At 57.8% G+C, this 459,117-nt stretch carries 410 protein-coding genes, 2 tRNA genes, 4 pseudogenes and 2 riboswitches (2 of these 418 running past the window's edge); of the genes and pseudogenes, 201 read left to right on the forward strand and 215 right to left on the reverse strand.

What is annotated here, in order from left to right; genetic code table 11:
- Together ACZ5Q2_RS01630 and ACZ5Q2_RS01635 are read left to right on the forward strand one after the other, a co-directional pair.
- Nucleotides 1-321, forward strand: partial view of an efflux RND transporter periplasmic adaptor subunit gene (locus tag ACZ5Q2_RS01630; protein ID WP_227510245.1) — the 3' portion only. The gene continues 723 nt to the left of window position 1, outside the view; only the last 321 of its 1,044 coding nucleotides appear in the window; its start codon lies beyond the left edge, outside the window; its stop codon occupies nucleotides 319-321.
- The gene (locus ACZ5Q2_RS01635; protein WP_058091239.1) at nucleotides 318-3,356 is read left to right on the forward strand and encodes an efflux RND transporter permease subunit; all 3,039 of its coding nucleotides are present in this window, start codon (nucleotides 318-320) and stop codon (nucleotides 3,354-3,356) included. Before ACZ5Q2_RS01630 ends, ACZ5Q2_RS01635 begins: the two co-directional genes overlap by 4 nt.
- 281 nt (nucleotides 3,357-3,637) lie before the next feature.
- Here the strand turns inward: ACZ5Q2_RS01635 and ACZ5Q2_RS01640 are convergent, their stop codons facing one another.
- The 5 genes from ACZ5Q2_RS01640 to ACZ5Q2_RS01660 form a co-directional block, all read right to left on the reverse strand.
- Nucleotides 3,638-4,723 (reverse strand): aldo/keto reductase, encoded by a 1,086-nt coding sequence (locus ACZ5Q2_RS01640; RefSeq protein WP_058091238.1) that lies wholly within the window; start codon nucleotides 4,721-4,723, stop codon nucleotides 3,638-3,640.
- Between the two features lie 84 nt (nucleotides 4,724-4,807).
- The gene (locus tag ACZ5Q2_RS01645) at nucleotides 4,808-5,614 is read right to left on the reverse strand and encodes a dienelactone hydrolase family protein (protein ID WP_008170335.1); all 807 of its coding nucleotides are present in this window, start codon (nucleotides 5,612-5,614) and stop codon (nucleotides 4,808-4,810) included.
- A gap of 78 nt (nucleotides 5,615-5,692) precedes the next feature.
- A complete protein-coding gene (locus ACZ5Q2_RS01650; RefSeq protein ID WP_008170337.1) occupies nucleotides 5,693-6,259 on the reverse strand; it encodes a TetR/AcrR family transcriptional regulator in 567 nt (188 codons plus the stop codon).
- A 43-nt stretch (nucleotides 6,260-6,302) separates the two neighbouring features.
- Entirely contained in the window at nucleotides 6,303-6,971 is a 669-nt protein-coding gene (locus ACZ5Q2_RS01655) for a cupin domain-containing protein (RefSeq protein ID WP_008170339.1), read from the reverse strand.
- 63 nt (nucleotides 6,972-7,034) lie between these two features.
- The gene (locus tag ACZ5Q2_RS01660) at nucleotides 7,035-7,655 is read right to left on the reverse strand and encodes a glutathione S-transferase family protein (protein ID WP_041654905.1); all 621 of its coding nucleotides are present in this window, start codon (nucleotides 7,653-7,655) and stop codon (nucleotides 7,035-7,037) included.
- Nucleotides 7,656-8,164: 509 nt separating this feature from the next.
- Between ACZ5Q2_RS01660 and ACZ5Q2_RS01665 the strand changes: the two genes are divergently transcribed.
- The 3 genes from ACZ5Q2_RS01665 to ACZ5Q2_RS01675 all read left to right on the forward strand — a co-directional run bounded on the left by ACZ5Q2_RS01665 (nucleotide 8,165) and on the right by ACZ5Q2_RS01675 (nucleotide 10,776).
- Entirely contained in the window at nucleotides 8,165-8,722 is a 558-nt protein-coding gene (locus ACZ5Q2_RS01665) for a DUF6036 family nucleotidyltransferase (protein ID WP_156510018.1), read from the forward strand.
- Nucleotides 8,723-8,780: 58 nt separating this feature from the next.
- On the forward strand, nucleotides 8,781-9,116 hold the full coding sequence (locus tag ACZ5Q2_RS01670; protein WP_058090677.1) for a hypothetical protein: 336 nt from the start codon (nucleotides 8,781-8,783) through the stop codon (nucleotides 9,114-9,116).
- A gap of 187 nt (nucleotides 9,117-9,303) precedes the next feature.
- Nucleotides 9,304-10,776 (forward strand): hypothetical protein, encoded by a 1,473-nt coding sequence (locus ACZ5Q2_RS01675; RefSeq protein ID WP_432210524.1) that lies wholly within the window; start codon nucleotides 9,304-9,306, stop codon nucleotides 10,774-10,776.
- A gap of 17 nt (nucleotides 10,777-10,793) precedes the next feature.
- Here the strand turns inward: ACZ5Q2_RS01675 and ACZ5Q2_RS01680 are convergent, their stop codons facing one another.
- From ACZ5Q2_RS01680 to ACZ5Q2_RS01690, 3 genes are all read right to left on the reverse strand, one after another.
- Entirely contained in the window at nucleotides 10,794-12,455 is a 1,662-nt protein-coding gene (locus tag ACZ5Q2_RS01680) for a hypothetical protein (protein WP_432210523.1), read from the reverse strand.
- Nucleotides 12,456-13,223, reverse strand: a complete 768-nt coding sequence (locus ACZ5Q2_RS01685) for a class I SAM-dependent methyltransferase (protein ID WP_432210522.1) — start codon at nucleotides 13,221-13,223, stop codon at nucleotides 12,456-12,458.
- A gap of 238 nt (nucleotides 13,224-13,461) precedes the next feature.
- Complete coding sequence (locus tag ACZ5Q2_RS01690; RefSeq protein ID WP_230716015.1) at nucleotides 13,462-14,787, reverse strand: IS1182 family transposase; 1,326 nt, start codon at nucleotides 14,785-14,787, stop codon at nucleotides 13,462-13,464.
- Nucleotides 14,788-14,945: 158 nt separating this feature from the next.
- On the opposite strand from ACZ5Q2_RS01690, the gene ACZ5Q2_RS01695 reads away from it, so the two are divergent.
- The 7 genes from ACZ5Q2_RS01695 (at nucleotide 14,946) to ACZ5Q2_RS01725 (ending at nucleotide 29,182) form a co-directional block, all read left to right on the forward strand.
- Nucleotides 14,946-16,616: a bifunctional helix-turn-helix transcriptional regulator/alpha/beta hydrolase gene (locus ACZ5Q2_RS01695; RefSeq protein WP_432210521.1), complete on the forward strand. Its 1,671-nt coding sequence runs from the start codon at nucleotides 14,946-14,948 to the stop codon at nucleotides 16,614-16,616.
- Between the two features lie 276 nt (nucleotides 16,617-16,892).
- The gene (aupA, locus tag ACZ5Q2_RS01700; RefSeq protein WP_374813006.1) at nucleotides 16,893-18,230 is read left to right on the forward strand and encodes an alkane uptake protein AupA; all 1,338 of its coding nucleotides are present in this window, start codon (nucleotides 16,893-16,895) and stop codon (nucleotides 18,228-18,230) included.
- 10 nt (nucleotides 18,231-18,240) lie between these two features.
- The gene (locus tag ACZ5Q2_RS01705; protein WP_374813008.1) at nucleotides 18,241-21,303 is read left to right on the forward strand and encodes an Ig-like domain-containing domain; all 3,063 of its coding nucleotides are present in this window, start codon (nucleotides 18,241-18,243) and stop codon (nucleotides 21,301-21,303) included.
- Nucleotides 21,304-21,662: 359 nt separating this feature from the next.
- Nucleotides 21,663-23,000: an alkane uptake protein AupA gene (gene aupA, locus ACZ5Q2_RS01710; protein WP_374813010.1), complete on the forward strand. Its 1,338-nt coding sequence runs from the start codon at nucleotides 21,663-21,665 to the stop codon at nucleotides 22,998-23,000.
- A 13-nt stretch (nucleotides 23,001-23,013) separates the two neighbouring features.
- Nucleotides 23,014-26,250, forward strand: a complete 3,237-nt coding sequence (locus ACZ5Q2_RS01715) for an Ig-like domain-containing domain (RefSeq protein ID WP_432210520.1) — start codon at nucleotides 23,014-23,016, stop codon at nucleotides 26,248-26,250.
- 153 nt (nucleotides 26,251-26,403) lie between these two features.
- Nucleotides 26,404-28,698, forward strand: a complete 2,295-nt coding sequence (locus tag ACZ5Q2_RS01720) for a molybdopterin oxidoreductase family protein (protein ID WP_432210519.1) — start codon at nucleotides 26,404-26,406, stop codon at nucleotides 28,696-28,698.
- Between the two features lie 25 nt (nucleotides 28,699-28,723).
- The gene (locus ACZ5Q2_RS01725; protein WP_061332575.1) at nucleotides 28,724-29,182 is read left to right on the forward strand and encodes a DUF2489 domain-containing protein; all 459 of its coding nucleotides are present in this window, start codon (nucleotides 28,724-28,726) and stop codon (nucleotides 29,180-29,182) included.
- Nucleotides 29,183-29,458: 276 nt separating this feature from the next.
- Here the strand turns inward: ACZ5Q2_RS01725 and ACZ5Q2_RS01730 are convergent, their stop codons facing one another.
- The 3 genes from ACZ5Q2_RS01730 to ACZ5Q2_RS01740 form a co-directional block, all read right to left on the reverse strand.
- Nucleotides 29,459-30,829, reverse strand: a complete 1,371-nt coding sequence (locus ACZ5Q2_RS01730; RefSeq protein WP_432210518.1) for an aminoacyl-tRNA deacylase and HDOD domain-containing protein — start codon at nucleotides 30,827-30,829, stop codon at nucleotides 29,459-29,461.
- Between the two features lie 118 nt (nucleotides 30,830-30,947).
- Complete coding sequence (gene recG / locus ACZ5Q2_RS01735; RefSeq protein WP_374813018.1) at nucleotides 30,948-33,023, reverse strand: ATP-dependent DNA helicase RecG; 2,076 nt, start codon at nucleotides 33,021-33,023, stop codon at nucleotides 30,948-30,950.
- 8 nt (nucleotides 33,024-33,031) lie between these two features.
- Nucleotides 33,032-33,991 (reverse strand): hydrogen peroxide-inducible genes activator, encoded by a 960-nt coding sequence (locus ACZ5Q2_RS01740; RefSeq protein WP_058091990.1) that lies wholly within the window; start codon nucleotides 33,989-33,991, stop codon nucleotides 33,032-33,034.
- Nucleotides 33,992-34,067: 76 nt separating this feature from the next.
- Here ACZ5Q2_RS01740 and ACZ5Q2_RS01745 point away from each other — a divergent pair, with 76 nt between their 5' ends.
- Nucleotides 34,068-34,937, forward strand: coding sequence for a sugar nucleotide-binding protein (locus ACZ5Q2_RS01745; protein ID WP_432210517.1), 870 nt, complete (start codon nucleotides 34,068-34,070; stop codon nucleotides 34,935-34,937).
- Here ACZ5Q2_RS01745 and ACZ5Q2_RS01750 read toward each other — a convergent pair.
- The 4 genes from ACZ5Q2_RS01750 to gmk form a co-directional block, all read right to left on the reverse strand.
- Nucleotides 34,930-35,316 carry a RidA family protein gene (locus ACZ5Q2_RS01750; RefSeq protein WP_011784170.1) on the reverse strand — a complete coding sequence of 129 codons (387 nt, stop codon included), beginning with the start codon at nucleotides 35,314-35,316 and terminating at the stop codon, nucleotides 34,930-34,932. The two genes, ACZ5Q2_RS01745 and ACZ5Q2_RS01750, sit on opposite strands and share 8 nt — an antisense overlap.
- Before the next feature lie 77 nt (nucleotides 35,317-35,393).
- Complete coding sequence (locus tag ACZ5Q2_RS01755; RefSeq protein ID WP_106694460.1) at nucleotides 35,394-37,535, reverse strand: RelA/SpoT family protein; 2,142 nt, start codon at nucleotides 37,533-37,535, stop codon at nucleotides 35,394-35,396.
- 171 nt (nucleotides 37,536-37,706) lie between these two features.
- On the reverse strand, nucleotides 37,707-37,919 hold the full coding sequence (gene rpoZ, locus ACZ5Q2_RS01760; protein ID WP_058091993.1) for a DNA-directed RNA polymerase subunit omega: 213 nt from the start codon (nucleotides 37,917-37,919) through the stop codon (nucleotides 37,707-37,709).
- An 88-nt stretch (nucleotides 37,920-38,007) separates the two neighbouring features.
- Complete coding sequence (gene gmk, locus ACZ5Q2_RS01765) at nucleotides 38,008-38,640, reverse strand: guanylate kinase (protein WP_106694459.1); 633 nt, start codon at nucleotides 38,638-38,640, stop codon at nucleotides 38,008-38,010.
- Between the two features lie 183 nt (nucleotides 38,641-38,823).
- Between gmk and ACZ5Q2_RS01770 the strand changes: the two genes are divergently transcribed.
- Nucleotides 38,824-39,708: a universal stress protein gene (locus ACZ5Q2_RS01770; protein ID WP_432210516.1), complete on the forward strand. Its 885-nt coding sequence runs from the start codon at nucleotides 38,824-38,826 to the stop codon at nucleotides 39,706-39,708.
- Between the two features lie 36 nt (nucleotides 39,709-39,744).
- On the opposite strand, the gene ACZ5Q2_RS01775 is transcribed toward ACZ5Q2_RS01770, so the two are convergent.
- Nucleotides 39,745-40,614, reverse strand: a complete 870-nt coding sequence (locus ACZ5Q2_RS01775) for a YicC/YloC family endoribonuclease (protein ID WP_432210515.1) — start codon at nucleotides 40,612-40,614, stop codon at nucleotides 39,745-39,747.
- A gap of 183 nt (nucleotides 40,615-40,797) precedes the next feature.
- Between ACZ5Q2_RS01775 and rph the strand changes: the two genes are divergently transcribed.
- A complete protein-coding gene (gene rph / locus ACZ5Q2_RS01780) occupies nucleotides 40,798-41,520 on the forward strand; it encodes a ribonuclease PH (protein WP_319636553.1) in 723 nt (240 codons plus the stop codon).
- A gap of 231 nt (nucleotides 41,521-41,751) precedes the next feature.
- Here the strand turns inward: rph and ACZ5Q2_RS01785 are convergent, their stop codons facing one another.
- On the reverse strand, nucleotides 41,752-42,558 hold the full coding sequence (locus tag ACZ5Q2_RS01785; protein WP_374786349.1) for an exodeoxyribonuclease III: 807 nt from the start codon (nucleotides 42,556-42,558) through the stop codon (nucleotides 41,752-41,754).
- 81 nt (nucleotides 42,559-42,639) lie between these two features.
- Here ACZ5Q2_RS01785 and pyrE point away from each other — a divergent pair, with 81 nt between their 5' ends.
- Together pyrE and ACZ5Q2_RS01795 are read left to right on the forward strand one after the other, a co-directional pair.
- On the forward strand, nucleotides 42,640-43,278 hold the full coding sequence (gene pyrE, locus ACZ5Q2_RS01790; RefSeq protein ID WP_061332566.1) for an orotate phosphoribosyltransferase: 639 nt from the start codon (nucleotides 42,640-42,642) through the stop codon (nucleotides 43,276-43,278).
- Nucleotides 43,279-43,280: 2 nt separating this feature from the next.
- Nucleotides 43,281-43,922, forward strand: coding sequence for a DUF4124 domain-containing protein (locus ACZ5Q2_RS01795; protein ID WP_432210514.1), 642 nt, complete (start codon nucleotides 43,281-43,283; stop codon nucleotides 43,920-43,922).
- A 72-nt stretch (nucleotides 43,923-43,994) separates the two neighbouring features.
- Here the strand turns inward: ACZ5Q2_RS01795 and ACZ5Q2_RS01800 are convergent, their stop codons facing one another.
- Nucleotides 43,995-44,411: a hypothetical protein gene (locus ACZ5Q2_RS01800; protein ID WP_230713433.1), complete on the reverse strand. Its 417-nt coding sequence runs from the start codon at nucleotides 44,409-44,411 to the stop codon at nucleotides 43,995-43,997.
- 270 nt (nucleotides 44,412-44,681) lie between these two features.
- On the opposite strand from ACZ5Q2_RS01800, the gene ACZ5Q2_RS01805 reads away from it, so the two are divergent.
- Nucleotides 44,682-45,197 carry a fibronectin type III domain-containing protein gene (locus ACZ5Q2_RS01805; RefSeq protein ID WP_413774333.1) on the forward strand — a complete coding sequence of 172 codons (516 nt, stop codon included), beginning with the start codon at nucleotides 44,682-44,684 and terminating at the stop codon, nucleotides 45,195-45,197.
- Between the two features lie 21 nt (nucleotides 45,198-45,218).
- Here the strand turns inward: ACZ5Q2_RS01805 and ACZ5Q2_RS01810 are convergent, their stop codons facing one another.
- Nucleotides 45,219-45,557: a DUF2782 domain-containing protein gene (locus ACZ5Q2_RS01810; protein WP_319635305.1), complete on the reverse strand. Its 339-nt coding sequence runs from the start codon at nucleotides 45,555-45,557 to the stop codon at nucleotides 45,219-45,221.
- Between the two features lie 85 nt (nucleotides 45,558-45,642).
- Here ACZ5Q2_RS01810 and polA point away from each other — a divergent pair, with 85 nt between their 5' ends.
- Nucleotides 45,643-48,375, forward strand: a complete 2,733-nt coding sequence (gene polA / locus ACZ5Q2_RS01815) for a DNA polymerase I (protein ID WP_432210513.1) — start codon at nucleotides 45,643-45,645, stop codon at nucleotides 48,373-48,375.
- A gap of 196 nt (nucleotides 48,376-48,571) precedes the next feature.
- Nucleotides 48,572-48,925, forward strand: coding sequence for a hypothetical protein (locus ACZ5Q2_RS01820; protein WP_432210512.1), 354 nt, complete (start codon nucleotides 48,572-48,574; stop codon nucleotides 48,923-48,925).
- Between the two features lie 39 nt (nucleotides 48,926-48,964).
- Here ACZ5Q2_RS01820 and ACZ5Q2_RS01825 read toward each other — a convergent pair whose 3' ends face one another.
- From ACZ5Q2_RS01825 to ACZ5Q2_RS01835, 3 genes are all read right to left on the reverse strand, one after another.
- Nucleotides 48,965-50,398 carry an OmpP1/FadL family transporter gene (locus tag ACZ5Q2_RS01825; protein ID WP_432210511.1) on the reverse strand — a complete coding sequence of 478 codons (1,434 nt, stop codon included), beginning with the start codon at nucleotides 50,396-50,398 and terminating at the stop codon, nucleotides 48,965-48,967.
- 157 nt (nucleotides 50,399-50,555) lie between these two features.
- Nucleotides 50,556-51,677, reverse strand: a complete 1,122-nt coding sequence (locus ACZ5Q2_RS01830) for a PilT/PilU family type 4a pilus ATPase (protein WP_061332594.1) — start codon at nucleotides 51,675-51,677, stop codon at nucleotides 50,556-50,558.
- Between the two features lie 215 nt (nucleotides 51,678-51,892).
- Nucleotides 51,893-52,927: a type IV pilus twitching motility protein PilT gene (locus ACZ5Q2_RS01835; protein ID WP_058091364.1), complete on the reverse strand. Its 1,035-nt coding sequence runs from the start codon at nucleotides 52,925-52,927 to the stop codon at nucleotides 51,893-51,895.
- A 52-nt stretch (nucleotides 52,928-52,979) separates the two neighbouring features.
- On the opposite strand from ACZ5Q2_RS01835, the gene ACZ5Q2_RS01840 reads away from it, so the two are divergent.
- From ACZ5Q2_RS01840 to ACZ5Q2_RS01885, 10 genes are all read left to right on the forward strand, one after another.
- Nucleotides 52,980-53,693, forward strand: a complete 714-nt coding sequence (locus ACZ5Q2_RS01840; RefSeq protein WP_432210510.1) for a YggS family pyridoxal phosphate-dependent enzyme — start codon at nucleotides 52,980-52,982, stop codon at nucleotides 53,691-53,693.
- A gap of 63 nt (nucleotides 53,694-53,756) precedes the next feature.
- Nucleotides 53,757-54,587, forward strand: a complete 831-nt coding sequence (gene proC, locus ACZ5Q2_RS01845) for a pyrroline-5-carboxylate reductase (protein WP_432210509.1) — start codon at nucleotides 53,757-53,759, stop codon at nucleotides 54,585-54,587.
- A gap of 25 nt (nucleotides 54,588-54,612) precedes the next feature.
- Nucleotides 54,613-55,197 carry a YggT family protein gene (locus ACZ5Q2_RS01850; RefSeq protein ID WP_420195056.1) on the forward strand — a complete coding sequence of 195 codons (585 nt, stop codon included), beginning with the start codon at nucleotides 54,613-54,615 and terminating at the stop codon, nucleotides 55,195-55,197.
- A gap of 205 nt (nucleotides 55,198-55,402) precedes the next feature.
- Nucleotides 55,403-57,367 carry a dynamin family protein gene (locus tag ACZ5Q2_RS01855; RefSeq protein ID WP_432210508.1) on the forward strand — a complete coding sequence of 655 codons (1,965 nt, stop codon included), beginning with the start codon at nucleotides 55,403-55,405 and terminating at the stop codon, nucleotides 57,365-57,367.
- A gap of 171 nt (nucleotides 57,368-57,538) precedes the next feature.
- A complete protein-coding gene (metX, locus tag ACZ5Q2_RS01860; protein ID WP_432210507.1) occupies nucleotides 57,539-58,687 on the forward strand; it encodes a homoserine O-succinyltransferase MetX in 1,149 nt (382 codons plus the stop codon).
- A complete protein-coding gene (metW, locus tag ACZ5Q2_RS01865; protein ID WP_061332555.1) occupies nucleotides 58,684-59,286 on the forward strand; it encodes a methionine biosynthesis protein MetW in 603 nt (200 codons plus the stop codon). The genes metX and metW overlap by 4 nt, the downstream gene beginning before the upstream one ends.
- Before the next feature lie 2 nt (nucleotides 59,287-59,288).
- Complete coding sequence (locus tag ACZ5Q2_RS01870) at nucleotides 59,289-59,732, forward strand: DUF4426 domain-containing protein (RefSeq protein WP_432210694.1); 444 nt, start codon at nucleotides 59,289-59,291, stop codon at nucleotides 59,730-59,732.
- A gap of 4 nt (nucleotides 59,733-59,736) precedes the next feature.
- Entirely contained in the window at nucleotides 59,737-60,336 is a 600-nt protein-coding gene (rdgB, locus tag ACZ5Q2_RS01875; protein ID WP_432210506.1) for an RdgB/HAM1 family non-canonical purine NTP pyrophosphatase, read from the forward strand.
- A gap of 4 nt (nucleotides 60,337-60,340) precedes the next feature.
- Nucleotides 60,341-61,486, forward strand: coding sequence for a radical SAM family heme chaperone HemW (gene hemW, locus ACZ5Q2_RS01880; RefSeq protein WP_431474622.1), 1,146 nt, complete (start codon nucleotides 60,341-60,343; stop codon nucleotides 61,484-61,486).
- Nucleotides 61,486-62,034: a hypothetical protein gene (locus ACZ5Q2_RS01885; protein ID WP_061332552.1), complete on the forward strand. Its 549-nt coding sequence runs from the start codon at nucleotides 61,486-61,488 to the stop codon at nucleotides 62,032-62,034. Before hemW ends, ACZ5Q2_RS01885 begins: the two co-directional genes overlap by 1 nt.
- A 12-nt stretch (nucleotides 62,035-62,046) precedes the next feature.
- Here the strand turns inward: ACZ5Q2_RS01885 and trmB are convergent, their stop codons facing one another.
- From trmB to ACZ5Q2_RS01900, 3 genes are all read right to left on the reverse strand, one after another.
- The gene (gene trmB / locus ACZ5Q2_RS01890) at nucleotides 62,047-62,772 is read right to left on the reverse strand and encodes a tRNA (guanosine(46)-N7)-methyltransferase TrmB (RefSeq protein ID WP_431474621.1); all 726 of its coding nucleotides are present in this window, start codon (nucleotides 62,770-62,772) and stop codon (nucleotides 62,047-62,049) included.
- A 72-nt stretch (nucleotides 62,773-62,844) separates the two neighbouring features.
- Nucleotides 62,845-64,371 (reverse strand): YifB family Mg chelatase-like AAA ATPase, encoded by a 1,527-nt coding sequence (locus ACZ5Q2_RS01895; protein WP_230713404.1) that lies wholly within the window; start codon nucleotides 64,369-64,371, stop codon nucleotides 62,845-62,847.
- A 73-nt stretch (nucleotides 64,372-64,444) separates the two neighbouring features.
- Nucleotides 64,445-64,696: an accessory factor UbiK family protein gene (locus ACZ5Q2_RS01900; protein ID WP_061332549.1), complete on the reverse strand. Its 252-nt coding sequence runs from the start codon at nucleotides 64,694-64,696 to the stop codon at nucleotides 64,445-64,447.
- Nucleotides 64,697-65,080: 384 nt separating this feature from the next.
- Here ACZ5Q2_RS01900 and glnK point away from each other — a divergent pair, with 384 nt between their 5' ends.
- Both glnK and ACZ5Q2_RS01910 read left to right on the forward strand, forming a co-directional pair.
- Nucleotides 65,081-65,419 (forward strand): P-II family nitrogen regulator, encoded by a 339-nt coding sequence (glnK, locus tag ACZ5Q2_RS01905; protein ID WP_058091350.1) that lies wholly within the window; start codon nucleotides 65,081-65,083, stop codon nucleotides 65,417-65,419.
- 71 nt (nucleotides 65,420-65,490) lie between these two features.
- Nucleotides 65,491-66,738, forward strand: coding sequence for an ammonium transporter (locus ACZ5Q2_RS01910; RefSeq protein WP_061332548.1), 1,248 nt, complete (start codon nucleotides 65,491-65,493; stop codon nucleotides 66,736-66,738).
- A gap of 76 nt (nucleotides 66,739-66,814) precedes the next feature.
- Here the strand turns inward: ACZ5Q2_RS01910 and ACZ5Q2_RS01915 are convergent, their stop codons facing one another.
- Together ACZ5Q2_RS01915 and speE are read right to left on the reverse strand one after the other, a co-directional pair.
- Nucleotides 66,815-67,009: a DUF6316 family protein gene (locus tag ACZ5Q2_RS01915; RefSeq protein ID WP_061332547.1), complete on the reverse strand. Its 195-nt coding sequence runs from the start codon at nucleotides 67,007-67,009 to the stop codon at nucleotides 66,815-66,817.
- A 92-nt stretch (nucleotides 67,010-67,101) separates the two neighbouring features.
- Nucleotides 67,102-67,983 (reverse strand): polyamine aminopropyltransferase, encoded by an 882-nt coding sequence (gene speE, locus ACZ5Q2_RS01920; RefSeq protein WP_061332546.1) that lies wholly within the window; start codon nucleotides 67,981-67,983, stop codon nucleotides 67,102-67,104.
- 229 nt (nucleotides 67,984-68,212) lie between these two features.
- Here speE and speA point away from each other — a divergent pair, with 229 nt between their 5' ends.
- On the forward strand, nucleotides 68,213-70,123 hold the full coding sequence (gene speA / locus ACZ5Q2_RS01925; RefSeq protein WP_432210505.1) for a biosynthetic arginine decarboxylase: 1,911 nt from the start codon (nucleotides 68,213-68,215) through the stop codon (nucleotides 70,121-70,123).
- A gap of 3 nt (nucleotides 70,124-70,126) precedes the next feature.
- On the opposite strand, the gene ACZ5Q2_RS01930 is transcribed toward speA, so the two are convergent.
- Nucleotides 70,127-71,173: an AraC family transcriptional regulator gene (locus ACZ5Q2_RS01930; protein ID WP_432210504.1), complete on the reverse strand. Its 1,047-nt coding sequence runs from the start codon at nucleotides 71,171-71,173 to the stop codon at nucleotides 70,127-70,129.
- Between the two features lie 227 nt (nucleotides 71,174-71,400).
- On the opposite strand from ACZ5Q2_RS01930, the gene ACZ5Q2_RS01935 reads away from it, so the two are divergent.
- From ACZ5Q2_RS01935 to ACZ5Q2_RS01945, 3 genes are all read left to right on the forward strand, one after another.
- A complete protein-coding gene (locus ACZ5Q2_RS01935) occupies nucleotides 71,401-72,000 on the forward strand; it encodes a sigma-70 family RNA polymerase sigma factor (protein ID WP_061332542.1) in 600 nt (199 codons plus the stop codon).
- Entirely contained in the window at nucleotides 71,997-72,635 is a 639-nt protein-coding gene (locus ACZ5Q2_RS01940) for a ChrR family anti-sigma-E factor (protein ID WP_432210503.1), read from the forward strand. Before ACZ5Q2_RS01935 ends, ACZ5Q2_RS01940 begins: the two co-directional genes overlap by 4 nt.
- A 174-nt stretch (nucleotides 72,636-72,809) precedes the next feature.
- Nucleotides 72,810-73,754 carry a sodium-dependent bicarbonate transport family permease gene (locus tag ACZ5Q2_RS01945; RefSeq protein ID WP_106694441.1) on the forward strand — a complete coding sequence of 315 codons (945 nt, stop codon included), beginning with the start codon at nucleotides 72,810-72,812 and terminating at the stop codon, nucleotides 73,752-73,754.
- Between the two features lie 18 nt (nucleotides 73,755-73,772).
- On the opposite strand, the gene ACZ5Q2_RS01950 is transcribed toward ACZ5Q2_RS01945, so the two are convergent.
- Nucleotides 73,773-74,507, reverse strand: a complete 735-nt coding sequence (locus ACZ5Q2_RS01950; protein WP_432210502.1) for an SDR family NAD(P)-dependent oxidoreductase — start codon at nucleotides 74,505-74,507, stop codon at nucleotides 73,773-73,775.
- A 176-nt stretch (nucleotides 74,508-74,683) separates the two neighbouring features.
- Between ACZ5Q2_RS01950 and ACZ5Q2_RS01955 the strand changes: the two genes are divergently transcribed.
- Both ACZ5Q2_RS01955 and tcdA read left to right on the forward strand, forming a co-directional pair.
- Nucleotides 74,684-76,459 (forward strand): acyl-CoA dehydrogenase C-terminal domain-containing protein, encoded by a 1,776-nt coding sequence (locus ACZ5Q2_RS01955; protein ID WP_432210501.1) that lies wholly within the window; start codon nucleotides 74,684-74,686, stop codon nucleotides 76,457-76,459.
- Between the two features lie 257 nt (nucleotides 76,460-76,716).
- The gene (gene tcdA / locus ACZ5Q2_RS01960; protein WP_106694438.1) at nucleotides 76,717-77,514 is read left to right on the forward strand and encodes a tRNA cyclic N6-threonylcarbamoyladenosine(37) synthase TcdA; all 798 of its coding nucleotides are present in this window, start codon (nucleotides 76,717-76,719) and stop codon (nucleotides 77,512-77,514) included.
- Here tcdA and ACZ5Q2_RS01965 read toward each other — a convergent pair.
- The 4 genes from ACZ5Q2_RS01965 to ACZ5Q2_RS01980 all read right to left on the reverse strand — a co-directional run bounded on the left by ACZ5Q2_RS01965 (nucleotide 77,511) and on the right by ACZ5Q2_RS01980 (nucleotide 81,009).
- On the reverse strand, nucleotides 77,511-78,491 hold the full coding sequence (locus ACZ5Q2_RS01965; protein ID WP_106694437.1) for an NADP-dependent oxidoreductase: 981 nt from the start codon (nucleotides 78,489-78,491) through the stop codon (nucleotides 77,511-77,513). The two genes, tcdA and ACZ5Q2_RS01965, sit on opposite strands and share 4 nt — an antisense overlap.
- A 77-nt stretch (nucleotides 78,492-78,568) precedes the next feature.
- Nucleotides 78,569-79,033: an acyl-CoA thioesterase gene (locus tag ACZ5Q2_RS01970; RefSeq protein WP_072678627.1), complete on the reverse strand. Its 465-nt coding sequence runs from the start codon at nucleotides 79,031-79,033 to the stop codon at nucleotides 78,569-78,571.
- Complete coding sequence (locus ACZ5Q2_RS01975; protein ID WP_432210500.1) at nucleotides 79,030-80,118, reverse strand: SMP-30/gluconolactonase/LRE family protein; 1,089 nt, start codon at nucleotides 80,116-80,118, stop codon at nucleotides 79,030-79,032. The genes ACZ5Q2_RS01970 and ACZ5Q2_RS01975 overlap by 4 nt, the downstream gene beginning before the upstream one ends.
- Before the next feature lie 99 nt (nucleotides 80,119-80,217).
- Nucleotides 80,218-81,009, reverse strand: a complete 792-nt coding sequence (locus ACZ5Q2_RS01980; protein ID WP_432210499.1) for an alpha/beta fold hydrolase — start codon at nucleotides 81,007-81,009, stop codon at nucleotides 80,218-80,220.
- A 387-nt stretch (nucleotides 81,010-81,396) separates the two neighbouring features.
- Here ACZ5Q2_RS01980 and ACZ5Q2_RS01985 point away from each other — a divergent pair, with 387 nt between their 5' ends.
- The 3 genes from ACZ5Q2_RS01985 (at nucleotide 81,397) to ACZ5Q2_RS01995 (ending at nucleotide 84,610) form a co-directional block, all read left to right on the forward strand.
- On the forward strand, nucleotides 81,397-82,437 hold the full coding sequence (locus ACZ5Q2_RS01985; protein ID WP_106694435.1) for an AraC family transcriptional regulator: 1,041 nt from the start codon (nucleotides 81,397-81,399) through the stop codon (nucleotides 82,435-82,437).
- The gene (gene cls, locus ACZ5Q2_RS01990; protein ID WP_286253500.1) at nucleotides 82,434-83,870 is read left to right on the forward strand and encodes a cardiolipin synthase; all 1,437 of its coding nucleotides are present in this window, start codon (nucleotides 82,434-82,436) and stop codon (nucleotides 83,868-83,870) included. The genes ACZ5Q2_RS01985 and cls overlap by 4 nt, the downstream gene beginning before the upstream one ends.
- A 77-nt stretch (nucleotides 83,871-83,947) precedes the next feature.
- Entirely contained in the window at nucleotides 83,948-84,610 is a 663-nt protein-coding gene (locus ACZ5Q2_RS01995; RefSeq protein WP_432210498.1) for a GntR family transcriptional regulator, read from the forward strand.
- Nucleotides 84,611-84,630: 20 nt separating this feature from the next.
- Here the strand turns inward: ACZ5Q2_RS01995 and ACZ5Q2_RS02000 are convergent, their stop codons facing one another.
- Together ACZ5Q2_RS02000 and ACZ5Q2_RS02005 are read right to left on the reverse strand one after the other, a co-directional pair.
- Nucleotides 84,631-86,709, reverse strand: a complete 2,079-nt coding sequence (locus ACZ5Q2_RS02000) for a patatin-like phospholipase family protein (RefSeq protein ID WP_432210693.1) — start codon at nucleotides 86,707-86,709, stop codon at nucleotides 84,631-84,633.
- Between the two features lie 139 nt (nucleotides 86,710-86,848).
- Nucleotides 86,849-87,457, reverse strand: coding sequence for a hypothetical protein (locus ACZ5Q2_RS02005; RefSeq protein WP_432210497.1), 609 nt, complete (start codon nucleotides 87,455-87,457; stop codon nucleotides 86,849-86,851).
- Between the two features lie 231 nt (nucleotides 87,458-87,688).
- Between ACZ5Q2_RS02005 and ACZ5Q2_RS02010 the strand changes: the two genes are divergently transcribed.
- Nucleotides 87,689-88,054 (forward strand): hypothetical protein, encoded by a 366-nt coding sequence (locus tag ACZ5Q2_RS02010; protein WP_432210496.1) that lies wholly within the window; start codon nucleotides 87,689-87,691, stop codon nucleotides 88,052-88,054.
- 13 nt (nucleotides 88,055-88,067) lie between these two features.
- On the opposite strand, the gene ACZ5Q2_RS02015 is transcribed toward ACZ5Q2_RS02010, so the two are convergent.
- Entirely contained in the window at nucleotides 88,068-90,824 is a 2,757-nt protein-coding gene (locus ACZ5Q2_RS02015; RefSeq protein ID WP_432210495.1) for an ATP-binding protein, read from the reverse strand.
- Between the two features lie 97 nt (nucleotides 90,825-90,921).
- Between ACZ5Q2_RS02015 and ACZ5Q2_RS02020 the strand changes: the two genes are divergently transcribed.
- On the forward strand, nucleotides 90,922-91,155 hold the full coding sequence (locus tag ACZ5Q2_RS02020) for a DUF2789 domain-containing protein (protein WP_061332527.1): 234 nt from the start codon (nucleotides 90,922-90,924) through the stop codon (nucleotides 91,153-91,155).
- Nucleotides 91,156-91,164: 9 nt separating this feature from the next.
- On the opposite strand, the gene ACZ5Q2_RS02025 is transcribed toward ACZ5Q2_RS02020, so the two are convergent.
- The 7 genes from ACZ5Q2_RS02025 to ACZ5Q2_RS02055 form a co-directional block, all read right to left on the reverse strand.
- Entirely contained in the window at nucleotides 91,165-92,559 is a 1,395-nt protein-coding gene (locus ACZ5Q2_RS02025; RefSeq protein WP_072678636.1) for a GGDEF domain-containing protein, read from the reverse strand.
- A gap of 11 nt (nucleotides 92,560-92,570) precedes the next feature.
- Complete coding sequence (xerC, locus tag ACZ5Q2_RS02030; protein WP_061332591.1) at nucleotides 92,571-93,503, reverse strand: tyrosine recombinase XerC; 933 nt, start codon at nucleotides 93,501-93,503, stop codon at nucleotides 92,571-92,573.
- Between the two features lie 35 nt (nucleotides 93,504-93,538).
- Nucleotides 93,539-94,291, reverse strand: coding sequence for a DUF484 family protein (locus ACZ5Q2_RS02035; protein ID WP_061332525.1), 753 nt, complete (start codon nucleotides 94,289-94,291; stop codon nucleotides 93,539-93,541).
- A 17-nt stretch (nucleotides 94,292-94,308) separates the two neighbouring features.
- On the reverse strand, nucleotides 94,309-95,223 hold the full coding sequence (gene dapF, locus ACZ5Q2_RS02040; RefSeq protein WP_061332590.1) for a diaminopimelate epimerase: 915 nt from the start codon (nucleotides 95,221-95,223) through the stop codon (nucleotides 94,309-94,311).
- A 14-nt stretch (nucleotides 95,224-95,237) separates the two neighbouring features.
- Nucleotides 95,238-96,488 (reverse strand): diaminopimelate decarboxylase, encoded by a 1,251-nt coding sequence (gene lysA, locus ACZ5Q2_RS02045; RefSeq protein ID WP_061332524.1) that lies wholly within the window; start codon nucleotides 96,486-96,488, stop codon nucleotides 95,238-95,240.
- A gap of 44 nt (nucleotides 96,489-96,532) precedes the next feature.
- Nucleotides 96,533-96,703 (reverse strand): LPS translocon maturation chaperone LptM, encoded by a 171-nt coding sequence (gene lptM / locus ACZ5Q2_RS02050; RefSeq protein ID WP_138436827.1) that lies wholly within the window; start codon nucleotides 96,701-96,703, stop codon nucleotides 96,533-96,535.
- Nucleotides 96,704-96,775: 72 nt separating this feature from the next.
- A complete protein-coding gene (locus ACZ5Q2_RS02055; protein ID WP_432210494.1) occupies nucleotides 96,776-99,625 on the reverse strand; it encodes a class I adenylate cyclase in 2,850 nt (949 codons plus the stop codon).
- Nucleotides 99,626-99,764: 139 nt separating this feature from the next.
- On the opposite strand from ACZ5Q2_RS02055, the gene ACZ5Q2_RS02060 reads away from it, so the two are divergent.
- Nucleotides 99,765-102,206 (forward strand): EAL domain-containing protein, encoded by a 2,442-nt coding sequence (locus ACZ5Q2_RS02060; RefSeq protein WP_061332521.1) that lies wholly within the window; start codon nucleotides 99,765-99,767, stop codon nucleotides 102,204-102,206.
- Nucleotides 102,207-102,224: 18 nt separating this feature from the next.
- On the opposite strand, the gene ACZ5Q2_RS02065 is transcribed toward ACZ5Q2_RS02060, so the two are convergent.
- The 3 genes from ACZ5Q2_RS02065 to argH all read right to left on the reverse strand — a co-directional run bounded on the left by ACZ5Q2_RS02065 (nucleotide 102,225) and on the right by argH (nucleotide 106,463).
- Nucleotides 102,225-102,830 (reverse strand): DUF2931 family protein, encoded by a 606-nt coding sequence (locus ACZ5Q2_RS02065; protein ID WP_227510188.1) that lies wholly within the window; start codon nucleotides 102,828-102,830, stop codon nucleotides 102,225-102,227.
- Nucleotides 102,827-104,905 carry a T6SS phospholipase effector Tle1-like catalytic domain-containing protein gene (locus ACZ5Q2_RS02070; protein ID WP_227510187.1) on the reverse strand — a complete coding sequence of 693 codons (2,079 nt, stop codon included), beginning with the start codon at nucleotides 104,903-104,905 and terminating at the stop codon, nucleotides 102,827-102,829. Before ACZ5Q2_RS02070 ends, ACZ5Q2_RS02065 begins: the two co-directional genes overlap by 4 nt.
- 142 nt (nucleotides 104,906-105,047) lie before the next feature.
- On the reverse strand, nucleotides 105,048-106,463 hold the full coding sequence (argH, locus tag ACZ5Q2_RS02075) for an argininosuccinate lyase (RefSeq protein ID WP_061332520.1): 1,416 nt from the start codon (nucleotides 106,461-106,463) through the stop codon (nucleotides 105,048-105,050).
- A gap of 59 nt (nucleotides 106,464-106,522) precedes the next feature.
- Between argH and ACZ5Q2_RS02080 the strand changes: the two genes are divergently transcribed.
- The 6 genes from ACZ5Q2_RS02080 (at nucleotide 106,523) to ACZ5Q2_RS02105 (ending at nucleotide 112,582) form a co-directional block, all read left to right on the forward strand.
- The gene (locus tag ACZ5Q2_RS02080) at nucleotides 106,523-107,611 is read left to right on the forward strand and encodes a sensor histidine kinase (protein ID WP_432210493.1); all 1,089 of its coding nucleotides are present in this window, start codon (nucleotides 106,523-106,525) and stop codon (nucleotides 107,609-107,611) included.
- A 30-nt stretch (nucleotides 107,612-107,641) separates the two neighbouring features.
- Nucleotides 107,642-108,397, forward strand: coding sequence for a LytR/AlgR family response regulator transcription factor (locus tag ACZ5Q2_RS02085; RefSeq protein WP_061332519.1), 756 nt, complete (start codon nucleotides 107,642-107,644; stop codon nucleotides 108,395-108,397).
- Nucleotides 108,398-108,483: 86 nt separating this feature from the next.
- Nucleotides 108,484-109,425, forward strand: a complete 942-nt coding sequence (hemC, locus tag ACZ5Q2_RS02090; RefSeq protein ID WP_061332518.1) for a hydroxymethylbilane synthase — start codon at nucleotides 108,484-108,486, stop codon at nucleotides 109,423-109,425.
- Entirely contained in the window at nucleotides 109,406-110,245 is an 840-nt protein-coding gene (locus tag ACZ5Q2_RS02095; RefSeq protein ID WP_061332517.1) for a uroporphyrinogen-III synthase, read from the forward strand. Before hemC ends, ACZ5Q2_RS02095 begins: the two co-directional genes overlap by 20 nt.
- Nucleotides 110,232-111,344 carry a uroporphyrinogen-III C-methyltransferase gene (locus ACZ5Q2_RS02100; RefSeq protein ID WP_082780581.1) on the forward strand — a complete coding sequence of 371 codons (1,113 nt, stop codon included), beginning with the start codon at nucleotides 110,232-110,234 and terminating at the stop codon, nucleotides 111,342-111,344. The genes ACZ5Q2_RS02095 and ACZ5Q2_RS02100 overlap by 14 nt, the downstream gene beginning before the upstream one ends.
- On the forward strand, nucleotides 111,341-112,582 hold the full coding sequence (locus ACZ5Q2_RS02105; RefSeq protein ID WP_061332516.1) for a heme biosynthesis HemY N-terminal domain-containing protein: 1,242 nt from the start codon (nucleotides 111,341-111,343) through the stop codon (nucleotides 112,580-112,582). Before ACZ5Q2_RS02100 ends, ACZ5Q2_RS02105 begins: the two co-directional genes overlap by 4 nt.
- A 61-nt stretch (nucleotides 112,583-112,643) precedes the next feature.
- Here ACZ5Q2_RS02105 and ACZ5Q2_RS02110 read toward each other — a convergent pair whose 3' ends face one another.
- The 3 genes from ACZ5Q2_RS02110 to rho form a co-directional block, all read right to left on the reverse strand.
- Nucleotides 112,644-113,636: a 2Fe-2S iron-sulfur cluster-binding protein gene (locus tag ACZ5Q2_RS02110; RefSeq protein WP_431474566.1), complete on the reverse strand. Its 993-nt coding sequence runs from the start codon at nucleotides 113,634-113,636 to the stop codon at nucleotides 112,644-112,646.
- 13 nt (nucleotides 113,637-113,649) lie between these two features.
- Complete coding sequence (ubiD, locus tag ACZ5Q2_RS02115) at nucleotides 113,650-115,137, reverse strand: 4-hydroxy-3-polyprenylbenzoate decarboxylase (protein WP_061332514.1); 1,488 nt, start codon at nucleotides 115,135-115,137, stop codon at nucleotides 113,650-113,652.
- 222 nt (nucleotides 115,138-115,359) lie between these two features.
- Nucleotides 115,360-116,622, reverse strand: coding sequence for a transcription termination factor Rho (gene rho, locus ACZ5Q2_RS02120; protein WP_058091947.1), 1,263 nt, complete (start codon nucleotides 116,620-116,622; stop codon nucleotides 115,360-115,362).
- 367 nt (nucleotides 116,623-116,989) lie between these two features.
- On the opposite strand from rho, the gene moaB reads away from it, so the two are divergent.
- From moaB to ACZ5Q2_RS02140, 4 genes are read left to right on the forward strand one after another with little or no spacing between them, the layout of a single operon-like run.
- Nucleotides 116,990-117,562: a molybdenum cofactor biosynthesis protein B gene (gene moaB / locus ACZ5Q2_RS02125; RefSeq protein WP_061332513.1), complete on the forward strand. Its 573-nt coding sequence runs from the start codon at nucleotides 116,990-116,992 to the stop codon at nucleotides 117,560-117,562.
- Between the two features lie 12 nt (nucleotides 117,563-117,574).
- A complete protein-coding gene (locus ACZ5Q2_RS02130) occupies nucleotides 117,575-118,789 on the forward strand; it encodes a molybdopterin molybdotransferase MoeA (protein ID WP_061332512.1) in 1,215 nt (404 codons plus the stop codon).
- Nucleotides 118,790-118,791: 2 nt separating this feature from the next.
- Nucleotides 118,792-119,052 carry a molybdopterin converting factor subunit 1 gene (gene moaD, locus ACZ5Q2_RS02135; RefSeq protein ID WP_061332511.1) on the forward strand — a complete coding sequence of 87 codons (261 nt, stop codon included), beginning with the start codon at nucleotides 118,792-118,794 and terminating at the stop codon, nucleotides 119,050-119,052.
- A gap of 1 nt (nucleotide 119,053) precedes the next feature.
- The gene (locus ACZ5Q2_RS02140) at nucleotides 119,054-119,500 is read left to right on the forward strand and encodes a molybdenum cofactor biosynthesis protein MoaE (protein ID WP_061332510.1); all 447 of its coding nucleotides are present in this window, start codon (nucleotides 119,054-119,056) and stop codon (nucleotides 119,498-119,500) included.
- A gap of 94 nt (nucleotides 119,501-119,594) precedes the next feature.
- Here ACZ5Q2_RS02140 and trxA read toward each other — a convergent pair whose 3' ends face one another.
- Nucleotides 119,595-119,921: a thioredoxin TrxA gene (trxA, locus tag ACZ5Q2_RS02145; RefSeq protein WP_011784020.1), complete on the reverse strand. Its 327-nt coding sequence runs from the start codon at nucleotides 119,919-119,921 to the stop codon at nucleotides 119,595-119,597.
- Between the two features lie 285 nt (nucleotides 119,922-120,206).
- Between trxA and ppx the strand changes: the two genes are divergently transcribed.
- Nucleotides 120,207-121,733: an exopolyphosphatase gene (gene ppx, locus ACZ5Q2_RS02150; protein ID WP_138436837.1), complete on the forward strand. Its 1,527-nt coding sequence runs from the start codon at nucleotides 120,207-120,209 to the stop codon at nucleotides 121,731-121,733.
- Between the two features lie 13 nt (nucleotides 121,734-121,746).
- On the opposite strand, the gene ACZ5Q2_RS02155 is transcribed toward ppx, so the two are convergent.
- Complete coding sequence (locus tag ACZ5Q2_RS02155) at nucleotides 121,747-123,693, reverse strand: ATP-binding cassette domain-containing protein (RefSeq protein ID WP_061333456.1); 1,947 nt, start codon at nucleotides 123,691-123,693, stop codon at nucleotides 121,747-121,749.
- Nucleotides 123,694-123,737: 44 nt separating this feature from the next.
- Here ACZ5Q2_RS02155 and ACZ5Q2_RS02160 point away from each other — a divergent pair, with 44 nt between their 5' ends.
- The 3 genes from ACZ5Q2_RS02160 (at nucleotide 123,738) to ACZ5Q2_RS02170 (ending at nucleotide 125,488) form a co-directional block, all read left to right on the forward strand.
- Entirely contained in the window at nucleotides 123,738-124,271 is a 534-nt protein-coding gene (locus tag ACZ5Q2_RS02160; RefSeq protein WP_061333457.1) for a DUF2390 domain-containing protein, read from the forward strand.
- Entirely contained in the window at nucleotides 124,268-124,651 is a 384-nt protein-coding gene (locus ACZ5Q2_RS02165) for a hypothetical protein (protein ID WP_106694409.1), read from the forward strand. Before ACZ5Q2_RS02160 ends, ACZ5Q2_RS02165 begins: the two co-directional genes overlap by 4 nt.
- Before the next feature lie 123 nt (nucleotides 124,652-124,774).
- Nucleotides 124,775-125,488, forward strand: a complete 714-nt coding sequence (locus tag ACZ5Q2_RS02170; protein WP_061333459.1) for an FKBP-type peptidyl-prolyl cis-trans isomerase — start codon at nucleotides 124,775-124,777, stop codon at nucleotides 125,486-125,488.
- Between the two features lie 70 nt (nucleotides 125,489-125,558).
- On the opposite strand, the gene ACZ5Q2_RS02175 is transcribed toward ACZ5Q2_RS02170, so the two are convergent.
- The gene (locus ACZ5Q2_RS02175) at nucleotides 125,559-126,038 is read right to left on the reverse strand and encodes an Rsd/AlgQ family anti-sigma factor (protein ID WP_061333460.1); all 480 of its coding nucleotides are present in this window, start codon (nucleotides 126,036-126,038) and stop codon (nucleotides 125,559-125,561) included.
- A 105-nt stretch (nucleotides 126,039-126,143) separates the two neighbouring features.
- Nucleotides 126,144-126,650: a disulfide bond formation protein B gene (locus ACZ5Q2_RS02180; protein WP_061333461.1), complete on the reverse strand. Its 507-nt coding sequence runs from the start codon at nucleotides 126,648-126,650 to the stop codon at nucleotides 126,144-126,146.
- Nucleotides 126,651-126,717: 67 nt separating this feature from the next.
- Between ACZ5Q2_RS02180 and ACZ5Q2_RS02185 the strand changes: the two genes are divergently transcribed.
- The gene (locus ACZ5Q2_RS02185; protein WP_061333486.1) at nucleotides 126,718-127,143 is read left to right on the forward strand and encodes a flagellar basal body-associated FliL family protein; all 426 of its coding nucleotides are present in this window, start codon (nucleotides 126,718-126,720) and stop codon (nucleotides 127,141-127,143) included.
- Between the two features lies 1 nt (nucleotide 127,144).
- On the opposite strand, the gene rmf is transcribed toward ACZ5Q2_RS02185, so the two are convergent.
- The 4 genes from rmf to ACZ5Q2_RS02205 all read right to left on the reverse strand — a co-directional run bounded on the left by rmf (nucleotide 127,145) and on the right by ACZ5Q2_RS02205 (nucleotide 133,209).
- Nucleotides 127,145-127,357, reverse strand: coding sequence for a ribosome modulation factor (gene rmf, locus ACZ5Q2_RS02190; protein WP_058091935.1), 213 nt, complete (start codon nucleotides 127,355-127,357; stop codon nucleotides 127,145-127,147).
- A 113-nt stretch (nucleotides 127,358-127,470) separates the two neighbouring features.
- Nucleotides 127,471-129,027, reverse strand: coding sequence for a glutamate--cysteine ligase (gene gshA / locus ACZ5Q2_RS02195; protein ID WP_432210492.1), 1,557 nt, complete (start codon nucleotides 129,025-129,027; stop codon nucleotides 127,471-127,473).
- 65 nt (nucleotides 129,028-129,092) lie between these two features.
- Nucleotides 129,093-131,423, reverse strand: a complete 2,331-nt coding sequence (locus ACZ5Q2_RS02200; protein WP_061333463.1) for a Tex family protein — start codon at nucleotides 131,421-131,423, stop codon at nucleotides 129,093-129,095.
- Nucleotides 131,424-131,475: 52 nt separating this feature from the next.
- Nucleotides 131,476-133,209: a GGDEF/EAL domain-containing response regulator gene (locus ACZ5Q2_RS02205; RefSeq protein ID WP_061333464.1), complete on the reverse strand. Its 1,734-nt coding sequence runs from the start codon at nucleotides 133,207-133,209 to the stop codon at nucleotides 131,476-131,478.
- A 144-nt stretch (nucleotides 133,210-133,353) separates the two neighbouring features.
- On the opposite strand from ACZ5Q2_RS02205, the gene rep reads away from it, so the two are divergent.
- The 3 genes from rep to ACZ5Q2_RS02220 all read left to right on the forward strand — a co-directional run bounded on the left by rep (nucleotide 133,354) and on the right by ACZ5Q2_RS02220 (nucleotide 138,340).
- A complete protein-coding gene (gene rep, locus ACZ5Q2_RS02210; protein WP_432210491.1) occupies nucleotides 133,354-135,372 on the forward strand; it encodes a DNA helicase Rep in 2,019 nt (672 codons plus the stop codon).
- 114 nt (nucleotides 135,373-135,486) lie between these two features.
- A complete protein-coding gene (locus tag ACZ5Q2_RS02215; protein WP_432210490.1) occupies nucleotides 135,487-137,790 on the forward strand; it encodes a galactose oxidase-like domain-containing protein in 2,304 nt (767 codons plus the stop codon).
- A gap of 10 nt (nucleotides 137,791-137,800) precedes the next feature.
- Nucleotides 137,801-138,340 carry a hypothetical protein gene (locus ACZ5Q2_RS02220; RefSeq protein WP_061333466.1) on the forward strand — a complete coding sequence of 180 codons (540 nt, stop codon included), beginning with the start codon at nucleotides 137,801-137,803 and terminating at the stop codon, nucleotides 138,338-138,340.
- Between the two features lie 65 nt (nucleotides 138,341-138,405).
- Here the strand turns inward: ACZ5Q2_RS02220 and ACZ5Q2_RS02225 are convergent, their stop codons facing one another.
- Nucleotides 138,406-138,822 (reverse strand): c-type cytochrome, encoded by a 417-nt coding sequence (locus tag ACZ5Q2_RS02225; RefSeq protein ID WP_061333467.1) that lies wholly within the window; start codon nucleotides 138,820-138,822, stop codon nucleotides 138,406-138,408.
- A gap of 215 nt (nucleotides 138,823-139,037) precedes the next feature.
- Here ACZ5Q2_RS02225 and ACZ5Q2_RS02230 point away from each other — a divergent pair, with 215 nt between their 5' ends.
- Together ACZ5Q2_RS02230 and ACZ5Q2_RS02235 are read left to right on the forward strand one after the other, a co-directional pair.
- Nucleotides 139,038-139,370, forward strand: a complete 333-nt coding sequence (locus ACZ5Q2_RS02230; RefSeq protein ID WP_061333468.1) for a hypothetical protein — start codon at nucleotides 139,038-139,040, stop codon at nucleotides 139,368-139,370.
- Nucleotides 139,371-139,379: 9 nt separating this feature from the next.
- The gene (locus ACZ5Q2_RS02235; RefSeq protein WP_061333469.1) at nucleotides 139,380-140,498 is read left to right on the forward strand and encodes a phospholipase A; all 1,119 of its coding nucleotides are present in this window, start codon (nucleotides 139,380-139,382) and stop codon (nucleotides 140,496-140,498) included.
- Nucleotides 140,499-140,626: 128 nt separating this feature from the next.
- Here ACZ5Q2_RS02235 and ACZ5Q2_RS02240 read toward each other — a convergent pair whose 3' ends face one another.
- From ACZ5Q2_RS02240 to ACZ5Q2_RS02260, 5 genes are all read right to left on the reverse strand, one after another.
- Nucleotides 140,627-141,982, reverse strand: a complete 1,356-nt coding sequence (locus tag ACZ5Q2_RS02240; protein ID WP_061333470.1) for a phosphohexomutase domain-containing protein — start codon at nucleotides 141,980-141,982, stop codon at nucleotides 140,627-140,629.
- 9 nt (nucleotides 141,983-141,991) lie between these two features.
- Nucleotides 141,992-142,468, reverse strand: a complete 477-nt coding sequence (gene bfr / locus ACZ5Q2_RS02245) for a bacterioferritin (protein ID WP_061333471.1) — start codon at nucleotides 142,466-142,468, stop codon at nucleotides 141,992-141,994.
- A 129-nt stretch (nucleotides 142,469-142,597) separates the two neighbouring features.
- A complete protein-coding gene (locus ACZ5Q2_RS02250) occupies nucleotides 142,598-142,804 on the reverse strand; it encodes a bacterioferritin-associated ferredoxin (protein WP_061333472.1) in 207 nt (68 codons plus the stop codon).
- A gap of 97 nt (nucleotides 142,805-142,901) precedes the next feature.
- Nucleotides 142,902-143,627, reverse strand: coding sequence for an LrgB family protein (locus ACZ5Q2_RS02255; protein WP_061333473.1), 726 nt, complete (start codon nucleotides 143,625-143,627; stop codon nucleotides 142,902-142,904).
- Nucleotides 143,620-143,985, reverse strand: a complete 366-nt coding sequence (locus tag ACZ5Q2_RS02260; RefSeq protein WP_061333474.1) for a CidA/LrgA family protein — start codon at nucleotides 143,983-143,985, stop codon at nucleotides 143,620-143,622. The genes ACZ5Q2_RS02255 and ACZ5Q2_RS02260 overlap by 8 nt, the downstream gene beginning before the upstream one ends.
- A gap of 69 nt (nucleotides 143,986-144,054) precedes the next feature.
- Here ACZ5Q2_RS02260 and ACZ5Q2_RS02265 point away from each other — a divergent pair, with 69 nt between their 5' ends.
- The 7 genes from ACZ5Q2_RS02265 to ACZ5Q2_RS02295 all read left to right on the forward strand — a co-directional run bounded on the left by ACZ5Q2_RS02265 (nucleotide 144,055) and on the right by ACZ5Q2_RS02295 (nucleotide 152,695).
- Nucleotides 144,055-144,600, forward strand: coding sequence for a YaeQ family protein (locus ACZ5Q2_RS02265; protein WP_061333475.1), 546 nt, complete (start codon nucleotides 144,055-144,057; stop codon nucleotides 144,598-144,600).
- 90 nt (nucleotides 144,601-144,690) lie between these two features.
- Nucleotides 144,691-144,767, forward strand: a tRNA-Arg gene (locus ACZ5Q2_RS02270).
- Nucleotides 144,768-145,062: 295 nt separating this feature from the next.
- Nucleotides 145,063-147,645, forward strand: a complete 2,583-nt coding sequence (locus ACZ5Q2_RS02275; protein WP_058091228.1) for a DNA phosphorothioation-associated putative methyltransferase — start codon at nucleotides 145,063-145,065, stop codon at nucleotides 147,643-147,645.
- 89 nt (nucleotides 147,646-147,734) lie between these two features.
- A complete protein-coding gene (dndB, locus tag ACZ5Q2_RS02280; RefSeq protein WP_058091229.1) occupies nucleotides 147,735-148,814 on the forward strand; it encodes a DNA sulfur modification protein DndB in 1,080 nt (359 codons plus the stop codon).
- On the forward strand, nucleotides 148,811-150,331 hold the full coding sequence (dndC, locus tag ACZ5Q2_RS02285; protein ID WP_058091230.1) for a DNA phosphorothioation system sulfurtransferase DndC: 1,521 nt from the start codon (nucleotides 148,811-148,813) through the stop codon (nucleotides 150,329-150,331). The genes dndB and dndC overlap by 4 nt, the downstream gene beginning before the upstream one ends.
- A complete protein-coding gene (gene dndD / locus ACZ5Q2_RS02290; RefSeq protein WP_058091231.1) occupies nucleotides 150,331-152,325 on the forward strand; it encodes a DNA sulfur modification protein DndD in 1,995 nt (664 codons plus the stop codon). The genes dndC and dndD overlap by 1 nt, the downstream gene beginning before the upstream one ends.
- 1 nt (nucleotide 152,326) lies before the next feature.
- A complete protein-coding gene (locus ACZ5Q2_RS02295) occupies nucleotides 152,327-152,695 on the forward strand; it encodes a DndE family protein (RefSeq protein WP_058091232.1) in 369 nt (122 codons plus the stop codon).
- A gap of 63 nt (nucleotides 152,696-152,758) precedes the next feature.
- Here ACZ5Q2_RS02295 and ACZ5Q2_RS02300 read toward each other — a convergent pair whose 3' ends face one another.
- Nucleotides 152,759-153,349 (reverse strand): hypothetical protein, encoded by a 591-nt coding sequence (locus tag ACZ5Q2_RS02300; RefSeq protein WP_432210489.1) that lies wholly within the window; start codon nucleotides 153,347-153,349, stop codon nucleotides 152,759-152,761.
- Nucleotides 153,350-153,413: 64 nt separating this feature from the next.
- Here ACZ5Q2_RS02300 and ACZ5Q2_RS02305 point away from each other — a divergent pair.
- From ACZ5Q2_RS02305 to ACZ5Q2_RS02345, 9 genes and pseudogenes are all read left to right on the forward strand, one after another.
- Nucleotides 153,414-153,605, forward strand: a pseudogene (locus ACZ5Q2_RS02305) (helix-turn-helix domain-containing protein); the annotation flags it as partial.
- A 66-nt stretch (nucleotides 153,606-153,671) separates the two neighbouring features.
- A pseudogene (locus tag ACZ5Q2_RS02310) lies at nucleotides 153,672-153,773 on the forward strand (hypothetical protein); the annotation flags it as partial.
- A gap of 51 nt (nucleotides 153,774-153,824) precedes the next feature.
- A complete protein-coding gene (locus ACZ5Q2_RS02315) occupies nucleotides 153,825-154,181 on the forward strand; it encodes a transposase (protein WP_432210692.1) in 357 nt (118 codons plus the stop codon).
- Between the two features lie 86 nt (nucleotides 154,182-154,267).
- Complete coding sequence (locus tag ACZ5Q2_RS02320; RefSeq protein ID WP_432210488.1) at nucleotides 154,268-154,693, forward strand: hypothetical protein; 426 nt, start codon at nucleotides 154,268-154,270, stop codon at nucleotides 154,691-154,693.
- Between the two features lie 594 nt (nucleotides 154,694-155,287).
- Complete coding sequence (gene ltrA / locus ACZ5Q2_RS02325; RefSeq protein WP_099616115.1) at nucleotides 155,288-156,811, forward strand: group II intron reverse transcriptase/maturase; 1,524 nt, start codon at nucleotides 155,288-155,290, stop codon at nucleotides 156,809-156,811.
- Between the two features lie 80 nt (nucleotides 156,812-156,891).
- Nucleotides 156,892-157,515 (forward strand): annotated as a pseudogene (locus tag ACZ5Q2_RS02330) (transposase); the annotation flags it as partial.
- A complete protein-coding gene (gene istA, locus ACZ5Q2_RS02335) occupies nucleotides 157,430-158,914 on the forward strand; it encodes an IS21 family transposase (protein ID WP_464597175.1) in 1,485 nt (494 codons plus the stop codon). The pseudogene ACZ5Q2_RS02330 and the gene istA, both read left to right, overlap by 86 nt.
- A gap of 12 nt (nucleotides 158,915-158,926) precedes the next feature.
- A complete protein-coding gene (gene istB / locus ACZ5Q2_RS02340) occupies nucleotides 158,927-159,682 on the forward strand; it encodes an IS21-like element ISSpu5 family helper ATPase IstB (RefSeq protein ID WP_061332066.1) in 756 nt (251 codons plus the stop codon).
- Nucleotides 159,683-160,381: 699 nt separating this feature from the next.
- A pseudogene (locus ACZ5Q2_RS02345) lies at nucleotides 160,382-161,952 on the forward strand (IS3 family transposase).
- Between the two features lie 80 nt (nucleotides 161,953-162,032).
- Here the strand turns inward: ACZ5Q2_RS02345 and ACZ5Q2_RS02350 are convergent.
- From ACZ5Q2_RS02350 to ACZ5Q2_RS02375, 6 genes are all read right to left on the reverse strand, one after another.
- Entirely contained in the window at nucleotides 162,033-163,262 is a 1,230-nt protein-coding gene (locus tag ACZ5Q2_RS02350) for a DGQHR domain-containing protein (RefSeq protein WP_058091265.1), read from the reverse strand.
- Nucleotides 163,262-163,762, reverse strand: coding sequence for a nucleotide excision repair endonuclease (locus tag ACZ5Q2_RS02355; RefSeq protein ID WP_058091264.1), 501 nt, complete (start codon nucleotides 163,760-163,762; stop codon nucleotides 163,262-163,264). The genes ACZ5Q2_RS02350 and ACZ5Q2_RS02355 overlap by 1 nt, the downstream gene beginning before the upstream one ends.
- Nucleotides 163,763-163,843: 81 nt before the next feature.
- Complete coding sequence (gene dptH / locus ACZ5Q2_RS02360; RefSeq protein WP_058091263.1) at nucleotides 163,844-168,952, reverse strand: DNA phosphorothioation-dependent restriction protein DptH; 5,109 nt, start codon at nucleotides 168,950-168,952, stop codon at nucleotides 163,844-163,846.
- Complete coding sequence (gene dptG / locus ACZ5Q2_RS02365) at nucleotides 168,933-170,267, reverse strand: DNA phosphorothioation-dependent restriction protein DptG (protein ID WP_058091262.1); 1,335 nt, start codon at nucleotides 170,265-170,267, stop codon at nucleotides 168,933-168,935. Before dptG ends, dptH begins: the two co-directional genes overlap by 20 nt.
- Entirely contained in the window at nucleotides 170,264-171,859 is a 1,596-nt protein-coding gene (gene dptF, locus ACZ5Q2_RS02370) for a DNA phosphorothioation-dependent restriction protein DptF (RefSeq protein WP_058091261.1), read from the reverse strand. Before dptF ends, dptG begins: the two co-directional genes overlap by 4 nt.
- Nucleotides 171,860-172,130: 271 nt before the next feature.
- Nucleotides 172,131-172,367, reverse strand: a complete 237-nt coding sequence (locus ACZ5Q2_RS02375) for a helix-turn-helix domain-containing protein (RefSeq protein ID WP_022993304.1) — start codon at nucleotides 172,365-172,367, stop codon at nucleotides 172,131-172,133.
- Between the two features lie 152 nt (nucleotides 172,368-172,519).
- Between ACZ5Q2_RS02375 and ACZ5Q2_RS02380 the strand changes: the two genes are divergently transcribed.
- Genes ACZ5Q2_RS02380 through ACZ5Q2_RS02390 form a run of 3 tightly spaced genes read left to right on the forward strand, consistent with a single transcriptional unit; the run spans nucleotide 172,520 to nucleotide 174,243 of the window.
- Nucleotides 172,520-172,759, forward strand: a complete 240-nt coding sequence (locus tag ACZ5Q2_RS02380) for a hypothetical protein (RefSeq protein ID WP_058091260.1) — start codon at nucleotides 172,520-172,522, stop codon at nucleotides 172,757-172,759.
- Entirely contained in the window at nucleotides 172,752-173,960 is a 1,209-nt protein-coding gene (locus tag ACZ5Q2_RS02385; protein WP_058091259.1) for an Arm DNA-binding domain-containing protein, read from the forward strand. The genes ACZ5Q2_RS02380 and ACZ5Q2_RS02385 overlap by 8 nt, the downstream gene beginning before the upstream one ends.
- Entirely contained in the window at nucleotides 173,950-174,243 is a 294-nt protein-coding gene (locus tag ACZ5Q2_RS02390) for a hypothetical protein (RefSeq protein WP_035232409.1), read from the forward strand. The genes ACZ5Q2_RS02385 and ACZ5Q2_RS02390 overlap by 11 nt, the downstream gene beginning before the upstream one ends.
- A gap of 303 nt (nucleotides 174,244-174,546) precedes the next feature.
- Here ACZ5Q2_RS02390 and ACZ5Q2_RS02395 read toward each other — a convergent pair whose 3' ends face one another.
- The 3 genes from ACZ5Q2_RS02395 to ACZ5Q2_RS02405 form a co-directional block, all read right to left on the reverse strand.
- On the reverse strand, nucleotides 174,547-177,819 hold the full coding sequence (locus ACZ5Q2_RS02395; protein WP_432210487.1) for a hypothetical protein: 3,273 nt from the start codon (nucleotides 177,817-177,819) through the stop codon (nucleotides 174,547-174,549).
- 82 nt (nucleotides 177,820-177,901) lie between these two features.
- The gene (locus ACZ5Q2_RS02400; RefSeq protein WP_058091257.1) at nucleotides 177,902-180,265 is read right to left on the reverse strand and encodes a hypothetical protein; all 2,364 of its coding nucleotides are present in this window, start codon (nucleotides 180,263-180,265) and stop codon (nucleotides 177,902-177,904) included.
- Entirely contained in the window at nucleotides 180,265-181,512 is a 1,248-nt protein-coding gene (locus ACZ5Q2_RS02405; RefSeq protein WP_035232415.1) for a hypothetical protein, read from the reverse strand. Before ACZ5Q2_RS02405 ends, ACZ5Q2_RS02400 begins: the two co-directional genes overlap by 1 nt.
- 544 nt (nucleotides 181,513-182,056) lie before the next feature.
- Here ACZ5Q2_RS02405 and ACZ5Q2_RS02410 point away from each other — a divergent pair.
- Genes ACZ5Q2_RS02410 through ACZ5Q2_RS02425 form a run of 4 tightly spaced genes read left to right on the forward strand, consistent with a single transcriptional unit; the run spans nucleotide 182,057 to nucleotide 184,034 of the window.
- The gene (locus ACZ5Q2_RS02410; RefSeq protein WP_058091256.1) at nucleotides 182,057-182,662 is read left to right on the forward strand and encodes a 3'-5' exonuclease; all 606 of its coding nucleotides are present in this window, start codon (nucleotides 182,057-182,059) and stop codon (nucleotides 182,660-182,662) included.
- Nucleotides 182,659-183,291: a metallophosphatase domain-containing protein gene (locus tag ACZ5Q2_RS02415; protein WP_058091255.1), complete on the forward strand. Its 633-nt coding sequence runs from the start codon at nucleotides 182,659-182,661 to the stop codon at nucleotides 183,289-183,291. Before ACZ5Q2_RS02410 ends, ACZ5Q2_RS02415 begins: the two co-directional genes overlap by 4 nt.
- A gap of 28 nt (nucleotides 183,292-183,319) precedes the next feature.
- Nucleotides 183,320-183,559: a hypothetical protein gene (locus tag ACZ5Q2_RS02420; protein ID WP_058091254.1), complete on the forward strand. Its 240-nt coding sequence runs from the start codon at nucleotides 183,320-183,322 to the stop codon at nucleotides 183,557-183,559.
- A 4-nt stretch (nucleotides 183,560-183,563) separates the two neighbouring features.
- Nucleotides 183,564-184,034, forward strand: coding sequence for a nucleotidyltransferase domain-containing protein (locus tag ACZ5Q2_RS02425; RefSeq protein WP_082780611.1), 471 nt, complete (start codon nucleotides 183,564-183,566; stop codon nucleotides 184,032-184,034).
- A gap of 39 nt (nucleotides 184,035-184,073) precedes the next feature.
- Here the strand turns inward: ACZ5Q2_RS02425 and ACZ5Q2_RS02430 are convergent, their stop codons facing one another.
- The 6 genes from ACZ5Q2_RS02430 to ACZ5Q2_RS02455 form a co-directional block, all read right to left on the reverse strand.
- Nucleotides 184,074-184,775, reverse strand: a complete 702-nt coding sequence (locus ACZ5Q2_RS02430; RefSeq protein ID WP_058091253.1) for a metallophosphoesterase — start codon at nucleotides 184,773-184,775, stop codon at nucleotides 184,074-184,076.
- A 27-nt stretch (nucleotides 184,776-184,802) separates the two neighbouring features.
- Nucleotides 184,803-185,600, reverse strand: a complete 798-nt coding sequence (locus ACZ5Q2_RS02435) for a metallophosphoesterase family protein (protein WP_058091252.1) — start codon at nucleotides 185,598-185,600, stop codon at nucleotides 184,803-184,805.
- A 93-nt stretch (nucleotides 185,601-185,693) separates the two neighbouring features.
- Nucleotides 185,694-186,071, reverse strand: a complete 378-nt coding sequence (locus ACZ5Q2_RS02440; protein ID WP_058091251.1) for an antitoxin Xre-like helix-turn-helix domain-containing protein — start codon at nucleotides 186,069-186,071, stop codon at nucleotides 185,694-185,696.
- Nucleotides 186,071-186,310 carry an AbrB/MazE/SpoVT family DNA-binding domain-containing protein gene (locus ACZ5Q2_RS02445; protein WP_022990735.1) on the reverse strand — a complete coding sequence of 80 codons (240 nt, stop codon included), beginning with the start codon at nucleotides 186,308-186,310 and terminating at the stop codon, nucleotides 186,071-186,073. Before ACZ5Q2_RS02445 ends, ACZ5Q2_RS02440 begins: the two co-directional genes overlap by 1 nt.
- A gap of 16 nt (nucleotides 186,311-186,326) precedes the next feature.
- Nucleotides 186,327-186,563, reverse strand: coding sequence for an HNH endonuclease family protein (locus tag ACZ5Q2_RS02450; RefSeq protein WP_273084905.1), 237 nt, complete (start codon nucleotides 186,561-186,563; stop codon nucleotides 186,327-186,329).
- Nucleotides 186,564-186,683: 120 nt separating this feature from the next.
- A complete protein-coding gene (locus tag ACZ5Q2_RS02455; protein ID WP_432210486.1) occupies nucleotides 186,684-187,016 on the reverse strand; it encodes a hypothetical protein in 333 nt (110 codons plus the stop codon).
- Nucleotides 187,017-187,207: 191 nt separating this feature from the next.
- Here ACZ5Q2_RS02455 and ACZ5Q2_RS02460 point away from each other — a divergent pair, with 191 nt between their 5' ends.
- On the forward strand, nucleotides 187,208-189,631 hold the full coding sequence (locus tag ACZ5Q2_RS02460; RefSeq protein WP_230715338.1) for an EAL domain-containing protein: 2,424 nt from the start codon (nucleotides 187,208-187,210) through the stop codon (nucleotides 189,629-189,631).
- Here the strand turns inward: ACZ5Q2_RS02460 and ACZ5Q2_RS02465 are convergent.
- The 8 genes from ACZ5Q2_RS02465 to ACZ5Q2_RS02500 all read right to left on the reverse strand — a co-directional run bounded on the left by ACZ5Q2_RS02465 (nucleotide 189,565) and on the right by ACZ5Q2_RS02500 (nucleotide 202,319).
- Entirely contained in the window at nucleotides 189,565-192,780 is a 3,216-nt protein-coding gene (locus tag ACZ5Q2_RS02465) for a response regulator (RefSeq protein WP_432210485.1), read from the reverse strand. The genes ACZ5Q2_RS02460 and ACZ5Q2_RS02465 overlap by 67 nt on opposite strands.
- Nucleotides 192,777-195,641, reverse strand: a complete 2,865-nt coding sequence (locus tag ACZ5Q2_RS02470) for a PAS domain-containing protein (RefSeq protein ID WP_432210484.1) — start codon at nucleotides 195,639-195,641, stop codon at nucleotides 192,777-192,779. Before ACZ5Q2_RS02470 ends, ACZ5Q2_RS02465 begins: the two co-directional genes overlap by 4 nt.
- Nucleotides 195,642-195,653: 12 nt before the next feature.
- A complete protein-coding gene (locus tag ACZ5Q2_RS02475) occupies nucleotides 195,654-197,315 on the reverse strand; it encodes a diguanylate cyclase (RefSeq protein ID WP_230715354.1) in 1,662 nt (553 codons plus the stop codon).
- Nucleotides 197,308-197,697 carry a response regulator gene (locus ACZ5Q2_RS02480; RefSeq protein WP_230715356.1) on the reverse strand — a complete coding sequence of 130 codons (390 nt, stop codon included), beginning with the start codon at nucleotides 197,695-197,697 and terminating at the stop codon, nucleotides 197,308-197,310. The genes ACZ5Q2_RS02475 and ACZ5Q2_RS02480 overlap by 8 nt, the downstream gene beginning before the upstream one ends.
- A 406-nt stretch (nucleotides 197,698-198,103) precedes the next feature.
- Nucleotides 198,104-199,024 (reverse strand): lipid A deacylase LpxR family protein, encoded by a 921-nt coding sequence (locus ACZ5Q2_RS02485; RefSeq protein ID WP_227510242.1) that lies wholly within the window; start codon nucleotides 199,022-199,024, stop codon nucleotides 198,104-198,106.
- Between the two features lie 1,116 nt (nucleotides 199,025-200,140).
- A complete protein-coding gene (locus tag ACZ5Q2_RS02490; RefSeq protein ID WP_061333152.1) occupies nucleotides 200,141-200,707 on the reverse strand; it encodes a PIN domain-containing protein in 567 nt (188 codons plus the stop codon).
- Between the two features lie 6 nt (nucleotides 200,708-200,713).
- Nucleotides 200,714-201,166, reverse strand: coding sequence for an excisionase family DNA-binding protein (locus ACZ5Q2_RS02495; RefSeq protein WP_061333153.1), 453 nt, complete (start codon nucleotides 201,164-201,166; stop codon nucleotides 200,714-200,716).
- Nucleotides 201,167-201,434: 268 nt separating this feature from the next.
- Nucleotides 201,435-202,319 (reverse strand): helix-turn-helix transcriptional regulator, encoded by an 885-nt coding sequence (locus ACZ5Q2_RS02500; protein ID WP_061333173.1) that lies wholly within the window; start codon nucleotides 202,317-202,319, stop codon nucleotides 201,435-201,437.
- 117 nt (nucleotides 202,320-202,436) lie between these two features.
- Here ACZ5Q2_RS02500 and ACZ5Q2_RS02505 point away from each other — a divergent pair, with 117 nt between their 5' ends.
- The 7 genes from ACZ5Q2_RS02505 (at nucleotide 202,437) to ACZ5Q2_RS02535 (ending at nucleotide 208,026) form a co-directional block, all read left to right on the forward strand.
- Nucleotides 202,437-203,135, forward strand: coding sequence for an ABC transporter permease (locus ACZ5Q2_RS02505; protein ID WP_061333154.1), 699 nt, complete (start codon nucleotides 202,437-202,439; stop codon nucleotides 203,133-203,135).
- Nucleotides 203,132-203,875: an ATP-binding cassette domain-containing protein gene (locus tag ACZ5Q2_RS02510; RefSeq protein WP_061333155.1), complete on the forward strand. Its 744-nt coding sequence runs from the start codon at nucleotides 203,132-203,134 to the stop codon at nucleotides 203,873-203,875. Before ACZ5Q2_RS02505 ends, ACZ5Q2_RS02510 begins: the two co-directional genes overlap by 4 nt.
- 67 nt (nucleotides 203,876-203,942) lie before the next feature.
- Entirely contained in the window at nucleotides 203,943-204,749 is an 807-nt protein-coding gene (locus ACZ5Q2_RS02515; protein ID WP_061333156.1) for an ABC transporter substrate-binding protein, read from the forward strand.
- A gap of 65 nt (nucleotides 204,750-204,814) precedes the next feature.
- Entirely contained in the window at nucleotides 204,815-205,684 is an 870-nt protein-coding gene (locus tag ACZ5Q2_RS02520) for a formate dehydrogenase accessory sulfurtransferase FdhD (protein WP_061333157.1), read from the forward strand.
- On the forward strand, nucleotides 205,677-206,264 hold the full coding sequence (gene mobA / locus ACZ5Q2_RS02525; RefSeq protein WP_061333158.1) for a molybdenum cofactor guanylyltransferase MobA: 588 nt from the start codon (nucleotides 205,677-205,679) through the stop codon (nucleotides 206,262-206,264). Before ACZ5Q2_RS02520 ends, mobA begins: the two co-directional genes overlap by 8 nt.
- Nucleotides 206,261-206,752, forward strand: a complete 492-nt coding sequence (mobB, locus tag ACZ5Q2_RS02530) for a molybdopterin-guanine dinucleotide biosynthesis protein B (protein ID WP_061333159.1) — start codon at nucleotides 206,261-206,263, stop codon at nucleotides 206,750-206,752. Before mobA ends, mobB begins: the two co-directional genes overlap by 4 nt.
- Nucleotides 206,749-208,026 carry a molybdopterin-binding protein gene (locus ACZ5Q2_RS02535; protein WP_061333160.1) on the forward strand — a complete coding sequence of 426 codons (1,278 nt, stop codon included), beginning with the start codon at nucleotides 206,749-206,751 and terminating at the stop codon, nucleotides 208,024-208,026. The genes mobB and ACZ5Q2_RS02535 overlap by 4 nt, the downstream gene beginning before the upstream one ends.
- On the opposite strand, the gene ACZ5Q2_RS02540 is transcribed toward ACZ5Q2_RS02535, so the two are convergent.
- The 4 genes from ACZ5Q2_RS02540 to ACZ5Q2_RS02555 are packed head-to-tail and all read right to left on the reverse strand — an operon-like array spanning nucleotide 208,027 to nucleotide 212,044.
- Nucleotides 208,027-208,503: a DUF6505 family protein gene (locus ACZ5Q2_RS02540; RefSeq protein WP_061333161.1), complete on the reverse strand. Its 477-nt coding sequence runs from the start codon at nucleotides 208,501-208,503 to the stop codon at nucleotides 208,027-208,029.
- Nucleotides 208,500-209,204, reverse strand: a complete 705-nt coding sequence (locus ACZ5Q2_RS02545; protein WP_061333162.1) for a biotin/lipoate--protein ligase family protein — start codon at nucleotides 209,202-209,204, stop codon at nucleotides 208,500-208,502. Before ACZ5Q2_RS02545 ends, ACZ5Q2_RS02540 begins: the two co-directional genes overlap by 4 nt.
- Complete coding sequence (locus ACZ5Q2_RS02550) at nucleotides 209,201-210,046, reverse strand: Mrp/NBP35 family ATP-binding protein (RefSeq protein WP_082780612.1); 846 nt, start codon at nucleotides 210,044-210,046, stop codon at nucleotides 209,201-209,203. The genes ACZ5Q2_RS02545 and ACZ5Q2_RS02550 overlap by 4 nt, the downstream gene beginning before the upstream one ends.
- An 18-nt stretch (nucleotides 210,047-210,064) precedes the next feature.
- Nucleotides 210,065-212,044, reverse strand: coding sequence for a 4Fe-4S binding protein (locus ACZ5Q2_RS02555; RefSeq protein WP_061333163.1), 1,980 nt, complete (start codon nucleotides 212,042-212,044; stop codon nucleotides 210,065-210,067).
- A 152-nt stretch (nucleotides 212,045-212,196) separates the two neighbouring features.
- On the opposite strand from ACZ5Q2_RS02555, the gene ACZ5Q2_RS02560 reads away from it, so the two are divergent.
- The 9 genes from ACZ5Q2_RS02560 to ACZ5Q2_RS02600 all read left to right on the forward strand — a co-directional run bounded on the left by ACZ5Q2_RS02560 (nucleotide 212,197) and on the right by ACZ5Q2_RS02600 (nucleotide 219,564).
- The gene (locus ACZ5Q2_RS02560) at nucleotides 212,197-212,775 is read left to right on the forward strand and encodes a DUF3305 domain-containing protein (RefSeq protein WP_061333164.1); all 579 of its coding nucleotides are present in this window, start codon (nucleotides 212,197-212,199) and stop codon (nucleotides 212,773-212,775) included.
- Complete coding sequence (locus ACZ5Q2_RS02565) at nucleotides 212,775-213,401, forward strand: DUF3306 domain-containing protein (RefSeq protein ID WP_061333165.1); 627 nt, start codon at nucleotides 212,775-212,777, stop codon at nucleotides 213,399-213,401. Before ACZ5Q2_RS02560 ends, ACZ5Q2_RS02565 begins: the two co-directional genes overlap by 1 nt.
- Before the next feature lie 107 nt (nucleotides 213,402-213,508).
- Complete coding sequence (locus ACZ5Q2_RS02570; protein ID WP_061333166.1) at nucleotides 213,509-214,120, forward strand: TorD/DmsD family molecular chaperone; 612 nt, start codon at nucleotides 213,509-213,511, stop codon at nucleotides 214,118-214,120.
- A 41-nt stretch (nucleotides 214,121-214,161) separates the two neighbouring features.
- The gene (locus tag ACZ5Q2_RS02575) at nucleotides 214,162-214,350 is read left to right on the forward strand and encodes a hypothetical protein (protein WP_061333167.1); all 189 of its coding nucleotides are present in this window, start codon (nucleotides 214,162-214,164) and stop codon (nucleotides 214,348-214,350) included.
- 89 nt (nucleotides 214,351-214,439) lie between these two features.
- A complete protein-coding gene (locus tag ACZ5Q2_RS02580; RefSeq protein ID WP_061333168.1) occupies nucleotides 214,440-217,325 on the forward strand; it encodes a formate dehydrogenase subunit alpha in 2,886 nt (961 codons plus the stop codon).
- Between the two features lie 15 nt (nucleotides 217,326-217,340).
- On the forward strand, nucleotides 217,341-217,949 hold the full coding sequence (gene fdh3B, locus ACZ5Q2_RS02585; protein WP_058092956.1) for a formate dehydrogenase FDH3 subunit beta: 609 nt from the start codon (nucleotides 217,341-217,343) through the stop codon (nucleotides 217,947-217,949).
- Between the two features lie 85 nt (nucleotides 217,950-218,034).
- Nucleotides 218,035-219,207, forward strand: coding sequence for a formate dehydrogenase subunit gamma (locus tag ACZ5Q2_RS02590; RefSeq protein WP_061333169.1), 1,173 nt, complete (start codon nucleotides 218,035-218,037; stop codon nucleotides 219,205-219,207).
- Nucleotides 219,204-219,332: a hypothetical protein gene (locus tag ACZ5Q2_RS02595; RefSeq protein WP_264753582.1), complete on the forward strand. Its 129-nt coding sequence runs from the start codon at nucleotides 219,204-219,206 to the stop codon at nucleotides 219,330-219,332. The genes ACZ5Q2_RS02590 and ACZ5Q2_RS02595 overlap by 4 nt, the downstream gene beginning before the upstream one ends.
- Nucleotides 219,316-219,564, forward strand: a complete 249-nt coding sequence (locus ACZ5Q2_RS02600; RefSeq protein ID WP_264753583.1) for a sulfurtransferase TusA family protein — start codon at nucleotides 219,316-219,318, stop codon at nucleotides 219,562-219,564. Before ACZ5Q2_RS02595 ends, ACZ5Q2_RS02600 begins: the two co-directional genes overlap by 17 nt.
- Nucleotides 219,565-219,594: 30 nt before the next feature.
- On the opposite strand, the gene ACZ5Q2_RS02605 is transcribed toward ACZ5Q2_RS02600, so the two are convergent.
- Nucleotides 219,595-219,972 carry a helix-turn-helix domain-containing protein gene (locus ACZ5Q2_RS02605; protein ID WP_227510243.1) on the reverse strand — a complete coding sequence of 126 codons (378 nt, stop codon included), beginning with the start codon at nucleotides 219,970-219,972 and terminating at the stop codon, nucleotides 219,595-219,597.
- Nucleotides 219,973-219,979: 7 nt separating this feature from the next.
- Nucleotides 219,980-220,630: an AraC family transcriptional regulator ligand-binding domain-containing protein gene (locus tag ACZ5Q2_RS02610; protein ID WP_432210483.1), complete on the reverse strand. Its 651-nt coding sequence runs from the start codon at nucleotides 220,628-220,630 to the stop codon at nucleotides 219,980-219,982.
- Nucleotides 220,631-220,789: 159 nt separating this feature from the next.
- Between ACZ5Q2_RS02610 and ACZ5Q2_RS02615 the strand changes: the two genes are divergently transcribed.
- From ACZ5Q2_RS02615 to ACZ5Q2_RS02630, 4 genes are all read left to right on the forward strand, one after another.
- Entirely contained in the window at nucleotides 220,790-221,110 is a 321-nt protein-coding gene (locus tag ACZ5Q2_RS02615; RefSeq protein WP_431474529.1) for a 2Fe-2S iron-sulfur cluster-binding protein, read from the forward strand.
- 79 nt (nucleotides 221,111-221,189) lie between these two features.
- Nucleotides 221,190-222,599 (forward strand): cytochrome P450, encoded by a 1,410-nt coding sequence (locus ACZ5Q2_RS02620; RefSeq protein WP_431474528.1) that lies wholly within the window; start codon nucleotides 221,190-221,192, stop codon nucleotides 222,597-222,599.
- Between the two features lie 129 nt (nucleotides 222,600-222,728).
- A complete protein-coding gene (locus tag ACZ5Q2_RS02625; protein ID WP_431474527.1) occupies nucleotides 222,729-224,042 on the forward strand; it encodes a peptidoglycan DD-metalloendopeptidase family protein in 1,314 nt (437 codons plus the stop codon).
- Between the two features lie 56 nt (nucleotides 224,043-224,098).
- On the forward strand, nucleotides 224,099-224,983 hold the full coding sequence (locus ACZ5Q2_RS02630; RefSeq protein WP_106694369.1) for a mechanosensitive ion channel family protein: 885 nt from the start codon (nucleotides 224,099-224,101) through the stop codon (nucleotides 224,981-224,983).
- A gap of 72 nt (nucleotides 224,984-225,055) precedes the next feature.
- Here the strand turns inward: ACZ5Q2_RS02630 and ACZ5Q2_RS02635 are convergent, their stop codons facing one another.
- From ACZ5Q2_RS02635 to ACZ5Q2_RS02725, 19 genes are all read right to left on the reverse strand, one after another.
- Nucleotides 225,056-225,805, reverse strand: coding sequence for a fructosamine kinase family protein (locus ACZ5Q2_RS02635; protein WP_431474526.1), 750 nt, complete (start codon nucleotides 225,803-225,805; stop codon nucleotides 225,056-225,058).
- Nucleotides 225,806-225,814: 9 nt separating this feature from the next.
- Nucleotides 225,815-226,759: a ketopantoate reductase family protein gene (locus ACZ5Q2_RS02640; protein ID WP_228263858.1), complete on the reverse strand. Its 945-nt coding sequence runs from the start codon at nucleotides 226,757-226,759 to the stop codon at nucleotides 225,815-225,817.
- 79 nt (nucleotides 226,760-226,838) lie between these two features.
- Complete coding sequence (locus tag ACZ5Q2_RS02645) at nucleotides 226,839-227,282, reverse strand: GlcG/HbpS family heme-binding protein (RefSeq protein WP_286253343.1); 444 nt, start codon at nucleotides 227,280-227,282, stop codon at nucleotides 226,839-226,841.
- A 5-nt stretch (nucleotides 227,283-227,287) separates the two neighbouring features.
- Nucleotides 227,288-227,974, reverse strand: a complete 687-nt coding sequence (locus tag ACZ5Q2_RS02650) for a hypothetical protein (RefSeq protein ID WP_432210482.1) — start codon at nucleotides 227,972-227,974, stop codon at nucleotides 227,288-227,290.
- A gap of 37 nt (nucleotides 227,975-228,011) precedes the next feature.
- On the reverse strand, nucleotides 228,012-228,203 hold the full coding sequence (locus tag ACZ5Q2_RS02655) for a 2-hydroxymuconate tautomerase (protein WP_027951160.1): 192 nt from the start codon (nucleotides 228,201-228,203) through the stop codon (nucleotides 228,012-228,014).
- Nucleotides 228,204-228,212: 9 nt separating this feature from the next.
- Nucleotides 228,213-229,007, reverse strand: a complete 795-nt coding sequence (dmpH, locus tag ACZ5Q2_RS02660) for a 2-oxo-3-hexenedioate decarboxylase (RefSeq protein WP_431474523.1) — start codon at nucleotides 229,005-229,007, stop codon at nucleotides 228,213-228,215.
- The gene (gene dmpG, locus ACZ5Q2_RS02665; RefSeq protein ID WP_431474522.1) at nucleotides 229,004-230,041 is read right to left on the reverse strand and encodes a 4-hydroxy-2-oxovalerate aldolase; all 1,038 of its coding nucleotides are present in this window, start codon (nucleotides 230,039-230,041) and stop codon (nucleotides 229,004-229,006) included. Before dmpG ends, dmpH begins: the two co-directional genes overlap by 4 nt.
- A 12-nt stretch (nucleotides 230,042-230,053) precedes the next feature.
- Entirely contained in the window at nucleotides 230,054-230,989 is a 936-nt protein-coding gene (locus ACZ5Q2_RS02670; protein ID WP_431474521.1) for an acetaldehyde dehydrogenase (acetylating), read from the reverse strand.
- Nucleotides 230,990-231,013: 24 nt separating this feature from the next.
- On the reverse strand, nucleotides 231,014-231,799 hold the full coding sequence (dmpE, locus tag ACZ5Q2_RS02675) for a 2-oxopent-4-enoate hydratase (RefSeq protein ID WP_431474520.1): 786 nt from the start codon (nucleotides 231,797-231,799) through the stop codon (nucleotides 231,014-231,016).
- Nucleotides 231,799-232,659 carry an alpha/beta fold hydrolase gene (locus ACZ5Q2_RS02680; RefSeq protein ID WP_061332463.1) on the reverse strand — a complete coding sequence of 287 codons (861 nt, stop codon included), beginning with the start codon at nucleotides 232,657-232,659 and terminating at the stop codon, nucleotides 231,799-231,801. Before ACZ5Q2_RS02680 ends, dmpE begins: the two co-directional genes overlap by 1 nt.
- A 7-nt stretch (nucleotides 232,660-232,666) precedes the next feature.
- Complete coding sequence (locus ACZ5Q2_RS02685; protein WP_432210481.1) at nucleotides 232,667-234,127, reverse strand: 2-hydroxymuconic semialdehyde dehydrogenase; 1,461 nt, start codon at nucleotides 234,125-234,127, stop codon at nucleotides 232,667-232,669.
- A 46-nt stretch (nucleotides 234,128-234,173) separates the two neighbouring features.
- Nucleotides 234,174-235,097, reverse strand: a complete 924-nt coding sequence (locus ACZ5Q2_RS02690) for a catechol 2,3-dioxygenase (protein WP_432210480.1) — start codon at nucleotides 235,095-235,097, stop codon at nucleotides 234,174-234,176.
- Between the two features lie 5 nt (nucleotides 235,098-235,102).
- The gene (locus tag ACZ5Q2_RS02695) at nucleotides 235,103-235,432 is read right to left on the reverse strand and encodes a 2Fe-2S iron-sulfur cluster binding domain-containing protein (protein ID WP_061332466.1); all 330 of its coding nucleotides are present in this window, start codon (nucleotides 235,430-235,432) and stop codon (nucleotides 235,103-235,105) included.
- Between the two features lie 12 nt (nucleotides 235,433-235,444).
- Nucleotides 235,445-236,506 carry an NADH:ubiquinone reductase (Na(+)-transporting) subunit F gene (locus tag ACZ5Q2_RS02700; RefSeq protein WP_432210479.1) on the reverse strand — a complete coding sequence of 354 codons (1,062 nt, stop codon included), beginning with the start codon at nucleotides 236,504-236,506 and terminating at the stop codon, nucleotides 235,445-235,447.
- Between the two features lie 10 nt (nucleotides 236,507-236,516).
- Nucleotides 236,517-236,876 (reverse strand): phenol hydroxylase subunit P4, encoded by a 360-nt coding sequence (locus ACZ5Q2_RS02705; protein WP_113880255.1) that lies wholly within the window; start codon nucleotides 236,874-236,876, stop codon nucleotides 236,517-236,519.
- Nucleotides 236,877-236,948: 72 nt separating this feature from the next.
- Nucleotides 236,949-238,484, reverse strand: a complete 1,536-nt coding sequence (locus ACZ5Q2_RS02710; RefSeq protein ID WP_432210478.1) for an aromatic/alkene/methane monooxygenase hydroxylase/oxygenase subunit alpha — start codon at nucleotides 238,482-238,484, stop codon at nucleotides 236,949-236,951.
- Nucleotides 238,485-238,498: 14 nt separating this feature from the next.
- Entirely contained in the window at nucleotides 238,499-238,768 is a 270-nt protein-coding gene (locus ACZ5Q2_RS02715; RefSeq protein ID WP_061332470.1) for an MmoB/DmpM family protein, read from the reverse strand.
- Entirely contained in the window at nucleotides 238,765-239,766 is a 1,002-nt protein-coding gene (locus tag ACZ5Q2_RS02720; RefSeq protein ID WP_061332471.1) for an aromatic/alkene monooxygenase hydroxylase subunit beta, read from the reverse strand. Before ACZ5Q2_RS02720 ends, ACZ5Q2_RS02715 begins: the two co-directional genes overlap by 4 nt.
- A gap of 55 nt (nucleotides 239,767-239,821) precedes the next feature.
- A complete protein-coding gene (locus ACZ5Q2_RS02725; protein ID WP_061332472.1) occupies nucleotides 239,822-240,082 on the reverse strand; it encodes a phenol hydroxylase subunit in 261 nt (86 codons plus the stop codon).
- Between the two features lie 370 nt (nucleotides 240,083-240,452).
- On the opposite strand from ACZ5Q2_RS02725, the gene ACZ5Q2_RS02730 reads away from it, so the two are divergent.
- From ACZ5Q2_RS02730 to ACZ5Q2_RS02760, 7 genes are all read left to right on the forward strand, one after another.
- The gene (locus tag ACZ5Q2_RS02730) at nucleotides 240,453-242,156 is read left to right on the forward strand and encodes a sigma-54-dependent Fis family transcriptional regulator (RefSeq protein WP_058092977.1); all 1,704 of its coding nucleotides are present in this window, start codon (nucleotides 240,453-240,455) and stop codon (nucleotides 242,154-242,156) included.
- A gap of 261 nt (nucleotides 242,157-242,417) precedes the next feature.
- The gene (locus ACZ5Q2_RS02735; protein WP_061332506.1) at nucleotides 242,418-243,410 is read left to right on the forward strand and encodes a WD40/YVTN/BNR-like repeat-containing protein; all 993 of its coding nucleotides are present in this window, start codon (nucleotides 242,418-242,420) and stop codon (nucleotides 243,408-243,410) included.
- Nucleotides 243,411-243,421: 11 nt separating this feature from the next.
- Nucleotides 243,422-245,887, forward strand: a complete 2,466-nt coding sequence (locus ACZ5Q2_RS02740; protein ID WP_061332473.1) for an efflux RND transporter permease subunit — start codon at nucleotides 243,422-243,424, stop codon at nucleotides 245,885-245,887.
- A 41-nt stretch (nucleotides 245,888-245,928) separates the two neighbouring features.
- Nucleotides 245,929-247,872 (forward strand): DUF1302 family protein, encoded by a 1,944-nt coding sequence (locus tag ACZ5Q2_RS02745; protein WP_061332474.1) that lies wholly within the window; start codon nucleotides 245,929-245,931, stop codon nucleotides 247,870-247,872.
- Between the two features lie 18 nt (nucleotides 247,873-247,890).
- Entirely contained in the window at nucleotides 247,891-249,222 is a 1,332-nt protein-coding gene (locus ACZ5Q2_RS02750; RefSeq protein WP_061332475.1) for a DUF1329 domain-containing protein, read from the forward strand.
- 69 nt (nucleotides 249,223-249,291) lie between these two features.
- Nucleotides 249,292-249,864, forward strand: coding sequence for an antibiotic biosynthesis monooxygenase (locus ACZ5Q2_RS02755; protein WP_061332476.1), 573 nt, complete (start codon nucleotides 249,292-249,294; stop codon nucleotides 249,862-249,864).
- 24 nt (nucleotides 249,865-249,888) lie between these two features.
- Nucleotides 249,889-251,277 (forward strand): SLC13 family permease, encoded by a 1,389-nt coding sequence (locus tag ACZ5Q2_RS02760; RefSeq protein ID WP_061332477.1) that lies wholly within the window; start codon nucleotides 249,889-249,891, stop codon nucleotides 251,275-251,277.
- Between the two features lie 36 nt (nucleotides 251,278-251,313).
- Here the strand turns inward: ACZ5Q2_RS02760 and ACZ5Q2_RS02765 are convergent, their stop codons facing one another.
- Nucleotides 251,314-253,404, reverse strand: coding sequence for a tetratricopeptide repeat protein (locus ACZ5Q2_RS02765; protein ID WP_082780576.1), 2,091 nt, complete (start codon nucleotides 253,402-253,404; stop codon nucleotides 251,314-251,316).
- A gap of 186 nt (nucleotides 253,405-253,590) precedes the next feature.
- Between ACZ5Q2_RS02765 and ACZ5Q2_RS02770 the strand changes: the two genes are divergently transcribed.
- The gene (locus tag ACZ5Q2_RS02770; RefSeq protein ID WP_061332479.1) at nucleotides 253,591-254,580 is read left to right on the forward strand and encodes a helix-turn-helix domain-containing protein; all 990 of its coding nucleotides are present in this window, start codon (nucleotides 253,591-253,593) and stop codon (nucleotides 254,578-254,580) included.
- A 33-nt stretch (nucleotides 254,581-254,613) separates the two neighbouring features.
- Here ACZ5Q2_RS02770 and ACZ5Q2_RS02775 read toward each other — a convergent pair whose 3' ends face one another.
- Entirely contained in the window at nucleotides 254,614-255,642 is a 1,029-nt protein-coding gene (locus ACZ5Q2_RS02775) for a porin (RefSeq protein WP_061332480.1), read from the reverse strand.
- Nucleotides 255,643-255,675: 33 nt separating this feature from the next.
- Nucleotides 255,676-257,364, reverse strand: coding sequence for an arylsulfatase (locus ACZ5Q2_RS02780; protein WP_061332481.1), 1,689 nt, complete (start codon nucleotides 257,362-257,364; stop codon nucleotides 255,676-255,678).
- Nucleotides 257,365-257,675: 311 nt separating this feature from the next.
- Between ACZ5Q2_RS02780 and ACZ5Q2_RS02785 the strand changes: the two genes are divergently transcribed.
- Entirely contained in the window at nucleotides 257,676-258,128 is a 453-nt protein-coding gene (locus tag ACZ5Q2_RS02785; protein ID WP_143151245.1) for a DsrE family protein, read from the forward strand.
- A gap of 45 nt (nucleotides 258,129-258,173) precedes the next feature.
- On the opposite strand, the gene ACZ5Q2_RS02790 is transcribed toward ACZ5Q2_RS02785, so the two are convergent.
- Nucleotides 258,174-258,719, reverse strand: coding sequence for a rhodanese-like domain-containing protein (locus tag ACZ5Q2_RS02790; RefSeq protein WP_061332482.1), 546 nt, complete (start codon nucleotides 258,717-258,719; stop codon nucleotides 258,174-258,176).
- 248 nt (nucleotides 258,720-258,967) lie between these two features.
- Here ACZ5Q2_RS02790 and ACZ5Q2_RS02795 point away from each other — a divergent pair, with 248 nt between their 5' ends.
- From ACZ5Q2_RS02795 to ACZ5Q2_RS02820, 6 genes are all read left to right on the forward strand, one after another.
- Complete coding sequence (locus tag ACZ5Q2_RS02795) at nucleotides 258,968-260,017, forward strand: cytochrome-c peroxidase (RefSeq protein WP_061332483.1); 1,050 nt, start codon at nucleotides 258,968-258,970, stop codon at nucleotides 260,015-260,017.
- A gap of 154 nt (nucleotides 260,018-260,171) precedes the next feature.
- A complete protein-coding gene (nfsA, locus tag ACZ5Q2_RS02800; protein ID WP_061332484.1) occupies nucleotides 260,172-260,909 on the forward strand; it encodes an oxygen-insensitive NADPH nitroreductase in 738 nt (245 codons plus the stop codon).
- Nucleotides 260,910-261,015: 106 nt separating this feature from the next.
- Nucleotides 261,016-262,533, forward strand: a complete 1,518-nt coding sequence (gene mqo / locus ACZ5Q2_RS02805) for a malate dehydrogenase (quinone) (protein ID WP_061332485.1) — start codon at nucleotides 261,016-261,018, stop codon at nucleotides 262,531-262,533.
- Nucleotides 262,530-263,690, forward strand: coding sequence for a Re/Si-specific NAD(P)(+) transhydrogenase subunit alpha (locus ACZ5Q2_RS02810; RefSeq protein ID WP_061332486.1), 1,161 nt, complete (start codon nucleotides 262,530-262,532; stop codon nucleotides 263,688-263,690). The genes mqo and ACZ5Q2_RS02810 overlap by 4 nt, the downstream gene beginning before the upstream one ends.
- Nucleotides 263,690-263,977 carry an NAD(P) transhydrogenase subunit alpha part 2 gene (locus ACZ5Q2_RS02815; RefSeq protein ID WP_058092994.1) on the forward strand — a complete coding sequence of 96 codons (288 nt, stop codon included), beginning with the start codon at nucleotides 263,690-263,692 and terminating at the stop codon, nucleotides 263,975-263,977. The genes ACZ5Q2_RS02810 and ACZ5Q2_RS02815 overlap by 1 nt, the downstream gene beginning before the upstream one ends.
- Before the next feature lie 2 nt (nucleotides 263,978-263,979).
- A complete protein-coding gene (locus tag ACZ5Q2_RS02820; protein WP_432210477.1) occupies nucleotides 263,980-265,377 on the forward strand; it encodes an NAD(P)(+) transhydrogenase (Re/Si-specific) subunit beta in 1,398 nt (465 codons plus the stop codon).
- On the opposite strand, the gene ACZ5Q2_RS02825 is transcribed toward ACZ5Q2_RS02820, so the two are convergent.
- From ACZ5Q2_RS02825 to ACZ5Q2_RS02840, 4 genes are read right to left on the reverse strand one after another with little or no spacing between them, the layout of a single operon-like run.
- A complete protein-coding gene (locus tag ACZ5Q2_RS02825; RefSeq protein ID WP_061332488.1) occupies nucleotides 265,378-266,049 on the reverse strand; it encodes a LutC/YkgG family protein in 672 nt (223 codons plus the stop codon).
- A complete protein-coding gene (locus tag ACZ5Q2_RS02830; RefSeq protein WP_432210476.1) occupies nucleotides 266,049-267,491 on the reverse strand; it encodes a LutB/LldF family L-lactate oxidation iron-sulfur protein in 1,443 nt (480 codons plus the stop codon). Before ACZ5Q2_RS02830 ends, ACZ5Q2_RS02825 begins: the two co-directional genes overlap by 1 nt.
- A complete protein-coding gene (locus ACZ5Q2_RS02835; protein WP_061332490.1) occupies nucleotides 267,488-268,315 on the reverse strand; it encodes a (Fe-S)-binding protein in 828 nt (275 codons plus the stop codon). The genes ACZ5Q2_RS02830 and ACZ5Q2_RS02835 overlap by 4 nt, the downstream gene beginning before the upstream one ends.
- Nucleotides 268,316-268,375: 60 nt before the next feature.
- The gene (locus ACZ5Q2_RS02840) at nucleotides 268,376-270,070 is read right to left on the reverse strand and encodes an L-lactate permease (protein ID WP_061332491.1); all 1,695 of its coding nucleotides are present in this window, start codon (nucleotides 270,068-270,070) and stop codon (nucleotides 268,376-268,378) included.
- A gap of 218 nt (nucleotides 270,071-270,288) precedes the next feature.
- Here ACZ5Q2_RS02840 and ACZ5Q2_RS02845 point away from each other — a divergent pair, with 218 nt between their 5' ends.
- Nucleotides 270,289-271,074, forward strand: a complete 786-nt coding sequence (locus tag ACZ5Q2_RS02845; protein ID WP_061332492.1) for a GntR family transcriptional regulator — start codon at nucleotides 270,289-270,291, stop codon at nucleotides 271,072-271,074.
- Between the two features lie 116 nt (nucleotides 271,075-271,190).
- Here the strand turns inward: ACZ5Q2_RS02845 and ACZ5Q2_RS02850 are convergent, their stop codons facing one another.
- Nucleotides 271,191-271,949 carry a putative 4-mercaptohistidine N1-methyltransferase gene (locus ACZ5Q2_RS02850; protein WP_061332493.1) on the reverse strand — a complete coding sequence of 253 codons (759 nt, stop codon included), beginning with the start codon at nucleotides 271,947-271,949 and terminating at the stop codon, nucleotides 271,191-271,193.
- A 138-nt stretch (nucleotides 271,950-272,087) separates the two neighbouring features.
- On the opposite strand from ACZ5Q2_RS02850, the gene ACZ5Q2_RS02855 reads away from it, so the two are divergent.
- On the forward strand, nucleotides 272,088-273,107 hold the full coding sequence (locus tag ACZ5Q2_RS02855; protein WP_061332494.1) for an LLM class flavin-dependent oxidoreductase: 1,020 nt from the start codon (nucleotides 272,088-272,090) through the stop codon (nucleotides 273,105-273,107).
- On the opposite strand, the gene ACZ5Q2_RS02860 is transcribed toward ACZ5Q2_RS02855, so the two are convergent.
- Nucleotides 273,074-273,577 carry a glutathione peroxidase gene (locus ACZ5Q2_RS02860; RefSeq protein ID WP_061332508.1) on the reverse strand — a complete coding sequence of 168 codons (504 nt, stop codon included), beginning with the start codon at nucleotides 273,575-273,577 and terminating at the stop codon, nucleotides 273,074-273,076. The two genes, ACZ5Q2_RS02855 and ACZ5Q2_RS02860, sit on opposite strands and share 34 nt — an antisense overlap.
- A gap of 149 nt (nucleotides 273,578-273,726) precedes the next feature.
- Between ACZ5Q2_RS02860 and ACZ5Q2_RS02865 the strand changes: the two genes are divergently transcribed.
- The 7 genes from ACZ5Q2_RS02865 to ACZ5Q2_RS02895 all read left to right on the forward strand — a co-directional run bounded on the left by ACZ5Q2_RS02865 (nucleotide 273,727) and on the right by ACZ5Q2_RS02895 (nucleotide 280,073).
- On the forward strand, nucleotides 273,727-274,266 hold the full coding sequence (locus ACZ5Q2_RS02865) for a YqiA/YcfP family alpha/beta fold hydrolase (protein ID WP_061332495.1): 540 nt from the start codon (nucleotides 273,727-273,729) through the stop codon (nucleotides 274,264-274,266).
- Between the two features lie 127 nt (nucleotides 274,267-274,393).
- On the forward strand, nucleotides 274,394-274,717 hold the full coding sequence (locus tag ACZ5Q2_RS02870) for a high-potential iron-sulfur protein (protein WP_061332496.1): 324 nt from the start codon (nucleotides 274,394-274,396) through the stop codon (nucleotides 274,715-274,717).
- A gap of 247 nt (nucleotides 274,718-274,964) precedes the next feature.
- Entirely contained in the window at nucleotides 274,965-275,993 is a 1,029-nt protein-coding gene (locus ACZ5Q2_RS02875; protein WP_058093006.1) for a TRAP transporter substrate-binding protein, read from the forward strand.
- A 115-nt stretch (nucleotides 275,994-276,108) separates the two neighbouring features.
- Entirely contained in the window at nucleotides 276,109-276,705 is a 597-nt protein-coding gene (locus ACZ5Q2_RS02880; RefSeq protein WP_058093007.1) for a TRAP transporter small permease, read from the forward strand.
- A 37-nt stretch (nucleotides 276,706-276,742) separates the two neighbouring features.
- Nucleotides 276,743-278,029, forward strand: coding sequence for a TRAP transporter large permease (locus tag ACZ5Q2_RS02885; RefSeq protein WP_432210475.1), 1,287 nt, complete (start codon nucleotides 276,743-276,745; stop codon nucleotides 278,027-278,029).
- 32 nt (nucleotides 278,030-278,061) lie between these two features.
- Complete coding sequence (locus ACZ5Q2_RS02890) at nucleotides 278,062-278,505, forward strand: universal stress protein (protein WP_432210474.1); 444 nt, start codon at nucleotides 278,062-278,064, stop codon at nucleotides 278,503-278,505.
- A gap of 155 nt (nucleotides 278,506-278,660) precedes the next feature.
- Nucleotides 278,661-280,073: an alanine/glycine:cation symporter family protein gene (locus ACZ5Q2_RS02895; protein WP_432210473.1), complete on the forward strand. Its 1,413-nt coding sequence runs from the start codon at nucleotides 278,661-278,663 to the stop codon at nucleotides 280,071-280,073.
- 2 nt (nucleotides 280,074-280,075) lie between these two features.
- Here ACZ5Q2_RS02895 and ACZ5Q2_RS02900 read toward each other — a convergent pair whose 3' ends face one another.
- From ACZ5Q2_RS02900 to ACZ5Q2_RS02930, 7 genes are all read right to left on the reverse strand, one after another.
- Nucleotides 280,076-282,232 carry a diguanylate cyclase gene (locus ACZ5Q2_RS02900; protein ID WP_432210472.1) on the reverse strand — a complete coding sequence of 719 codons (2,157 nt, stop codon included), beginning with the start codon at nucleotides 282,230-282,232 and terminating at the stop codon, nucleotides 280,076-280,078.
- A gap of 198 nt (nucleotides 282,233-282,430) precedes the next feature.
- Nucleotides 282,431-283,468, reverse strand: a complete 1,038-nt coding sequence (locus ACZ5Q2_RS02905) for an extracellular solute-binding protein (protein WP_432210471.1) — start codon at nucleotides 283,466-283,468, stop codon at nucleotides 282,431-282,433.
- Nucleotides 283,465-284,235 carry a spermidine/putrescine ABC transporter permease PotC gene (gene potC / locus ACZ5Q2_RS02910; RefSeq protein WP_432210470.1) on the reverse strand — a complete coding sequence of 257 codons (771 nt, stop codon included), beginning with the start codon at nucleotides 284,233-284,235 and terminating at the stop codon, nucleotides 283,465-283,467. Before potC ends, ACZ5Q2_RS02905 begins: the two co-directional genes overlap by 4 nt.
- A complete protein-coding gene (gene potB / locus ACZ5Q2_RS02915) occupies nucleotides 284,232-285,089 on the reverse strand; it encodes a spermidine/putrescine ABC transporter permease PotB (RefSeq protein WP_432210469.1) in 858 nt (285 codons plus the stop codon). Before potB ends, potC begins: the two co-directional genes overlap by 4 nt.
- Nucleotides 285,082-286,203, reverse strand: coding sequence for a spermidine/putrescine ABC transporter ATP-binding protein PotA (potA, locus tag ACZ5Q2_RS02920; RefSeq protein WP_432210468.1), 1,122 nt, complete (start codon nucleotides 286,201-286,203; stop codon nucleotides 285,082-285,084). The genes potB and potA overlap by 8 nt, the downstream gene beginning before the upstream one ends.
- Before the next feature lie 130 nt (nucleotides 286,204-286,333).
- Nucleotides 286,334-287,404, reverse strand: coding sequence for a TRAP transporter substrate-binding protein (locus ACZ5Q2_RS02925; protein ID WP_416376903.1), 1,071 nt, complete (start codon nucleotides 287,402-287,404; stop codon nucleotides 286,334-286,336).
- Nucleotides 287,405-287,514: 110 nt separating this feature from the next.
- Nucleotides 287,515-289,191, reverse strand: coding sequence for a methyl-accepting chemotaxis protein (locus ACZ5Q2_RS02930; RefSeq protein WP_420194952.1), 1,677 nt, complete (start codon nucleotides 289,189-289,191; stop codon nucleotides 287,515-287,517).
- Nucleotides 289,192-289,423: 232 nt separating this feature from the next.
- Between ACZ5Q2_RS02930 and ACZ5Q2_RS02935 the strand changes: the two genes are divergently transcribed.
- On the forward strand, nucleotides 289,424-290,773 hold the full coding sequence (locus tag ACZ5Q2_RS02935) for a CHAD domain-containing protein (protein WP_432210467.1): 1,350 nt from the start codon (nucleotides 289,424-289,426) through the stop codon (nucleotides 290,771-290,773).
- A gap of 16 nt (nucleotides 290,774-290,789) precedes the next feature.
- Here the strand turns inward: ACZ5Q2_RS02935 and ACZ5Q2_RS02940 are convergent, their stop codons facing one another.
- Nucleotides 290,790-291,563: a cation diffusion facilitator family transporter gene (locus ACZ5Q2_RS02940; protein ID WP_072678717.1), complete on the reverse strand. Its 774-nt coding sequence runs from the start codon at nucleotides 291,561-291,563 to the stop codon at nucleotides 290,790-290,792.
- Nucleotides 291,564-291,656: 93 nt separating this feature from the next.
- On the opposite strand from ACZ5Q2_RS02940, the gene ACZ5Q2_RS02945 reads away from it, so the two are divergent.
- Nucleotides 291,657-292,538 (forward strand): LysR family transcriptional regulator, encoded by an 882-nt coding sequence (locus ACZ5Q2_RS02945; RefSeq protein WP_152437102.1) that lies wholly within the window; start codon nucleotides 291,657-291,659, stop codon nucleotides 292,536-292,538.
- Here ACZ5Q2_RS02945 and ACZ5Q2_RS02950 read toward each other — a convergent pair.
- The 4 genes from ACZ5Q2_RS02950 to ACZ5Q2_RS02965 all read right to left on the reverse strand — a co-directional run bounded on the left by ACZ5Q2_RS02950 (nucleotide 292,517) and on the right by ACZ5Q2_RS02965 (nucleotide 294,968).
- Complete coding sequence (locus ACZ5Q2_RS02950; RefSeq protein WP_432210466.1) at nucleotides 292,517-292,750, reverse strand: DUF3565 domain-containing protein; 234 nt, start codon at nucleotides 292,748-292,750, stop codon at nucleotides 292,517-292,519. The genes ACZ5Q2_RS02945 and ACZ5Q2_RS02950 overlap by 22 nt on opposite strands.
- On the reverse strand, nucleotides 292,747-293,643 hold the full coding sequence (gene rarD, locus ACZ5Q2_RS02955; protein ID WP_432210465.1) for an EamA family transporter RarD: 897 nt from the start codon (nucleotides 293,641-293,643) through the stop codon (nucleotides 292,747-292,749). The genes ACZ5Q2_RS02950 and rarD overlap by 4 nt, the downstream gene beginning before the upstream one ends.
- Nucleotides 293,644-293,759: 116 nt before the next feature.
- A complete protein-coding gene (locus tag ACZ5Q2_RS02960; protein ID WP_228263862.1) occupies nucleotides 293,760-294,224 on the reverse strand; it encodes a YchJ family protein in 465 nt (154 codons plus the stop codon).
- A 69-nt stretch (nucleotides 294,225-294,293) separates the two neighbouring features.
- Entirely contained in the window at nucleotides 294,294-294,968 is a 675-nt protein-coding gene (locus tag ACZ5Q2_RS02965; protein ID WP_058093024.1) for a Frag1/DRAM/Sfk1 family protein, read from the reverse strand.
- A gap of 165 nt (nucleotides 294,969-295,133) precedes the next feature.
- Here ACZ5Q2_RS02965 and ACZ5Q2_RS02970 point away from each other — a divergent pair, with 165 nt between their 5' ends.
- Complete coding sequence (locus ACZ5Q2_RS02970; protein WP_058093025.1) at nucleotides 295,134-296,093, forward strand: GGDEF domain-containing protein; 960 nt, start codon at nucleotides 295,134-295,136, stop codon at nucleotides 296,091-296,093.
- On the opposite strand, the gene ACZ5Q2_RS02975 is transcribed toward ACZ5Q2_RS02970, so the two are convergent.
- Nucleotides 296,088-296,924, reverse strand: a complete 837-nt coding sequence (locus ACZ5Q2_RS02975) for a substrate-binding periplasmic protein (RefSeq protein WP_227513292.1) — start codon at nucleotides 296,922-296,924, stop codon at nucleotides 296,088-296,090. The two genes, ACZ5Q2_RS02970 and ACZ5Q2_RS02975, sit on opposite strands and share 6 nt — an antisense overlap.
- Before the next feature lie 235 nt (nucleotides 296,925-297,159).
- On the opposite strand from ACZ5Q2_RS02975, the gene ACZ5Q2_RS02980 reads away from it, so the two are divergent.
- The 4 genes from ACZ5Q2_RS02980 to ACZ5Q2_RS02995 are packed head-to-tail and all read left to right on the forward strand — an operon-like array spanning nucleotide 297,160 to nucleotide 300,630.
- Nucleotides 297,160-297,798: a DUF1826 domain-containing protein gene (locus ACZ5Q2_RS02980; protein WP_432210464.1), complete on the forward strand. Its 639-nt coding sequence runs from the start codon at nucleotides 297,160-297,162 to the stop codon at nucleotides 297,796-297,798.
- A 43-nt stretch (nucleotides 297,799-297,841) separates the two neighbouring features.
- Nucleotides 297,842-298,963 (forward strand): porin family protein, encoded by a 1,122-nt coding sequence (locus ACZ5Q2_RS02985; RefSeq protein ID WP_432210463.1) that lies wholly within the window; start codon nucleotides 297,842-297,844, stop codon nucleotides 298,961-298,963.
- Nucleotides 298,953-299,879 (forward strand): metal ABC transporter solute-binding protein, Zn/Mn family, encoded by a 927-nt coding sequence (locus ACZ5Q2_RS02990; protein WP_286920686.1) that lies wholly within the window; start codon nucleotides 298,953-298,955, stop codon nucleotides 299,877-299,879. Before ACZ5Q2_RS02985 ends, ACZ5Q2_RS02990 begins: the two co-directional genes overlap by 11 nt.
- On the forward strand, nucleotides 299,869-300,630 hold the full coding sequence (locus tag ACZ5Q2_RS02995) for an ABC transporter permease family protein (protein ID WP_432210462.1): 762 nt from the start codon (nucleotides 299,869-299,871) through the stop codon (nucleotides 300,628-300,630). Before ACZ5Q2_RS02990 ends, ACZ5Q2_RS02995 begins: the two co-directional genes overlap by 11 nt.
- Here the strand turns inward: ACZ5Q2_RS02995 and ACZ5Q2_RS03000 are convergent.
- Nucleotides 300,611-301,039 (reverse strand): hotdog fold thioesterase, encoded by a 429-nt coding sequence (locus ACZ5Q2_RS03000; RefSeq protein WP_106694311.1) that lies wholly within the window; start codon nucleotides 301,037-301,039, stop codon nucleotides 300,611-300,613. The two genes, ACZ5Q2_RS02995 and ACZ5Q2_RS03000, sit on opposite strands and share 20 nt — an antisense overlap.
- Before the next feature lie 137 nt (nucleotides 301,040-301,176).
- On the opposite strand from ACZ5Q2_RS03000, the gene ACZ5Q2_RS03005 reads away from it, so the two are divergent.
- Nucleotides 301,177-301,641 (forward strand): c-type cytochrome, encoded by a 465-nt coding sequence (locus ACZ5Q2_RS03005; protein ID WP_432210461.1) that lies wholly within the window; start codon nucleotides 301,177-301,179, stop codon nucleotides 301,639-301,641.
- 14 nt (nucleotides 301,642-301,655) lie between these two features.
- Here the strand turns inward: ACZ5Q2_RS03005 and ACZ5Q2_RS03010 are convergent, their stop codons facing one another.
- From ACZ5Q2_RS03010 to ACZ5Q2_RS03020, 3 genes are all read right to left on the reverse strand, one after another.
- Complete coding sequence (locus tag ACZ5Q2_RS03010; RefSeq protein ID WP_432210460.1) at nucleotides 301,656-302,348, reverse strand: cytochrome b/b6 domain-containing protein; 693 nt, start codon at nucleotides 302,346-302,348, stop codon at nucleotides 301,656-301,658.
- Between the two features lie 71 nt (nucleotides 302,349-302,419).
- Nucleotides 302,420-303,802 (reverse strand): ribonuclease J, encoded by a 1,383-nt coding sequence (locus tag ACZ5Q2_RS03015; protein WP_106694308.1) that lies wholly within the window; start codon nucleotides 303,800-303,802, stop codon nucleotides 302,420-302,422.
- Nucleotides 303,799-304,566, reverse strand: coding sequence for a substrate-binding periplasmic protein (locus ACZ5Q2_RS03020; protein ID WP_106694307.1), 768 nt, complete (start codon nucleotides 304,564-304,566; stop codon nucleotides 303,799-303,801). The genes ACZ5Q2_RS03015 and ACZ5Q2_RS03020 overlap by 4 nt, the downstream gene beginning before the upstream one ends.
- Before the next feature lie 174 nt (nucleotides 304,567-304,740).
- Between ACZ5Q2_RS03020 and ACZ5Q2_RS03025 the strand changes: the two genes are divergently transcribed.
- Nucleotides 304,741-305,424, forward strand: a complete 684-nt coding sequence (locus ACZ5Q2_RS03025; protein ID WP_106694306.1) for a type 1 glutamine amidotransferase domain-containing protein — start codon at nucleotides 304,741-304,743, stop codon at nucleotides 305,422-305,424.
- 80 nt (nucleotides 305,425-305,504) lie between these two features.
- Here the strand turns inward: ACZ5Q2_RS03025 and ACZ5Q2_RS03030 are convergent, their stop codons facing one another.
- The gene (locus ACZ5Q2_RS03030; protein WP_138436979.1) at nucleotides 305,505-306,617 is read right to left on the reverse strand and encodes an S-(hydroxymethyl)glutathione dehydrogenase/class III alcohol dehydrogenase; all 1,113 of its coding nucleotides are present in this window, start codon (nucleotides 306,615-306,617) and stop codon (nucleotides 305,505-305,507) included.
- 153 nt (nucleotides 306,618-306,770) lie between these two features.
- Here ACZ5Q2_RS03030 and ACZ5Q2_RS03035 point away from each other — a divergent pair, with 153 nt between their 5' ends.
- The 6 genes from ACZ5Q2_RS03035 to ACZ5Q2_RS03060 all read left to right on the forward strand — a co-directional run bounded on the left by ACZ5Q2_RS03035 (nucleotide 306,771) and on the right by ACZ5Q2_RS03060 (nucleotide 312,489).
- Nucleotides 306,771-308,096, forward strand: coding sequence for a DASH family cryptochrome (locus tag ACZ5Q2_RS03035; protein ID WP_432210459.1), 1,326 nt, complete (start codon nucleotides 306,771-306,773; stop codon nucleotides 308,094-308,096).
- A complete protein-coding gene (locus ACZ5Q2_RS03040; protein WP_061331195.1) occupies nucleotides 308,093-308,581 on the forward strand; it encodes a DUF6231 family protein in 489 nt (162 codons plus the stop codon). Before ACZ5Q2_RS03035 ends, ACZ5Q2_RS03040 begins: the two co-directional genes overlap by 4 nt.
- Nucleotides 308,575-310,218 carry a phytoene desaturase family protein gene (locus ACZ5Q2_RS03045; protein ID WP_432210458.1) on the forward strand — a complete coding sequence of 548 codons (1,644 nt, stop codon included), beginning with the start codon at nucleotides 308,575-308,577 and terminating at the stop codon, nucleotides 310,216-310,218. Before ACZ5Q2_RS03040 ends, ACZ5Q2_RS03045 begins: the two co-directional genes overlap by 7 nt.
- 85 nt (nucleotides 310,219-310,303) lie before the next feature.
- Nucleotides 310,304-310,726 (forward strand): YkvA family protein, encoded by a 423-nt coding sequence (locus tag ACZ5Q2_RS03050; RefSeq protein WP_286920676.1) that lies wholly within the window; start codon nucleotides 310,304-310,306, stop codon nucleotides 310,724-310,726.
- Nucleotides 310,727-310,789: 63 nt separating this feature from the next.
- The gene (gene pomA, locus ACZ5Q2_RS03055; RefSeq protein ID WP_061331199.1) at nucleotides 310,790-311,566 is read left to right on the forward strand and encodes a flagellar motor protein PomA; all 777 of its coding nucleotides are present in this window, start codon (nucleotides 310,790-310,792) and stop codon (nucleotides 311,564-311,566) included.
- Between the two features lie 2 nt (nucleotides 311,567-311,568).
- Nucleotides 311,569-312,489, forward strand: a complete 921-nt coding sequence (locus ACZ5Q2_RS03060) for a flagellar motor protein MotB (protein ID WP_061331200.1) — start codon at nucleotides 311,569-311,571, stop codon at nucleotides 312,487-312,489.
- A gap of 4 nt (nucleotides 312,490-312,493) precedes the next feature.
- Here the strand turns inward: ACZ5Q2_RS03060 and ACZ5Q2_RS03065 are convergent, their stop codons facing one another.
- The 7 genes from ACZ5Q2_RS03065 to ACZ5Q2_RS03095 form a co-directional block, all read right to left on the reverse strand.
- Nucleotides 312,494-313,594, reverse strand: coding sequence for a lipocalin-like domain-containing protein (locus ACZ5Q2_RS03065; protein ID WP_061331201.1), 1,101 nt, complete (start codon nucleotides 313,592-313,594; stop codon nucleotides 312,494-312,496).
- Nucleotides 313,591-315,849: an FtsX-like permease family protein gene (locus ACZ5Q2_RS03070; RefSeq protein WP_061331202.1), complete on the reverse strand. Its 2,259-nt coding sequence runs from the start codon at nucleotides 315,847-315,849 to the stop codon at nucleotides 313,591-313,593. The genes ACZ5Q2_RS03065 and ACZ5Q2_RS03070 overlap by 4 nt, the downstream gene beginning before the upstream one ends.
- A 6-nt stretch (nucleotides 315,850-315,855) precedes the next feature.
- Entirely contained in the window at nucleotides 315,856-316,506 is a 651-nt protein-coding gene (locus ACZ5Q2_RS03075) for an ABC transporter ATP-binding protein (RefSeq protein WP_061331424.1), read from the reverse strand.
- Between the two features lie 39 nt (nucleotides 316,507-316,545).
- On the reverse strand, nucleotides 316,546-319,704 hold the full coding sequence (locus ACZ5Q2_RS03080; RefSeq protein WP_061331203.1) for an efflux RND transporter permease subunit: 3,159 nt from the start codon (nucleotides 319,702-319,704) through the stop codon (nucleotides 316,546-316,548).
- The gene (locus ACZ5Q2_RS03085; RefSeq protein ID WP_061331204.1) at nucleotides 319,701-320,942 is read right to left on the reverse strand and encodes an efflux RND transporter periplasmic adaptor subunit; all 1,242 of its coding nucleotides are present in this window, start codon (nucleotides 320,940-320,942) and stop codon (nucleotides 319,701-319,703) included. Before ACZ5Q2_RS03085 ends, ACZ5Q2_RS03080 begins: the two co-directional genes overlap by 4 nt.
- 163 nt (nucleotides 320,943-321,105) lie before the next feature.
- A complete protein-coding gene (locus tag ACZ5Q2_RS03090; RefSeq protein ID WP_082780507.1) occupies nucleotides 321,106-322,719 on the reverse strand; it encodes a BCCT family transporter in 1,614 nt (537 codons plus the stop codon).
- A 181-nt stretch (nucleotides 322,720-322,900) separates the two neighbouring features.
- Nucleotides 322,901-324,925: a TonB-dependent receptor domain-containing protein gene (locus ACZ5Q2_RS03095; RefSeq protein WP_432210457.1), complete on the reverse strand. Its 2,025-nt coding sequence runs from the start codon at nucleotides 324,923-324,925 to the stop codon at nucleotides 322,901-322,903.
- 252 nt (nucleotides 324,926-325,177) lie between these two features.
- On the opposite strand from ACZ5Q2_RS03095, the gene gdhA reads away from it, so the two are divergent.
- The 5 genes from gdhA to ACZ5Q2_RS03120 all read left to right on the forward strand — a co-directional run bounded on the left by gdhA (nucleotide 325,178) and on the right by ACZ5Q2_RS03120 (nucleotide 333,301).
- The gene (gene gdhA, locus ACZ5Q2_RS03100; RefSeq protein WP_061331205.1) at nucleotides 325,178-326,527 is read left to right on the forward strand and encodes an NADP-specific glutamate dehydrogenase; all 1,350 of its coding nucleotides are present in this window, start codon (nucleotides 325,178-325,180) and stop codon (nucleotides 326,525-326,527) included.
- Nucleotides 326,528-326,534: 7 nt separating this feature from the next.
- Entirely contained in the window at nucleotides 326,535-329,111 is a 2,577-nt protein-coding gene (locus ACZ5Q2_RS03105) for a PEP/pyruvate-binding domain-containing protein (RefSeq protein WP_230714120.1), read from the forward strand.
- 63 nt (nucleotides 329,112-329,174) lie between these two features.
- Nucleotides 329,175-330,446, forward strand: coding sequence for a sensor histidine kinase (locus tag ACZ5Q2_RS03110; protein WP_061331206.1), 1,272 nt, complete (start codon nucleotides 329,175-329,177; stop codon nucleotides 330,444-330,446).
- The gene (locus ACZ5Q2_RS03115; RefSeq protein ID WP_061331207.1) at nucleotides 330,443-330,973 is read left to right on the forward strand and encodes a response regulator transcription factor; all 531 of its coding nucleotides are present in this window, start codon (nucleotides 330,443-330,445) and stop codon (nucleotides 330,971-330,973) included. The genes ACZ5Q2_RS03110 and ACZ5Q2_RS03115 overlap by 4 nt, the downstream gene beginning before the upstream one ends.
- Nucleotides 330,974-331,171: 198 nt before the next feature.
- Entirely contained in the window at nucleotides 331,172-333,301 is a 2,130-nt protein-coding gene (locus ACZ5Q2_RS03120; protein WP_432210456.1) for a putative bifunctional diguanylate cyclase/phosphodiesterase, read from the forward strand.
- A gap of 7 nt (nucleotides 333,302-333,308) precedes the next feature.
- On the opposite strand, the gene ACZ5Q2_RS03125 is transcribed toward ACZ5Q2_RS03120, so the two are convergent.
- From ACZ5Q2_RS03125 to ACZ5Q2_RS03140, 4 genes are all read right to left on the reverse strand, one after another.
- Entirely contained in the window at nucleotides 333,309-333,968 is a 660-nt protein-coding gene (locus tag ACZ5Q2_RS03125; RefSeq protein ID WP_061331209.1) for an energy-coupling factor ABC transporter permease, read from the reverse strand.
- An 87-nt stretch (nucleotides 333,969-334,055) separates the two neighbouring features.
- Nucleotides 334,056-335,777, reverse strand: coding sequence for a SulP family inorganic anion transporter (locus ACZ5Q2_RS03130; protein ID WP_230714116.1), 1,722 nt, complete (start codon nucleotides 335,775-335,777; stop codon nucleotides 334,056-334,058).
- 7 nt (nucleotides 335,778-335,784) lie between these two features.
- Complete coding sequence (locus tag ACZ5Q2_RS03135) at nucleotides 335,785-336,651, reverse strand: MBL fold metallo-hydrolase (RefSeq protein WP_061331211.1); 867 nt, start codon at nucleotides 336,649-336,651, stop codon at nucleotides 335,785-335,787.
- An 85-nt stretch (nucleotides 336,652-336,736) separates the two neighbouring features.
- Nucleotides 336,737-338,251, reverse strand: a complete 1,515-nt coding sequence (locus ACZ5Q2_RS03140; RefSeq protein ID WP_230714114.1) for a sensor domain-containing diguanylate cyclase — start codon at nucleotides 338,249-338,251, stop codon at nucleotides 336,737-336,739.
- A 148-nt stretch (nucleotides 338,252-338,399) separates the two neighbouring features.
- Here ACZ5Q2_RS03140 and cobS point away from each other — a divergent pair, with 148 nt between their 5' ends.
- Complete coding sequence (gene cobS, locus ACZ5Q2_RS03145; protein ID WP_230714112.1) at nucleotides 338,400-339,161, forward strand: adenosylcobinamide-GDP ribazoletransferase; 762 nt, start codon at nucleotides 338,400-338,402, stop codon at nucleotides 339,159-339,161.
- Between the two features lie 8 nt (nucleotides 339,162-339,169).
- On the opposite strand, the gene ACZ5Q2_RS03150 is transcribed toward cobS, so the two are convergent.
- From ACZ5Q2_RS03150 to cbiB, 11 genes are all read right to left on the reverse strand, one after another.
- Complete coding sequence (locus ACZ5Q2_RS03150) at nucleotides 339,170-339,838, reverse strand: DNA-3-methyladenine glycosylase I (RefSeq protein WP_230714110.1); 669 nt, start codon at nucleotides 339,836-339,838, stop codon at nucleotides 339,170-339,172.
- 91 nt (nucleotides 339,839-339,929) lie between these two features.
- The gene (bluB, locus tag ACZ5Q2_RS03155; RefSeq protein ID WP_230714108.1) at nucleotides 339,930-340,631 is read right to left on the reverse strand and encodes a 5,6-dimethylbenzimidazole synthase; all 702 of its coding nucleotides are present in this window, start codon (nucleotides 340,629-340,631) and stop codon (nucleotides 339,930-339,932) included.
- Entirely contained in the window at nucleotides 340,628-342,097 is a 1,470-nt protein-coding gene (locus ACZ5Q2_RS03160; protein ID WP_061331221.1) for a cobyric acid synthase, read from the reverse strand. The genes bluB and ACZ5Q2_RS03160 overlap by 4 nt, the downstream gene beginning before the upstream one ends.
- Nucleotides 342,098-342,709 (reverse strand): cob(I)yrinic acid a,c-diamide adenosyltransferase, encoded by a 612-nt coding sequence (gene cobO, locus ACZ5Q2_RS03165; RefSeq protein WP_061331222.1) that lies wholly within the window; start codon nucleotides 342,707-342,709, stop codon nucleotides 342,098-342,100.
- Nucleotides 342,710-342,743: 34 nt separating this feature from the next.
- Nucleotides 342,744-344,051, reverse strand: coding sequence for a cobyrinate a,c-diamide synthase (locus tag ACZ5Q2_RS03170; protein ID WP_061331223.1), 1,308 nt, complete (start codon nucleotides 344,049-344,051; stop codon nucleotides 342,744-342,746).
- Between the two features lie 159 nt (nucleotides 344,052-344,210).
- Nucleotides 344,211-344,981, reverse strand: coding sequence for an ABC transporter ATP-binding protein (locus tag ACZ5Q2_RS03175; protein WP_061331428.1), 771 nt, complete (start codon nucleotides 344,979-344,981; stop codon nucleotides 344,211-344,213).
- Nucleotides 344,982-345,004: 23 nt separating this feature from the next.
- A complete protein-coding gene (locus tag ACZ5Q2_RS03180; protein ID WP_061331429.1) occupies nucleotides 345,005-345,919 on the reverse strand; it encodes a FecCD family ABC transporter permease in 915 nt (304 codons plus the stop codon).
- A gap of 69 nt (nucleotides 345,920-345,988) precedes the next feature.
- Complete coding sequence (locus tag ACZ5Q2_RS03185) at nucleotides 345,989-346,840, reverse strand: cobalamin-binding protein (protein ID WP_061331430.1); 852 nt, start codon at nucleotides 346,838-346,840, stop codon at nucleotides 345,989-345,991.
- A gap of 68 nt (nucleotides 346,841-346,908) precedes the next feature.
- The gene (locus ACZ5Q2_RS03190) at nucleotides 346,909-348,738 is read right to left on the reverse strand and encodes a TonB-dependent receptor domain-containing protein (protein ID WP_230714100.1); all 1,830 of its coding nucleotides are present in this window, start codon (nucleotides 348,736-348,738) and stop codon (nucleotides 346,909-346,911) included.
- A gap of 158 nt (nucleotides 348,739-348,896) precedes the next feature.
- Nucleotides 348,897-349,089, reverse strand: a riboswitch (cobalamin riboswitch).
- A 39-nt stretch (nucleotides 349,090-349,128) separates the two neighbouring features.
- Nucleotides 349,129-350,193, reverse strand: coding sequence for a threonine-phosphate decarboxylase CobD (gene cobD / locus ACZ5Q2_RS03195; protein WP_432210455.1), 1,065 nt, complete (start codon nucleotides 350,191-350,193; stop codon nucleotides 349,129-349,131).
- Nucleotides 350,190-351,137, reverse strand: a complete 948-nt coding sequence (gene cbiB, locus ACZ5Q2_RS03200; protein WP_432210690.1) for an adenosylcobinamide-phosphate synthase CbiB — start codon at nucleotides 351,135-351,137, stop codon at nucleotides 350,190-350,192. Before cbiB ends, cobD begins: the two co-directional genes overlap by 4 nt.
- Before the next feature lie 126 nt (nucleotides 351,138-351,263).
- Here cbiB and cobT point away from each other — a divergent pair, with 126 nt between their 5' ends.
- Entirely contained in the window at nucleotides 351,264-352,322 is a 1,059-nt protein-coding gene (gene cobT, locus ACZ5Q2_RS03205) for a nicotinate-nucleotide--dimethylbenzimidazole phosphoribosyltransferase (RefSeq protein WP_432210454.1), read from the forward strand.
- Between the two features lie 4 nt (nucleotides 352,323-352,326).
- Nucleotides 352,327-352,926 carry a histidine phosphatase family protein gene (locus ACZ5Q2_RS03210; protein ID WP_432210453.1) on the forward strand — a complete coding sequence of 200 codons (600 nt, stop codon included), beginning with the start codon at nucleotides 352,327-352,329 and terminating at the stop codon, nucleotides 352,924-352,926.
- Here ACZ5Q2_RS03210 and cobU read toward each other — a convergent pair.
- On the reverse strand, nucleotides 352,910-353,440 hold the full coding sequence (gene cobU, locus ACZ5Q2_RS03215) for a bifunctional adenosylcobinamide kinase/adenosylcobinamide-phosphate guanylyltransferase (protein ID WP_106694278.1): 531 nt from the start codon (nucleotides 353,438-353,440) through the stop codon (nucleotides 352,910-352,912). The genes ACZ5Q2_RS03210 and cobU overlap by 17 nt on opposite strands.
- A gap of 139 nt (nucleotides 353,441-353,579) precedes the next feature.
- On the opposite strand from cobU, the gene ACZ5Q2_RS03220 reads away from it, so the two are divergent.
- The 4 genes from ACZ5Q2_RS03220 to ACZ5Q2_RS03235 all read left to right on the forward strand — a co-directional run bounded on the left by ACZ5Q2_RS03220 (nucleotide 353,580) and on the right by ACZ5Q2_RS03235 (nucleotide 357,765).
- Nucleotides 353,580-355,457, forward strand: a complete 1,878-nt coding sequence (locus tag ACZ5Q2_RS03220; protein WP_432210452.1) for a putative nucleotidyltransferase substrate binding domain-containing protein — start codon at nucleotides 353,580-353,582, stop codon at nucleotides 355,455-355,457.
- On the forward strand, nucleotides 355,450-356,172 hold the full coding sequence (locus tag ACZ5Q2_RS03225) for a 3'-5' exonuclease (protein WP_432210451.1): 723 nt from the start codon (nucleotides 355,450-355,452) through the stop codon (nucleotides 356,170-356,172). The genes ACZ5Q2_RS03220 and ACZ5Q2_RS03225 overlap by 8 nt, the downstream gene beginning before the upstream one ends.
- 291 nt (nucleotides 356,173-356,463) lie before the next feature.
- Nucleotides 356,464-357,042, forward strand: coding sequence for a QsdR family transcriptional regulator (locus tag ACZ5Q2_RS03230; RefSeq protein ID WP_228263890.1), 579 nt, complete (start codon nucleotides 356,464-356,466; stop codon nucleotides 357,040-357,042).
- A 120-nt stretch (nucleotides 357,043-357,162) separates the two neighbouring features.
- Nucleotides 357,163-357,765, forward strand: a complete 603-nt coding sequence (locus tag ACZ5Q2_RS03235) for a hypothetical protein (protein WP_072678760.1) — start codon at nucleotides 357,163-357,165, stop codon at nucleotides 357,763-357,765.
- 81 nt (nucleotides 357,766-357,846) lie between these two features.
- On the opposite strand, the gene ACZ5Q2_RS03240 is transcribed toward ACZ5Q2_RS03235, so the two are convergent.
- The 3 genes from ACZ5Q2_RS03240 to ACZ5Q2_RS03250 all read right to left on the reverse strand — a co-directional run bounded on the left by ACZ5Q2_RS03240 (nucleotide 357,847) and on the right by ACZ5Q2_RS03250 (nucleotide 362,004).
- Entirely contained in the window at nucleotides 357,847-359,241 is a 1,395-nt protein-coding gene (locus ACZ5Q2_RS03240; RefSeq protein WP_286920648.1) for a sodium-dependent transporter, read from the reverse strand.
- A 171-nt stretch (nucleotides 359,242-359,412) separates the two neighbouring features.
- Entirely contained in the window at nucleotides 359,413-360,987 is a 1,575-nt protein-coding gene (locus tag ACZ5Q2_RS03245; RefSeq protein ID WP_431474474.1) for a methyl-accepting chemotaxis protein, read from the reverse strand.
- 144 nt (nucleotides 360,988-361,131) lie between these two features.
- Nucleotides 361,132-362,004, reverse strand: a complete 873-nt coding sequence (locus tag ACZ5Q2_RS03250) for a carboxylate/amino acid/amine transporter (protein ID WP_058092806.1) — start codon at nucleotides 362,002-362,004, stop codon at nucleotides 361,132-361,134.
- Nucleotides 362,005-362,168: 164 nt separating this feature from the next.
- Between ACZ5Q2_RS03250 and ACZ5Q2_RS03255 the strand changes: the two genes are divergently transcribed.
- Nucleotides 362,169-363,611, forward strand: a complete 1,443-nt coding sequence (locus tag ACZ5Q2_RS03255; protein ID WP_082780510.1) for an MATE family efflux transporter — start codon at nucleotides 362,169-362,171, stop codon at nucleotides 363,609-363,611.
- Here the strand turns inward: ACZ5Q2_RS03255 and ACZ5Q2_RS03260 are convergent.
- Complete coding sequence (locus ACZ5Q2_RS03260; protein WP_061331237.1) at nucleotides 363,587-364,591, reverse strand: GGDEF domain-containing protein; 1,005 nt, start codon at nucleotides 364,589-364,591, stop codon at nucleotides 363,587-363,589. The genes ACZ5Q2_RS03255 and ACZ5Q2_RS03260 overlap by 25 nt on opposite strands.
- 244 nt (nucleotides 364,592-364,835) lie before the next feature.
- Between ACZ5Q2_RS03260 and ACZ5Q2_RS03265 the strand changes: the two genes are divergently transcribed.
- Nucleotides 364,836-365,960, forward strand: coding sequence for an HD-GYP domain-containing protein (locus ACZ5Q2_RS03265; RefSeq protein WP_061331238.1), 1,125 nt, complete (start codon nucleotides 364,836-364,838; stop codon nucleotides 365,958-365,960).
- 21 nt (nucleotides 365,961-365,981) lie between these two features.
- Here ACZ5Q2_RS03265 and fghA read toward each other — a convergent pair whose 3' ends face one another.
- Together fghA and ACZ5Q2_RS03275 are read right to left on the reverse strand one after the other, a co-directional pair.
- Nucleotides 365,982-366,827, reverse strand: coding sequence for an S-formylglutathione hydrolase (fghA, locus tag ACZ5Q2_RS03270; RefSeq protein ID WP_432210450.1), 846 nt, complete (start codon nucleotides 366,825-366,827; stop codon nucleotides 365,982-365,984).
- 29 nt (nucleotides 366,828-366,856) lie between these two features.
- Nucleotides 366,857-367,288, reverse strand: a complete 432-nt coding sequence (locus tag ACZ5Q2_RS03275) for a CBS domain-containing protein (protein ID WP_061331240.1) — start codon at nucleotides 367,286-367,288, stop codon at nucleotides 366,857-366,859.
- Between the two features lie 198 nt (nucleotides 367,289-367,486).
- Here ACZ5Q2_RS03275 and ACZ5Q2_RS03280 point away from each other — a divergent pair, with 198 nt between their 5' ends.
- Nucleotides 367,487-368,848, forward strand: a complete 1,362-nt coding sequence (locus ACZ5Q2_RS03280; RefSeq protein WP_058092812.1) for an alanine/glycine:cation symporter family protein — start codon at nucleotides 367,487-367,489, stop codon at nucleotides 368,846-368,848.
- Nucleotides 368,849-369,001: 153 nt separating this feature from the next.
- Entirely contained in the window at nucleotides 369,002-369,655 is a 654-nt protein-coding gene (locus ACZ5Q2_RS03285; protein WP_058092813.1) for a peroxiredoxin, read from the forward strand.
- A gap of 84 nt (nucleotides 369,656-369,739) precedes the next feature.
- Here ACZ5Q2_RS03285 and ACZ5Q2_RS03290 read toward each other — a convergent pair whose 3' ends face one another.
- The 3 genes from ACZ5Q2_RS03290 to ACZ5Q2_RS03300 all read right to left on the reverse strand — a co-directional run bounded on the left by ACZ5Q2_RS03290 (nucleotide 369,740) and on the right by ACZ5Q2_RS03300 (nucleotide 372,407).
- On the reverse strand, nucleotides 369,740-370,522 hold the full coding sequence (locus ACZ5Q2_RS03290; protein ID WP_058092814.1) for a MetQ/NlpA family ABC transporter substrate-binding protein: 783 nt from the start codon (nucleotides 370,520-370,522) through the stop codon (nucleotides 369,740-369,742).
- Between the two features lie 200 nt (nucleotides 370,523-370,722).
- A complete protein-coding gene (locus ACZ5Q2_RS03295) occupies nucleotides 370,723-371,400 on the reverse strand; it encodes a methionine ABC transporter permease (protein WP_058092815.1) in 678 nt (225 codons plus the stop codon).
- Complete coding sequence (locus ACZ5Q2_RS03300) at nucleotides 371,400-372,407, reverse strand: methionine ABC transporter ATP-binding protein (protein ID WP_058092816.1); 1,008 nt, start codon at nucleotides 372,405-372,407, stop codon at nucleotides 371,400-371,402. The genes ACZ5Q2_RS03295 and ACZ5Q2_RS03300 overlap by 1 nt, the downstream gene beginning before the upstream one ends.
- Nucleotides 372,408-372,650: 243 nt before the next feature.
- Here ACZ5Q2_RS03300 and ACZ5Q2_RS03305 point away from each other — a divergent pair, with 243 nt between their 5' ends.
- On the forward strand, nucleotides 372,651-374,042 hold the full coding sequence (locus ACZ5Q2_RS03305) for an HDOD domain-containing protein (RefSeq protein WP_156471723.1): 1,392 nt from the start codon (nucleotides 372,651-372,653) through the stop codon (nucleotides 374,040-374,042).
- 27 nt (nucleotides 374,043-374,069) lie between these two features.
- Here ACZ5Q2_RS03305 and ACZ5Q2_RS03310 read toward each other — a convergent pair whose 3' ends face one another.
- Both ACZ5Q2_RS03310 and ACZ5Q2_RS03315 read right to left on the reverse strand, forming a co-directional pair.
- Nucleotides 374,070-374,768 carry an anti-sigma factor gene (locus tag ACZ5Q2_RS03310; RefSeq protein WP_061331242.1) on the reverse strand — a complete coding sequence of 233 codons (699 nt, stop codon included), beginning with the start codon at nucleotides 374,766-374,768 and terminating at the stop codon, nucleotides 374,070-374,072.
- Nucleotides 374,765-375,322, reverse strand: a complete 558-nt coding sequence (locus tag ACZ5Q2_RS03315; protein ID WP_061331243.1) for a sigma-70 family RNA polymerase sigma factor — start codon at nucleotides 375,320-375,322, stop codon at nucleotides 374,765-374,767. Before ACZ5Q2_RS03315 ends, ACZ5Q2_RS03310 begins: the two co-directional genes overlap by 4 nt.
- Before the next feature lie 169 nt (nucleotides 375,323-375,491).
- Between ACZ5Q2_RS03315 and ACZ5Q2_RS03320 the strand changes: the two genes are divergently transcribed.
- The 4 genes from ACZ5Q2_RS03320 to ACZ5Q2_RS03335 are packed head-to-tail and all read left to right on the forward strand — an operon-like array spanning nucleotide 375,492 to nucleotide 379,579.
- Nucleotides 375,492-376,997 carry a DUF4331 domain-containing protein gene (locus ACZ5Q2_RS03320; RefSeq protein ID WP_061331244.1) on the forward strand — a complete coding sequence of 502 codons (1,506 nt, stop codon included), beginning with the start codon at nucleotides 375,492-375,494 and terminating at the stop codon, nucleotides 376,995-376,997.
- A 20-nt stretch (nucleotides 376,998-377,017) separates the two neighbouring features.
- Nucleotides 377,018-377,251: a hypothetical protein gene (locus tag ACZ5Q2_RS03325; protein ID WP_061331245.1), complete on the forward strand. Its 234-nt coding sequence runs from the start codon at nucleotides 377,018-377,020 to the stop codon at nucleotides 377,249-377,251.
- The gene (locus ACZ5Q2_RS03330) at nucleotides 377,211-378,452 is read left to right on the forward strand and encodes a tetratricopeptide repeat protein (RefSeq protein ID WP_227510087.1); all 1,242 of its coding nucleotides are present in this window, start codon (nucleotides 377,211-377,213) and stop codon (nucleotides 378,450-378,452) included. The genes ACZ5Q2_RS03325 and ACZ5Q2_RS03330 overlap by 41 nt, the downstream gene beginning before the upstream one ends.
- On the forward strand, nucleotides 378,449-379,579 hold the full coding sequence (locus ACZ5Q2_RS03335) for a HupE/UreJ family protein (RefSeq protein WP_082780512.1): 1,131 nt from the start codon (nucleotides 378,449-378,451) through the stop codon (nucleotides 379,577-379,579). Before ACZ5Q2_RS03330 ends, ACZ5Q2_RS03335 begins: the two co-directional genes overlap by 4 nt.
- A 48-nt stretch (nucleotides 379,580-379,627) precedes the next feature.
- Here ACZ5Q2_RS03335 and ACZ5Q2_RS03340 read toward each other — a convergent pair whose 3' ends face one another.
- Nucleotides 379,628-380,236, reverse strand: coding sequence for a hypothetical protein (locus ACZ5Q2_RS03340; protein WP_058092818.1), 609 nt, complete (start codon nucleotides 380,234-380,236; stop codon nucleotides 379,628-379,630).
- A gap of 142 nt (nucleotides 380,237-380,378) precedes the next feature.
- A complete protein-coding gene (locus tag ACZ5Q2_RS03345) occupies nucleotides 380,379-381,866 on the reverse strand; it encodes an amidase (RefSeq protein ID WP_061331246.1) in 1,488 nt (495 codons plus the stop codon).
- Between the two features lie 96 nt (nucleotides 381,867-381,962).
- On the opposite strand from ACZ5Q2_RS03345, the gene ACZ5Q2_RS03350 reads away from it, so the two are divergent.
- Nucleotides 381,963-382,730, forward strand: a complete 768-nt coding sequence (locus tag ACZ5Q2_RS03350) for a sulfite exporter TauE/SafE family protein (RefSeq protein WP_061331247.1) — start codon at nucleotides 381,963-381,965, stop codon at nucleotides 382,728-382,730.
- Here the strand turns inward: ACZ5Q2_RS03350 and ACZ5Q2_RS03355 are convergent.
- Entirely contained in the window at nucleotides 382,727-385,081 is a 2,355-nt protein-coding gene (locus ACZ5Q2_RS03355; RefSeq protein ID WP_227510088.1) for a diguanylate cyclase domain-containing protein, read from the reverse strand. The two genes, ACZ5Q2_RS03350 and ACZ5Q2_RS03355, sit on opposite strands and share 4 nt — an antisense overlap.
- A gap of 155 nt (nucleotides 385,082-385,236) precedes the next feature.
- Between ACZ5Q2_RS03355 and ACZ5Q2_RS03360 the strand changes: the two genes are divergently transcribed.
- From ACZ5Q2_RS03360 to ACZ5Q2_RS03400, 9 genes are all read left to right on the forward strand, one after another.
- On the forward strand, nucleotides 385,237-386,022 hold the full coding sequence (locus ACZ5Q2_RS03360; RefSeq protein WP_061331249.1) for a MotA/TolQ/ExbB proton channel family protein: 786 nt from the start codon (nucleotides 385,237-385,239) through the stop codon (nucleotides 386,020-386,022).
- A gap of 31 nt (nucleotides 386,023-386,053) precedes the next feature.
- Nucleotides 386,054-386,404 carry an ExbD/TolR family protein gene (locus ACZ5Q2_RS03365; RefSeq protein ID WP_227510089.1) on the forward strand — a complete coding sequence of 117 codons (351 nt, stop codon included), beginning with the start codon at nucleotides 386,054-386,056 and terminating at the stop codon, nucleotides 386,402-386,404.
- Complete coding sequence (locus ACZ5Q2_RS03370) at nucleotides 386,401-386,811, forward strand: ExbD/TolR family protein (RefSeq protein ID WP_061331251.1); 411 nt, start codon at nucleotides 386,401-386,403, stop codon at nucleotides 386,809-386,811. The genes ACZ5Q2_RS03365 and ACZ5Q2_RS03370 overlap by 4 nt, the downstream gene beginning before the upstream one ends.
- Nucleotides 386,808-387,518, forward strand: coding sequence for an energy transducer TonB (locus ACZ5Q2_RS03375; RefSeq protein ID WP_061331252.1), 711 nt, complete (start codon nucleotides 386,808-386,810; stop codon nucleotides 387,516-387,518). Before ACZ5Q2_RS03370 ends, ACZ5Q2_RS03375 begins: the two co-directional genes overlap by 4 nt.
- A gap of 296 nt (nucleotides 387,519-387,814) precedes the next feature.
- Nucleotides 387,815-388,651, forward strand: coding sequence for a formate/nitrite transporter family protein (locus tag ACZ5Q2_RS03380; RefSeq protein ID WP_061331253.1), 837 nt, complete (start codon nucleotides 387,815-387,817; stop codon nucleotides 388,649-388,651).
- Entirely contained in the window at nucleotides 388,648-390,378 is a 1,731-nt protein-coding gene (locus tag ACZ5Q2_RS03385) for a bifunctional protein-serine/threonine kinase/phosphatase (protein WP_061331254.1), read from the forward strand. The genes ACZ5Q2_RS03380 and ACZ5Q2_RS03385 overlap by 4 nt, the downstream gene beginning before the upstream one ends.
- Nucleotides 390,379-390,582: 204 nt before the next feature.
- Complete coding sequence (locus ACZ5Q2_RS03390) at nucleotides 390,583-391,101, forward strand: Hcp family type VI secretion system effector (protein WP_058092827.1); 519 nt, start codon at nucleotides 390,583-390,585, stop codon at nucleotides 391,099-391,101.
- Nucleotides 391,102-391,184: 83 nt separating this feature from the next.
- Nucleotides 391,185-391,532, forward strand: a complete 348-nt coding sequence (locus tag ACZ5Q2_RS03395) for a hypothetical protein (protein ID WP_061331255.1) — start codon at nucleotides 391,185-391,187, stop codon at nucleotides 391,530-391,532.
- A gap of 15 nt (nucleotides 391,533-391,547) precedes the next feature.
- A complete protein-coding gene (locus tag ACZ5Q2_RS03400) occupies nucleotides 391,548-392,006 on the forward strand; it encodes a hypothetical protein (RefSeq protein WP_061331256.1) in 459 nt (152 codons plus the stop codon).
- Nucleotides 392,007-392,824: 818 nt separating this feature from the next.
- Here ACZ5Q2_RS03400 and brnA read toward each other — a convergent pair.
- Nucleotides 392,825-393,094, reverse strand: a complete 270-nt coding sequence (gene brnA / locus ACZ5Q2_RS03405) for a type II toxin-antitoxin system BrnA family antitoxin (RefSeq protein WP_061331257.1) — start codon at nucleotides 393,092-393,094, stop codon at nucleotides 392,825-392,827.
- Nucleotides 393,084-393,347 carry a BrnT family toxin gene (locus ACZ5Q2_RS03410; protein ID WP_061331258.1) on the reverse strand — a complete coding sequence of 88 codons (264 nt, stop codon included), beginning with the start codon at nucleotides 393,345-393,347 and terminating at the stop codon, nucleotides 393,084-393,086. Before ACZ5Q2_RS03410 ends, brnA begins: the two co-directional genes overlap by 11 nt.
- 175 nt (nucleotides 393,348-393,522) lie before the next feature.
- On the opposite strand from ACZ5Q2_RS03410, the gene ACZ5Q2_RS03415 reads away from it, so the two are divergent.
- Nucleotides 393,523-394,221, forward strand: coding sequence for a hypothetical protein (locus tag ACZ5Q2_RS03415; RefSeq protein ID WP_431474467.1), 699 nt, complete (start codon nucleotides 393,523-393,525; stop codon nucleotides 394,219-394,221).
- A gap of 7 nt (nucleotides 394,222-394,228) precedes the next feature.
- Here the strand turns inward: ACZ5Q2_RS03415 and ACZ5Q2_RS03420 are convergent, their stop codons facing one another.
- Nucleotides 394,229-396,904: a nitrate reductase gene (locus ACZ5Q2_RS03420; protein WP_061331260.1), complete on the reverse strand. Its 2,676-nt coding sequence runs from the start codon at nucleotides 396,902-396,904 to the stop codon at nucleotides 394,229-394,231.
- Nucleotides 396,905-397,390: 486 nt separating this feature from the next.
- On the opposite strand from ACZ5Q2_RS03420, the gene ACZ5Q2_RS03425 reads away from it, so the two are divergent.
- From ACZ5Q2_RS03425 to ACZ5Q2_RS03435, 3 genes are all read left to right on the forward strand, one after another.
- Nucleotides 397,391-398,755 (forward strand): CmpA/NrtA family ABC transporter substrate-binding protein, encoded by a 1,365-nt coding sequence (locus ACZ5Q2_RS03425; protein WP_374786484.1) that lies wholly within the window; start codon nucleotides 397,391-397,393, stop codon nucleotides 398,753-398,755.
- 11 nt (nucleotides 398,756-398,766) lie between these two features.
- A complete protein-coding gene (locus tag ACZ5Q2_RS03430; protein ID WP_432210448.1) occupies nucleotides 398,767-399,759 on the forward strand; it encodes an ABC transporter permease in 993 nt (330 codons plus the stop codon).
- A 152-nt stretch (nucleotides 399,760-399,911) separates the two neighbouring features.
- Nucleotides 399,912-400,790, forward strand: coding sequence for an ABC transporter ATP-binding protein (locus ACZ5Q2_RS03435; protein WP_106694242.1), 879 nt, complete (start codon nucleotides 399,912-399,914; stop codon nucleotides 400,788-400,790).
- 50 nt (nucleotides 400,791-400,840) lie between these two features.
- Here the strand turns inward: ACZ5Q2_RS03435 and ACZ5Q2_RS03440 are convergent, their stop codons facing one another.
- Nucleotides 400,841-402,139 carry a nitrate regulatory protein gene (locus tag ACZ5Q2_RS03440; protein WP_286253038.1) on the reverse strand — a complete coding sequence of 433 codons (1,299 nt, stop codon included), beginning with the start codon at nucleotides 402,137-402,139 and terminating at the stop codon, nucleotides 400,841-400,843.
- Between the two features lie 364 nt (nucleotides 402,140-402,503).
- On the opposite strand from ACZ5Q2_RS03440, the gene ACZ5Q2_RS03445 reads away from it, so the two are divergent.
- The 3 genes from ACZ5Q2_RS03445 to nirD all read left to right on the forward strand — a co-directional run bounded on the left by ACZ5Q2_RS03445 (nucleotide 402,504) and on the right by nirD (nucleotide 406,813).
- Complete coding sequence (locus ACZ5Q2_RS03445) at nucleotides 402,504-403,733, forward strand: NAD(P)/FAD-dependent oxidoreductase (protein WP_432210447.1); 1,230 nt, start codon at nucleotides 402,504-402,506, stop codon at nucleotides 403,731-403,733.
- Between the two features lie 27 nt (nucleotides 403,734-403,760).
- Nucleotides 403,761-406,274 carry a nitrite reductase large subunit NirB gene (nirB, locus tag ACZ5Q2_RS03450; protein ID WP_432210446.1) on the forward strand — a complete coding sequence of 838 codons (2,514 nt, stop codon included), beginning with the start codon at nucleotides 403,761-403,763 and terminating at the stop codon, nucleotides 406,272-406,274.
- Between the two features lie 170 nt (nucleotides 406,275-406,444).
- Nucleotides 406,445-406,813, forward strand: coding sequence for a nitrite reductase small subunit NirD (nirD, locus tag ACZ5Q2_RS03455; RefSeq protein WP_319636541.1), 369 nt, complete (start codon nucleotides 406,445-406,447; stop codon nucleotides 406,811-406,813).
- A 12-nt stretch (nucleotides 406,814-406,825) separates the two neighbouring features.
- On the opposite strand, the gene ACZ5Q2_RS03460 is transcribed toward nirD, so the two are convergent.
- Nucleotides 406,826-407,491, reverse strand: a complete 666-nt coding sequence (locus tag ACZ5Q2_RS03460) for a nitroreductase (RefSeq protein ID WP_432210445.1) — start codon at nucleotides 407,489-407,491, stop codon at nucleotides 406,826-406,828.
- Nucleotides 407,492-407,985: 494 nt separating this feature from the next.
- Between ACZ5Q2_RS03460 and ACZ5Q2_RS03465 the strand changes: the two genes are divergently transcribed.
- Entirely contained in the window at nucleotides 407,986-409,353 is a 1,368-nt protein-coding gene (locus ACZ5Q2_RS03465; protein ID WP_432210444.1) for a WS/DGAT/MGAT family O-acyltransferase, read from the forward strand.
- Here the strand turns inward: ACZ5Q2_RS03465 and ACZ5Q2_RS03470 are convergent, their stop codons facing one another.
- Nucleotides 409,354-409,761, reverse strand: a complete 408-nt coding sequence (locus ACZ5Q2_RS03470) for an NINE protein (protein WP_061331279.1) — start codon at nucleotides 409,759-409,761, stop codon at nucleotides 409,354-409,356.
- A gap of 392 nt (nucleotides 409,762-410,153) precedes the next feature.
- Complete coding sequence (locus ACZ5Q2_RS03475; RefSeq protein WP_432210443.1) at nucleotides 410,154-411,260, reverse strand: helix-turn-helix domain-containing protein; 1,107 nt, start codon at nucleotides 411,258-411,260, stop codon at nucleotides 410,154-410,156.
- A gap of 229 nt (nucleotides 411,261-411,489) precedes the next feature.
- On the opposite strand from ACZ5Q2_RS03475, the gene ACZ5Q2_RS03480 reads away from it, so the two are divergent.
- A complete protein-coding gene (locus ACZ5Q2_RS03480; RefSeq protein ID WP_061331283.1) occupies nucleotides 411,490-412,383 on the forward strand; it encodes a metal-dependent hydrolase in 894 nt (297 codons plus the stop codon).
- Nucleotides 412,384-412,585: 202 nt separating this feature from the next.
- Here the strand turns inward: ACZ5Q2_RS03480 and ACZ5Q2_RS03485 are convergent, their stop codons facing one another.
- The 5 genes from ACZ5Q2_RS03485 to ACZ5Q2_RS03505 form a co-directional block, all read right to left on the reverse strand.
- Nucleotides 412,586-413,359 carry a class II glutamine amidotransferase gene (locus ACZ5Q2_RS03485; RefSeq protein WP_061331285.1) on the reverse strand — a complete coding sequence of 258 codons (774 nt, stop codon included), beginning with the start codon at nucleotides 413,357-413,359 and terminating at the stop codon, nucleotides 412,586-412,588.
- A 50-nt stretch (nucleotides 413,360-413,409) separates the two neighbouring features.
- Nucleotides 413,410-414,516 carry a GGDEF domain-containing protein gene (locus tag ACZ5Q2_RS03490; RefSeq protein WP_061331287.1) on the reverse strand — a complete coding sequence of 369 codons (1,107 nt, stop codon included), beginning with the start codon at nucleotides 414,514-414,516 and terminating at the stop codon, nucleotides 413,410-413,412.
- 94 nt (nucleotides 414,517-414,610) lie between these two features.
- On the reverse strand, nucleotides 414,611-415,426 hold the full coding sequence (locus ACZ5Q2_RS03495; RefSeq protein WP_058092851.1) for an SDR family NAD(P)-dependent oxidoreductase: 816 nt from the start codon (nucleotides 415,424-415,426) through the stop codon (nucleotides 414,611-414,613).
- A 131-nt stretch (nucleotides 415,427-415,557) separates the two neighbouring features.
- The gene (gene yfbR, locus ACZ5Q2_RS03500; protein WP_230713199.1) at nucleotides 415,558-416,163 is read right to left on the reverse strand and encodes a 5'-deoxynucleotidase; all 606 of its coding nucleotides are present in this window, start codon (nucleotides 416,161-416,163) and stop codon (nucleotides 415,558-415,560) included.
- A gap of 23 nt (nucleotides 416,164-416,186) precedes the next feature.
- Complete coding sequence (locus tag ACZ5Q2_RS03505; protein ID WP_230713201.1) at nucleotides 416,187-419,009, reverse strand: DUF748 domain-containing protein; 2,823 nt, start codon at nucleotides 419,007-419,009, stop codon at nucleotides 416,187-416,189.
- Nucleotides 419,010-419,186: 177 nt separating this feature from the next.
- Here ACZ5Q2_RS03505 and pdxH point away from each other — a divergent pair, with 177 nt between their 5' ends.
- Genes pdxH through ACZ5Q2_RS03530 form a run of 5 tightly spaced genes read left to right on the forward strand, consistent with a single transcriptional unit; the run spans nucleotide 419,187 to nucleotide 421,967 of the window.
- Nucleotides 419,187-419,822, forward strand: a complete 636-nt coding sequence (gene pdxH, locus ACZ5Q2_RS03510; RefSeq protein WP_106694228.1) for a pyridoxamine 5'-phosphate oxidase — start codon at nucleotides 419,187-419,189, stop codon at nucleotides 419,820-419,822.
- Nucleotides 419,791-420,552, forward strand: a complete 762-nt coding sequence (locus ACZ5Q2_RS03515; protein WP_432210442.1) for a 4'-phosphopantetheinyl transferase family protein — start codon at nucleotides 419,791-419,793, stop codon at nucleotides 420,550-420,552. Before pdxH ends, ACZ5Q2_RS03515 begins: the two co-directional genes overlap by 32 nt.
- A gap of 15 nt (nucleotides 420,553-420,567) precedes the next feature.
- On the forward strand, nucleotides 420,568-421,152 hold the full coding sequence (locus ACZ5Q2_RS03520; protein ID WP_106694226.1) for a DNA-3-methyladenine glycosylase I: 585 nt from the start codon (nucleotides 420,568-420,570) through the stop codon (nucleotides 421,150-421,152).
- Between the two features lie 57 nt (nucleotides 421,153-421,209).
- The gene (locus ACZ5Q2_RS03525) at nucleotides 421,210-421,515 is read left to right on the forward strand and encodes a DUF6482 family protein (RefSeq protein ID WP_374786496.1); all 306 of its coding nucleotides are present in this window, start codon (nucleotides 421,210-421,212) and stop codon (nucleotides 421,513-421,515) included.
- A complete protein-coding gene (locus ACZ5Q2_RS03530) occupies nucleotides 421,512-421,967 on the forward strand; it encodes a DUF3429 domain-containing protein (protein WP_061331302.1) in 456 nt (151 codons plus the stop codon). Before ACZ5Q2_RS03525 ends, ACZ5Q2_RS03530 begins: the two co-directional genes overlap by 4 nt.
- Nucleotides 421,968-421,969: 2 nt before the next feature.
- Here ACZ5Q2_RS03530 and ACZ5Q2_RS03535 read toward each other — a convergent pair whose 3' ends face one another.
- The 8 genes from ACZ5Q2_RS03535 to ACZ5Q2_RS03570 all read right to left on the reverse strand — a co-directional run bounded on the left by ACZ5Q2_RS03535 (nucleotide 421,970) and on the right by ACZ5Q2_RS03570 (nucleotide 432,630).
- The gene (locus ACZ5Q2_RS03535) at nucleotides 421,970-422,962 is read right to left on the reverse strand and encodes a sigma-70 family RNA polymerase sigma factor (protein WP_061331304.1); all 993 of its coding nucleotides are present in this window, start codon (nucleotides 422,960-422,962) and stop codon (nucleotides 421,970-421,972) included.
- A gap of 242 nt (nucleotides 422,963-423,204) precedes the next feature.
- A complete protein-coding gene (locus ACZ5Q2_RS03540) occupies nucleotides 423,205-424,656 on the reverse strand; it encodes an aspartate kinase (RefSeq protein ID WP_061331306.1) in 1,452 nt (483 codons plus the stop codon).
- A gap of 50 nt (nucleotides 424,657-424,706) precedes the next feature.
- Entirely contained in the window at nucleotides 424,707-425,975 is a 1,269-nt protein-coding gene (gene ectB / locus ACZ5Q2_RS03545) for a diaminobutyrate--2-oxoglutarate transaminase (RefSeq protein ID WP_061331308.1), read from the reverse strand.
- Between the two features lie 178 nt (nucleotides 425,976-426,153).
- Complete coding sequence (gene ectA / locus ACZ5Q2_RS03550; protein ID WP_072675768.1) at nucleotides 426,154-426,669, reverse strand: diaminobutyrate acetyltransferase; 516 nt, start codon at nucleotides 426,667-426,669, stop codon at nucleotides 426,154-426,156.
- 147 nt (nucleotides 426,670-426,816) lie between these two features.
- Nucleotides 426,817-427,773, reverse strand: coding sequence for a hypothetical protein (locus tag ACZ5Q2_RS03555; RefSeq protein ID WP_230713204.1), 957 nt, complete (start codon nucleotides 427,771-427,773; stop codon nucleotides 426,817-426,819).
- A 21-nt stretch (nucleotides 427,774-427,794) separates the two neighbouring features.
- Nucleotides 427,795-429,198, reverse strand: a complete 1,404-nt coding sequence (locus ACZ5Q2_RS03560; protein WP_106694221.1) for a sodium:solute symporter family transporter — start codon at nucleotides 429,196-429,198, stop codon at nucleotides 427,795-427,797.
- A 281-nt stretch (nucleotides 429,199-429,479) separates the two neighbouring features.
- Entirely contained in the window at nucleotides 429,480-430,451 is a 972-nt protein-coding gene (locus tag ACZ5Q2_RS03565) for a radical SAM protein (RefSeq protein ID WP_230713205.1), read from the reverse strand.
- Nucleotides 430,438-432,630, reverse strand: a complete 2,193-nt coding sequence (locus ACZ5Q2_RS03570) for an FAD-dependent oxidoreductase (protein WP_230713206.1) — start codon at nucleotides 432,628-432,630, stop codon at nucleotides 430,438-430,440. The genes ACZ5Q2_RS03565 and ACZ5Q2_RS03570 overlap by 14 nt, the downstream gene beginning before the upstream one ends.
- A 189-nt stretch (nucleotides 432,631-432,819) precedes the next feature.
- Here ACZ5Q2_RS03570 and ACZ5Q2_RS03575 point away from each other — a divergent pair, with 189 nt between their 5' ends.
- Together ACZ5Q2_RS03575 and ACZ5Q2_RS03580 are read left to right on the forward strand one after the other, a co-directional pair.
- Nucleotides 432,820-433,440 carry an RNA polymerase sigma factor gene (locus tag ACZ5Q2_RS03575; protein ID WP_230713207.1) on the forward strand — a complete coding sequence of 207 codons (621 nt, stop codon included), beginning with the start codon at nucleotides 432,820-432,822 and terminating at the stop codon, nucleotides 433,438-433,440.
- Entirely contained in the window at nucleotides 433,434-433,694 is a 261-nt protein-coding gene (locus ACZ5Q2_RS03580) for a zf-HC2 domain-containing protein (protein ID WP_230713208.1), read from the forward strand. Before ACZ5Q2_RS03575 ends, ACZ5Q2_RS03580 begins: the two co-directional genes overlap by 7 nt.
- Before the next feature lie 11 nt (nucleotides 433,695-433,705).
- On the opposite strand, the gene ACZ5Q2_RS03585 is transcribed toward ACZ5Q2_RS03580, so the two are convergent.
- On the reverse strand, nucleotides 433,706-434,644 hold the full coding sequence (locus tag ACZ5Q2_RS03585) for a DUF3179 domain-containing protein (RefSeq protein ID WP_230713210.1): 939 nt from the start codon (nucleotides 434,642-434,644) through the stop codon (nucleotides 433,706-433,708).
- 372 nt (nucleotides 434,645-435,016) lie between these two features.
- On the opposite strand from ACZ5Q2_RS03585, the gene ACZ5Q2_RS03590 reads away from it, so the two are divergent.
- Together ACZ5Q2_RS03590 and ACZ5Q2_RS03595 are read left to right on the forward strand one after the other, a co-directional pair.
- Nucleotides 435,017-435,688 (forward strand): TVP38/TMEM64 family protein, encoded by a 672-nt coding sequence (locus ACZ5Q2_RS03590; protein ID WP_230713212.1) that lies wholly within the window; start codon nucleotides 435,017-435,019, stop codon nucleotides 435,686-435,688.
- Nucleotides 435,689-435,870: 182 nt separating this feature from the next.
- Complete coding sequence (locus tag ACZ5Q2_RS03595; protein WP_230713214.1) at nucleotides 435,871-437,094, forward strand: ADP-ribosylglycohydrolase family protein; 1,224 nt, start codon at nucleotides 435,871-435,873, stop codon at nucleotides 437,092-437,094.
- Between the two features lie 372 nt (nucleotides 437,095-437,466).
- Here the strand turns inward: ACZ5Q2_RS03595 and ACZ5Q2_RS03600 are convergent, their stop codons facing one another.
- The 4 genes from ACZ5Q2_RS03600 to ACZ5Q2_RS03615 all read right to left on the reverse strand — a co-directional run bounded on the left by ACZ5Q2_RS03600 (nucleotide 437,467) and on the right by ACZ5Q2_RS03615 (nucleotide 441,258).
- Complete coding sequence (locus ACZ5Q2_RS03600; RefSeq protein WP_432210441.1) at nucleotides 437,467-438,681, reverse strand: YeeE/YedE family protein; 1,215 nt, start codon at nucleotides 438,679-438,681, stop codon at nucleotides 437,467-437,469.
- Nucleotides 438,682-438,700: 19 nt separating this feature from the next.
- On the reverse strand, nucleotides 438,701-439,657 hold the full coding sequence (locus tag ACZ5Q2_RS03605; protein ID WP_230713218.1) for a sulfurtransferase: 957 nt from the start codon (nucleotides 439,655-439,657) through the stop codon (nucleotides 438,701-438,703).
- 96 nt (nucleotides 439,658-439,753) lie between these two features.
- Nucleotides 439,754-440,599, reverse strand: a complete 846-nt coding sequence (locus ACZ5Q2_RS03610; RefSeq protein WP_230713220.1) for a DUF547 domain-containing protein — start codon at nucleotides 440,597-440,599, stop codon at nucleotides 439,754-439,756.
- A gap of 107 nt (nucleotides 440,600-440,706) precedes the next feature.
- Entirely contained in the window at nucleotides 440,707-441,258 is a 552-nt protein-coding gene (locus ACZ5Q2_RS03615) for a carboxymuconolactone decarboxylase family protein (RefSeq protein WP_230713222.1), read from the reverse strand.
- Between the two features lie 120 nt (nucleotides 441,259-441,378).
- Between ACZ5Q2_RS03615 and ACZ5Q2_RS03620 the strand changes: the two genes are divergently transcribed.
- Nucleotides 441,379-441,984: a TetR/AcrR family transcriptional regulator gene (locus ACZ5Q2_RS03620; protein ID WP_374786499.1), complete on the forward strand. Its 606-nt coding sequence runs from the start codon at nucleotides 441,379-441,381 to the stop codon at nucleotides 441,982-441,984.
- A 43-nt stretch (nucleotides 441,985-442,027) separates the two neighbouring features.
- Here the strand turns inward: ACZ5Q2_RS03620 and ACZ5Q2_RS03625 are convergent, their stop codons facing one another.
- Both ACZ5Q2_RS03625 and ACZ5Q2_RS03630 read right to left on the reverse strand, forming a co-directional pair.
- Nucleotides 442,028-442,879, reverse strand: a complete 852-nt coding sequence (locus ACZ5Q2_RS03625; protein WP_374786500.1) for a UDP-2,3-diacylglucosamine diphosphatase — start codon at nucleotides 442,877-442,879, stop codon at nucleotides 442,028-442,030.
- Between the two features lie 135 nt (nucleotides 442,880-443,014).
- Nucleotides 443,015-443,638 carry a YbhB/YbcL family Raf kinase inhibitor-like protein gene (locus ACZ5Q2_RS03630; protein WP_106694193.1) on the reverse strand — a complete coding sequence of 208 codons (624 nt, stop codon included), beginning with the start codon at nucleotides 443,636-443,638 and terminating at the stop codon, nucleotides 443,015-443,017.
- A 327-nt stretch (nucleotides 443,639-443,965) separates the two neighbouring features.
- On the opposite strand from ACZ5Q2_RS03630, the gene ACZ5Q2_RS03635 reads away from it, so the two are divergent.
- Complete coding sequence (locus tag ACZ5Q2_RS03635; RefSeq protein WP_230713226.1) at nucleotides 443,966-445,276, forward strand: NAD(P)/FAD-dependent oxidoreductase; 1,311 nt, start codon at nucleotides 443,966-443,968, stop codon at nucleotides 445,274-445,276.
- A gap of 34 nt (nucleotides 445,277-445,310) precedes the next feature.
- Here ACZ5Q2_RS03635 and ACZ5Q2_RS03640 read toward each other — a convergent pair whose 3' ends face one another.
- The 3 genes from ACZ5Q2_RS03640 to ACZ5Q2_RS03650 all read right to left on the reverse strand — a co-directional run bounded on the left by ACZ5Q2_RS03640 (nucleotide 445,311) and on the right by ACZ5Q2_RS03650 (nucleotide 448,837).
- Entirely contained in the window at nucleotides 445,311-446,195 is an 885-nt protein-coding gene (locus tag ACZ5Q2_RS03640; RefSeq protein ID WP_230713228.1) for a phosphate/phosphite/phosphonate ABC transporter substrate-binding protein, read from the reverse strand.
- Complete coding sequence (locus ACZ5Q2_RS03645; protein ID WP_413774330.1) at nucleotides 446,192-448,516, reverse strand: putative bifunctional diguanylate cyclase/phosphodiesterase; 2,325 nt, start codon at nucleotides 448,514-448,516, stop codon at nucleotides 446,192-446,194. Before ACZ5Q2_RS03645 ends, ACZ5Q2_RS03640 begins: the two co-directional genes overlap by 4 nt.
- A 247-nt stretch (nucleotides 448,517-448,763) precedes the next feature.
- Nucleotides 448,764-448,837, reverse strand: a tRNA-Gly gene (locus ACZ5Q2_RS03650).
- Between the two features lie 71 nt (nucleotides 448,838-448,908).
- Here ACZ5Q2_RS03650 and ACZ5Q2_RS03655 point away from each other — a divergent pair.
- The 3 genes from ACZ5Q2_RS03655 (at nucleotide 448,909) to ACZ5Q2_RS03665 (ending at nucleotide 451,790) form a co-directional block, all read left to right on the forward strand.
- Entirely contained in the window at nucleotides 448,909-450,621 is a 1,713-nt protein-coding gene (locus tag ACZ5Q2_RS03655; protein ID WP_061331330.1) for a potassium/proton antiporter, read from the forward strand.
- A gap of 123 nt (nucleotides 450,622-450,744) precedes the next feature.
- The gene (locus ACZ5Q2_RS03660; protein ID WP_342631569.1) at nucleotides 450,745-451,299 is read left to right on the forward strand and encodes a L,D-transpeptidase family protein; all 555 of its coding nucleotides are present in this window, start codon (nucleotides 450,745-450,747) and stop codon (nucleotides 451,297-451,299) included.
- 209 nt (nucleotides 451,300-451,508) lie between these two features.
- Entirely contained in the window at nucleotides 451,509-451,790 is a 282-nt protein-coding gene (locus tag ACZ5Q2_RS03665) for an Lpp/OprI family alanine-zipper lipoprotein (protein ID WP_061331332.1), read from the forward strand.
- 66 nt (nucleotides 451,791-451,856) lie between these two features.
- On the opposite strand, the gene ACZ5Q2_RS03670 is transcribed toward ACZ5Q2_RS03665, so the two are convergent.
- The 8 genes from ACZ5Q2_RS03670 to ACZ5Q2_RS03705 form a co-directional block, all read right to left on the reverse strand.
- Nucleotides 451,857-452,645: a slipin family protein gene (locus tag ACZ5Q2_RS03670; protein WP_152436995.1), complete on the reverse strand. Its 789-nt coding sequence runs from the start codon at nucleotides 452,643-452,645 to the stop codon at nucleotides 451,857-451,859.
- 42 nt (nucleotides 452,646-452,687) lie between these two features.
- Nucleotides 452,688-454,148: an NfeD family protein gene (locus ACZ5Q2_RS03675; protein WP_152436994.1), complete on the reverse strand. Its 1,461-nt coding sequence runs from the start codon at nucleotides 454,146-454,148 to the stop codon at nucleotides 452,688-452,690.
- A gap of 22 nt (nucleotides 454,149-454,170) precedes the next feature.
- Nucleotides 454,171-454,923: an SDR family oxidoreductase gene (locus tag ACZ5Q2_RS03680; protein WP_152436993.1), complete on the reverse strand. Its 753-nt coding sequence runs from the start codon at nucleotides 454,921-454,923 to the stop codon at nucleotides 454,171-454,173.
- Between the two features lie 43 nt (nucleotides 454,924-454,966).
- Nucleotides 454,967-456,007, reverse strand: coding sequence for a L,D-transpeptidase family protein (locus ACZ5Q2_RS03685; protein ID WP_432210440.1), 1,041 nt, complete (start codon nucleotides 456,005-456,007; stop codon nucleotides 454,967-454,969).
- Between the two features lie 60 nt (nucleotides 456,008-456,067).
- Complete coding sequence (locus tag ACZ5Q2_RS03690) at nucleotides 456,068-456,637, reverse strand: TMEM165/GDT1 family protein (RefSeq protein WP_432210439.1); 570 nt, start codon at nucleotides 456,635-456,637, stop codon at nucleotides 456,068-456,070.
- Nucleotides 456,638-456,721: 84 nt separating this feature from the next.
- A riboswitch (yybP-ykoY riboswitch) is annotated at nucleotides 456,722-456,827 on the reverse strand.
- Nucleotides 456,828-456,873: 46 nt separating this feature from the next.
- Complete coding sequence (locus tag ACZ5Q2_RS03695; RefSeq protein ID WP_432210438.1) at nucleotides 456,874-458,265, reverse strand: DHA2 family efflux MFS transporter permease subunit; 1,392 nt, start codon at nucleotides 458,263-458,265, stop codon at nucleotides 456,874-456,876.
- A 3-nt stretch (nucleotides 458,266-458,268) separates the two neighbouring features.
- Nucleotides 458,269-458,694 carry a MarR family transcriptional regulator gene (locus tag ACZ5Q2_RS03700; protein WP_058092884.1) on the reverse strand — a complete coding sequence of 142 codons (426 nt, stop codon included), beginning with the start codon at nucleotides 458,692-458,694 and terminating at the stop codon, nucleotides 458,269-458,271.
- 162 nt (nucleotides 458,695-458,856) lie between these two features.
- On the reverse strand, nucleotides 458,857-459,117 hold the 3' portion of the coding sequence (locus ACZ5Q2_RS03705) for an MFS transporter (RefSeq protein WP_061331339.1). Its footprint extends 1,023 nt past the window's final position; the window shows 261 of its 1,284 coding nt (coding positions 1,024-1,284); the start codon falls outside the window, past its right edge; it ends in the stop codon at nucleotides 458,857-458,859.

A 459,117-nucleotide genomic window follows, 5' to 3' on the forward strand; every position in this document is an offset into this window, starting at 1 on the left:
CGGAGCTGGCGTGCCCGATACAGCCTGGAGGGGCCCTACCCCTCATCTTTAACCCTGGGTTCGGTGGTGAGTGTCCAGTTAGCACAGAAGCAAACCGCGCCCAGCCATCGCGTACCGCTGGGTGCCCTCGATGAGAGAGGGCAAACGCCGCAGGTCTGGTTGGTCTCCGATGGCACGGTGAAGCCCCTTGCGGTCGAGGTGATCGATCTGGGTGAAGAGTATGCGCAGATCAAGGCCGATATCAACGCGGGAACGCCCATCGTCGCGTTGGGGACACACCTGCTCACGCCTGGCATGGCGGTGCGGGAGCTGGCTCAATGAGCTTACCGAATCTTTCCGCGCTGGCAGTGCGCGAGCGTTCGGTCACCCTCTTTTTTCTTTTGCTGTCCGTTGTTGCCGGTTTCTACGCGTTCTCCTCCCTTGGTAGGGCGGAAGACCCTGCGTTCACCGTCCGGGCGATGGTGGTTTCTGTCGTCTGGCCAGGAGCAACCCCTGAGGTGCTGCAGAATCAGGTCGTGGATCGTCTGGAAAAGCGAGTTCAGGAGGTGGCGTATACCGATACCATTGAAACAACCATCCGGCCCGGGCAGGCCGCCATGGTTATCCGATTCCAGGATTCTACGCCCAGCGAAAAAGTGCCGGACCTCTTCTATCAAGTCCGCAAACGCATGCTCGATGAGAGGCCCAATCTGCCCCGGGGTGTGATCGGCCCCATCGTCAACGATGATTTCGCGGATGTGTATTTCTCCCTGCTGGCGCTGACGGCACCCGGGATGCCAATGCGTGAACTGACCCGAGAGGCAGAATCGATACGGGATCGCTTGCAACGGCTGCCCGGCTTGCAAAAAGCACAGCTCCTGGCGGAGCGTCCTGAGCGGGTGTATCTCGAATTTGATCAGGACCGGCTCAACAACCTCGGTTTGTCGGCAGAAGAGGTGTTGCAGGCGATAGAGGCCAACAACCGTCTTCAGCCTCTTGGCTTTGTTGATCTTGCCGGCCCGCGGGTTTATGTCCGCAGCAACATCGACCTGTCTGACCTTGAGCGCCTCACCTCAGTACCTCTGCGTATCGGAGACCAGCTTATCACCGTGTCTGATCTGGCCGAGGTGCGTTTAGGTTATGAAGATCCTTTGAGCTACATCGTCCGCTCCAACGGTGAGGATGCGATCCTGTTAGGTGTCGTCATGCGCGCGGGTGAAAATGGCCTGGAGTTTGGTGAGCGGCTGCGCGAGTTTGTCAGTGCCGAACAGGGCAGGCTGCCGCTGGGAATGTCAATACAGACCCTGACCGATCAGGCGGAAGCCATCACTCAGGCGGTTGATCTTTTTCAGGTCAAGTTTCTGGTTGCGTTGGTCGTGGTGATGGGGGTTAGCATACTGGCGATCGGTCTGCGCGCGGGTTTGGTGGTGGGCATTGCGATTCCTGTGACCCTCGGCCTGACTTTCTTGTTGATGAAAATGGCGGGCATAAACCTGGACCGCATCACCCTGGGTGCGTTGATTATCGCACTGGGTCTGTTAGTGGACGATGCGATCATCGCCATTGAAATGATGATTGTGAAGATGGAGAGCGGCTGGGACCGGGTACGGGCAGCCAGTCATGCCTGGAGCGTAACAGCCGCGCCCATGCTGTTTGGAACGCTGGTGACGGTGGCCGGATTTGTTCCCATCGGATTTGCCCAGTCCGGAGTGGGAGAATACACCGGCAACATCTTCTGGGTGCTCGCTTTTTCGTTGTTGATTTCCTGGGTGGTGGCGGTAACTTTTACGCCTTATCTGGGCGTCAAGCTCTTGCCCGATTACACCGGGCATACGGGCCAGGACCTCTACCAAAGCGCGTTTTATCAGCGGTTGCGTAGAGTGATCACAGCGTGTGTACAGTACCGGAAAACCGTCGTTTTTATCACAGTGGGTTTGCTGGCGATCAGTGCTTTCGGGATGGCAACCCAGGTGCAGAAGCAATTTTTCCCCAGTTCTGATCGCCCCGAAGTTCTGATCAGTGTCTACGCTCCGCAGGGGAGCGCTATTGCCACCACGGATCAAAGTGTCAGACGCCTGGAAGCGATTCTGATGGACATGCCGGAGGTGAAAAGCCTTTCCGCTTACATCGGTGCCGGTGCACCCCGATTCTTCGTATCGGCCAACCCCGAGCAGCCGGACCCGGCATTTGCCAAGTTGATTGCCATTGGGCAGGACGTTGAAGGGCGCGATCGCATCATCTCGGCGCTGGAAACCAGAATCGCGGCGGGTGAATTTCCGGAGGCACGAGTGCGGGTGACGCGTTTGCTGTACGGTCCCCCGGTGGTCTGGCCGGTCAGTTTTCGTGTGCTGGGTCCGGAATCCGATCAACTCAGAGAGATCGCGCACCAGATCCGCACTCTCATGACCGGGCATCCGAATATCGTCATGCCGCATCTCGAATGGGATGAGCGTGTGCCCACTCTCTATCTTGATATGGACCCGGAAAACCTGGGTTGGATGGGCCTGACCCCGGCGGAAGTTGCCCGGCAACTGCAGTTCCAACTCCGCGGAGTGGCCGTCACCGAACTGCGCCAGGGCATAAGGAGCGTTCAACTGGTGGCGCGTAATGCCCGTGGCGAAGTGATCATGCCGGAAGATCTTGAGATCAAAACCCGCGACGGCCGCAAACTTTCCGTACAGCAACTGGGCAAGTGGCAGGTTCGTTACGAGGACCCCGTCATAAAGCGTTACAACCGTGACCCCTTCCTGGCCGTTCAGGCCGATGTAGAAGGTGCCCAGCCACCGGATGTTACCAAGGAGATATGGAGTGCGATGACGGGCCTGCGCGAACAGTTGCCGGAGGGTTACCGTATTGAAATCGGCGGTACGGTGGAACAATCAGCCAAAGCCAATGCTTCAATCCAGACATTACAACCGGTGATGTTGGCGTTGATGCTGATCTTTATCATGCTTCAGATGCGTTCCTTTATCGGCACATTGACTGTTCTTGCCACCGCGCCACTGGGTCTGATCGGGGCTGTGCTGGCTTTGCTGCTGTTTAATCAACCCTTTGGCTTTACCGCGCTGCTGGGGCTGATTGGCCTGGGCGGCATCCTGATGCGAAATACCATGATTCTGACGCAGCAGGTGCAGGACAACTTCAAAGCAAGGATGGCTGCCCGGGAAGCCGTTGTCGAGGCGGCAGTCCAGCGTGCCCGACCCGTGGTACTCACCGCCCTGGCGGCCGTTCTGGCGTTTGTTCCTCTGACCTTTGACCTGTTCTGGGGGCCGCTGGCTTATGTCCTTATCGGTGGCGTGGCGGTCGGCACTCTGATCACGCTATTGTTTGTGCCGGCGCTTTATGCTCTTTGGTTTCGCTTACAGATGGAAGATTGAGGTAGGTTTGAATGAGCGCCAATTTTGTTAGCAATTACATTTCACTTAAGTCTTCCAGGAAGGTGATTGAGTTCTGAAATAACCCTTAGACACGACCTGTTTTGCCGCCAACACCAGAACCGGTAAAGTCAGGTGTTGAAGCAGCCAGGAGAGTCGTCGAAGTGGCCAGTAGGCACGGACGTCTAAGTTTTGACAGCATTAACGGTTTTTCCAGCATAGCGGCTGCGCCGTCGGGGCGCAGCACGATGTGAAGGTTGGGTTGGGTTGGGTCGGTTTTGGAATCAGGACTCGGTAGAGTTTCGGTACCCGGCCATCATTGCCATCATCCAGCCCGGGTACTCCTCGGGCAGGCGGCTGACTTCATCCAGGGCTATCAGTTCATCGTCGGACAAGCGGATTTGGGCCGCGCGGATATTGTCCCTGAGCTGCTCGGGCCGCTTGGCGCCAACGATGATGCTGGTCACAGGCTTCTGGTGTAGCAGCCATGACAGGGCAATCTGTGCCACATTGACCGGTTCGCCGTCGATCTGTTTGCCATCGGCAATCTCCCGCATAACCTTGATGACTTCGCTGCCCCGCTCGCGGTTGACGGGTGGAAAGTCAAACTTGGCGCGCCGGTTTTCTTCGGAAACGTCCGGCCCCTCGTATTTACCGGACAGGTAACCCCCGGCCAGTGGGCTCCACACCATCAGACCAACGTTCTCAGATTTCAGCATCGGAATAATATCCCGCTCCAGATCGCGACCTACGAGGGTGTAGTAGGCTTGCATGGATATGATCGGGCACAGGTTGCGGGCCCGGGTGATGCCGATGGCTTTCATCACTTGCCAGGCGGCCCAGTTGGACAGGCCCACGTAACGCACATGGCCTTGCTGCACCAGGGTGTTCAGTGCCTCCAGAGTTTCCTCGATCGGCGTGGCCGGGTCAAAACCGTGGATCTGGTACAGGTCAATATAATCCGTTTGCAGGCGCGCCAGGCTCGCCTTGCATTCGCTCATTATATGGCCGCGGGAAGCACCACGGGCATTGGGGCTTGCGCCCATGGGGCCGAGCACCTTGGTCGCCAGCACCACATCTTCGCGGCGAACGCCGAGATTCTTCAGGGACTGGCCGACGATGCGCTCACTGGCGCCGAAACCATAGATGTTGGCGGTATCGATAAAGTTGACCCCCGCCTCCAGGGCGATCTTCACGAGTTCGTCGGCCTGTTCCTGCTGCAACTGGCCGATCAGGCCCCAGATGTCCTCATCGCCGCCGAAGGTCATGGTGCCCAGGCACAGTTCGGATACGAACAGCCCCGAGTTGCCCAGCGACTTGTAGCCTGGACGATTGTCTCCATCGAACAGTGGTAAACTCTCAGTTGCCATGTTGCACCTCATCATGCTTTTCGGTTGGTGTTCCAGAATTCACTGTAAATACTGCCGGTTTCGGTTTGTTTGCACTCGCTTGTGTTACTGGGTGAAGATGGCCTTGTAGAAACGCATGGTGCCATCCCAGGAACGGCTGGCAGCCTCTTCATCATAACCAACCGGCATGCCGAACTCCTCGGCGATCTTGTCGGCGCCTGGGTTGGTGAATGAGTGCAGTACTCCGGGAAAGCTCACCAGTGTCAGGTCGACTTCGGCATCCTGCATCTCCTTGACCAGGCCCGCGACCTGATCCGAGGGGACCAGCTTGTCGGCACCGCCGGTGTACACCTGGATCCTGGCTTTCACGGACTCGGGTTCAGCCGTGAGGGGGCTGCCGAGCGCGCCGTGGAAGCTGACAACGCCGTCCAGATCGACGCCCATGCGCGCCATGTTGAGAACCACGGCGCCGCCAAAACAATAACCCTGTGCCGCAATTCGGGACGCATCAACACTTTCGTGGTTCTTCAGGATGTCCATCGCCTTCATGAAGCGCGCCTTGACCTGACTCATGTCCCGAGTGGCTTCCTGCATGAACTTCTGGGCGGTATCGGGATGGTCGGCTTGTTTGCCAGAGCCATACATATCCAGCGCAAACGCCGTATAGCCGGCCGAGGCAAGTCGTTCTGCCTGATTCCGGGCAAATTCATTGTGCCCCCACCATTCATGGACCACCAGAACCCCCGGACGCTTTTGCCCGAATTCATCATCCCAGGCCATGTAGCCGGTGAAGGTCTCGTCGCCGACTTGATACTCGATGGTTCTGGTTTGCGTTTCTGCCAGTACCTGCGTACTTGCAACAGTGAGTGACAGCGTGGCTGCTGCCAGTGCTGTTTTCAGGGTGCTCATCATCTGTTTGCTCCTTTTCGCTCGTTATGAGTCAATTTGCGTAGCGATTCTGTACATCAAAGCGCGATTCCTGTCCCGTCGTTACTGGCAGCGGGCGCGCAGCAGTCGCGTTGCGGCATCAAACACGGCGAGGTCTTCTTCGGTGCGCGCGGCAAGGTGGGCCCCTTCCAGCATCGCCAGGGTCGCCTGCGCTTCATCGGCGGGACCCAGGATGGCCGAGACGGATCCATCCCTTTGTCCCAGTTCAAACGTTGCCGTAATCCACTGCAGAACCATTGCGCGAACGGCGCCGACTCTGGCAATAACGGTGTCGGACAGGCTTTCGCGGCAGGTCGAAAAGGCAACGCACAGACACACGGTCTGGCCATCATGCAACGCCCCGCGGTACAGGGCAATGAGTGCCTTGAGGCGCGCGCCAGCGCTGGCATGGGCTGCGTCTATCTCGGTCAGACCCTGCTGCAGACTGGTCTGATAGCGCTCGATCAAGGCTTCGGAGAGCTTCGCCTTGGTGGGGAAATGATAATGGATCGAGGCCTTTCGAATGCCGATGGCCTCGGCCAGATCCGCGTAGCTGAACCCGTCAAAGCCCCGTGACCGGACGGTGTGCTCGGCAAGATCCATCAGGGCTGTTCTGGTATCACGGTTCATGGTTGTTCACCTGTCTGCCTTTTCAATCCCGCTATTGCCGGGCTTATACCCTCGGTGCCCCGGCAAATCGCAGGTGCCCCGTTTTCATCCAGATCTTGGCGCCGTCGTCCCCGGCCGTCACGGACAACCTGTGTCCTTCAGGGAGGCGCAGCCAGTCATGCCTGGCCAGCACCTCGCCATCCCTGATAGCCGAACCTTCGACCACCAGCAGTTCGATTCCGCCGGGCGCCTCAGAGGTCAGTGTCGCCCCCGCATCGAGCTGGCTGTAGGTCACGATCTCACGATCGTCCTCATGCAGCTTTGCGGTGGCAACGCCGCCCACTGGGGCGCCCAGCTCGGCCTCCATATTCTTGCTGAACTGGGTGCGGTCGGCCAGGTCGAACTGCCACAGTTTCACAAATATCGTACAGCCCGTTTCAGAGCCCGGAATATGTGACGTGGTTGGGGGGTTGCGCACGTAGGTGCCAGCAGGGAAGTCACCGTGCTCGTCCTGGAACACGCCATCGAGTACGATGAATTCTTCTCCACCGGTATGGGTATGCGCCGAGAAATGACTGCCCGGCGCATAACGCACGATGGTCGTGGCGCGGGCAACTTCGTCCCCGATCCGGTCCAGCATGCGCCGCTCCACCCCTTTCATGGGCGAGGGCTGCCATTCAATCTGGTCGGAATGCATAACCACCGGTTTGGAGAAATCTGCATTAATCTCCATGATATTCCTCCCTTTTGTGCCCTTCATGTTTTCAGCGCTTGCATTAAATCCGAAGGTTTCGGATTACCCGGCAATTGAAGGACGGGCTGCGACTTTTGCGCGCCAGGCCTGGAGATTGGTCAGAGACTCGGGAATGTCAACCTTCGCGAAATCCGCAAACCCCAGGCCGGCAAAGGCGGTGATGTCTGCGACCGAGAAGCTGTCGCCTGCGAGAAACTCGTTGTCCGCCAGAACGCTGTCAAGGTAGGCCATGGTTGCGCTGGCAATTTCTTTCTGTTTATTACCCCACTCAGCGCATTGCCAGGTTTCCAGATCCGGACCAAGCCCCGGGGTCGCGTGGTGGAAATAGGCACCCACGGCGTTCATCAGACCGTTTTCTGCCCGCAGATTCATCATTGCGATACGGGCACGCTCCGCTGGGGTTGTACCCATAAGGGACGGACCATCAAAGACGCCGTCGATATATTCGGTGATGGCATTGCACTGGGCGATGCAGGTGCCGTCGTCAAGTTCCAGCATGGGCACGGTGGCATCCGGGTTTTTCGTCTTGAACGCCTCGGAACGGTGCTCGCCGCCCATGACATCGACCGGGACGAATTCCACCTGGTTTGTTGCGCCTTTTTCTGCCAGAGCGATGCGAACGCGGAGCGGGTTCGGGAAGCCTTCGATATCGTAGATTTTCATTGATTGCCTCTGTTGGTCATTAAACATGCGCCAATTAATCTACCTATTAGTAGGTAGATGTGCAAGAGGCAATTTGATTGTTCTGCTTTTCTTTGCGCTGTTGACAAGACATTCCAAACGCCAAGAACAGCCCGGGCCTTCTTGCAGTACATAGCCAAACCAAAAAGCCAGCTTCTCAGTTAGACGATTTGATAAATATCGAAGTGTTTTTGTTGAAAGAAGCGTGTGCGAAAGAGCAGCCGTGAATGTTCGCTTATGTTTAAAAGCGCCACGTTGGAACTGGCGTCGTTAGCAAACAACCTCGGTTCAACGCGGCCAATTTATGGTGACAAACTGCGGCCACATTATGGTGTCATTACCACTTCCGATAACCCTCTCCCCGTTAGGTGTCAACCAAACGTCAGCGGCGCTTTTTACGGCTAACCTAGACGATACGACTCTGAGGTTCTGTTATGCTTCCAGGCTGATATACGGGGGTATCCATGACCGAAATATACAGGGACACACCAATGGCGAAGGCCATTTTCGAAATGTTCGATAACCTGGCTGACTTCCTGGAAGACCGAGGGGCCAAGCCTGGTAGCTGTAAGGCGTATATTTTCGGCGGCTGTGCTCTCCATCTCCATACTAACGCTCGTGGTAGCAGTGACCTGGATATAGAGCTCGAAGCGATGGACAGGATTTCTCCCAATGAGCTGGTTCTTGCCCTGGATGAAGTCTTTTTTGATGATCCGGAAACCGGCCCTTCCTCTATCGTATTCGATCCGAATTTCACTCCGACCCTCGCGCCGCTACATGAGGATTACCAGGAAGACGCCATTTGGCTTAACCGGAACGAGGAAGACTCACCGGTCTGGGTCTACCTGGTTCAAAAAGTGGACCTGGCTATTTCGAAACTCGGGCGCTATGGAGACCAGGACATCGACGATATACACACGCTGTTTGACCATGGACTCTCCATCGAGGAGTTCAAATACCGCGCCGAGGAGGCCCGTAAGTACTTTCCAGGTAACCTCGACAGATTGACAGGGAATATCACCCACGTTATAAAAACGTATACAAAGTGATCAACGCGGACATTTCATGACTTCCTTACTTAACGTCGCACACAAAGGACTCGACCGTGTGACAGACCAAGAGGTTGTAAAAGCAGCCCTTGAAGTCTGGCATCAGGGCTATGTCCCGACGCTTTCAGGGTTGCCCCTGGAAGAGCGACGCCTGGCCGGCTATCTGGTTGACCGTTTATCCAGGTTCAACTGCCTGAGTGCCGAACAGAAGAAGGAACTGCAAACCGTCGCCTCTGATGCGAAGGCGAGCCTTCCTGAACGTTTGTCCCGGGCCCGTGTCGACGGGCTGGCCCAATCCTGGGGGCTCGATCACGATCTCAGGCCGTTTATGAAAGCCCTACTCCCCTTCCAAACCCGGCACTATAAGCGCGGTCTCGATAAAACCGCTGCCTGAAGATACCATTTAGGCCGAGGGATTCTGGACTGAGGGGGCGTCTTTAAGCAAACTCCTTCGCTTTACATAGTTTTACAACTTTTTCCCTGCAGAACTCAACTTTTATACCAGATGGTAGATGCTCCGATTGTGTCGCTCTCCTACTCTGTTCGGGTACTTAATCCCGTGATCAGAATGGATGTCGACCATGAATACAAAGAAGAATCTCCTGGGTTTAGCGGTTTTAACCACGTCACTGGCGCTGGTGGGTTGTGGTGGTTCCAGCTCGTCTGGAAATCAGCAGGTGGAAGAGGATACGACGCCGGATGAGCCAACTTTCCCGGCCGCGTTTGCGTTTAGCCAGGATCCGGCGACGGCGCTGGATGAGATGAAGGAATTGCCTGAGAAGACATTTGCAGAAGAACTCTATGACTTTATCAAAACCCAACTGATAGACGGAGATCAGGACGTTAACAGCAACGCCAGCAACCGTTTTGATTTTTGGGTAAGCACTGGCGAGGGAGACACCACCGGGCGACTGCAGTGTGGCACGTCTAACTTCGGAACTTTGGCGCCTTCCGGCGGATTTGCTGGGTCTAATTCCGAGAACACCATCTTGCTTTTCGATGTTGGCAATGTTGCCGCGGTAGAGGTAGCAAGTCTCGGCCTCAATGCAGACAATAATGCAACTTCGCTATGGCGCAGCACCGTTACCATCGCTTTTGACGACTGCCAACTTCCGGATGCCGATGCCCCCGGTACAATCATCGCTACGTTAAACGGGCAAGTCGCCCTTGAGCGCACCTGGGTGGGTGAATCGAATAGCCGGGAAGCCGGTGTAATGCTGGAAAACTTCTCGTTTAACTTCACTACATTTGAGGGCTCGAGCCTAACGGTTAAAAACCTCTCAGGTGTAGATTTCTCGCTGTCTGGCAGCATGATTGAAACCCAACTTTACGGTGAACTGACTTCCGGTCAAGAACAAGCAATCTCAAATTTGACGGACACTCAACTCGCGCCCACCAAATTTATGCGGGATCGAATTGTGACTAATGGGTTTAACTACCTATATTCTTTTGACAGCCCCGACCTAAAAATCACCGCCACACCAAACGGCAGCACTCCTTCTCAAGTCAAGATCAATAACTTTGCATCGGTTCTCTCTCTGAAACCCGATCCGATCAACGCTGGCCTATTTGACTACGAGCTGGCCGTGGAAGCTAATTACCGTGGCGACGAAAACTCTGAACAGACGTCGATCGTTTTCGGAACTGGCGAGAGTGAACAGAGCCTGTTCCTTGAAACCCGGAAGCAAGGCTCCACTGACGGCTTTATCGCGGGTACAGCTGACATCAATTCACTGAGGGGCCTTCTGAGGGACCGATCCACTAGTGTAGAAGACTTTTCCTGCCCGGACGGATACTCACTCGGTTATTCTGCAACCTCAGAGGCCCCCTTGGTGGCCGGGCTGGTGTTCCTGGATAACGCTAACGATGAAAATACTCTTCGTGTTTTCGTAAATGGTGACAACGAGCAAACGTCCCGCGATCCCTCTGTTGCGATTTCAACCATGAGTTTCGATGCCGATTGCTCTCCTGGCAACGGGCCAACACATTTTATCCCCCTGCCCGGTCTGGGCGGTGTTGAATACACCACCATTAGCCAGCCTCCCCAGGTTTAAAAGCACTGACCAAGCCGTCACCGGATCGCAAGATCCGTGGCGGCTTGCCTGAACCATTCCCAGCTTTCTTTATCCAGCCATATACCCCGGCACTCATCATCCAAAAGGCACTGCCGTGCCCAGGCCACCCGCTCTGCCTGTTTCTCCGGCAATGGCTGCCAGGCCAGCCCATTCCACAAACGCCCCTGGCAACTCACCCTGTCCTCCAGGCCCCAGGCATCATTGTCCCGACCTTCTACATAGCGAATCTCAACCGACGTTTCCGGCAGCATCCTTTCGAGCAATTCGCCGTACAGGTGGCCAGCTGTGGTCTGGCCAATATCCGGCTGCGCATTCACTTCGATCACCCAGGCGCCGGCATCACGCCAGGAACGGCGAATGTCTGGCATAATCAGGTCGATGCCTGCCAGGTCCAGCCGGCACAGGCGCGCCACTCTGGCGGCCAGCTCGGCGTTGTCCGGGTGCACTTCAGAGAATATGGGTACTGGCTGACCACCGGCAGCGACATTCGGTAAATGCGACAGGACAACGATCTGCCCCTTTTCAGGCACGCTGGTGGGCTTAAGGCTTTGAGCCTTCAACAGGTCTTTGGCGGAGTGCACACCTGGCAGTGGTTTGAGCGGGCTGTGACCGGTGCCTGAGCGCTCTGGCCGGGCGTTTTCATGGTCGATCAGGGCCGCCACGGTGTCCTTGCCATTGCCAATCACTCGAGCCGGAACCCGTTCGATGGCCCAGACACACTCCCCCGCATGCACCGTTAACCGGTAATCCCGGCCCTGCACCTGGGGCTGAGTCAGCACCTGTTTACTCAGCTCCCGGCACTGCCGGTAAGCCTTCGCCAGCGAAGGCAGGTCTTCCAAATGCAGATGAACGCCCTGGCCACCGTCCAGATCCGCCGGCTTGCAGACCAATGGAAACCCAAGAGCCTCGGCAACGGTCTTCAGCTGGGCCTCCTCCGTGATCAGTGCCTGCCAGGGAACCGGAATACCTGCTTTGGCCAGAAAGTCGCTGGTGGCCGCCTTATTGCGCACCAGATTGGCCGACATAACCGACGTTCCAGAGGTAAACGAACCGTCCAGCCAAACGCCGGATGCCCCGATGCCGATCTGGAACATGTGGTGGCCAAGGCTGACGACGGGCAACCGTGCTTCAAACGCCGCGAAGAGGAAGCGCAGGGTATTGGCCGAGGTTGGTGCACCGGCCGACAGCGATTTCATCAGGGAATCAAGGCCGTTCATTGCCTCACGCATCAGGGTGTCGGTTTGCGGCGCCATGGAAACCGTCAACAGCCACTTCAAAAGTGACAAGCTTGCGTTCTCGGTACCCTCGTAGGCCGGGCAATACATCCGGTAATACTGGGGCTTGTCCGGCGATGACAGTGCTTTTGGCATTTCGAATACCGGTAAACCAGCGTATCGAATCATCCGGTGATACCAATACCCGAGCCATTCCAGCCAGGGCTCGGGCCCAACCGGGTGAGCCGGCGGTTTCGGTAAGTTACCAAAGGCTGGTTCCGGAAATGCGCGTTCAAGCAAGGTAGCGAAGGTCGGCGACAGCGGTTCAGCCTCCCTAGAAGGTGGCCGGATATTCACGCAGAAGCCCGGCTGGCGGGTAGTATCGGCGCCACCAGGGTAGCGAGTAACCGGCGGCTGCATGTTCCAATCGGGTCTGGACGGCATTCAGTGCTCCCTCTGGCTCGGAAACCGTTTGCGAGCTACCACACGGTAGAGGCGCCATGGCATCAGCACAGTTTCGTGTGAATCCGTGCTTGCCCTGAAGTTCAGGTACCGGGCAACGGCGTCCAGAATCATGGTGTTGGAGACACGCTGCAGACGAAATAAGCCGCGACAGAAATCACAAAGCTCGGTTTTGCTGACGAATTGCCAGTGACAATCCACCATCCCCGCCGAGAGGATCTCCCAGTGTTGTGTATCACACTGCAACACGAACTCAGGCCCCAGATAGTCGCCCTCATGCCCCATACCATTGTATTCACCCACAAACTCATCCAGGAATTGGGCTTCGGACGAACCGGCTCGCACATCAAGAATGGACAGCATGCCCCGGGGCACCAGCGCACGGTGACTGGCATTCAGAAACGGGCGTTTATCCGAGCAATGGTGCAGCCCTGCAAGGCTGACAAGTGCATCGATGGATTGATCAGCAAAGGGTAAATCGGCCAGCCCGCAGCTTTCGTACAGGTCGCTATTAAAGCCCGAGCTGGGGTCAAAGCCCTGATAGATGATGGAATTGGGAAGGAAATACTGAAGATACTCACCACCGGCGGGCACATCCGCTACCCGCAGCATGGGATTAGCAGCGAGATCCGCAGCCAGCGGCTCAACGGCCCGCTGAAACTCACGCACCCGGGCATGGGGCACATTTAACATGGCTCGGTGGTAGCTGCCGCCCCGGTGCTGGAAAATTTCTGCATAGTCTGCAATCACCTGCCCGTGACTCCCCTGATTTTTTGGTTAACATTAATACGCCTAGGAGTCTGCGCGGCAGAAGTGTTTTGAGCAAGTGCCTCCGCCGCGCCGAATCACGGTTGTGCCCGAGAGTATAGGCGCAGTATCCAACCGGATAGAGTCACGATTTTCTGTCTAGGCAATCAAGACGGTTATAGGCAAGTTCACAACCGTAGCCCGACCACTCAGCACGGCCCAGCACGCCGCCTCAGATCGCCTATGTCAGCCTCATCAGCGAACTCATCCGCCTGAGGTTAAGCGACAGGCAGACCAGATCCCATTCGCCTTGCACGGCATTAAGCCCCCTCAGGCTGAACTGCCGGAAGCCCAGAATATGCTTGATCCAGCCATTAACCGCCTCAACCAGATACTTGCGCCGGGCGTAAACCGATCGCCCCGTCGCGGTGGCCAGCTTCTCGGCCATCCGTGACGTGGCGGGATAACCGCTCGCGTCTATCTCTGCGCTCTTTTTCCCTTCCCGACGCAGCGAGACATAACCGTCGATCCTTTTGTCCTCCAGGGACTGTAAGTCGTCTTCTTTACGGTAACCGGCATCGGCCAGGCATTGTTGCGGATAGGTTTTCAGGATGTCTTTCACGTCATCCAGTAGCGGTATCAGGCGACCCTGATCACTGGCATTGCTGCCCAGATGATTAGCGACAATCAGTTGGAATTCACCATCCACGGCCAACTGGCCGTTGTAGCATTGCTGGAACCCATCCGCCGTTTTCATAATCCGGCTTTGCGGGTCGGTAAAGTTGCTTTGATCTTTGTCGTCCGGCACCCCGTAATCTCGCTTGAAGTTCCGGCCACCGCGGGGTGGGCGGCGATCATCGTCCGGGTGCCGGCCTTTGGCTGTATCCCGCGCTTTCTGATCCGCTTCCAATTTCTCCTTGGCAGCGCGGATCTTGTCCAGTCGCGCCTGTCGGTACTGCAACTCCTCAGGTAGCTCATCACCCCGCTGATCCGGGCCGAACTGCCGATCTTCCGACTCATCCGTTCGACGGGCCTGACGACATAGCCCATCGATCTCTTTCGATAAACGATCTTCTTCCTCGCCCATGCGGCCATAGCTCATGGCCTTGTGCTTACTGGCATTAGCCCGAATCTTTGTGCCATCAATCGCCAGTGTTCCCAGCGTGATCAGCTCCGCCTCCCGGGCAATCCGTACGACTTGAATGAAGATGGCCTTGAAGGCGACCAGATGGTGTTTGCGGAAATCACAGATCGTGCGGTGCTTGGGAAAATTACCCGCAGCCAGAACCCGAAAGGCGACGTCTTCCTCCAACTTCCGGGCAATCTTGCGTGAGGAGAATACGCCGGTGGCGTAGGCGTAAATAAGAACCTTCAGCATCATCCGCGGATCGAACGGCGAGTTACGCCGACCGTTGCCTTCGTAGCGGGCGTAAAACGCACTCAAATCCAGCTCCTCGACAACATCACTGACAAAATAGGCCAGGTGGCCATCAGGCAGCCACTCGTTCAGGCTTGGGGGAAGGAGCAATTCCTGGTCGGGCGAGTACGGGCGGAAAGTGGTTCCCATCAGACGTCCTGTTGCCGAAAAATTTTCGGTTTATTATGCCAGAAACGAGCTTCTGCCGCGCAGACTCCTAGCTCAGGGCAGCATCTACCATCTGGTATAAAGTGATCTGGTAAGGCCCCGGTTTCGTTTAACTGGTACCACATATCTGGCGGAGACAGATGCCCGACAATCACAATCTCAAGGAACTGGTTTCTGCGGTGGCGGCCAGGAAGGCAGAATTTGCGGACCTGATCGTGGCCCTGGCGCCGGATCTCAGCTCGCAAGCCATTCTGCCCACGGAGCTGGCGTTGGAGCTGTCGACCGCCCTGCACGACCTCGAGGAACGAGCAACCGGGCATGACCCGCTTTACAAACTGGTTAATGACCACACAGCGCCCGCCCTGGCTCTCAATGAGTCTGGCCAGGTGGTCGCGCTCAACGTGGGCGCAGCCCAACTGTTTGATATGCAGTCCGGTGATGGTTTGGTCGCTCTTGGCATCAGCCCGGAGGCTTTCCATCAGTTCAAAGAACGCCTTGCCACCGCTCAGGGTCCCACGTTGCTTAAGGCCTATCGAAAAGGCAGCGATGAGCATGCCCTGCCCTTGATTCTCGTGGGCATGTACCACCAGAAGCTGAAAACCTTTGTGCTAAATGCCTTGCAACAACACTGGCCGGAATCCATCGATTTGGCGTTTGCCGACGTGTTCGGCCTGTCCGCCAGCGAGCGGCATATCCTCGCGCTTCTGTCTCGCGGCTGCTCGTCAGAAGAGATCGCCGGGGAGCGAGGCAGTTCCGTGGCCACCGTGCGGCAACAGATCAAAAGTCTGTTGCAAAAGCTCGGTGCCAAAAGCCAGGTGCAGGCCGCCACTATGGCGGCCTCTGCAGCGACTGCAATGGATACCGTGACGACAAAGGGGGATCTGCTTTCCGTTCACTACGACAATTACCCCATGAGCATCCATGAGCTGTTTCGCGAGCAACGACGGATTGGCTGGCGAAGATTTGGCAAACCCGGCGGACGGCCAGTGCTTTTCCTGCACGGTCCGTCTTTCGGTGCCGGGGATTTTCCGGATGAGCGGCGACTGGCCGCGCAGTTTGGTCTGGATGTCATAGCCGTTGAACGTGCCGGCTATGGCCGGACCGAACCATCGGACAAAACCGAAGACCCACTGGAAAGCCAGTGCCACGATATCCTCGCCGTACTTGGCTCCCTGTCGATCTCCAAGGTAACCATTCTGTCCCACGAAGTCGCCCTGATACCGGCACTTGCGCTCATGCAACACTCCGGCATCCAGATAAACGGCGTTGTTTCTGTCTCTGCCGCGCCACCGTTCAAGGAGCTGGAACAGATCAACGCCATGCCAGCTCATCAGGCCATCTTCATTCAAGCTGCCCGCCACGCGCCCTGGCTGGCCAGGTTATTGATTCGCCTGCTGATCCTGAGGATGAGAAAGCTCGGCCCTGAACAGTGGCCGAAAGTGATTTTCGAGGGCGTGGAGCCGGATGAACATGTGATTCGCAAAAACTCCCTGAAACAAGGGGTAGTTGCAGCCTATGGGTTTTATGTCAATCAACTCGGGGCGGGGTACCTGGAGGACCTCAGGATCATGATTCAGGATTGGGGGCACTTGCTGGAAACTCCAAACCTGCCCCTGACACTCATTCATGGAAGCCACAACGCCAGCACGCCGCTTTCTCACCTGAATATTTTCCGAGGCATTAACCCCGACATCCCCATCGAGCTGGTTGAGGGCGAGGGGCTGACACTGGCGGTCTCGCAAACCGAGCGGATATACGAGACTCTGGCAACCATCGCAGGCGCCAACAATCTGCTCGCTGGAGCACAATAATGCCCCAAAAAAGACGTGACTCTGGGCAATGGGTAGTGGCACCCCAATACGTGAACGCCATCACATAATTGCAATTTTGCCCCCCGCTTCCTTTGAGTCTGCCAATCCGCAAACCCAATGCCAGACAGTGACTTATATCAATCTTGACCCTCAAACGCCTCTTTACCTGTCACCAAAGCCACACCACGCAGTGCGCCGTCCAGCTTATGATCACAGAATAATGATAAATCGGTCACAAGACCGACAAGCGACTAAAAAAAACAACGGAGTATTACAATGCACGGCTTTGATTTCGCAGGTAAGCGGATTCTCTGCGCCTCTGTTTCGGCGATCAGTCTATCCCTGTCGTTACCCGTGTGTGCCAGCATGGGAAACCTAGGTACCACCTATGGCGTGATGCCCACTGATGTTGCCTCAGCGCAGGCATTGTCGATGTTTAATACACAAGTGTCTGCCACCTATTACAACCCCGCCTATCTGACCAAGGACCCCCGGGGTGAGCTCACTGCCGGCCTGCTGCATGCCGAGCAGGAACTGCGCGCCAGCGGCCCAAACCGGGATGGTGACGTGGTTTCCAGCTCCCCAAGCCAGCACGTCTTGATTGGCATGAAAACCAATCTGGGCTCACTGACCCGTTTCGGGCACCCGCTTTACCTCGGTTTCATAGCGGGTGTGGAAAAATATGGAAAGGAGATGCTCGCCTTCTCTTCTGAAACATCCGAGACGGGGCAGTTTCTGCAGTACGGGAAAGAACCTCTGTTTCTTAATCTGGGCGGTGCCACGCGAATTTGGCGCGGTATCGACGCCGGGGTTTCGGCCAGAATCACGCTGGAAGCTGAGGCTGAGCTGATTGCCACCTCCAACCTGGCAGGCGATACGGAGAAAGAGAAGCTCAGCGTGAATGCCAAGCCGTCGTTGAAGAGCATTCTTAGCGTTAATATCGATTACGCAGATACCTTCTGCCCAGACCAGGCATGTTTCCTGGACGGATGGGAAACGGCGATTGCCTACCGCACCAAATCGACATCGTCTACCTCTATTTCGTCCAACGTGATCGTCAGCCAGACCATCCCTGACCCTGGCCTTAGCATCGCGGTGTCTACTATCGACTCCTTCCAACCAGAAACTCTCAGCATCGGCACCCAATATAGGGGCGACGGCTGGCGAATTGGCGGCAGTATTGAGCAGCAAAAGTGGTCGGAGCTTGAAAGCGTATTCGCCAACGACAGTGTAAAAGATCAACAGGGTGTTGCAGCCGTCAGCCGGATGAAATTCGACGACATCCTCGTTCCGAGACTGGGTGGTGAGTACAACCTTAATAAAAACTTTGCGTTTCAAGCGGGCATTGCTTTCGAAGAGTCCCCGCTCAAATCGGATCGCAATCCGGAAGTGAACTATCTGGACACAGACAAGATAGTAGTGGGCCTGGGGCTTAGTGCCACGTACGATCGCACCCGGCTGCTCGCCTACCCAGTTCGTTTCGACATTGGCTATCAGTACCAACAATTACAGAAGCGCGATTTTACGATCGTTGATTTCAACGGCAACGAAGAAGCGGTCACGGCCGACGGCGACATCCACGTCGTCAGTGGCTCAGTTACCCTGAAGTTCTGAGAGGCGCACCATGAAAAAAACAATTCTTGCACTGTCAGTGGCAGGTCTCGCTTTGGTGGGTTGCGGTGGCGACAGCCAAACCGTGAACAAGCCAGCCGCAGCCCCGGAACTGTATTTCGCCTATCCGGCGGACACACCGGTTATGGCTAACGGGCAACAGCTTTTTACCAGTACGGTACCCGTGTCAGCACCCATTTTTCTGCGATTTACTGATCGAATCACCACTCCCGAGGACGAACTCGCCAATACCCTGTCCCTGAAGGATAGCCAGGGCAACACCATTCCATTAGGAGCTGCGACGTTAACCGCCGGCGACAAAGGCCTGTCTGTGAGGCCGCTTGAACCGTTATCCCCTCGACAGGTGTACACACTCACCGCACACGGCCTGGAAGTGGCGGGCCAGACTGTCACACTCACAAACGATGGCATCGTCTTCAAGACCGAACCGGCAGCCAAGGGGCCACTGCTAAGCCAGGCTGAGGATATCGACTTCCGAATTGCCCGATTTATCCCCCTTGATGACGACCGATACCCTGCAACCGACCTGTCGGTGCTTCGGGTTCAGTTTACCGAACCGGTGAAAGCCTCAACGTTGGTCTATGGCCACACTTTCAGCCTGCGCGATAGCAACGGTGAACTGGTGCCAGCTGAAGTGTACCTCCGGGGGCATCGGTTGACGATTGATCCGGACGACTACCTGGACCCTTCGCAAACCTATTCCATCGAAGTGACCGACGGCATTGAAAGTGAAATACTTGGCGCCAAACTGACCGTGCCGGCGGAAGCCCCCTGGACATTCCAGCCGCTGGACACTCGTTCGCCGAACGGCGAACGTCAGTTTGCCGCCCAGAAAGCGGCCACCAATCCCGGAGAAGTTGCCCTTTCCGGTGCAGAATTCAATACCGTAAACCTGCAATCGCAACTCCTGGGCGAGGAGAATCCTACCACTGCCGGCGGCGTGGTATTTGCCGAACTGGGCTACATTCCAAAGTTCGAAAGGGAAGGCAAGAGTGTGCCCCTGGCGATAAGCCGGGGCTCTCTGATGACGGGCTCAAGCGTGGAAGTCAACGTTGCCGGCGCTGTTCCTGCCGGCTTTGAGTCCGATGCCGTGAGCGTTCGTTTTATTTCGGACGCAAACGGGTTCCTGATGCCAAATCCCTACACCAACGCAGAGGATGCTCCCCGGCTTGTCGAACTGTTCATCGATATGGCCCTGAACACGGACAACCCGACTGCCAACGCCGCATTCGCCCAACAGATGCTGCACGTTCAACTGGTGGGCACAGCCATCGTGGAAAACGGCACCTTGACCATTGAAGCGGTCGGCGTTATCGAACCCGATGTCATGGGCGTGGACAAGGCTTCAGGGTTGATCTCATTCCGGCTGGAGGGCTTCCGCTTTGAGGCAGATGCTCCAACACAGGAACAGTTCGCTGACCAGGAGGCTCCGTTTGTTAAGAGTTGGTCTCCTGCGGCTGCCGAAGTGGACAAACTGCTTCCGGGCGACCCTCTTACGGTGTTCTTCTCCGAGCCTTTGCTCCCGAGCACGGTAACAAGCAGCTCCGTTACTCTGTATCCGGTGGACAATCCGAACGAGCCAACGCCGGTTTCGCTAACACTCAACGGATCCGCACTGTCAGTGGCACCACATTCTCCTCTTGAGGGAGGCAGGGAGTACCGGTTGTCACTTTCGGGCAGCATTACCGATATTGCGGGCAACGCCCTGGCGCCCACAGAAAAGATGTTTACTCGTCCGCGCACCAATCAGGACAACCCGAGCAACCAATCACCCGTGGTTTTAACCTCGTTGCCCGGTTATCCATGCGCCAAGGTTAACGTTCCGGCGAATCCGGAGGCCGGCAACCAGGGCCGGTGTGCCGGCGGCAAAGGCACAGATGATTTGCTGCCAATTCACACGCATCCTGGCCAGCAGCCGATCATCGTGCGTTTCTCGCAGATCATGAAGAGCAACTCGATCATCGCTGATGAGACGGTGCGAATGGACGAGTTCAAAGACGGCGCGTGGCAAGCCTTCACTGACTTTGTCGTTGAGACAAGCCCACAGGAACTCAAAATAATTCCAAATGACGGCTGGCAATCCGGCACACACTACCGGTATCGCCTCGAATCTGGCGAAGATGGCATCCGCTCGGTCGCCAATCTTCCACTCCAGACCCAGGTACTGAGCCAATCCATTCGCACCCCCGTTCGAACCTTCGGCGGCCCGGCCATGGAGAACTACTTCACTGGTGGCCCAGAGAATCCGGGCGTTCTGACCCCTCTGCGAAACCTCCCAACGGCCGATATCAACAGTGATTTTCAGATCACCAATCCGGAACAGAAGGTTCAGCCAGACGAATCAGGCACCTACGCCGCTGTCGAGAACTCGGGGCAGGTTCGATACAAAACCGGAAGTGTGGACAGCACGCTGGTCGACAATGCCAATATCGGATGCCGCGTCGGTCAGACTTGTGAACAAGAGAAGTTCATTTACATGACCGCGATGTTGGACGTTGCCGTCATCGGCCAACCGGATGACCAGGGAAGAGTACCGGTGAAGCTTTACCCCTCAGTGCTCTACACCTCAGAACTTGATGTGAATGTGAGCATTTCCGATCTGGTGGCCTGGCTCGTCGGCAAACATCACAGCATAAAGACCGGCCCGATGCTGATGCGCATGCGTTATGAAGGGGAACAACGGAACGAGCTGATCAGCGGCTATCTGTTTACCAATGGAGAGGGGGTGCTTACGTTCGAAACCGAGCTGGACCTCTATATGGACGCGCCTTACCTGAAGCCGGAAATCCCCCTTACCGAACTTGACCACAATATGCGAAGCTTTCCGATTAACAACCTCAAGCTCTCGGGACCCGTCACCTTTCTGGACGATGGGCGCATGCAGATTGTGCAAAGGAATACCGAGGCCGTTGAGCTCCCCAATATCGTGATTGACGGGAACACCCTGGGCGGTTTGGGCAACATCCTCGGCTTAGGCCCACGCACTTCGCTGGCGCTGACAATACCCGAACAGCAGCTTTACCTGAACTACATATCGCCATCTACCCAACAGTAAAACGCAAGGCCGGCACTCGCCGGCCTTTTCTTTCTCAGTACTCGCCCCCCTTCCCAGGCCATATCGTCAGTACCCGAGCGTTCTTGCGTGCTGATGTCGAGCGCATGCCACATAGAAACATTTACTCACAAATCCCCAACAAACCTGACCCGAATTGATCTACACAGCTCCCTGCTTTTGTCTAACCATGTAGGTGGGAAATTCTGTGTTCAATTCGACGCAAATTTGCGTCATCCGGGCCAACGTCCCAAAAAGACAAGCGGGCTAACATCCAGCATAGAGGTGTAGATACGAAAAACGGCCTGCATGATCGCCGGCGCATGAACACCTGAATGACAAAAATAACAGGAGCTTTACACATGATAGGTTCTCACCGCTTTGCCCTGCGGGCACTGTCCGTGGCCATTGTCACAACAACTGCCGGCCTTTCTTTAAATGCTCACGCCAGTATGGGAAACCTGGGTACCAGCTACGGCGTAATGCCCGTTGACGTAGGCACTGCTCAATCGCTCTCCATGTTTAATGATCAGGTGTCCGCGACCTACTACAATCCTGCGTCATTGACCAGTGACCAGCGCGGCGAGCTGACAGGCGGCATACTCCACGCAGAGCAGGAGTTGCGTTCGAAGAACCCCAATGCCGATGGCGACGTGCTATCAAGCTCTCCCAGCCAGCATGTGTTGATCGGCATGAAAACCAATCTGGGCTCGCTGACCCGCTTCAAGCACCCAATCTACCTGGGCTTCGTGGCCGGCGTGGAGAAATACGGCAAGGAAATGCTGGCCTTCGGCTCCGAGACCAGCGAAACCGGCCAGTACCTTCAGTATGGCCGTGAACCTCTGTTCCTGAATATCGGCGGTGCCACTCCGATTTGGCGCGGCATTTCCGTCGGCGCCTCGGTCAGAATCACTCTGGAAGCCACCGCCAACCTGGATGCGGTTTCTACCCTGGGCGGAGAGACCAGCCGTGAGCGCCTGGCGGTCAGCGCCGAGCCTTCCATGAAAACCATTCTGGGTACCCGAGTCGATCTTGGCAGCACCTTCTGCCCAGACAGCAACTGTTTCCTGGATGGCTGGGAGACCGCGTTCACCTATCGTACCAAGTCATCGGCCTCCACCACCGTGGACTCCAACATCATCGTTACCCAGACCATTCCAGACCCGGGCCTGAGCCTGGCGGTGACCACCATCGACTCCTTCCAGCCGGAAACCTTCGCTATTGGCACACAGTATGTCGGCGACGGCTGGCGAGTGGGCGGTAGTATCGAGCAGCAGAACTGGTCGGAGCTTGAAGATATTTTCGCCAGCGACACGATCAAGGACCAGGGCTCTGTTGCTCCGGGCAACCGTATCCGGTTTGACGACATCCTCATTCCCCGCCTCGGCGGCGAATATCAGTTGAACAAGAACTTCGCGGTACGAGGTGGTGTTGCCTATGAAGAATCACCGCTGAAAACGACGCGTAATCCCGAACTCAACTACCTGGACACCGACAAAATCATTGTTGGCCTTGGCATCAGTGCCACCTATGACCGAACCCGCCTGTTGGCTTACCCGGTGCGGCTGGACCTGGGCTATCAGTACCAGCAACTGCAGAAGCGCGATTTCACGCTGGTCGACTTTGACGGCAATGAAACCGATGTGACAGCAGACGGTGACGTCCACGTCGTCAGCGGCTCCATCACCCTGAAGTTCTGAGGAGAGGAAGGCCATGAAATACAATAAGATACTGGCACTCGTTCCCGCAATTCTGCTCGCCGCCTGCGGCGGCAGTGATGAACAGACCATGAGTGAGCGCTCTGCGCCCGGTTCTGTGGTGTATTCCTTCCCGATGGACGGACAAGCCGATGTGAGTCCGAAAACCGAGCTGGTACTGCGATTCTCACATGCGATAACTGATGATGAAGCCACACTCCGTGAGAAAATCAGTATCCGTTCTGGCGATAGCTCTCAGGACTTTTCCGTCGAGAAAATCGACGGTGGCAAAAGCCTGAAGCTCCAGCCCACTGGCAGGTTAGATATCCTGACCCGCTATTCCGTCACCTTCGAGCAGCCGCTGGCAGCCGAGGGCGGTCGAACCGTCGCCACGCCTAATGCGGTCGGCGAACCGGGTATCCAGTTCGACACCCGGGGTGATTTTACCGCCATCGCCAACCTGACCAATACCGATGAAACATTCCAGGTGGCTTGGCAGGTGCCAGATCAGGGAAGCGCCTTCCAGGCCATGAACTTCTCCACCTTCCGATTGGCCATGACCCACCCTGTCCACCCGGACTGGAAAAAGCTCGGCGGCACCATCGAACTGCTGGACTCAGACAACCAGGCGGTACCGGCCACCGTTCTGGTCAAAGGCAATCGCATTACGGTTGATCCCTGCGTCACGGCAGATCCGAAAGACTGCGGCAGCAAGGCGGATGTTCTCGAAGCCGGCCAGACTTACACACTCAAGCTCAACAACCTGACCAGCCTGACCAATGGCCCGGATGGCGACCGATTCAGCCAGGAATTCAGCTTCCAGCCCCGCGATACCGGCCCGACCGTGGTGCTTCAACAGGCGGCGGTGGATTCCGGTCTTGGTGAAGGAGCATCGGAAGATGCCGCCCAACGCTCTATCCTGAATGGGCAGATTATCAACGGCGTAACCCTGAACTCGGTGCTCCAGGGCGTGGCTGGTCCTTCCCAGCAAACCGGGGACCTGTTCGCGGAGCTGGCCTATGCCCCCGCCTTCAGGGCGGATGAGGCCCTGCCCTTGCGTGTGCCCAAAGGCAGTGTTCTGAACAGCACCAGCCTGGATGTCCTGATCGGCGGTGCGGTGCCGATCCTGAATGCAGACTCCGGACAACTGCAGACCACCGGGAACATCAAGGTCACCATGTTGTCGGATGCCTCCGGTTACCTCAGCCCGAACCCCTACACTGACAACCAGAATGCCCCGCGTCACATTACCCTGTTTATGGATGTTTCCATGAACACCGAGGAAGCGCAGCCCAATGCCTCGCTGTCTCAGGATCTGATGGGGGTGGAGCTGCGGGGGATTGCATTGGTACAGAATGGCGTGCTGACCATCGACGCCATCGGCATGGTCGAGCCCAACCTGCTGGGCCAGGAGTTTACCGATTCGACTATTGCCTTCCACTTGCAGGCCGCCACAGACGTGGATTCAGTCCTGGATGCAGATACGCTGCGGGAGCTGGACAACACACCACCGCAACTGGTGAGCTGGATGCCAGGCCCTGAGAATGCCACCCCATCTACCCGTCAGTCGATGCAGCGACCGGGTGATCCAGTGATTCTGTTCTTTGATGAGCCGCTGGATGCCGAATCTATCAGCAGCGGGGTAACGCTCAAGGCAAATGGAACACCCGTCGCCTTCGATCATAACCTTGATGGCACCGCTCTGGTGCTTAATCCCGAGGGTGGCTTGGAACACGGAGTTCCCTACTCTGTGGAAGTGAACGGCCTCACTGACCTTGCGGGCAACCCTGTGGCACTCGCGCCACTGAATTTTTCTCTTGAGGCTTTGGATGATCCCGAGACCACCGTTGAGTTTGTCTCACCGATTGCACTGACCACCTATCCCGGCTATCCCTGCGCTACCACACCGGTCAATCTTGATTCAGATAACCCGAATCACGGCCGCTGTCTGGATGCAGCACCTGACGGCCCCGCTGGTCAGGTGTTGCCGATCACTACCCTGCCAGAGGATCGGCCGATTACGGTCGTATTCTCTCAGTCCATGAACTTGGACAGCATCCGTTTAGGTGACACTTTTAAAGTGGAAAAACGCGGCGAAGCCGGCGACTTTGCTGAAGTCACCGGTCGACTGGAAAAGAACAATCAGCGCATTCGTTTCTATCCCAATGAAGGTTGGGAGCCCGGCAGCTATTACCGTTACACCATGGCGTCTGTCACTGGCATGAACTGCGAGTCTGCCATCTGCTCAGAGCAAGGTTACCCGCTGCAAACCGATCTCCTGGTTGATCCGGAAGATGTTGGTGGGCCCGATATGGAGATCTACTTCCGTGGGACGGAGGCGGTTAATAGTGTGTTTACGCCGCTTCGCAACCTGCCCGTGCGAGACACCAACTCCAACTATGTGATCGACTGCACCTCGCCCGGTGCGGCTGATTGTCTGGAGCCTTTTGCTCATGAGGAAGATGGCGCAGGAGGTTTCCTGCCCTCGGCAAACGCAGCCAAGCTGGGAGTTATTGGCAATCAGGCCAGCGCACTCGGTATCCCAGTTGGTGCCAGCGTCGGTTGCTCAGCATCGGAGGAATGTCCGGAGAACAAATTCATCTATCAGACCTACGGTCTTAATACCGAAATCATGGGAACGGTAGTGTTGGACGAGGAGACCGGCGAGGAAGCCATTCGGGTTCTGCTTTATCCGACCATGCTGGCCACAACCTCCGCAAGCGTATTCCTCGATGGCTTCGGAGAACAGGCAACCGGCCCGCAGATTCTGCGCATGACCTACGGCGAGCCAACCGAAGACAACCCGATGGGGCTGGTTGAGGGTTTGATTGTTGAGGGCGAAGACGGACACCCCACGTTCATGACTACGGCTGATCTGACCCTGGACGCGCCGAACCTCTCATTACCCATTGCTTCAGCGCTCTCACACGATCTCTATAGCAAGCCGGTAACACTTGAGCTCGATGGCCCCATCGTGTTCTTTGATGATGGACGCATGCAGGTTGAGCAAAGAAATAATAACAGCCCAGGCATTGATGTCCGGGTTAACGTCACGGTGCCCATTATTGGTGAGTTCCTGAGCTATGCAGCATGTGTTGAAGAGAGGGGATTGACTGGCATAGTCACTTGCCTTGCGGACTCGTCAACGGAAACGGAAAGAGGAGACATCACCATTCCTCTGGTTATACCGGAACAAGGCGTTTACCTGAACTTCATCTCCAACCCGGTAAAGGAAATACCGGCTCAGCGTTAACCCAGGCCCTGCCTGCAAGGCCAGTCTCCGGACTGGCCTTTTTTATGAACAAAGGTCAGCTGCCCTTTACCATCCGTTCTTTCATCTGGCGGCCATTTCCTGATAATCTGGTTGCAACTTGAAACCTAAAAAAACAATCCCCGGAGAGCCCCCATGCAAAACGGCACACACTACCGTACCTGTCACCTTTGTGAGGCCATGTGTGGCGTCGCCATTGAGGTTCAGGATGGCAAGATTGCCTCCATCAAGGGCGACGAGCAGGACCCGCTCAGCCAGGGCCATATATGCCCGAAAGCGGTTGCCTTGCAGGATCTGCATGAGGATACCGAGCGCCTGCGCAAGCCGATTCGTAAAACCGCCGACGGCTGGCAGGAGATCTCCTGGGATGAAGCCTTTAACCTGGTAGCCGAGCGGCTAACAGACGTTCGCAAACGCCACGGCCGTAACAGCATCGGCGTGTACCTGGGCAACCCCAATGTACATAACCACGGCACCCTGATGACCACCATGCCGTTCTTGCATGCCATTGGCACGCAGAACCGGTTTTCTGCCACCTCCAACGACCAGCTTCCGCATATGCTGGCCAGCCTGGAAATGTTCGGGCACCAGATCCTTTTCCCGATTCCGGACATCGACAATACCGACCTGTTCATCTGCATTGGCGGCAACCCGATGGCCTCTAATGGCAGCCTGATGACGGTGCCGGACGTACGCGGGCGGATAAAAGCCCTGAAACAGCGTGGCGGCAAGCTGGTCGTGATCGACCCCCGCCGTACCGAAACCGCCAAGCTTGCGGACCAGTTCCACTTTGTTCGCCCCGGCACCGATGCCCTGCTGCTGATGGCCATGGTACATACCCTGTTTGCGGAAAACCTGGTTAACGCCGGCGCGGCCGAGCGGCTGGTGAAAGACGTGGACCTGCTGCGGTTGGCTGCGCTTGGCTTCAGCCCGGAATCGGTCGCGGAGCCCACCGGCATTGCAGCGGACGACATTCGCCAGCTGGCCCGGGATCTGGCGAACACCCGCAAGGCTGCCCTGTATACCCGAATGGGTACCAGCACCCAGGCGTTCGGTGCCACCACCACCTGGCTGGCTTACTGCCTCAACATCCTGACCGGCAAACTGGATATTCCCGGCGGTGTTCTATTTACCCAACCCGCTGTTGACCTGGTGGCACTGGGAGCCTTGTCTGGCCAGAATGGCCACTTCGCCAAGCGGCACAGCCGGGTTCGCGGGCTGCCGGAGTTCGCCGGCGAGTACCCGGCCAGCACCATGGCTGATGAAATGCTCACCCCCGGTGACGGGCAGATTCGTGCATTCGTGACCGTGGCCGGGAACCCGGTTCTGTCGAATCCTAATGGACAACGGCTGGATGAGGCCCTCGAAGGTCTCGAGTTTATGGTGTCGGTGGATTACTACCTGAACGAAACCACCCGCCACGCCGACGTGATACTGCCGCCCACCGCCGCGCTTGAGCGCAGCCATTACGATCTGATTTTCAGTATGTTTGCGGTTCGCAACGTGGCCAAATACAGCGAAGCCCTGTTTGAACCTGTACCAGACGCTCGCCACGACTGGCAGATTCTTCTGGAACTGGCCCATCGTCTGGAGAAAGCTCGCAAAGGCGGTCGTTTGCCACTGCGCTCTGAGCTGGGCTGGAAGGCATTCAAAGCCTTGGGGCCAGACCCGATTCTGGACGCCCTGCTGCGCACCGGCCCCTACGGCGCCAACCTGGGCAAGGCAGGCAAGCTGGTCCGGCCGGCACTGGACCTGGCCATGGACAGCTTGCCCAAGCGCCACCCCCTGAAAGGCCTGGCCAAACTCAGCCCCCTGAATCGGCGCTGGCAAGAGTTACCCAAAGGTTTGTCATTGTCCTTGCTAAAAGACTATCCCAGCGGCGTTGATCTTGGCCCCCTGCAACCTTCACTGCCGGAGCGCCTGTATACCCGGGATGGCAAGATAAATCTGGCACCACGCCGATATCTTGCCGATGTAGAACGGCTGAAAGCCTTGCTGGAGCCCGGCAAAGCCGATGACTTGCAGCTGATCGGCCGGCGCCATGTGCGCAGCAATAACTCCTGGATGCACAACAGCCAGCGTCTGGTTAAGGGCAAGAGCCGTTGCACACTGATGATGCACCCAGTGGATGCCAAAACCCGTGGGCTGACTGATGGCCAGCAGGCGGAAATCGGCTCTGGTGGCCGATCAGTGGTCCTTCCTGTGGAAGTGACCGAAGATATTATGCCCGGCGTGGTGTCCATCCCCCATGGCTGGGGACATCACCGTCCGGGTACCGGCCAGTCCACGGCAGCAGCCCATGCTGGCGCCAGCATCAATGACGTGCTCAACGACGCAGATGTGGACCCGGTTTCCGGCACATCCGTGTTAAATGGGCAGGTAGTGAGTGTCAAAGTCTGGCAAACTGAGGCGCAACGCAAGCAGGCCTGACACACTCACCACAGGGAGACACATCATGCCCAGAGGGCTCCAGCTGGTCATCATCGTTATTGGCCTGGTGGCCATAGGCATTCTGCTGTTCTACATCTGGCGCCAGGCCAGAGCGATCTCGGAACACCGGTTGCGCCAGAAAAAATCAGAGGAGTTCCAGGCCAAGCGCCGGGACGAAATGATTGAGAGCATCCGGATTATTGCCATGGCGGTGGAGGAAGACCAGGTGGAGTACTCCGAGGCTTGCCTGCGACTCAAGGGCCTGTTGGATCACGTTGCCCCGGACCTGCTGGAAAAATCACCGTTCCGGGTGTTTCAGGAGGTTCACGACAAGATTCAGCACATGCCGACTCATCGGGCCCGGCAGGCCACCGACACCCGCTTTGTCGAGAAGATGGATAAAGAGCGCCATGCTGTCGAACAGGCCCATTCAGACGAGGTGCGCCGGGCAGCGACCGCCATACGGCACCACAGGTTCGATTGACCGGCGCCTATTTTGTAATTTTTTGTAACTGATAGCCGGGCGTCCAGAGAAATATAGCAAAGCAAATCAATAGTTTTGCTTTCCGTGCAAACCTGACGTTGCGCTCATGGATTCCGAAGCAGCGTTTGGTGCTTTCCTTTTCCCGTAGCTTGTCTAACTTTAAACAAGGACGCTGCCCCCACGCATCCGGGGCAGAAACCTGTGTTGTTGTCTCCTGATAAGTTTGGACGACTCTGCAAAGCGGTTGAATTTGCCGGCCTTCCAAGGCCGGCTTTTTTACGAGCCCTGCCCCATCATGCCTGCCATGGCCATGATGCTGTCTTTGCTGTTGACCAGCTCATCGAACTGTTCCTCCACAGCCTCTGGATCCAGGCCCAACTCCTCATATACGGAAGCGTCAGCCAGCTTTCCCGCTCCCAGGGCCACCCCTCGTTCTGTCAGCAACTGACGCCCCAGCCAAAGCAATCGCGCGTAATCGCTGTGGGGGCCATCGTAGGTGGGATTCTTTTGATACCGGATGGCCAGGGTTACTTCGTCGGGCATGCCCCAGTTTTCCATCAACTGGGCGGAGATCTGCTCACGGGTGATGCCCAACAGGTAGTGTTCGATCACGCTGGAATCGATATGCGGGTTCACTTCCAGAGAGCGGCAAACCAGTTTGAAATGGGGAGGAAACACCTGGGCCAGCACCAGGTGGCCAAAGTTGTGCAGCAGGCCAGCCAGATACGCCAGGCCAAACATCGGGCGCCGGCCCCTGGGCATCATACTCGCCAGAATGCCAGCCGATTGCGCCTGCCAGATGGCTTGCTGCCAGTAATCCACGTAGCCATCCGGGTGGTCTTTCGGGTGTTTGAGTGCCCGCCCCAGGGCCAGGCCCATGGCAAGGTTCATCACCAGATCAAAGCCCAGCACCCGCGACACCGCATCGTGCACCGAGCGCACCTGCCCCGCTGCGGCATAAAACGAGGACGACGCCCAGCTTACCACCTGGGCTGCCAGGCTGGGATCGCTCTCAACCACATCCACAAGGTCACCCATCACCGCGTTCGGGTTTACCCGAAGGTGAATAATGCGCTGGGCGGTCTCAGGCAGTGGCGGCAATTCCAGGGTATCTTCCAGTCGTTGCTGGATGCGCAGGCCAGTAAATTTTTTCAGCGCAGAGTGCAACTGGTCCCGATCAGCACCGTGATTGTCGAGATTCACAGAGATGGTGCCGGTATCCACCGCAAAGTCATGGCGTTCGGCCTTGGCGGTCAATTGGCGGAAATCCTCCGCTGGCATCATGATCGCCAGTTTCTGATCCGCCAATTCCAGGGCGACGGATTCCAGTTCATCAACCCTCTGGTCGATCACGGTCGGCCAACCGGTCAACGATGGCAAGGCGGGCAACTCCTGTAATCCGGAGCGCTGGCGCACCCGGACCTGCTCGCGCCGCTGCATCATCCTCAGGTCACGGCCAAGCTGTTTGTTCAGCGCTTCCAGATCCAGCAAGTCATCCCGCCGGCAAATAGCCTGCAGATTACCTTCGCTGTCATTCAGCAGCACCATACGCAACAGGTGCTGCGGCTGAACCTGGTTCGCGTTTCTCAGCGACACCCCCGCGGCGCTGTCACCAAGCGCTTGCTGAACCGAAACAGGGAGCTCCATAGCTTTCTCCAAAAGAAGGTTTGATACCTATTTGGCTGCATTGTGCAGCTAATTTCAAGCAAACTCTGGGCAGAAAGTGGGCCAGGCCACAATGTACCAACAGAGCTTGGTTTTGGCCTCACACCTCGCCGTACCGAATATTTTCTCCGAGCCACCGCCTGATCAGAGCGGACACCACCGCTGGCTGTTGCATGAGCGCCGGCGCCATCTCTTTGACGGGTTCAATCCAGCCCTTGTCCCGTTCAAAGTCCGCGAGCCTGAACTGCATCAGGCCCGTCTGGCGGGTACCCAGAACTTCACCCGGGCCACGAATCTCAAGGTCTTTTTCGGCAATAAAGAAACCATCCTGGCTGTCTCTGAGCGCCTGCAACCTTGCTTTTCCGTTATTCGACAACGGCGGGTGATACATCAACACACAGAAACTGGCCTGTTCCCCCCGGCCCACGCGCCCCCGCAACTGATGCAGTTGCGCCAGCCCAAGGCGCTCCGGGTTCTCAATGATGATCAGCGACGCATTGGGTACATCAACCCCCACCTCAATCACGGTGGTGGCCACCAGCAAGTCCAGCTCGCCACTCTTGAACCGTTCCATCACGCTGGCCTTATCTACGGCTTTGAGCCGGCCATGGACCAATCCGATTTTCAGATCCGGCAATCGTTCCGCCAGTTCCTGCGCTGTCACCTCCGCAGCCTGACACTGTAGCGCTTCGGATTCCTCAATCAGCGTGCACACCCAATACGCCTGGCGGCCTTGACGGCAGGCGGTGCGCACCCGTTCAACAATATCATCACGGCGGGAATCCGGCAGCACAACGGTTTCTATCGGCTTCCGGCCGGGCGGCAGTTCGTCAATCACCGAGGTGTCCAGGTCGGCGTAGGCACTCATGGCCAGGGTTCGAGGGATCGGCGTTGCGGTCATGATCAACTGATGGGGGGCCAACTGACCGCCGACGCCTTTCTCGCGAAGCGCCAGGCGCTGGTGTACACCAAAACGGTGTTGTTCATCGACAATCACCAGGGCCAGACGATGGAACTGAACCTCGTCCTGGAACAACGCATGGGTACCGATGGCCACCTGCGCCTGGCCGGAAGCAACCGCTGCCAAAGCCTCCTGACGTGCCTTGCCCTTGACCTTGCCAGACAACCAGGCGAGTTCAATCCCTAAAGGGGCAAGCCAACCCTGGAAGTTCCGGAGATGTTGTTCGGCCAGAATCTCCGTCGGTGCCATCAGGGCTACCTGGGCACCCGAGCCAATGGCTTGTAGCGCTGCCAGAGCTGCCACCACGGTTTTTCCGGAACCAACATCGCCCTGAACCAGGCGCAGCATTGGCACCGGCTGACTGAGGTCTTGCCGGATCTCCTTCATCACCTGCTTCTGGGCGCCAGTCAGGCTGAACGGGAGTTGCTCAAGGAACTGCTCCGGCAAATCACCGGTCGGCAACAGTGGGAGCGCCGCCCGGGCCTGAATCTGCTCACGCACCTGCAACAGGCTGAGTTGATGGGCCAGCAACTCCTCCATCACCAGGCGCTGCTGGGCCGGATGCCGGCCCTCCATCAGCAAATGCACCGCTGCATCGGCAGGCGGAGAATGCACCAGTTTGACCGCGTCAGTAATCCCAGGCAGTTGATAGTCCGATAACAGTGACGGCGGCAACCAGTCCTTGATCGGGAAACGGGCCAGGTAACCCAGGGCCTGTTGGCATAGGCCTCGCACCCGGGGCTGCTGAATGCCCTCGGTCAGTGGGTAGACCGGAGTCAGTGTCGCCTCACCGGCTGCTGCCATGGGCGGTGGGCTAACCTGGTATTCGGGGTGATAGAACTCATAACCGGCCCGGCCGGGGCGAACCTCGCCGAAGCAACGAACCCGAGCGCCTTCAGTCAGCTGATTTTTCTGGGCTGCGTTAAAGTGGAAGAACCGCATCACCAGAAAACCACTGTCATCCCGCAGGGTAACCTGAAGCGATCGACGGCGCCCCATTACCAGGTCAGCCTTCATGACTTCGCCTTCAACCACCGCAATGTCGCCGATACGCAAACTGCCCATGGGGACAACGCGGGTTCGATCTTCGTAGCGATAGGGCAAATGAAACAGGAGGTCCTGAATGGAATGGATACCCAGCTTGGCGAGTTTCTCCGCGAGGGCGCTTCCTACGCCCTTGAGCTGGGTAACGGAAATGTCGTCCAGTGACGTCATAACAGCCCTCAGGCGCGCTCAGCGACCACCGGCGTTGCCGTTTTCGCCTTTTCCATCACTCGGCACTGGCTGGCCGCCAGCGACAACACATCAATGGCTTTCGGGCGGGGGAAGGTTACGCGCCAGGCCAGGGCGACCGTGCGGAAGGGTACCGGCGGCGCAAACGGGCGCACCGCCAGGATATCTTCCTGGTATTTGATGGCGGTGGCGGCAGACAGGGGTAATACAGTGATCCCTAACCCGGAAGCCACCATGTGCCTGATGGTTTCCAGAGAACTGCCTTCAGTAACCAGTTCAGGTTGGCCGTTATCAGTGCGCTTGGTGATGGCATCAACCAATGGCGGGCAGGATTCCAGCACCTGGTCCCGGAAACAGTGGCCTGGCCCTAACAGCAGAAGCTGCTCTTTGGACATCTCTTCCGCCGTGATCTGGTCTTTCGCCGTCAGCGGGTGGTCAGCCGGCAGCAACACCACGAAGGGCTCATCATATAGCGGCAGCGTGACCACCTCCGGCTCTTCAAATGGCAAGGCGATGATGATGGCATCAAGATCGGAATGCCGGAGTTTCTGGCGCAGGTTGGCGGTGTAGTTCTCTTCTATGTAGAGCGGCATTTCCGGCGCGGCGCGGCGCAACTCCGGCAACAAGTGCGGGAACAGATAGGGACCAATGGTGTAGATGGCCCCCACCTTGAGCGGTGAGTTGAGCTGATTCTTGCCGTCCTGGGCCATGTCCTTGATGACACCCACCTGGTCCAGAACCCGCTGGGCCTGCTCGATAATCCGCTGGCCCACTTCCGTCACCCGGATACTGCTTTTGCTCCGCTCAAATAACGGAATGCCGAGCTCATCTTCAAGCTTTTTAACCGCCACACTCAACGTGGGCTGACTGACGTGACAACGCTCTGCCGCGCGGCCAAAATGCCTTTCCCGGGCAAGCGTAACGACGTATCGTAACTCGGTGAGTGTCATGGTGAGCTCCGGTCACAGGGTGCAGGTCGAAGTTTCACATACTTTATCAGCGAAAGCATAAGGATTGAAATTGTCTATGGCAATGACGGATCGCAAACATTCAACGCGAATCCTGGTGGCGGGCTGCGGCAAGCTGGGTGGCGACATCGCCTCCTTGCTGGCCGAGACGGCTGACGTGTACGGCTTGCGCCGGAACCCACACAAGGTACCGCCGGGAGTTACAGGTATAGGTGCCGACCTGACCCGGCCAGACACCCTGACGGGCCAGTTGCCAGAAAATCTTGATGTGGTGATTTATTGCCTGACACCATCAAGCTACGACGAACAGGGTTACCGGGGTGCCTACGTCACCGGACTACAGAATTTGATCCATGCCCTGGGTCCGAATTTATTAACCAGACTCCTGTTCATCAGCAGCACCAGCGTGTATGCCCAGAACGACGACAGCTGGGTGGATGAACACAGTGAGGCCAGGCCAGACCGCTTCACCGGGAAACTCATTCTCGAAGGCGAACAGACCGCCCTGAACAGCATTCACCCGGCCACCGTGGTCCGGTTCAGCGGCATTTACGGCCACAGCCGTCAACGCTTTCTGGAGGAGGTGCTTGAAGGGCGAATGAACCCAGAGCCCCCTGCCCCATTCAGCAACCGGATTCACGAGCAGGATGCGGCCCGGGCGGTCGCCTGGCTGACAGAAAAAGCCATGAAGGGAGAACCATTGGACGATCTCTACATTGGTAGTGATTGCGAGCCGGTGCGGCTGGATGACGTGGTAGCGTGGGTTCGGCAGCAGGTGCCGTGTAAAGATCCGGTGGAGGGTGCCCGTAAGGGAGGCAGAGCCGGCAGCAAGCGATGCAGCAATCAGCGCCTGCTGGCCACCGGCTTTGAGTTCCGGTACCCCGATTACAAGGCAGGATACCGGGAACTCATCGACGGCCTTAGCTGAGCACCATCACGGCTTCCATTTCCACAGGCACACCTTTCGGCAACGCCGCCACGCCCACGGCAGCGCGTGCCGGGTAGGGTTCCTGGAAATAGGTCGCCATGATTTCATTCACGGTGGCAAAGTTGGCCAGGTCGGTCATGTAAATGTTCAGTTTGACGATGTCTTTCAGCTCACCGCCAGCGGCCTCGCACACGGCCTTCAGGTTTTCAAACACCTGGCGGGTCTTGGCGGCAAAGTCACCTGCGACCACTTCCATGGTTTCCGGGTCCAGCGGAATCTGGCCAGACAAATACACGGTGTCCCCGGCTTTCACCGCCTGGGAGTATGTACCAATCGCCTGGGGGGCGTTTTCAGTCTGGATGACAGATTTGTTGGTCATGACCTGTAATTTCCTCTCGTTCAAAACGCCAATCGTCACCCTTCGCCGTGGCCACTGTCAACCATACCTCGGTCTGGTCAGTGGCGAACCCGGCTGATATGGGTCACCGCCCGAATGTTGCGCACCCGGCGCATCACCCGCGCCAGGTGTTTACGGCCATTCACGTGAACCACCAGGCTGACAATACCGAACTTGGCATTCTGCTCTTCCACGTTAATCCGCTCGATGTTGCCATCGGCCATGGCAACAGCGTTGGCCATTTCTGCAATCACACCGCGCTGACGCTCCAGCTCTACCCGCAACTCCACTGAGAACTCATCGGTGATGTCTTTCGCCCATTTCAGGTGGGTCAGGCGGGCACGGCCTTCGTCGTCTTCCGGCAGACGGGAGCATGTGTCGGAATGAATGACCATGCCGTTGCCGGAATCCATCATGCCGACCACCGGGTCGCCCGGAATCGGTTTGCAGCAGTTGGCAAAGCGCACCAGCATGCCTTCGGTACCGCGAATGGTCACCGCACCCTGTTTGTCGACCTCCACATTCTCCAGACTGGCCGGACCATCCAGCGCTTCATTGCCAGATACCAGCTGCCGCGCCACCAGGTAAGCCATGCGATTGCCCAGCCCGATATCGCCGATCAGGTCATCAAAACTGTTGACCTGATTGTGGTTCACCACGGCCTGTTTCTGGGCATCGCTAATGTCCGCCAGCTTGGCACCGAATCCTTTCAGGGACTTTTTCAGCAGGGTTCTGCCCAGCTCGATGGACTCTGCCCGCTTGCGGGTTTTCAACACATGTCGAATGCTGCTGCGGGCCTTACCGGTGACCACAAAGCTCAACCAGGCGGGGTTCGGCTTGGCGCCGGGCGCGGTGATGATCTCGACGGTCTGACCACTTTGCAGCGGCTGGCTCAGGGAGGCGAGGTTGCGGTTGATCCGGCAGGCAACCGCAGCGTTGCCGATATCGGTGTGAATGGCGTAGGCGAAATCAACCGATGTGGCGCCGCTGGGCAATTCCATGATGCGCCCTTTAGGCGTGAACACGTAGATTTCGTCAGGGAACAGGTCAACCTTTACGTGCTCGATGAACTCCATCGAGTCATCCGCCCGCTCCCGCATTTCCATCAACCCTTTCACCCATCGATCAACCCTGGACTGATTGATGTTGGTGACTCCGGAATCGTCGGTTTTGTACATCCAGTGCGCGGCAATCCCGTTATTGGCGATATGCTCCATTTCCTCGGTGCGGATCTGGATCTCGATGTTGACGTGCATCCCGAAAAGGGTTGTATGCAACGACTGGTAGCCGTTGGCCTTGGGCATGGCAATATAGTCTTTGAAGCGGCCCGGCAGCGGTTTGTAGAGGCTGTGCACGGCACCCAGAATACGGTAACAATCGTCTTCCGTGTCTGTGATGATCCGAAACGCATAGACATCCATGATTTCATGAAAGGATTTCTGTTTGAACTTCATCTTGTTGTAGATGGAGTTCAGGTGTTTCTCCCGGCCCTGAATGCGCCCGGGCAAACCACGTTCTTCCAGTTTCTCCTGCAGCTTGCCCCGAATCTCATCAATGATCTCCCGGTGGCTGCCCCGCAGCTTGTCGACCGCCTTGGAAATGTACTTGGACCGCATTGGGTACAGCGAGGAGAAACCAAGATCTTCCAGCTCTGTGGAGATGGCATGCATCCCGAGCCGGTTCGCAATCGGGGCATAGATATCCAGGGTTTCGGTGGCAATGCGCTGGCGCTTTTCATAGGGCATCGGCCCCAACGTGCGCATGTTGTGCAGGCGGTCTGCCAGTTTGACCAGGATTACCCGGATATCCTTGGCCATGGCCAGGGTCATTTTCTGGAAATTCTCGGCCTGGGCTTCGGCTCGGGAGCGGAATTCAATCTGGGTCAGTTTTGAGACACCGTCCACCAGCTCAGCGACGTCTTCACCGAACTGTTCTGTCAGCGCGTCTTTGGGAATTCCGGTGTCTTCAATAACATCGTGGAGCATGGCGGCCATCAGGCTTTGATGGTCCAGTCTCAGCTCGGCAAGGATATGGGCTACGGCCAGAGGGTGGGTGATGTAACGGTCGCCACTTTTACGCATCTGCCCTTCATGGGCCTGCTCCGCGTAATAGTAAGCCCTTCGCACCTGATTGATGCGACTGGTATCCAGATACGAACTGAGCTCTTTGGCCAGTTCTTCAACCGTTGCCTCTTCCGACACCGCGCCTCCAGTGTTCTCTGTTCGCCAGGGACAAAAAAGCCCGAATGCATGCATCCGGGCCTTTCCTTGTCCTTCCAGCAGGTTTCTATAGCTACACTATAAAACTGCGGTGACAGATTTCAATGGGTCTCAATCGCTGGCAGGTAAATGTACGCACTCCTGCCGTCGATTTTACTCGTCGTCGTCTTCGGTCAGCAGATCGCGAGTAACCTTACCTTCGGCGATTTCACGCAGGGCGATAACCGTCGGCTTGTCATTCTCTTCAGCTACCATAGGCTCTGAACCTTTGGTGGCAATCTGGCGGGCGCGCTTGGTGGCCAGCATGACCAACTGGAAGCGGTTATCAACGTTTTCCAGACAATCTTCAACGGTAACTCGTGCCATTATCTTCCCCGACAAAAAAGAATCACTGATTTAGCAGACCGCGTAGTTTACTGCCCCCGGTTCAATTTGTATACAGGGAAAACCAGATTCAATCCCGACTGACCAGACCCGCCAGCAGTTTGCCGTGGCGCAACTGTTGCACCGACATTTTCAGTCGCTGGGCGCGGGTGATGGCCAGCAGGTCAGCCAATGCCACGCCGAAATCGTCGTTCACCACCAGGTAGTCAAACTCGGCAGCGTGCCGACACTCTTCTTCCGCCTCTGCCAACCGGCGCTCGATCACCTCCGGCGCATCGGTGCCGCGGCCAATCAGGCGCTCACGCAGCACCTCCGCGGAGGGCGGCACAATAAAGATACCGACGCACTCGGGAACCAGGCGGCGAACTTGCTCGGCGCCCTGCCAGTCAATTTCCAGGATGACATCCCGACCTGTCGCCAGGGTCTCGCGGACCCACGCATGTGAGGTGCCGTAGTAATTGCCGAAAACATCGGCATGCTCCAGGAAATCGCCCTCGGCAATCATCGCCTCGAACTCATCACGGCTGACGAAGTGGTAATTCACGCCGTCTTGCTCGCCGGTGCGCATGGGCCGGGTGGTGTGAGACACCGACACACCCAGCTGCGAATCCTGACGGAGCATTTCCGCGACAAGGCTGGTTTTGCCCGCGCCCGAGGGAGCGGAAATTACAAACAGGGTACCCTGCTCACCGGCCTGGCTCATGGCTTACTGACTCCAAATACAGTTTGCGCAGCCCCGGGGGCCTGCGAGAAAGCGGTGAATTATACGGGGTTTGACTTATATGCGCATCCCGAGCCGTGTTCTACTGATAATATAGCGTGTTAAACCCGTACACCGGGGCCATCAGCCCCTCACCCTGAATCTGCCGATTAGTGGAAGCCCGGAATGGACAAACTCCTGATCATCATGGACCCGAAACACAAGCACCAGACCGCACTGAGCCGGGGTATTGAACTGGCCCGGGCAACCGGTGCCAGCCTCGAGATTGTGGCCTTCGTGCATGAATATCTCGACGCCCTCCCCTCCGACCCGGTGATTCAGAACAATGCTCGGACGGCGCTGATCGAGTTACGCCAGGAATGGCTGGAGAAAATGCTGGCACTGGCAGGCTGCGACGACCTGAACGTGGTCGCCCACACTGTCTGGGCTAAGCAGATTCACCAATGGATTAACGAGCATTGCGAACGCGAGAATATCAGCACCGTGGTGAAAACCGGGCACCGATCCGAGACGTTCCTGTACACACCCACCGACTGGCACCTGATTCGGGAATGCCCGGCGCCGGTGATGCTGGTGGCAGACAACAAATGGAAGAAAGCACACCCGATTCTGGCCGCCATTGACCTGAGCTCGGAGAAGCCGGTCAAACGGGCCCTGAACAACCGGATTATTGATCATGCCTGGCAGCTGGCCAAGGCCATGGATACCGAACTGCACCTGGTGCATGCGCTACACACGTCGGTGGTGCTGGCTGATCTGGACATCATTGATACCGCCGCCCATACACGCAAGCGCGAGGAAGAACTGAAGCCCAGAATCGAACACCTGCGCAACACCTGGCACCTGAACCCGGAGCAGGTTCACATTGTCGCTGGCCCGGCACAAAAAGTGATCCCGAGTGTCGCCAACAAAATCAAGGCTGATATGGTGGTCATGGGCACCACCGGCAAAACCGGTCTGGCGGCCAAAGTTATCGGCAATACGGCTGAGAAAGTGCTGACTCACCTGAGGACCGATCTCGTGGCCATTAAACCGGCCGAGAAGGTATAAGGCAGAAACGGGCCGGTCTACTCCGGCCCGCGACAATCATTCAAGGTTTTGCACCTGCTCCCGAATTTGCTCGATCAAAACCTTGAGGTCCACCGCCGCGCGGGTAACCGCCGCGTCAATACTTTTACTGCTGAGGGTATTGGCTTCCCGGTTCAGCTCCTGCATCAGGAAATCCAGCCGCCGGCCGATGGCATCATCGTTTTTCAGGGTATCGGTCACTTCACTGATATGAGCCTCCAGCCGGTCCAGTTCCTCAGCCACATCACTCTTCTGCGCCAGCATCACCATTTCCTGGGCCACACGCTCCGGCTCCAGCTCCACTTTTGCTTTATCGAAGCGATCCCGCAGATTCTGCTCCTGGGCGGCCAGCAGCTGCGGCATTTTCTCCCGCACTTCTGCCACCAGCTTGCCCATGGTGGCCAGACGATCCTCAAATAACGGCCTCAAGCGCTCGCCCTCCCGTTCGCGAACGGACATCAGCTCTTGGACCGTGTCTTTGAAAAGACCGGCAGCCGCCTCTTTCGCCGCGCTGTAGTCTTTCTCCGGCAACGACATCACGCCTGGCCAACGCAGAATATCCAGTGCATTAATATGGGCCGGGTTATCGAGGATGCGGTTGATGTGGTTGGCCGCCTCGTTCACCGCCTTGGCCATTTCATCGCTGATTTCGAAGCTCTGCACCTCGTTCTCGGCAGACTGCAGGCGCATGGAGACATCCACCTTGCCCCGCTTTAACCCCTGACTGCGCAGCTCTTCTCGAAACCGGTTCTCCAGTTCCCTGAACGCCTCCGGCAAACGGAAAGACGGCTCCAGGTAGCGGTGATTTACGGTACGGATCTCACAGGTGAGCGTACCCCATTCGCCCTGGGTATCCTTGCGGGCAAAAGCAGTCATGCTGCGGATCATATTGGCTCCATAACCGATAAACAGAAGCATTGAGTTTAACAGGGTATTTGCCCAGGCGGCGAACCCGACCAAAGATCACCCTGCAGGCCACCGCCCCGTGCTTGCTACGTGTTATACTCGCGGACCTTTCAGCGATTTCGACCGGCACCGCCCGGAGATGTATTTTCATAAACAGGACACACTATGCGACCAAGTGGCAGAACGCCCGAGCAACCCAGAGACGTCCGCATCACTCGCAACTACACCCGCCATGCCGAAGGCTCGGTTCTGGTAGAGTTTGGTGATACAAAAGTCATCTGTACCGCCTCTGTTGAGAACAAGGTACCGCCGTTCCTGCGCGGCGAAGGCAAAGGCTGGATCACCGCCGAGTACGGCATGCTGCCCCGTTCTACCGGCAGCCGCATGGGCCGCGAAGCCGCCCGCGGCAAACAGGGTGGCCGCACCGTGGAAATCCAGCGCCTGATCGGCCGCAGCCTCCGCGCCGCGGTTGACCTGGAAGCCCTGGGCGAGCACACCATCACCATCGACTGCGACGTTATCCAGGCCGACGGCGGCACCCGCACAGCGGCCATCACCGGTGGCTGCGTGGCATTGGTTGACGCTTTGAACCACCTGGTAGCCACCAAACGCCTGAAGAAATCTCCCCTTGTTCAAATGGTGGCAGCGGTCTCCGTTGGCGTTTACAAAGGCACGCCGGTAGCGGACCTGGACTATCCGGAGGATTCCGAAGCGGAAACCGATATGAACGTCATCATGACGGATAAGGGTGGCTTCATCGAAATTCAGGGAACTGCGGAAGGTGCGCCGTTCGAGCAAACCGAACTGGATTCCATGCTGGTTCTTGCGCGTAAGGCGATTAACGAGCTATTTGAAATCCAGAAAGAGGCTCTGGGCGCTAAAGCCTGACAGCCTATTGAGAACTAGCGGGTTCGGAGGGGGAAGCCTTTCCGGGACCCTCTCCGGCCATGGATGGCCGGAGCGGAGCGCACATGGGTGAGGCAAGCGTTTATGAAGCGCAGCTTCATGCGCAGACGAACGACAGCAATCTATGATTGCTGGCCGGACCCGCTTGCGGGGGCTCGTAGCGTGTCCCGGAAAGGCTTCCCCCTCCGGACACGCGGTCGACTATCTCAACGCTTAAAATCCAATCTCGATATCGTAATCCATGATCACCGGCGCGTGATCAGAGAAACGGGTGTCTTCATCAATCCAGCCATCACGGATGGTCTTACGAATACCCGGCGTCAGCAGCTGGTAGTCCACCCGAATACCCGCCTTCTTACGGGAGCCCTCGGTTTGCTCCGGCCACCAGGTAAACTGATTGCTCTGTTTGTTGATTTCCCGGAAACCATCAATACAGCCCATCTCATCAAACAGGCGATCAAGCCATGCACGCTCATGGGGCAGGAAACCGGAGAAATCCGTCTTGTGGTACAGCGGGCTGGCGTCCGTCACGTGGTGGGCGGTCTGCAGATTGGCGCAGAAAATAAACTGCCGGCGCTTGCGCAGGGTCTTCTGCATATGCAGGCCGAACGCTTCCATAAACTCGTCTTTGTGGTCGAGCACGGTCAGGTCATCTTCGCCAATCAGCTCGTCTTCCCGGCCAAGGGCGCAGGGCGCCAGCACGCAAGCCACCGAGACCTTGTCGAAATCCGCCTGGATAAAGCGACCTTCGCGGTCTGCCTGCTCATTAGCAAACCCGTACATGATGGCCTTCGGAAAATGGCGAGTGTAGATACCCACACCACCGTGTTCATTCAACTCACCATCAATAAAGTAGGCCTCATAGCCTTCCGGAATCAGGTGTTTGTCTTCTACTTCATAGGCACGCATGCGGTGGTCCTGCACACAGACGACATCAGCGTCCTGCTCTGCAAGCCAGTCAAAAAAACCCTTCTCAACGGCCTGTTCAAGACCATTGACGCTGATTGTAACTACCCGCATACATGTTCCCTGATTCGGTTTGTGTGTATGATACCGGTTTTACGCTTTAATTAAAGATCAAACCCCGCCAGAAGCCTTGCCATGCACGACTATCAGCAAAATTTTATCGAGTTTGCCATTGAGCGGAATGTTCTGCGCTTTGGAGAGTTCACGCTCAAATCCGGCCGAACCAGCCCCTACTTTTTCAATGCCGGGCTATTCAATACCGGAAACGACCTGTTACAGCTAAGCAAAGCCTATGCCGCAGCCATCGAACGCAGCGGCCTGAATTATGACATTATTTTCGGCCCCGCCTATAAGGGCATTCCGTTGGCCACAGTGACCGCTATGGCCCTTGCAACAGACGGTAACAGCAAACCGTTTGCCTTCAATCGCAAAGAAAAGAAAGATCATGGTGAGGGTGGCAATATTGTCGGCGCCCCACTACAAGGTAAGGTACTGATTGTAGATGACGTAATCACTGCCGGCACCGCCATTCGGGAATCCATCGACCTCATTCGTGCCGCTGGCGCGGAGCCCGCCGGCGTGCTGATTGCGTTGGACAGGCAGGAGAAAGGCAATGGCGAGTTATCCGCCATCCAGGAAGTGGAGCAGGAGTTCGGCATCCCCGTTGTCAGCATCATTCGTCTTGAGCAGGTACTGGACTACCTGAAGTCCAATCCGGAGTTTGCCGGCCACGCGGAAACAGTGGCCAGCTACCGGGACCGTTACGGAGTCTGACCATGCACCACCGTGTGTCCAAATCAACGGTTATTGCCAGCCTGGCCGCAGCAGGACTGCTGCTGTCCGCCAGTGTGCAGGCCAATATGTATCGTTACACGGATGACAACGGTCAACTGGTGATCAGCAGCACCATCCCGCAGGAGGCTACCAAACGCGGCTACGACATCCTCAGCACCAATGGCCGGGTGATTGAAACCATTCCTCCCGCCCCCACAGCCGAGGAAATCGCCGCCCGGGAAGCGGAAAAAGAGCGCCAACGTCAGGCCGAGATTCAACAGGAACAGGATCGCCAGCTGTTGAAGCGTTTCAGCCATCCAGACCAGGCTGTTCGCGCCATGCATCGGAAGATTCGCGAGCTGGAAGGGATTATCCAGTTAAAGCGAGGCAATATTTCCGTGATTTCCAGCCAGCTTGACAACGAGCAAAGCCGGGCGGCCGATATGGAGCGGGCCGGCAGGGATATTCCGGAAGCAACCCTGGAAAGGATTCGTCGGCTGGAGTCACAGATCCGCGACGTGGAACGGGAAATCGCCGCCCAGCAGCAAGATATCAATGCGATGAAAAAGGAATTTGAGGCGGATATCAAAAGATTGGAAGTCGTTACTGGCCAGGAGCGGACGCTCCCCCTGGAGCCGGAATAAATCTTTGTGTTAGCGGAAATGACAAAGGGCGCTCACAAGAGCGCCCTTTGTGGTTCCAGCTCGCCGTTGTGATCAGGCGGAAGCTGTTTCCTTCTTGGCTGCCGTCTTGCGAGCCGCAGGCTTGCGAGCGGCCGGCTTCTTGGCAGTAACGGCTTTCTTAGCGTCCTGAGCGGCTTCGGCTACGTCTTCTGCAGCGCCGGAAACGGCATCAGCGCCTTCAGCAGCTTCTTTCTCCAGCTTGGCAACCAGTTCGGCGGCAAAGTTGCCGAAACGGCTGTTCAGGCTGCGCAGCTGCTCGAACAGGTTCTCGGAGTAACCGGTGTAACGCTTGCGCAGGGTCTTGACGCTGTATTCGCGGGCTTCCGCTTCCAGCTTCTCTGCATAATCGAACGGCTTGGAAGCCAGCTTCTTCTGCTGCTCTTCCGCGGCATTGATGCCTTTCTCAACGATGTCCTGCAGTTGTTCCTGGTAGGATTTCAGCTTACCCATGGTAGTTCTCCTTGACATTAGGATCGGTTCGGCACCACAAGCCCTTGCTTCTGCGTGCCTTTGGTAACTTTCACCTGCCAAGGTACGGCTAAAAATTAGAATGTTCATACTAAAACCCGCATTTTCGGTTTTTACGGATAGTTCACTTGATCGAAAGGCATCGACTGGCATAATCGCACCTTGTTTGAGGTAGCCCGTCTCCCGGTTTTATTCAGGCTCCATACGATCAGTAACCAGAGAGCCAGCCACGGCTCCGTATGCGAGTTGACCATGAAGAATCCATTGCCACCCGTGCCCGGCCGGTTAGCCTGCGCGCTTTCAAAGTCAGCCCTTTGCTTGCTGATTATTACCGCTTCCCTTTTGACCACTGGCTGTCAGGAAGACACGCGCGCCAGCAAACTCGACTCCCAACGCGCTTCAGAAGTTTCCGATGCAAGGCTGAAACAGGCGCAATCAAACCTTCTGGCCACGTTGGGGCAAACTCCGGCAACCCAGGAAAGTCGCCAAGCCGGCGATAGCGTTACCCCCCGCACACTGGCCTGGAATCCACCCATGACCCGCGAAGATGGTTCGTCATTGGCACCGGGCCAGATCTCTGGATATCGCATCTATTACCGGATGAAGCACAAAAATGATTTCAATATCATTCCGCTGAACGATGCCAGCACAACCCGTTACCGCCTCGAGGGCATGCCCCCCGGCGCCTACGAATTCTCGATTACGACGGTCGATGTGGATGGGCTTGAAAGCCGGCGCTCAGACCCGGTGGAAGTCAATCTGATCTGAGCGCAAAGGAAAGGTGCCAGGTTACCAGCGGAAGATGACCCAGCTGGGCACCAGCAGGTCTGACTCGGTGTCCTGAATCCAGCCACCGCCCTCAGCCGGCACCAGGTAGTATTCAGGGCCCACCTCCGGCACCACCTTGATCTCCATCAGCTGGCCGTTAACCCGGTATTCGTAGAACACTTCGTTCTCCCCCGGACGAATCACAATCTCCGGCCCACCGTCCGCCGGCTGGTAATCGGAAATCACCACGGGCTCCTGCGGAGTAACCACCGGAGTGGCATCCAGAGCCCCCTCTTCCTGGGCCAGGCCCGGTACGGAGAAACAGCCCAGCAGCAGGGCGGAACAGGCGATTCGTTTCATTTTCGTGGTACCCTTTGGTTCATCCTTTTCGTTAGCGTTACACAAGCCAATCCACGCTTCAATCAGAATCCGGACCTGTTTTGACATGACTGAAAAAAAGACCCCACCTGTGGTTCTGGTAGACGGATCTTCCTACCTGTTCCGCGCCTACCATGCCCTCCCTCCGCTGACCACCAGCAAGAATCACCCCACCGGGGCCATTAAAGGTGTGATCAGCATGCTGCGGCGGCTGGAGCAGGACTTTCCGGAATCGAAAGTCGTGGTAGTGTTCGATGCCAAGGGTAAAACCTTCCGTCATGACATGTACGAAGAGTACAAGGCTAATCGGCCGCCCATGCCGGAAGACCTGGCCGTGCAGATCGAGCCGATTCACAACATCGTACGGGCCATGGGCCTGCCGCTGCTGATTGTGCCGGGAGTGGAAGCCGACGATGTAATCGGCACCCTGGCCCACGAAGCCACCAGCAAAGGTATTGATGTGGTGGTGTCTACCGGCGATAAAGACATGGCGCAACTGGTAAGCGACCACGTAACACTGATCAACACCATGACCGAAACGGCCATGGACCGGGACGGTGTGGTGGAGAAATTCGGCGTAAAGCCGGAACAGATCATCGACTACCTGGCCCTGGTGGGGGACAAGGTGGACAACATCCCCGGCGTGAACAAGTGCGGCCCGAAAACCGCAGTAAAGTGGCTGCAAGAATATAACGACCTGGATAACCTGATCGAGCACGCCGGCGAAATCAAAGGCAAGATCGGTGAATACCTGCGCGAAGCCATCGACACCCTGCCCCTGAGCCGGGAACTGGCCACCATCCGCCTGGATGTCGACCTGGACTTCGGCCTGGAAGATCTGCAGGAGCGGGAACAGGACGACAATTCCCTGCTGGAACTGTTCAAGGAATACGAATTCCGAAGCTGGATTGCTGAGTTGGAGAACACCGAAGGTTCCGCCAGCGACCAACGTGAGCGCTCCACCGAGCAGGAATCCGCAAAACCGGTAGAGAAACAGTATTCCGTGGTTACCGAGCAGGAAGAGCTGGATACCTGGCTGCAACGACTGAAAGCCGCCGACCAATTCGCTTTCGACACCGAAACCACCAGCCTGCGCTATATGGACGCCGAAATCGTGGGTGTGTCTTTTGCTATCGAGCCGGGGGAAGCGGCCTATGTACCTCTGGGCCACGATTACATGGGGGCACCGGATCAACTGGACCGCGACCATGTGCTTAACCAGCTCAAACCCCTGCTGGAAAGCCCGGATGTGAAAAAGATCGGCCAGAACCTGAAGTACGACAAAAACGTGCTGGCCAATCACGGCATCCATCTGGAAGGCATCGGCGACGACACCATGGTGGAGTCCTATGTACTCAACTCAGTGGCAACCCGCCACGACATGGATAGCCTGGCCCGGGAATACCTCGGTGAGCAGACCATCACCTACGAATCCATCGCCGGCAAGGGCGCCAAGCAGCTCACCTTCAACCAGATTGACCTTGAAAAGGCCGGGCCCTACGCCGCCGAAGACGCCGACATTACCCTGCGCCTGCACCAGGCTTTGAGCCCGAAACTGAAAGAAACCGGTAAGCTGGAATCGGTTTACCGGGATATCGACCTGCCGCTGGTACCGGTGCTGTCGCGCATGGAACAGCGGGGCACCCTGATCAGCGCCAGCACCCTGCGCCAGCACAGCCAGGAACTGGCCGAGCGCATGGCGGAACTGGAGAAAGAGGCCCACGAGGTGGCCGGCGAAAGCTTCAATCTGGGGTCCACCAAACAGCTGCAGGCCATTCTGTACGACAAGTTCGGCCTGCGCGTGATCAAGAAAACTCCGAAGGGTGCACCCTCCACCGCCGAGCCAGTATTGCAGGAACTGGCCCACGAGCACGAACTGCCGAGACTGATCGTGGAACACCGTAGCCTGAGTAAGCTAAAGTCCACCTACACGGACACCCTGCCAGAGCTGATCCATCACCGTACAGGCCGTGTACACACCTCCTACCATCAGGCGGTGACTGCCACGGGGCGCCTGTCGTCCTCCGAGCCGAACCTGCAGAACATTCCTATCCGCACTCCGGAAGGCCGTCGCATTCGCCAGGCCTTCATCGCGCCGGAAGGCTACAAACTGCTGGCGGCGGACTATTCCCAGATTGAGCTGCGGATCATGGCGCACCTGTCCGGCGACAAGGGCCTGCTGAGGGCCTTCGAGCATGGCGAAGACATCCACAAGGCCACGGCCGCCGAAGTATTCGGCGTCAGCCTGATTGAAGTCAGCTCCGACCAACGCCGCAGCGCCAAAGCCATCAACTTTGGCCTGATCTACGGCATGTCCGCCTTCGGCCTGGCCCGCCAGCTGGAGGTCGACCGCAAGACCGCCCAGGAATACATCGACCGCTATTTCGAACGTTACCCGGGCGTACTCAAATACATGGATAACATCCGCAAGCAGGCCCACGACGATGGCTACGTGGAAACCCTGTATGGCCGGCGCCTGTACCTGCCGGAGATCAACGCCCGGAACAAACAGCTGCAACAGGCTGCCGAGCGCACCGCCATCAACGCGCCCATGCAGGGGACCGCTGCCGACATCATCAAGCGGGCGATGATCGATGTGGACCAGTGGCTGCACACAGAGCATGCCGACGATGCCTGGATGACCATGCAGGTGCACGACGAACTGATCATCGAAGTGCGGGAAGAGGCTCTGGAGACCGTGCGCAAGGGCCTGGTGCAGCGAATGCAGGCTGCCGCCAAACTGGACGTACCGTTACTGGTAGAAGCCGGCACCGGAGACAACTGGGACCAAGCTCACTAGGCCTGAAACCTAACCCGATAACGCCCTGTTTTTGTTCATTTTCACTGGAAAAGCACAATAACAGGGCGCCCTTCCCCCTTCACTCCGCCTTCCCGCTACGTTTAAGCGCCTCCCGATCACGGCACGAAAACTGCACAGATCTGAGGGTCTGGGCTCTTTGATGCCCTATGCCGTGACAGCGATGCGAGGCCTTTCCATGAATTCCGTAGCGAATGAACGCAACTGGTTATTCGACCCATCCCACCTGAAACTGGTGCAACAGTGCCGCCGGCTTATTCAGTCTGAATTCGGGGTAAAGCTCCACCTGAACGAAGACCACCTGGCGGAGCACCTGGCTGAATACGCAGGTAAAACCCGATCGAAACATTTGGTGCATACCTGGGAGGCACTCAAACAGCGGGTGCCGGAGCTGGGAAAGTTAGATGCGCAGCCAGCAGCGGCCAAAACCTATCGCGGGCAGGAGATTGCCGGTTCAGAGGAGGAGACCGGCGGGGAAGAAGCCCGACCACGGAAGAAACAGGTTATCTATCGTGGTCAGGTAGTTGGCTGACCCGGACAGGCCGGATCAGCTATCGAGAAGGACAGCCGCTTAGAAGGCCTTGCTGAACTCGATGGCGGCGCCCCAGGCGCTCACATCGTACTCTGCCTCATAGCTTGAAAAAGGGTCTGTCGGGTTATCGATTGTTCCATTCGGTGTTAGGACATAGGAACGATCACTGACTTTCGGATCATCTTTGAACAAGAGCGTTCCAACAGCCGCATCAACTGTCCAACCAGACTGAGCGTGCTTCCATTGGGTACCGAGAGTCAGCCAGTGACGGTCTGTAGATGGAATACGCGCAGTTACAAATTCATCGACCGGTGACTGATCAAACGCATAGCCCGCTTTGAAGGCCCATTCCGGAGTTGCTTGCCAAATACCGCCGACATTTAGTTGCCAAGTGTTCTTCCACTCTTCCGGAATATGCGTCAGTTGATTAGGCATACCTCCGGGACTCTGAGAGGTCAGGGGCTGGCTGGCGTCACGGCCGTATATATCCAGAGCAGAAAAGCGACTCCACTTCGAATAGGTTGCACCTGCCAGCAGGGTGATTTCGTCATTTAGCTTATGACGAATGCCCACCGCAATGCTTTCCGGGATCGCCAAGGGCACAAGTGCTGGCTCAGTCGAATCCAAAGGAACTGCAACACCTTCAAAGGGTGTACCTGTAGGCCCTTGGACCGAAACATCTGTGAAAGTAGCGTCACCTTTGAGCTCAACTGTCGTGCCTGTCTGCGCAGTCAAACCAAGCTGAGTGCTCTCGTTCAGTTCGTAGAGAAAACCTACCCGGAAAGTAACCGCTATGTCATCACCCTCAATGTCAGCATAGCCTTCATCTGTGACGTTAGGCGCTGCACCGTTAGGCGATGTCTGATTGGTGCCAGAATTATCCATAAAACGGGTCACCCTACCATCGATGTACATGATGTTCAGGCCCACACCCATGGACAACCCTTTGCCGTTATTCAATGCTATGGAAGGAGTGAACGCTATTGCCGTCAACTCTGTTTTATCGGCAAAGTAACGCCCCGAAAAGTTACGCTCATAATCTCCGGCCAGCCCGTAGGGGGCGTGGAGACCAAACCCGACATCAATTCGATCATTTACTTCGTGAGTAAGATAAAAACTTGGCAGAATCGCAGCATCGGCAATATCTCCACCATTACCGGATGGATCTACCGGAACACCAGGAACTTGCCGGGTCACCTGAATAGTTTCAGGCTTTGCTTCTGCATCTATATCCAAGACAGCTGCACCGAATGAAATATTCGTTCCAGACAGCTGACTCATACCCGCTGGGTTAAAAATTACAATGCTGGCATTCTCAGGATTAGCCGCCGCACCGGCATTAGCAGTACCCATGGCACTGGCGCTCTGCTCGTTCAAGGCGAAACCGCCAGCCAGAACAGTGGACGGGGCGGCAAAAGCTGTCAGGGTGGCAAAGCGGATGGCCTTTACGAGTGCATTGGTATTCTTGTGCATGGTGTCTCCTTTGTTTGTCTCGCGCGGAGTATACGCAGGGCACCACAATGGCCTCAAATGCCAAAACTACTGGTTGCAGGCGCTAACAAATTACGACTTTGGTATAAAGGCGGCCCTGGAAGGGCCGCCTGGAAAGAGGGTAAAACGCGGGTTCTGATCAATCGTCCTGGATGGTCAGCTTGTCAACCGACGATGACAGCTTGTCGGCACCCTGGGCATCGGCACCGAGCTTGATCATCAGGCGCAGATCGTTCGCGGAATCCGCGTGGGCCAAAGCGTCTTCATAGGTGATGGAGCCTTCGGCGTACAGCCGGTACAACGCCTGGTCAAACGTCTGCATGCCGGATTCGTTGGACTTGGCCATCAACTCCTTGAGCTTGTGCACTTCGGCTTTCCGAATCAGGTCCGCCACCAGCGGCGTGTTGATCAATACTTCGATAACCGCCTTACGGCCTTTGCCATCCGGCGTGGGTACAAGCTGCTGCGCCACGATGGCCCGGAGGTTCAGGGAAAGGTCCATCCAGATCTGGTTGTGCTGTTCCGGCGGGAAGAACTGGATAATCCGGTCCAGGGCCTGGTTGGCGTTGTTGGCGTGCAGGGTGGCCAGACACAGGTGGCCGGTTTCTGCGAACTGTACCGAATACTCCATGGTCTGGCGGGTACGCACCTCACCAATCAGGATAACGTCCGGCGCCTGACGCAGGGTGTTCTTCAGGGCAACTTCAAAGCTTTCGGTATCGATGCCCACTTCCCGCTGGGTGACGATGCAGCCCTGGTGCTGGTGTACGAATTCGATCGGGTCTTCGATGGAAATAATATGGCCACGGCTGTTGCGATTCCTGTGCCCAAGCATGGCGGCCAGGGAGGTGGACTTACCGGTACCGGTGGCGCCCACGAACATGATCAGGCCACGCTTGGTCATTGCCAGGTCTTTGACAATCTCGGGCAGCGCCAGGTCGTCAATCTGGGGGATTTTCACTTCAATCCGTCGCAATACCATGCCGCACAGGTTGCGCTGGAAGAACGCTGACACCCGGAAGCGGCCAATGCCCCGGGCACTGATGGCGAAGTTACATTCGTGGGTTTCTTCGAATTCGGCGCGCTGTTTGTCGTTCATGGCGCCGTAGACAAACTCCCTCGTCTGCTCCGGCGTCAGCGCGTTCTTGGTGACCGGGAGCACTTTCCCGTTTACCTTCATGCTCGGCGGCACACCCGCTGTAATAAACAGGTCCGAACCGCCTTTTTCCACCATCAGCCGTAACAGTTTTTCGAATTCCATTTTTTTACCCAGTCTTCATTGTTTGGTGCCTGGGTGGAGCGGGTGCAGCTTCCCGGGACACGCTGTAAATACGTCCATGTAAGCTTGACTGCAGCATCCATGCTGCAGACAGTCCCGGGAAGCTGCACCCGCCCCACCCGTCAAACTGTATTCGGGGAGTCTGATGAACTCCCCTTCCGCTCCTGGCACCAACAACATGGCCCGGAGCAATCCAGTTAAAAGTTATCAGGCATCTTGGCCTTGGCCCGCGCTGCTTCACGGGAAATAAGACCCTTCTGCAGCAGACGCTCCAGGCACTGATCCAGGGTCTGCATGCCCAGGGAACCGCCGGTCTGGATAGACGAGTACATCTGGGCAATCTTGTCTTCACGAATCAGGTTACGGATTGCAGACGTACCGATCATGATCTCGTGGGCGGCAATACGGCCGCCACCCATTTTCTTCATCAGGGTCTGGGAGATAACCGCCTGCAGGGATTCCGACAACATGGACCGCACCATGGACTTTTCCTCAGCCGGGAACACGTCCACCACCCGGTCGATGGTCTTCGCAGCGGAGGTGGTGTGCAGGGTGCCGAACACCAGGTGGCCGGTTTCGGCGGCGGTCAGGGCCAAACGGATGGTTTCCAGGTCCCGGAGCTCACCTACCAGGATGATGTCCGGGTCTTCACGCAGGGCAGAACGCAGGGCTTCGTTAAAGCCCAGGGTATCCCGGTGCACTTCCCGCTGGTTGACCAGGCACTTTTTCGAGTCGTGAACGAATTCGATCGGGTCTTCGATGGTCAGGATATGCTCATAGCGGGTGTCGTTGATGTAGTCCATCATCGCCGCCAGGGTGGTGGACTTACCGGAGCCGGTGGGCCCGGTGACCAGCACCAGGCCACGGGGCACGGACGAAATATCCTTGAACACCTGCCCCATGCCCAGATCTTCCATGGTCAGAACCTTCGAGGGGATGGTCCGGAATACAGCGCCGGCGCCACGGTTCTGGTTGAAGGCGTTTACCCGGAAACGGGCCACACCCGGCACCTCGAACGAGAAGTCGGTTTCCAGGAACTCTTCGTAATCCTTACGCTGCTTGTCGTTCATGATGTCGTAGATCAACCCGTGCACTTCTTTGTGCTCCATCGGGGGCAGGTTGATGCGGCGCACGTCGCCGTCGACACGGATCATGGGGGGCAGACCGGCAGACAGGTGCAAATCCGATGCGCCCTGTTTCGCCGAAAAGGCAAGCAGTTCAGTAATATCCATAGGATTCCTCGGAGGGCTTTTTCTTTTAGTCCAGAAGCGGCAAACTCACACTATGAGCAGCATAGCAGACAACATCGGGAGCGTAACCCGACGCATACAAAAAGCAACATTGAAGGCAGGCCGGGACCCCGGCAGTGTGCGCCTGTTGGCAGTCAGCAAGACACGCCAGCCAGACGAACTCAGGGTCGCTGCCAGTGCCGGCCAGGTTGCCTTTGGTGAAAACTACCTTCAGGAGGCGATGGACAAGATTGAAGCCCTGAAGGATCTCAATCAGATTGAGTGGCACTTTATTGGCCCCATCCAGTCCAACAAAACCCGGCAAATTGCGGAAATGTTCGCCTGGGTGCACAGCGTTGACCGGCTGAAGATTGCCCGCCGCCTGAGCGAGCAGAGGCCTCCCGGTTTACCGCCATTGAATCTGTGCCTGCAGGTCAACATCAATGACGAGGACAGCAAATCCGGCTGCACGCTGTCCGAACTGCCCGAACTGGTGGATGAGATCGGCGATTTGCCTAACGTGAAATTGCGCGGGTTAATGGCGATTCCCGATCCAGACCAGTCCGAGGCAGGGCTACGAATGAGTTTCCGCAAGCTAGCCAATACCCTGCGGGAACTTAAACAGGCGTTTCCTGAGGCCGGCCCAATGGACACCTTGTCCATGGGCATGTCGGATGATCTCGAGATCGCCATCGCAGAGGGCGCCACTTGGGTTCGTGTCGGTACGGCTCTTTTTGGGGCACGACCACCCAAACACAGCCAGAGCTGAAACCGCTGGTTCCTGCTATCATCGCATTCAACGAATTCACTGACCAAAGCCCTGGAGTGACCCTTGAGCACATCACCCACGATTTCTTTTATAGGTGCCGGCAACATGGCCAGCGCCATCATCGGCGGCATGCTGGAGAACGGCTACCAGGCCGGTAATATCTGGGTAAGCGCCCCTGACGATGGCCACCTGCAATCCGTCCGGAAGCGCTTTGGTGTCAGCGTTACCACAGACAACCGGTACTGCGCCCAACAGGCGGATATTGTGGTACTGGCTGTTAAGCCCCAGGTGATGGCGGATGTCTGCCACGACATCGCCCCGGTGGTGCAGAACACCCGCCCGCTGATGGTTTCCATCGCCGCAGGCCTGACCGCTGAAACTCTGGACACCTGGCTTGGCGGCGGCATGCCGCTGGTTCGCGTGATGCCCAACACACCATCGCTGGTTGGCAAGGGTGCCGCCGGGCTGTTTGCCAACGCACAGGCCAAAGACGCACAGAAGACATCGGTACAGTCGATGTTCGAAAGCATCGGCTCAGCGCTGTGGGTGGACGACGAAGACCAGCTGCACGGCGTTACCGCGCTTTCCGGAAGCGGCCCGGCGTATTTCTTCTTGATGCTTGAAGCTCTGGAAGGCGCCGCCACCGAAGCCGGCATTGCACCTGAAACCGCCCGGGCACTCGCTATTCAGACCATGGCTGGCGCGGCCGAAATGGCGGCCCGAAGCGACGATGACCCGGCGCAGCTCAAACGCAACGTCATGTCCCCCGGCGGCACCACCGAGCGTGCAGTGAATACCTTTGAGGACGGCGGCCTGCGGCAACTTGTGAAAAAGGCCTATGGCGCGGCGTTTGATCGCTCCCGGGAAATGTCCAAAGAACTGGCAAATAAATAGTAACCGTTAACGGAGACACAGCTACATGCTGGCAGATATTGTGATTACGATCCTGCTGATCGCGTCTACCTTCTACATGACCATCGTACTGCTGCGCTTCCTGCTACAGCTGGCCCGGGCCGACTTTTATAACCCGATTTCCCAGTTTGTGGTGAAGGCCACCAATCCGCCGCTACGCCCGCTACGCCGCTTCATTCCCGGCTGGGGCGGCATTGATGGGGCAGCGCTGGTACTTGCTGTCATTATCCAGGCCATTACCTTCTTCCTGATCCTGGTGGCCCTGAACGGCGGGATTCCCGGCATCAATCCTATTACCCTGCTCGTCTGGGCCGTTTTGAATGTGCTCAGCCTGATTGTCAAAATCTACTTCTGGTCGGTGATTGCCGTGGTGGTCGTCAGCTGGATTGCCCCGCAAAGCAGCCACCCAGCTATCCAGCTGGTAGCGCAGATTACCGAACCGGTCATGCGACCGGTGCGTAGCATCATGCCTTCCATGGGCGGGTTGGATCTGTCACCTATTATTGTTTTCCTGATTCTGAACGTCATTTCCGTGGTGATTGACCATATGAAGATCGCTGCGGGCCTCGGCTCCATCGGCCTGGGAATGTAACCTGCCTCACAGATATACATTCAGTTACAGTTTTCTCTAATTCAAAACACCAAGGGCTTCAGCGTCAACAGCATGATTCTGAAGCCTTTTTTTGCCAGATCCCGATAAACCGCAAAAAATGCCGACTGGCGCATCCCACCCAACTGACTAAAAAGGCTACCATTAACGTCATTTAATCTCGGAAGTCGCGCAGAAGGATTATCCAATGAATCAGCAGGGAACTCTGTCGCAGCAGGTTGAGGCGTACCACAACTGGAAGAAAGAGCTGATACGGCAGATTGGCCGGTACCGGCTCTGGCTGCAAGATAACAATCTATTCTCAGAAGACGTCAGCATCCGAATTCGCCATGGCCTGGAACTGCTCATTGAAGATGAGCTGACCATTGCCTTTGTAGGTGAGTACTCCCGCGGCAAGACCGAGCTGATCAATGCCCTGTTTTTCTCGGAGTACGGTCAGCGCATGCTGCCGTCCCAGGCAGGCCGCACCACCATGTGCCCCACGGAGCTGTTCTTTGATCGCAGCGCCAACCAGAACTACCTGCTGCTTCTTCCCATCGAGACCCGTACCGGCGAACTTTCTCTGCAGCAACTGCGCAAGCAGCCAGAGCGCTGGGTAAAGCACGAGCTGGACGAGCGCAACCCGGAAGTCATGCGCGAAGTGCTGGCCGAGGTTGCCCGCATCAAAAGCGTGACCCCTGATGAAGCACGCCAGTTAGGCTTTGACGAAGCCATGCTGGAGCATGATCGCAACAATCCCGGCAATGTACTGGTGCCAGCCTGGCGCAACGCACAGATCAGCATTCGCCATCCGCTGTTCGAACGCGGCCTGCGCATCCTCGACACGCCGGGGCTGAACGCTCTGGGGTCCGAGCCGGAGCTGACCATCAGCATGCTGCCAAGGGCCCATGCGGTCATTTTTGTATTGAGTGCAGACACCGGCGTAACCGCTAGCGATATGGCCATCTGGAAAGACCATATCGATACCGAACACGCCGACCACAGGGCCGGCCGGTTTGCCGTGCTGAACAAGATTGATGTGCTGTGGGACGACCTTCAGGGTGAGCAACACACCGCCGATGCCATTGAGCGGGTGCGCACCTATACGGCGGAACATCTGAGCATCCGCCAGCAAGACGTTATCCCGCTGTCGGCAAAACAGGGGCTGCTGGCCCGGGTACGCAAAGACAATGAGCTGTTCAGGCGTTCCAATATCGGCCAACTCGAGCAACTGATCATCCAGCGCATCCTGATGCAGAAGGAGCAGTTGATTACCCAGAACCTGATCAACGATCTTCTGGGCATGCTTCAAAACAGTCAGGCGGCCATGCAATACCGGCTTGAATCACTGGAAGAAGAACGCCAGGCCTGTGCCGGCGCCACCATGGACAAGGCCGCCCTCAGCCGGCTGGCAGAACGCGCCCAGAAAGACTATGACTTCTACTACAAAAAGTTGATCACCCTGCGCTCCTCCCGCCGGCTCATGGATTCCCAGGGAGAGATGCTAAAGAACCTGGTGGCCGAGGATCGTTTTGAAAATCACGCCGCCAAGGTTCGCAACACAATGTCCAAGAGCTGGACGACGGCCGGCATGAACCGGGCCATGGACCATTTCTTTGAGCTGCTGGAAAGCGACCTGACCAACCTGCTGGCCGAAGGCCGGCTGGCAGAAAAGATGGTCGGCGCTATCTACCGCCGCTACAACGAAGACACCCGGGCCAGGCACCTGGAGCCCATCCCGCTGCGGGCGGGCCGCCACGTGATCGCCATTCGGGAACTGCGCAAGAAAGCCAAGCGTTTCCGCATCAGCCCGAAAAACCTGCTGACCGAACAGTCCCTGCTGGTGCGCCGCTTCTTCAATGTTATGGTGGGCGAAGCCCGCACCCTGCACGGAAGGGTGCGCAAGGATGTCGAACGCTGGCCCCAGGAAGCCCTGCTGCCAATCATGCAGTATTCCATGGAGCAAAAGCAGTTGCTGGAGCACCAGATCCGTCGCCTGCGCGACATGGTCCGCAGCGACCGGGACAGCCGTGCCGAGCGCCAGCGCCTGGATAATGCCATTACCGACCTCCGTAAGCAGCTGGAACTGGCCGATGCCATGATGCGGCAAATCCGCAAACCGGCCCCCACCATGATTCAGCAGAAAGTGGTCAATATTTCAGGCGCGATCTGAATGGCCGGGGCCCGCTCGAACATCGCGCGGGCCCCGATAACGACACCGCAGTCACGCGCCGGTTGCAGCAACCCCCACCCGCCTTTAAACTGCACTGCTGTCGCGCATTTCTGAACACTCCAAGGCCAATGGCCAGACACTTGTGGACCGGACCAGGAACTCATCACCGCCATGCCTGATTCCCTGCCCTCGGACTCCGTGGGCCTTGTAAGCCCCCAAACCATTCACTTTGACACACCGATCGAACTGGCGTGCGGCCAGATTCTGGACAGCTACGACCTGGTGGTGGAGACTTACGGCACCCTGAATCCCGACGCCAGCAACGCGGTGCTGATTTGCCATGCCCTCAGCGGCCATCACCATGCCGCGGGCTATCACAGCATGGAAGACAAAAAGCCCGGTTGGTGGGACAGTTGCATCGGCCCGGGCAAGCCCATCGATACCAATCGTTTTTTTGTGGTCAGCCTGAACAACCTGGGAGGCTGCCACGGCAGTACCGGCCCCAATTCCACCAACCCGGCAACCGGCAAACCCTTTGGCCCGGATTTCCCGGTGATTACCGTTGCCGACTGGGTAAAAAGCCAGGCCTGCCTGGCTGACCACCTGGGTATTGAACAATGGGCCGCAGTGGTCGGCGGCTCGCTGGGTGGTATGCAGGCGTTGCAGTGGAGCCTGGACTACCCGGAACGGTTACGTCACTCGGTGGTGATTGCCTCCACGCCCCGGCTCAGCGCCCAGAATATCGCTTTCAATGAAGTGGCTCGCCAGGCCATTACCTCCGACCGGGAGTTCCATGACGGCCGATACTACGATTTTGGCGCGGTACCCCGTCGGGGCCTGATGCTGGCCCGTATGGTCGGCCACATCACCTACCTGTCCGACGCCTCCATGGGTGAGAAATTCGGCCGGGAGCTGCGGGAAGAGGCCTACAAGTTCGGGTTCGACGCCGAGTTCCAGGTGGAAAGCTACCTGCGCTATCAGGGCGAACGTTTCTCCGAAAGCTTTGATGCCAACACCTACCTGTTGATGACCCGGGCCCTGGACTACTTCGACCCGGCCTACACCGCCGGCGGGGATCTGGCCAAGGCTCTGGCACCGGCAAGCTGCGAATACCTGGTGCTGTCGTTCAGCACCGACTGGCGCTTCTCGCCGGAACGTTCTGAAGAGATGGTGAACGCCATGATCTCTGCCCGAAAGAAGGTCAGCTACGCCGAAATTGACGCCCCCTGGGGTCATGACGCGTTCCTGATTCCAACCCCCAGGTACACCGACATTTTCACCGCCTATATGGACCGTGTGGCACGGGAGGTGGGCGCATGAGACCAGACCTGGAAATCATCCAGCAGTGGGTCCAGCCGGGGCATCACGTACTGGACCTCGGTTGCGGCAACGGTACCCTTCTGGACTTTCTTCAGCGGGAACGGGGCGCAACGGGTTTCGGCCTGGAGATCAATCCGGACCACATCACCACCTGTATGGCGAAAGGGGTGAGCGTGATTGAACAGAACCTGGACACCCAGGGGCTGGACAACTTTGACGACGGCATGTTCGACGTGGTTCTGATGACCCAGGCCCTGCAAGCGGTGAGGCGACCGGACAAAGTGATCGAAGAGATGCTCCGGGTTGGCCGAGAGGGCATCGTCACCTTTCCCAACTTTGCCCATTGGCGCCTGCGCTGGGGACTGGCTCTGAGTGGCCGTATGCCCGAATCCGACGCACTACCGTATAAATGGTATAACACCCCCAACATACGGCTATGCACCTTCAAGGATTTTGAAGCCTTGTGCCGTCAGAAAGGCATCCGCATCAAGAGCCGCCGGGTGGTAGACGGTCAGCACCAGAACAGCTGGCTGGCCAGGCTCTGGCCGAACCTGTTGGGGGAAATTGCCATCTATCGAATCACGCGGGAGAACCCATGATGATGACTCGTTCAATAACTCGCCTAATGACCCTGACCCTGGGACTGCTGTTATTCGCTCAGGCGCAGGCCGGCCAGGAAGACTTCGGTGACTACCAGGTGCGCTGGAGCGTTTTCCCAAGCACCTTCCTTGACCCGGAAGTAGCCAGGGCCAACAACCTGCAACGCAGCCGGGGCATTGGCATCATCAACATTTCCATTATGACCGAAGGTGAACATGGCCAGATCCGGCCGGTTGGCGGGCAGGTACAGGGCCAGGTTACCAATGACATCCAGCAGGTGAATTTCCTGGCCTTCCGTCGTATTCAGGAGGGTGACGCGGTCTACTTCATTACCCAGTACCAGCACCGCCCCGGCGACCTGATGACGTTCAACATCACGGCCCGGCCCACTGGCCACAACCGGGATCTGCCAGTTCGTTTCTCCCATACCCTGTTCAATGACTGACACAATGAGCCAGAAATTTGTCATCGCCAGCAATAACAAGGGCAAGATTGCCGAACTGACAGAACTGCTCAGCCCCCTGGGGTTGCGGCCGGTTGCCCAGGGCGAACTGGGCGTGAGCGAGGCCGAAGAACCGGCGGTCACCTTCGTTGAAAACGCCATCCTCAAAGCCCGCCATGCCGCCCGGGAAACCGGGCTGCCGGCCCTGGCAGACGACAGCGGCCTGGCTGTGGATGCCCTCAATGGCGAGCCCGGCGTGCGCTCGGCGCGGTACGCCGGCGACGCCGCTTCCGACGCTGACAACGTGGCGGCACTTCTGGATGCCTTGAAGGACGTTCCCGCCGCACAACGCAGTGCCCAGTTCCATTGTGTTCTGGTGTATCTTCGACATGCCGACGACCCCACGCCGATCATTTGCCATGGCCGCTGGCCCGGGCAGATCCTGACCGAGCCCCGGGGTGACGGCGGCTTCGGTTATGACCCTGTATTCCTGGCGCCGGAGTTCAACTGCAGCGCCGCAGAACTGACCCGGGCACAGAAAGGCAAGATCAGCCATCGGGGCCGGGCCCTGGCCAGCCTGCTGGAACAACTCCAGGCGGAGCGGTAAACCCATGACCGCCACCCCGGTTGCGGTCTGCCCGCCACTGAGCCTGTACATCCACGTGCCCTGGTGCGTGCGCAAATGCCCCTACTGTGACTTCAATTCACATGCCGTCAAGGGGGAAATTCCGGAAACGGCCTATCTGAACGCCATTCTGGAGGATCTGGATCAGGACCTGTTCTATATCCAGGGGCGCCCTATCGAAACCGTCTTTATCGGCGGCGGTACTCCTTCCCTGATGAGCGGCGCCTTCTACGAACAGCTGTTCGACGGGCTCCGCCAACGCCTGCCTTTTTCGAGCGATGCGGAAATCACCCTGGAAGCCAACCCCGGCACGCTGGAAGCAGGTCGCTTCGAGAGTTTCCGCGAGGCCGGCATTAACCGGCTGTCCATCGGCGTGCAAAGTTTTCACCCGGAACACCTGCAAGCCCTCGGCCGTATCCACGATCAAGCCATGGCCCACCGGGCCATCGAATCCGCCCAGACTGCCGGGTTCGACAATTTCAACATCGATCTGATGCACGGCCTGCCGGGGCAAACTCCGGAACAGGCAGTGAACGACCTGCAGGCCGCCCTGGCCCACGGGCCAACCCACTTGTCCTGGTATCAGCTTACCATTGAGCCGAACACCGAATTTTTCTCGCGGCCACCGGCGTTGCCAGACGACGACCGGCTCTGGGAGATTTATCGGCAAGGAACCGCTCATCTTCGGTCAGCGGGCTTCGACGACTATGAGATATCGGCCTGGAGTTTGCCCGGCCGGGCAAGTAGGCATAACCTGAATTATTGGACGTTTGGTGATTACCTGGCGCTGGGTGCTGGCGGGCATGGCAAAGTCAGCCTGGCTGACGGCAGAGTTCTGCGATACTGGAAAACCCGGCAACCAGACGCCTACCTGCAAAGGATCGGCTCCCGCACCTCCGGCAGCGAAGACCTGGAACCGGAGGATCGGCCACTGGAGTTCATGATGAACGCGTTACGCCTGAAACGGGGCACCTCCGAGCAACTGTACTTAGAACGTACAGGTTTACCCTTGTCGTCAGTTGCGGTACAACTTGAGCAATTACGCAAACAACATCTGCTGACCCCTGATCGCCTGCAGGCGACCGAGCAAGGACAGCGTTACCTGAATAGCCTGCTGGAGCACTTCCTCTGATGAATTCAGCTCAGCACACCGTGCCATCCGGGCCTCGCCCGATGAAACCGCCCATGAAGGTATCCATCGTGGTGGCGGTGGCGCTGTTTCTGGTTCTGATGGCCATCAACCAACCCCTGAAGACCGGTTCTGCCCCTCAGGGCATTGTCAGCTTCCAACTGGCAGGCACGGCAGACCAGGCCTACGCCATCATCCGCAGCTGGCGCGAGAACGGCTTGATCTGGGCAAAAGCGTCATTGTGGGTAGACTTTCTGTTTATCGTGGCTTACCTGGCCGCGCTGTTGCAGTTGACCAGACACTTCACCCGGGACAGGCCCGGCATCCGGGAGCGCAAGGTCGCACGCTGGGTGCGCGCGCTGTTTATCACGGCAGGGCTGAGTGACGTGGCGGAAAACATTGTACTGCTGAACAACCTGAGCCCGCCCACAGACTCCATGAGCATGACCGCCACTATCCTCGCGTTGATCAAATTCACCGGGCTGCTGCTCGGAGTGGCCGGACTTGTCATCATCCGGGCTGCCCGCCGGCATCCGCTGAGCCACTCCTGACACTGTCCCGCCTCAATTGGTGCGATAGAACAACAAATCCCAGACTCCGTGGCCAAGATTTTCACCACGCTTTTCGAATTTGGTGATCGGACGGTCATCCGGGCGCGGTGAGTAGCCACCCTGCTCCTGAGTATTGGCGAACCCTTCCGAATCGTTCATCACTTCCAGCATGTGCCCGGCGTAGTTTTCCCAGTCCGTCGCCAGGTGCAGAATGCCACCAACGCGGAGTTTGTGACGAATCCTCTGAACAAAGTCGTGCTGGATCAGGCGACGTTTGTGGTGCTTTTTCTTGTGCCAGGGGTCCGGAAAGAACACCATCACACGGTCCAGGCTGGCATCTGGTAAGCACAAGTCGATGACGTCATTGGCGTCGATATTGTAAACGCGCACGTTCTCAAGTCCGCGATCCTCCACCTCTTTGAGCAAGGCTCCAACACCGGGCAAGTGCACTTCCACACCGATAAAGTCCTGCTCGGGGGCCGCTTCCGCCATATCCGCCAGGGATTTCCCCATGCCAAACCCAATCTCCAGATTCAGCATGTTGTCCCGGCCAAACACTTCCCTCGGGTCGATCATGCCGTTGTCGCGGCTCAGGCCGTACTTGGGCCAGCTGCGTTCATAGGCTTTTTTCTGACCCTCGGTCATCCGGCCCTGGCGCAAGACAAAACTGCGAACACCGCGGCGGGTGGTGATCGGGTTGTCGCCGGAGGCATCGTGCGTCTCATGCTGGTCAGTCATCTGTGGTCCTCAACCGTCAATGCGGATCTGATTTAGGGAACGTTACCCGCCAGTTTACCAGAGTAGGCCGCCTCAAGCGGAGACAACCGAGCTTTGCCCCTGTTGACGGTCCAGTTGCCGGTAGCCGAGCGCTTCCATCAGATAGTTTCGGGTTACCGCTGGCTGGTCATCCAGGTCCGCCAGGGTGCGGGCCACTCGCAGAATTCGGTGCAACGCCCGCGCAGACAACCCCAGTTTCTCCATGGCTCCGGACAGCAGTTTCTCGCTCTCCGCATTCAGATGGCTGGCCTCGTGCAACGCCTTGCCAGCAAGGGCCGCATTGAGCACGCCCCGTTCTGACTGCCTGGCCCGGGCCCGTAACACCCGTTCCCGGACGCTGGCGCTGGACTCTCCGGTTTCACCCGCCCCCAACAACACGCCCCCGGCCTGCACCGGCACTTCAACGTGCAGGTCAAACCGATCCAGCAACGGCCCGGATATCCGGGAGCGATAGCGCATGACCTGCTGCGGCGTACACTGACACTCCATGGTCGGATGCCCACTGTAGCCGCACGGGCAAGGGTTCATAGCAGCAACCACCTGGAATCGGGCAGGAAAAGTGACCTGCCGTGCAGCCCGACTGATGGAAATTTCACCGGTTTCCATAGGTTCCCGCAATACCTCCAACACGCGGCGCTGGAACTCTGGCAACTCGTCAAGAAACAGTACGCCTCGATGGGCCAGGGAGATTTCTCCGGGCCTTGGGCTGCTACCACCTCCCACCAGCGCCACCGCCGAAGCGGTATGGTGCGGGGAGCGGAATGGAGCCTGCCGCCAACCACCGGGCTTGAGGGGAAGGCCGGCGACCGAATGCACACTGGCCACCTCCATGGCCGCGGCGTCGTCCAGGGCTGGCAGTATGCCGGGCAGCCGGCTGGCCAGCATGCTTTTGCCGGTGCCTGGCGGGCCAAACAGCAGAAGATTGTGCCCGCCGGCAGCCGCCACTTCCAGGGCCCGTCGGGGAACCTGCTGGCCCCGGACGTCCGCGAGGTCCAGCCCCTCGTCCCGGGGCCCGGCTTCTGGCTGGGCTCGAGCTACCGGGGATATCCGGGCGCGACCAGACAAATGCTCACAGACGGTCAGTATGTGGCTGGCGGCAAACACGTCATCATCGCTGGCCAGCGCGGCCTCTTCAGCATTGTCTTGGGGAAGCAACAGCGCGCGACCGGCGCCTCTTGCCGCCAGTACCGCCGGCAATACGCCTTTCAGGGGCCGTAATGCGCCATCCAGGGACAACTCGCCAATGAACTCGAGGTCTTTGAGACTTTCGGCGGGAATCTGCCCGGAAGCGGCGAGGATGCCAAGGGCGATGGGCAGGTCGAAGCGTCCACCCTCTTTGGGCAGGTCTGCGGGGGCCAGGTTAATGGTGATTCGACGGGCGGGGAATTCGAACCCGGCGTTGATCAAGGCACTGCGAACCCGGTCTTTGCTCTCACGCACACCGGTTTCCGGCAAACCAACAATCGACAGGGCCGGCAGTCCGCCAGACAGATGCACTTCAACAGTCACTGCCGGTGCAGACACACCGATACTGGCACGGGAATGGACAATAGCAAGCATGGCAACCTTCCTTGGCAATCAGTTTCTTACAAGTCCCGGCCGCTGCATCCTGCGGGCCGGGCCAGACCGGTCATTATGAGGACAGCTTCTGCTCGAGTTCGGCAACCCGCTTCTCAAGCGCTTCCACTTTTTCACGGGTTCTCATCAATACCGCCTGCTGGGCATCGAACTCTTCGCGGGTGACCAGTTCCAGCTTCGACATGACCGTCATCACCGTTGCTCTGGCCTGGGCCTCAAAATCGTCTTTCGCAGCCCGAGCCATATCCGGAACGAACTGGCCAAACTGGCCCTGTAACTGAGCAAAAAAGTCCTGTGGCCCTTTCATAAATCACCTCTGAGAGTCTCTGTTTCCCGACGCGGCAAACGCCGTGGCTGAGTCGCTATCCGCTTTGGTGGGAGTGTATCACACCGCCGCCCCTGCCATACTGTGCCCTGTCCGCATTATAATGGCGGCGGATGGCTAACCCGGCCATGCTCTTTTTTGAGCCAAGGGCGGGCTCATCGCACCAAGTTGGTGCGCGTTATTGCGCCATTCTGGAACAGGATATAACCAACAAGCTGATTTAAAACATTTTTTTTGCGTTGGCACACCCGATGCTAAAGCTCTCGTACGCAATCCGCACAATTGATGTGCGAGGTGGCAGCATCCCGAACTCAACAACCGGCCGCTGGCCCTCACTGTTGGGACGGCTTTACCAAGGAGAAAGCAATGAAACTTGTGACAGCGATCATCAAGCCTTTCAAATTGGATGATGTCCGTGAGGCACTATCCGAGATTGGCGTACAAGGCGTAACCGTCACTGAAGTCAAAGGCTTCGGTCGGCAAAAAGGCCACACAGAGCTCTACCGTGGCGCGGAATACGTGGTGGACTTCCTGCCCAAGGTCAAAGTGGAAATCGCCATTGGCGACAACCTGCTTGACCAGGTCATCGAAGCCATCACCAAGGCGGCCAATACCGGCAAAATCGGCGACGGCAAGATCTTCGTGACCGAACTGGCGCAAGCCATCCGGATTCGAACCGGCGAGACTGGCGAAGAAGCGGTCTGACAGCAGACTGACTCTGAAAAAAGCCAACGCAAAAAATTTATAACCTAAGAGCCTTGTGCGGAGGGCCTCCTATGGAAAGCACTGTTTTTGAAATACAGTACGCATTAGATACGTTTTACTTCCTCGTGTGTGGCGCATTGGTCATGTGGATGGCAGCAGGCTTTGCCATGCTCGAGTCCGGCCTGGTGCGCTCAAAGAACACCACTGAAATTCTGACCAAGAACGTCGCCCTGTACGCCGTTGCCTGCACCATGTACATGGTTTGCGGCTACGCGATCATGTACGGTGGCGGCACCTTCCTGAGCGGCATCACTGGCATGGGCGTTGAAGAAGGCTTCGAGTATGAGGCTGCAGCAACCTACGCGCCATCCGCTGACTTCTTCTTCCAGGTGGTCTTCGTTGCTACAGCCATGTCCATCGTATCCGGTGCCGTGGCCGAGCGCATGAAGCTCTGGGCATTCCTGATCTTCGCTGTGGTCATGACCGGTTTCATCTACCCGATGGAAGGCGCCTGGACCTGGGGCGAAGCTGACGTCTTCGGCATGTACAACCTGGGCGATCTTGGCTTCAGTGACTTTGCCGGCTCTGGCATCGTACACATGGCTGGCGCAGCTGCGGCCCTGGCTGGCGTCCTGCTGCTGGGCGCCCGTAAAGGCAAATACGGCCCGAACGGTGAGATCCGCGCCATTCCCGGCGCCAACCTGCCCCTGGCCACTCTGGGTACCTTCATCCTGTGGATGGGCTGGTTCGGCTTCAATGGTGGCTCGGTTCTGGCGACTGCTTCCGCAGAATCCGCTAACGACGTCGCCATTGTATTCATGAACACCAACGCCGCAGCGGCTGGTGGCGGTCTCGCAGCTCTGATCCTTGCCCGACTGATGTTTGGCAAAGCTGACCTGACCATGCTCCTGAACGGTGCACTGGCTGGTCTGGTGACCATCACTGCCGGCCCGGACACCCCCACTCCGCTGCTGGCAACCATCTTCGGTGCCTTCGGTGGCCTGCTGGTGGTGGTAAGCATTGTGACCCTGGACAAGCTGCGTATTGATGACCCCGTCGGTGCCATCTCTGTTCACGGCGTCTGCGGTCTGCTCGGCCTGCTGCTGGTGCCGGTTACCAACGGCGACGCCAGCTTCAGCGGCCAGATCATCGGCGCCATCACCATCTTTGTCTGGGTCTTCGTGACCAGCCTGATCGTGTGGAGCATTCTCAAGGCGGTCATGGGCATCCGGGTATCCGAAGAAGACGAATACGAGGGTGTGGATTACTCCGAGTGTGGCATGGAAGCCTATCCAGAGTTTGTCAGCGGCAAGCAGTAAGCCAGCCTGACAACCACGAAAAACAAGAAGGGCGCCAAACGGCGCCCTTCTTGTTGCTGTTCCTGGCGCTCCGTCACTAACAGACGCCCTGGAACAATTGGTCATCCGCGTGCCGCAGATACAACATCAATTCCATTTCCGCTTCGTGGACACTGTCAAACGGCCCCTGGATCGAGCCCTCGCGAGTCTGGAAAAACCACTGTCCGTTGACCAACGAGAACCGCTCACTACGAAACCAGTGACGATCCTGTTCACCTTTGCGCGTTTCCATAACAACTCCTTTCACTCCGAACACAGCACGATGATCAATAAATGACCACACTGTTTCAGCATAGCTCAGAGTGCGGAGCTGTCTAATTTTTGTCAGGCCTCTTCGGGGCGCACCGCGTCTTCCAGCGCATCCACCATAAACTGAGGCATCGCCAGGGCTCCGTGGTGAATGCCGGCGTTGTAATAGCGGGTCACGAACGGGCGGTTGTTGGCGTCTTCCTCACGGAAATACTTCAGCGGGTTATCCTTGCTACCCATGGTGCAGCTCCACCACCCGGTCGGGTAGACAGGCTGAGGGAACGGCAAAGTCTGTACGTGGCCGAAGCCGGCCTTCTGCATATCGCTGTGGATGTCTTTGATGATGCTGTCCGTGTGCAACAGCGGCGATTCACTTTGCTGCACAATAATGCCGCCCTCCCGAAGCGCCGCCATGGCGTCCCGGTAGAAATCCAGGGCAAACAAGCCTTCGGCGGGGCCCACCGGGTCGGTACTGTCGATAATCAGCAGGTCGATGCTGTTGGGCTCAATATCCCGCATCCACTTGATACCGTCGCCAAAAAAGAAATTTGCCCGGGGGTCATTATTGGCCTCACACAACTCCGGAAAGTATTTTTCCGACATGCGGGTAACCCGCTCGTCGATTTCCACCTGCCAGGCCTCCTCGACACCGGGGTGCTTGAGCACTTCCTTCAGGGTTCCGCAGTCTCCACCGCCCACGATCACCACTTTCTTCGGGTTCTTGTGAGTGAACAACGCCGGGTGGGTCATCATCTCGTGGTACAGAAAGTTGTCACGGGTGGTCAGCATCACGCAACCGTCCAGCACCATCAGGTTGCCAAAGGTTTCCGTTTCATAGATTTCCAGCTTCTGGAACGGCGTCTGCTCTTCGTGCAGCTTGCGCTTGACCTGCAGGGAAAATGCCGTGCCCTGATCCTGGAACACCTCGGTAAACCAGCCTTCGTTCAATACCGTCATCTGTACCTCCCATTCATTGCGCCACCACGGGGTCGGGGCCTGTTCAAAGGGGCGTATTGTAGGGGGCCCAAGGCCATAGCCAAAGTACTATTCCCCCTCGCCGCCCCGTATTTTTCACATTTCAGGCCACTCGTGGCCTGGCAATGCTTTCGATCCGGCCTGTCAGGTCCTACAATGCAGCCTGACAACGGCCTGCGGGCCATTCCGGTTTCCTGACAGGATAGCAACAATGCCTGAAACCACAGCCTTACCTGCCCACAAGGTTTATAACATCGCTCACTGGAGTGATGGCTACATCGCGGTGACTCCCCGGGGTGAAGTCGAGATCTGCCCGGACCGGGGGCGGACCGCAGCCCGCATCAACCTTCCTGACCTGACCCGGTCTCTGGCCGAGTCCGGGGTTGCCCTGCCGGTACTGATCCGTTTTACCGACATACTGCACGACCGGGTGAACAAGCTTTGCGGCGCCTTCAACAAGGTGACCGCCGAACAGGGCTACAAGGGCCGCTATACCGCGGTCTACCCGATCAAAGTGAACCAGCAGCGACGGGTTGTGGAAGAGCTGTTGGCGGCACAACCCGCCGCCTCGGCCGGACAGGTCGGGCTCGAAGCCGGCAGCAAGCCGGAATTGATGGCGGTATTGGCCCTTGCCCCAAAAGCGGGGTCAGTGATTGTCTGCAACGGCTATAAAGACCGTGAGTATATCCGCCTGGCCCTGATCGGCCAGAAGCTGGGCCACCGGGTGTTTATCGTGGTGGAGAAGCAATCGGAACTGCCTCTGATACTGGAAGAGGCCGAGCGTCTTGAGGTATCACCCCTGATTGGCGTGCGGGCGCGATTGGCCACCATTGGCAAAGGTAACTGGCAGAACACCGGCGGCGAAAAATCCAAGTTCGGGTTGTCCGCCAGCCAGGTTCTGGATGTGGTGAATACCCTTAAACAGGCTGGCGCTCTGGGTACCCTGCAGCTGCTGCACTTCCACCTGGGTTCACAAATTGCCAACATCCGCGATATCCAGACCGGCCTGAAGGAATGCGCCCGCTTCTACACGGAACTGCACCAGTTGGGCGCACCCGTCGGCACCGTGGATATCGGCGGCGGCCTGGGCGTGGACTATGAGGGCACCCGCTCCCGCAGCAGCTGCTCAATGAATTACAGCGTGTTTGAATACGCCTATAACGTGGTGCATGTGCTGCAAGCCGAATGCGATCGCCAGGGCATTCCCCACCCGGACCTGATCAGTGAATCCGGCCGGGCCCTGACAGCCCACCACTCGGTTCTGGTCACCAACGTGATTGATCGGGAATCGCCAGACCATCGGGAAGTCACTGAACCTGAAGCAAACGCTCCAGCACCATTGCACGACCTTTGGCGCGACCTTCTCAGCCTGCAGGATGATCACTCACCCCGGTCGCTGGCCGAGATTTACCACGATGTGCTGCATGCGATGACCGATGTCCACGCCCAGTTCGCCCATGGTCTGTTATCACTCAGCGAGCGAGCCCAGGCGGAAACACTTTACACCACCTGCTGCCGGCTCCTTAGGCATCAGCTGGACAGCGGCAGCCGGGCACACCGGGAAATCATCGACGAGCTCAACGAAAAACTCGCGGAAAAGCTGTTCGTTAACTTTTCCCTGTTCCAGTCCCTGCCGGATGTCTGGGGCATTGACCAGATTTTCCCGGTGATGCCGATCAACGGCCTGAACCGCCCGCTGAGCCGGCGCGCGGTGATTCAGGACATTACCTGTGATTCGGACGGCCGGATTGACCAGTACGTGGACGGCCAGGGCATCGAAACCACCCTGGCATTGCCAGAGGAGAAAAAGGGCGAGCCACTGCTGATGGGTTTTTTCATGACCGGCGCCTATCAGGAAATCCTGGGGGACATGCACAACCTGTTCGGGGATACCCACTCGGTGGATGTGCGCCTCAATGACCAGGGCGAGTACGACATCGGCACCCCCATCACCGGCGACACCGTCGCCAAGGTGCTGCGCTACGTCAACTTTGAGCCCGACAACCTTCTCAGGGCCTACCAGGACAAGTTTGCCGCCAGCAATCTGGACCAGCCAACACAGTCACGGTTGCTGGGCGAACTGAAAGCGGGGCTCGAAGGTTACACCTACCTGGAGGAGTAGCCTTCAATCGCCTTCCGTCTGGTGCAACCGGCGCCAGGCCGAAGGCGAAATACCCTCCCATTTGCGAAAGGCCCGGCCAAAATTGGACGGGTCGCTGTACCCCAGGTGGTCTGCAATATCGTCGATACTCAGGGGTGAGTATCGTCGCAACAAATCCAGGGCTCTCTGGTGGCGCACGGTTTCCTGAAGGAGCTGGAAGCGGGCGCCCTCTGCCGCCAACTGCCTCCGCAGGGTCCGGGCCGATACATGCAACTGCCCGGCGACATCCTCCAGGCTAAGCAGGCGGCCATCGCGAACCGATTCCAGCATCCGGACCACTCGCTCGGTCACCGATGTGGACGCCTCCATCTGCCGCATTTCTTCCTCGCATTGAGCCTCAGCCACGCGACGAGCCACAGGATTGGACAACGATAACGGCAGGTTCAGAAACTGCTTTTGGAAGCGGATCTGGTTAACACCGGTGCAGAAACTCACGGCATTGCCAAACAGCGGCTGGTAAGGCCCCACATTGGCTGGCTGCTCATAGTCCACCAGGCACCGCCCGCCCTCCAACAACCGCTGACCAAACAACAGGTTGTTCACTTCCATCAGGGAAGCCAGGACCACCTCGATGTTGAAACGATGTAAATCCCGGGTGTCGTGCTTGATATCGAGCTGAATGACCGCTTCATCGCCTTCGATAAAAAACGACAGGGCCATGTAGGCAAAACGAATCCGGAAATATTTGATCAACACCAGCAGCGCCTGCTCGAGCGTGTCGCAGCTGATGGCGGCCTGAGACAGCGCACCATGGGCAGTAAATTTCAGGCGCCGGCCAAACTCCAGCCCCAGGCTGTCGTCCTGGCAGCGAACAAAGGCTTGACGACACAGCTCAGTGAACTGGTCCAGGGTAATAAAATTATCCGGGTGGCTCAGCTGTGGCTGGCGGATACCGGCAGCGCTGACCAGCTCTTGCCGGGCAACGCCGCGCTCCTCTGCCAGCTGGCAAAGAATCTCTGCGTAATGGGCCCGGATAACCGGCAGGGTGCCGCCGGAAAGCAGTGCGTTCATGGTTTGAACTTTGAGTCGTTATTATGGTTGTCAGACTAGCGCCTGCTCTGGGATCCGGCAATCACTCCACTGACACAACTCCGCCGACAATGCGGCCAGATTTTTTTCACTCAAGGCAATCCACTTCTTGCAGCCTCCCGTAAATAACCAGACTGACAAACCAGCGGCGAGTGCCTAGAATGATGACTGTAATCAGCTCAACTCATGCGACTGTCAAGGAGCGTCCGGTGACCACACTGGATCAGCAACCAGCGAAAGCCGAGGGCCGAAAGGACCCTTGGGGTGTCTTGCTGGAAAAAGTAGGCAAACACCAGGATAGAGCTGCATACCACGCTTTGTTCGAACACTTTGCGCCGCAGATAAAGTACTACGCCATTTCTAACGGCATGGCCAGCCACGCCGAGGAACTGGTGCAGGAAGTGTTCATTTCCATTTGGCGCCGCTCCTGCCTGTATGACTGGCGTAAGGCTGCGGCGTCTACCTGGATCTTTACCATTGCCCGTAACCAGCGGATTGATATGCTGCGAAAAATGCAGCGGACCAGCGCTGAAATGGCAGTGGAAACCGAGGATCTGTGGCAGATTCCTGGCGATAATGAGGATGAGCCGGTGACGTCCCTGCACCGTTTGATGTCAGAGCGCCGGATTCGTGAGTCTCTCAGCCAGTTACCGGAAGAGCAGATTACCGTCATCGCCAAGGTGTACATGGAGCATAAGTCTCACCAGATGGTGGCGGATGAACTTCAGATCCCCCTGGGAACCGTGAAGAGCCGGGTACGCCTGGCACTGAACAAGTTAAAAGTGATTTTGCAGGATCAGAACGTATGACACGGCACCACCCCGACAGTCTCAGCCTGATGGAATACAGCGCTGGCAATCTGACTGAGCCCCATGCTCTCTGTATCCGGCTGCACCTTGAGCAGTGCCCACACTGTCGGAGCCGGGTGGACACCCTGAACAGCCTGGGCGCGGTGATGATGGAACAGCAGCCCAAGGTCACTGTGTCGGATAGCAGTTTCGAGCAGTTGATGGCACGTATTGACTCAGCACCCCAGGATACTTCACCGGTTGTGCAGGCACCGCGATTGAGCCCGCTGCAGAAGTTGCTTGGTCAGGACATCAACGAGCTGCCCTGGAAACGTCAGCTGGGCGATGTCAGCGTACTGGATATTTCGGAAAAGTTTCCCGGTCAGGGTGAGCAGGTGGTACTGCAGAAACTGGTGGCAGGCGGCAAGGCCGCGGCCCACACACACCGCGGTGATGAGACAACGATCGTGCTGCAGGGTGCGTTCGCCGACCAGAAGGGCGTGTTCAACCAATGGGATTTCGTGGTGTTGAATGAGCAGGACGAGCACAGGCCCGTTGCCGTAGGGTGTGAAGACTGCATTACCTTGTCTGTGCTGAGCGCCCCGGTCAAGCTGACGGGCACCTTCACCAGGATGTTGAATCCGTTCATTCGGTAAGTTTAGTTGATCAGTCCAGTGAGAAACGGAGGCAGGTTGCCTCCGTTTTTTGTGGCGACCGAAGATCCGTTATCGCAATCCGGTAATGGTTTAATTGACTTGGGCGCCCATCCCCCTAAACTGATCCATAGTAGGTAACAACTCCAGCACCATTCAAAACGCAACAGCTGACACATGCCCGACATCATCGTCATGTTTTTCCTGCTCGGCCTGGTAGCAGGAACCGTCAAATCTGACCTGTCCATTCCACGAGAAGCCTACGACATTCTCAGCCTGCTGCTGATGCTCACCATTGGTCTGAAGGGCGGAATGGCCCTGTACGGGAACCTGGCACCAGGCCTGCTTCTGGAAATGCTTGCGGTAGCAGGCCTGGGCTTTGCGCTACCCCTGCTGATGATCCCGATCCTGCGTTACGGCGTCGGACTTTCAATCGCCGACACCGCCAGTTTCGCCGCCCACTATGGCTCGGTCAGTGCCGGCACTTTTGCCGTCGCCCTGGCGTGGGTTGAAACTCGCGGCCTCAGCTCCGGCGGCCAGGTCACGCTCTATCTGGTCCTTCTGGAGTTACCTGCCATCATGGTCGGGCTCTGGTTCTACCGGCGTTTTGGCAAACGCACGGGCGATTCCAAGGGCACGCCGCTCTGGCAGGAAACCCTGACCAACCGAAGCGTTATCCTGCTGGTGGGTGGTGTGGTCATTGGAGCGCTTTACGGGCCCGGACAGGGCACCGGCGTCACCGCCCCCCTGACCAGTGCGTTTTCCGTCATTCTGTCGCTGTTCCTGCTGGAGATGGGGCTGGTGGCCGCCGAAACCCTGCGCAACCTGAAGCTGATCCACTGGCGGGTTGTACTGTTTGGGCTTGCGATGCCCCCCGTGCTGTCGGTGGCTGGGCTAACGGTAGGCACCCTGCTCGGGCTCGACACCGGCTCTATCGTCATCCTCGCAACGCTCACCGCCAGTGCGTCCTACATCGCCGCACCGGTGGCGATTCGCCACGCCGTTCCCGATGCCAATATCGGCCTGGCTATGCTGGCTTCCCTGGGCGTCACCTTTCCATTCAATGTGCTCGTCGGCATCGGGCTTTATTACTCCATGCTCAGCTGGGCGGTGCCGCTATAGTGCCCCGCCTGGCGCCGCCTACCAGGGTAACTCCGAACCATCCCAACTGAAGAACCGACCGTTACAGCTGTCGTCCAGGGCGCCCAATACCCGGATCAGGTTATCAGCCGTCTGCAAGGGCGTATGTACCGTCAGTTTGGACAGTGACTGGCTGAACGGCGAACTCAGGGCCGACTCGGTGGTCCCCGGATGCAGCGCCACGCAGGCAATGGGCTTGCACCGGCGAGGCAGTTCGATGGAAAGATTCCGCACCAGCATATTCAGGGCGGCTTTTGAACTCCGATAAGCATACCAGCCGCCAAACCCGTTATCGGATATCGACCCCACCTTGGCCGAGATGGCTGCCACGCGCTTGAACTCACGATGCCGCAGCCAGGGCAGCAGGGCCTGGATCAGCAAGGCAAATCCGGTGGCGTTGACCGCGAAAGCACGGGCCATGTTAGCAGCCGCCACGTCTTCCAATCGCTTCTCGGGAAAAAGCCGGTCGTCATGCAGCAGGCCAGCGGCGTAAATCACCGTGACGATCGGGCCGGAACCGTCCAATGCCGTTTTCAACTCGGCTTTATCAAGCCGCTGCTCATCTTCCGCATCCCAGGCCAGCAATCTCACACCGGGATGATTTCTGAGATCGTCCGGTGCCCGCTGAGGATCTCGGCACAGACCAATGACGGCCTGTTCCGGGCAAGTCTCCAGATAGCGTTTTGCCAACGCCGCACCAATTGCACCGGATATACCGGCAATCACGATCGTCATTCCCACGCCCTTCCACTATCAATGGATACCATGCCGGTGATACGAAAATTCAATGCCTTCGGGCCACCAGCCAGCAAACCAAAAAATTCAAACGCTCGTATGAAGAGACACTTCCGGATTGAAACAACGACATCCGGCAGTCATTCAGACTGCTATATCCAAACAGGAGAGTATCCATGCAATACCAGGCACCAGCGAACGATCTTCGCTTTCTGTTGTTTGATGTGTTGGGCGCAGACAAACTGCACGAACTGGAAAAGTACGCCGATGCGACTCCGGATCTGATTTCGGCGGTGATCGATGAAGCCGGCAAACTGGCGTCAGAGGTCATCCAGCCTACTAACCAGATTGGCGACCGCCAGGGTTGCAGCTACGATCCGGAAACCAAATCGGTCAAGACGCCTGACGGCTTCAAAGAGGCCTACCAGAAGTTTGTGGAAGGTGGCTGGACCGCTCTGGATGCACCACTGGAATTCGGCGGGCAGGGCCTGCCCCACACCCTGAAGTTTGTCGTGGACGAAATGGTGTGCTCCACCAACCTGTCCCTGGGCATGTACCCCGGCCTGACCCACGGTGCCATCAGCGCCCTGTATGCGCACGGCTCCGAGGAGTTGAAGCAGACTTATCTGGAAAAACTGATTTCCGGCGAGTGGACCGGCACCATGTGTCTGACCGAGCCCCAGTGCGGCACCGATCTGGGCCTGATCCGCACCAAGGCCACACCGAATGACGACGGCAGCTACGCCATCGAGGGCACCAAAATCTGGATCACCGGCGGTGAGCACGACCTGGTCGACAATATCGTACACCTGGTACTGGCCAAGCTGCCTGGCGCACCGGACACCACCAAGGGCATCTCCCTGTTTGTGGTGCCCAAGTTCCTGCCGGATTCCGGCGAGCGCAACCCCGCCTTCTGTGGTGGCCTTGAGCACAAGATGGGCATCAAGGGCTCTGCCACCTGCGTGATGAATTTTGAAGGCGCCAAAGGCTGGCTGGTAGGCGAGCCCAATAAGGGCATGAGCGCCATGTTCACCATGATGAATGAAGCCCGGCTGATGGTGGGCATGCAGGGCCTTGGCCTGGCCGAGATGGCTTACCAGGAAAGCCTGGCGTTTGCCAGGGAGCGCCTGCAAAGCCGCTCCCTGAGCGGCCCCAAGAACCCGAACGGCCCTGCTGATGCGATTATTGTGCACCCGGACGTACGCCGCATGCTGATGCGCCAGAAGGTGCTGAATGAAGGTATGCGGGCGCTGGCGCTGTTCACTGGCCACCAGCTGGATCTTTCCGTGGCTCACCCGGATGAAAGCGTGCGTGAAAACGCCGATGACCTGGTGCAGCTGCTGACGCCTGTGGTTAAAGCCTTCCTGACCGACGAAGGCTACAACAACGCCAACTGGGGCCAGCAGGTTCTGGGCGGTTCTGGCTTCACCCAGGATTGGCCGCTGGAGCAGCTGGTTCGGGACGGCCGCATTACCCGCATCTATGAGGGCACCAACGGCATCCAGGCGATGGACCTGGTGGGCCGGAAGCTGTCCCTCAAGGGAGGCCAACTGGTTCGCGCCCTGTTCGCAGAACTGACCGGATACCTGAAGGACAACCCGGAGGCGCCGTACCGCGAAGAACTCAAGGGTGCGCTGAAGAGTCTGGAGCAGGCCACCATGTGGCTGGCCCAGAATGCCCCCAAAGATCCGGAACAGGCCGGCGCTGCCGCCACCCCGTACCTGCGGATTATGGCCCTGACCGTGATCGGTTATCTGTGGTCTCGCATGGCCGGCGTCGCAGGCCAGCAGCTGCAACTCGGAGAGGGTAATAAGCCGTTGCTTGAGGGCAAGCAGGTATCCGCCCGCTACTATTTCGAGAAGCTGATGCCTGAAGTGGACTGGCTGCTAAAAGACATCCAGACCGGCAAAGACAGCCTGATGGCGTTTGAAGACGAGCACTGGGTGGCTTAAACGGCAATACCGGTCTGGCCAAAATGGCTGGCCGAAAATGACCGGTAATTGGCAACTTCTGACCTTCTTAAAGACAGATCAGAACTTGATAATAGTCACGTTGATTAGTGTCTCTGAACTAGTCCAACCCGCCTCTTGCCGAGCCGGGTACCTTCTTGAAGCCGCGCTCTTGCGCGGCTTTTTTTATCGCGTTTTCCCGCCTGCGGCAGTCTCGGTTACAATGCGCTTCTCTTTTTTCCCTGCATTCCGGAGGCTGAATGACCGCCGATGATTATCCGTTCCGCTTTGGCGGCATAGAGCGCCTCTATGGCCGCAAGGCCCTGAACGCCTTCCGTAATGCCCACATAGCCATCGTCGGCCTCGGTGGTGTTGGCTCCTGGGCCGCTGAATCGCTGGCTCGCAGCGGCATCGGCACGCTCACCCTGATCGACATGGACGACATCTGTGTGTCCAACACCAACCGCCAGCTGCATGCCCTGGAGGGCCAGTATGGCCACACCAAGACCGATGCCATGGCCGAGCGGCTGAAGGCCATCAACCCCCAGGCGGATATCCGGGTGCATTTCGGGTTTTTAACCACCAAGAACGTGGCAGAGTTGATTACCGAGGATATGACCGGGGTGGTGGACGCCATCGACAGCGTGAAGGCGAAAGCAGCGCTGATTGCCCATTGCCAGCGGCGGAAGGTTCCGATTGTCTGTGCCGGCGGGGCCGGCGGCCAGATGGACCCAACCCAGATTCAGGTGGCCGACCTGAGCAAGACCACCCAGGACCCGTTGTTGGCAAAGGTGCGCAATATGCTGCGCCGGGAGTACGGGTTCTCCCGGAATCCAAAGCGGCGTTTTGGAATTGAGGCGGTGTATTCCCTGGAACAGCTCACCTACCCCGCCGCCGATGGCGAGGTGTGCCTTCAGAAGCCGGCCACCGAGGGTCCGGTGCGGCTTGACTGCGCCTCCGGCTTCGGCGCAGCCAGCCCGGTAACCGCCAGTTTTGGTTTCTTTGCCGCCTCCCGGTTATTGAACCGGATTGCCCGCAAAGCCAATCAGGCCGATTAACGGCAATCCAGCACCAGCTTGCCCCGCACATGACCGCCTTCCAGCAGTTCGTGGGCTGCCTGTACCTGGTCCAGGGAAAATACCTGCTCAACATGGACCTTCACATCACCGTCTTCAATCAACTCGGCGATTTCATCCAGATGGAAGGCATCCGGCCGTGAGCGCATGCCGTGGGCTCGAACGCCCATGGCCTCTGCAGCGCTGACCACGTCATCGGCAGTCACCGTGGGGATGGTTACCAGCACGCCGGAATCACTGAGGGTTTGCAGGGAACGCTTGCCGGTCTCTCCCCCTACCAGGTCCAGAACCACGTCCAGGCCATAGCATTCTTCGGTGAAGTCGGTGGTGTGGTAGTCAATCACCTCATGTACCCCGAGTTCCGCCAGGAAATCCCGGTTACGGGAGGACGCCGTCACGATGACGTGGGCGCCCCGCTCCAGGGCAAACTGAACCGCAAAGTGCCCGACACCGCCGGCCCCGGCATGAATCAGGATTTTCTGGCCAGACTCCAGCTCCGCCACCTCAAAGAGGGCCTGCCAGGCAGTGAGTGCAGCAAGGGGCACGCCGGCAGCCGCGATCAGGTCAAGCTCTTCCGGTACAATGGCGAGATCTTCAGCGTCGGCAATGGCGTACTCGGCGTAGGCTCCGCCAGTGACCGGGAAACCGATCATGCCCATCACCCGGTCCCCTGGCACCAGCGTGGTCACGCCTTCACCCACGTCCACCACTTCACCGGCCGCGTCGTAACCGGGCGTCCAGGGCAGACTGTTTTCTATCTGGGTTGCGACGAATCCCATGCCCTTACGGGTTTTCCAGTCGATGGGATTGAGGCCGGCTCCGTGTACGCGAACAAGCACCTCGCCCTCACCCGGTTGCGGAATGGGCGATTCTGTCACGCGCAGCACATCACGCTCACCAAAGCGATCATAGACCACGTGGCGCATGGTGCCGGTTTCGGTCAGATCAGATGATTCCATGGGTGTCTCCAGACAGCAGTGAACGGTGCCGTTACCGGCCTGAACTCTCAGACTAGCAGAATTTTACCGGCCCGGCCTCAACCGGGCAGGCCCCGCCCGCCGGCTACCAGCGCGCCGCCAAGTATCTCGGCGAAGGCCTTGGGCGCCCGGGCTGGCCGCTGGGATTTCATATCGACACAGGCATGGGTGGAGAGCGCGCGCAGCAAGGTTTTGCCATCGGCCGGGCGAATCAGCTGAAACTGCCGGGCAGAGCGGAAACGGCCATCCCAGTCGGTGAGCCAGGTACCCAGCACCAGTTCATCCCCGGCATTGGCAGAGGCCAGGTAATCCAGCTCAGTGCGAGTAATCGCCATGGCCTTGCCGGTCTCTTCATGCAGGGCCCAGGTCATGCCCAGGCTGTCGATGTGCTGCCAGCTCACCTCTTCCAGCCAGCGCACATACACCACATTATTGGCGTGCCCCAGCCGGTCGGTGTCCTCCGGGCGAACGGTGATGGTCATGGTAAACGGGTCAGGCAAGTCCCAGTTCAGCGCCTGTGTCATGGTTGCTCTCCAAGGCCGGGAATAGCGTGCAACGGTAGCCGGCCAATACGGTCATTGTGAAGTGAACCAAAGTATAGAACGCCATCATGGGGATTCACCGAGGTGATTTCCTGAAGGTGGCTGCCGCGCGTATCGTGCAGGCTGGTGATCATCTTACCGCTGGCATCAAAGGCAACCACCAGCCCATACTCCTGTGGCTGGGGCTTCAGACTGTCAGGCAACTTGGCCACCAGATTCTTCAGCCAGGGCTTGCGATGCATGCTGTCCACCTGAGCATTGCGTAAGGTTGGAAACGCGACCCAGTAGCGGCCCTGATCATCTACGGCCAGGTTATCGGGAAACCCGGGCAGGTTGTCTGCAAAGACTTCAGCCTGGCCCGCCCTGGGCCCGGTGATCCAGTATTTCAGGATACGGTACTTCCAGGTTTCGTTAACCAGCACGTAGTCACCCGCCGGCGACACCGCCACGCCGTTGGCAAAGTGCAGGTTGGCCAGCAGGACTTCGGTACGGCGGGTACGAGGATTATAACGAAGCAGGCGGCCGTGGGGGCGCATTTCCAGCAAATCCAGAAGGTAGTCCGGCTGGCGGAAGCGGGAACTGGCGTCGGTGAAGTAGATACGGCCATCGGGCGCAATGTCCACATCATCAGTAAAGCGGAACGGTGTTCCTTCCGCCTCGCGGGTCAGTACTGACAGGGTGCCGTCCGGTGTGATGGACAACAGGCCTTTCCAGGCATCAGCGACAATCAGGTTGCCCTGGGCATCGAATACCATACCCAGTGGCCGTCCGCCGGTCTCCAGCCAATTCTCTACAGTACCATCAGGAAACACGCGCACGATCTTGCCGTCCTGGGTACCGGTGTAAAGCACGCCGTTTGCATCAATGGTGGTATCTTCCGGACCATAGACTTGGCCCCGGGCCAGCAAGTCTGCCAGGCGCAGGCGTTCGTTGGGCGCCAGCACACCGGTCATGGCCGGCGGCGATGGTGCCTCCCAGACCTTGCTGTCAACCGGCGACGGCGTGAGCAGGAAGCTGCCCAGCAGTAGAAAGATGACCAGCAGGCCTATCAACAACCATTTCATCATGTGCGCCCGATCCATTGGTGATTGTTAGACGGTAGGCAATATCAAAGCACCCTAACCTTAGCAGACATTACCGGGTTTCTGGCAACGCAGGACAGGCCGTCAGGATCCGAGAAAACGACGACACAAAGCCGCAAAGGTATCGGGCTTTTCAGCATGCAGCCAGTGCCCGGTACCCTCGATTATCTTCAGTTCGGCGGCCGGGAACAGTTGCCGGATGGTGTCTTGATGTTTGCTTTGGATATAGGCGGAATCAGCGCCTTTGATAAACAGCACCGGACCATTGTACGGACCCTCACCCTCCGGCGCGTCGGCCAGTTTCTGATAACAGGCGTCAATCACAGGCAAATTCAGGCGCCAGCGGAACAGCTGATCACCATCACCGGCCTGCTCTGCCGGTATCCGCTCCAGGTTTTTCAGCAGGAACTGCCGCACGCCCGGGATTTCAACAAATTCGGCCAGGCGTTTGTCCGCTTCCTGGCGAGTTGTTACGCCAATCAGGTCCAGGTTCTTCATGCCATCCAGAACCGCATCATGCCGGGCTTTGTAGGTGACCGGTGCTATGTCCGCGACGATGATACCCTTGACCCGTTCCGGATAACCCAAGGCGACCTGCATCGCCACCTTGCCACCCATGGAATGACCCAGAACCCAGGCCTTGTCCAGATTGAGAGCGTCCATGTAGGCCACCACATCGGCCGCCATGGCCGGGTAATCCATGTCGTCGGTGTGGGGTGAGCTGCCATGATTGCGCTGATCGAGGGCGTGAATCTGCCAGCCATCTTCCAGGCGGCGGGCGATACCTCCAAGGTTCTCAAGGGAGCCGAACAGCCCATGCAGAAGGATCAGGGGCTCGCCCTGGCCGGTAATACGATGATTCAGTTCAACGGTCATGCGCTGACAGCCTCCGGTGATGGGGATGAACCGGATACACTACCATCGCCAGACTCGGGGGCAAGGAGAAATTAGGCAGACAAACCGCAGGTACAAAAAAGCCGGGATAAACCCGGCCAGAAGGTCACAGACATTACGACGGACAGATCAACAGTAGAAGATGCTGTCCAGATATTCCGCCAGTGCCAAAACGTTTTTACGCTCGGCCTCGTTATGGGGTACAAAGATTTCCCGTTCCATACAACACCTCCATTTTGCCTGTTGGCTACTTCAACCTGATGCGTACCATGCTATCGTTGAAGCTATGGCAAGCCGTTGACTGGCTGTGCCAATCGTTTGACATTTTGTATCACTCTGACACACAACCACCCGGAGCCAACCATCGGCATGCACGCGCAAATGGACCAAGCCGATCCCCCGCAGGTTGCGGCGTCCAGCACCCTGGCACTGGTTCACTACCTTGATACGCTCGGGCTGTTAGACCGCTCCCGCGTAGAGGCGCTCACCGGCCTGAGCCTGGAAGCCCTGGAAGATCCGGATTTGCGCATTCCCGCCAGCACTCACTACCAACTTTGGGAACTGGCGGAACAACTGACTGGAGACCCCGGTGTTGGACTGCATGCCGGGCAGGTTGTTGACCCTGAACGAATGGGCCTGGTCGGGCATGTATTCTTCAATTGCGACACACTGGGCGAGGCCGTCGTGCAGTACGTGCGGCTGCACCGGCTGATCAACGAATCGGTAACCCTGAGCTTTGAGCAAACGCCGGATCAGGCCATCCTGACCTGGCAGCCAGACCACCCCGATCACTACTGTCGTCAGGATATGGATCGCACCCTGGCGGCGGCCCTGTGTCGAACCCGTCATTTTATTCACCGGGGCATTGAAGCCGACTGGCTGGAAGTGGCCCATCCGGAACCCGGCTATGCCAGCGAGTACCGGAAACTGTTTGGCGGGCCGGTTATTTTTGGTGCCGGCATCACCAGAATGGCGTTCTCCAGCCAGCACCTCGGGCACCCGATTCCCCATCGCAACCCGTATGTCTATTCCGCCATGCTGAAGCAGGTCAATGCGGTACTGGCCCGTCTGCAAACGCGGAAGTCGTTCAGCCGCAAGGTTCGCCGCCTGATTTCGCGCCAGATGGCCACCGATCGCATTGATGCCGACACCCTGGCCCGGCAATGCCATATGAGCCGCCAGACCCTGTACCGCAAGCTGAAAAAAGAAGGCCTGAGCTTCCATGACCTGGTGGAACAGGTGCGCCAGGACAAAGCCCTTCGGTATGTGGCTGACGATCAGTACGCACTGGGAGAAATTGCCTTCCTGCTCGGCTTTTCCGAACTCAGCGCCTTCAGCCGTGCCTTCAAACGCTGGACCGGCGTGGCACCGGCCCAGTTCAGGGCAAGCCACCAGGAAGGCAAGAGATGACCCCGGATAACCTGTCACTGCTGGCCATCCCCCTTGCTGCACTGTACCTGGCGGCCCTGGCCTGCATTTATCGGATCCTGCTCAGCTATCGCACCGCCCAGGGGGCCATTGCCTGGATCATCGCGCTGGTAGGCCTGCCCTATATCGCGGTGCCACTGTTTGTTCTGTTCGGCAGAAGCCGCTTTGGCGGTTATGTCAAAGCCCGCCGGATGGGCGATCAGTCCCTGACCACCCTGCTGGACCAGTTCGAGAAGCAGACCACGTCGATCTCCAACCCCGGCCACGAACATTTCAGCGATGAGCTGCAGGTGCTGTGCAAGTTGAGCCGGCAGCCGTTTACCAGCGGCAACCAGTGCACCCTGCTGAAAGACGGAACCGCAACCTTTGAGGCCCTGTTCGAAGCCATGGAGGATGCCAGGCAATACATTCTGCTGGAGTTCTACATCGTGCGCTCAGACAAGGTGGGGCAGCGCATCAAGGCGATTCTGGAACGCAAGCTGGCGCAGGGTGTCGAGGTGTGGTTTCTGTACGACGACATCGGCAGTGTGTTGCTGTCACGGCGCTGGCTTAACGAGCTGTCAGCCGCCGGCGCGCGCATCGCTTCGTTCGGCAACGGTAACGTGCGCCGCCGGCGTTTCCAGATCAATTTCCGGAACCACCGGAAGTTACTGGTCTGTGATGGCAAGGTGGGCTTTGTTGGCGGCATTAACCTGGGCGACGAATACCTGGGCACCGCGATGGACCAGGAACCCTGGCGCGATACCCACTGTCGCATTGAGGGCCCGGCCGTGACCGGGTTGCAGCTGGCGTGGCTGGAAGACTGGCACTGGGCCAGTAATATCCGCCCGGAACTGGACTGGCACCCGAGCTTTGACACCGGCGGTGATCAACAGGTTCTGGTACTGCCTACCGGGCCTGCAGATACCTGGGAAACCTGCACGCTATTTTTCCTGAACAGCATCAACAATGCCCGCACCCGAATATGGATTGCATCACCCTATTTTGTTCCGGATTTCCAGATCATGAACGCCCTGCAGCTGGCGGCGCTGCGGGGGGTGGACGTTCGCATCCTGATCCCGGAAAAAACCGATAACCGACTTATTCGCCTGGCAGCCTATTCCTACCTGGTGCAAGCCAGCCAGGCTGGCATCGGGATCTATCGTTACCAGCCCGGCTTCATGCACCAGAAAGTCGTCCTGGTGGATGACCGATATGCGGCCGTGGGCACTGCCAACCTGGACAATCGCTCCATGCGCCTGAACTTCGAGATCACGGCGGTGAACACCAACGGGGACTTTGTCCGCTCGGTCGACACCATGCTCCGGGAAGATCTTGAGTACTGCCAGAGAATGACTGAACGGGACTACCAGGACCGATCCATCCTCTTCCGACTCAGCTGTCGCGCGGTGCGACTGCTGGCGCCGTTGCTGTAGCGGTTATTCTGGCTCCGGCAAAAACATTGTGCGACCATGGACTTTCCGACGGTTCACCTGCTGTAAACAAATAACCCATGAACGCATTCAAGCCCAGAGAAACCCTGACCGAACAAGTCGCCCGCCATATTGAAAACCTGATTGCCTTTGAACAGCTGAGATCCGGTGAGCGCATCTACGAAAGCGCCATGGCCAAAGAGATGGACGTCAGTCATGGTTCCATCCGCGAGGCGCTGTTACTGCTGGAAAAACGGCACCTGGTGCGCAACGTGCCACGCAAGGGGGCGTTCGTTACCCCGCTGGACGAGCACTTTGTACGCAGTCTCTATGAAATTCTCGAGCTGTACCTGACCCACACCGGCCAGAAACTGGTGCGACAGTGGCAACCCGAGGACATGGCCCGGCTTGAGAAGCTGTACCGGCAAATGAAGGATTGCTACCAGAAAAACGACCTGATGGCGTTTCTGGAACTGGGCATTGAATACACCAAGGCCTCGCTGGTGTACGCGGACAACTACTTCATCGTCTCCGCCATCGACGATCTCTGGCCTTCGGCCAAACGCTGTGCGTTTGTCGCCTTTCGCCAGGGCGGCGCCCAGGTACTGGAAGACAACCTGATGCACATGGAAGAATCCATCCGCGCCATTGGCAACCGGGACGAAGCGGCCCTGGCCGACATCCTGCACCGATACGCCATCCAGCAATGCGAACAGGTTCTGGCCGCCATCAACGTGGGTTGAGGCTGGCGCTGGCTGACGGGTCAGTAGAAGAGCTGGGTAAACGAGAAGCCGATATTCAGGTAGGCGGTCCAGTTATCCTCGTTGTTGTAGGCAGCGGCCAGTTGCACCGGCCCGAGCAGGGTATCCACGCCAGCAAAGGCACTCCAGGAACGCACGGTGTCGCCCCACCGGGCATCGCGCATACTGTCCCAGGCATTGCCGGTTTCAAAACCGGCGCCGGCAAACCAGGGCATGACCGGACCACCAAACTCCCGCCGACCGTACACAGAGGCCAACACCGCGTCGTTGCCGGTAATTTCCCCCGGGGCATAGGCTGAAAGCTGGCGAAAACCACCCAGGCGGGCGGCGTTTTCAATACCGGCATCGCCGCTGAAAATCTGGCGGGTATACAGCAGCCCGGTCAGGTTAAAACGCTCCCAGGTGCCAGTACCCAGAAGCATGGCCGTGACGCCGTCAAAGTGACGATCTGAACCCAGGTCCTCCCTCTCCACCCGCCCGCGAATCCCGGCAAAAGCGCCGGATTTCGGGAAGAAGGCATCGCTCAGGGAATCGTGCACCAGCTGCAGGCTGACATGCCCCTGATGCACATTGTCGGCGGGGGCGACCGGAACACCCACTTCGTCGTCAACCGAGGCATACCCACGCACATAGGCCAGACGAACCTCTCCGTTGCCTCCCAGCTCCATGCCCAGGGCCAGATCCACTTGCCGAAAGGTGACATCCACTTCCGAAATGCGCCGGCCCTGATCGTAGATGCTGTAGTCGTCGCGTCGATACTCCACACCGACAACGGCAAACCGGTCATAACCATAGGTCAGCGGCTGGTACCACTGGCTTCGGACCCAGGGCTGGGTGCCCAACTGAACACCGGTCAGCCATTCGGCGCCCAACCGGTTCAGCTCGGTCATGCGAAGGCCAGCTGCCAGGTTGAAGCGGGTATTTCCCTCAAAGTTATCTTCATAGTTGAGCCCGAACGACAGGTAATTCGGTCCCCAGCTTTTCTCCCGCGCCCGTATCACAAGGACGGGGCCCGCTTTCGTGGGCGCCAGTGACCAGCCCACGGATTCGTAATAGCCAAGGCCATAGATACGCTTCAGGTCTGCTTCAAGCTCCGGTACGTTTAGCACTTCTCCCGGTTGCTGGCGAATCCGCTCCCTCAGGAAGTCAGTCGCCAGACGCTCGCCCTCGGCGATCTCCACCCGAACCACAGGCCCGGGCACCCAACTGCCGGCGGCCCGGCGCGACTGATACGCCACCCACTGTTCCTCAGGCACCGACAGCCGATTCAGGGCAACCGCATGCTCTCGGGCGGCGGTGGCACCCAGTTCGAACAGGATCGGTGCATTGTAAAAGTCGGCGGAGCCAAAACCTTCGAGGTCTGGGTGAACCAGCACGTCCCGGTCGGTCAGCATATCCAGTTGGGTATCGGTATTCCTGCGGGTGATCAGTGTGGTCAATTGACCCACCACCGAGAAAGCCTCCCGTAACTGATCAGCGCTCATCATCGGATCAGTGATGTCCACGGCAATGACCACATCTGCGCCCATCTCCCGGGCCACGCTGACCGGAAGATTGTTGGCAACGCCTCCGTCCACCAACAGCCGACCGTTGCGCTCAACTGGCGCATAAACGCCCGGAATGCTCATGCTGGCCCGAATGGCCTCAGCAAGATTACCGTCTCCGATGACCACCTCTTCACCGGTTTCAAGGTCGGTGGCCACGGCTCGGAAGGGAATGGGTAACTGATCGAAATTTTCAACCAGGGCAGCATTGCGGGTGAGTTCATTGAGGATAAAGCCAAGATTCTGCCCGGTCACCAGGCCTCCGCCCAGGTGCACACCTTGCCTGCTGACCCCCAGGCCGGGCACCAGTGGCAGACGCCAATCGTCCTGTTTGCGCCGGACCGGCTTGAACGCCCGGCCGGGGTCGTCGCGGAAGCTGGACAACCAGTCCAGCTCCAGAAACCGCTGCTCAATCTCGGATACCGACATACCCGAGGCGTAGAGTGCCGCCACGGCGGAGCCGGCACTGGTGCCTACCACCACATCCACCGGCACCCGCATTTCCTCAAGAACCCTCAGCACACCCACATGGGCCATGCCTTTGGCACCACCGCCACTGAGCACCAGCCCAACTTTGGGGCGTTCTGAAGGTTCCGAGGCCAATACTGGCACCCACAGCAGGGGCGCCAGAATCAACACCAGAAACTGACAATACCGAAGGCCTGGCAAACCCCGGTCAGCTCTTGTCGTGGTGTTTGTCATCGTCGGCCAGGGAAAGGTGGGAAACGTCCGGAACCATCGGAGGTGGCAGATCCCGCTTTACCCCCAGATCGGAGCCCGGGGGCGCCAGGCTCCAGTCGTCCAGATGCTCGAACATGGGCGCTTCCGGGTCTTCATGCTCCACCAGGGTGACACCCACAGGGTCCAGGGTCAGGCCTGAGCCAGCAAGGATATCGTCCACTTTCTCGCCAGCCACTGGCAGGCGATCTCCAGGTTCTGTCGCCGGCACATTGCCCTTAGAGGCCGCTTTCGGCGGGGCCGTTGGTGCGTCTGTCTCGGTTTGCTGATCGGCCTGGGGAACCGGCGCAGGTTTCGGTGCCGGGGCGGCAGCCTGGGCTGACCCAGCCATCGGCTGTACATGGGCAACCATGCCATGCTTGCGCAGTACCGCCTGGTATTTCTCAGCCTGAACCTGCTCCAGCTTGTTGCGGATAACAACAGGCTGGCCACTGAACATGCGGTCCAGTTGCTCCACGCTGGCTTTGAACAGGGCCCGGGCGTTATTGCGCGCGGTTTCCACATCGGTACCCGGTGCGCACTCACCCTTGAATACAAGCTGGAACATGGCAATCCCTCTCACTTTCCCAATGGTTCTGGCTCCATGATAGCGGAAAACCGGCCCTCCGGCAGGCTGGCAAACACCGGGCGACACTGAATTATGTCCAAAATGCAAACAATTGAAAAATACCGTGTATCAATGACGAAATTTCCGAGACTCTCTGCAATAATCAACCGTAACCAAACTTTACACTTGGTTACATATAGGTTATTCCATCCGTTTTCGGGAGTGCTCGTTATGCGCACCAGACCCTACGCCTTCGCATCCGCGGTTGCGTTATTGATGTCAGCCGTTCAGGCACATGCCGAAAATCTTGACGTTTTGATGAGCCAGGTTTTTTCCAACCAGGAAGCCACCTACATCGGTTTTGAAAGCGTGGAACGGGAAGACATCCCGGAACAAGCCGCCGTAGACCGGAAATATCTGATCGTCGACTTCCGACTCGCTGAGCAGAATCCGGAAAATGAGCAGCTTCAGGCCAGTGTTCACAGGGTCTGCATGACTCTGCTCAAAGACCGGGCGCTGGTTCGCTCCCTGTCAGACTCCGGGTACGACATGGTGTCGGTGGCGTTCGACCGCAAATCCCAGTTCGACTGCCTCTAAGCTGCCGCTCAGCTCAACGCTGGCCCAGCAATTTGGGGAAAGCTTCAAGGGCCGTATTAACCGCATCCAGATTGAACGCCTCCACATCCGCCAGCAGTTTTTCGCCGTAGCTAGTGACCGACGGCGAACGATGGCGCTGACCCCACTCAACAATTCGTAGCGCAAAGTCTTTCATCTGTTCCGGGTCGCCGCTTTCACGAACATCCTGCCACTGGTCACCAAAGTCCTCCGCCAGCTTCTCCCGCAGCCAGCCTCGCTCCTGCATACTCATGGTCTGGGCCAGCAGCCGCTCGGCTTCCTCCGGCGTCCCGTCATCTTCCGCCTGCTCTACGGTGGCCTCAACCCGGGGCAACACGAGAGTAAAGGTGGACCCAACATCCGGTTCACTCTTTACCGTCAGTTCACCGCCCATCATTTCCACCAGCTTCCGACTGATGGCCAGGCCCAGGCCGGTGCCGCCGTATCGCCGGGAGCTCTGACCTTCCTGCTGCTCAAAGGCGTCAAAAATACGATCCTGCTGATCCGGCGCAATCCCAATGCCGGTGTCAGCCACGGTCACTTTCAACCGGTAGTAGCGGATATCCGCGTCCTTACCGGTGGACTCGTCCAGTTCTTTGGCCACGGCCCGCACTGTCACTCCGCCTTCGTGAGTGAACTTGATGGCATTGCCCACCAGATTGAACAAAACCTGGCGCAACCGGGTTTCATCCAGCATCATTGCCGAGGGCATACCAGAGCCCACACTCACCTCCAGGGTAATGCCCTGCTCGGTCGCTCGCAGATCAAAGATATGTCGGACATCGCTGAGCAGCCGGCGAACCGAAACCGGGCCAAAGTCCAGGCGCATCTTGCCCGCCTCGATCCGTGACAGGTCAAGAATGTCGTTGATCAGCATTAACAGGCTACGGCTGCCGGCGCGGATGGCGTTCAGGTAGTTCCGCTGCTGGGGATCGGTCACCGAGTTGTAGAGCAGATCGCTGTACCCAATGACCGCATTCATTGGGGTTCGGATCTCGTGGGACATATTGGCCAGGAACTCACTCTTGGCCCTGCTGGCGGTTTCCGCCTCCCGGGCCAGGCGTTCGGCCTCAAGCTTGGCTGCCCGCAATTCATCCTCACTGCGGCGCAGGGCGTTCTCGGAACGGATTCTCTCATCCACCTCCAGCGACAGCTTGCGGTTCCAGTACAGGAAGATCAGCACCACAACGATGGCAATCAGGATAATGCGCCGGACCACGGTGTAGTCAGCTTCCTGTTCGATATCCAGGTGTATCCAGCGGTTATACACCGCCTCGGTCTCCGATGCCGGCAGGCTGCTCAGGGCCTTGTTGAGGATACGGTGAAGCACCGGATTGTCCTTGCTGACCGCCAGCCGCAGGTCATACTGATAGGGCGTAATGCTGGTAATTCGCAGGTTCGACAGGCCCAGCCGGGCAACCGTGTAACTCACCGCCGGAATATGCGTAACCATCACATCCAGGTCGCCGTTGGACAGCGCCAGAAGCCCCTCCTCAACGGTTTTTTGCGGATACAGATCCAGGTTCGGGTGATTGATCAACAGATAGTCGTGGCTGGCCTGGCGGTTAACCACACCGACCCGCTCATCCCGCAGTTCCCTCAGATCACCAATGAACCGGCCGGTATCCCGGATGGCCAGGGCAATCGGTACCGACACATAGGCCCGGGTGAACAGGAATTCCTGTTCGGTTCGGGGGGTGCGGGACATACCCGGCAGAATATCCACTTCACCCGCCTTCAACATGTCCTCGGCCGACTGTCGGGAACCTGCAATCACCCGATTGAAGCGAACATCCAGGTTCTCCTCCAGCCGTTTGACCAGGTCAGAGGCAAGGCCCGCCGGGCGGCCGTCCTGCTCGAACTCAAACGGTGGCCAATCGCCACGCATACCCACTTTCAACCCTGGATGACGTTTCAGCCACTCCAGCTCCGAAGCGGTCAGGGCCACGCCACGTCCTTCCAGGGCCGGCATGTTCGCCTGCAGCCAGGCCTGGCGAATATCCCGGTGCTCGTTGTGGCTCAATGCCTGAATGGCCCGGTCGAACACCCGGAAAAGGCGGTCACGGCTGGTCGGCACCTGCAACACAACATCCACCGGGCGATTGTCCAGCAGAACGGCCAGACCGATACCATTGATCATCGCGGATTCAAGGTAATCCGAGACCACCGGAACCGGCCCGAGGAAGGCGTCGGCCTTGCCGGACAACACCAGGCTGATGGCCTCACCAAGACTGGCGACGGGCACCGGCGAAAAGTTATCAATCGGGTCCAGCAAAGGGAACTGGTTGGGATCACCACCAATAATCGCGACGTTGGCAAATTCCAGATCGGAAAGCGTTCGGTAGGCGGCGTCGCCGGCATTTACAAATATCCCATAGGTCAGCGACATCATCGGTGAGGTGTGCCGAAGGCCCGGGATCACCGGTGATCCCGGAATGCGGGTCGTCAGAACCAGGTCAGCATCGTCGCCCTGGTCGACTGCCATGAAAGGCTCAACCGGCACGCCAAGCTTGTCTGACAGGCGGGCGAGATAATCAATCCAGATACCCGCCAGCGCACCCTCACCGGTATCGAACACCAGCGGCACCTGGCTCTGCCTGACAGCCACCCGGAAGCCATCCTGCTGGCCCAACCACTCCAGGTCTGCAGCGCCCAGAACCGGCGCCGGCGAAGCCTGGGGCGGTTCCGCCCACACGACCCCTTGAATCAGGACAAACAAGAGGCCATACAATAACTGTGGAAGAGACTTCACTGGATATCCTCGGTGGTTCCACTACATTTCAGGGAACAATACCTGCAAATGTGGAAGATTTCATACTGCCTCACCGCACACAGGAGAAGCCTGTCTCATGGACACCAGCAAACACACTCTAAGCGTCCTTTTTCAGCAGCTTGGTTTACCATCAGATCAGAAAAGCATGGAGAGTTTTATCGCCCGGTATTCTCCACTGCCTTCGGAAATTGCCATCCAGGACGCCCCTTTCTGGTCCGAAAGCCAGTCGCAATTTCTTGAGGAGGGGCTTGAGGAAGACAGCGACTGGGCCGAGATTATTGATGAACTGGACGCCCTGCTGCGGCACTGATCGGCGCCGTCAGTCCACCATGACCTGATTGCGGCCGGCATCTTTGGCCTGATACAGGGCCCGGTCGGCACGATCAAACACGGTATCTTCGGCATCACCATCCCGGAACTCTGACACGCCGGCAGAAAAGGTGATTGATACCGGCTTGCCGCCAAAATGGAACGGCAGTTTGCCGACATGCTCACGAAACTGCTCTACCACGTCCCGGGCAGCCTCCAGCCCGGTCTCCGGTAACAGCAACACGAACTCCTCACCACCAAACCGGGCGATGAAATCCGTGCTGCGCAGGCGGCTTTTCATCTCCCGTGCCACCAATTGCAGTACCCGGTCACCGGCTTTATGGCCAAAGGAATCGTTGATTTTCTTGAACAGGTCAATATCAATCACCGACACACTGAGCGGGTGTCGGTAACGCTGCCAGCGGTTGTATTCGAATGAAAGCCGCTCCTGCCAGGCTTCCCGGTTGGGCAGCTGGGTAAGCAGGTCGGTCATCGCGCGCTCCCGCTCCCGGCGAACCTGCGCCTGCATCTGCTCGGAATGAGCCTCCATGGCGGCGACCTTCTCCTGCATGGCATTGAGTTGCTGCGCCAGCATTTCCTCCCGCTCGGCATCCCGCGTGCAGAATCGTTCCAGAGCACCGCCGATGAACTCCAGTCGCTGGCTCACAGACTGCTTGAGGCTCTGCAAGTCCTGACTATGTTGAATATCCTCGGATACTTTGCTCAGCTCCGACCGGATTTCCCGGTCCAGCGTTGCGGTATCATCGTGTCTGGAAGCGTAGGCATCGGACTGTTCCGAAAAGTGCTGACGCAGGGTTTCCAGGCGCTCGTCCAGCCGTTTGAGGAAAGTCTCGAACTCTCGCTGGCTGCGGGTAACCGCCTCAATCACCAGTTCAGCCACCTGATTCAGGCCTTCCCTAAGGACCTCCCAGTCGTTGCTCGATAACAGGGTTTGCTGAAGCGTCCTGGCCTGCGACTCCACCTCTGGTTCCAGGCTGACCTGATTCAACAACAGCCCCAACAACTGGCCCACACGGCGGGCGATTCTGAGCCGATGCCCCTCTTCGGCGATATCATGCTCACTTCCCGTCGGCTCCTCCGGCGCGACGGCCTGTGTGTCGGCCTCTGGGCCCTTTGGCTCGGCTTCATCAAGACGGGTAATGGCTTTGTCAATCTGATCCTGCAGGGTTTTCCAGGCATCGATATCGAACTTTTGTTTGCGCAGGTCGGATCTCAGGCGATTGAGCAGGTTATCAAGTTCCGGAGTCTGGCCTTCCGAGGCCAGGCTGGTTCGCACCAGCATGCGCTCAAGCACATTGCGCTCGGCTAACCACTGTTTTTCGCGCTGCTCTGCCTCGTCCAGTTCCCGAAGATACTTATCCTTCCAGGACTCCTCAGATGCCATGAAACACTCCCTCAAGAACCGGCATGATCATTGTCGTTTCGGTTGATATAGTTGGTCGAACGTCGACGCGCCCGGGGATGACTCTGATCGTACACCCGGGCAAGATGCTGAAAGTCCAGATGAGTATAGACCTGAGTGGTGGCGATGTCCGCATGGCCAAGCAGTTCCTGGACCGCACGCAGGTCGCCGCTGGACTCCAGCATATGGCTGGCAAAGGAGTGGCGCAGCAGGTGTGGATGCAAGCGCTGGTCGGCACCCTGCACCACGCCCCAGCGGGCCAGGCGGGCCTGGATACTGCGCTGGCTCAGGCGACCACCCCGCTGGCTGACGAATACCGCGGTTTCACCCTCGTTAGCCATGGCTGTTCGGTGCGCCAGCCATCTATTCAGGGCCGCGACGGCCTTGCTGCCGACCGGCAGAATCCGCTCCTTGTTACCTTTACCCAGAACACGCACCTCCCGGCCTTTCAGGTCCAGGGCGAGCAGGCTCAGGCTGGCCAGCTCTGCCAACCGGAGGCCCGAAGAGTACATCAGCTCGAACATGGCGAGGTCGCGGATTTCCAGGGGGTCGTCCGGATTGACGTCCAGCAGCTGGCTGATCTGGTCAACGTCTGCCACTTTCGGCAGCCGGCGCCCGCTTTTGGGAGCCCGAACATCCAGAGCGGGGTTGTCCCGGGCGAGACCTTCCCGAAGCAGGAACTGATAGAAACGGCGGATGGCCGACAGGTGCCTGGCAATGCTCCGACCGCTTAAACCGTCTCGGCTCAGCCGGGCCACGTAGCGGCGGATGTCGTGAATCGTCAGCTCTGACCAGGCCGGGATGTCAACTTCGATCAGCCAGTCGACCAGGCGATCGAGGTCTCGTTGATAGTGATCACAGGTACGGGGGGAATGGCGCTTTTCGGTGGCGAGATGCCGGACAAACGCAACCACCGGGGCGGCCATCGCCTCGGGTGGTCGGGTGTCCGTCGCCAGCCCGGTCACCCCTGGCCGCTCTCCACAGCCAGGCCAGACACCGGGGCATCTGTGCGATAACGATCAAGCATGGGGGGCAGCAGCCGGCTCAGGGTATCGCTGATATAGCTGAGAAACAGCGACCCCATGCTCTGATCAAAATAACCCTGCTCGCAGCTGCCGACAGCAAATACGCCAACCAGACCCTCGTGACGCAGCGGTACCAGGGCCACCGAGGCAATCGGTTCATCCCGGTCCGGGAACAGGAACTCCCGCTCGCTTTCCCGGAACTGGCCGCACACCGCACGATCACCCTCCAGCAACGAGCCCAGACGCTCCCGGGCCTGGACGGAGTTGACGATGTGCAGGGCTCCCTCGCCTTTCTCCGGCTGCGCCGAATCGCTGAACAGCAGTACCGAGGCAGCATCCAGGCCAAAATCGCCGCGGATGCTGTCATCGACGGCGGCGGCTATATCGTTGAGTGACCTGGCTTCAATCACCTGCATCAGCAACCGTTTGCTTTTCTCGAACAGCCGGTCGTTATGACGGGCGATCGATACCAGCTCCACCAGTTCACGGCGAAGGGTATCCCGCTGCTCACGGAACAGATGAACCTGGCGTTCCACCAGCGAGATGGCCCGGCCACTGTCGTGGGGCAGAGTCAGGCTGCGCAGCAGTTCATCCTGATCAAGAAAAAAATCAGGATTGGCGCGAAGATAATCGGCCACCTGCTCCCGAGTGAGTTCGCCGGCCTTCTGGCGGGCCGTTTGTTCTGTCATCGTGTTCTCCTGAGCCGTCAGGACCTTGTTTTATTGGTTCGGGAACTTCTGCGACGCCGGGGCTGGGGATCGCCCGGCAGACGAAGCTGCCCTTCAAATACCGTTTTAGCGGGGCCTTCCATCATAACAGGGGACCCATTCCCCTGCCATTCGATCACCAGAGGGCCACCCCGCAGCTCCACCTCCACCCGGGTATCCAGCAGGCCTCGCAGCTGGCCGGCCACCACCGCAGCACAGGCGCCACTGCCACAGGCCAGGGTTTCTCCCGAACCACGCTCAAATACACGCAAGCGGGCATGGCTCCGGTCGACGATCTGCAGGAATCCGATATTGGCCCGCGCGGGGAACCGGGGATGCTTCTCCAGCATGGGGCCAAGGGTGGCAACCGGCGCCGTGTCGACGTCATCCACCACCAGTACACCGTGGGGATTGCCCATGGAAACCGTCGACAATTCCACGCTCTGGCCATCAACATCGACGGTGTACACGGTCTTCTGACAGTCCGCGGCGAAGGGAATGGCGGGCGGATTGAGTTCCGGCACGCCCATATTGACCATCACCAGGCCATCCTTGCCGATTTTCAGCTCGATCACGCCCTTGGCAGTCTGTACCCGGATCACCCGCTTGTTGGTCAGGCGCTGATCACGCACAAACCGGGCAAAGCAGCGGGCGCCGTTGCCGCACTGCTCCACTTCCGAACCATCGGCATTAAAAATACGATAGCGAAAATCCACATCAGGCAGACCCGGCGGTTCGACCACCAGCAACTGGTCGAAGCCGATACCAAAGTTCCGATCCGCCAGCTCCCGGATCAACTCCGGACGCAGGCGGAAAGGCTGGCTTATGGCATCCACCACCATAAAGTCGTTCCCCAGCCCGTGCATCTTGGTAAACCGGAGCAACGGCCCCTGGCCCCGTCTTTGCGGATTCATTTCTTGCTCCCCGTTCATTCCGGCAGGCAACTTTCAGGGCCAAGCTGATCGTCCAGGGTCTCCCGGCGGCGCACCACATGCACCTGATCGCCGTCAACCATCAGCTCGGGCGGGCGATTACGGGTGTTGTAATTGGACGCCATAACAAAACCGTAGGCACCCGCTGACCGAACCGCAAGCAAATCGCCCGCTTTCAGCCGCAGTTTGCGATCCTTGCCCAGAAAATCGCCGGTTTCGCACACCGGCCCGACCAGATCCCAGGCTTTTTCCTCACCGTCCTGATGGGGCTGTACCGGGATGATGGCCTGCCAGGCGCTGTACAGTGCCGGGCGGATCAGGTCGTTCATGGCGGCATCGATAATGGCGAAGTTACGATGCTCGGTGCACTTCAGAAACTCCACGCGGGTCAGCAATATACCGGCGTTGGCGGCAATGGAGCGGCCCGGCTCCATGATCAGTTCCAGCTCCCGATCACCCAGTCGCTCGGCCAGTGCCTTGACGTAATCCGCTGGCTGCGGGGGCTGTTCCTGATTGTAGGTCACGCCCAGGCCGCCCCCCATATCCAGGTGGCGGATATGAATGCCCTGGTCCGCCAGGGTATCGATCAGCACCAACACCCGGTCCAGGGCATCCAGAAACGGGGAGACTGACGTCAGCTGGGAACCAATGTGACAGTCCACCCCATGGACATCCAGGTTCGGTAACGCTGCGGCACGGGCGTATACCTGGGGGGCCTCGGCGATATCGATACCAAATTTGTTTTCCTTCAGTCCGGTGGAAATGTAGGGATGGGTGCCGGCATCGACATCCGGGTTCACTCGCAGCGAGACCGGTGCCCTCACGCCCAACTCTCCGGCCACTTTGTTCAGGCGGTCCAGTTCGGTGTCAGATTCAACGTTGAAACAGCGCACGCCCACTTCGAGCGCCCGCTTCATTTCCCATTCCTGTTTGCCAACGCCGGAGAACACCACCCTGGCGGCATCGCCACCGGCGCGCAGCACCCGCTCCAGCTCACCGGCAGAGACAATATCAAAACCGGCGCCAAGTCGCGCCAGCACATTGAGCACCGCCAGGTTGCTGTTGGCCTTCACGGCATAGCACACCAGGTGCGGGCGGCCATTCAGGGCGCTGTCGTAGGCCCGATAGTGACGCTCGAGGGTGGCCCGGGAATATACGTAAGCCGGGGTGCCAAATCGCTCAGCGATTGACGCCACCGGAACATCTTCGGCGTACAGTTCGCCATTGCGGTAATTGAAATGATCCATGTTGATCCTGACTATCTGGATGGATTACTGCCAGGGTTGGCTGTTCAGCGTTCCGGCGACTCATCGGTGTCGGCGCGCTCATCGACCTGACCGGACCGGGCCGGATCTGCCTGCGGCACGTCCCGGTACAGTGGCCCCTTCTGGCCACAACCGGCAAGCAGCAACAACAACAGCATCGAGAGCGCCCACGGCCGGCGAGATGGTCCAACCTGCATACCCATACCCCTGAGTGAATAATGGCCGAAGTATACCCGACACCCGCCCCTGATCGCGAGGGACCCGATGGCTTACGGCAGATAACGGTTGAGGGCGTCTTCCAGCCTGGTACGGTAATACAGTGACTGACCGGTCTGGATATCCCGTTGATACAACTGCGGGTCCAGATCATGGGGCAGGTGCAGGTCGGTGAGATACACCGGATAAGATTCACCACTTTGGCGCAGCGAACGGATGTAGTGTGCGACGGCGGGAATCAGACGGTCCCCGTATTCCTGCACACTGAATTCCTGATCGTTGCAGTAAATATCGAACCGCAGTGTGCTGTCGCCCTGCTGAACACCGACGGCCTGAACCTCCAGGCCCGAAAGTGGCACCGCGGTGCCCTGATAGGGCCGGAGTTCAGCAATCCAGCGGGCGTCGCGACGTACCATTTCATAGCAACGGATACCGCCCGCCGGGTCCAGGTTCTCTGCCTGACGCAACAGGCGCCGTTCCACCAGGTTTTCCAGGAAGCGCATTAACGGACCAAGCAGGTGGTTGCGATGCCCTGCCCGGACCGAACGGGCCCACAAACTGCCATGCTCATCGACAACCCAGAGCTGGCCACGGTCACCCTGAAGCAACCAGAACACCTGTATATTGCCCGCTTCGGACGCGGCGCAGACCGCCTTTAGCACCGGCTCGTCCCGCAGGGCATGGCGGTCCGGCACTATTGGCAGATACTCATCCTGCGGCTGCAACAGCGCTGCCAGCAGAGCTTCACGACTGTCCAGGGCGACAAACCCCGGTTCCCGGCCGCTGAACTGCAGCAGGAAATAGCGATGATCCATCTCGATGATGTAACGCAAGGGGTGCGGCCCGGTGCCGCCGGCAAAGAACTGGCGTAATACATCTCCGAACAACTCCCGCACCCGGCGTGCAATGGCGCTGCCATGCCCCCGACTGGGGGCCGCCACGCGGATTTCCGGCAGCTCGGCCGGGTTCATGGCCACCTGAGCCAACACGTTTTTCAGGCACTGGATCAGGGTATCTCCGGCGGCATAGTGCTGCAGACTGATCTCATGCCAGCTGTTCAGGGTAATCTGATCAATGGTCAGCACCAGGTTATCGCGCCCACCGCTGAACCCCAGTGAATCGGAACGGGCACTGAGCTTGTGTAGCCCACGTTCGGTCAGGTGGGCTTGCGGGTCCACCGCCACATTAATCAGCAACAGGTTTTTCAGCGGGCGCACACCTCGGGACAGCGCCTCTCTGGGCGCCGGAGACATGGGCATAGGCAGAAAGCCCGACAAGACCTCCACAATGTCTTTCAGTTCGGCCACCGAGGCAACACTCTTGCCCGCCCGGACATTGAGCCGGGTGGAGCGATGCAACAAGCCGTTGCAGTAACACCACACCAACAGCTCCGCCAGATTGCCTGCGCGGCGGATCACCGGTTGCCAGAAGGCGTCGGAGGGATCTTCAAGATCCCGGTACAGCAACCACCCGTCACCTTCCCCGCCCTGTTCGGACTGGTGGTGAAAAGACAGGTTTTCCTCCGCCAGCGACGGCACCAGACCAGGGTTAACCAGTTCGATCTTGCCCGCCTTGCGCTGAAAGGCGGCGTAGAGTTTGCGGCCCAGCAGGTTAATGTCATTGGCGCTGATAGCCGCCTGGGTCTGCTGCTCCCGGGCCATGCGCGACAACAGGCGGTAGCTGTGGGTGAGTTCCGCTACGATGTTCCGCCTGAGGCCTGTCACCTCTTCTGCCCGCCAGCGCTGGCGATCGTCCAGGGCGCTGAGGCGGTCTTCGCCCCATTCCCACTGCTGCACTAGCTGTCGTAGCAGATCGATTCGCCATTGGTCCCCGGCCATTCCGGCCCGGGTGAGCGGCAAACCCGCCTTCAGGTACAGGCTCCGGCGCACCAGGTCGAGGCGCTCTGGAGCACCACTGGTCAACAGCCATTGCTCCAGTCGCTGATACAGCATGACGTAGGGGTCGAGAACGTCGGCACTGGTTTGCCCCTGATACACCGACTGTTTGAAGCTGGCGGACAATAACGGCTGGGCGGTATCGGTGGCGTAACACTCAATCAGAAACAACTTGAGAATGGCCTTCCAGGGAGCATCGATGCCTTTGTAAAGCTGCCAGATACCGGCGCCGGGGAACTCCTCATCGGGAATCGACGGCACGGCGCCAAAATCAATGTACTCGCTGGCCTTGATGAAGCGGCACTCCACCAGCCGCCGGCGGCATTCCTGGTAATGCTCCTCGGCGTCCGACGGGATCAGCCACCAGAGAGGATACCGCCCCGCCAGGTGGATGCTGGTCCGGTAGAACTCGTCCAGCAAAAGGAAATGCTGGGCACTGCCGCAGTTCTCTCCGGTGACCTCGGCCCGCTGCCGGCCGGCCCGCCAATCGCTGGCCGAGAACACGAACACGTGGAGCTCAACGCCCAGCGTTGCCGCCCATTGCGACAGTTTTTCGGCCTTGCGCTCCAGGCTGCGGATACCCTGTTCAGGCAGATCATCCCGATGACAAAGCCAGGCATCCAGATCACTGGCGACCGAGTGTCCCAGGGTGCCGGGGCTGCCCATCAGGAACAGGCTGTCGAGATCGGCCTTGCGAAGCCCCTGGTCGCGAACACTGAAACTTCGGGCAAAACGGCGCGCCGAGTTCAGCACATCGTTACCCGGCGTGTAGCCGGCCAGGCCCTGGGGGCAATTGCCATCAAGATAGCCCGGCAAAGCGGGATGATTCAGATGAAACGCCAGCGGTAAGAGTTCAAGCACCACCTGCTGCCGGTAAGTCAGGGCCGAACACGCCCGTTCCCAGCGCTGACGATTGACCAACAGAAACCGGTCCCGCAGCCGCCGCAGGGTTTTTCGGTCGATGCCGTCCTCAAAGTCGAGAACGATGGGCGGTGCGAGAACGGTCAAGAGGACTCCGGCAAGTGGTTATTTTCAGTCAGATAGTCAGTATGATGAATGAATCGTGGCAAAACCGGTAAAAAAATAAAAGGATGATCCGTTTTCGGCACACACCGGAACCGGCAACTCCTGAAGAGGCACCTGCGCTGTGAAAGAATTTATCATCCAACGTTATCGGCCGGATCTGTCCGGACCTGTCATTCAGCCAACCCTGCTGCGGGTGGACGACGATGGCCGAATCGCCCACGTCGACCGCCATGCCGAGGCCATGTTCGGCTACGACGCCGGGGCGTTGATCAGACAACCGGTGCAACGCATTCTCGCGTCCCGGCAGGACGATCCCTTTGCCCCGGCCCACCGACACCACCTGGACAACGGCCAGACGGTGCTGGTGACCTTCCGCCACAAGGATGGCTTCTTTTTTACCGCCATTCTGGGCTTGCGCATGGAAATGCGCGATTCAGACCAGGCCGCCAACGCCACCATTTCCCTGAAAGACAGCGGCGACATGGACAGCCGCCTGTTACGACTGGCAGAACAAGGCGCGGGTTTCGGGCTCTGGGAGCTGGATATGACCTCCAATGAGATCAGCTGGTCTGAGGGCATGTACCGTTTGCTGGAGTTGCGCCCCGGGACGGAATTGTCACCCGAGCAGGCCTTGTTTTACTGCCAGGTCGGCCAGAACCGCGTGCGCGCCCTGTTCCGCCGCTGCATGCGCACGGGCCGGCCGTTCAGTATGGAGCTGTCGGTACTGACCAGCCGGCAACGTTTGCAACGAGTCATCCTGTCGGGCCGCGCCCTGAAAAGCGGCGGCCGGATCCAGAAGCTCGGTGGCGTGATGGTCAACCACAGTGAAGCCATGCTACATGACCACGCCCGGCAGCAGGCCCAGAGGATTCTGGAAGCAACCGCCAGCGCCACGCCAGACCTCGTGGTCGCTGTCGACACCAGCCTGAACCTGTTGCATTTCAACGCTCCCTGGGCAGAACAGTTCCGAAACGCCTTTGGCGCCGAACCAAGGCCCGGCGACAACCTTAAAACCCTGCTTGCCGACTTCACCAACGAACGGCGCATGATAGAGCGCCTGTGGCAACGTGCCTTTGACCGGGAGCACTTCGTGGCCGAGATGCCCCTGAACCGCCAGGGCGAAGGCCTGCCAGTCTACGAATTTCATTTCCAGAATATTCAGGGCCTGCAAGGCGAGGTGGTCGGTGCCGTCCATGTTGCCAAAGACATCAGCAATCGTGTCCAGCACAGCGGCAGCGGCGACTACCGGATGCGCCATGACCCGGTGACCGGATTGATGAACCGGCGCTCCTTTGTCGAGCATCTGGAACGGGCCATGAAGCATAAGCGCAAACGCCAGTCGATGGACGGCTTGCTGCTGCTCGACCTGGACAGTTTTGAACAGTTCAACGAACAGGCCGGCAGTGGCACCTGCGATCGGTACCTGCGTGAATTGGCCGGTATGCTCGGGCTGCGGGTGCGCCAGCGGGACGCCCTGGCCCGGCTGTCCGGTGACACCTTTGCTCTGTTCATAGAGAACTGCCCCGAACCCAGGGCCCGCAAGATTGCCGAGGAAATCCGGGAGCAGATTGCCCAGTTCCAGTTTGAATGGCAGGGCAGACAGTTACAGACCACCGCCAGTGGCGGCCTGCTGATTCTCGGAACCGACGCTCCGCTCCAGCCTGAACAACTACTGACCCAGGCCGCCGACCTGTGCCATACCGCCAAGACCTCCGGGCGCAACCGTATCCACACCACCCAGGCCTTGCCCGGCGAGTTGGCCAATCGGGGCACCGACCGCCAGCTTGAACAGCTGCATCAGGCCCTGGATAACGGCCAGCTGATTCTGGAGTTTCAATCCCTCAAGCCGGTGGCCAGCGTCACCTGGGGTGACCACATTGAAATCCTGTGCCGGATTCCGGGTACAGGCGACGACTCGCCCCTGCTGCCGGAGCAGTTCCTGCCAGTAGCAGAACGGTTTGACCTGGCCAAGCGCCTGGACCGCCAGGTTATCCGACAGACTCTCCAGTGGCTGAGCCAGCATCGACTGTTGGAGCCAAGGCTGAAGTACTGCGGCTTCAACCTGTCCCTGGCCACCATTCTGGATGACACCTTTGCTGATTTCATGGAACAACAGGTGCGCCAGACCCCGTTCCAGCCCCATTGTTTCTGCCTGGAGATCCGGGAATCCCACGCCACCCAGTATCCCGATGAGGTAGCCGTATTATGTGACGCCCTGCACCGGGCGGGGTGCCGGGTTGCCCTGGAAGGGGCGGGGGCATCCGTGGAAAGCTACAGCCTGGCCGCCAACCTGCCGGTGGATATCATCAAACTGGACCGGCGCATCATGAACGATCTGGAACGTGATCCGGTGCAGCAGATCATGGTGGATGCCCTGCATCGGATTGCCGAAACCGCCGGCAAGGAAACCGTCGCCACCTTTATAGAGAACGATGAAACCCTCAGGAAAGTCCGAACCCTGGGCATTCACTTTGGCCAGGGTTACCGTTTGTCACGGCCGCGGCCGCTGGAAGAGCTCAAGCCAGCGGAGGTAGAACTCAGCACCGGCCGGATAGGCGGGTAAGCGGTTGCTGGGAGCCGCCTACCAGCCCTCCATCGGGACGCCATGTTCCCTGAGGTAGTCACCGTGCTTTTCAAGATAATTTTTGGTGCCCACCTCAAAATCATCCGGGTCACCCGGTACTTCCGTGGCCTGCATGCGCATCACCTCGATTTCGTTGCCAATCTGGTTCGAAATCCAGACCACCACGGTGCCGCCGGGTGCCAGGCCAATGGTCAAGAAGTGCCGGGGGCCGGAATACACACCCATCGGCGTCTTGTAGGTTGCCGGCTCCCGCATTCGGTCCAACAGGTCTTCCGGCACTTGAATGATCTTGGTGTAATATTTCTGCTCCGCGTAGGAAAACCAGTTGACCAGAATCAGTTCCGGAAAGGGGTCAACTCCGGCCCCAGCTCCAGTTGGGCCACGGGGCCCCTTCCAGCAACACCCCACCGCGCCGATGGGCTGGCGCCAGCTCCGCTCACCCGACTTCTCCAGAAACATGTCGGTCACCCACACTTCGTAGTGCTGTGGTGCCGCTATCCTGATCATCCAAAGAGTGTCGTCTGCCTTCGACCACGCTGAACACCCGCTGCCCAACAGGGCCATGGCCACTATGCCTATGGCCAGAATTTTCTGAATCATCATTCGCCCTCTGTTTGTGGATAAACCAGGCGCTCCCCGGAGAGCACCGGTGCATGGGGATGCAATCCCTCTAACTTCGCAGGTGTTCCCGCCACCAGGGTTTCGATGCCGTTGTAGTGTGCGGAGTAATGGATATAGCGCTGGAGCAACAGGTGTTCATGTTCCGTGGTCAATGAAGGGGCGTCGCTCCCTTGTTCAACCTGTTCCAGGAGTTGTTGCAGGATGGGGGTCAGTTCATCTGGCAAGGTATTGTCGGTTCTCCTGGTATCGATATCTTGCAGCGGCGCACCGCTATCGGTGGCCAGCCGATGCATCAACCTCAAGGCCACCTGCGAATACTCCCCCCGCACCTGGCGCAGCATCCGCAACACCAGTTCCACCCGGCCATCCGGCGCCGGGTGCTCCTGGCGCCGGGTAACAATTTCCAGTCGGGCTGGTCCTTCAGGGCCCAGGTCTTTCGGCCAGGCCTGCAATTGTTCGGATTGCCGTACCGGCAGGTTGTCGGGGCCAATCCAGCCAGCGGCCTCTACCTGTTGCCGTTTGGCCTCCAGGTTGTCCCACTGCAGGGTTTTGTCCGGCCAGCGCAGCCGGTCGCGAGGTATCGGCAACCTGGGGCTTAACAGCACGTCCTCGCGCTGGCTGTCGCCGTAACCACCTCCAATATCGGAATGAACCCCAGGCAGGGAGATTTCCCGGAAGTTGGCCGGCAAGCTACCGTCGCGGCTTCGCAGACTGTTCAGAGCAAAGTTCCTGCGGTGCTCATGGGCGGCGGTCAGGTGCACTGCATGGCGCACCTTGTCCGAATTCAGGTACAGCTTTACCGGGTAGTTGCGGTTGTTATGAGCCGATAAATCACCAGCGGCCGGGTTAACGATGGCGGCCACGGAATCGAATAGTCCCACGAAGCGAATTTCTACCGTCTCCGGCCAAGGAATATGGTTCTGAGCCAGTATCTCGGCGAGCAGGCCGCTTTCCCCCTGATTAATCTCATGCGCAGCGTGGCGGGCCGCAGCAGCCCCCCGACTGAAGCCGAACAGATCCAGGGTCAACCGATTAATAGGCTTATCTTGAAATGTGTCTTTGGCCTGCTGGGCCAGTTGAGAGAAGGCGTAGGTTACCTGTGGGACAATGCCAGCCTCCCCCATGCCGGTGGCTGCGCTATACAGCACATCATCATCGCCGGTCTTGGTGCCCGCCCCAGGAGCATAGATTTTACGCCGGTAGGTGCTGGTACCCTCCTCCTCTTTTTCTTCTTCGATGTACAAATCCCACAACTTAGCCACATTGCTGGCGGCATTGGCGTAACTGTCACCCAACATCAGGCCCATCCGCCGCTCACACTCTTCCCGGCTGATGGTGTTGTTCTCGTAGGGAATCAGGCACTCCTGCTCCAGCTGCTCTTTAAAAGCCTGGGTATTCGCGGCATTGTTCATGGTGCCGTCGGTAAACAAGCCAACTTCCAGATGAATCTTGGGAGAAGGTTCCCGGGAGGAGTCCTCCTTGGCGCCTTCGGCGGCGGATGCGGACATCAGAACGGGAGCCACTAGCGCGGAAGCCCCTAAGGGCAGGCTCAGCCGGTGGTCATCTTCGCTGCCCTGAGCCGCCTGCTCCTGACGCTGACACTGCCGGTAGTGCATCGAGAACATATTCACTTCCAGCGCCCCAACCCCCCAGGGGTCAGATTGGCGCAACTGATCGGGGGTCACGCCGCATTCGTTCAGTTGCGCCACGGCGCTCTCAATCGCAGAAGGCGTGTATATCCAGCTATCATTTACCCGCCACCGCCCCCCGGCAGGCAAGCTGTCATCTGGCTGCCAGGTCACCATGGGGGAGAAGGGGCCATCCCAGCCTTCACAGACCAACATCAGCTCACCGTCTTTCACCGCCCGGTGGACAGTCTCGGCTATGTTGCCTCGGCCACGGTAGTGGTGCCTGAATAACGAGTGCATGTTTGAACGAACATGGTCGTTCTCTTTAACCAGGCGCCTGGCCTTATCGGCGGCGAAAAAGGGGGTTTCAACGTGGGGAAGATCACAGGCTCTCAGCTCCGAGGGCCTGACCAGTTTCATGAAGCTCATCGTCAGCATTCCTTGTTGACGGTAGAAAATGGGTAAGAATCAGTCGGCAATCCTAGCCGATATTTCGTATTTATGACAAAACCGCACTTCACGGTTTTGTCATAAATCTTCTACGCTGATCAGCCTATGACACACCCATGGACTACACCAGCCTTAGCCCCTTCCGGGCGCGGGCCACCGCCGCACGCACCTGGTTCGGTGCGGTGCCGCCCAGGTGATCACGGGCCTGCACGGAGCCTTCCAGGGTCAGCACGTCAAACACATCCTCACCAATTACGTCGGAGAACTGCTGCAGTTCTTCCAGGGTCATCTCGGACAGATCACGGCTTTCGGCCACACCAAAAGCAACAGACTTGCCGACGATTTCGTGGGCATCCCGGAAAGGCACGCCTTTCTTGACCAGGTAGTCGGCCAGATCGGTGGCGGTAGAGAAGCCCCGCTTGGCTGCTACCCGCATGTTATCGGCCTTGGCTTCGATCGCCGGAATCATGTCGGCGTAGGCCTTCAGGCAGCCCTTGATGGTATCGACAGTGTCGAACAGCGGCTCTTTGTCTTCCTGATTGTCCTTGTTGTAGGCCAGCGGCTGGCTCTTCATCAGGGTCAGCAGACTGATCAGGTGACCATTGACCCGGCCGGTCTTGCCGCGCACCAGCTCCGGCACATCCGGGTTCTTCTTCTGGGGCATGATGGAGGACCCGGTGCAGAAGCGGTCCGGCAGGTCGATGAAATCAAACTGGGCCGAGGTCCACAGCACCAGCTCTTCACTGAACCGGGACAGGTGGGTCATCAGCAGCGCGGCAAAGCTGCAGAATTCGATGGCGAAGTCCCGGTCAGACACCGAATCCAGGCTGTTTTCAGTCGGCCGGTCAAAGCCCAGCAGCTCGGCAGTCAGGTTGCGGTCGATCGGGTAAGTGGTGCCGGCCAGGGCGGCAGCGCCCAGGGGCATCACATTCACCCGCTTGCGACAATCCTGCAGACGATCGGCATCACGCACCAACATTTCGTACCAGGCCAGCAAATGGTGGCCAAAGGTAACCGGCTGGGCGGTCTGCAGGTGGGTGAAGCCGGGCATAATGGTGTCCGCTTCACGCTCGGCCAGATCCAACAGGCCAGCCTGCAGGCGGGCCAGTTCCTCGGCAATCACGTCGATTTCGTCCCGCAGGTACAGGCGGATGTCGGTGGCTACCTGGTCGTTACGGCTGCGGCCGGTGTGCAGCTTTTTACCGGTAATGCCGATGCGGTCGGTCAGCCGGGCTTCGATGTTCATGTGCACGTCTTCAAGGCTGACAGACCATTCGAAGCGGCCGGCCTCGATGTCTTCCTTCACGCCTTTCAGACCATCAATAATCTGGTCTCGCTCAGCGTCAGTGAGCACACCCACTTGAGCCAGCATGGTGGCATGGGCGATGGAGCCGGTAATATCATGGTGATACAGGCGCTGGTCAAAACCGACCGACGCAGTGAAGCGCTCAACAAAGGCGTCTGTGGGCTCGCTGAAGCGGCCACCCCAGGGTTTTTCGGAGGATGTGGTCTGGTCAGACTTTTTCTGATCCGTCATGGTCTATCTTTCCTGCTGACAGCCCGGCATCATCACGCCGGCAATGGATAAGTGAAAATTTGCCGCAGTATAGCATTCTGACCCCGGTTAAGGAGACACCCCTGGCAACCGACAAAGGCATCAAAGAAAAGGATACCGCAGACTTCTACGTGCCCGATCTTTGCCGGGTACGGGCGGTGTTCCTGCTGCTGGTCACCAGTGAGCTTTTTGTCCTGGTGTTGTCTATCGTGCAGGCCGAGCGCGGCTGGATAGACTGGAACTACTTCGGCTTGCTGTCCCTGTTCGTACAGTGGACCACCCTCACCAGTGCCGCACTGATCTGCCTGCTGCGGCCATGGCTGGCGCAAATGAGCGTCGCCCGCGCCACCCTCGCCATTGTGGTCATTGTGCTGCTGGATGTGCTGGCTTTCAGCCTGTTTGCCGACAACGTATTGCACCCGCAGCCGGGGGTTGCGCTGTGGCAGGGCATTGCCAAGAAACTGTTGGTGGCGCTGCTGATCGTGCTGATGGTGTTACGCTACTTTTACCTGCAGGACCAGTGGCAACAACAGCGAGAGGCCGAAATGCAGGCCCGGCTGACGTCGCTGCAGGCCAGGATCCAGCCCCATTTCCTGTTTAACAGCATGAACACCATTGCCAGCCTGATTGCCAGCAATCCGGAACAGGCAGAAGAGGCGGTGCTGGATCTGTCCGAGCTGTTCCGGGCCAGCCTGCGCACCGATGATCAACTGGTACCACTCAGCCGTGAACTGGAGCTGTGCCAACGCTATCTGGCCATTGAAGCCCTGCGCCTGGGAGACCGGTTAAAGCTGGACTGGGACATACAGCCGGGCCTCGAGCAACAGGCCATTCCTCCGCTGACCTTGCAACCGCTGGTAGAGAACGCCATCTACCACGGCATTCAGCCCAGACCCGAAGGCGGCACAGTGCGGATCGAGGTGTACGGCAAAGGCCATTTTGTATACTTGATGGTCCAGAACCCGAAACCGGAGTCCAGCAACCGCCAGCACCAGGGCAACCAGGTGGCCCTTGTTAACATCCAGGCCAGGCTCCAGGCTTTGTTCGGCGAGCCAGCGGTTCTCAAACACAGCCATCAACACAACATCTACACAGTTACCCTCAGGCTGCCCGCAAGGACAGCAAGCTGACAAAACAGACCAGGCGACCGCAGGAGCACCATGAACCAACAACCGCAGCGCATTCTGATCGCAGACGACGAACCCCTGGCCCGGCAGCGCATTCAGCGCCTGGTGGAAGAACTGCCGGAATACCGGGTGTGCGGTGAAGCGAGCGATGGCAATGACGCGCTGCGCAAGGTGGCCGAGCTGGAACCGGATATCCTGCTGATGGACATTCGCATGCCGGGCATGGACGGCATGGAAGCGGCGCACCAGCTGAGCCAGCTCAGCAACCCGCCGGCGGTTATTTTCTGTACAGCCTACGACCACTATGCCATCCAGGCGTTCGAGGTTCGCGCCATCGCCTACCTGCTCAAACCGGTGCGACGGGAGGCTCTGGCAGACGCCTTGGCTCGGGCAGGAAAGGTCAACCGGGTTCAGCTCCAGGCTCTAACCCACAACAGCGACCTGACCACCGAACAGGTTGCCGTGCGCACCCACCGGGGAACAGAACTGATTGATCTTACAGACATCCGCTACTGCGAAGCGGACCAGAAATACGTCACCCTGCACCACAGCCGGGGTGAAACGGTCTGTGATTACACCCTGAAAGAACTGGAGCAGGCGTATCCGGAAAAACTGTTACGCATTCATCGGCATACCCTGGTAGGCGTGCGTTTCATCCAGGCCCTGCGGCGCAACAGCGATGGTCAGAGTATGCTGGCACTGAACGACTCAGACACCCTGCTACCGGTCAGCCGCCGCCATGCCAGCCATGTCAGGCAGTGGTTGCAGGAGCACCAACCCTCCCCCTGACGGGGTACAGGGCCGTCTACGGCGGGACTTTTTCACTGCCACAAGGTAACCTTGGGGCACATTTTTTTCCTACGACTGTGAGTGCCATGTCAACACGAACCCTTCGCATTGCAACCCGCAGCAGCGCCCTGGCGTTGTGGCAGGCGGAATTCATCAAATCCGAACTGGAAAGGCTGCACGATCACATCACCGTGGAGCTGGTGAAGATCAAAACCCAGGGCGACAAGATTCTGGACGTGCCCCTGGCCAAGATTGGTGGCAAGGGGCTGTTTGTGAAGGAGCTGGAAGAAGCCATGCTGGACGGCCGGGCCGACCTTGCGGTGCATTCCATGAAAGACGTGCCCATGGAATTCCCGGAGGGCCTTGGCCTGGTGGCTATCTGTGAGCGGGAAGACCCGACCGATGCGTTTATCAGCAATCAGTACGATCATCTGGACCAACTGCCCCAGGGTGCCGTGGTTGGCACCTCAAGTCTGCGCCGCGAAACCCAGCTCAGGGCCAACCGCCCGGACCTGGAAATCAAGATGCTGCGAGGCAACGTCAACACCCGATTGGCCAAGCTGGATGCCGGCGAATACGACGCCATTGTTCTGGCCAGCTCCGGCCTCAAGCGCCTGGGCTTCCACGACCGGATACGCTACTGCATGCCGGATACTGTCTCGCTTCCGGCCGTTGGCCAGGGCGCGCTGGGTATTGAATGCCGCCTTGATGACAGCGAGCTGCGGGCATTGCTGGCACCACTGAATCACGACGATACTTCTGACCGGGTGAAAGCAGAAAGGGCCCTGAACCGGCGCCTCGAAGGGGGTTGCCAGGTTCCCATTGCCGCCTATGCCCTGCTGGAAGACGACAACACATTGTGGCTGCGCGGGCTGGTGGGCGCTGTCGACGGCACCGAGATTTTTCGGGTAGAAGGCCGCGCGCCCCGCGCCGAAGGCGAACGCCTGGGCCGTGAACTGGCGGAGCAGCTGCTGGCTATGGGTGCTGACAAGGTACTGGCTGAGATCTATGGCCACACCCCAAGCTGATCGGAATAGCCAGGCCCTGCCCTTGCAGGGCCGGCGCGTACTGATTTGCCGGCCAGAACCCGAGGCAAGCCGCCTGGCACAGGCTTTTCAGGCCGCCGGCGCCGAAGTTCGCCGGATGCCCCTGATGGCCAGGGAGCCGCTGCCTGCAACACCAGAGCGCCGGTCGACCCTTCAGGATCTGGACCACTTCGCTCACATCATTGCCGTCAGCCCCTACGCAGCCAGCTTGCTGCTTGATGAGATCGATCACTGGTGGCCCCAGGTGCCCATGGGCATCCAGTGGTATGGCGTGGGTGCCGGCACCGCCGCGGTTTTCGCCCACCACGGTCTGAGCCCGAACAAGCCAGACAATGGCTGGACCAGTGAAGCCCTGCTGGCCCTGCCGGGATTGCAGAATCTAAACCACGAAAAAGTGCTACTGGCACGGGGAGAAGACGGCCGCGAGCTGATCCGACAGACCCTGGAGCAACGAGGTGCCCGTGTAACGGTTCTGCCGCTGTACCGACGCTTCCGGCCGTACTATGCTGCCAACGACTTAGAAGACAATTTCGCTGGGTTCCGGCCGGAGGTGATTATTGCGCTTTCCGGTGAAACCCTGAACAATCTGGTAGAGGCCAGCAGCGCGTTCCTGGCGACCCTGAACAATGCGCTGCTGGTGGTTCCAGCGGAACGAGTCTCGGAGCAGGCCCGCAAGGCCGGCTTCAGGAATGTGCTGGTTCCGGACGGCCTGGCTGACCAGGATCTGGTGACCAGTGTGGCTTCCTGGCTGATGCAGGAGGCCGGTGACAACGGTAAACCAAGTAAGGATGCCCGTGACTGAAACAACAAAGCAACTGCCCGCTCCGGTAAACCCTGCCAATTCCGCCCGCGTGCGCCTGTGGCCGGTATGGCTGATTGCCATGCTGGCGCTGATTATTGCCCTGGCCCTCGCGTTCTGGAACTGGCAACAATGGCAAACCCACAAAACCACTATGCTGGTGATCCAGGAGTTGCGCCAGGATACGGCACAACTGGAAGACCGTTATGGCAGCCGTGGCAGCGAGCAGAGCCAGCGCCTTCAGTCACTGGAGAATAACCTTTCAGCCCAGCGCGAGCTGATCGCCACCCAGCAGCGACAGATTGACCACAATGCCCGGGAACTGCTTGAGGCCGGGAATCGTACCCGTACCGACTGGCTGCTGGCCGAGGCGGAATACCTGCTGCGCATCGCCAACCAGCGCCTGTTGATTGAGAAAGATATCCGGGGCGCCCTGTCTGCCCTGGAATCAGCGGATGAGGTTCTGCGGGAATCCGATGACATCGGGGTTTACCCGGTTCGCCAGCAACTGGCCCGGGAAATTCTGTCACTGCGTGGCATCCAGGGCGTCGACCGCACCGGACTGTACCTGAAACTGGAAGCGGCCATTGCCAGCATCCACGACCTGACTGACCAGGCCCTGATTCATGATCAGGCCCCCGGTTTCCAGATGACCGAAGACCCGAATGCCCCGACCGATGGCCGCAACATGTTTGTGCGGGGCTGGAATCGTTTCCTCGACACCCTCAAACAGGTGGTCGTGGTCCGTCGTCTGGACGAACCGGTCAAACCCCTGTTGTCGCCGGACCAGAGCGCCTGGGCTCGCCTTAACCTTCAGTTGATGCTGGAAGAGGCCGAAATGGCCGTGCTTCGGGGCAACCAGCCATTGTATGAACGGGCCCTGAACAAGGCCATCACCACCATAAACGACTGGTATGACGCCACCAATCCGGCGATCCGGGGACTGGCCGATACGCTGACGGAACTGGCGGACCGAAATGTGGACCCAACCCTGCCGGATATCAGCCAGTCCCTCGGCTTGCTGAAAGAGCGGCTGGCCGGTCGGCTGGCGACCGGCAATGATGACGCCTCCGGAACCGAACGCGGGGGCAATGACTCATGATCAGGCTTCTGCTGCTCCTGCTGGTCGCGCTGCTGGTTGGCACCGCATTATCCCTGGGGCTGACCTATGATCTTGGCTATATTCGCATCAGCCTGGGCCATTACCTGATTGAAACCAATTTCTGGGTGGGCCTCGGGCTGATAATCCTGCTGGTGGTATTGGCGGTTTCTCTGATCAATACCTTCAGGCACCTGCGCCACGGCACCGGGATGGTGGCCGGCTGGGTATCCCGGGGCAACGAACGCCGGGCCCGGCGCCGCACCACCCAGGGCCTGCTGGCACTAGCCGAGGGCAACTGGCCACGGGCCCGCAAGCTGCTGGCCACCTCGGCAGACAAAGCCGACACACCGCTGATCAACTACCTTGCTGCCGCCCAGGCGGCCTTTGAAACCGGTGACCACGAAGCGGTGGATGAGCTGTTGCGCAAAGCCTATGACAGCACCCCTGGCTCCAGCATGGCGGTAGGGCTGACCCAGGCCCAGCTGCAACTGGCAGGCAATCGGCTGGAGCAAGCCCTGGCCACCCTGCTGCGCCTTCGCAAGGAGTCGCCCCATCATCCGTTTGTGCTGAAGCTCCTGAAGAACACCTACCTGCGCCTGGAAGACTGGCGTGAGCTGTCCCGGTTGATACCAGAGCTTCGCAAGCGGGATGTATTGCCGGGCAAAGAGCTGGACGAGCTTGAACGGCAGGTATGGCATAACCTGCTGGAAAGGGCCGCAGAAGACACCCAGAAGCTGCGCAAAGACAACCCGGAGGCGTCTCTGGAACCGCTGACCCGGCTATGGGACGAGCTGCCCGGCTTTGTGCGCCGGGACGAATACACCATCCGGGATTACGCCAGCCTGCTGGCCAGGCTGGGTGACGAAGCCCAGGCCGAAACCCTGTTGCGCAAGGTACTGAGAAACCACTGGAGCGATGAGCTCATCAACCTGTATGGGCGGGTAAAGGGCAACCAGCCCGAAGAGCAACTGCTGATTGCCGAACAGTGGCTGAAAGACCGTCCCAATAATGCGGAGCTGTTGCTGGCCCTGGGCCGCCTCAGCCTGCGTAACGAGCTCTGGGGCAAGGCAAAAGAGTATTTCCAGACCAGCCTGCACCTGCGCCGTAGCCGGGAAACCCTGGCCGAGTTAAGCCGGCTGAATGCTCACATGGGCGAAGAGGAAGCCAGTATCAAGCTGCTCATGCAGGGTCTGGAAAGCGATAACAGTTTGCCAGACCTGCCCATGCCAAGGGCCTGACACTGGAACCAAAAAGGCCGGATGGTTACCATCCGGCCTTTTTGGTTCACCATGGCGGCGTTCAATCCCGCGGAGCGTATTCCAACACATCCGAAAAGAACGCCTGCTTTGGTAACCCTTCAGCCATCAACGCATCCATCAGGGTGTAGACCATGGCTGGCGAGCCACTGGCATGCACTTCCACATTTTGCCAGTCTGCCCCGGATGCCAGCACGGCACCCACCAACTGATCGTGATGGCCACCCCAATCGTTGTCCTCGTCGTCACCGACCACCGGGAAGAAGCTGAACGGTGGCCAGTCGTCATGCCATTGCTGGGCCAGCGACCGCAGGTACATATCCTCGTGCTTGCGCACCCCCCAGTACAATTTGACCGGGTGCTGGAAACGGGTTTCCTGCAGGAATTCGCACAGGCTTTTCATCTGTGCAAAACCGGTACCTGCCGCCACCATCAGCACCGGTTTGTCCGGCGCGGCAGCCAGGCACGCCTTGCCGTGAGGCAACTCCACGGTAACATCCTGCCCTGAGGTCAGGGCATCAATCACCTTCTGGGCAGACACCCAGTCTGGCGAGGCCTGGATGTGCAACTCGATATTGGCGGCCGACGGACTGCTGGCAATTGAAAAATAGCAGGGCTCGGCACCTGGAAGGTTCACCGACAGGTACTGGCCGGCGTGAAAAGCCACCTCGCGGCGCTTCGGCAACTGCAATTCAACCCGATACACATCGTGACTGATGGAGCGCACGTCCACCACTTTTGCCAGGTATTGCCGGGGTTGATGATTTCCTGATGCCATAACGGCGGGTATCTCCAGTTTCAGGTCAGTCAGCGCCAAAGTTCGACACATCATTAAACGCTCACCAACCGTGATTAGTTTCTGATTACGGGTATTCAGGGCCAGACCGGACACCAGCCGGGCCTCACAGATTTCACAAACGCCATTTCTGCAGGCGGCCGGCACCTGAATCCCGGATTCAGCAGCGGCCAGCAGCAAGTCCGTATCGTCTGCCACCTGAAAACTCAGGCCGGATGGCTTAAGCCGAATCCGATGCATCCGGCCGCTCCTGTCAATCGGGGCGGGCGGCGGGAATTTCAATGCCGAGGCTGTCCCACAGGTCGTCCACCCGCTGCTTGACCTCATCGGTCATGGTGATCGCGGTGCCCCACTCCCGATCGGTCTCACCGGGCCATTTGTTGGTGGCATCCAGGCCCATTTTTGAACCCAGGCCAGACACCGGCGAGGCGAAGTCGAGATAGTCGATCGGTGTATTCTCCACCATCGTGGTGTCCCGAACCGGGTCCATCCGAGTGGTCATGGCCCAGATCACATCTTCCCAGCTGCGGGCATTCACATCGTCATCGGTGACAATCACGAACTTGGTGTACATAAACTGCCGCAGGAACGACCATACGCCCATCATCACCCGTTTGGCATGGCCCGGGTACTGTTTTTTCATGGTAACGATGGCCAGCCGATAGGAGCAGCCTTCCGGAGGCAGGTAGAAATCCACAATCTCCGGAAACTGCTTCTGCAGGATCGGAATAAACACTTCGTTCAACGCCACCCCGAGCACCGCCGGCTCATCGGGCGGGCGACCGGTGTAGGTGCTGTGGTAAATCGGGTCACGGCGGTGCGTGATTCGCTCCACGGTGAACACCGGGAAATGATCCACCTCGTTGTAATAACCGGTATGGTCGCCGAAGGGGCCCTCCGGAGCCATGTCGTCCGGGTAGATAAACCCTTCCAGCACGATCTCGGCGCTGGCCGGTACCTGCAAATCACTCAGGCCAGCCTTGACCAGCTCGGTACGGGCACCCCGTAACAACCCGGCGAAGGCGTACTCGGACAACGAATCCGGCACCGGGGTAACAGCGCCGAGAATGGTTGCCGGGTCCGCGCCCAGGGCCACCGCCACCGGATAGGGTTTGTCCGGGTTGGCCCGGCGGAATTCCTGATAGTCCAACGCCCCGCCCCGATGGCTGAGCCAGCGCATGATTAACCGGTTGCGACCAATCACCTGCTGCCGATAGATTCCCAGGTTCTGGCGCTCTTTATTGGGCCCACGGGTGATTACCAGCGGCCAGGTTACCAACGGGCCGGCGTCACCGGGCCAGCAGTGCTGTACCGGAATCTGGTACAGGTCAACCTGGTCCTTGTCGATCACCACGTCCTGGCAGGGTGCCGAGCGGAGCACTTTCGGGCTCATGCGCATCACCTGTTTGAAGATCGGCAGTTTTTCGATGGCATCCCTGAAGCCCTTGGGGGGATCCGGCTCTTTCAGGAACGCCAACAGCTTGCCAACCTCCCGCAATGCCGCCACGTCTTCCTGCCCCATCCCCAGCGCCACCCGTTTGGGAGTGCCAAACAGGTTGGCCAACACGGGCATGTCGTAGCCTTTCGGGTTTTCAAACAACAACGCCGGCCCACCGGCCCGCAGTGTGCGGTCGCAGATTTCGGTCATTTCCAGGTGGGGGTCGACTTCTACGCTGATGCGTTTCAGCTCACCCAGCTTTTCCAGCTGGCTGATGAAGTCTCTCAGGTCGCTGTATTTCATGGTGTGCTCCGTTTCTGGTCTACGGTACTACGGAGTTTGGGCTTATCCGGACTGCCCTGCATTTAGCCTTTTGATTTTTTAGTTCGGAGTTTGAACAAGGCCGGGAGAGGGTGTCAAAACGGAAAACGGTGGTTTTCCTGATGGTTTTGACACCCTCTCCCGGCCTTGTTCTTTGAACTTTGGGGGGTACGCCCCGAAATCAGACACGCATAGAGACCAGTATCAACGACGCTTCATGGACTGGAAGAACTCGTCGTTGGTTTTGGTGTCACGTAGCTTGTCTAGCAGGAACTCCAGTGCACCGGTGTCGTCGTCCATGGAGTGCAGCAGCTTGCGCAGAATCCACACGCGCTGGATGTCTGCCTCGCTCATCAGCAGGTCTTCACGGCGGGTGCCGGAACGACGGATGTTGATGGCCGGGTAGACACGCTTCTCGGCAATCTTGCGGTCCAGGTGCACTTCCATGTTACCGGTGCCCTTGAACTCCTCGTAGATAACCTCGTCCATCTTGGAACCGGTATCCACCAGCGCGGTCGCCAGGATGGTCAGGCTGCCGCCCTCTTCCACATTCCGGGCCGCACCGAAGAAGCGTTTGGGCTTTTCCAGGGCATGGGCGTCAACACCACCGGTGAGCACCTTGCCGGAAGACGGAATCACCGTATTGTAGGCGCGGGCCAGGCGGGTGATGGAGTCCAGCAGGATGATGACATCTTTCTTGTGCTCGACCAGGCGCTTGGCCTTTTCGATCACCATTTCCGCTACCTGCACGTGACGAGCCGGCGGCTCATCGAAGGTGGAGGCTACAACCTCGCCGCGCACGGTGCGCTGCATTTCAGTCACTTCTTCCGGGCGCTCGTCAATCAGCAGCACCATCAGGTGACATTCCGGGTTGTTGCGGGCGATGGACTGGGCAATGCCCTGCATCAGCAGCGTTTTACCGGCCTTGGGCGGGGACACGATCAGGCCACGCTGGCCTTTACCGATCGGGGCTACCAGGTCGAGTACCCGAGACGAAAGGTCTTCGGTACTGCCGTTGCCCACTTCCAGGGTCAATCGCTCCTGGGGGAACAACGGGGTCAGGTTTTCAAACAGAATCTTGTTGCGGGCGTTGTCCGGCTTATCGAAGTTAATCTCGTTAACTTTCAGCAGGGCGAAGTAACGCTCACCATCCTTGGGAGGACGGATTTTACCGGAGACGGTATCGCCGGTACGCAGGTTGAAACGGCGAATCTGGCTGGGGGAAACATAGATATCGTCCGGGCCGGCCAGGTAGGAGGCGTCGCCGGAGCGAAGGAAGCCGAAACCGTCCTGCAGAATTTCCAGTACGCCGTCGCCGTAGATGTCTTCGCCGCTCTTGGCGTGTTTCTTCAGGATGGTGAAGATAACATCCTGTTTGCGCGAGCGAGCCAGGTTGTCCAGGCCCATTTCTTGCGCGATATCGAGCAATTCGGGCACAGATTTCTGCTTGAGTTCAGTAAGATTCATAATTTGTAGGATTGTCAGGAATGGAAGTAAACGACTGTTGGAATGACAGGGGTGCCCCTGAACGCATTGATCAAAAAAGCTGAAACATGGTGCTGGCTAGATGGAGCAACCGGTGCAGATGGAAGCCGGATTTGTTTGCTGAAGCCAGAGAGTGGGAACAACCGTTCGCCGGGCAAGCCGCATAATCGACCACCTTGAAGGCGTCTGTCAAGACCTCTGTCCAAAATTAAGTCAGTTTCATGATCTTCCGCCACCAGCACACCTCCCTCTGATGGGTTACTCCCTTCCCATCTGCGGCCCGTATACGGATACTGACACTAGTATTACTGATGAACGCATCTCGAATGCAGTAGAGCGGAGCCAAGCCATGAGCACTGAGCTTACGAATGAACTCAAACCTCTGAACATTGCTATTTTGACCGTATCTGACACACGGGGTTTCGAGCAGGACACCTCCGGGCAGTTCCTCGAAGACAGCGTGATTGAGGCCGGCCACCGACTGGTGTCTCGCCGGATACTTCCGGACGACGTTTACCTGATACGCGCTATTATTTCACAATGGATTGCGGACCAGGACGTTCAGGCGGTCATCATAACCGGCGGCACCGGCTTTCATGAACGAGACAGCACACCGGAAGCGGTCAAGCCCCTGCTGGACAAGGTCATTGAGGGTTTCGGCGAGGAATTTCGCCGGTTATCGGCGCTGGAGATCCGTTCTTCCACGATTCAGTCCCGGTCATTCGGTGGCATGGCCAACAACACCGTTATTTTCTGCCTGCCGGGTTCAACCGGTGCCTGCAGGACTGGCTGGGAAGGCATTCTGAAAGACCAGCTGGACAGCCGGCACGGCCCCTGCAACTATTCCGGACTGGTCATGCGCAAGCCAGAGCGTGCTTTCAGCCGGCTTCAGGAAGTCATTGGCAACCGCGCAGAAAAATAACCGGGAGGTACCATGGCAGGCTCTGACCTGATCTCTGTTGACGACGCTCTCAACTACATATTGAGTCGCGCCACCGCTGTCACACAATCCCAGGCGGTGCCGCTCAGCGAGTGTTTGGGGCGGGTCCTGGCCGAGAACCAGTATGTGCCGGCGGACGTTCCCCCGGCTGACAACAGCGCCGTGGATGGCTATGCGGTGTACCACTCAGACGTCGCACCCGGGCGGGCGCTGGTGGTCTCTGACCGGGTGCCGGCGGGCACGGCCCCCAAACCACTGGCGCCCGGTACCGCTGTGCGAATCTTCACCGGTTCAGAGATTCCGGAGGGCGCGAATGCGGTGGTGATGCAGGAGCGGGTGGAACGTACCGGTGACAACATCCTCATCATGGCCGAAGTCAGCGCCGGGCAGAACATTCGTCGTCGCGGACAGGACCTGACCCAGGGGGACCTGGCATTGCCCCGGGGCACCCTTATTCGCCCCCAGGAAATGGGCTTACTGGCCTCGATGGGCATCGCACAGGTGCCGGTACTGGACCGGTTGCGGGTGGCCATCCTGAGCACCGGCGATGAACTGGTACAACCCGGCGAGCCGCTTGCCCCCGGCCAGATTTACAACAGCAATCGCTACACCCTGCTCGGGATGCTGGCACAGGCGGGATGTGAGGCTATCCTCTGCGAGACCGTTCGGGATACTCGCGACGGCACCCGCCAAGCGCTGCAAGAGGCGGCAAGGAAAGCCGACCTGATTATCACCAGTGGCGGCGTGTCGGTGGGCGAAGAAGACCACGTGCGCGCAGTGCTCGAGGAGTCCGGCCGGCTGTCTTTATGGCGGATGGCCATCAAGCCTGGCAAACCATTGGCGTTCGGCAGCATTGACGACACGCCGGTGCTTGGGCTGCCCGGCAACCCGGCCTCTGTGTTGATTTCCTTTATGGTCATCGTGATGCCCTACATTCGCAAACGCCAGGGGCGACCCGACGCGCTGCCGATCGGGGAATGCCTGCCCGCAGACTTCACTACCCATTCACCATCCATCCGACGGGAGTTTGTGCGCGCCCGCAAGACAGGCAACGGGGCCACCGCTTCCGTGTCCGCTGCCCCGAACCAGAGCTCCGGCGTGCTGAGTGCCGCTTGCTGGAGCTCCGGCCTGGCGGTGGTGCCGGAAAACAGCACCATCAATATCGGTGACCCGGTGATGTATTACTCGTACCCTGAACTGATGAGCTGATCATGACTGACCAGAACCTGACTGTTCGCTTTTTCGCACGGCTTCGCGAGGAGCTTGATACCGAGAGCCTTGAGTTGCCGGCAACTCCGGGCCAAACCGTTGAGGGCGTGTTGTCAGAACTGGCCGCCCGTGGCGGCCCCTGGGCTCAACTGCAGGGCGACCAGCCGGTCATGGCGGCCGTCAATCAGGCCATGGCCAAACCATCAACGCCAGTCACGCCGGGCGATGAAGTGGCCTTTTTTCCACCGGTGACCGGAGGTTGAAATGATTTCTATCCAGACGGAAGATTTCGATGTCGGCGCGGAATACGAGGCGCTGCGCGCCTCCGGCTCCGGCACGGGTGCGGTGGCGACCTTTTCCGGGCTGGTGCGGGACTCAGGGGACCTGTCCGGGGTGACCGGGTTATTCCTGGAGCATTATCCCGGCATGACGGAACAGGTGATTCAGGGATTGATTGATTCCGCCTCCCAGCGCTGGGATGTCCGCAAGGCGAGGGTGATTCATCGGGTCGGGCGGCTGGCGCTGTCGGATCAGATCGTGTTTGTCGGCGTTTGCAGTGCTCACCGGGGGGACGCATTTGCAGCCTGCGAATTCATCATGGATGCCCTGAAAACGTCAGCCCCGTTCTGGAAAAAAGAAATCACCGGAGACACCGAACACTGGGTTGAGCAAAAAGACTCGGACCTGGACCGCTCCAGGGCCTGGAAATAAAGCTCACCTTGCGACTGACGGCCAATGAGGGTGATTGAGGCACAAAAAAACCGCCCGTGAACCATGTTCAGGGGCGGTTTTCTTCAACAGCGGATCAGAGGTTGCTGTCGAGGAAGGCGGCGAGTTGTGACTTGGACAAAGCGCCAACTTTGGTGGCGTCCACGTTGCCGTTCTTGAACAGCATGAGGGTCGGGATACCACGGATGTTGAACTTGGGCGGGGTCTGTTCGTTTTCGTCGATGTTGAGCTTGCAGACCTTGAGCTTGCCGTCGTATTCGTCGGCGATTTCTTCCAGAACCGGGGCAATCATCTTGCACGGGCCGCACCACTCAGCCCAGTAGTCGACCAGTACCGGGACGTCGGACTTCAGTACGTCCTGTTCGAAAGAAGCGTCGGTGACATTAACGATATTTCCGCTCATTACCTTTTCCTGATTCAGGCGCTCCGGGGCCTGTAACGCAGCCGCGTCGGAGTCGCTGTTGACTGTAGCAGGCTCTACAAACCGTCATCGGAATGTCGCCTGCCCGGATTTCGTTAGACGAATACTTTACGCGATTGCCGGCCTCAATGTGAAGCGAGATCTGTTTCCGTCGGCGACGATCCGCATCCGTATTCACCGCAGACCGTTACTGACAGCGCACCGCGCTTTCTTTTATAGTACGGCCATTGTATCGACAAGTTCACACCATACAGGACGCCAACCCACGTGACGGCCGCATCCCCTGCCGAGAACACCGCCCCCTCCCCGGACATGCTGGCAGCCATTGATATGGGCTCCAACAGCTTCCATATGGTCGTGGCCAGGCTGGTCCATGGTGAAATTCGCACGGTCGAAAAGATGGGCGAGAAAGTCCAGCTTGGCGCTGGGCTGGACCCCTATAACCGGCTGACAGAAGAAGCCCAGCAAAGGGCTCTGGAATGTCTCAGCCGGTTTGCCCAGCGCCTGCAGGGCATGCCTGCCGAGGGCGTTCAGATTGTCGGTACCAACGCTTTGAGAGTGGCCCGCAACGCCCCCGAGTTCATTGCCCGGGCAGAAGAGGTCCTCGGTTACCCGGTTGAGATCATCGCGGGACGGGAAGAAGCCCGCCTGATCTACCTTGGCGTTTCCCACACCCTGGCCGATGACGAAGGTAAGCGACTGGTCATCGATATTGGCGGCGGCAGCACCGAATTCATTATCGGCCAGCGATTTGAGCCCCAGGAGCTGGAAAGCCTGCATATGGGCTGTGTGTCGTTTCGCAATCGCTATTTCCCGGACGGCAAAATTACCCGGCGGCAGATGGACAAGGCGATCACTCACGCCGAACAGGAGCTCCTGAACATCCGCCAGCACTACCGCTCGGTTGGCTGGCAGAGTGCCGTCGGTTCCTCAGGATCCATCAAGGCGATCTGCAGTGTGCTGGCCAACCTGAAGATCACCGATGGCACCCTCACCCGTGACGCAATGGAAGAGCTGCGTAAACGGCTTGTCGACATGGGCAGGGTCGAAAAACTGGCAGACCTGGGCGTGCGCCAGGACCGGCAAAGCATTTTCCCGGCCGGGTTTGCCATCCTGCTGGCGGCGTTCCGATCACTGGATATTCAAGCGATGACCTTCGCTGATGGCGCGCTGCGGGAGGGGCTGCTGTACGACATCGTAGGCCGTATCCAGCACGAGGATGTACGGGAGCGCACCATTGCCGCGCTGCAGGAGCGCTACCATGTGGACCAGGCTCACGGCGCTGCCGTTGAGCAAACGGCTATTGCTGCATGGCAGCAAGTGGCCGATCAATGGGGCCTGCATACGTCAGCGGACGAGGATGTACTGCGCTGGGCCTGCCGGCTGCACGAGATTGGTCTGACCATCTCCCACAGCCAGTACCACAAACATGGCGCTTATCTGCTGCGTTATTCCGACTTGCCCGGGTTTACCCAGCAGTTTCAAAAAGATCTGGCCACCCTGGTGCGTGGCCATCGACGGAAATTCTCCTCCACCGTGTTCGAGGGCATAGAGCCGGAAGACAAGCCGCGCCTGCGCTACCTGTGCGTTTTGCTAAGGCTGGCCGTGCTAATCCAACACCCCAGGAATCTGGAGCAGCCACCCGAATTCGTCCTCCATGGCCATGAAAACAAGCTGGTGGTGGAGTTTCCGGAAGGCTGGCTGGATAACCGGCCACTGACCCTGGCAGACCTGGAGAACGAGCGGGATTACCTGTCCAAACAGGATTTCACCCTGGAAATCGGCACCCGGTAAACCCGATGGGGCACTAGCCAGCCAGTTCGGCCTCGAGGTTTTCCACCATTTCGCTGACCTCCAGCCATTCGGCCTCGGCCTCCTCCAGGGCCCGCTTGAGTTCAGTCTGCTCCGCCAGCAGCGCCTTCAGGCGCAATTTCCCGCTGTCTTCGTACACCGCAGGGTCGCCCAGAGAAGCTTCCACGCCTGCCAATTGCTGCTGCAGCTGATCCATCCGGGCTTCCAGAGATACCTGTTTTTTCCGCCACGGGCTCAGCTTCTGACGAAGTTCCGCCTCCTGGCGTTTTCTGGCCTTGCGCTCTTCGGCCGTCAATGCCTGGCCACTGCCCGCCTTCTTTTCAGCATCTGAATCCTCAGCTACCTGGCGTTTGGGGGGCTCGTCCTCATCCTTCCTGCGGTCTGCCAGCCAGCGTTCATAGTCTTCCAGGTCGCCGTCGTATTCCTGGACTGTGCCATCCGACACCAGCCAGAACTCGTCTACGGTATTGCGTAACAGGTGCCGATCATGGGACACCACCACAATGGCACCATCAAAATTCTGCAATGCCATGGTCAGGGCCTGGCGCATCTCCAGGTCCAGGTGGTTGGTGGGCTCATCCAGCAACAGCAGGTTGGGTTTCTGCCAGGCGATCACCGCCAGGGCGACCCGGGCTTTCTCCCCCCCGGAGAACGAGCGAATCGGACTCAGGGCTTCGTCGCCATGAAAATCAAAACCGCCCAGAAAGTTCCGTACCGATTGCTCGGACGCACGGGGCGACAATCGCTGCAAATGCAAGAACGGGCTGGCGTCCAGGTCCAGGGCTTCCAGCTGGTGCTGGGCAAAATACCCGATGGCCAGGTGCTCGCCACAGGTACGCTCACCGGCCAGCAGGGTACCAGTGCCCCGCAGGGCATCCATAAAGGTTGATTTGCCCGCACCGTTGGGGCCGAGCAAACCAATGCGCGAGCCGGGCAGCAAGGTGACGTTGATATTGTTCAGGATAGCCGTCTGGCCATGGCCGGCCACACCGTTGCGAATGGACAACAACGGGTTGGACACCTTGTCCGCCATTGGAAATTCAAAGCTGAAGGGCGAATCCACATGGGCTGGCGCGATTCGTTCCATGCGCTCCAGGGCCTTGACCCGGCTCTGGGCCTGGCGGGCCTTGGTAGCCTTGGCCTTGAAGCGGTCAATGAAACGCTGGATCTCGGCAATACGGGCCTGCTGGCGCTCGTAATTGGATTGTTGCTGGGCCAGGCGCTCACTGCGCTGCACTTCAAACGCCGAGTAGTTGCCGGTGTAGAGTTCCAGCTTTTTGTTATCAAAGTGCACCAGGTGTGTGGCCACCCGATCCATGAAATCCCGATCATGGGAAATAAATAGCAGGGTGCCAGGGTATCGACGAAGCCAGTTCTCAAGCCACAGACAGGCGTCCAGGTCCAGGTGGTTGGTGGGCTCATCCAGCAACAGGAGGTCCGATGGCCGCATCAGGGCCTGGGCCAGATTCAGGCGAATACGCCAGCCCCCTGAAAACGCCGATACTGGCCGGCCGGTATCGCTATCAGCGAACCCCAACCCACGCAGCAACGAGTCGGCTCTTCTCGGCGCAGACCAGGCTTCGTGCACATCCAGCTCGCCGTGCAGGCGGGCAATGGCGTGATGGTCATCCCGGGTCTCGGCATCGGCCAGCTCACGCTCCATACGGCGCAATTCAAAGTCGCCATCCAGGACAAAGTCCCGGGCAGATCGCTGGCTGGCCTCAACCTCCTGCGCCATGTGGGCAATACGGCAGCCCCCTGGCAACGACACACTGCCCTGCTCCGGCGCCAGATGGCCCAGTAAGAGCTGGAACAGGCTGGATTTTCCGGCACCATTAGCGCCAACAATCGCTACCCTCTGGCCGGGCTGCACCGTCAGGCTGACGTTTTCTAGCAACCAGACGCCGCCTCGTTGTAAACTGAGATCGGTTATCGTTAACATAGACTGTCTTTATCCATGGATTTCAGCCAGGGAAGCGCCCTGCCATGACCGTTCCGCAGACAGAATCATTGAATCTGCCCGCAACAATGGAACCGGATAATCCCCTGTGGCGTTATGCACTGGCCTGCTGGCAAAACCCGGAGCTGGCCGAGGCCTGCCTGACGTTGCAGGCCTGTGACTGGAGCGTTACCCGAATTCTCTGTGCCGGCTGGCTGGGGGTGAACGGGCACCTGTTCACTGGCGTTGAGGACGCTAAGGTAACAGAGTGGCGATCCCGTGTAACCGGCAGCATTCGTTCCGCCAGAAAATCCATTCCCCGGCATCATATTGGTTGTCGTGATCTCCGGGAAGCACTGGCCCAGGCCGAACTACAGGCCGAGCAAACCGAACTTGCCCTGGCCTGGCACACACTGACACCCAGGTACCCGGAGACTGGCAACATGCACAATCGCAAAGCCGCCATCTTGCAAAACCTATTGGCCGCAGCACCGCGTCGGGACACAGACACCCAGGCATCCGTATCAATGGACACGCTGGCAGGCCTCCTGGCGGCTGCGGCAGGAGAACCCCAGCCATGATGATGAAATGGCTTATTAGGCTATCGTTTCCAGCCCTTGGCCTGCTTTTGTTGCTGATTTTCTTTGGACTGGGGGACCCAGGCAAGGTATCGGAGTCTGCGGCCGAGGAGAAACCCGAGGCCATCCCTTCGTTTGAAGGCCTGCTGCCGGCCCCCATCCCCACCGAGGGCCCGGAGATTGTCTTTAAATGGCAAGACACCGAGGGGAACTGGCACTACGCCGACCAGCCACCCGCCCAGGGCCCCTGGAACGCTCTGGCCATTGAGCGGCCGAGCAAGAACCTGCATAACGAACGCCGGGCCGACAATGACAGCGACTGGCGTTCTCCCTACCGGGCCCCTTTTTCCCTGGCGCCATCGCCCGGGGATAACGGTACCTGACGCCAACAGCATCACACTGTTACCACAGTTTCAGTGGCATCCTGTGGCTGAACCCGTTACCTTTCCTGTTTGCCAAATCCAAGTGGGCCGTCAGGCCCTGTTACACGCGCGAAGGATACCAGTATGAAGAAAACCCTGTTAGCTATCGCCATGACCGGCCTGGTTGCCGGCTGCTCTACCGCCCAGGACTCCGAAAAGGACCCAGCCCTGGACACGACGCCGGAGAGAGTCAGCTACGGCATGGGCCTGGTGCTTGGTGAGCGCATGAGCAATGACCTGCCTGACCTGCAAATGGACCAGTTCCTGCAGGGTATCCAGCACGGCCACGCTGGCGACGAAGAGACCAAACGCCTGACCAGGGAGCAAATCCAGGAAGCACTGATGGCCTACCAGGAGGAGCTTCAGGGGCAACAGGAACAACAATTCGAAGAACTGGCCAGCCAGAACCTGGAAGCCGGCGAAGCCTTCCTGGCCCAGAACGCTGAGCGCGAAGGCGTGGAAACCACCGAGTCCGGCCTGCAATATGAGGTCATCGAGGAAGGCGATGGCAACAACCCGACAGCCTCAGACCGAGTACAGGTGCACTACACCGGCGAGCTGATCAATGGCGATGTGTTCGACAGCTCCCGTGATCGTGGCCAACCGGTTACCTTTGGCCTTAGCCAGGTAATTCCGGGCTGGACCGAAGGCCTGCAGCTGATGAGCGAAGGCGCCCGCTACAAGCTCTACATCCCCGCCGACCTGGCCTACGGCCCGGGTGGCAATCAGGCGATCGGGCCCAACGAAACCCTGATTTTTGATGTAGAACTGCTGGCAGTGAACCCGGAAAGCGAATAACTCCGGGCAATAAAAAACGGCCTGAACATTCAGGCCGTTTTTTTTGAAACACTCTACTGGCTGCCCGAAATCAGGCTGAGGCCATTTTTCCAGCGTGGGCGTTATGCAAATGCTCGATCAGGAAATCTTCCATCTCGAACCGGCTTTCCAGCACCTCACCCAGCTTTGACAACTCTGAGAACAGCTCTCTGACGTCGTCTTCGGTCAGTAGTCGACCATCAACGCGATCGTTGAAATTGAGAGCCACGCCGGTCGTCTGCTCAATCCGGGGATAGACCTTTGCCGCCAACTCCAGGCCGCCATCGTTGAACTCACGGGCTTCCTGGATCAACTGTTCGTAGACTTCGAAGTGCCCGGCAGACACATAATCGACCAGCACCTCACAGAGGCGGACAAACTTGTCTCGCAGCATCTCGGTCTGGGAAAAATCGGTCTCGGTCGACAGATCGCAGTAGCGCACCAACAGCTCCTGGCGCTCTTTCAGCCAACGGTCGATCAGCTCGCTGACTCCGCCCCAACGCTCCCTGGCGTTTCTGCAGTTCTCCAACATGACGTCTGTCTCCCCTCAGTCAGTCTGCCTGATAAATGGCCGTTCACTTGATTGTTGTCATGACTGAATCAAGTTACCCCAAGGCCATGGTGGCCCGCAACCGTTTCAGCCCTGCAACCAGTTTTTCGGCCGGTATCGGCGGAACATCATCACCAGGCCAACCAGCACCAACAAGCTGAAGAACACGGCTGTCCAGCCAGGAATGCTCAACCCGAGAAAGCGCCAGACCACCTCGGCGCAATCACCGGTGCCTTTCAGGGCCGTCTGCAGCACCTCAAACCAGGGCAACACCTCAAGCATGTAGTCCACGGACGGGCCGCAGGCGGGCACCTGATCTTCCGGCAGGCTTTGCAACCAAAGTTGCCGGCCAGCAATGCCCAGCCCGGTACCGGCGGTCAGCACCAGAAAAAAGCCATACACCCGGTTACCAAAACCGGCGGGACCATGGAGAAACGCAATCAGGGCTACCAGCCCTGCGCCCATGAAACCAAAACGCTGCAACCAGCACAACGGGCAAGGCTCCAGGCCCATGACGTGCTCCATGTAAAAGGCCACGGCCAACAGAGCTGCGCACAGAAGAAAAACGACGCCGAACACCCATTTGCTTGTCAAATCAACACCCCGGAATCATCATGTAAGCTGATGCTGCCAATCCTAACCCATGAAGAACATTGCGCCTATGACCTTTCACCGAAAATACGCCCTAACGCTGTTACTCGCTGTCGCTTCCCTGATCGCCTGGCCGGCCATGGCCGAGGAGGAGCCGGAGGAACGGGGGGTAACCGACTACATCGCCATGGAGCCGGCTTTTGTGACCCATGTGGGCGAACCCGGCAACAAGGTCATTTACCTGAAAGCGTCTGTAACCCTGCGGGCCTCGCAGGAGACGACAAGAGCTGCTGTAGAGGCCCATATGCCAAGATTACGGCACGAATTGGTAATGTTGTTCGGTGAACAGACCGACGTTGACCAGCTCACTACGCAACAGGGCCAGCAAGCGTTGAGAGGGGAGGCAGCACAGCGCATCAATGCTGCCCTGGAAGAACAGAAAACCGGTGAGCGCATCACCGGCGTCCTGTTTACGGAATTTGTGGTACAAAGGTAGGTCAGGCGATTCGGGAGAACAGGTCGTCGCTGGAGGGCTGCTCGGCAGCCACCTGGCCGGCATCATCCCAACCCGCTTCCCAGGCAGCGATGATCACCTCACCCCGATACGGGCATCGGTTTTTATCCATGCCCATGGAGCCCGCCATGTACCCCTGGCGATATGCCTTGTTGAGGGCTTCCACATCCCATCCGAGCTTGATATCTCTTGCCATGGCGCCGTCTCCTTACCTGTTGTAAACAAAAGTAACAGCAGGTAACGAAGCCGGCAAACCGTTCTGTGGTTTCTGTGCGTCACGTCCCTTTCGGGTTGTGACTCAACCACGGCTCACGAGCGAAGATACTCTTCCAGGAAGGTGGCAAACGGAAGTTTATCCGACTGTTCCTGGGCCTTCTGTTCGGCCAGGGATTCCCGCGACATGCGTTGGTAATCCGCCAGTACGTCCGGAGCCAGTGGTTCGCTTCTGAGGGTTTCCTGATGCTGCTGGGACAACGCCAGCACCCAGTCCCGGTGACCAAGCCCGGAGGCTTCCATCGAAGCCAGTACGCGGGCTGATGGCACAGACCACTCCTGCCCCTGCAGCTTTTCACGCTGAGCAGCCAGGGCTGAACGGTAGGTCTCGTCCTTACCCCAGCTGTCCAGCAAATCCGCCAGCGGCTGCAAGCGATCCAGCAACTCACGGGCCGCGTTACCCACCGGCACCCGCTGGCCACCCTGGCACACCCCCAGCTCCTGCCAGCGGCCTGATGCCACCACATCTTTGTAGTTGTCATCCAGCCGCTGACATTCATCATCTCCGATGCGGGGAGAGTCGGTCAGCAGGCAGTCAAGCAGGAACAGATCCAGAAAATCGATCTGCGCCCGGTTGACCCCTACCGGCGAGAATGGGTCCAGATCCAGACAACGTACCTCTATGTATTCAACTCCACGGGCATCCAGCGCCTGGATAGGCTTCTCAGCGCGCTCGGTGGTGCGTTTGGGACGAACGGCGCTGTAGTACTCGTTCTCAATCTGCAACACACTGGTGTTGATCTGGATAAACTCGTCGTTACGACGGGTGCCAATGGCTTCATAGGCAGGCCAATTGGTATGGATAGCCTGGTCCAGGGTACGGGTGTAAGTGTCCAGCTCGTTGAAACAGATGTTGAGGGAGGCCTGGGCATTGTTGTGGTAACCCAGATCACCCATCCTCAGCGACGTAGCGTGTTTGCCATACCAGGTTCGCTCGTCAAACCGGCTTAGGTCATGCTTCACGCCGGCAACGAAACTGGCGTCCAGGGCTGGTGATGCACCGAACAACAGCATTAACAGCCAGCTTCGGCGACGGAAATTGCGGATCAACCAGAAATACTGGTCGGATTTGAAATCCTTCAGGGCATCCTGATTGCCGGTCAGTTGCTGCCACTTACGCCAGAAACTGTCGGGTAACGACAGGTTGTAGTGGGCCCCGGCAATACTCTGCATGATGCGACCGTAACGCACAGCCAACCCCTGCCGATAGACATGCTTGAGCTGGCCAATGTTGGAGCGGCCATACTCAGCGATGGGAATGCTCTGATCGCCATCAATCTCACAGGGCATACTGGCCGACCAGAACACTTCGTCACCGAGATTCTGCTGGACAAACCGGTGGGTGTCTCGCAGCGATGCCAGCATGGCCTCAGTGGAGCTGAAAACCGGGGTGATCAGCTCCAGCAGGGCTTCGGAATAATCGGTGGTAATCCGTGGATGGGTCAGGGCCGAGCCCAGCGCCTCCGGGTGCGGTGTCTGGGCAATGAAACCATTGGCATCCACGCGAAGGCCTTCTTTTTCGACCCCTTTGAGGAAACCGTCCCAATCGCTGGCCGCAAACTGGTGAAACAGGGAGTGGCGGGATTCAGCCATGGTGAGCTCCTGTTGGCGCGATTGCCCCCTCGTGAGGAGCAATCGCGTTGAATCGATAAGGTGATTTAACGACCGTTCTTGCGGGCAGAGGCCAGCGCCTGCGCCAACGCACCCGCCATGGCGCCCTGCGCCTGGCCCTGGCCACCCTGGGGTTTGCGACCACCGGAGCGACCTGCGTTGCGGTCGGCGCCCCGGGCTGGCTTGGCCTGGGTCTCGGCACCGGGCTGGTCATCCATACGCATAGACAGCCCGATGCGTTTACGGGGAATGTCCACTTCCATCACTTTGACCTTAACAATATCACCGGCCTTGACCACTTCGCGCGGATCTTTAACGAAAGTATGAGACAGGGCGGAGATGTGCACCAGGCCGTCCTGATGCACGCCGATGTCAACAAAGGCGCCGAAATTGGTGACGTTGGTTACCGAACCTTCCAGCACCATGCCTGGTTTCAGGTCATTCAGGGTTTCCACCCCTTCCTCGAAGTTGGCAAAGCGGAACTCGGGGCGCGGGTCGCGGCCCGGCTTTTCCAGTTCGGAGATGATGTCTTTGATGGTTGGCAGGCCAAACTGTTCGGTAACGTAGTCCTGAGGGTTCAGGCTGCGCAGAAACGCCGAGTCGCCAATGATGTCTTCCACCTTGCGACCATTACCCTTCGCGATGGCCTCAACCACACCGTAGGCTTCCGGGTGCACCGAGGAACGGTCCAGCGGGTTGTCGCCGCCAGCAATACGCAGGAAGCCAGCCGCCTGTTCAAAGGTGCGCTCACCCAGCCGGGAGACCTTCAGTAGCTGCTTGCGACTGACAAACTTGCCGTTCTGGTTGCGAAAATCGACGATGTTCTGAGCAATGCTCGGGTTCAGGCCGGATACCCGGGTAAGCAGAGGCACGGAGGCCGTATTCAGGTCGACCCCAACGCCGTTTACACAGTCTTCCACCACCGCATCCAGGCTACGGGACAGCTGCACCTGGGAAACGTCGTGCTGGTACTGGCCAACCCCGATGGACTTGGGTTCGATCTTTACCAGTTCCGCCAGTGGGTCCTGCAGGCGGCGGGCGATGGACACCGCACCACGGATGGTAACATCCAGATCCGGCAGCTCTTTTGAGGCAAATTCCGAGGCGGAGTAGATGGACGCACCGGATTCGTTCACCACAATACGGGCCAGCTTCAGTTCCGGATAGCGCTTGCACAGGTCGCCCACCAGCTTCTCGGTTTCCCGGGACGCGGTGCCGTTGCCGATGGCGACCAGCTCAATCTGGTATTTCTGGCACCAGGCCGCCAGTTGGGCAATGGATGGCTCCCATTTGTTCTGGGGCGCATGGGGGAAGATGGCCCCGTGGTCCACCACCTGGCCAGTGCCGTCGATCACCGCGACTTTAACGCCAGTACGCAGACCGGGGTCCAGGCCCAGGGTTGGCCGAGGGCCGGCCGGGGCCAGCAACAACAGGTCTTTTAGGTTGGCGGCAAACACGTTGATGGCTTCGGCCTCGGCGGCTTCCCTTACCTGAGACATCAGGTCGGTTTCAATCTGGGTAGAGAGCTTCACCCGCCAGGTCCAGCGCACCACTTCCGACAGCCATTTGTCGGCGGCCCGCCCGTTATCCCGAATACCCCAGCGCGCGGCAATCCGCTGCTCGGCGGGATGGGGCTGACGGCGATCGTCTTCGACATCCCCCACCACCAGTGAGTAGGTCAGCATGCCTTCGTTACGTCCGCGCAGAATCGCCAGGGCCCGGTGTGAAGGTACTTTCTTCAGGGGCTCCACGTGATCGAAATAATCCCGGAACTTGGCGCCTTCGTTCTCCTTGCCGTCCACTACGGTGACTTTCAACTGACCTTCCTGCCAGATAAAGTCCCGCAATGAACCCAGCAACTCGGCGTCTTCGGCAAAGCGCTCCATCAGAATGTGGCGGGCGCCTTCCAGCGCGGCTTTGGTGTCTTCCACGCCAGCTTCCGGGTTCAGGTAACCGGCGGCGGTGGCTTCCGGGTCCAGCGTAGGGTCGCCGAACAGGGCGTCAGCCAAGGGCTCCAGCCCGGCTTCTCGGGCAATCTGGGCCTTGGTGCGGCGCTTGGGCTTGTAGGGCAGATACAGATCTTCCAGGCGGTTCTTGGTGTCTGCCTCCTGGATGGCGGCGCGCAGCTCATCGGTAAGCTTGCCCTGCTCATCAATGCTGTTGAGGATGGTGCCGCGGCGGTCTTCCAGCTCGCGCAGGTAACGAAGACGCTCTTCCAGGGTTCGCAGCTGGTTGTCGTCCAGCGAGCCGGTCACCTCTTTACGGTAACGGGCAATAAACGGAACGGTGGCCCCTTCATCCAGCAAGGCAACGGTGGCATTAACCTGTTGCTCGCGTACGCCGAGTTCGTCGGCAATGCGCCGGGAGATACTGTTCATGCAACCTCTGTGTATTATCGCGTTCGGAATTAATGCGCAAAGGTACAGCGGCTTACTGCTGCAGGCAAGCGGACTGGTTACGGTGGTTCAGGAATTGTACAAGGTCATTCCAGGGCATGGGGCGGGCAAAGTAATAGCCCTGGATCTCATCGCAGTGCTGCTGGCGCAGGAATTCCAGCTGGCTTTCGGTTTCAACACCCTCCGCCACCACGCTGATCTGCAGGCTGTGGGCCAGGCTGATGATGGCCCGGATGATGTGCTCGGCATCCGCCGACTGCCCCAGTTCCTGGACGAAGGATTTGTCGATTTTCACCAGGGAAATGGGCAGGTGTTGCAGATTGCTCAGGGATGAAAAACCGGTACCGAAGTCATCCAGGGCAAAGCTGATGCCTAGCTGATTGAGTTCCCGCAGGCATCGCTGGGCGTAATCCGGATCGTGCATCATGGCGCTTTCGGTCAGTTCCAGCTCCAGCAGGCTGGTGTCGACGTTAGCGTTGAAAATAATCCGGAAGATGGTTTCGGTCATCTTGCGGTCGTGGAACTGGCGGAACGACAGATTGACCGCAAATACCAGGCCGGGAAAGCCCATTTCGGCGCTTTCCTGCAGGCGCTTGCAGGCCTGCTCTATAACCCAGTAACCAATGGGTACAATCAGGCCACTGCGCTCCGCCACCGGTATGAACTCGTCGGGCCCCACCAGGCCTCGCTTGGGATGATTCCAGCGCAGAAGGCACTCGACGCCACGAACCTCTTCGGTCGCCAGATCGATTCTTGGTTGATAGTAGAGCTCCAGCTCTTTACCGCGTAAAGCGTTACGCAAATCCGCTTCCAACCGGAGCTGGTAGCCAGCAGAAATATGTAACTGCCGGTCATAGAACCGATAACTGGTACCCGGGTCCCGTTTGGCCTCGAACATCGCCCGGTTGGCCCGCCTCAGCAGTTCTTCCGGGCTGTCGCCCGCCTCGGGATAGGTCGCCACGCCCAGGCTGGCGCTGACCACAATCATCTGGCCGTCAACGGTCAGCGGCTCATCCAGTGCAACCACCACCTTACGGATAATCTGGGTAATATCGAGCGAGTCTTCCACCTTCTCGATAATAATCGCCAACTCGTCGCCGCCGATGCGCATCAGCGAATCCACCCGACGCATCTTCTGCCGCAGCCGCTCCGCCAGCCGGAACATCAACTGGTCGCTTTTCTGATAACCGAAGGATTCGTTGATACTGCGAAAATCATCGACATTGAGATGCAGGAGTGCCAGCCGGTGGCCAGCTCTCTCCGCCCGCAACAGCGCCTGCTGCAGGCGATCGAAGAACAGGTCCCTATTGATAAACCCGGTTGCCACCTCACGGCCTAACTGGCCGTGGGCCGACTCGGACAGCTGCACGCGATACCAGAGATACTTCACCGCCCGGCGAAAACTCCAACGATCCAGGGTCTGCCGGCACAGGTAGTCAGACGCACCGTCCTGCAGCAATTTACCCCCGCGTTCATTGCAGGGCTCCGCACTGAGGGCAAGCACCGGTTTGTCTTCACTTGAAACCGATAGGTACTGAAGGAAAGACTGTTCGTCACCACCGTGAAAAATGCAGTCCCAAACAATGACATCGAAACTGGCGTTGCGGATAAGATCATCACAATCCACGAGGTCCGGGCACCATATGGCGTCCGGACTGATTTCCGGATCGTCTTGCAGCAGTGCGGATAACCACAGAAAATCCGCGTATTCCGGGGTCAGTACCAGCAGGCGTAGACAATCAGGTCTGGTGTCCAAAGACAGTGTCATCGAGCAAAATCCATGTGTCGGCCAACAGCAACGTCCATTCTAGGAAGCATAGCTGATAGATCGCCAAGGTACAGAAAGTCTGGCTGGTGTAGAATAGCCCCACGCTAAATACCTCCCCATGGTTCCCTATTTGGTCGCTACATTGTGAACAAGCTCAACCCGAGACAACGCGAAGCGGTTCGCTACGCTGAAGGCCCTCTGCTGGTGCTGGCCGGGGCGGGTAGTGGCAAAACCAGTGTAATCACCCGCAAGATTGCCTATCTGATTGAGGAACTGGGCATTCCGGGGCGACACATTGCCGCCGTGACCTTCACCAACAAGGCCGCCCGGGAAATGAAGGAACGGGTCAGCCGGATTGTTGACCGGGGTAAGGCCCGGGGGCTGATTGTGTCCACCTTCCATAACCTGGGGCTGAATATCATCCGGGAGGAACATACGCACCTGGGCTACCACCCCGGTTTCTCCATCTTCGATGCCGAAGATGCCAAAGCCCTGCTGCAGGACCTGATGATGCGAGAGGCCAGCGCCGAGGCCGGTGACGAGCTGAACGATGTACAGATGACCATCTCGTCCTGGAAGAACGCCATGCGCAGTCCGCCGGAAGCCTACAGCAAGGCTGCTGACGAGCGAGAGCAGCGCATCGCCATTGTCTACAAGCACTACAACGAGTATCTGAAAGCCTATAACGCGGTGGATTTTGACGACCTGATCCTGCTGCCGGTGCAGTTGTTCCGGGACACCCCCGACGTGCTGGCCAAATGGCGCCGGAAAATCCGTTACATGCTGGTGGATGAATATCAGGACACCAACGTGTGCCAGTATGAACTGGTCAAACAACTGGTCGCAGAGCGGGCAGCGTTTACCGTGGTGGGCGACGACGACCAGTCCATCTACGCCTGGCGTGGTGCCCGGCCGGAAAACCTGGCACAACTCAAAGAAGACTTTCCCAGCCTGAAGATCGTCAAGCTGGAGCAGAACTACCGCTCCACCGGCCGCATCCTTCGCAGTGCCAACACGGTGATTGCCAACAACCCCCACGTGTTCGAGAAGGCCCTGTGGAGTGACCACACCATCGGCGAGGAAATTCGCATCATCCGATGCCGCAACGAAGACGCGGAAACCGAGCGGGTGGCCACAGAGATCCTGGACCAGAAGCTGAAGAACGGGCTCGATTTCAAAGACTTTGCCGTGCTGTACCGGGGCAACCACCAGGCCCGGTTGCTGGAAATGAAGCTTCAGGCGTATCAGATCCCCTACCGGATCTCCGGTGGGCAGTCGTTCTTCTCCAAGAACGAGATCAAGGATGCCATGTCGTACCTGCGCCTGATGATCAACCCGGATGATGACGCCGCCTTCCTGCGGGTGGTGAACGTGCCTCGCCGGGAGATTGGCCCGCGCACCCTGGAACAGCTGAGCCACTACGCTCGCGCTCGCAACGTCAGCCTGTTCAAGGCACTGGGCGATATGGGCGCGGAAACCCACGTCACCGAGAAAGGCCTGGACCGGCTGCGCCGCTTTGCCCACTGGGTGGACAAAACCTGTGAACGGCTGTTTTCGGAAGATCCGATACCGGTGATCAAGCAGCTGTTCACCGACATTGAATACGAAGAATGGCTGCACCAGCACTCCGGCAGCCCGAAGCAGGCCGAACGGCGGATGGAGAACATCTGGTACCTGGTGGAATCGATCCAGCGCATGCTGGACGACGGCAAGGGTACCGCCGATGAACTGGGCATAGAAGATGCCATCGCCAAACTGATTCTGCGAGACATGATGGAGCAGCGGGAGGAGGAAGACGACAGCGACAAGGTGCAGTTGCTGACTCTGCACGCCTCCAAGGGCCTGGAGTTCCCCCATGTTTTCATCATGGGCCTGGAAGAGGAAATCCTCCCACACCGCACCAGCATTGAGGAGGGCAACATCGAAGAGGAGCGTCGCCTGATGTATGTGGGTATCACCCGGGCCAGGGAAACCCTGGCGCTGACCTATGCCGCCTCACGCAAACAGTACGGCGAGAAACTGGAGACCATTCCCAGCCGGTTTCTGGACGAGCTGCCGGAAGACGATGTTCGCTGGGAAGGTCTCGGGGACCAGGACAAAGAGGTCAACCAGAAGAAAGGCAAGGCAACCCTGAGCGCCCTGCTGGGCGACCTACGCGAGTAACACTGTCAGACAATATTACATTTTTTGAAACTTTTCCCGCTCCCCTTCGTATGAACAGGCAGTGGTCGCATAGACCACCGCATGCCAAACAAATACAAAACAAGGGAGCATACGATGAATAGAACAAGAATCGGTTTTTACAGGGGTGTCCCCATTTTGTTGGGCGCCGCCTATCTTTCAGGCTGCGGCGGTGACGGCGCTGAATCGGGCAATACCGCCGACACACGCACCGAAGCGCCAGCAGTCGCGGACGCGGCTCAACCGTCGCCCAGGCCTCTGCCCGCCATCCCGGAGAATTACTCACCCATCGGCGTGTTCAGCGCACCGTTCGCCGAACCCACCATCGTGGTGGATGGTGAAGTGGTCGAAACCGACGAAAAGTGCATCACCACCGAAGACGGTCTGCAGGAATGTAAGCCGGCCGCCGGCACCATGGCGCTGCTTCCGGACGACCGCCTTCTTTACCTGAATGCGCTGGAGGGAACCGAAAACGTTGAGTTGTCCATTGTTGCAGAGTTCGGCGAGGTATCGGTAAACGACCAGACACGGGTGCTGTCACTGGGCAACGACGATCGCCCCGACTGGCTGAAACCCTCCCCGCTACGCGGTGGTGCCAACCCGGACGGCAACGACAGTGAGACGTTGCTTGGCGGAACGCCACTGGACGGTTTGCTGGACACCGCCGACAACACCAACCGGAACGATGGTGCCCTGTTCTGCTCTGACGTGATCGGGCTCGCGGATGGCAGTGTCATGGCCGTCGGCGGCACCGACTATTATTCCGAGCCGGGCATTGATGGCTTACCCCTGGGGGTAGCTGAGCTGGAAGGCATCAAGAATTCCCGGATCTTTGATCCGACCACCAATACCTGGCGACAAACGGGAGACATGAACTTCGGCCGCTGGTATCCCTCCATGGTCACGCTGCCAGACAGCAAAATCTTTGTTGCCAGCGGCGTCACCAAACTGCTTAAGCCGGTTTATCCCGAGGAGCCCATCAACTCCGGCCGCAACGTGGTGCAAACGGAAACCTTCAACCCCTGCACCGGCGTGTGGAGCCAAAATCCCAGCACCGCTGATCGTTCTCTGCCTCTGTACCCGCGCTTGCACCTGCTACCTAACGGCCACGTGCTCTACAACGCCGGTGGCCAGGCCTTCAATCCCTTTGGCCAGGGTTATGACCAGGCACTCTGGAACATTGTCGCCACCTTTGACCCTGCCAGCCAGCGTTGGAATGACATTGGCTATGCCGGCCTGCCGTTGCGGCTGGACGAAGTCGGTTTGGGGCAACTTGCCAGCACGCTCAATCTGACCAACCTGACCGAAGAGCAGCTCCGGTTGTTTACCGAAGACCTGTTATCCAGCACGGATGGACTGATCAGCTCCGTCACGGATCTACTGACCAGCCCGGACGATTCGCTCCTGACAACCGACACGCTGGTCAAAGCCATAGGCGGTGGTATGCGGGGCTCCACCTCCTCAACCATGCTACCGTTAAGGCCGAACGAGAACGGCGAGTACAACGACGTTGAACTGCTCACAGCCGGTGGCGTGCCCAGCTATGCACTGCTGACCAGCCCCGGCGGCTACCTGCCTACCGATCAGAGCCGAATCGATCGGATTGAAACCAATGGCGATCAGATTGGCTATGAATCACGGCTGACTGGCGCCCTGAACCAGCCGCGCTGGTATGGAACCAATGTGGTGATGCCCGACGGCAGCGTGATGGTATTCAGTGGTGGCACCCGAGACGGCGTCGTCTTGCCGGGGCTTGAAGGCGCCATCATGACCGCTGAGCGATTTGATCCGGACACCGAAACCTGGACCGAAATGGCCAGCGGCCATCGCCCACGCACCTATCACAACACCGCCGTGTTGATGGCCGATGGCCGGGTCATGATTGGCGGGCACGCTCCGATCAACACAGCGTATTTGTCTCACATCAGCCTGGAAGACTTCGGGCTTGCCCCGAACGATGGCCGGGACCCAAGCTTCGAGATCTACACACCGCCCTACGCCATGCGTAATGATCGGCCGACCATTCTGTCTGCACCGGAGCAGCTCAGTGTTGGCGATAGCTTTACCATTCAGGTGGACCAGGCCCAGGACATCGACAAGGTGTTGCTGATCCGGAGAACGGTGATGACTCACCTGATTGATGGCGATCAGCGGGCGATTGAGCTGCCAGTCAAGGCTCGCAACGGCCGCAACCTGCAACTGGAAATGCCCGGGAAACAGAGCGTTGTGCCTGCGGGGCAGTATATGTTGTTCGTCAGCAAATCCACGCCGGAAGGGCGGGTACCCTCGGTTTCTGCACCGATTGCGGTGGTAAACGAAGCGCTCCAGTGCCAGGGCGATGCCACCATGGCGCAGCTGGGCCAGGACATGTTTGAGCTGTTGCCTGGCATATCCGGCTGAGGAGACGACCATGCAGATGACAAAAAAAACACGGACATCGCCCATAAGTACGGCGGTTGCGCTGCTCGCCACGTGTTTGCCCGCTGCCGTGCTGGCGCACGGCGCCGTTGAAGTGGACAACGCGCCGGAGCACATCATTCAGGCCAGTATCAGCCAGCCTGCGGCGATCCCCGGGCTGTCTGCGGTCATTCTGGATGCTCCACAACCGGGCATCCTGGTGTCCTACCGTGGGAGCCATGTTCTTACCGTAGAGGACACACAAGGCCAGGGGTTGCTGAGATTCAGCCCGGAAGGTGTGATGGCAAACCGTTCGAGCGCAGACTGGCCGGACCTGAGCCAGGCAAGGCCAGGCATGGTCAACAGCAGCACCAACGGCCGCTCTTGGGTCAAGGTATCTGCGACGCCGAGTTTTGGCTGGATGGATCCACGCCTGGGCGTTGAACACGGAGAGGGGCTCTGGCGAATTCCTGTTCGTACAGTTTCGGGCGCACAGTCTGAGATCCGGGGACTGCTAACCAGGAAACCGCTACCCAAGGAAGATCATCACTAACCCTTAGAAAATAAAACAGCCCCTTAAAGGGGCTGTTTTATTCATACCGAGGTTCTCAAGCCAAATTACTGGCTCTGCTCGATGATGAACTCGATGGACGCAACAATTTCTTCGTCAGAGCAGCTGGCACAACCACCTTTTGCCGGCATGGCGTTAAAGCCATTGATGGCGTGGTCAATCAGGGTGTCCATGCCTTTCTCGATGCGAGGGCCCCACTGATCGGCGTTACCAATTACCGGAGCACCGGCAGCACCTGTGGTGTGGCATGCCATACAAGCGGCATCGTAGACTTCGCTACCGGAGCGAGGACCGGAGCTGGCCGATTCAGCCGGAGCTGCCGCCGCATCACCGCAGTCTTCACCCTGCAGACACACCTGGCCTACCGGCTTGATACGGTCACGGATCTCATCTTCAACACTTGCCAGTGCGGCACCAGCGGCCAGGCCAAAACCCAGAGCAACAACAGCCAGGACTCTCTTCATCTTCACAATGCACCTCGCATTTGAGCGTTATAATCTTTCGGTGGCAGCATTATAGCGATTGAGCCCCCGCAAAAAAACCAAAGGCCAGAAACAGAATTTGATTTCAACCATTTTAGTGACAGTTTCGTAGGCTATAACGGAACTGAAGCTAATTCCGGTTACCATACCTGCTAACCGTGTGGTTTAACATTATTCTGGCCAGAACAGGGAGTCGCATGTCTGACAACACCCCCCACCGCCTGCGCAAACCGCTGTTGATCGTCGAGTTTTCGAGCCTGGCGATTTTGTTGGCTTCGATGGCCTGGTTCGGCAACCAGTCCACCGTTGAGAATCCGGTGAGCGCCGCCTGGCTACTTGTTCCGGCGGTGGCCAGCCTGGGTGTTTTCCTGAGCTTCATCGGCCTGATGTATCTGCGCTGGGTGGCGTCTGCCAACAACGAGGACAACACCCGGCACAAACTGATTTTTCTCCTGCTGGCACTGAGCCTGCTCGGCGTCTGGGTTTACAGCATTGCCAATACCTGGCTCAGCCTGACCGCCACCAATTGAGAGGACGCGATGAAAGGATATCATTACGGTTTTTCAGCCGGGGCACTTGCCTTGATACTCTCGGCCGCCAGCGCCACTTTGGCGGCTCAGGCTGTGCCCGAAGAACAGAACGAAACCGTTAACTGTGCGTTGATCCGCGATGGCATTCAGCGACTTGCCTGCTACGACGCCCAGAATGATCCGAATACCGCCAGAGAATCAGCAGACGAAGACGCGCTGGAGCAAGCCGATGAGGAAGCGGCTGCGTTGGTCGCGGATGACACCAGCCGCGAGGAAATGGTTGGCGATGCCCTGGGGGATGATCCGGATGCCGGCGTGATGGCAGCTTTGGTTGATAATTATCTGACTGCAGAGAAAGCCATTTTCGCATTCACTGGAAGCTTTGTAACTCACCGCCCCAACTACATACTCCCGATCACCTATGTCGACGACCCCAACCCGAGGCCGGTCAGCCCGCGGCTGGGTACCGGGGGGTATGACTACGGTCTGGAGGAGGAGGAAGCGAAATACCAGATCAGTTTCAAGATTCCCCTGCTGACCGGCATCTTTGATGATCGCACAACCCTCTGGTTCGGCTACACCCAGCAGTCCTATTGGCAGGTGTACAACACCAAAGAGTCCGCTCCCTTCCGGGAGACCAACTACGAGCCCGAGATATTTTTCCGGCACCGGCTGAACTGGGATCTGGGGCCGGGCAACCTGAGTGCAGTGTCACTGGGCTTCAATCATCAGTCCAACGGTCAATCAGAACCCCGGTCACGCAGCTGGAACCGGATTACCGGCACAGCGGCATACAGCTACGACCGCTGGCTGTTCATGGTGAACCCCTGGTTTCGACTGCCGGAGAGCAGCCGCGATGACGACAACTCGGATATTGAGAAGTATCTTGGGCACGGCAGTTACCATGCCGTCTATAAGCTGACAGAGGACCGTACGTTCTCACTGAAACTTTTGAATAATATGCGTTCTACCAATCGGACGTCGGTGGAGTTCGGGTACAGTTTCCCGATGGGGGATACGTTGAAGGGCTTTTTCCAGTACTACAACGGGTATGGGGAGAGTTTGATTGATTATAATGAGCGTATTGAGCGCTTTGGGGTGGGTATTATGCTGAATAACTGGCTGTAGTAAATATAGTTCAAGACCGGGGTAAGGGGGAGGGCTTCCAAAACGGAAACCGTGGCTTTCCTGATAGTTTTGGAAACCCTCCCCCTTACCCCGGTCCCGAAGCCCATCCGTGGTTTCAACTCACAGTCTTAATTCTTGTTCAGTCTGTCCATTTCCTGCAGTAACTCTTCCGTTTTCGCCTCCATCAACGCTTTGTCTGCCCTGGATTCCACGTTCAGGCGAACCACCGGTTCGGTGTTGGACATCCGGAGGTTGAAGCGCCAGTTGTCGAATTCGACGCTCAGGCCGTCTACGAAGCTGACGCTCTTGGCTCCCACGGAGTATTTGGCTTCGATGGCGGCGATGACCTTGGGGGGATCGTTGATGGTGCGGTTGATTTCGCCGCTGGCCGGGTAGGCTTCGATTCTGGCGTCGATCAGGGACGACAGAGTTTGGCCGGACTGGCACAGGCGTTCGGCGATCAGTAGCCAGGGGATCATGCCGCTGTCGCAGTAGGCGAAGTCACGGAAGTAGTGGTGGGCGCTCATTTCGCCGCCGTAGACGGCGTCTTCGTCGCGCATTCTCTGCTTGATGAAGGCGTGGCCGGTTTTGCTTTCAATCGCTTTGCCGCCGGCGGCTTTGACCAGGTCCAGGGTGTTCCAGGTGAGGCGGGGGTCGTGGATAACTTTGCCACCGCCGGTCTTGCGCAGGAACTGGTCGGCCAGCAAGCCCACTACATAGTAGCCTTCAATGAACCGGCCGTTTTCGTCGAAGAAGAAGCAGCGGTCGTAGTCGCCGTCCCAGGCGATGCCCATGGCTGCACCGTGTTCGATCACGGCATCTGCGGTGGCGGTGCGGTTCTCCGGCAGGATCGGGTTGGGTACGCCGTTGGGGAAGTGGCCATCCGGCTGGTGGTGCACTTTCACGAACTCGAATGGCAGGTGCTGTTCCAGTTCGTCAATCACCAGCCCTGCACCACCGTTACCCGCGTTGCAGACGATGGTCATGGGCTTGAGGCTGCCCGCATCGATGTAGCCCAGCAGGTGGTCTACATAGGCACTCATCACTTCCAGTGTCTCGTAACGGCCCTGTTCCGGGGCGTTGGCGAAGGGCTCCAGAACCCGGTCCCGAATGTCGTTCAGGCCGTTGTCGGAGCTGATCGGCCGTGATTCGGGGCCAACCATTTTCATGCCGTTGTGGTCTTTCGGGTTATGGCTGGCAGTCACCATGATGCCGCCGTCCATGCCGTAGTGGCTGGTAGCAAAATACACCTGCTCGGTGCCACAAAGGCCAATGTCATATACATCCGCGCCGGCGGCCATCAGGCCGGAGCTCAAGGCTTCTGTGATTTCCGGGCTCGAGAGCCGGATGTCGTAACCCACGATGACTTTTTTTGCGCCGGTAATGGCCACGTAGGCCCGGCCAATCTTTTCAGCCAGCGTGGGGTTAAGCTGGTCCGGCACCCGACCGCGAAGGTCGTAGGCCTTGAAACAGGACAGGTCCATTGTCAGTGCTTACTCCGCTGCAGAAGATTGAAGCTGAATGTAATTCTGGATACCCATCTGCGAAATCATTTCCAGTTGGGTTTCCAGCCAGTCGATGTGCTCTTCTTCGCTATCGAGGATGCTGCGGAACAGTTCACGGCTGGTAAAGTCCTGCACCTGCTCGCAATAGAGGATGGCTTCTTTCAGATCGGTGTGGGCAATGTGCTCGAGTTTCAGATCGCACTCGATCATTTCCTGGACGTTTTCGCCGATCAGCAGCTTATTCAGGTCTTGCAGGTTGGGCAGGCCTTCGAGGAACAGAATGCGCTCGATCAGCTGATCGGCGTGTTTCATTTCATCGATGGATTCTTCATATTCCTTGGCCGCCAGCTTGGTAATACCCCAGTCCTTGTACATGCGCGAGTGCAGAAAGTACTGGTTGATCGCCGTCAGCTCGTTGGCGAGCACTTTATTCAGGAACTGAATGACCTTTTTATCGCCTTTCATAGCCGGAGTCCTTTGATTTGCTGAGTTGTCAGCTAGTCAGGATAGCCGGTTTGTAGCCGATAAAAAATGTCTGTGGCATTTTTAAGAGGGTTTCGCGCCCCGAGATGAGGAGTCTGGCGCCCGCCAGTGTCAGGCGGGCTGGGCCAGCATGTTGGCAAGGGTCAGGTAGTCAGGAGAACGTGCTTCTTTCAGGATTTCCCGGGCCGTACAGGCGCAACGACCACACTGGCGACCAACACCCAACTCTTTGCCCAACTGACGCATGGAGCTGATACCGTTATCTGCCGCTTCGCGGATTTCTCTGTCTGTTACCCCGACACACAAGCATACATACATAGGAGACACTCACCAACTGAAAAACGTTAGTGATAATTATTGTCATTACAAACGAGAATTGCAACCATTTGTACTTAACTTTTTGCTAATAAATGTATCAGATCATCCAGAAGGCCAGCGGCAGGAACAACGCCGTGAATACGCCCGTCAGCCCCATCCCCAGAGAAGCAAAGGCGCCGGCAGTATGACTGATCTCAAACGCACGGGCCGTGCCAATGGCGTGACCATTGAGGCCAAGGGCAAAACCGATGATGCGGTCGTCGGTAATCCGAAGCCAGCGGGCGCACCAGTCCACGAACAGTGATGCCAGCACACCGGTGATCAGCAGCCCGCCCAGTGTGAGCGACACCGACCCGCCCAACTCCTCAGTGATACCCATGGCAATGGGTGCGGTAACCGACTTGGGCGCCAGCGATGCCAGAACCATGGGCGCCGCTCCCATCAACCAGGCAATAGCCAGGGCATAGAACGCCGCCAGGCTTGCGGCCAGGGGCAGCGTCACCATAATCGGCCGCCACAGCGCCCGGATGTGATGCATCTGTTGATACAGGGGAACACCAAGCGCAACCGTTGCCGGCCCCAGCAGCACCGTTAGCCAACGCGCACCCGCCTCGTAACGTTCAAAGCCCAGGCCACTGGCGGCCACCACCGCCGCCAGCAACAGCGCTGCAATCATCACCGGCGGCAACCACAACGGGCGCCGCAGCCTGGCAAACAGCCACTGGGCCACGATAAAGGCGCCCAGGGTCAGACCGATGGACAACATGGGGCCAGCCGTCCATGCCGCCAGCAAAGCGTTGAATCCGCCCGGTTGATCAGTCATGTTGATCACCTCGGGCTTGCTCGGTCGTCAGTTTCTTCATCAACAGCAACGTGGTGAATACACTCAGCAAGGTGCCTAAAACCAACGCCACCACCACGGCTGTCCAGTGTCCGGCAAACTGATCCGCAATAAAAAACACACCAACAACACCGGGTGTGATCAGTAACACCAGAACCGATATCAGCCCCTGGCTGGCTGCCGCCAGCTCGTCGGTTACCCGCCCGCGAAGCATCAGGGTAAAGGTTGCCATCACCATACCCAGAACACCACCGCTGATGGGCAGCCCCACCAGTACACGCACCGCTTCACCCAGCAGAAAAAACACCACCAGAACCAGAAAACCCCGCAACACCACCATGCCGCTATGCCCTGCCAAGTCAAAATTGCTCTACACTATTGCCCTGCCACCCAAAACACAGGACGCTCAATGGCACTGAAAGCCACTATCTTCAAAGCCACACTCCATATCGCGGATATGGACCGGCATTACTACGCCGACCACCACCTGACCATCGCCCGCCACCCGTCAGAAACCGACGAGCGAATGATGATCCGGCTGCTGGCCTTTGCCCTGAACTCCACAGATACGCTGGAGTTTACCAAAGGCCTGAGCACCGATGACGAACCGGAGCTGTGGCAGAAATCCCTGACCGACGACATCGAACTCTGGGTAGAGCTGGGCCTGCCAGACGAAGACCGGGTTCGCAAAGCCTGCAACCGGTCCCAGCAGGTCATTCTGTATACCTATGGCGGCCGCGCCGTGCCGGTGTGGTGGGAGAAACACCATAACAAGCTGGAACGATTTGGCAACCTGACCATCGTCGACCTTCCCGCCGAAAACACCGCAGCGCTGGCCCGCCTGGTGGAACGCTCCATGACCTTCCAGGTGTCGATGCAGGACGGCGAAGTCACCTTCAGCAATGACACCGATCTGGTCAGCATCACCCCGGAACAGAAACTGCCAAAGGTATGAAAACAGAGTTGCCGCAAGGGGCTGGACAGACGCCCCCGGCGCACGTAAGATTGCGCACTCGAAATTGACGAGCAATCCGCAGTTTCGAATGCGCCCGTAGCTCAGCTGGATAGAGCGCTGCCCTCCGGAGGCAGAGGTCAGAGGTTCGAATCCTCTCGGGCGCGCCATGAATATCAAGGACTTGCGTGAAAGCGCAGGTCCTTTTTTTTGGCTTGTGCCCAAATGGTGCCCTGACAGTGCCCGGCATTTTTTCACAGATTAGCTTCCGACCTTTTTCGCGACCTTTGCCATACTTGCCCTTCTAGAGGGTTTGGGCACAGTTTCCCGCCGCCCCTGGAACCTATCTCGTTACCATGGCCTCTTGAACAGACGAGCAAAATCCGCAAACATCGTACAAACAATCTCTCAGTGCACGCTAGGCGACTCATAGAGAAGGAGTCGACACATTCCGGTTCAGTCCCCGTGGAAAAATCTAACAAGTTTATTGGCAAGAAGATCGCTGGTTACAGGTATCTACATACCTCCGCGCTTTCTGAACTTGACGACGAAAGCCGTAGCGCTGTGCGCAAAGCCGAGGCCAGGATTACTCCAGAAGCCCAGTACAATGTCATTAAAATCCGAGAAAGTGCTGCCGAAATATCTTTCCTGAATTATCCAACTTTTTTTGAGGAAGCTTTCCCGACTCTCGAACAATCATGGAAAGTTAACCTCGATACAGGGCAGTGCCGATACAGAGTTTATTCAGAATCGAATAATCCCCCCATCCTTCACCGCAAAGAACTTCTGCTGCCATCCTCTCACCCAGATTTTCAACGGTTTTTGGAGCTGACCAAAGAGGCTGAGAGTATCGGTTTATTCGACGATACGACCAGAATAGGCTTTCTACAGGACTGGAACCGTCTCTTGAAGCTAAAAGGCTATGAGGTTTCCGAGCACGCCCTGGTGCCTATAGCCAATGAAACTACAGAGAACCTGTCAGCCATCGAAAGCGGGTCAGAAATTCACCGACATTTAACTGCCCTCACTCGAACGCAACTATCGGCACCTATGCAAAGCCTTGCGCGATATGGCTATCTTGATCAGACGAGGTCAGTCTTTGACTACGGGTGCGGCAAGGGCAACGATGTTCAGCTCCTAAAAGATAGCAATATAAACGTAGCTGGATGGGATCCTTATTATTCTCCCAGTGCAGAAAAGAAAACAGCAGACATCGTCAACCTAGGGTTTGTCATCAATGTTATTGAAGTGCCGGAGGAACGTCACCTCGTCCTGACCAACGCTTATGAACTTGCGTCAGAAATCTTGGTCGTATCTGCGATGCTGGAGAACGCAAATGCTCGGGGTGGTCTGCCTTTCAGGGATGGTGTGCGCACCTCACGAAACACTTTCCAAAAGTATTTTTCACAAGGCGAACTGGCAATTTACATTGAATCAGTACTCAGAACAGAGCCTGTTCCGATAGCCCCGGGGATTTTTTACGCTTTCAAGACGGATGCAGCTAAGGCTGACTTCCTGGCTAGAAAAAGCGTTAAACGAAGCCGCCCTCGACCACTTCGAGCGAAGAGACCGCTCAGCAGCCAGGAACCTGAGCGCCGGGCACCGGCTAGTCTACGGAAGTATGAAAACAACAAGGATATTTTAGAAAAGTTGTGGAGCACTTGGCTAGATTTTGGCAGAAAACCCAGGCCAAGCGAGATCGAAAACCTCCATGACATTCGGAGATTTCTGGGCTCCTACCCTGCCGCATTGAGAATTCTTGAGACCATCAAGAATGAGGAGGGAGCGGTAGCATTAGCGAGGGCTGAGCAGGCTCGCAAGGACGATCTGATTGTTCAGTTTGCCGAACTACGATTCTTCCGGAGCTCACCCCCACGCCCTATGCCTAACAAGCTCAAGGAAGATGTCAGACATTTTTTTGGGACCCTAGCGAATGCCCAAACAATCGGAGAAGATCATCTCGTTCGAGTATTGGATAAGAGCGCAATACTGTCTGCTTGTATCGAAGCCTCTGAGCAGGGCTTGGGGTGGCTGCATGACGAACACTCACTTCAACTACACACTGAGTTAATACCAAGATTGCCCCCAGTCCTCCGAATTTACATCACATGTGCATCTAGCCTATTCGGAGACCCAAGTTCTGCCGATCTAGTCAAAATCCACATCCGTTCCGGGAAGCTTTCCCTCATGAGTTACGACGACTTCTTCGGAAAGGCCATTCCGAAAATGCTCGTTCGCACCAAGATCAATTTGAGAAATCAGCGGATCGATGTTTACCAATACGGTGATGAGTTTGCCCCTCCCAACCTCTTTCTGAAGAGCAGGTATATGCATGAGGATCAAGAAAACTATGCCGAACAATTGCGTTTTGATGAAGCGCTTGAACAACTGGGAGTTGGCGATTTTAGCAACTTCGGCCCTCCTGACAGAGATTTTCAGAACACGCTGCGCGACAAGAGATGGGCAATAGAAGGACATAGCCTGACAAGAAGTACCGACATCCCGAACCTCGATCATCCCTGCGGTCAATACTTCAAATATCGCGACCTGATTGAATGCGGCGAAACGCAGAAGTCGCTCAAGATCGAGAATCACCCGCTCCAACCAGAGACTTACACCGCCCTCCTCGACCTAGCCAACAATCTTATCGATCCGATAGTGGACTATTTCGGCATGATCAAGCTCACTTATGGCTTTTGCTCGTCAGAACTGAGCAAAAATATACGGCGTAGGATCGCTCCGAAACTAGATCAGCACGCATCCCATGAACTGAACAGGTTAGGCAACCCCATCTGCATGCGAGGGGGCGCGGCAGTAGACTTTATCGTCGAAGATGAGGACATGTTCGAGGTCAGTCAATGGATCGCAGAAAATCTCAAATTCGATAGGATGTATTTCTATGGTCAAGACCGGCCAATTCACGTAAGTTTCAGCGAGACACCGGCCAAGCAGGTAACGGTGCTGAAGCGAAGCTCTGCCAACAAACGACTAATCCCAAGATCCTACTCTCTCAACGATTTCATTAACTTAGATAACTCTCTAATCTGAAGCCTCGCCCTGGCCACGTTGACCCGGAAGTTTATTTTGGGTAAATTAACTTCCATTCCAACTTTTAACTTCCACCCCCGGAGACCCTCATGGCCGAGTTCTCCCACACCTTCCCGGCAGCGAGAGGCGTTCAGTCTGGACGGCCTTGTTACGTGGCTATGTGCCCGTTACGACTAATACCAAAAATTTTTATCTTCGATGGGCAAGAGGTTCCACCAGAACTTAGAGCTCAACGAGTATTAAATCGAACCCGAATACCAGACATCGTTAGCTATTTGCTCGACAACCCAACAGACTATACGCTCTCGGGAATCACAGCGTCTGTAGATGGTCAGGTCTCGTTTGAACCTAGTACCGACACAGGTATGGCCCAAAATCTGGGACTACTGTCGATCCCTATGGATGCCAAGATCCTCATCAACGACGGTCAGCACCGCCGTGAAGCAATCGTTCAGGCAATCGAACAGAATCCAGAACTCGGCTACGACAACATCCCTGTGCTGTTTTTCATTGATGAGGGTCTGAAGCGCAGCCAGCAAATGTTCGCGGATCTTAACAAGCATGCTGTCCGGCCAAGCGACTCTATCAGCACGCTCTATGACCACCGGGATCATTTATCCGAACTAGCCCGAGTTGTTGCTCGCGAGGTGAAGGTATTCTCCCGGCTGACGGAAATGGAGAGGTCCAGCATATCCAACCGAAGCAGCAAACTTTTTACATTGTCGGCTATAAAGAACGCCTCAAAAGCTCTGCTAATGAAAGGAAAGACTGACCTAATTAGCGAGGACGAGCAGCAGTTGGCAATTGAATATTGGAATGAAATTGCCGCCAACATGAGAGATTGGCAACTCGCTCTGGAAAAGAAAGTGGCGACCTGCGAGCTCCGTGAGCAATACGTTCATGCTCACGGCGTCATGCTCCAGGCCATGGGCCAAATAGGCGCCGACCTTTTATTCAAGCCAAAGTCTCAGTGGAGCCGGATACTGCAAGGTCTTCAAAACATTGATTGGGCACGAGCTAACAATGAGTGGGAAGGTCGAGCAATGCATCACGGTCGCATTAGCAAGGCTCGCAGTAGCGTCGCCCTCACGGGCAATTACATCAAACAGCAATTAGGTGTTCCACTCACCCCTTCTGAGCAGGAATACGAGGAGTCGCTTAAGCCATGACTGCGCAGGAACAATTCGTTTTCCCGGATCATCTATCCATGATTCAGGAGTTTTCTCTTGGCAATCGCCCTCTAGTAGACCTCGTTCGCGAAATTCAGAACATATATTGCTCTGACGACCGACCCTGGATTATTGGCTTCAGTGGGGGGAAAGACTCTACTTGCGTTCTTTCCCTGATCTACATGGCATTGCTACAGCTCCCGGCCGAAAAGCGAGCCAAACATGTTTATGTGGTCTCATCTGACACCTTGGTTGAGACACCTGTCGTCGTCGACATGATCAAACGAGTAATCAAGCTCATTAATGAGGCAGCGCCGAAAGAGGGCCTTCCAATAAGTGCACACAGTGTTGTGCCAAAAACAGATCAAACCTTTTGGGTGAATTTGCTCGGTCGTGGTTATCCTGCGCCAAATCAGACGTTCCGCTGGTGCACGGAACGGATGAAGATAGACCCTGTGAGCGAGTTTATACTCGATAAGGTCGCCAAATTTGGTGAGGCCGTTGTAGTGTTAGGCTCTCGTAGCCAGGAGAGCGCGTCTCGCGCCCAGGTGATTGCAAAACACAAAATAGACGGTTCAGCACTAAGCCGCCATAGCTCTCTTCCAAACGCTTACACCTACATGCCAATTGAAAGCTGGTCAGCGGATGAAGTTTGGATGTATCTGATGAGCGCCCCATGCCCCTGGGGTGGATCTAACCAGGAGTTGCTCGAACTATACAAAGGGTCAAACCAGGGTGAATGCCCGCTGGTGATCGATAAAAGTACGCCCTCGTGCGGGAACAGCCGCTTTGGGTGCTGGACATGCACAGTTGTGACAGCCGACAAAGCGCTGCATGGCCTTATCGAGTCCGGGGCCGATTGGATGAAGCCTTTGTTGGCGTTCAGGAACAAACTGTACATGTCCCGCCAACCAGAGAACTCTGAGGAGTATCGCAACTTCCGCCGCAGAACAGGAAGGGTCTCTTACAACTCGGGCGACATCAGTGATGATAGTGTGCGAGAAGTTCGTCATATCCCGGGCCCCTATTGGCTGTCCAAGCGCCAAAAATTCCTGCGTGAATTGCTCACTATTGAGAAGGGGATTAACGAGAGTGGTGAGTCTATCGAACTGATTACTCGCCCCGAGTTACACATGATAAGAAGAGAATGGCTACGCGACCCAAATGAGCCGGACTGGGAAGACTCTCTGCCGCGGATTTACAGAGAGGTCTACGGAGAGGACCTTGATTGGGTAGAGGATGATGCCGGCGCATTCACACGAGCAGATTCCGAAACACTTGAGAGGCTCGCAGAAAAATACGGTGTTCCATCAGCGCTTGTTCGCAAGATGCTGGAAGCAGAACTTCAAGTATCGGGTCTAGGCAAGCGGAGGGGCATACTGAACAGCCTGGAAAGTATCCTCCAAAGAGATTGGGAAGATCTCGACGCGATCAATGAGCGCAACCATTCCTTTCGTAAGCGTGGCAAATCGTACGTTGAGGAAGTGAAAGACGAATTTTCAGAGTTTTTGAACTAATGCTTATTAAAGAGCTTACGCTTACCGACTTTCGAGTCTACGAAGGGAAAAACTCCTTCAACCTCACGCCCGAAAAGCGTGCGGGTAAAACACGGCCCATCATTCTTTTTGGCGGTTTAAATGGCGCGGGTAAAACAAGCCTCCTTTTGGGCGTAAGGTTGGCACTCTACGGACGTTTGTGTCTGGGCAGTGCAGTTTCCCAAAAACGCTATGATGAGTTTCTGCTCGACGCAATCCATCACTCAAGAGAGACTGGTCGTTCTGCCAACTCTTCGTCTGTTGAGCTCAAATTCACTTACGCAAAGCTCGGAACGGAAAGCCAGTACCACGTTAAGCGTGAATGGGAACGAAAGGGCAAAGGCGTTAAAGAAACACTCACTATCTTGGAAAATGATACGCCTGTTAAAGGTCTCAGCTACGAGCAAGCTCAGAACTTTCTCAACGAACTGATACCTGCAGGTGTATCCGACTTATTCTTTTTTGACGGTGAGAAAATCGCCCAACTAGCCGATGATTCTGGAGGAATAGCCCTCGAACAGTCTATTAAGAAATTACTCGGGCTCGACGTCGTTGAGCGGCTCTCCGGCGATCTCACCGTTCTTAACCGGAATCTGGCCAAGCGATCGTCAGCTCAGGAAATGCAGGCACAAATCGACGCTGAGCAGTCCAAACTGATGCACTGCCGGAAACAAGCTGAGATCATCCGCCAAGACATCTCAACCATCCTCGCTCAGCGCGCTGAGTTACAAGAGCGCGCGAAAAGGCTCCAGAAAGATATCGATGATCGAGGGGGACATTTCTCCACATCCCGGGCTCAGCTCGAAGCCAAGCTGAATCAGCTCCATAGCGAGCGAGATAGCTTAACATCCGAAATTAATGGCCTTATATCCGACGCGGCACCCATCGCCTTGGCAGAAGACTTTTGCCGAAGAACTAAAGAGCAGATTGAGCAAGACCTCCAGCTTCAGGGGCTTTTGCAGGAATACAGAATCCACAACGAATACCGAACACACCTGGAAGACGCTCTCGATTCAAAGCTGGCACCCGATTCTTTGGCTATCGTGCTCGCTGAGATAGATAAACTGGGCAACCCCTATCAAGACCTCGAATCCCAGACTTTGATTCACGACTTAACGCCCTCTCAAGCAGGGAAAATATACTCAGCATTCGAGGACGCCAGTAGACAACGGCAGGATGTGATTAAGTTGTTTGATGCTCTAGAGTGCATCGAAGCGGAACTCGATGAAATTGGAGCCTCTCTGGCGCGCGCTCCGGACGATTCTTTGATTGCCTCTGATTTCGAGAACTTGCAGCAGCTACAGCAAAAACTTGGCAGGTTAGATGCTGAAATCGAGTCAGCGCGGGCGAAAGGAAAAGACGCAGCTAATGAAGCCGTCGAAATAGCCCGCCGGCTTGACCGACTGTACGAAACTGCTGCGAAGCTGAGCGACCAAAAGAGAGTTATCGACTACGTCAACAACGCCAATGGCTTGCTCGCGGACTATGTCGACCAGACAGCGACTGCCAAGGTTCGAGACCTTGAAGTCCAGTTCACCGAGTGCTTTGCCAAACTTACTCGTAAAGAGGACATGGACCTACAAATTCGGATCAACCCCAAGACCTTCCGCGTAGAACTATTGACCGGTAACGGGCGGACAATAGCGAAAGACGAGCTTTCAGCTGGTGAAAAACAGATATTTGCAATTGCTGTTCTTGAGGCACTTGCAAAAACCTCCGGACGCCAGTTGCCTATGATCGTCGATACTCCATTAGGGAGGCTAGACTCCGAGCACAGAACCAAGCTGATAGAAGGCTATTTCCCTATCGCAAGCCACCAGATGATTGTGCTCTCTACAGACACTGAGGTGGATGAATCATTCTATTCTGATCTCGCACCCGACATATCCCGGGCCTATAAGCTCGAATATGATTCAAAAGCCGGCGCGACTCGCGTCCGTGAAGGTTATTTTTGGCACCAAAAGGAGGCGAGCTAAGATGTTTCCCACCCGCATTCAGTTGAGTAAAAAAACCTGGGATAGGCTGCAATTCCTGCAAACAAAAACACGCCTTACGCCTAATGTGCTTGCACGCACAGCTATTGCATTAGCGCTACGCGATACACGTACGGCAACGATAAATGACACCAGACCAGAGCAGGTCCACGTTATCAATCGTGACGTTCTGTTTGGTGATCAAGAAAAGGTATATGAAGTATTAATCCAGCAGTTCTGCTCGGAACAAAAGGTCGAGGCCGACTATCAAAGCATAATTCGATCTTTAATCGATAGCGGATTGCATAAAATGGGGCACGTAAAGAAACTTTTAGACCTGAAAACTTTTTTTATGGCAGATACTAAAGGATAAACTTGGCTTGGACGCTTCCTAACGTTCAAGCCTCTGAGTTCCCACTTGCAAAGGTGAGTCGTATCAACGACCTTTTTTGCAGATAATGCAAAACTGGTCTGCGAGTCCCAGGGGGTAGTACTGCTCTTCCGCCGCAAACAACTTCATTGAAAGCGATTGTTGCGCATGGAAGTTATGAAAAACGTAGATCTTGGGCTCCTGGCCTGCTGAAATATCGGAAATGTTTCCATCAAACATCACGACAGCAGCTATATGCCTAAAGTCTCTCCTTCCAAGAAAATAGTCCGTAGGAATGCTTCCTCGCCCTGGACGTATGATTGAATTATGAATAACAAAAGCCTGATTTCCCGTCTCCTTATTAAAATCCCATAGAATGAGCTCTCGCCCTACGCCGTAAAAAGCTTTGCGCCCAATCTCCCCAATATCAAAATTCTCTACCTTACGAACTTGATTTACATCGATCACGATGACACAGTGTTCGCCCGGTAGAACAAGTCCTTCAACCATACGGCTGGCGAAGCGACTAGCTTTATGTGCGTATTCCAGACCAAGGTTGCCACTGATTCCAGACGAAGTCTGCCACCCATTCCACGCGAAAGCTGCCACTAATTCCACGGCAAAGCTGCCACCCCAGCAGACTGCCTGAAGCTCCATCAAAATCGTCCGGCGCGGGATAACTTAACGGTACTCTGACCCTTTTCATCCGGAGATGGGCCAGATGCCAGCGAAGAGGTTATCCATGCGTAAAATCAAAGAAGTCCTTCGCCTCAAGTGGGAGCGAGGGCTGAGCAACCGCCAGATTGCGGCGTCCTGTGGCGTTAGCCGCCCCACCGTAAGCGACTACCTGCGCCGCACGGTTGAGGCCGGTCTGAGCTGGCCGTTGCCAGCGGATCTGGATGAGCCCCCTCTGTCAGCCTAGTTGTCCAGTTGGCGATTTCGCCTGAATTCCACTAGCTGGGGCGGCATGGGAGCATTCATGCCACGTTATTCCGAAGAACGTAAAGCGGCCGTTTTGAATAAGTTGTTACCTCCGCAGAACCGAAGTGTTGTGTCGGTGGCGGCAGAGGAAGGCATATCCGATGTGACTCTGTATAGTTGGTTGAAACAGTGTCGACAACAAGGAATGCCCGTGCCAGGTAATCGTACCACCGGAGAAGATTGGTCCCCCGAAGCCAAGCTGGCCGTTGTAGTAGAAACGGCCGCTATGTCTGAAGCCGAACTCAGTGCCTATTGCCGCAAGAAAGGCTTGTATCCGGAGCAAGTACAGCGCTGGAAGGAAGCCTGCCTTCAGGGTGCCGGCATGCAGGATGAGCGTCAGAAAGCAGCTCAGAAGCAACAGCGAGAAGCCCGCAAGACCATTAAAAAGCTGAAGTCAGAAGTTCGCCGTAAAGACAGGGCGTTGGCCGAGACGACGTCACTTCTGGTGCTGTCAAAAAAGCTCGAAGCCTTGTACGGCGAGGATCCGGACAGCAGCGAGGACGACTGACGCCGCTGGACGAACGTGCAAGGCTCCTGGCGCTGTTTGATGAAGCCGTTGCCGGCGGTGCCGCCCGATACAAGGCCGCAGAGTTAATGGACATCAGCGAGCGCACATTGAAGCGCTGGCGAGACCCTAGTGGCCAGGTTGCTGAAGATCAGCGCCCTGAGGCAGAGCGAGCCGAACAGCCCCACAAACTGACACAGGCCGAGGAGCTGGCCATTCTGAGCGCATGCAATCAACCTGAATACCGGAGTTCGCCACCGTCGCAGATTGTGCCGTCACTCGCTGATAAAGGCCTTTATCTGGCCTCGGAATCGTCGTTCTACCGGGTGCTAAAGAAGCACCAGCAACAGAATCACAGAGGGCGCATGAAGCCGCCACGCAAGGTACCAGAGCCTACCAGCTTTACTGCGACAGGCCCGAACCAGGTGTGGAGTTGGGACATCAGCTATTGTGTGCCCGGAGTCCAGGGCGAGCATGGAAGCTCAAATGGACCACGAGTCTATCTGGAATATTGAACCGGTAATTCAGGAGGAAGTAACCAATCAATCCCACCCACTGTGAGGGTGGTGAGCCTGAGCGGCAGTGACCTGCGGTATGCCCGCAGGGTGATGTAACCCGCTGACAACGGGGATTGAGGCGAGGTCACTAAGCCAAGATGATCCTCAAGGCTGAGTGCTGAAAGGCTGAAGAACATGAACCCATTCATCCGCCTCTGTGGGTTGAAATGTCACCACGGCTTACGTGACCTGATAAGCCGTACGGGAAGGTTGGGCAGCATGACGCATAGGCGCTGCCAAACGAAGAAGTCCAAATTGGTAGCTCGGGCTTCGGTTCAGCAGTATCCATCACAGATTGGACTGCTGCTTCCTGTCAACTTGCGGCAAGCAAGGGTAAAGAGTGCGATGGGCAGCCTCCTCAGCATGCTGGAGTCCAGATAGGTAAACCGGGGAAGGTCAATATTGGATGCCAAGGGGGCATGACCCCGATGCCAAGTTGACTGGCGGAGCTCCCGTAGTAGTCCGCGATGGGGAAAGCCCATTACATGGCGAAGGGGAGCAGTTTAAACGTGTTTGCCAAGCAAACTACCTGACCAAACAAGGTGAAGACCTTTGATAATCAGCGAAATGCAACGCAAGCTAGCGACCTGGACAACAACCGACCCCACCCGCCGGGTGGACAGGTTGTTGCGCCTGATAGCACAGCCTGACTGGCTCGCAGAAGCGGCTCGGGTCACTCTGTCTTCCAAAGGGGCAAACACGCCCGGGATAGACGGAGAGATCAAGCTGACTGTGCAGGACAGGCTGCCGGCTATTCTTCAACAGATCAGGAGTGATTTACTCTCCGATGTTTACCAGCCGTTACAGGCCCGAAGGGTGTATATCCCAAAGGCCAACGGCAAGCAACGACCACTGGGTATCCCGACCCTACGCGACCGCATCGTTCAACGGGCCATGTTAATGGCGATGGAGCCCATGTGGGAGAGCGACTTCCATACGCTCTCCTACGGGTTCCGACCGGAGCGGAGCGTTCATCACGCGATCCGTACAGTGAAACTGCAACTGACGGACAATAAGGAAACGCGCGGACGCTGGGTCATTGAAGGGGATCTGTCCAGCTACTTTGATACCGTGCATCACCGGCTTCTGATGAAAGCTGTACGTCGCAGAATCAGGGACCGACGGTTCCTGAACCTTCTCTGGCGATTCATAAAAGCCGGTCATATTGATGCAGGTCTTTTCCGGGCAGCAAGTGAGGGCGTACCTCAGGGCGGTGTTATATCGCCACTGCTATCGAATATCATGTTGCATGAGTTCGATCAGTACCTGAATAGGCGCTACCTCGGCAAAAAGGCCCGAAAGGATCGATGGTACTGGAACCACAGTATCCGAATCGGTCGAAGCTCAGCCATCCGAGAGAACCGACAATGGAAGCCAGCCGTCGCCTACTGCCGCTATGCCGATGACTTTGTGGTTATCGTCAAGGGCACCAAAGCCCAGGCAGAGGCGATTAGAGAAGAATGCCGGGAGATGCTGGAAGGAACTCTCAAGCTGACACTGAACATGGATAAGACCAAGATTACCCATGTGAATGACGGCTTCGTGTTCCTGGGGCATCGCATCATCCGCAAGCGGAGCCGCTATGGCGACATGCGGGTGGTGACGACAATCCCCCGGGATAAGGCACGTAACTTTGCAGCATCTTTAACCGCCAAGCTGTCAGGCAATTATAGTGAAAGCAAAATCGACATGGTCGAATCCATCAACCGAAAGCTGAAAGGCTGGGCGGCGTTCTACCAGTTCGTCGATTACAAAGCGAAAGTCTTCAGCTACATCGATGGTGTCGTGTTCTGGAAACTGGCCCATTGGCTGGGCCGCAAATATCGCTCCCGGCTCAAACCGCTGATGCGTCATTGGTTCAAAGCCCCGGCTTCAGGTCAAAGTAAGACTTGGGTGCTGTATGGCAAAACCAATCAGGGGCTATTTAGTGGCGCCATCCTGTACCGACTCGTCGGTCACGGGAAAAAGCGATTCCGTTGGCGTCTTCCAGAGGGTAATCCCTACCTGAGGACAGAGTCCAGAAACACGTGGACCTCTCGCTTTCCCGAAGTTGCTATGGCCTTCGCCAGCGTTTAAGCGGAGAGCCGGATGCGCTGAAAGGTGCACGTCCGGTTCGGAAAGGAGAGGCAGGGAGATAGTTCGACTACGCCCTGCCTCTTACTCTACGCCCCTCAGCGGTACGTGGCCAGCATTGGTATCTGTACCTGATCATGGACATCTACAGTCGCAAGATCGTTGCCTGGGAAATCCATGAGGCGGAGTCGGGCGAGCTGGCCCGGAAACTGGTTGAACGTGCCCTGTTACGAGAAGGCTGCTGGCATAATCCGCCGGTCCTGCACTCTGACAACGGAGCGCCGATGACCTCTTATATGCTCAAAGCCCGGCTGGCTGAGCTGGGCATGTTGATGTCTCACAGCCGACCGAGAGTCAGCAACGATAATCCTTACTCGGAATCGTTGTTCCGGACCGTCAAATACTGCCCGGAATGGCCGTCAAAAGGCTTTAAATCGCTCACGTCGGTGCGTGAATGGATGTTGGCGTTCGAGTACGCCTACAACGAACAGCACCTACACAGCGGCATCCGGTTCGTGACACCGGCGGACCGACATCGTGGCGTTGACCACGAGCGCCTGACGCACCGGAAACTGGTTTATGAAAGAGCAAAACGCCAGAATCCACGGCGCTGGTCTGGCAATACCCGGAACTGGGAAGTCACCGGACCGGTCTCGCTCAACCCTGGCAAATTGCAGGAAATTGAGCGTAATAAATTGGCCGCTTAAACGCGGTCATTTGGACAACTGGGTTGAAAATCGCCGTGAGGCCCACCTGGAGCGGTTGCTGTTCCCGCCGCCACCGGACCTGCCAGCACAGGCCAGAGGTATACCCGACTGGCAACACATCCGTGACGAACTCACGGGCAAGAACGTCACCCTGTTCCTGCTCTGGCAGGAGTACCGGCAAGCCAACCCGGACGGTTATCAGTACAGCTGGTTCTGCGAGCACTACCGGGCCTGGCGGGGCAAGCTGGACCTGGTGATGCGCCAGGACCATCGGGCCGGTGAGAAGCTATTCGTGGACTATGCCGGCCAGACCGTGCCCGTCATTGACCGCACCACCGGAGAGATCCACGAGGCACAAGTCTTTGTCGCGGTGATGGGTGCATCCAATTACACCTACGCCGAAGCCACCTGGAGCCAGACATTGCCGGACTGGGTCGGCTCCCACATCCGGACCTTCGAGTTCCTGGGCGGAGTGCCGGAACTGGTGGTTCCGGACAACCTCCGCTCCGGCGTCAGCAAGGCCCATCGCTACGAGCCGGATCTCAACCCAACCTATCAGGACATGGCCACCCATTATGGCGTGGCCGTTGTCCCGACAAGAGTTCGCAAGCCCCGTGATAAGGCTAAGGTAGAAGGCGGTGTATTGATCGTCGAGCGCTGGATCCTGGCGGCGTTGCGCCATCGCCAGCACTTCTCCCTGGGGCAACTCAACGCCACCATCCGTGAACTGCTGGAGCGGCTCAACAGCCGCCCCTTCCGCAAGTTGCCCGGCTGCCGGCGCGACCACTTCGAACAGCTGGATAAACCGGTTCTACAGCCGTTGCCGGCAGAACCGTATGTCTACGCAGAGTGGAAGAAGGCTCGGGTGCATATCGACTACCACGTAGCCATCGACGGTCACTATTACTCAGTGCCCTACACCCTGATCAAGAAAGAGGTGGAGGTTCGCATCACCAACAACACCATCGAATGCTTTTACCGGGGCAACCGGATCGCCAGCCACCGGCGCTCAGACCAGAAGGGACGGCACACCACCATCGCCGCGCACATGCCCGAATCCCATCGCCAGGCTGGCGAGTGGTCGCCGGAACGGCTCATCGCCTGGGCGGCCAAGACCGGACCGGCGACGGAGAAGCTTATCCGCACCGCTCTGGGTGCCCGCAAACACCCTCAGCAGGCGTACCGCTCCTGTCTGGGCATTCTCCGGTTGGGGCAGAGCTACGGCGAGTCGCGGCTGGAGGCCGCCTGCCAGCGAGCCCTGATGCTGGGAAGCTGCCGCTACAAGAGCATTGAATCCATCCTCAAACACCGTCTGGATCAGCAGCCTCTGGAAGAGCAACAGGAACTGGCCTTGCCCGATACCCACGACAACATCCGTGGCCCCGCCTACTACCACTGAAGGATCTCTGACATGCTGAAACATCCCACACTGGACAAGCTCCACGCCCTCAAACTGACCGGCATGGCCGCCGCCCTGGCGGATCAGTCGGCCACCCCCGACATCACCGATCTGAGCTTCGAGGAACGCCTCGGGCTGCTGGTCGACCGGGAAATGACCGAGCGAGATAACCGGCGCATGACCAGCCGGTTGCGCCGGGCTAAGCTGCGGCACAATGCCATCCTCGAAGACCTGGATTACCGCTATTCACGCGGCCTAGATAAAGGACTGGTCCAGTCGCTGGCCGGTTGCCAATGGGTGAAGGAACACCTGAATGTGCTCATCACCGGTCCCACCGGGGTCGGGAAAACCTGGCTGGCCTGTGCTCTGGCACATAAGGCCTGCCGGGAGGGTTACACCGCCCAGTACGTCCGCCTGACCCGACTGCTACGGGAGCTGACCATTGCCAAAGGCGATGGCCAATACTCAAAACTCCTGACGAATCTGGCCAAGGTCGACGTGCTGATCCTGGATGACTGGGGGCTGATGAAACTGAGCGCCGAGAATCGGCGAGACTTGCTGGAGGTGCTGGAAGACCGGCATGGCAGGCGCTCCACCATTGCCACTAGCCAATTACCCATCGAGGAATGGCATGGCGTAATCGGTGACGCCACTCTGGCAGACGCCATTCTGGATCGGCTCGTACACAACGCCTACAAGATCAACCTGCGGGGCGAATCCATGCGAAAACAACAGGCAAAGTTGACGGCCACCGAGACTTCGGAGTAAGAAGAGAAACCCCGCGTCGCTACGCTCCGATGGGTGGCAGCCTTGCTCCGGTCCGGGTGGCAGGCTTCACATGGAATGGGTGGCAACCTTCAGCGGTTTACGCATTTATGTACAAAACTCTGCGTCACCCTCGCCTTGATTAAATCTAGCTCCCACTCCAGTTCGGCTCGATTTACTCGTGGCACTTTCCCTAACTCCGAAACCTTACCGGCAGCCAAGTCCTCTCCATTCAGCGTCCGGCGCTGCACCACCTCCATCTCGGAGCCTCTTTCCCCGGCCTTTGGAGACACAACCTCAAATTGTATTCTCCGGCCTCTCCAGTAAATCTCTGAATCTGAACATCCCGCCCCACGGTGAATAGGTGAAAGACTCCTTTTCTCAAGGTAATGCCAGAAAAGTATCTCTGACCAGCTTTCCTCGAAATGTCCTTTCATCTGCATCTGGTTAACATAGGCTTGATCAACTTCAGCACTATTGCGGAAGGAGTTCCAGGCCTTATCGAATGTCTGTCGAAGACGTAAATCCCTTGGCTCCCCTTTCTGATACGCCTCCGATATTCGAACGAATACCGGGGACAGTGCAGTTCGCTCGACCCCAGACCTAAGAGAGTAAGGATCTACCTGTTCTTGTTTTCTAACCAAACAATTACCCCCCCTCTGTCAAGGTAGTTGGAACCCCACCCGATGTTAGACTCTCTAAATGAAGTGGGGCGAGACAGAGGTTTTTATGAAGTATTCACCGGAACGCCGAGAAGCCATTCTTCGCAAGTTACTGCCACCGAATAACCGGCCTGTGGCTGAAGTAGCGGAAGAAGAAGGCATTTCAGACGCTACTTTGTACAACTGGCGCAGCGAAGCCCGAAAGAATGGTCAACTGTTGCCAGATCACGGCTCAGACCCGGAAGGCTGGAGTTCGCGCGATAAATTCAACGCCGTGCTTGAGACCGCCGCGCTTAGTGAGTCCGAACTGGGCGAGTACTGCCGTAAACGTGGACTCTATCCCGAGCATATCCGTCGTTGGCGTCAGAGCTGTGAAGCCGCCAATGATCGCGATGAAAAGATTGAAAAACGCTCCCGTGAGGCGGTCAAGCACGAGAAAAAGCGCACCCGTCAACTGGAACGTGAGCTGAAACGCAAGGAAGCCGCACTGGCGGAAACAGCCGCCCTGCTGACTCTGCGAAAAAAGGCCCAGGCGATCTGGGGGGACGAGGACGACTGACCAGTGCCCTGGATCGCCAGTATGCTGTGCAGCTGGTCGATGAAACGCGTACCGATGGGGCGCGCCTAAAAAGCGCCTGTGCCGAACTGGGTATTGGCACCAACACTTACCGCCGCTGGAAAGCCGGTGGTGAAGATGGTCGGCCCAACGCCCCGAAGCACACCCCCTCTCACACACTGACCGCCATGGAGAAAGCGATGATTCTGGCCGTTTGTCACCAGTCCGATTATGCCAGCCTGCCGCCGTCTCAGGTCGTGCCGCTGCTGATGGACGACTATGGGTGGTACATCGCCTCGGAATCCTCGTTCTACCGCGTTCTGAGCGAACATAACGAGAACCACCGCCGGGGTGCCCGCCACTCCGGGCGAGTCGGCCCACCACGCCGTCATGAGGCCAGCCGACCGAACCAGGTCTGGTGCTGGGATGTGACCTACTTGAAGTCGACGGTTCGGGGTCGGTTCTTTTATCTGTACTTCATGCTCGATGTCTACAGCCGCAAGATCGTTGGCGCTGAAGTATTCGATGCGGAAAACGCCGTCAACAGCGAAACCGTGTTGCGCAAAGCACTGTTACGCGAGGGCTGCGTGAACAATCCACCGGTGGTGCATTCTGACAACGGCAGCCCCATGAAAGGCGGCACGCTACCGGCCACGTTCGAGAAGCTGGGTGTCACGCCCTCCTACAGTCGACCGCGTGTGTCCAATGACAATGCCTATATCGAGTCACTGTTCGGCACCACCAAGCAGCGCCCGGAATACCCGCATGAGGGCTTTGAGAACCTTGAACTGAGCCGTGACTGGGTGAGCACGTTCATCCGCTGGTACAACAACGAGCATCGCCATAGCGCGATCCGTTATGTGACACCGGCTGACCGTCACGCCGGAAAGGATGCAGACATCCTGGCAAGTCGAAAAATGACCTTGCTCAGGGCCAAGGAAAAGAACCCTGGTCGCTGGTCCACCGGTATCCGCAACTGCGAACCGGTGGGAGCCGTGTGGCTAAACCCGCTACCCGAGGAACAAACTGTTAAAGAGCAATGCGTGGCTTATTAGAGCCAAAATGAATCAGGTTCCAACTACCTTGACAGACGACGTACCTTACCAACTGGAAGTTGTTATACATGGACACCAAATTAAACCTGTTGACCCTCTGAAAATTCGGCTCTTAGCTCTTTAATTTTACGAAACTGTTTGGGATCCCGAACGTCCTCTTGAATCATGTCGAGTAAAAGATTCTCAGCTAACTTCACATTCTTCGGAATCATTTGTTTTGCAATAGGATCCCATAAAATGTGATGCCAATCTTCATGCAATAAGTCTAAATTCGACTCCAAAAGCGCTCCTATCGAATATATGATTGAATGACCTTTTTGGGTTAGAAACTGTGTGGCGCGGGCAAATGCTCGCTGACCAACGGGCCTGAAAAGCAGATTATTAACCGCTTCGTTACGATAGGTATAAGGGAGAGCACCACGATCTATAAAAACTTCTTTAAGCTCATCGCTCATCTCGAAAAGATTAGAAAAATAATCACAACAGAACTGATAGTGTTCGTTCAACTCTCGCTCGGTCGGCCTAGCATTTTCGAAAATTCTTTTTCCCTCTGCTTCATGTAGGTCTTTGACCAACTCATAAAGGCCAACGATACTGGTAAACGCCCTAGACTCTCTCTTATTTAACGCCGAATTCGAAGAGAAAGACACAAGATCATCACTATCTGAAAAAAGGCTAAACTCGTCCACAAGTTTTCTAGTTACTATCGCGAAGCCATTGTCTTCATCAAGAGCAATTGTTGCCGCTGTGGACACTGCCTTTGCTTTCTTATTAACTGTGGTGAACAGCCTACGAGTTCTCAGTTTTCCCTGCTCGGAGGACTCGTCATGCCCAACGAAAATTGCACAGATGTTCTCGATTTCTAGGTCTTCGCGATTCTCGGCCTCCTCAAGCGCTTTTTTGATGCCGGCGACACGATGCTGACCATCTATTGCAAATAACTTCTCTTCACCGCTAAAAGATAGAACTCCTATCTTCCCACTCAAATCTTCTTTCTGTTCTTCGGTAGCCTGTATATCCGGTGTATTGTAGTTAACTTCTATAGGAGCCCAGTTCGGGTCTCCATCATAAACACCAACAATAACAGCACCTAGAAACCTCTGATCATTACTTGATATGTAATCAGCTATCTCTCCTGCGTGCTTTTCGATCGCCTCCCGCTGAATCCATTCTGATAGTTTTTTGCTCTTATGGATCTCATCAGGGGCCTTGATAAGGCTTGCAACATTATTAAAAGATAATGAGCAAACGTAATAAATCCAGTCACCCACTCTAGACTTTAAGGCTGGCAATAAAATTCTGTCACTCATCAAAATGCCCTCTGAGCAGCGTTTATCTCACCACCAAATGTTGAATTGAAGGGAGGAATTAATGCTTGAATCATTGTATCTTCAACATTCTCAGCTTCTGCAACTGATTCTGTAACAGTGAAATAGTATTTCAAATGGCCATCCCAAAGATTGATCATTTTGTTAACTTTTTGCCGCCGCGTACGGCGCGGTGAAAGATTTAGCTCATTGATATATGCCCGGATACGTTCACGTAACCTTTTGGCTTTTCCAACATAAAAAACTGTACTAGCAGGTGACAGACCAAATAAGTTTGGTTCCACCACAAACACATATACTCCGGGCTCGTCGGGAAGCGCCCTAAGATCGTCAGGAGGAAAATCTATAACTGACCACTCACAGTTAATCTCGCGACCAAAATCCCAAGCACGAGGAAAGCAAGTTACCCTAACCTCATGCTTTTTAAGCAGAGTTGAGAACTCACCATTATCCCATTCTTCGTCAGTAAAAATATTTGCCATTGAGATTGTTCTTAAAAATACAGGTCTTTTTAGAAATCTGCCCTTAAAAGCGCCCAACTTCTACTAAATTTACAACCGCAGCTACTCCAATTGCCAAAATGCCAGATCTCTGATTTTATTTACATTCTTCTTCCCGTCTACGCAGAGACTATAGTGCTTATCAAGCTTTCTAATCTGCGCCATAAAATACTCCTCGTCTTGCTTACTCTGCGTATTAAATATGGCCTTGATCTCCTGAGATTTGATAGTAGTCACCTGATGAATAACCCAGGATAAAATCAAGGTGGAGTAGTCGTTATCGCCGGTTTTGAAATGTGTAAGTTCCTGGGTCGACAAAATAGTGCCAACGCCAAATTCACGACCTTCTTTCATTATTTTTCTTAAACTCGGGAAGTCTTGAGACATAAAATTGTCCGCTTCATCGACCAGGATCATTTTAGAGATCTGTCGAAAATCCCCTTCGAGTTTTGAGCTACCTTGCTGGTGCATCTGTGTATAAAAAAGATCTAACGTCAGTGCGACGACGAGGTTCTGAATAGTGCGATCGTACCCAGAAAGGTTGATGACCGTGACACCATCTACCAAGTCATAGAGTGACTGAGTCTTGCTCGTGTCCGGCTCAAAGATTTCGTAGGCGGATAGTACTTCGAGAGCTGCGTATAAGGAGTCGTGCTCTATCTTCTCCTGCTCCTGAAATGCTGCCCAGACATCTTCCAGAGTTGGAGCGGGCCGACTCCAAGTGCTTTCATCATTCGAATAAATACCAGCAGCTTCATAGGCGTCCCGGATCACCGTTCGCAATTTGCTTTGCTGCTTTACGCCAAGGTTATAAGACTTTGTCATCGACGAAATGAACTGACCAGCAACATGCACCGGTAGCTTCTTCTTGTCTCCAAACAAGGCAAACGGGTTGAAAGGCAAGCAGTCAAGTTCGAAAACCTTGGCATTAGTCGCCTGTACAAAATCGTCTTTAACGTAGTCAGCCTTGTAGTCGAAGATCAGTATCCCTATTGGGGCTCCGTCAACGTTATGATTCTGATTCCGAACAAGCTGAGTAATCAGTGACTTAGTGAATTGGGTCTTCCCTGTGCCCATCGTGCCAATAATTCCGGTATTCGTATTGAAGAGCTTTTCGGTATTCGTAGGCTCCCAATAGACTACCTCACCGCTTTGAACATCCTTGCCAAACTCTACCCTGAGCGGCTCGGCAGGTGCCACAGGTTCGGAATCGCCCACTTTCTCTTCAGAAGTATCATCAGCCGCAGCGGGGAAGACACCGCTATCATGTTTTGAAAATGGGTACACGACCGTTTCCGCCTTAGTGGGGGTAGGCTTCTTAGCTTCATCCTTTTTCGTGCCTGCAAGTTGTTGCTCAGTGAAAGGCTGCAGAAAATACTCTTTGGGCACATGAAGGAGTGATGAGTTGTCGATTTTCGCTCTAAGGTCTTGGTAAGGGGTCCTTACTAGCTCATCCAGTAACCCCATCGGTATTTCAGCCTGAAGAACTTCTTCAGCTATCTCATACTTCTCTTCAAAACAGGACTCATTGTTGATGTGAGCTACTACCATTGCACCGGGATAATTCGGGAGCTGACCGATCCCATACAGGCCTTCTAACCACTCTTCGCGATGGTTTAAGAAATCCTCGAAATGGTTATCCTCGAAAACTCGATACAACTGATACTTCTCGATTTGCAGAAGCACTTGGCGAATGAATAGCCCGCGATAGAGACGCGACGCAAGCGTGTCCGGTCCCAAGAGGTCTTCTTCCATGTATCGTTTCAACTCAACCGCCTGCTCTCTCGCCTTGGAGAAATCAGGGCGGCCCCCAGCTTTTACCTCCACAGGTAGGAGGTAGAGTTGTCCTTCCTTAAAACCTGCGAACAAGATATCGTCAGAGATTGCACCTTTTTTGATCTTGCGATTGTGGCGCGAGAAATCACTATCGGTCATCGCAAGTCCAATATTGCCGGCCACTCTGATCATTTCAGCGACAGAGATAGGAATCCAGGTGATATCTGACTGGGCCAAAAGGGTACTAACGATTTTATAGGCGCCGATAATGCCTTCTTTCGCAATCTTTTCTTTCGAGTGGTCGGTAATCAGTCTGAGCAGCCATTCACCATTGAACGCATTGAACTCTCGAATCAATTCATTGCCAGCATTGCCCAAGACGTTCTTATAAAGGTCAACTTGCTTGGTGACGGTGATCGCGTCATAACCCGACGAACTGGTGTATTGGTCGGAGTAGTGAATCAGAATCACGCCTTCGGTGGCTTCAAAGAACTTCAGCGTGACCTTTGGATCTATGATGGTCGTCCACACTGAACTATCGTATGAGCGCTCCAGCAAGGACATAAACTCCTGACTCACTGCGAGGCTCGTGGCCGAATGATCATGATAGACATCGTTCTTGGACTGAGAGGGGCGCCAAAGCGTTCCTATTAACTTAGCCAGCTTCAAGTGCGGTAAAGAGCCGTAATCGACACCTTTCAGGCCAAAAGCCGTGAAGTATCGGTCACCCTCGCTCCTCGAAGACTCACCTGACAACAGTCCAGCGCAGGCAACACCCGAAACGTGCTCATCAATATTGTTGTCCACAGCTTCCACTTTCTGATCATTTTTGAAGAATGTCAGATGAGCATAAGCTTGCTTTTCCACTTGGTTGTGCTGAAACTTGCTGAACGTTAGCCTGGTTCGTAGTAAATCGATTACCGCATCGGCATTGCGACGTGCGGCCCCCTTATCGAGCCCGTACCGTTCCTTAATTTCGTCATACATCCCCATCTCAGCGAAAACATCAAACTCAGTCTCGACCAACTTCTCGTCATAGAGATTGACGTGTATGTGACGACCGCCGAGCAAGTTCGCCTGATAGTAGGACACCAGCCCTCTGAATAACTCTGAGTTTTCTGCGTTGTTGACAGAGTTTATTAACAGAGGGGCGTCATCGACCTGGCGGAATAGCTGCTCAAATGTAGACGTGAACTCCTCGATTTTGTGCTTTACAAGATTTATCACAAAATCAAAGCTTGTATCCTGATGTGGCACTATCTCCAACCAGAGGGGGTTCTCTAGCACAGCCTGTGTATAGCTGTAACGATTGTCTCTGTCGAAAAGGTGAGGGAGTAATCCCCGTGCGTTTAATCGTCCTTTCGTAACGTCTGGTAATTCGCGAAAGCTACGCGCTTCACCATCTTCGACGATTTCTTCAACCAAACTCAGATAGTAGGCCATAACCAGCGGATGGAACGGAGTAAAAAATCGACGCTCCTCCACTGTTGCCAGCCCAATGCGAATCACCAGCCGTTCAGAGCTATCGAGCGGCTTCCCCTTCTTAATTTTGTCCAAATACTCAACGCAAGCAAGAACATACTCTTTACCTAGGGCAACAAGTTCAGGCCCCCAGCTAGCCAGCGAGGGCAACGTCTTACGCTCTTGAAAGTAAGAAACAAGGGCGGCATAGGCTTGATATATTCTGTCGTCGGCGAGCGAAAGGTTTGAAAGTGGAATTCCTTTGCGTCGATCATTGTCCCATTCGATGCACTCTTCATTAACGAAGGCTGACTCTGCCTGGAGCAAGGCTTTTCGGAAGAATACTGGCTCCGATTCTTGGCTATCGAAGACGACGGTCTCTTTCCCTGGCCGATACACACCATTGAAGTCATCGTCTTTAAAAAGCCTAGCAAACCGACTTGGATCAAAAATTACTGGTAGCCGGAGTGCTTCTTTGCTCGGTTCCCCTTCAACGAGTACAAAGAGAGACCTGCCCCCATTCGTCAGGGTGAAATTAACTTCGTCAGACTCATCGTAGAGCTGCTCGAAATCGATCTTTCCCACTGAATTTACGTCAATTGTTTCACCGCTGTCGGATAACACGGTCTCGGCGATGACGTCAGGATTAACGTCAAGGCAATGTTGGTCTGCCTGGAGTACGAGTGCTCTTCTCTTTCTATCGATGAGAAAGCGATTCTCAAAGGCAGAAAGATAAAAGCTCCCCTGTTGCACTACCAGGCAATGAAAGCTGTATTTTTCGTTCGAAGAATCTCGATTGAGTCTCAGACTAAAAAACTCTGGTTCACCACTACATGGTCCGGAGATAGTGAAGGTCGACTTGTCGCCTCTAAAAGAGAAATCAATGTCAATGACGTCAGACATAGCTCTTGGCGTAACCAAAAGCTCCTTTTTTTCTAATCGCTGACCAACGAACTTGATCTTGAAGCTGAACAGGTCCTGACCACTCGGAACCTCAATAATCAGATGCTTATCTCGCCTACCCGCCGAGGTGTCTTTCTTATCTCTTACGTCGATTTCGCAGCCATTAACCTCGATTCCCTCATAATCGAGAGTCAGCTTTTTCTGAAGCTCCTCTTCGTCTCGAAACTCTTGGTAGTTGAGCTCGGTCCAGGGAACTTCGGCTCCTTCTCCAAAATGTTCTTGTATAAATTTTGATCCAAACTTTGTCAGCTTGTCTTCCAAGTCATTCGGGAAATGCTCAACGGCAAACTCAATCTCTTCCCTTAGCTGGCGATTCGACTCCAGTCGGCGCGCTACCTGCTTCTCGTTCGAATTGCTTAACACCTGAGGATCGTTGAACAGCCCTAGCTCTTGGAATCGCAGGTCTCCGTCTAGCAATGCATCATGGAGGTGTCGAAATCCGAATACACTGGAGCCTTCTTCCGTGATTATCCGGGCTTGGTGCTCTAAGAGACACCGGGAAGCAACTTGATTCTGAAGCCCACCAGATATCATGAGATCCAGCTCATTTTTTGTTTGATTAGGCGACCAAACACCGTCGCCTTGGGCCAGGTCGAACGCACTATTAATCAAAGTATCAAGAAGGCTGTTATGTACGATTAGCAAAGCGCACCCCTCGAAAGGGGGCATCTCAGCTGCCACAGTATCCCGAAGGTTTGATATGTAGTTTTCCGTGTAGCAACCATTCTGAATATCAGGCTGCTCCAAATGCCCGGTAACCAACAAACGCACATCATTAATCTGGAGATATGATAGTTCGTGCTCACCATAACGTAGTCGACCATCACACTGTTCTAACAACTCCGAAACAAGACGTATTGTGTTGTCTGGGTCTGGTGATTTGAACTGATACCGGGCGCCCGCTTCTATCCGGGACTGAAGCCAACCACGTAGATTACTTACCAAGAAGGCTTCAAAGTGTTTTTCGGACATAAACCGCATCTCCGCTATCGCTCATTCGCTCGACGTTACCAATTCGCTCCAAAAACCTGATGATCGCTTGCTCTGACTGTCTGTCGAACCAGACCCCACGTTTTCTAAACTCCTGAAGCAGCTCTTGGAACTGAATCTGCTTTCTGCTGCCGATAGCCAGGTTTGTGAGAAGGAGTAGATAATCTTGAGAAATTGTCAGCACTCTTCCTGAGCGCCCCCTCACCTGGACAAAGTGTGGTGCAATTTCATTCTCAAATGCGTTCACAAATTTATTGTTTACAGCGTGTTGGTTCGTACCTTTTGTCCCAAAAATTTCCTTGGCAGTTCTACTGAGTATCTCAATCAGTTCTTTCGTTGATTGAGGATATTCTTCAAGAGGTGGAAATTTTCTTTTTTCTCGATATTTTTCGCAGAACCTTATCAGCGATCTATTAACGCTATTACGCTGCAACGCATCCATCTCGTTTATATCTAAAAAAATCTTCCAAAGAGGAAATTTTATCGCTTTCTTATTCTTCGGTTGATTCAGATATTCAAGCATAGAAAGAACCGGGAATAGGTCGAAAGCTTTCGTCCTCAGGTGACGAAAAGCTTCTCTAACCTGATTCCGCTCTAAGCTAGCCTTCTCGGTATCAAGAATGAAGAAAAGTGGTTTACTAGCAGGCCGCTCCGTCCAACCATTGATGTTCAATGCCAACTGGGAGCTATATAAAAAGGTATAAAGGCTAAAAAATGCTCTAAGGTTGTCTAAGAAATATCCGGGATGTTCCAAAAGAAAGCCAAGATCCTGGGAAAAGAGTTCTGACATAAATGGTAAATAAGGCCTCTCAACGGGATCCTCATTACAATCAGTCAATTGCTGTTGGAACGCTTCAACAAGTTCTTGCTCTAAGAAATTCACTTCACTGCTGAGTTTCGGAAATCTTCGATTCGAGTCACGAATGAAGCCGATAAAAACTTGCGCAACGTGTTTATTAGTAGATGCCTCAGCCTGAGCTGCTTTGGCGATTAGAAATTCCGGCGAAACTTTAAACAAACCTGCCGCGTCATTATCGAAATACATCTTTTCAATAAGAGGGAAAATTTCTTGGTCCGTTAGCTTATACTGTAAGCGACCATAAACTGAGGACTTAAAACTCTCTAACGTTGAGCCTTTCTCAAGCCGCTTTTGAAACGCCACCGTCAAAATGTTTCCAGCTATTGCTTCAAAATCAAGGCCAGACGACTGAGACCGAAATGGCAGAAAATGATTAACGAAGTTTTTGTTCTGAATTTCTTGTTCATCCAGCGCAAACAAGTTATCGGAAATACTCACTCGACACCTCCGACAACGATCTCACTGTCTTCAATTTCATTCGTAAGATAAACGTGTTGTCTACCATCCGAAAGCATCAGCTTGTTTGAACGAATGACGACTTTTATTACGTCGTCGACGATCTCCTCCAAAATCACAATCGTATTCTTATCGTGCTTATTCGGCCTGTACCCATCATTTATTTTAGAAACCAGCTCAAGAAAACTAAGGTTTACATTAAACGTTTGAAGTGGTTCATCACCAACCTTAAGGCAAACCGGAAACTCGTGGATATTTGCCATCTCTTCATTTTCAATTCTTTTGAGGTCAGGCTTAATATCGGCAACTGCCGAAATAAAGATGCCGTTTCTGGAGCACAAAAATAAATGCTGTTTTGCAGTTAATGACGGATCCAACCTGTTTCCAAATCGAACCAGTGCATATACAAGCTCATCCTTATAGAAACTTCTCAGCTTTTGACGCTCCTCAGCACTTCCATCATAGCTTTTATGTAAACGCCAAATCTCAATGTATCTGTCGTAAAGCGGCTGTTCAAAATCCTTTTTGAAACGTTGATGAAAGTTATTTCCAATGGCGATATCTTGAAACAGGTAAAAAAATCGTAACCAACCAGCCGACTCAATGTCGACTATGCCTAGGGCTTCCTGCACTGAATTCTGGAACTCATCGAAAGCCTCTTCTCTGATACCTAGAGGATGCTGAATGAGGAACTGATCAATACTTCGAGACCTAATCGTACATGGGTCAAAATGACTGATAACGTCACTCAAGTCATTGTGACCAACCACAAATAGATTGTTGAAAAGCAAGCTGGGGCCGCAAATCAAATGGTGAACGAAATCGAGCAAAGCCCGCGCAGAAAGAAATTGATCAAACTTTAATCTAGCAGAAAGAAGCAAGTGGACTATTCGATCACGCACCTGCTCGTGTTTGAGTAACTCATAGTTCAGAGTCAGAGTGCTGGGCTTCGTTCGCACCGCATCCAGATATGCAAGATGTAGCGGATTTTTTTCATTGGAGGCAACTACGCGCGAAAACAATTCACTGATAAAGCTCGATCCGGTCTTTCCGTCCTCAATACTGAATTTCGGATACTGTTCAAAGTTAAGGAACTTGTATGAGACTGAAATTTCGTCCCCACTTTGGAGGTAGGATTCAATGGCACTCCTGATGTTTTCGTGGCGGGGATGTCCTTGAGATGCAAAGTTAAATAGCATCCCGACATTTATTCCAATGACCAGCGGCTTGTCCGACTCACGGTGCTCGTCAAAGAGCTGGTCTAACGCTTCAATTGCATCTTGATCGGGTTTAAACGCATGAGTAGCATCTAGGTGAAACCTGATTCTGTCTGAGTAGGTCTCGTAATAGCGTTTTAGAATTTCAGACTTTCCGTCACCGGAAGAGCCACACAAGAAGATGACACTTTCTGACGAAAGGTTCGAATTCAGAAGATCTCTGAAGTCTTTCTCAATCCTCGTTTCGACGTAGAGGTACTCTTTTAGTTCGTCTTGCTCTTTTTGTCCCGCCCCCAGCGTTGTAACCGCTTGAGCTGACGACCGAGCCAGGGTGTCAAGCAACCGTTTGAACTGCACGCTATGTCCTTAACCGTCCGGTGGTACCGCGAGTGATTATAATTTTTAGAAAAACGACCAAAGGTCATTGAGACTACCATAGCGAGATTTCACGAGGGAAGCTAGAACCTCACCCCCTGGAGGGGAGGTATAGAAAGGTGGGAAAAGTTAATAAACTCAACAATTAAACGTTCGTTCTGATGTACCCGCAGCGTTGGCTGGCGTCGAACATCCAGCTCTTGGTGACTCTTGCACCAATGGTGAAATTTACAAGATTTCCTTCCGATGGTTCTCAATCACCATCTTCTGGCTCTTCAACGTGCTGTGCCACTTCTTGCAGCTCCACTCCAAAGTAGATGCAAAGCTTGTCCAGGATTTCTGTCGTCGTGTTATAGCCACGCTGGTTCGCAATTTTGGATAGCGTCGTCCTGTGGATTCCAGTCTCCTTCGAAACCTCATCCAGCGTAACCCTTCGATTTTCTTGAAATCCTTTCTCTGCGATTAGTTCTTTTAGACGAAATCTGATCATGGTCGGCAGGCCTTTGAGTGTGTAGCGATGATACCTCATAAGACGCAAACCCGCATCCAATGATGATTAAAACCTACAAAAGACTGTTGACAGCGTCGAAAATAGGCTTAATATGTAGCTTGTACGCTACAAAGAAAGCCTAGGAGAAACATATGAACACTACCGAATACCTGACCACCGAAGAGCTTGCAGAACGGATTCGCTATGAAGCCCGGACGATTCGCGAGCGCCTGAAAGACTCCGTGCTCCTCGAAGGCGTTCATTACATTCGGCCGTTTGGCGGCCGGAAAATTCTTTACATGTGGGAGCCCATCCAGCGAGATATGGCGCTGCACTCCGGCCACCACTCACTTTCTATTCCTATGGCCAACGGAGGACGTATGCATGGCTAGCATTCGAGTACGCGAAGCAACACAGAAGCTGTTTTTCGATTTCCATTTTCGAGGTAAGCGCTGCCGAGAGCAGACCGCTCTTGATAACACGCCCGCAAACCGGAAAAAACTCCAGGCGATTCTCAAACGAATCGAAGCGGAAATCACACTGGGCACTTTCGAGTACCACAAATATTTCCCAAACAGCCCCAAAGCCCAGGAGTTCACGAGGCAAGCAGAGCTCCGGCGTTCTCGCGAAGCTCACGACACGCCGTTGTTCAGTGAGTTTTGTGAAACCTGGATGGATGAGATGCGGGTGCAGTGGCGAAAGTCGCACATCACCACCATCGAAGGCACTCTGAAGAATTACCTGATCCCGGAGTTTGGGGAGAAGGAGGTTGGCCACATCACCAGGCAGGAAATTCTTTCGTTCCGGGCGTCCCTCGCCAAAGTTCAGACCCGGAGCAAAAAGCCACTTTCCGCCAGCCGTATCAACCGCATCATGACGCCTTTGCGCATGATTCTGGGAGAGGCAGCCAACCGATTTGAGTTTACCTCACCCTTTCAGGGGATCAAATCACTGAAGGTGCCGCGGTCCGATGTGGAGCCGTTTTCGCTGGAGGAAGTTCGGCTGATTCTCGCCACGGTTCGGGCGGACTTCAGGAACTACTACACCGTTCGCTTCTTTACCGGTCTTCGGACCGGTGAGATCGACGGGCTGCAGTGGGATTGCGTCGACTTTCAACGCCGGCAGATTCTGGTTCGCCAGGCACTGGTGAATGGCGAGATCGAGCAGACCAAAACCGACGGCAGCTACCGGCACATTGAAATGCCTCAACTGGTCTACGACGCCCTGAAGGATCAGCGCAAGGCCACCGGCAACAACACTTTTGTGTTCTGTAATGGCGCAGGCAATCCGCTTGAGCACAACAACGTCACCAAGCGGGTGTGGTACCCCCTGCTCAGCCATCTGGGCCTACGAAAGCGCCGGCCGTACCAGACCCGCCACACTGCCGCCACGTTGTGGCTGGCCGCTGGCGAGAACCCGGAATGGATTGCCCGGCAGATGGGGCACACTACGACCGAAATGCTGTTCCGGGTTTATAGCCGGTATGTGCCGAACCTGACCCGTCGGGATGGTTCTGCGTTTGAGCGGCTGTTGATCAATGAGTTCGAGGCCAAGGTAACACCGGAAGAGGAGGCAGCAAGCGATGAGGTCTGAGCTGATGTTATTGGCGGCCATGCCGTTGAACCGTCTGATACCTGCCGAACGGCGCACCGTTCGTAATCTGGCTAGCAGCCTGTGTGTGGCCATGGGCATCCTGCAAGAGGGCTGTCATCTGGTGGCCATCCTTGGTCTGGGAGGAGAACGCACCAACCAGGAGGCGATGGAAACCTGGGTGTACTGCGAACTCGTTAAGCAGAATCTGGAAGCGGGCCGTGACTCTCTTCCAATGCTGATCAACCGGCTTCAGGAACTGGAGCATGAATGGAGGACATACTAATGGCCAATCCGGCGATTGACACTGCGGGCCTTCATCTAGCCTTTTGGAGGGATCAGTTTACGGTTCTCGGAGTGCATCCGTTCCAGTCAGCTCGCACTCAGAAAACCATTTATCAACTAACCCTGCACTGTCGCGGACGACAGGTGATGGCTTATCTCGCGCAGGCTCAGGCAGTTCAGACTGGCGTACCGGTATTAGGCAACCGAGTGACCGCCAGCCTGAAGCTGCTGAGATTTCCTTCGGGAGGCCGCCTGATCGTGGAGTCGTTAGATCTTTCCTCCAACACTCAATAGCGTGAACATCTTAGCCAGGGACGGCGCCCTTCTCACTTTCATCATCCAGCGTGTCAGCATCAAAGCTCCCGTCTCGGAAACTCTCAGGCACTGCGTCGTACAGCACACACCCGGTGAACACCACAAACCGAATGGTGGGCCAAAGGTATTTGCCAAGCTTGTGCGGGGCTTTCCAATCAAAGCTGACATTGCCATGCTTAGGGATTCTTATGTCCTCGGCCGGCCGGATAATGATGGCGTTTTGCGCAACACCCAAGCTCTGTCCCCAGAACTTTAAAGCTGCTTTTCTGTTCTCTTCTTTGACCGTCAGCGTAATAGTAGCCCTTGCTCCGAGGCGAAACTTCTTCATCAGAGCCATAAAGGCAATCTGCCTTGACCTTCCCAGGGGCCGGAGCGGAGCCTTACTCCGCTGCACGCTCTCGGCTGCGGCAATAAGCGCTCGTCGCCCAGACTCCGGGTCTTCGGCCATCCAGTCAGACAGCCATTTGAAGAACTGCATACACTCCTGAAACGCGGATTTCGATTGGGGAGGGCTGATATAGGTCGGTAATTCCGGTGCCCGAAAAATCAGCGTAAAGGCCTTATACAATTCGGTGTTAGCTAGCTCTGATTTCGGTCTCAACGAAAAACTCAACCGAATGCCAAGCTTTCGAGTCGGTGAGGGTGTTCCGGTCATGCCAGTAGAGCTGTTCATCAGCAACGCCGAGCGCTCATACCACTGCTGCACGATCGGCAAATCCAGATCCAACTGGGCCGCCGTTTTCTCCAATGCCACAGGCAGGGGCTCATGAAGCTGCGCCTGCGTCCGAATGAAAACCTGGCACGAAACCCGATACGGCAGCAGCGGATTGATGTCTTCGGCCACCCGGTTAACAACGGGTGGCAATTCCTTCTTTTTATCGCTGATTTTCGGAAGCGCCATCAGGCCTTTCGCAGGTATTCGAGCCACAGCTGCCAATATTATTCCGGGTGTCACTCGGTCCTTTAGCTGTGAACGGTGCCGGAATCGTTCAAGTGCACCTGACGTTTTGTCTAGAAGCGCTTGCTGCTGTGCAATCGTGTAAGACCGATCATCGCTAAGCAAGTACTGGCGAAGTGCGAGATCCAGCAGGTGGGTGTAGCTTTTTAGGGTCACCCTTTCACTCGAATGGCCCATCCACTGAGCCAGCTGAGAAAGCGGCCGCCAGGCGTTAGCGACTCCAGCATTCACCGTGTTGCCTGAGCCGTGCACGGCTGGCATGAGTTCTACGTCATTCGACCGAACCCAAGTTTCCGGCAAGAGGTCAAAAGGTTTGCGCTCCAGCAATCGCAGCAAGGTCAGCGTTGCAAAACTGTGTCTCAGATGGTGAAAACGTATATTTTCATCACCCGACACGGATCTGAGTAGGGCCGTCAGCCCATCAAACGCCCATTTTTCCTGGATTCGAAAGGTTCCGCTGACTGGATCTTCGAACAAGGCGTCACGCGCCTCATCGTTGGCGCGCCGCAACTTGCGCCCATTCACAAACCCGGTCAACCACTCCAGTTCATCTCCGGTTAAAAGCAAGCGTAAAGGAAGTCGGCGGATTGCCGCGTCCGACTTTACGCCGGCAATTTTGGTGGGGCGTACGAGCAGCTCGGGATCGTTAACGGTAGGATCCCCGAGGCCATGGAAATCTCCGTATTGCCGGGCCCAACACTCGGTTCGCCGAAGCCCACAACGGAACCCCATAATCAACAGGGCCAGCTGTATTCCCGCCAGCTCATCGTCGGCACGAGCCAACAAAAAGCTCTTTGCCCGGTGATACTCCAGAGGCGTCAGTATTGCCGCGTCGACGCCATAGCCTGAGCCCTCCTCCATTGGGATACGAGGCATTCCGTAATATCGGTGAAGAAATTCGTGCCACTCGGATAATGTCTGTCTGAGTGCTCCACCGTTACCGGGAAAGCCGCTCACCACCGTCTCATAGATCGATTGCCACTCATCCGAGTCCAGGCTTTCAGGGTTCGGAATGTCAGTTGCATAGGGCAGCAAAAGTTCCAGGTGTTGAAGATTGCGAATCTTTTGCTGCAAGGCCGGTGACACACTCTCGTCGGTTCTCAGAAGCGCTCGAACGTAGTGACACATCAACTGCACCAGAATGGAGCACCCCTTCTCTTCTGCAATTTTGTCGAGCGTTTTGAACACCTCCGCTTTCGTTGCCAATACATCCCTCCGTTGCCTTTCCGTCCTGGCCCCCTGGGCGGTCAACGCTTCAGATGCCAGGAACCGCACCCGCTTCATCAGACGTTTGAAAAATGGTTTTTGGTCGGTCAACGGGAATTCAGGAATGATGAGAGCCGGAGAGCCGACCATCTCGTTCTCACGTTCGGCCTGAGATGCTTGCAGTGCAGGTTGGACCACCGTCCCACCGGTCAACAATCGCATCCAGTTAGACAATGGCAAAGAAGCGCCCAGGTCAGGTGTTCGGGCGTAGTGAACCAGGAAACCTGGCGCGACCATGACCAGGTTTGCCTCGGCAACCGCAAAAACATGCAACGGCCGGTTCAAGGTAATCCGGTTTGCCTCAATGAGCCCACCGACAAAGCGCGTCAGCAGTTCCTCATCCGGAGACGCCTTACCTTTTACCTCATTTACCTCTGGCCAATTGCTGCCCCAGCGCAGGTACCAGCGTCGAAGCAGCAGTTCGGTGATAGGCGCCAGAATGACCCTACGGCAGGTGTCGGTTGAGGGACGGGTACGCCCGCCAAGCGAGGTCGATTCCAATTCCAGCCATGTGTAATCACCGGCGCTACCGGCACCCTGCCGGATCGCCTCACTCAGCCGGTTGAACCATCGACGCGCGGTAACGCCACTATGAAAAACCAGGCTGTACAGTAACTCACCAGCATCCCTCGCCATGGCCTCTTCGGCTGGCAGCTCAGGAGCGGCACTCTCCAGGCTGGCCAGGAACGCATCATTTATACGGTCGTAGTCGGCCAATCGGGCTCCCATGTCAGGGGTGGTGAACGAGGAAAACATCTGGACGCTCTGCACAGGCATCGGGACAGGCAGCTGCCAATTCCGGGTTTTCACCCCTTCATCCAGCAGCTTCACGAGATAATGCTGCCTGTCTTTGACCGCACGACCTTCAACGGTTTGACAGGTCTTGTCGACCAGCTGGGCAACCTCTTCGGCTGTCATCGTCAATCCTCGCTGGCCGCTTGCCAGCTCCGGGTGGTGCTCTCGCAAATAATCCCGGACCGCCTCCAGGTGGCCGAGTTTCTCGGCGTTTCGATTATTGGCCCGGTACTCGGAGCCCACTGAGGGTCCTTGGTTTGCCGCTGAAAGCCTCTTCTTCAACGCATCAATTGGTTTATTTAATGGCTCAAACACTGCTTTATCATCACGCATCGAGACCTGCCTCCACCCCGAACCCCAACTCATCCAACAACGCCGCTGTTGCCGGCACAATCCGATTCTTCATCTCGAAAAGATCGAGCGATGAGAACTTGGCGAGAGGCTCAGTCCCCACGCCCCAGTGCCCCATGAAGACGTCGACCAGATAACCTGGAACCCCCTGGTCACGCAGGAAGCCTCTCAGGGTGTGCCGGTTGACGTTCAGGGGCCACGGAAACGTCCATTGAATTTCATCCGCCAATCGTTTTGGGGTCGCGAACTCTGACTGGAGTTTCGCATCAAGAAAAACGAAGAAGGTTTCAATGGGAGCTTCGACGCCTACCTCATTCAGGCGCAGCTTCATGTGCTGCCGGTGCGTCTCATAGCGGCGAAGCTGATCGATAACGACCTCCGGCAGGTAAACCAGGCGAGAGTGGCCGAGATTGTCATCCACTTTGTCAGCAATAATTACGAATCCCCGGCGCTCGTTGAACTCGTATGGATGGGCGATCGGATCGCGAACGGCCCGAAAACCGGTCGACCACATAACCTGCAGGATGGCGTACGCTGTAAACAGATTATGAAATCTTCGGATGTTGGCCCTGGAGTAGGCCGTTTTACGGTATTCGGCAATCTGCGCTCGCAGTCGGCTAACCACGTCTCGCATGACCTCCAGACGCACGCAAAATGGAGAACCCACTCTCGGCAAACCGAAATCGAGGTTGGCGGGAGCCATCGACGGCGACGAGAGCCCCAGGTTCACCAGCCAGGTATTCACGACATCGACATAATCCGCCGCCAACGTCTCAACCGCCCGGGTGTGGTAGTAGAGGTTTGCCGATTGCCCGGTGGGTAGCGTGCGCCCGGTCACCAGGCTCGCATCCACCGTATCCGTGGTTTGATGAATCAACCCCTCAAACACGCAGGTCTGAATTCGTTTCAGGGTAATCCTCGAACCAGTGCTCTTATTGAGTTTTTTGATCTCAATCGCAATCTCCTCAGCCACAGACTCAGTTGAAAGATTTTTCGCGAAAAGAATCCCGTCCTTCTTTCGAGCCCGCCTTGCAACCGGTTCTACCCGCGGCCTGAGTATTTGCCAAAAAACATCCGGAATCGGACCGATAAACAGCTTATTTGTGACCTCCATATGAGGCGCCCATTTTTTCGCTAATTTTCGACGCTCCGGAGGCTCCGCAACAAAGCCTGCCCAAGCTTGATCGTCTCTGACGAGGTAGATACATCCCGGTTTATTTGTTGTCACATTATCCGGTACTTGAGAGCGGTTCTGGACGACCACAGTTTCCGATATAGATTCCAGAGAGCGCCCGGTGAGGAGGATCAACAGGACATGTAGGCGCGTATTTTCAGAGCCCATCTTGTTCTCAAACAGGGCTTTCAAAACCAGCCCTCGCTCATAGTCGTTGAGGCTTTCCCAACGACCTGGTAGAAAACTGTTTGCACGCCGGTATGCTGCGCGCTTCGGTTGCTGTTTTCTGAGTCCGATGGAGGGGGTTTCACCACGCTCGGTATTCAGGGCGGCTCCGCGCTGTGAGATCAGAACGCTCTCATTCATCAATTCCTCTGGCGCATTGCCAGCGCGCCGGTACTGCGTATGCACACGCTCCGACTGCTTCGGCAGCGTAATGTGGACCGTACGCCCCTGAACACCTTCCACCTCAGAATCAACATCGTTGTCCAAAGGGGTCCATTTACCGGTTTTCTGTATTTCCCGGCGTTGTGACTTTTGTTTGTCGGATTGGTAAGTAACGAATTTCCCTTCACCAAGATAAGATTTGAAAAATCCATGAAGTTCTTTGAGGTAACGTGTGTCCTGCCCTTCAAATTGCCGTTGATCCAGGTGCTCATTGACTCGGGCAAAGTGTCGCTCAAATTTTTCTATATCGTTTAGAGGCTTTGGCACTTTCACCAAAGCTGAGTCCGATAGGAACCTTAACGCCCGCCAAGCATCAGCAAGCCGCCGGTCAAACCCCTCCTTTTCGGAAGGAACTAATTCTTTTCGCCAAACGGCGGCAGTGTTAATGACATACGCTGAAACCTGCAGTCTAATTTCAGAGCACTCCGGTTTCCTCGCGAGTTTGTACAGCCCCGCATGCTGCGGAGATTCACCGACAATTCCCCGGGGTCCCCGGCGGTTGGGGGCAAGTTCCTCATACTTCGTTTCTACTGAACCGCAACCCAACCATTCCAGAAATGCGTCCGCACCGTCGATCGGCTGCGAAATTTCTTCAAATGCCTTCACCAAGCGTGGTAGCAGACTTACGATGCTATCCATCCCGAGCCAGTCTGATCGAGGCTGCACAAGTTCGATCAGGAGAGCCTCGGGGTTATTGGGGTCAAATTTCAATGCCATCACGCGACCTCCGCGTCGTTGAGGGGAAGACGCATCTGAGCCTTCGCCGTTAGATAACCCGTGAGATATTTCTCCAGGTTCTTGAGGTGCCGCCGCTCGGCTTTGCTGTCAGGGTTACCGTCGTCACACTGTTGAGATGTGTCCTGAACTTTGTGGAGCAGACTTTCAGCGTTGGGTGAGAACGGCGCTAACTGTCCGATGGTGTCGAGTGACAACGCCGAAATAGCGGCCCAGGCATTCTTCGGATTGGAAAACTGTTTGAGGAGACTGTCGCTATGGAGATCATTCAGCCACTCGATACAAGAAGCGGTGAGCGTCGCGCAGAGCTGTAGACGTAACCCCGACTCTCTTTCTTCAGCAGCCTGTTGCCACATAACCGTGAAATGAGCTTTGACCGCGTCGAGGATTTTCGATGCTGGGGCATCGTCAGCTACATCATCGGGTTGCACAGTTCCATCGTTATCCTGTCCCAACAGTTCTACCTGGCGTAGGGCATCGCTCAGGTAGTCAGGGACAGCTGGCGACGAGCTCTGGAGGCCTGGCTGTTCAGAGCCGGAGGCTAGTAGGTGTTCAAAAATTGAGCGGGTGCGGGGGTCCAGAAATACAGGCTTGATATCGGCACTTGAGGTTCTAGCCCCCGCCTCAGCAACACCCGCTTCCAAGTCGGGGTGATCAACCTCACTCAGCGCGTCATGATGGTCAACTTCAGGCTCCTCGCTCTCGTCCGGCCGAAGTAAGTGCCGTGCCAGTCCGGGAACGAGAACCGGTTCCTCATCCTGGATTTTGAGCTTGCGGCTGATGCCGGCGAACTCCTCCAGCCCCACTCGAGTGTTGAGAGAAGGTGAGATCCAACGGCGCTCCTCATCCGAAAGACTGGCCCAGAGTCGAAGGAAAGCATTTTGCGAGCCCAGCCCGAAAAGCAACGCTGCCAGTAATCGCGAAACCTGCTGACTTTCAGCTTCTCGGTGCTTCCACACGAGAACCTGAACCTTGTTATCCGGAGCGAATACTTTCAGGAGTGCAGCTACGTGCGCGTTTCCGACGACACGGTAATCGCCATTCCTGGTCTTGCAAACCGAAACAGGATAGTGACTGGCCACAGCTAGAAGCGCGTCTTCAGTGAGGAGTTCTGGCCTACGTAGTCCAGAGTAGGAGCCGAGGATCACGTCCTCAACCTCGGTATCTAACCGTTCAAGTCTTAGTTGCGCAACGCGTAAAAATTTTAGGGTTCGCTTAGTTCCGGTCACGTTCTGCTCCTAACTGAATTCAATCGACATCAGGGGCGTTCGACCTTTGCCCCTCAAAAATCCTTTTTTAGGAGTATCACTGCCCCAGAAAGTGCGCAAGCACGCAGGCCGTCAAAAAACCGAGCCTTTTCAGCAAGTTAGGTAGGCTTAACGCCTACCATGTAACCATAAATGACCACCGAATCATAAAATATTATATGTAAGTAACTGATTTTTATGATTATGTTTTACCCAAGAAAAAACCGTTTATTTCACCAAGCTGGGAAGGAACTGGAACAGGCATTGGCGTCGTACTGGAAAATGCGTACGAAAAAGCCCGCTTTTAATCTCGACTTTGGAGCAAAACAAAGGCGAAGTGACCGCAAAGGCAGCTCTCCCGTCCAGCAAAATCGAGCAAGAAATCAGAAAAATCATCGTTTGTGAGGAGTCGCCCTCAAGCGCCAATAACTCCGGTAAACTAGATCTACGAATCAAGAAAAGTGAAACTCTAGGTGAGCTGAATATCCGCTTTTAAGATGCCAAGCCGAGTGCCCGGGCGAGAAAAATGCGTGACGACACAATCCTGGTTGTCGACCTTGAGGCGACCTGTTGGGAAGACCAGACGACACCCGCAGGTGATGCTCAGAGTGTCCACAACATGGAGATCATTGAAGTCGGTGGTGCCCTCGCCACTCGGAAAGGAAACCTGGTGGATGTCCGCTCGTTTCTGGTCAGACCAACCCGGAATCCTGTGCTGAGCGACTTCTGCATGGAGCTTACCGGGATCACCCAGTCGATGGTTGATGCCGCGCCCACGCTCCCCGAGACGATTGAGGCCATGAATGCCTGGCTGGGTGATCTGCCGGACGATTTCATCTGGTGCAGCTGGGGCAACTACGACAGATTGCATCTGGAAGCCCAAAGCCTGCTGGACGGGGCGCAGCCAGCTATCCTGGCCCGCCCTCATCTGAACCTGAAACGTATCTGGCGCCGCACCACCGGCCAGAAGAGGAAGAATGGTTTTGCCAACGCGCTAGCCTTTCACGGATTGGACTTTGAGGGCCATCACCATCGTGGTGTGGACGATGCGCGAAATATGGCCCGAGTCCTCCCGTATATGGATTGGTCTTTGGAACCCGAGTTGCTGACGCCACCGGAGGTGCCAGTATGAAACTGGTCTGTATTTCCGACACTCACAGTCTGCACCATCGCATACCGGATATTCCAGATGGCGATGTCTTGATCCATGCCGGTGACTGCCTGGGCCAGGGCACGCTGGAAAACATAGAAGAGCTCAATGAATGGCTCGGAACGCTGCCGCATCGGTATAAGATTGTGATTGCCGGTAATCACGACTGGGCCTTCCAGGAAACGCCGGAATTGGCACGGCAGGCACTAACGAATGCCATTTACCTGGAAGACAGCGGCGTGGAGATTGAGGGTATTCGGTTCTGGGGTTCACCCTGGACGCCCACCTTTATGGATTGGGCATTTATGCTGGAGCGTGGCCAGCAGTTGCACAAAAAATGGCAGCTTATACCGGGCGATACCGATGTGCTCATTACCCACGGCCCACCCAAAGGTATCGGCGATGAGGCAATCCTTGGATTCAAATGCCAGAATGTTGGCTGCATTGACTTGCTTGACCGAATCCAGCAACTCTCACTCAAAGCGCACATTTTTGGCCATATCCACGAAGGCTATGGGGAGTACCAGAAGGGGCAAACGACGTTGATCAATGCCAGCACCTGCACCGCTCGGTATGAGCCACGGAACGCGCCGATTGTGATAGAAGTTTGAAGCGGTCAAATTTGACCGGGGAGTCGAAATGACCGCAGAAGAGCTGATAACGCAACTACAAAAGTCCCCGCCGGAGACGCCAGTGCTGGTCGAGGGCTACGAAACCGGATTTGATGAAATTGTCGAGCTCACCCCCGAAGAAGTTGTTCGCTACCGGCATGCTCAGGAGTGGGATGGCGAATACCAGGCGCTAGACAGATTCTCCAATCCAGAATCCGGAGTGCTGCAAGCCGCGGTGATCCGGGGACGTAGAGGCCATCGAAGGTAAGGCCATGAAGGATAAGAAATCGTACAGCTTGAGTGACCTGGTGGCACAGTGTGACCCCGACGCGCCCATGCCAGAGACGCTCCGAGAGTGGGATCAGGCTGCGCCGGTTGGCTTGGAACAGGTCGTTATGGGTGACCAAGTGGATATTCGGGAGGCGGTGCTGGTTTTTGGCGAAAAACTGGCTGGCCGGTTCGATGCAGTTCAGCTGATCCTGTTTGGTAGCCGGGCCCGTGGTGATTATCACGACGAAAGCGATGCCGATGTAGCCGTTGTTTTGGCCGGACAGCCTGGGGATTTTGTGGACACCAAGCTGGAGATGGCGGGCCTGGCGTTTGAAGTGCTTTTGGATACCGGCGTGTTGATTCAGGCCTTGCCGGTCTGGGAGCGTGAATGGGCCAACCCGCAGGGCTACTCCAACCCAGAACTACTCGAAAACATTGTCAGGGACGGCATTGTGCTTTGGCGTGCCGGATAACTGCGCCGCAAACCTCGCATACTGATACTGTCGTAAAAATTAACCACCTCGCTGTACTTGCGCCACTCTTTCCAGCACACGATGAGCCGGCATCAACGGCACCTGACCGGTTCTCGCCAGAACATCAATCCAGATCTGGTTCCCGCGCTGAATGATCTCAGCAGTCCCGATGTGGCCTGACACCACGGCCGTGATACCCGAAATGGTTTGATTTTTTCCTTGGGCCCGGTTCCAGGGCCAGGTGCATTCAATGGCAAAACGCTCGGAGAAGGGTGTGTCCTGAACGGTTCGCCAATCATCGAAGGGGCTTTGAGCATGTACCAGCCCGAGCTGTCCGCTCTCGCACTCCAGCGTCATGGTGAGCGGCAACTGGTAGCGACACTGGGTTGCCAAATTTTTGTAAGAGGTTTCATCCAGAGTCGCAGCCCAGCCACCGCCCATCCCCCGGTGCTTGTATCGGTTGCGGTTATCCTCAGCGCCGGCGATAAACATCAGCTCATGGTTACCTATCACGCTGTATACCCAGTCGGTGTCCAGAACCCACTCCAGGAGAGCCCGGGATTCTGGGCCACGATCAATGGTGTCTCCCGGCAGAAACAGACGATCAGCCGCTTTGTTGAATCCAGCACCCGACAACGCGGTTTGCAGAGCCTCGAACTCGCCATGCAGGTCACCACAAACCCAGTCCACCCCGACAGGATTGGTCGCAAAAAAGCGGTGTGGAGTCAGTCGCATGCTCATCGAATCGTCACTCCTACGCCTAATCGTTCACCCACCGTCAACCTCCGGCAGAACCACCACGACCCGCCCATCGACATTCAAAGCCTGACCCTCACCCAGAGAAATCAGCCAGGGCCAGCCCCACCGAGTATGGCCGAACACGGTGAGCCCTTGAAATCCGGTTTCGAGCGACAGCGCTACCCCAGGATCACCCCGACGATCCGCCCGTTCCGGGTCGGTTGGGCCTTGATGGAGTAGCAGGATATCCGGGACTTGATCGGTCACCGACTCTAGTGCGGTCAGGAAATCGTCCTCGGTTCGCCGTTGGTTGCGATTCGGATTGCCCGCGATACCGCTGACGCCACCGATGTTCAGGTTGCCCAACACCCCAACCACCTCGCCATCCAGGAGGGTGGTGTTGTCTGGAAGCGCCTCGGGGTACTCCATCTGGTCGTGGTTCCCCAGGACGCCGACAACTTCGGGCGTGACCTCAGAAAACGCCTGGAACACCTCATCTACCGTTCCAGTACCGCCCCTTTTGTGGCAGTCGGGATAGTCGTACAGGTCGCCGCAAAGAAACACCGCGTCGGGAGCCGGAATGACACCTTCCCGAGACAATGCCGAAAGTGCCTCAGCCACAGGTACGCCGAGCAGCCGATTCTGACTGCCGGCTTCTCGCCCCTGGAGATCAGAGGTCAGCACAAGACTCTTCACATGACTCGGAAGGCCGGTGGCATAGGCTCGATAAAACGGCAGGCGATTATGCAGAGGCACACCGGCAGAGCCGCTGGTGCGGTGCGGCAAGGTGAAAAAGGGGTTCAGGTCGATCCGGGTGATCCTTAGCATGGAAAGCCTCTCGAACTGGCTCCGTATTTCCTACCACTCAAACAAAAAAGGTGACCAAACTGACCGCCCAAAATCTTGGTCGACGGGGGCTGGTTACCCCGCCCGCTTTGCATCAAAGTAGCGTCGAGTTTCCATGAGGTGCTTCATGGAGCCTTGCGCCATAAAGTCTAGGGCTGACGCTCCAAGGAAGGGAGGCTCACTGGTTTCCAGTCGAACCCGACGATTGGCGCGTTCGGCCGTTGGATACATGATCCTCAGGGATTCGTAGATGCCCAGGATGTAGCTGATGCGCTCCAGGGTATCCTGCGAGAGCGTTACGTGTGGCAACGTCTCATACTTGGCCAGCGTGCTCCGGGACACACCGCCGAGCAACTGCATCATCTCTATCTGGGTGCAGTCCCATTCGCGACAGATACCAAAAAAGCCTTTGAGAGCCACATGCCCTCTAGTTTTTTCGTCATCGAGGGCCATTATGTTCGTCCATCCTTGGGCTGCTCTCGATCTTCCACAAAGTCGTCACTGACGCCTTCAGAGTCGAACCACTCGTCCCAAACCGGATCGGTTGGTCGCTCGTAGCCTTTGACTGTCCCCTTTAGGCGTTCCAGAGGTGTAAGCTCCTGAGGGAGCGGCTCGGCCAGCTCGTCAGCATGGGCGGTGTGGGCATCTAGGCCGTCCAGGAGTTCTTTTTCGGTTGGGCGTTTGGTCTTCATGGCACACTCTCCGCAATCACAAGCAGGCCAACTCCGGGGCAGTGGGCTGCAGATAGTATGACTTTACCACCCGAACGAAGCGAGCTACATAGCCGCACTCGCCCAGTGGGGGCAGCCATTCGTCGGGGCCTTTGGCTCCCTTGCTCAGGCTCGCCTTGACCGGCAAAAGATTAACCGGATCATTGGCTATGGACCGGCGCTTCTGGCCAAGCCATTCTCTGGCTCCGCGATCCCAAACCCAGGCCAGCGGCACAACATGTTTTGTGCCCTCAAGGAACAAGCTTTTGGTACACGGTATGGTCGCAAAGCGAACGTTCAGGCGGATAGACCAACACTTTCCTTGGCGGAAAGTCAGTACACAGGACAGGAGTGTCTAGAGGTCCGGGAGAGAACCCATGAGATTCGACACCGTGAAGCTGCCATCGGACTTGATCGAGACCGCGTCGTCCATCGTGCCCTTTACATCGATCACAGCACCAGACAGGCTGATGCCCGAGGACACGTCGACCAACTGACTAGCATGCACCGCTTTCTCTGGATCAAGCAGCACATTAATTGAAGAAAAGAGATTCAGAGCGCCAACCGAAAGCGAGGTGGCGAAATATTTCTCGCCCCAAAGCCCATCCGCATTCTGATTTGTGTATAGATAAGCGACCGTGTGCCTTAGCTGATAGCAGATATTGTACGTGTATAGGTAGACCTTCATGACGGTAAATGCTTTATATTGCGCAGCAGTGGCCTTGACGCCAGGGTCCACATTAACCTATACACAAAGGGGAATCGGGGTATGTGCGCCTGATTTGCAGCAGCCTGCCAGACTGGCATTCAGGTTAATTCGTAACAACTCGGCTTACCTCCATAATAAGGAACATTATGTGCCCAACCAGTTCTCGTAAAATGGCCAATCTGCGAGCTCAGTACATCGATCGCCTGGGTCGGTACGCACAAAAACTGGAGGCACTTTGGACGGCCGCGGCTGATGACCAAAGCAATCTGTCGAACATCCAGTCAATGGCGCATCGTCTGGCCGGTTCGGGCAAGGCCTATGGATTCAGGGAATTGTCGCAGGTGGCGAGAGAGCTTGAGCAGGCATTGGAGCAAACGGAACAGTTTTCACGGCAGGAACGAGCATCGGCAGCATCCGAACCGTTCAGTGCATTGTTGCGGGCATTAAGACAGATCTTAAAAGATGAATCGAATGAGGTGGGCCATAATTACGCCCAAAATGCTGCAGTAACGAAAAGCCAGTCTGTAGGTGACGTCCGTGTCCTGATTGTGGACGACGATAAAGATTTCGCGCTCAAACTCTCGGAGACCCTCGACTCTTACGGTTATATTGCACACGTCGAGAAGGATATCGCCCAACTGGAACAGGCGATTGCCGACTATGATCCGCTTGCCGTGATCGTCGACATGGATTTTTTCGGCGATCGTTATGCAGGCGCCAGGCAGGTGGCTTACTGGCGACATAATGATGGCGCCCCCCTTCCAGTCACTTTCATTTCTGAACATGATTCTTTCGACCTTCGCCTTGCATCGGTCAGGGCAGGAGGCAATCATTTTCTTCACAAACCATTGGATATTCCTAGGCTGATAGCCCTACTGCACGCTGAACTGAGTCTGGCACCTGCCGAGCCATACCGGGTCATGATTGTCGACGATGATCAGGACCTGTTGGACTTGTATGATTCCATTCTCGGTGGTGCTGGTTATTCAGTCAGAACGGCGGATAACGCGCAAAATACCCTCTCTCTTCTGGATCAGTTTCAACCTGAACTGGTGTTGATTGATGTCAGCATGCCTGTCTGCAATGGCATTGAACTGGGTCGTATTATTCGCCAGCACGAAGAGTTCTCTACCATACCTCTTTTGTTTATGTCGGCGGTTGCTGATACGGAAACGCAGTTGGCCTGTGCCCGCCTGGCAAATGACGAGTTCATCACCAAACCGATAGAGCCCTGGCGGCTGTTGATGATGGTAAAGTCACGGGTCGTAAAAGGTCGCCAGTTGCGGAGCCTGAATCGTACCTTGACTGGGCCCGAGGCGGACATGATCCAAGACCCACTAACTGCACTGCCTAAACTGGCGGAAGTCCGGCGTGCCCTCAACGGAATATTGCCGCAACAGGTTCGAGATGTTCTGGCATTGATAAAAATGGATCTTCAGGGTTTTCACACCATCAATAATCTCCATGGCCAGTACTTTGGTGATGAGATCCTGCAACGTGTTGCATGGAGGCTGAGTCAACACCTGGGAGAAACCGGCATGTTGAGCCGTGAGGCCGGTGATGAATTTCTGATTCTAAGCAAGGGTCATTCTTCCCAAGAGGCGCTTGATGAGTACGTGAGGAAACTGATTGAGGCTGTCAATCAAACGAATATGGTTTCCGAACAGGGGGCTGCCCTATTATCGGTAGATGTCGGTGTTGCGATCTGCACGGAAGACATTACGAGTGCAGATGAGCTTATAGATCGCGCGGACATGGCTTTGTTTAAAGCGAAAGCGGCCCAGGGTGCTGAACTGGTCTACTTTGATGAAGAGCTCCAGGCTGAGCAGAGATACCGCTTTACCCTGGAACAATCGATCAGGCAGGGCCTGGATAATCAAGAGTTTGTTGCGGTTTACCAGCCAATATTCTCAGTGGAAGGGGAGTGCATTGTCGGGTTCGAGGCTCTGGCCCGTTGGCAGCATCCGGAGCATGGCCTGCTGGGGCCGGGGGAGTTTATTCCATTGATGGAAGAGCGGGGGCTGATTTCCCGGTTAACGGAGCAGATAATCAGCTGTGTGGTGCCTCAACTCGCCCATTGGCACAATATCAACCCGGATTGGTTTATGTCGCTGAACCTCTCCGCGAGAGATATTCAGAAACCCTCATTTATAGACAATCTGACTTCGTTGATTTACGCCCATAAGCTGGCGCCAGAAAAAGTCGTTCTGGAAATTACCGAGAGCCTGCTGTTGGCTGACTGGCAGAACGCCAGTCAGGTACTTGAGTCACTCAAGTCGCTTGGTGTCCGCTTGGCACTGGATGATTTTGGCACTGGTTACAGTTCTTTGAGTTATCTCCATCGCATCAACGCTGATAAGTTGAAAATTGATCGCAGCTTTATCGAACATTGGTCGCAAACCGCGGATGCACGTTTGTTGCGCACAATGGTGCATTTGGGTCACAGCATGAACATGACGGTCATTGCCGAGGGTGTGGAAAACAGGGAAGAGTTGGTCTTCCTGGGGGAAATCGGTTGCCATCAGTATCAGGGATTTTTGAGTGCCCGCCCCATGCTGCCCGAAGACCTGGAGGCGGGTGGCTGGTTGCTTTGAATACGTTCCCGGATCACGTTGATGAGTTGTTCGGATGTAAGCCGGTTTTTCAGCAGCACACCTTCCACAGCGGAGTGTTCTTCTTTGCTGATGTCCTCACCGGACAAGATGACAATGGCCGCATTGGGTTGCTTGTTCTCAATGTCCGGAATCAGGTCCCACCCTGAGCCGTCGGGCAGACCGATATCAAGCAAAACGGCATCATAGGCCTGTTGTTTCAGTAGTCTTTTGGCATCGGCCATCGTTCCTGCCCATTCCAGATTCAAATGATCACGGACCATAGCCGAAATGACCTCATGCAAATCCGCATCATCCTCGATGTGCAAGATTCTCGGGCGATAGCCCTCTGATAACTCATGCTGCACCAAATCAATCAGTCTCTGATGCTGAATCGGTTTTGCCAGCCACGCAATATTGTCAGCCTCGCCATTAAGTTCTAGCTGACCCTGGCGCGCTATGGCGGACACTACCACAATGGGAATGTTGGCGGTGTCCGCCTGTTTTTTCAGCCGTCGTATAATGTCCAGCCCGCTTACATCCGGTAGCATCAGGTCGAGGCTTATCAGGTCGTAGCCCCCCGTCTTCACGGATTCCAGAGCCCCTGTGCCAGTGAGGCAAACATCGACCTGATACCCTGCCCCTTTCAGCAAAAGTCTTAGAAGTTCGGCGACATCTGGATCATCCTCCACGACCAGTATTCTGGGTGACTCATTGGATGAGCCATCCGTGTTTTTTGGAGAACGGGCAGAGGGTGCTTTTTCAGCCGGTGTTATCAACGGCAGAGAGAAGAAAAAGCGCGTTCCTTCGCCGGCGGTTGTCTCGAAGTCAATCGTGCCCCCCATGCGGGTAAGCAGCTCCTGGGTAATGGCCAGACCGAGCCCCGTGCCCCCTTTTTGACGCGTGTCTGAGCTGTCGGCCTGAGCAAATCGCTGAAATATCTTGTGGTGAAAATCCTCTGGAATACCAGAGCCATGGTCGGTCACGCGAACGGTGATATCGGTATTCGTACTGGATGCCTCGACAGTGACTGTACCGCCGTCGGGAGAAAACTTGATGGCATTGGACAGCAGGTTGGCCAGCACCTGCTTCAGCCGCTGCTTATCAACCTTGACGTTTTGCCGGGATATCTCGCTGTCCAGCGCCAGTTTGATATGGCGCTCGGCACCGTAGGTCCTGTTTTCCTCCACGGCCTGCTCAAGTATGGGTTGAAGCGGTTGAACCTGCATGTCCAGATTCACTTTTCCCGCCGCGATCCTTTCGATATCCAGCAAATCGTTGATCAGGTATGCCAATCGCTCACTGTTTCGGTGGGCGGTCTCTAACAGCTTTGTGGCCTTTTCGGGTATATCCCCCAGCTTACCGCTCAGAGCAAGCCCCAGGGCACCGCTAACGGAGGTCAGCGGCGTGCGCAGTTCGTGGCTGACGGTGGAAATGAATTCGCTTTTCATTTGCTCAATGCGCTTGCGCTCGGTGATGTCCTCGGCAACGCCTAGAAAGCCGGTCAGCTTATCGGCATCATCCAGGATGGGGGTGACGGTCAGCGTCACAGGAATTGAGTCACCCTGTTTACTCAGGTAGGTCCACTCCCGCGTCTCGGCGCCCTGACGCATAGCGTTTTTCACGAAGACATCAAAGCCTGAGACGGCTTCGCTGAATGTCTCAGAAAGCTCCCGGGACCGTTCCTCAATCTCAGATGAAAGATGAAACAGTGCAGGGCTTTGCACGCCAATTACTTCACTTGAGTCGTATCCGAGCAGATTTTCAGCACCGGTATTGAACAGGGTGATGGTCCCCTCGGTATCGGTGGCGATAATGGCAAACTCGGTTGACGCTTCCAGAACATTGCTCAGCATGGCGGAGGTGCTGGCCAGCTCCCGGGTGCGGGCCTGAACTTGCTGTTCCAAAGTGGTCCGTGCGTCGTCCAGTTCGGAAAAAGTCCTGGCCAGCGCAGTGCCCATGGTACGGAGTGAAGCCGACAACATGCCATACTCACGAATTCGGCTATCGGGCAACTCTGGTGGATTGTTGCCGCGAATTTTCTCAGGCAGGTGCTTGCTGGCTTTGTCGAGTTTCACCAACGGACGTGTCAGAAGACGACTGAGTAAAAAGCTGACCACAATGCTCAGCAGGGCCATCACCGCCAAAAAAGCGAAGCTCTCATTGTGTTTACGTTCCAGGGTCTGAATCAGCGGCCCGGCCGACTTATCCGCTATCAATTTGGCGCCGACCGCCAGGTCGTCGATCGGCCGGTGGTATTGGTAGTGTCCCTGCTGCCAGCGATTCACCAGGCTTTCATCGGAATCCGGCAGCCAGATGTCCAGATTCTCCAGGCCGGTGAACTGTCGGCTCATTCCTGATGACGGCAAGGTGAATTCTCCGGCGTCGGCAATAACCTTTCCCTCAGCGTTGAGCAGCGCTATGCCGTCAATGGCATCGGTGTATTCAAAGCGACGCAGCTCGGATTCAAGAACCTCGGAGACATCGGGGTTCTGCCGCAGGCGATCCGCTGTGGTGGTTAAGGCGCGAGCCATGACAGTGGCCAAGCCCTTTTCCAGTTCCGTTTCGTCCTCATGGCTGCCGATGATCACAGGGGTGGTTCCGATGATTAGCGCCAGAGTCAGAAGGACATGGAAAAGCAATTCGTTTAGCCGGATATAGGATGGCAGCCAGCGAACGGTCCCGTTCTGAAACCGCCACACTAGTACCTTGACCAACAGCCCTGCAGTAAGGGCGTTGAACAGACCATTCAGCGACTGCTTGAGGGCAATCATGGTGGCGGGCGTAGTATCTATGCCCACCAAGCCCATATATAACGCTGGAACCAGGGTGGTGCCGGCCACGAGCCAGAAAGCCAGATCGGCCAGTACCAGATTGTTCAGGCCGCGCCGGTACAAAAGGCCGACAACAACCGCCTCCAGCGTAAAGACAGGGATGGCGTAGGGATGGCCCCAAAGTACCCAGGTGTAGGCACTACCGGCCAGCGCCACCCAGACGGCAGGCCAAAAACCCACCAACCTTATGGCCAACATCACGGCGACAGAGCCGAAAATGAAATGCACACCAAAGAACAGGGGTAGGTTGATTATATTGCCCAAAACCGCGAGCAGAGCCAGACCGAATGTGGCGATGGCTTTAGTTGCAAAGGTCATGATTCAATCACCGGTAACTGAATGTAGAATTCGGCACCGCCGCCGTCGGCATCGCGATAGCCAACCTGGCCCCCGAGCTGCTGGCAGAGTTTACGGGTAATGGCCAGACCCAGCCCGGTGCCGGGGAGCTTGCGGCTGTCGGTGGCGTCGGCCTGGCTGAACCGCTGAAACAGTCGTTCCTGAAACTCCGGCGACACCCCGGGACCATGATCCCGGATGCGGATTTCAGTGGTCTCGTCGTGCTCGATGACCGAGACTTCCACAGGGTGATTTTCCGGGGAAAACTTTATAGCATTCGACAGCAGGTTCGTCAGCGCTTGAACAAGCCGCGGGCTGTCGACATTGACCGTGATCGCCGGCCACGCCTGGGGGGTGTCAATGCTGACACTGTGGGCGCCCCCCCGGTATTCCCGAACAGACTCAATCGCCTCATCCAGAATGGGCGCCAATGCTTGCTGCTTCGGCTCCATGGCCATCTTGCCCGCCACCAGTTTTTCCATATCCAGCAGGTCGTTGATCAGAAGCATCAGGCGGCTGGTATTGCGCTCGGCAGTTTTCAGCAGTTTTTGTGCCTTATCCGGCAGTTCACCGGCCGCGCCGCCGGCCAACAGGCCGAGACTGCCCTTGATGGATGTCAGCGGTGTGCGCAGTTCATGACTGACGATCGAGATAAGCTGGTCTTTCATTCTTTCGAGCTTCTTGCGCTCACTGATGTCCTCAACAAGCGACCAAATGACTTTCCGGCCATCCATTTCCTCACTTAACATGCCCTGCAAGCGCACGGGGTAACGGCTGCCGTCTTTTCGTATGTACTCTTTCTCAAAAGGACCATAACGCCCGGTTTTGCTGAGGTCCGCGAGAGCTTTCTCTTCTTCGGGCAGGTACTCTTTGGGCGTGACATCCCAGTAACTGAGCTCGACAAACTCTTCTGCCGTATAGCCGCTAGGGGCAACCAGTGCGTGGTTGAGGTCCATAAAGCGGCCAGTCTCAAAGTCATTCAGCGCGATGCCAATGGGAGAAAACTCAAACAGGCCGCGCAGGCGCGCTTCACTCTGTTCCAGCGCAAGGCGTGCCTGTTGCTGTTCGTGGATATCCTGAATATACCCATGCCACTGGATGCTGCCATCCAGTAAGCGTTCCGGTTTGGCGTGACCCGAGACCCAGCGATATCCATTGCGTGGGTGCGCCACGCGATAATTCATCGCCCAGTTCTCCAGGGTCCAGGCTGAGTGTTCGATCGATGCGCTCACGGCGGCCAGATCATCCGGATGGATGCGCTCAAAAGCCGGCGCCGCATCCTCCGCGGCCTGCTCCGGGGTTATTCCATATAGATTCTCGACCTGGGGTGAGCTGAAGGGGAAGACCATTGTTCCATCGGGGAAACGGCGAAACTGGTACACGGTGCCCGGCAACTGTGCCATCAGCTTGGTCAGACGGTCATGACCGAGGCTGTTGGTCAACATCTCGGACAACCAGTTGGCCAGCAACCGGAGAAACAGCTTTTCGCTTTCGTCATAGTCCTCCTGCCTGGCACGGACAGAAGAAAAGTTCAGGGTTCCCCAGGGGTGGCCGTCCACCTCCACAACAATGCCTGCATAGCTACCCAGCGGGTTGGCTTTGTAACAAGGGTGAGCGTGATACTCAGGCCGATCCGTGTCCGGTATAAAGTACTCGCGGGTCGGCCCCTCATTGGCACTGGACACCAACACGTCGCACCAGGTGTCGCCCAGTGGGAACTGCTGACCGGCGGCCACCGGAATACCGTCACTGGCGTCTACCCAGGCAACGGTGTAAGTGTCTCTCTCGATCTGGCTGAGAATCGCCAGATCTGAGCCAAGGTAGCGTCTGCCCTCCTGCAGGGCGTGGCCAATCTTGTCATCCAGTGAGCGGTGAGTGGAGAAGGCAATATCATTCAGCAGCATCAATGCCCTTTGATTGTGCTCCAGTTGCTGCAGCGCATCGTGCTCGCGGGTGATATCCACAATAAACCCTTCAAGCACAGCCGGATACTGTGGATCGTCCCGTATGCATCGGCCGCGCTCTTCCACCCAGCGCCATCCCTTGGTGCGGTGGCAAATCCGGTATTCGATGTGCCACTCCGTATTATTCGTCATCGCCTTTGCGACGGCCTCGTCACACTTTGCCGCATCGTCGCTGTGAATCAGTTCGGCGTAACTGATGCGTTTATTCCCGATCAGATCGTCTGCTGTGTAGCCACTGACGTTATCCACTTGCCTGCTCATATAGAGCATGGTCCATTGGTCATCCGGCAGGCAGCGGTAGGTCACACCGGGCATATTGTTCAGTAGTGCAGCCATTTCATCATGGCTTGCCTGTAGCTTCTCCTCCATTTCCGTGCTCTGTCTGCGCTGTCGGGCATCCGCCCGGATCAGATCCTCCACCATGCCCGCCAGTTCCCGGAGTAGACCAATCTGAGTGTCGTCAAACGATCGCGGTTGGCGGTCGATCAGGCAAAGGGTACCCAGGCGATGCCCGGTTTCGGTATGCAGGGGGGCACCGGCATAGAAACGGATGTCAGGGGCGCTGGTCACCAGCGGATTATCGAAGAAGCGCTCGTCCTCAAGCGTGTCCTCAACAACCAGAGGCTCGCTGTGATGAATCGCATGACCGCAGAAAGAGATATCTCGGGGTGTTTCTGTTGCGTCGAGCCCCTGCCGGGATTTGAACCATTGCCGATCCCGGTCGATCAAAGACACCAGGGCGATGGGCACAGAGAAGGTATGGCAAGCCAGACGGGTGATGCGATCAAAGCGTTCCTCCGATCCTTCGGCCAGCAGGCCACTGTCATCCAGCGCCTGCTGACGCTCGGTTTCATTATCCGGAGTCTTAGGGGCTTTCATGGGTTACCTCGATCAAGACGACCCCTGCGCTTGCTGGTCTGACGCGCGAACCACCCGGTTTCGCCCGTCGCGCTTGGCGCGGTAAAGTGCCTGATCAGCCTTTTCCAGCAATGCTTCGGCCGTATCGTTCGGAAACTGATGGTTATCTGCCACGCCTGCTGAGAGTGTGCAGGTAAAGGGGGCGCCATCGCTTGTAAATTTGATATCCGCGAAATCTTCCCGCAAACAGTTCACCAGTTTGCGGGCCTGGTCGGCATCACAATCCGGCAACACCAGTGTGAACTCCTCACCACCATAGCGGCCCAGTTTGTCAGTTATTCGAAAATGCTGGCGAAGCAGCGTGCCCACGGCGGCGATCACCGTGTCACCCACCGAGTGACCGTAGGTATCGTTGATTGCCTTGAAATGATCGATATCCAGCATCGCGACACTGAATGTTTGCGGGCGCCGTTGAGCCAACTGCCATTGCATCTGCAATGCTTCTTTGATGCTGGCATGCTTCAGCAAACCGGTCAGGCCATCCCGATTGCGGGTTCGTTCCAGTTCGCGCAGGCGCTGGATTCTGGCCGCGCATAATCGGACCAAAAGGTCCCTGTCGACGGGTTTTTCCAGAAACGCGTCCCCGCCTCTGAGGAGGGCCTGGTTGCGCAGATCCGAGTTGGACTCCGCCGAGAGGTAGATGATGGGTAAATGTGCCCAACGATCGGTTTGCGAGAGCAGTGCTGCAAGTTCCGCACCGGTCACATGGGGCAGCCACAGATCCATCAGGACTAGCTCGGGGTCAAACTCGCTGACGGTTTCAAACAACTGGTCGGCTTGCTGGAGTATCGTCACCTGCATGCCCGCGTTTTCAAGAATGGACTGACAGTGACTCGCAAGTTCCCGATCATCCTCTATGATGAGGACCCGCCCGGGTTCGGAGTGCTCAGTCCGAATAACCTGGGAGATATGTGCAGCAAGCCTGACCATATCCAGCGGTTTGACAAAGTAACCCTGCGCGCCTGCGCGCAAGGCTTCCAGCCTCGCACTGAAACTCTCCTCAGCACCGGTGAAAAATATCGGGCATTGAAAATCGTCTAACAGGGCTTGCCAAACATCTTGCGGCTCGTGGCCTTCGTACTGAACGGCATGGTGATCGATCAGCAATAGGTCGGGTTCCGGGTTGTCGGTTGTTTTAAGAACACCGGCATCGTCCAGATGATAAACACGAAAGCCAAAACTTGTCAGCTGCGACTGGGTATAACTGGCAAGCAGATGATCGCGTTCTATCAGCCATAGGCAGGGAGAGCCTGAAGCAATGGCCTGAGGGCTGGCTTCAATCGCTTTTTCGCTCTGCCCATGGCTGTCGGCCGCACGCGCATCTCTCAGTTCAGACAACCACCTGGCGGGAAGGTCTGCTTCTTTGGAAGGTTCCGGCAGGTTTTTTGCGACTATTGTTTCAAGCTCGCGGGCTTTCTCGCCGAGCGAGTGAAAACCGAAGGTGCCTGCAGCGCCCGCCAGCTTATGCAATGCCGAATGCAATTCACTCAGTGCGTTTTCACAAGAGGGATGCGTTTCCAAACGGGAAGACAGACTTTCAAGCCGCCTGAATTCGGACTCCAGACGTTTGGCGTAGGCCGCTTTCAGCTTTTCAATTTGGTTGAGAGAACGGCCGGCAGGGGACGACTCAACCATCGAACTGCTCCCAAATCGCTCGTATATCATCCGCCAGAGTCATCGGGTCGAAGGGTTTTGAAATCACCTCTGCAACGCCCATTTTTTTATAACGTTCCAATTCCTCCGGGTGAACTTTGGCTGTCATGAACACGACCAGGGTGGCTTCCGTTATGGCCCCCTGTTTTCTGAGCGCGGTCAGAGTCTCCGTGCCATCCATGCCGGGCATCATGACATCCAGCAGAATCAATTGCGGCTCAAATGCCGGGATCTCCCGCAGTGCAACTTCACCGGACTCACAGGTTTTCAACGTAATCCCACCCACGTCTTCCAAGGCGAGGGCAGCAATCTCGCGGATGTCTGGGTCGTCCTCTACGTAAGCGACCTTTTGCAATGTGCTCATTTTTCGGGATCCAAAGTGGCTGTTTTCTTGTCTACATTCATGTAAGGCAGTTTCAAGCAATGAACTCCAGAGCCTTTTTTACCTACAGTGTAGATCCTTCGGCCTCTTCTGTTTTGCCGATTATTCGTTTTTGATGACTGACTACGGATCTTCAAAGCCAAGCATAGACTCAATTTCTGATCGTGGAGGACCGTTCGCCAGAGGGCATGGTGCCATGAACGTTAGGAACGGTAGTATTGATGCTGTGGATATTTCTCGCCGCATCAGGTCGTTTTTCTACAGCTACTTGTTCACTTCTCTGAACAGCATCATAGACCTAAATGCTAAGAATCCGGATGTTCGCTTTTGTTTAACAGCAGGAACAAGCGCCACCACATCCCGTAAGCAACGGTCAAAACCGACCTTTCTATATTGCCCAAGAAACTGACAGTGTTCCAAAGCTGAAGTTGTCTTTATGGCGCTCGTCTTCGCTGGTCGAGGCACGCAATGTGACCGCGGCCAGCAGGTGATCCCACTGCCAGGTAGCACCCAGACCAAGCTGACCAATCAGCGGCCCTTTGTCGAAACGGTAAGCCCCGGCATTGTCATCGATGTAGGAATAGCCTACATACTCCAGCCCCAGCCCCACATATACTGACCAGCTACTGCCTGAATCCTTGAACGAGCCCGGCAAAGCGATGGTTGAGGATGTACCAGCGTAGTCCGGCACAAAATTTATAGGAAGGTGTCTGCCAAGCTGCCAGACCAACCCGGTTTTAGCGGAAGTCCGAAAACTCGACAGTAGTCCGGATCCAACCACCGACACACGCTGTTCAATGTTGCCGCCCTGCCCGAGTTGCAGGAGTTTTCGGCCATGCGCAGCCTGTATGCCACCCACCACATCGGTTCCAAGCTGATTCCCCCACCCTTGCGGCTTGTCGCTTCCAGTGGCTTCGTGCACCCATTTCTGAACCGACTCGGCACCGCTTTCGGGCCCAATAACGCCAATGTGAGCACCAAAGCCGGTAATCGTATCGGCGTTCCAGCTCCAGAGAGTGCCGCTGAGCGACAGGTGGCCGGCATAGGGAATGTCGTCGAACTGCGGACCTTCAACCGTAATATCTTCAGGCGTAACCATGAATTGCCGCAAACTCAGGCTTACCGCCTGCTTTGAATCAGCAGTTCCAATACCTGGCAGAAAGCGCAGCTCATCACGCAGAATCCGGGCAAATCTTGCCGACTTTCCATCGTTCTCGTCAGCGGTGTCCGTCAGATACGAAAAGCGTACCCCGTTTGTATAGCCGCGATCGGTTCCGGTAAGCAGGTCGTTATCCCAGGACAGGTTCACGACTTCAGCCTTCAGGCTGGTTGGGAAAACACTAATGACGAAAAACAGCAGGAGGGCACATCCGCAGCGACAACTCAAATCCAGTCTCTCCGGTTGATACAAGAGTTAACAAGCATGGCCTATGTCGAGTCATACCGTTACAACGGCCACTCAATCAGATGTGCAGACTAAGTCGCTTTCCCTCGCTTTTCTAGCTCCCTCCCATCGACGCAGTCAGCTTTCCGGATTAACGTGCCGCCGGACGAGATAAGAACACCCGATTACTTGGAAAAGTTCAGCTGTAGTCAATCGACCTGACAGGTACTGGCTCTTTAGCTATTGGTAGTCTGAACGCTACACTAATCGCCCCGAGTGTCAGCTATGTGGTTGCCGAATCCCCCCGTTACTCTTGATAACCTCTGATGCGGCCAACCTTGACTGTTAACGAGTGCCGATGGGTGATACTCTCTCGCAAAATATAGCTTTCTACAGGCGGACTCTCGGACTACCCCGCTCGACAACTGTCCAATTTCGGACAGTTAAAACCAGACATTTTTTCTGAGCTTGAAGTTCGCATAGTAAACTGTGAAACTGGAAAATAAGCAGTTGGAGCAGCGGTCATTCTGTCCTGTTAGAGCCATCTCTAACCTGACAAGTGTGTGCCCAAACCTGGGATAAATCGTGTAACTAGCGGTGTTAAAAGAATTTTTTTGAGCTTCCGCCCGACCTGCAAGTTACTGACGAACAACGATTTAGACCCACCGACCTCACTCCAAACCGCCCCCAATCGGCGCCCTCCGGAGGCAGAGGTCAGAGGTTCGAATCCTCTCGGGCGCGCCATATTCCATGAAAAAGCCCACCTCGCGTGGGCTTTTTCATGGAACTCTGGTTCACCCGAGGGCAGATGCAGAACCTCCGTTCGACAAACTGCGCCAGCAGTTTGGGCGCCGCAGTGCAGCGAAGGCGGGGCAAAGCCCCGGAAGATCGCCCTCAGGCGATCTGGAGTCTATCCTTCCCTGACACACCCCTCTCTCGCTTTACCATTCCGCTCTACGTCAAAACGACGCAAGCCGGTGACTGGATTATGAGCTCAAAGCCAAGCAGCCAAAAGCATGTATTCCACTCAGGAACCGGTGGTTAGAGAAAATCTGCAAACTCCCGAAGCTTCGAAACTGTTTGGGGTAACTGCTGCTTTTGCAGCGTTGCCAGAAAAGTATCGACACTGAGTGACGGCTTCTTCAGCGCTGCCCGCTGCGCCTGAAAAGCACGGCAACATAGGGTCGGCGCCATGTCAATCTGATAGAGAATAAAATCGTCAGGGTGAATCACTTCGATATCGTACTGGCGAAGCGACGGATCAGGAAAATCCTTGAGGTTGAAAGTAACGATGGCGTTGGCGTTGCAACGGATGGCGGCGGCCAGCACATGGCGATCATCCGGGTCCGGCAGATCCAGCCCCTCAATCAGCGGTTCGTAGCCGTACACTTTTGCATCGCGCACATGCCGATCCATAAGTTCCCTCACCCGCAACAAGCTCTCGGGGGAATGCTTCTTTGCCCTCAGCAGCGCGTTGATCCACTCATCGTGTATGTGGTCCGTCCAATGTGCTTTGAACAAGTCTGTCAATGCCAGCCGCATCAGCGCATCTCTCAAGGGTGCGGGATACAGCACGCAGGCATCATAAACAACGGTGAATTTACTCATTCCCTGTCAGTATCCCATTCCCTCGTCCTGGGAGAGTTCAGCCAATTCATCCAGTGTGGCCTGACGTTGACGATCGACCTGTTCCTTGTAGCTCAAGACATCTTGCAGCTTGACCCGCCGATGCGCACCTACCTTCCGGAAGGGTATATCACCCGCCTCCAGCACCTTCACGAGAAAGGGGCGGCTGACGTTCAAGAGGTTAGCCGCATCCTGTGTACTGATTTCCTGGTGATATGGGATCAGGCTGATGGCATTGCCTTGTGAAACCTCTGCCAGAACGTCCAGCAGAATTTGCAGCACATGCCCGGGCAGCACCAGTTCGTCAGTCTCGCCGTTGCTGCCACGGAGTGAAAGCTGTACTCGATCCACGTCCGCATACTTAGACAAGGTGCGACTGGAGAGCTTGGCCTGTTCCACCTCTGCCGCCGTCGGCAAATGTACAATTTTCTGAGCAGACATCGCAGCCCCCTGATATTAAAACGATAACCATCTGAAGGCATATTATGCCGCTCAAACGAAACAAACGAAATAAACGAAATAGACGATTCCGCTATAACCAGATGCAAACTCTGACCAAGTTCATTGGAATTGCGCATGTTTTCATGGCTGCAAGTCTTGAAAAGATCCGTTTGAGTTAAGGAAGTACGGAGTGACTGAAGATCAGATGGAACTACAATGCCTGCAATGGTTCGCCGAAGATGGCTGAGAGATCGTCCGACAATCTGCTTCAAGCATTATAAACCACCCACCCTAACTCACTGATGTCATACCCCCCCAACGCCTCCGCCCGCTGGCCAAAGCGCTCGCATCGGGCGAACGCCAGCAAGCGCTGCATGGCGGGCTCAAAGTAGTGGCGCCGGCGCATGGCGAGATCAAAATGCTCCTGCTGCAGAGGAATAAACGCCAAGCCCTGGCGGCGTGCTGCCGCTTCGATGCCCAGCCCGATGTCCGCCTCGCCCTGGCGAATGGCCAGCGCCAGGTCGTCCTCGCTGAGTGACGGGTGAACAGCCCATCTGAGTTGTTTCGCGTCAATACGGTGGCGAGCGAGTAAGCTCTGGAGCAAATGGCTGACGCCGGCATCGGGCTGGCGATGGGCAACCCGGATGCCGGGGCGGGCGATGTCCTCTAGCCGCACCAATTGGTGAGGGTTATCGGCGGCCAGTAGAAGCCCCTGCTGACGTTTTGCCCAGCGGATCAGCACCAGGTCGCGCATGCCGCTCAGGCCCAGGGTGGCCGGGTCGTTGTAACACTGGCTGTCTTCGTGCCAGATATGCATACCGGCGAGCATGGCACGCCCGTCAACCAACCTCTGCACACCATCGCCGCTCCCCTGGCACAGCAACGCCAGTTCCGCGCCACTTTCCTTAACCGCCCATTCCAGCAGCGGGTCCTGACTGCCCGCCAGAACGGGCGGGATCGGCGTGCTGACGGCGTCGTCACCCTCCAGGTGGTTCATCAACCACAGATCCAACCGCTGGCGCGGGAAGAGAAGCTTGCCTGTCACCCGGACACAGGGAATCACGCCCTGGCTGACCAGGTCGTAAACCTTGCGCTCTTTGAGCCGCAAATACTCGGCGGCCTCAGCGGTGGTGAGATAAGCAGGAAGAGGCATCATTTTCTCCAGCTGCGCGGGAAAGCACAGGACTGTTTCAGGCTGCATGAATTCCGGGAGGCTGTGCAAAGCGTAGTTAAAAACGCCACGATGCTCAAATAATAAGGAGACGCAGCAGTGGAAAATAATGCGTTCTATGTGGCGTTGTCGTTGCTGTTAAGCCTCGACGCCTCGCTCATCCAGATCGTCGCGCTCTCGCTACAGGTGTCGCTTCTGGCCGTGCTGATTGCAGCGGTGCTGGGGTTTCCGCTTGGCGCTGCAGTGGCGCTGTGGCGCTTCCCGGGACGCGGCGCCATGGTCGTGGTGCTAAACGCACTCATGGGGCTGCCGCCGGTGGTGGCCGGGCTGATGGTGTATTTGCTGCTTTCCCGCGCCGGGCCGCTCGGTGAGTGGGGACTTCTGTTTACACCCGGCGCCATGGTGATCGCCCAGGTGGTGCTGGTGTTGCCCATCCTGGCGGCGCTCTCACGCCAGAAAGTGGAAGAGATGCTGGGCGAGTACCGGGAACAGTTCGTGTCTCTCGGGATGTCTCGGGCACGCATGATGCCCACCCTGCTTTGGGATGCCCGTTTTGCGCTTTTGACGGTCCTGCTCGCCGGGTTTGGCCGGGCCAGTGCCGAAGTAGGTGCGGTGATGATGGTTGGCGGCAATATTGATGGAGTCACCCGGGTCATGACCACCGCCATTGTGCTGGAAACTGGCAAAGGCAATCTGCCCCTGGCGCTCGGGCTCGGCATTGTGCTTTTGACGCTGGTCATGCTGATCAACGCCGGCGCCTATCTTGTGGGTGAACTGAGCAGGAGGCGGACAGGATGACCTCACTGAACACCCCCCTCTTTTCCAGATCCGTTCTGCTTCCACCACCGGCCCTGTGCTTTCAGGGTGTGGCCTTCCATCACGAGGAAAAGACGTTACTGGGCCCCTGTTCCTTCACCCTGGACGGCCCCGGCCCTACCCTGGTGATGGGCCCCAACGGCGCCGGCAAAAGCCTGCTGTTGAGACTGGCCCACGGGCTGCTATCGCCAACCCAAGGCCGGATTATGTGGTCGGATGAAGGCACCCCCCGCCAGGCCATGGTGTTCCAGCAACCGGTGCTTCTGCGCCGCTCGGCGGTGGCCAATCTGAGGCACGCGCTGGCGGTCAACAAGGTTCCCCGTCGGGCACGGGCGAAACTGGCACTGGATGCCCTCGAGCGCTTCGGCCTGTCGGCCTGCGCTCACACACCCGCACGGGTGCTTTCGGGTGGCCAGCAACAGCGCCTTGCGTTGGCGCGGGCCTGGGTGCTCTCGCCGCAGGTGCTGTTTCTTGACGAACCCACCTCGGCGCTTGACCCGGCCGCGATTAAGGCTGTCGAGGCCGCCGTGCTGGATTTTCACCAGCGAGGCACACGCATTGTGATGACCACCCACGATCTACATCAGGCCCGCCGGCTAGCCGGTGACGTTCTGTTCCTGTCTGGTGGAAAAGTGCGCGAACACACGGCGGCTGACGCCTTCTTCAGCAAACCCGTATCCCCCGAGGCGAAGGCGTTTGTTACCGGAGAGCTTGTGGAATAGCTCCGCCTCAAAACTTTGACATGAAGTGACCCGAAAAACACTCCCAACGCATGGAAGGAAAAACAAAATGAAAAAGACCCTGAATCTGCTGTTTGCAAGTGTGATGGCGATGGGCATGTCGCTCAGTGCGCACGCCGAGGAATACATCATTCTCGCTTCCACCACCTCGACGGAAAACTCGGGGCTGTTCGACTCTATTCTGCCCAAATTCAAAAACGCCAGCGGCATCGACGTGCGGGTTGTGGCCGTGGGCACCGGACAGGCCTTTGAGCTTGCCCGCCGCGGCGACGCCGACAGTCTGCTGGTGCACGACACCACCGGCGAACAGCGATTTATTGACAACGGACATGCCACCGGGCGGGCGGATGTGATGTACAACGACTTTGTTCTGATTGGTCCAGCAAGCGACCCCGCCAATGTCCGCAACGCCAGAACCGCCGCCGAGGCCTTCGCGGCCATCGCCAATGCCCGGGCCCCGTTCACATCACGGGGTGATGACAGTGGCACCAACCGCGCCGAGTTGCGCCTTTGGGAAAACGCCGGTGTTGAGCCCGATGGCGACTGGTACCGGGAGCTTGGCAGCGGCATGGGGCCAACGCTCAACACCGCCGCGGCTATGGACGCCTACGTGATGTCGGATCGCGCCACCTGGGTAGCGTTCGGCAACCGCCAGAACCTGACCCTGCTGTTTGAAGGCGACAACGTGCTGTTCAACCAGTACGGCAGCTTGTTGCTCTCGGAACAGAAACACCCCCACCTCAAACACGATCTGGCCCGTCAGTGGCACAACTGGCTGATTTCCAAAGAGGGACAGCAAGCGATTGCTGACTTTAAAGTGAATGGACAACAGCTGTTTTTCCCGAATGCCAAATAGGCTAATCTCTGGCTATGTCCGCAGATAATGCGGTATGCGGAATCCCTGAGCGAGCCAGAATAACAATGACGATCGATTCCATACTTCCAGACCCGAAAGACCCTCGACTGTCCCGGGCAGTCGAGGGTGTTGATGAAACTGGTCAACCCAAGTCCATCAGTGTTATCGAAGAGCGCCCCCTGACCATCTACCTGAATAGTCAGGAGATCGTCACCGCCATGACCATTGGCGATCACCCGGAATACCTGGCCCTGGGTTTCCTGTTGAATCAGGGCATGCTGAAAGAGACCGATCAGGTTACCGGGATTGATTTCGACGAGGAGCTGGAAGTGGCCGTGGTACGCACGGCCGGCATCACGGATGTTGAGGAGAAACTGGAAAAGAAAACCCGAACCTCCGGCTGCGCCGTGGGCACGGTGTTTGGTGACATGATGGCAGGGCTGGACGGGCTTTCGCTGCCAGACACCCCGGTACACACCAGTACCTTTTACGACCTGTCCTACCAGATCAACCACACCCCCAGCCTTTACATGGAAACCGGCGCCATCCATGGCACCGCGCTGTGCCAGGGCCGCAGGATTCTGGCGTACATGGAAGATGTCGGGCGCCATAACGCGGTCGACAAGATCGCTGGCTGGATGCATCAGAACAAAGTGCCCGCGGCCGATAAGGTGCTCTACACCACCGGCCGTTTAACCTCCGAAATGGTGATCAAAACGTCCCTGATGGGCATCCCGACCCTGATCAGCCGGTCCGGTTTCACCGCCTGGGGCGTGGATATTGCCCGGCAAGTGGGGCTAACCCTGATCGGTCGGATGCGGGGCAAGAAATTCACCTGCCTCAGTGGCCAGCACCGCCTGGTGTTTGATCAGGACCTGTCTCAGGTTCCGGATGAGGACAAGAAAATGCGTCGTAAAGGGGCTGAGCATGACTGAGTGCGCCGTGATTCTGGCCGGGGGCCAGGCCAACCGTATGGGTGGTGGCGATAAAGGCCGGTTGATGCTGGGGAGTCATTCCCTGATTCATCGGGTTATCGAGCGGATAACACCGCAGGTAGACGCCGTGGTACTGAATGCCAATGGCGACCTTTCCCGGTTCGATGATCTGGGGTTACCGGTGGTTGCCGACTCCATACCGGACTATGCCGGCCCCCTGGCCGGCATTCTGGCGGGCATGGACTGGGCGGCGGAACAGGGCCATGAGTGGCTGATCAGCGTGGCGGCGGATACCCCATCGTTCCCCCTGAACATGGTAGAGCGCCTGTCCGCATCTGGCGCCCCGGTGGTGCTGGCAGCCACCCCGGACCCGGAACGGGGGCGGATTCCCCAGCCCACCTTTGGCCGCTGGCAAGTCGCGCTGCGGCATGACCTGAGAGCCGCCCTGAACGACGGCGTGCGCAAGATTCGCCAATGGACGCTGGCCAAGGGTGAAACCCTGGTGATGTTCGAGGAGGCCGACTTCTTCAACATCAATACACCGGAAGACCTGGCTTGGGCGGAGCAGCATCTGACGTGAACGTGATAGGTATCGTAGGCTGGAAGAATTCGGGCAAGACCACCCTGGCCAGCGCCGTGATTCACGAGTTGTCCAGCAGAGGTTTGACCGTTAACGCCATCAAACACGCCCATCACCTGGTGGACATAGACCAACCCGGAACCGACAGCTACAAGCACCGGGAGGCTGGCGCTCAGGAAGTCATCCTCGCGGGCGGCCAACGCTTTGCGATCATGCACGAACTCCGGGGCGCCCGCGAGCCAACCCTGGATGAGTTGCTGGCCAGGCTGGGCCCCTGCGACTGGGTCGTGGTTGAGGGATTCAAAACCAACGCCCATCCCAAAATTGAAGTTCACCGGCAGGACAGCTCCCACGCCCCCCTGTACCCGCAGGACCCAAGCATTGTGGCGGTGGCGGCAGACTATGCCGCGGATTTCCCGGGCCCGGTCTTCGACATCAACGATGTCACCGGCATCACTGACTTTATTCTGAAGCGTGAACAACCATGAGCAACGCCGCCAATAACGGGAGCCCCACGAAACCGCTCCGTAACGACTGCTTTGCCCTGCCTCCCGGGGTGAACTGGACACCGGTGGACGAAGCGCTGGCGCGGCTGCGTTCCCGCCTGCACCCGGTGGTGGGAGTGGATCAAGACATTCCGCTGGCTCAGCTCAACGGCCGGATACTGGCCAAGGATGTCTACGCCCCCAGAGCCCACCCCCCAAGCTGCAATTCCGCCGTCGATGGCTATGCCCTTGCCGGCCCTCTAACCGAGGTCCCTTGTGTGCTGCCACTGGTCGATGGCCGCAGTGCGGCCGGTGAACCTTACACCGGGCAGGTTCCCGAGGGGCACGCCATCCGCATACTGACCGGCGCGGTGATGCCGGCAGGCACAGACACCGTAGTGCTGGAAGAAGACTGCGAGGTCATTGATGGCCAGCTGCACCTGAACGGCACGTTAAAGGCGGGTGCCAACCGGCGCAAAGCCGGCGAGGATATTCAGGCACAGGATTGCATTCTGACCGCCGGTACCCGGCTGACACCTACCCAAATTTCGGTACTCGCCAGTGTCGGTATCGAATCGGTGGATGTTTACCAGCGGCTGCGTGTTGGCGTGCTGTCGACAGGAGACGAAGTAAAGCCCGTCGGTGCCCCGGTGACCGACTGGCAGATTTACGACGCCAACCGCCCGATGCTCAGCGCCATGGTGACGCAACTGGGCTATGAACTGGTCGACCTGGGCCATGCGCTGGACCGGGCTGAGGACGTTAAAGCCGCACTGGAGCGCGGTGCGGACCAATGCGACTTGATCCTCACCAGCGGCGGCGTTTCCGCCGGGGATGAAGACCATGTCTCGAAAACCCTGAAAGCCCACGGTGACATCAGCAACTGGCGCATTGCCATCAAACCGGGCCGCCCCCTGGCGCTGGCCATGTTCAAGGGCACACCGGTGGTGGGTCTGCCGGGCAACCCGGTGGCGGCCTGGGTCTGCGCATTGCGCTTTGGGGTTCCGGCCATGGCACTGCTGGCCGGGGGTGAGTGGTTTGAACCAACGAGTTACCTGATTCCCGCCAACTTTTCCAAGAACAAAAAACCGGGGCGCAGTGAGATGTTGCGGGCACGGGTGCGGGACGGGCAGGTTGAAGTGTTTGGTTCCGAAGGCTCCGGGCGGGTGACCGGCCTGGCCTGGTCTGAAGGTCTGGTGGAGCTGGACGAGAGCGCCCAGGAGATCGAGCCGGGAACGCCCGTTCGCTTTATACCTTATGGCAGCTTCGGGCTGTAATCACTCGACGCTGCCGTGCACGGCGAAGGCTTCCAGTGAGGCATCCTGCGGGGCCCGGGAACGGTAGGTTTCCTCAACCCCCAGTTCGGTCAGGGTTCGGCTGACCATCAGCAGGGTGTTGTCCTCGAAGTCCTCACACATGCTGCGCATCTGGTCGATTTCTTCGCAAGCCACGGGGTAGGCCGCCTCTATGTCTGGCGCCCCGTATTGCTCGACAAAGGTTTGCGCCAGGGTCCGGCGCAACTGTTCCAGCTCGGTTTCGGTAATGTCACAGACACCCACGAAACTGGCGCGGCCACCGGACTCAATGCTGTACCAACCATTACTGAAGGCCTGCCGGGCTTTGCCCTTCAGCTCCACCTCGGTCCAGTTGGAGAACTCGAATCCGCCCGAAATAGCCCATTCGCCGCTCGGCGCCGGATTCTCGAACACATTGTCATCAGACACATCCAGTCGCAGGGTTCGGGCCAGTTTCATAGGTGCTCCGCGAATTCAATCAGGCTTACGGCTTCCGTCATCACATCTTCCCGTAACAGCATCCGGCCTTTGTCATCCAGGCCGACGAAGAGCCCCGGTCGCGGGTAGTCGATCTGCATGCCAAGGGTGTCGCAACGTGGCCGCCAGTCGGCATGTATGCGCTCGAACCCGCTGTCCAGAAAGTAGGTTAGCCATAGCAAAGTGTGCTTTGACCAGCTTTCAAGAAGCGCCATGGGGGTGATATCAACACAGCCTTCCTCATACAGGCAGGTTTTGTCTGGATTGTCACCGGGCTCGTTACCAGCCATGGTGAACGGCACATGAATCCCGATCACCAGCCAGTTCGGATATGCCTTCGGATCAGACACGTCCGCGGCAAAGCGAACACCGCCGCACACGGCACCATTCACCTTGATACGATCCGGCCACTGGAAATGAACCGGCACCTCTGGCGGCGCCAGCGCACCCAGGCTCTCAGCCAAGCCGATCTGGGCCACGTAGACAGCCTGAATGGCCTCTTCCAGTGGCGTTTCCGGTGCCAACACAAGCGCGGCACGCAAGGTATCCTCCCCTTGCGAGTAGAAGATGGTGCCAGAATCGACCCCGGCGATGGCACGGCTGACCGCCTTGTCAAAAGGGTCGGTATGCTTGGGCACCACCTCGCCCGTCAGCAGTGGCGGAAACTGGGGAGATTGGTTCATAACACAGCCCGGGCATACACATCAGAGGCCATAATTTCATCGGCGATTCGCTGGAACGCCCTGGCCTGGGGACTTTCCGGCTTCGACACCACAATCGGCACACCGCCGTCGGATCCGACCCGGATATCCAGGTCCAGCGGGATTTCGCCCAGGAAAGGCGCCCCAAGCTTTTCCGCTTCCGCCCTGGCGCCGCCAGAGCCGAAGGGATGATGTTCTTTGCCACAACCGTCACAGACGAACGAGGCCATGTTCTCGATCAGGCCAAACAGTGGCACATCCATGCGGTTGAACATGTCGATGCCCTTGCGCGCGTCCATCAGGGCAATGTCCTGGGGCGTCGACACCACAACCGCGCCGGCCACAAAGAACTTCTGGCTAAGCGTCATCTGGACATCGCCGGTGCCGGGGGGCAGATCCACCAGCAACACGTCCAGCCTGCCCCAGTCCACCTGATTCATCATCTGTTCCAGGGCCCCCATCAGCATCGGCCCACGCCACACGATCGCTTCGTCTTCCGTGGTCATCAGGCCCAGCGACATCAGCGTTACGCCATGATTGCGCAAGGGCAGAATGGTGTGCCCGTCCGGGCTGGAAGGGCGGCCGGAAACCCCCAGCATACGGGGCTGGCTGGGCCCGTAGACGTCTGCATCAAGCAGCCCCACTTTGAGTCCCTTCGATGCCAGTGCCACCGCCAGGTTGGAGGCCACGGTGGATTTGCCAACACCGCCCTTGCCCGAGGCAATGGCGATAATCCGGCTGATGCCTCTCGGATTCTTGTCCTGCGGCCGGGGCGCATCGGTTCCGATCAGATTGCTTTTGTCGGCGTTAACGTATTGAACCATACAATGTCCCGATCAGATTTAGTGGTCGCGATAGTCATCACTGGTGCGAACCCGGGGGCGCTCACCGCTGGCCATGGGCGCACTGTCGCCATGGAACTGGGCCTTTACCCGGCAATCGTCACACATCTTGATGAGCTGGACGTTGTCAGACTTGGTGTACATCCAGTGTTGGTTTTCCAGCTTCTCAACAATCCGGTTAATGGTGCTGGCAACACCAAAGGGTTTACCACACTGGATACATTCGAAGGGATCTTCACCGTGCAGGGCACGGGCGCTCAGTGCCGCCTTGGACAGATCCAGCTGTGGCTTCAGAGTGATGGCGGTTTCCGGACAGGTGCTTTCGCAGACACCGCACTGCACACAGGCGTTCTCGGTGAACTGAACTTCCGGTCTGTCCGGGTGATCGCCAAGCGCACCGGTCGGGCACAGGGATACACAGGCAAGGCACAACGTGCACTTGTCTGAATCAATTTCGATGGCGCCGTAGGGCGCGCCCGCCGGCAGGGGGATGGGCGCCTCAATTTTATCTGCCATCGCGGTGGCGGCAACTCTGGTGATATCCCGGCGGCCGCCCACCAGCAACACAGGTTCACTCAGGCGGCCGGCATTGTCACCAGCTTCGCCGAGGTGCTCAGCCGCAATAACCCGAATCCGGCTGGGGGAATTGTGGGTACCCACCAGCATGGCTTGGGCCAGTTCCACTTCGGCAGCGACAGCCCGCCGATCCAGTTCGCTGTCGGCCAGCATCAGCACTTCTGCATAGCCCGCACCAAAGGCCGCCAGTATCTCTGCATGGCCTATGCGGTCAATCTGTTCCAGGCCAAACGGAATCAGGTCATCCGCCAGCCCGTCGTGATACCTGGCCAGGTAGGCAATGGCCTCGGCGCCCGCACCCAGGGAATGAAACACCAGCCGTGGTGCCTCGCCCGCGTGCTCCCGGTAGGTCCTGGCCATCACGTCGAGCGCTTTGGTAATCGACTCAAAGGGGGTTTCGTTCATGGTGATGGCGGAGGTCGGGCAAACCGCCGCACAAGTCCCGCAACCGGCGCAGATGTCGGAATCGATCTGAATGTGATCGCCCGCGGAAAATATCGCCTCCGTGGAGCAGACGTCCAGGCAACGGGTACAACCGGGCTGGTTCGCCCGCGAGTGGGCGCACAGGGATTCTTCCAGCCGGAAATACACGGTTTTCTCAAACTCACCCACCCGCTCTCTGGCGGTCAGGGCAATGCGCTCCAGCTCACCGCTTTTGGCAGGATCCGCCCAGAAGTAGCCGTTGCGCTTCTGGTAGTGGGGAAATGCCGGGGCACCGCCCCGCAAATCAATGAAAATGTCGCACTCACTGCGGGCCGTGGTCTTGGCGTCGCCATAAGCCGGTGCACCCCGGCCCGCAGGATTCAGCATCTGCAGCTGGGAAAATTCCAGCTTGAAGTTACCGAGTGCGCCCTTGGCCGCGGTCAGTTTACCCCTGGCCAGGTCGTACCTGGCAGAGGGTAACTGGACAGGGCCCGAATCACTCACAACGCAGGTAACGCCAAGCTCATCCTGCACCAGTTCAGCCATCCGGATGGCCTGGTCGGTTGGGCCAACGATACAGCATACGCCACTGGACTGAATGAGCTTTGCCGGTGCCATGGCTGCCGGCAGCTGCGCCCCGGCCATCAACGCGGCCTGCTTGGCATGCAGGCGTTTGGGATCGGCATCCGGCGCGCTCCAGCCGGCACGGTCCCGGATATCGATGGTGCTCAACGGTGCGGACTGGCCCACTTCCGCTTGCACATCCTCTCCCAGGCGCTCGAATAATGCCGCTTGCTGGCCGCAGGCAATGAGCACTTCACCAGCACCGCTCAGGTGTTCGGCAGCCGTAGCCATGTCCTTGCCACACAATTCATCCACAACAATCACCTGCCCGGCCGCCGAAGCCGCTTTCAGCGCCTCGGGACTGACGGCCTGCGTTTTTTCGCAGGTGCATAACAGAAGGGTTTTAGTTGGCGTCATCAGGAAAATTACTCTTTTCGTTATTTTTGTACGTATTGATTTCAACCGTGGCTCTTCGAGCATGCCACAGCTGTTTGGCCTTGGACAATCGGATAATTGGATAATTGCCTGAGCTCTGCTAGCTTCAAGAGACAATAAGAAAGAGAAACATCATGAGCAGTCGTACGGATAGTTGGAAACGAGAATTGCCGGTCGGCGCGGTGGTTCGGCGTACCCCCGGAATCACCCGGTGGGCCCGGCATATCTGGACACCGGTTGCGGTTATACCTGGTGCACCGGAGGCATTCTGGAAAGAAATGGTCCGGGAGGGCGAGGTGGTGGATTACCACGCCGGCACGGTGACCATGCAGCTCTATCGTGCCGACGCAGAGGCCTACCTTGTCTCCCTGAACATGATCACCCCGTCTGTCTGGGTCATCCTTGATCGGGACCAATCCGGACAATCTCCGTCAGGGTGGTTTGTCAGTGATATCACCGCCAGCGCCTATGAGGCGCAGGATGCTTTGGACAGCGGCGAGAGCATTGTTGAACCCGTGCCCATTCCCGAGTCACTGGCCGCCTGGATCAAGGAATTTATCGATCTGCACTACATTGAGGAACCGTTCAAGAAGCGCCGTCGCGACAAGAAAAGCGTCGATGGCAAAGAAGACGGCAAAGGCGACCCACGAATCCGCCAGCAGAGCGATGTTTACCGCGCACCCACCAACCTCAAAAATCGGAGGGTGCCGTAATGACAGAATCACGCCTGCAACGATGGTCGCGCAAAAAAGCTGAGCACAGTCACAAGACTGAAGCCTCTCCCGCTTTACCGGTGGAAAACGAACCGTCCGCTGAAGAGCAGGAGCTTGCGATCAATCAGACCCTGCCCGAGCATGAGGTTCTGGCGAAATATGGATTACCCGATCCGGATGCAATCCAATTGGGCACCGACGTTACCGGCTTCATGCGCAAAGAGATCCCGGAACTATTGCGCCGCAAAGCCCTGCGTGCACTCTGGAGATCGAACCCCGTCCTGGCCGTGCTTGATGGTCTGAACGACTACGACGAGGATTACACGAACGCGGCCACCGCCGGCCAAACCGTCAAGACCCTGTATAAGGTCGGCCAGGGCATGTTCGACAAAACCGCAAAGAAGGCTGAGCAAGCAAAGCCGCCTGCCAAGAGTCACTCTGGAATTGCGGAGCTCGTGGAACCCGTTGACCCCGTTGAACCTCCGGAACCGGCAGCACTAACCGAACAGCCGCACATTCAGAATACGGCTGAGCCACCGAGCGCGCCACGACAGCCGCTGCCTGAAGCGGAGGTGGAAGAGGCAGAACCCGCTCCGCTCTACCGACCGAGGATGCGATTCGAGTAGAAGCGACCATAAATCCGACATGTCTCGAGACTGGTTGCGCCTTTGCCTTTTCGGGACTATAAATCTGAATAGCACAAAAATTAAACAACAACGTAAAGGAACGAGACTTGGTCAACACCGCTGAAAGCCTATGTCCTCGCTCGATCACTGAAGAGGATCGCGCCAGGGCCCAGATTTACCAGTTGCTCGGCAGCCTGCTGAGCAACCCGCCTTCGGCTGAGCTACTCAAGGGTTTGGCAACGCTTCAGGGCGACGATACGCCCATCGGGTCGGCCTCACGGAACCTCGCTGCTCTGGCACAACGCACCAGGGCCGAGGACGCCGAGCGTGAGTTCAACAATCTGTTCGTGGGGCTCACCCGCGGGGAGCTGCTGCCCTACGCCAGCTATTACCTCACCGGATTCCTGAACGAAAAGCCCCTGGCAAATTTACGCAGCGATCTTTTATCCAGGGGCATCAGCACCCGTAACGACGTAAAGGAGCCCGAAGACCACATGGGCATCCTGTGCGAGATCATGGCAGGCATTATCAGTGGCGAGTTTGGTGGTGCGAGCGACGTAACCTCGCAAAAAGCCTTTTTTGAAGCCCATCTGGCAAAGTGGGCGCGATTATTTTTTACCGATCTGGAGGAAGCGCAAAACGCCATCTTCTACGCACCGGTGGGCTCGCTGGGTCGAGCCTTTATGACCGTAGAAGAAGAAGCCTTTGCAATCCAGTAACCGGGATCGCTCTGATCCCTCAAAACAGGTGGAGATGTCCTATGGACAACCAAAATGAGCAAAACAGCCGCCGCCAGTTTCTGCGAATGGCGGTCGTTGCAGCCCCGGCTGCAGTCGCGATGGCCGTTGCACCGAACGCTGCGGCCGATGTGGTCAAGGACGCCCCGAAGAGCAACGGACTGCGCGATACAGAGCACACACGCAAGTACTTCGAAACAGCTCGCTTTTAACGAATCTGCACGCCATTCAAGGTTGCGAAAGGCTCTTGAATGACCGCACCTTCTGAAAACGAGAACAATAAAAGAGAGAGGTATTCGACATGTTAAGGAAGAGAACCAACGGGGTAGCGAAAGGCCCCCGTGCTGGATCTTTACTTTCATCCCTCGCTACCAAAACCATGGACCGTCGTAGCTTCCTGGCGGCCTCGGGCATCACGGTAGGTGGACTGGCAGCACTATCACTGCCAACAACCCGGGTAGAAGCGTCAACGCCCTCAACGGGAGGCGGCGAAGTCGTTCGTAAAAAATCCGTCTGTACCCACTGCTCGGTCGGCTGCACGGTTGAAGCCGAAGTCCAGAATGGCGTCTGGACCGGGCAGGAGCCCGGCTGGGACAGCCCGTTTAACCTGGGCGCCCACTGCGCCAAAGGTGCGGCGGTTCGTGAGCACGCCCACGGCGAGCGTCGCCTGAAGTCGCCCATGAAAATGGTCAACGGTGAGTGGCGCAAGATCTCCTGGGAAGACGCCATCAACGAAATCGGCGACAAGATGCTGCAAATCCGCGAGGAAAGCGGCCCCGATTCCGTGTACTGGCTCGGCAGCGCCAAGCACAACAACGAACAAGCCTACCTGTTCCGCAAGTTCGCCGCTTACTGGGGCACCAATAACGTTGATCACCAGGCCCGAATCTGTCATTCCACCACGGTTGCTGGCGTAGCCAACACCTGGGGTTACGGTGCCATGACCAATTCCTACAACGACATCCACAAGTCCAAGGCGATCTTCCTGATCGGTGGCAACCCGGCGGAAGCGCACCCGGTGTCTTTGCTGCATATTCTGAAGGCCAAGGAAGAGAACAACGCACCGCTGATTGTGTGTGATCCGCGCTTTACCCGCACCGCTGCCCACGCAGACGAGTACGTGCGCTTCCGTCCGGGTTCGGACGTTGCCCTGATCTGGGGCATCCTGTGGCACATCTTCGAAAACGGCTGGGAAGACCGGGAATTCATCCGCACCCGCGTTTACGGCATGGAGGACATCCGCGCCGAAGTGGCGAAGTGGAATCCGGAGGAGGTTGAACGCGTCACCGGTACTCCGGGCGCGCAACTTGAGCGCGTTGCCCGCACCCTGGCCAACAACCGCCCGGGTACCGTAATCTGGTGTATGGGTGGCACCCAGCACACCAATGGCAACAACAACACCCGCGCTTACTGCATCCTGCAACTGGCTCTGGGCAACATGGGTGTGGCTGGTGGCGGCACCAATATCTTCCGTGGCCACGACAACGTGCAGGGCGCTACCGACTTCGGCGTAGTCGCCGACAGTCTGCCGGGCTATTACGGCGTTGCCGCAGGTTCCTGGGCCCACTGGGCGCGGGTCTGGGAAGAGGACCTGGACTGGCTGAAAGGTCGTTTTGCCACCTGGGACAAAGACGGCAAATCCCGCGCCATGATGTACGAAAAAGGCATCCCGGTATCCCGCTGGATCGACGGCGTTCTGGAAGCGAAAGAAAACCTGGAACAACCGGACAACACCCGAGCCATGGTGTTGTGGGGCCACGCACCCAACTCGCAGACCCGTATGCTGGAAATGAAGGAAGCCATGGAGAAACTCGACCTGCTGGTTGTGGTGGATCCTTTCCCGACCGTGTCTGCCGTATTGCATGACCGGACAGATGGCGCCTACCTGCTGCCGACAACCACGCAGTTCGAAACGACGGGTTCGGTCACCGCCTCCAACCGTTCATTGCAATGGCGTGAGAAAGTGATGGAGCCGCTGTTCGACTCCAAGGTGGATCATGAAATCATCAAACTGTTTGCGGACAAGTTTGGCTTCACTGATCGTATGTTCCGCAACATCGCCATTGAAGGCGACGAGCCGGTAATTGAAGACATCACCCGCGAGTTCAACCGTGGCATGTGGACCATCGGGTATACCGGCCAGTCTCCTGAGCGGCTCAAGCTGCATATGGCCAATCAACATCACTTTGACAAAACCACCCTGCGCGCAGTGGGTGGGCCCTGCGATGGTGATTACTACGGTTTGCCATGGCCGTGCTGGGGTACCCCGGAGATGAACCATCCGGGCACCGCCAACCTGTACGATATGTCGTTGCCGGTGTCCAAGGGCGGCCTGACCTTCCGGGCCCGATTTGGTGTTGAGCGTAACGGTGAGAACCTGCTGGCTGAAGGGGTTTACTCCAAGGATTCGGAAATCAAGGACGGCTACCCGGAATTCACCATGCAGATGCTGATGGACCTTGGCTGGGACGGCGATCTAACTGCCGAAGAGCGTGCGGCCATCGACGCGGTTGGCGGACCGGAAGCCAACTGGAAAACCGATCTGTCTGGCGGTATCCAGCGTGTGGCGATCAAGCACGAGTGCGCACCCTTCGGTAACGCCAAGGCCCGCGCCATCGTCTGGAACTTCCCGGACCCGGTGCCACTGCACCGCGAACCGCTGTACACCAACCGTCGCGACCTGGTGGAAGACTACCCGACTTACGCCGACAAGACCTTCTGGCGTGTGCCGACCATGTACGAGTCGATTCAGAAGAACGACTTCAGCAAGGACTTCCCCATCATTCTGACTTCTGGCCGACTGGTGGAATACGAAGGTGGCGGCGACGAAACCCGGTCAAACCCCTGGCTGGCAGAACTCCAGCAAGACATGTTCATAGAGGTGAATCCACGCGACGCCAATAACTTGAACATTCGCGATGGCAGGGATGTCTGGGTGTCTGGCCCGGAGGGCGCGCGCATCAAGGTAAAAGCAATGGTTACCGAAAGGGTTGGCGAAGGCGTGGCCTTCATGCCGTTCCACTTCGGCGGTCACCTGCAAGGCGAGGATCGTCGGCATAAATACCCTGAGGGTGCCGATCCGATCGTGTTGGGTGAATCCACAAACACCGTTCAGACATACGGGTACGACTCGGTCACGCAGATGCAAGAGACCAAGTGCACCCTGTGTGCCATCGAACCAGCATAACAAGAGGTGTAGACCATGGCACTTGAAGGACAAGCAAGAGCAAAATTCCTTTGTGACGCCGAGCGCTGCATCGAATGTAATGCTTGCGTGACAGCCTGTAAGAACGAGCACGAAGTCCCCTGGGGCATCAACCGCCGCCGCGTGGTCACCATCGAGGATGGCAAGCCAGGCGAGCGTTCCATCTCGGTAGCTTGCATGCACTGTTCAGACGCGCCGTGTATGGCCGTTTGCCCAACCGACTGCTTCTACCAGACGGCGGACGGCATCGTGCTGCACTCCAAAGACCTGTGCATCGGGTGTGGCTACTGCTTTTACGCCTGCCCCTTCGGCGCGCCCCAGTTCCCCCAGGCGGGTAACTTTGGCAGCCGGGGCAAGATGGACAAGTGTACGTTCTGTGCAGGTGGTCCTGAGGAAGACCATTCAACAACGGAGTTCAACAAATACGGTCGCAACCGTATTGCAGAGGGCAAGTTGCCGCTCTGTGCGGAAATGTGCTCAACCAAAGCCCTGTTGGCCGGTGATGGCAACACGGTTTCGGACATCTATCGCCAGCGAGTGGTGAACCGTGGTTTCGGTTCCGGCGCCTGGGGATGGGGAACAGCTTACGAGAAGAAGGGCGCTTAAGCTCACCCGTGGATTCCGGAGCCTCAGGGCTCCGGAATCGATCGGGATAACTTATTCTTTTTGTTCATTCCGCTGGAGCGCTCTCATGAACCGAAAACTATTGGGTGCCGCCCTGCTTGCAATGGCGACACTGCTTTTTAATCCTGCCTGGGCAAGCGATGCCCCGGCGGTTGATCGAACCGCGACCGGGGGCGCGCAAACCCTCGAAGACATCATGGCTCGCCAGCAACAGCTGAAAATGGACGAGGCGTTCCGTTCTGAAAACCTCGGCAACCCGGCCAACGCCAAGCCGATCACGGAGCAACTGGGCACCCGGGGCGGCGTGTCAGACTCCGATGTCTGGCGGGGCATCCGCTACAACCAGAGCGATATCAAAACCCAGGCCAGGGGCCCGGGGGCCGATGTGCTGATTCAGGACGGCGGCATGCCCTGGTACAAGCTCCGGGAAGGCCCCATGGTCACTTACGGCGGTGGCGCCCTTCTGGGCATCATTCTGCTGCTGGTAGTGTTCTACTTTGTTCGCGGCAAAATCATGATCGATGGCGGCCCTTCCGGCACCAAGATCGAACGATTCAAAGCCATCGAGCGCTTTGGCCACTGGTTATTGGCGGGGTCGTTTATCGCCCTGGCGCTGACCGGCCTGATCACGCTGATGGGGCGAAGTTTCCTGATTCCCGTGATTGGGCACGAGGCCTATTCAACCCTCGCAGTGGGTTCCAAGTGGTTGCACAATAATGTCGCCTGGGCCTTTATGCTGGGCCTGGTCATGACCTTCGTCATGTGGGTCGCGCACAACATACCCAACAAGCTCGACTGGCAGTGGATCAAGGCGGGCGGTGGCATCTTCACCAAGTCCCACCCCTCCTCGAAGAAGTTCAATGCCGGCCAGAAGATCATTTTCTGGACGGTGATGCTGCTGGGCGTCTCGGTGTCCCTGTCGGGCCTGTCGCTGCTGTTCCCGTTTGAAATGCCCATGTTCGCTGGCACCTTCAGCGTTATTAACAGTGTTATCGGTACCGACTTCCCGACTGCGCTGACGCCCCATGAAGAGATGCAGTACGCCAACATCTGGCACTCTATCGTTGCGTTCGCCATGATGGTGGCCATCATCGCCCACATCTACATCGGCTCTGTCGGTATGGAAGGTGCGTTTGATGCCATGGGCAACGGTCAGGTTGACCGTGAATGGGCCCGCCAGCATCACGACCTGTGGGTGGAAGAGGTTGAGGCAAAACAGGGCAAAGGGGGTTCATCATGAAAGTTATGGTAGCCGCGTTTGTCGTGGCTCTGGTCATTGCCGTTTGCGCGCCCGTGGTACTGAACCAGTTTGGCTGGTCCTCCGCAGAACAAGGCAGCAGCTCCACGAGTGTGCGCCTTGACTGACCAGACAGAGGTATACCGGATCGACGCTGTCGGTCTGGTATGCCCGCTTCCGGTTTTGCGCTTCAAGAAACGCACCCAGGGGCTGCCCAGTGGCACCCGGGTGGAATTCCTGGCGGATGACGTCAGTGGCCGCCGCGATTTGCAGGCCCTGTGCGAGATCACCGGCCACCAGATTGAATCGGTCCACGAAGAAGATAACGGCGTCATTCGTTATCGTATTTGCCTGGCCTGAAGCAAAGCGCCCAATACCTCTGGCCACAGATCATGGTTGCGATGCACTACGACGTCGATATTGGTCCGGTGTAACGCCAAACCACCGCTTGAATGCCCGGCGGAAATTCGCGCTGTCGTGATAATTCAGCAACTCCGCAATGGCCTCGACCGACACCGAGCTATCCCGCAGATAGCCAATCGCCTGCTGCGACAGAATACCGTCCCTCAGTTGTCGGAAACTGGTGCCTTCCGCTTTCAATCTTCTCGCCAACGTGCGCTTGCAGATAAACAGCGCAGCGGCGGCCTCTTCTTCCGTCAGCACGCCTGGTGGATGAGACAGCATCATTTTCTGTACCCGGTATTTGCAGCTCTCACGGTCGGACTGCAATTGCGCCAGCATGCCTTCACATTGCTTCAGTGCCATCATGTAGTTCTCATGGTTGGCGGACGCATTGGGCAGCTTGCACACGTCGAGCGGAATGTTCAGCGCGAGTGAGGTTGCGCCAAATGTTATCGAACCCGGAATGTACCGCGTAGCAATGGCTGTACCCAGGCTCCTTGTGCAGAAACCCGCATACCACCTCCCCCACCGGTCGGCCCACAATAAATTCCGCACAATCAAAGAAGATCACCGCAAAGCTCTCACTCAGAACCTTTAAAAGTGATTCCGACAATTCCACATGAAAGCGGCAAGTCACCTCCAACCAGTTGTCCCTGGCGGCCATCTCAAGGCGGGCCAGGTTCATGCGGGTTGGCAGGAAGACCTGAAAAGCCCGAATGGCAGTCAGCAGGTCCGGGCTGCTGTTGACCAGAAACCCCATGGCACCGTGGGTAGGCGACGTCAGCCGCCGGCCCAGGCGCAATCCGAAGGTATCGTCATTGGCCAGCTGCAAACTGTTATCCAGTATCTGCAATTGCTGTTGCGGGGTCAGCAGAGTGTCCTCCTGCAGAAACTGATCCACTGTCAGCTGGGTCATCGCCAGCAAATCCGGGACATCGCGGGTTTGTAAAGCCAACTCCCGGGCAATCAGTCGGCTGTAATTGGAGGGAATACACGGCTGGCTCAGGTCAATGTCGCGCATCATTATTCTTGTGTCCTTGAGTGAGCGCCTGAAGACCGGCGCACACCTTGAGTGTCTTTAAATGACCCCTCGCTGTCAATTAATGACCTGCCACCCGAACACCGCTGATCGTAATCTGGCTTCCACTGAAGCCACTCTAAAAACAACAGAGGTGAAACGCGTATGGGTCAGATCACATTTATTGAACACAACGGTGCCGCACATGTGGTCGAGATTGCCGCAGGCCAATCGCTGATGCAGACCGCCGTTGATAACGGCATCCCGGGAATAGACGCGGATTGTGGCGGCGCCTGCGCCTGTGGCACCTGCCATGTAATTGTTGATCACAACTGGATTCAGGCCACCGGCAACATCAACGCCGATGAGCAGGGCATGCTGGGTCTCACGCCCGAAAGAGCCGATACCTCACGCCTGTCTTGCCAGATCACCGTCTCGGAGGCCCTGGATGGTCTGATTGTGCGCCTGCCGGAATTCCAGATGTAGGCAACACCCGAGTTCGATCTCGAAACCTTCGGACGACCACCACCTGTACCAACAACCACTACGAACCCCGAGGTGCTGTATGCGCGTACTGAGTCCCTTACTTGAACCTGTTATTCAGCCAGCCTTGAACCTAGCCACGTCGATCATTCCCATCCATTGGCAGATCAAAGGCGCCCATGCCTTTCAGAATGTGAAACATCGCATTGGCAGGGACCGACCGGTGCCGGTTTTCGAAGAAACCCCGCTACCGGATGTCTCAACACTCGCGCTCGAAGACATCGACCTCAGTAACCCCTTCCTGTATCGGCAAGGCCTGTGGCGATCCTATTTCAAGCGGTTACGAGATGAGTGCCCGGTGCATTTCCAAAAGCAGAGCCCGTTCGGCCCCTTCTGGTCCGTCACCCGCTATGAGGACATCCTGTTTGTAGACACCCGTCATGACCTGTTCTCCGCCGAGCCCATCATTTCCATCGGCCCCCAGCCCGAGGGCCTGGAAATTGAAACCTTCATTGCCATGGACCCACCCAAACACGACGCTCAACGACAAGCCGTTCAGGGCGTGGTGGCGCCAAAGAACCTGATGCAGATGGAGGCGCTGATTCGCAGCCGCACAGCCGATGTGCTGGACCAGCTGCCGGTGGACGAACCCTTTGACTGGGTACAACGGGTATCGGTTGAACTCACTTCCCGTATGCTGGCCACCCTGTTCGATTTCCCCTTCGAGCTGCGTCACAAACTCGCTTACTGGTCGGATGTGGCCTCCGGCGCCCCGGAATCCACCGGAGGGCACGCCAACCGTGACGAGTTTTTCCGGGCGGCCGCCGATATGGCGCAGCAGATGTCGTTGTTGTGGCGAGAAAAGGAGGCACGGAAAGCTGCTGGTGAAGAAACCGGGTTTGACCTGATCAGTCTGCTGTTGGCCAATGACGACACCCGGGACATGATCAACCGCCCCATGGAGTTCATGGGTAATATGGTGCTGCTGATCATTGGCGGCAACGACACCACCCGTAATTCCATGACCGGCGGCGTGCTGGCGCTTAACCAGTTTCCAGAGCAGTTCACAAAACTCAAACAGAATCCCGAGCTGATTCCCAATATGGTGTCAGAAATCATCCGCTGGCAAACACCCCTGGCCTACATGCGCAGGGTTGCGAAACAGGATGTGACGCTGAACGGGCAGACCATTAAACAGGGTGACAAGGTGGTTATGTGGTACGCCTCGGGCAATCGGGATGAGCGGGCCTTCGAGCAAGACCCGGACCAGTTCATTATTGATCGGAAAAACGTGCGTAAGCATCTTTCCTTCGGTTTCGGCGTGCACCGCTGCATGGGTAACCGCCTGGCAGAATTGCAGCTCAGGATCTTATGGGAGGAGATACTGAAACGCTTTGACCGTATTGAAGTTTTGGCAGAGCCCGAGTACGTTCAGTCCAATTTCGTACGCGGCTACAGTGCGATGACGGTAAAACTCTCCGCCAAGCCCTGACGAGGGGGTTAACACCGGATGGGCATCACCTGTTAAACTGCTTTCGGAGCAGGCCCGCAGGGCGTGCAGTACGCAATCAGGTTTAAAGCTTGTCGGAACGGTTTCAGGGCGAGCGGGGTTTATTGAACGATGGCAAAGCAACAGGCATTCACTCCAACTCACAAGGTGCTGCTTGGCATCACCGTGCTCATGGTGTTGATCGCCAGCTTCTGGTCCACACAAAGCTCATCCGCGAAGATACCCGCCCTACCGGTTGAGCCCCTGGTTACCCCTACTGATCCCTCTGCCGGTGTTGGGGCGCTGCCTGATACGCTTGCCGAATCCCGTTCAGACACCCGCACCCAGCACCACGAAGTTCAGCCCGGCGACACCCTGAGCAGTATTTTCAGCCGCTACGGGGCACCCACGTCTGATCTGTACAAAATCATGGAAACGGATGTGGAATACCTGGCCCTGGAAACCCTGCAACCCGGCACCCAGCTGCGGCTGACCTTTGACGATCAGGACAGGTTCACCGAGCTTGCCCTTGTGCTTGATTCCGCCCGCACCGTTTTCTATACCCGCACCGACGATGACCAGTTCGAATACCGCCGGATGGAAGCAGACACTCACTGGGTGTCTGAAGTGCTTAGAGGTTCCATTGAAGGCAGCTTCTACGTTTCTGCGGTAAAAGCAGGGCTCACCGCGCACCAGATTGCCTCGGTCAACCAGTTACTGGAACACCGCCTGAATTTCCGGCGGGATCTACGTGCCGGCGACCAGTTTGCCGTGATCATCAGCCATGAAATGACTGATGACCAAAGCACCGGTAAAACCCGGGTTGAAGCGGTTTCGCTGAAGCGCGGGAGCCGCACACACACCGCATTCCGGTTTGAGGACGGCAATTACTACGACCAAAGCGGTAAAAGTGTGCTGCCCGCGTTTCGCCGCTGGCCCACCCAGACGCCTTACCGGGTCAGTTCCCACTTCAATCCGAACCGCAAGCACCCGGTCACCAAGCGAATCGCCCCGCACAACGGCGTTGATCTGGCCACCCCCGTTGGCACCCCCATTTTCAGTACCGGCGATGGCATTGTGCAGCGCGTAGGTAACCATCCTTTCGCAGGCAAGTACATCGACATCGACCACGGCAACGCTTACAAAACCCGTTACCTGCATCTGCACAGGATTCTGGTCAAGAAAGGACAGTCCATTCAGCGGGGTGAGAGAATTGCGCTGTCTGGCAACACCGGGCGCAGCACCGGCCCTCACCTGCATTTTGAGCTGCATGTGAATGGACGGCCGGTGAATCCTCTGAAGGCAGATATACCTACCGCAGCGGACATCCCCAGTGAACACGCCAAAGCGTTCAAAGAGGACGCTTCCTACAAGCTGGCGGTTATGGAACGGGCGGGTAGCCGTTCGAATCTGATGTTGGCGGGTGCTCGGGTTTCGTTTGACTGAACCCGACCATTCAGCACGGGTAACCATCAACCGCTTATAGCCCAGGGATACTAGCTATGCCCGAGAGCCTGGCCTGGTTTCCAGACAACCTCAGCCTGCCGGAGTCGGCCTTACCACTGCTGATCAGCACCACGCTCCTGATCCTTGGTGTGATTGCCCTGAGGGTTGTCATCGCAGGGGTTATCCGGCGCAACGTGGCGTCATCTGAACTGCGTGGCCGGCTCTTGGTCAATTCCCGAAATGCACTGGTGTTGCTGGCGGTGTTCGGCCTGGTCTTTATCTGGGGCGAGCAGCTTCGTTCCCTGGCGCTGTCGATCGTCGCCATCGCGGTAGCGTTTGTGGTGGCTACCAAGGAACTGATTCTTTGTGTGTCCGGCTCCATTCTCAAAGGCGGTGCCGGCTCATTCAGCATTGGCGATCGTATTCAGGTAAAGGATTTTCGGGGTGATGTGATCGACCAGACCCTGCTGACCACCACGCTGCTGGAAGTTGGGCCCGGCAAGGCCAGCCATCAGCGCACCGGGCGCATGATCGTGTTGCCCAATGCGTTGTTTGTATCGGAGCCAGTTACTAATGAGAGCTTCACCGACCACTGGGATTTCCACGTTTTTACTGTGCCGTTCAAACGCGAAGACAACTGGCCAGCGGCCCGGGAAGCCCTGTTAAATGCCGCAAACCGCCACTGCGAGTCGTACCTGGATACCGCTCGCAAATACATGAGCAAAGTGGGTACAGCCCGAGGACTGGAAGTGCCCTCTGTCGATCCCAGGGTCACTATCCAGGCTCCCGCCGCCGGAGAGATTCATCTAACCGTCCGATTACCCACCCGCACCGGGCAACGCAGTTATATCGAGCAGGCCATTCTGTCAGAGGTTTTTCTGAACAATGATTTTTCTGCCAAGAAAGCTGAGCCCGAACCAAGCGAACCCACGAAGGAATAATTGAACCTTCCAGTTGTCAAAAGTAGTCAAACCTTATCGTTTTGATCTGCTCGCAGTTGTTGCGTCTGCTGGTCAGACCCTCGCAACTACCTTCATACCCCGTTCGCATCCCCCCAGATAACCAGCACCAAACAGGTTGTAGTGATTCAGGTAATGGTAGAGGTTGTAGATCTCGCGCTTGGTGGTATAGACCTCCGAGCGAGGATAAACACTGTCATAAGCGCGATAGAAGGCCGCACCGAAGCCTCCAAACATTTCTGTCATTGCGATATCCGCTTCCCGATCGCCCTGATAGACCGCAGGGTCAATCAGCCAGGGGCCGTCGTGATCGAACAACACATTGCCACGCCACAAATCACCGTGCAGAAGGCTGGGGTGCTTGCAGTGGCTGTCCAGCCAGCGGGTAAGCGCAGCGCTACTTTGGTCAACAACGCGTTGAAATCTTTCTCGAATAACCGGATCAGCAATCCGGCTGACCTGGTACCGGAGTCGATAGTCGACAAAGAACTGCCCCCAGGATTCCGTTAACCCGTTGGGCTGTGGTGACAGACCGATATAATTATCCCGGCCCCAGCCGTAGTGTTCCCGCTCTTGCTGGTGCAGTCGGGCCAAGCCCTCACCGAGCAGAGCCTGGCATCGTTCGTCCGGAGTAACAGACACGATCTGGGTCATCACCAGCTTGTACTGATCGACCTCAGCCACTTGCGGAATTCTCAGATGCTCCACACCAACCTGCACCAACACTTCGCGAAGGCTTTCCAGCCCCTCCGCCTCACAGGTTAATGCATCGGCAAAGCCGGTGGTGTTGGTTTTGACAAACATAACGTCGCCCTATTGCTGCTGGCGCAGCAAGGCATTCACCGTAAAGGTATACGGCGCATCCACACCCAGTTGCGCACACCGGCGCAGCACGGCCCCGGCGATGCTGTCCAGCTCCAGCGGTCGGCCTTTTTCCTTGTCCACCAGCATGGAGGTTTTGATGGCGTTGAAGTTGCTGATCAGCTCGAACATGTCATCCAGGTCTTGCCGTGTCAGGTTCACCCCGTCTGCTTCCGATGCCTTAACCGTTTCCGCCATCATGCCGTAGACCACTTTGCCGAACTCCGGGTGATGAGTCAGGCTGCGGGTATCCAGATGAGTGAGCGCTGACAACGGATTAACTCCATTGTTGATGACCAGCTTGCGCCAGAGTTCGTACCGGATGTTTTCCGATACGGTGGTGGGAATGCCCGCCTCGTTAAAAGCCAACGCCAAAGTCTTGAGCAGTTCCACTCGTAGGTCGTCAGTTTTTGGTATGGGCCAGGCGCCCATCACGATCTGGGCCACGCCTTCGGCGAACACCTTGCCCGGCTCGGTTATGTGGCCGCCAATGCGCACCGCAAGGCCGCCGAGCACACGTTCTTCGCCCACCACCTCGGCAATCAGGGGTTCATTATCAATACCATTCTGGAGAGACAGCACCGGAACGGAGCCTGCACACAGCCAGTCAGAAAGCTCCGTCATCACGGCACCGGTCGCCGTCGATTTGAGGGCAATGGCAACCAGATCAAAATCATTCGGGTGGTAATCCCGAATGAGCTCCTGATGATCGCAGGCCGGGAGGCGATGCTGGAGAACCTGCCCTTGATAATCTACGGTCAGGCCTTTTGCTCTCAATGCCTCAAGGTGATCGCCACGGGCCGTCAGCACAACCTGGTGACCGGCGTCAGCCAACCTTGCGGCGTAGTAACCTCCGATGCCACCAGCACCGATCATCAGAATCTTCAAAGCAACCACGGCAACCTCGATCAGTCAGGGCGTTGGTCAGAGAGCGTTCAGGGACAGCAGCCCAGAGTATATCAGGCCCGCAGCGCCGTCAGCTTGCCAGGACCTCCGCTGCAGAAAGGGCGCATTCAATGTCCTCATCTTCACTGCCACCAGATACCCCAATGCCGCCCACCAGAACGCCTTCCCAGTACAGCGGCACGCCGCCGCCAATCACGGTGAATTCACCGGCCTTGGTGAGGCCGTCAAGCACTCTGGCAGGAGCCGACGCGAGCATATTTTCCAGATCAACCGTGTTAACGCCCATACCTGCGGCCGTGGTGGCTTTTTTCTGAGCCAGTTCGGAGGACACCAGGAACGACCCGGCCATTTTAATGAACGCCAACTGGCGCCCGGACGTATCCACAATTGATACCGTCGCCTTGATGCCCAGCCCACTCGCCTTGTTGACGGCAGCCTGGAGCAGGCTTAACGACGCTTGTTCAGTCAAAGAAAACGAGGGTTGTACGAGTGCGAATCGCTGATTGTCATTCATGGTTGCTATCTCATCCAGCCAAATCCGGACAGCATCTGTGCCGCATTGTTCATTCCACTGCTGAACATCCGTTGGGGAAACTGCGAGCCCCCCAGGGTAAACGCGGCATTGAGCAGGCACACCGTCGGGTCATCCAGGCGATTATTCTGGGCGGAGCCCGCAGCATCTCCCTTGAATGACATCACGGCCCCCCACTGCTGATCCTGTGCCCAGGCGTTGAGTAGCTCCCTTAAATGCCGGTCATGCAGGGAAATACCGTCCGCTTCTCTATGGCAGGCCTTGTCATCAAGGCAGATTAAAAGGACATCCTGTTCCCGAAGCACCTCCAGACAACGTCCGACTCGCCGGTATTCAAGCTCACTCATACCGGTATTAAGGATCAGCTCCGTTAACTCCCCGGGCTCCTCTGCCAGAAGCACCCGGAACAACTGGTGCCGGCTTACGACATCCCGTGAATGCACTTCCGGCTCAAAGCCCTGGTCTGAGAGCAGCGTCTTTATCCTGTCAGCGGTGGAGCCGTTGCCTTTAAGCTGCAGGATTTCCGGGGCTTTTTGATCGGCACGGGAGCTGATCACCACCACGCTCTTGTACTGCTTGCCCCAGATCATCCGGGCAGGCCCGGAACAGGTCTGTTCCCGGGACTGGATGCTGTCAGCGTCACAGGAGACAAATAACACCGGAAGTTTTGTCATGTATCTTCTCCTAATAAGACGGCGAAATTGCCGGGGCTTATCGCCCCAGTTTTTTTGCTGACTGCCCGCCGATGCCGAAATGTTGCTTCGGCATTTCGTTGAGAATGACACGAACACTTTCAACCGGCGCGCCGAGAGAACGGACAATGGCGTCTGTCACCTCGTGGATCAGCATCTCCTTTTGCTCGTCCGTACGGCCTTCCAGAATGTTGATTTGAGCAACGGGCATAAAACCTCCTTATGCGAACCGGGCCGTGACCGTTCCCAGGCCCTGGTAGCGAACGCTGATGTTGTCACCGGCTTCCACCGTAATCGCCGCGGTGATGCCACCGGTCATGATGAAGGTGCCGGCCGGGATGTGCTCACCGCGCTCAGCCAGCAGGTTGGCCAGCATGGCCACACTGGATGCCGGATGGCCCAGCACCGCAGCACCGGCGCCGACGTCCACAATCTCACCGTTCTTCTCGACCACAACACCCAGGGTTTTCAGGTCCAGGTCGGCAGTATTCGTCATGGTGCCACCGGTGATAAACCGGCTGGAGGAAGCGTTGTCAGCCACCACGCTCACCAGGTCGAACTTGAAGTTCTCGTAGCGGGAATCGATCACTTCCACCGCCGGAATCACGAAGTCGGTGGCAGCCAGGACGTCACCGATGTGACAACCCGGGCCGTGCAACGGTGCTTTGGTCACAAACGCGATCTCGGCTTCGATTTTCGGGTGGATCAGCTCTTTGGTGTTGACCACACCGCCGTCCGGCACACTGAAATAGTCCGCCAGGAAGCCGTAGATGGGGGTTTCCACGCCCATCTGGGCCATCTTGGCCCAGGAGGTCAGGCCCATTTTCATACCAACCACCTTGTTGCCGCGAGCTTCCTTACGGCGGCGGATTTCCCACTGCACGTCGTAGGCGTCTTCAAAGGTCATGTCCGGATAATCATTGGTGACCTTGGTGATGTCGCGGGCGTTCAGTTCGGCGTTTTCTACGTGCTCGGCCAGGGCCAGCATCTGGTCATTGCTCAGGGTCTTGCTCATGCTTTTTGCTCCTCTTGCGCCTTCAGCAGATCCAGCGCCACGTCCACGATCATGTCTTCCTGGCCACCCACCATCCGGCGCTTGCCCAGTTCAACGAGAATATCCACAGTCTTCAGGCCATACTTCTGCGCTGCCACTTCGGAATGGCGCAGGAAGCTGGAGTACACACCGGCGTAGCCCAGGGCCAATGTTTCACGGTCGACTCTTACCGGGCGGTCTTGCAACGGGCGCACGATGTCGTCGGCGGCGTCCATCAGCGCGTACACGTCCGTGCCGTGGTTCCAGCCCAGCTTGTCGAAGGCGGCAATGCACACTTCCAGCGGGGCGTTGCCAGCGCCGGCACCCATGCCGGAGAGGCTGGCGTCGATGCGGTCACAGCCTTCTTCCACCGCCACCATGGAGTTGGCCACACCCAGCGCCAGGTTGTGGTGGGCGTGGATGCCGGTCTGGGTTTCCGGCTTGAGTACGTCTTTCAGGGCGCGGAAGCGGTCACGAATATCGTTCATGTTCATGGCGCCGCCGGAGTCGACCACATAGAGGCAGGTGGCGCCGTAGTCTTCCATCAGCTTGGCTTGTTCGGCCAGGCCCTGCGGGGTCTGCATGTGGCTCATCATCAGGAAGCCGACGGTGTCCATGCCGAGCTTGCGGGCGTGTTCGATGTGCTGTTTGGAAACATCCGCTTCGGTGCAGTGAGTCGCCACGCGTACGATTCGGGCGCCCGCCTGGTAGGCGTTGTCCAGGTCGTGCACGGTGCCGATGCCAGGCAGCAGCAGGGTGGCGATCTGGGAATGGGTGACCACTTCGGCCACCGCCTCGATCCACTCCAGGTCGGTGTGGGCACCGAAGCCGTAGTTGAAGCTGGAGCCTTGCAGGCCGTCGCCGTGGGCGACTTCGATGGAATCGACTTTCGCCTTGTCCAGGGCACGGGCGATGTCCTGCACGTTCTTGATGCTGTACTGATGGCGAATGGCGTGGCTGCCGTCGCGCAGGGTCACGTCGGAGATGTAGAGTTTCTTGCCAGGGTTAAAGGTCATGATTCAGTCTCCTCACTTGACCAGCGATTCGGCGATGCGCTCGGCGGTACCGAGGGCGGCGGAGGTCATGATGTCCAGGTTGCCGGCGTAGGCGGGCAGGTAATGGGCGGCGCCTTCGACTTCCAGGAAGATGGAGGTCTTCAGGCCACTGAAGCGGCCCAGGCCCGGCACGTTCATGGGCTGGTCTTCGGGAATTACGTCGAACTGCACTTTCTGCTTGAGGCGGTAGCCGGGGACGTAGGACGACACGGCTTTCACCATTTCTTCGACCGAGGCTTCCACCTCGGCCTGGTCAGCGGCCTCAGACAGCACATACACGGTGTCGCGCATCAGCAGCGGCGGTTCAGCCGGGTTCAGGATGATGATGGCCTTGCCCTTCTGGGCACCACCGACCACTTCGATGGCCTTGGAGGTGGTTTCGGTGAACTCGTCGATGTTGGCGCGGGTGCCGGGGCCGGCAGACTTACTGGAAATCGAGGCCACGATTTCGGCGTAGTGCACCTTGGCGACGCGAGATACCGCCGCCACCATCGGGATGGTGGCCTGGCCACCGCAGGTGACCATGTTCACGTTACCTTCATGCAGGTTCTGCTCCAGGTTCACCACCGGCACGCAGTAGGGGCCGATGGCCGCCGGCGTCAGGTCGATGATCTTCAGGCTTTCCTTATGGCCACGCAGGAACACTTCGTTGTGCATGTGGGCGCCAGCTGAGGTGGCATCGAATACGATGTCGATGTCGGCAAATTCCGGCATCTTCACAAGGCCGTCCACGCCTTCGTGGGTGGTGGCTACGCCCATGCGGTTGGCGCGGGCCAGGCCATCGGATTCCGGGTCGATGCCGACCATGGCGCCCATTTCGATGTGCTGGCCGTTACGCAGGATCTTGATCATCAGGTCGGTGCCGATGTTGCCCGAGCCGATGATGGCGGCTTTCAGTTTTTTGCTCATAATCTTGTCCTCAATGGGTACGGATCAGACAAAGCGCACAGACGCGCTGCCAATCCCGCCAATGTCCACACGCATGGTGTCACCGGCTTTCACCGGCTCCAGCGGTACCAGGGAGCCCGACAGGATGACTTCACCTGCCTTCAGGGAAATACCGAACTCGCCCAGGGTGTTGGCCAGCCAGGCCACGCAGTTCACCGGGGAACTCAACGCCGCTGCGCCGGCGCCGGTGCTGATAATGGAACCGTTCTTCTCCACCACCATGCCGCAGGTCACCAGATCGATATCCCGGGGAGAGACTGCGTTGTCGCCCAACACAAACAGGCCACAGGAGGCGTTGTCGGCGATGGTATCCTGAATGGCGATCTTCCAGTCCTGGATGCGGGAATCGACAATCTCGAAACAGGGCATCACACACTCGGTGGCCGCCAGCACGTCGGCGTTGGTCACGCCCGGGCCGGTCAGGTCTTTCTTCAGGATGAAGGCAATTTCCCCTTCGGCCCGAGGGGCAATCAGTCGGTCGCTGATGGGCACCACTTCACCGCTGTTGAACACCATGTCGTCGGTCAGGTAACCGAAATCCGGCTGGTGTACGTTCAGCATGTTCATCACCGCTTTGCTGGTGACACCGATCTTCTTGCCGATGATCCGGGCACCGGCCTGTTGCCGGCGCTCGAGCATGCGCAGTGAGATGTGGTAGGCGTCGTCAATGCTGATGTCTTCGCCACGGCTGGTCAGGGGCGAAACGGCTTCCCGCTTGACCATCGCTTCGTACAGTTCGTCGCCAAACTGCTGGATCTTCTGCTTATCCATTACTTGTCTCCGGCAGCGGCCTGATCCGCTTCGTTCAGGAAATCGTTAACCAACCGGGCGAACCGGTCAGCGTGTTCAATCTGGGTCCAGTGGCCGCAGCGGCCGAACACGTGCAGCTGGGCACGATCAATCAGTTCAGCCAGCTTGTAGGAGGCGTCCAGTGGAATGACTTCGTCTTCGCGGCCGTGGATGATCAGGGTTTCGTGTTGCAGGGCGCGGATGTCGTCCTCGTTGCTGGCCAGTCCATCCACCCAGCGCTGGCGAGGTGCCGGGAACATGGCCGCAAAGGATTCCTGGAAGCCGGGGCGAACGCTGGCCTGATACCGCATTTCCGCCAGCTCGTCGGTCAGCAGCCCCTTATTGAAGGCAAACACATCCATCAACCGACGCATGGCGTCCAGTGACGGCTGGTAACCCCAGACTTCGTCCAAACCCTTGGTGATCGGGAAGCTGACACCTACAGACCCCATCAACACCAACCGGCGAACCCGTTGCGGGTGTTCGATAGCCAGAGCCAGAGCGAGACCACCACCAAAGGAGTTACCCACCAGGTCCACCTGTTCCAGGCCCAGTTCATCCAGCACGCCGATGGCATGTTTAACCCAGCGTTCACGGTTGTAGACCTGGTCTTCGGGGCGTTCGCTGTAGCCGAAGCCCAGCATGTCCGGGGCGATCACCCGGCGATGCTTTGCCAGCTCGGGAATCACCAGGTGCCAGTTGGCCCAGGCGGTCACGCCGGGGCCGGAGCCGTGGATCATCATCAGCGGAAATCCGCCTTTGCCGTGATCATGCAGGTTGGTCCGGTAGCCGGCGGCGGTGATCTCGCGCCCGATTTCCGGGCTGTCTACAGGTGCGTTCATGGCTACCTCACAGTTTGATGCAGACGTTCTTCATTTCGGTGTAGAACTCCAGGGAGTGCACACCGCCCTCGCGGCCAATACCAGACTGCTTGCTGCCACCAAACGGTGTGCGCAAGTCCCGCAGGAACCAGCTGTTCACCCAGATGATGCCCGCCTCAATCTGACCCGCCACACGGTGGGCACGGCTCACGTTCTCGGTCCAGATCGCAGACGCCAGGCCGTAAGGCAGGCTGTTGGCCAGCTCGATGGCTTCTTCTTCACTGTCGAACGGGCGAATGTGGCAGCAGGGGCCGAAGATTTCGTCGGTAATCACCGCCGAATCGTCCGGCAAGCCGGTCCAGATCGTGGGCTGCACCCAGGCGCCACCAGCGTACTCTTCCGGCATGTCGGGCACACCGCCACCGGTCACCACCGTGGCGCCGTCGTCCACCGCTTTCTGGTAGTAGGACAGCACCTTTTCACGGTGCTTCAGGCTGACCAGCGGGCCGAAATTGGCCTTGTCGTCATCGGGCGGTCCGATACGCAGCTTTTCTGCTTCCGCTTTCAGGCGGGAGACAAACTCGTCAAAGATGGAACGTTCCACATAGACTCGTTCGGTGCCCAGGCACACCTGGCCACAGTTGACGAATGCAGAGCGCATGGTGCCTTCGATGGCCTTGTCCATATCGCAGTCTGCGAACACCAGGCCGGCGTTCTTGCCACCCAGTTCCAGGGAGATATCCCGGATGCCCTTGGCGGCCGCTTTCATGATCACTTCGCCGGTGCCGGTTTCACCGGTGAAAGTGAAGCCGTCTACGTCCGGGTGGGCCGTGAGATAGGCGCCGGCGGAATCGCCACCGAAGCCGTGCACCACGTTGTACACTCCGTCCGGCACGCCGGCTTCCTTCATCACTTCGCCCAGCAGAGCGGTGGTGGTCGGGGTTTCTTCCGACGGCTTAACCACCACGGTATTACCACAGGCCAATGCAGGGCCCACTTTCCAGGTCATCAGCAGCAAAGGCAGGTTCCAGGGGCTGATCACACCGATCACGCCCTTGGGACGGCGCACGGCGTAGTTCAGCGCGCCGCTGCCATCGGGCGTGGCCATTTCAAAGGATTCTGCCGCCACGTTTTTGACCATGTCGGCGAATACCTTGAAGTTGGCGGCACCCCGGGGGATGTCGATGTGGCTGGCCATGGACTTGGGCTTGCCGGTGTCCAGGCACTCCGCCTCCAGAAACTCGTCAAAGCGGTCGTTAATGCCGTCGGCCACCTTGTGCAGAATCCGGGTGCGCTCGTCCAGGGTCATCTTGCCCCAAGGGCCTTTCAAAGCGGCTCTGGCCGCTTTGACGGCCGCATCCACTTCATCGCGGCCAGCCTCGTGAACCTTGGCAATCACCTTGCCGTTCACCGGGTTGACGTTGTCAAACAGCTTTCCGTTGGCAGAGCCGACGTATTGGCCGTTGATGTAGTGTTTGATCTCTTTCATTGCTGCCTAGTCCTGTAAAGTTGAATCCTGTTTGGGCGTTCTCAGATCAGGTCAACACCGTCAAGAAACGCTCATTCAGTACCCGGTCGTGGTAGAAAATGGCCTTACCAAGTTGTTCGGCCTGCCAGGTCACTGGTTTGTGGTCCGGGTAGAAGTAATCGCCGCCACAGAACACTTCGTTGCGATTGCCGGACGGGTCAAAGAAGTAAATGGTCTTGCCGTGGGTCAGGCCGTGACGGGTCGGGCCGATATCGATGGAGGTATCGGTCATGGAGATCAGGTCTGCCGCCCGCAGCACGTCTTCCCAGGTTTCCAGGAAGAAAGACGCGTGGTGGAACTTGCCCTTCTCTTCATGGTGAATGAAGGCAATGTCGTGCTCTTTCATGGACACAGTCAGGAACTGGGCGATCCGGGTGCCTTCCGGGTCGAGCACCTGCTCGGCCAGATCGAATCCCAGAACATTCACGAAGATGTCGTAAACGGCGGCAAGCTCCGGCCCATAAAACAGGCAATGGTCGAAGCGCACGGCCTTCATCCCTTGCAGGCCGCGAGGCCAGGCTTCCGGGTTGACGCTGGAAACGCCCCACTTGCCGGTGTACTTCTTGTCGGCATAGAGTTCAAAGGCATGGCCGGAAGGCACGGCGAAACGAACGCGGCGGCCGCAATCCTTCAGTTCTTCCGCCGGCACCTGCTCCACCTCAACACCGTAGGCCACCAGGTCTTTTTCCAGGTTGACCAGGGTGTCTTCGTCCACCACCTTGAAGCCCATGAAGTCGCAGCCCGGCTCATCTGCCTCACGCAGTACCAGGGAGAACTTGTCTACCTCGGTCCAGGCTTTCAGGTACACCCGGCCCTGGTCGTCACGATCGGTTTCGATCATGCCCAGCAGCTCGGTGTAGTGTTTGACGGCTTCGCCCATATCGAGAACCCGGATCTGAACGTGGCCGGGACGCATTACACCTTTTTTCATGACAATCACCTCAACGGTTTTGTTGTTGTTTGCTTCGCAAGCGCCGCCTCAGGCAGAGGCACACACTCGATGGTCAAGTCGGTCCGCGGGTAGATCCGGCAAGCCAGGACCTCCCCTTTTTCAACGGCTTCAGGAGGGGCATGCACCTTGCTCATCTTGCCGCACTCGAAATCCCCCTCCAGAACCCGGATCTTGCAAAAGCCGCAGCCACCGCCCCGGCAGCCCACGGGCACACACTTCATACCCAGCTGTTCCATAGCCTTGAGCACGCTCTGGCCTTCCTGGCAGGTGAAGTGGTCACCCGTTGTGCGGTTGAACACCTGGAACCCGGCCATACCGCCTCCCGGTCAGATCTTCTTGAACAGGGCCGAACGCTGGGTGTCTTCCGCACCGTCGGCCGCTGTCAGGAATTTCTCCATGAAGATGTCCCGCTCGAACAGCCGGCCTTGCATCAGGGCGGTGATCGCTGCATCAATCATGGGAGGTGGGCCACACAGGTAAGCCTTGTTACCGGAAAACCGGCCATCAAAGTGCTCCTTGGCGGCGTCGTGCACGTAACCCCGGAAGCCCTGCCAGTCGGCATCGTCTTCGGCCTGGCTCAGGGCCGGCACGTAGGTAAAGTTGTCGTGGTCGCGATCCAGTGCCTCGAACAATTCACGGTTGTACAGTTCGGCCAGGTTGCGGGCGCCCTGGAACAACACGATCTTGCGTTCGTCGTTCTGCTCCAGCAGGTCGAGAATCATCGATTGCGGACTGGAAAGCCCTGAACCACCCGCGATGAAGATCAGATCACCAGGCTGGGAACTGCGCACAAAGAACTGCCCATAGGGGCCGGACAGGTTCAGTTCATCGCCTGCTTTCAGCTGCTCGTGGATGTAGGTGGTTGCAGCGCCCCCTTCAACCAGGCGAATGTGCAGCTCCACTTCATCGGGCTTGCCTGGCGGGTTAGCGAGTGAGAACGCGCGGGCACCCTCAACTCCGGGCACTTCGATGTTGATGTACTGGCCGGCCTGGAAGGTCATCGGGCGGTCCAGTTTCAGGTGCAGACCCTTGATGGTGGGCGACAGGTCAACAATATCCGTTACTGTCGCTACGTAATCCTCCACCGGGTAGCCTTCGAAGTCCGGGTCGACATCGATATCGGCTTCGATGGTCACGTCGCTTTCCACTGTGGCGCAGCAGGCCAGCACCTTGCCTTCGCCTCGCTCCACGTCCATCAGGGCAAACGGTGAAGCGTCGCCAATCTCGACGTCGCCCTCAAGCACCTGCACCTTGCAGGTAGCACAGGTGCCGTGACCGCATGCAAACGGCAACCAGACGCCCTGGCGGAGCGCCGCCGCGAGGATGGTCTGGCCTTCCTCCACTTCAATCTGCTCGCCAATCGGCTCGATAGTAACGGTATGACTCATAGCTGTGCCCTCAGTATCCGGCGTTCGCCATGCCTTTCAGGCCCGGCGTGGTAACCGTCAGCATGCTCTTGTGATCAATGCCCTGGTCTTTCAGGGTGGCATCCGCATTCGGGGTGAACGGCTCATCGTTCAGCAGCCATTCAGCATTCAGGAAGTCCGCTTTTGCAGATTCCGGGTGTGCTGCGGTGGCCGGCTTGAGGATCTCCTCCACCAGGGCACGGAAGGTCATATCCGGCTGCACCAGCAACGCAAACGGCGCGCAGAACAGCAGGTGGTCGGGCCAGTAGATATACAGCAGCTGCATGCCGTGAAAGTTTTCGACCTTGTCTTTCGGTTCAAACTTGTAGTCGTAAAGTGCGCTTACACTCATGATGGTCACCTTGTTGTTTTTGTGGGTGGTTCGCCCGGCGCCAGTGGCTACCGGGCGACTCCCGGGTCAGTATCAGGCGGCGTCCTGGTTCTCATCAGCAGGCTTTTCGCCCTTGATGGACATCCAGCGTTTGTGGTCCGGCGAACCGAGGTACTCGAAATTGTCCTCGCCGATGTTGATGTGGTAGTACTTCTGCACCACGGTCTCGACATCTTCGCCTTCGCAGTTACCCTGATAGATCTGATGCACCGGCAGCCAGGCCTGCACGTATTTTTCCGGCTCGTGCTTGAAAATGTCGCAGCAGGCTTCGGAGCAGAAATGGTAACGCTCGTCTTCATGAACCAACTGACGATGGCTCAACTTGGTGGGCGCGCCCATTTCGGTGAACAGGTTCGGCACCTGGCACACCTGGCACAGTTGCGGCAGGGTGTTGTTGTAGAAGCGACGGCCAGCGGCGGCCTCTTTCGCCAGGAACTCGTAGCGCGGACGGTAATACTTGTCGAAAGTGTCCGGGTACTTTTCAGACATCCAGTCCATTTCTTCCTTCTCTGGAACCCAGGTATGGAAGTTGGTGGCATGGCTATACTGGTAGAAAGTGGTCCACAGCTGGTGGCTCAGGTGATGCTTGGCATCGTTGGCCACGTCCTGGTACTTGGGCGGACGGATGCCGTAACGCTCCAGATCCTTGAACAGGGCTCCACCGTTCTGCTCGTAATACACTTCCCAGGCCTCGGCCCAGCTCATCACCTTGTTCGGCAGCATGTAGTCCATCATCATGCTGACCAGGCTGAGCAGGCGGAATCCGCGCCAGAACCACTTATCGATCCAGCGCTGAACAATGGGCACGTTGTCTTCGTGCTGCTCCAGGATGAACTTGATCACCTCCAGGCCCAGAGTCATGTGGCGTGCTTCGTCTGACTGGGCAGAGAAGCCGAAGGTCACGGTGGCCATGTCGCCGTTGTATGCGGCGCCCGACATAAACGGAACGAACAAGAGGTTAGTCAGCACATACTCGAACGAGAACGAAATGGCGGTCAGGAATTCGAAAGGACCAGCGGTGCGGGCATCGTCAAAGAACGACTTGGGCACCGACAGGAACCACACCCGGTCGTGCATGTGCGCTGCATCATGCAGGCCGTTAAAGTGCTTGTTGTAATGGCTCATGGCGTGTTGCTGGGTCTGCGAATGACGCAACTCGTCAATCGACTGCATCTGACAAGCCACCCGCGCACCAGTACCACTGAACTGACGACCTGCCTTGGCATATCCCTGGAAGGCCCCATGTTCCAACGGAGATACGCCACCGAGGAACAGCTTCAGGGCGTTGACGTAGCGAGCGTCTGAAATGTTCTGGTGGCCATTATTCTGGGCAAACGCATCAAAAATGGCGTACAGCTTCTTCTCTTTTTCCGCCTGATACTTCCAGTACGAATCCATGGTCAGACGGAATGGGTCTTCCCACTGAGACCAATCGGTAATCTTGATACCTTCAAAGTCCTCGTGCGGGAAAATGTCTTCTTTTTTCTGGTAGGTAGGCTCCCAACCCATGTCGCGGGTCAGATACTGGTATTTGTCTTTGAGATTCAATTTCTTGTTTTGAACAGCCATGATGATTCTCCCAATTATTTCCACTCAAGAATAAAATGGTCATCGTCCTCATCGACATTGCCGCCGATGCTGATGACATTTACGAGCATTTCCTGAACATCCCAATCGCGCCCCAGCTTTTCTTCCATCGTTTCCCGATTTATCACCAGGCGCTTCTCAGCCTGGATCCGGATCAACGCAGGCTGGTGCTGTATTTCCGCATGAGGGTTATCCTCCATAACCGCTTCGGCGAGATAGCGAGAGTCATCGTTGTCCTGAAATACAATGAATACCAACTGGCTCATGCTGAGACTCCCCTACTCTGCAGTCCGAATTTCTTCAGGCGGGTAGAAAGCTCCGCCCGGGCTTCATCCAGAGCGTCAATACCCACCGAGGCTTCTGCCAGTGGTTGGAGAGCGCTATAGATCTGCGGCTCCCACTGATCGATCCACGTCTGGAGCAGTTCGCAATTGGCTTCGCTCTCACCGGCGACGGCTTTGATCATGGCGTTGGTCCAGCGAAGGGATTCTTTGTACCAGTCGCGCATGAACTCGGTGAGCATGGAAACGTCTTCCGCACCCTGAGTCGCAAGCCAGGCATCCATTTTGTCGTACACCAGGGTGTACATCAGTCCATCCAACAGAATGTTCTGAACCAGGGTCAGTTCGAACCAGTCATCAACGACCAGGGTGTCCTCCACGAGTTTGCGCATGGGCTGCCACAGCTCGTCATCCATCCAGTAGCCTTTGGACTCGTCCAGTGCCTTACCGGTGCTACCGTCAATCATCAGAGCAATGCGAGACAGGTACTGACCAATGCCCAGACGATCCATCGCGGCGTAGATGTGCATCTGGGAAACAGTGGTGGCTACAGCGTCACCAGCGATCTTGCTGTTGTTCATGTTGGCGCCCAGTTCCACATGGCGCAGGGGCACCATCAGGCGCAGCAACAGCTTCTGGGTTTCTTCGGGCAGGCGGGTCAACAAGTTGCGCTTGTCGCAAAAGCCAAAGCTGGTCTCGGCGGACTCCTGCATTTTGGCCCGGTTGCCTACGTAGGCGCCGTAGTAGTACTGGCGGGGATCAGACACCGCGTACCAGTCGTCCATGCGGATGGCGGTACGGCGATCATCATTGAGCTCGTATCGGGAATCCCATTGGGGGCGATAGTGGAAGTTGGTTTTCGCCTCCAGGTCGTAGCTCGCTTCCTGATAGCGAGTCGCCGGCTTGTCACCAAATCGGCGCGCAATGTGGCTGTAGGTGTGACGAATGGGTTCCATCGAGGTGGTTTTGATTTCGATACTCATATCAACCTTTCCGTTTTGTTTTTGTGGATCAGATTGTGGGTGTTGCTTGTTTGGCTCAATAACGCTGGCCGCGCTCTCCGAAGCGCCACTTGACCATGTCTTCGTCGATCTCGCGGATCATGTCCGAATCCATATGGACCACGTTGTTGTGCTTGCAGAAGATCTCGAAGGCTTCCCGTGGCAGCACAAGCTCGACGAACAGCTCCGGATAACCAATCGCAAAATCGAATTCCACGAATTTGTCACCTGGCTCGCTGCGGACCCGGATATAGCGGGTCATTTCGTTAAAGGTCTTGGCTTCTGGCTGGTTCGTCATAGTGAGCCCCGTTTATGTTTATGTTTGTGGTCGGCTTGCAGTGTACTGAGCAACGGCTGTGCCACTTCGGAGACGACCACCACGAGAAAGTATGTAGACCAATGTTTTTGATAGGTTTTTCAGGATCAAACGAACGCTTCAAGCGGTTAAAACGAGCTCCGAACTTCGGCTCGAGAGGGGTTCTTTTTTCACCAAATGATCAAAACCAAGGGTGATCTGACCAAATGCTCAGACCAAGGCCCAATTCAACGATCACCTCCATTTTTTTACTATTTGGTTGATTTTTGACCTTGATCAGGTGTTAGATGATCAATTAACGAGCTCCGAATGAGCTGTTCCCCGCCTACAACTATAAAAGGGGTCTCCGACCATGGCTGTCAGTTACAAGCCACAACTGAACTACACCGATTTCAAGGATCTGACGGAGCAGATTCATTTCCAAAGCTCGGAAGGCAAGATCTGGTTTGGCGAGCAGCGGATGCTGCTGATGAACCTCACCTCTCTGGGTGCGTTTCGCCGTGAGATCGTCAACAGCATGGGCGCAGAGAGAGCCAAGGGGTTCTTTCTGCGGCTGGGTTATCTGTCTGGTCTGAAAGATGCCGAGCTGGCCCGCAAACTTCGCCCGCATTGCAGTGAGCTGGACATTTTCCTGGCAGGCCCCCAGTTACACTCGCTCAAAGGCATGGTCAAGGTGATCCCGCTGGAAATCGATCTGGACCAGGAAACCGGCGATTTCTATGGCCGCCTTGAATGGATTGACTCCTGGGAAGTGGAAATCTGCAAAACCGAACTGGGGCAAATGAGCGAGCCGGCCTGCTGGGTTTTGCTGGGGTACGCCTGCGCCTATACATCGTCATTCATGGGGCGGGAAATTATCTTCCGGGAGGTGAGTTGTCGGGGTTGTGGCGACGAGAAATGCATTATTGAAGGCAAACCGGCAGAGGAATGGCCGGATGCAAAAGAATTTTCCCGCCACTTCAAAGCAGACCCGATCATTGAAGAGCTCTACGACCTGCAGGAGCAACTGAACTCCCTGCGCAGTACCCTGCAGCGACAGCAGGGCCAGTACTACGGCATCGGCCAGTCGGCTTCCTATAACAAAGTGTGCAAGATGATCGACAAGGCAGCCCAGGGCAAGGTGTCTGTGCTGCTGCTCGGTGAAACCGGCGTTGGTAAGGAGGTCATCGCCAAGAGTGTTCACCTCCGCAGCGAGCGGGCTGACGGCCCGTTCATCGCCGTCAACTGCGCTGCCATTCCGCCAGACCTGATTGAAGCCGAGCTGTTCGGGGTGGAAAAAGGCGCCTATACCGGCGCCAACCAGGCCCGTGAGGGTCGCTTCGAACGCGCCCACGGCGGCACGATTTTTCTGGACGAAGTGATTGAACTGACCCCTCGGGCCCAGGCAACCCTGTTACGGGTTCTGCAGGAGGGCGAGTTGGAGCGGGTGGGCGACAACCGTACCCGCAAGGTGAATGTCCGGGTGATTGCCGCGACTAATGAAAGCCTTGAGCAAGCGGTCGAGCAAGGCCGGTTCCGGGCCGATCTGTTCTATCGCCTCAACGTGTTCCCGGTACAGATTCCGGCCTTGCGGGATCGCCTGGAAGACCTGCCTCTGCTGGTGGGGCACTTTCTTGAAAAGTTTCACGCCCAGTACGAGAAGCGCACGCTTGGCCTCTCCGACAAGGCATTGTCGCTGTGCATGAGCTACCACTGGCCGGGCAATATCCGGGAACTGGAGAATGTGATTGAGCGGGGGGTGATCCTGACCGACAACAACGAAACCATCAGTCAGGATGCCCTGTTTGTGACTCCGCCCGCGACGGACAAACAGCCAGGTGAGCGTATTGATGAAGAAGGCAATATGCGGTCCGGCCCACCGGAAGGCGGCACGAGCAGCTGGTCAGATACGATTCTGGGGGCTGGAATAAGCCTGGATGAGGTAGAGGAAACCCTGATGCGCCAAGCCATGGAGCAAGCCAATCAGAACGTCTCCAAAGCCGCCCGACTGCTGGGCCTCACTCGCCCCGCCCTAGCTTACCGCCTGAAGAAATCCGGCATTCTTGTTGAAAGCTGACCAGCAACCTGACTCTTGCAGCAACAGGGATGTTGCAACACTTGACCGCCGCCTTACGAAATGGACAACCCGCCAGATCACTTGATCATTTGATTAAAATAAAACCCTGACAGCCCCCCTCTGCTTTTGCCTCCAACCCTTCTAGAAACAAAATATTTACATATTATTCAATACGTTAATCAATCACCATTCCAAATGGCACAGCCGTTGCTGATGGCATTGTCAGTCGCTTTTCACAACAACAAAGACGGTGACAAAACAATGCAAAACGCTTTCCTGCGCTCGAAGCGCAAAACGACGGTGGCTGTCGCGATGGTCGGCGCATCGTCGCTTATCCTGACCGGGTGCGAAGCACCGCTTAATCTGGAATCCGTCAGGGCGGTTTCAGAGCAACCCTCAAAACGCACAGATTTCTACCAGGCCATGGCCAGCAACCACCAGGTGATTGTGGTGTCTGGCAATGATGGGGTTCTCCTGGCCAGTGATGACCAAGGCGATACCTGGAAGCGGCTACCGGTCGACGCCGCCAGCAGTTTCCTGGCCATGGATGTGTGCCCCGACAACTCCTTTATCGCGCTGGCCTTCGACAACCACATCTGGCACGGCACAGCCGATGCATCCGAGTGGACAGCCCACGCCATGCCCAGCCAGGAGCAGATGATGACCGCGGCCTGCGGGCCCGATGGTAGCTGGGTCGCCGCAGGCAGCTTTACCACCGTTCAGTTCAGCACCGATCAAGGCGAAAACTGGGACGAAACCTCTCTCTACGAAGACGCCATCATCAACAATCTCCAGTTTGTCAGTGACGAGCAGGTGATCGCCACCGGCGAATACGGGCTGGTTCTACGCAGCGACGACAGTGGCATGAACTGGGAAATCGCCGGCCGTGCTCCGGACGAGTTCTACATTCACGCCAGTTACTTCGCATCTGAGTCTGAAGGCTGGGTAGGTGGCCTGAACGGCTTCATCTATCACACCACGGACGGCGGTGAGAGCTGGGATCAGGTGCCGACCGAAACCTCCGCACCGGTGTTTGGCTTCATTCCGGGTGCAGGTGCCGTCTACGCCCTGGCCGATAACGCCACGGTACTGAAACTGGGCGATGCCGGCTGGAGAAAGATCTCGGAATCCAGCCAACCACTCTACCTGAGAGCCGGGCTGGCTCTGCCAGACCATCGCCTGTTGGTGGCCGGTGGCCGGGGCCTGCTCTTCGACCTTGAACTCCCCACGGCCCTTGCCGCCAGTAAAGACTGAGGATTCCCACCATGTCCCAACTGCATCGTTTCACGCATTTGCTGCACCTGTTGGAAGTGTGGATCTTCAACAATCCACGCAAGGTGTTGTCGTTAATTGCCATTCTCACCCTGATGTTTGCCCTGCGCATTCCGGGGCTCAAGATTTTCACCGATTTCGCGGACCTGTTGCCGCAACAGCACCCCTACATTGAGCTGCACAACAGCATCAAAGACAGCTTTGGCGGCGCCAACGTGCTGGTGGTTGGTGTTGAATTCGAAGAAGGGGACATTTTCACCAACGAGAACCTGGCGCGGATTGATCGCATTACCCAAGCGGTGGACAGCCTGCCGGGGGTCAACCACAACCTGGTGTCCAGCGTTACCCACCGCAATTCCCGGAAGGTGTGGCTGACGGAAGTCGGCAGCATCAACTCCGAGCCTTACTACGATTCCACCCGGGGCCTGTACTCACCGGAGGCTCTTGAAGCCATGCGTGCGGATGTGGCTGCCAACCCGCGGGTTTACGGCCCCCTGGTGTCACCGGACCTAAAGATGGCCCTGGTGAAAGCCCAGCTGATTGAAGGCCAACTGGACTACGAAACAACCTTCGCCCAACTCCAGCAGCTTCGGGCCAATGAAGCCGCCGAAGGCGTCAATATCTACGCCACCGGCCAACCAGTCTTGGTGGGCTGGGCCTATACCTACATGGATCAGATCCTGCAGATCTTCATTTTCACCGTGCTGACCATGCTGGCCCTTCTGATCTTCCATTTCCGTAAAGCGTACGGTGTGCTCATCCCCCTTGGAGGCGTTCTGGTCTCAACGATTTGGGGGCTTGGGATTATCAGCCTGCTGGGCTACAACCTTGACCCCCTTGGGCTGGTAATCCCCTTTTTGATCGCCGCACGGGCCATGAGCCACGGGGTGCAGCTGGTCGAGCGCTACTACGCCGAAACCCTGGTATTGGGCAGCGGCCCCAAGGCAGCCAAAGCTACCTTCGACAGCCTGTTCCGCCCCGGCTCACTGGGCGTGGTGTCAGATGCCATCGGCCTGTCCCTGATTGCCATTGGCTCGATTCCCCTGAACACCCACCTGGGCATTTACGCGTCCCTGTGGGCGATCACCGTGGTGTTCACGGTGTTGATTGGTGTGCCGCTGCTGCTCTCCATTCTGCCCACCCCGAAAAATCCGGAAATCCGGGAAACCGCATTGCGTCACATTGGTTCCACCTGCTCCCGTACGGTCACCAAACCGGGGGCGGCACGGTTGATACTGGCGTTCGCCGCGGTCGCCATGCTCGGAGGCTTGCTGGCGTCTTCCAATGTGCAGATTGGTGATTCCGAACCAGGCTCTCCAATTCTGTATCCGGACCACGATTACAACCTCTCTTCCAGAATCGTTAACGACCGCTTTCCGGGTTCCGAGGAACTCTACATCGTTGCCGAAACCAGCGAGAACGGCGGTCTGAAGCGGCCGGAAGTGCTGGCGGCACTGTCCGATCTGCAAGCTCATATGCTGCTCGACCCGGAAGTAGGCGGCACCAAGGGCCTGCCAGACCTGATCAAGCAGGTTAACCGCCTGATGCACAACGACGACCCCCGCTGGTACCAGATTCCCCACGATGCCGGCTACGTGGGCGGATTGATGTTCACCTACATGGCTTCCAGCCCGGTTCCCGGCGCTTTGGACGAGTTCAACGATACCGACGACCGCGTCGCCAACCTGGTGTTCTATTACAAGGACCGCCAGGGCGAGACCATCCGCCGCGCCATTCACATGGCCAAGGAGTGGATTGACGCGAACGGCGACAGCGTGGAGGGTCTGAACATCCGCCTTGCCGGTGGCACCCTGGGTGTGGCCGCCGCCATGAACGAGTCCGCGTTCGAAACCAACGTGATTGTTCTGCCCCTGGTGTTCCTGCTGATTTTCATCTTCGTGATGCTGTTCTACACCTCCTGGCACGCCGGGCTGATGATGCTGTTGTCGATGCTGTTCGCCACCACGCTGACCTACGCCTACATGGGCATCAAGGGGCTGAGCATTGATATCAACACGGTACCGGTGATTGCCGTTGGCATTGGTGTGGGTATCGATTACTCCATCTACATGATGGATCGCATCCGGGAAGAAATGGCCAAGTGCCAGGATCTTCGCGAGGCGGTGCGTCGCGCAATATCCACCACCGGTATGGCCATCAGCTTTACCGCCCTCACCCTGATGGCCGGCATCGTGATGTGGGTGATCTTCTCTGACCTGCGTTTCCAGTCCGATGCCGCGTTGCTGCTGTGCGTGATGATCGTGATCAACGGCCTGGCCGCCATGCTGCTGGTGCCTTCCTGGGTGCTCAGTTTCCGCCCCCGTTTTATCACCGATGTGTACGCCGATGAAGACGGCATCCTGCATTCCGACCACAGAACCCCGAAATCAACTCCCTCTTCCGCTCCAGCCATGAAGCAGGAAGACGGATTTGTGCCAGGAGAACCGTACCGGGCCTGAGCCCGGTACCAACTCCCCAAAACCTGTAACGAGGACAAGCCATGCAAATAAAAACAAGAGGCCTGAGATTCTGGTGCTACACCCTGGCGGGTGGGGCCAGTCTGGCGCTGCTACCAATGACCACCACCGTGGCCGCGGAAGACACCCGCTTTAACGGCTACGTGGAAAACGCAACCTACGGGCGGGAGGGCGTTGGCCTTTCCAAGTTCCGTAACACCCTTCAGTTAGAGGCTCAGAAACGCGCTGGCGACATGGGCATCTTCAGTAACGTTCGCTTCAACGCCATCCTGCGGGGTAGTTACGATGGTGTTTATGATCTGAATGATGACGAGTATGGCCGTAACGCCGGCGGGCCGATTCAATTACAGGATCTTGCCCAGGGCTCCGTACCCCATGGCAGCGGTGTTGGCAGTCCTGCCAGCGCGATCCCCTTGCCGCCGGGAAACACCTTCGGCTTTGACACTACCCAAAACCCGAACGACGGCATGGTGGTACTGGGCGAACACCTGCACGGGCAGGACAACGGCGTAGCCTTTGGTGTTCCCGTCCGGCCCTGCGACAAAGACGACCGGGGCTGTATCCAGGGCTACCTGGATAAAGATTCAAATGAGATGAGGTTCCAGGAATTCAACGACCGGGCCGACTTCATCCGTGAACTCTACGCCGATTTCGACATTAACTTCTCCAACGGTAATATCCTGAGTACTCGTGTGGGTAAACAGCAGGTGATCTGGGGCCGAACCGACCTGTTCCGGGTGCTCGATGTGATCAACCCGGTCGACTTCTCCCGCAACAACATCTACGACGAACTGGAAGATATCCGGATTCCGATGTGGATGGTTCGTACCGACTACCGCATGGGGCCCACCGAAGTCTTCGACGGCCTGGCGTTTGATGATCTGAACTTCCAGGTGGTCTGGAACTTCGACAAGTTCCGGCCCCATGACATTGGCCAGTGTGGCCAGCCAAATGTGATTCTGGATGCCGGCTGCTTTTTCCGGGGCATGAATAACCTCTGGGAGAATGGTGGCACCGTGGCCAACTTCGCGGGCGCCACTCCTGACGGGGGGCTGGCAACAGACTTCGGCCCTGGCCAGATCGGTATCCGCAAGGCGCACATGCCCAGCTGGAGCCTGTCCAACACCCAGCTTGGTCTGAAGATGGAAGGGGTTTACGGCGATCTTGGCTTCTCGCTGAATGCGCTGACCTACCGTTCACAGCTGCCCTCGCTCCGTGGAGGCATACCCGCCCAGAACGGGTTCACAGGTGAAACCGGCGTTTGGCCGAGCCTGATTGCGTTCGACATTCACTTCCCGCGGGTCAACCTGGTGGGCGGTTCCCTCGATTACTACTCACAAGGCATCGATACCGTATTCCGGGTCGAAACCGCCTATACCTCCGGTGAGGAGTTCGCCAACACCCTCCGTGAACGGCTCTACTCCGAATCCGATGTTCTGCGTTACGTGATCGGTGCAGACAAGAACATCTTCATCCCGGCGCTGAACGAAAGCCAGGCGTTCCTGTTCTCAGGCCAGATCTTTGGTCAGCACATTCTGGATCACGAACGTGAGCAGCGCACCTACGGCGAGGCCGGTATCCCCGACTGGGAACACAACTGGACCGCGACACTGCTGATCAAGGGCTTCTACATGAATGGCCGGCTCAGCCCCCAGCTCATCACCGCTCACGATTTCCGTGCCCAGGCCACCGCCCTTGCACCGTCTGTTGAATGGCTGGTGACCGATCGGTTCAAACTGACCGCCGGCGGCAACTTCAAAGTGGGCACTGGCGCCCGCAAGTTTGACGACTGCCGCTCCTGTAACCCCTGGGATCCGTTCACACAAACCCCGGGCGTTGTCGGACACCAGCCGGGTGAATCCGCAGGTCTCTCCGGCTATGAACCGCTCGGTCGCTTCCAATCCGGCCCCATCGGCATGGCCCAGAAGGAAGATGAAATTCAGCTGACCGCCCGTTACAGCTTCTGATTACAAGAGGACAGAACCATGAGAACCCTAACCAAACCAACGCTGCTTTCCCGGTGCTTGGCCGCCGGCCTGGCCACCGGCATGCTGGCCTCACTGGCCCATGCCAGTGACGACGTTATCGAGAACTCTTTTTTCCCATATAACGATTCGGTGCCTACGAAAGAGGGCCTGAACACCGGCCTGGTGATCGACCAGTCTAACGTGGCTGAATTCAAAGATGTGATTGACCCGGCCTTCTACACGTTTATCGAGAATGGCTGGACTTCCATCACTGTGGGTGACACCACCTCCTTCGGATTAAATGAAGGATACATTGACGCCACCCGCGCCGCCCTTGGCCAGGTATCGCTGGGTGACCAAGTGGGTGAGATCAACGGCTGGCAAGCCGGCCGCCCGTTCCCGGAAGAGCCGGATGCCAACGACCCGCGCGCTGGCGAGAAGCTGGCGTGGAACTACAAGTACGGTTACAACTGGGGCGACAGCGCCGCCATTTACCCGTTCTACTGGAAGTACCGGGACATGAACTCCGGCAAGCTGGAGCGCACCATCAAGTTCAACTTCCACTTCCTGAACTTCAAGGGTCGGGTAAACCAGGAACCGACGCCGGAAATCACCCCCAACCCGTCTGACCTGTTCCGTGCCATCTACGTGCAGGTACTGGACCCGGCCGATGTGCGCAACACCCAGTTGCTGATTCACCGCGCCGCAGATGACCTCAAGCGCGACAACTCCTGGCTGTACCTGGGCTTCCAGCGCCGGGTTCGTCGCCTGGCCACCGGCCAGGTAACCGATGCCTTCCTCGGCTCAGACCTGATGATCGAGGACTTTGAGGGCTACAACGGCCGAATTTCAGACATGAACTGGACCTACAAAGGCACCCGGAACATGCTGATGCCGTTCTACAACCACAACGACCTGGAACTGGATACCGAGACCCACCAGGACAGCGATGGCTACCAGGTTGTGGCCTTCGGCGGCCAGGGTGGCTGCTTCCCAAACATCACCTGGCAGCTGCGCAAGGTCTACGAAGTGGAATCGGTGCCGGTGGATGACAGCCACCCGCTGTCGCGCCGGGTTCACTACATGGACGCCCAGACCTTCACTATCCCGCGCACGGTGTCTTATGACCGCAAGGGCAGCATGTGGAAAACCTTCACCATCGGTCAGGCCCATCCGGACCATCACCTGCCCAAGAACAAGGGCAGCGGCGTGTCTATCGATGACAGCTTTAGCATGATCGATGTTCAGGCCAGCCACTGCACCACCGGCCAGTTCAAGGGCCAGGTTGACCCGGAGATGTCACCGCCACAAATGTTCAACGTGCAACACATGCGCGCAACAGGCAGCTGATCGGCAAGTCGTAGTTGCTCTCCTTTGGGCCCGCTGTACGGGCCCCTTTTTCATTTCGGAGCGTAGAATATGTCAGACGCACTCCACACTCCCCTCACAGTGGTGGTTTCCCGCCGGGTAAAAAAAGGTGAGGAATCGGCCTTTGAGCAACTCAGCAGCCAGATGACCGAAAGGGCCGCCAGCTTCCCGGGTTATCTGGGTGCCACCATGTTCCGGCCCTCCTCGCCGGATGACCCGGAATACCGGATTGTCTTCAAGTTCAGGGACCGGGACACCCTGACCGCCTGGGAAGACTCCCCCGAAAGAGCCGAACTGCTTGAGCAGATTGAAGCGCTGCTGGCAAAACCCAGTGAGCGGGAAGTCACCTCTGGCATTGTCACCTGGTTTACCCTGCCCGGTCAGAACCCGGTCAAACCGCCACCCAAGTGGAAAATGACCTTCGTCAGCTGGCTGGCCCTGTATCCCGCCGTCACCCTGGTGTTCCTGCTCTTTGGCGACCTGCTGGCACAGATCCCGCTGCTGCTGCGCACCATGGCGGTCACCATCGTGGTCATGCTGCTGATGAGCTACGTGCTGATGCCACGGATGACCCGCTGGTTTGCCTTCTGGCTGTTTCCGAAAAAGAACCACGATGTTCGTTAACGGCAAGAAGGATCTTACCCGGCAATGACCAACCTGCCTGTTAGCCGGTCTCAGTGGCTCGCGCTGGCCCTGATTCCATTATTGTCTGCAGCGTTGCTGTTCAGCCCGGTGGTGGACTGGTTTGAAGGCCCGCAGCTGCTATCGGCCTTGCTGGTGATGGCCGGGCTTGTGCTGTTCGCCACCGGCGCCATGCCGGAGTTTGTCACTGCCCTGCTGGTGCTGACCCTGGCCATGCTGTTGTCGCTGGCCCCGGCCGAGGTGGTGTTTTCCGGGCTCACCTCAACCGCCTGCTGGCTGATTGTGTCGGGGCTGGTGATCGGCATTGCCATCTCGGAAACCGGCCTGGCCCAGCGGGTGTCAGACCTGTTTACCCGCCACCTGGATGCCAGCTATACCCGGTTGATCGCCGGCATCGTGGTGATTGGCATTGTGCTGGGCTTTGTCATGCCGTCCTCGGTGGGGCGTATTGTTCTGTTTATCCCCATCGCGCTGACCATCGCCCACAGCTGTGGCTTTGAGCCTGGCAGCAACGGCCAGAAAGCCGTCGGGCTGGCGGCGGCCTTCGGCAGCCATCTGCCCACCTTTGCCATTCTGCCCGCCAATGTCCCGAACATGATCATGATCGGCTCTGCCGAGAAGATTCATGGCTGGAGCCCGATGTTCGGGGAATACCTGTTGCTGCACTTTCCGGTGCTGGGCATCCTCAAGGCCATCCTGCTGGTGGTTGTGCTGGTGCGGTTGTACCCGGACAGCCCGAAACCGGCTCCGCAAGCGGGCCCCGGCCGGCCTTTCAACTTCACGGAATCGCGGCTGATGGTGATTCTTCTGGTGACCCTCGGGTTCTGGCTGACCGACACCTGGCACCAGATATCGGCGGCGTGGATTGGCCTGGCGGCAGCCACCCTGCTGCTGATGCCCGGTATTGGCATGATCTGCACCCAGAGCTTCAACCAGAAAGTGAATATCAGCTCGATTCTGGTGGTGGCCGGCCTGCTGGGCATTGCCGGGCTGATCAACCATCAGAACATCAGCGGCATTCTGGGCGGCCATGTACTGGCCTGGCTGCCGCTGGAGCCGGGGCGGGATTTGGCCAACTTCCTTACCCTGTCACTGGCGGCAACCGCGACCGGCATGGTCACCACCCTGGCCGGCATTCCGGCAACGCTCACCCCTCTGGCTGGCGCCATGAGCGAGATGACCGGCTTCAGCCTGGAAGCGGTGCTGATGACCCAGGTTCTGGGCTTCTCCACCATCATCTTCACCTACCAGTCCGTGCCCCTGATGATGGCCATGCCCCTGGCCGGAATTCCCATGCGCCATGCCGCCCGGTTGTGCCTGATACTGGCCGCCCTCACCATCGTGATTCTGTTTCCGCTGGATTACCTGTGGTGGAAGTGGCTGGGGTGGATCTGAGGCGACAGCGCGCCCCAGCCCCGGTTCTGATTGTCCCTACAGGTGGTTCATCAGTGCCCGCAATTGTGCGTTATCGGGGTATTGTTGCAACAGGGCCTGGGTCACTTGCCGGGCTTTGTCCTTCTGGTCCAGCTGGAACAGCGCAACCGCGTACCGGTAGCCAAACAGCCACTGGCCGGGCACCAGTTGATGGGCCCGTTCCAGATCCGCCAGCGCCGCCGGGTAGTCTTGCAGGCGAATGCGGATCAGCCCCCGCAGGTGAATCAGTTGGGGTTCGTCAGGGCTGTGTTCCAGGGTTTGATCAATGGCCCGGACCGCTTCCAGGTTACGGTCGCCGGAACGGAGAATATCGGTCAGCAGGATGGTGGCGGGCACATAGCCCCGGTCTTTGGCCAGTGCACGTTTGAGTTGTTGCTCAGCCTTGTAGACATAATCCCCGGCCATCAGGTATCGGGCTTTCAGCACACTGCCCGCGGGCAGGTCTGACTGCATATCAACATAGTGCTCGTATTCCCGCTTGACCCCGGCCCAGCGTTCGGAGTCCGGCAGGCTGCCGCTCCACACCATGGATTCAAAGGCCGCCAGCCTGACCGCCAGTGATTCATCAGCCAACCCCTGCTCGGCAAGGCTCCGGACCCAGCCCGTCTCGCCATGCCTGAGCACACGATAGGCGCTCTCGCGGATCACCGCATGATCGCTCTGGGCCAGACGCGCCACCACCGACATGTGCCGGGCCACGAGGGCGTCCCCGTGCTGTTCCAGCAGCGTTGCCCGGCGAATGGCAGGCTCGCCCTCATCGGCCAGATAGGCCAGAACCTCTGCCAGGTTACGTTGCTGAACGTGATGCCACGTGTCCGGCTGGTAAAGATCCGGATACCAGCTCCCGACGGTGTCCATCGACCAGGCACGATCCCGGTCTGTGTGGCACGCCAGGCAAACATCAGGGCTGCCGGATGCCTTCGACACATCTGGCCGGGGCACCATGAAACTGTGCTCCCGCCGGTCATCGATTCCCATAAACGTGGCTTCGGGCATGTGGCAGCTTACGCACTGCTCACCTTCGCTGTTGCGGGGGTGATGGTGGTGATCCGGGGTATCGTAGTCACCGGCGTTGTGGCACTGGGCACAGACACCGTTGCCTTCAATCTTGAGCTTGCCGGTATGGGGGTTATGGCAGTCGCTACAGACAACACCGGCCTGGAACATCTTGCTTTGTTCAAAGGAGCCCAGCACAAATACCTCTTCCCGGACTCGCCCATCAGAGTAATACAGCGGCTGGTCCAGCCGGCTCAGGCTGAACTGGTCGTGTACCTGGCCACCGGCGGAATCCGTCAGGCTGGTGCGCAGGGAATGGCACTGGCCGCAGGTGGCCACCTGTTTGGAACCAGGCTTGGCCCCTTTCAGGCGAGGTGGCTGTTTTCCTTCGCTCACCAGCCAGGCCCCCACCGCCGCCAGTTGCACACCGGCGGCCAGGGAGTCTCCGCTTTGCTGCGCAGAGGCATGGTCCAGAGCCGCATCATGGCAAGCGGTGCAACTCACGGCCACGTGCTGCCACTCGGTGTGGTATCGGTCTTCCACCGGGGCGTAGTTACGCTCCAGCCCGGTGGAATGGCAATCGGCGCATTGGTTGTTCCAGTTCTGGTAAATGCCGGTCCAGTGCATGGCATCACCGGGCCGGTTCTGCCCCGGTTCGTCTAACCGGAACCAGCGTTGGCCACCCTCGGACTTGCTGCGGGTATCCCAGGCAATGTTGAAAGCCTGAAGGCGGCCATCGCCAATATCAATCAGGTACTGTTGCAGCGGGTAAACCCCGAAGGTGTAGCGGACGGTCCACTGGCGTTTTTCGTCACCCTCCCGGGTGTGAATAACGAATTGCCCGTCTTTCTCCAGGAATTGAACGGCGAGCTCTGAGTCTTGATAGTGGGCGCCGGAGAAATCACCGGCCACCGCCTCCGGGCTGGCTTCCGCCATGGCGACGGCGTGCTGGGAGCGGGACCATTCGGCCACTTCCCCTTCATGGCAATCCACACAAACAGAAGGGTCGGCCACAGCGGTACCGCCGGTCAGCACCAGCAGACCGATGGCTAATAGCCTCCAGCCTCGCTTCATCATATCGTTCAATTCCATGTTACTTCAGCACCCATTTCACCAGATCATAAACCCGAATTCCCGGAATATCCTGCGACCACCCCTGTAAGCCCACGACTTGCAAAGGCTGGCCCAACTTTCGGGATGTGGCCTGCCGCTTGCTTGATTTATGATAAAGATCGCTAAGATCCCATTGGCTGAACACACAAAAACAACGACTCCGCCATGAACGAAAAACAGGTTCCATTCCGATACAACGTGGGTGTGCGCTCTCCCGATTTTGAGGAGGCAAAGGCCTTCATCAATGCCCACATTGAAGACCGCGAGGTTGCCCCTCTGTCTCACAACGGCCGGGCCGAGAACCTGCTAACCTTGCAGCCCGTGGGCAGCAGCTCGCTGTTCGGCGCCATGTGGTCCGAGAAGGTTCACATTCAGTCCGAAACCCAGCAGACCTTTCACGCGGTTCTGGTGCTGTCGGGCAACATCTATTGCAAATCCCTGGATACCAACGTGCCAGCCGACAGCCTGGTGTTGACAGCGCCGGGCAAGCAGGCAGACCTGGTCTGGGAAAAAGGCACCCGGGCCGTGGTGATGAGCCTGGCGCGCCAGAAACTGATCGACACCCTGGGTGTCCCGGACCTCAGCTTTCTCAGGGAAACCAACGCCTTTATCCCCGGCAATCATCAAGACGCCCTGGTGTTGAGAAACGCCATTACCTGCCTGGCGCAACAACACGAAATCTGTCAGGGGCGGATAGACCCGGCGGTTCAGTCCCAGTGGGAAGGCTTGCTGCTGGCACAATTTGCCAACCAGTTGCACCGTGAGGGCCTGGAAAACCCGTCGATACTCCCGAGCCGGATTCGCCTGGCAACGGAATGGATACTGGCGCATATTCGCGAACCTATCTCGGTGTGCGACCTGCTGCGGATCACCGGCGCCAGCCGGCGGTCGCTGGAATCCGGGTTTCGTACCTACCTCAACACCACGCCGGCAAAGTTTATTCTGTGCCACAAACTCAAAGGCGTTCGGGAGTTACTCCGAACCAGCCCCGACATCAACATCGGCGATGCGGCGTTTTCCTTCGGCTTCAACCACCTGAGCCACTTTACCCGCCAGTACCACGAAGCCTTTGGCGAGCTGCCTTCGGAAACCCTGCGGCAGTGCCGTGCATCCCGGGTTGTGGTCAGTAAAAAGGCCCGGCTCGATTCGGTTTAATGCCGAATCTCCCCGGGCAAGACGCTTTCAGAGTCAGAAGGTTAGGTTAAAGCCAATGGCGTAATTGGTATCGGTCACGAGCGCCCCTTGCGGGCTGACAACCGGCTTATCGTATTGGCCGGTTTCTGCCCATACCTTCACCTGAGGGGTGATTCGCTGCTCGAGCTTCACGGTGTAGACGGAGTTGTCCGCCGCCGAGTAATCGTGATCCTTTTCCTTGTAGCCCACCGCTATGCCAGCACCGCCTTCGGTGATGTATTGGGCAGAGACACCGTAGGAATCAAAATCGGCCTTGCCTTGCGGGTCCAGTGGGTATGGCGCATTCCGGTTGTTTTCCCAAACCGCACCCAGGGCCAGACCACCCAGCTGGTAACTCACGCCAGCGGCAGAGATCAGGTAATCATCCGTGGCAAACGGCGGCAGTTGCTCCTGCACCAATTGAGTGGTTCCGATGGCGAATCCGAGGTTGTCGCCCTTATGAACCAGTCGCACCGAGCGACCATCGGCATCTTTACCGTTACTGTCGTTCAGGGTGATCGCCGCGAATACCAGCTTGGTCTTCATAAACCAGGGGGTATGGTAGGCAAAGGTACCTGAGGTCCGATCCGGCTGGGCGAAGATGCCATCGGGCCGTGGGTCTGCCCGGGACACGTTGTATTCATAGTGGTTGATTGGCCCGTAGATATCCGTCCACTGGCCACTGGTGCCCCGGGGCGCCGCCACAAACAACCCGTAGCGGGTTGGCAGCCAGAACTTGGCCTCTTTCACATGCACATCGGCTTCACCATCACGGCCGGTGGTGGGGTCATCGGCGCTGTTGGCGGCCCAGGCAAGGTCCACCTCAACGGCGTAGTTCAGGTTCAGGCCTTGATCGATGGCCGCTTTGCCTTGCAACCCGAGTTCAAGTTCAAAAGCTTCTGCTTCCGCGTCTTTTCCTTCGATCTTCAGGGCACCGGCATTCAGGTTCCCGTAGAAGTTCGGTTTATCCAGCTCGACCGCGAGGGCCGGGGTGGCGGCGGCTGCGCATACCGCAGCCGCCAGCAGTGTCTGTTTCAGTTTCATGGCGTATCTCCTGTTTTCTGACATGGGGTCGGGTTACTCAACACACTTGCCGTACAGGCAGGTGGTGAAGCTGTATCCAACTCTCCGCATGTCGGCAGGGTCAGCTGCGATCACGCCATTGCGCTTGACGTACTTGTCCCACTCAGCCAGCAGTTGTTTCAGCTTTTCAGGTTCCTTGCTGGCCAGGTCCGTGGTTTCAGTAGGATCAACAGCCAGATTGAAAAGCTGCCACTCGCCCGGGCCATAAGGTGGCTCCATCAGTCGAATTTTCCAGTCACCCATGCGCACCGCCGAACGGCCATAGAGCTCCCATCCAACAACCCGGTTTTCCGGCGCGTTACCGTTCAGGCCGGGCACCATCGAAATGCCTTGAACCTCGAACACTTCCCGGCCCTTGTAGGGGCTGGTAGGAACATCGATACCCGCCAGTTCCAGGAACGTCGGCATGATGTCCATCACATGGAAAAACTCGTGGTTGATTTCACCGTTGGCGTCTTTGCCCGGCAGGCTGAGGATAGCCGGCACCAGAAAACCACCCTGGGTTGGGTAGCCTTTCCACATCGGCCAAGGCGTGGCACTTACCTGTCCCCACTGGGCGCCATACCAGATGTAGGAGTCACGACGGCCCATGTTCTCGAAGCTGTTGTCGTACTCAGAGGCAATCCATTCCTTGTTGCGGGGCAACACTTCCGGGCTGTTGCCATCTGCGCCGTTATCGGACATGAACATGACCACGGTATTATCGAGCTTGCCAGCTTTTTCCAGGTGACCAATAACACGGCCGATGTTCTCGTCCATGTTGTCCACCATGGCGGCGTAGATCTCCATCTTTCGGGCTTCGATCCTGCGCTGCTCATCGGTCAGCTCATCCCAGCTCGGCAGCTGGTCAAAAGGTACGTTGGCGGCGAGTTCATGCCCAACCAGCCCCATGTCTTTCATCTTGCCCAGGCGCTGCTGGCGAATGGCTTCATAGCCCTCGTCGTAACGACCCTCGTATTTCTTGATGTAGGAATCCGGCGCCTGCAGGGGCCAATGGGGTGCGGTGAACGACAACACGTGGAAGAACGGCTTGTCGCCGGCCGCGTTAACGTACTCGATGGCCTTGTCGGCGTAGAAGTCGGAAGAGAAGAAGCCCTTGGGCACTTCTACCTGCTTGCCGTTCTCCAGGTATATGGCTTTCGGATCGACCCCGATAATCGCGCGGCCATCATCAAAGTGGCTGGCGCCACCCTGCACCAGCACCCAGGATTCGTCGAACCCACGCGCATTGGGGCTCAGCGCCTCAGTCCGGCCAAGATGCCATTTACCGGTGGTGGATGTGTGGTACCCGTTATCCCGCAGTACCTCAGGCAGAGTCACCACCAGATCATTCAGGTGGCCCTCGTAGCCTGGCTGCCCTTTCTGTTCCGGCGTCAGCAGCTCGGCCATGTTGCCGATACCGGCGCGGTGATTATCGGTGCCGGAAAACAGCATGGACCGGGTCGGGGAACAGGTGGGTGCGGTGTGGAAGTTGGTCATCCGGATGCCTTCATTGGCCAGGGCATCCAGGCTCGGGGTTTCAATCTCGCCCCCAAACGCGCCGATGTCTGAATAGCCCAGGTCATCGGCGATAATCAGCAGGAAGTTGGGTTTTTCAGCCTGGTTGGCTGATGCCAGCGTAGACGCTGCCACCAACCCCAGGGCAAGCCCCAACCGACGAAGCAGCGTGTTGTTTTTGTACATGCTATGCCCTCAATCAGTTCGTTGTTGTGCCACCAGTGTGTGGTCAACTTCATTCTGCTGAGGGTTTAGGGGTAGGGGTTATCCCGTATGCGCAGCCATTGTCATAAATGCGCAACATTCTCTGAGACGCAACACACCCGATTACGCTAGGTAGTGGTGGTAATTCGCGTTGCACGAGGAGTATTCATGGAACTGGATCGTGAAGAAAGCTGCCCCCTGTTTGAGTCGGCAGGACAGTGACAATGTCACTGACCCCATTCCCACGGAGCTCTATATTGAGCGGTGAAAACCTCACTCAAGGAGCTCAACCAATGACCAATATTCTCAAACTTTTCACCCTGGCCGTTCTGGTGACACTGGCACCGATGCACGCGATGGCCGCCAGCCACGGAAACAAAGGCAGCGCCGTAGAAGAAGTTCTGGTGATTCTGTCCAGCGACTCCCTCCAGACCCAGGGCATGGCCATGGTGCTGGCCAATACCATGGCGGAAAAAGGCGCCAAGGTTAACGTGCTGCTGTGTGATGAGGCCGGAGACCTGGCCCTGAAATCCTATGAGGGTGAAGCTCTGGCGCCGCGCAACGTAACGCCCGGCCAAATGCTGCGTGGATTGCTGAAAGCGGGTGGCACTGCCAGTGTTTGTGCTCTGTACTTGCCGAACAGCGACAACAGTAAGGACGACCTGATTGACGGTGTTGGTGTCGCCATGCCGCCGCAGATGGCCGACCAGATGCTGAATCGCAATATGCGTGTCTTCACGTTCTGAAATGACAAGGACTTCGGGTGCCTTCCGCGGCAGGCACCCGAATAATCAAGGACGATAGATTTTTTCGGGGTTTGCCTTGGTGGTCCAGGGCATTCCGGAGTTCTGCCAGCCATTCTTCAGGCGCATACCCTTCTGCGGACCTTCTTTCAGGGAATCACCCTGGAAGCCGTGGTCCACATACTTCACGTTGGTAAAGCCACGCTCCAGCAAATAGTCCGCACTGGGCTTGCCACGGGCAGAACCTGAACGACACATGGTAATGATCAGCGAATCCCGGTCCAGCCCCTTTTCAGCCAACGCGGCATCCACCTCGGCAACAAAATTTTCGTTGATATCCATGGCGAAGACGGCTTTGTCTTCGTTGAACCGGGTGCGGTCCACCATCTGGAACGGAATGTTCAGGTCCACCGCATCGGTGAAGCCGATGAACATGATTTCCACCGGGTCCCGTACGTCAATAAACAACACCTGATCGCCCTGCTGCTGGACCATATCGAGGGTTTCCTGTGGCGTGACTGAAAGCGCTTCCTCAGCCTGGGCCGTGGTCACCAGGCCAAAACTGAACAGCAACATCACGAGTAACGATTTCATGGCAATCTCCTGTTTTGAGTCTAGGATTTCTCTTCGAGCATAACGATATAACCTCCCATTTGACACCCGCCAAACCGCTTCGTTCAGCGGCGAAATGTCGCAGCTAACCCTGAATATCCACGACAAAAAGTGAAAATTGACAGACATCAATTATGACGCCAACTCTGACCGGTTTTCCGTGCAGTTGCCGGGGCATTTGTTAACGTTGATTCAGAGAGACCAGACCTGTCTCATAAGGAGAGTGAACCATGATGAAACGTCCATTAACCAAAGCCCTGATTCTGAGTCTTGGATTTATGGCAGGGTCCGCTGCCGCGGATCAGCTGCTCGACCGGGCCAGAAACACCTTCGAACCGATTCCCAAATACCCGCCAGTGATAGACGGCAATGAGCTGACCCAATCCAAGGTGGAACTGGGCAAGATGCTGTTCTTCGAACCGCGCCTGTCTTCCAGCCATCTGATCAGCTGTAACACCTGCCATAACGTAGGTATGGGCGGTGATGATTACCTGCCGGTATCCATCGGTCATGGCTGGCAGAAAGGCCCCCGGAACTCCCCGACGGTATTCAACGCGGTGTTCAACGCAGCGCAGTTCTGGGATGGCCGGGCAGCAGACCTTGCTGAACAGGCCAAGGGCCCGGTTCAGGCTGGCGTGGAAATGAGCAGCACGCCGGAGCGGGTGGTTTCTACCCTGAAGAGTATGCCGGAGTATGTTGAGCGCTTTGGCGATGCCTTTCCGGGGCAGGATGACCCGGTAACCTTCGATAACATGGCCATTGCCATCGAAGCTTTCGAGGCAACCTTGATCACTCCGGACTCAGATTTCGACAAGTACCTGCGTGGCAACACTGAGGCGATGAACGAAAAAGAGAAAGAGGGACTGGCCCTGTTCATGGATCGCGGTTGCGCGGCCTGCCACAGCGGTGTGAACCTGGGTGGCCAGGAATACTACCCGTTTGGTCTGGTCGAACGCCCGGGCGGTGCCATTCTGCCTGAGGGTGACCGCGGGCGCTTCGAAGTGACCCAGACAGCAACCGACGAGTATGTCTTCCGTGCGTCCCCGCTTCGGAACATTGAGCTGACCGCACCCTATTTCCACTCTGGCGCAGTCTGGAGCCTGGATGAGGCCGTCGCGGTCATGGGGACCGCACAGCTGGGTACCGAGCTTAATGACAACGAGGTTCAAGCCATCGTTGCCTTCCTCAAGACCCTGACCGGTAATGTCCCTGAAATCCGGTACCCGATCCTGCCGCCGAGCACCGCCACCACACCTCGGCCCACCGACATGGTGCCGTGATCACCTGATCAGCCGGTACCTTTAACAGCGTGCCTCCGGGCGCGCTGTTTCGTTCAGGGCCAGGGCCATACGAACAATTCCCCACCTTTGTCCTGTTGTGCCAATCCTGATAAGCAAGCTATCGTCTGCCTTTACCCGCAGCAGATGAGGTCCTATGAATCCGACCATTGAACTCCTGAAATCCCATCGCTCCATCCGCAAATTCAAGGATCAGCAGATTCCCCGGGAACTGTTTGAAGACCTGATCCGTGCCGGACAATGCGCAGCTACCTCCAACCATGTCCAGGCCTACACCATTATTCATGTGGTCAACCCGGAAAGCCGGCGGAAACTGGCAGAACTGGCCGGGGGCCAGACTTATGTGGAAAGCTGCTCGGATTTCCTGGTGTTCTGCGCAGATATGAAGCGGGCGACCGAATCGGCAGAGAAAGCCGGTGCGGATGTGATTCGCGGTATGACCGAGCAACTGCTGGTGGCCAGCATTGATGCCGCTCTGATTGCCCAGAATGTGGTGGTAGCGGCGGAATCGGAAGGACTGGGTATCTGCTACATTGGCGGTATTCGCAACAACCCGCAGGAAGTGAGCGATCTGCTCAAGCTGCCGGAGCATGTGTACCCGGTATTTGGCCTGTGCCTCGGCTATCCCGACCAGCAACCGGAAGTTAAGCCGCGCCTGCCCCTGGCCGCCATCTTGAAACAGGATGCTTACGACGATTCACAGGATGAACACCTGGTGGCCCGCTTCGACGACACCATGGCCCGCTATTACCGCGAGCGCACCGGAGGCAACAAGGACACCAACTGGTCCGAGCAGCTTAAGCCGCTGTTTACCAGCAAGCTTCGGCCGCACATGAAGGAGTTCCTGAATAAAAGAGGCTTCGGCCTGAAATAGATCGGTTTTTTCGATCCTTTAATACCAAGAAACACGATTTTTACGAACCAGACGTTCGACTAAAGTATGCACCCTTTTATTCGTTTGCTACCGAAAGGGTCATACTATGGCGAGCTTCGATACAGATGTACTTCTGATTGGCGGCGGCGTAATGAGCATTACGCTGGCGTCTCTTATTTCACAGCTGGACAGCTCGCGCTCGATGACACTGGTCGAGCAGGGTCGGCAATTGGCCGGCGAGAGCTCCGACGCCTGGAACAATGCCGGAACCGGTCACGCCGGCTACTGCGAGCTCAACTATACCCCGGCGCAGGGTGATGGTAGCGTCGCCATTGACAGGGCTCTGGCCATCAATGAGCGGTTTGAAATATCCCTTCAATTCTGGAGTTCACTCGTCGAAAAAGGCCTGCTGCCGGGGCCTGACGACTTTATCCGCAGCGTTCCGCACCTCAGTTGGGTGCAAGGCCAGGACGAATGCCGGTTCCTGCGCGCCAGGCACCGCGCCCTGCAGGCTCACCCACTTTTCCGGGGTATGGAATTCACCGATCAGGATTCGACACTCTCAGACTGGCTGCCTCTGATCCACGGAGCGCGGCAAACATTCACACCCTCGGCAGCCACCCGCGTAACGCATGGCAGTGATGTCAATTTCGGCTCGCTGACCCGCCTGCTGGGGCGTTCACTCACCCAGTCCGGGGCCTGCGACATCCGCCTTCAGTGCCGGGTGACGGGGCTTGAACGTCACAACCGCGGATGGCGGGTGACGCTTACCAATTATGAAAGTGGCGAACAACAGGTTCTCACGGCCCGCTTTGTCTTTATCGGCGCCGGTGGCGCCGCGCTGCCCCTGTTGCAAAAAGCGGGGGTTCAGGAAGCCCGCGGGTATGGCGGCTTCCCCGTTTCCGGGCTATGGCTGGCTTGCAATGACCAGAGCCTGGCACTCCAGCACAACGCCAAAGTCTACAGTCAGGCCCCGGTGGGTGCTCCGCCCATGTCTGTTCCGCACCTCGATACCCGTTTTATCAACGGTAAGGCTGCTCTGCTGTTCGGTCCCTTCGCCGGTTTCACGACACGCTTTCTCAAAGAAGGTGGCGTGATGGATCTGGTTCGGTCGGTAAGACACCACAACCTGAAGCCGCTGCTTGATGTGGCTATCCACAACTGGCCACTGACCCGCTATCTGATCAAGGAGTCGCTCAGCCCGAAATCATCTCGCCTTGAGCAACTGCAGCGTTTTATCCCGGACATTGATCCCGACGCCTGGGCGCTGGTGAGAGCCGGGCAACGGGTGCAAATCATCAAACCCGATAGCCAAGGCCGCGGTTCACTGGAGTTCGGCACGGAAGTCCTGAGCACCAGCGATGGCAGTCTGGCAGCCCTGCTGGGCGCCTCGCCCGGCGCGTCCACCTGCGTCGCCGCCATGCTCGATGTGATAGAGCGCTGCCTGCCCGAACTGGTTCAGGGCGCCTCCCTACAAACCCTTCAGGCACTGATCCCCAGCTACGGCCAGTCGCTGCAGCAGGATCACCAGCTTCTGGCAGACATCCGAAAGCACACCCTCAGCACCCTGGCATTGGGTAATGGTATGGAAAACACTCAAACTGAACGGAGCCTTTACGCATGATGATTGGCATACCCCGAGAGCGAGTCCCGAATGAGAACCGGGTCGCTATCATACCAACCGGTGTTTCGACGCTGCTCGAAGCTGGCTACGAAGTCATCGTCGAAAGCGGCGCTGGATTGGCCGCACACTTTACCGATGACGATTATCGCCATGCCGGCGCAATCATCGCTGACGATGCCAGTGCCCTGTATCGGCAAGCATCCGTCATTCTGAAAGTGCTTGCCCCCTCCCTTGAGGAAGCCGAGCTTATTCAGGAAGGGAGTACGATCATCAGCTTGCTGAACCCATGGTTCAACAAGCCACTTCTGGAGCGGTTTGCGTCCAGAAAAGTACAGGCATTTGCGCTAGACCTCGTGCCCAGAACAACCCGGGCGCAGCCGATGGATGTGCTGAGTGCCATGGCCGGCATCAGTGGCTATCGAGCCGTGCTCAGCGGCGCCATGGCACTGCCACGATACTTCCCGATGCTGATGACCGCCGCCGGCACCATTCACCCGGCCCGGGTGCTTGTCATCGGTGCCGGCGTCGCCGGATTGATGGCCATCGCTACCGCGCGGCGCCTGGGCGCCGTAGTCGAGGCTTACGATCTGCGACCAGAAGTAAAAGAGCAGGTTCAGAGCCTGGGAGCCGATTTTATCGAAATTCAGGTGCCATCATCGGAGACCTCCGGCGACAGCGGCTATGCAAAAGCCCAGAGCGAAGCCTTCTATACAGCACAGCGCCAGCAACTGGCAGATTGTGTTGCACGGGCGGATATGGTGGTCACGACCGCGGCGGTTCCAGGCAAACAGGCACCGAAACTGATTAACAGCGACATGATTCATCGCATGAAGAGTGGCTCGGTGATTGTCGACCTGGTGGCCGATAAAGGTGGCAACGTAGAGGGCACCGTACTGAATAAAAAAATCGTGGTGGATGGGGTAACACTTGTCGGGCACGCCAACCACCCTTCCCGGGTGCCGGTTCATGCCTCCCAACTGCTGACCAGGAACATAACCGCCTTCCTTCTCAACATGACCAAAGCCGGGCAGCTTGTCCCCAACTTTGACGACGACATTGTGTCCGCAACCCTGGTCACCCAGGGCGGACAGGTGCTTCACGGCGCTGAGCCTTCCGCCCCAAAAAACGAACCCACCGAAAGCAAGGAAACCGCCTGATGGAACTGTTTGTCCTCAGCTTCACCATTTTCATTCTGGCACTGTTTGTTGGCATTGAACTGATCAACAAGGTGCCACCAACACTCCACACGCCATTGATGAGTGGCACCAACGCCATTTCCGGGATCGTCATCGTGGGCGCCATCATCAGCGCTGGCAGTTCGGACCTCTCTCCCAATGTTGCCGGCGTGCTCGGTTTTATTGCTGTGACTCTGGCAAGCATCAACATTGTAGCCGGCTTCATGGTTACAGATCGCATGCTGAATATGTTTAAGCGAAAGGGATAATCATGTTTGCATTAATCAACCTGTCTTACCTGGCTGCGGCGGTTTGCTTCATTCTTGGCATTAAAGGCATGACCCGCCCGAAAACCGCGGTTCGCGGCAACCAGATCGCCGCAATCGGTATGCTGATCGCCGTTGTCTCCGCCCTGTTGCACCAGGGAATCATTAACTACGCCGCTATCCTCGCCGGTATGATTCTGGGCGGCAGCATCGGTATCTGGCTGGCCAGGCGCACCGCCACCACCGAAATGCCTGAACTGGTGGCCAGCCTGAACGGTATTGGCGGGGGCGCGTCGGTCGCGGTGGCCGCCAGCACCTGGATGCAAACCGTGACGGTGTCCGGCGCCGGCAACAGTGGCTGGACGGCAGCGATTCTTGTCTCAATCATTATTGGTTCGGTGACATTGACCGGCTCAGTGGTGGCCGTGTTGAAACTGAAAGGCAACATTGGGGACAGCCGCAATAACCGCCTGTGGCACAGCGTCACACTGATCACACTGGTCGCAGCTCTGATTGGTGCCGTTCTGTTCACGACCGACGCCAGCACCAGCCCGCTGGCACTGGCTGCACTTATCGGCCTTTGCCTCCTGCTCGGGGTTGGGCTGGTCCAGCCGATTGGCGGTGCCGATATGCCGGTGGTGGTGGCACTGTTGAACGCCTACTCGGGGCTCGCCGGCGCCGCAACCGGTTTTGTGCTGGGCAACCAGGGGCTGATCATCACCGGTTCCCTGGTGGGTGCATCGGGGCTGATCCTGACGGCCATCATGTGCAAAGCCATGAACCGTTCCCTGCCCAACGTGCTATTCGGTGGCGTCTTCGGCGCCACTGGCAACAGCGCCAGCAAGCAGGACGAAGGCGAGTTCTACGATGGCAAGGTGAAATACGCCACGCCTGACGATCTGGCCCTGCTGCTGGACGGCGCCCGCAATGTGGTCATGGTGCCGGGTTATGGCCTGGCGGTGGCGCAGGCCCAGCACGCGGTCAAGGAACTGGCCAACCAGCTTGAGGGCCGTGGTGCCAAAGTCAGCTACGCCATTCACCCGGTTGCCGGGCGCATGCCGGGGCACATGAATGTGCTGCTGGCGGAAGCTGAGATTCCCTATGATCAGCTGAAAGATATGGAGGCGATCAATCCGGAACTGCCTCAGGCCGATGTGGCCATCGTTCTGGGGGCCAATGACGTGGTGAACCCGGCCGCCGCCGAAGATCCGAACTCTCCCATCTTCGGCATGCCGATCCTGGATGTTCACAAGGCAAAAACCGTGGTCGTGGTCAAGCGAAGCCTGTCCGCCGGCTTCGCGGGCATTCCCAACGGCCTGTTCATTCGGGACAACAGCCTGATGGTGAAAGGTGATGCCAAGGAAGTACTTCAGGCAACCACCACCGCAATCAAAGATCTCTGATCAGGCGTCCTCAAGGATGAGGACCACCAGCTCTTTCGGGCCATGGGCACCGTAAGCCAGCACCTGCTCGATATCCGCAGTCTTGGACGGGCCGGAGACCAGCAACAGGTTCGTGGGCAAACCCGCGGACCAGTTGTGTTTTTGCATCATCCCGTACAGGTTATCTTCCACCTCACTGGCCTTGAGCAGGGCTATGTGCAACGGCGGCAGCAGGCTCATCAGGCGCGGTTCATGACGGTCCGGCCAGAGCACCAGGGACCCGGTGGCTGCAATGCCGCCCACAGTACCGGTTATGCTGGCATCCACCTTCCAGAACAACTCATCTTTCCATTCCTCGATGGGCCGGTCGTAGACCATCAACTGAACTTTCGCACTGCTCCTCTGCCAGTGCACCGCCAGCTGTCTGCCATGGGCGGTGCCTGGGGCATATAGCAGGTTGCCCAGACCTCGGCTCTCCAGCAATTCCTGCACTTTGGCAGGCCACTGGGCGCTGGTGACCTGATGAACCTCGGTGTGTACCGCTTCCATCAAAGTGCGCAGGCGGGTAATCCGGTCTTCCGGGGCGTACTGCCAGGGAGTTGTAACCAGACCCTCGTCAAAATCATCAGGCCGGGGCGTGGTGCCGGCCAGGCCGGCACGAAGTTTGTTCAGAATATTGCTGCGAGCGCTCATCACCGATCCCCCTGATTCAGATGGGCTTTGGCCAGATCGTGCAACGACCGGCGGGCCGGCACCGGTGCTGAGTGGTTCTCGGTCCATGGGCCGACGTTTTTCGGTGCCAGCTTGCGCAAGCGGGTCGCGCCCCACAGGAACAACCAGTAGAACACCGGCGACGTGTTCAGTCTTGCCCAGAAGCGCCAGATCGCCCGCTCCTTGCGGGAGTATTTGGCACCGCCATCTTTCACTTTCGGCTGCTCCGCCGGGCTTTTCACGTTTTCCTGCCGCAATCGCTGCAGCATTTCCGGAATCGGAATCTTCACCGGGCACACTTCGCCACAGGCACCACACAATGACGACGCGCTGGGATGGTCGGGCACCTTATGCAAGCCCACCATGTGCGGCGTAATGATCTTGCCGATCGGCCCCGGATACACCTCACCGTAGGTATGGCCGCCCACCCGGGTATACACCGGGCAATGGTTCATGCACGCGCCGCAGCGGATACAGTTTAATGTCTGGCGCAGTTGGGCATCGGCGAAAGCGCCGCTGCGACCATTGTCCAGCAACACCAGATGCACTTCTTCCGGACCATCCAGCTCATCCGCCTTGCGGGGGCCGGAAATCATGTTCACGTAGGTGGTGATGGGCTGGCCCAATGCGGAACGGGTCAGCAAGGACAACAGGGGCACCACGTCCCGCAGGTTCTCCACCACTTTTTCGATGCCGGTGACGGCAATGTGCACTGGCGGCGCCGTGGTGCTCATGCGGCCATTGCCTTCGTTCTCCACCAGCAGCAAGGTGCCGGTTTCGGCAATGGCGAAGTTGACGCCGGAGACCCCGACATCCGCTTCAAGGAATTTCTGGCGCAGGGTGCGGCGGCCAATCTGGATCAGTTCGTTCACATCCTCGGTCTCATCCACGCCCAGTTTGTCGTGGAACAGTTTGGAGACCTGAAAGCGGTTCTTGTGAATCGCCGGCATGATGATGTGGGAGGGCTTTTCGCCATCCAGCTGGACGATGTACTCGCCCATGTCGGACTCCAGGCACTCGATGTTGCGTTCGGCCAGGTAGTCGTTCATCTCCATTTCTTCGCTGACCATGGACTTGCCCTTCACCACCTGAGAGCCCTGCTTCGCCTCAATGATGGAGTGGACAATCCGGTTGGCCTCTTCGGTGGTCTCGGCCCAGTGGACCTTGACACCGTTGGCGGTCAGTTTGGCTTCCAGCTGCTCCAGTAAATCCGGCAACCGGGACAGGGCCCGGGCCTTGATGTGGTTACCCAGTTCCCGCAAGCCTTCGCGCTCGTCTTCATCCGGGAAAGCATCGGCGCGCTTTTTCATCAGCGAATCCATAGCCACCCGGAAGTTGGTGCGCAGCTGGTCGTCCGCCAGGGCACCCGCGGCGCGGCCACGGAAGCTGTCGGTCAGCTCCTTAATGGGTATGCGCTGGCTCATGGCGTCACCTCACCACTGACCCGCTCCCACAGGAAGCTGGCCAGATGCCGGCCCCGGAAGGCCTGTTGCTGTTTTTCCAGGGAGCCATTGATGTTGAGCAGGCAGCCACCATCGGCGGTGACCATTTCCACCGCGCCGGACTCCCGTAGCGAACGGGTTTTGTCCAGCACCATGGCGCCGGAGACTTCCGGCATGCGCACCGAGAACGTACCACCGAAACCACAGCACTCGCTTTCATGGTCGTGGTCCAACCGCTGCACGTTGGCCAGTTTTCCCAGCAGCTCTCGGGCGTGCACGTGAGTGTTCATTTCCCGACGGGCAGAGCAGGAGGTGTGCAGGGCAATCTGCGTGGGCTGGCCCAGGTCCTGCCAGTCCACTTTACATACATGCAACAGGAATTCGGTCAGCTCGAACGTGCGCTCGGCCAGGCTTTCAACACGCTCGAGGGTATCCGGCTCTTCGGCAAACACTTCATGATAATGCTGCCGGAACATGCCGGCACAGGAACCGGAAGGCACCACCACCGGCAAGCCATTATCCAGCAGATTGAGCTGTGCCCGCGCCACCTCCCGGGCCTCATTCACGTAACCAGAGGTCCAGGCCGGCTGGCCGCAGCAAGACTGCGCCTGCGGAAAATGTACGCGAATACCCTCCCGTTCCAGCAGGCGGATGGCGTCCAGCCCGGCCTCGGGGAAGAACAAATCCACCACGCAGGTACCAAACAGCGTGACCTCGGCCGGCTTTGCCGAGTAGGTCCGGGGCTTGGGGCGCTCCGGAGCCACACGGGTGGCGTTGGGGGCGGCATCGTAGAACAGCTCACTCATCAGTCATTGCCTCCGGGCGATACGGCCACCGGCCGCCCGCCCGTCATTGTTATGTCAGCGTTACCGGCTCATTAACGGGTCCATTACACCCAGGCCATAGGCCGCCAGCAGTGCAATCAAACCGGTCGCCAAGAGGTAGTATAGGGTCGGCCACACAGTCTTGCGCAGGGTCTGTCCTTCACGGCCCAACAGCCCCACCGTGGCTGAGGCGGCCACCACGTTATGAATGGCCACCATGTTACCGGCAGCGGCACCCACGGCCTGCACCGCCACCATCAGGGCGGTGGACAGGCCGAGGCTTTCAGCGACACCAAACTGGAACTGACTGAACATCATGTTGGATACGGTGTTGGAACCCGCCAGAAAGGCACCCAGCGCACCCACGGTCGGTGCCAGCAGCGGATAGATACCACCCACGGCATCGGCGGCCCAGGTGGCCATGGCCAGCGGCATACTGGGCAAATCGGACATGTTAACGCCCGAGTTGATCAGGATCCGCACCATCGGCACCGTAAACAGAAGAACAAAGCCTGCGCTCAACAGCACACCACTGGATTCCTTGACGGCATTCCCAAGGGCACGAGCGCTCATGCGGTGAATGAAGAAGGTTGCCAGAACAACCATCACCAGGATACCGCCCGGCAGGTAAAGAGGCTGAACACCGGCATTGATGCCTGCCTCACCCAGAATATTCGAGAACGATACACCAACGCTGGTGAAGGCCTGTTTGATCGGGTCGACGGTCCGGCTCAGTACCAGCACGACGCCCACCAGTACGTAGGGCACCCAGGCGCGGAAACCGCTCATGGGCTTGGCCGCGATGTCTTCGAGTTTCATCTCGATACTGCCCAGCCACTCGGAGGGCCAGTCCTTGCGGTCGGCAAAATCCCAGGCGTTTTTGGGCATAAGGAAGCCTTTTTTCGCCGCCATGGTCACGATCGCCAGGCCAATCAGGCCACCCAGCAGAGACGGGAACTCCGGCCCCAGAATCACACCGGTCAGCGCATAGGGCACAACAAAGGCAACGCCGGCAAACAGGGCAAACGGGAGCACCTCCAATCCTTCTTTCCAGCTTTTGTTCTTGCCGAAGAAGCGGGTCATCATGGTCACCATCAGCAACGGCATAACCACACCGACAACGGCGTGGGTGATGGCCACTTCCGAGGTGATCAGCTGCAGGTACGCATCCCAGTTGGAGCCCAGAGCCTCCAGTCGCTCGGTAATCGTGGCACGGTCGAGACCCGTGGTTACACCAACCACCACCGGGGTGCCCACGGCACCAAAGGACACCGGCGTGCTCTGCACCATCATGCCCAGCATCACAGCCGCCATGGCCGGGAAGCCCACAGCCACCAGCAGAGGCGCGGCAATGGCCGCCGGCGTGCCGAAGCCGGAGGCGCCTTCGATGAAGCTGCCGAACAGCCAGACAATGATAATCGCCTGAATACGGCGGTCCGGGGTGATGTTGGTAAAGCCCGCCCGAATGGTGGTGATGGCCCCCGAATGTTTCAGCGTGTTCAGCAGTAAAATAGCGCCGAAGATAATCCACAGCAGTCCAATGGTAATCACCAGACCCTGCAGGGTGGAGGCCAGAATACGGTTCAGGGTCATATCCCAGGCGCTGTAACCGATCAGCGCAGTGACCAGGAACACCACGGGCATGGCGCGGCGGGCAGGCCAACGCAGGCCAATCAGAAGGATTCCGGCCAGCAGAATCGGGGCAAATGCCAACAGGGCGAGCAATCCGGACGACATGATTTTCTCCAGAGTATTGTTGTTGGATACTATTTTTGGATAATTGGTAATACCAATTTACAAGTCTGTCCAAGTACGTTATTTGAACACCCTTTGGGCTGTCAAAAGCAGAGCGTTCGACATTCGTCTAATTGCCTATGGGTTTTACTGGGAAAACAAGAACAAAGCAGGCTAATATTTATTGGTAAGACCAATTTATTTATCAACCGGAGCCGTACATGGCCATCAATCAGGTGGCGCCCAGGCGCCTCGCCGACACCATCGTTGAGCAACTGGAAACCATGATTCTGGAAGGCACATTGCAACCGGGCCAGCAGTTACCTCCGGAGCGGGTGCTGGCAGAGCAATTCGGTGTGTCCCGGCCATCGTTGAGAGAAGCAATCCAGAAACTGGCCGCCAAAGGCCTGCTCCACAGCCGCCAGGGAGGGGGCAACTTTGTCACCGAAACGCTGGGTGCCAGTTTCAGTGACCCACTGATCAAGTTGCTGGAGACGCACCCGGAAGCCCATCGCGACCTGCTGGAATTTCGCCGCACGCTGGAAGCAGACTGCGCCTTTTACGCAGCGCAAAGAGCCACCGAAGTTGACCGCCAGTACCTCACTCAAGCCTGGACCGCCCTGGATGCCTGTTACCGTGACAGCTCCGGCAACAACCTGGAAGCCGAAGGCGCAGCGGACGCCCGCTTCCACATGGCCATCGCCGAGGCCAGCCATAATGTGGTGCTGATGCACACCATGCGTAACCTGTTCAACATGCTCAAGAACAACATTGTGACCAACATCGGCGGCATGTATGCCAGGGCCGCCAAAACCCGGCAGGGCCTGGTAGACCAGCATTCCCGGCTGTTTCAGGCAATCATGGAAGGAAGGGCCGAGGATGCCCGGGCCATTGCCGGCCACCACATCGAGTTTGTCCAGCAGACCATCTCGGAACACTCGGAAAACGAACGGCGCAAACAGCGGGCCTTGCGCCGGGAACGGCACAACGCTGACGAGCAGGCATAAAAAAGCCGGGGGAGTTCCCCGGCCAAAGTATTCACACGATGCACCAACACAATGCGTGTCGTCCTGATGAGTCTTTAAATTAACACCCGAACATGACCGTTCAGTGACAGCGCTCGTCAGGCCGGCAACTTTTCCCAGATGGTCAGTTCTGAAAAGCTGTGCTGGAATTTGTTACGGGTTTCCCGGATCACGAACGGTAGGCTTCGTGGCTCGCCCAACAACTTGAAATGAGACGCCAGCATATCCTTCAGGCCGTCGAGCGTGGTGAAAGGCTCACCGTTTTTCAGGTAACCGCCCACCCACTCGGATTTCGGCGTGTAGTCTTCCAGCCAGGTGTAAGGTGATGCGATCACCAGCAAACCCAGATCATTGATCCGCTCGTGGATGGTTTCAAGAAACAGGGACGGCTTGTATAACCGGTCGATCAGGTTACCCGCCAGCACCAGATCATAATCCCGGTAGTCCTGCCCCAGATCGCAGGCATCGCCCTGGTGGAAAGCGACGCGTTGAGCCGCTTCTGCCAGACCCAGTGCCGCCAGTGAGCGCTCCTGATAACTGACCAGCTCACCCTCTTCCGGCCTGGCGTAGCGGGCCCTACCGCTGGCCACAACATCCCGGCAGGTGTTCACAAAGGTCTGGGAAAAATCGACGCCATCGACATGATCAAAATGGCGGGCCAGTTCCAGCGTGGTTCGCCCCACCGCACAGCCGATATCCAGCGCCCGACAGGTTTCACGGCCATTCAGTGCCTCCAGGGCAGCCTCCGCCAGCTCTTTCGGGAAATTCGCCTCGCCATGCCAGGATTCACCAAAGTGAAACTCCAGATACTGGGCCAGGGTGGTATCGTTTTCATAATAATCGCTGGGATTGTTCACCTATTTCTCCTAGTAGAGAGCCACTTAATTCGGGACGTGGATGTTCCAGACGAAAGGAAGTCAATCTCGACTATCCTTGAAAATACACATAAGAAACACCACTGTCAGTGGTCTCGAAGCTCATCATATCGGAGAACTATGCCTACCCTGCCCGATTATTCCCTGCTCGAACTGGCCTCCGTCCGCGAAGGTGATTCGGTGAGCACCACGCTGGCAAACAGTGTTGCCTACGCCCAACATGCCGAAACACTGGGCTTCAAGCGGTTCTGGCTGGCCGAACACCACAACATGGAGGGCATATCCAGTTCCGCCACGTCTGTGCTGGTGGGTCATATCGCTGGCCGAACCAACACCATTCGGGTTGGCTCTGGCGGCGTCATGCTGCCCAATCACCCGCCGTTGGTGGTCGCTGAACAGTTTGGCACCCTGGAATGCCTTTATCCGGGGCGCATTGACCTTGGCCTTGGCCGGGCACCGGGTACCGACCCGATCACGGCCAGGGCGCTGCGCCGTGAAGGCCTGGGAGCAGAACAGTTCCCGGAAGATGTGGCCCGCCTGCAAAGCCTGCTCGGCCCCCTGCAACCGGGCCAACCGGTCAAGGCGATTCCCGGGGCGGGCACCGAGGTGCCCATCTGGCTTCTGGGCTCAAGCCTGTTCAGCGCCCAGCTGGCAGCAGCGCGGGGCCTGCCCTATGCCTTCGCTGGGCACTTCGCCCCAAGGCTGTACCGGGAAGCCCTGAGGGTTTACCGGGACAACTTCCAACCCTCCGAGCAACTGGAACAGCCCTACGCCATGCTGGCCATACCGGCGATCCCCGCCGACTCCCTGGATCAGGCAAAGTTTCTGGCCACCACCAGTTACCAGCGCATTCTGTCTCTGTTCCGTGGCCAGCCCCTGTGGATGAAACCGCCGGTTGCATCCATGGACGGCCTGTGGAATGCCGGTGAGAAGGCCAGCGTACTGGATTTCCTGGGGTTACAGGTGATGGGCAACGCCGGTGACATACGCCAACAGCTCGATAACCTGCTGGCGGATATCCACGTAGACGAACTGATGTTCACCGTCGATATCTATGACCCGGCACAGCGCCGTCATGCTCTCGACATCCTGGCGCAAACCCGGGATCAGAGCACCTCTTCAATGGCTTCCATTAACTGAGGATCGTCCGGGCGAACCCGGCTGGGGAAGCTGGCGGTGACCTTGCCGTCCCGGTCCAGTACGTATTTGGTGAAGTTCCAGCGCGGCGGCTGGCTCTGACGGTTGATCTCGCGGAACACAGGGTTCGCCTGGGTACCGGTCACCGGCCCGGGCGCGATCATCGTGAAGGTGACACCAAAGTTGACGAAACAAACCTCGGCGGCTTCTTCTTCGGTGCTCGCCTCCTGCCGGAAATCATCGCTGGCGAAGCCCACCACAACCAGGCCCTTGTCGCGGAATGTCTGATGCAGCGCTTCGAGCCCCTCAAACTGGCCGGTATAACCGCAACGGCTTGCGGTGTTCACAACCAGCATCGGCTGGCCGGCGGCCAGGTCACACAGGTTGACGGAATCCCTGGAGTGCAGCTTGCGCTGGTCATGGTCGAGAAACGCGGGGCACTCGGCGGTCCATGCTGGCAAAGCAGCAACCATAAGGGCGATCAGCGACCACCGCTGCCATCGTGTCGTGTGCATTGTTAGACTCCTTTTCTGCTGACAAGAAGGAATACGATTGCGAGTGGCAATCCGCTCATAACCCGACTTAACGACAAAGTTCCTGACCAACCACCGGAGTAAATCCCGTGTCTGCACCCGAAACTTTCGTTTTTCTTTCCCATGGGCTCGAAAGCGGCCCCGGGAGTACCAAGATCCAGGCCCTTAAAACGGTGGCGGAGTCGTTCGCCGGCGTCCACGCTGAAGCCATTGATCATCGTAGCACCAAAGACCCGGCCCAGCGCCTTGGGCAAATGCGAGATGCCATGGCGGCAGCGGGTGCTGACCCGGCCCGGACCATTCTTGCCGGTTCCAGCATGGGCGGCTGGGTGTGTGCGCAAACCAGTGCAGACACACCGGTACTGGGCTGTTTCCTGCTGGCGCCAGCCCTGGCCCTCCCCGATTACCCCCAAAGCCGGCCTCGCATTCAGGCTCGGCATACCCAGATCATCCACGGTTGGCAGGACGACGTGGTGCCACCTATGCCGGTCATTGAACTGGCGCAAGCGCAGAACCTGCCAATCCTGCTGTTACCCGACAACCACCGGCTGGAGCACAGCGTTTCCCGGGTTGCTGATGAGTTCCGTGCCTTTCTCATGAACACCGGATTAAACCCGCGTCATCATTAACCGATGTCATCCAAACGCCGTGCATGACCGAATCATTTTGGTAGGGTGGTTCTGCTGCCCTCGCCGTTGCCTGAACCCCGGTTCCGGCAGGGCAATCCACAAATGATGAGAGAGAAAGGAGTTACCAATGAGCGATTTCAATAAAAGTCGACGGGTATTCCTGCGCACTGCCGCGTTAGGTGTCGCTGCCGTTCCACTGGCACGGGTAGCTACACACGTTCCGGCAGCCCGAGCCGAGAAGCCGAGAGCGGAGGACGGCCATGCACTGGACTACGTGAACGACGGTAGTACCAGCGATCATGAGAAATATCAGGATGGAAACAAGTGTTCCAACTGTGCGTTTTGGGCCGGGGAAGTTTCCGGGGGATGGGGCGGTTGCCGCCACCCGCAGTTCAGCGATGTACTGGTCAATGCCGATGGCTGGTGTAACACCTGGGTACCGGGCGGTTAACGTAACATGACAGGCGGCCACAAGGCCGCCTGTCATCCACCTGCCCGCCATCAAAAATTCAATTTTTTCCTCCCCTGAGTAAGACAGAAAACCGAATAAATCGAAAATTCATAGACTTGCGATACCAATAAAACCTGTCGCCTGAATTATCTGATTTTGGCCATTTCCTTGCGAAAACCCTCATGTTTTGCCAGTCTTTAATAATGTAACAAAGGATTTCAGCAAAAAAACAAACGGAGACAGCGCGATGAGCAACACAAGTAAATTCAGGAAACTGGCCGGTTTTTCGGCGTTCGCCTTTGCAGCGATCACTGCGGCAAACTCGGTAAACGCCGCCAACTGGCGCTATGCCCATGAAGAATACGAGGGTGATGTTCAGGACGTTTACGCCTACAAATTCAAGGAATACGTAGAGGAGAATTCCGACCATACGGTGCAGGTGTTCCGATTTGGTGAGCTGGGCGAATCTGACGACATCATGGAGCAAACCCAGGCCGGTATTCTTAATTTTGTAAACCAGTCCCCGGGCTTCACCGGCTCCCTCATTCCCGAAGCACAGATCTTCTTCATTCCCTACCTGATGCCTACCGATATGGACACGGTCATCAAGTTTTTCCGGGAATCCAAAGCCATCAACGAAGACTTCCCGGAGCTTTATGCCGAGCAGGGCCTGGAACTGCTGAAGATGTACCCCGAGGGTGAAATGGTGGTCACGGTGGACGAACCGGTAACGTCCCCGGCAGGCTTCAACAATAAAAAGATTCGGGTAATGACCAACCCGCTGTTGTCTGAAACCTATTCCGCTTTCGGTGCCACACCTACGCCGCTGCCCTGGGGCGAAGTGTACGGTGCCCTGCAGACCAACATGATCCAGGGTCAGGAAAACCCGATTTTCTGGATCGAATCCGGTGGTCTGTACGAGGTCTCCCCGAATCTGGTATTCACCGGCCACGGTTGGTTCACCACCGCCATGATGGCAAACCAGAACTTCTTCAATGGTCTTTCTGATGCAGACAAAAAGCTGGTTCGCGACGCCGCGGACTACGCCTTTGAAGAGATCATCGTTCACATCGATGGCCTGGCCGACGAGGCTCTGGAGAAAATCCAGGCCGCCAGTGATCGGGTCACCGTCACCCGCCTGAACGAAGAACAGATCGAAGCCTTCCGTGCCCGCGCCCCGCAGGTGGAAGAGCGCTTCATCAACATGACCGGCGAGCGTGGCAAGCAGCTGCTTGAACAGTTCAAGGCCGATCTAGAAGCCGTTCAGGGACAGTAAAGCGGCAGGATTCAAAGGGTGGCGCTTCGCCACCCTTTGATGTCCGGCCCTGGTTTAACCCCCGCCCCGCCGGGGTCCTTACCGGCCGGGAGCGAATGATTCTGGAGTGGAATCCATGTCTGAACATCCCGAGGAGGTTGTTGAAGACGATACCGGCAGCTATGAGTCCGGTTTACCGGGCTTTCTGGGCACCATCGATGAATGGATCGCCAAGGTTGAAGCCGTTATGCTTGCCGCCGGTGTCATTCTTATGGCTATCAACACCTGCGCCAATGTGATAGGACGCTTTGCTTTCGGACAGGGGCTGTTCTTCTCTGGTGAGATCAACCGCATCCTGATCATACTGATCACTTTCGCCGGTATTGGCTACGCTGCCCGCCATGGCCGCCACATCCGCATGTCTGCAGTCTACGACGCCCTGCCCGCCAAAGCGCGTAAAGTGCTGATGATCTTCATTGCCCTGTTCACCTCGGTGGTGATGTTTTTCCTGTGTTATCACGCCTACGGCTACATCGAGACTCTGTATAGCCGCGGCCGCATTTTGCCTGCCTTAGGTATACCTATCTGGATCATCTACATCTGGGCGCCCATCGGTTTCGCCATTACTGGTATCCAGTATTTCCTGACCGCCATCAAAAACCTCACCAGCAAGGACGTCTACCTCTCAACCGGTGTGGTGGATGGCTATGCTGACACCGAGTCCGAGGTCTGAGACAGCCGTAACCCGATAAGGAACAGGAAGATTACTTATGGCAACTATTCTCATGTTGATCATGATCGGGCTACTGCTGCTGGGCTTCCCGATGATGATCCCACTGACCACCGCGGCGGTGGTTGGCTTTGTAATGATGTTCGACGGCTTCGGCCAGATGCAAACCTTCATCCAGCAAATGATGGGTGGTATCCGGCCGGCGTCGTTGATTGCAGTACCCATGTTTATTCTGGCCGCCGATATCATGACCCGGGGCCAGTCGGCCGACCGGCTGATCAACATGGTCATGGCGTTCATTGGCCACATCAAGGGCGGCCTGGCCATCAGTACCGCCACCTCCTGCACGCTGTTTGGGGCGGTTTCCGGTTCAACCCAGGCCACGGTTGTGGCGGTCGGCTCGCCACTGCGCCCGAAGATGCTGAAAGCAGGCTACTCTGACCCTTTCACGCTCGCACTGATCATCAACGCCAGTGACATCGCGTTCCTGATTCCCCCAAGTATCGGGATGATTATCTACGGGGTTATCTCCGAGACCTCCATTGCCGAACTGTTCATTGCCGGTATCGGCCCGGGCGTTCTGATCCTGTTCATGTTTTCCCTGTACTGCCTGTTCTACGCGTACAAGCACAACGTACCAACCGAAGAGAAAGCCAGCTGGAAACAACGGGCGCTTTCGGTGCGGGATGCCTCCTGGCCGCTAATGTTCCCGGTCATCATTGTGGGTGGTATCTACGGCGGCATTTTCAGCCCCACCGAGGCAGCCGCCGTGTGCGTGCTCTACGCCTTCCTGCTGGAATTCGTGATTTTCCGCTCCCTGAAACTCAAAGACGTTTACAAGATTGCGAAATCCACCGGCCTGATTACCGCCGTGGTCTTCATTCTGGTTGCCGTCGGCAATGGCTTCTCCTGGATTATCTCTTTTGCCCAGATTCCCCAGGCCATTCTGGAGACTGTCGGTGTCAACGAAGCCGGCCCGGTGGGTGTGTTGATTGCCATCTGTATTGCCTTCTTTATCGCCTGTATGTTTGTTGACCCGATTGTGGTCATCCTGGTGCTCACCCCCATCTTTGCTCCGGCCATCCAGGCCACCGGGCTGGACCCGGTTCTGGTGGGCGTGCTGATCACCCTGCAGGTGGCCATAGGCTCGGCCACGCCGCCGTTTGGCTGTGACATATTCACCGCCATCGCCATTTTCAAGCGCCCCTACATGGAAGTGATCCGGGGCACGCCACCGTTCATCTTCATGCTGGTGGCCGCCGCCGGGCTGATCATTGCCTTCCCGGATATCGCTCTGTTCCTGAGGGACCTGGCTTACCGAGACTGAGCCGGGTAACCGGCCAGTAACAGGAGAGACCTATGTTCAAACGGATTATGGTAGCCGTGGATGGCTCCAAAACCTCGCTGAAGGCGCTGGATAAGGCAATTGACCTGCAGAAGCTGATTCCAGATGCCGAAATTTTTATCCTGTGCGTCTACAAGCACCACAGCCTGTTCGAGGCCTCCTTATCGATTGGTCGGCCCGACAACATGGACATTCCGGACAAAGTGCTGTCGGACTACGCCAAGGGCGTTGTTAATCACGCCAAGGAACGAGCCAAAGAACACGGAGCCAGCAAAGTGCGTGGCTTTGTGAAATCCGGCCGGCCATCCAAGGTGATTGTAAAATTTGCCCAGGACAAGGAGGCGGACCTGATCGTCGTTGGCACCAAGGGCACCAACAGCGATAAAGACGGCATGTTCCTGGGCAGCGTCTCGCACAGGGTGGCGTCGCACGCAAAATGCCCGGTGTTGGTAGTCTGACAGACATTTCACTCTATTCCGGGGGCCGGTGATGCAAATGCCCGGCGCCCTGGCAATCACGGATTTCCGCAGTCTGATCAGATTTTCACCGTGCTAGACTCCCCCGCCTTGCGTTACTTTTCATTCACAACATTCAAATCACAAGGCGTCTACCCATGACTGCAATTGTCGATTTTCTCAACTCGATTCTCTGGGGTTATGTCCTCGTTTACGGCCTGCTGGCCGTCGGTATCTTCTTCACCATCCGCCTGGGTTTTCTGCAGTTCGTCAATTTTGGCGAAATGGTCCGGGCCATCCGCGGTTCCCGTGAAAGCGACGTTCACGGCATCTCACCCTTCCAGGCGCTATGTACCAGCCTGGCCTCCCGCGTCGGCACCGGCAACCTGGCAGGCGTGGCCGTGGCCCTGTACCTCGGCGGTGCCGGTGCCATCTTCTGGATGTGGATGGTGGCGTTGGTAGGCATGGCCACCGGCTACGCGGAAAGCACCCTGGCACAGCTGTACAAAGTGCGTGACGGCAAGGGCCAATATCGGGGCGGCCCGGCGGTGTACATCGCCAAGGGCCTGAAAGCGCCCTGGGCGGCGGTCATTTTCGCGGTGTGCCTGATCATCTCCTTCGGCCTGGTGTTCAACGCCGTGCAGGCTAACTCCATCGCCGATGCCATGGAGGGGGCCTTTGGTGCGCCCAAACTGGGTGTTGGCGTGGTCATCGCGGCGCTTGCCGGCATTGTGATATTTGGCGGACTGCGCAAGATTGTGCGTTTTGCCGAGTTCGTGGTTCCGTTTATGGCAGGCGCCTACGTCTTACTGGCACTCGTTGTAATGGCCCTGAACATTACCGAAGTACCCGGTATTCTCGCAATGATCGTGAAAAGCGCCTTCGGCCTTGAGGAAGCCGCCGGTGGCGCCGCCGGTTCAATCACCGCCGCCATGCTCAACGGCATCAAGCGCGGTCTATTCTCCAACGAGGCGGGCATGGGCTCTGCTCCGAACATCGCCGCCACCGCCACCCCGGCGCCACACCACCCCTCCTCTCAGGGCCTGGTTCAGGCATTCGGCGTGTTCATCGACACCATTATTATCTGTACCGCCACCGCAGTGATGATTCTGCTCGCGGGTGTTCTGGAGCCGGGCTCCGGCATCACCGGCACCCAGTTGACCCAGCAGGCTATGGAAGTCCACCTGGGTGATTTCGGTGGCTACTTCATTGCCGTTGCCATCCTGTTCTTCGCGTTCACATCCATTGTCGCCAACTACACCTATGCCGAGAACGCGTTGATCTACCTGAAAGGCGGCAACACCCTGGGCCTGACACTGCTTCGCGTGGCAGCGCTGGCGATGGTTATCTGGGGTGGGTACGAGGCAGTGGTTACGGTATTTAACGCCGCAGACGCCTCCATGGGCCTGATGGCTGCCATCAACCTGGTGGCGATTGTGCTGCTGTCCGGCACGGTGGCCAAGTTGACCAAGGACTACCTGGCCCAACGTAAGGAGGGGCTGGTGCCTCACTTCAAGTCAAAGGATTACCCGGAGCTGCACGAGAAAATCGACAGCAACATCTGGCACTGAGCTCAAACACTGGCCGTAACCACCCGGTTACGGCCAGCAGCCTTGGCCTGATACAGCGCTCGGTCGGCTGCCCGGAACAGCTCGTCGAACTCCGGGCTACTTTCCGGCCAGCCTGCAATACCTGCCGATATTGTCAAGCTGCCCAGCTGCTTTCCAAGGTATTCAACCTGAGATTCGGCGATGGTTACCCGAAGATTTTCAGCCCTCTGGCGGGTTTCCTCCAGCGACGCCCCGGGCATCAGAACCGTAAACTCCTCTCCCCCGTAACGGCATACCGTATCGCTCCCGCGAAAACAGTTCTCAAGAACTCTCCCAACCATTCGCAGAACCTCATCACCGGCATCGTGGCCATGACTGTCGTTGAAGCGCTTGAAGTGGTCGATATCGAAAATCAGAAGGCTCAGTGGGCGCTCTGAGCGGATAGCGACTTCCCGCTCATGTCGGAATAACTCATCAAAGTAGCGCCGGTTTTTAAGACCCGTCAGGCTGTCCTCATAGGAAAACCGTTGCAATTCGGATCGCAGAGCCAGCCCTGACAGGGTAATTCCGATCTTCTCTACAGACTGGTACACCCAGGCAATCACCCGAGCAGTGCCATAATCTTTCACCAGGTCCGGCAGGTTCGGACGCTCCAACAGCAACACGCCCTCAGGAACGTTCCCGAACTGGGCAGGCTCAACCCGGAGCAGGAAACAGAGCTGTGCAGGAACGTCCTGGCTCTGCACGGGCAAAACGGTCTCCGTCAGGCCGGAGAGATCCGGCGCCAGGCTGGGTGGAAAGGTGTTGGCAGCAGATTTACCCCAGAGGCTGGCCCGATCATAGCCGCCCCCCGGGTTGCGCCGGTAGAAACAGCCGGCGATCGGCAAGTACAGTTGCGGCAGCGCCTGCAGCAACGGCTGGAAAGCTTCCTCCACGCCCGCACAGTCCTGAAGCGCGGCAATGGTATCCGCCAATTTCTGGCTTTTCTTGCTCTCCAGTGCCAACAACCTTGACCGCTCTACCTCTCGCTCGGCCAGCGCTTCAGCACGGGCTGTGCGCTCAGCCACTTTCTGCTCCAGCTCAACGGTCAACTGATGCAAGGCCTGTTGGGTTTTGCCGTAGTGCCACACCGAAATGCTGATAAGCGCCAGCGAGAAGGCCAGCGCCCCCCAGCTGACCGGCACCCGCCCCCAGGGGAGAAAACCATGGGCAACCGCCATATCCAGAATCAGCAAAACGATAAACACGCCGCAGGTAATCAGAAACACCTGTTGCTCCCGATACAAGCTACTGAAATTCCTGATAACGACCGCTACCATCAATCCCAGGGAGATCAGTAACACACTGTCAAACACCGGGAATGTTGAGGACAGATTGACTAACCCGAGCAGCGCCAGCAGAAGAGCCAGGGCCGCAAACACAATATGCAACCACATCAGCCAGCGAACCAGACGGGGGCGCCGGGCGTCCAGCCACTGGCTCAGTAACAGCGCCAGTGCAACCGGAATCAAATAATAGGAACCCGCCGCCAGATAGTCCCACAACAACGGCTGATACAGGATCAGCAAACTGGCCTGGCTTTCCGCCAGCAGCATCACGCCGGTCAGGAATGCAAACAGGGCAATGCTGGCGAAACTCCTCTGGCCTCGCTGAATCAGGGCGAATACCAGGGCAAGAAGTGCAATCAGTCCGGATAACGCGGCAATGACCAGGCTCTCGGCCGAATTGCTGACGATGTGTAGCACCAGGTCCGGGTGGTCGAGAATGGCCACCTCACCCCATAACCCGATATCCGTGTAATTGGAGAACACACGGAAGTACATGGTTTCGCCTTCGTAGCCATCGGGCAACGGAATCTCGTGCCAGGGCCAGCCTTCAAACTTGCCACGGCCGTGCTCGTCGAAACTGCCGTACTGGTACAGCAACTCGCCCCGGAACCACACCTGCAGGATGATATCGACGCTGTAGATATACAGTGCCGGCGCGTACCACTCCCCCTCCGGTAATGTCACCCGGAACCAGGCATGTTCTCGCCCATCGCGGCCAGGAGGGTTGGAAGGGAAAGCAATGTCTTGCCAGTGTTCGGCGCTGTCCGGTTCGTCTAGCCAAAGCGGTGTGCCGTCAGCTAAGAACGGGGAGTCGCCCCAGCGATATTGCCAACCTTCGTCCACTGGCTGCATCGCAGACAACGCCGGCTGGGACAGGCATAGCGCCAAAACGAGTGAGGCAAGCCAGAATAAAGTGCGACTGAAAGAGGGGCGCAAAGCGAAACCTTCTGATGGACGCTATGCCTTCAGTATAAACCGTAGACAGCAGTTACAGAACTATTCTGACGGGAAGAATTCAGGGCGGCACTGACGCCGCCCTGGCAGGAGGCCTCAACGGCCGGATTTCAGCATTTCCCAGAACTTTGCGTAGATCTGCAAAGCATCATCACCGATATCCGCCTGGAATTCAGCATTCTCCATATCCGCATCGGTCGGGTAGCTAGCGCGGTCGTTGGCAACAGACTCGTCCAGCAACTCAAGCGCCGCCTGGTTGGGCGTGGCATAACCAATATCCTCGCTGATCAACGCCGCGATTTCAGGCTGTAACACAAAGCTGATGAACTGGTGGGCCGCTTCCGGATTACGGGCATTTTTGGGAATCACGAAGCTGTCCAGCCAGGCGATAATGCCCTCTTGTGGATAGACATACTCCAGGCTCGGCATGGTCTCCTTACCCATAACCGCCTCACCGTTCCAGATCATGCCCACGTCCGCCTCGCCTTCCAGATAGGGCATACGGGGCGCATCGGAGTTAAAGGTGCGTACCGACGGCATTAACTCTGCCAGTTTTTCGTAGGCTTGCTCGATTTCCTCCGGGTCGGTGCTGTTACCGGAGTAACCAAGTACCCGCAAGCCCACGTGGAACACTTCGCGCATGTCGTTGGTCAGCATGACACGGCCCTGAAAGCGCTCGTCCCAAAGGTCGGCCCAGGCCGTTACCTCGCCTTCCACGTCATCGGTGTCCACGGCAATTCCGGTGGTGCCCCAGAGGTAGGGAATGCTGTACTGGTTGTCCGGATCAATATCCAGATTAACCAGATCATCGTCCAGGTTGCCAAAGCCTTCGATCTTGCTGCGATCAATGGGCATCAGCAGGTCTTCCTGGCGCATTTTGCTGACGTAATAGGTCGATGGTACAGCCAGATCGTAGGCAGCGCTCTCATCCAGCAGCTTGAGGCGGGCATACATGGCTTCGTTGCTGTCGTAGGTGGTGTAAACCACCTGAATACCGGTTTCCTCGGTAAACCTGTCCAGGACTTCCTGAGGCATGTATTCAGACCAGTTGTACAGGTTGAGCACCTGAGGATCTTCAGAACTGCAGCCCGTGAGGCCCACGGCCAGCAGGCCGGCCAGTGCCAGTTTCTTCATCGTCTACTCCTTAACAGTATCCATTGAGACAAGATCAGCATGAACAGTGAGAACACCAGCAACAGCGTACCCAATGCATTCACTTCCGGTTTCAGACCCACCCGCACCATGGAGTAGATGCGCAGGGGCAGAATTTCATAACTCGGGCCGCTGACAAAGGTACTGACGACCACATCATCCAGTGACAGTGTAAACCCCAGCAGCCAGCCTGCCACCAAAGCGGGCATAATCACCGGAATCAGTACCGTGCGAGTCATGGTGAAATCGCTGGCGCCCAGATCCCGGGCGGCTTCCGGCAGGCGTTCATCAAATCCGCTCAGGCGCGCCATCACGGTAATCACCACGAACGGCAAGCAGAAGGTGACGTGGGCCAGCAGCAACGACACATAACCGAGTTTCAGGCCGACCATCAAGAACAGCGCCAGCAGGGAAATGGCCAGCACGATTTCCGGTGACATCATTACGATGAACAGCATGCCGTTCAGCAGCTTCTTGCCGCGGAACCGGTAGCGGTGCAGAGCCAGGGCTGTAAGCGCCCCGATCATGGTCGACACGGTGGCGGCAGACAAAGCCAACCACAAGGAGTTCCACATGGCCTGCACCATGGCCCGGTTGTTAAACAGCGCCTCGTACCAACGCAGGCTCAGCCCGCCCCATTCATAGCCGCTACGGGAATCGTTGAAGGAAAACACCACCAGCACCACGATCGGGACATACAGCAACAGGTAAACCAGCGTCAGATAGGTGCGTGGCAACCAGCGGTTCATACGCCCTCCTCCCCGATGCGCCGCTTACTCAAGCGGTGGGCAAACATCAAAAACGCCATGGCCAGGGTCAATACGATGCTGGCGGCGGCGCCGAAGGGCCAGTTACGGGCGTCCAGGAACTGGTTCTTGATAACGTTACCCACCAGCAGATTGCGGGAGCCACCAAGGATATCCGGCACAAAGAACAGGCCCATGGCTGGCAACAACACCAACATCACACCCGCCAGCACTCCCGGCAGGGTCAGAGGCACGATAACGTGGATAAAGGTGGAAAGACGGCCAGCGCCGAGGTCGTGAGAGGCCCGAAGCAGATCTTCCTTCAGATCATCAAATACCGCGTACAGCGGCAGGATCATAAAGGGCAGCAACAGATACACCAGCCCGACAATGACAGCGCCTTCGGTGTATAGCATTCGCAAGGGCTCATCGATGACCCCTATGGACATCAACGCGTTATTGATCAGGCCATTGGTCGCCAACAGCAGTTTCAGCGCGTAGGTACGTACCAGGGAGTTGGTCCAGAAGGGCACAATCAACAGGAAAATCAGCAACATTTGCCGCTGTTTGCCGACCTTGGTGAGCGCCCAGGCGAAGGGATAGCCGATCAGCAGACAAATCAGGGTGGTCATGGCCGCCATGTACAGCGAATGCAGGAACACATCCAGGTACAGGGGATTCATCAACTGCCGGTAGGCATCCAGGTTCAGTGGTAGAGACAGAAAACTGCCCGGGTCCCGGGTCATCACACTGGCACCGACCACCAGCAGGTTCGGGGTCAGTACCAGGAACAGTAGCCAGCCCCAGACCAGCACCAGTACCGCCGTTCGGAACGGCTGCTGTGTGACGCTACTCATCCAGACTGGTTTCCGCTTCGGCTTCCGGGCTCTCCATGGGCAACAGCCACTCCCAGCCATCCACCCAGCTCACCTTCACCGGTTCCCCCAGTCGATAATCGAAGGTTGGGTCATCCTCATCAAAAAATTCCGACGCCAGTACCTCGGTACCGTCTTCAAGGTGAATAACCGAATCCAGGGTACTGCCCTTGTAGTTCCGTTCCACCACCTTACCGGCCACACCGTCGTCGTCATCCGGCGCCAGCACTCGGATGTCCTCCGGGCGCAACAGAACGTGCAGAGGCTGGCCGGCGGCCACTGAAAAGTCAGGCTTGCGAAACGTGCGTTTCAGGCCAAAAACGTCCACGGTAATGGTGTCATCGCCGTTGGCTTTGTCGATCCGGCCCGGGAAAAAATTGGTTTCGCCCACGAACCGGGCGGTGAACAGGTTCGCCGGCCGCTCGTATACCTCTCTGGGCGTGCCCAGTTGCTGGATCAGGCCATCCTTGAGCACCACGACCCGGTCTGACATGGACAAGGCTTCTTCCTGGTCGTGGGTCACGAACACGAAGGTAATCCCAAGTTCCCGCTGCAGGCGCTTGAGCTCCACCTGCATGGTGCGCCGCAATTTGTAGTCCAGGGCTGACAGGGGCTCGTCCAGCAGCAGCATCTTCGGCCGTTTGACGACCGCACGGGCAATCGCTACCCGCTGCTGCTGACCACCGGAGAGTTGATGCGGCTTGCGCCTGGCAAACTCCTCCAACTGAACCATGGCCAGGGCTTCGTCGACCCGCTGGCGGATTTCTTCCTTCGGGCGCTTTTCCATTTTCAGGCCATAGGCCACGTTGTCGAACACCGACATATGGGGAAACAGCGCGTAGTTCTGGAACACGGTGTTGAGCGGGCGTTTCTCCGGCGGTGTGTGGGTCAGGTCCTGGCCACCCAGCAGAATGGTACCGTCATCCGGATGCTCGAAACCGGCCATCAGCCGCAACAGGGTGGTTTTGCCACAACCGGACGGCCCCAACAGGGTAATGAACTCGCCATCAAGGATCTCCAGGTCCAGCGAATCCAGTACCGTCTTGCCGTCAAATTGCTTGGCGAGGTTGCTCAGAGATAGCAGTGTCTGTTTCATCGGCCCTGCCCACAGAATGAGCGGCTTATTTTTCCAGAAACAGGGGCAAACAGAAAGGGGCGTCGGGATAATCCGCAATCCCGACGCCCCTTGATCTCAGCTCACTTCGGCACGCTTGCCGAAATGCGGCTCACTGATCTGCAACGCTATCCAGATACGCCTTGTCCGAAATATTGGTCCAGGGCCGTACCTGGCTGAGATAGTCGCGTTGCGACGTAATGATCTCTCGGGCCAGTTCATCCTTCTCTGCGAACTCGTCCAGCAGGCGATTGGTGGTGTCACGCAGGGCATTGATTACCTCTGGCGGGAACACTTTGTGGGTCACCTCCGGATAATCCTCAGTCATGCGGCTCCAGGCGACACCACTCTCGTGGGTGCTCTGGATGTACATGTCGTAGGCCGCCGTGCGCATGGACACCCGCAGGATTTCCTGGAGGTCAGCCGGCAGCGAATCCCACGTTTTCTTATTGATCAGGAACTGAACTTCAGCGTTGGGCTCCTGCCAACCAGAGTAGTAGTATTTGGCGATTTGATGGAATCCCATCTGGAAATCCAGAGCTGGTCCAACCCATTCCACGGCATCAATGGTGCCCCGCTCCAGGGCGGTGTATAGCTCGCCTGGCGGCAGGTTGGTAACCGCCACACCCAGCTCGGCCATCACTTCTCCGGCAAAGCCTGGGGTGCGCATTTTCAGGCCTTTGAGGTCGTCCAGGGAATTGATTTCCTTGCGAAACCAACCACCCATCTGGTTGCTGGTATTACCGCCCGGAAACGACAGCAGGCCATAGGGCTCGTAGACCTTCTGCATCAGCGCCATGCCATCATCGTGGTAGAACCAGGCATACATTTCCGGCGTGATCATGCCAAACGGTATGGTGGTGAAGTACATGGCGTTGGGGATGGTGCCCTTGTAGTAGTACGAGGCGGTGTGGCCCATGTCATACTGGCCGTTGCGCACCAGGTCAAAAATACCGAAGGGCGCCTTGTGCTTGTTCGAAGAATCAATCCGGAACTTCAGGCGGCCGCTGGACATCCGCTCCGCCATCGCGGCCATATTGCGAGGAGTCTCACCCAGGATTTTGGAGTTCGGGCCCCAGGTTTCAGCCAGGCGGATGGTGTAGGTTTTCTCGGCCGCCGCAAACGGGCTGGTCAGCAGGGCAACCAACGTAAGGGCCGCCACGAAGATTCTGTGCATAGACATGGTGTTGGCTTCCATTGTTATTGCTTTGAGGGTAAAACGAACAAATAACGGAAAGCCATGATAACCGTGGAGGCCAGCCACGCCAATGCGGCAGGCCGGCCTCGCCGGAATCAGACCTTGAACTGGCTCACCAGCTCACGCAGGTTTTCACCCAGCCGCGCCAGCTCGTGACTGGCTTCATTGGTCTGGTTAACCCCGGTGTCGCTACGCTGGGCAGCGTCGACAATACGCACCACATTCTGGTTAATTTCCTCGGCCACCTGGCTCTGCTGCTCCGCCGCCGTGGCAATCTGGGTAACCTGATCATGGATCTGGGTCACCGATGTCACAATGGTGTTCAGCGCACCAGTGGCGTGATTGATGCGTTCGACGGTAGCCTCGGAACTCTTGCGGGAATGGTTCATCCGTTCAACAGAAGCCTTGGATTCGGCCACAAAGCCGTCAATCATTTCCCGAATCTGATCGGCGGATTCCGCAGAGCGTTTGGCCAACTGCCGAACCTCGTCCGCCACCACCGAGAAGCCACGACCGTGCTCACCCGCCCGTGCAGCCTCGATGGCCGCGTTAAGCGCCAGCAGGTTGGTCTGCTCGGTGACGGCATGGATCACATCCAGAACCTGCTGGATATCATTGGACTTCTCCGCCAGGGCGTTAATGCTGGCCGCCGTGCTCTCCATTTCTTCGGACAACTGGTTGACGGCACCTTGCGCGCTGGTGATCGTTTCACCACCCTCACGGGCCATGCGGTCGGCGTCTGAAGCGGCGCTTTCCACTTCGTTGGCATTGCCGGAAATCTGCTGGATGGTGGCTGCCATTTCATTGATCGCCGACGCAATCTGGTCTGTTTCCGAGCCCTGTTCCTGAACCGACTGGCGGGTTTCGTTGGCCACACGGCTCAGCTCTTCGGCGGCCGAGGCGACCTGATCGGTGGTTGAGCCCACTTCACGAATAGTATCCTGAATCTTGATCACGAAATGATTGAACCGGCGGCCTAGCTCAGCCAACTCATCCTTGCCGTCTTCCGGCAGACGCTGGCGTAGGTCGCCATCACCGTCGGCGATTTCCTGCATCATATCGCTGACTTTATTCAGGGGCGCCGTCACCGTTCGGCCAATCACCAGCCCTATGATCAGGGACACGGCAACTACGATAACCGTCACCAACAGAATAAAGCCCATGGCCGCCGCCATAGCCGAATCGATTTCCTTTCGTGCCTCAACCAATACCCGTTCAATATCGGTGACGTAAATACCGGCACCCATCATCCAATCCCAGCCCGGGATGATGCTTGAATAAGACACTTTCGGCTCTACCTCGCCCGAGGCGGGGTTTGTCCAGTCGTACTCATAAAAGCCGTCGGTTCCCGCCGCTGAGAACAGGTCCCGAACCAGTTTCTGTGTATTGGGGTTGGTCGTCGGCCCCTCGCGGGAAGGGTCCGGAGCGTAGGCGAGATTATCCAGATTACGGGCGTAGGCAAAAACGTAGTTATCCTGCCCGAATGTGATGGAGCGTAGCCGTTTGCGAGCCTCCTCGCGGGCGTCTCTATCAGACAACCCAGAGTTGTTCTTGGCATCCATGACCACTGCCCGGGCCGTTTCCACGAGATTCTTCAGGCCTTCCTTACGGGCATCCAGAAGCTCTTCCTCCAGGCGTTCCAACTCGGCTTCTCCGTTTGCCTGAATCTGGCTGGCGGTGATCCAGGCAATGGTACCCGCCGTAATCAGTACCGGCACCAATACGCCAATCAACAGGCGGGCTCGGATGGTCAGGTTGCTCAACAATGTCATGGTTCTGCTCCGGATTGTCTGCTCTGGCCTCGGGATTATCCACAGTGCCACGTACAAGGCTGTTCCAGTTTGTTAACGCCTGTATACCAATACTCAAGTAAAACATGTCGACTTGGTAGCCAGGCCATTTGTATCAAGCCTTTCAGGTAGTTCGGGTATCGGCCGTCATGTAAACGACTTGAGCTTGTGTCAGACTAAAGTTTCATGTCAGTCGTGCCGGGGAGAGCTCACCGTGAAACACCTTTTTCTCATCCGCCATGCCAAGTCCAGCTGGGATAACGACAACCTCAGCGACAAGGACCGCCCGCTAAACCCACGAGGCGAGCAACAGCTGGCACCGCTCGGGAAGGCGCTGCTGCGTTACGGGGCCATGGCAGGAGAGATTCACGTAAGCCCTGCCCTGCGCGCCCAACAAACGCTTAAAGGCATTTTGCATCCCTCGATGGGTGAAGCGCAGATTTACACTAACCCGGAACTCTATACCTTTGATTACCGGCGTCTATTACAGTGGCTGCAGAACTGTGACAATGAGGCGCAAACCCTGGCCATTGTCGGGCACAACCCGGCGCTTTTGGAACTGGCAGCCACCCTGGTGCCGCACGCTCCCTTTGAACTCCCCACCGCCAGTTTTATTCACATACGTTTACCAATCAAACACTGGCGCAAACTCGGCAAACGGGAAGGTCGGCTTGAAACCTTTCTAACCCCGGTGGACTTCAGTTATGAGGCGTTCAAACGCAAGAACCAGAAACGGCACAAGAACGCCGGCAAAGCGACGGTCAAAGACACTCCGTCAGTGCTTTTGGGGCAGGCCGAGAGTCTTAACCAGTTACATCGGGGGGTGATGCTCGGCCTGGACGATGAGTTTCTCCACCAGTATCGCATTGCCCTTCGTCGCAGCCGCGCCGTGGCCGAATCCCTGGCCGAGGTAACCGGAAACAAATCACTGAAGAGCCACATTTCCCACCTGAAACGACACGCCCAGGCCACGAGTAACCTGCGGGATCTGCACGTCTTCCGCCAGGATCTGCCGCAGCTATGCAGTGACCAGCCAGAGCTCCTGCGGGCACTGGAGCAATGGGTCTGCGCGCGGGTGGGCAAGGAACAGAAAAAACTGGCGAAACGGCTTGGAAGCAAACGTTACCGGCAGAGCCTGCACAGTTGGGAGGACGAGCTGCAGTCAAGGGAGTTCCGCAAACTGATCGACAAACTCAGTACCAGGGACGCTCAAAAAAGCGTTGAACACCGGCTGCGCATGTTCAACCGGAAAACCGCCGAACTGCTGCACGACGCGCCAGATGAGGACATCCACAATCTCCGCAAACTCCTGAAGCGCATCCGCTACCTCATGGAACTGGACATCGACAGCTGGAAATCCGCCCTTAAGACCCTACGACAGCGCCAGGATCTCTATGGCCGTTTCCAGGATCTGCATGTCCAGATTGAGCTGGTCAAACGGTTTGCTTCAAACCACCCGGAGGATCCAAACGGCGCGCTTCAGGCCCTGCTGGACTACCTGGCCGTCGAAAAGGACGACACCCGCAGACTGATTCTGTCCATCGGCGGGCTGAAGGCTGGCTGATGCCAGAACACCAGGTTCAGATTCTGACCATACGAGCTTCCAGGAGCAGGTTAGGGCCCAACTTCGCCACTCTCACCTGGCCCGGATTCAAGCCAAGGTCTTCCAGGGTTTCCTGGATATCGTCCATGGCCTCTTCCGAGGGTGCCGCCAGCAGCAACTCCCGCACTGACTCCAGAATCATCCTCACCGGCACGGTCATGAAATACACCGAGATCACCAGCATCATCACCGGGTCTGCATAGACTGCCAGTGCAGACCATTGGCTTTTCTCCAGCATCCAGGCGGCGGCAAAACCGATCATCACGGCAGCACTCAGGGCGCTGTCCATCAGCCACTGCCTCTGCTCGGCCCTGACCAGGCCGGAGTCGTTCTGAAAGCTGGACCAGCGTAGATACACCCACACGGCCAGGCAACCCACCACGTTCACCGCACCAAACACCATGGCCATATCGGCGGCCACCGCACGGCCACCCTGCAGCAACGAAACCACCGCCGAGGCCAGCGAAAGCACACACACCAGGGCAATAACCAGGCCTTTCACCGCAATCACCAGCGGCTCCACCGCACCCAAACCAAACGGATAGTCTTCTGTTGCTGGCCGACGCACCAGGCGAGCGGCATAGAGTGAAAGCAGGGACAGCGCCAGGCTGATCAGTGAGTAGGCGCCATCGAAAAGAATGACCAGGGAATCAACCCAAAGCCCCCAGCCGATACCGACGACAGCAAACAAGCCCGCACCGGCCGCAGATAATGTCAGCGCCATATTTTCCCGCGCCAGAGAAGTAAACATTTTGACCTCCTGAGAATTGCCGGCCATATTATCGGCATCACCACGAAGGCGTGAGTCGCTGAGCGACGGAAAATCCGGCGCAACGAGATAACCATGAAGACTTCCCAGATAAAAATCTTTCTGTCCGTGGTCCGGAACGGCAGCGTTGCCGCAGCCGCCAGGGAGCTGAACCGCAGCCGAACCACAGTGAGCACCGTGCTGGCCTCGCTGGAGGATGAACTGGGAGTTGAGTTGTTTGAACGCAGCGGTAACCAGCTGCATCTGACCTCCATCGGCCAGTCCATTCTCACCGATTGCCGGCGCTTCGATCAGGTCGCCGGCCAGATACAGGCCCGCTGCCAGCACCACCTGAGCGGGGCCGAATCGGTGTTGCGCATCGCCCGGGACGATGCCATTCCCGAGGACATTTGGCGGGACATTCTGCGCCGCCTGAAACAGCGATTTCCGCAAACCAGCCTGTCGATCTACCTGGCGCCCCCACGAGAACTGCCCTCGCTGGTCCGAAACCAGTCGGTGGATGTCGCCTACGGGCTGATGCCGGAACTGATGAATGAAGGCTACCAATGGTTCCGCGAGCTGGCTGACGTGCGCATGCTGACCGTCGCTGCGCCCGAGCATCCGCTTAGCCAACTGAAACGGGTAACCCAGGATGATCTGATCAGCCATACCGAAATCACCATTGCCTACATGCAGGATTCCGTGCTGGTGGCAGACTCACCGGAAACCGCCAACTACCTGGCATTTACCCAGTACGAGTTGATCCGCGATGCGGTGATGGACGGCGCCGGCTGGGCGGACCTGCCGTTACCATTGATTGCTGAGGCACTGCGGAAAGAACAGCTGAAAACCATCCATCACCGCAGCGCGCGTTGGTGGAAGGTGTTCAGCGCCCTGGAGTCAGAACAAGCCCAGGGCGGCGCCGTGGTAGGCTGGCTGGCCAACGAACTGGAAGCCTATCTGGAGACGATGGCCTGAGGGCCTGGCTGCTCGTCTGCCGGCGCCCCCTCATCACACTTCTTGCAGTCCAGCTCAAACCCCAGCATGGACTGCCGCCCTTCCGGGGTAACAACCCATGGCCGGTTCACCCAGGGCGGATCATGACGCACATGCTGGTTATGCCCGCAGGCCAGTTGCGCCACCCAATGATTTTCATCGTCTTGGTGATAGCCGGTGATGCACTGTTTCACGATCTCCCCCTTTGCCCCCAAGCCGACCAGGAATAGATCCCCAGCGCCAACCAGATCATGCCAAAGCTCACCAGTTTTGCGGTGCTCAAGGGCTCGTGGAACACAAAAAGCGCAATCAGGAACTGGATGGTGGGGTTGATGTACATCAGGAATCCCACCGTCGAGAGCTTCAGCCGCCGGGCGGCACCGGCGAAGGCCAGCAGGGGAATGGCGGTAACCGCACCGCTGGAAAGCAGCAGCAAGGTACTGTAACTGGTGCCGCCAAAGTGAGACAAACCCTCCGAGGACAGCCAGGCCAGCGTCAACAGCCCCAGCGGAAGCAACAGCAGAGTTTCCACAAACAGGCCCGACAGTCCATCCAGCTCGACTTTCTTTCGAAGCAGCCCATAAGTGCCAAAGCTGAACGCCAGCACCAGAGTAATCCACGGCAGCTCACCCAGCAGGACAAACTGGTACAGAATTGCCACCGCCGCAAGAGCCACGGCAATCACCTGCAAGCGTGAAATGCGCTCCCCCAGAATCAGCAGCCCCATGGCCACATTTACCAGCGGGGTAAGGAAGTACCCCAGGCTGGCCTGCAGCACGTGCCGGGTTTCCACCGCATAAATGTAGACCCCCCAGTTGAGGGCAATGAACACCGCACAACCGAGCACGAAACCCAGCCTCTTTGGCTGCTTCAACGCTGCGATTACCGCCGGCCAGCGTGTGAGAAGGGAAATCACGATGGCGAGAAACAGGCAGGACCAGATTACCCTGTGAATCAGGACTTCCCAGGCGGGAATTCCCTCAAACAACGCGAAGTACAGGGGAAAACTGCCCCATAGGGTGTAGGCAGCCAGCCCATAGAGAACGCCTTTGGTGGTTTCCGGGTTAACCGGGGTCTTTGAGTGCATAGGTTCCTCATCACTGGACGAGATAATCTAGCACACCAAGGGTGACGGGAACCCCATGAATTATCCTAACCCGGCACTAACGTCTGACCTCCTCAATATGACAGGATTTCCTGTTATCAGCCTTTCAGGCAACAGGCTTTATACTTTCTCCCGCTGCCGCACGGGCAAGGTTCGTTGCGGCCGGGTTTGAGGGCACCCTCGCTCGTTTCGCCGGCCACGTAAAACCAACGATCGCCTTCCCGCACAAACTCCGAGATTTCCTCCAGATAACCCCAACCAACTCCGGCCCGGTAGAGCGCACGGAAGTGGACACGGCCACGGGCGCCCTGCTCACTGGCATCCAGAACCTGCAGTGATGCCCACTCCGGAGAGTTTTCCAGCCCCAGCTCCGTGGGCCGGGTATCCGGATGCCAGGTGGCCATCAGGTAGTCGGGATTGCGCAGCACAAACGCCGCATAGCGAGAGCGCATCAGCGCCTCGGGGGTAGGTGCCGGCTGCCCGGAATGCCAGCGCTGGCAGCAATCCTGGTAGGCCTTGCCGCTGCTACAGGGGCACGGGCTTGATGATGTCATCGTGGTCATGGTGGCAGGCTCATGAGGTCCGTTTTGCCGGCAGTCTAGCAAGCTGGCCCCAGCCTGTCCCGCCGGCCGTCAATCCGCCCACAGCCTGGCGCGAAACCCGCTGCGCCGCCAAAGCAACGCCAGCCAGAGCGCGTGCAGGTTGATCAGCAGCGCCAGCACCCACTCAAAGGCATCGTCTTTCTGGCTGTACCAGTCCGGCACCACTGCGGTCAGAATCACCGAGAGAATGCCCACCGCCAGCGTCAGCTGGCAAAGGCGCAACAAGCGCAGGCCAGAGGTATACCACCTGGGATGATTCATCAGGCAGGCACTGATCAGCAACTGGCACAGATAGGTGAATGAGAAGTACAGAACAACGCCAATACGGCGAGTCAGGTTAAAGCCGTCCCCCGCATGGCCCAGCGCCAGGGTATAAAAGGCAAGGGCAGCACAGGCAACCAACCCGAGCCATGGAATCCAGGCAACACGCCGAGCCTGAACACCAAGCTGGCGCAACCAGAGACCGTTCAGCCACCAGAACAGAATCCCCAGCAGCGCTGCCGGCAGCATGGTCCCCTTAAAAATGAAATAAGCGGTACCGTGGCGCCCTGTGCGGCTGATACTGGTGCAGCTGTCCCAATACGGCACACACCACGACACATACCCTTCTATTACCGACACGGCAAAGGTCAGGTGGATCGTCAGCAAGGGAATCAGTGCCGCTGCAAACGCCAACCACCATAGTGGCAAAGATCGATGCCCCATACCGTTGCTCCTGAAACGTTTTTTCTCTGACGGACACCATCCGAAGTCGGATGGCAAACGTAGGCACAAACCCAAGAATAAGACAGATTCCAGGTGCAGGCGACGGCCAAAAACGCCATACTCGGCAACACATTGGCGAAAAATCAAGCGAAGACAAAAGTACCAATGAGATCCGGGATACCAACCATCAACCTACCCGCCCAGCCGGAAAAACCGGTTCCGGACACCAGTACCTCCGCCGAGGGCCTGCAGGCCGTGCTCGACAATCTCGATGCCCTGGTTTATGTGTCTGACTTCGAGACCCACGAATTACTTTACATGAACGCCTACGGCCGCCGCATCTGGGGCAGCATAGACGGCCGCAAATGCTGGCAGGCGCTGCAAGACAGCGACGGCCCTTGCTCTTTCTGCACGAATGACCTACTTGTCGCCGATGACGGCACCGCCAACGCACCTCATGTCTGGGAGTTCCAGAATCAGCTCGACCAACGCTGGTACCAATGCCGGGACCAGGCTATTCAGTGGACAGATGGTCGGCTGGCGAGGCTGGAGATTGCAACTGACATAACTGAACGAAAGAACATGGAGCTGGCGTTACACGAAGCCCACGAGCGGGCTCGGGCCGCCGCGTTCGAGGATGAACTGACCAGGCTCAGGAATCGCCGGGCGTTCTTTGAGTTTGGCAATCAACTACTCAGCCGCGCCCTGCGACAACAGTCCCCGATGGCACTGATCATGATGGACCTCGACCATTTCAAGCAAGTCAACGACACCCACGGTCACGAGGCGGGCGATGAGGTGCTTCGCAAGGTATCTTCAACGCTTGGTGAGAACATCCGCGACTATGACATCCTTGCCAGGATGGGCGGCGAAGAATTCGCACTCCTGCTCCCGGAAACCACGGAGCAGGAAGCTCTGGATACCGCTCACCGACTTCTGAGTGCGCTGACCAGCCTCACAGTGGATTATCGGAACCATGCAATCCAGATCAGCGCGAGTTTTGGGATTACCCGTCTGGGGCGGCAAGACCAGCGCCTGGAAGACCTGCTACACAGAGCAGACCGGGCACTCTATCGCTCGAAAGAGCTTGGACGTTGTCAGGTCAACCTCGATGCACCGTTATAAATCCTGATTGCCAACGTACCGGGCCGTATATTCCTCGATAAGCGCGGGCAATCTTCTGTTCACCGTCAGGTGCGAAAGCCGTTCCATAAAGGCTTCCCTGAAGGATTCTGAATTGCACGGTGAGCCTTTCGGAAACGCAAAGAACAGCCCCTCCCTCGAAATCGGTGGGTCCAGTGCAATAAAATCGCCGGCAAGCCCGAGCCTCTGGAGTTTCACCTGCCCCTGAAGTTGTTCGTACAACACATAGTCAACTCGGCCCGCCCTGGCCATCAGGAATGACTGTTCAATCGTGCGCACCCCTTCGATCATCAGGTTTGCTTTTGCGTACTGATCGAAACGCTGACCAAAACTGTTGTTGATCAGGGTGCTGCCCCGCTTCATCAGCAAGTCCGGCCAATGGCGATACTCAAAAGGCCGGTCCTTTGGCACCCAGACGTTGGTGGGCAAGTGAGTCATCGGCGGCAACACATAATCCATATAACCAATGCGCTCCGATGTCATGAAAGCGCCGGCCACGAGATCAAGATCACCCAGCTTTGCAAGATGCTGCACCCTGGCCCAGGAACCCTTGTCCCGAACCTCAACTTTAACTCCGAGCGGCTCTGTCAGCTCCCGCAAAAATGCTGGTATAGCGCCAACCAGCTCCCCGGGCGACCGGTCTGAACGCCAAAGCAGAGGTGGGTACTGAGGGTTACCACTGGCCAAGAGTGTGGTGCATACGAACCTTTCAGACTCTCCGGCCGCGACCCCGTGATGGCTTACCAACACCATCATCAAGCAGGCAAGCACGAGCCTTGTCATGGCCCCACCAATCGTCACTTTGATTGACACACAGTCTCCTGATGCGAGAAAGCAGCCGCTGCAAACTGGTTGATAAAATGAACTAAATTGAGTGTATCACCGATCCTGCCGACCGGCAGGCTGAAAACTTGATATCTCTCAAACCCCGGTCAACTTCCTCAAACCCGTTTCGCCAATTCATGTCAGCCCTTCACAATTCATATGTTATAACATAACATTGTCAGCCCGGATTCGGCTTCTCTCGCCAGACCAAGAGGTTCCAGCGATGACACAACACCCTCATAACCTCGAACACTCCTTAAGTGTCCACGGGAAAAATGTACAGTGCCTTGCGGAAATACTCCGTGACAACGTTAACCTGGCCGTCTGGCAGAGACCCCGGAACAACCACTGGGCCGCATTCGTAAATGAATTCTGTAGCCGCGCGGGGAACCTTGAACGTTTCGTCAGCCTCGAACGTGGGCAAAGTGCGGCCACTGCATTGCCCGGGTGGGCTCTTGATATCGAAGGTTCCAACCACTGGATTGCCGATGTCGACGAGCTGGCAGAGATGTATCAGTGCCTGTTTGAGCCTGAAGCGATAGGTCTTCGCATACATGTTCTGGCTGACACTATGTGCCCCAGATTTCATGTGGATCGGGTACCGGTGCGGCTGCTTTGCACTTACCGCGGGCCAGGAACCGAGTGGCTACCCGAACCCCTTGTTACCCGTCCTGCTGGTGAAGGCCCTCTGCCAGAGCAAAGTGTTCCCTCAGATCAAATTCAAACCATACCCACTGCCGCTGTCGCCCTTCTGAAGGGCGAGGCATGGGAGGGCAATGAGGGCCGGGGACTGGTGCATCGTTCACCGCAGCCGAATGGAACGCCCCGCCTGGTCGTTGGGCTGGACTGGCTTTCTTCTTGACCATAAACGTAATGTTATAACATTTATATAGTGAGGATCATCTATGCAGTTTAACCGTCTTCAAGCCAGCATACTCTCCACATTGCTGGTGCCATTTGCGTCGGCCCAGGCCAATGAAATGAACCCAGACATCAGCGTGGTTCTGGATGGTTATTACAAACAGAACGCCACCGCGCTGTCCCACCGGGACGAAGGCTTTGGGCTCGGGCACACCGAGCTGTCTTTGTCTGCCCCAATTGATGATCTGTTCGCAGGCCGCCTGACCGCCGTCCTGGAAGAACATCACGGCGAAACCGAAGTGGCACTGGAAGAAGCCTACCTGCAGACCACCGGCATGCCCTGGAACCTGAGTGTTCGGGGCGGCCGATTCCTGTCCCAGGTCGGTTACCTGAACAGTCGCCACATGCATGAGGACAACTTTGTCGAGCGCCCCGCAGCCTATCGGGCTCTGCTGGGCAGCCACTACTTCGACGACGGTCTGCGGGTCAACCTGCTGATGCCCACACCGTTTTTCTGGCAGATCGGGGCGGAAGCTTTCAACGGCAATCGCCTGACGGAAGGTGACGAAGACATTGGTGTGTACACCGTCAACACTCGTTTCGGTGGCGACATTGGGGTGTCACAAAGCTGGCAGGCCGGGCTGTCCTATCTGAACAACCGCCAGGTTCATGGTGACCATGACGGCGATCACGATCATGACCATGATCATGACCACGGTGATCACGACCACAGCCATGCCGCCGCCTACACCGGCGAGAACCTCTATATCGCCGACCTGGTCTGGAAATGGTCGCCTGATGGCAACACCCGCCAGCAACAGCTGACGCTCAGCGGCGAATACCTGTACGCGGACGAACTGAACGAACATGCCCGCTCCTCAGATTACCACCAGGGCTGGTATACCTCCGCTGTCTACCGCTTTACCCCCCAGTGGTCTGTCGGTGCCCGCTATGGCCGGGTGGATCTCAAGGAAGCCCACGGTGACCACTTCCACGATCAGCAACTGAAAGAAACCGACGTGATGTTGGCCTGGTCCCGGTCCCACTTCTCGACTCTGCGTCTGCAGTACACGCACCAGAGTGCTCACGGTTTCGATGACGCCGACAACACCGTCACCCTGCAGTACGTGATGACCTTCGGAGCTCATGGTGCCCATGATTTCTAAGCCCAACCGCCTGGCATGGGTGTTTGGCTGGCTGCTGGCGTTTGCCAGCGTGCCGGCCAGCGCCAGTCTGAATGTGTTCGCCTGCGAACCAGAGTGGGCCAGCCTGGTCTCGGCGTTGCTGCCGGATGCAACCATCACCACCGCGACCACCGCCTGGCAAGACCCGCACTACATTGAGGCCAGACCCAGCCTGATTGCCGCCATGCGTAAAGCCGACCTGGCCGTGTGCACGGGTGCGTCGCTGGAAGCCGGCTGGCTGCCTTCGCTGATCTCAAGGGCGGCCAATCGCAAGATCCAGCCCGGCAGCGATGGGCTGTTCTTTGCCGCCGACCATGCTCCTCTGCATCAGAGTCATGAGCACGTTGACCGCAGCATGGGGGACGTCCATCCAGAGGGCGACCCGCACCTGCATCTGTCTCCGGACGCCATCCCCCTGGTTGCCGATGCCCTCGCCGAACGACTGGCTGCCCTGGTCCCCGATCAGCAAGCGCAGATTCAAATGAGGTACATTCGGTGGCGGGGAGAGTGGAACCAGCAACGCCAGTCCTGGCGTTCTACCGCCCGGCAACTGGCCGGGACCGGTGTGGTTACCCAGCACTCCACCTTCGATTATCTGCTGCGTTGGCTGGGCATCGAGGTCATTGCCGACCTGGAGCCAAAACCCGGCTTACCACCCGGCAGCGCGCACCTGCGGAACGTACTGGCCACCCCGGACCTGGCTCGTGCCAGCGTGATTATCGTCGCCTCCTATCAGGATGATCGTCCGGCCCGGTGGTTATCCTCACAATCCGGCGTACCGGCGATAGTGCTACCTGGCACCGTCACCGGCCAACCGGGTGAAGAGACTCTGGAGCAGGTTATCAACCTGATCGTCGACACACTGTTGAATCATCAGGAGCCAACGAATGTGGAATGAGTGGGGCTGGATGTGGCCGGCACTCACCGCCAGCGCGCTGACTGCAATCGCCCTAGTGCCTCTGGGCAACCGGGTACTTGAGCGGGGTATGGTATTTGCGGATCTGGCGATCGCCCAGTGGGCGGCGCTCGGCATTTTGCTGGTCGGCACTTTGTTCCCCGCCGGTGGCCCTGCCCTGAGCCTTTCCGGGAGCCTGACCCTGGCCCTGCTGGCCGTTGCCATGGTCAGCCTGGTGTTGCGGTATCTGACCCGGCATCGTGAAGCCATGATTGGCCTGCTCTACGCACTGGGCGCGTGCCTGGCCACCTTGCTGGTAAGCCAGGACCCCCACGGCGCACAGCGGCTTGCCCATACCCTGAACGGAGATCTGCTCTGGACCACACCCACGGTGCTGGCCCCGATGGTGCTGCTGGCACTGGCCGTGCTTGTCTGGCAATACGTCCTGCCGCAGAGTTACAGGGGCTGGCTGTTCCTGCCAATGTTCGCTATCGCCATCACACTGACGGTCGACCTGGCCGGCATCTATGTGGTGTTCACCTCATTGATTGCCGCCCCACTGCTACTGATACACCTGCGTGGCACCAGCATTGTCTTCGCCATACTGACGTGCCTGGCGGGCCACAGTCTGGGGCTTCTGATCTCGGCCTGGCAGGATCTGCCAGCCGGGCCAACCGTGGTTATCGCTGCCATGGCCACCTGTGCCAGTGCGGCGGTGCTGGCGCGCGAACCCATCAACCGGGACGCTTGGTAACCGCCATCGTCAGCCTGGAAATGCAGGTCAGCTTGCCTTGCTCGTTCTCCAGGCGGATTTCCCAAACCTGGGTGGTGCTGCCGATGTGCTGGGCGCGGGCCGTGCCGTATACCCAGCCGCCGGTCACCGGGCGAATGTGGTTGGCGTTGATATCCAGCCCCACCGCCACGGTGTTCTTGTCTTTCAGGCAGCAATTGGCCGCCATGCTGCCCAGGGTTTCCGCCAGCAACACCGAGGAACCGCCGTGCAGGATGCCAAACGGCTGAACCGTACGCTGGTCCACCGGCATGCGGCCCTTCACGTAATCGTCACCAATCTCGAGGTATTCAATACCCATGTGGCTGACGGCGGTGTTTTTACTTGCCTCAGCCATGTGTTCCAGGTTCGGGGTTACTGTCCAGATCGCCATATGCGGAATTCTCCAGATTGAACTTTGGTCTGTTATAACTGTCTGCAATGAGTCTATACAGGTAGCATGCTCATAACCATGCCTTTATAGAGCATTTTGGTAACCTAACCAATCAGACTAAAAGAGAGGGACCTGAGATGAAAAAAACCGGTGTTATTACCGCCGCTGTACTCGCTGCTTCGTTTGCCATACCAGCCGTTGCCCAGCTAAGCGTGGAAGACCAGATCAAAGCACGCAAAGCCGGTTACCAGTTCATGTCCTGGAACATGGGCAAGATCAAGGCCCAGGCGGTTGATGGCGACGTTGAATTCAATGCTGACCAGATGAAAGCCGCAGCCAATGCCATTGCCGCCGTTGCCAACTCCGGCATGGGCGCTCTGTACAGCCCGGATTCAGCCATGGACAAGGCGGAAAACACTCGCCTGAAGCCTGAGTTTTTCCAGCAAACGGATAAAGTCCGGGAAGTCGGTACCAACTTTGTTCGTGAAGCCAACAAACTGCAGGAAGTGGCCGCCACCGGTGACCGTGGTGCATTGGCGCGCCAGTTCAGCGCTGTCGGGCAAACCTGCAAGGCCTGCCACGACAACTTCCGCGCCGACTGATCAGCGCGGTTAACCTACCAACCCAGATCCTGGGGTGCAGGTGCGGGTGCCGGCGGTGGTGATACAAGCTCACCGCTGGCCACCCACACCACCGCCAGTGCCAGCACCAGAGACACCACGAATGCGATCGCACCCCCGCCTTTAGCATCCTCAGCCTGCCCTTGTGGGACCACTTTCCTGCCTGTGATCATCGGTTTCACCAGATTGTCTTTCTTGACGTGGGTGTAGAACATCACCGCTGCCACATGCAGGGCCACCAGGCCATACAGATACCATTCGGTTTGCCGGTGCCAGCCACTCAGGGTGCCGCTCAGATCTGACGACACCAGCGGGTACAGAGGGCCGTAGAAGGCAATTTCGTCATTGGCGAACAACCCAGTCACAGCCTGAAAACCGAACAGGCCGATCAGGGCCAGAACCGATAAAGCACCCAGCGGGTTGTGGCCCACGCCCTGCCACCGGCCTTTGAGATAGGCCATGATAGCGCCGGGGCCGCGTACAAAACGGGTAAACCTGGCGTAACTGGAACCCAGAAAGCCCCAGGCGATACGAAACGCCAGCAAGCCCACAACCAGCAAGCCAAATCGCTCATGCCACGCCATCCAGCTGCCACCGAGCTTGGTGGTCAAGATGGCGCCAATCACCGCCAACACCAACAACCAGTGAAACAGCCGGACCGGTAGATCCCATAATCGAATAGTGGTCATCTTCATTCCCTTGCGTCACTCACGGATTGGCGACATAGACCATCATAAGCTTACTAAGTTCCTTGCAGCCATCAATAGACTCTGACCAATTCCTGCTTTTGCCACCCCAACCGCCCTGTCTCGACGACCTGACGCCGAATACCCGGCACTGGCCGCACCATGAACAGGTCGCCATTTCGGCCAACCATGGCCCTGGGCACGCCTGCACCTTTCGCAAGATCGGCATGCACGTCCATGTGTTCAGCCTCACCGTGAACAGGAATGGCAATGCGGGGCTGAACCCAGCGATACATCGCCTTGAGTTCATCCTGGGCCGGATGGCCTGAGGCATGAATGGGCACGCCCGCGTCTTCGGCGGTAATCACAATCACCCCCAGTTTGCGCAGCTGGCTGATCAGCGCCTCGATGGCTTCTTCATTGCCGGGTATTGCCCGGGCACTGAAAATCACCGTGTCACCGGCTTCCAGCTCAAAATCCGGGTGGCTGCCCTGGGCAAGGCGCCGCAACGCGGTTCGAGGTTCACCCTGGCTGCCGGTGGCCACACCCAGCACCTCATGGCGCGGCAGGTAGCCCAGATGGGCGGGGCTGATCAGTTTGTCTGAGCCCGGCCAAAGCCCCGTAGCCTTGGCCGCACCACTCATGTTTACCAACGAGCGGCCCAGCAATCCCATGTAGCGGCCTGTTTCCCGGGCAATACTGGCCAGCGTGTGCAGGCGCGCAATATTGCTGCCAAAGCAGGTGACAATCACCCGCCCCTCGGCCACCGCAATCAGGTCCCGCAGGCCTTCGTGCAGCGCCGCCTCGGAGACCGAGTGGCCCTGCACGGTGGCGTTGGTGGAATCACAGACCATGGCGGCCACACCTTCTTCCGCCAGATCGGTAAACGTGGATGTGGTGTAACCGTGACCAACCAACGGATTATCATCCAGCTTCCAGTCACCGCTGTGGAAAATGTTGCCAATCCGGGTGCGGATCATCAGGGCATTGGGGTCGGGAATCGAGTGGGTGAGTGCCAGCCACTGCACATTGAACGTGCCGATCTGCCGGCGCTCTCCGGTGTCCACCTCGATGATCGGTACCCGATGCAACAGATCAAACTCCGCCAGCTTTCGGCGCAGGATTTCAGCGGTAAATCGGCTGGTGTAGACGGGGCACTGCAGCAGTGGCCAGAGATAGGGCACGGCGCCGATGTGATCTTCGTGGGCATGGGTAATGATCAACCCCGCCAGTTTGTCCCGCCGGTCGGCGATAAACGCCGGGTCTGCCATCTGCACCGGTGGCTCACCACGATGGTGCACGGTGCCATCGGCCGCGATACGGCCCGGCTTGGGGAAGGTCACCCCGCAGTCCACCATCAACCACTGGCCATCGTGGCCGTAGAGGTTCAGGTTCATACCGATTTCACCCGTGCCGCCAAGGGGCAAAAACCATAAATCGTTGTGGTCAGGGGTCATTGAGCGGGTTGTTCCAGGTACTTCAACACAAGATTTTCCTTGATACCTTCACGTTCGATCAGCTTCAGGGCCGCGCGAATGTCGTCAGCATATTTTAGCGCAGGCGATTTATCCGACACCGCAATCCAGGAACGTTCGCCCGGCACAAAAAACGGAGATACCTGCGCCGGGAGTTGCAATCGACTGATGGTGTAAAGGCCTACAAGTTCCGGAGCGATCACCACATCCACCCGGCCTTTTTCCATCATCAGCATCAGGTTCTCGTAGTGCGGTGCCGATTCTTTGATCAGATCCCTGTCGCGATCAAACCGGCTGAAGTAGGTGGCGCCATCCAGGACGCCAACCGTTCTTCCGTAAAGATCGTTGTAGCGGGTGATCCGGTGGTCGTCATCCAGATAGAAGAAAAGACGGCGCTCCGGCGGGAAAGCGGGGGCAACGAAGGTCATGTAGTCCTCGCGACCGTCGGTTCTCAGCGGCCCCAGCATTACATCCACTTCCCCTCTTTGCAGCATCAGCAGAACACGCCGAAACGGCGCCTCCCGGTACTTAACCTGCCAACCAAGGCGATCGGCAATTTCCTCGAAAATCTCCAGATAGAGGCCACCTTTATGGCCGGCGTCCAGTATCCGGTAGGGCGGAGAATGGTTCACCCCGACGGTGACCGTGAGTGGTTCGACGGTTTCCGTGCCCTGCTGCGCCTGTGCTGACAAGGAGAACGCTAGCAGTATAGATGCCAGCCACAGCGGTGTGTTTCTCACGTCCATTTCGGCCTCAATCCATGGTCAAATGAGTGTAAAACGATGACAGTATAGTAGGCCGCAGCATCCATAACCTACCTGTAACCGTAATCCCTGTTGAAATATCGCCATCCCGTCACAAGGTCTCGGGGTAAGGCACATCAAACTCGTTTCTGAACTCCGACACAAGGATCGACCACTATGAAGATACTGATGGTACTGACTTCCCATGACCAAATGGGCGATACCGGCCACAAGACAGGCTTCTGGCTGGAAGAGTTCACGTCACCGTTTTACGTCTTCAAGGACGCAGGCGCCGACATTACCCTCGCGTCCCCTAAAGGCGGTCAGCCGCCGGTAGACCCCAACAGTGAAGCCGAAGACGCCCTCACTGAATCCACCCGCCGCTTCATGGACGACACTCACGCCCGTGAAATGCTCGCCAGCACGAAAAAACTGGCGGATGTGGACATGAACCAGTTCGATGCCATTTTCTACCCCGGTGGCCACGGCCCGCTGTGGGATCTGGCAGAGGATCAAAAGTCCATCGCCCTGATCAAGACGGCCTACGAGCAGGACAAGGTGATTGGCGCTGTTTGCCACGCCCCGGCGGTTTTCAAGAACGTGTTCGTCAAGCCGGATCAGAACATCGTAGGCGGCCGGGAAGTCACCGGTTTCAGTAATACCGAAGAAGACGCCGTTCAGCTCACCAACATCGTGCCGTTTCTGCTGGAAGACATGCTCAAGCAGAACAACGCCCGCTATACCCGTGGCGATGACTGGGCACCGCACATTGTGGTGGACGGCAAGTTGATCACCGGGCAAAACCCGGCCTCTTCCGAGGGCACCGCCAAGGCCGTGGTGCAGGCGTTACAGGCCAGCTAACAGGCTGAGTCCATGACCGAAAAAACAAAGGGGAGGCCGGCGGCCTCCCCTTTAACGTTCTGACCTGGGTGCAACCCTGATCAGAAGTGAATCACCGTACGGATGCTCTTGCCTTCGTGCATCAGGTCGAACGCCTTGTTGATGTCTTCCAGCGGCATTTCATGGGTGATGAATACATCCAGCGGAATCTCACCCTTCTCGGCCTTCTCCACGTAGGACGGCAGTTCGGTACGGCCCTTCACGCCACCAAACGCGGAGCCACGCCACACCCGGCCTGTCACCAGCTGGAACGGGCGGGTGCTGATTTCTTCACCGGCACCGGCCACGCCGATAATCACCGACTCACCCCAGCCCTTGTGGCAGCATTCCAGGGCTGCACGCATCACCTTGACGTTACCGATGCATTCGAAGGAATAGTCCACACCGCCGTCGGTCATCTCGACAATGACTTCCTGAATCGGCTTGTCGTAGTCGTTGGGGTTGACCACGTCGGTGGCACCCAGCTGCCTGGCGATATCAAACTTGCCAGGGTTGATGTCGATGGCGATGATTCGGCTGGCCTTGGCCATGGTGGCGCCGATGATCGCTGCCAGGCCAATCCCCCCCAGGCCGAAGATGGCCACAGTGGCACCCTCTTCCACCTTTGCGGTGTTCATCACCGCACCGATACCGGTGGTGACACCACAACCCAGCAGGCACACCTTTTCCAGAGGTGCTTCTTTGGGAATCTTGGCCAGGGAAATTTCCGGCAGCACGGTGTATTCGGAGAAGGTAGAGCAGCCCATGTAGTGGTACAGAGGCTGGCCGTTGTACGAGAAACGGGAAGTACCATCCGGCATCACGCCTTTGCCCTGGGTCGCCCGCACCGCACCGCACAGGTTGGTCTTGCCAGAGGTACAGAACTTACACTCGCCACACTCAGCGGTGTACAGAGGGATGACATGGTCACCTACCTTCAGGTCTTTCACGCCCGGGCCAACCGCTTCCACAATGCCCCCACCTTCATGGCCCAGAATCGTCGGGAACAGGCCCTCCGGGTCGGCACCAGACAGAGTGTAGGCATCGGTATGGCACACACCGGTGGCGACAATCTTCACCAGCACTTCGCCCTCTTGAGGCGGCGCCACATCCACTTCCACAATTTCCAGTGGCTTGTTAGCCTCAAAGGCTACAGCCGCGCGGGATTTAATCACTTTCAATCTCCTGGTATCCGGTTGAGTCGAATTGCCTGCCAGCATTAACCTTGGACTTTAGCACGTCAGTGCCCTCAAGGCCTGAAACAGACGCCAATCCTCCGGGCAATTACTGACGTATGTTCCGGTAACTTTTTCAGAAGGTTTAATACTTTGAAAACGCTTTACTGGTTTACCCGCGACCTGCGAATGCACGATAACGCAGCGCTACTGGCAGCGGCCCGCTCTGACATGTTGCTGTGCGTGTACGTGGTGGATCCCCGGTGGTTTGCCAACGGGCCATTCCAGTGCCGGGCGATGGGTGAGCATCGATGGCGGTTTCTGTGGCAAAGCCTGACCGACCTGGAGCGCAGCCTGCGGGCCCTGGGCCAGCGGCTGCACATTGCCTTCGGAGAACCGGAGCAGGCACTCCCTGGGCTGGTTCACCAGCATTCCGTTGATCGCGTTATTCGCTCACGCCAGCCCGGCACCATCGAAGCGCAACAGTGGCAGACGCTTCAACAGAAGCTGCCAAACACCCTGTTTCAGGAGTTCGAAACACTGAGCCTGTATACGGAAGGCTCGCTGCCTATGCCTCTCAGCGAGCTGCCCGGAACCTTTTCCCAGTTCCGCAAGCGGATCGAGAAGCAGGGCGACCGGGGCCCCGATCTTCTGCGTATTCGCACGCTGACCGCCCTGCCACCGCCGCCCGGGTTCCCGGAAGACAACCGGGGTGAATGCCCGCCTATCCCGGAGCCCTCATCGGCGCTGACGTTTACAGGCGGAGAGACTGCCGGGCTGGCGCGCCTGCAAGAGTATTGCTTTGGCAACCACGGCATTGCCACCTACAAGGAAACCCGCAACGCCCTGGATGACTGGGACTCGTCCTCCAAGTTTTCCCCCTGGCTGGCCAATGGCAGCCTGTCGGCGCGGGAGGTGGCTGCCACCATCGAAGATTACGAACGCCAGCACACCCGTAACGATTCCACCTACTGGCTCTGGTTCGAACTGCTCTGGCGCGAATACTTCTACTGGTACGCGCTCAAACACGGCAGCCACCTGTTCCGCCGGGATGGTGTGCAACGCAAGCATCGGCAGGTGACCTTCTATGGCCATCGATTCAAGGCCTGGTGTGAAGGAAACACACAGTATCCCATCGTCAACGCCGCCATGAACCAACTGCGTACAACCGGCTACATGAGTAACCGGGCCAGGCAACTGGTCGCCAGTTGCTTTGTGCACGAACTGGAGCTTGACTGGCGCTACGGCGCAGCCTGGTTCGAGCAGCAGCTGGTGGATTACGATGTCGCCAGCAACTACGGCAACTGGCAGTACCTCGCCGGCGTGGGCGCAGACCCGCGAGGCTTGCGGCAATTCAATCTGGACAAGCAGGCGCAACAGTACGATCCTGATGGAGCCTTCGTTGAACGATGGCAGGGCAGGTCTTCACAACCGGTGGGCCTGCATACCGTGGACGCAGCAGACTGGCCCATTCTATGAGCACATCAGCGGACAGCCCGGCCAAGGTTCTGGCACGAATCATCGACACCAGCCAACCCCAAACCCTGCTTTCTTGCGGAAGCACAGCCAACGACGTTGCAGCAGTCTGGAAGCAGCAGGCAGGGTGCCAGTTACTGACTCTGGACACCAAAGACCCAAACGCCCACCTGCCACCGGCCCAGACACCGGATCTGGCCCTGATCACCGACACCCTTGAGCACCTTCCCTATGAAGAAGGCGCCCTGTTACTGGGCCAGCTGAGGAACTACGGCGCCCACCAGATTGCCGTCGTTATGCCCCAGTCCTCCGATTGGGGCTTTACCGATTTCATCGCTTTGGGTTTCCAGCGCCACGCAGAGCTGGAAACCGAGAACGGCGCACTCACGCTTTACACCTACAACCTGGATACTTACAACCATAAACGGGCCTGGAACAATCCCGATAACTGGGCCAATCCGCACATGTGGGGAAAATCGTGGTGGTAAAGAAAACAACCTCAAAAACACTGACACCCAGCTCCATCCGTATCGGCACCCGCTATCGGGCCAGCCGTTTGAAAGGCCCTTATGACGCCCTGGTGATCGGCTCTGGTATTGGCGGCCTGACCACCGCCGCCTGCCTGTCCAAGGCCGGCTACAAGGTGCTGGTTCTGGAACAGCATTACACCGCTGGCGGCTACACCCACAGCTATGCCCGCAACGGCTATGAATGGGACGTGGGTGTGCACTACATTGGTGACATGGGCGCCCGCCATACTCTTGGCCGCCGGCTGTTCGATTACATCACCGATGGCAAGCTCGAATGGGCGCCCATGGACGAGAACTATGACCGTTTCTTCCTGGGCGACAAGGTCGTCGATCTCAGGGCCGGCAAGGAAGGCTTGCGACATTCCCTGTTGGCCTCGTTCCCGAACGAAAGCGAAGCCATCGATCGCTACCTGGCCCTGCTCGGAAAAGTTGCCGACGGCATGCAGTGGTACACCCTGTCCAAACTGTCCCCGGCCCTGGCCGGCCCGCTGGTTTCACGGGGTCTGAAAACCGTCCTCCCGGACTGCTTTCACCGGACCACCTACGAGGTGTTAAGCGACCTGACCGACAACCAGGAACTGATTGGCGCCATCACCGGCCAGTGGGGCGATTGCGGCGTGACGCCCAAACATTCCAGCTTTATGGTGCACGCGCTGATCGCCAAGCATTACCTGTATGGTGGCTTCTACCCGGTGGGCGGCGCCTCGGAAATTGCCAAAACCATCATCCCGGTGATTCAGGCCAGCGGTGGCGATGTGCTCACCTACGCCGACGTGAAGGAAATCCTGATCGAGAAGGGCAAGGCCGTTGGCGTGCGCATGGCCGACGGCCATGACATCCGCGCCCCACTGGTGATCAGCAATGCGGGGGTGATCAATACCTTCGAACGACTGCTGCCCGAGTCCGTCGCTGACAGCATTGGCTATCCCGGCAACCGGGAACACATCAAGCCTTCCATGCCGCACATTGGCCTTTATATTGGCCTGAAGGGTACCCCCGACGAGTTGGGCCTGCCCCGCACCAATTTCTGGATCTACCCCAGCGCTGATCACGATGGCAATGTGGAGGCGTTTATGGAAGCCCCGGAAAGCACACCATTCCCGGTGGTCTACATCTCCTTCCCCGCGGCCAAAGACCCCGATTACCAGAATCGCTGGCCAGGCACGTCCACCATCGAGATTGTGGCGCCCACCACCTGGGAAATGTTCGAGCCCTGGCAGGGCTCCACCTGGGGCAAGCGCGGCGAAGATTACGAAGCCCTGAAAGCAAAGATAACCGATCAGTTGCTGGAGGTGATGTATGAGAAGCTTCCCCAGCTCCGGGGCAAGGTGGACTATGTAGAGACCTCCACACCGCTGTCCACTGCCTGGTTCTGCCGTTACGAGCAAGGTGAACTCTATGGCCTCGACCACACCCCGGAACGCTTCGAACAACGCTGGCTGAGGCCGAAAACCGACATCCCCGGCCTGTATCTGACCGGGCAGGACATACTCACCTGCGGTGTGGTGGGCGCGATGATTGGCGGGCTGGTGACCACCCTGGCGATCCGAGGTCTGAAAGGCGCAGGCCTGGCCAAACGAATCTTTGTGGGCTGAGGTGCCCGACCCAGTACAAACACAGATGACGGCTCAGACGAGTTTCGTTACCGTTACAGATATTGAACAACCACCGGACAGAGTTATGGCATTCTTCTCCGAAAAAGCAGCAGCGTCGCAACTGAAACAGGAGGCAGACAAGGTCGGCAAGGACGACCTGGAACCTCTGTTAGAGCGGCAGAAAGCCATTGAGGAAAAGGTTCGGGGCAGTGGCCGGCTGCAACGGTTCGCCACCGACGTGCGGCTGATGTTTTCCCTGATACGGGATTACTGGCGGGGCGATTACCGGGCCATTCCCTGGAAAAGCATTGCCGCCATCGCCGGCGCGCTGTTGTATGTGCTGAACCCCATCGATCTGATTCCGGACATCATTTTCGGCATCGGCTTTCTGGACGACGCCGGCGTAGTGGCACTGTGCCTGAAACTGGTGGAATCAGACCTGCATCGCTACGCCGCCTGGAAAGAACACCGGGAATCCGACGATGTCACCACGGTGACAATTGATTAAGGAATAATCAAAGGGTATTCTCTCGCCCCCTGACTTCAACCCCCAGCAGTTAACGGAGTAACCGTGGATTTTGCCACCCTGATCGGCCTGGTCGGCGCCATCATGCTTATCGCATCGGCGGTGATACTGGGCGTGTCTCCCGAGGTATTTTTAAACCCGGCGTCACTACTGATTGTAGTGGGCGGCAGCCTGCTGGTGGTTCTAGCCAAATTCAGCTTTTTCCAGTTTCTTGATGCCTTCAAGGTGGCTGCCCGGGCGTTCAAGTTCAAGCTACCGGAAACCCAGGCCAGCATAGACGAGCTGGTTGAAGTCGCCCAGATTGCCCGCAAACAGGGTGTTCTGGGGCTTGAGGGCCGGGACGTCAGCTCGCCGTTTCTGGCCCAGGGCATTCAGATGCTGGTGGATGGCCAGGACGCCAACACCATCAAGCAACTGCTTAACAAAGAGCGGTTGATGACCCTGGACCACAACCGTTCCGGGGCCAAGGTGTTCAACGCCCTGGCTGATGTGGCGCCGGCCATGGGTATGATCGGTACCTTGATCGGCCTGGTGCAGATGCTGTCGAACATGGAAGACCCGAAATCCATCGGCCCGGCCATGGCGGTGGCGCTCCTCACCACGCTTTACGGCGCCATGATCGCCACCATGATTGCCACGCCCATCGCCGACAAACTGTCGCTGCGAATGACCGAAGAAGCCCGTATGCAGTCCCTCTACATTGATGCGCTGGTGGCCATACAGGAAGGCACCAACCCCCGAATCATTGAACAGATGCTGTCTTCTTACCTGCCCCCGAAAGAACGCGCAAAGAACGGTGAAGCGGAGACGGCAAGCGACTGACCATGGACGAGTTACCGGAAGAGGAAAAGCGCGCGATACCGGCCTGGGTGGTCACCTTTGCCGACCTGATGTCGTTGCTGATGTGCTTCTTCGTGTTACTGCTGTCGTTCTCCGAAATCGACGCCCAGAAGTTCAAGCAGATTGCCGGTGAACTGTCCAAAGCCTTCGGTGTTCAGCGCGAAATTCCGGCCCTCGAAATCCCCATGGGCACCAGCCCGATCTTCGACAAGTTCTCACCGGCACCGCCGGAGCCGACCGTGGTCAATGAAATACGCCAGACCACCACCGATCAGCAGCCGCAACTGCAGACACTTAACGACCCCACCGAGCAGGCGGTGCAGGACGCCATTCAGGAACAGATGGATGCCAACCTGGCAGAGATCCTGGAAGTGCTGGAGCCGGCGATTATGGACGGGCGCATTAATGTCTCGGAAGACCAGCGCCGAATTGTAATCCGGGTCGAAGAGAAGGGCTCGTTCCCGTCCGGGTCTGCTCAGCTGACCTGGGAATTCGAGGGCTTGCTGCTTGACATGGCAGAGGTACTGGCCGACATGCCCGGCGATCTGGCGGTGGAAGGCCACACCGACAACATCCCGATCCGCACGGAAAGATTCTTCAGCAACTGGGACCTGTCAGCGGCCCGGGCAGCCGCCGTGGCGAATGTGCTGCTGGCGCGGGATCAGGTGTCGCCCGAGCGCCTGCGAGTAACCGGCCTGGCCGATACCCGCCCCCGGGTCGCAAACACCACCGCAGACAACCGGGCCAAGAACCGGCGCGTGGAAATCATCATTGATCTGTCCGGCCCCCTGGAAGAACAGGAAATCCGGCTGCGGGAGCTGATTGAAGCCGAGCAGCAAAGCCAGGAAGCAATTATTGATCTGCGGTCTGAGCAGGCTTCACCATCCGGCGACCTGGTCTGGTAAAGCGCTACGGCTCGGAGTAGCCCGTAAGCTCCATATACCCTGCCCCTGTGTGACTGCCAGTCACCGTTACCGGGCTTTCCCAGTAGGGATACAAACCATCGTTGGTGTAGTTACCTGGTGGAGCCGACAGCGTCAGATCAATATCATGGTCCGGCACCGCCAAGCGCCACCGGGTGGGCACAGGCTCCGCGCCGGTGCCCGGTTCCAACTGCAACTGGCCCGGAGCCAGGGCAATCGGCTCACCACCCGCCGGTATCCAGGTGCCAGAGCGGAAATGATCTTGCTGCTCCCGAAGCTGGAATGCCATCAGTTTGTCGCCGGAGTCCAGGTGCAGGGCAAACCAGTCCCAGCCCTGCTGGCCCGCTTTCAGAAACTGGCTACTCCACTCCCGGTCGAACCAGGCCTTGCCCCTTACCGGCAGCGTTTCACGCCCTAACCTCACCTGTCCGGTCACCTCGATGTCCACCAGGCTGAAATACATGGACCCTTCACCGCTGGCCGACTTGGCACTAAACCCGTCAACCCCGTGGGCCACCGGCGCCCCCCGCACGGTCAGTTCAAGGTCAAACGCCCAGTAGTTCTCCGTATCGGGCTGCCCATGACTGACCTGTACCTGCCACTGGTTCGGGGACTCGCCCGTGCTCAGTTGCCAGTGGTCGAGCCAGACCTGGAAGGGCTCCGCGGTGGCACCCGCCTGGCCCAGATCACCCCGGGCCAGGCGTTCACCGAACCAATGCTGCTCCCGGTAGCTGACGGCGGCATGGGCCATCCAGGCCGCCTGCAATGGCCAGGCCGAGGGCTCCGGTGACGGGGATTCATAATCCCGGGGCTCGATGGCCTGGCGGAACTGGGTCCATTGCAAGCCCAGCGGTTCGCCAGCGTCCGTTTCCAAATTCGCGGTGAGGTACCACCATTCGATGCGATGGGCCGTATGAGGGCCGAAGTCCCGGGGGAATACCAGTTCCGTGCCCGGTCCCGGCTGCTCGAATCCGCCGTCGGTGCCGGCCGTTCCGCCCAGGCCGGCAAAACCCGCGTCTGTGCCCGGCTCGCTGCAGCCTGCAAGCAGCCCGTAGACAAGCATCATGGTCAGCCAACGAAGCCTCATCGCTCTTCTCCCGTCACGCTACCGGCCACCGATGGGCGAACCGCAGGGCGCCCCAACTGCCGGCGCATCAGCAAGGCAATACAGCCGCCGATGAGCAACGCCAGGGCCAGCAATTCCAACCAGAAAACCGGATAGACAGCCATCGGCAGTGACCAGCCGAAGGCCAGGGGGTTGATGCGCTGCACCAGCACCCAGGTCAGGCCAACACCCAGCGGTAAAGCCAGCGCCGCTGCACTCAGGGTCACTGCCAGCGCCAACAGCAGGAGTTTCCGGAAGATTTCTGCTTTAGTCATACCCCAGACTTCCAGCAGCCGGAAGTACCACAGGCGGGTGGACAGAAATACCCAGCCCATCAGTAACAGGGCAACCGCCGCCAGGGCCAGGGTCAGCACCGTCATGGCACGGGTCAGCATAAAGGTCTGCTCGAACACCCGGTTGGCCAGGTCCTGAATGGCACGATTGTCCCGGATGGTCAATGCCGGCTCGGCCCAGAGTGCCCGCAACGCGTCAGTGATGGTTTCAATAGGGACACTGGCCGGGGAGATCGAGAAGCTCTCGAAGGTCACCTCAAAGTCCGCCGGTAGAATTTGCCCTGCAATCAGCACTTCCCCCGCAGGCCGGCCGTAATCCGGGTAGATACCCAGCACCGGCAAGTTAAGGGCCTGCTCCGCCAGCACCAGCTCCAGCTCTTCGCCCACGGACAAGTCCAGGCGGTAGGCGAGCTGCTCGTTAACCATCACACCGGCACCAGACGCCAGTGTCTGCCAGGGCTGTGATGTCTGCTCAAGCAGGCCCCAGCCGGTCATCAATGGGCCAACCGGTGCCACGGCAAAGATATCCACATCCTGCCAGGCTTGCCCATGCCGGAAGCGGCCCAAGCCACGCTGGACATGGTGCCAAAGCCCTTCGTATGCGCTTGGGAGATGCTCCGTCAGCCAGTTGGCAGCCAGTGCGCTGTCCGCGCCCTCGGGCACCTGCACGTAGACATCCGCCGACAATCGCTGGCTCAGCCAGCGATCAAAGGTATCTTCAAAGGTAATCACCAAAGCCTGCACGGCCAACACCATGGCCAGGGAGAACTGTAACGCCACCAGGGGCAACGCCAGGCGCCGGCACAACACGCCAAACTCGGCCCACCACCAGCGCCAACCCGGTTGCGCGCTGGCACGCACACCTGCACCAGAGATCAAGGACAGACCCCGGGGCATTAACCACCCGATACCGGCTAACACCAGTGCCAGTGCCACAAACAGCAGCCACAAGGCATTAGCCAGCCACACACCAGCCAGGCCAACCGACACCAACAATGTGGCCGCTGCGGGCCGCAGGCGGCTGCCCGGCGTGACGCGGGCAACCATCGGCATCAGCCAATCCACCATGGCCACGGCGAGCAGCAGCACGGTCATCACCAATGCGGGCACCCGCCAGTGATTGCCGCCGGTCGCTAACTGACGGCTATCAAACAGTCCTTCCATGACATTGGTGAAGCCACCTTCCAGTACCGATGCCAGCGCCTGGCCCAGCCAGATACCGGGAATCAGGGTGAGAGCGGCAAGACACAGAAGCTCCAATAGCAGATGCCCGCGCACCCGCCGGCCAGACACCCCAAAGCGGGCCAGGAGCGCGAAACTGTCCCGGCGCTGGGACAACGACAACAGATAGACACTGCGCAGGAGCAACCCGGTAATCAGCAACACCAGCACACTCAAGGCATCCAGGTTCAGCAGGAAACTGTCGCCCAGCTGACCGGTATCCGGTGACAAAGCGAAAGGGGCCACGCGATAGGCCGAGGGCAAAGGACCCTCGCCCGCGGCCAGGATCAGGAACAGCTGCTGTTCGGCGGCCGTTAGAGAAGCTGCGTCGGCGATATCCAGAAACGGCTGGCCGACCAGTGGCTGGCCATCGAAGCTGGCGACATCAGCCTGGCCCTGAAAACACAGGGCTGCCAAAGGGTCGACGCCAATCACCCGGCGGGACTGCCCCTCCGGCAAGACTTCCAGCCAAGGCATCACGCACAGGCCCTGGCGGCGAAGCAAGACAAAATCCTCCACCGTGAGCGCTGCGCCATCAACTCGCTGCACTTGTTCACGCACCTCCACCAGCCGTTCACTCTGGCCGAGGCTGTCGCGGGCCTGGCTGGTGAGGTGGTGAATACCGGTCCACAAGGCGGTGGCCAGCAGCATCAGAAGGGCCAGCGCGGCGCCCTGCCAGGGGTGCCGGCGATAGTGGCTGAATAGGGCGGTAAACACCGTCATGGGCGCTCAGCCCCCGGACCGATGGCCAAGGTCCAGCGTCTGCTGGCAGCGGGCAGCCAGCTCCGGGTCGTGGGTAGCGAGAATCAGGCTGCAACCGGTATCGCCCTGGAGCCTGAACAGCTCATCAGCCACCTCGTTGGCCGTGTTGCGATCCAGGCTGCCGGTGGGTTCGTCTGCCAGAATCAGATCCGGCGCCATGGCGAAGACCATGGCCAGCGCGGCCCGCTGGCGCTGGCCGCCAGACACCTGGTCCGGAAACCGGTGGCCGAGCTCCCCGATATCAAGCACCTCCAGCCAATGTTGGCAACGGGTTTCCGGCTGGCCGGCCAGCGAAGCGCGAAAGCGCACGTTATCCAGCAGCGACAGGGTGGGCATCAGGTTGGCTTCCTGAAACACGACACCGATTCGCTCGCGGCGCAGGCGTGGCCAGTCTGCGGTCCGGCCGCACTCGCCAAACAATGTCACGGTGCCGGCATCCACTTGCTCTAGCCCACACAGAATATTCAGCAAGGTGGACTTGCCAGAGCCGGAACGCCCCATCAGGGCCAACGAACTGCCGGCAGGCAGATCAAAGCCCAGGTCAGACAACACGGCAACGGCCGAATCGCCCTGGCCGAAGGTTTTACGTAAACCGCTGACGTTTACTGCACTGTGCACCTTAACGTTCTCCCCGTTGGCCAATTCGCCCCCCAACGTTCAACCCTGCAGGGGTTCCGGCGTTTCGCCATGGCGCTGCGCACGCCATTCCCGGAACTGCTCCAGCCACGACAACAGTGCCGGTATCACCAGCAACACCAGGAAAGTGGACAGGCCCAGGCCAAAGGCGATGGACGTCGCCATGGGAATCAGGAACTGCGCCTGCAGGGAGGTTTCAAACAACAGCGGCAGCAAGCCACCAATGGTGGTGAGGGAGGTCAACAGTACCGCTCGAACCCGCTGCACGGCCGCCTCATTGAGGGCATCGGTAATACCCAGTCCTTTCTGGCGCTGCTGGTTATAGAACGACACCAGAATAATCGCGTTGTTGACCACAATACCGGACAAGCCAAACAGCCCGAACAACGACAGAATGGTGAGCTGCAACCCCATCAGCCAATGCCCCAACAAGGCACCCACCAGGGCAAAGGGAATGATCGCCATTACGATCAGCGGCAGACTCCAGGAGGCAAACACCCAGGCCAGCACCACGTACATCAGCGCCAACCCGATCATTAACCCGGTTTTCATGTCATCCATGGTCTCCCGCTGATCGGCAGACCGCCCCTCAAAGCTGTAACGCACACCGTACCGACTGGCGATATCCGGCAGGGCGCCGGCCTGCAGGCTTTCCAGTACCTGATCGGTGGTGGCCACCCGGGTATTCAGGGCCGAGGTCACCTCCACCGCCAGTTTGCCGTCGGCATGGCGCAGGGCCTGGAAACCCTGGCGGTGGTCCAGGTTCATTACCTGGGTCAACGGCACGAATCGGCCATCCGGAATACGCACCGTCATTTGCTCGAGGGTGGAATACCGCTCCCGTTGATCGCGGGGTAGCTGCACCCGCACTTCGATCTCGTCACGGCCGTCCTGATAGATCTGGGCAATCCGGCCATCAAAGGCTGCCCGCAGCTGACGCCCGAGATCCACGGTGGTCAGGCCCAGGGCTTCACCATAGGGGCTAACCTGATAGATCAACTGCTCCCGGCCCCAGGGCATGTCGTCTTCCACATCCAGCACGCCCGGCAGGGTACTGAGAGCCTGGGCCACTTCGTCGGCCGCGCGTTTGAGGTTATCGGCGCTGTCGCCGGTCAGGCGAATGTTCACATCCCGCCCCGGCGGTCCGGACTGGCGCTCACTGATGTTGAGCGAATCCAGCCCTGCGGGTAACGGAAGGCGCTTGCGCCATTGCTCAATGAACTCCGGGTTGCGGACGTCGCGCCGATCCGACGGCACCAGTTCCACCAGCATCGAGCCCAACTCATCGTCGTTGCGGGAACTGCCCTCGGCTCCCTGGGTGGCACCGTAGGTGGTGACCGCATGAAGAATCAGGTTGCCACCCAGCGCCTGCTCTGTTTCATTCAGCGTGCGCTGCATCTCGCGCATGAAATCCGCCACCTCGCGTTTATCGGTACCGGCGACAAAACTGGCGTTGGCATAGAACACCGAGGGCTCCGGTGTCGGGAAAAAATTGAAGCCCAGACGGCCACCGGCCAAAAGGCCGACGGTGAGGATTGCCAGGGCCAGAGCGCTGGCCACCGTCACGCCGCGATGCTTCAGGCTGTAGCGAGAAAATCGCCGGAACGGGCCATCGCGAAAAGCATCAAACCGCCGCTCAAAGCCATTGCGAAGCCGAGTGACCGGGTTTGGCTGACGCTTTGCAGGCGCCGGCTGGCCCGCCTTTTCAGTTTTACGCTTGAAGGCGTGGCGCAAGTGCGCCGGCAGCACAATGAAGCACTCCACCAGCGAGGCAATCAGGACACAGATCATCACCAAGGGGATGTCGCCCAGGATGTTGCCAATCACGCCCCCCACCACCAGCAACGGCATAAACGCCGCTACCGTGGTCAGAGACGATGCCAGCACCGGCCAAACCATGCGCTTGGCGGCACCCTCGGAGGCATAAATGGATTCCTCGCCCATCCGCGCATGGGCATCGGCATCCTCACCCACCACGATGGCGTCATCCACAATCACCCCCAGCGCCATGATCAGGGCAAACAGGGAAATCATGTTGATGGAGCCACCAATCAGCCAGAGCACCGCCAGCGCGGCCAGAAAGGCGGTGGGAATTCCGATCGCCACCCACATGGCCACGCGCCCCGGCAGGAACAGGTACAGCAACCCCACCACCAGCACCAGACCACCCAGGCCGTTGTTGACCAACAGGGAGATACGATCCTGCAACAGCTGCCAGGTTTCGTCATACACTTCCATTTTGATGGAATCCGGCAGCACCGGCCGGGTGTCTTCCAGCCAAATTTCCAGCACCTTGGCGGCGGCCAGAGAGTTGCCGTTTTCCGAGCGCTGCAGCTGTAGTTCCACCGCAGGCACGCCATGGTTCTCCATCACCGTCTGGTTGTCACGGGCTTCCTGGCGGATGATAGCGATATCGCCCAGCTGCATCCGCACCCGGTCACCACTGAGCACCGGAACGGTTTCAAAGGCCTGCGGGCTGCGCCGTTGCTCGATGGAGCGAAGTTCCCGGGTAGCGTCCTGCTGCGCCATCATACCCGCTGGCAAATCCCGTGACAGGGAGGCTACCCGGTCGGCAATCTGTTCAAGCGAGAGACCGAGGGTTTCCAGCCGTTCCGCCGGCACATCGATACTGATCTGCTGCTCCGGTAAACCACGGATAGCGATGCGGTCAATGCCCCGGTCCAACAGCTCGTCTTCAAACCGGTACACCAGATTGCGCAGTTCACTGCGGTCCACGTCGCCATAGATCAACAGGCGGGCTACCGGCTCATAACGTTCGATGCGGGCTACCTGCGGTTCTTCAGCGTCAGCCGGCAGGTTATTGAACTCGTCCACCTGCTGGCGCACGTCGTCCACCGCCTGAATCGGATCGGTGCCCTCATGGAATTCCAGGGTGATGGAAGAGATGCCCTGAGCGGAGGTAGACGTCATTTTCTTCAGGCCATCGACACTTCGGAGCCGTTGCTCCAGAGGGTCCGTGATCCCCCGTTCGACGTCCTCGGCAGACGCACCGCTCCAGACCACCCGCACACTGACCACATCCAACGCAAAGGTAGGAAAGAACTGGATGTTCATCCGGCTCAGGGCCAGCACACCACCAAGAATCATCACCAGCATAACCAGATTGCCGGCTACCCGGTGGTGGACGAAGAAACCGATAATGCCTTTCCTGCGCCTCACTCTGACGACTCCCCGTTGTCACCGGCCACTTCAACTTTCAGGCCGGTCATGGCATTGGGGAGGTGGGTAATGATCAGGCGGGCGCCTGGCGTAAGCTGCTCGCCGGCGATCAGCAAACGACGCTCGCCGTTACTGGCTATCGCCTCGCCGATGCGCTCCACCTGCACCCGCTGCATGCGCTGATCGTCGGTCATCAGATAGATGCTATCGGCGCCGTACAGGGCACTGAATGGCACTTCCACCGCCTGTTCCCGGGCGGGTCGCTCAAGGGTCAGCGGCAGCAGCGCACCCGGCCTCAAGCCCGCCGGCGCCCCGTCGAGCGTCAACACCGCTTCGGTGCCTGCGGGGTCAGCAATCCCGGCAAAGCGGGTTAACGTGAACCGATGCTCCCGGTTGCGGCTGTAGGCGTTGAGGGTGTCACCCCGCTCCAGCGCCCCGATCAATTCCCGCTGGAAGACTTCCGGCACCCTGGCGCGCACTTCGAGCCCGGCCAGCGGATAAATCGACAACAGCGACTGATTGCGGGATACCTGATCACCCACAGCCACCTGCACGTTGGTAACCACACCATCAAAGGGCGCGACGACGCGGGCCCTGTCACCGTCCCGTTCTGTGGCCGTCAGGTTAGCGGTGGCTTGCAGTAATCTGGCCTGCAAGCTTTGCAACCGGGCCGGGTGTTCATCGATGGCCCGCTCCCGGGTACTGACGGTCAGTTCCGCCCGGGCCAGGGCGTCGGTTGCCGCTTCCAGGTTCTCCCGGGAAGCCAGGTTCCGACCCACCAGGGCTTCAATCCGTTCAAACTGACGGCGGGCGTTGTCGGCGATGGCCTGTTCACTTTCTAAAGCCCGCTGGTCGTTCCGATGGCGAACCTGCTCCGAGCGGATCTGGGCCTGCAAATCCTGAACCTGAGCCCGCGCCTGGGCAAGAGCCGGCTCAATGTCTGCTTCGTCCAGGGCCAACAAAAGGTCACCACGGTTCACCCGGGCACCCTCCGCTGCCGGGCGCTCGGCAATGCGGCCAGCCATGGTGGCAGCCACCGTTTGCTGGTCAGGCGCCACCACTTCACCGTACAACGGCAACACAGGCACTCCGGTGGCAGGAGCCACGACCTGAACCTCTACCCGCCAGCTACGTTCGGTGGCGGCCACTTGGGCAGGCTCGGGGCGCGTTGCCTTGAGCACAATGAAGCCCGCAATACCCGCGGCCAGAATCAGGAGAGGAACAAAACGTTTGTACATGGGTAGTGTCTACGCTCAGGATGGTTGAGTCGCGCTTTCGCGCAAAGTTACTATACAACCCGTTACCGTATTCGGATTGTTAACAGGGTGCGACAAATATTCACAGCCACAACCGACAGTCAGCCAACATCAGAAAATCCATCCGGTACCATTCAACGGATGATCATTCGTTTTTCCCGGGCTCCTCGGGCTTCAACCCGGGTTCAGAGCCAGCCCGCTCATCACCAAGGTGATCGTTTTCTGCCAGCAGGCGCAGCAAGCGCTCTCTGGTCATGGCCTCGTGCAACTCGATCTGCCGCTGCTCGTTTCGCAGTGATTTCAACAGGGCAACAGCCATAAAAATCATCAACACCATGAACGGGAAGGCAGCCAGTATTGAAATGGTCTGGAGCGCTTCCAGTCCGCCACTGAGCAACAGTACCCCGGCCACCGACACCTGCACTATGCCCCAGGTCAAGCGGGACCAGCGTTTCGGGTTCAGAACCCCTTTACTGGTAAACATACCCAGCACAAAGGTAGCCGAGTTGGCGGAAGTAATAACGAACAGCACGATCAGCACCAGCATCAGGCCGCCAATAATGGTAGTGCCCGGCAGGTAGTTCAGGGTGGCGAACAGGGCCGAGCTCATCTCCGCCAGCACGGCGTCACCCAGGGCGGCCCCCTCAAACAGTTCGAAATACAACGCGGAGCCGCCAAAGGTGGAGAACCAGACAATACTGAGCAACACCGGCATGCCAATCACCCCGAACACGAACTCCCGGATGGTTCGGCCCCGGGAGATCCGGGCAATAAAACTACCGACAAAGGGTGCCCAGGACAGCCCCCAGGCCCAGTAGAAGATGGTCCATCGCTCCACCCAGTCATCGCCGGTGTAGGGCGTCATCACCAGGCTCATGCCGACCATGTTGGCGAAATAGTCACCAATGGCATTGGTCATGGCGGCGGTAATGAAGTCTGTTGGGCCCATAAAGAACACGAACACCAGCAACCCTGCCGCCAGCAGCATGTTGGCATCACTCACATAGCGAATCCCGCTCTCCAGTGGCGCCAGGGAACACAGCAGGAACACAACCGCAACGCCGGCCAGAATGAACAGTTGTTGGGTGACGCCGAACGCGGTACCGGCCACCGCCCCCAAACCACTGTTGATCTGGATGACGCCCAGGCCTAGGGTGGTCGCCACCCCGAACACGGTGGAGACAACGGCGAGGATATTGATGGAATGTCCGATACCCGAGTCCACCCGGTTACCCAGAGTGGAGCGGAAGGCTTCACTGATCAAACCGGGGCGTTGCAGGCGGAAGCGCACATAGGCAATGGCCAGACCCACCAGGGCAAAGTTGGCCCACTGGTGAAAGCCCCAGTGAAACAAGGAATACCGCATCGCCATGCTCGCGGCCTGTGGGCCACGGGGCTCAGCCGAGTCAAACGGGGGCGCCACAAAATGGCTCATGGGCTCGGCCACGGCCCAGAACACCAGGCCAACACCCATACCGGCGGAAAAGATCATGCCCAGCCAGGTCAGATAGGAAAACTCCGGTGCCTCACCATCGGCACCCAGGCGAATCTTGCCGTAATTACCGGCAGCAACGGCAATGCAGAACACCAGAAATCCAGAAGTGGCAAACAGATACAGCCAGCCAAAATGCAGGGTGGTGAAATCCAGTGCCTCATTGGCATAGCGTAACAACTCGGCGGGCATCAGGCCCCCGGCCACCACGAACAGAACCAGCAGTACGAAAGAACAGTAGAACACCCAGCCGGGCCGATGACTCATAACAAACCTGATATTCCGGTGACTTTAGGAACGAAAACGCTTTCATTCTAGCCGCATCCGCACGGCCATTCCGAATCCCCGGCCGGGGCATCAAAAAAAAGGCCCCGGGCAGATTCGTCATCTACCCGGGGCACAATGTCACCCGCCGGCTATGAGAAGCGGGCAACCGCCATAATCGTTTCTACCAGCGCGCGGTCAGCGCGGCACGCAGGGTGCGACCGGGTTCGTTGACCCTGAAAACACCGCTGTCTGCCAGGTTGTCCTTGCTGACATGATACGCCCAGGTGTTATCAAACAGATTATCCACCGCCCAGGTAAAGCTCAGGTTCGCCACCAGCGGATGGGTTCCCGACAGATTGAACACGCCATAACCCGGTGAAGTGCTTGGGTCCAGGCCGGACTCCAGATCCACCCGGTCCTGCCGGCGAGCCAGTTGCCACTCGGCCTCCAGGGTGTGCCCCTGATAATGCCAGCCCAAGGTCTGGATAAACTGGATAGGCGGAATTCTCGGCAGGGCCTTGTCCGCATCGCGATTTTCTCCGCGAACGGAGGCCAGCTTGCTACTGGTACTCCAGGTGCCGTTGCTCCAGCCAACCAGACCTTCCACACCCAGTAACCGGGCATCTATGTTGGCGTACCGGGTATCCACCGTGCCATCGGGATTGCGGGTATCAAATCGATAAACATAATCTTCCACCTGGTCTACCCAGACCGCCGGGCGCCAGCTCCAGTTGCCATCACGGCCAGACAGGCTCACTTCCAGCTTGTTGTGCTTTTCGGTTTCCAGATCCGGATTACCAATCCAGGAGCCTCGCATCGTTCTCTGGGCAACGTAGCGCTCGTTCACGCTGGGGGAACGAACACTGTGGGAAGCGGTGGCTTCCAGAGTGTTGGCCGGAGACAAACGCCACTCGCCGGTGATAAAGCCGCTGACATTGTTATCGTCGGCCTTGGTGTCCGTGACTCCATAGGCGCTCATATACAGCATCGCCGGGGTCATGGTCATGGGCGCCCCGGGCATCATCCGGAAGCTGTCTCCGGCGCGGGTGGCATCCATCTCAACCCGGTCATAGCGGATACCGGCACCCAGGCGGGTATTGACCCGAATCCGGTGAAATGCCTCCACGAAGACGCCAACACGGTCCCGCTCCACACCCGGCCACATCAACGACGCCGGGTTGTCCAGATTCATGCCGTTGTACATGGTGGCATCCCACTCATTACGTTCCACGTCCAAACCAATGGCGATGTCTTTGGTAAAGTTGATGGTCTGATCCAGCACCAGGCGGGCACCCTGGGTGCGGGTTTGCGAGTCGGTCTGCATTCTCATGGCCGCTTCGCGCAGGCTGAAGTTATCCATCACGTGGTCCACATCCGCTTGCCAGGCCATCAGGCTCCAGCTGCCCTCAGCCACCGGCGCACCGATTTCCAGCCGATACAGGTCAGTATCGGTTTTCGGTGCATCCATGCCACGGCCCGGAAACTTCACATCCCGCTCTTCCTGCCGGCTCACCAGGCCTTTGATATAGAGACCGTTGTCTGCTGTCCAGGCAGCATCCACCCGGCCTTCGGTATTCTCATAGGAACTGCGAACCTTGTTGCCATCGCCGTCCTCATAATCGTTGGCTTCGTCATAGCCTGCGGCCATCCGCAGGTAGGAGGCTTTACTGCCAACAGCTACACTGCCATTCATTAACTTGCCATCACCATTGTCTGCACCACCCAGAGTCAGGTGCCCAGTGGTCAGGTTGTCATCCGCGAATTCCGGAGCCGCCGTGGTCGCCACTACCTGCCCCCCGGCAATCGGCCCCCAACGCAGGGTGCGATTGCTGGTTCGCACTTCCAGCACCGGCGCCAGTGCCGTGCTCAATCGACTGGTGGGCGGGTCCATACGGCTTGGGCAGGCACCTTCAACCCGCATGCCATCCAGCAGCACGTCTACCCGTTCCTCATTCTGGCCTCGAATCACCGGGTCAAGGCCCCGCCCTCCCATTCGAGACAGCGACACCGACGCGCTGCCCGACAACCGCTGCACCGGCTCCGACTGCACGGCGGCAGCCAAAAGCCTTGCCGCCTCTGCGGATTGCCCCTCCGTCACCCGTATCAGCAACGAATCCTCTCCTTCCATCTGGGCGTGAACGGCGGGGGTGAGGGTAAAGCCAGCCAACACCAGGCTGATACTGCGAGCCAGACGTTTCTTGAGCATGCAGGGCGTTCCTTATAACAGCGCATTTCAAACGGGAGGAATGACAATTTTTAGCAATATTAAAGGGCGAGGGCTTTGCTGGCTTGAGACACAATGCCGCACCCCGAAGGAGGTATTCCTGAGGGTGAGGTCTGAATAATTTTTACCCGACTGGCTTGCAAATTGGCGCGCCAATGTGGTGCAATCACTGCCCTTTTTTTGGGCGACCGCTGTTTTTGCGGTTTTCAATACGCGTATTCCGAGGGCCTTGCCATGACAGTTAAACTCGACGAAAAACTCGAACCGATTTTCCAGGACGTTCTGCACCGCAACCCGGGCGAGAGCGAATTCCACCAGGCGGTTCACGAAGTTCTGGAAACCCTCGGGCCGGTTCTGGTGAAGTATCCGGAGTTCGCCGACAAGAAAATCATCCAGCGCATCTGTGAGCCTGAGCGCCAGATCATCTTCCGTGTACCCTGGCAGGACGACAGCGGCGAGATTCACATCAACCGTGCTTTCCGCGTCGAATTCAACAGTGCCCTGGGGCCCTATAAAGGTGGCATGCGTTTCCACCCGTCCGTTTACCTGGGCATCATCAAGTTCCTGGGCTTTGAACAGATTTTCAAGAACGCTTTGACCGGCCTGCCCATCGGCGGCGGTAAAGGCGGCAGCGACTTTGATCCCAAAGGCAAGTCCGACGACGAAATCATGCGTTTTTGTCAGAGTATGATGACCGAGCTGTACCGCCACCTGGGCGAGTACACCGACGTTCCAGCCGGCGACATCGGCGTTGGCGGCCGTGAGATCGGCTACCTATTTGGCCAGTACAAGCGCATCACCAACCGGTACGAGTCCGGCGTATTCACCGGCAAGGGCCTGGACTGGGGCGGCAGCCGCGCCCGTACTGAAGCCACCGGCTACGGCACGGTGTTCTTCACCCACGAAATGCTGAAAGCCCGTGGTGACTCGCTGGAAGGCAAAACCGTGGTGGTTTCCGGTTCCGGCAACGTGGCCATTTACGCCATCGAGAAAGCCCACGAGCTGGGCGCCAAGGTCATTGCCTGCTCCGATTCCCAGGGCATGATTGTCCATGAGAAGGGCATCGACCTGCAGACCCTGAAGCGCATCAAGGAAGTGGAGCGTCGCCGGATCAGCGCCTACACTGAATACCACAAAGACGCCAAGTACGTGGAAGACGGCAACATCTGGAGCGTGCCTTGCGATGTGGCGCTGCCCTGCGCAACCCAGAACGAGCTGAACGGTAAAGACGCCAAGATGCTGGTCGAAAACGGCTGTGTTGCCGTGGCCGAAGGCGCCAACATGCCGACCACGCCTGAAGGCATTATCGTGTTCCAGGATGCCAAGATTGCCTATGGCCCTGGCAAGGCCGCCAACGCCGGCGGTGTTGCCACGTCCGCCCTGGAAATGCAGCAGAACGCCAGCCGCGACTCCTGGACCTTCGATTACACCCAGAAGCGCCTTGAGGAAATCATGATCGATATCCACAAGAACTGCTACGAGACCGCCGCCGAGTTCGGTGCCGAGGGCAACTACGTGCTGGGCGCCAATATCAATGGCTTCCTGCGCGTTGCCAAGGCGATGAACGCCATGGGTGTTATCTGATCCGGCCATGATCAGCAACGAACCTCTCCAGCCTGATGACCGGGTTTCCACCGGCCTGAGTGGGCTGGATGAGGTTCTGGATGGCCTTCGAATCGGCGATAACGTGGTCTGGCGGGTTTCCGACCTGGACGACTATCGCCGATTTGTTCTTCCCTTCGTAGACGCCGCTTCTGACGCCGGCCGGCAGATTATCTACCTTCGCTTTGGTGACCATGCCCCGATTATCCGGGACCACCCGTCGGTTCGAACCATCACCATCGACGCCCTCGGTGGCTTTGAAAGCTTTACCAGTCGAGTCTGGCACCTGATCGAACAACATGGCCGTGGCGCCTTTTATGTCTGCGACAGCCTGAGCGAGCTGCTCAACGCCTGGGCAACCGATGCCATGGTCGGTAATTTCTTCCGGGTGGTGTGCCCGTTTCTGTTTGAACTGGACACCGTGGCCTGGTTTGCCCTGCACCCCGAACGCCACTCCCGCCGGACCCTGGACCGGATTCGCCAGACCACCCAGGTGATGATTGATGTGCATCGCCACGGTGACGATGTGCAGATTCATCCGATCAAGGCCTGGCGGCGGCAATCTCCCACCATGTTCCTGCCGCACCGGGAGCATGATGGACAGTTTCAACCCATAACGGACAGCAGCGATGCCACCCGACTGCAAGCCAGCCTCGAGCTTGAACACCTGCATCGCCAACCCTTGCTGGACTATTGGGACCGATTGTTCCAGGAAGCCAGCCGGGCTTTGTCCGACCAGGACACCGACTGTATCGACGACTTGCAGGAGCAAGTGCTGCAAGTAATGATCAGCCGCGATTCCCGGATACTGGAGCTGGCACGGCGTTACCTGTCGCTGGAGGACCTGCTGGGCATTCGCAGCCGCCTGGTCGGCAGCGGCTACATTGGTGGCAAGGCCACCGGCATGCTGATTGCCCGCAACATTCTGTTGAAAGACGCCACCGAACCATGGCAAAGCCAGCTGGAGCCCCACGATTCCAGTTATCTGGGCACCGACGCCTATTACGCTTTCCTGGTCCACAACGGGCTCTGGCCGGCGATCATGCGGCAGCGCTCCGGGGAGGGTTACCTGAGTGAGGCGCCCGCGCTCAGAGCCGCGATCCTGGCCGGCAAGTTTCCCGACGAGATACAGGCCGAGCTGGAGCGACTGCTGGACCACTACGGCCAGTATCCTATCCTGGTGCGCTCATCGAGCCTGCAGGAAGACGGCTTTGGCAATGCTTTTGCCGGCAAATACGACAGCGTGTTCCTGGTCAACCAGGGGGCACCGGAACAGCGGCTGTCGGCACTGGAAGACGCAATCCGCCAGGTGTACGCGTCATCCATGAGTGAAGATGCCCTGGTGTACCGCAAACAGCGGGGCCTGGACCAGCGGGAAGAGCCCATGGCGCTGCTGATCCAGCGGGTCAACGGGCGGTTTCATGGTCGCTATTACCTGCCCGATGCCGCCGGGGTAGGGGTGTCGCGCAACACCTTCGCCTGGGACAGCAGCATGGACCCGGAAGCGGGGATGGTCCGGCTGGTGATGGGCCTGGGCACCCGGGCGGTTGACCGCATTGAAGGCGATCACGCCTGCGTGATGGCGCTGGACCATCCCATGCGCCAGCCGTTCCGCAACCAGGACGAAAGCTACCGGTATTCCCAGCACCTGGTGGATTTGCTGGACCTACAGGATGGAAAGCTCGACACCCGGCCCCTGAGCCAGTTGCTGGAAACCACCAACGATCTGCCCATGGATCACCTGGCCGAGGTGGATCGGGCGGCCAGTACCCGGGCCGAGCAGATTGGCTTGCAAGGCCCGGTGTGGCGGCTGACCTTCCGCCCTTTGGTGCAGCGCACTCCGTTTATCAGCCGGCTGTCGCATCTGCTGCAAACCCTGGAAGCGGGCTACCGGCACCCGGTGGATGTGGAATTCACCCTGCACCTGGACCAACAGGGCAACCCCGCCTTCAACCTGGTGCAATGCCGCCCGCTGGCGACCATCGGCGAGACCGGGCCGGTGGCTCTGCCCGGCGACTTGCCTGAGCGTAAGCTACTGTTCAGAACCCAGGGCCACTTCATGGGCGGCAACATCAACCTGGCCATCGAACGGGTGATCCGGGTCGACGCGTCGGTCTACGCCGGGCTGTCCACCAGCCAGCGCTATGACGTTGCCCGCCGTGTCGGCGAAGCTGTCCGCGCATCCGGTGTGCCCACCCTGCTGATCGGCCCGGGCCGCTGGGGCACCAGCAGCCCGGATCTTGGCGTTCCGGTTCGCTTTGCGGACATTGCCGGGGTCGCCGCCCTGGTCGAGGTCTCAGAAAAGGCCGGCGAGATGGTGCCAGACCTGTCCTACGGTTCTCACTTTTTCCAGGACCTGGTAGAAACCGGCATCGCCTACGCGGCGCTGTTTCCCGACATCCAGCATTGCCGATATCACCCTGAACGCCTGCCCGGGGCCCCGACGCCCACCAGCACCGAATCTGCGGTCAACCGTGCGGTTCAGGTGCATGATCTGCAGGCGCAACACCTGCAACTGACCGGTGATGTGGTGCGCCAGCAACTGGTCTGTTATTTCACCGATTGACCCGTCGCAAACAAACGCCGTTTTCACCACCATGGCCGATGGCATGCTGCTAGAATGCCGTCTATGGAATGGCTCACACACTCTCAAACCGGTTTTCGCCAGGCTGCCCGTTATCTTCTGGGTATGCGGCTGGCCATTATTGCCACGCAACTGGTCGCGATCGCTGTTGCCGAAACCACCGTAACACTGGCCCACCGGGCCGAGGCCCTGATCCTCAGCCTGCTTTATGCCGTTCTGGCCACGCTGGCCTGGCTGTGGTTCAGCCGTAGGCCCCCCGAAACGTTCGCACCGGTCAGCCTGACCCTGGCCACAGATCTGTTCCTGATCGGCTGGTGGCTGTATTTCACCGGCGGCTACACCAACCCCCTGGTGTCCTTGCTGCTGCTGCCCATTGCCGTCGCCATCATTCTGGTCCCCAGCCGCCAGAGCATTGTCCTTACCGTCACCGGCGTTGCGGTGTATACAGCGCTGGTGCTCTGGCACACCCCGGTTATGCATGATCACCACTCGGCAGACCTGGCCAGGCTGCATCTGGTGGGCATGTGGGTGACCTTTGCCCTGACCGCCGCCATTCTGCTACTGGTGGTTGGCACCCTATCCCGCAGGCTAAGACTGCAACAGTCCCAGCTTTCGCAATTCCGGGAAAACCGTTTGCGGGATGAACAGATCATCGCCCTCGGTCTGTCTTCGGCCGCCGTTGCCCACCGGCTAGGTACCCCGCTGAATACCATGACCCTGTTACTGGACGAAATCCGTTCCCACACCGAAGGCCAGGCCTCCGTGGCTCTGACGGAAGATCTCGACCTGATGGGTCAGCAGTTGAACCTGTGCAGCCAGCATTTGCAGCAACTAACCAAGGCGGCGATTGAAGCCCGCACAGCGCAACTGGAAATACTGACGGTCAAAGACTGGCTCGCCAGGCTGAGGGAGTCGGCCACGCTGTTATGGCCGTCAGGGCCGATTCAATGGCCAGGCGCCCACCCCGACGTCTCGGTGGCCGTGGATGCCACTCTGGACCAGGCGGTGCTCAACCTGCTGGCAAATGCCCTGACAGCGAGCCCGTCCTGGGTCGCCGTCAGAAGTCAGTTGTCGGAATCCGGTCGGGTGGAGGTGGTTGTCGAGGACCAGGGTGACGGCCTGGAAACGGCTCTGCAGGGCACGCCGGGTGAGGACATTGTCGACTCCCACCATGGTCTTGGGGTTGGGTTGTTCCTTTCCAATGCCACGATCCAGAGGCTTGGCGGCAATCTCCGGGCCAAGGCCAGTGAAACAGGCACCACCATGGTGATCGATTTACCGGTTTCCCAGCCCCTAGGCGGGGAGATACAACCATGACGACTCAGGAACTCTGGCTGCTGGTCGACGATGACCAGGCGTTTCTCCAGGTGCTGGCCCGATCCCTGTCTCGCCAGGGCATCGAAACACTCTGCGCCAGCGATGCTGACAGCGCTCTGGAGGCCATCCGTGCCAGGCCGGTGAACCGGTGTGTTCTGGATCTCAACCTGGCCGGGGAAAGTGGCCTGCAACTGTTGCCGGAACTTCTCGAGCAGAAGCCAGATCTGGACGTACTGGTGCTGACTGGTTACGGCAGTATTGCCACGGCGGTGGAAGCCATGCGCCGCGGCGCCGCCAACTACCTGTGCAAGCCGGTTACCGTGAACCAGTTGATGAATGGCTTTGAACCGCTGGACGCACCACCGGACCTGAGGCCCGAACCGCCGTCTGTGGAAGAAATGGAATGGGAACACATCCAGCGCGTGCTGAACGAACACGATGGCAACATTTCCGCCACCGCCCGGGCCCTGAACATGCACCGGCGGACCCTGCAACGCAAATTGCAAAAACACTCCCGCTGGCGCTGATACGTCCTTGCCGCCTGACACCGCCAAGGAATGTTTCCGAAAATTGACTTCCGTCAACCATACACCGCTTTGGTCCAATGTCTTAACGGGCCAGATAGGCTAGCATCGTGCCCCGTTGTGAGATTGCAATAAACGGACACACCCTCTCACAGGGAGGAGAGAAACACCCAAGCCACCGTTACCCGGAACACCCGACACATGTCGAATGCCCCTGATTCCAACAATACATCACCGGATATTGACCCCAAGCGCCTGGCACTGGTGGCCTCTGCCACCCGCAATCTGGTGCTCATTCTGGATGCTGGTGGTCGCATCGAATGGGTGAATGCCGCTTTCGAACGTCATACCGGCTTTCACCTCGACACCATAGTTGGAAAGAACCCCGGCGAACTCCTCTACGGGCCGGACACCGACACCGAGACCGTCCGCCGTATTCGCCAACACCTGTTCCGTGGCGAAGTGTTCGAGGAAGACATTCTCAATTATTCGGCGGATGGCACGCCCTACTGGGTACACACCTACTGTATGCCTGTTGGCGAAAGCGAGGGTGTCGAGCCCGGCTTCGTAGTCATTCAGACCAATATATCCGACCGGAAGAATAGTGAACGCGGCCTGCGCATCGCCGCCAGCGTGTTTGATCGGAGCCACGAAGCCATTGTCATTACTGATCACTTCAATCGGATTATCGACGTCAACCCGGCTTTCTCCCGTATCACCGGATACAGTCGCCCGGAAGTACTTGGATTGAACCCTTCCATCCTCAGCTCCGGTCGCCACTCCCGCGAATACTACCAGTCCATGTGGACGTCGATTGAGAAGACCGATCACTGGCGGGGCGAAATCTGGAACCGCCGGAAAAGCGGGGAAGAATATGCAGAGCTGCTGTCGATCAGCCGCGTTCACCTTGAGGAGCCGGGGTGTTTCTACCACGTGGCCGCGTTCTCAGATATCACTGCTCTGAAAAATCATGCCAAGGAACTGGACCGTGCCGCCAACTACGACGACCTGACCGGACTGCCGAACCGGCAACTGTTGGAAGAGCGTCTTCGCTCGGCCCGTACCCACGCGGATCGTCAGAAGCGAGTGCTCTCCATCTGCTACCTGGACCTGGACGGCTTTAAAGCCATCAACGACCAGCTGGGCCATGACATCGGCGACCAGGCGCTGCGGGCAACCGCCGAGCGTCTGACCCGCAACCTCCGCAGTGGTGATACCATCGCCCGCATTGGAGGTGATGAATTCGTGCTTCTACTGCAGAGCGACAGCCCGGAGCCAGTGTATTCGCGAATACTCGCCAGTGTCAGCGAGCCCCTTCAGATTGGTGGCCACACCGTCAACCTTACCGCCAGCCTGGGTGTCACCCTGTATCCGGAGGACGACACCGATGCAGAAGGCCTGATTCGCCACGCTGACCAGGCCATGTATGCCGCCAAAGAGAAGGGCCGGAATCAGTTCCACATTTTCGACCCCGGCCTGGACGCTCATCGTCGGCAGCGCCGGGACCAACTGATGCAGATTTCCCAGGCGCTGGAGAACGAAGAGTTTGAACTCTATTTCCAGCCCCAGGTTCGGATGGTCGACTGCCAGGTGATCGCGTTTGAGGCGCTGATTCGCTGGAATCACCCGGACAAAGGCCTGATTGCCCCCGGTGAGTTCCTGCCGGCCGTCGCCAACAGCCATCTGGAAATCCCGGTTGGCCAGTGGGTACTCAAGGAAGCCATCCATCAGATGAATCTGTGGCATGAGGCGGACGAACCGCTCGCCGTCAGCATCAACATCAGCGCACCCCACCTGATGGACCGAAGTTTCGCCGATTACCTGGAAAGCTACTTGCACAGCCATCCGGATGTGCGCCCCGGGCAAATCACCCTGGAGGTTCTGGAATCCACTGCGCTGGAAGACACCAAGCGCGCTAGCAATGTGTTGGCTCGCTGCCAGTCCCTGGGCTTACAGGTGGCACTGGACGACTTCGGCACCGGTTTCTCGTCGCTGACGTACCTGCGTACCCTGCCGGTGGATGTGATCAAGATCGACCAGAGCTTCGTCCGCAACATGCTCACCGATGCCAGTGACCGCGCGATTGTGGAGAGCGTGATTTTCCTTGCGCAACGTTTCGACCACCCGGTTCTTGCTGAAGGCGTGGAAACCATGGAGCATGCTCGCGCCTTGAGGGACATGGGGTGCAATCTGATTCAGGGTTATGGCATCGCCCGCCCAATGCAAGCGAAGGCCTTGCTGCCCTGGCTGGCACAGTGGCGCGATCAGGTGAGCCGACATCACAGCCTGGGCAAACATGAACAAACCTCCGTCCAGGGCGGAGGCATCTGACCGGGCGTTACCGGTATCGTCGCTGATCCAGGGTGCTGAGCCGGTCTGGGTGAAACACCATCAGGCCGGTCACAAAAACGCCGTTCACAAAGCCTTCCGGAATCATGAACAGTGGCAGGTAGCGCAGGTATTCGTGCACCAGGGTCTCGAAGGTATAAACGCCGCTGGACCACAGCATCAGACACATCAGAACACCGGCTGCGGCCACCGACAGCCCGGCACCAAAAAAACCGCAAAAGAAAATGTAGGCAAAGAAGTTGCGGAAATCCCGGCGCCGCTCCCACAGCATGATGGCGTGGGTAACCAGAGCCGGCACCATCACCGTCACCAGGCCGTTGGCGGCAAACATCACCAGAGGCTCGCGGCCGGTAATAACGGTGATCACCAGCGCTAACAGACCGCTGATAACGGCCAACGCCCAGCCAAGCATCAGGGTGATCACGGTGATGCCAAAAATGTGGATAGCCAGCCCGGGCGAGATGCCCGCCCGTAACTGCCAGACAAAGCCCAACACCACCGCCGCACCAAACAGCGAGTGCTGGGTGGCGTTATCTTTCCTCAGCGCCTGCCAATCCACTGAGCGCAAAGCTGCCAGCAACACCAGCACAAAAATCGACGCGGTCAGCAACCACTGGCTGGTTGAAAGCAGATTTTCTGTCATTCCCATCAAAGTCACCGGTTACCAAAGCATCGGATGCGCGGGGCAGTGTTTACTGATACCCCCTGGCCGGTCAATGGGATCACTTGACCCCGGTCACTCCGGGGCGGTACGCCCGGTCAGGGACTGCCAGGCCTCATAGGTGCTCAGATAGACGTTACCACCGAGGTGCCGGATAAGCTCGGTACCCTTCAGCCGGTCCATCACCGGGCCTTTCACCTCCGACAGGTGCAACCGCACCCCGGCATCGGTCAGCCGCTCATTGATGGCTTCCAGGCTCTCCAGGGCCGACGCATCCACCAGGTTCACCGCCGGGCAGACCAGCACCAGGTCGGTCAGCTCCGGTTCCCGGGTGACCAGATCCATCACTCGCTCTTCAAGAAAGCGGGCATTGGCAAAGTAGAGGCTTTCATCCACCCGCAGGAAGGTCACTTTCGGGCACAGTTCCACGTCGTGGCGCAGAATGTTCCGGAAGTGTTCGGTGCCCGGCACCCGGCCCACCACGGCACTGTGGGGTCGGCTGGTGCGGTACAGAAACAGACCGATCGACAGGGCAACACCGGCAATGATTCCCGCCTCAACGCTGTGAACCAGAGTCAGCACAATGGTTGCCAGCATGGCGCCGAAATCCGTCCGTGAATACCGGAAGGTGCGGCCCAGCGCTGGCAGGTCGATCAGCGTGGCAACCGCCACGATGATCGTGGCCGCCAACGTGGCCTGGGGCAGCCAGGCGATGGCCGGGGTCAGGAACAACGTGGCCAGGGCAATGCCGACCGCCGTATAAGCACCGGCCGCCGGAGTTTCCGCGCCGGCATCAAAGTTCACCACCGAACGGGAAAAGCCTCCGGTCACCGGCATCCCACCGGAGAGCCCGGAGCCCAGGTTCGCAGTGCCCAGGCCGATCAACTCCTGATCCGGATCGATTCTCTGGCGCCGTTTCGCCGCCAGGGTCTGGCCCACCGACACCGATTCCACAAACCCAACCACACTGATCAGCAGGGCACTGACCGCCAACTGCGACCAGATCGCCATATCCAGTGTGGGCATGGTAAATGAGGGCAATCCTGCCGGAACCTCGCCCACCAGGCGAACGCCTTTTTCGTCCAGATTCAGCCACCAGGCAATCAGCGTGGTCACCACCACCGCCAGAATCGGAGCGGTTTTGGTGATGATATCTGCGCTTCTGTTGGCCAGGCCCAGCCGGACCAGCAATGGCTTCAGAAATTCTCGGGACCACAGCAGGAATGCCAGCGCGCCAACCCCCACCAGCAAGGTAGGTATGTTGGTTTCCGGCAGGGATGCCAGCAAGGAGCCCGCAATTTCCCACAGGTTATGGCCCGAGGCCTGGATTCCAAACACGTGTTTGAGCTGACTCGCCGCAATCACGATACCCGAGGCCGTAATAAAACCGGAGATGACCGGATGGCTGAGGAAATTCGCCAGGAAGCCAAGCCGCAGGATGCCCATCACCGTCAGCATCAGGCCGGACATCACCGCAATCAATACGGCACCGGCAATGTACTCCGGTGTTCCCATGTCCGCCAGCGGCGCCAGGGCCGCCGCCGTCATCAACGAGACCACCGCCACCGGGCCCACCGACAAGGTCCTGCTGGTGCCGAACACCGCATACACCACCAGCGGCAGAATACTGGCGTACAGCCCGACCTGCGCCGGCAACCCCGCCAGCAAAGCGTAAGCCAGCGACTGGGGAATCAGCATGACGGTCACAATCACCGCCGCGACCAGATCACTGGTCGCCTGATCACGGCTGTACTTTGGCGCCCATTGCAGAACAGGCAGGTAATGTTTGAGGTTCATGCCGGGCTCAGAACCGGTTAACCGGAACTTTCAGGTACACCTGGCCGTTATCCTCAGCCGGCGGCATGTGACCGGCGCGCATGTTCACCTGCACCGAAGGCAGGATGAGCCGGGGCATGTCCAGAGTGGCATCACGCTCGGTGCGCATTCTGACAAATTCGTCCTCTGAAATTCCCTCATGCACATGCACGTTGGCCTCGCGCTGTTCCGCGACCGTGGTCATGTGATGGTACTCATCGCGACCAGGCGCCTTGTAATCGTGGCACAGGAAAATCCGGGTCTCGGCCGGCAACGACAGTACCTTCTGGATTGACCGGTACAGGGTACGGGCATCACCACCCGGGAAGTCGCAGCGAGCGGTGCCGTAATCCGGCATAAACAGGGTGTCGCCAACGAAAGCGGCGTCGCCAATCACATAGGTCAGGCAAGCGGGAGTGTGGCCCGGGGTATGCAAAACCCGACCTTCAAGGTTGCCGATGGCGAAGGTATCTCCCTCTTCGAACAGCTGGTCAAACTGGCTGCCGTCACGAGCGAACTCCGTGCCGGCATTGAACGCTTTGCCAAAGATTTCCTGAACATCGACGATTTTCGCGCCAATACCTGTCTTGCCACCCAGTTTCTCGTGCAAGTACGGGGCAGCCGAAAGATGATCGGCGTGCACGTGGGTTTCCAGAATCCACTCTACGGTCAGGTTGTTGGCGCGAACGTACTGAATAATGTCGTCAGCCGAACGCACGTCGGTACGGCCTGCGGCGTAGTCGAAATCCAGCACGGAATCGAGGATGGCGCAAGCCTGGCTGTCAGGGTCACGCACCACGTAACTGAACGTGTTGGTGGGCTCGTCGAAAAAATGCTGAACGATGGGCTGTGTCATGGTATTCACCTCTGAGATCTGCCGATCACTAATCTTATGATCTAAGAATATACCAAATGGATATATGAGGTGAAATGCTGTTTCCTTATATGCGTGATAATCCCGATGCATCGACCAGGCAGTCCCGACCACCCTGCTTGGCCTGGTACAACCGCTGGTCCGCAAGCCCAATCAATGCGTGGGGGCTGACCGGTTCCTCGGTAAGCTCCGCCACACAGACAGAACCAGCACTTACCGTGATCCCGAAAGTCTCACCACCAATCACAAACTTTTCCGCCCTGACGGCGTGCATGATTCGCTCCACCAATGGCTGAACATTCGCATCCGCCAATTCGGTGAAAACTACGAGAAATTCCTCGCCACCGTATCGGGAAACCACATCGGTATTCCGCGTGTTCGCGAGAAGCAGTTCGGCAAATCGCACCAACACCTGGTCCCCGGCCAGGTGGCCCAGGTTATCGTTAATCCGTTTAAAATGATCGATGTCAAACATCGCCAGGCAAAAACGTTCACCATGACGACTGCAGGTAGCCAGCACCTCATCCAGCCTGGGCATTAAGTAGCGACGGTTGTGAAGGCCGGTGAGAGGGTCACGAATCGACTGGTTCAGCAAATCTTCCTCCAGACGATTGCGCTCAAGGGCACCGGACAAAAGCCCGGAGACAATGATCAGAAGGTCTGCCATATCCTGCCGCCAAGATCGATGCGATAACGAATCAACGCCAAAAAAGCCCATGACCTGGCCACGTATCCAGATTGGGACGCAGAACATGGAACTCACGCCCTGCGACTCCAACAGGGCACGCTCGTTGTTGGCCTCGGGCGGCAACCGCTTGACGTCTTCGATAAAAACCACCTGATTCAGATTTTTCATCGCGTTGATTTGCGCTTGCCACCACTGGAATTCCTGAATGGCCACGCTTTGCTGATCCGCCATCAGGGAAGCCACCCCCGGCGCACACCATTCGTGGGTATTGGTCATCGTCAGGTGATCTTGCGAAAACCCATAGACATAGGCTCGATCAATGCCAAAAAAACCACCAATGGAGCGGAGTAACTCGTCGATGCACTCGTCGATCGAACCAAATCCGAGCTGGATAAATTCTCCGGACAACCGGGCAATCAGCTTCTGAAAACCCGCCTGAAACTGGAACTCCGCTTCGCTGTCCCGCAGGATCTGCTCCAGTTCTTTGTAGTGCTGGATGTTGTGGAACTGACCATACCAGATGGTACTGCCATCGGGTTGGCGCTCCGGCACCGAATGGGCCTCAAACCACTGATACTGGCCATCCAGCAACTTCAGACGCGCCCGGTAACACCAGGGCTCCAGAGTCTGCGCCGAGTGCACAATACTGTTGGCCACCCCGGTCGCGTCCTCCGGGTGAATTACCGAGAATACTGCTCTGGCGTCTTCGTTAAGCAGGGCGGGTTCAATGCCAAACAGGTCCTGTACCTGATCACTGACATAGGGGTAACGGTGGGACTGACCATCCGGGCTGAGCCAATAGGTAAACAGGATTCCCGGAACTCCTGATGCGAGTTTCTGAAAGAAGGATACCGGTGTAGCGTTTTTCTGCTCGCCATCAGATCTGCTGGGCATAAACGGCGGGTCTCCCGGGCGCGTGTTAAATTAGTGTAGCGTATTGGGACAGGGACCTCACATATCCGATCATCATGGGCCAGCGATGGCCTGCACCTCTGGACCACACCCGTTACAATACCGCACCCAATGCTGATGGAGTATCTCCGTGCGTTCAAACCAAAAAGCCATACTGGAGTGGCAGGCATTCTGGCTGGCTGTCGGCTTTTTGACCCGTTTTCCCATGCTGGTCCAAATCCAGTATTCACAGCGCCTGATGAACCAGAGCAGCCTGTATTTCCCGCTGGTGGGGCTGTTGCTGGGGGCTATCTATGCGTCCTCCTACGCCCTGCTCACGTTGGCCTTCAGCCCCCTGGTTGCCATCATTCTGGTCGTTATCCTGCACCTGTTCCTGACAGGAGCCTTCCATGAAGATGGTCTGGCCGACAGTATTGATGCTCTCGGGGGGGGCTATACGGTTGAAAGGCGGTTGGCCATTATGAAAGACAGCCGAATAGGCACCTATGGTGCGGCAGCTTTGACAATGGCCTTACTGCTTAAAGTAGCCTTACTGTCAGAGGCCAGCAGCATCTGGCTGGCTCTTCTGGTAGCGCCAGCGATCGCCCGACTGACGCCATTGATCCTGATGGCAACGCTGGACTATGTGACGGACCCCGACACCAGCAAATCCAAACCTGTTGCCGAAGGTTTTTCACTGCAACGCCTGCTGGTTGCGGCTGGGTTCACCCTGGTTGTCGCCGTCGTGATGTCCTACTGGAACCCGATATTGTTTGCCGGGGCGCTATCTGCCGTCATCCTGACGGCATTCTGCTGGGGCACCTATCTGAAACAGCAGTTGGGGGGCTATACCGGAGACGCCTTGGGTGCCAGCGTGGTATTGAGCGAATTGGCCCTTCTGCTTTTTTTGTGAACTGCAGGTCAATTATCCACCGTGAATGACACTATCCGGGAAAGCTGACTGATGGGCATCCCGGTTTCTTCATGCCAGCGATTAAATGCCTCCTGGGCCTGGGTGAGCCCTTTCTTGCTGGCAGGAGACGCATCCAGAATGCCTGCACGGGTCAGTGCAGTCACCACATCGTGAGACAGGATAAAGCCATCCCACCCCACCCGGCGCAGGAAATACTGGGCGGAATTACCCCCCAGACGCTCGCCATTGCGTTTCAGGTACAGCAGCAGCCCCACCTGATCGGTTGACGGCCACTGCGCCAGAAACCGGCCAAAGCTACCATGATCTTTCGCCACATCCATGATCATCCGGGCATTCTCCGGAACCGTGCGGATCTTCTGCATGTTACGAACAATCCGGTCGTCTGTTGCCAGCCGCTCCAGGACTTCCGGCGGGACCTGCTGCCAGTAGGCGGGCACAAACCCTTCGAACGCCGCCTCAAAATCCGGCCATTTATTCTCGATCACCCGCCAGACAAACCCGGCCTTGAAAATGCACCGGGTGATCTCGGAAAGGTAACGGTCGTCGCTGATCTTGGCCAGGCGCTGTTTCTCGGTGACCGGTGGCAGCATGGATTTCAGGGCCTGTTCGCCGCCTTTGCGGGCCAGTGCCTGCTGGTAGAGCTCGGAAAACTTCATCTCACCTCCTGAACAGAAGCCCCAAATCGAGTCTGATCGTACCCAATTCAGGACCTGTGAGGAAAACGATCATGCTCTTTTTCGGTGCCCTTCACTTGCCGGCTAGGTAACTCGCCAGACGCTGATGCTCAAGAGGCTGACCCCAGCCATTGCCATGCACCAGCTCTTCCAGCGGCAGCCGTGAACGCCAGCCTTTGGCCTGCAGCTCCGGCTGTTCCAGAAACTCGCTGACATACCCCAGGCACAGATACGCAAGAGGGTATACGTGATCTGGCAGCTGCAGGATGTCAGACAGTATTCCCTGATCCAGAATACTGACCCAGCCCACACCAATACCCTCTGCTCGCGCCGCCAGCCACAGGTTTTGTACCGACAGGCAGGTGCTGAACAGATCCATTTCCATGATGGAGTTACGGCCGAGCACATGGGGCCCGCCGCGGGACCGGTCACAGGTAATGCATAGATTAATGGGACTCTCCAGAATGCCCTGGAGTTTGAGTGTCCGGTAGGTTTGCCGTCGCTCGCCGGTGTAATTTTCCGAGGCTTGTGCGTTTTCCTCGTTGAAGCTGGCCAGCACTTGCCCGCGCACCGCCAGGCTGTCGATAACGATGAAATCCCAGGGCTGCATGAAGCCCACTGACGGCGCATGGTGGGCTGCCCTCAGAATACGGGCCAGCACCTCATCCGGAATGGCATCCGGCAAAAACTGCGAGCGCACATCCCGACGCTCGAAGATGGCCCGGTAAAGCCCCTCACGTTGGGCATCCGTGAATGGGTCGTTCTGGTTGCTCATAACTGCAACAGGCTCCTTAACCGGTCCGTGTCCAGGCACTGTTCCACCTGATCTGCCAGGCGGTCGAGCTGCTGCAGACGGTGACTCTGATAGTCCACTGACCGCGCATTCTGTGTATTTAGACCGGCCCAGCACAGAATGGCATCGCAGGCGGCAGGCTCATCAAAGAGACCGTGCACATAGGTGCCCGCCATCTGACCGTCGGCGCTGACCGCACCATCCGGTCGACCATCAAGCTCCGCAAAAGGCCTGGCCAGCGCTGAGCCCTCGGTGACTCCGTTGTGCATTTCATAGCCGGTCATTGTCGCCGTAACACCACTTTCAGTAACCTCGGGGGATAGTCGACCGGTCACTTGTCTGAGCTGCTTACCCGACACCATGCGGGTGACCATCTCGAACAGTGCCAGGCCCTCGGTATTGCCAACTTCGCCTTCCAGCCCGTCCGGGTCTTCCACCCGAAGTCCCAGCATCTGGAATCCGCCACAGATACCCAGCAGCTTGCCACCATAGCGCAGGTGTTTCTGGATGGCCTCGGGCCAGCCCTGCTGTTTCAGCCACTGCAGGTCGTGGCGGGTACTTTTGCTGCCGGGCAGGATAATCAGATCTGCCGGCGGAATGGTCTCATCCGGGCCAACGAAAACAAGGTCTACACCCGGGTGCAATCGCAACGGATCAAAATCGTTGTGGTTGCTGATCCTGGGCAGTACCGGCACCACCACTTTCAAGGCGCAGGCCTCGCTGGTACCGGCGGCACTGACACTGTCTTCGGAATCTATCACCAACCCGTGCAGGTAGGGCAAGACCCCGAACACCGGCTTGCCAGTGTGTTCTGCCAGCCAGTCCAGCCCGGGCTCCAACAGCGCAATGTCACCCCGGAACCGATTGATGATAAATCCGGCCGTTCTGGCTTGTTCACTGTCGGAGATCAACGCCAGGGTGCCCACCAACTGGGCGAAAACCCCGCCTTTGTCGATATCCCCTACCAGCAACACCGGGCAATCGGCGGCCTCGGCGAAGCCCATGTTGGCAATGTCGTTGGCCCGCAGGTTGATTTCCGCCGGGCTACCAGCGCCTTCGGCGATGACCACATCGAAGCGGGTGCTCAGAGCCCGCCAGCTTGCCATCACCGAATTCATCGCCTCAGCTTTGTAGGCGTGGTAATCCAGGGCATCCATATTGCCATGAACCTTGCCCCTTAATATCACCTGGGCCCCGCAATCGCTCTGGGGCTTCAGCAACACCGGGTTCATGTCACTGTGGGGCTCCAGACCACAGGCCAGTGCCTGCAACGCCGTGGAGCGGCCAATTTCGCCACCATCCACGGTAACCGCACTGTTCAGGGCCATGTTCTGGGGTTTGAACGGTGCCACCGACACCCCCTGACGCGCCAGCCAGCGGCACAGGGCCGCCACCACCGTGGTCTTGCCAGCATCCGAGGTGGTGCCCTGCACCATCAGGGTGGGCATTTACAGCTCCACGCCCTTCTGGGCCTTGATGCCCTGATCCTTGAAGGCGTGCTTGACCACACCCATTTCGGTCACGGTGTCGGCCAGGTCGATCAGTTCCTGGGGAGCACCACGGCCGGTGACCACCACATGCTGCATCTCCGGCCGGGCCTGCAGGTCATCCAGCACCCGGTCCAGATCGATGTAGTCGTACTTCAGCGCGATATTCAGTTCGTCCAGCAGAATCAGGTCATAGCTGTCGTCTTTGAGCATGTCAGCTGCGATATTCCACGCTTCAGTCGCACTCTGCACATCCTGTTCCCGGTTCTGGGTGTCCCAGGTGTAGCCCTGTCCCATCACGTGGTAGGTCACGTTCGGCAGGCTCCGGAAGAACGCTTCCTCGCCGGTGCTGAAAGCGCCCTTGATAAACTGGACGATGCCCACTTTCATACCATGGCCCAGGGCCCGGGCGACCATGCCGAAGCCGGAACTGCTCTTGCCTTTACCTGGGCCGGTCAGCACCAGCAATACGCCCTGTTCTTTCTGGGCGCGGGCGATACGTTCCTGCATGATTTTCTGTTTGGCGGCCATGCGCTTGGCATGGCGTTCGGGGTCTTTGGCGCGTTCACGCATGATGACTCTCCTTGGGTTCACGCATTTGTATTCATCAGGAAAACCGGATTTCCTCGCCGCGAAAGATCGCGGCAACCAACGCCGGCGACGACGGGAAGTAGCCGTGAAAATAGCTGGCCACCAGATTCTGGTGGCGATACACCGCCTCTCCGTCAGAGCCGGCCTGCTTCTTCGCCCTGGCCGCAGGTTGCCAAGGGGTCTCAAGACTGGAATGGTGATAGGTATGGCCCCGCAACCCGCCCAGCTGGGTCTCCAGACTTTGCAGACCCAGCGCGGTCAAACGGTTAGCCATGGTAGCGCGCCCGGGTACCAGGCCCAGCAGGCCATGCACCGTGCCGTCTTTGTCTGCCAGTTCTTCGGCACAGGCCATTAGCCCGCCACACTCTGCCAGAATGGGCTTACCGGCCTGATGGAAGGCGCGGATCGACAATTGCATAGGCTGGTTTTCCGCCAAGCTCCGGGCATGCAGTTCCGGATAGCCGCCCGGCAGCCAGAGCGCGTCGGCCATCGGTACTTCCGAATCGTGCAGGGGCGAAAAATACACCAGCTCAGCGCCCATGGCTGTGAGAAGATCCAGGTTGGCCCGGTAGATAAAGCTGAAGGCCGCATCCCTGGCCACGGCAATCCGGCGCCCGGTCAGCAGCGTTTCTGGCCTCGGTGGTGCTTGAAAATGAAAAGGTACGGGCTTGGGAAGTACATCCAGACCCGCTGATGTCAGGACTTCGGCCGCTCTATCCAGCCGATCACTGAGGTCGTCCATTTCTGCCGCCTGGACCAGCCCAAGGTGCCGGTCCGGGATATTCATGGCATCGTTTCGGGGTATCGCGCCCAAAAGGCTGATGCCATCCGGCAGGCTCTCCCGTAACAGCTCGCCGTGGTAGGAACTGCCAATCTTGTTGGCAATTACCTGATGAACAGGGAGTTCGGAATCAAAGCTCGCCAAGCCCAGGGCAACCGCGCCGAAGGTCTGAGCCATGCCCTTGGCATCAATCACGGGCAGGGCCGGAATGCCTGCCAGTTTGGCCAGGTCGCCGCTACTGGGGCTGCCATCAAACAAGCCCATGGAGCCCTCCACCAGGATCAGGTCGGCGCTCTGGGCGGCCTCGGCCAGCCGCCACCGACACTCGTCCTCGCCGGTCATCCAGGGGTGCAATTGGTAAACCGGGTTACCGGAGGCGACTTCCAGCACCATGGGGTCCAGGTAATCCGGCCCATGCTTGAACACCCGGACGTTACGGCCCGCATTCCGATGCAGGCGCGCCAGCGCAGCCGTAACCATGGATTTGCCCTGGCCGGAACCCGGGGCGGTGATCATGGCGGCGGGGATTTTGTTGTCTGGCATGTGTTGCTGTTCCCTGTCGTCTGAATTTGGTGCAGACGGGCAGCGGAGCAGGGCTTTCCGGGACACGCTGTAAATACATCCCTGTACGCTTGACTGCAGCATCCCTGCTGCAGACAGTCCCGGAAAGCCCTGCTCCGCTGCCCTCGCGATACTTCTGAGCTAGTCTCGTTTTGGCACGAAAAAAGGCGCGCCATCAACTTCCACCGTTGCCAGCTGCTGGTTATACAAACGTTCCAGAGCGTTCGGCACCAGCATCCTTTCTGCCGGGCCCCAGCAGGTTTCGCCATTGGGGTACATCAGCAAAATATGATCACACCAGCGGGCAGCCAGGTTCAGGTCGTGCAGGCACATGAAAATGGCGTTACCCGCTGCCGCCCGGTCAGTGAGCAATTTCATGACGGCCACCTGGTGGTGCAGGTCCAGGTGATTTGTCGGTTCATCCAGCAGCCAGGTGTGGGGCGACTGTGTCATCAGCGTGGCAATCGCCACTCGCTGGCGTTCACCGCCAGACAGGGTGCTGACCAGGCGGTTTTTCAGATGCAGGACATCCAGCGCTTCAAGTGATCTCTCGGCCATGGCCAGATCGTCTGCCCCTTCCATCTGCCAGGGTGCCAGCCACGGATGACGCCCGATCAGCGCGGTTTCCAGTACCGTTGCAGGGAAGCCATCCTGTCGGTCCTGGAACACCAGCCCCAACTGTTGGGAGAGGGTTCTCCGCTTTAGCTTCGTTGTAGGCACATCATTCAGGAACAAAGCACCGGCACGGGGCGCACGAAGACCTGCGAGGGTGTGCAACAGCGTGGTCTTGCCGGCCCCGTTGGGCCCAAGTACGCCCCAAACCTGACCTGATTTTATTGTCAGATCCAAAGGGTAACCGTCGGCCCGGCCAGGAATATCGATGACCAGTTCCCGGGTACTCAAGGCTTGCATTGGGGAGCGTTTATTACCGGACATCAGCGACTCCGGTACAACAGATACAGGAAAGTGGGAACGCCCAACAGCGCGGTGATCACACCCACCGGCAGTTGCTCCGGAGCGATCACAACCCTTGCCAGGGTATCCGCCAGCACCAACAGTGTGCCACCGGCTAACGCACAGGCCGGTAAAATCAGGCGCTGGTCGTTACCAAGCACCAACCGAAGCATATGCGGGACCACCAGCCCTACAAAGCCTATGCTTCCGGCCATGGTCACCGCCGTGGCCGTGAGCAGGCTGGCAAGTATGTAAATCAGCCATTCCAGTGGGCGCACTGAAATCCCCAGGGCAGCAGCCTGCATGGGGCCACGGGCCAATACATTCAGACTGCGGCCAAGAGGCACCACCAGCGCACAGACGAGCACCAGCACGCCAAGCCCCGGCCAGGGTGCCCTGGCGTAGGACACATCGCCCATGAGCCAGTACAACATGCCCGGCAACTCTCTGGCCGGGCTGATGGCCAGCATCAAGGTAATGACCGCCCCCCAGCCAGCCGCCACCACAACCCCCGTGAGCAAAAGGCGGGAGGGCGTCCAGCTGCCGGTGCCGTGGGCGAGCCCGAACACCATCAAGGTGGCCAGCATGGCACCGGCAAAGGCAGAACCGGAGATAACCGCGCCGCCGAGCCCCGCCAACATCGCCAGCAATGCCCCCACGGCGGCACCCCCGGACAGCCCCAACACATAGGGATCGGCAAGCGGGTTACGCAGCAGCACCTGCATCAATGCCCCGGCCACCGCCAGCAGACCTCCGGTGGCAAAGGCCGACAGCGTTCTGGGTAGCCGGAGCTCAAGAATCAGAGTACGGTGCAGGTTGGAGCCCTCACCCAGAAACACCAACAGCACATCCGCAGGTGCAATTGCGACACTGCCAATACCGACCGACATCACCATGGCGATCAGCCCGGCTACGGCTAGAACGGTGAGGGGCAGGGTGATCGGGCGTATCACACGGCTACTCCACTAGGGCCGTCGGCCACGGGCCACCTCCAGTTTCTCGCAAAACAATTGCGTTCCCTCAAGCATTCTCGGAGTCGGTCGCTGAACCAGTGACGGCGGAATAAAAAAGAGGTTGTTTCGCTCTGTCGCAGTGATACTGGGGAATGCCTGCCAGCGCGCCAGCCAGTGGCGATTCTCCTCACCCATTCCACCCGCCAGAATGGCCTCGGGATTCGCCGCAATCACCGCTTCCGCACTGATCCTCGGCACTAGCCGGTCCAGCTGACCAAACACGTTATCACCACCGCAAAGTTCAATCATTTCACCGATCAGGTGCTGGCTGTTGACCGTCATCAGGGGCTCATCCCAAACCTGGTAGAACACCGGCACCGGATCAGCCTTGGCGTACGCCTCCTGCAAGTCGGCAATGCCCTGACGGAATCGCTCCGCCTCTGCAAAGCCTTCTGCTTCAGTACCTGCCAGTATGGAGATGCGCTCAATGGTGTTGGAGACAGCTTCAAAACTCCGGGGTTCAATGGAGAACACCGGGACGCCCATATTCTTGAGTGTGACCAGCTGCTCCGTCGGATTCCCGGTTACCCAGCCAATCACAAGATCCGGCTGCAGCTCCAGCAGCCGTTCCATATCCATGCGGGTATGGCTACCCACTGAAGCGACCTCTCGGGCTGCCGGGGGATAATCGCTGTAAGCCACCACGGCAACTACCTGATCACCGGCGCCCGCCGCCCATGCCAGTTCTGTCGCCCCAGGCGAAAGTGCGGCAATGCGTTTTGCCGGGTGTTCCAGGCATATCTCCTCGCCCAGATCATCCGTGGCGCAGACATAGGATGCCAGGGCCGGAGATGCCAGCAGCATCCAGCCGAGCAGTATGCTCACACCCTTAAGCTTTCCCACTGGCGCCTCCCCGGCAAGATTATGCAGTTTTATCGGAAGTCATAGCGAATCGAAAGAAACCCTGCGGTTCCCGCCGCCAGGTAGCCTGAACCATCAAATCGGGTTGCCGTCGCGTATTCCTTATCCGTAACGTTCTGAAGCGTCAGCCGTGCTGTCCAGTCCTGAGTAAATTCCCACCCTGCACGAAGGTTGAAGGTGACGTAGCCCGGTAAACGATTTTGATTACTAGCATCATCGTAGCGGTAGCCACTGGCCAGAGCGGTGCCTCCCAGACTCCAGGCGCCCATTTGACGGTCCAGGTCAACCCTCAGCGATTGGTGACTGCGACGACGCAGGCGGTTATCCGTCTCACGATCACGAGGATCCATCAAGGTGAGTTTGACCCCAAGATCCCAACCATTCGACCGCAGACCGGAGGCCAGCTCCGCGCCACGAATACGGGCTTCACTCACGTTGGCAGGCCGGAGATCACCGTTGATGCTCTGGAGTTCAATCAGATTCTCTACGTCCAGTTGATAAAGAGCGGCATCCCAGTACCAGTGTTCGTAACGACCGCTAAGCCCCAGCTCCACGGACGCGCCTTCCTCCGGCTTGAGGTCCGGGTTGCCGGCATAACTGCCACCGAAATCGAATATCTCCAAAGGATAGTAAAGATCATTGAACGTGGGCGCCCGGAAAGAGGTGCCATAACTCACCCGTACCCGGTGGGAACGGTCAAACGAGTGGCCAAGGGCAATGCCACCGGTTTCCTGTCGACCGTATGCCTCGTTGTCGTCGCCGCGAAATGACAACTGAATATCGGAAGGGCCGAAGTTTAAGCGCAGTTGGGTGAATAACGCGGCATTAGTGCGACTGTTCTCATCGAACTCGATGGTGCTTTTCACTTCGTCGGATTGTAGCTCTCCCCCGACCGCAAGCTCGTGCACGCCTGCGGTGAAAGTGTTTTCCCATCGTGCGGTTCGGGTTTTGGTGTTGAATACAGAATCGCCGGCACTACGGAAGCTTTCTTGCTCGTCAGCGGATTCTGAAAGCTGGATGGACGTCGCCCAATAATCACTGACAGGGGTATTCAATGTGACGCCGATGGTCCGGATCATAAAATCCGTGTTGCCACCGTCAAATTCAGTATTGCCCTGTGACTGCATGATGACGAAACTGGCCTCTCCTCCGCTCGGCAATTCATGCACAACACGCCCGACGCCGGCGGTATTGCGAAAACCTTTGTCCTCGCCATCTTTCACAATTCTGGTGCCATCGGTCTCCTTGTGCAGCCCGCTGAGGCTGAACCGGGTTGCGCCGTGAGTCGCCGATGCGCCAGCACTGGTTTTCTGGGTGTTGAAATTGCCTGCTCCGGTTTCAACCCACCCTCTGTTACCGTGCTTTGGATCCAGTGTAAATGCCTGAATGACACCGCCTACCGCGTCAGCGCCATAGAGTGCACTGCGGGGGCCCCTGACGATTTCCACGCGCTCGACCAGATCAGCTGGAAAATACTGCCAGGGCGCGCCACCGCTGGTTGCAGAACGAAGGCGCACACCATCAACCAGAAAGACCGTGGAATCATTCGCAGTGCCACGAGTGAATACACTGGTGTTCTTGCCAAATGACCCGTTAGTGACCAGATCAATACCGGGCTGCGCCGCCAGCAGATCGGTAAACTCGGCAGGCGCCTCACGACGGATGGTTTCTTCTTCGATGACCGTCACCGAAGACAGGCTTTCGCCCACCGTACGGGGGCCAAGCGTGGCAGTTACAACAATAGGCTCAAGAGTATCCGGGGCGGCTTCAGACTCTGAACCACTCGCCGGTAGGGCAAAAGGCATGAACACAAGGGCAGACAAGACTTTGGAACGCTTCATTTCTTCACTCGCTTCGCACCGCACTCACCCGTGCGGTTGATACTGATTCATGCGGAGGAGAAATGTCTGTATTGACGGAGGGTGGAGGGGCGTCGATCAGTTGCATTGGCCGGTTCACCCACCGCCGCTGCCCTCCGCAACGTAGGTGTCTGGAACTCATGGGCTCCAAATTCCAGGCCGGTCTCCGGGCTTCCAGGTGGAGCTGATGCTCCGGGGCAATCACCTTCCCATGCCAGAGGCACAGTGGCGCATTGGATTGCCTTTCACCTGATTACCGTTGCGGGGGCAGCGCCGGGCTCTCACCGGCTTCCCGTTTCACTCACTGCATTCGCCGGACTATCGCCAGTCCGGTTGGAACGCTCAGAGCACCTGAAATTGCGGGCAAGACTATCAACCCGGGTGGGGGTGGTCAATGAGATATGTTAATTCAGACAACGCACTTCCCAGACGTTGCCAACCGGACTCATCAGGCGGCAAACCGAAGCGCAGGGCTGGCGGCTCATCAAAACGCCTGACCAGAATGGCACGACGAGCCAACTCATCTGCTATTGGTGCTGCGTTTTCATGATGGACCGTGCGAAACAGCAACGTACCGTTGGTTGCTGGCATGCCAGATTTCCTGAGCAGGCCGTCCATCCGCAGCCGTGACGTCTGCAGCCTGCCCCGCGCCTCTATCTGCCATGCCCTGTCAGCCAGAGCTCTTGCCATCAGGTAACGCGCCGGGCCACTGACGGTCCAGGGGCCCAATTCAAAAGCCAGCGCACGGGTCAGCTCAGGTTCAGCCAACACAGCCCCGGCGCGCATTCCGGCCAGGCCGAAAAACTTGCCCAGAGATCGCAGAAGTATCAGACCCGGCGCGCCCGCCCAGGGTTCCAAACCGTGTCCGGGCTCTCCCTCAACAAAGGCCTGATCAAGTACCAGCCAGCCCCCACGTGCCTGCAATCGTTGGTGCCATAGCAGAAGACGGGCCGGATCGACCAGCTGCCCGGTCGGATTATTCGGCTGTATCCACACCACCACGTCCACAGAATCCAGCCAGGTCAGATCGTCTTGCTCTATTGCCTGCTCAGGAATCGCCACCACCTCGAAACCGGCGCGACGCCAGGCATGACCATGCTCGCGATATCCCGGCATGGGCACCGCCACTCGACCAAGACCATGCACCCTGGCGCGCACGGCGGGCAGGGCCATGATCGCCGCCTGGGATCCCGCCACCGGCAGGCAGCTGGCCCGCTCGGGCGCACCTGCCCAGGAACGGATGATCTCCTCCAGCCCATCGTCCGGCTCTGGCAGTCGTTGCCATACCTCCGGTGGGATGGCCGGCACCGGCCAGGGTACCGGATTGATGCCGGTGGACAGATCAAGCCATTGCTCGCGGGGGATGCCCCAACGCTGTATTGCAGCCTGTAACCGCCCGCCATGCTCCGGGGATTCAGGAAGGTCGAAAGCCGTCATCCGGCACCTCCAGGCACCACCCAGCTGCAGGCAAGGGCGAGGACGAGCAGCACCGACAACCAGAGCATTACCCCGCGCTGTACCAGGGCAATAGCACCTTCGATTGTCGCTGCCGAAGCCCCGGGGCCACGACCTAACACTGGCCGTTCCTTGATGCCATTGGCATAGGGCGCCGGCCCACCGAGGGTCACACCAAGGGCGCCCGCCCCGGCCGACATCACTGGCCCGGCATTGGGGCTATCCCAGGCTCTTGCCTGGGTACGCCAACAACGGAACGCCACCCGGGTACTTCCCAACAGCGCATAAGTGAGGGCTGTCAGCCGGGCAGGCAGCCAGTTCATGAGGTCATCCAGCCTGGCGGCAAACCGACCGAAGTAAAGAAATCGTGAGTTGCGATAGCCCCACATGGCGTCCAGGGTATTGATCAATCGGTGCAAAACCACACCCGGCAGCCCGGCAAGCAGGTACCAGAACAGACTTGAGAACACCGCATCGGCACCATTCTCCAGCATGGATTCCGAGGCAGCCGCGGCCACCCCCTCGTCGGACAGCGCCGCTGCATCCCGGCTGACAATCCACCCCACCGCTTTCCTGGCTTGGTCACCGTCGCCCGCAGTCAATGCCGTGGACACCGCCCGGCCATGTTCCGCCAGCCCCCGTAACGACATTGCGAGCCATACGCCGGCCACTTGAGCCACCAACCATAGCCAGCCGCCCAGCCAGAATTGCAGCGCTACAGCCAGTGCCAGCACCGGCGTGACGACGATCGCGGTTGCCAGCGCACCCAGGCACAGGCTCCTTGCGGCGGCCTGCGGCTGGCCATTCAGGCCAGCTTCCGCCACCGAGGCCCAACGGCCAAAGCCTGCCAGAGGGTGCCACCGGCGCGGTTCACCAACCAACCAGTCCAGTGCAACCGCCGCGACACATACCAACACCGCAACCAGAAACGTTTCCAAATGTGGGCTCCATGAATCAGATGCTGGCAAGTCTAACCGAGTGGAGCCTGATCTTGACACCTTCGCCTCCCGGTATGACCATCCTCGGTTTTCCGCCCACAAGGAATCATCGTCATGGCCCTGCCTCAAAGCTGGCTAACACCGCCCCCCGCCCCCTCAGCCGAACACGCCGCGCTTGCCGCAGCGCGACAGCAGGTTCTGACCAAACCGCCAGGCTCTCTCGGGCAACTGGAACAGCTGGCGATTACCCTGGCAGCCCTGAACGGCACAGACAGGCCAACCGTTGATCCTGTCCGCATGGTAGTATTTGCCGGTGATCATGGCGTATGTGCTGAAGGTGTTTCCGCTTTTCCCCAGGAGGTCACCGCCCAGATGGTTGCCAACTTTGCCGGCGGTGGCGCGGCCATCAGCGTTATGGCCAGGGAACTCGGCGCCAGCCTGGAAGTTGTGAACCTGGGCACGGTCGGAGAGGTACCGATGCTCCCCGGCGTCATTCACCAGATTATCGGCCCCAGTACTGCCAATATGGCCGAAGAATCCGCCCTTGGCCCGAGCCAGGTAGCTGCTGCACTGACCAGTGGCGACCAGGCAGCCGAGCGGTCGGCCAACGCCGGATGTCGGCTGTTCATCGGTGGCGACATGGGTATCGGCAACACAACCAGTGCCGCCGCACTCGCCTGCGCATTGCTTGACCTGCCACCCGAGAGGCTCGTCGGGCCGGGCACCGGCCTTGACAGCGAGGGGGTCGCTCGCAAAGCCCGGGTGGTCTCCAAAGCACTGGCCCGGCATGGCGACGACCGAAACGCCTTGTCTGTGCTGACTTCTCTCGGCGGCTTCGAGATTGCTGCGTTGACCGGTGCCATCCTCGGCTGCGCAGCCCGCAAGATCCCGGTATTGGTCGATGGCTTTATCGTCTCGGCCGCCGCGCTTGCGGCGGTTAGCCAGCAACCCGGAGCGCGTGATTGGCTCATGTTTGCGCACCGATCGGCCGAGCCCGGTCACGACGCGGTGCTGGAAGCACTTGATGCGACCCCACTGCTGGACCTGGGCATGCGCCTGGGTGAGGGCAGCGGCGCCGCCGTTGCCGTGCCTTTGCTTCGGGCAGCCTGCGCACTGCACAACAACATGGCCAGCTTTACTGATGCCGGCGTCAGCGGAAAGTCCGGGGAGTAGAACCATGACAACCACCGTGATCGATCTGATACGCCATGGCGAACCCGAGGGTGGGCAAATGTTCCGGGGCAGCAAGGACGACCCGCTGAGCCCCGTCGGCTGGCAGCAAATGGAAGCCGCCGTCCACGGTCACGACCATTGGGATGCCATTGTCAGCTCGCCGATGACACGGTGCCGCCTGTTTGCAGAACAGCTCGCGCAAAGACGCAGGATTCCCCTGCACATCGAAGATGACCTGCGGGAAATCGGATTTGGTGACTGGGAGGGGTTAACTTCGCGGCAGGTCCAGGAACGTTATGGCGACCACCTCAGCCGCTTCTGGCAGGATCCCATAAACTCCAACCCGCCCGGCGGTGAAGCCATTACCGACTTCTACCAGCGAGTCACCCTCGGGTTTGATCGCTGGCAGGACCAGCTTGCGAGTCAGCGTATCCTGGTGGTTTGCCATGGTGGCGTTATTCGCATGGTGCTGGCCAACGTGCTGGGCATTCCTCTGGAGAAATCGTTTGCCGGCTTTTCCGTGCCCTATGCCTGCCGCAGCCGGATTCAGGTGGACCAGTCCGAGTTTGGCACCTTCCGCAGCCTGGTCAGCCACCAGCCTTGAGGGTCAGTGGCAGACCAGCCACCGACATCACCACCTCATCACAGCGCTGCGCGAGTGCCTGGTTGAGCCATCCCAGCTCGTCGGCAAAGCGACGGGTGAGGGGGTCCATGCCGATGGTGCCCAGGCCTACCTCATTGGTGACGATCACCAAGGGGCCTGGATAAGTTTCCACGGCAGTCAGAAAGGCGGCACGTTCAGGCTGAAACAGCGAACGGTCGGCGAACAGGAGATTACTCAACCAGAGACTCATGCAGTCCACCAGAACCAGCGGCGAGGTATCATGCCCGTCAGCCAGGTCTGACAGCGCCCGGCCAAGGTAAACGGGCTCCTCAACCAGCTGCCAGTGTGCCGGGCGTTGTTGCTGGTGGCGCCGGATCCGCAGGGCCATTTCATCGTCACCGGCGGTGGCGGTAGCCACGTAGACCACGTCTGCGCCGGCGTCGCGTGCCCGTTGCTCCGCCAGCCCCGTTTTTCCAGACCGGATACCACCGGTAACCAGTAACTTGTTGACCATAAAACACTCTCTCGTGCTTACCCACCGTGGCCAAGGTACACCAAGTGAACAGACAGCTGCTATAGTTTGGCCAGACTCTGGAATAACCGGTCAGCCAACCGCAAACATTTAATCAAGACTCAGTCACTCTGGAGAGCCCATGCAGGCCGAACTGTTGGACATCCGCAACCACATTGCCCAATACCCCCCGTTCAATGACATGCCTGAAGAACTTCTTGAACGAGTTGTCAACGGTATTGAGGTGGTCTACTACCGCGCCGGCACCCAGATACTTGAACTCGGCCAGGCCAATCACTGGCTCCACTATATCCGCAGCGGCGCCGTGGAGATTTTCCGCCGCTCCGGTGAGCTGTATAACCGCGTGGGCGAGGGCGAAATCTTTGGCCAGTTCGGATTGATGATGAACAAGAAAGTCCGGTTCCCCGCCAAAGCCATCGAAGATTGCCTGATCTACAAGATTCCGGATACCACCTTTCAGCATCTGTGGGAAACCGACGAAAACTTTGCAGACTTTGTTGAGATTGAAGACCGCAGCCGACTGCGTTCGGCGGTTTCGCGTAGAGAGAAATCCAACGAACTGATGACCGCCAAGGTTACCCGCCTGATATCCCGGGAACCGGTTTCCGCTCCGACCACCGTTCGCCTGCAGGAAGCCGCCAGAATCATGACAGACAATGGCGTATCGGCGCTGCTGTTGATGGATGAAAGCGGCGAACGCCCGAAATTGCAGGGCATCATCACCGACCGGGATCTACGTACCCGTGCCGTTACCCATGCCCTGGCCTCGGAAACCCCGATCAGCGACATCATGTCGGAAGGGCTGATCACCATCAGCGCCCGCTCCTTCATCTTCGAAGCCATGCTCACCATGCTCCACAACAACGTGCACCACCTGCCGGTGATGGAAGGCGACGAAGTGCGCGGCGTGATTGCGCTGTCTGACATCGTCAAGTATGAAAGCCAGAGCAGCCTGTACCTGGTGAGCAACATCTACCACCAGAACGACGTCAAAGGCCTGAAGAGAATCAGCCTGGAAGTCCGCGACAGCTTTGTACGCATGGTCAACGAAGATGCCAACTCCCACATGATCGGCAGCGCCATGGCCGGTATAGGTCGTAGCTTCAGCCAACGCCTGCTGGAACTGGGTGAAGAAAAACTCGGACCGCCACCGGTTCCCTACTGCTTCATGGCCCTGGGCTCCATGGCCCGGGATGAACAGCTGGTCGTTACCGACCAGGACAACGCCATGGTGCTGGACGACGGTTTCATCCCTGAAGAGCACGACGAGTATTTCCTCGCCCTTGCCAAGTTTGTCTCCGACGGCCTGGCCGAGTGTGGATACACCTACTGCACCGGCGATATCATGGCCACCAACCCGAAATGGCGGCAACCGCTGAGTGTGTGGAAAGGTTACTTCACCGACTGGATCGAAAATCCCAAGGCGGAAGCCCTGCTCAACAGCAATATCTTCTTCGACCTGGATGGCATTTACGGGCAAACCGACTTTACCGAACAGTTGAAAACCCTGATTGTAGAGAAAGCCAGCGGCAGTCAGCGCTTCCTTACCTTCCTGGCCAGGAACGCCCTGAACCGAACACCACCGCTCGGTTTCTTTCGCACCTTCGTGCTCGAAGAAGACGGGAAGCACCAGAAAACCTTCAACCTCAAACGCCGGGGCACCGCGCCGTTATCAGATCTGATCCGGGTTCACGCCCTGGCCAGCGGCAGCCGCTCCCAGAACTCCTTCGAGCGCCTGAAAGACATTGCCCAAACCAAACTTCTGCTGGAGGACGACGCCGGCAACCTGCGCGACGCCCTGGAATTCATATCCATCGTCCGTATCCGCCACCAGGCCCTGGCTATCGAAGAAGGCCGTGAACCGGACAACAACGTCCGCCCGGAAGACCTGTCTCCGTTCGAACGCAGCCACCTGAAAGACGCTTTCCAGATCGTCAGCAACGCCCAGAAGTTCCTGCGCTTCCGTTACAACGCCGGAGGAGCCACCAGGAATGTCTGACAGCATCAAAAGCGGGAACAGCAAACAGGACTGGCCAGACAACTACCGAAAAGCCGCGGAAAAAGCGAAGGATGCCCGAATCCGAGCTTTCTACCAAGCCGGCTGTCCTGACCCGCAAACTCCCATTAAAGAGGTGCCACTGGTCGCCCTCGACTTCGAAACCACCGGCCTGGATGCCGACCGCCACTCCATCATCAGCATCGGCCTGGTGCCTTTTACCCTCGATGGCATACAGTTAGGCCAGTCCTGGCACCAGATCGTCCGCCCGCAACTGCCGTTGCAGCAAGACACCGTCACCATCCATGGCATCACCCACAGCGAAATCGAAAACGCCCCGGACCTGGCAGACGTTCTCGACACCCTGTTCCAGCACCTCAACGGCCGAATCCCCGTTGTCCACTACCGCAACATAGAACGCCCGTTTCTCAACACCGCCCTGCAGTGGCGTCTGAAAGAACAACTCCGCTTCCCGGTCATAGACACCATGGCCATCGAAGCCCACCTGCACCCCAAACGAAACCCAAGCCGCTGGCAACAACTCATGGGTAAACAACCCATCTCCATCCGCCTGGCCGACAGCCGAACCCGCTACGGCTTACCACACTACGCCGGCCACAACGCCCTGATAGACGCCATCGCCACCGCCGAACTGTTCCAGGCCCAGGTGCAGCATCATTTCGGCACTGATACGCCTATTGGAGATCTTTGGGTTTAACCAACCCCTCACACACTACTCCGGCCATGCAGGAAACTTTCATTCACCGACTATCTCGCCAGCGGATGGCTGCGGGAGTGGGGGCCTACTTTCCAAAAATCTCGGAGGCCATGGATGGCCGGAGCGAAGCGCACAGGGATGTGCTTGTAGCGTTTTTTGGAAAGTAGGCCCCCACTCCCACAAACTCCCCAACCCGCAGGCTAGGGAGGAAAACAGCACCAAGGCCAAAGGGCCATAGCCCCAAAGCCCCGCAACCGCTAGAATGACCCCACACCAACCAAAGAGCCCAAAGTGACCGAACAAATCACCAAAACCACCCCCCTGGACGCCTTCCGTCGCGCCAGAAGAATGTGGCTAAAAGGGGAGAAAATCAGCCTCGCCGCCCTGGCCGATGACCTGCACATCGGCCGAGCTACCCTGTTCCGCTGGGTCGGCAACCGAGACCTCCTGATTGGTGAAATCCTATGGTCGCTCTATGAGCCTCTGTATAAAGAAGCCCGGGCCCAAACCCCCGGCCATGGCGTAGACTACGTGGTCGGCGTATTCCGCCACATCAACATGACCATTCTGCACTTCAGCCCCCTGCGCAAATTCCTGCACCAGGACCCTGAATACGCCCTGAAAATGCTCACCTCGTCTCACTCCACCCTGCACGCCCGCACCGTGGAAGTGAACACCCGCTTACTGAAAGACGAAGTGCGTGCCGGCCACCTGAGCCCACCCATGAACATCCAGAGCCTGTCCTACTTCATGGTGCGCATCGCCGAATCCTGTCTGTACAGCGATATCATCGGCGGCCGCGAACCCAGGGATGAAGAGCTGGAAGATGCCTGCACCGCTGTGCGCATCCTGCTAGGCGGGAAAGTCTGACAACATCTGCGCTGGCAGAACCGTGCAACGCAGGCTAATCTGACGCAATAACGCCGGGCCCCGGCCCGTTCAAAAGCAGACCACAAACACCCGGAACCAACACCCGCAAAGGAGCGCGACATGCCGTTACACCAATCCATTAGCCAGAAACTGTTTACGCCAATCATCATTGCACTCGCCCTGATTGCCCTCACACTCGCCCCCCAGGCTCAGGCTCGCGACCTGACAGAAAAAACCGTCCGGTCATTCATCGACAGCCTCGGCGCCGCCGAAACCCTGGCCGAGGACCACAAAGAATTTCTAGATGCCCTGGAAGCCGAGCAGGACGAGAACATGGATTTCTCCAGACTCTTCTCCGACAGCCTTAAAGACTTAGAAGGGCACGCGGTGCACGGACAGCTGGAGAAGTTGGTCAAGCGGTATGGATTCTCCAGCCTTGAACAATGGGGACAGACGGGGGACCGGGTTTACCAGGCCTGGTTCGCTCTGGAAATGGATGAGCAAGGGGGAGCGCCCCAAAATGAAATGCAGCAAGCCTTGGCTGAGATCGAAAACAGCCCTCATATGACAGAAGAACAAAAAGCCCAGATGCGTGCCATGCTGCAATCGGCGACTTCTGCCTTGGATACTGCGATGAATGCCCCGGAAAGCGACAAGCGTGCGGTTCGCCCGTTTATGGACGAATTGCGGGCCCTGAGCGAGGATGACGAAAGCGACTGGTAAGTAGTAACCGCTAGAAAAAGAAAACCCGGCGACTGTCTCCAGCGCCGGGTTTTCTTTTTGGCGGGCTATCAGCCGGGCTGATTACGCCAGCAGGTTGTAGACAAACACGATTGCTACAGCAATCGGCGTCACAAACCGGATCAGGTTGTACCACAAGCCAAAGGTGCTTTCCTGCAGAGCCAGGTCGCTCTTCAGAGACTCCTTGGCCACGAACCAACCCACGAAGATGGCGGTCAGCAGGCCGGAGAGCGGCAGCATGATGTTGGCGGTGAAGTAGTCCAACAGATCGAAGATGGTCTTGCCTTCGAATGCAGCGAACATACCCAGCGGTGCCACATCGGCCCATACGTTCAGTGACAGGATCGACGCGATACCCAGCAACCAGCAGGCAACACCGGCAATCACGGCACTGCCCACACGGGCAAAGCTGGTTTTCTCCTCAATCCACTCAACCACTGGCTCCAGCAGTGAGATGCCGGATGTCCAGGCGGCGAACAGCAGCAGGACGAAGAACAGGGTGCCAAACAGGGTTCCCATGGGCATGTTGCCGAACGCCAGTGGCAAGGTCTGGAAAATCAGGCCCGGGCCGGCACCGGCTTCAAGGCCGTTGGCGAATACCACCGGGAAAATAGCCAGGCCAGCCAGCAGGGCCACGACGGTATCCATGATGGCCACGGTGACTGCCGTGCGGCCGATAGAGACATCGCGGCTCAGGTAAGAGCCGTAAGCCATCATGATGGCCATACCCAGGCTCAAGGTGAAGAACGCATGACCCAGGGCCACCAGCACACCGTTAACCGTCAGGGCACTGAAATCCGGATTAAACAGGAAGGAAACCGCTTCCCCGAAGTGGCCGGTGGTGGTGGCATAACCCACCACCATCAACAGCAGGATAAACAGGGCCGGCATCAGAATGGTAACCGCACGCTCCAGGCCGCCTTTCAGGCCGCGGGCGACAACCAGCACGACCAGAGCCATGAACACCGTGTGCCAGAGCAGGAGCTTGGCCGGGCTGGCCAGCAGGCCGCCGAACATTTCACCCACGGATTCGGCAGTACCGCCGGTGAAATCACCCATGGCGGCGTGGCCAACATAGGAGGCAGCCCAGCCACCGATCACCGAGTAGAACGACAGAATGATGAAGGCCGCCAGCATGCCGATGATGGCGGAAATTCGCCAGCCGGACGATGCCAGGTTGCGCTCAGCCACCAGGCGGAAACTGGTGATCGGATTGTGGCGACCATTCCGGCCGATAAACACCTCGGCCATCATGATGGGAATACCGATGATGAAGATACAGAGCAGGTAAACCAGAACGAAGGCACCGCCGCCGTTCTCACCAGTGACATAAGGGAACTTCCAGACGTTACCGAGACCAACAGCAGAACCGGTTGCTGCCAGAATAAACGCGAACTTGGACGACCAGAGTCCGCGAGCCCCGATACCGCTGTCTGATGCGGAGTTGGACTGTGACATGAATTTTCTTCCTGTGCTTTTGGCTATAGGAAACTACGAATTGTGAGGGCGCCAAACCAATGGTTCAGGCCATTGGTGCGGGATTCTGCCAGCACTGGCGCGGTGATGCCAGTGCTGAAATGTTGTTCAGTGGTTTCTGTCGACCACACAGATCCAACCGGCCAGCGCTAACTAGCCAGATTTACTGACAAACCGGGCAATCAGATCCTTCAGACCACGGGCCATGCCACTGAGCCTGTCGCTGCTGTCTTTAGCGGCTTCAGCCTGCTCGTCGCTCTGGTCGGCAAGGCCGGCGATGTTCACGATTTGCCGGTTGATCTCGTCCGATACCTGACTTTGCTCCTCGAACGCGGCCGACATGGTAATGAAACTGTCGGAAATCGAATCCACCGAACCCACAATGGTTTGCAGGGATTCTGCCGCGCCCTGCACCCGGGCCAGACCCTGGCTGGCGATTTCCTCACCAGAACGTACGGCCTGAATGGTTTCATCCACCTGGGCCCGAAACTGATCAATCACCTCATGGATCTTGACGGTGGACTGCCGGGTTCTCTGGGCCAGGGACCGCACTTCATCGGCCACCACGGCAAAGCCTCTGCCTTGCTCGCCGGCGCGGGCTGCTTCAATGGCCGCATTCAGGGCCAGCAGGTTGGTCTGCTCGGCAATGTCCGAGATCAGGTCGGCCGCTTCACCAATGGTGCGGGTGGATTCACCCAGGCGACTCACCGATTCGCCAATGCCATTCACCTGCTGCACCAGCTGCTCAATCGCGGCAGTGGCCTCACCACTGCGCTGGCTGCCCTCGTGGGCCAGCCGGTTGGCCTGCTCTGCTTCTTTGGCGTTGTGGGTAACGGCTTCCGCGACTTCCTGAATGGACGCGGTCATTTCATTGATCGCCGAGGCGGTCTGGTCCGTCTCCGCCCGCTGCCGGGCAATCGCCGTGGCCCCCTCGGTAATGAAGCCATGGGACGCCCGGGCCTGCTGCAGTAAATGCTCAGCCTGATCGTCAATTCGCGCCAGCGCTGTGCGAATGCGTGCTTCCTCACTGACCAGCACCAGGGCCAACCGCGACATCAGGCCACGCTCACTGCTGTATGTGCGGGCAACGACGGGGTCCTGGAAAGCATCGGGGCGCAACGCGAGTAAACCTTTCAAACGATTGGAAATAGACCCGAACACCAGACTGAAAGCCAGACCATGACCCACCAACACGACCAGCGCTGCCAGCCAGAGCGGCTCGAGTTGCATGGCACCCAAGGTGATTACCAGGGATAACAAAAACGGCCAGCCGGATCGGCCCATCGACATGGCCCGGTTACTGAACGATGACGACAACTTGCCTGCGGAGATACCAGAATAGAGCTTTTCAGCCCGCGCAATCTGGTCCCGAGTGACAGCCACGCGCACGGACTCATAGCCCACCATCTGGCCGTTGTCCCAGATAGGAGTGGCATAGGCACTGACCCAGTAATGATCTCCGTTCTTTGCCCGGTTCTTGACCACACCCATCCAGGCCTTGCCCGCTTTCAGATACTCCCACATGTCGGCGAACACCGCCGGCGGCATGTCCGGGTGGCGAATCAGATTGTGGGCCTGGCCAATCAGTTCGTCCCGGGTGTAACCACTGATGGTTTCAAAATCGTCGTTGCAATAGGTGATCACGCCCTTGAGGGAGGTGGTACTGATCAGGCGCATACCTTCCGGTACGGTAATTTCGCGCTGGGTGACAGGTAGATTCTTGCGCATAGGGGGTCGATGTCCGTTAAACCGGGGAAATTATTTCAGGGCGCAAGCGTAAGTCTGGATGAATATCAAGGAAATATCTAATGAGTTACGCTACGTCACATTAATGTAACGGCACACAACCCGATATCTTGAAGACAAGGCTTGTCAGGGCCCGGCCAGGACCCTTGCCCGGGGATGAAAACGGGCATTCACCCACAGTGAAAACGCGATCACCGCGCCGCCAAGCATAAGGCGCATGAGGTCCGCATCCCGGTTCCAGATCAGCAGGTTCACCAGCAACCCGGCAGGCACCAGGGCATTGTTCATAATAGCCAGGGTGCCAGCATCTACCTCACAGGCACCGCGATTCCACAGGTATAGCCCAAGCCCCGAGGCCGCGAGCCCCAGCCAACCGAGAATGCCCCACTGAAGACTGGTTGTGGGCAGCTTGTCAGCATCACCGAATATCAGGAACGACGGCAAGGCGATCACCAGCGCCCCGAAAAAGAAGTAGCCGAAGGTACGGTAGCCCGGCAAAGCCAGGGCGTAGTGGCGCATCACGTGTTTGTAGCCCACTTGGCCGGCGGCAAAGGTAAAATTAGCCACTTGCAGTAACAAGAAGCCGGTAATGAAATCTTCACTCAGGCCATCGTAGCGGATAATGCCGGCGCCCAGAGTAGCGATGGCTGCCGCCAGCAAGGCCACCGGGGAGAACCGGCGAAACAGGGCATCGTCAATCAGCGTAACGTACAAAGGGGTGAAGATGGTGAACAGCAACACTTCAGGCACCGTGAGGTAACTGAACGAGCGGTACAGGCAAAGGTAGGTAATACCGAACTGCAGCATGCCGGTAATCAGAATACCAAGCTTCATGCCCCCGGGCACACCACGCCAGCGGGTGAAGGGCAGAAACACCAGGGCCGCCAGCAGCACACGGGTAAGCACGGCAAAATCGCTGTCTACCCGGCCAGCCAGGAACTCGCCGATCAAGCTGAACGAAAACGCCCACAGCGCCGTTACCAGAACCAGAAGAACCATACCACCGCACCTGAGATAAACCGGACCGCTACTGTACCGTTTTTGCCGGCATTATCCAGTACGGAAGGCGGTGCAAACCCCTATAAGCTGCCCGACCGCCAATCGGGTACCATGTCCGCCTCTGACAGGTACAACCCTGACGAACCAACATCGAAACCAGCACCATGGACGAAAACCACCAACCGTTACCCGAAGCCCGACAGCCCCTTGTTCGCCGCACGCTGGCGGAATGGAGAACCCTGGCCATTCTGGGCGGGCCGATCCTGATTGCCCAGGTGGCACAGATGGCCAATGGGGTTATTGATACCGTTATGGCGGGCCACGCCAGCGCTCGGGATTTGGCCGCGGTAGGCATTGGCAGCAGCCTGTGGATGCCACTGTTTCTGTTTTTCATGGGCATGCTGGGGGCGCTGCAACCGATCATTTCCGGCTACAACGGTGCCCGGCAGCACTCGAAGATCATGCCGGCCACCTGGCAGGGCATTTACATCGCAGCCGGCGGCACGGTGATCATGGCGTTGTTGCTGACCAACGTACACCCGGTACTGGCGATGCTGAAGATGGATACAGAGACTGCCGGCATCACCCAGGGATACCTGAACGCCTTCGCCTGGGGCATTCCAGCCCTGCTTCTTATGAACGCTCTGCGGGGACTCACTGACGGCCTCGGCCACACCAGGGTAATCATGGCTTTCTCTGTACTCAGCACGCTGATCAACCTGCCGCTGAACTACATCTTCATTTACGGCAAGCTCGGCCTGCCCGCCATGGGCGGTGTGGGCTGCGGCTGGGCGACATCGCTGTCCAACGGGACGGCCGCCATTGCCTTACTGATCTACCTGAACCGGAGCCGTACCTTCCGCCAGTTTCACCTGCTGGCCGACTGGGTGAAGCCCAACTGGCGGGGAGTTCGCTACATTCTGGGTATCGGTGTGCCCATTGGCTTCACCATTTTTGTTGAAGCCAGCATGTTTTCAGTCATTGCCCTGTTCCTGGCACCCCTGGGGCCGGTGATTGTGGCCGGACATCAGATTGCGCTGAACGTGGTGTCGTTGTTGTTCATGCTACCGCTGAGCATAGGCATGGCACTGACGCTGCGGGTGAGTTTTCTGGTGGGTGCCCGGGCGCCGGATACCGCCCGGCTGATTTCCCGTAGCTCACTGATCCTAGCCTCGGCGGTTGCCCTGATCTTTGCCACGTTGCTGTTTGTGTTCTCCGCACAGATCGCCGCACTCTACACCGGCGACCAGGCCGTGCGGGATGTCACCATTCGCCTGCTGGCGTTTGCCGCCATGTTCCAGGTTGCTGATGTGATTCAGGTAACCTGCATCAGTGCGCTCAGGGGCTATAAAGACACCCGCATTCCCATGTTCATTATGCTGTTTTCGTTCTGGGGGGTTGGCCTGCCACTGGGCTACATTCTGACCTTTACAGACCTGCTTTGGCCGGCGTTGGGAGCGGCGGGGTTCTGGGTGGGGCTGACGGCGGGGCTGACCTCCGCCAGTGTTTTGCTGGGTTGGCGATTGTTTCGCTACCGGCCCGGAAACCACCATCACGGCGAACCCGACAGCCGGACTTCAGTTCAAGCCGGTTCGGCCACCAACTGAGTGTTCTTATCTGCAAATACAATCCGATCCCGCCCGGTCTCCTTGGCCTGATACAGCGCTTCATCAGCCCTCGCCAACCAGCTCTCCACGCTCTCGCCGTGGCCCAGCAAGGCGACACCAAATGACGAAGTAACCGGGCCACCGGGGTACTTGAGATGCCTGCGCAACACCTGTTGCAGGTTGTTCATAACCGCCTGCAGGCTGGATCCATCCACACCGGGCAGCAATAACACGAACTCCTCACCGCCATAACGGAACAGCTGATCAGACTTTCGTGTGTTGCGTTCAACCAGCGCCACCAAGTCCGTCAGCACATTATCACCGACGCCATGACCATACACATCGTTGATTTTCTTGAAGTGGTCGATATCCAGCATCACCAGGGCATAGGGTAGCCCGGATCGCTCAGCATTGGCAGCAGCCGCATCCAGTTCCTCATCCATGGAGCGGCGGTTCTTGACACCGGTCAGTGGGTCGATGGTGGCCAGGTGCTCCAAGCGTTCCCGCTGATCCTGGTTACGATAGGCAAAGACATAGGCACAGGCGCTGACCACCGTCGCCGTGGTCGCAAACGTCCACATTTGAACCGTTGAGCTGAAAGCCGTTTCAATCGACATCAGCGCCAGAACGGATAGCAGGTTCAGAATGGCCGCAAGTCGGCTGGATACAAGAAAGAAGGTTGTTACCAGGCAAGGGAATATCCAGAACAAACCCGCCTCACCCATAACCGCACCAACGGTGACCGCGCCCGCGCAGATAATAATCGCCAGGAACATGCCGCTGCGGTATGTGTCGCCGGTGACCCAGGCATAAGCGAGGCTGCCAACGATGCCAGACAGAATCCCGAGATCAACAAAACCGGCGAGCGGATTACCCTCGACAAATCGCAGGATCACGAACGGCGTGATGCCAACGATGGCACTGATGCCAAGCAATGTGATGATCGATAATCGGAAATCGTTTTTTAGCCGATGAAACATTCAGATCGGGTCCGACTATGGTCTTAGTTAGTGCACAAGCTTAGCGTAAGCTATGTAAGGGGGCGCTACCGGGCTACGATTCTTAACAATTCTATCTCTGAACACGACACAATGTGACATGCATCACAAAAGTGTGTCGGTTAGTATTCTAAATACACAAGCCTATGCCGGTTTTGACGTCAGAATATTGAAAGAAGTATTCCGAAGAACAAGAATCGCTCTACGACACCTTGGGATATTCAAATTGGATTCACTCATACGCATCGCCCCTGGGGCATTGACCATCGGCCGTCCATTACCCTGGGATGTTTTCGACGCCGATGGAAACGTCTTGCTGCGTCAGGGCTATGTTATCCAGACCAATACTCAGCTGGAGCAATTGTTTGAGCGGGGCCGGTTCAAGCCCCGGAAAATCGAACGGAAAAAGGAAAAAATTCAGGAGGATCAACGGCAGCGTAACCCCTTCGCCGACTACGCCGACCTGCTGGCCACCCTGGAAGCAACCCTCAACGCCATCACCAGTGAAGATCCGTCTGCCCAAAAACGCTTATTGGGGCTGGCGCGAATGCTGGAGCGGACCTGTCAGGAAGCGCCGGAAGCCAGCCTGGCCCTGGTGCATCTGTACTCCATCGGCCCCACCATTCACGAACAGATTCTTTTCTACGGCATTTTGTGCCACTTCACGGCCAGGGCGTTTGGGCTTGATGAAAAACGTACCAGTGTGCTGACCGCCGCGGCCCTGACCGCCAACCTGGCACTTGTGCCGGTGGCCGACCAGCTAAATGCTTCCACCCGTGTGCTCACCGACGACCAGCGGGCGGTTATCCGCAAACACCCGCACCGCAGTATCCAGGCACTGACCTCCGCCGGCATTACCAATAAACTGTTGCTGAAAATCATCGCCCAGCACCACGAGCAGGCCGATGGCTCCGGCTATCCGGAAGGATTAAGTGGCACTGATATTCTGCCAGAGGCGGAAATTCTGGCTCTGTCAGAACGCTACGTGGCCATGATCACCAAACGAGCCTACCGCAACCGGATGACCATCACCGCTGCCCGCAAGCTGATAGCCACCCTCGGTGACGGCAAGGTCCGCCCGGCCATTCCACGGTCACTGTTGCAAGTACTCGGCGAATACCCGCCTGGCATGCTGGTGCGGCTCGACAATAACGAAGTCGGTGTGGTGACCGGCCGCGCCGTCAGGGCCAGGGGACCGTTTGTCAAAGCTATTTTCGGGCCCCGGGGCAACCGCTACAGCGGCACGTTTGAGCGCGACACCAGCGTTCCCGAATACAACATCCAGGGCGCCGAAGAGCCAGAGGAAATGCCTTCCATGGATTTCAGCCTGCTCTGGGGCTTTCGCAACTGAAACCCGCGGAGCGTGGCGGGCTCATGCCAAACCCAATGCCCTGGCATGATGATTCAGGTGGTCGTCAATGAACGAGGCAATAAAGAAATAACTGTGGTCGTACCCACGGTGCATTCGCAGGTTGATGTGGTGATGAAACTTCTCACAGACATCCGCCAACGTTTCCGGGTTCAGCTGGGTTTCCAGAAACTCATCGGCCGTACCCTGGTCTACCAGTAGCGGCAGCCGCTCTTTTGCGGTCGGAATCAGGCGGGTGGCATCCCACGCTTCCCACTTGCTCTGGTCATCTCCAAGATAACCCTTGAAGGCTTTCTGCCCCCAGGGGCACGCCATCGGGTTGGCAATTGGCGCGAATGCCGATACCGATTTGTAATACCCCGGATTCTTCAGGGCACAGATCAAAGCTCCGTGGCCGCCCATGGAATGGCCGCTGACCGACCGCTCACCGCTAAGCGGCAACTCATTCTCAACCAATTGGGGCAGCTCCTTCACCACGTAATCGTACATGCGGTAGTGGGATGCCCAGGGCTGTTCTGTGGCATTCACGTAAAAGCCCGCGCCACTGCCAAAATCGTAACTGTCGTGCTCGCCAGGCAGGTCCACGCCCCGGGGGCTGGTATCCGGGCACACAATCGCCAGGCCCAGCCTGGCGGCCAGTTTCTGGGCACCGGCTTTCTGCATGAAATTCTGGTCGGTGCAGGTCAGCCCGGACAACCAGTACAGCACTGGCGCTGGTTTGCCTTCCTCGCCCAGAGCCGACGGCGGCAGAAACACCGCAAACTCCATGTCGCACTGGAGCGTGGCAGATGAGTGGCGGTAGCGGCGGTGCTCGCCGTCAAAGCAAACGTTGGTGGCTAAAAGTTCCATAGCACTCCTGGCGATTGTGGGTGGAGAAGTCAGTCCTCGACGTTGGCGAAACGCTGTTTTTCGATGGTATTACCGGATTTGGCCAACTGGGACAGAATAGCTGTACGGGTGACAATCCCCACCAGTTTGCCATGATCAACCACCGGGTACACTTTCGGCTTTCCGGCCCCCAGATTCTGCGCCAGATCGATCACCGACATCTCCGGCGACACCGTCAGCGGTTTATGGAACATCACATCGTCCACAATGGGCTCGCCCTCGCTGTGATAATTACTCACCAGCAGCGAGTGAATGCAGTCCTGCTCCGACACAAAGCCCAGAACCTGGCGCTTTTCATCCACCACTGGCAAACCGGTAACGTGGTTATCCAGTAACGCTTTAACAACCTTGGTCAGCGGTGTGCCGCAACGGATAGGCTCAATGTGATTCCACATGACTTCCGAGATTTTCAGTGAGCGCATAGGCAGCCCCTTTCCGGTTTTATTTAAGGCGCCGAAACTGGCACCGCAGTTACTCTAAACATAGGCAATGGTGGGCAAAATGGACAACTCTCAGGAGCAAAACGGTTTACACCATAAAATAGTCGACTAAACTCAACAGGTTATGCCCTCTGGGGCTCTAATCATATGACCTAGCCGTGGTAAACAGTGGGAGAACCCATGGAACCCATTTCTGAATTTGTAAGTCAAATCAATAGCCTGGTCTGGGGACCACCGATGCTGGTTATGATCCTCGGGGTCGGGCTGTTTCTCAGTATTGGTCTGAAACTGATGCCGATCCTGAAACTGGGTGCCGGTTTCCGGCTGATGTGGAGCGGCCGTGCCCGCGGTGACGAGGACGATGGTGATATTCCGCCATTCCAGGCCCTGATGACCGCCCTGTCAGCCACCGTAGGCACCGGTAACATTGCAGGGGTTGCCACCGCCGTGTTCCTGGGCGGCCCGGGCGCCCTGTTCTGGATGTGGCTGACCGCCCTGGTGGGCATGGCCACCAAGTACGGCGAGGCCGTGCTGGCCGTGCGCTACCGGGAAGTGGATGAGCGTGGTGCCCATGTGGGCGGCCCCATGTATTACATCCGCAATGGCCTGGGCAAGAAATGGGCCTGGCTTGGGGTGTTGTTCGCGATCTTCGCCTCCATTGCCGCTTTCGGTATCGGCAATACGGTACAAGCCAACTCGGTGGCGGATGTGTTGTCTGCCAACTTCGGCCTGCCCCACTGGATCACCGGCGTTCTGCTGATGATTATGGTGGGCCTGGTGCTGATTGGCGGCATCAAGCGTATTGGCCAGGTGGCCAGTGCCCTGGTGCCATTTATGGCGGTGTCTTACGTGCTGGTTGGCCTGATTGTTCTGGCCATCAATGCCAGTGAAATTCCCGCAGCCGTCAGCATGGTGTTCAGCTATGCCTTCAGCCCGGCCGCAGCCGAGGGCGGTTTTGCCGGTGCAGCTGTCTGGGCGGCTATCCGCTTTGGCGTCGCACGCGGTATCTTCTCCAACGAAGCGGGCCTGGGTTCTGCGCCCATCGCCCATGCCGCCGCCCAGACCAAGAACCCGGTCAAGCAGGGCATGGTCGCCATGCTGGGCACCTTCATCGATACCATCATTGTGTGCAGCATCACCGGCCTGGTGATTATTACCTCCGGCGCCTGGACCTCCGGCGAGACGGGTGCGGCCCTCACCTCCCTGGCCTTTGAAACAGGCCTCCCCGGCTTCGGCAACTACGTGGTAGCGATTGCCCTGGCGATTTTCGCCTTCACCACCATCATTGGCTGGTCGTTCTATGGTGAACGCTGCATCGAGTTCCTGTTCGGTGTGAAGGCCATTGTGCCTTATCGGGTGTTGTGGATTGTCGCCATCCCTGTGGGTGCCACCATCAACCTGGGCTTTATCTGGCTGGTGGCCGACACCCTCAACGCCATGATGGCGCTGCCCAACCTGATTGCCCTGCTGTTACTCAGCCCGGTGGTGTTCAAACTCACCCGGGAGCACTTTGAGAAGCAGAAGGCCCTGGGGGTGAAATAAACAATCGGTATGTCTGGTGCTCATAAGGATGTGAGCAAACCGTTGGATGCTCTGGATCAAGCCCCCCTTGCATTCAGGGCATCCATCGCCACAGTGTCTAACGTACACAAAAAAACACCGTGTTTGCCAACAACCTGTCTGAGGAGAACGACTATGAGTTTGCGTCTTGGAGACACTGCACCGGATTTCGAACAGGATTCCAGCGAAGGCACCATTCGCTTCTATGACTGGCTTGGTGACAGCTGGGGGGTTCTGTTCTCGCACCCTGCCGACTTCACACCGGTATGCACCACGGAACTGGGCCTGACCGCCAAACTGAAAGACGAATTCGCCAAACGTGGCGTCAAGGCCATTGCCCTGAGTGTCGACCCGGTTGACTCCCACAAGGACTGGATCAAGGATATCAACGAAACCCAGGGCTGCACCGTCAACTTCCCGATCATTGCCGACCACGACAGCAAGGTGGCCAAGCTGTACGACATGATCCACCCGAACGCCGACAGCACCCTGACCGTGCGTTCGCTGTTTATCATTGATCCGAACAAGAAGGTGCGCCTGATCATTACCTACCCGGCATCCACCGGTCGTAACTTCAACGAGGTGCTGCGGGTTATCGACTCCCTGCAACTGACCGATGACCATAAAGTGGCTACGCCAGGTAACTGGGAAAAAGGCGGCGATGTGGTGATTGTGCCGTCACTGCAGGATGAAGACGAGATCAAACAGCGCTTCCCGAAGGGCTACAAGGCAGTGAAATCCTACCTGCGGATGACTCCAGACCCGTCCTCTAACTGGAGCGGTGACTGATCCTCGCCTTGCAGTAAGTTTTGTGCCAGTAAAAAGCCGGGCAGTGCGAACTGCCCGGCTTTTTCATTTTCGAGTACCCGGATGTCAGAATGCCGGTACTACTGCACCTTCGTATTTTTCTTTGATGAACTCGCGAACGGCGTCTGATTTCAGCGCATTGGCCAGTTTCTGCATGGCGTCGCTGTCCTTGTTGTCCGGGCGGGCAACCAGGATGTTTACGTAAGGGGACTCGGCACCTTCAATCACCATGGCATCTTCAGACGGGTTCAGGCCCGCTTCCAGGGCGTAGTTGGTGTTGATCAGGGCCATGTCGACCTGGTTCAGGATACGCGGCAGGGTAGCGGCTTCCAGTTCGCGGAAGTTCAGGCGCTTGGGGTTGTCGGCAATGTCACGGGGTGTGGCGGTGATTTTGCTTTCGTCTTTCAGGGTGATCAGGCCGGCTTCCTGAAGCAGCAGCAGGGCGCGGCCGCCGTTGGTGGGGTCGTTGGGGATGGCCACCACGGCACGATCTTTCAGTTCGTCGAGGGAGCTGATTTTGCTGGAGTAGGCGCCGAAGGGTTCAACGTGGATACCGGCAACGGTGACCAGGTTAGTGCCACGGCCGCTGTTGAATTCGTCCAGGTACGGCTGGTGCTGGAAGAAGTTGGCGTCCATGCGCTTCTGGTCAACCTGGATGTTTGGCTGTACGTAGTCGGTGAAGACCTTCACATCCAGCTCAACACCTTGTTCGGCCAGTGCCGGCTTCACGAATTCCAGCAACTCAGCATGGGGGACCGGAGTAGCGGCTACGGACAGTTTCTCTGCAACAGCAGCAGAGGAGAAAGTTGCTACGGCAGCGATGGCTACCAGAGTTTTCTTCAGATTCATTATTGCGTTCTCCTGTGGAGCATCGTGTTTAACTTTGGTTTACGGCACGCTGCTGGGAGGCTCCTTCCGAAAAACGCCCGTGAATACGTCCATGTAGGGCTCCGTCGCGCCATCCCTGGCGCTCCAGGTTTTCGGAAGGAGCCTCCCAGCGGCCTGCCTATACCGGACTTTGGAATTGCCTGCCCGGCTCAATCACAGTCTTACTTTCTGCTGAAATACAGCACCAGACGATCGCCGACCATCTGGAGTACTTGTACGAAAATCACCAGCAAGGCGACAGTAATCACCATCACGTCGGTCTGGAAACGCTGGTAACCGAAGCGGATGGCCAGGTCGCCCAGGCCGCCGCCACCGATGACGCCAGACATGGCCGCGTAGGAGACCAGGGTGATGGCCGTCACGGTAATACCGGCGATGATGCCCGGAAGCGCTTCCGGCAGCAAGGCGCCGAAGATGATCTGGCGCACGTTAGCACCCATGGCCTGAGTGGCTTCGATGATGCCGCGGTCGACTTCCCGCAGGGAGGTTTCCACCAGGCGGGCGAAGAAGGGGGCACCGCCAGCCACCAGTGGCGGGATGGCGCCGGCCACGCCCAGTGACGTGCCAATGAGCAGTACGGTGAACGGGATCATCACGATCAGCAGGATGATGAAAGGCACGGAACGCAGTACGTTGACCACGAACGACAACACCGCGTAGGCCACCGGTTGTTCCAGGAGCTGGCGTTTGCCGAACAGGAACAATAATACGCCAATGGGCAGGCCGATCAGTACGCTGAACAGCAGGGACATGCCCACCATCACCAGGGTGTCCCAGCTGGCCCAGCCGATTTCCAGCCAGTCGACGTTGCCCATGAGGGTTTCCATTAAAGCTTCCATCAGCGCACTACCTCCACGTGAACATCGGCGGCTTCCAGCGCCTGCATGGCGACGTCGAGATCACCGCCCACCAGTGACAGGGTCAGCTGGCCGTAGGGGGTGTCTTTGATGTGATCGATCCGGCCGGAGAGGATGCTGAAGTCTACGCCGGATTCCCTTGCCACGCTGCCCAGCAGGGGTTTGTAGGTGGATTCGCCCTTGAAGGTCAGGCGCAGGATGCGGCCTTCGGCTTTCTGCAGGTCTTCCTGGAGTTCGTTGCGGTCGATGTTTTCGCTTTCGAACACAAAATCCCGGGTGGTGGGATGCTGGGGGTGCAGGAACACCTCGCTCACCGGGCCCATTTCCACGACGCGACCAGCGTCCATTACGGCTACCCGATCGCACACCCGGCGTACCACATCCATTTCGTGGGTGATCAAGACAATGGTCAGGCCCAGCTCTTTGTTAATGTCACTCAGCAGTTTCAGCACCGACTGGGTGGTTTGCGGGTCCAGTGCGCTGGTGGCCTCGTCGCATAGCAGAATGGTGGGGCGGCAGGCCAGGGCACGGGCGATACCAACCCGTTGTTTCTGACCACCGGACAGCTGCGAAGGATACTTGTCTGCGTGGTCGGTCAGGCTGACCCGGGCCAGCAGTTCCTGTACCCGCTCCCGTATCTCGGTTTTGCTGTAGATGCCCGCCAGCTTCATCGGAAACGCGATGTTGTCTGCCACGGTTTTGGACGACAGCAGGTTGAAGTGCTGGAAGATCATGCCCACTTTGCGGCGGAAGGCTCGCAGCTCCGCAGAGTTGTACCGGGTAATGTCTTCGTCGTCGATCAGGATGCGGCCGCCGGTGGGCGGTTCCAGCAGGTTGATCAGCCGCACGAGGGTGGACTTACCCGCGCCGGAATGGCCGACGATGCCGAATACCTCGCCGGTTTCAATGGTCATACTGGTGGGGTGCAGCGCGGGGATCGCCCGGCCGGCCACCTGGTATGACTTCTGTACCTGGTCAAATACAATCACGATCAGTGCCTTGGTCTTTGCCTTTGGAGTGCGTAGGGCGCGCAGCCGAAAACCGGCGATTATAGCCTATTCGATGACCAAACCCGAATCCAGGCGGTGTGTAGTTGCCCTTACACAAAAAGCTACCTGACACACCCGCCTGCCCTCAGCTAAACTGCTATTTGAAAAGAACATTAATAAACCTCCACCTATCCGAGGCGCGCCGTAACTGTGACTACACCGTCCGAGAATACGCCCTCAAGGATGAATTCCACCCAGGCATGGGTTTCCTACCTCAGCAAGGTAGAGCTGCCGGTATTGGCCAACACCCTCCGGCAGATCAACGAACTGACCGACAGCCGCAACAGCACAGTGAACGAACTGGCGAATGTGATTCTGAATGATGCCCAGTTGACGTCCCAGGTGCTTCGGCTTTCCAACACGGTGTTCTACAACCAGACCCGCACCCAAGTGAGCACGGTCAGCCGTGCCATCACGTTGATCGGTTTCGATGCCGTGAAATCCATGGCGATTTCATCGCTGATTGTCGACACTCTGCTCAAACGCAACGACCGGCCACACCTGTTGCGTTGCCTTGCCCGCGCTATTCACGCAGCCGTTCAGGCCCGGTGCCTGATGCCCAAACGCACCGAACATGCGCTCGAGGAAGTGTTTATCGGGGCCTTGCTGATGAACATCGGTGAGCTGGCATTCTGGTCCTGCGAAACCGATCAGGCGACCGAGCTGGAAGAGCGCCTGCGGTTGGACGAACCGCCTGTGGAGGCACAGAAGGCCGTGCTGCACACCACCTTTACCGAGATCACCCGGGGCCTGGTGGAAGCCTGGTCTTTAGGTCCGTTTATCCGTGAAGTGGTGGCGCCCGGCAAGGCCAACTCCATGGCCAGCAGCCTGGTGCGCAACACCGTGGAAATGGCCACGGTGTCCGAGCATGGCTGGAGCGGGCCAGAGATGGACAAGGTGCTGGAACGTTTGTCGGCAGATGTTGGAGAAAGCCCCGCCGCCATCCGGGACCAACTGAAGGTCAACGCCCAGGAAGCCACCAAAGTAGCCGTGTCTCTGGGCATTCCGCAGGTCACGGCGTTGCTGCCCGGCAATCAGGAGAGCGCCGCCGGACACGGCGCCGAAGCCCCGGTTATGGACCCCGCCCTGCAGTTGCAGATCCTTCGGGATCTGACCCATACACTGGCAGAAAAACCCGATATCAACGAAGTGTGCCAGCTGGTGATCGAAGGCATTCACCGGGCCATTGGAATGCAACGGGTAGCCCTGCTGATGAGTGACCGCACCGGTCAAGATCTGATCCCCAAAAAGGTAGGCGGCCGTGGTACCGAAGAGTGGCGAGAACACCTGATTATCCACAAGGATGGCACCGGGCCACTGGGAGAGCTTTTACCCCATGGCACTTGTGCCATCTACAAACCCGGCAAACAGGCGGGCGGTGTTCCCTATGACCGCTGGCTGGGCAAGGTGCCGGCCCTGGTAGGCTCGCTTACCGCCAAGGGCCGACTGGTGGGCCTGTTCTATGCCGATAATGCGGCGGCGGGCTATGTGCCGTCGGAGCAGCAGCTGGCAGCCTTTGCCCACTTTATCCAGAACGCACAATTGTGCCTCACGCTGCTAACCACCAACCACTGATCAGCCGAGAGGCGGCTCGACCCTGTTTCACATCTCGTAAAGCCGGGTGATATGCAGGACCGGGCCGGTCGGTACGCCCGTGGGAGAGCCGCCTCTCGGCTCCAGGCTGATGGCCAGCGTGCGGCTGCTGGCCAGCAGCCTGCGGGCATCCTCAGACAGCGTCACCTCGTATACTCCTCCCACGGCCATAACGCCCAACGACAAGGGGCTACCGTCACCCGGCACTACCCATAACTCGTAATCCCTGCCCTGTTCTGCGTCGACGGCGGCCACGGGTCTCAGCCTCAATCGGTTACTTCCCGCTTCGCTGACCAGCCATAGCGGATCGCTCACGTCAGCCTGTACCACTGCGCCGGTTAACTGGACATCACGGCCTGTGCCCGTCTGGTGAGGAGAAACCACAATCACTGCCAGAACCAAGGCAGCCGCGCTTGCCAGCAAGCTCCAGCTCGGCCAGAGCCAACGCATGCGCGGGCGTGCCTGGGGAGTTTCGCCGGCAGTGGGCCAAAGCCGCCGTTCTATGTTCGCCCAAACCGAAGCAGCTGGACTGACCGAAGGCACCGCCCGGGTCAGTTGGCCAAGCCGCTCTTCCCAGAACCAGACCTCCTGCCGAACCTGCACCGATTGCATCATCCAGCGCTCAAAGCGCTGCCTCGCCCGCCCGGTTAGCGAACCCAACACATACTCTGCGGCGAGACTTTCAACACGTTCCGGCGTTTTTTTCATCGTTCCAGGCACCTCTTCAGCGCCATCAGGCCGCGTCTTATCCAGCTCTTCACAGTGCCGACAGGCGAACTCATGGCCTGAGCCAGCTCATCGTGGGTCAGGCCCCGGTAGTAGGACAGCAAAATGGTGTCTCGCTGGGTATCGCTCAACTCTTCCAGGCACCCTGTCAGCGCTGTTGCTCCAGCTTGCTGTAGCCGGGTCTCCAGTGGCCCCCGGCGTCCGTCTTCCAGATGTTTCAGCATGTCGTCACCAGCACTTCTCAGAGGTCGGCGTGCCCGGATGAGATCAAGAGTTCGGTATCTGGCAATGGTCAACATCCAGCCCAGGGGTGCGCCTCTATCGCCGTGATACTCGCCCGCGTTGTGCCAGATCTGAACAAAGGCATCCTGCAACGCTTCTTCCGCGAGATCCTGTTGGCCTGAGAGCTTGTAACACAGCCCGAACATGCGAGCCGAGACTCGCTGGTACAGCTGTCGAAAAGCCTCCCGATCATGCTGTGCCACTGCCAACAACAGGTTCAACAATTCTTTTTGTTCTGACTCATCAACCGTCATGTTCTGCCCCGTGTCATCCAATGCTCCTGAACAGTTACGGGGCGGGCGCCGCGAAAGTTGCAAGACCGCTCGTTGAAAATCGCACATTTTTTTCGCTTCGGAGTGCATCTTTTCACCGGTGGCACCCGTTATCCCTTGGCAATACCAACCATCGATGAGGAAGCACGGAATGAACACATTAATAAAACGATCCGGCCTCGCAGTTGCGGTTGCCGGCTTGTGCCTGGCCGCCGGATCCGGACACGCGTCCAGCCACAGAGAAGCCCCATTTATTACCGAAATGCCGAAAGTGGATGGAACCGATTTCTATATGTTCCGCAGTTATGAAGCCGGCCGGGAGGGCTTTGTGACCCTGATCGCGAACTATCTGCCGCTGCAGGATGCGTATGGCGGGCCCAACTACTTCGATCTTGATGAAGACGCCATCTACGAGATTCACATCGACAACACCGGGAACGCGCAGGAAGACATCACCTTCCGTTTCTCATTCCAGGATGTGAAGCAGGATCTGAAAATCGATGTGAACGGAGAAATGGTCTCCATCCCTCTGAAAACTGGCGCACCGGTTGGTCCCGGCGCCATGGATGACGCCATGAACGGCGCTATTCAGGTTCGGCAGACCTACACCGTGGATGTCATTCGAGGTGATCGACGCACTGGCGTTTCGCAGCCCGTCACCGGTGATGGCGGCAGCCCTACCTTCAGCAAGCCACTGGATAACATCGGCAGTAAAACCATTGCAGACTATCCTGCCTATGCCCAGAGCCACGTATACACCGCCAATATCCCGGGCTGCGGTACCGGACGGGTGTTTGCCGGCCAGCGGGCCGAAGCCTTTGCCGTCAACCTCGGCGAAGTCTTCGATCTGATCAACCTGTCTGCCGCAGATGTCACCGGCGCCAACGGCCGGGATCTTGGTCTGAATATTCTGGAAGGCAAGAACGTGACGTCGCTTGCTCTTGAGGTGCCGATCGAGTGTGTTGCCTCGGCCAATGATCCGGTCATCGGTGCCTGGACTACAGCCAGCGTTCGCCAGGCACGAGTGATCAATCCGCGACCTGTGGCCTTCGAAGAAGGTGATGCAGGCAAGGGTGCGACCGTTGAAGGTGGCGCATTCACCCAGGTGTCGCGCCTCGGTTCCCCGCTGGTCAATGAAGTCGTGATTGGCCTTCGGGATAAGGATCTCTTCAATGCCAGCGAGCCGAAAGACGATGCGTCTAACTTCGCACCCTATGTACTGACTCCCACCTTACCAGTGCTGATCGAGAGCCTGTTCGGTGTGCAGGCGCCCGACGCCTATCCACGCACCGATCTGGTTTGGGCCTTCCTCAATGGTGTACCAGACCTGACACGCCCCGGCGGCACGCCAACCCTGGGTGAAATGCTTCGGCTGAACACCAGCATTGAGGCCGCCAGCAGCGACGTCACCATGCAGGATGATCTGGGCGTCATCGCCGGAGACGTTACCGGCTTCCCGAATGGCCGCCGGCCTGTGGATGATGTGGTGGACATTGCCTTGCGCGTGGTGATGGGCGTCCTGCTCGATGAGGAATCGGCACCTGCTGGTCAGATCGAATACACCGACGGAGCAGTGGTTGATCGGGATCTTCTGCTGAGCGGCTTCCCGTACCTGGGCCATCCGTTCTCTGGCTCCCCGAATCCACAGCGTAACTGAAGCGACAAAAGGAGGTTTCCATGAAACCCATGCTCAAGATCGCGGCGTTGTTGGTGTTTGCTCTGGCACTTGCTGGCTGTTCAGACAGCTCCAATAACCGGGGCCAGGGCCTGAAAATCTCGGTGGACTTCACCACATTTGTCCAGAACGAGATACAGCGCACCGCGGATGATCGAGAACCGGTCAATATCAATAACCTGGAGTTCAGCTTCAATGATCAAGACAACGAACAGGCGTTTGACAACCTGTTCTGATCGCGGCTTGCTCCGCTACCAGCGTGCCGGGAAAGGCGCGCTGGTAGCTCTTGCTCCTGCCCTGAAGGGCGGAGCCTTTTCGGTCATCCTGACAGGGATGGCCGTCTTTGGCTCCGCCGCCTGGGCAGCACCTGCCGACATCAGAACCGACTTTAATGACGCCGACATTCTCGTCACATTGCCACAACCAGCGCTGACCCGAGCCCCGCTGCCCGACAACGCAGCGGAACTGGCAGACACCATACAGCAGCAGATCCTCCAGGCCAGACGGGATGGCGATCCAAGATACCTGGGTTATGCCAGCGGCTTGCTCGGCCAATGGCCCGAGGACCGACTGACCGACCGACTGAGAGTTCTTCGAGCCACGGTTCGGCAAAGCCTGCATCAATTTGACGATGCACGGGCCGACCTGCAAACCGTCATTAACACCGCCAATGACCCAACTCAGAAGCGACAGGCCCAACTGACGCTGGCAAACCTAGAGTTGGTGCAGGGCCGCTATGAACAGGCGGCCGTACAATGTCAGGCTTTGATTGAATCCTCGCCGGGGCTGGTTGCCCACAGTTGTCAGGCACAAGTTCAGGGCCGAACCGGGCAACCACAAGCGGCATATCAACAGCTTCTTGATCGTACCCGCGCAGAACAGCGGCACAACAGCTCGGCAAGACTCTGGGCGGAGGGGACGCTTGCCGACCTCGCAGCCCAGCTCGGCGATGCCCGTGCCCGCGACCACTGGCGGTTCATTCTCAGCCAGCAGCCAGACGATCTGTACACCCGCGCCCGGCTGGCCGACTGGTTTCTGGACAACAACCAACCAGAGAACGCCCTGCCTTTGACAGAAGGCTATGAGCACGTGGACTCCCTGGCAGTTATCCAGGCGATTGCCATGCTGCAAACCAATCATCACCAAGCCAACGCCATGATCACTCGCCTGAAAGAGCGGTTTTCCGAAGCTCGCTGGCGGGGGAGCCTTCTGCATGAACGAGATCTCGCACGGTTCCAACTGGATGTGGAAGGCCAACCACAGCAAGCGCTTAGCCATGCCTTGGCCAACTGGCAAGATCAACGGGAGCCGGAAGACACCAGGCTGGTATTACGCGCCAGCGTTGCGGCCGGCGAAGACGAACCCGCCAATACGGTTCGCAACTGGCTGAACCAACACCGGCAAACCGACAGCCGCTTCCCGGAGACCGACTCATGAACCGATTCCTTCTTCCTGGGTTACTGTTCGTTGCGATGCTGGCAGCAAGCTCATCGCCGGCCTGGGCCCACAAGGCCAGCGATGCCTTTATCTACCTTGACCTTGACCAGTCGACCGTCCGGGTGGACCTCGCCCTCAGGGACCTTGCCCTGGAGGTGCCCCTCGACCGCAATGCCGACCGGAGGGTCAGTGGTGCCGAGCTGAGAGCAGCCCGAGGAGAGATTACCCGTTACCTGGAGGAGGGTCTGCTACTGGCCAATCACAGCGGCAGCTGCGCCCTGCAGGGTGAGCAGTGGGGGCTATCCACCCACAGCGATGGCCCTTACGCGGCGGCTTTGTATCAGGTCTCGTGCCCCAACGGACAAGTGGCGGAATCCATTACCTATACACTGCTGTTTGATCGCGACCCCCTGCACAGAGGGCTTGTCAGCCTGACCTACGAAGGCCAGCAGACGCTTGCCGTTATTGGCCCCGATGACCCGACGCTGGCCTTAGCAGCAACCAGCTTCGGTAGTGGTCGCTTATTCGGCACGTTTCTCTATGAAGGCGTCGTTCACTTGCTGATAGGGCTTGATCACATTCTCTTCCTGCTGGTGTTGATGCTGCCAGCCACGATTCGACGACGGGAAACTACTGGGACCCGACATACTTCGGTTCACGCCGGTCTGAGACCGAGGCTGCTTGAACTGGTCGGCATCGTCACCGCTTTTACTGTGGCCCATTCCATTACCCTTGGACTTTCAGCACTCGGTGTGGTGCGCCCGCCCATTGCCTGGGTAGAGACCATTATTGCGTTGTCCGTTGCGCTGGCCGCCCTGAACGTCATCTGGCCGATACTGGGCCGGAAAACCTGGAAGCTGGCCTTCGGCTTCGGTCTTATTCACGGGTTTGGTTTTGCCAGTGTGCTGGGCGATCTGACCACCGGCGTCTCTCAAATGGCGGTGGCGCTGGCCGGGTTCAATCTTGGCGTGGAACTGGGGCAGGTTGCGCTGGTGCTGGTGGTTTTCCCATTGCTGTACCTCGCCGCCCGCTCGCGTTTCTACGAACGGGCCGCCGTGCCAGCCATGCTCGTGGCAGTCGGCGCCCTGAGCCTGTATTGGGTGGTGGAACGGATCGCCGAAATATAGAACCTATCCGGCCGGGGCCGTGGCGCCCGGCCGGCCTTTATCACGGGATCAGTGCAACGCCCGCATCTGCCGCGGGTAGAGCGCCGCGCTGACCTCGGGTTCTTCCAGCAAATCCGCCAGCTCGCGGTCGATATCGGTTTCCTCGCCTTCGTCTGGCAAAGGTTCGAACAGGGTGCTCAACCAGGCAGCCACACTTGGCGCGCTGTCTCTGTCGTAGTCGGTGGACAGCGCTTTGATCCGGCGAAAGCCGATAATGCGCTGATGTTTGGGATCGCGGATTTGTTCAAAGCCCCGCCAATAGATTCTGTCTCGGGTGTGCAGCTGAACAAACAGGGTGTCGATGGGACCGTTATCATCATCGGCACTGTCTTCATCCTCTGCCTGGGCCTGGGATGTTTCGGCATCGGTCGGTTTTCGACGGATGGTGGTCCAGGCCGGGTAGAGTACCGCTACGGCGTCGGCTTCCACATGTTCGCGGGCCGCCCGCAGAATCAGACCCCAGCGGGCCTTGTCGGCATCGGTTTCCAGAGAGTTGATGGGCAGGTCGTAGCTCTGCTCACTGGACAGAACTATGGCCATCATCGGGGCGTCCAGTTCCCCCATGGCTTCGGCCTGTGCTACGGATACCAGATCGTCGATTGCCATCGATTGGTTCATAAGATGCTCGCCTCCTCGATGCCATCAGGGTAGTCAGGGAATCAGATCCCTGTGTTACAGCATAGCCTGTTCCACCAGTAAAGATAAACGTGGAGTTTGCCGGCGCGGATCACAACCTCGCACGGGAGTTTGTGTCACCGCGTCAGAATGCGTTTTCCAGGCGTTCGTAATTGGCGAACCAGGGGTTTGCTTCCTCAAGCTGGGCGGCCAGCTGCAACAGTCGATCCTCGCGGCCATGGGCGGCGCCGAACTGGACGCCTACCGGCAAACCATCGCGGGTCCAGTGCATGGGTACCGACATCGCCGGCGTGCCGGTCAGGTTCGCAAGCTGGGTAAAGGGCGTTCGGGCCAGGCTTTCCAGCGCCATCTGGTCCACCTGGCCGCTACGATGGACCAGTTTGCCCGCTTTCAGGGTTAGCATCAGCCTGGCGATCAGTTTGAGGTGGGCCGGCGTATCCATTTCACCGATCCTGGCCGGCAACTGGCCGGTGGTCGGGGACAGGTACAGGTCAAAACGCTCGAAGAATGCGCCCAAGGCACGGGAGAAATCGTTCCACTGCTGGCGACGACGAACATAATCCGGCAACGGCATTGTACCCCCCAACATACCCAGTAACCGGGTCTCCAGCTCAAAATCCTTGTCCTCGGCACCGAACTGCTCCCGGGCCCTGTCCATCATTGAGGACACTTCACCGAAGTAAAGGGCCAGGTAGCACCGTGCCAAGGCCATGCCGTCAAATTCCGGCCGGGCATACTCGACATGATGCCCAAGGCCTTCCAGCATACGGGCGGTTTCTTCGACGGCGGCCACACACTCCGGCGCTACCTCGGTGTCGTAAGGCGACGAGGTAAACACACCAATCCTCAGCCGCCCCGGCGATTGCTGCATCAGGTCCAGCCAGGAACCCTCCGGTTCCGGAATGCGGAAGGGGTCGCCACTGGCTGCACCGGCCAACACATCCAGCATGCTGGCGCTGTCTCTCACCGTGCGGGACACCACGTGGTCGGTCGAAGCGCCGGTCCAGGCCTCTCCGGCGTGGGGCCCTACAGAGATCCGGCCGCGGGATGGCTTTAGTCCAAACAGCCCGTTGTAAGCTGCCGGAATGCGGATGGACCCACCGCCATCGTTGGCTCCGGCCATGGGAACAACACCGGCGGCTACCGCGGCACCGGAGCCACCACTGGAGCCCCCGGGCGTCAGTTCCGTGTTCCAGGGGTTGCGGCTCGGGCCCCAAAGAGCAGACTCGGTGACGGCCTTGAGGCCGAACTCCGGCGTTGCCGTGCGACCGATAAACACCAAGCCGGCCTTACGGGCACGTTGTACGAACTGTGAGTCCCGGCTCGGAATATTCTTTCGCATGGCCCGGCTGCCGTAGGTGCAAGGTTGCCCGGCCTGTTCCTGGGCCAGGTCTTTCAGCAGCAGGGGTACACCAGAAAACGGCCCATCAGACACCGGCGACTGCCCCATGGCATCCGAGTACTGGGGGTGGCAAATGGCGTTCAAGGCCCCATTGACATGATTGGCTCGCTCCACCGCCGCATCGGTTACTTCTCGGGGCGTCACATCACCCCGACGGATCAGATCAGCCAGCGCTGTTGCGTCGTATCTCAGATATTCGGACTGGTTCATGGGCCACCCTGTTTGTTGTTATTTACCCGCCCCCACTGGACTTTCGGGGCATAAACCGGAAACTCAGGAGCTTACGCCAATCCCAAAGTGAGTTCCATGGACCTGACCCTGTTTCCAGAGGCCATTAGCCCGGGCGTCGCTCTTTTTCTGCTATTAGCCTCGGCGATAACCTCAATGCTGACCGCTGTGCTCGGTGCCGGTGGTGGCGTTCTGCTGCTGGTGTTGATGGCATCCTGGATGCCACCGGCGGCGATTATTCCGGTGCATGGCATGATTCAGCTTGGCTCCAATACCGGCCGGGCAGTGCTGACCCGGCACCACATCGACTGGAAGGTTATTGCTGCCTTCACGCCCGGCGTAATCGCAGGGGCGGCGCTTGGCGCCTGGCTGTTGGTTGATTTACCCGCGCACCTCTGGCAGCTATCCATCGCTCTGTTCGTGCTGTATCTGTGTTGGGGGCCGAAACTGCCAAAAGCGTCGTTCGGGCCCGTTGGCATTTTTTTAGCTTCCGCCGTCACCAGTTTTGTCAGCCTGTTCGTGGGCGCCACGGGCCCCCTGGTCGCCGCCTTTATCAAGCAGATTCACCGGGATCGCTTTAAAACCGTGGCCACCTTCGCCGCTGCCATGACCTTGCAACATGCGCCCAAAGCGCTGGTCTTCGGGGTTGCCGGATTCGTGTTCTCGGACTGGCTGCTGTTCATTCTCGCCATGATTGCCTGCGGCTTCACCGGCACCTGGCTGGGGCTGCACGTTTTGAAATCCATGACCAACCGGTGGTTCAGCCTCGCCTTCAACCTGGTACTGACACTGCTGGCGCTGCGCCTGCTGTGGCAAGCGGCGGAGTCCGCCGGCTGGTTGGCCTAAAGTCCCGTGTCGTCAGGCGGGGCGGGCACTGAGACCACCGCATTGCGCCCCCGAGATTTGGCGATATAGCACCCTTCATCCGCCCGTGCCATGACCTCCCTCGGGCCGCTGTCGCCAGCAGACACCGGTGTGAGCCCAATGCTTACAGTGACACCGAAAGAACGGCCATCGTGCTGGACTTTCAGTGCCTCGACCCGGCTGCGCAGGTTTTCTGCCAGGGCTTCGGCCCGGTCCAGACCACATCCGGGCAACAGAACCGCAAATTCATCACCACCCAATCGTGCGACGGTATCCGATTGGCGAACCGCGCTCTGGAACAGATCCGCCAGGCGTTTCAACAGGTCGTCGCCCACCAGGTGGCCGCCCTGGTCATTGACCGGTTTGAAATGATCAAGATCGATCATCATCAAAACAGCGGGCGTTGCCTGATGTGGCGCCTCAGCCAGCGCTTTCAGCAGCGCGGCAGTGAAAGCCCGGCGATTCACCAGTTGGGTCAGCGCATCGTGGGTAGCCTCCCAGGAGAGTCGTTCTTCTTCCCGACGCCGCTCGCTGTCGTCCCTCAGCACAAATACCAGGCGCTCCTCATGCTCACCCCTGCGCAAGTGCAACATGGTGAGATCAATGTCGTAGACCTGGCTCTGCGAGTTTTCCAGAGTAACGTACCGGTTATCGATTTCCTCGCCTTCCTGAAATTCCTCCGGCTCCATCTTGTGGTTGTCATAACGAAAGGTCACCGTCTCGAAGAAGTTCTTGCCAATGCAATCATCGCCCAACGCAAGAAACTCGCCGGCCGCGTCGTTGGCGTAACGGACAAGGCCCGCCTTATCAACCATCAGAACGCCTTCCTGCAACACATCCAGTATCGAGTCGGCCCTCTGTTGCTCTTCCCGGAGTGCCTTCTCGAAACGCATTTCTTGAGTGACATCCCGTACAATCGTAATGGTACCGAGAGCCTGGTCCGGCAAATCAACGACCGACGTCATGGTATCGACCCAGACATACCCCGGTGAACGGGTGGTCAGCAATCGCAGGCGTCCGCGATAAAACCTTCGTCGGGTCAAAGCCCGGCGCCAACCCACCATAGCCGTAACGCGATCCTCACCGGCCACTCTCGAGATCAGGTACTGTTGTGCAAGTTGCTCAGCCGTCTCACCGAGAATATTCAACAGCGCCGGGTTAACGAACTCAATCCGACCGAGAATATTGGAGTGGACAATGCCAATGGGGGCATCCTGGGTCAGAGAACGGAAGAACGCCTCTCGTTCCGCCAATGATCGCAGAATCTCATCGCGCTCATGGCGGACCATGTTGAAAACCCGGGCTACATTCCGGATTTCCCGACCCCCAATTTCCGAGACCGGCATCTGGCGTTCGCCGGTATGGCGCTGATAGATCTGAACGCTCAGATCGCGCAGTGGCCGCAACAAACGGTGGAAGAACCAGAATGCCAGGGGTACCAGTAAGACCAGCACCAATAGCAGTGTCCAACTGAACGAATCGCGCATTCGGTTGACCGAGGCGAAGGCATCCGCTTCGGGCCAAACCGCCGCCACAAACCAGGGGACCTGAACCATTTGGCGATAGGCATTGATGGTTGGGCTCTCCCCGGCAGACGCATCGCGAAGTGAACCTTCAAAGCCCTCCATGGCACGTGCAACAGAGCTCTGCCGGGCATCTACTGGCGACATTACGCGACCATCGCTGCCATCAGCCAGTACCACACCCCGGCGAGTAATCAGGCGCAGATAGCCTGCATCCCCCACCCGAATGCTGGAGAAATCCCGCATGAAATTGTCACCGTTGAGCAGAATCAACCCGCCAATCATGCCGGCAAATCGTTTGCGGTGATCAAAAAGTGGTGCAGCAATCATGACACCCGGCTCACCATCAATGTGAGTCAAGTAAGGCTCACTGATGATGGGTACCAGTTGGCTGGAAACGGCTTTGAAGTATGGCCGTTCCGAGGCATTGAAGCCGGGGATCAGGTCATCACGGGGATTGGCGGCCAGTAGCTCACCAGTGGCATCGATGATAAGCAGGGCATCAAAGAGCCGGAGTAGCGAGGCCTGCTGGCGCAATACCACGCGCGCCCGATTCTGTAGCAGGGCATCCGAGGCCAGGATTTCAGTGGCAACGTGAGAGAGAACATCACGCCGCAGGGCAAGTTTCTGGTCGAGGTCACCTGCCACCATTCCGACAATCACTTCCACTTGCTGGTGCGCCTGATGCTCCAGTTCAGCCCGGCTCAGCGCAGAACTAACACTGGCCACCACAACCGCGGTCACCAACACAAAAGCCACTACCAGGGCAACTGCCCGGTTCGCCAGACTCGAAAACCACAACTTGATCAAATAACTAACCTCATACCGTCCAAAGCGGACGCTTCGCATTCTCCGGGCTTTATTGAAGTGTAGCAAAGGCAGGTTTTTCCTATCAGATCCCCGCTTGTAATTCAGGTGATAATCGTTATTATTTAGATCAACTTTAATTTTCCGAGCGATTCTGTATGGATTCCATCAGCCCTGCCTCCGCCGCACTGGCTCAGCACGGCCCCCTTGCCCAGCTGATCGACATGGGCGGACCGGTGATGATTGTGCTCATCGCCATTGCCGTTATCGGCTTCGTCACCTTCGTTTATCTGATGCTGTTTGGAGCCCTGTACGCTCCCCGATACACTCGCAGGCTGAACCACCTGATCCATCAGTGGCAGTCCTCCCCGGCAGATACCCGGCCCGAAAAGGTGCGAGAGCAGGCAGGCTTTTTGGGTTGTTGTAACCCACTTATGCATTTGTTGGTTAACACCATGTTGGCCTGCAAAGGCACGGCAAACACCACAGCAGTTCGGGAGACCGCCGTGCGGGATGCCCAACACGCTCTGGAACCCTTTGAAGCGCCGCTCAAGATCATTGAAGTGATCGCAGCCCTGGCGCCATTGCTTGGCCTGCTGGGTACAGTCATGGGCATGATGGAAGCCTTCAGCGCCATGGCCGCAACCGATGGCCGTGCCAATGCCAGCCAACTCAGTGGCGGTATCTACGAAGCGCTGACCACTACTGCCGCAGGCCTGGTCATTGCCATTCCATTTGCGGCACTGGCGGCCTGGGTGGAGTTTCGCCTGCGACGCATTCACAAAGTGATCAACAGCACCCTGGTAAGCGTGTTCAACGTGCTGCCTGCCACTGAGCCGCAGCCCGTTACCGAGCAATCCGCAGTTGCTGCGGAGCAGACCGCTCAAGCCAGCCACAGCTACGACAACGCAGACAACCCGCGTTTTGCCCATGCAGCTGGTTGAGCCCCGACCAAGCAGGCCCATACCGATCCGGATGACACCACTGATTGACGTGGTGTTTATCCTGCTGGTGTTTTTCATGCTCACCACCCGGCTGTTACCTGTGGATTACCTGGAACTAAGCAACGACACCAGCCAGCGCAGCACCACCGCAGGCGACCCCCACCCGGAACTCCGGGTAGAGGCAGATGGCCGCATCCTTTGGCGGGACACCCGCTACAGCCTGCAGGAGCTGATGCCGGCCCTGACCGCCGCCGGCGTTTCCGAAGCGAACCTCGAGACGGCTCCAGAGGCCAGCCTGGCCAGCTTTACCCACACGCTGAGCGCGCTGGATAACGCCGGCATCACCCCCCACTGGAAACGTAGCGGCACACCCGAGTCATGACCGAACTGGTTCCACCCCCCGCCACCTCCGGAAAAGGACTGCTCGAACGTGTTGAAGATGCGTTGTTGCCGCTGATCAATCTGGTGTTCCTGTTGTTGATGTTCTTTGTTGTTGCTGGCCAGCTCACTGAAGACCCATTGCCGGAACTGCCGGGAAGCTCCCAGCTGGAAGAAGAACGTGCTCCAGAGGCAGATCTGATGGTCAAGGCCGATGGCAGCTGGACAGTGGGTGGAGAAACGGTCAGCCGGGACCGACTGCTGGCAAGTTTACCCGAACCTGAAGATCACGCGTCTTTGCGCATTGCCGCAGACCAAAGCCTCACCATGGCGGACCTGGAAGACCTGTTGGGTGTTCTTGAAACCGGCGGTTACACCGACGTGCTACTGCTGACGGAGCCCGGGGCATGACAGCCGCAGGCCGGGGCCCGAAAACTCTGATTCTGACCGCCGCCATTGTGGCGACGGTAGCCACACTGGCGCTGATGGCACCAGACAAACCCATGGAACTTCCGGTGCTGGGCGACAGCGCTGTCAACACCGCTCCGGCCATCCGGATCAGCCTTGCGGGCCGACAATCGCCAGAGCCGGAACAGGAACCTGTGACCGAACCTGAACCCACCCCGGAACCAGAGCCGATACCGGAACCTGAACCAGAGCCCGAACCAGAGCCCGAACCGGCTCCGAAGCCAGAGCCCGTTCCTGAGCCAGTCAGCGAGCCCAGCACACCAGCGCCCACGGATTCAGCGGCTGTAGAAGAAGCGGGGGAGGAAGCAGATGCCGAAAACAGCCAGGATGCGATACCCCTCCAGAACGCAGGAAATTCCAGCGAGGTCGACAGCTACCTGAGCAAGCTCAGCCGCCACCTCGCCCGTTATTACGAATACCCCCGGCGGGCCCGCCGCCTCGGGCAGGAAGGTACCCCGGTGATCGTCTTCGAATTTGCCCGTGACGGCACGCTGGTCAGCCATTCGCTGCGGGACAGCTCCGGGCATCAACTGCTTGATGACTCAGCCATGCAGATGCTGGCCCAGGCAGCGCCCCTACCCAAGGTTCCGGACTCCATGCGCGGCCAGACGTTTACCTACGCGCTGCCCGTTCGCTTCAGCTTGCGCTGAACCCGCACCACAGAAGCGCAGATCGCACTGAGCCGGTGCAGGCCAGCAAACACCGCCCCGGGCACACAGCCCGCTGCCCTTTTATTACTTACTGAATTAAAAGCCTTTTCCCCGAAAAACCCAGAGCTGGCACGGTGCCTGCTGAGTCCTGGTCAGCAGATCGAATTTGTCTGCCCAAACAGCAATCTTTCAGACGACGGCGTCTGCTCATGCCTGCCATTCACGGCAGCCCATGGGCGTCGTCGTTTTTTTTCGCCCACGGAAAAGCGGGCAAAGAAGGAACCAGGGGATAACCTATGTCTTACATCATGCCTTCGGAATTTGTCACCAAAATGGTGGACACCGGTGAATCAAAAATCTACATGGCTACCCGGGATGTACTGATCCGAGCGTTCATGGCTGGCGCCATTCTGTCCCTGGCAGCGGTATTCGCGGTCACCGTTGCCGTTCAGACAGGCAGCCCACTGATCGGCGCCATGCTGTTCCCGGTTGGCTTCTGCATGCTTTACCTGATGGGCTTTGACCTGCTCACCGGGGTGTTCATGCTCACCCCCCTGGCCCTGCTGGACAAACGCCCGGGGGTAGATACCCGCGGCATTCTTCGCAACTGGGGCTGGGTATTCCTTGGCAACTTTGCCGGCGCTTTAACCGTCGCTGTCATCATGGCCTTTGTCTTCACCTACGGCTTTAATACCGAACCCGGCGTGGTCGGCGACCGCATTGCCGCGATCGGCAAGGAGCGCACTCTGGGTTACGCGGAACACGGCGTGGCCGGCTGGTTTACCATTTTTCTGCGGGGCGTACTCTGCAACTGGATGGTATCTATGGGCGTGGTCGGAGCGATGATCTCAACCACGGTACAGGGCAAGGTGCTGGCCATGTGGATGCCGATCATGCTGTTCTTCTACATGGGCTTTGAGCATTCCATCGTCAACATGTTCCTGTTCCCCTTTGCCCTGCTGATGGGCGGCGAGTTCGGCATCATGGACTACTTCGTCTGGAACGAAATTCCCACCGTACTGGGCAACCTGGTCGGAGGCCTGTCGTTCACCGGCCTGACCCTCTATGCCACTCATGTGCGCACGGCGCCCAAGCGCACCCTGCCGGAACGCTTTAACTCCAATGCGGTATGACCTCACAGCTCGCGGTCTCCACCGGCCAGCACACTGACCCGGGGCCCAAGCCGGTCAACCAGGATTTTCATGGACTGATGATCCCGGGCGACCATCAGCTGGGCACCAAGGGTATCGCGGTGGCAATTGCCGATGGCATCAGCTCCAGCAACGTCAGCCAGATTGCCAGCGAATCTGCCGTCGCCGGTTTTCTGAACGACTATTACGCCACACCAGACAGCTGGTCCGTAAAGCAGTCGGCCCAACGGGTGCTTCGGGCCACCAACGCCTGGCTGCACGCCCAAACTCGACAAAGCCGCTACCGCTATGATCAGGACAGGGGCTACGTCTGCACTCTCAGTGTACTGGTGCTGAAATCGGCGACGGCCCATGTGTTCCATATTGGCGATGCCCGCATCTATCGGCTGCAGGGTAACTCGCTGGAACAGCTAACCACCGATCACCGGGTATGGTTGTCGCAGGAAGACAGCTGCCTGAACCGGGCCATGGGGCTGAGCCAGCAAGTCGACATCGACTACCTGGCGGTGCCGGTATGGCTCGGTGATACATTTTTGCTGGCGACTGACGGCGTCTATGAACATCTGTCCGAGCGTGACATGGCCGGCATTATCCAGGCGGCCGGTGAAGATCTGGACTCCGCCGCCCGAACGCTGGTCGAGCGAGCCCTTGCCGCTGGCAGCAACGATAACCTGAGCGTGCAGCTTGTTCGTGTAGATTCCGTTGCCGCCGGAAAGAGCAGCGCCGAATTCGCCCGGGATGTTCAGCAGTTGCCGTTCGCCCGGGAACTGGCATCGGGGCAGGTACTGGATGGCTACCGTATTGTGCGGCCGATTCACGCCAGCAGCCGCAGCCAGGTCTACCTGGCCATCGATGAAGCCAGCCATCAGCATGTCGCCCTGAAAGTCCCAGCCATGGAACTGCGCGAAAACCCGGCGGGGCTGGAGCAATTTGCCACCGAGCAATGGGTAGCCCAGCGCATCGACAGCCCTCACGTAGTGAAAGCGTTTGCGCCGGAACGCCCTCGCAGCTGCCTGTACCTGGCCACCGAGTACGTTCAGGGAATCAGCCTGCGGCAATGGCTTCTGGACCACCCGGCGCCGGCACTGGAAACCGTGCGTCAATTGGTGGAGCAGATTGCCCGCGGGCTGCGGGCGTTTCACCGGTTGGAAATGGTACACCAGGACCTGAAACCGGAGAATATCCTGATCAACGGCGAGGGCACCGTGGTGCTCATCGACTTCGGCGCCACCCGCATCGCTGGCCTGCAGGAACTCCATGACCACGATGAGCCCACCTGGCCCCGTGGCGCCGCGCTTTACAGCGCTCCGGAAGCCTTTCTCGGCGAAACCACCGGCTGGCAGACGGACCAGTTTTCACTGGGAGTGATCGCCTATCAGATGCTGACCGGCCAGCTACCCTACGGCACCCGCGTGCCGGGTATTCGCAATCACCGCCAGTTACGCCAGCTCAGCTACCATCCTGCTCGCTTGCACCGGGAGGACCTTCCCGGCTGGATTGACCATGCCCTGGCCCGGGCGTTGCACCCGGAATCCCACAAACGCTACCCGGCGCTGTCGGAATTTCTGTTCGACCTGCGCCAACCGAATCCGCAGTGGCAGCAGCATCACCAGAAACCCTTGATGGAGCGCCACCCGGTGGCCTTCTGGCAGGGAATGTCTGCGCTGTTGTTACTCGCCTTACTTGCGTCCTTCGCCTGGCGCCCCTGATCGGGCAACTTTTTGCCCGGCCAGCAAAAGCTCGCCCAGAGGCCAAGCAAGGGTTTGCTCACCACCAACTTCGGCTTCGCCGAATATTACATAACTATATGTATTTTATATATTTTTTAGAGTTGGCACAGCGCTTGTAACCAGTAAGCGCGTCCAGGGAACAGCCCGGGGACAAACATTCACTTAAACGTCATGGAGCAGACTATGCCAACTCCTTGTTATATCAGCATCGAAGGTAAAACTCAGGGTAACATCACCGCTGGCGCATTCACTTCCGACTCCGTAGGTAACATCTACGTTGAAGGTCACGAAGACGAAGTGCTGGTTCAGGAATTCAGCCACGTTGTCACCGTCCCTACTGACCCGCAGTCTGGTCAGCCTTCCGGCCAGCGTGTTCACAAGCCGTTCAAGTTCACTTCTGCCCTGAACAAAGCCACCCCGCTGATGTACAACGCCCTGGCTTCCGGCGAAATGCTGCCGAAGGTAGAGCTCAAGTGGTACCGCACTTCCGTAGAAGGCAAACAGGAGCACTTCTTCTCCACCATCCTGGAAGATGCCACCATCATCGACATCAACTGCAACATGCCCCACTGCCAGGACGCCGCCAACGCTGACTTCACCCAGCTGGTGACCGTTTCCCTGTCCTACCGCAAGGTAACCTGGGAGCATGCCGTTGCCGGTACTTCCGGTGCAGACGACTGGCGTACGCCGATCGAGGCGTAAGTTAGCTTCGCCCATGCGTCATATTGCCCCGGCCATCGTAAGATGGTCGGGGCATTTGCTTTGGACTTCAAGGAATGAAGATTATGAGCGACACTATTACTCAGAATGATGTCGATATCATTCAGGCAATCATCAGCGCATTTTACGGACAGGCTAACGCCCGACTTTTTACATCATCTTCGATTACGGATGAGACAATCATAAGGGTGGTTGAATTACTGGCGGAAATGGAAGACTGCAGCACATGGATTGATGCCGTTCCAAACCCTCAGGATCTCCTTTGGCCCGCAAACAAGCTTAGAAAATGGGCTTTACGTGTCATTAGAAAGTCGGGGGAGCCCTTTCTACTGGGCAACGTACGCATTAACATGATGTGCAAGCGCTTTCGCGCTGTTCAATTCAAACCTGCTATTCTCGACTCTTTGAACTAAACAGGGATCCGTTTGATGAAAAGAACTATCGCTATAGGGTTTGTGTTAGTCAGCATGCTCTCTGGTTGTGCTGCTACGGGCCAGACACCCATTCAGTTTCGCACCTCCAACGACCTGACTTTCGAACTCAGTAACAGTCAGTTTGATACAGTCGATGTGCAACCATTTGAAACTCAGATTTGGCTCGATTCGGCAATGATTGGTTCGTTGATGACCATGGAAACCAACCCAAATTTTGACACAGCGGTCGACGAAGTCAGGCAAGGATTTGATGAAGCGAAAAAATCCTCCGGCAAGATCGTTCAGCTGGACTTGGGTGATAGCGCCTACGGCTTCTCAGTCACCGTCAATGGATACACCACTGCATTTATCGCCACCTCAAAACATCCAACTTCATGGATTACCATAAGTATTAAGGAAGACGTGTTCGACGATGTTCTATCTTCCATGTCTGTCAGCAAGGCACACAAATGATCCACGCCGGTTATATTTGTTCAGGAAAAGAGGGGTTCTACCCCATTTTAGAACCTCTATCTAAACGCCATTGAGATTAGCCTTCTACCATGCCACGGATGGGCCTAGCTTTAGCATTTGTACTTCTTCTCTCCGGCTGTGCATCGCACTCTTCATTGGTGATTCAACCATACAGCGAATTAACCATAGAAGTACCAGATACGATGTTCTCCTCTGTAAAGGTGAGAGATGGCGAGCTCGTGTTTCTACGAAACGACCGAATCGTAGGTTTTGTCCAATCAGAGGACATCCCAAGTTCAGTAAGCTCAGGTTCAGCAATCGACACTTCACTGACGCTCTTTGAGAGCGCAAGTCAGGGTTCAAACAAACCAGCTTGGATAGAGCAGATTCCCGAAGCTCGGGTATTTGGAGTAGTTCAGGGAGAATTTAGAACCGTATTTATCGTACCGAACAGCCAAGCTCAATCACTTATTACATTTCAGGGGCCAGCTGCAAGCTCAACGTCATTGCGTATAAATGGCGTAAGAATTTCGGAGTAGTGCAGCCGGCTTGTAACTTTGCATAGAAAAAACTTGTAATCGAAATTCTATTTTTTTATCTGTCAGAAAACCACGCAAATGATCTATGCTGTCTATGTTTGTTTAGGCGATGAAACAACTGCCTATGGCGCAGAGATACCCGATATCCCTTGAAACCATGAATGTACTGAAGGCGCTGCAATAGCGCCTGCTCGATATTGTCTTCCGAAATAAAACTAGCCATCGGCCTGCCGACTCCATGGACCGGGTGGTGGACTTCCCCGGAGTTACACCGCTCCGTTAGTGAGTACCGCCTGCATTGTCCTGATTAAGCGGCTTGTTGGCCGCCTCCGCCTGCAAACGTTCAACCAGCCAGACCTTGATGATGGATTGACGGGTAACGCCAATACGCGCAGCCTCACGGTCCAGAGACTCCACGACCCAGGCCGGAAAATCAACATTGATTCGCTTTTGTTCCTGATTCACCCGCCTTGCAGAAGACAGATCAAGATCTCCAACAACATCTTTCTGGCTCTCATCAAACTTCTTGTCAAAATCTTTAGCTTTCATAAAGCTCAACCTCTTTCTTGCGGGAACGCCTGACCGAAATCAGACGAATACGTCCTTCCCGGTGGGTCGCAACGGCCGACCAGTGCTTGTCCCCAATCTTTCCAATCAGCAGATATCGAGGCTCATCCACGCACTTTGCCTTTACTTCCAGCAAATACGGGTCTTCCCACAACTGCTGGGCAGCCAAGAAATCAATGCCGTGTTTGTCCAGATTGGCCTGGCTTTTGGTTCCGTCAAATTCAAACACATCCATGAGTACAAACTATTCCTTTTTTACTCGCCCGGCAAGAGAATACTACCACGGTACAAAACGTCAAAGAGACTCTGAACAACTTTGCCAACACGGGCCATAGCAATTTGTGAATCCCATGGTTACGCTTGCACGACCATTACCACTCTGTGCTTTTCAATCCAGATATCCAACGCGTATGCCAGTACCAACATCAACCACCCGAGCCATCGGCACTCTCATGTGCCAAGCCACCCGCCACATCCTGTGGGCGCCCGCCGAAGCCTGGGTGCGGGAGCAAAACCGGGGTGTAGCGCTGGCATTGCGGGTAGGGTCCGGCCAGGCCACCTATCACCGTTACGATCCAACCCAGAAGCAGCATCTGATCACCTATGGCGCGCGGATGATTGCCGCCAAGCATCAGCCGGAAACCGCCCAGGGCTGGTTATCGACTCGGGAAATCCGGAGTCGGGGTTATTTTGGGGGTGAGGTGAGTGTATTGAACCTGCTGGCCCACACCTGCTGCCATGAGTTTGCCCATTTGCTGCAATACAGTGCAGGCCAGCGGCACTATGGTTCGGTGCATAACCGGCATTTCTATGAAGCGCTGGACGGGTTGTATAGCAGTGGTGCGTCGGTCGCCACCCGGCAGTACCTTGAGGAGACTGCCGTAGAAGCGGGAGTGACGTTGCCCAGCACACCGTTTGTATTCCCCAGTCCAGTCCGGGAGCTCCGGCAGTGGCAGGTCGGCGATGCGGTCTGTTTTGGCGAAGGCCGGCACGAGAAACGGGGCCAGGTTGTCCGGGTGAACCGAAAAACCTGCACGGTTGCGGTTACTTTGAATGCCCGCGGTTTGCGGTACCGGGTACCGGTTTCCCTCCTACGCCGCCCGGACTGATCCGGTTTCAGGCAGGCTCCCGATCCGCCGATTTCGCCAGCAAGCCACGAATCTCAGGTATACAAGAACCACAATTGCTGCCGCACTGCAGCCGCTGACCCAATGCTTCAACGCTGGCGGCCCCATCTTCGATTGCCTGGTTGATCTGGCGCTCGCCTACCTGGAAACAGCTGCAGACCAGCGGCCCGGTCGGTTCTGCATCGATCGAACCTGCAGCCAACAAGGATCGGCGCTGCTCCGGTGTCAGGTTCTCGGAGCCAAAACAGTCATCCAACCAGCCGAGGTCCGGCATGGTTTGCACACAGGACTCTACCAGCAATACGCCATCCAACCGGTTGCCGGTGAGCCAGGCCGCACGAAAGCGACGCCGGGCACTATCTTGCATAACCAGCTCCGGTTCCCTGGCGAAAATCTGCTGGGCCCATTCACGCCAGTCCATTGACCGGCGACCGGCCAGCCACCAGGACCGGCTATGAGGCAGTGCCTGGTGGCTCCAGTAGTCCAGCGACGTGGCGTCCAATGCGGTGCCCCCGGCCGCGGGCAGCATCAGCCGGGCTTGCCATCGAGTGATTAGTGGCCGAAGGGAGGCTACGCCAAATTTGGCTTCCGGTTGCCCTGAAATCGGGTCGACGACGGGGGCGATCAGGTCGGAGGCCAGGGCTGAGGATGCAAACTGCCGATTCCAGTGAATGGGAACGAATACCTCTCCGGGTCTCTGTGCCGGGCTGGCCCGGACCCGGCCGGTGAACCCCTTTCGGGCATGCCCTGTCAGCGTGGCCAGTGCACCTTCAATCAAACCAAAGGTGGCGATGTCCTTCGGGTGAACCTCGATAAAGGGCTCACTGCGATGGGCAAACAGTCTGGGCGCCAGTGCCGTGCGCGTCATGGTGTGCCACTGGTCCCGAATACGACCGGTATTCACGATCAGGGGATGCCGGGCATCGGGCTGCTGTCCGGGCGGCAGGTTCGAAACCGGTACCAGGCGGGCGCGACCATCGGGCGTGGGAAAGCGACCATCGGAGAACAGCCGGCGGGTCTGCAGCCAGGCACCGGGATTGCCCCCGGTAAGCGGCCACTGCACGGGTTGAAGCCGGTCATATTCCGTGGAACTCAGCTTGGCCAGGGCGGAAATATCAAACACTCTCTCACCGCCGTTACCGTAACCGGACAGTGCCGCGTGTTCTCTGAAAATCTCCGCAGGCTCCTGGTAGTCAAAGGCGTGACCATAACCGAGCGCCTGGGCGATATCCCGGATGATTCGCCAATCCGGCCGGACACCCTCTGGCACTGGCAAAAATCGACGCTGGCGTGAAATGCACCGTTCCGAGTTGGTCACGGTACCGTCCTTCTCGCCCCAACCGGCAGCAGGCAACAGGATATCGGCAAACGCCGTGGTATCGGTCTGGGCCACGCAGTCTGAGACTATAAGGGTCTCGCATCGCGCCAGGGCCTCCCTGACCCGGGCGTTGTCGGGCAGGCTGACCGCAGGATTGGTGCCCATCACCCAGAGCACCCGGATGTCGCCCCGATGAACGGCTTCAAACAGATCCACCGCCTTATAGCCCGGTCCCGCTGCCAATTTTTCACTGTGCCAGAAGTCGGCAACCCGTTGCACCGCGCCGGGCGTGTCGTAATCCATATGGGCCGCCAGGGTGTTGGCCAGACCGCCCACTTCCCGCCCACCCATGGCATTGGGTTGACCGGTGAGTGAAAACGGACTGGCACCGGGCCGGCCAACGCGCCCTGTGGCCAGGTGGCAGTTGATAATAGCGTTGGCTTTGTCGGTGCCAGCCACCGACTGATTGATGCCCTGGGAAAAGGCGGTGACTGTCCGATCGGTCTCGGCAAACCACCGATAGAAGCGTTCCACATCCGCAGCCCGAAGGTCACATCCGCGGGCGACCGCCAGTATCGAAGGCGCACAGGCGCGGGCCACACTCAGAGTCTCCTCGAATCCATTGCAATGCTGTTCCAGGTACTGTGTGGCCAGGGCTCCGTGGTCATGCAGCCAAACCAGCAAGCCATTGAACAGCAGGGTGTCGGTTCCCGGCCGCAGTTGCAGGTGCAGGTCAGCCATCTCTGTGGTTGCGGTTTGCCTTGGGTCAATGGCTACCACTTTGCGCCCGGGCCGGTGGGACGCTTTTATCCGCTGATAAAGTACCGGATGCGTCCAGGCGGCATTACTGCCCGCCAGCACCAGCAAGTCCGCCAGCTCGAGGTCCTCATAACAGCCGGGCACGCAGTCCTCACCAAACGCCCTCTTGTGGGCTGCCACGGCAGACGACATGCACAACCGGGAATTGGTATCCACGTGCGGGGTGCCAATAAAGCCCTTGGCCAGCTTGTTGGCAATGTAATAGTCCTCTGTGAGCAGCTGGCCAGACAGGTAAAAAGCCACAGACTCCGGGCCATGGTCTCTGACCGAAACACGAATGGCCTCAGCTACCCGGTCAATGGCTTCCGACCACTCAACGGTATGCCCTGCCACACGGGGGGCCAGCAAACGGTCGTGTCCGGTCACGGTCTCATGTAACGCAGAGCCTTTGACACAAAGGCGACCATTATTGGCCGGGTGGCCAAGATCGCCCTGAACGGCGTCAGGTTTCGCCAGAACACCACAGCCCACACCGCAATAAGGGCAGGTGGTGGCGGTACTTCCGGGAGTGGTTCGGCGGTTTTTCATGATCAATCCTCTGCTTTACCCATAAAAAAGCCCGCCATCCGGGGTCTGTTTCCAGAGCCGGGGCGGGCTTCTTTGCCAAAATTGTCTGTTTTATGGAAAGCAATAACGGGGCCAGCGATTGCCAAAACAGCACTTGCCCGGCCGGCCTTGTGGCAACGCCCGGGCTACGGCCTTGTTCAGCAGATCCATCGGCTCCGGCAGGCCGGGATACACTTCTGCCTTGAGGTTTCACATTGGTGCGAAATCGCTCAGGTTGCACCAAAAACAGACCGGGCTCGATTGGCGTTTTCCTCGCTCAACACGGAAGGGAATATCAAGCCTTTGAAAACTATGAATATTAAAAAATGGCACGGCTTATGCTGAGGTAACAGCGAACCATCAAGACATCACATCTCTCGTTCTAAGGCATTGGCGCCTGCTCTCCGGAAACGGAGGGTGGGCGTTTTTTTTGTGCGCCAGAAAAGAGAGACACAGAGAGGTAACAGCATGAACACACGCCGTCATCAACTCAGAGGCTTGCTCACAGGCGCACTGATTGGGCTGAGCACGCTAGCCCAGGCGAGCATCGGGCCGGCCGAGAAACCAGACCTGAAACTGGGCTTCATCAAACTCACCGATATGGCGCCACTGGCGGTTGCCTGGGAACAGGGCTACTTCCTGGACGAAGGCCTGTTCGTGGAACTGGAAGCCCAGGCCAACTGGAAAGTGCTGCTGGACCGGGTGATCACCGGCGAGCTGGACGGTGCCCACATGCTGGCCGGCCAGCCTTTGGGCGCGTCCATTGGCTATGGCACTCAGGCCAACATCATTACCGCCTTCAGCATGGACCTCAACGGCAACGCGATTACCGTGTCCAACGCGGTATGGGAAACCATGAAGCCCCACCTGGACATGGATGGCGACAAACCCGCCCACCCGATCTCCGCGAGCGCACTGAAACCGGCGGTGGAGCAATCCCTGAGCAAAGGCGAGCGGTTCCGGATGGGCATGGTGTTCCCGGTGTCCACCCACAACTACGAACTCCGCTACTGGCTGGCCGCCGGCGGCCTGAATCCCGGCTTCTACGCCCCACAACGGGGTGATACCAGTGGCACCTTGCAGGCCGATGTTCATCTGTCCGTTACCCCGCCGCCGCAAATGCCGGCCACCATGGAAGCTGGCACCATTCAGGGCTACTGCGTGGGCGAACCCTGGAATCAGCAGGCGGTGTTCAAGGGCATCGGGGTGCCGGTCATCACCGATTATGAGATCTGGCCAAACAACCCTGAAAAAGTCTTTGGCGTGACCGAGACTTGGGCAGAGAAGCATCCCAATACCCACCTGCGGTTGTTGCGGGCACTGATCCGCGCGGCTTACTGGCTGGATGAAAACGACAACGCAAACCGCCAGGAAGCGGTAGAACTCCTTTCCCGCTCCAGCTACGTGGGCGCAGACAAAGACGTGATCGCCAACTCTATGACCGGCACGTTCGAATACGAGAAAGGGGATGTGCGGGAGGTTCCGGACTTCAACGTGTTCTTCCGCTATCACGCCACTTACCCCTATCCCTCTGATGCAATCTGGTATCTGACCCAGATGCGCCGGTGGGGCCAGATTCCGGACGCCAAGCCAGATGACTGGTACATGCAGACCGCAGCCAGGGTATACCGGGGTGATCTGTATGCTCAGGCCGCGCAGTCACTGATCGATGATGGTGTGATGAACGCCAGTGACTTCCCTGACTTTGACGCTGAAAACTTTGAACGCCCCTTCCAGGGCGAGCTGATTGACGGCGTGCCTTTCACACCCCGTGAACCGAACGCTTACATAGACCGCTTTGATATTGGGCTGAAAGGCACCGAGACACCGTAAGGGGGCACAACATGAGCACATTAAGCATAAGGATTGGCCAGTCGATGGCCGCCAGGAGCCGCAACCTGCTCGCCCGGCTGAGCCCAAATGAATTGTTGGCGGCTGGCAAAGAGGCTTTGCTGCCCTTGATCGGAATTCTGGTGTTTCTGGGATTCTGGCATCTGGCAGCACCCCAGGTACAGACGTCTCTGGGCGCCTTTCCGGGGCCAGCTCAGGTCTGGGAGCAGGCGGGGCAACTCTGGCAAGAACACGCCAACCAGCGGGAACGCGCCAGCCAGTTCATCGCCATGCAGGAGCAGCGTAATGCCAGGATTCTGGCCGACAACCCGGAGGCGGAGGTGCGAATCCGCTCTTATCCTGGCGCACCCACCTTTATCGATCAGATCGGTACCAGCCTGGTCACGGTGTTGTCAGGATTTGCCCTGGCCACGCTGATTGCGGTGCCCCTGGGAATTGTGTTCGGTCTTAACCGGTATTTTCAGGCGGCGGTCAATCCGCTGATCCAGATCTTCAAGCCGGTGTCGCCCCTGGCCTGGCTGCCACTGGTCACCATGGTGGTGTCAGCCACGTACGTCAGCGATGACCCGATGTTCCAGAAGTCGTTTCTGACTTCGATGATCACGGTCACCCTTTGCAGCCTGTGGCCCACGCTGATCAATACCAGCGTTGGCGTGGCGGCGGTGAATCCGGACCTGCTGAACGTGTCGAAGGTGCTGAAGCTGTCGTTCTGGACCCACGTTCGCAAGGTGGTGCTGCCGTCGTCGGTACCGATGATTTTTACCGGGTTGCGGGTGTCTCTGGGTATTGCCTGGATGGTGCTGATTGCGGCGGAGATGCTGGCGCAAAGTCCCGGGCTTGGGAAGTTTGTGTGGGATGAGTTTCAGAATGGCAGCAGTCAGTCTTTGAGCCGGATCATGGTGGCGGTGCTGGCCATCGGGTTTATCGGGTTTTTGCTGGATCGGGTGATGCTGTTGATTCAGAAGAAGGTGGCCTGGAACGAGTGATCAAACTTGGGAGCATGCCGCACCGGGTGGGTTACGCCTCCCGAAACACGCGGCGAGTACATCCATGTACGCTCCGCAAAAACATCCATGTTTTTGAGGGTTTCGGGAGGCGTAACCCACCCGGCGCTCCGCTTGCTTTTGAGGTGATTTCCATGAGTAAAACACATTTAGAACTTACCGGTGTTGAGATGGCGTTTGATACGCCGAAAGGGCCGTTCGTTGCCCTGGACAACGTGAACCTGAAGATCCAGAAAGGGGAGTTTGTTTCGCTTATCGGCCACTCCGGCTGTGGTAAATCGACGGTGCTGAACATTGTCGCCGGCTTGTTGCAGGCCTCCAAGGGTGGCTGTGTGTTGAACGGGCATGAGGTGAACTCACCGGGGCCGGAGCGGGCGGTGGTGTTTCAGAACCATGCGCTGATGCCCTGGCTGACGGTGTATGAGAATGTGGAGCTGGCTGTTCGGCAGGTGTTTCGCAAGTCGATGAACCGTAAGGAGCGCCGGGACTGGATTACCCATAACCTGGAGCTGGTGAATATGGCCCATGCCGCCAATAAACGGCCGGGGGAGATTTCTGGGGGCATGGCGCAGCGGGTGGGGATTGCCCGGGCGTTGGCGATGAAACCGAGCGTGCTGCTGATGGATGAGCCGTTCGGGGCCCTGGATGCGCTGACCCGGGCACATCTTCAGGATTCGCTGATGGAGATTCAGCAGGAGCTGAACAATACGGTGATCATGATCACCCACGATGTAGACGAGGCGGTGCTGTTGTCGGACCGCATCATCATGATGACCAACGGGCCGGCGGCGACGGTGGGGGAAGATCTGCACATTGATTTGCCTCGGCCGCGTAATCGGGTGGCGTTGGCGGATGACGCCAAATATGTGCATTACCGGCAGGAGGTGCTGTCGTTCCTGTACGAGAAACAGCGCAAGCTGGAATCCCTGAGCAGCCGGCGGGCCGCCAGTGCCTCCACGCAGGGTGGGGAGAGTGCAAAGGTGGAGAAGGAGAAACAGCCGGCGTCTGCCTGAGGCTGCACGGCACCGGGGCTACTTTTGCCCCGGCGCTCTCGGGGATGGCGTCAGCCCAGAACACCGGCCATGGAGACCAGGGCCCGGGCCACATCGGGTAATCGCTTGCCCTGATCCATGGCCAGCTTTCGCAGCAATCGATGGGCTTCGTCGTTGCTGATGTCGCGATGTTCCATCAGTAGCAACACGGCCTTTTCCTGGGTGCGCCGGTCTTCCAGAGCTTCTTTCGCACTTTGCAGTTCTTCAGACATCTGGCGCAGGCGGCGGGTTTGCTCCTGAACCAGATCAAAGATGGATCTGCCTGACTGTTGCCCGACACCGTCACCGGCCCAGGCATCTGCCGTACTCGCATCTACTCCATTATCGCAGACCACCAATACCGGCATTGTCGAGGCGTTCCGTTGTTCCAGCGAGGCCAGCAGAGTTTCCTGGTGAGCCAGGGAGTGGCGCGCCTCGGTGTAGCGTTCCACGCAACGGTGGTGGAAGGCGTTTTCCACGGAATCTTCGATTTTCTTGAGATCATCCATACGGTCGGTCATCAGGTTAAACCAGCGATCGGCCATTTCCCTGTCCAGGGATTTATAGGGTCCGACCGACACCGCCTTCTGGCGCATCCGCTCTATTTCCAGTTCCCGCGGGTGAGACCGCAGCGCCTGCCAGAGAGCCAGGCTGTCTTCGCTGGCAAAGGCAACAAATACCTCGAAACACCGTTCCTGCGCTTCAACCAGGTGCATCATGCGCCGTGACAGTGCGTTTTCGAAGTGGCCACTGGAGAATCCCGCGGAGCCTGCCGCCCGCTCCTGGCCACAGTATTCCTTACCATTCATCACGTGCACCATGGCCACCAGCAGGCCGGCAATGGAGGGTTCAGCAACGGTTTCGGCGGCTTCAAAAACCACCGTAATCAGCTGATGGATGGTGTCGCAAAACCAGTCCGTAGCATCCACCACGCTGGCTTCCTGCCCGACCACTTTCTGCCTGAACTCGGCCAGCTGATCGAGGCTATGAAGGGCACTGGCAATATGACCCAGCAGCGGGCTGCTGACCGGATGGGTAGTCAGGTCTTCCTGTATGTCGGTCAGCGCCTTACGGAAGATGACAGCCAGTTGGTCATTCTCTTTCAGGATAACCGAACGCTCCCGGGCGAAACGCTGGCAACCGGACCCCAGATACAGGTTGGTAGCTCCCCGCTCCCGTTGCAGTCCGTGCACCAGGTTACCCACGCTCTGCACCAGCCGGCCCATCTGCAGAAAGTACTCCAGGTTGCGGATTTCGCACTGCCGGGAGGCCATCAGAAAGTCTGCGGCTGTGGCCGTCGCGGCCGTATTGGTCTGGCGTTTGCTGTTCATGGTGCAACTCCTGGTATCGGTACACAGCGGGTTCCTGTCTGACTGGACTGCAGCAATTAACAGGCCAGAACCACCGGCATCATCTTCGTGCGTTTCGCCCCATCCCGGGGCATCTTTTCTGCCCGGCACGGGTGCAATAGAGCCGCGATATCATCTAAGCAACTGAATTAAATGGAGTTAAAAAGTTGGCATGGAGATCGCTATGTCCTAATCAAGGACGACTGTCCCGGCCATGGAATCAGGCCGGACCATCAGATCATTGTTGTTGGCATTGGTGCCGGACCATCTGTTCTCTTCGGAGAGCATGATGCTCCGGCTTTTTTCGTTTGGTTTTCGGCAATTCGTTGAGTAAGGGAGCGCACCTATGGAACACACACAGACCCCTGCGCTGGTGATCTGCGGCCATGGCATGGTTGCGCAGCGATTGCTGGAGCAACTGGTGGCCACAGGGCACCCGTTCAGCCGCATTGTGGTGTTCAACGGCGAGCCTTTCGCTGCCTATAACCGAATCCAGCTGTCGTCCTTGCTGGCGAATCAGGTCCGGGAGTCAGAGCTGGAACTGAAACCCCGGTCCTGGTTCCGCCAGCACAAAATCGAGGTCTATAACCGTGAGCCGGTCACGGCCATCGAACCGCATCAGCACCGGGTGACGACCGCCAGCGGGCGCACGCTGGCTTACCACACCCTTGTGCTGGCCACTGGCGCCAGTCCTTCACGTCTTGGCCTGCCCGGCGAGGATCTGGATGGCGTGATGACCTTCCGGGATCTGACCGATACCCGCACCCTGATTCACCGGGCGCAGACACATCGCCGTGCGGTCGTCATAGGCGGCGGTTTTCTTGGCCTGGAAGCGGCCGAGGGGCTCAGGGCCCGGGGTATGGACGTCACGATTCTGCATCGCAGCGGTCACCTGCTGAACCGACAGCTCAATCCAGCCGCCGGCGAATTACTGAAGCACCAGTTACAGCAACGGGGCCTCACCGTTCTGACCGGTACAGAGCCGACAGCGCTGCTGGGCAAAAACCAGGTCCAGGCGGTACAACTCAGCGACGGCACCGTGCTGGCGACGGACCTGGTGGTGCTGGCAACCGGTATTCATCCGAACAAAGCACTGGCAGAAGCCGCCGGCCTGGCCTGCGACCGGGGCGTACAGGTGGATTCGCAGATGACCACTTCCAATCCTCATATCCACGCCCTCGGTGAATGCTGCCAGTTTCAGGAACACACGTTTGGCCTCGTGGAGCCCGGCTACGAACAGGCGGCCGTGTTGGCCCGGCATCTCTGCCAGGTGTCCGGAAACCCGGGTTTCACACCGGGAGAAATCGCCACACGCCTGAAAATCAGCGACCTCCCCATTTTTTCCTGCGGGCCGATCACTCCGGGCCCGCACACCGAAACCATTGAGTGGCAGGACTACGCCCAAGCGGTCTACGGCCAACTGCTGGTGGAACACAACCGCCTGACCGGCGCCATTCTGCTCGGCGACACCAGCAGCGCCCCCTGGTACAGCGAGTTGATTCGTTCAGGCACGGATATATCCCGCTACCGGGACACCATCGCTTTCGGCAAACCCTATTGCGACGCAGCGGCCTGATCCGCTGCCATGAGAGAGGACAAGACTATGAGCAAACAGACCCTGATCGTGATCGGTAACGGCATGGTTGGCCATCACTTCCTGGAACAGTTCAGCCAGTCTCCGGCCGCCGACGCCTATAACATCGTCGTTTTCGGCGAAGAAAAGCAACTGGCCTACGACCGGGTGCACCTGTCGGAGTATTTCAGCGGCTCAAGCCATGCGGACCTGGCCATGGGCACCGCGGACTGGTATGCCGACCAGGGCATTGATCTGCACCTGAATGAGCCGGTGACCGGCATTGATCGGGACGCCCGGATGATCACCACACCCAAGGGCGAATACCCCTACGATCAGCTGGTGCTGGCCACCGGCTCTTACCCGTTTGTCCCGCCCATTGACGGTAACGATCAGGAAGGCTGCTTTGTATACCGCACCCTGGATGACCTGGACGCCATTCAGGCCAGCGCGCAAAAGGCGAAGACCGGCGTGGTGGTCGGCGGCGGCCTGCTGGGGCTGGAAGCAGCAAACGCGCTGAAAAGCCTTGGTTTACAGGCCCATGTGGTGGAGTTTGCCCCGCGCCTGATGCCGGTTCAACTGGACGATCAGGGCGGCGCCCTGTTACGCCAGAAAATTGAAGATCTTGGTGTGCAGGTGCACACCGAGAAAGCCACCACCGCCATTGTGCCGGGCAGCGCCGCGCGGCTACGGATGAATTTCTCGGATGAAAGCCATCTGGAAACCGACCTGATTGTGTTCTCCGCCGGCATCCGCCCCCAGGACACCCTGGCTCGGGCCTGCGGCCTTGAACTGGGCGAACGCGGCGGGATCGTGATCAACAACCAGTGCACCACGTCCGACCCGCACATCCACGCCATTGGCGAATGCGCGCTCTGGAACAACTTTGTCTTCGGCCTTGTGGCGCCGGGCTACACCATGGCCCGCACGCTATCGGCGGCGCTGAACAACGACGCCAGTGCGGCCTTTACCGGTGCCGACATGAGCACCAAACTGAAGTTGCTGGGGGTGGATGTGGGCTCCATCGGCGACGCCCATGCCAAGACCCCCGGCGCCCGTAACATTCGCTTTCACGATGAGCAGGCCGGCCACTACCGGCGCATGGTGGTGAGCCAGGACGGCAAGACCCTGCTGGGCGCCATCCTGGTGGGCGATAACGGCCCCTACGATACCCTGCTGCAATACGCCCTCAATGGCATTGAGTTGCCGGCCAATCCGGAAGCCCTGATTCTGCCGGAGAGCGAAGGCGGTGCCCCGGCCCTGGGTGCCGATGCCCTGCCGGATACCGCGTCCATCTGTTCCTGCCACAACGTTACCAAGGGCGACATCTGCTGCGCGATTGACGCCGGCTGCACTGATCTGGGCGGCGTGAAGGCCGAAACCAAAGCCAGCAGCGGCTGTGGTGGCTGTGCCGCTTTGCTCAAAAAGGTGGTGGACAGCGAGCTGGAGAAACGCGGCGTGGAGGTGTGCACGGATTTGTGCGAACACTTCCCCTACACCCGCCAGGAGCTGTTCCATCTGGTGAAGGTAAACGGCATCCGCACCTTCCGGGGCCTGCTCAAGCAATACGGCAAGGGCCAGGGCTGTGATATCTGCAAGCCGACGGTGGGTTCGATTCTGGCCACCTGCTGGAACGAGCACATCCTGGCCACGGACCACGTGCCGCTGCAGGACACCAACGATACCTTCATGGCCAACATGCAGAAGAACGGCACCTATTCCATCGTCCCGCGCATTCCCGGCGGCGAGATCACCCCGGATAAGCTGATTGTGCTGGGCGAGGTGGCCAAGCAGTACAACCTGTACACGAAGATCACCGGCGGTCAGCGGGTGGACCTGTTCGGTGCCACCCTGAGTGAGCTGCCGGAGATCTGGGAAAAGCTGATCGCCGCCGGTTTCGAAACCGGCCACGCCTACGGCAAGTCCCTGCGCACGGTGAAGTCCTGCGTGGGCAGCACCTGGTGTCGCTACGGCGTGCAGGACAGCGTGGGCATGGCGATCACCCTGGAGAATCGCTACAAGGGCCTGCGGGCGCCCCATAAGGTGAAGATGGCGGTGTCTGGCTGTACCCGCGAATGCGCCGAGGCCCAGAGCAAGGATTTCGGGGTGATTGCCACGGAGAAGGGCTGGAATCTGTACGTGTGTGGCAACGGCGGCATGCGGCCCCGGCATGCGGATCTGTTTGCCACGGATCTGTCGGATGAGGAGCTGATCCGCACGATTGACCGGGTGGTGATGTTCTATGTGCGCACGGCGGACCGGCTGCAGCGGACGTCGGTGTGGATGGAGAATCTGGAGGGCGGTCTGGAGTATCTGAAGCAGGTGGTGCTGGAGGACAGCCTCGGTATTGGCGAGGAGCTGGAGCAGCATATGGCGGATCTGGTGGATACCTATCAGTGTGAGTGGAAAACCGCCGTTGAGGATCCTGAGAAGCGCAAGCGGTTCCGGGAGTTTGTGAATGCGCCGGAGCAGAAGGACCCGGTGCAGCAGTGGACTTCAGAGCGGGGGCAGCGGCGGCCTGTTTTGGAGGTGGCTTCTTCGTAGCCTTCTGGCTTGGGGGCGGAGCACGGGGGTCGGGGTAATTTTCTTCTGGAAAAAATAACTCGCTTTGCTCAGACATCTTTTTTCCTGCCAGAAAATTACCCCGACCCCCGCGCTCGCAGACATAAGTGGGATAGGCAAGTTAAAGACATTGGGATTCAGGAGAACGTTTTATGAAAGCTCGGACTTGTTGGGAAGCAGTTTGTACGGTGGACGATCTGGTGGCTGACTCCGGCATTGCGGTTTGGACGGAGGACGGGCCGGTGGCGGTGTTTTATCTGCCACACCGGCTGCCAGCGTTGTTTGCGATCAGCCATACCGATCCGTTCAGTGGCTCTAACGTGCTGGCCCGGGGGATTACCGGGGATATCAATGGCGAGCCGGTGGTGGCGTCGCCGTTGTACAAGCAGCATTTCAGCTTGCGTACCGGGCGGTGTCTGGAAGACGAGAGCGTTGGGGTGAGGGTGTACCCGGTGTTGCTGGACGGGGATCAGATCCGTCTGGAGGTGCCGGTGGCTCAGGCGGCATCGGTGGCCGCCTGAGATTGGCTCGGGTCAGCTGATGAATTCGACGTTTTCCGAGAGCGGTGCCCTTGGGCTGGTGATCTGGTTCAACGGGCTGTCGGGGTTGGCGTAGCCGATGGCCATGCCGGCGAAGACTTTTCGGTGTTCGGGCAGGCCCAGGAATTCGCTGATGGTTTTGGGGTAAACCGACCAGGATTCCTGGGCGCAGCTGTCGAGGCCTTCGGCGCGCAGCAACAGCATGATGGTTTGCAGGATCATGCCCAGGTCTGACCACTGGGGCGGGCCCATGTTGTCGTCGACGGTGCAGAACAGGCCGACCGGGGCGCCGAAGAACTCGAAGTTGCGTTTGAACCACTCGAAGCGGGCGGCTTTGTCTTCCCTGGGGATGTCGAGCTGTCGGTACATGAGTTCGCCAATCTCGAAGCGGCGGTCGCGGTAGGGTGACTGCAGTTTGGGTGGGTAGATTTCGTATTCCGGCACTTCGTTGAAGCCCTTGCTGACTTTCTCCCGCATCAGGGTTTTCAGGCGGGCCAGGGCGTCGCCGGTGACCACGTGCAGGTGCCAGGGTTGCAGGTTGCCACCGGAGGGGGCTCGGGTGGCGGTTTCGATCACTTTGCGAAGGGTGGCCTCGGAGACAGGGGTGTCCAGGAAATCCCGAACGGATCGGCGGGACTGGACGGCTTGTTGTACATCCATTGAATACAGCTCCCAAAAACGTCGTTGTTGTTTGAACAGGCTCAGACTGTGGCCCAGTATGGAGGCCGTTTCAGAGCTTGACCACCCTCACTGGCGGGTTTAGTCTCCGGCAACATTACAAGACCAATCGAGGGTGCCCGGGTCATGGAAGATCACAGTCAGTTTCGCCTGCTGTCAGAGCGAGGGTTCCTGCCGTTTTTTTGGAGATAGGCACCTTTGTGGCCATACTGGTGGGCACTCTGATGGCTGGCGTTCAGCCACCTGCCTAAGCGTTTCTGGTCCCGCATTCACCTTCTGGCCGATTATCCGGTCGCTCCGGAGCAGGCCGCCGCACCGTTGCTGGAGGAAAAAGTCAAAGCCTTGCGGGGTCACCATCGCTAATACCACCTGCCGCGCAGTCGCCGGGCTAACACAGAGCCGGGTTAATAAAGTCAATCAAGCCCGGGCCGACTTGCGCTAGTATCGGCCCATAGATCAATAACAAGGATTGCGCTGTGAAACCTCTGAGCCCCACCGATCAACTGTTTCTCTGGCTGGAAAAGCGCCAGCAACCCATGCACGTGGGTGGTCTCCAGCTGTTTTCCTTCCCGGAAGGCGCGCCGGATGATTACGTGGCCCAACTCGCAGGCCAGTTGAGAACCCAGCACCGCGTGACCAGGCCCTTCGACCAACGGCTGAGTTACAAACTGGGGCAACCGATGTGGGTGGAGGATGAGCATCTCGACCTGGAGCATCACTTCCGCTTTGAAGCGCTGCCCACCCCTGGCCGTATCCGGGAGCTGTTGTCGTTTGTCTCCGCTGAGCATTCCCACCTGATGGACCGCGAACGGCCGATGTGGGAGGTACATCTGATTGAGGGCCTGAAGGACCGGCAATTCGCGATCTACACCAAGATTCACCATTCCCTGGTGGATGGCGTATCCGCCATGCGCATGGCCACCCGGATGCTGAGTGAAGATCCCTCCGAAATGGGCCTGCCGCCGATCTGGGCCTTACCCCCCAGGCAAAGGGCTGAGCGGGACGATAACAGCTCATCCCTGTGGCGCAGCGTTGCGCATTTGCTGGGCAGTTCCGGAAAACAGCTGGGCACCATTCCTACGGTGGCGAAGGAATTGCTGAAAACGGTCAACCAGGCCCGTAAAGACCCCGCCTACGATTCCATTTTCCATGCGCCCCGCAGCGTGTTGAATCAGAAGATCACCGGTTCACGGCGCTTCGCCGCGCAATCCTACTGCCTGACCCGGATCAAGGCGGTGTGCGAGGCCTCCGGCACCACGGTGAATGATGTGGTCACGGCCATGTGTGCCTCGGCCCTGCGTACCTATCTGATGAACCAGGATGCCATGCCGGCAAAACCGTTGATCGCCTTTGTGCCCGTCTCCCTGCACCGGGACGACAGCTCCGAAGGCAATCAGGTGGGGGTGATCCTAGCCAACCTGCACACGGACGAGAACGACGCTGGTCAACGATTGCTGAAAATCCATCACGGCATGCAGGAAGCCAAAGACCGCTACCGCCATATGTCGTCTGAAGAAATCATCAACTACACCGCCCTGACCCTGGCGCCGGCGGCGTTCCATTTGCTGACCGGCATGGCGCCCAACTGGCAGACGTTTAATGTGGTGATTTCCAACGTGCCCGGGCCATCCTCCCCCCGTTACTGGAATGGCGCCAAGCTGGAGGGCATGTACCCGGTGTCCATTGCCATGGATCGCCTGGCCCTGAACATGACCCTGACCAGCTACAACGGCCAGGTAGAATTCGGCCTGATTGGCTGCCGAAGAACCCTGCCCAGCCTGCAGCGGATGCTGGATTACCTGGAAGACGGCCTAGTAGAGCTGGAAGCGGCCGCGGGCCTGTAATCAGCCAATCTGGTCGGCGTGATTGCGTTCCGATATCTGGCTGTTCAGGGTCCAGAAGTCGTAAAGCACACCAATCAGGAACAGGCCGCCGGTCAGCAGGTAGATGATGCCGGTGATCCACTTGCCCATGTACATGCGGTGTACGCCGAACACGCCCAGGAAGGTGAGCAGTATCCAGCTGATGTTGTAGCTGATATTGCCTTCCTGGAAGCGCTTGTCGGCCTGGCGATCCATGCTCGGGATCAGGAACAGGTCGATGATCCAGCCAATGAGGAACAGCCCGAAGGTGAAGAACCAGATGGTGCCGGTGATGGGTTTGCCGTAATAAAAGCGGTGGGAGCCTAGGAATCCGAAGATCCAGAGCAGGTAGCCTATGATTTTGCTGTGGGTGTCTGGTTGTCCGTTCATCTTGGTTCCTTTTTTTGGCTTTAACTCCGGCCCTAGCCTGTGGGTTTTGGGGGCGGGACTGGGGAGGTGGGATTATTTTTCCCTTGGAAAAAACAACTCGCTTCGCTCAGACATCTTTTTTCTGGCGGGAAAAATAATCCCACCTCCCCGTCCGTCACAATATCGGGGCATAGGCGGGGAAAGACAACTGCGAAAACCAATACATAACACTGAAAACAACGTTCAAAAACCGCTATGTGTTAGTAGATACGCCTTCCAAAAGGTCAGCAGGGCGTGGGGTGGTCAGAGAATTTTTTCCGCGAAAAAGATATCTGAGCGCAGCGAGTTGTTTTTCGCAGAAAAAATTCTCTGACCACCTTACGACCACGCTCCCAAACCAGAGGCGCAACAAATCAGGGCCCCACCTCCGGAGCCGGGTCCGGCCCACCTTCCCGAAACTCGGACGCCGACTTCCCGGTCCACTTGCGAAAGGCCCGGCTGAAGTTGGACAGGTCGGCATAGCCCAGTTCATAGGCGATCTCGCTGACTGACTGATTGGTATAACGCAACAGCTGGATGGCCCGGTCTTTCAGTACCGCCTCGACAATTTCGCGGTAGCTGGTGTCTTTCTCCGCCAGTCGGCGCTTGAGCGTTCGGGACGACACACAGAAACGCTCAGCCATGGCTTCCAGAGAGGGCAAAGGCCCCGGCGTCATGCGCAGCATGTTGCGGATCGCCAGCACGATATCGCCCTGTTCCTTCAGTGCTTTCTGCAGTTCAAACTCACACTGGTCCCGGGCCATGCGGGAGGCCTCGGCGTCGGCCAGGCGCATGCGCACATCAAGTAGTTTGCGGGGAAACACCAGCATTTCCTCCGGCTGGCCGTACTCGAAACGCACCGGTAACTGGCTGGCAAACCGGGCGTAGTAGGCCGGCTCCGGGCCAGACAGGCGCACCGAGACCCCCGGCAACTTGCCGTCTTCCAGGGCAAAGCCGCGGCTTTCGGCATCGGCGCGGTCCAGGAGCTGTTCGGTTAACAGAATCAGGGTGGCGCTGACGGTTTCCGCCAGAAAACCGTAGAGCCCCGGCACATCGAATTCGGTGCACAGCTGCACCAGCACCTGATCACCGGCCAGGGATTGTTTCATACTCAGGAACGGGGCCCGCAACTGCAGGTAACGGCGCACCGAATCCAGAGCTCCCTCAAAGGTCGGGCTGGTCAGGGCGGCAAAACCGAGGGTGCCGTGAATGGTCAGCCGCAGTTCCTTGGCCAGGTGGAAGCTGAGGCCATCCTTTCCGGCCAGCTCCAGGGCGCGCTGGGCCATCAGGATGGCATCGGTTACGAAGATGCGGCTGTCGTTGGCCTGGAGGTCGTCGGCCGTGAAATCCAGGCCCTGATAGAGGGCCCGGTCGTTGTGGCCAAGCTGGCGCACCGTTTCACCCAGTACCCGCAGGTAAACGCCGGGTACCAGGAACAGCCCCAGCATTTGCCGTTCTTTGTCTGCACTGGTTGATGCCATGCCGTGTCCCTGATTGATATTTGTCGTGTTTCTGACTCTAACAGAAGCCATCGCCACTGGCAGTGGGGCGGCTCGCACCGATTTACCTGTCTCCCGGGCCAATTGTGCGGCGCTTTTTGTCCCAATGTGAACGGTAGCCGTCCCAACCTCGCATTCTGTAACGCCGTTGACTCCTCCACACTGGCCCCATGACATCAGCCAAAGCGTTCAATCGCAGAGGAGTACAGACATGCTGACAACAACTCAAACAGACAAGCAAAACAAGGTTTCACATACACCGGACAATGTCTCGATCAAGCCGCAGCGCATGGGCTTTGAATTTGGAGAACAGGTACCCCGGTACTGGTTGGATAACAATTACCTGATCAGTCATACCATGAATGCGCTGTCAGTGCTGTTTCCCGAGGGTGAGCAGTTCTTTGTGGATTCGGTAAGGGCTTTCCGGGGCCAGATTCAGGACCCCAAGCTGAAAGAGGAAGTTCGCGGCTTTATTGGCCAGGAAGCCATGCATTCGCTGGAACACATTGCCATGAACCAGCACGTGCGGGACCAGGGCATGCCGGTGGAGGAAATGGAGCGTGACCTGAAGGTGATTCTGGACGTGGCCCGCAAACTGCCCAAGCGCCACCAGCTGGCCATTACCTGCGCCCTGGAGCACATCACCGCCATGATGGCCGACATGCTGCTGGAGCGGGATGACGTGCGCGAGGATATGCACGAGAGCATGCGCCCGCTTTGGGTATGGCACGCCATCGAGGAGACCGAACACAAGGCGGTTGCCTACGATGTCTTCCAGCAGGCTGGCGGCACCTACGCCGAGCGGGCGTTCTATCAGGTGTTCAGTACTGTCGCACTGGGCATTGTGGGTACCTGGTACACCGGCCGTATGATCATGCACGATCGCAAGCATTTCTCGTTGAAGGATGCCGCCAAGGGCATGTGGCGCATGTGGGGCAAGGACGGTGCGTTTTCCAGCCTGATTCCGACCTGGCTGGAGTACTTCAAGCCTGGTTTCCACCCCTGGGACAAGGACAACAGTGAGGTGATCGGTCGGTTCAAGGCGGAGATCGAGGGTTACATTGCGCCGCAGTATAAGAATGGGAATCGGCGGACCTTGCAGTAAGGTCTGCCGCTCAGCGTGACTCCGGGGGCTCTGGGTTACGCTGAGGGCTCTGGAGTTACGCTGGCGAGTGGGTGGGGTAAGCTTTTCTTCCGGAAAAAACAACTCGCTTTGCTCAGACATCTTTTTTCCTGCAGAAAAGCTTACCCCACCCACTCTCCTGCTTGACTGGACTTTGTACTTTGGGCTCTTTCGGCCCAGAGTCTTACTTTCCTCCTGATGCTATCACTTCTCCCTTTTTCCACAGCCGCCACTCGCCTGGCTGGTAGACATCCCATTGTTCATCACTGGTCAGAGGTTCGGTGACGATCACACTGACAATGTCGTTGGGGGTGGTTTCGGATTCGAAATCGACGGTCACGTCGGCATCTTTTAGGCGGGCCGGGCCGAAGGGGGCTCGGCGGGTGATGCTGGCCATTTTGGTGGTGCAGTAAGTGAACAGCCAGTCGCCGTTACTGAGCAGCAGGTTGAACACGCCTTCGCGGGCGTAGGCCTGTGACAGGCGCACCAGCCTCTCTACCACTTCCTTCAGGGGCGTTTTGCGGTCACAGTGACTGCGCAGGTGGTTGAGGATATCGCAGAACAGGGCTTCGCTGTCGGTGTCGCCCACCGGCTCGTAGAATCCCACTGCGGCCCGAAAGTGGGAGAGCTGGCCGTTGTGGGCGAAGACCCAGTAGCGGCCCCAGAGTTCGCGGATAAACGGGTGGGTGTTGGCCAGGCAGATTTCGCCAACGTTGGCCTGGCGGATGTGGCAGATGGCCACTTCGCTTTTGATCGGGTGGGTCTGGACCACTTCGGCCAGGCGGGAGCTGGCACTGGCGTCGGAATCGTGGAAGCTGCGAACGCCCTTGCCTTCATAGAAGGATACGCCCCAGCCGTCTTTGTGGGGTCCGGTTTCGCCACCACGGCGGGTCAGACCGGTGAAGCTGAAACACAGGTCGGTGGGGGTGTTGGCGCTCATGGCCAGCAGTTCGCACATGGTGAATTCGGTCCTTGGCTGTCGATGCTGTCCGCCTTAGGATACCCGATTCAGACCGTACCTCCAGCCACGGTTTTTTCGCTCCGGTCACGGTGCACCGGCCCCGCAGGGGCCACCCGATTCCGACCGGCGCGTTTGCCGGTATAAAGGCAGCGGTCGGCGACACAGAACAGGGTTTCGGCATCCTGGCCATGGTCAGGCCACTGGGCAATGCCGAAGGACGCCGTCACCCGGATACCGGCCTCACCGTAGTGTAACTCCCGGCCGGCAATGCGCTCTCGCAGTTCGTCCATCAGTTCAAAGGCGTCTGCAGGTTTTACGTCCCGCAGGATCAAACCGAACTCTTCACCACCGAGCCGGCCCACGGAGTCGGTGGTGCGCAGGCGTTCGGTCAGGCACTGGCCGATGTTGCGCAGCACGTGATCACCGGCATCATGGCCAAGGGTGTCGTTCACCAGCTTGAAGTGGTCGATGTCCATCACCACCAGCGCAAAGCCGCTGCCGTTGCGTTCGCATTCGGCAATGGTGCGGGCCAGGGTGGACTGGAAATTAGCCCGGTTAGCCAGGCCGGTCAGGGCATCGGTCTGGGCCATGTCCACCAGCCGTTGCTCGGCCTCCTCCCGGCGCTCCTCGTACATATGCATGAACACTTGCATAAGCACGCCGCACAACACCATGTTCAGCAGATCAATCATGCCGTGGGCGGTGCCAACGGTTTCCAGGAAGAAGTAGTAGACAACAAGGCCAACAACCATGAACGGCACGCTCAGGATCATCCCTTCGCATTTTCCCAGCAGCAAATAGGCCAACACCGGCATCATCAACACCCAGACAAACGCCGCGATGGAGGCATCCGGCAACAACATGATGACAATAAAGAATGAGAAGAGGGCCACCAGATAGGCGTAGATCCACTGCTGCAGGTGGGGCGTGGTCTTCAGCCGTTGCGCGCCGAAGAACAGAAGGCCGCTGGCAAGCAGTTCAATGGCAGACACCCAGGGGAATCCGTTGAAAAACTGAAGCACAGCAAACACCACCAGTGCAGAACCGGTGACAAAGAACAGTAATCTTGCGAGTGTACGGCGGTGATTGTCCCGCAAACCGGAGCGGCTGTGTTCCAGCGCCGCGCCCAGATCGGGATGCTTTGGCGTATTCATGCTGACTCTTCCCTGGATCAGCCTCAGAGTATAGCCCTTGAATACTGGTTGTAAAATAAGCAATCGGTATTCAAGGGCCGGGGGTTAGAACCGATCAGACGTACAGGTTCTTTCTGGAGAAACGCTCCACCAGTGGCTGATAGGCAGAGCCCAACAGGCGGTTGATGGCATCAATACCCCAGGCATCCGGGCCCACCAGGATGCGGGATTCGTTCTTCAGAATGCCTTTGACGATGATTTCGGCCGCCTTGTCCGGGGTGGTCATGGCCAGCTTATCGAAGCCCTTACGCTGGGCGTCGGCGTTTTCGGACTTGCCCATACGAGCGGCGTTGGCAATGTTGGTACGAATGCCACCCGGGTGCACACAGCTGACATGCACTGGCTGGTTCTCCAGCTTCATTTCCTGGCGCAGGGATTCGGTGAAGCCACGAACGGCAAACTTGGCGGCGTTATAGGCGCTTTGCTTGGGCACACCAATCAGGCCGAATACGCTGGAGATGTTCACCACGTGGCCGTCGCCGGAGGCGATCAGGTGCGGCAAAAAGGCCCGTGTGCCGTGGGCAACGCCCCAGAAATCGATGTCCATGACCCACTTGAAGTCGTCGTCAGTCATTTCCCGCACCGTGGCAGACAGCGCTACACCCGCGTTGTTGATCACCAGGTTTACCTGGCCGAAATCTGCCTTCACCTGTTCGGCGTGGGCGTAAATCTCATCACGGTCAGACACGTCCAGGCGGTAGGTTTTCACACGGTTCTTGTCGAGGGTGGCGACGGTTTCCGCCAGGCCGGCTTCGTTGACATCCGACAGCGCCAGACGGCAGCCCCGAGCTGCCAGGGCGTGGGCCAGGGCACGGCCAATGCCGGAACCTGCACCGGTCACCACGGCAACTTTGTTTTTCAGATCTTTCATGGCGGGAGCCTCTTGTTGTGGTCTTTCCAATTAAAGCAGCGTCTTGGTACTTCGCCACTTTAGAGAGCCACCCGGACCAAACCTATGGCAGCGGACTCCGCCTGGCGCCGGCAGCGGGGCCAGTCAACAGGCTATTCCAGCAGGTTATCCAGAGGCTGGTCGTAGCCCGGTGCAAAGACCTCCAGAAAGTAGCGCACCTCCGGCAATCCGTCTGCGTCCAGCCGGGCGCGGATCTGGGCTTCAGCGGGCACGAATTCCGGGTTGCCGGCACGGATTTCCGCCCGGCACTTGAGCCAGGCCGAGAGCCGGTCAGCCGCCTTGATCAATTCCTTTTCCTGCTCAGCCAGCCGGGACTCCCGAACATAGGGCGAGAAGTCATCCCGGAGATCGGCCGGTAACAAGGCCAGTAACTCCGCTTCTGCCTTGTGTTCGATATCACCGAAGGCTTCCCGCATCACTTTCGAGTGATATTTCACCGGTGTCGGCATGTCGCCGGTGATCACCTCGGTGGCATCGTGGTAAAGCGCGGCAGCCGCGATGCGGTCCGCGTTGACCTGACCGTCAAAATGCCGGTTGCGGATCAGCGCCAGGGCGTGGGCGATGGTCGCCACTTCCCAGGAATGGGTGGCGACGTTTTCTTCGATGGCGTTACGCATCAAGCCCCAGCGCTTGATCCAGCGCAGACGGGAAACATAGGCAAAGAAGTGGCTGGCAGTGCGCTTTGTCAGACTGGCCATAGAACTACCTGATTCAATTAGGATTAACGGACGTTCAGCGTGAACTGCACGGTGACAAGCCCCTGTTCATCGGTAACGGCCTGGCGGGACGGCTCCAGGGTGAACAACTGGGCGGGGTCTACTTCGTGGGTTTCCTGCAGCAGGCGGCGAACCGCCAGACCCCGGTTGGTAGCCAGTTGCCCCAGGGCCTCTGGCGGCAGCGGGCGCTCACCCTCGCGCCAGGCTTGTTGTGCCTGGGCCCAGGCTTCGTCGGTCAGTTCCTCGCCCCGGGCTTCCATCCGGGCGCGCAGTAGCGCCAGGGCGTCAGCTTCCGGATTCACGCCGCCGCGAACGTTCAGCACCAGCTCAGGGCGCTCTCTCAAAGCCTGTGCCAGGGCCGACAATTTGGCAGCCTCACCCTCTGCCAACTCAACGCTACCCGGCACAAAACTGACCTCGCCCAGGTCTTCACTACTGAAGCCCACCAGATCGGCCAGCGAGCCCAACATGCTGAAGGGGGATGCCGCGGCTTTCACCAGCAGGTTCACAAAGGCGCGCATGACGATCTGGCCGACCCGAAATTCCGGATCGGCGATATCGCCCTGGATCGGCAAATCAACTTCAATCAGCCCCCTCCGGTCTGTCAGTAGGGCCAGCCCCAGCTTCACCGGTGCGTTAATGGCCTGGTCGCTGACCACCGCCTGGCCCAGTTCCATTCGATCGAGAACGAGCCTGTTAGAGGCTTTCAGCCGGGTGCCGGTAAACTCGTAGTCCAGATTCATTCGTAGCTTGCCGGAGTCCACCCCATAGCCCAGATAACGGCCAAAATAAGGTGACAGCACCGGCAACGCCAGATCCTCCATGGCCAGGCGAATGTCGCTGGTATCCTCGGTGCCCAATGCGCCCAGCGTGCCTTCAAAGGTGACGGGGGCAACGCCTGCGAGCCGGCCCTTGAGGTTCACCCGTCCTTGCTGTGGCGGCACATTACTGATGCCGCTGACCGCACCGGTGAGATGATCAAAGTTGGTACTGAACGGCGGCTCCAGTGTGCGATCGGAATAACCGACGGCGCCGTCTTCAACCACCAGTTGATTGATCCGGAAAACAAACTCCGGTTCGCCGGAGCTGGCTTCGGGGCCGGTCGATTGCGCTGATGCAGGCTCACGACCGGTATCGGCCTGCCCGCGAACGATCCGGGCCAGATTGTGCACGCCATCCAGTGAGCGAACAACGTTCAGCGAGGGCCGTGCCAGGGTTACCGTGCCGATTTCCAGCCTGGGCGGGTAAACATTGAATTCGATTGGCGCCAAGCGCAGGGTACGCCAGCCCAACATGGAGGCATCGCCATCAGGCAGCCTTAAATCCAGGTTTGCGACCTCGCCGGTGCCGCTGAACGTACCAGTCATCGGATCGTCCTGGCTGTCCAGGTCCAGGTTTCCATCAAAACTCAACTCACCGCTGGCCAACGCCAGGTTGGCCGCTTGCTGCAGGTATGGCTCCATCACCGCAAGCACAAGATTGGAACCGGATACTGCCGCCTCCAGCGTGAACGGCGCCGGTGTCAACTGGCCGTTGGCGGCGACACGGCCACCACTGGCAAGCGCTGAACTCAGCCGGTAGCTGACGGGTTCATCCAGGCGATCCGATAAACCGCCCAGGGTTATGTCCAGATCCACCAGTTCCAGCTCTGCCGCTTGCTGTGGCACCTGATCCCGCCAGCGCACCCGCCCGTCAGCCAGCTCAAAGCCCTGAACCGACCAGCGAAACGCCGGTACGCCGGTGTCCGGTGGCTCGCCCTGGCCTTCATCGGCAGTGGCTTCTGGCATAGTTGCCAGCCAGTCAATCTGACCCTCGTTGTTGCGGACCGCGGCAACAAAGGGTTGATCGAGTGTGATCATACCTACCCGGGCTTCTCTGGCTGTCAGATCAAAGCCGATACCATCAACCTGGATACCGGAAGTGGTCAAGCCCGGTTCCTCATCCCCGGCATCCAGGGCCAGGTTCTGCACAGTCAGCTTGCCCTGGGACGTGATCAACTCAAACGGCTCGCCACCCGCCAACTGGTAATAGGACTCGATGGCCACGGTGCCATCCCGTAACTGCCATGGCAAAAACGGCGACAGAAAATGCGCCAGGGTGTCATGGCGCAAATCAGACACCTTCAGGCGGCCTTCGGAGTAAAGTGGCGCTATGCTCAGCTCACCGTCCCACTCAATGGTCTGGTCACCCAGGGCAGCAATCACTGAATACTGACTGCCACCGGTCTCCCTTGGCCAGGTGGCCAGCTCGTTGATGGACAGGTCGAGCGGGGTAACACGGAACTCTGCCGGCTCCGCCTGGCTGAAATCCCGGAACAGTAACTCGCCGCCATCGATCGCCAGGTGCTGGAAGTACAGCTTGGGTATCGCGCCTGCCTCATCCCCGGCTTCGGCTGCGGCTACGGGTTCCTGTGCGAGCTCATCTGGCCGGGAGGCCTGCCAGTCGCGGGCAAAGTTGATGCTGTAGTCATCCAACAGATCCAGCCGGATGTGCGGTTCCTGCAGGCGAATGTCCTGGAAATGGACGATCCCCCGGAACAGGGGAAAGAAACCAAGATTTACAAACAGGCGATCAAACCCGACCACTTTTTCGCCGGCACGGTCGTCCGCAGACAACCCCGTTATATCCAGGGTCAGGGTGAAGGGGTTTACCTGAACTTCCGACAACTCAGCCTGCCAGCCCATCTGCTGATTCAGCTGTTCCGGCAAAGTCTTTTCGAGCCACCAGGGCAAAGCCAAAAAGCCTGCGAGGGCGTACAAGCCAAACAGAACGACCGCTACAATAGCCAGGTTTCTGGGCAAACGACTGGGGGAATGACTCCGGGCCACGAAACTCTCCTTGATCGAGGGCGAACACACGGGGCTGCCTGCACCCCCTGCCTGACACTAGGATAGTCCGCCCGGTAGTCCTTTGTCAGCCGCTGACACGCCAACGTGAACCCGTTATGCTTGAGTGCCGTACCTGTAGACACTTAGCGGGTTACGCAGCAAGACGAGGAGAGGTGAATGGACATCGGCGATATGCGTCGGGATTTTGAAAGTGAGGGGCTGGACAGGGAACACCTGAATGACGACCCAGTAGCCCAGTTCCAGGCTTGGTTTAACGATGCCCGTAGTGCCGGGATTCTGGAACCCAACGCCATGTCACTTGCCACCACCGGCTCTGACCAGATGCCGGACTTGCGCACCGTGCTACTGAAATACTTTGATAGCCAAGGCTTTGTTTTCTACACCAACTACGGCAGCCGCAAGGCCAGAGAACTGGACGAAAACCCAAGGGCTGCGCTGCTGTTCCCCTGGATCGGTCTGAACCGCCAGGTACGTATTCAGGGAAAGGTAGAGAAAGTCAGTAAGGCGGAATCCCTCAGGTACTTCGCCTCCAGACCCCGTGGCAGCCAGCTCGGAGCCTGGGTTTCTGAACAGAGCAAGGCGATTACCTCAAGGGGGCTACTGGAACAAAAGGTGGCGGAGATGAAACGCAAGTTCAGCTCCGGTGAAATACCCTTACCCAGCTTCTGGGGCGGTTATCGGGTGGTACCGGAACGCATCGAGTTCTGGCAGGGACGGCCAAGCCGACTTCACGACCGTTTTGAATACGTGAGAGAGGCCGATGGCTGGACCATCCAACGACTCCAACCCTGATCATCCCAGTATCTGGCTGTGCCACCAGATCAACCGGGATGTTCCCGAAGCTCCTGCCTGGATGACCGGTTTCGAGGCTGAAACACTGGCTCGGCTGGCGGGTACTCGCCGTCAGGAGTTCCTGACCAGCCGCTGGCTGCTCCGGCAAAGCCTTGCGCAAACCAGTGACCAGGCACCAGAGTGCTGTCTTCCCGTGGATGGGCGACCAAACCGTGCCGTTTATCCGGAAGGCCATTATCTCTCATTGAGCCATAGCCGGGGTCTTTGCGCCGTAGGCACAGACACCTATCAGCTGGGTATCGACATCGAGCCAAGCCAACGCAGGCCGGATTGGGTCGCCGTTGCCAGACGCTGGTTCTCCCCCATCGAACAGGAGTGGCTGTTTCGCGCCGATGACCCCTTCAATTTCCTTAAAGTATGGACCCTGAAAGAGGCCTGGCTCAAGGCAACCGATCGTGGCATTGCCGGCAACCTGCAAACCCTTGAAGTTCGCAACCAATTTGAGCTCTATGGCGATCAGCCCGACCAGACCTGGCTGGCCAGTTGCTTCTACGTGGAGGGTTTTCTGGTAACGTTGGTCTATCGAGGCAGGGATCAGGGCGGCCCGGGCAGTTGGCCGGGTATCACCTTGCTGGAACCACCCCCGGATGACTACAACCTGGCACTGGCGGGTACCCAGGAAGCAAGTTGGGAACCCATGTTCCACAGGGTCATCCGGTCAAAGCGATAACCGGGACTCACTGTTATGACCCAAGATAGCGAACGCTGCCCCTGGTGTGGCACCGACCCACTCTACGTGCATTACCACGACACCGTCTGGGGCCGCCCGGAATACGATGACCAGGCTCTGTTTGAAAAGCTGTGCCTGGACGGCCAGCAGGCCGGCCTGAGCTGGATTACCATTCTGCGTAAACAGCAGGGCTATCGCGACGCCTACGCCGGTTTCGATCCCGAGGCCATTGCCAGGTTTACCGAGCAGGATGAAGCCCGTCTGATGCAAAACCCGGAAATTATCCGCAACCGGCTGAAAGTGCGTTCTGTGGTCACCAACGCCCGCAGTTTTCTCAAACTTCAGGAGCGTGGCATCGAGTTTTCCACATTTCTTTGGCAATTCGTGGACGGCAAGCCAATCCAGAACCACTGGCAGCGCTTTGAGGAGGTCCCAGCCATCACAAAAGAATCCGAAACCATGTCAAAGGCGCTGAAGAAGGCTGGCTTCACTTTTGTGGGCCCAACCATCGTCTACGCCTTCATGCAGGCCACCGGCATGGTCAACGATCACCTCGTTCATTGCCCCGCCCATCACGAGTGCTTTACGCTGTCACAATGATCTCACCCGGGTGGTTGCACGTAAGTTCCTTGGTAGCACCATTTCGGGAGCCAATCCGTGCGCATCACCCTCAACCAACTCAGAAATCTCGAGCAACCGGTCATTGAACTGCTGGAGATCATCTCACTGGAAGGCCAGCATTACATGGCCAGACTCCATGGGCCGGAAGGCCTGATGCTGTTGTCTGACGACAATGGACAAACACACCTGTTTCGTAGCGCCTGGCAGCTGCAGGACACCCTGAGCGATCTGGACGTGCGTGAAACCCAGATTGTTCACCCGTCCGCCTACCATGAAATGGTGGGCATGGAGCCAACAGAACTCGAACCCATGCGGATACAGGTTCAGAGGCAACGGTCGTGATTGCAGTTGCCCGTCTCGCCATCCTGGTCGGCATAGCCGGCCTGATACCGTTTCTTGCAGGAACCGCCGGCCTGTTTGCAATGCCGGGGAAAAGCATCATCATCCTGAGCTGGTTCTACGCGTACAGTGCGGGCATTCTCGCGTTCATGGCCGGCATTTACTGGACCATCGCACTGCAACTGGAGAACCGCTCCTACCCCCAGTCACCACTGGTGTCGATGTTACTCAGCCAGCTGTTTTTCGTCGCCGCCGGAGTAGGGCTGCTATTACAAACGCCCCACAAGATTGCCCTGTACACCACCGCCTACCTGCTGCTGTACATCGTCGACGCTCGCTGGATGCGGCCCTACTGGCCGGCATGGTATCTGCGACTGCGCCTGGTGCTGACCACCGTGGTACTGGCCTGCCAGGTGACCGTCGGCGTGTGGTTCTATCTTAGTCACGGTGCCTGAGGTCAGGCACCGTTGTTCGGCTCCGAAAACCACTGTTGCAGCTTCTTTAACGCGGTCTTCTCTATCTGGCGTACCCGCTCACGGCTGATTCCCAACTGATCCGACAGGGTTTGCAGCGTCTCCGGTTCGGATACGCCCAGTCCGTAACGTCGGGACAGAATATCCCTCTCCCGCTCAGTCAACTCACCCATCATGGCCTGCAAGGTAATCTGCCGGTCCCGCTGCCGCAGAGGATGGTCTGGAGACATGGTTTCGCCACTGGCCAGGCTGTCGCCCAGGGTAATGGTACCGTCTTCAAGCAAAGGCACATCGGTGGACACTTCCCGGGCGGCCAGCGCTCTCAGTTCGCCGATGCGCGAGGGCGAGGCCTCCATGGCTTTGGCCAGCTCGGTCTGCGATGGCGTGCGCCCCAGGGCCTGGTGTAATCGCATGGAGGTTTTTTGGAGCTGACGTATTTCCTCGACGACGTTCTCCGGTGTGTGCACTACCCGCACGCCACGCTGCAGGCAACGGCGCACCTCCTCGCTGATCCACCAGTAGGCATAGGTTGAAAAACGAAAACCCTTGGCCGGGTCGTATCGTTCAACCGCCTTGATCAAACCCACATTGGCGTCCTGAATCAGGTCTGACATGGGGATACCGTGCTGGTTGTAACGGCGGGCGATGTGCACCGCCAACCTCAGGTTGCACTGAATCAGCCGGCGCCGGCAGGCCATGGCCAGGTGATAGGCCCGGCGACAGCGGCTGGAGAAGGCACAGGCATCACCCAGGCTACCAACCACTTCCCGAAGGGTTTGTGGGGTGTCATCGGGCAAACAGAGTTCCTGGCTGATCACTCTTAAGCTGCGAATCAGCTGCCGCGCCAGGCGGCGCTCCGCATCATCGCTGAGAAGTTCATGTCGGGACGCATCCCTGAAGTACAACCCTACCAGGGAATCCCTTTCACCATCGTGGGGAAGAGTCGGAGACGGTCCCTGCCGATCATGTATCTGCATTGGCTAAGGTACCCGTTGAAACTTTGCTGAATATACGGTGAGGTCGGGCGGGCAGATTGCCCTGGAAGGCGTGGAAAACCGAGACAAACGAGCGGGGAGGTGAGGAGATCGGTCACGCCCGGCCATGTTACTTACCCGGTGAAAAACACCGGGCAAAACGGCCGACCGGGCGCCCGATCAGGAGGCAAGACGTCCTCCATTACCCACCGGCAAAGCGACCGGTTTTGCCGGTGGGTAATTCTTCAGGTGGTTGAAGCCGCTACAATGGCGTACTCGTGATTGTGGGGTTCAATCAGAGCACCGTGCAGGGCCACAATCGCCTGGTTGTAGTGGTCTTCTTCAATCACAAACTGGATATCCACCTGACGCATGCACTGGTGGATGGCCAACACGCTGATGTCCTGGTCTGCCAATGATTTCACCGAACGGGCCAGGATGCCTGGCACCTTCATATCACTGCCAATGGCAGACACCAGGGCCACTTTGCGGGTACTGATCTCGGCATTGGGGAATTCTTCCTCCAGCGCCTTGACCACACGCTTCACGTGCTTGAGCGTGGTGTCCACATAATGGGTAATGGTGTTGGCGTTGGTGTCCTTGGACATGAAGCGCACCTTGAAGCGGCTGAGCACTTCCAGGATTCGGCGGTCTGAGCCCGGCTCACCCTGCATGTCCTGGTCAAACACCTCAATGGCGAACACGCCCTTGGCACCGGCCACGATTTCCACCTGCGGCTTCTCGCTGACGTAATCGCCAGTGATCAGCGTGCCGGTGTGCTCCGGTTCAAAGGTGTTCATCACCCGCAACGGAATCTCGTTTTGGCGCAGGCCCTTACCGGCACGGGGGTGAATGGCTTCCATACCGAGGTTGGCGAGCTGGTCGGCCACGTCGTAGTTGGTTCGGCCCAGGGGCACCACCTTCTCTTCACCCACAATATTGGGGTCAGCAGAACTCAGGTGGTATTCCTTGTGAATGATCGCTTCACGGGCATTGGTGATTACCGCCACCCGGCTGAAGGTCATTTCACTGTATCCCCGGTCAAAGGTTCGCATCAGGCCTTCCTTGCACTGAGCGTAGCCGGTGACAATCGGCAGTTCGCGAGTCAGGTCAACGCTGTCGAACGCCTGCTTGAGCTTCTGGTCGAGAGGCAGCAGTTCGCTGTCGCGCCAGCCGGTCAGGTCGACAAAGCGCGCATTGATGCCTTCCTGCTGCAATTTCAGGGCGGTGTTGAACGCACTGTGGGCTTCACCGATTCCGGCGAGCATTTCCCGAACGGTCAGCAGATGCTCTTCCAGCTGGAACTGGCCATAGGAACACAGACGCTGGAGGTCGATCAGACAACCCCGCACCCCTTCAATTCGGTCGGTAATGAACTGGTCAGCCTGCTGTTTGAGCATGGGGTCTTCAAACAGTTCGCCGTTGATGTCGGTCAGGAACTGGATCAGTTTGGTGAGGTCGTCGCCCCAGGCCCAGTCTGATTCAGCGTCTGCGAACAGGGCGTATACGCCCGGCTCGCCGGTTTTCTTGTGCTCCAGCAGTTCGTTGGTGACACCACCGTAGGCTGACACCACGAAAATCCGCTGGTAGAGGTCGCTCTTCTTGCGTTTACCAATAATGATATTGTCGCGAACGGCCTCATAATTACTCATTGAGGTACCGCCGATCTTCTCGACGGTATGCTGTGCCGTAGTCATATTTTTGCCTTCGCTATCCTGCGGAATGAATGGTCTGGATGACGGGCGCCTTACGACGCCTCGCTGACACCTTCCTGCATGATTTCATCAACCGACTCGGCCAGCAGGCTGGCTCCCAGGCGCAAGTCCTCCTCGCTGGTGGTCAGCGGCATCAGGCACTTGATGACTTCGTCGTTCGGACCACTGGTCTCGATGATCAGGCCCTTCTGGAAAGCACGCTTGGTAATGGCACCGGTGATGTCCGCATGGGTCGCTTCAATGCCACGCATCAGGCCCCGGCCCTTCATCTTGAACTCACTCGGGTACTTGTCGCAGATCGCTTGCAGGGCGTCGCCCAGCACCTTGGTCTTGGCCTTCACTTCGTTAGCGAAACTGTCGTCTTTCCAGTAGGTTTCTACCGCGGCACGGGCCGTGACAAACGCCATGTTGTTACCACGGAAGGTACCGTTGTGCTCACCGGATTCCCAAACATCCAGCTCCGGCTTGAACAGCACCAGCGCCATCGGCAGACCGTAACCGGACAGCGACTTGGACACGGTCACAATGTCCGGCTTGATGCCAGCAAATTCAAAGCTGAAGAATTCACCGGTACGGCCGTTGCCCGCCTGGATATCATCCAGAATCAGCAGGATATCGTGCTTCTTACACAGGTCAGAAAGGCCTTTGAGCCATTCGGCACGGGCTGCGTTAAGACCGCCCTCGCCTTGAACCGCCTCAACAATCACTGCCGCCGGCAATTCAACACCGGAAGAGCTGTCGGACAGCACCTTGTCCATGATCATCAGGGTGTCGATGTCTTCACCGAGGTAACCATCGTAAAACTGGAAATCAACGCTGCCCAGCGGTGTGCCGACACCACCACGGTGGTGCTTGTTACCGGTTGCAGCAACCGCACCCATGGTGACACCGTGGAAACCGTTGGTGAACGAGATAATACCGGTGCGGCCTTTGACCTTACGGGCCAGCTTCATGGCCGCTTCCACACAGTTGGTGCCGGTGGGGCCAGTGAACTGCATCTTGTAGTCCAGGCCGCGGGGATCCAGGATGTACTTCTTATAGGCTTCCATGAAGTCATGCTTGGCGGTGGTAAACATATCCAGGCCCTGGCTCACGCCGTCCGCTTCGATGTACTCAAGCAGCGCTTTTTTCAGAATATCGTTGTTGTGGCCGTAGTTCAGGGAACCGGCACCGGCCAGGAAGTCCAGGTACTGTTTGCCGTCTTCGGTGTACAGGTGCGCGTTCTTGGCACGGTTAAAAATCACCGGGAAGGCACGGGAATAAACGCGTACTTCAGATTCAGTGGACTTAAAAATTTCCATTGTCTTGCCTCTTAGCATGTCAGGTTCGAGGTAATTGCGCGGGGAGCCTGCTGGTAATACGTGTCGGTCGCAACAAGCCCGCCGTGCGTTGATGTCAGCCCTTTGGCAGGCCCACCTCGGGTGGCCTGCCGGCTGTTTCTAGTCGCTATCGGCGATTCACATCAGTGAATCAGGGCACTCAGACAGGCTTCGTGAAGGGCCCGATGCGCAGCAGGAACTCGGAGTCGTGCTTGCCGCCAAAGTGGGTCTCTTTCTCGAAGTGCTCGTGATAGGTGAGCTCGGCTCCCAGATCACGTGCAAAAGAGCGGAACAGCGCCCAGGAGGCCTCATTGTCTTCGGTAATCGTGGTTTCCAGATGCGTGACATTCTTGCACGCTTCGCGACCCACAATTTCCTTCAGCATCCGCTTGGCGAGGCCCTGTCCACGACCTTTCTCGTGAACCGCCACCTGCCAGACAAACACGGTCTCGGGCTGTTGGGGAGGGATGTATCCGGAGATAAAGCCGACCAGATCGCCTTCCTTCTCCGCGGCCACGCCGGTCTCGGCAAAGTGGCTGCACTGCAACAGGTTGCAGTAAATCGAGTTGGGGTCCAGCGGCGGGCATTCCGCTACCAGCTGGTGGAGCCTGTAGCCATCATCCTTGGTGGGTTTGCGCAAGGCGATGGCGGTGGTATTCGATCCTTCTGATGTCATAACGTGATCAATTCGCTTCAAAAGTTAGAGTTGAATTATATAGACCACAAAATATATTTCAAGTCGCCCCCAACAGCCACCAAGAACTACCGGGGTTCGATTCTTTCAGAATAGACCGAATTGAAGCATTCGCCAGTGACAGACTGGTTACGGAATGGAAGGAAAAACCACATTGCCAGGATCCAGACTGGTTCCACCCACCAGGCGGCTCCGATAAGATACTGCCGCAGGCGAGCCTTCCGGCCACAGCCGGTCAAACTGTGACAGCCAGGCATTCACATCGTAAGCCACAGGCATCAGGGAAACGTGCAAACCGGGCCGCGCCAAGCCCGCCACAGGCTCAGAGAAGGGGCTCGTAAAGCCAATACGGGTAATCAAACCGCGTGGGTCAGAGCGCAGGTTACCCATCCCCGCCGCGCCGTTATTGGTCACCAGGCAAGGGCGCCCATCCACTTCTCCAGACCAGAGAACCGGCAGGCAGGTGTGAGTGCACGCGATCACATCGGCACCGGTGGTGCGAAACCAACTGACCAACTGCCGGTCGTTACCGGCGGTGAATGCTTCATGCGACAACCCCCAGCCCGCCAGCGACTCAGGGTCACCATGCAACACCAAAATCTTTAGGCCTCCAAAGATCAGGCAGCGGTATCTTGGTAATAGCGAGAGTTTCTTTTGGATATCGGGGTGTTGGTCCGCCAGCGCCTGCAGGCGTTCCATCATCTGGTTCGAACGCGCCACTACACCTTGATCCACGTACTCCGGGTAGGCACAACCACAGCCCGCTCCGGCATTGGGAAGCGATAGCTCATAATCCACATTGCCGAGAACCGCAGTATGGTCCAGAACCCGGCTGTTGATCTCCCGGAACAAGGTGTCGTCGGCGTTGAACCAGTTAAAATCGCCATTGAACACCAGTTTGACCCGGTGACCATGGCGCTCCTCCGCCTGCGCCATGGCTTCGATTTCGTCCAGGGCAAAGGGGTTGCCGTACAGCCCGCCGACGATATACAGCACACTCTCGGAGGCATGGGAGGGCTCCCCGCAAAGCGCTTCCGGCCGGTAGCGGTAAGCCAGCGGGCAGCTGCGCCCTTCTGTGTCAGCCATTGCCTGATCCCTCCCGTTTTATCACGCGCCCTCAGCAACCACAGACTTTCCGGCCAGGCGCCGCAGCAGCAAAGGCAGGAAGAAACACGCCGTACAGATCAGAAAGCCGTAGGCATTCACACCCAGCAACATGGCGTAGGCACCATCACCAATCGCCCAGCTGGAGGGAATGAGGCCCGCCGCCAGCAGAACACCCAACCCGAGCCCGGTCCAGAAACTGAGGTGAAAGCTCCAGGGCGACCACTGAGTAAAGCCATAGAACAGGAAAACCGGCGCAAGACCCATCACCATGGTGCCCGAGATGGTCGTGGCCTTGAGGATATCGGTACCTGCGAACATGGGTAGGTTGCCCAGGAAAGCAAAAATAACCATCACCACCGCGCCCACTCGCATACTCGGCAGTTTGTCCTTGGCGCGGCGAGCCAGACGGGGCAAATCCACCGCCAGGGATTTGGCCAGGGACGTGAAAGTGGAATCCAGGGTCGAGCCCGCGGAGGTCATCATCACCACACTCATAAAGAACAACGCCGCCAGACCAAGGGATTGACCGACCGCCGCCGGTGCATTGCCCATGGCTTCAATGCCATTGAGACGCGCATGCACGCCCACCAGACTGAAGATAAACACTGCCACAAAGCCAAGAAGACCCGCGACCACGAAGCTCTTGAGCATGGTCTTTTCCTTGTTCACAAAGCCCCGGTCGGTCAGCACCGGGTCATGGAACGGGTAACTGAACAGCTGCAACAAAGCCACCAGCAGCAGATCGAAGCCGGCGTTCAGGCGGAACTCGCCGTTGGTCAGCAGCGCGCTGGTATCGTTGGCCGGAATAATCAGGAACAACACCGCCCCGACGAAGAACACGAACACAAAGGCCTGAATCACATCGGTAAAGATCGAAGACCGAAGCCCGCCTTTGAGGCTGTACGCCAGGGTAAAAACGGTAAACAGCATCGCCGCAGCGTAGTATTCCCACTCACCAGGCAGGCCGAAATACCCACCGACCACGGCGGTGTTACTCCAGACTTCGTTATACAACCGGATGAGGATCGCCGCCGCAAACGCCAGCGCTGCGAACCGACCAAATCGGGAGGTCAGGAAATCCTGCAGGCTCCTGGCCCCGGTCTGGGTGCGGATCAGGTAGATAACGTAACCCGCCACCGGAATCGACAACCAATAACTGGCATAGGCCAGGCCACCGACCACGCCATACGCCGCCCCAAGATTGGCGGCGTTGGTCACCGATTTGGCAAAGATCCAGCTGATAAAGATACTCGCCGTGAGCGACCACTGGCCCACCGGGTTGCCGTGGTCATCCGCGCCCTTGTAAAACGAATTAGCGTTCTTGCTCTTGGGCGACAGCACGTACATAACCACGCCGTAGACCACCAAGAATCCCCAGAACAGGGAGGCTTCAGTAATGTTCATTTTTTATTCCATTGTTTGGTGCAGGTCATTGAGCGGTGGAGGGGGTTCCAAAACGAAAATCGTGGATTTTCTAATGGTTTTGGAACCCCCTCCACCGCTCAACGCCCCCAACATCGATAACAGCTTCCCGGCAAACTACCGGTGTTCATCAAGGCTGTTGAGGTTGGGGGATACCCTCCAAAACTATTAGAAAATCCACGATTTTCGTTTTGGAGGGTATCCCCCAACCTCAGCAGCCGTAACTCCAAAGCTCCAGAACCCCAGAACTCCGAAACAAGACATCAACCGGGCGCCGAACAACTAGCCCCAAACCGGTAGCAGGAAAAACACCGGTGATGCCGCAACATAATCCGCTCGTCCATGCTCTCAGCCAGCGTGCCGCCCAAGTCGTACTGCGGGTCATCATCCACCAGCGTGCAGGCATACACCCGAACCTGATCTCCCTTCTTCACCAGCATCCGCGTGTAGGTGCACATGAAGTGGGAACGGGCCTCTTTGGTCGGGTACTTCTCCATGCAAGTCTCGGTAATCTCCGGGCTGCCGTCTTCAGATCCCGGCGTGCCCAGGTCCGGAAACGCGGTAAACGCCAGGTTCTCCGGAATGTTCCACTGACGGAAAATCTCACGGAACGCGGCTTCCACCTCCACCGGGTTTTCGCCGGGGTCGGTCTGCCGGGCGATGGACACCTTGAAACCTTGTTCGATCAGCCATTGGATACCGTCCAGTGCCTGGGCAAAGCTGCCTTCGCCGCGATCTTTGTCGTGCCGTGCGCGATCCGGAAAATCCAGGCTGACCCGGAAGTGAATCGGGTAGGGGTTGTCCAGTAACGGCAACACCTGGTGTTGCCGTTTATGCAGCGGCTCGGTGGCGTTGGTCAGCACAAAACAGGGCCGGTGCTGGCTGGCGTAATCCAGGATATTCACGAAATCCCGGATCACGAACGGCTCTCCGCCGGTGAAGGAGAACTGCTCCACGCCCATGTCGATGGCTTCGCGGATAAACGGTTTCACATCGCTGAGCTTCATGCCCGGAATGCGACCATCGCCGGGGTGTGAACCCTCCAGGCAGAAGGGGCAGGCCAGGTTGCAGGCGGTGCCAGTGTGAATCCACAGCTCCTTGAGCTTGTCCGCGTCGATGTATCCCCGGGGGTCGCCGTTGCGGGTGTGGGTCCAGCTGTCGAATGCCCGGGGTTCCAGCACTTCCACGGCCGGAATGCGTTTACTGCGTGCCGGTCGGGTTTCAGTCAGGGGCATAGGTGCTCCTCAATGCTTTTGTATTTTTGCCACCACGGCGCCAGCCGTGGAGCTTCTCCAGCAGCCTCAGAATGCCTTCGGGCGCATGGGCCCGTTTCCATTCACCCGCCGCGTACTTGGCTGACTCATTCCAGGTCGGGTAGGGGTGAATGGTGCCCAGAATCTTGTTCAGCCCCAGGCCATGTTTCATCGCCAGCGTGAACTCGGCAAGAATTTCCCCGGCATGGGCACCCACAACCACAGCACCCAGAATCTTGTCTTTGCCCGGCGGCGTCAGCACCTTGATGAAGCCATGGTCTTCGCTTTCGGCGATGGCTCTGTCCAGATCGTCCAGGCCATAGTGAGTCACCTCGTAGGCAACCCCTTGCTCCTGAGCCTCCGCTTCACTTAAACCAACCCGGGCCACTTCCGGAGAGGTAAACGTCACCCAGGGCATTACCCGGTAATCCACCTTGAACCGCTTGAACTGGCCAAACAGACCGTTCACCGCCGCGTACCAGGCCTGATGGGCCGCCGCATGGGTAAACTGGTACGGGCCGGCCACGTCGCCGCAGGCAAACACGTTGGGATAACGCAAGCTCATGTCGTCTTCCACCGGCACGGTTCCGTTCGGCAAGGTGTCCACGCCAATCGCTTCCAGGTTCAGGCCGGAGGTATTCGCCGCGCGCCCCACCGCCACCAAAACCTGATCAAAGGGAATCCGTATCTTCTCGCCTTCATAATCGCAATAGGCGACCTTCTCTCCATCCTCTATACGGAACTCGGCAGCGGAATGTTTCAACCGGACGTCAATTCCGTCGGATTCAAACTGTTTGAGTACCAGCTCGGAGACATCAGCATCTTCTTTTGCCAGCAATCGCTCGCCTTTTTCCACCTGGGTCACCTGGCAGCCAAGCCGGGCAAACGCGTGCGCCAGTTCCGAGCCAATGGGGCCACCACCGAGCACGAGCAGGCGTTGCGGTTGCTCCTCCAGTTCCCACAAATTATCGGAGGTCAGCGGCTGCATGTCGTTCAGGCCGGGAATGGGTGGCACGGCAGGTTTGCCACCGGTGGCGACGATGATGCTGCGGGCAGTGAGGCGTTCGGTGCGGCCATCATTGTGTTTCACCTCCAGCTCCCAGGGCGACACGAAACTCGCCTCGCCGGAAATGCAGTCCACGCCCAGCTTGCGGTAGCGTTCCGGGGAATCGTGGGGCTCCACTTTTGCGATGACATCCTTGACCCGGTTCATGATGTTCTTGAACGAGCCTTTTACCGGCACCGCCTCCAGCCCGTAACGATTAGCATGGCGCAAGGTGTCGGCCGCCTTGGCGCTGCGTATCAGGGCCTTGGAGGGCACACAGCCGGTGTTCAGGCAGTCGCCTCCCATCTTGTGTTTTTCAATCAGCGCCACTTTGGCTTTCACCGCTGCGGCAATATAGGCAGAGACCAGACCGGCCGAACCGCCGCCAATCACCAACAGGTTGTAATCGAAATGGTCAGGCTTCTGCCAGCCGGCATACACTTTGCGGCGTCGGATGAACCCCACCACAAACTTGGCGATCAGCGGGAACAGCCCCAGCAGGGCAAAGGACAACAACAGGTTGGCCGAGAGGATATCTCCGGTGGACTGGATCTGACCCAGCTGGGTACCTGCATTCACGTACACAAAGGTGCCGGGCAACATGGCAATCCAACTCACCAGGGCATAGGTGCGCAGCTTCATGGCGGTGAGGCCCATGGCCAGGTTGATCAGGAAGAAGGGAAACACCGGCACCAGGCGCAGGGTGGCCAGATAGAACGCGCCGTCTTTCTCGATGCCGCGGTCCATTTTGGCCACCGTTTCCCCATAGCGCTTACGCAGGGTATCCCGCATCAGGAACCGGGCAACCAGAAAGGCCAGGGATGCGCCCACGGTCGACGCAATGGAGACCGCCGCCAAACCGTAAAGGTTGCCGAAGAAGGCACCACCGGCCAGAGTCATGATGGTGGCTCCAGGCAGAGACAGGGCGGTCACAACCACATAGATAACCGCGTAACCTGAGACGGCCAATACCAGATTCTGGTCAATCCACTGCCCGATGGCACTCTGGTGCGACTGGAGGTTTTCCAGAGTAAGAAGTTTGTGGCCGTCGAATCCGAGGAAGATCCCCACGATGGCGGCGATAATCAGAAGAAGTAAAAGCTTGCTGCGATTCATATCCACGCCTGTAAGAATTGAATAAACCAATACGCTGTTATAGCCAAGACACGATCACCGGCTGGATGTTACACAGCCCCTGAACTATTATTTTTGAGCACTCACTACAGAATACCGGAACTTTTACCGATTCCGAAACACTATACAAAGACAAACAGCCATACTGACAGCGACAAGGGACGGAAACCCATGGACACAGCGGCACGCCCGGAACTTGAAACATCACTGATCGACGACCTCAAGCAGGGCGAGCCCAGCGCGTATCGCCGGGCAGTACGTGAATACTCAGCCGGCATGCTCGCCGTGGCCCGGTTTTACCTGGACCACTCCAGCGCGGAAGAGGTTGTCCAGGACTGCTGGGTAACAGTGATAGATGCAATACAGAAATTTGAAGGCCGCTCAGGCCTGAAAACCTGGCTGCACCGCATCGTTGCCAATCGGTGCAAAAACAAACTGCGCTCAAGCAATCGGGAAGTGGCCACGGATTTCTCGGAAAGCCTGGAACCGGAACTGGCTGACCGTTTCAACGCCAAAGGCCATTGGGACCTGCCCCCAAAGCTTCAGTTCCATGAATCAGCCGACAATCTGCTGGAAAACGGTGCCCTCAGCGATTGCCTGGACAAACATTTGTCCGCCCTGCCGGAAACCCAGCGCTCAGCCCTGATGCTCTATGAAGCCCACCAGCACAAATCGGATGATGTCTGTAACATTCTGGATGTCAGTGCCTCTAACCTGCGTGTACTGTTACACCGAGCGAGGCAGAAGATCTTTCTCATGGTGGAGACTTTCCAGGAGACCGGCGAATGTTAATGTGCAGGGGCCTGGCCGAAATCGCCAGTGATTACATTGATGGCGAACTCAGCGGCCGTCAGAATCTGACTGTGAAAATGCACCTGATGATGTGCAAGGACTGCCGGACGTTTATTGGCAATTTGAGGGCCAGCAGCCGTCTGCTCAGCGCACACTCCACCGGTCGGCCCAATGGAGAGTTTTTCAGGCGGATCGACGAGAGGGTAACTGAGGCGCTAAAAAATCGCGCATCGAAAGACAGCGAGTCGGACTAGCACCGCGAATCTTAATCCGCCTCGAAGACGAGGGTGTCCGGATTAAACGTGTACCAGGCAAACCAGAAAGCCCGCGTCGCCGGCAACAGGATACCTGATTCATCACGCAACTCGGCAGACGGTACGTCAGGGTCATAATGCAGCGTTACAGCTTTTCCTCCAATGCGGTCTTCAAGCACGGTACCGTGTTTGGCTAACTCGGGAAACGGCCAGACCTTGCTTTCTCCGTTGTAATTCCAACCCAGCACCCAGGTTTTCGGATGGTACTTCCTACTGGTGTGGGTAACCGGGAAGAAGAGTCGCTCCGAGTGATCGTAATCGCCGTAGGGAGATAAGCGGTAATTCCGACGATGGCCGGTATCGGTGGAAAGCACCAGTCCGTTTGTGCCGACTCGCTCCCTCCAGCGACTCCAGAGTTCATGGCGAATGGCGACGGGCTTCAACTCTTCTCCAACCAAGGGTCCGGAAATCGCACGTCCTTCTATCTGCGACCAGAGCGATTCGGTCTGATGGTCGTACATCAACAGATCACTGTTATATAACAGGCCAGACACTCCAAAGGTCAGTGTGCGCCCTCCGACAACTGGGTCAAAGGCCATACCGGTGCCGCACAGGGGACAAAAGGTAATTAACACCGGCCCCTCGTCGAGGCGATGATTGACAATCTCATGCCAATTCAGAATACCGATCGGGTAAGCGAAGCTGGATTCGCTGGCATCGAAGGTCAGCATGAGGTCATTCTTACGCCAAAGCGACACCTCACCGGGGGACTGAAACGCTGGTTCGTTGACAGACGGAATACCGTCTCTCGGCGGCCCACCGCGCAGGATCTCGCTGACCGGTACTAATGCGCCACTGAGATCAAAGCCATTATTGCGCTCGGCCATGGCAGGCTGCGCGACAAGCAACAGGCCCGCCAGAAAAACCAAGGGTTTAATAAACGGGTTCATGTCACCTCCGGAGACTCTCCAATTGATATCACTCAAGAGACACCGGAACAGGCCGTTTGTTACATGAAGCCGTATACCCGGGAACTGCGAACCTTATCGTAAACCTGCAGCTCCGCCGCCAGTTTCGTGGCACGCCATGGCGTCCCATGGCTAACCCCTCGCCCTGCTGCTGCGCGAATTGGCCTGTTGACCTGTAACATTCACCCCGTTTGCCTGTCCTTAATACCAACAACATATGTTCAACCGGAGTAACGATGTTGTTGAACCGCCTGTTTAGGCTGATCGACTACTCGAAAAGCCGGTCGCCCCAACAGGCTGGTATCATTTCTGGGCTGGGGCGTCAGACTGAACGAGAGGAGAAACAACCGACCAATGACCTTCCGATTTGCCATCGTTGCCGTGGTATTGACGGCACTTGCGGGGGCCTGGTGGTTGCTACAGAGCCTGGGAATACCAACAGAACTGTCACCTGGCAGCCTGTCGGCCTGGCTCAGCAGCCAAGGCGCAAGCGGCCCGCTGTTGCTCATGCTGTTGATGATGATCGCCGTCGTAGTTGGGCCCATTCCCACGCTGCCGGTCAGCGCAACGGCCGGGCTTGCCTTCGGCGTTGTGTGGGGTACTGCAATTGCTGCGGCCGGCGCATTGGTCGGTGCCATGGCGGCCTTCTGGATTGCCCGAAGCCTGGGCCGTGAGGCAATCTGTAAACGATTTCCGGACAATCCGATACTGGCCAGGGACGGCTCTCAACGTTTTCTGACCATTGCAGTGCTCCTGACCCGGCTGATTCCCGTGTTCTCATTCGCCCTTATTAGCTACGCCGCTGGTGTGACGGCCATCAGGGCCTGGCGTTTCGCCGTCGCGACTCTACTGGGCATGCTCCCAATGACAGTCGTCTTCGCAGGGCTGGGAAATACCATCAAGCTCAACCCCATGCTGACCGTGCTGGCTGGCGCCGCCATTCTGGCCGCCATGGCATGGTTACCCTGGTCAATAAGCCGACGACCGGATTCAAAACTGGCCCGCTGGCTGCAAATTAATGAGTGATAGAAAAGTCGAGCCCAACTCCACCAAGGGGTTTACAACTCGACCAACAACTCAGGCGTCATACCTACTCAACGCCGCAATGGAGGTAAGCCCGCTTAATGGCAATTGCCGTTTTGTGACTTACTTCTTACTCCGGCCCTCACCAATCGCCCATTCCTGACAACCACCACTAAGGAGTTGCCATGAAAAATAACGTACCCACGGACCAAAGATACTTGATGATTGCCGCACTGGCCGGCGGTTGGGTTGCCGATGCCGCGAGTCTTGGACTTCACTGGCTATATGACAGCACGCGCATTATGGAGGTCGGTGGCGACGCGCCGGAGTTCCTGCCGCCAAAAGCCGGGTATTACAGCCAAGGCTTTGGCTATTTTGCACATGAGGGCAAACAACCTGGGGACATCAGCCACTACGGTGCCGCTACCAGGGTGCTGGCTGACAGCCTGCTGGCCAGTGAAGGCCGACTGGATATCCGGGACTACCAGCGGCGCTTCCGGGCCTGTTTCGGCCCTGGCGGCAACTGGTGCGGGTTCCTGGACAACCCTACCCGCATTACTTTGGAAAACCTGACAACGATTGAACACAGGGCCATTAACCATGCCCTGTCGACAGTCACCACTACGCTGACGGAACGGCAGCAAAAAGTGCTGATTCAGAAGGTCATACCCTATACCCGCCGCCTAACCGGCGACCAGCTTACGGAACCGGTCAAGGAAGCCATCAGCCTCACCTATCAGGAGCCGGAAATACAGGACGCCGGCCTTCACCTGGCAAGGACCATAGACGAGCAGCTGGTTCCTGAAAGCGGTGCCGATGACCTGCAACTACCTGCCATATCCAAACTGTCGCCTCTGGTCGCCTGCTATTGCGGCAGCGAAGACTTATTGGATGTGGTCGAGGCGGCAGTCCGGGTCACCAACCACAACGATGAGGCCGTCGCGTGGGCTCGCTGCGCCGCTCGACTCCTGGATCATCTCTTCCAGGGCGGCTCCATCAACGAGGCGCTTGATCTGGCAGCCCCGCTGGCTCCGGATTCTGATCGTCTTTGCCAGGCCCGGTCCGGTTCCAGACTGAATGCCCGGAGCGCCGGTGACACCTTTGGCCGCACCTGTTATCTGCATGAGGCAATGCCCGTGATCTTCCATATTCTCAGCCATGCAGGCAGTTTTTCCGAAGCCATTCGCGCCAACATTCACTGCGGCGGCGACTCCTGCGGCAGGGCATGGATCATTGGTCCGGCCATGGCCGCCATTCATGGTGTTGGAGGCGAACAGGGTATACCTCTGAGTTGGCTGACGCGCCTGACCGATGGCTCGCATATCCTCGGCAAACTCGAATCGCTGATATACGGCAACTGGCCAGAACAGAGCCCACAGACAGAGCCGTCTACTTGCCCTATACATTAATACGCCAATTGACCTCGAAGTCTTCGAAGGACCGTCGAACCTCGAACATCAATCCCTCACCCTTGAGCATAAACTCCACGAGTTTGAGCTTAGCTTAGGGCCTGCGCCAGGGTGAGGGTGTACTGCAACTACCCTCATCGTGGTCGGAAAAGGGAATCAGCTCAGTTTCTGGCCGACGGACACGGCGCCCCACAGGGCGCGCACGCCGCCTCATCTCTCTGGGAAAGCGCGGTCTGCACATTGCCTTGGCCCGAATTGAAAGCAAAAGTCGGACTGTTGAGGTGGTCCACCAGAATCAAAACGAGAATGATCCCGAGCGCCACCAGGATACGGGTTCGGCTGTAGGCTCTTTCCATACTGTCGACATTCCCCTCAGTTTGGCAGCCGGAACCAGGGCCGCAGCCGGATTCCGATCAGTGAGCCTGCGAAGGCACATGCAAACCACACCCAGGCGTGCAGGCTGGCGGAGGCAATGCCGGAAAACAGCGCCCCGATGTTGCAACCAAAGCCCAAACGGGCACCATAGCCGAGCAGCAAGCCACCCACCACGGCAGCCAGGAACTGGCGGCCTTCGGGGCGGTTGCGGCTGGCTTCGTTAAACCGGTTGGCCAGGCCTGCGGCAAGCATGGCGCCCAGTAGAAGCCCGAAATTCATTACCGAGGGAATGTTGGTGAGCACAGAATCTTTCAGGGCCATGGCGGGGTAGTCCCAGGTCCAGAACTCGAACTGGGACATGTTAACGCCCACCACTTCCAAAGCCTTGGCACCCCAGACGTTAAAGGCAAAGGTGATGCTCCAGGGCGCGCCGCCAATGGCGAGGGTGAGGGCATTGCCGACGGCCAGAATCAAGATGGCCCAGGTGAAAGGCCAGCGGCCACTGAGCAATGTTCTGAATACACCGTGGCTCTGGCCTTTCCACAGAAGTTCATCGCGCTCGATGGTTCCATGGGCCTTGCGCTCAATGCGGTTGACCCACCAGGCGATCAAACCGAGCCCAACGAACTGCACGAGAATGGCACCGCTTACGCCAAAACTACTGACCAGTGGTACCGGATCAAACCCGGGTTGGTCCAGCCACCAGGGCAAGTGGATGGAGCCGAGTACTGCGCCCACAATAAAAAACACCAGAGTCACAACCATTCGGATATTGCCTGCGCCTACGGTGAACAGGGTGCCCGAACCGCAGCCTCCACCCAGCTGCATACCAATACCAAATATGAACGAGCCCACTACCAGGGACGTGCCCACGGGCGCCACGGCTCCGACCAGTCCAGCCTGACCACTGTGAAGCATGGGCACCATGATCAGGGAGCTCAACCCGAACAGCAGCAGCTGAGCCCGCATGCCGGCGCCACGCTTTTTCACAACCAGGTTGCGCCAGCCGGCGGTAAAGCCAAAGGCACCGTGGTAAAGCGCCATGCCCAACACGGCGCCAATGATGAACAGCGCCACCATGAAGGGAGCGGTTTCCAGCCAGATCAGACCACCCAGCAAGGTAAGACCAAGCAGGGCCGTCGACACGATAAATCGGTCGAACTGCCACCCGGGCTCTTGCAGCCCGCGCTGGAGAACTGCGGAATCAGACATGAGCACTCACTTTTTCAGTTCAGTTGAACAAATCCAGCAGCTTACCAAGACCTTTCTTCGCCACCTGCAACGGTCGGTTGCTGTCCTGTGACCACTCCGCCATGGATCCATCGTACAGGGCAACCTCTTGAAAGCCCGCCAGCTCACTGAGCACAAACCAGTCTGTGGCCGCCCAGTGCCCTGTATTGCAGAAAGCAATAGTGCGAGAAGCGCGGTCTAGCTCTGCCCGATTCACTCGCGCGTTAATATCATCCGCATTCAAATACCAGACTTGGTTCTGCTGGCCAAGAAAATCAGAGTGGGGAAGGCTTCGAGAACCGGGAATCGTACCTGGCGCTCTGGCAGCCGGCGACTGCGTTTTGCCAGTGAAGTAGTCGCCCGGGCGCGCATCCACCAACTGGGCCTGACTGTTACGAGCCGCTTCAACTTCGTCTAGTGACGCGATCAGGTCCGATTGGAGCACTCCTTCGAACTGTGCGATGTCCCGACGCTCACCTTGACCATGAGCAACCTCCAAGCCTGCCGCCTGCCAGCCGGCAAAACCGCCGTTAAGAATAGTAACCGAATCGTGGCCCAATACACGGAACGTCCAATAAACCCGGGCCGCACTGCCAAAGTCTGTCGCGCCGGTACCTGCTGGCACGATAACGACCGTATCGCCGTTGCTGATACCCAGACTGCCAATCAATCGCTCAAGACTGGCGACAGGTGGCAACAGGCCAGCAACACCACCACGACTCTCCCGCCAACCATCACCTGTGTAACTACTGTAAATAGCGCCGGGAATGTGGGCCTTCTCAAAGCTACTTCGATCACCGCCATTGTCAATGGGGGACCTCACATCCAGGACAACCAGATCTTCCCTTGCCAAATTCTGGAGCAACCAGTCGGAATCAACGAGCGGCTGAATATCGGGCTTTCCGTAAGCCAGATGCGATGCCATAAAAAAAGCAAAGAACACAATTAAGCGGATCATGCTGCAGGGCCTCCATATGACCGTTCTTGAATGATCATTATGAATCGATTGAATTGCAATTCCCAGCTCCCGAATGGCTTGGGTCAGACTTCAAAGCTAGCGGCGAATCTCTGGAAAGTTTTCAGGCGTATTCAGACTCCAGTCGTAGTCGATGTAGCTTAGCCCGGCGGCGCTTCTGACACGCTCTGACACCTCAGGCGTCGCCCACTCCAAAATGAAATCCCGATTCGATCCGGAAGCCTCCTGAAAATCCTCCTCGTACCACTTGAACAGCTCACTCACGTACAAACGGCCGGATTCAACCCGGAGATGGCGTTCGGTGCTCAATGCCCGCCGGGTATTCTCGGCCAGCAATGTCTCCAGGTTCGCCGCGGTATAGATCTCTGCCCTTAAAGGCGGGCAACCCACAGAGGCGCAGTTGACGGCAAAATGCACCCTCGCGTCTTTCCAGCCACGGGCCTGGTAGTCATCGCCCAGAAGAATACCTTTCTCGATGTCATTCAAGCTGTAAGCCTGTCCAGCCACCGTAAAGTTGGTGCGGCCGAAGACATTCTTCACAAACGGATTGATTCGGCCGCCGTAATCCCACACCGAAGACACCAACTGGCCATTCGGCCGTTCAGTCAGAATCTGGACAATCATGAAAAAGTTATAGGCGTTGATCCAGAACGCGACTGCGTGCTCCCGCGAATCGAGCTGGCTAAGATCAAACGATGCCAACCGCTCCCGCTGCTGCTCAAGGCGTGGTTGCGTCTGGTCATCTGCCAAAGCCGATTGGTAATCAAAGGCAGAAACCAGACCATTGCCTGGCAAGGTGTGCTCAATCAGATGATCAGCGACCAGCTGCTGGAATGGCTCGTAGGGATCAGTCTCCGCCAGCACACTGCCAGCTAGAAACCAGAGCGAGAAAAGTGTCGGGATAAATTGCCGATTAATAGTCATTACAACTCCTGTGTTTGGTTGACAGGGTATACCGACACAGCTCGGAATAGATTGTTACGTGATCACCGCGATCGGCCGCCATTAAATCGGCCGATCGCGGTGCTGAATCATGCCTTCTTCCACTCAAACTTCTTGAATGGCTCGTCTACCGGCGTTTTGGCGATGTGATTGATGTAGTTACTCATGATCTTCTGGGACAACGTCATGATCACTTCCAGAACGTGCCGGTTATCGAAGCCTGCTTCGAAAAACACGTTCAGATCGTCTTCACTCAAGTTGCCCTGCTTGCGCATGACCGCCAGAGTGAAATCACGCAGCGCTTCCAGTTTGTCATTCGGAAGGGGTGTCTCGTCACGCAGGGCATTGGTAATGTCGTCCGACACTTCCATCATCTTGGCGATCCCGGTGTGAGCGGGAACACAGTAGTGGCAAGCGTTCTCAACGTTAATGGTCTGCCAGACCACAGTCTTCTCGTCATTGTTAAAACTGCTTTCCAGTACCAGTTGATGCAGTTTCTGGTAGGCCTCAAGCACTTGCGGCGATTCAGCCATCACCGCATGCAGGCTGGGAATCATACCGAAGTTCTTCTGGGAATTTTCCAGCAAAGGCTTGGCTGCCTCTGGGGCGGACTGAATATCATGCAGTTTGAAATCTGCCATTGCGGTACTCCAATCAAGTTTATGAATGATCACTCAACAATCGGAGACTATCTGTTTCTGAGCAATCACTCAAGGTATAGTTGAGTGAACATTCAAAACTCACACGAAGGCGGTGTTGTTATGCCAAGACCTCCAAGCTATGACCGGGATACAGCCTTGGCCAAGGCTGTCAGTCTGTTCTGGCACAAGGGCTATCACGGCAGTTCAATGAAGCAGATTGAGCAGGCGCTGGATATGCGCCCGGGCAGCATCTACGCCACGTTTGGCAGTAAAGATGGCCTGTTTTCTGAAGCCCTGGCCAGTTACGCCCAACAGGGCGGGGTTGATCTTTCAGAGCACATGGCCGGCTATGACAGCATTGTCGAAGGGTTGCAGGCGTATCTTCGGAAAATCGCGAGCAGCTGCACAGACGTTGACTGCGCCCCCGCACGCGCCTGCCTGATCGTGAAAACCCTGCTGGAGGCCAGCAGCACCAACCCGGCACTGTATTCACAGGCCCAGAGTGTGCTGGCCGCTATTGAAACGTCCTTTGCCGAGCTGCTGGAAAGTGCGAGGACTCAGGGAGAAATTGCCGCCAAAACCGATTGCCGGCGGCTGGCGAGGCTGCTTCAGAGCCAGATTATGGGGCTGCGCTCCATGGCTGAGCGCAACCTGTCGGCCACCGAGCTGGAACAGCTCGGCGACGACATGGCGGCGATTCTGGAGAGCTACAGGGTAAGAAACTAAACCCGTTTGGCCATAGTCCATTCAAAGGGCCGTCATCGGAACCTTACCGAACCGGGCCGTTGAACTGCTCCAGAAACGCCGCTGGCAGGGCGTCGATAACTGGCCGGGCGTCACCGGCCAGCTCCGGGTTGGGGTGATCCGGCTCCCGGCTCAGGGTAACCGGCGATTCCGACCAGTGTAGAAGCTCCAGTTTGCCGTCAGCCTGCTCAACCAGCGCCGTACAGTGCTCCACCCAGTCACCATCGTTGCAGTAGAGTCCTTCTTCACTGCGAAGAAAGCCTGCCGAGTGGATGTGGCCGCAGATAAAACCGTGGTAATGACCTTTCTCTGCAGCCGTCAGCGCCGCCAGCTCGAATCGCCGGATAAAGGTTCGGGCCTTGCCAATTCGGCATTTGATCCAGGCCGCCAGCGACCAGTAAGGCTTGCCTTGAAGCCGACGCAGGGCGTTGAACCAGCGGTTCAGGCGCAGCAACAGGCCGTGGGCGCGGTCTCCCACCAGCAGCATCAGCGGGCTGCAGCGCACCACCTGGTCGAACTGGTCGCCATGGCAGACCAGAAACTGACGACCGTCGGCGGTGGTGTGCACTGCCTTGTATTGCAGCTCTATGCCGGAGAAGGTCTGACCGCAGAAGCGCCGGAAAAACTCGTCGTGATTGCCGGGAATGTATACCACCCGGGTACCGGTGGCGGCGAGCTCCAGCAGCTTGTGGATAACCTGCCGATGACTGTCCGGGAAATGGGCCCGGCGCTGCATGGCGATCAGGTCGATAATGTCGCCTACCAGGTACAGCGTCTGGCAGCGAACGTTGTTGAGGAAATCCAGCAGGTAGTCGGCCTGGCAATCGGCCGTTCCCAGATGAACATCGGAAATGAATACGCTGCGATACGCTCGCATGGTGCCTCCCGTGGTGTCAGGCCTGCCTTCGGTTTCCTGTAACAACCTTGGCAAGCTCCGGTGACACCCGGGTGACAATGGCAAGTCAGTTTTATGAAGTCGGGCGAAGAACCGTCCGCCCGGCGACAAACAGCGTCAGCGCAGATCTGGATTGAGAGTGTAGGTGCCGGTCACCCTGGCACTGGCCAGCACATGGCCGGCCATCGCCTGGCGCACATCGTTCCCATCAAACTCACCTTCCAGACCAAGACTGTCCACATCCAGCGCGTGCACTTCAAAATGGTAGTGGTGGATGATCTCGTCGTTCCAGGGCGGGCAGGGGCCGTCATACCCGGCATAGGTGCCCGCCATGTCCGGGTTGCCGGCAAGGAACTGGGTGTAATTATTCACGCCCCGAACGCCAATCGGACCCGGCCCATGGTCCTTGCCCTTGGGCAACACGCCGTCACTGTCTTCGCCCTCCGGGATGCGGCCGATATTGGCGGGAATGTCGGTCAGCAGCCAGTGGAAGAAATCCACCCGGGGCAGGTCGGCGGGCACGGTTTTGCCTTCCTGATTCACATCATCGGCTACGCTGGGCACATCCGGGTCAAACATCATCACCACAAAACTCTTCGTACCCTCCGGTGCCCCAGACCAGACCAACTCGGGGTTTCGGTTGGGGCCAAAGCTCATGTGGTCCTGCTCGCTGAAAACCCCAAAGGCAAACTTCTCTGGAATGGGTTGTCCCTCTTCTACACCACGAACCTCTAGTTTCACGATCGTCTCTCCTGTCGAGCGGCTTTTGATTAATTCAGCCATCGCCGAATGATACGGGACCGGCCGGTGTTCCGGTTTTATCAACCACGTCAGGTCTTTGTCCAGATTAGCAAACTAGCGGCGGAAAACACGGCTTCTGCGCTCAGGTGTAACCCAAAGCACCCGCCAGACAACACTTCTGTCCAATTGTCATCCCGGGCCGTCAACGTTAGTATAACGGTGTTAGCAGCCTACCTTTTGTGTTCACAGGTCAGACTGATCAGAGCAGACAGCCAAGCGTTTTCCCGCGAGAGCGCTTGGCTCTCATCTTCTGAAGGTCTGACTGTTATGGAAAACCTGCATCATATTGTTGTCGTCGGCGGTGGCGCCGGAGGCCTGGAACTGGTCACCAGCCTCGGCAACAAACTCGGCAAAAAAAACAAGGCTCGCATCTCCCTGGTCGACGCCGGCTTGACCCACGTCTGGAAACCTCTGCTGCACGAAGTGGCCTCCGGCTCACTGGACGCCAGTGCCAACGAAATTAATTACCGGGCCCACGCACGGAAACATCACTATGAATTTCAGCTGGGGCGCATGAACGGCCTTGATCGGGCGGCCAAGGAAATCATCATCGCGCCGTTCCTGGACGAAGAGGGCCACGAGGTGGTGCCCGAGCGTCGGATTCAATACGACACCCTGGTGATCGCCGTGGGCAGTACAGCCAACGATTTCGGCACACCCGGCGCCCAGGAACACTGCCTGTTTCTCGACAGCCTCAGGCAAGCAAGGCGATTCCATAACCTGATGCTCAACGCCTTCCTGCGCAAAAACCACGAGGCCAATCAGGGCAAACCCCATACTCTGAACATCAGCATCATCGGCGCTGGCGCCACGGGTGTGGAGCTGGCTGCCGAGCTGCGACTGGCATCCAGGGAATTGCCGGTATACGGCATGAACCACCTGCAGTCCTCGGATGTTTCCATCAGCGTGATCGAAGCGGCAGACCGGATTTTGCCGGCCCTGCCCGGGCGCCTGTCAGCGGCAGCCACCCGTGAACTGGAACGCCAGAAGGTGAAAGTACTGACCGGGCAGCCAGTCAGCGAAGTGCGTGAAAACAGCCTGGTCATGAAAGACGGCACCGAATTGCCATCCGAAATGACCATCTGGGCCGCGGGCATCAAGGCTCCCCCGTTTCTGGCGGAGCTCGGCGGCCTGGAAACCAACCGCAGCAATCAGCTTCGGGTAGAACAAACTCTGCAAACCACGCGGGACACAGACATCTTTGCCTTCGGTGACTGTGCTGCCTGCCCGCAGCCGGGCTCTGAGCATACGGTGCCACCAAGGGCTCAGGCCGCACACCAGCAAGCGGACGCTCTGTTCAAGACCCTGTGCAACCGCCTGCAGGGCAAAGACCCGGTACCCTTTGTCTACAACGACCACGGCTCACTGATCAATTTCAGCCGTTACACGACGGTCGGCAACCTGATGGGCAACCTGTCTGGTCGCAGCATGTACGTCGAAGGGAAGGTGGCCAGGTTGTTCTATGTGTCCCTGTACCGGATGCACCAGGTTGCCCTGCACGGGTTCCTGCGCACGGGCATTATCTGGCTGATGGACAAGATCAGCCGAGCGATGCATCCTCGCCTGAAGTTGCATTGAATGATGACCTGAATACTGGAATTTCCGAACGCGGCTATTTCGGCAGGGCGATGACCTCAATCGCCCTGTAGTCATCGTGGGTCACGCGGTTTATTCCCATCGCGCGCTGGGTATTCAAATACTCGGTAAGCATTGGTGAAGGTGTTGTCAGTAGATCAATTACCCGGCTGCGAACTTCCTCGCAAATCCCACTGCGGAATACAAACGGGTCATAGTGAAGCGGTGCAGAGCGCCAGAGAACGGTTAGAGTATTCTTATCAATCACGCCGCGCCTGTAGGCTTCATCTGCTCTTGAGCTGGAAACAAAGGCTGCATCCGCCTTGTTATCCAGCAACGCCATCAATGCCTTATCATGGCTGCCCGCGTAAATGTTTGCGCCAAAGAAATCGGAGAACGGCTCGCCGATAGTCGTGGCAAACTCTTTCTTTGGAACCAGGGCCCCCGATGTACTGGAGGGGTCGGTCAGCAACACCTGGGCATGTCTCAGGCGCTCAATGCTATCTATTCCTGCCGCTTTTGGAACCACCAACAACGAGTAATAGAAACTTCCCTTTGGCGTAAAGAACCCGGCCTCTGTGGTTAATGACGCAAAGGCATCCAGGCCCGAATCTTGAGCGTGGGCGATAACATAGGACGCCGGCCCCATGACGGCCAGATCGACACCGCCCGAGAGTAAGCCATCCATCACGCTTTCGTAGGAAGTTGCTCTGACCAGCTCAACTGGCATTCCAAGCCCCTGTTCTAACAGCATGATTAACGGCCGATATTCAGTGCGCTGCTGGTCAATGTCTTTTTTAGGAACCATGGTGAAGGTCAATCGGTTCATGCTGCAGGATTTGACCTCCTGAACGGCTTCTGCACGGGAGAATGGTGCAAAAGCCACGAAGACAAGCCCTAGAGTCAACATCAACAACCTCATGCGCTGGCGGCCTCCTCTGCAAAGGTTCTGAGAAACTCTGGTATTTGCTCTGCGGGCATTGGACGCCCAAGGTGATAGCCCTGAGCGATATCGCAGCCGGCGACTTTCAGGTGCACCAGCTGTTCACGGGTTTCTACCCCCTCGGCCACCACCTTGAGCGCCATTCGCTTGGCCAGAATAATGGTTGAGGACACAATGGGACTGTCATCGTGGCTGTTTGATATTCGATTGATCAGGCTTCGGTCAATCTTCAGCTTGTCTACCGGTACCGCCTCGAGGTGGGCAAACCCTGCATAACCGGTGCCGAAATCATCAAGACTGAGCCGGATACCTGCCCGCTTGAGGCAGTGCAGACTTTCGACGGCCCGGCCCTCCAGCATGGCGGTTTCCGTAATTTCCAGCTCCACCAGGTCTGTCGTCAAGTCGTGTTCAGCCACCATCGCCAGGACCTCTTTACAGAATTCCGGCTGGGCAAGCTGTATCGGGGAAACATTGACTGCAACTGGCTTTGAGCTACCGTATTTCTGTTTCCAGTCAGATATCTGGACACACGCCGATCGAAGTACTTCCATACCCAGTGCCACCACAAAGCCCGTTTTCTCGGCGACAGGAATAAACCGATCCGGATAAAGCAAACCAATACCTGGATGCTGCCAGCGCACCAGGGCCTCATAGCCGATGACTTCCATACTCTCCAGACACACCAGGGGCTGGTAGTGCAGCACGAACTCCCGTTTTCTGAGAGCCTCGGCGAAGGCTTGTTCCAAGTGAAATTCTTCCACATCAGCTACATTCAATGACTGGTCGAAAAAGCGATATTGGCCACGCCCGGCTTTCTTGGCCGAGTACATGGCAGCATCAGCGCATTTCGTCAGTTCATCAATACTCTGGCCATCCCGAGGACTGATGGCGATACCGATGCTGGGACTGTTAACCAGTTCCGTGCCTTCCAGCATGTAGGGAGCGGACAAGTGCGCAGTCAATGCTGAGGCCCACTGCTCAATGTCTGCCTCACTGCGATCGCCAGCCAGCAACACCACAAACTCATCACCGCCGAAACGAGCGGCGATGTCACCTGTTCCAAGCATTCGCTGAATACGACCCGCGACCGCTTGCAACAACAGATCGCCGATATGGTGACCGAGCGAGTCATTAATGGATTTGAAACGGTCCAGGTCAATGAACAGCATCGTTGATAACTTACGCTGTCGGCGTTGTTCCAGCACCAGCGAATCCGCCACATCCAGAAACTGGCGACGGTTGAACAGACCACTGAGATGATCAATGGAAGCGGCACGGCTACTGCGGGCATGCTCGGTCTCAAGACGCCCAATCAGTCGCTGGTTGTTCCGCTCCGACAACCGCAATGCTTCCATAACCCGTTGCTGCTGGGTCAGGCTACGAATGAGCCAGAACACAATGCCCAGAACCAGTAACGTCATCACGCTATTAGCTACCAGTTGCTTGTTCCGGCCAGGCGTAATCGGTGCAAAGATTTCATAATAGGGCTGGGCCACACTGACGGTGAAACCGTTAGCTGGACGGGTAACAAAAACGTACTGGTAACGCTCGCCCGCCAGCTCCAGCGTGGCTTCTCCGGTGACAACACGACCTTCACCTGCAATTTGAACTTTTGGAACCTGTGGACCTCCGACCACAATGCCGCTTTCATTGGCGCGCATCCACTCACCACCCCTGGAATCCAAAATCTGAATAAAGCCCGCGCCCAGCTCAACATTCTGTATAAGCCCTGCCAGGTAGGCGATGTCCAGCTCAATCAATATCAATCTTGAGGATTGGGACACGTCTGTCAGCCTGAGCGGAACCAGGAATGGCAATCGCCAGGCAGGTTCTCCCGGCGCGTATGCAGGATCCGCAACTCGGTCGGGAAGCACAGGCGCAGATCCAGTTCCGGCAAAGTGCGTCTCAGTTCCAGCCAACCAACTACCAAGCTTTGACCGTGCTGAACCCAAATGACTGGTATAGATCAGATCTCCAGATAAGTTGTAAACACTGAGCCGGTTGAACACCGGATCTTCTGCCAGAAGGGTCAGAAGCCGAGTTTCTGCCCCTTGATGCGCGATGACATCGTCAGTCACCAAGCTACCCATGGCCTTGGCACGATCAGTCATCTGCTTTAGGCTCTCCGACACAATTAACGCCAGATTGCGGTTCTCGGACAGCCTCGCATTGAGTGTTTCTGCCTTTGTCGATGATCCTTGCCAAAGAAATAACACCCAGAGGAACAAAACGATAATCACCCCAAGTGCCAGCATGGTTAGCTGAACGCTATTAAGGGGGGTATCGGACTTCGTTGTCATCAAGCTAGAACCTGGAGAAAGGGGATAGATTACAGGCAGCCTCTCCAGTGGCCGTACTAATCCTATGAACTGAGCGTGCCGTTTGGCCGGCCAAACTCAGATGCCTCGAACACTAATCGCCTAGTGTGGCAGTTGCATTACAGGCCGGCTTTGTTAACAGATTCACAGCCAGGACACAGGGGCCAACCTCGGAAATCCTAAAAAGGTTGGGGGGTGGAAAATTGCAGACTATGCAGAGATAGTGTCTTGGAGCGGGCGATGGGAATCGAACCCACGTCGTAGGCTTGGGAAGCCTCTGCTCTACCATTGAGCTACGCCCGCCTGCATAATGATTGCCACAGCAATATAGGCCCGGACCAGCGTCCGGGCAAGTCCCTTTGGTCAGGAGTCTAATGGATCCCACGTTTACTCTGATTGGCGCCTTGATGCTTGTGTTCAGCATCGTTCTCAGCCCGCTTTCAAGCAGGGTCGGCATGCCGGTGCTGCTGGTTTTTCTGGCTGTTGGCATGATGATGGGCGAGGATGGACCGGGCGGCATCCAGTTCAATAACTTTGAGCTGGCTTTTCTTATCGCCAATCTTTCACTGGCCGTTATCCTGCTGGATGGCGGAATGCGCACCCGGGTAGAGACCTTCCGGGTAGGTCTGCGGCCAGCCCTGGTACTTGCCACCCTTGGCGTTGCCCTGACCGCGGGTGGCGCGGCCATCGTGGCATGGTGGGTATTCGATTTGCATTGGATGATGGCTTTGTTGATCGGGGCCATTATTTCCTCAACGGATGCCGCCGCTGTCTTTTCTCTGCTGCAGGGCCGGGGCCTGCACCTGAACGAGCGGGTCAGTGCCACCCTTGAGATCGAATCTGGCAGTAACGACCCGATGGCCATTTTCCTCACCCTGATGCTGGTGACCTTGATTGGCCAACATGAGCAGGGGTCCATTCTCTCGGGCCTGATCATGCTGGTACAACAGTTCGGCATCGGCGCTGCAGCCGGCGTTCTGGGTGGCTTTCTGGTGGTGGAACTGGCCAATCGGATGCGTCTGACCCCGGCGCTGTACCCCCTGCTGGTGGGCGCGGCCGGCATTTCGGTGTTTTCTGCCACCAACGCTGTCGGTGGCAGCGGATTCCTCGCCATTTACCTGTGCGGTGTGGTTATCGGAAACCGCCATGTCCGGATGATGCCAATGATTCTTCAGGTGCACGACGGCATGGCCTGGCTGGCACAGCTCTGCCTGTTCCTGATGCTCGGCCTGCTGGTGAGCCCATCAGACCTGATCCCCCTGGCAGGCGCCGGTTTGGTGCTGGCTCTGGCGCTTATCTTTGTTATTCGGCCATTAACCGTGCTGATCACGCTCTGGCCATTCGGCTTCAACCGGCGGGAGCTGGGCTTTATCAGCTGGGTGGGCCTGCGAGGCGCGGTGCCCATTGTTTTGGCGCTGTTCCCGATCATTGCCGACCTGCCAGATGCGCAACTGGTTTTCCACGCGGCGTTCTTTATCGTTCTGGTGTCGCTGATTGTGCAGGGCACCACCATGGCACCTCTCGCCCGCAAGTTGCGGCTTGAAGTTCCCGCCGGCGAAGATCCCTACCGGCGGCTACCACTGGATGCGCCCGCCGCTGGCGACCATGAGCTGATGCTGTTTCCACTCCGGGGCAAGGGTTGGGACAAGCCCAGAGCCCTTGGCCAGCTGCGCCTGCCGGAGAACACCGCCGTAGCCGGGGTGTTTCGCGACCGCAAGTGCCTTCAACCCACCAAGGACCTCGAAGTGACCGCCGGCGATATGTTGGCCATGTTCGCCACGCCGTCGGTTCTGCCCGATCTCGGCAAGGCACTGAGCGGGCGGCAAGCTCCGAAACACCTGGCAGAACGAGCCTTCTTCGGCGACTTCGTGCTGAACGGAGATGCCTTGCTCGGCGATGTGGAACAGGTCTATGGTATCGAGTTCGACGAGTTGCCTCCGGAGTTGTCGCTGGCCGAGTGTTTCGCCAAACGCACCAAGGGGCATCCGGTCGTTGGCGACACCGTCATATTGGGGCCAGTCACGCTCGTGGCCCGGGCCACCGAAGCCGACCGGGTAACCAAGGTTGGCCTGAAAATGGATGCGTGACGCCCGTCCGGTTTGTGCAGGAAAACCAAAAACCGTAACAAAACCCCTTATCAATCCTCCTGCTGGCTATGTTATAAACACACGTGAACAAAGTTTAACCATCCAGCGACCTGTGCCAGCATCATGATCTTCAGAGTTTTTCTATCACTAATGCTTGTCGTATTGCCCGCCATGGCCAGTAGCTCGGAGTTGCTGGCCCGGGCTGATACCCGCATGGCCATGCCCGGCAGCGAACCTACGCTGGAAGAGCACCTGAACATCACCAAGGTTCTGGTGCGCAAAAGTGAGCGCAGGCTTTATCTGTTGAGCGGTGAGCACAAGGTGCGCAGCTATCGGATTTCATTGGGAGGCAATCCGATAGGACACAAGCTGTATGAGGGTGACAAACGAACGCCAGAAGGGGATTACATTCTCGATTGGCGCAACGCGAACAGCGATTTCTACAAGTCCATCCATATATCCTACCCTAACGCCCGTGACCGGGAGCTGGCCGAAGCCTGGGGGCTTAATCCCGGCGGCAGCATCATGATCCACGGACTGCCCAACGAAGCGGGCGACCTTGCCTTCGCGTATACCGGCCTGGACTGGACCGAAGGCTGTATTGCGGTCACCAATGAAGAGATGGATGAGATCTGGGCACTGGTCGACAACGGCACCCCCATTCGGATTCTTCCCTGACCACAGAACCCACCCCGTTCATGACGGGAGTATTAAGTTGTTGTCATAGCCTAAGAAAATTTACGTATCCTTAGTTAACATTTTGTCTCTGAGTGTTTTACACTGTTTGACGACTCCGGTAGTCAACGCCTATCGGGCTTAGCTGACAGGAAGTCGTCTTAATGACTTCTGGATCACAGGAAATAAAACGACCAATAAGGGGATTTACCATGCGTAAACTGACGATCGCCGGGTTTGCAATGGCCGCTGCTCTGACTGCAGGTTGTGCCACCACTGAGCAGGGCGCTATCGACGAAGCCAATGCAACTGCAAGCTCCGCCGAGCAAACTGCTAACAACGCTCTGAACACTGCTAACAGCGCTGCAAGCTCCGCTCGCACTGCTCAGCAGACTGCTGAAGAAGCCCTGGCTGCTGCCCGTGCTGCTCAGAAGTCCGCTGACGAAGCGAACGAGCGCGCCAAGCGCATGCTCGAGCGTGCCAGCCAGAAGTAAGGCTGCCGTTTAGCAAAAAAGGCCGGTTGAACCGGCCTTTTTTGTGCTCGTTTGAAAACCTGAATATTACTGCTTCAGCTTATCCGGCCCTTTATTGCCCGACTGATTATCCAAAAAGTTCTTGATCATATCCATCGGCAGCGGGAACACGATGGTGGAGGAGTTATTGTTGCTCATGTCCGCCAGTGTCTGCAGGTAGCGTAACTGCATGGCTCCGGAGTTGGCCGACATGACTTCTGCAGCCTCTACCAGCTTCTTGGATGCCTGCAATTCACCCTCGGCGTGAATGATCTTGGCGCGACGCTCGCGCTCTGCCTCAGCCTGACGGGCAATCGCACGAATCATCGACTCATTCAGGTCAACGTGTTTGATTTCCACATTGGCTACCTTGATACCCCAATCCTCGGTCTGGGAATCAATGATTTCCTGAATATCCGAATTCAGCTTGTCTCGTTCAGACAACATTTCGTCCAGATCGTGTTTGCCGAGCACAGAGCGCAAGGTTGTTTGCGCCAACTGGCTGGTAGCAGCGCCATAGTCTTCGACCCGGATAATCGCCTTCTCGGGGTCAACCACGCGGAAATACAACACTGCATTTACTCTGACCGTCACGTTGTCTTTGGAAATAACATCCTGGCTTGGGACATCCAGGGTGATCACCCGAAGATCCACCCGGACAATTTGCTGAATCCCGGGGATGACGATGATCAGGCCGGGGCCTTTGACACCCTGAAAGCGACCCAGGAAAAACACCACACCGCGCTCGTATTCCGGCAGGATCTTGATGGCGGAACCGAGAATCAGAAGCAGCACCACAGTCGGTGCAATATAGGGAATAATGTCACCCAGGTTCATACGGCCTCCTTGATTTGCCGTTGGTTAGTACGAATTGCTCGTTCAATGACCTTGATCAGAATCAGGCCTGGCTTCAACCAGAAGGGTCAGCCCCTCCATACCGTTTACCTGCACCTGCGTGCCCTTGGTGATCTGATGCGGACAACGGGCATTCCAGCGCTCCCCACTGACTCGGACATGGCCCTTGTACCCGTCATAAGAGGATTCAAAGTCGTCCAGTGCCACGCCTTTTTCCTCAGCCATGTGTTCGCTGCCACTGACCGGCGTACGGCGTCGCAAACCAATGAAGCGGGTAACCGTCCAGAGAATAAACCCTCCCGCCACAACAGCCGTGCCGCCAACGGTGGGCAATGAGATATCCGTGTGGCTGCCATCCATCAGAATCACCGAACCCGTGACAAAGGCGACTATGCCACCGACACCCAGAATGCCGAAACTAGGCATGAAGGCTTCCCCCACGATGAACGCCAGCCCCAACAGAATCAAGGCAAGGCCGGCATAATTCACCGACAACACCTGAAAGGCGAAAAGGGCAAGCACCAGACAGATAGCACCGATCACCCCGGGGAACACGGCACCGGGATTCGACAGCTCAAAGATGATGCCGTAAAAACCGATAATCATCAGGAAGTAGGCGACGTTCGGATCGGTGATCACCGACAGTAACCGGGTTCGCCAATCCGGTTCTGAACGGACCAGTTCCAGGTTTGCCGTTGCCAGCTCCCGTTCACCCGTGGCCATCTGCACCGTGCGACCGTCAATGGCCTCCAGCAATTCGCGGAGGTTGGGCGCCACCACATCGATCACATTCAGTTCCAGCGCCTCGGTTGCGCCGAGGTTGACGGCTTCGCGAACGGCCTCTTCCGCCCAATCGGCATTCCGACCATGACGCTCGGCCAGGCCACGAATATAACTGACGGCATCCTCCAGAACCTTACGCTCCATGGCGGTGTCGCCCCGGCGTTTCTGCGGTTCGGCAGCCGAGTCGTCGGCACTGGTCTCTGAAGCTTCGTCGTCCCCGGCGGGCTGCTCCGGTTCCTGCTCTGGCGAGCCTGGCAGGCCTCCCATCTGAACCGGCGTTGCCGAACCCAGGTTGGTGGCGGGCGCCATAGCCGCAATATGACTGCCATAGAGGATGAAGGTGCCGGCACTGGCGGCGCGGGCGCCCTGGGGTGACACGTAGGTTGCCACCGGCACCTCGGAGGCGAGGATGGTTTTGATGATTTCCCGCATGGAATCCATCAGGCCACCCGGCGTATCCATTTCCAGAATGACCAGGCCAGCATTATCCTGCTCGGCCCGCCTGATGCCACGGGTGACATAATCCATGGTAGCCGGGCCGATAGCACCCTCGACCGTCAATACCAGCGCGGTTCTCGGCGTGTCCTGCTGGGCAATCGCCTGCCAGGAAGCCCCGATCAGTCCCAGCAGCCCTCCCACGAAAAAAATCAGGGACCAGAAGGGCAAACGAAGGTTCTGACGTTGCATCGGGTTTGGCTTCATGGCGATCTCCCAGGCAGAGTGATCAGAATATTCGGGCCAGTACGGACTCCGGCAGTCGCCTCAGTATGAAACCAATGGGCGTCCAGGGCCAACCTGGCACGAAACGTTCGGCCTTGCCGGACTCAATGGCACGGACCATGGCCCGGCATCCGGTCTTCGCGTCCACAATGAAAGGCGTGTTCTTGACCTTTTCGTTGATTTCAGTCCGGATATACCCCGGATAGAGCGTGGTCACGCGAATGGGAGACCGGCGCTTTTTCAGTTCGACACGCAAACCCTCGCAAAGTGCCGCCAATCCGGCCTTGGTCGCCGCATAGGTGGTGACGTTGCCAGGCATCCCCCGAACGGCCGTTACCGATGATACGGCAACCAGATGACCATGGTTCTGTGCCCGGAATATTTCCATGGCGGCTTCTATCTGGGCCAGGGCGGCAACAAAATTGGTTTCTGCGGTCTGCCGGTTGGCATCAAAACGCCCGGTGCCCAGCGGCTGCCCTTTACCGATGCCAGCATTGACGATGACCCTGTCGAGCTGACCAAACTCCTCCCGGAAAGCCTGAAAAACCTCGGCCACCTGTGCGTGATCATTCACATCCAGGGCCCGCACACTGATCTTCACTCCCGGATAGGTGCCCTCCAGCTCGGCCCGGAGCTGGTCCAGCCGCTCGGTACGACGGGCACACAGGGCAAGGTGATCACCCCGGGCAGCAAACTCCCGGGCCATGCCTTCACCCAGTCCGGAACTGGCTCCGGTAATCAGTATAGTACGACTCATGAATACTCCTGCCGTTTGGTTTTTATTGGTTGCGGCGCCGGGGTCAAAAGTACAGCTTTTGCTCCGGCTCTGCAGGCTCTTCCGGATTGCTTTCCGTCGGCCCCTTATCAGAAGCCACCCGGGTCAGTCGCTCACCGACCATGGTGGGAATGCCATCGGCCTGATCCACCACCAGCTCGATGGACCGGCGCTGGACTTCCACGTCTGGGTGTTGCTGGCGGAAGGCTTCGAGTTTTTCCAGTGTTACGCGCCACAGCTGTTCCCGATCCTCGGGCGAGTAATCTTCATGGGGCCGATGCACTTCAAGCCACACCTCGCCGCCAGACAAGCCAAGCTTGACAGGCTCGCGAATAATCTGGACCGACGTGCCCTTCTGAACCTGATAGACAAACCGGGAAATGTCTTCGTTGTACATACGGAAACAGCCGGCACTGACCGGCAAGCCGATACCGAAACGCTTGTTGGTTCCGTGGATCAGATAGCCTTTCTCGCTCAGCATCAGAGCATGAGTACCAAGCGGATTATCCGGGCCAGGCGGGATCATACGCGGCAGGTACTCTCCACGGGCTTCATAGGATGCCCGGATACTGGCCGGCGGATACCACGCAGGCGATTCCAGAGGCATGGTTACCTCGGCGTCGGTTAGCGGTGACGGATTCTCTTCACGCCCAATGCCCACCGGATACACCTGAACGCCATCATTGGTGAAATAATAGAGCCGATACTCGGCCAGGTTAATCACGATGCCTTCCCGGCGTGCATCGGGCAGCACGTACATACGCGGCAGGGTAATGGTCGTGCCGTCTCCCGGTAACCAGGGGTCAACACCCGGATTGGCCTTGACCAGCTCCAGATACCCCAGAGCCTCATCATGACCAATAGCAGCAAAGGTATCCTCATAGCGGGTCGTGAAAACCTGCAGCTCCCCCGCCAGATCGCCGTTAAGAGCGAACGTTGGTACCCGGGGCGAACGATCGTTTTGCACCGTTGCAGTGTCTGACGGCTTTTGGTTCTGCGCAGCATTGACAACTGACGCCAGGGACATCAGGCACACCAGAACGGCGACACATTTTTTCAACCACATATCAACCAGTTCCCATAAACATTCATTCCGGGCCTCTGCTCTGAAAGACACGATTCCGTGTCAGGAGTTCACCAGGGTGGTCCAGACCGTTACCACCGCCAGCACCACAAACAATACGCTGGCACTGATCCTGGCGGTAGCCAGAGGCAGTCGCTCCATTAGCCAGCGCCCGGCCAGGATCACCGGAATATTGGCCAGGAGCATACCCACCGTCGTGCCGATGATAACCCATAACGTTTCCGTATACCTTGCCGCCAGGACGACCGTAGCTACCTGGGTTTTATCACCTATCTCCGCCAGGAAGAACATTACCGTAGTAGCCCAGAAGGCGCCCATGCCGAGAAACCGAGATTCGGCACTGTCGTCTTTATCCGGTATCAGCAACCACAGGGCGATGGCGACAAAGCTCACTGCGAGAATCCAGGGCAACCACTGGGACGGAATCCAGCTGGCCACCCAGGCCCCCAGCCACGCTGAGAGCGCGTGATTGAGCGCGGTCGCAACCAGAATACCAAGAATGATAGGGGTACGCTTTGCGTATCGGGCAACCAGGAAAAGAGACAGTAGCTGGGTTTTGTCGCCAATTTCGGCAATGGCCACGGCAAGGGTTGAAGCGAGAAACGCATCCATTCGAAGAGACCTCAGGGCGGAAATCGTCAGACATGAGACAGCTCACCTTCCGCCCAGTGGAGGTGATCTGCCTCAGGTCTTGCCAATTCCGCGATCAATCACGGAACACGGTAGCCATGGAGAATGAGCTCCAAGTATGTTGACTACCGTCCGCTCCTGTTACCCAGAAGCGAAGGCTACTCCCCCGAAGTTGGGCACATGCTAATGAATCCCGCCGGAAATGGCAACTGGCCACCTTACACCCGCATTTTCCAGACCGGCACGGCAGCCAATGCCACAAACACCGCAACCAGCCACCAGGCCGCCTCGAACGCAGCCGCGGTAGGCACACTGCCCTGGTGTTCACCGAACTCGATGGTCAGTGCCACCACATTCACCCCCAGGGCACCCCCCAGTTGACGTGCGAAATTGATGGTGCTGGAACCGGCCCCCAACTGTTCCTTCGGCAGCGGGTTCAGCGCGCCCGTGGACAGGGCCGGCAACATAAAGCCTATGCCTATGCGGCCCAGAACCGCCCAGAGCGCCAACCAGCCAAACCCGGCGTACTGCCCGGTCAGGGCAAACAGGACCGCAGACAGGGCGAAGACCCCGATCCCGAACAGCACCAGACTGCGGGCACTGCGTTTGTCTGCGAGTCGGCCCGACAGGGGAAACACAATGCCGAGCACCACCCCGGCGGGCAGCATCAGCAGACCCGCCTCCGTCGCCGAGAAGCCCAGCGTGGTCTGCACAAACAGGGGAATCAGGTAGGTTGAGCCAAACAGCGCCAGCCCAAGCGCCATGGCGCCCAGCGTGGCGAACAGAAACACCGGTTGGCGCAACAGTAGCAGGTTAACCAGGGGATGCTTCGCCGTGCGTTCCCGAAAGACAAAGGCGAACAAAAGGCCAAGGGCCAACGCCCATTGCATCACGATTCGCAGTTCCTGGCCTGGCCAGGCCTGCATTCGGGTCAGGGTATCGAGGGTCAGGGCGATGGTTGCCCCAAGCAGTAACAAACCGGGCAGATCAAAGGGATAAGGCGCAGGGCGGGAGCGGGGCAGCGGCAGGAACCGCCAGGCCATCCAGACACCCAGAAGGGTGACCGGTGCCGGCGCAAACATCACATAGCGCCAGTTGAACTGGTCCACCAGAAAGCCACCCAGCACAGGGCCCAATGCCGGTGCCAGAATCACCCCCATGCCATAAATGCCCATGGCTTGACCACGCCTGTCTGCCGGAAATATCCGGAACACCAGGTACATGCCCATGGGTTGCATCAACCCGGCCATGGCGCCCTGGCCTATTCTGGCGGCAATCAGCTGTTCAGGAGACTCGGCAAAGCCGCCGACAAGGGATATGACGGTGAACACCGCCATGGCAACACCCAGGGTCAGGCGCACACCAAAACGGTCCAGCAGCCAGGCGGACGCCAGCATGGTGGTGGTCATGGCGGCGATGAATCCGGTGGCCAGCCAGTGCACCTGGCCCTGGCGAATGCCGAACTCCATCATGATGTCATGGAGCGCAACATTCACCACCGTGGCGCTGAGCACCGTGGCCATGGTGCCAAGCACAACCGTAGCAACGGCCAGCCAGCGCCAGCGTTCGCCGTAACGGGCAGTCAGGCCCTCGACAGAATTATCGATCAAGCGTTACTTCTGCTTCTCGGCGTTATCCATAATTTTGTGGAACACCTTGAGCGCGCATTCGATTTCCTTGTCAGTCACGCCCTCCAGCATCTCTTCACGCAACACAGCGGCACGCTCGGACAGCTCATCCATGAACTCGGCACCGGCCTTGGTCAGATGCAACCGGCGGGCGCGCCGATCGTTCGGGCAGGGGCGTCGCTCAATCAACTCCTGCTGCTCCAGGCTATCAAGCAACCTGACCAGGGTAGGATTTTCAATGGCCATCAGACTGGCCAGTTCGCGCTGGGTAAGGCCTTCACCACCCTGCTGCAGATACACCATGGTGCTCCAGCGAGCCTGCGTGACTCCCAAGTCTTTCAACCGCTCATCCAGCATCTTGCGCCAGCGGCGGGTAACCCGGGCAACGGCAAACGGGAATTGATCTCTCATGGTTAAACACTCCTGATGGTGATCCGGCATGGGACAAGCAAACGCCAACCCGAAAACCGAGAAAACACTTACCTTATTGGAAATTCACCAATAGTAAGCTAACCATTGAAATAAAAACAGATATCAGGGTGAAAATATAATTGGGGAAAACCGAAAGGCGCGTCAGCCAGCCTGACGCAACTCCTCCTGCATTTCCTCCACTTCCGGAGATTCGTGGAACTCGGTGTTACGCGGGTCCAGCTCGGAAAGCACCGGAGACGCCTCCGGCATGGCCGGGACAAAGTGCTCCTGCTCCTCCACCGGCACGTCGTCGGTGTGGCTGATCCGGTAGCTAGTGATCACTGCCAGCAACACCAGGAAGCCGGCGTTGCCATAGAACAGGCCGGAGGGCCCCATGATGTTGATTAACTCCGCCATAGTGAT

The organism is Marinobacter alkaliphilus (assembly GCF_055394375.1).

Coding starts and splice junctions, on each gene's coding strand:
- ACZ5Q2_RS01635 (WP_058091239.1), top strand. CDS start 318: ATGAGCTTACCGAATCTTTCCGCGCTGGCAGTGCGCGAGCGTTCGGTC.
- ACZ5Q2_RS01640 (WP_058091238.1), bottom strand. CDS start 4,723: ATGGCAACTGAGAGTTTACCACTGTTCGATGGAGACAATCGTCCAGGC.
- ACZ5Q2_RS01645 (WP_008170335.1), bottom strand. CDS start 5,614: ATGATGAGCACCCTGAAAACAGCACTGGCAGCAGCCACGCTGTCACTC.
- ACZ5Q2_RS01650 (WP_008170337.1), bottom strand. CDS start 6,259: ATGAACCGTGATACCAGAACAGCCCTGATGGATCTTGCCGAGCACACC.
- ACZ5Q2_RS01655 (WP_008170339.1), bottom strand. CDS start 6,971: ATGGAGATTAATGCAGATTTCTCCAAACCGGTGGTTATGCATTCCGAC.
- ACZ5Q2_RS01660 (WP_041654905.1), bottom strand. CDS start 7,655: ATGAAAATCTACGATATCGAAGGCTTCCCGAACCCGCTCCGCGTTCGC.
- ACZ5Q2_RS01665 (WP_156510018.1), top strand. CDS start 8,165: ATGGCGAAGGCCATTTTCGAAATGTTCGATAACCTGGCTGACTTCCTG.
- ACZ5Q2_RS01675 (WP_432210524.1), top strand. CDS start 9,304: ATGAATACAAAGAAGAATCTCCTGGGTTTAGCGGTTTTAACCACGTCA.
- ACZ5Q2_RS01680 (WP_432210523.1), bottom strand. CDS start 12,455: ATGCCGTCCAGACCCGATTGGAACATGCAGCCGCCGGTTACTCGCTAC.
- ACZ5Q2_RS01690 (WP_230716015.1), bottom strand. CDS start 14,787: ATGGGAACCACTTTCCGCCCGTACTCGCCCGACCAGGAATTGCTCCTT.
- ACZ5Q2_RS01695 (WP_432210521.1), top strand. CDS start 14,946: ATGCCCGACAATCACAATCTCAAGGAACTGGTTTCTGCGGTGGCGGCC.
- aupA (WP_374813006.1), top strand. CDS start 16,893: ATGCACGGCTTTGATTTCGCAGGTAAGCGGATTCTCTGCGCCTCTGTT.
- ACZ5Q2_RS01705 (WP_374813008.1), top strand. CDS start 18,241: ATGAAAAAAACAATTCTTGCACTGTCAGTGGCAGGTCTCGCTTTGGTG.
- aupA (WP_374813010.1), top strand. CDS start 21,663: ATGATAGGTTCTCACCGCTTTGCCCTGCGGGCACTGTCCGTGGCCATT.
- ACZ5Q2_RS01715 (WP_432210520.1), top strand. CDS start 23,014: ATGAAATACAATAAGATACTGGCACTCGTTCCCGCAATTCTGCTCGCC.
- ACZ5Q2_RS01720 (WP_432210519.1), top strand. CDS start 26,404: ATGCAAAACGGCACACACTACCGTACCTGTCACCTTTGTGAGGCCATG.
- ACZ5Q2_RS01725 (WP_061332575.1), top strand. CDS start 28,724: ATGCCCAGAGGGCTCCAGCTGGTCATCATCGTTATTGGCCTGGTGGCC.
- ACZ5Q2_RS01730 (WP_432210518.1), bottom strand. CDS start 30,829: ATGGAGCTCCCTGTTTCGGTTCAGCAAGCGCTTGGTGACAGCGCCGCG.
- recG (WP_374813018.1), bottom strand. CDS start 33,023: ATGACGTCACTGGACGACATTTCCGTTACCCAGCTCAAGGGCGTAGGA.
- ACZ5Q2_RS01740 (WP_058091990.1), bottom strand. CDS start 33,991: ATGACACTCACCGAGTTACGATACGTCGTTACGCTTGCCCGGGAAAGG.
- ACZ5Q2_RS01745 (WP_432210517.1), top strand. CDS start 34,068: ATGGCAATGACGGATCGCAAACATTCAACGCGAATCCTGGTGGCGGGC.
- ACZ5Q2_RS01750 (WP_011784170.1), bottom strand. CDS start 35,316: ATGACCAACAAATCTGTCATCCAGACTGAAAACGCCCCCCAGGCGATT.
- rpoZ (WP_058091993.1), bottom strand. CDS start 37,919: ATGGCACGAGTTACCGTTGAAGATTGTCTGGAAAACGTTGATAACCGC.
- gmk (WP_106694459.1), bottom strand. CDS start 38,640: ATGAGCCAGGCCGGTGAGCAGGGTACCCTGTTTGTAATTTCCGCTCCC.
- ACZ5Q2_RS01770 (WP_432210516.1), top strand. CDS start 38,824: ATGGACAAACTCCTGATCATCATGGACCCGAAACACAAGCACCAGACC.
- ACZ5Q2_RS01775 (WP_432210515.1), bottom strand. CDS start 40,614: ATGATCCGCAGCATGACTGCTTTTGCCCGCAAGGATACCCAGGGCGAA.
- rph (WP_319636553.1), top strand. CDS start 40,798: ATGCGACCAAGTGGCAGAACGCCCGAGCAACCCAGAGACGTCCGCATC.
- ACZ5Q2_RS01785 (WP_374786349.1), bottom strand. CDS start 42,558: ATGCGGGTAGTTACAATCAGCGTCAATGGTCTTGAACAGGCCGTTGAG.
- pyrE (WP_061332566.1), top strand. CDS start 42,640: ATGCACGACTATCAGCAAAATTTTATCGAGTTTGCCATTGAGCGGAAT.
- ACZ5Q2_RS01795 (WP_432210514.1), top strand. CDS start 43,281: ATGCACCACCGTGTGTCCAAATCAACGGTTATTGCCAGCCTGGCCGCA.
- ACZ5Q2_RS01800 (WP_230713433.1), bottom strand. CDS start 44,411: ATGGGTAAGCTGAAATCCTACCAGGAACAACTGCAGGACATCGTTGAG.
- ACZ5Q2_RS01805 (WP_413774333.1), top strand. CDS start 44,682: ATGAAGAATCCATTGCCACCCGTGCCCGGCCGGTTAGCCTGCGCGCTT.
- ACZ5Q2_RS01810 (WP_319635305.1), bottom strand. CDS start 45,557: ATGAAACGAATCGCCTGTTCCGCCCTGCTGCTGGGCTGTTTCTCCGTA.
- polA (WP_432210513.1), top strand. CDS start 45,643: ATGACTGAAAAAAAGACCCCACCTGTGGTTCTGGTAGACGGATCTTCC.
- ACZ5Q2_RS01820 (WP_432210512.1), top strand. CDS start 48,572: ATGAATTCCGTAGCGAATGAACGCAACTGGTTATTCGACCCATCCCAC.
- ACZ5Q2_RS01825 (WP_432210511.1), bottom strand. CDS start 50,398: ATGCACAAGAATACCAATGCACTCGTAAAGGCCATCCGCTTTGCCACC.
- ACZ5Q2_RS01830 (WP_061332594.1), bottom strand. CDS start 51,677: ATGGAATTCGAAAAACTGTTACGGCTGATGGTGGAAAAAGGCGGTTCG.
- ACZ5Q2_RS01835 (WP_058091364.1), bottom strand. CDS start 52,927: ATGGATATTACTGAACTGCTTGCCTTTTCGGCGAAACAGGGCGCATCG.
- ACZ5Q2_RS01840 (WP_432210510.1), top strand. CDS start 52,980: ATGAGCAGCATAGCAGACAACATCGGGAGCGTAACCCGACGCATACAA.
- ACZ5Q2_RS01850 (WP_420195056.1), top strand. CDS start 54,613: ATGCTGGCAGATATTGTGATTACGATCCTGCTGATCGCGTCTACCTTC.
- ACZ5Q2_RS01855 (WP_432210508.1), top strand. CDS start 55,403: ATGAATCAGCAGGGAACTCTGTCGCAGCAGGTTGAGGCGTACCACAAC.
- metX (WP_432210507.1), top strand. CDS start 57,539: ATGCCTGATTCCCTGCCCTCGGACTCCGTGGGCCTTGTAAGCCCCCAA.
- metW (WP_061332555.1), top strand. CDS start 58,684: ATGAGACCAGACCTGGAAATCATCCAGCAGTGGGTCCAGCCGGGGCAT.
- ACZ5Q2_RS01870 (WP_432210694.1), top strand. CDS start 59,289: ATGACTCGTTCAATAACTCGCCTAATGACCCTGACCCTGGGACTGCTG.
- rdgB (WP_432210506.1), top strand. CDS start 59,737: ATGAGCCAGAAATTTGTCATCGCCAGCAATAACAAGGGCAAGATTGCC.
- hemW (WP_431474622.1), top strand. CDS start 60,341: ATGACCGCCACCCCGGTTGCGGTCTGCCCGCCACTGAGCCTGTACATC.
- ACZ5Q2_RS01885 (WP_061332552.1), top strand. CDS start 61,486: ATGAATTCAGCTCAGCACACCGTGCCATCCGGGCCTCGCCCGATGAAA.
- trmB (WP_431474621.1), bottom strand. CDS start 62,772: ATGACTGACCAGCATGAGACGCACGATGCCTCCGGCGACAACCCGATC.
- ACZ5Q2_RS01895 (WP_230713404.1), bottom strand. CDS start 64,371: ATGCTTGCTATTGTCCATTCCCGTGCCAGTATCGGTGTGTCTGCACCG.
- ACZ5Q2_RS01900 (WP_061332549.1), bottom strand. CDS start 64,696: ATGAAAGGGCCACAGGACTTTTTTGCTCAGTTACAGGGCCAGTTTGGC.
- glnK (WP_058091350.1), top strand. CDS start 65,081: ATGAAACTTGTGACAGCGATCATCAAGCCTTTCAAATTGGATGATGTC.
- ACZ5Q2_RS01910 (WP_061332548.1), top strand. CDS start 65,491: ATGGAAAGCACTGTTTTTGAAATACAGTACGCATTAGATACGTTTTAC.
- ACZ5Q2_RS01915 (WP_061332547.1), bottom strand. CDS start 67,009: ATGGAAACGCGCAAAGGTGAACAGGATCGTCACTGGTTTCGTAGTGAG.
- speE (WP_061332546.1), bottom strand. CDS start 67,983: ATGACGGTATTGAACGAAGGCTGGTTTACCGAGGTGTTCCAGGATCAG.
- speA (WP_432210505.1), top strand. CDS start 68,213: ATGCCTGAAACCACAGCCTTACCTGCCCACAAGGTTTATAACATCGCT.
- ACZ5Q2_RS01930 (WP_432210504.1), bottom strand. CDS start 71,173: ATGAACGCACTGCTTTCCGGCGGCACCCTGCCGGTTATCCGGGCCCAT.
- ACZ5Q2_RS01940 (WP_432210503.1), top strand. CDS start 71,997: ATGACACGGCACCACCCCGACAGTCTCAGCCTGATGGAATACAGCGCT.
- ACZ5Q2_RS01945 (WP_106694441.1), top strand. CDS start 72,810: ATGCCCGACATCATCGTCATGTTTTTCCTGCTCGGCCTGGTAGCAGGA.
- ACZ5Q2_RS01950 (WP_432210502.1), bottom strand. CDS start 74,507: ATGACGATCGTGATTGCCGGTATATCCGGTGCAATTGGTGCGGCGTTG.
- ACZ5Q2_RS01955 (WP_432210501.1), top strand. CDS start 74,684: ATGCAATACCAGGCACCAGCGAACGATCTTCGCTTTCTGTTGTTTGAT.
- tcdA (WP_106694438.1), top strand. CDS start 76,717: ATGACCGCCGATGATTATCCGTTCCGCTTTGGCGGCATAGAGCGCCTC.
- ACZ5Q2_RS01965 (WP_106694437.1), bottom strand. CDS start 78,491: ATGGAATCATCTGATCTGACCGAAACCGGCACCATGCGCCACGTGGTC.
- ACZ5Q2_RS01970 (WP_072678627.1), bottom strand. CDS start 79,033: ATGACACAGGCGCTGAACTGGGACTTGCCTGACCCGTTTACCATGACC.
- ACZ5Q2_RS01975 (WP_432210500.1), bottom strand. CDS start 80,118: ATGATGAAATGGTTGTTGATAGGCCTGCTGGTCATCTTTCTACTGCTG.
- ACZ5Q2_RS01980 (WP_432210499.1), bottom strand. CDS start 81,009: ATGACCGTTGAACTGAATCATCGTATTACCGGCCAGGGCGAGCCCCTG.
- ACZ5Q2_RS01985 (WP_106694435.1), top strand. CDS start 81,397: ATGCACGCGCAAATGGACCAAGCCGATCCCCCGCAGGTTGCGGCGTCC.
- cls (WP_286253500.1), top strand. CDS start 82,434: ATGACCCCGGATAACCTGTCACTGCTGGCCATCCCCCTTGCTGCACTG.
- ACZ5Q2_RS01995 (WP_432210498.1), top strand. CDS start 83,948: ATGAACGCATTCAAGCCCAGAGAAACCCTGACCGAACAAGTCGCCCGC.
- ACZ5Q2_RS02000 (WP_432210693.1), bottom strand. CDS start 86,709: ATGGCCCATGTGGGTGTGCTGAGGGTTCTTGAGGAAATGCGGGTGCCG.
- ACZ5Q2_RS02005 (WP_432210497.1), bottom strand. CDS start 87,457: ATGTTCCAGCTTGTATTCAAGGGTGAGTGCGCACCGGGTACCGATGTG.
- ACZ5Q2_RS02010 (WP_432210496.1), top strand. CDS start 87,689: ATGCGCACCAGACCCTACGCCTTCGCATCCGCGGTTGCGTTATTGATG.
- ACZ5Q2_RS02020 (WP_061332527.1), top strand. CDS start 90,922: ATGGACACCAGCAAACACACTCTAAGCGTCCTTTTTCAGCAGCTTGGT.
- ACZ5Q2_RS02025 (WP_072678636.1), bottom strand. CDS start 92,559: ATGGCATCTGAGGAGTCCTGGAAGGATAAGTATCTTCGGGAACTGGAC.
- xerC (WP_061332591.1), bottom strand. CDS start 93,503: ATGGCCGCCCCGGTGGTTGCGTTTGTCCGGCATCTCGCCACCGAAAAG.
- ACZ5Q2_RS02035 (WP_061332525.1), bottom strand. CDS start 94,291: ATGACAGAACAAACGGCCCGCCAGAAGGCCGGCGAACTCACTCGGGAG.
- dapF (WP_061332590.1), bottom strand. CDS start 95,223: ATGAATCCGCAAAGACGGGGCCAGGGGCCGTTGCTCCGGTTTACCAAG.
- lysA (WP_061332524.1), bottom strand. CDS start 96,488: ATGGATCATTTCAATTACCGCAATGGCGAACTGTACGCCGAAGATGTT.
- lptM (WP_138436827.1), bottom strand. CDS start 96,703: ATGCAGGTTGGACCATCTCGCCGGCCGTGGGCGCTCTCGATGCTGTTG.
- ACZ5Q2_RS02065 (WP_227510188.1), bottom strand. CDS start 102,830: ATGATGATTCAGAAAATTCTGGCCATAGGCATAGTGGCCATGGCCCTG.
- ACZ5Q2_RS02070 (WP_227510187.1), bottom strand. CDS start 104,905: ATGAGCTTCATGAAACTGGTCAGGCCCTCGGAGCTGAGAGCCTGTGAT.
- argH (WP_061332520.1), bottom strand. CDS start 106,463: ATGACGGATCAGAAAAAGTCTGACCAGACCACATCCTCCGAAAAACCC.
- ACZ5Q2_RS02085 (WP_061332519.1), top strand. CDS start 107,642: ATGAACCAACAACCGCAGCGCATTCTGATCGCAGACGACGAACCCCTG.
- hemC (WP_061332518.1), top strand. CDS start 108,484: ATGTCAACACGAACCCTTCGCATTGCAACCCGCAGCAGCGCCCTGGCG.
- ACZ5Q2_RS02095 (WP_061332517.1), top strand. CDS start 109,406: ATGGCCACACCCCAAGCTGATCGGAATAGCCAGGCCCTGCCCTTGCAG.
- ACZ5Q2_RS02100 (WP_082780581.1), top strand. CDS start 110,232: ATGCCCGTGACTGAAACAACAAAGCAACTGCCCGCTCCGGTAAACCCT.
- ACZ5Q2_RS02105 (WP_061332516.1), top strand. CDS start 111,341: ATGATCAGGCTTCTGCTGCTCCTGCTGGTCGCGCTGCTGGTTGGCACC.
- ACZ5Q2_RS02110 (WP_431474566.1), bottom strand. CDS start 113,636: ATGCATCGGATTCGGCTTAAGCCATCCGGCCTGAGTTTTCAGGTGGCA.
- ubiD (WP_061332514.1), bottom strand. CDS start 115,137: ATGAAATACAGCGACCTGAGAGACTTCATCAGCCAGCTGGAAAAGCTG.
- rho (WP_058091947.1), bottom strand. CDS start 116,622: ATGAATCTTACTGAACTCAAGCAGAAATCTGTGCCCGAATTGCTCGAT.
- moaB (WP_061332513.1), top strand. CDS start 116,990: ATGAGCACTGAGCTTACGAATGAACTCAAACCTCTGAACATTGCTATT.
- ACZ5Q2_RS02130 (WP_061332512.1), top strand. CDS start 117,575: ATGGCAGGCTCTGACCTGATCTCTGTTGACGACGCTCTCAACTACATA.
- moaD (WP_061332511.1), top strand. CDS start 118,792: ATGACTGACCAGAACCTGACTGTTCGCTTTTTCGCACGGCTTCGCGAG.
- ACZ5Q2_RS02140 (WP_061332510.1), top strand. CDS start 119,054: ATGATTTCTATCCAGACGGAAGATTTCGATGTCGGCGCGGAATACGAG.
- trxA (WP_011784020.1), bottom strand. CDS start 119,921: ATGAGCGGAAATATCGTTAATGTCACCGACGCTTCTTTCGAACAGGAC.
- ACZ5Q2_RS02155 (WP_061333456.1), bottom strand. CDS start 123,693: ATGTTAACGATAACCGATCTCAGTTTACAACGAGGCGGCGTCTGGTTG.
- ACZ5Q2_RS02160 (WP_061333457.1), top strand. CDS start 123,738: ATGACCGTTCCGCAGACAGAATCATTGAATCTGCCCGCAACAATGGAA.
- ACZ5Q2_RS02165 (WP_106694409.1), top strand. CDS start 124,268: ATGATGATGAAATGGCTTATTAGGCTATCGTTTCCAGCCCTTGGCCTG.
- ACZ5Q2_RS02170 (WP_061333459.1), top strand. CDS start 124,775: ATGAAGAAAACCCTGTTAGCTATCGCCATGACCGGCCTGGTTGCCGGC.
- ACZ5Q2_RS02175 (WP_061333460.1), bottom strand. CDS start 126,038: ATGTTGGAGAACTGCAGAAACGCCAGGGAGCGTTGGGGCGGAGTCAGC.
- ACZ5Q2_RS02185 (WP_061333486.1), top strand. CDS start 126,718: ATGACCTTTCACCGAAAATACGCCCTAACGCTGTTACTCGCTGTCGCT.
- rmf (WP_058091935.1), bottom strand. CDS start 127,357: ATGGCAAGAGATATCAAGCTCGGATGGGATGTGGAAGCCCTCAACAAG.
- gshA (WP_432210492.1), bottom strand. CDS start 129,027: ATGGCTGAATCCCGCCACTCCCTGTTTCACCAGTTTGCGGCCAGCGAT.
- ACZ5Q2_RS02200 (WP_061333463.1), bottom strand. CDS start 131,423: ATGAACAGTATCTCCCGGCGCATTGCCGACGAACTCGGCGTACGCGAG.
- ACZ5Q2_RS02205 (WP_061333464.1), bottom strand. CDS start 133,209: ATGACACTGTCTTTGGACACCAGACCTGATTGTCTACGCCTGCTGGTA.
- ACZ5Q2_RS02215 (WP_432210490.1), top strand. CDS start 135,487: ATGAATAGAACAAGAATCGGTTTTTACAGGGGTGTCCCCATTTTGTTG.
- ACZ5Q2_RS02220 (WP_061333466.1), top strand. CDS start 137,801: ATGCAGATGACAAAAAAAACACGGACATCGCCCATAAGTACGGCGGTT.
- ACZ5Q2_RS02225 (WP_061333467.1), bottom strand. CDS start 138,822: ATGAAGAGAGTCCTGGCTGTTGTTGCTCTGGGTTTTGGCCTGGCCGCT.
- ACZ5Q2_RS02230 (WP_061333468.1), top strand. CDS start 139,038: ATGTCTGACAACACCCCCCACCGCCTGCGCAAACCGCTGTTGATCGTC.
- ACZ5Q2_RS02235 (WP_061333469.1), top strand. CDS start 139,380: ATGAAAGGATATCATTACGGTTTTTCAGCCGGGGCACTTGCCTTGATA.
- ACZ5Q2_RS02240 (WP_061333470.1), bottom strand. CDS start 141,982: ATGGACCTGTCCTGTTTCAAGGCCTACGACCTTCGCGGTCGGGTGCCG.
- bfr (WP_061333471.1), bottom strand. CDS start 142,468: ATGAAAGGCGATAAAAAGGTCATTCAGTTCCTGAATAAAGTGCTCGCC.
- ACZ5Q2_RS02250 (WP_061333472.1), bottom strand. CDS start 142,804: ATGTATGTATGCTTGTGTGTCGGGGTAACAGACAGAGAAATCCGCGAA.
- ACZ5Q2_RS02255 (WP_061333473.1), bottom strand. CDS start 143,627: ATGACTGATCAACCGGGCGGATTCAACGCTTTGCTGGCGGCATGGACG.
- ACZ5Q2_RS02260 (WP_061333474.1), bottom strand. CDS start 143,985: ATGGTGGTGTTGCGGGGTTTTCTGGTTCTGGTGGTGTTTTTTCTGCTG.
- ACZ5Q2_RS02265 (WP_061333475.1), top strand. CDS start 144,055: ATGGCACTGAAAGCCACTATCTTCAAAGCCACACTCCATATCGCGGAT.
- dndB (WP_058091229.1), top strand. CDS start 147,735: ATGGCCGAGTTCTCCCACACCTTCCCGGCAGCGAGAGGCGTTCAGTCT.
- dndC (WP_058091230.1), top strand. CDS start 148,811: ATGACTGCGCAGGAACAATTCGTTTTCCCGGATCATCTATCCATGATT.
- dndD (WP_058091231.1), top strand. CDS start 150,331: ATGCTTATTAAAGAGCTTACGCTTACCGACTTTCGAGTCTACGAAGGG.
- ACZ5Q2_RS02295 (WP_058091232.1), top strand. CDS start 152,327: ATGTTTCCCACCCGCATTCAGTTGAGTAAAAAAACCTGGGATAGGCTG.
- ACZ5Q2_RS02300 (WP_432210489.1), bottom strand. CDS start 153,349: ATGGAGCTTCAGGCAGTCTGCTGGGGTGGCAGCTTTGCCGTGGAATTA.
- ACZ5Q2_RS02320 (WP_432210488.1), top strand. CDS start 154,268: ATGGACATCAGCGAGCGCACATTGAAGCGCTGGCGAGACCCTAGTGGC.
- istB (WP_061332066.1), top strand. CDS start 158,927: ATGCTGAAACATCCCACACTGGACAAGCTCCACGCCCTCAAACTGACC.
- ACZ5Q2_RS02350 (WP_058091265.1), bottom strand. CDS start 163,262: ATGAGTGACAGAATTTTATTGCCAGCCTTAAAGTCTAGAGTGGGTGAC.
- ACZ5Q2_RS02355 (WP_058091264.1), bottom strand. CDS start 163,762: ATGGCAAATATTTTTACTGACGAAGAATGGGATAATGGTGAGTTCTCA.
- dptH (WP_058091263.1), bottom strand. CDS start 168,952: ATGTCCGAAAAACACTTTGAAGCCTTCTTGGTAAGTAATCTACGTGGT.
- ACZ5Q2_RS02375 (WP_022993304.1), bottom strand. CDS start 172,367: ATGATCAGATTTCGTCTAAAAGAACTAATCGCAGAGAAAGGATTTCAA.
- ACZ5Q2_RS02380 (WP_058091260.1), top strand. CDS start 172,520: ATGAACACTACCGAATACCTGACCACCGAAGAGCTTGCAGAACGGATT.
- ACZ5Q2_RS02385 (WP_058091259.1), top strand. CDS start 172,752: ATGGCTAGCATTCGAGTACGCGAAGCAACACAGAAGCTGTTTTTCGAT.
- ACZ5Q2_RS02390 (WP_035232409.1), top strand. CDS start 173,950: ATGAGGTCTGAGCTGATGTTATTGGCGGCCATGCCGTTGAACCGTCTG.
- ACZ5Q2_RS02400 (WP_058091257.1), bottom strand. CDS start 180,265: ATGGCATTGAAATTTGACCCCAATAACCCCGAGGCTCTCCTGATCGAA.
- ACZ5Q2_RS02410 (WP_058091256.1), top strand. CDS start 182,057: ATGCGTGACGACACAATCCTGGTTGTCGACCTTGAGGCGACCTGTTGG.
- ACZ5Q2_RS02415 (WP_058091255.1), top strand. CDS start 182,659: ATGAAACTGGTCTGTATTTCCGACACTCACAGTCTGCACCATCGCATA.
- ACZ5Q2_RS02420 (WP_058091254.1), top strand. CDS start 183,320: ATGACCGCAGAAGAGCTGATAACGCAACTACAAAAGTCCCCGCCGGAG.
- ACZ5Q2_RS02425 (WP_082780611.1), top strand. CDS start 183,564: ATGAAGGATAAGAAATCGTACAGCTTGAGTGACCTGGTGGCACAGTGT.
- ACZ5Q2_RS02430 (WP_058091253.1), bottom strand. CDS start 184,775: ATGAGCATGCGACTGACTCCACACCGCTTTTTTGCGACCAATCCTGTC.
- ACZ5Q2_RS02435 (WP_058091252.1), bottom strand. CDS start 185,600: ATGCTAAGGATCACCCGGATCGACCTGAACCCCTTTTTCACCTTGCCG.
- ACZ5Q2_RS02440 (WP_058091251.1), bottom strand. CDS start 186,071: ATGGCCCTCGATGACGAAAAAACTAGAGGGCATGTGGCTCTCAAAGGC.
- ACZ5Q2_RS02445 (WP_022990735.1), bottom strand. CDS start 186,310: ATGAAGACCAAACGCCCAACCGAAAAAGAACTCCTGGACGGCCTAGAT.
- ACZ5Q2_RS02455 (WP_432210486.1), bottom strand. CDS start 187,016: ATGAAGGTCTACCTATACACGTACAATATCTGCTATCAGCTAAGGCAC.
- ACZ5Q2_RS02460 (WP_230715338.1), top strand. CDS start 187,208: ATGGCCAATCTGCGAGCTCAGTACATCGATCGCCTGGGTCGGTACGCA.
- ACZ5Q2_RS02465 (WP_432210485.1), bottom strand. CDS start 192,780: ATGACCTTTGCAACTAAAGCCATCGCCACATTCGGTCTGGCTCTGCTC.
- ACZ5Q2_RS02470 (WP_432210484.1), bottom strand. CDS start 195,641: ATGAAAGCCCCTAAGACTCCGGATAATGAAACCGAGCGTCAGCAGGCG.
- ACZ5Q2_RS02475 (WP_230715354.1), bottom strand. CDS start 197,315: ATGGTTGAGTCGTCCCCTGCCGGCCGTTCTCTCAACCAAATTGAAAAG.
- ACZ5Q2_RS02480 (WP_230715356.1), bottom strand. CDS start 197,697: ATGAGCACATTGCAAAAGGTCGCTTACGTAGAGGACGACCCAGACATC.
- ACZ5Q2_RS02490 (WP_061333152.1), bottom strand. CDS start 200,707: ATGAGTAAATTCACCGTTGTTTATGATGCCTGCGTGCTGTATCCCGCA.
- ACZ5Q2_RS02495 (WP_061333153.1), bottom strand. CDS start 201,166: ATGTCTGCTCAGAAAATTGTACATTTGCCGACGGCGGCAGAGGTGGAA.
- ACZ5Q2_RS02500 (WP_061333173.1), bottom strand. CDS start 202,319: ATGCCTCTTCCTGCTTATCTCACCACCGCTGAGGCCGCCGAGTATTTG.
- ACZ5Q2_RS02510 (WP_061333155.1), top strand. CDS start 203,132: ATGACCTCACTGAACACCCCCCTCTTTTCCAGATCCGTTCTGCTTCCA.
- ACZ5Q2_RS02515 (WP_061333156.1), top strand. CDS start 203,943: ATGAAAAAGACCCTGAATCTGCTGTTTGCAAGTGTGATGGCGATGGGC.
- ACZ5Q2_RS02520 (WP_061333157.1), top strand. CDS start 204,815: ATGACGATCGATTCCATACTTCCAGACCCGAAAGACCCTCGACTGTCC.
- mobA (WP_061333158.1), top strand. CDS start 205,677: ATGACTGAGTGCGCCGTGATTCTGGCCGGGGGCCAGGCCAACCGTATG.
- ACZ5Q2_RS02535 (WP_061333160.1), top strand. CDS start 206,749: ATGAGCAACGCCGCCAATAACGGGAGCCCCACGAAACCGCTCCGTAAC.
- ACZ5Q2_RS02540 (WP_061333161.1), bottom strand. CDS start 208,503: ATGAAACTGGCCCGAACCCTGCGACTGGATGTGTCTGATGACAATGTG.
- ACZ5Q2_RS02545 (WP_061333162.1), bottom strand. CDS start 209,204: ATGAACCAATCTCCCCAGTTTCCGCCACTGCTGACGGGCGAGGTGGTG.
- ACZ5Q2_RS02550 (WP_082780612.1), bottom strand. CDS start 210,046: ATGGTTCAATACGTTAACGCCGACAAAAGCAATCTGATCGGAACCGAT.
- ACZ5Q2_RS02555 (WP_061333163.1), bottom strand. CDS start 212,044: ATGACGCCAACTAAAACCCTTCTGTTATGCACCTGCGAAAAAACGCAG.
- ACZ5Q2_RS02560 (WP_061333164.1), top strand. CDS start 212,197: ATGAGCAGTCGTACGGATAGTTGGAAACGAGAATTGCCGGTCGGCGCG.
- ACZ5Q2_RS02565 (WP_061333165.1), top strand. CDS start 212,775: ATGACAGAATCACGCCTGCAACGATGGTCGCGCAAAAAAGCTGAGCAC.
- ACZ5Q2_RS02575 (WP_061333167.1), top strand. CDS start 214,162: ATGGACAACCAAAATGAGCAAAACAGCCGCCGCCAGTTTCTGCGAATG.
- ACZ5Q2_RS02580 (WP_061333168.1), top strand. CDS start 214,440: ATGTTAAGGAAGAGAACCAACGGGGTAGCGAAAGGCCCCCGTGCTGGA.
- fdh3B (WP_058092956.1), top strand. CDS start 217,341: ATGGCACTTGAAGGACAAGCAAGAGCAAAATTCCTTTGTGACGCCGAG.
- ACZ5Q2_RS02590 (WP_061333169.1), top strand. CDS start 218,035: ATGAACCGAAAACTATTGGGTGCCGCCCTGCTTGCAATGGCGACACTG.
- ACZ5Q2_RS02595 (WP_264753582.1), top strand. CDS start 219,204: ATGAAAGTTATGGTAGCCGCGTTTGTCGTGGCTCTGGTCATTGCCGTT.
- ACZ5Q2_RS02605 (WP_227510243.1), bottom strand. CDS start 219,972: ATGATGGCACTGAAGCAATGTGAAGGCATGCTGGCGCAATTGCAGTCC.
- ACZ5Q2_RS02610 (WP_432210483.1), bottom strand. CDS start 220,630: ATGATGCGCGACATTGACCTGAGCCAGCCGTGTATTCCCTCCAATTAC.
- ACZ5Q2_RS02615 (WP_431474529.1), top strand. CDS start 220,790: ATGGGTCAGATCACATTTATTGAACACAACGGTGCCGCACATGTGGTC.
- ACZ5Q2_RS02620 (WP_431474528.1), top strand. CDS start 221,190: ATGCGCGTACTGAGTCCCTTACTTGAACCTGTTATTCAGCCAGCCTTG.
- ACZ5Q2_RS02625 (WP_431474527.1), top strand. CDS start 222,729: ATGGCAAAGCAACAGGCATTCACTCCAACTCACAAGGTGCTGCTTGGC.
- ACZ5Q2_RS02630 (WP_106694369.1), top strand. CDS start 224,099: ATGCCCGAGAGCCTGGCCTGGTTTCCAGACAACCTCAGCCTGCCGGAG.
- ACZ5Q2_RS02635 (WP_431474526.1), bottom strand. CDS start 225,805: ATGTTTGTCAAAACCAACACCACCGGCTTTGCCGATGCATTAACCTGT.
- ACZ5Q2_RS02645 (WP_286253343.1), bottom strand. CDS start 227,282: ATGAATGACAATCAGCGATTCGCACTCGTACAACCCTCGTTTTCTTTG.
- ACZ5Q2_RS02650 (WP_432210482.1), bottom strand. CDS start 227,974: ATGACAAAACTTCCGGTGTTATTTGTCTCCTGTGACGCTGACAGCATC.
- ACZ5Q2_RS02655 (WP_027951160.1), bottom strand. CDS start 228,203: ATGCCCGTTGCTCAAATCAACATTCTGGAAGGCCGTACGGACGAGCAA.
- dmpH (WP_431474523.1), bottom strand. CDS start 229,007: ATGAGCAAGACCCTGAGCAATGACCAGATGCTGGCCCTGGCCGAGCAC.
- dmpG (WP_431474522.1), bottom strand. CDS start 230,041: ATGACCTTTAACCCTGGCAAGAAACTCTACATCTCCGACGTGACCCTG.
- ACZ5Q2_RS02670 (WP_431474521.1), bottom strand. CDS start 230,989: ATGAGCAAAAAACTGAAAGCCGCCATCATCGGCTCGGGCAACATCGGC.
- dmpE (WP_431474520.1), bottom strand. CDS start 231,799: ATGGATAAGCAGAAGATCCAGCAGTTTGGCGACGAACTGTACGAAGCG.
- ACZ5Q2_RS02680 (WP_061332463.1), bottom strand. CDS start 232,659: ATGAACGCACCTGTAGACAGCCCGGAAATCGGGCGCGAGATCACCGCC.
- ACZ5Q2_RS02685 (WP_432210481.1), bottom strand. CDS start 234,127: ATGAAAGAGATCAAACACTACATCAACGGCCAATACGTCGGCTCTGCC.
- ACZ5Q2_RS02690 (WP_432210480.1), bottom strand. CDS start 235,097: ATGAAAAAAGGTGTAATGCGTCCCGGCCACGTTCAGATCCGGGTTCTC.
- ACZ5Q2_RS02695 (WP_061332466.1), bottom strand. CDS start 235,432: ATGGCCGGGTTCCAGGTGTTCAACCGCACAACGGGTGACCACTTCACC.
- ACZ5Q2_RS02700 (WP_432210479.1), bottom strand. CDS start 236,506: ATGAGTCATACCGTTACTATCGAGCCGATTGGCGAGCAGATTGAAGTG.
- ACZ5Q2_RS02705 (WP_113880255.1), bottom strand. CDS start 236,876: ATGAGTGTAAGCGCACTTTACGACTACAAGTTTGAACCGAAAGACAAG.
- ACZ5Q2_RS02710 (WP_432210478.1), bottom strand. CDS start 238,484: ATGGCTGTTCAAAACAAGAAATTGAATCTCAAAGACAAATACCAGTAT.
- ACZ5Q2_RS02715 (WP_061332470.1), bottom strand. CDS start 238,768: ATGAGCCAGTTGGTATTCATTGTATTTCAGGACAACGATGACTCTCGC.
- ACZ5Q2_RS02720 (WP_061332471.1), bottom strand. CDS start 239,766: ATGAGTATCGAAATCAAAACCACCTCGATGGAACCCATTCGTCACACC.
- ACZ5Q2_RS02725 (WP_061332472.1), bottom strand. CDS start 240,082: ATGACGAACCAGCCAGAAGCCAAGACCTTTAACGAAATGACCCGCTAT.
- ACZ5Q2_RS02730 (WP_058092977.1), top strand. CDS start 240,453: ATGGCTGTCAGTTACAAGCCACAACTGAACTACACCGATTTCAAGGAT.
- ACZ5Q2_RS02735 (WP_061332506.1), top strand. CDS start 242,418: ATGCAAAACGCTTTCCTGCGCTCGAAGCGCAAAACGACGGTGGCTGTC.
- ACZ5Q2_RS02740 (WP_061332473.1), top strand. CDS start 243,422: ATGTCCCAACTGCATCGTTTCACGCATTTGCTGCACCTGTTGGAAGTG.
- ACZ5Q2_RS02745 (WP_061332474.1), top strand. CDS start 245,929: ATGCAAATAAAAACAAGAGGCCTGAGATTCTGGTGCTACACCCTGGCG.
- ACZ5Q2_RS02750 (WP_061332475.1), top strand. CDS start 247,891: ATGAGAACCCTAACCAAACCAACGCTGCTTTCCCGGTGCTTGGCCGCC.
- ACZ5Q2_RS02755 (WP_061332476.1), top strand. CDS start 249,292: ATGTCAGACGCACTCCACACTCCCCTCACAGTGGTGGTTTCCCGCCGG.
- ACZ5Q2_RS02760 (WP_061332477.1), top strand. CDS start 249,889: ATGACCAACCTGCCTGTTAGCCGGTCTCAGTGGCTCGCGCTGGCCCTG.
- ACZ5Q2_RS02765 (WP_082780576.1), bottom strand. CDS start 253,404: ATGGAATTGAACGATATGATGAAGCGAGGCTGGAGGCTATTAGCCATC.
- ACZ5Q2_RS02770 (WP_061332479.1), top strand. CDS start 253,591: ATGAACGAAAAACAGGTTCCATTCCGATACAACGTGGGTGTGCGCTCT.
- ACZ5Q2_RS02775 (WP_061332480.1), bottom strand. CDS start 255,642: ATGAAACTGAAACAGACACTGCTGGCGGCTGCGGTATGCGCAGCCGCC.
- ACZ5Q2_RS02780 (WP_061332481.1), bottom strand. CDS start 257,364: ATGTACAAAAACAACACGCTGCTTCGTCGGTTGGGGCTTGCCCTGGGG.
- ACZ5Q2_RS02785 (WP_143151245.1), top strand. CDS start 257,676: ATGACCAATATTCTCAAACTTTTCACCCTGGCCGTTCTGGTGACACTG.
- ACZ5Q2_RS02790 (WP_061332482.1), bottom strand. CDS start 258,719: ATGAAATCGTTACTCGTGATGTTGCTGTTCAGTTTTGGCCTGGTGACC.
- ACZ5Q2_RS02795 (WP_061332483.1), top strand. CDS start 258,968: ATGATGAAACGTCCATTAACCAAAGCCCTGATTCTGAGTCTTGGATTT.
- nfsA (WP_061332484.1), top strand. CDS start 260,172: ATGAATCCGACCATTGAACTCCTGAAATCCCATCGCTCCATCCGCAAA.
- mqo (WP_061332485.1), top strand. CDS start 261,016: ATGGCGAGCTTCGATACAGATGTACTTCTGATTGGCGGCGGCGTAATG.
- ACZ5Q2_RS02810 (WP_061332486.1), top strand. CDS start 262,530: ATGATGATTGGCATACCCCGAGAGCGAGTCCCGAATGAGAACCGGGTC.
- ACZ5Q2_RS02815 (WP_058092994.1), top strand. CDS start 263,690: ATGGAACTGTTTGTCCTCAGCTTCACCATTTTCATTCTGGCACTGTTT.
- ACZ5Q2_RS02820 (WP_432210477.1), top strand. CDS start 263,980: ATGTTTGCATTAATCAACCTGTCTTACCTGGCTGCGGCGGTTTGCTTC.
- ACZ5Q2_RS02825 (WP_061332488.1), bottom strand. CDS start 266,049: ATGAGCGCTCGCAGCAATATTCTGAACAAACTTCGTGCCGGCCTGGCC.
- ACZ5Q2_RS02830 (WP_432210476.1), bottom strand. CDS start 267,491: ATGAGCCAGCGCATACCCATTAAGGAGCTGACCGACAGCTTCCGTGGC.
- ACZ5Q2_RS02835 (WP_061332490.1), bottom strand. CDS start 268,315: ATGAGTGAGCTGTTCTACGATGCCGCCCCCAACGCCACCCGTGTGGCT.
- ACZ5Q2_RS02840 (WP_061332491.1), bottom strand. CDS start 270,070: ATGTCGTCCGGATTGCTCGCCCTGTTGGCATTTGCCCCGATTCTGCTG.
- ACZ5Q2_RS02845 (WP_061332492.1), top strand. CDS start 270,289: ATGGCCATCAATCAGGTGGCGCCCAGGCGCCTCGCCGACACCATCGTT.
- ACZ5Q2_RS02855 (WP_061332494.1), top strand. CDS start 272,088: ATGCCTACCCTGCCCGATTATTCCCTGCTCGAACTGGCCTCCGTCCGC.
- ACZ5Q2_RS02860 (WP_061332508.1), bottom strand. CDS start 273,577: ATGGTTGCTGCTTTGCCAGCATGGACCGCCGAGTGCCCCGCGTTTCTC.
- ACZ5Q2_RS02870 (WP_061332496.1), top strand. CDS start 274,394: ATGAGCGATTTCAATAAAAGTCGACGGGTATTCCTGCGCACTGCCGCG.
- ACZ5Q2_RS02875 (WP_058093006.1), top strand. CDS start 274,965: ATGAGCAACACAAGTAAATTCAGGAAACTGGCCGGTTTTTCGGCGTTC.
- ACZ5Q2_RS02880 (WP_058093007.1), top strand. CDS start 276,109: ATGTCTGAACATCCCGAGGAGGTTGTTGAAGACGATACCGGCAGCTAT.
- ACZ5Q2_RS02885 (WP_432210475.1), top strand. CDS start 276,743: ATGGCAACTATTCTCATGTTGATCATGATCGGGCTACTGCTGCTGGGC.
- ACZ5Q2_RS02890 (WP_432210474.1), top strand. CDS start 278,062: ATGTTCAAACGGATTATGGTAGCCGTGGATGGCTCCAAAACCTCGCTG.
- ACZ5Q2_RS02895 (WP_432210473.1), top strand. CDS start 278,661: ATGACTGCAATTGTCGATTTTCTCAACTCGATTCTCTGGGGTTATGTC.
- ACZ5Q2_RS02900 (WP_432210472.1), bottom strand. CDS start 282,232: ATGCAGCCAGTGGACGAAGGTTGGCAATATCGCTGGGGCGACTCCCCG.
- ACZ5Q2_RS02905 (WP_432210471.1), bottom strand. CDS start 283,468: ATGAAGAAACTGGCACTGGCCGGCCTGCTGGCCGTGGGCCTCACGGGC.
- potC (WP_432210470.1), bottom strand. CDS start 284,235: ATGAACCGCTGGTTGCCACGCACCTATCTGACGCTGGTTTACCTGTTG.
- potB (WP_432210469.1), bottom strand. CDS start 285,089: ATGAGTAGCGTCACACAGCAGCCGTTCCGAACGGCGGTACTGGTGCTG.
- potA (WP_432210468.1), bottom strand. CDS start 286,203: ATGAAACAGACACTGCTATCTCTGAGCAACCTCGCCAAGCAATTTGAC.
- ACZ5Q2_RS02925 (WP_416376903.1), bottom strand. CDS start 287,404: ATGTCTATGCACAGAATCTTCGTGGCGGCCCTTACGTTGGTTGCCCTG.
- ACZ5Q2_RS02930 (WP_420194952.1), bottom strand. CDS start 289,191: ATGACATTGTTGAGCAACCTGACCATCCGAGCCCGCCTGTTGATTGGC.
- ACZ5Q2_RS02940 (WP_072678717.1), bottom strand. CDS start 291,563: ATGTTTACTTCTCTGGCGCGGGAAAATATGGCGCTGACATTATCTGCG.
- ACZ5Q2_RS02945 (WP_152437102.1), top strand. CDS start 291,657: ATGAAGACTTCCCAGATAAAAATCTTTCTGTCCGTGGTCCGGAACGGC.
- rarD (WP_432210465.1), bottom strand. CDS start 293,643: ATGCACTCAAAGACCCCGGTTAACCCGGAAACCACCAAAGGCGTTCTC.
- ACZ5Q2_RS02960 (WP_228263862.1), bottom strand. CDS start 294,224: ATGACCACGATGACATCATCAAGCCCGTGCCCCTGTAGCAGCGGCAAG.
- ACZ5Q2_RS02965 (WP_058093024.1), bottom strand. CDS start 294,968: ATGGGGCATCGATCTTTGCCACTATGGTGGTTGGCGTTTGCAGCGGCA.
- ACZ5Q2_RS02970 (WP_058093025.1), top strand. CDS start 295,134: ATGAGATCCGGGATACCAACCATCAACCTACCCGCCCAGCCGGAAAAA.
- ACZ5Q2_RS02980 (WP_432210464.1), top strand. CDS start 297,160: ATGACACAACACCCTCATAACCTCGAACACTCCTTAAGTGTCCACGGG.
- ACZ5Q2_RS02985 (WP_432210463.1), top strand. CDS start 297,842: ATGCAGTTTAACCGTCTTCAAGCCAGCATACTCTCCACATTGCTGGTG.
- ACZ5Q2_RS02990 (WP_286920686.1), top strand. CDS start 298,953: ATGATTTCTAAGCCCAACCGCCTGGCATGGGTGTTTGGCTGGCTGCTG.
- ACZ5Q2_RS02995 (WP_432210462.1), top strand. CDS start 299,869: ATGTGGAATGAGTGGGGCTGGATGTGGCCGGCACTCACCGCCAGCGCG.
- ACZ5Q2_RS03000 (WP_106694311.1), bottom strand. CDS start 301,039: ATGGCGATCTGGACAGTAACCCCGAACCTGGAACACATGGCTGAGGCA.
- ACZ5Q2_RS03005 (WP_432210461.1), top strand. CDS start 301,177: ATGAAAAAAACCGGTGTTATTACCGCCGCTGTACTCGCTGCTTCGTTT.
- ACZ5Q2_RS03010 (WP_432210460.1), bottom strand. CDS start 302,348: ATGACCACTATTCGATTATGGGATCTACCGGTCCGGCTGTTTCACTGG.
- ACZ5Q2_RS03015 (WP_106694308.1), bottom strand. CDS start 303,802: ATGACCCCTGACCACAACGATTTATGGTTTTTGCCCCTTGGCGGCACG.
- ACZ5Q2_RS03020 (WP_106694307.1), bottom strand. CDS start 304,566: ATGGACGTGAGAAACACACCGCTGTGGCTGGCATCTATACTGCTAGCG.
- ACZ5Q2_RS03025 (WP_106694306.1), top strand. CDS start 304,741: ATGAAGATACTGATGGTACTGACTTCCCATGACCAAATGGGCGATACC.
- ACZ5Q2_RS03040 (WP_061331195.1), top strand. CDS start 308,093: ATGAGCACATCAGCGGACAGCCCGGCCAAGGTTCTGGCACGAATCATC.
- ACZ5Q2_RS03050 (WP_286920676.1), top strand. CDS start 310,304: ATGGCATTCTTCTCCGAAAAAGCAGCAGCGTCGCAACTGAAACAGGAG.
- ACZ5Q2_RS03060 (WP_061331200.1), top strand. CDS start 311,569: ATGGACGAGTTACCGGAAGAGGAAAAGCGCGCGATACCGGCCTGGGTG.
- ACZ5Q2_RS03065 (WP_061331201.1), bottom strand. CDS start 313,594: ATGAGGCTTCGTTGGCTGACCATGATGCTTGTCTACGGGCTGCTTGCA.
- ACZ5Q2_RS03070 (WP_061331202.1), bottom strand. CDS start 315,849: ATGACGGTGTTTACCGCCCTATTCAGCCACTATCGCCGGCACCCCTGG.
- ACZ5Q2_RS03085 (WP_061331204.1), bottom strand. CDS start 320,942: ATGTACAAACGTTTTGTTCCTCTCCTGATTCTGGCCGCGGGTATTGCG.
- ACZ5Q2_RS03090 (WP_082780507.1), bottom strand. CDS start 322,719: ATGAGTCATCGGCCCGGCTGGGTGTTCTACTGTTCTTTCGTACTGCTG.
- ACZ5Q2_RS03095 (WP_432210457.1), bottom strand. CDS start 324,925: ATGCTCAAGAAACGTCTGGCTCGCAGTATCAGCCTGGTGTTGGCTGGC.
- gdhA (WP_061331205.1), top strand. CDS start 325,178: ATGACAGTTAAACTCGACGAAAAACTCGAACCGATTTTCCAGGACGTT.
- ACZ5Q2_RS03105 (WP_230714120.1), top strand. CDS start 326,535: ATGATCAGCAACGAACCTCTCCAGCCTGATGACCGGGTTTCCACCGGC.
- ACZ5Q2_RS03110 (WP_061331206.1), top strand. CDS start 329,175: ATGGAATGGCTCACACACTCTCAAACCGGTTTTCGCCAGGCTGCCCGT.
- ACZ5Q2_RS03115 (WP_061331207.1), top strand. CDS start 330,443: ATGACGACTCAGGAACTCTGGCTGCTGGTCGACGATGACCAGGCGTTT.
- ACZ5Q2_RS03120 (WP_432210456.1), top strand. CDS start 331,172: ATGTCGAATGCCCCTGATTCCAACAATACATCACCGGATATTGACCCC.
- ACZ5Q2_RS03125 (WP_061331209.1), bottom strand. CDS start 333,968: ATGGGAATGACAGAAAATCTGCTTTCAACCAGCCAGTGGTTGCTGACC.
- ACZ5Q2_RS03130 (WP_230714116.1), bottom strand. CDS start 335,777: ATGAACCTCAAACATTACCTGCCTGTTCTGCAATGGGCGCCAAAGTAC.
- ACZ5Q2_RS03135 (WP_061331211.1), bottom strand. CDS start 336,651: ATGACACAGCCCATCGTTCAGCATTTTTTCGACGAGCCCACCAACACG.
- ACZ5Q2_RS03140 (WP_230714114.1), bottom strand. CDS start 338,251: ATGCCCAGCAGATCTGATGGCGAGCAGAAAAACGCTACACCGGTATCC.
- ACZ5Q2_RS03150 (WP_230714110.1), bottom strand. CDS start 339,838: ATGAAGTTTTCCGAGCTCTACCAGCAGGCACTGGCCCGCAAAGGCGGC.
- bluB (WP_230714108.1), bottom strand. CDS start 340,631: ATGAGCAACCAGAACGACCCATTCACGGATGCCCAACGTGAGGGGCTT.
- ACZ5Q2_RS03160 (WP_061331221.1), bottom strand. CDS start 342,097: ATGCCCACCCTGATGGTGCAGGGCACCACCTCGGATGCTGGCAAGACC.
- cobO (WP_061331222.1), bottom strand. CDS start 342,709: ATGCGTGAACGCGCCAAAGACCCCGAACGCCATGCCAAGCGCATGGCC.
- ACZ5Q2_RS03170 (WP_061331223.1), bottom strand. CDS start 344,051: ATGCCAGACAACAAAATCCCCGCCGCCATGATCACCGCCCCGGGTTCC.
- ACZ5Q2_RS03175 (WP_061331428.1), bottom strand. CDS start 344,981: ATGCAAGCCTTGAGTACCCGGGAACTGGTCATCGATATTCCTGGCCGG.
- ACZ5Q2_RS03180 (WP_061331429.1), bottom strand. CDS start 345,919: ATGGTGATGTCGGTCGGTATTGGCAGTGTCGCAATTGCACCTGCGGAT.
- ACZ5Q2_RS03185 (WP_061331430.1), bottom strand. CDS start 346,840: ATGCTGCTGGCATCTCCGGCCCTGGCATCCTATGTCTGCGCCACGGAT.
- ACZ5Q2_RS03190 (WP_230714100.1), bottom strand. CDS start 348,738: ATGAAGCGTTCCAAAGTCTTGTCTGCCCTTGTGTTCATGCCTTTTGCC.
- cobD (WP_432210455.1), bottom strand. CDS start 350,193: ATGACGGCTTTCGACCTTCCTGAATCCCCGGAGCATGGCGGGCGGTTA.
- cobT (WP_432210454.1), top strand. CDS start 351,264: ATGGCCCTGCCTCAAAGCTGGCTAACACCGCCCCCCGCCCCCTCAGCC.
- ACZ5Q2_RS03210 (WP_432210453.1), top strand. CDS start 352,327: ATGACAACCACCGTGATCGATCTGATACGCCATGGCGAACCCGAGGGT.
- cobU (WP_106694278.1), bottom strand. CDS start 353,440: ATGGTCAACAAGTTACTGGTTACCGGTGGTATCCGGTCTGGAAAAACG.
- ACZ5Q2_RS03220 (WP_432210452.1), top strand. CDS start 353,580: ATGCAGGCCGAACTGTTGGACATCCGCAACCACATTGCCCAATACCCC.
- ACZ5Q2_RS03225 (WP_432210451.1), top strand. CDS start 355,450: ATGTCTGACAGCATCAAAAGCGGGAACAGCAAACAGGACTGGCCAGAC.
- ACZ5Q2_RS03235 (WP_072678760.1), top strand. CDS start 357,163: ATGCCGTTACACCAATCCATTAGCCAGAAACTGTTTACGCCAATCATC.
- ACZ5Q2_RS03240 (WP_286920648.1), bottom strand. CDS start 359,241: ATGTCACAGTCCAACTCCGCATCAGACAGCGGTATCGGGGCTCGCGGA.
- ACZ5Q2_RS03245 (WP_431474474.1), bottom strand. CDS start 360,987: ATGCGCAAGAATCTACCTGTCACCCAGCGCGAAATTACCGTACCGGAA.
- ACZ5Q2_RS03250 (WP_058092806.1), bottom strand. CDS start 362,004: ATGGTTCTTCTGGTTCTGGTAACGGCGCTGTGGGCGTTTTCGTTCAGC.
- ACZ5Q2_RS03255 (WP_082780510.1), top strand. CDS start 362,169: ATGGACGAAAACCACCAACCGTTACCCGAAGCCCGACAGCCCCTTGTT.
- ACZ5Q2_RS03260 (WP_061331237.1), bottom strand. CDS start 364,591: ATGTTTCATCGGCTAAAAAACGATTTCCGATTATCGATCATCACATTG.
- fghA (WP_432210450.1), bottom strand. CDS start 366,827: ATGGAACTTTTAGCCACCAACGTTTGCTTTGACGGCGAGCACCGCCGC.
- ACZ5Q2_RS03275 (WP_061331240.1), bottom strand. CDS start 367,288: ATGCGCTCACTGAAAATCTCGGAAGTCATGTGGAATCACATTGAGCCT.
- ACZ5Q2_RS03280 (WP_058092812.1), top strand. CDS start 367,487: ATGGAACCCATTTCTGAATTTGTAAGTCAAATCAATAGCCTGGTCTGG.
- ACZ5Q2_RS03285 (WP_058092813.1), top strand. CDS start 369,002: ATGAGTTTGCGTCTTGGAGACACTGCACCGGATTTCGAACAGGATTCC.
- ACZ5Q2_RS03290 (WP_058092814.1), bottom strand. CDS start 370,522: ATGAATCTGAAGAAAACTCTGGTAGCCATCGCTGCCGTAGCAACTTTC.
- ACZ5Q2_RS03295 (WP_058092815.1), bottom strand. CDS start 371,400: ATGGAAGCTTTAATGGAAACCCTCATGGGCAACGTCGACTGGCTGGAA.
- ACZ5Q2_RS03305 (WP_156471723.1), top strand. CDS start 372,651: ATGAATTCCACCCAGGCATGGGTTTCCTACCTCAGCAAGGTAGAGCTG.
- ACZ5Q2_RS03310 (WP_061331242.1), bottom strand. CDS start 374,768: ATGAAAAAAACGCCGGAACGTGTTGAAAGTCTCGCCGCAGAGTATGTG.
- ACZ5Q2_RS03315 (WP_061331243.1), bottom strand. CDS start 375,322: ATGACGGTTGATGAGTCAGAACAAAAAGAATTGTTGAACCTGTTGTTG.
- ACZ5Q2_RS03320 (WP_061331244.1), top strand. CDS start 375,492: ATGAACACATTAATAAAACGATCCGGCCTCGCAGTTGCGGTTGCCGGC.
- ACZ5Q2_RS03325 (WP_061331245.1), top strand. CDS start 377,018: ATGAAACCCATGCTCAAGATCGCGGCGTTGTTGGTGTTTGCTCTGGCA.
- ACZ5Q2_RS03330 (WP_227510087.1), top strand. CDS start 377,211: ATGATCAAGACAACGAACAGGCGTTTGACAACCTGTTCTGATCGCGGC.
- ACZ5Q2_RS03335 (WP_082780512.1), top strand. CDS start 378,449: ATGAACCGATTCCTTCTTCCTGGGTTACTGTTCGTTGCGATGCTGGCA.
- ACZ5Q2_RS03340 (WP_058092818.1), bottom strand. CDS start 380,236: ATGAACCAATCGATGGCAATCGACGATCTGGTATCCGTAGCACAGGCC.
- ACZ5Q2_RS03345 (WP_061331246.1), bottom strand. CDS start 381,866: ATGAACCAGTCCGAATATCTGAGATACGACGCAACAGCGCTGGCTGAT.
- ACZ5Q2_RS03350 (WP_061331247.1), top strand. CDS start 381,963: ATGGACCTGACCCTGTTTCCAGAGGCCATTAGCCCGGGCGTCGCTCTT.
- ACZ5Q2_RS03360 (WP_061331249.1), top strand. CDS start 385,237: ATGGATTCCATCAGCCCTGCCTCCGCCGCACTGGCTCAGCACGGCCCC.
- ACZ5Q2_RS03365 (WP_227510089.1), top strand. CDS start 386,054: ATGACACCACTGATTGACGTGGTGTTTATCCTGCTGGTGTTTTTCATG.
- ACZ5Q2_RS03370 (WP_061331251.1), top strand. CDS start 386,401: ATGACCGAACTGGTTCCACCCCCCGCCACCTCCGGAAAAGGACTGCTC.
- ACZ5Q2_RS03375 (WP_061331252.1), top strand. CDS start 386,808: ATGACAGCCGCAGGCCGGGGCCCGAAAACTCTGATTCTGACCGCCGCC.
- ACZ5Q2_RS03380 (WP_061331253.1), top strand. CDS start 387,815: ATGTCTTACATCATGCCTTCGGAATTTGTCACCAAAATGGTGGACACC.
- ACZ5Q2_RS03385 (WP_061331254.1), top strand. CDS start 388,648: ATGACCTCACAGCTCGCGGTCTCCACCGGCCAGCACACTGACCCGGGG.
- ACZ5Q2_RS03390 (WP_058092827.1), top strand. CDS start 390,583: ATGCCAACTCCTTGTTATATCAGCATCGAAGGTAAAACTCAGGGTAAC.
- ACZ5Q2_RS03395 (WP_061331255.1), top strand. CDS start 391,185: ATGAGCGACACTATTACTCAGAATGATGTCGATATCATTCAGGCAATC.
- ACZ5Q2_RS03400 (WP_061331256.1), top strand. CDS start 391,548: ATGAAAAGAACTATCGCTATAGGGTTTGTGTTAGTCAGCATGCTCTCT.
- brnA (WP_061331257.1), bottom strand. CDS start 393,094: ATGAAAGCTAAAGATTTTGACAAGAAGTTTGATGAGAGCCAGAAAGAT.
- ACZ5Q2_RS03410 (WP_061331258.1), bottom strand. CDS start 393,347: ATGGATGTGTTTGAATTTGACGGAACCAAAAGCCAGGCCAATCTGGAC.
- ACZ5Q2_RS03415 (WP_431474467.1), top strand. CDS start 393,523: ATGCCAGTACCAACATCAACCACCCGAGCCATCGGCACTCTCATGTGC.
- ACZ5Q2_RS03420 (WP_061331260.1), bottom strand. CDS start 396,904: ATGAAAAACCGCCGAACCACTCCCGGAAGTACCGCCACCACCTGCCCT.
- ACZ5Q2_RS03425 (WP_374786484.1), top strand. CDS start 397,391: ATGAACACACGCCGTCATCAACTCAGAGGCTTGCTCACAGGCGCACTG.
- ACZ5Q2_RS03430 (WP_432210448.1), top strand. CDS start 398,767: ATGAGCACATTAAGCATAAGGATTGGCCAGTCGATGGCCGCCAGGAGC.
- ACZ5Q2_RS03435 (WP_106694242.1), top strand. CDS start 399,912: ATGAGTAAAACACATTTAGAACTTACCGGTGTTGAGATGGCGTTTGAT.
- ACZ5Q2_RS03440 (WP_286253038.1), bottom strand. CDS start 402,139: ATGAACAGCAAACGCCAGACCAATACGGCCGCGACGGCCACAGCCGCA.
- ACZ5Q2_RS03445 (WP_432210447.1), top strand. CDS start 402,504: ATGGAACACACACAGACCCCTGCGCTGGTGATCTGCGGCCATGGCATG.
- nirB (WP_432210446.1), top strand. CDS start 403,761: ATGAGCAAACAGACCCTGATCGTGATCGGTAACGGCATGGTTGGCCAT.
- nirD (WP_319636541.1), top strand. CDS start 406,445: ATGAAAGCTCGGACTTGTTGGGAAGCAGTTTGTACGGTGGACGATCTG.
- ACZ5Q2_RS03460 (WP_432210445.1), bottom strand. CDS start 407,491: ATGGATGTACAACAAGCCGTCCAGTCCCGCCGATCCGTTCGGGATTTC.
- ACZ5Q2_RS03470 (WP_061331279.1), bottom strand. CDS start 409,761: ATGAACGGACAACCAGACACCCACAGCAAAATCATAGGCTACCTGCTC.
- ACZ5Q2_RS03475 (WP_432210443.1), bottom strand. CDS start 411,260: ATGGCATCAACCAGTGCAGACAAAGAACGGCAAATGCTGGGGCTGTTC.
- ACZ5Q2_RS03480 (WP_061331283.1), top strand. CDS start 411,490: ATGCTGACAACAACTCAAACAGACAAGCAAAACAAGGTTTCACATACA.
- ACZ5Q2_RS03485 (WP_061331285.1), bottom strand. CDS start 413,359: ATGTGCGAACTGCTGGCCATGAGCGCCAACACCCCCACCGACCTGTGT.
- ACZ5Q2_RS03490 (WP_061331287.1), bottom strand. CDS start 414,516: ATGAATACGCCAAAGCATCCCGATCTGGGCGCGGCGCTGGAACACAGC.
- ACZ5Q2_RS03495 (WP_058092851.1), bottom strand. CDS start 415,426: ATGAAAGATCTGAAAAACAAAGTTGCCGTGGTGACCGGTGCAGGTTCC.
- yfbR (WP_230713199.1), bottom strand. CDS start 416,163: ATGGCCAGTCTGACAAAGCGCACTGCCAGCCACTTCTTTGCCTATGTT.
- pdxH (WP_106694228.1), top strand. CDS start 419,187: ATGGACATCGGCGATATGCGTCGGGATTTTGAAAGTGAGGGGCTGGAC.
- ACZ5Q2_RS03515 (WP_432210442.1), top strand. CDS start 419,791: ATGGCTGGACCATCCAACGACTCCAACCCTGATCATCCCAGTATCTGG.
- ACZ5Q2_RS03520 (WP_106694226.1), top strand. CDS start 420,568: ATGACCCAAGATAGCGAACGCTGCCCCTGGTGTGGCACCGACCCACTC.
- ACZ5Q2_RS03535 (WP_061331304.1), bottom strand. CDS start 422,962: ATGCAGATACATGATCGGCAGGGACCGTCTCCGACTCTTCCCCACGAT.
- ACZ5Q2_RS03540 (WP_061331306.1), bottom strand. CDS start 424,656: ATGACTACGGCACAGCATACCGTCGAGAAGATCGGCGGTACCTCAATG.
- ectB (WP_061331308.1), bottom strand. CDS start 425,975: ATGGAAATTTTTAAGTCCACTGAATCTGAAGTACGCGTTTATTCCCGT.
- ectA (WP_072675768.1), bottom strand. CDS start 426,669: ATGACATCAGAAGGATCGAATACCACCGCCATCGCCTTGCGCAAACCC.
- ACZ5Q2_RS03555 (WP_230713204.1), bottom strand. CDS start 427,773: ATGGCTGACACAGAAGGGCGCAGCTGCCCGCTGGCTTACCGCTACCGG.
- ACZ5Q2_RS03560 (WP_106694221.1), bottom strand. CDS start 429,198: ATGAACATTACTGAAGCCTCCCTGTTCTGGGGATTCTTGGTGGTCTAC.
- ACZ5Q2_RS03565 (WP_230713205.1), bottom strand. CDS start 430,451: ATGCCCCTGACTGAAACCCGACCGGCACGCAGTAAACGCATTCCGGCC.
- ACZ5Q2_RS03570 (WP_230713206.1), bottom strand. CDS start 432,630: ATGAATCGCAGCAAGCTTTTACTTCTTCTGATTATCGCCGCCATCGTG.
- ACZ5Q2_RS03575 (WP_230713207.1), top strand. CDS start 432,820: ATGGACACAGCGGCACGCCCGGAACTTGAAACATCACTGATCGACGAC.
- ACZ5Q2_RS03580 (WP_230713208.1), top strand. CDS start 433,434: ATGTTAATGTGCAGGGGCCTGGCCGAAATCGCCAGTGATTACATTGAT.
- ACZ5Q2_RS03585 (WP_230713210.1), bottom strand. CDS start 434,644: ATGAACCCGTTTATTAAACCCTTGGTTTTTCTGGCGGGCCTGTTGCTT.
- ACZ5Q2_RS03590 (WP_230713212.1), top strand. CDS start 435,017: ATGACCTTCCGATTTGCCATCGTTGCCGTGGTATTGACGGCACTTGCG.
- ACZ5Q2_RS03595 (WP_230713214.1), top strand. CDS start 435,871: ATGAAAAATAACGTACCCACGGACCAAAGATACTTGATGATTGCCGCA.
- ACZ5Q2_RS03600 (WP_432210441.1), bottom strand. CDS start 438,681: ATGTCTGATTCCGCAGTTCTCCAGCGCGGGCTGCAAGAGCCCGGGTGG.
- ACZ5Q2_RS03605 (WP_230713218.1), bottom strand. CDS start 439,657: ATGATCCGCTTAATTGTGTTCTTTGCTTTTTTTATGGCATCGCATCTG.
- ACZ5Q2_RS03610 (WP_230713220.1), bottom strand. CDS start 440,599: ATGACTATTAATCGGCAATTTATCCCGACACTTTTCTCGCTCTGGTTT.
- ACZ5Q2_RS03615 (WP_230713222.1), bottom strand. CDS start 441,258: ATGGCAGATTTCAAACTGCATGATATTCAGTCCGCCCCAGAGGCAGCC.
- ACZ5Q2_RS03620 (WP_374786499.1), top strand. CDS start 441,379: ATGCCAAGACCTCCAAGCTATGACCGGGATACAGCCTTGGCCAAGGCT.
- ACZ5Q2_RS03625 (WP_374786500.1), bottom strand. CDS start 442,879: ATGCGAGCGTATCGCAGCGTATTCATTTCCGATGTTCATCTGGGAACG.
- ACZ5Q2_RS03635 (WP_230713226.1), top strand. CDS start 443,966: ATGGAAAACCTGCATCATATTGTTGTCGTCGGCGGTGGCGCCGGAGGC.
- ACZ5Q2_RS03640 (WP_230713228.1), bottom strand. CDS start 446,195: ATGAGGTTGTTGATGTTGACTCTAGGGCTTGTCTTCGTGGCTTTTGCA.
- ACZ5Q2_RS03645 (WP_413774330.1), bottom strand. CDS start 448,516: ATGACAACGAAGTCCGATACCCCCCTTAATAGCGTTCAGCTAACCATG.
- ACZ5Q2_RS03655 (WP_061331330.1), top strand. CDS start 448,909: ATGGATCCCACGTTTACTCTGATTGGCGCCTTGATGCTTGTGTTCAGC.
- ACZ5Q2_RS03660 (WP_342631569.1), top strand. CDS start 450,745: ATGATCTTCAGAGTTTTTCTATCACTAATGCTTGTCGTATTGCCCGCC.
- ACZ5Q2_RS03665 (WP_061331332.1), top strand. CDS start 451,509: ATGCGTAAACTGACGATCGCCGGGTTTGCAATGGCCGCTGCTCTGACT.
- ACZ5Q2_RS03670 (WP_152436995.1), bottom strand. CDS start 452,645: ATGAACCTGGGTGACATTATTCCCTATATTGCACCGACTGTGGTGCTG.
- ACZ5Q2_RS03675 (WP_152436994.1), bottom strand. CDS start 454,148: ATGAAGCCAAACCCGATGCAACGTCAGAACCTTCGTTTGCCCTTCTGG.
- ACZ5Q2_RS03680 (WP_152436993.1), bottom strand. CDS start 454,923: ATGAGTCGTACTATACTGATTACCGGAGCCAGTTCCGGACTGGGTGAA.
- ACZ5Q2_RS03685 (WP_432210440.1), bottom strand. CDS start 456,007: ATGTGGTTGAAAAAATGTGTCGCCGTTCTGGTGTGCCTGATGTCCCTG.
- ACZ5Q2_RS03690 (WP_432210439.1), bottom strand. CDS start 456,637: ATGGATGCGTTTCTCGCTTCAACCCTTGCCGTGGCCATTGCCGAAATT.
- ACZ5Q2_RS03700 (WP_058092884.1), bottom strand. CDS start 458,694: ATGAGAGATCAATTCCCGTTTGCCGTTGCCCGGGTTACCCGCCGCTGG.